The following is a 461,373-nucleotide window of genomic DNA, read 5'->3' on the forward strand; positions in this document are numbered from 1 at the left end:
GCCCGCACTAAGGAATTGTTCTGCATGATGCTTGGCAGCATCCGGCCTGCTGGCCTGCTCCAAGCCGTCGGAGGTGAACAGCATCGTGTGAGCGCGTTCGCCGAACTTTGATTCGGCCTTCTGACGCAGTCTCGCCTGTGTTAAAGCTTCAGAGACTACGTCTGGTTCAAAGCCATCGCCTCGGAGCTTCGTGCTGAGTGCAAAAACATCATCCTCCCGGTACTGCGGATGGGATTCCAGGAGAGACAGGACGCGACGATCTGTTGGGGAGGGCACGGCACCATCCTGCCAGAACGACGCGAGCAAGATTGACCGTGATTAAGTCTGGTCACGGGCAGTACCACCTGCGTATTGTGTCGACCATGGTAAAGCGAGTTGACGACCAGGGCCGTATCGAACCGCCCGTGGGAGCAGGGGAGTGGGAAACGCTGTCGAGCTTCCTTGACTATTTTCGAGACACTCTCGAATGGAAAACCGATGGGCTGACAGATGATCAGCTGCGGCAGAACCTCGAGCCAAGTAGCATGACGCTCGGCGGAATGCTCAAACACATGGCGCTCGTGGAGAAAGAATGGTTCGGACAGTTCCTCTCCGGTGAACCCTACGGTGAGCCGTGGGAGAGCGCTGACTGGGGTGCTGACCCCGACTGGGACTGGAACAGCGCTACCGAAGACTCTGGAGGCGACCTGCGACGTTTGTGGAAAGAGTCTGTCGTTCAATCTCAGAGGCTTGCGCTCGCAGCCTACGAGAACGGCGGGCTTGACGGTGAAGCTACCAAGCAGCCCATGGAGGGCGAGGTGCTGAGGCTCCGATGGATCATGGTGCACATGATCGAGGAATACGCGAGGCATTGCGGACATGCGGATCTGATCCGGGAATCCATCGACGGTCAAACCGGAGATTAAAGAAGGCAGTACGGGTTTCGTTTAGCTGATGCTCGAAACGTGAGGGTATTCGGGAACGTCATAGCGAATAGGTAAGGCCGGGCGTGAAGAAAAAGGGTGTTGCCCGAACCCTCCAAACGGAAAGTGTCAGAGGAACTAAATTTGGCTGGACAGAATCGGTGATTCCGGTGAGTTGGTGCAGGTTGTCTCGCTTATCGCGAACAGTTAGCACTCGAGTTGACCGAGTGCCAATTTCTCTTTAATCTAAATACCAGACGTGGTTAGCCACGCAGGCGTTTAGTTCGACCCCCGCGACGGCGGACGAGGCGTCATCATCTTCCGATTTTACGAAAAGGAGGGGTCCGCGTGTCGGTCTCCATTAAGCCTCTCGAGGATCGCATCGTCATCACCCAGCTAGAAGCTGAGACGACGACTGCCTCGGGTCTCGTTATCCCTGATACAGCCACGGAAAAGCCGCAGGAAGGCAAGGTCGTAGCTGTTGGACCTGGCCGCGTTGACGACAAGGGAACCCGTATCCCCGTCGACGTTGTAGTTGGCGACACCGTCATCTACTCGAAGTACGGCGGCACCGAGGTCAAGTACGGTGGCGATGAGTACCTCATCCTGTCCGCACGCGACGTTCTCGCAGTCGTCGAGAAGTAACACCAAACAGTCAAAGGGGGCGGTCTTCGGACCGCCCCCTTTGCGTGTGCGCACGGCATGGGCGTATGTGGGTTACGGATCAAAATTAGTTGTCTGTCGGAGTGGGCCTATCTGTAACAGCATTCGGGTCGGTGCTATGAGTTCCGTGCTTGCGACGGACGCCCTGACACCTACGCTGATACCCGGTTCCAGGTCGGCAGCGACAAGACTTGCGGTGGTGTGAGAATTAGAGTTGTGAATCCCGCCTATTGCATTTGACAAGAAAAGATGCGGTAAATGGTAGTATTGGATGCTTTGAGATTTAGTTGAGTTCTGAATTTAAAGTAAGTGATAAACGTAAATTTAACAACAGCTTTATTAGATTATAGTCGTTACTATATTTGTGGATGTAGATAGAGTGCTGAACGTCTAATGAGATAAGAATTGTTTAACTGTTGATTAACTTGGTAGAGAATTCTCTGGTGAGCCTTAAAGTGCAGGTGGTGTTCGATGCGTTGAAGAACCATGCTGCGAACGGTGCCACGGTCATTATCGTCCCCCACTCGCTCCACCTGGCTGAAGCATGCGACGAGAGGGTCCGGATATGACAATGAAGGGGCCGAGAATCTGGGACCTCGTTAAAGAATCGACAACGATGGCGCTGATCCAGCGCACCGTCAGTCTTGTCGTCATGATCATCACCGCGATCATGATCATCACGGTCACGCTCACGACCGGACGAACGGCTGGAGCCGAAAGCGACGTCCTGTCGACAATCGATAAGGATCAGACCCGGACATTCATGATCACAACCCCGGCCAGTGCCAATGTCCATCCTGACGTTATTGACCGCATTGATCAGCTGACGGGTATCGAATGGGCAGCCGCCTTTGGACCGGTCGTTGATGTTCAGCCGTTTGACGGTGGACCACCGTATGGGTTGCGGCCCGCCTGGGGTGACATCATGACGGGTTTCAACGAACCAGACTTCGCTTCCAAAGCCACGTCGACATGGATATCTGCCAGAGCCATAGAGGCCCTGCGATTGGATGGGCCGGCCGGTGGGCTAACAGCAGGGGAGTTGCTGACTACGCCATTATTGGCACCCTCGCAGTGCCGGCGGCAGTCAGCTCCTACGAGCCCTGATCGTTGCCGCCCCAGCGCAGTCCGATGAACTCGTTACCTCAATCGTTATCGCTGCTGACCAGCGGAACATGGTAAATCAAGTGTCGGAAAATGCTCTCTCGGTACTCGATGCTGATGACACTTCGGAGATCACGGTCAGCACGAGCGAGTCTCTCGCCCAACTCAGGTTGATCCTCGAAGGAACATTTGGAGAGTGCCGTCGCCCGATGATTCTCATTGTTTTGGCCGTGACAGTCCTTATTGCCGCGACGATCCTGTCCCGTCTTATCGTGCTACGCCGTAAGGACTACGGGCGCCGACGCGCTCTCGGCGCGACGAGAGGGGCGATCATCTACCTTATCCTGTCCCAGCTCACCCAGCTGGCGGTAGTTGGCGTGGCCATTGGTCTACTTGCCTCAATGGGAATCATGAGAGCAAGCGAGACACCGATGCCCGACGGCAACTTCCTGGTTGCGTTTTCCATACTTGCCATCATCACCGTCGAGATCGCAGGAGTCATCCCTGCCCTCATGGCAGCTTACCGTGATCCCCTCGAGGAACTCCGGGTCCCATAGGGAAACAGCAGGCGTTGCCTGTGAGTCCACGTCAGCTGTTGTATACCAAGCAACCGCTGTAGCCACACCGGCCCGAGAGGCCTAGAGCAACCGCTGTAGTCACACCAGCCGCTGATGCCTAGAGCGACCGTTGCATTCACACCTGATGGACAACTGATTGGTTGCGGTGCTCGTTCCGTTGCTAGGAGACTCTCTTGACTCGCTCTGCTGCGATGATCGCGTGGCGTTCTTCTTCGCTCATGCCACCCCACACGCCGTAGGGCTCTTGGGTGTCGAGAGCGTGCTGCCTGCACATCTCCAATACCGGGCATTTCGCACAGACCTTCTTGGCGGCCTCGGCGCGGCGCCTGCGGGGGCCGCCGCGCTCACCCTCCGGGTGGAAGAAGTGATTGGGGTCCATGGATCGGCATAGCCCGTCCAACTGCCACTCCCAATTGTCTGAAAGCGGTCCGGGGAGTCGGTGGATGTCAGCCACGGAGCTTTCACCCCTTCCTAGGTGTCGCGACCGGTGAAATGTCCAGATGATCGAGTTAACCATCTAGTGCCAAGTCGATGTTTGGCGTCATGTCAACGTTTCGTTCGTTTCTCCATTTTTGACCCGGGTACAATTGATGTCAACAGAATTCACGGGGAGTCGGTGGGGAGTGCTTCCCAGACGAGTCTCACACTGAGGAGGATCGCCACTCGAGAAGGAAAGAATTATGGTAGAGGGGTGAGCAACGAGAATCATGACCCCTTTGGCTTTATTGGACTGACCTACGATGATGTCCTCCTGCTTCCCGGAGAGACGGACGTGATCCCGTCCGAGGTGGACACCTCGGCGCGGCTCACCAAGGAAATCAACATCAAGATCCCCCTCGCCTCGGCGGCGATGGACACGGTGACAGAGGCCCGCATGGCGATCGCCATGGCTCGCAACGGCGGCATTGGTATTCTGCACCGCAACCTGTCCATTGAGGACCAGGCCCACCAGGTCGACCTCGTGAAGAGGACCCAGACGGGCAAGATCACGAACCCAGTGACAATCGGCCCCGACGCCACACTCGACGAACTCGATGCTGTCTGCGGCCAGTACCGAGTCTCCGGACTTCCCGTTGTTTCCCCCGACAACAAGCTTCTTGGCATCTGCACGAACCGTGACCTGCGGTTCACACCGGTCGCCGAATGGGGGACGACCCTAGTTCGCGACGTCATGACCTCCGAGGGGCTCATTACCGGCCCCTCCAACATCAGCCACGAAGAAGCAACTTCTCTTCTACGCAAATACAAGCGCGAGCGCCTGCCGCTAGTTGATGAAGACGGTACGCTGACCGGCCTCATCACCGTCAAGGACTTCGTTCGCTCCGAACAGTTCCCGGACGCATCGAAGGACTCCAACGGCCGTCTCCTTGTCGGAGCTGGCGTCGGCTACTTTGGTGACGCCATGCAACGCGCCGAGGCACTCGCAGAAGCAGGCGTTGACGTACTTGTTGTCGATACCGCAAACGGACAAGCCAAGCTTGCCCTCGACATGATTCGTTCCCTCAAGGGATCCCCCGCCTTCGATGACGTCCAGATCATTGGCGGTAACGTCGCAACCTACGAAGGTGCGAAGGCACTTGCCGAGGCCGGTGCGGACGCGGTCAAGGTTGGTGTTGGCCCCGGCTCTATCTGCACAACCCGCGTCGTTGCCGGTGTTGGCGTCCCCCAAATCACCGCGATCTACGAGGCCGCGAAGGCATGTAAGCCGCTCGGTGTTCCCGTGATCGGCGATGGTGGTCTCCAGTACTCCGGTGACATCGCTAAGGCACTCGTGGCCGGTGCAGATTCCGTCATGATCGGCTCTCTCCTCGCAGGCTGCGAAGAGTCGCCCGGTCAGCTTGTTCTCATCAACGGCAAGCAGTACAAGGCATACCGCGGCATGGGATCGCTCGGAGCCATGGCTTCCCGTGGTAAGCAGTCCTTCTCAAAGGACCGCTACTTCCAGGCCGACGTGTCCTCCGACGACAAGATCGTCCCCGAAGGGATCGAAGGCAAGGTCTCCTACAAGGGCACCCTTGGCACCGTCACCCACCAGCTCGTCGGTGGCCTCCACCAGTCAATGTTCTACGTCGGTGCACATAGCATCCCCGAGCTCAAGGAGAAGGGCAAGTTCATCCGGATCACCCCGGCTGGCCTTAAAGAATCCCATCCCCACGACATCACGGCAATCGCCGAGGCACCGAACTACAGCACCAATTAGTTCCGGGATTGGAGAATCAACTAGTTTCAGTATTGGAAAATTCAGCTACTAGTCGTTCTCTGACCTAACAGTCGTTCTCTGAGCTAACAGTCGTTCTCTGAGCTAACAGTCGTTCTCTAAGAACCTCGAGAGGGACCCACTCATTGCAGTGGGTCCTTTTCGTTGACGGGAGCTCTCTCGTTCATTTGTCGAGTGGCCCCGGCTTGATCGACACATTGCCGGAGTGCTGGTCTCCCAACGGACAACTGCCCGAACATGGGATCGCGGGCAGGATTTGGTCGTGGCAGGTGATGTGCGCTGTAAGGATGCGCTGAGTCTCTTCGTGGAGTTCTTGAAGTTGGGGCTGTGGGTTACAGGTAAGTGAACTCTAATGCGAATGAGGGTTTTCTCATCAAAGCTCATGGGTTGCTTTCCTTTTAGGTTTCCATACTGGAATCAACGCGGGGCCGCAGTTGGGCGCGCCGGCGATGTTTCTTGAAAGGGAGCATAGACATGAACATTCATTGGATCCTTGCTGGTGTCGTTATCGCATTCGCACTCACCAGCGTTGCAGGGGAGAAGTCATTACGCCGCCGGCTCACCGACTACCGTCCCACCCAGATCTTTGCTGTCGGAGCCGGAATCATTCTTGCCCCAGCAAATATTAGGGCGGCCCTCGGTGGCTTCTCGCCCACCCTCGAATCGATCACTATCGCAGTAACGTGCGCCGCGATTGTTGGGATCATGCTGACGTACGCACTGCACACGATCCGCAAGTCCCAGGCACCCCAGCCCAGGAGGATCCTGGCGATTGGTGCACATCCGGACGATCTTGAACTTGCTGCCGGCGGCACCCTGGCTCGCCTTGCAGACTCGGGCCACGAAATTAACGCGATTGTTATGAGCACGGGCACCAACGGTGGAGATCCGAAGGTAAGGATCAATGAGGCGAAGGAAGGCGCAGCTTTCCTCGGTATCCGTGACTGCACTGTTTACGACTTTGAGGACACGAACCTTGAGGGTGACATGACGGGCATGATCAAGGCCATCGAGAACAAGATCAGGTCCTTCAACCCGGACATCATCTTCACGCACTCGGCTAATGACCAGCACCAGGACCACCACGCTGTGCACTTGGCAACGCTCCGTGCGGGTCGCCGCCATCCCGCTATCCTCTGCTTCGAATCGCCCTCGGCTACGAGCGAGTTCTCGCCCCAGGTTTTCGTTGACATCGATGACTATGTCGAGGTCAAGAACTCCGCCATCAAAATCCATGACAACCAGAAGAAGAAGCCGTACATGACTGCTGAGCGCGTCTCCGGTATGGCTCACTTCCGTGGCGACCAGGGCAAGCTTGGTAACGCCGAAGGTTTTGAAGCCGTTCGCTTCAATGCGTTCAAGGGGCTTTCTAATGAAGGTACTTCTCACAGGAGCGGGTGGCCCCGCAGGTCGTGCCCTATACCCGCAGCTTATTGCCAAGGGCGTGCGCGTCACACGAGTTGACATGGTTCCCGGTATTGGAGTCGGTCAGGTTCCCGCCGCCCGCGACCCGCTGTTCCTTAAGGCAATCAGCCAGATCATTGCCAGTGAAGGGATCGATGCGATCATCCCAACCGTCCAGGAAGAACTCCCCGTCTTCGCACGTGCCATCCTGCCGATCCCTGTCCTTATCTCATCACCCGACGCCGTTGATACGGCGGATGACAAGTGGCTGACTTACCACGTCCTTAACCGGGCAGGTGTCGCCACCCCGATCTCAAGCACCCCCGAATCGATCAATACGGAGATTCTGGAGATCATGGGGGAGCGCGTTATTTCCAAGCCCCGCATGGGACGTGGCGGACGCGGCGTTACCGTCCACGAGAACCCGCACTCCTGGGAACTTGCCGAGCTACCTGAAGGAATAATCATCCAGGAGTTTGCCGGCGGTGTTGAATATGCTCCGAACGTCTTTATCTCCCCGAACAGGACCGAATGCGTTGTCCTTCAAAAGACTGAACTTGCACACGGGATCCACGGCAACGCCGTGTCGACCGAGGTCGTTGACGACCAAGAGATCGCGGATCTTGCGATCAAGGCCGCCAAGACCCTAGGTATTTTTGGTCCCGCCGATGTTGATATTCGCAGGAAAGACAACGGTGAACCCGTCGTCCTAGAGATTAACGCTCGGTTTGGTGCGAACTCGATGAAGGCCCCGATCATCCTCGAAGCAGCCCTGGAAAGCTACCGCGATGCTCTGCCTCATTTAGGGGTAAACCGCGAGGTGATTGTGTGACCTGGCTAGAGATTCTCGTAGCCATCCCGTTCGTTGTTCTCACGGTCGTTGGGCTACTCATCCCCATGTCCGCGATCCTCGCTGCATTACGACCCAAGGTTGCCCCGGCAACCAAGCACTCGGTGCCCTATGTTTCCGTCATTGTTCCCGCCTACAACGAAGGTGTGGTCCTGGCTGCCTGCCTCGACTCGATCCTGAACTCCGGTTATCAGAAGCTGGAACTCATCGTCGTGGACGATGGGTCGACCGATAACACTGCTGAGGTTATGGCGGAGTACGCGGATCGTGCCATCACGATCTACAAGGAGAACGGCGGTAAGGGCTCCGCCCTCAACGCCGGGATCGCACGCGCCACAGGAGAGATTCTGATCTTCGTTGATGCTGACGGCATCTTCACCCAAGACACCATCCCGAACATGCTTGCTGGCTTCCGCCACAAGTTCGTCGGAGCGGTCTGCGGTAACGACCAGCCGGTCAACACCCACAACGCTCTCACCCGAATCCTTGCCCTCATGACCCACACTGGTACGGGACTGGCACGCCGTGGCCTAGCCCTTCTCGGCATGCTTCCCATTGTTGCCGGTAACTCCGGCGCCTTCCGTGCCTCCGCTATCCGCAAGGTTGGTGGTTTCCGGGAAGATACCCTCGGTGAAGACCTCGAGCTCACGTGGCGAGTGCAGGAAGCCGGATACGAAGTCGAGTTCGCCGCCGATGCGATCGTTCTGGCCGAAGTGCCAGACAACCTGACGGCACTATGGAAGCAGCGCGTCCGGTGGGCCCGCGGCCTTATCCAGACCATCCGCAACCATCGAGCAGAATTCCTGACACCCTTCAGGTCCATGTTCCACCTGTACCTGCCGATCAACGTGTTCTCACAGCTGATCCAGCCCGTCGTACAGTTACTTGCTCTCATAGCTGTCCCGGTTCTGATTATGACGGGAATTGGCACGGGAGTGGGATGGGCGAGCGGGCTCCCCAGCATCTGGATCGTCCTCGGCTTCAGCCTCTCACTGTTCAACATCATCCTTGCCCTCCTTTTGGACAAGGCATGGCGGGACTTCCGACACCTGATCGTCGTTCCCCTGCTCCTACCGTTCTCACTCTTCCTTTCCTGCGTAACCGTCGCAGCTATCTGGAAAGAGTTCACGGGACAAGAACAGAAATGGAACAAGCTTGAACGCACCGGCCTCCAAACAGTCAATGCGTGAATGACATCTACCCCGGTTGCTGCCGGGCAATGACACCAGACTGGCGTGAGTGAAGCGCTCGCGGTACGCCAGGGGCGGGGGCTTACAGCCCCCGCCGAACTGATTCTGCACATGATCAACGATGATCGTGCGGGAGTCGGGGAGGGGTGCGTGGGCGGCTGGTGAGGCTAGTGCCGGCTTGCGCCGCTACCCTGCAGGAGTGAGTCGTTTTCAACGTGATGAGCTTCTGGAACTAGAGAATGCGGGATGGCAGGCACTCTGTGATTCCACGGGAGGTACTTTCTACGGTGACCTCATGACAGAGGATGCTCTCTTTATCCTTGTGAACGGTACTGCTATGACTCGCGAGCAGATCGCGGGCTTGCTAAATGGGGCCCCGGGCTGGGATTCCTATGAGATCACCGATGCTCGGATGATCGAGGTAAGCGAGGACGTTGCCGCCCTTGTTTATCGGGCGACCGCGACTCGTGCTGACTTGCCTGAACCCTTCACGGCAGTCATGACCAGCCTTTACCGGCGTATTGAGGGCCGTCTACGTCTCGCCCTCTACCAGCAGACAACGATCACGCACTGAATCAACGCCGATTTGGCGCGAGTGGAGACGGGGACGATTGCTCAGAGTTGTCGTCAGCTAGCCATAGTCGTCGGTTATTCAGATTCGTCGTCAGGTTGGCCGAGGTCGGAACCGAGGGGCCACGACGGATCAGCGTCTGGGGTACGTCCCTTGCTTGCGAGCCACTCATTGAAGCCCGTTGCCCACTTCTCATGGGCCTGCTTCTGTAGCTCGTGGAGCTTACGGAGGGAGGACACCTTGAGGACAGCGTGCTCCGCAGTCATGGCCTTGAGGAGCTTCAGGGTAGCGACGACATCGTTGTGAGCGTCGTGGAAACCACCAGCATCAATCCGGTAGATGCCGATAAGGGTTTCGAGACGGCGCGGGCCCTTGCGGTACGGATCGAGCAACCTGTCTAAGACGAGCGGATCGAGGACGGGGGAGGGTTCGCCTCCGAGCTGATCGGTGATGGTGGCAAGGCCGTGCCGTGCCAACTCGGATTCCATGAGGCTGAGGTCGAAGGAAGCGTTGAAAGCGACAACGGGATGCTTCTGCTCAAGATGGCTAACAAGAATATCCCGGATCTCAGTGAGTACTTCGATCGGGTCCCTACCTTCGGCGCGCGCCTTTGCGGTGGAAATACCGTGAACTTCTTGAGCTGCCGTTGGAATCTCCACACCTGGATTGGCGAGCCAGCCATAGGTCGTCGGTTCGTCGCCGGTGACGATGATTGAGGCTGTGACCAGGCGAGAGTGCTTCGGGCTCACTCCGGTGGTCTCGGTATCGAAACCGACGAGTGGTCCTTCGGTCCAGTGAGCGCTTGTCGACATGTATTGATTCTACGCGGGCGACGGGCAAATAATCCCTCATCATCGTTACACTGGGATGCATGGTACAAGAGGTAGAAATTGGACGCGGCAAGCGAGCACGGGTTGCCTACACACTCGACAAGGTAGCGGTCGTTCCGTCTAGGCGGACGAGAGACGCGACGGATGTGTCGACAAGCTGGCAAATTGACGCCTACTACCTCGACATTCCAATCATGGCAGCACCCATGGATTCCGTGACCTCCCCGGAAACAGCGATTGCCATGGGTGAGTTCGGCGGCGTGGGCGTTCTCGACCTCGAGGGTCTGTGGACCCGCTACGAGGATCCCACCTCAATCCTTGAAGAGCTTGCAAACATGCCGGCGGATCGGGCCGGTGTCCGCATGCAGGAGGTCTACCGGGAGCCCATTAAGCCCGAGCTCATCACTGCCCGTCTTTCTGAGATTCGGGATGCTGGAGTTACCGTGGCAGGTGCCCTGTCACCACAGCGCACCCAGGAACACTGGCGCGCAGTTGTCGAAGCCGGTGTTGACCTCTTCGTCATTCGCGGCACCACGGTCTCTGCGGAGCACGTCTCCTCCAATCGTGAGCCCCTGAACCTCAAGCGTTTCATCTACGAACTCGACGTGCCCGTTATTGTCGGTGGAGCCGTCACCTACACGGCTGCTCTTCACCTCATGCGTACTGGGGCGGCAGGTGTGCTCGCCGGCTACGGTGGCGGAGCCTCCTCAGCTAACCGCCGCACCATCGGCGTGGCGTCCCCCATGGCAACAATCGTTGCCGACATCGCGGCGGCCCGCCGCGACTACCTCGACGAATCTTCCGGACGTTACGTCCATGTCATCGCTGATGGTTCCGTGTCGTCCTCCGGTGACATCGTTAAGGCTCTTGCCTGCGGTGCGGACGGCGTCATGCTGGGTACGGCTCTTGCTCGTGCTGCCGAGGCCCCCGGACGTGGCTGGCACTGGGGTGCGGAAGCACGCCACCCGAAGCTTCCCCGTGGTGAGCGCGTCTGGGTCGGCAACGAGGGTTCACTCGAATCGATCCTGTTCGGTCCCGCCCACAATGCTCGCGGCGTTTCCAACCTTGTTGGGGCGCTGCGCCACGCTATGGCCTCCTCTGGATACTCGGACCTGAAGGAATTCCAGCGAGTCGAGATCGTCGTCCAGCCCGACTAAGCACTGTCGAAATTCAACCGACTGATCGGCACCTTTAGTATCTAACTGATTCAACATGGCTGAGACCCTGCCCGAGTGGCAGGGTCTCACTGTGGATATAGGACTTGATTCATTGAAATAAGGTCTTGTCGCTGAGATGGACTCTAACCTTAAGGACGAACGTTGAAGGAGGCTCCGATCGTCAACGTTCCAACGGATGTTCCCGGCTAATTCAACGTAGCTTCCTGCCTACTGTTCCGGGTCCTGCCTGCGGCGTAATGCCCCGCCGACAATGCGATGCCCAAACGACAATGCGGTGCACCGCTTACGACCTGGTTTCCTGCCTTTGATATTTATTCTGCCGAGCAGTGAAGTAACGACTGGGGGATTAGGAGCAGCACTTCATTAAGTGAGCTCTTCTCTGAATCCGTGAAGCTAACTTGTTGGGCTTCGCGGTGATGGGGGCGATGGCCAAAGGGCCGTACGCGATTTGGTGAATGTCCGTTTTTGCCGAACCGGGACCATTCGCCATGTTTTCTTCTTCCCGGTGGGGGACAATTGGGACGACACCTCATGACGTCAAAGGAGAAATGAAGTGACTGCAGAATTTCGCATCGAACACGACACGATGGGCGAAGTTAAGGTGCCTGCCAAGGCCCTCTATCGAGCACAGACCCAGCGAGCAGTGGAGAACTTCCCGATCTCGGGCAAGGTATTGACTTCCCACCACATCAGCGCACTCGGACAGGTCAAGCGCGCCGCCGCTCTTGCCAACGCCGAACTCGGTGTCATCGACGAGGATAAGGCCAAGGCTATTGCGGCTGCCGCTGAGCAGGTCATTGCTGGAGACCACGATGGTGAGTTCCCGATCGACGTGTTCCAGACTGGTTCCGGCACGTCCTCGAACATGAACACGAACGAGGTCATCTCGACCATCGCAACCCGCGACTCCGGGATCGAGATCCACCCCAACGACCACGTCAACGCATCCCAGTCCTCGAACGACGTGTTCCCGTCCTCGATCCACATCGCGGCCACGGAAGCAGCTGTCCGCGTTGTTGTTCCCAAGCTCACGGTCCTCGCAGAGTCGCTGGAGAAGAAGGCCGAAGAGTTCAAGGACGTCGTCAAGGCCGGCCGCACCCACCTCATGGATGCAACCCCAATCATGCTTGGCCAGGAGTTCTCGGGCTACGCCCAGCAGATCCGCAACGGCATTAAGCGCGTTGAGGCCACAATCCCGCACCTCGCTGAACTTCCCCTCGGCGGAACCGCCGTCGGCACGGGCATCAACACCCCCGCAGGCTTCTCTGCGCGAGTCATTGAGCTCATTGCCGAGAACACCGGACTTCCGTTCGTTGAGGCCCCGAACCACTTCGAGGCGCAGGCCGCACAGGACTCCCTCGTTGAAGCGTCTGGTGCACTCCGCGTTGTTGCAGTCTCGCTCGTCAAGATCGCGAACGACCTGCGTTGGGCAGGCTCCGGCCCCCGCGCCGGTATTGGCGAAATCAACCTTCCCGACCTTCAGCCGGGATCGTCGATCATGCCGGGCAAGGTTAACCCTGTCCTCCCCGAAGCCACCGTTCAGGTTGCTGCCCAGGTCATCGGTAACGATGCTGCAATCGCCTTCGCGGGCGCTCAGGGTAACTTCGACCTGCTCGTCATGCTCCCCGTCATGGCACAGAACCTCCTCGAGTCGATGAACATCGTCGCGAACGTCTCCGAGGTTCTTGCCGAGCGCTGCATCGATGGCATTACCGCCAACGTTGAGCGCGCGAAGGAGCTTGCTGAGTCCTCACCGTCGATCGTCACCCCGCTCAACCGCATCATCGGTTACGAGAACGCCGCGAAGATCGCGAAGCACTCCGTCAAGGAGAACATCACGGTCCGCCAGGCAGTCATCGATCTTGGTTTTGTTGAGCGTGGCGAGATTACCGAAGAGCAACTGGATGTGGCACTCGATGTTGCGTCAATGACCCGTCCAGCGACGAAGTAAAGTCCCGCGTTTTTGGTAAGGATTCGTAAGGATTTAGCATTCTTATCGATAAGACTGAGGGTTCTTGCATAATTTAATAGAATCTATCTCACAACGAGGCCCCGGAAACGATGCTAGCGCACCGATCCGGGGCCTCGTTGTATTCGCATAAAAAGTGCTCTATGCACAATTTTTCCACTGCTTCTCTGAAGTGTTCGGTATTGCTGACACCGTTTGTTTATATGGATTATGCGCGGGATGCGTGGAGAGTACAGGAAAACGTGGTTCGTACGGCAATAGGAATAGCCTTTGCTTTTGTTGGAGTATTCATCGGTGCGGGATTTGCATCGGGCCAGGAGGCCCTGCAGTACTTCGTGGCTTTTGGCCTTGATGGCATCTGGGGCGGACTCCTCACCGTAGCCTCACTGACTTTTGCTGGACTCGTCATGCTGGCCCTCGGAAGCTACTTTAGGGCAGGGGAGCATTCTGTTGTCTTCACGAAGATCACCCACCCCGCCGTTGCACGGTTCCTTGACGTGGCAATCATGGTGACTCTTTTCGCCACCGGCATGGTCATGATTGCCGGCGCAGGATCCAACCTGGAGCAACAGTTCGGCTGGCTGACGTGGGCCGGTTCCGTTCTCATGGTTATTCTTGTCTGTCTCACGGGACTTCACGACGTTGATCGAGTCACCGTTGTCATCGGTGCCGCCACCCCGGTCATTGTTATCTGCATCGTGGCTGCCTGCGTCTACTCGATCATCAATGCTCCCGGAACTCTTGCGGAGCTTGAACCACAGACTGAACTGGTTGCGACGACACTGCCGAACTGGTGGGTTGCCAGCATCAACTACGTGGGCCTCGGCCTCATGGTGGGTGTCTCCGTGGCGATCGTCATGGGAGGAGCCAACCATTGGCTGAAAGCGTCCGCCATTGGTGGTGCCACCGGCGGCCTCATTGCCGGTCTCCTCATGCTTCTCGCGATCGTCGCCATATTTTTTGCTATCGGTGACGTGTGGGATGCTGAGCTCCCGATCCTTGAGCTCGTCAACCGCATCAGCCCCGTCTTTGGATATGTCATGGCGATCATCGTTTTCGCCATGATCTACAACACCGCGATCGCGATGTTCTACGCCTTCGCTAAGCGCGCCACCGCTAACAAGCCCAAGCAGTTCTGGCCTGTCCTTGTCGCCTCCTCGCTTGTTTCTTTCGCGGTCTCTTTCGTTGGCTTCAGCGAACTCGTTGGCTACGTATACCCGGCCATTGGCTACGTTGGTATGGCACTCCTTGTCATCCTCGGTGTTGCCTGGGTGAAGGGCCGAACCAAGGTCAGGGAAGAGATTGAACGACGCGGTCGCATCCGTTCCCTGATCCGCCGCAAACTCGACCCTGCCAAGCGCTTTACCAAAAGGCATGAGGCCCAACTGTCGGATGAAATCAGTGCCTCTCCCGTTGATGACAGGCATCTGCAAAACGATGCTCACGAATTCGTGCACCGCGAGCTGGTTGCGGATGACTCGGTGGACTACCCTGTTGCGGAAAGCGTCGATGAACCCGTTGCTGTGGTGGAACGCTAACTCCCAGCCAGGCAGCGTCATGGCAGGCAACAGAACCTCGGTAAACCGAATGTGAAGCAGGTTCCTCAGCCGAATAGTGGCACCCAGACCAGAACCACATTCTGAAACCCTGCAAGATTGTTGCTCAACCTGTCATAAGACAGTCTTGTCCCCGCCTAATGCGGCCGGCTGTTGTTGACGTCATAGTGCCAAAAGGTGTTTATGAAGGGTTTCTCATTTAGGTTTCCTTTCCATTTCATTTGTGGGTTGTTTACTTAAAGCATCAAGGGAAGAACAGAACTTCCGAAGAAAGCATGTGAAAGGAAGACACACAATGTCGAAGAAGCTTTGGATTGCAACCGGAACCCTCGGAGTTGTCTCCGTCCTGGCAGGCACTGGCATGGCCGTGGCCGACAACGGTGATGACGTGCAGCGTCCGGCCGGTGTTGAGATTAACGAGAACAACCAGTCTGCACAGACCGCTGGCGAGACCCAGTCGGCACAGTCCACGGTCTCGGCGGTTTCTGCTCAGACCACGGTCTCGGCAGTCTCCACCCAGTCTGCTGTCTCGACCGTTTCCGCTGTCTCCACGGTGTCTGCTGTTTCTGCTAAGTCTGCTGTATCGCCTGTTTCGGCTCCGTCGGCGCAGAGCCCGGCTACTGCGAAGGCTCCGGTTGCTACGAAGGCACCGGCACCGGCTCCGGCTCCGGTGTACTCGGCTCCGTCTCCGGTGTCGGCTCCTTCGCCGGTTTCGGCTCCTTCGCCGGTGTCGGCTCAGTCTGCGGTGTCGGCTCCCTCGGCTGACTCGGGTTACTCCGCTCCTTCTGCTGATTCGGCTGACTAAGCCAGTCTTGATGCAAGGCAAAGTCCCTGCGCAACACTAAATAACTCGTCAATTCCTAAAGGCCCGCCACACGCGGGCCTTTAGCCTTCCCCGGGGCAACTGCGAGTGACAGGGCTAAGCATCGCATGATGACCTGGCTCTGTTGAGTGGATGGATCCGGACTGTGCGAGACTGGGCCGGTGCTAGATGGCAAGGCGGCTGAAGCGCATGCGGCAAAGATGAGGGGACTAGTTACTGCCGGGGTAGACATGTCGGTGGATGCTCGGTTCGTTGATGTTCTCTGCCGGAGGGGATCTCACATACTCGATATTGGGTGTGGGATCGGGAACGCAGTACGTGCGTTGAGGACGGCAGGTCATGAAGCCTACGGAATTGATCCAAGTGAGCGGGTTCTCTCGGTTGCTTATGAGCTTTCGACAGCTGACTGGTTTAGGTCGCTCTCTGCTCAGAGCGTCAGTGTGGATTCTCTGGCACGGGCGGCTTTGCCGGTCGAATACGATGCGATTCTCATGACCGGGAATGTCCCGGCGTTCCTTTCTTCCGAAGAACTTGAATCCGTTATGTGCTCGGTAGCACTTCTTCTCAACGATGGCGGGATTCTTGTTATTGGAACAACCACTGCATCACGCGGGGGCCCACGTGATCAGGATCGAATTGCGGAGAGCGTAGATCTGAAACTCCTGCACCGCTACTCTGACTGGCACCTCACTCCATGGTCTCGGAATTCCCCCTGGACGGTGTCAGTGTTTGGGGGCGAAGGTCAACGAGACTTTGGTAGCGGTCCCGATGGGATATTTACTCTGCCGTAGAGTTCTGTCGGCTATGGATCGGATTTGTCTGACTAACGGATCGGGCTTTTCTGATTAACGGATCGCTCGGTCCCATTGCGGAAAATTAACGTAGCTGTGCACGATCGTTTCGGTGGTTGGTCTGTGCAAACGGGAGCTGTGGCAGTAGCGTAGGGGCGTGGATGTTGCCGGACTTATTCTTGTAGGCCTCGCTATTGCGATTGGCCTCATCGGAACGATTATTCAGCTCTATCCCGGCCTGCCAATTATTCTTATTGCGGTCGGGATATGGGCGGCATTTACCGCCACGGCGGCCGCCTGGTGGGTCTTTGCCGCTGTCGCCCTCCTCATCGTTCTTGCTTACGTCTTATCGTTTGTTATCCCCGCCAAGGTGATGAGAAACGAGGGGACCCCGTGGAGTGCCATGACGGTGGGGATCATCCTCGCATTCATAGGTTTCTTCGTTATCCCCGTTATCGGCATGCCGATCGGCTTTGTCGTCGGTGTTTACGCGGCCGAGTGGTATCGCCTGCGCAGCACTGAGAGGGCATGGGCCCAAACAAAGTCCGCTCTCAAAGGTGTGCTTCTGTCGATCCTCATTGAGCTGATTGCTGGTTCCCTGAGTGCGGGCCTGTGGATTCTCGGGCTCTTCATAACGTAACGAGTCGTTATGGCGTAATACGTTGTTCCCTCGGTGCAGGTCATGTTTGGGAATGATGGAAAGCTACGGGGCCGCGATTATTCGCGGCCCCGGGCTGTTGTCGTTGGTGATTGACTGTCGGTTTCGGCAGTCCGGTGAGTGCCTACAGGCTGTCGACGACGGCGCTAGCGTTGAAGCGGTAGACGTTGGTTTCGCGCTTCTCGAATCCGCAACGCATGTAGAGACGGTTTGCTGCCTCGCGGGTTGGGCGGGAGGTGAGGTCAACTGACTTGGCGCCGAGCTTGTCGGCGTAGGCGACCGCTTCTTCGATGAGTTTGCGGCCGGCTCCCTGGCCGCGGGCGGCCCCAGAGACAACGACGTCCTCGACCCAGGCGCGGAGCCCGGTCGGGATCTTAAACGTGGCAAGGGTCAGCATTCCAACGATTGCATTGGTTTCGTCGTGACGGAATGCAAAAAGGTAGACCATCTCCTGCGCGAGAAGATCATCGACCTGCTCCTCGGTGAGAAGGGAGGCGGACTTGGAGAGCTGCGGGAGCAGCTCATTGATCGCTTCGACAACTTCAGGGGTGGAAACGGTCATCAATTCTACGGACATCGGTAATCCTTCCGGGTCTCTTCGGGTTCCAGTTTGCCACCGCTTGATGATCAATGTGGTGCTCTGAGGACGGTGCGTCCCAAAATTGTCCCCACATCAATAGCCTTTTAGGGGCGACTTTGGTCATGGTGGGCTGGTGCGGCCGGCGACCTTTTGGCAATGGTGGGCGATCTCGCGGGGCCGTAAGGGCGCTTAATCGTCCGGAGTCCGATAGGCTAACAAGCGGATAAATTCGATCGGGAGGGACTCGACACATCATGACCACATCACCTTCGGATTCTTCGCCAGTTCTTGGCGATTACAACAAAGATAATAAGAGGCGAGTCCTCCTCAAGCTTTCGGGAGAAATGTTCGGCGGCGGCGCCGTGGGCCTGGATGTTCAGGTTCTCACCCGCGTGTCCGCCGAGATTAAGGCGGCCGTCAACCAGGGCGTCCAGGTTGCCATTGTCGTTGGTGGAGGTAACTTCTTCCGCGGCGTTGAGCTTCAGAACGCCGGCATGGACCGTGCCCGCGCCGACTACATGGGCATGCTCGGCACCGTTATCAACGCCGTCGCCTTGCAGGACTTCCTTGAGCATGCGGGAGTTCCCTCCCGTGTTCAGACCGCGATCAACATGGCTCAGATCGCGGAGCCCTACATTCCACTCCGTTCGATTCGCCACCTCGAGAAGGGCCGCGTCGTCATCTTCGGTGCCGGCGCTGGCATGCCCTACTTCTCGACCGACACCGTATCTGCGCAGCGCGCTCTCGAGTTGCGTTGCGACGAGATCCTCGTGGGCAAGAACGGCGTCGACGGTGTTTACACGGCTGATCCGAACAAGGATCCGTCAGCGAAGAAGCTTGACTTCCTTACCTACCAGGATGCTCTGGCGAAGGGCCTGCGGGTGGTCGACGCTGCGGCGTTCTCCATGTGCATGGACAACAATATGAATATGCGGATCTTTGGAATGGGAGAAGAAGGTGCGGTCACGCGTGCACTTCTCGGTGAAAAGATCGGTACCGTAGTCTCAACAACTCCACTGGAACAGGACAACTCATGATTGACGACATTCTGCTTGATGCAGAAGACAAAATGGAAAAGGCGATCGAGGTAGCTCGCAACGACTTCTCGAACATCCGCTCGGGCCGTGCCAACGCCGGCATGTTCAACTCGATCCTCGTCGACTACTACGGTGCACCGACGCCGCTTCAGCAGCTCGCGACCGTCGCGATCCCCGAGGCTCGTACCGTGACGATCTCGCCCTACGACCGTAGCTCGATCCAGGCGATCGACAAGGCCCTGCGCGAGTCCGATCTGGGAGTGAACCCGACCGACGACGGTCAGTTCCTGCGTATCAACCTGCCCCCGCTCACGGAGGAGCGTCGCCGCGACTACGTGAAGCTGGCCCGCACGAAGGCTGAGGACGCTCGTATCACGATCCGTTCGATCCGCCGCAAGGCCAAGGAAGAGCTCGACCGCATCAAGAAGGACGGCGAGGCCGGCGAGGACGAGGTCGAGCGCGCCGAGAAGGAACTCGAGTCCGTCACCAAGCGTCACACGGACCTTGTTGACCAGATCCTTGACGCCAAGGAAAAGGACCTTCTCGAAGTCTGACATGGAAGCTGTCAAAGGTGATGCGTGGCTGGGGAAGCTCGCACCGAGACCCCCTAAACCACCGGCACCTACCGAGTCGCGGGCAGGAAGGAACCTGCCCGCGGCCATCATCACAGCACTGGCCCTCCTTGGAGCCGTGGGCCTGTCGCTGTTCGTCTGGATCGACAGCTTCATCGTGCTCGTCGCACTGTTCATGATGGTGGGGCTGTGGGAAGCCGCAGGAGCATTCTCCACCCGCGGGTTCTACATCCCGGTCCTACCACTGTGGATCTCCGCGGCTGGCATAGCAGCCGCAACCTGGTTCTACGCCGACGTTGGCCTGCTCGTCACGTTCTCATTCGCTGCCATGCTCGTCATAGCGTGGCGGTTTAGAGCCGGCGGGAAGTGGGCAGCACGCGACTGTGCAGCCGGTGTTTTCGCGCTTTCCTGGATTGGCCTGCTCGGCGGTTTTGCCGTGCTGCTTGCCGGCATGGAGAACGGTGCCTGGGCAGTCATTACCTTTGTTATCTTGCCCGTGGCATCGGATACTGGCGGCTACTTCGCCGGTGTCCTGTTTGGCAAGCATCCGATGGCGCCGACGATCTCGCCTAAGAAGTCTTGGGAAGGTTTCGCCGGTTCAATCATCACCGCCATGATCATCGGCGTGCTCTGCGCGCACTTCGCTCTCGACATTCCGGCCTGGTGGGGAATTATCCTCGGCGTGTGCTGCACAATCGCGGGAACCGCAGGAGATCTATCCGAGTCGCTCCTCAAGAGAGACCTGGGCGTGAAAGATATGGGGTCGATCTTCCCCGGGCACGGTGGCGTGCTCGACCGCGTCGACTCGATCCTCGTGTGCGCACCGGTTGTCTACATTCTGCTTCTTGCGGCCACGGGCGGCTTCGCGGCGTAGCCGACCGGCTGTTTCATCAGCCGCGCATGGCTCCGTAAGGCAACGACTTGTTGCGCCTCTGCGAATTCAATGATTTGTTGCTTTTCGATGCTTGACCGCATCGTTGACTGAGTCACTTGCCTTTCGTGAGCGTGACGGACCTTTCTTATCTGTGGGTGTCAACTCCCAGTCTCATTTGAGAGACTTGGCGGGTGACTAACTCGAAGCCCCGCCAGGTCAGGCCCGCCGTCGAATCCGGACCCCGTCCGGTCCTTACGTTCACCGCGCAGCGACGCGGCAAGCCTCCCCGCCATTTTGCCGACCTTTCGGTCGAGGAGCGGAAGGAGGTCGCTGAGAAACTTGAGATTCCAGGGTTCCGCATGGACCAGATCGCCAGGCAGTACTACGTGCACCGCAACGCGGACACGTCAACAATGACCGACCTGCCGGCGGCGGACCGCGAACGCCTCGGCGAGGTTCTGTTCCCGCCGCTCCTTGAGAAGGTCCGCGACCTCGAAGCAGACGGTGGTTCGACCGTGAAGACTCTGTGGAAAATGCATGACGGCGTCATGGTTGAATCCGTTCTCATGCGCTACCCGGACCGGGCCACCCTGTGCGTGTCCTCCCAGGCCGGTTGTGGCATGGCGTGCCCGTTCTGCGCAACCGGACAGCAGGGTTTCACCCGCAATCTCTCCACGGCTGAAATCATGGAGCAAATCCGCCAGGCCCACCTCGCGTGCGAGCGCGGCGACCTGGGCGAAAAGGTTCGCCTCACCAACATTGTGTTCATGGGCATGGGGGAGCCCATGGTCAACTTCAAGGCCGTGTTCAACTCGCTGCACCGGATCTGCGATCCGGCACCCTCCGGGTTCGGCATGTCTGCGCGCGGTGTCACCGTGTCCACCGTTGGACTTGTTCCCGGTATCAACAAGCTCGGGGATCTCGGCCTGCCCGTCACACTCGCCGTCTCACTCCACGCTCCCGACGATGACCTGCGGGATGATCTCATCCCGATCAACTCACGGTTCAAGGTCAAGGAGCTCCTCGACGCATCACGCGAATACTTCGTGAAGACCGGTAGGCGCGTCTCCATCGAATACGCCCTGATCAAGGACATGAACGACCACCAGTGGCGCGCCCAGGCACTCGCAGATGAACTGAACAAGCGTGGGCACGGGTGGGCGCACGTGAACCCCATCCCGCTGAACCCCACCCCGGGATCGATCTGGACCTCGTCGACACGGCGTGCGCAGGACACCTTTGTGCAAACTCTGCGCGATAATGGGATCCAGACAACGATCCGTGACACGCGCGGCTCCGATATCGACGGCGCGTGCGGACAGCTGGCAGCGGAACTGGTTGCCCAGAAAGGCCGGGGATAGTGGCAACGTTTGCGAAGACTGGTGTGTGGCGACGAGGTTATGACATCGATGCCGTGGACGCCTTCTTTGACAAAGCAAAGAAGCTCTACCAGGAAGAAGAACTGTCCGTAGAGCTCGAAGTTGAGAAGATCCGGACCGTGGCGTTCAAACTCGTTCGCAACGGATATGATACCTCCGAGGTCGACCATGCCTTGGACCGGCTCGAGCAGGCCTGCTGGCAGCGGCAACGCGCCCAGGTCGTCTCCGGCGTGGGAAGCCAGGAATGGCTGACCCGGGCCTACGAATCGGCTTCCTCCCTCTACCCGCGCCTGAATAGGCCAAGGGGAGAGCGCTTCAGGGCCCCGAATAAAGGGCAGGGCTACAAGAGGCCCGAAGTTGATGACCTCCTCGATCGCCTCGCGCTCTACTTCGATGGCAAGGGTGACATGAGCGCGGGGGAGGTTACGAACTCCTCGTTCACCATGACTCGCAAGTCCAACGGCTACGACGTTGCCGTTGTTGACGTCTATCTCGATCGGGCCAGCAGTGTCCTCCAGGCAGTCGAATGATCGACATTGTCATTCTCGGCTCCACCGGGTCGATCGGAACCCAAGCTCTTGACGTCGCCCGGCAGCAGGGCAACTTCAACGTTCGTGGACTATCGGCAGGCGGCGGGAATCTCGCGCTCCTCGCACAGCAAGCAGCGGAGTTTAACGTGCCGGTCGTTGGTATCGCGGATCCTTCGAAAGCCGATGAACTAGCGCAGGCACTGAAGAGCGCTGGTTCCGAAGCTGAGATTATGACGGGCGAGAATGCATCCGAGCAGATCGGGGCCCTAGTTCCGAGCGGTACCGTCCTCAACGGCATCACCGGCTCCATCGGCCTCAAACCCACCCTCGCAGCGTTGCGTGCGGGATCCACCCTTGCGCTTGCGAATAAGGAATCGATGGTGGCGGGAGGAACTCTCGTCAAGGAAGCCATGACCCGGCCGGGGCAGATCGTGCCCGTTGACTCCGAACATTCCGCGATCGCCCAGGCGCTCCTTGGTGGCAGGCACGAGAAGGGCCTCACCTCACCGGTCGTGACCGGGAAATCCGAGGTAAAGAAGCTTGTTCTGACCGCCTCCGGCGGTCCGTTCCGCGGCAAGAAGCGCGATGAGCTAACCGGAGTGACGGCCGAGCAGGCTCTCAAGCACCCGACGTGGGCCATGGGACCCGTTGTCACCATCAACTCCTCGTCGCTCATGAACAAGGGCCTCGAACTCATCGAAGCATCCCTGCTGTTCGATATTGACCCGGACGACATTGTCCCCGTCGTTCACCCGCAGTCGGTCATTCATTCCATGGTCGAGTTCATTGATGGATCGACACTTGCCCAGGCATCGCCGCCCGACATGAAACTTCCGATTGCTCTCGGGCTGACCTGGCCGGAGCGCATGGAAGGGATCGCTACCCCCTGCTCGTGGGACAGCCCCGTCCAGTGGACGTTCGAGCCGGTCGACCACGAAACCTTCCCTGCACTCAGCCTCGCGAAGCAGGCACTCAAGGCGGGCCCCCTCCATCCGGCTGTCCTGAATGCCGCCAACGAAGAGGCCGTCGATGCGTTCCTTCGTGGCAGGCTCGGCTACCTCGAGATGGCGTCCCTTGTTGAACAGGTGCTCGGAGAATTTGATTCCCCATCCGTAATCACCCTCGATGAGGTTGCCGCAGCCGAAGACTGGGCGCGTGCCCGGGCACGGGAGATTGCCGCGTGACCATCACCGGACTCATTGTCCTCATCATCGGGATCATCCTTGCCATTGCCCTCCACGAGCTTGGCCACCTCATTCCCGCCAAGCTTTTCGGAGTGAAAGTCCCGAGATACTTCATCGGATTCGGTCCGACACTGTTCTCGAAAACAATTAACGGAACAGAGTACGGGGTGAAAGCAATAGCGCTTGGCGGCTTTGTTTCCCTCTCGGGCATGTATGCCCCATCCAAACCCGGCGCGAAGATCACGAACCGCAAGGGGCAGCTGACGCTCGCCGAAGAAGTGCGGCAAGTATCTGCGGAAGAGCTGGAACCGGGGAGGAAGATCGGGCGTTCTACAAGCTGTCGGTCCCGAAGAAGCTTGCCGTCATGTTCGGCGGTCCCTTCGTTAACCTCCTGATCGCTCTTGTTCTTTCCGCTGTTCTCCTCGTCGGAGTGGGCGCCCCGGCGCTCCTGTCCCAGGTCGGTTCGGTTGCCGAATGCGTGAGCTCGGCCGAATGCACTGACTCCGACCCACAAGGTCCCGCTTCCCAAGCCGGCCTACAACCGGGCGATGAGATTGTCTCCTGGGGCGGTAATGAAACCGAGTCCTGGAACGATGTGCAGCAGGCTATTACCCGCGGCGAGGCGGCCCCGACCGACGTTGTTATCGAACGCGACGGGGAGCGCATGACGCTCACGGTCACGCCTGTTATGCAGGAGAGGCCCGTCGTTGACGCGGAGGGTAACCCGGTCATGGACGGCGATGACTACGTCACCGCTCCCGTGCCCTATGTTGGTATCTCACCCGCAATCGGATTGGAGAAGCAGTCCCTATCGGAGGCGCCTTCGTACCTTGGCAACATGCTGTGGCAGACCGCAGGAATCATTGTTCGCCTGCCCCAGCAGCTGTGGAACCTGACCTCCGATTTTGTGACGGGCCAGGAACGCGACCAGACCGGGATCGTCGGCATCGTCGGTGTCGCCCAGGTAGCCGGTCAGATCACCGGCGCCGATATCGAAGGCTATTCGGGTCTAGAAAAGTCGGCCGATCTCATCAACCTGCTGGTTGCGCTCAACATTTCGCTGTTTGCGTTCAACATGCTTCCGCTCCTGCCACTCGATGGTGGCCACATTGCAGGGGCCCTTTACGAGGGAGCAAGACGCCAGTGGGCGAAGCTCCGCGGCAAGCCAGATCCGGGACCCGCGGACACGGCGAGGCTCATGCCGCTCAGCTACGTCGTTGCTGGCGCGTTTATCCTCATGACCGTGATCCTTGTCGTCGTTGACGTTTTCAACCCGATCAGTCTCTACTGATCGCTGGCTGCAAGTTGATCGCCGGCCACAAGCTGGTCTTCGACTGTCGTCCAACTGCTGATCTGCCACTGGGCACAATCATTGGCTGGCCACGGATCAGGTATTCGGGCAAATTGAATCTTCGTAAAGATGCCGGACGGGGTCTCTTCAATGCAGGTAAGCACGTCTGTCGGAAGACTCTGGACCTGCTCGATAGCCCTCTGACCAGTATCAATCAACTAACGAAAGAGACGGTTCTGTTCCGCAGGTGCGGTTAGCGGACTAGAGTTTAGTGAATGAGGAGAAACGTTCTGCGGCGAGAGGGGAAGACCATGCCAAAGTTTCTGATCTCATTTCCATCCAGCGCGATGAATCTGACGCCCGAGGAACTGGAAGAAGCCGTCAATGATTCGCATGCTGTTTGGCGTGAGGCAGTGGACGCAGGTGTCTGGGTGTTTGGTGGAGCGATCGACGAGGATACGGCGCCAGTTATTGTCGAAGCCGATGGTGCTATGACGCGTGGAACCTATCCTGATTCCGGAAAACTTGACGGTGGGTTTGCGATCTTCGACGTGCCTACCTACGAGGAGGCGGTTGAGTGGGCCGCGAAGATAGCTAAGGCCTGCAAGTGCCCCCAAGAGCTGCGGATCTTCAGTGATGATCCTGAGGCCTAACCAGGCAAGCTTGAGGAGGCCCTAGCCTGGACAGTTGATCCCCGACTGGATAAACGAACCGGAGACCTCCACGTGAAGGTCTCCGGTAAATTTATTGATCCCCTTTCCTCTACGTGCGGTAGATGGGCCACATGGCCCCGGCCCAGAAGCAGATTACGATAAGGATGATGGTGCCTGCCAGGACGGCGATATCGAGGGTGGTGATCGTCAGGTAGGCGAGGCGTAGTTGCCTGCCGCGTCCGTCCTCTTGGGCGTAGGTGAAGCCACGGGTCTCGAGTGCCTCCACGGTTGTTCGTACGTTCTTCGCGGTGTTGAGGAAGATCGGGTAGAAGCTCAGCACCGCCATCTTCACCCAGTGGACGATGGTGCGCCACGCAAAGATGCCGTGTTTTTCTGGTGCCGCCATGCGCAACCGATATCCGTCGAAGACGGTGTTGAACTCTTCAACCATGATGGGGAGCATGCGGTATCCGTAGGAAACGCCGAAGGCCAGCAGGCTGGGTGCCTTGAAAGCGAGCAGAGCATCGGAGAGTTTCTCGGGATCGAGGGAAACGAAGGCCGCCATGGAGGCCATGGATACGGCTCCGAGTTTCAGGTTGAGGACACCGAGGGCGATGAGGGTGTCGAAGTTACCTCCGAAAAGCAGGGAGGCTGCGACGAGGTAGATGATTTCGAATCCGAGCCCAATGATGAACAGGCCAAGGACGAGGGGACCGACGCGGGCGGCGATGACGGAGACGGCACCGAGGAGGAACAGTCCCGCCAGGACGGTCACGTTGTGGGTGAACCAGGGGACGATCGCGAGGATCAGGTACCAGACGATCACAGCCCGGGGATCCATCCTGCTGAACAGGCCGCCGCGGGTCGCGTAGGCGGTACGGATAAGTTCGAGCTTCACCCATTCGATGGAGAGAACATCTCGTTGTTTGCGTGCCATTACACGGCCTCCATGGAGTTCTGCAGGGCGGAAACAAGTTCGTCGACGCTCAGCGGGGGAGGGGTGACTCCCAGTTCGTTGCCGAGGAGAACAACCTGGGGTGGGACCACCCGTGCCCGTGCCAATGTCTCCGGCATAGTAAACAGCTCCCGCGGTTCGAGATCTGCTGCGACCGTGCCGTTTTCGAGAACAATGACTCTATTCGCCCACTCGGCCACCAAATGCATGTCGTGGGTGGCGACTACGGTGCACTCGATGACGCCGGCGAGCTCCGCCAGCATGGTGGTGACGTCCTCGCGGGACGACACATCGAGGGAGGACGTCGGTTCGTCCAGCAGGAGGATCCGGGGCCTCATGGCGAGCCCAATGGCGAGGGTTGCTCGCCTCTGTTGCCCGCCGGACAGTGCTCTGCCGTCTCGATCCGCGAAGTCGGTGAGGTTCACTCGGTTGAGTGTGTCGTCGACAAGTTCTTCCCAGTTCTCGATTCCCCGTCCCTCGGGGAAGAGGGCGATGTCGGAACGGATCGAGTCTTTGAGGAACATCTGCTGGGGATGCTGGTAGAGATAGGCGGCGATCTCGGAGAGCTTGCTGGCCGACCGGCTACGGGTGTTCACCCCGTCGATCTCAACCTCACCGGAGCGAGGCACGGACAGTCCTGCCAGTTGCTTGAGGAGCGTGGTCTTGCCAGAGCCGTTGCCGCCGACGACGGCAATACGGTCCCCCGCATAGAACTCCAGGTTGATGCCCTTGAGGACCGGGAGGACGTCCCCGCCGACGGACTTGTACCCGTGGTGGAGGTCCGTCGTGCGGGCAACGACTCGTTCGGCTGGGCGGTGTCGCGGAAGGGCGGTGACCATGCCGGTTGCCATGCCCCGATCTTCGAGCATTCGGGCGGCGGTGGGCACATCCCTGGGTGCTCTTTCCATTCCCATGGTGGAACAGACCTGGACGACCTGGGGCGCGGGGATACCGTGCTCTTCCAGTTCGTCCGTGCGGTTGACGGCTTCGTCGATGTTAAGATGCCAGACGGGTGCACCATCAGCCATAAGCACGACCGATTTCGCGTATTGTGCGATGAACTCGGCGTGGTGCTCGATGGTGATAATGGTCAGTCCCTGCTCGTTGAGTTCCTGGAGCTGACGATAGATTTCGTGGGCTCGGGCCGGGTCGAGTTCGGCGACGGGTTCGTCAACAACGACGATGTCGGGACGCAGGGCAAGCACGGCGGCGAGTGCCGTCGTGTGTGCCTGCCCGCCGCTGAGTGCCCAGGTGAAGCGGTCAGCGATGTTCTCAATACCAAGGGTGTGAAGAACCTCTGCGGAACGCTCCTCAAAGTCAGCGTGTCCGAAGTTGACGGGACCGAACCTGATCTCGTCACGGACGGTGGGTCGGACCAGCTGGTTCTGGAAGTCCTGGTAGACGTATCCGACCTTGGAGGAAAGGACGGCAACATTCGACTCGAAAGTGTCGATGCCGTCGACGACAACATCGCCTGCGAAGTCGCCGTTCCAGTAGTGGGGGATGAGTCCGTTGAAGGTTTTGCACAGGGTGGTTTTACCCGAGCCGTTGCCTCCAACGATGGCGACGAAGTCGCCACGCTCAATGGTGAGATTAACGTTTTTGAGGGTGTCCTCCTCAGCTCCCGGGTAGCGGAAGCTGAGATCGGACACCGTGATGATCGGATTGCTCACGCATCGACCTTGTCGTTGTTATCGACCTGCTGGTCGGTGTTCTTATCCCGGATTCCGATCCGGTATGAGACAAAGGCAATGATCGTTGTCAGGACGATCGCGCCCACGCCAACCCAGAGGAAACTCATGCCGTACTGTTCCAGGAACTCGGGTTCGAAGACACCGATTTCAACATCCCAGGACTCGAGGAAAGCGAAGAAGGCGGAACCGATTGCGATAGCAACGGCAACGACAACGAACCAGCCTGCGCGGGGAGCCTCACCGGGGATCGGCTCACCGGTGACGCGGGGACGCATACCCATGAGCGGCTCGATCTTGCCGTGAAGCGCGGGGATGAGCCACATGGCGGGGATGGCGCCGAAGAGGATACCGGAGATAACAATGTCGACACCGAAACCAATCGACTCGATAGCGAGCATCGACTCTGGAAGACCCTCGACGTACTCGGCGTCCTCAAGACCAACCCAGACCTTCGTCAGGTCAACGGCGGCCGACAGGAACTTGTCAATAACAACCACCATGATCGCGCCAACCCAGATCTGGGTCTTCGAACGCGGATCACGGATGAGGGAGCCTGCGATAAAGAGGGCGAGGAACATCTGGAAGAAGCCCTCAATCTCCGCCAGGCCGGAGAAGTCACCCATGAGCAGGTCAACGAAAACAATCTCACCAAGCGGTGCGCCAAGTGCTGCCCAGAAAGGCGAGAACAGGGCAACCATCGTGAGGGGGACAAAGACGAAGTAGGAGACGGACACGTCGATCGGGCCGAGCGACACGTCAGGAATGATTTCCAGGATGATGTTTGCCAGGCCAAACAGGGCCATCGACAGAACGAACACCATGAGCTTCTGAGGGGTAGAGAGAGTGGGCTTGGAACCTTCGGTGCGAACGCGACCGGCGCGCTCATACGTTGTGGACATGATCTTCCTTTGCGAGGGAGTGGATGATAGCTGCGGAAAGTTGTTGGGGAGTATCGACAACGAGTGTTGCCGTACCGTCGGACAGGGCATTATCGAGGACATTGTCGGGAGTGGAACCACCCCGGATCAGGGCACGATTGGCTATGCCCGCGCGGCGAGCACCCGTCGCATCATTGACTGGCTTGTCGCCAAGGAACCAGGAGTTCTTAGGATCGGCACTGGCAATAGCGAGAGCTTCTTCAAAGATTGGAGCGCTCGGCTTACGAACACCGATCTCGTCGGAACAGACAAAGGCATCGATGGTGAGCCCGTGCCTTTCGCATTCGGACCGCACCGTGCGTCCCGAAATCGTATTCGAGACGACGATGATTGCCATGCCGTTCTCCCTGCACGTCTGAAACAGTTCCGGGATCCCCGGACGGAGAGTGCGGGAAGTCTTAGCCCTGGCGAACCTCACCGTCAGGTCGTGGGCCTCAGCTCGGAACCATGCGGCGTTCACAACGCCTAGGAACTCGTTCACGGTGGCCCAAAACTCGGTGGGTTGCTGCTCGGGAATATCGGTGCGGGAACCCGCCAGGAAAGCCTCGTTCCATGCTGTTTTCAGCTTCTTATGAACGGCACGAGCAGAGTCAATAGCCTCACGAACCTCAGAGGCTGTCACAACATCGCCAGGTAGGAGAGGAATCCGAGAAGCAATATCTTCAGCAACCTCATTGACTGCCTCAGGATTGGGCGTAGATGTCGAAATAACACCGCCGTGATCGATGAGCAGGGCAGCGCGCGAACCAAATACATTTGTGGTCAGTGAACCGCTGGTTTGGTGCGATGATGCTGGGTCGGACTTTGACGATGCTCCGGTGGGAAGAAGAACCGAGCCGGGTTGTGACGAAGTCGGTGCCGGCTGTGACGCCGCCGGTGCCTGTTGGGACTCGGACGATGACTGTTGGGACGTCGTCGAGGTACCCCGAGAGGAGTATGGATCCATCTGTTCCGTAGCGTTGATGAGCGCGTCAAGGAGTCCACGCGGATCATCAAAGACAGCGTCTGGGGTTTCGCGAACGTAGAACGGAGGATTGTCGGTGTGCTTAGAACGAGTCAGGATCAGTCCGGCAACGCCGGCCGCACTGCCCGCGACAACATCCCGGTCCTGCGTGTCACCCACGTACCAGCACTTGTCGACATCGACATGCAGAGCATCGGCGGCTTGGGCGATCATGCCCGGATGAGGTTTACGGATACCGACCTCATCAGAATAGACCTGCACCCCAAAATACGAGTCCAGGTCGTGTTCGGCCAAGATCCGGCGGTGCGCCAGCCCAGCATGAGCATTGGACACAATGCCAAGAGGAATCTCGTTTGCTTTGCAGAACTCGAGGAGTTCCGGAATGCCAGGGCGAACAATGTGGTCGGACATTGTCATCGAGATCGTGGCAAGCAGTTCTGTCGCCTCTGCAATGAGGAGCCTGCGCGGTCCCTCGGGTAGACGAGAGAACAGGAACTCTCCAACAACCTCCCGAGCGTCGATCTCGGTGGGGTAGGGGCGTCGTGACGAGGAATGCTTCCAGTGCTTGAGGCCGGTTCTGCCTGCCTCAAGCTCGCGGGCCAGCTCGTCCTCGGACAGGTCGTAGCCGCCGCGCAGAAGCATTTCGCGCACGTGACGTGCCACGTCCTTGAGCCCATCGGGTCGCTTGTGTGTTTCAAAGATGACTCCGCCGAAGTCGAGCAGGAGCCCGTGGGGGCGGTGAGTAAGAGCCATGTGTCCTCGTTTCTGGAACGTCTAGCCGTGACCTTAGAGGGCGTAAGTGACATCCACGTGGCGGGAAGGTTAACAATTCTGGAGCGTTCCAGAACGTGATAGAACTAGTACATGCGAAACCGAACAACAATCGTCGACGTGGCCAAGGCAGCGGGAGTGTCAAAATCACTCGTTTCCCTTGCCATCAGAGGCGATGCGGGAGTGAGCGACGAAACACGCCAGCGGATCCTCGCGGTTGCCGATGACCTCGGATATCGCTCCAATGTGTGGGCGCGTTCCCTGGCACACGGGAAAACCAACATGATTGGCGTGCTACTGACGGACCTCAGTAACCCCTACCACACCGACGTTGTTATCGGCGTGGAGGATGCTGCCCACGAACGGGGACAGAACGTTCTCATCAGCCACGGCAGGCGAGACCCTGATCTGTTGGCGAGCCAGCTCCTAAAGTTTGAAGCACTTGGCGTTGATGGCATCATCGTTATTTCTGCGCATACCCCCAGTGATGTCATTGCCGATATTGCACAGCGCACGCGAGTGGTTATTGTTGGTCGGCCAGGGGAGCTACCGGAAAGTGTGAGCCGAATCCGTAACGATGACGAACTCGGAGCAAGAAGGGCAACCACCCACCTTCTCGAGAGCGGCAGAACGCGTATCGCTTTCCTCCAGAACTCGACCTCGCCCTCTGCTCGTGCGCGGCAGAAGTCTTACGAGCAGACACTAAGGGAAGCAGGGCTAGATCCTCTCGTCCTTACTCCAGGTGACCTCACTGCCGATGCGTTCACAGGGATTGACGGAATCGTTGCGGCCAATGATCGCGGCGCAGTCCACGCACTTGGGGAGGCAAGCGATGCTGGGGTACGCGTACCAAGCGATCTTGCGATAGTCGGCTATGACAACTCGCAGCTTTCTCGAGTTGTCCGGCCGCAGCTTTCTTCCGTCGATCAGCCGAGGATCCAGATGGGAAGAAGAGCACTGGAAGCCGTACTCGGCAACGAGGTTATCCACGAAGTGTTCGAACCCGAACTCGTCATCCGTGACTCCTCGGCGCTCGAGAGGGCAACTGTCGAGAGCTAACCGATAGAACCGGGTAGCGTGGTGTCAGGAGAGAAAATGACTGACACCTTCACAAAGTCTTCCGCAAACAACCGCGGCGAAGCCGCAGGCCTCACCTGGCTCGGCCAGGCCACGGGTGGCGGAGGAGCGCGCGTCACCCGCGTCATCCACGTAGACGACTCCGTTCTCGAGATCGAACGGATTAAACAGACTGCTCCAAGCCCCGAGAATGCTCGAGCCTTCGGCCGGGCACTCGCCCACACTCACGCGGCCGGAGCACCCTGGTGGGGATGTGCACCCGAGGGGTGGATTGGTCCCGACTACATTGGGCGCTCGCGAACGAAGCTGTTCCCCGAAAAAGAAACCGCACCCACATCCTTCGGCCAGTTATACGGCGAGCACCGCATCGCCGACTTCGCCAAACGCATCGTTGACCGCGGACTCATCACCGCGAAAGAAGCGAGAATCTTCGACGACCTAGCCGAGCGGCTCATCGCAGGTGACTTCGACTCCGAACAACCAAAGCTCGTACAAGACGCCGGATTCGACGTTGCCAGACTGCATGGCGACATGTGGGCAGGAAATGTTCTCTACTGCGGTGGACCTACCGGCGCCGCGTTGATTGATCCCATGGCGCACGGCGGACATGCAGAAACGGACCTGGCTGCGCTCGCGGTCTTCGGTTTCCCCTACCTTGAAGAGGTCTACGCAGGCTATGACGAAGCCTCACCTTTGGCTGATGGTTGGCAGGGGAGAAGCGGGCTCCACCAGCTCGGAATGATCATCATGCATGCCCACCTTTTCGAAGGGCACTACGTGGGGTGGGCGGAGGAGGTTGCGGGGAAATATCGGTAGCCGCTAGCAACCTCCCGGATTGTGGTGGACGGCTTGTTCCCTGGTCTCGGCTTTGCCAGTGGCGTCTCTCTGGCCGCCCCGTCTAGGTAAAGGCGAGAAACTGGGCGCTGTCGGTGACATAATGGAGCGGTGACTGAACCAATATCGCTTGGAATGCCTGGTGTCCACGAGGAGCCGGCCGTGCTCTCCCCGAGGAAGAAGACCCGCAGGATCAAGGTGGGTGACGTCTACGTGGGCGGCGATGCCCCGATCTCGGTGCAGTCGATGACGACAACAAAGACGCACGATATTGGTGCCACGCTGCAGCAGATTGCTGAGCTGACGGCATCGGGTTGCGACATTGTTCGCGTTGCCTGCCCGACCGATAAGGATGCTGAAGCCCTCAAGGTTATTGCCCAGCAGTCCACGATCCCGGTCGTCGCCGATATTCATTTCCAGCCACGCTATGTGTTCGCAGCTATTGATGCTGGTATGGGAGTCCGGGTTAACCCGGGCAACATCAAGAAGTTCGATGATCAGATTCCCGAGATCGCCAAGGCCGCGAACCTCAACGGGACGGCGATGAGAATCGGCGTGAACGCAGGCTCTCTCGATCCGCGCCTACTCAAGAAGTACGGGAAGGCTACGCCCGAGGCGATGGTCGAGTCGGCTGTTAATGAGGCACACCTTTTTGAGGAGGCGGGCTTCTACGACTTCGCGATCTCCGTTAAGCACCATGATCCCGTTGTCATGGTCCGAGCCTACGAACTCCTGTCCGAGGCAGGTGAGTGGCCACTACACCTCGGGGTTACCGAGGCAGGTCCTGCCTTCCAGGGCACGATCAAGTCCTCGGTTGCGTTTGGTGCTCTCCTTGCCCAGGGTATTGGTGACACTATTCGTGTTTCGCTGTCAGTTCCTCCGGTTGAGGAGATCAAGGTGGGGGAGCAGATCCTTCGTTCCCTTGGACTGCGGCCCAAGCAGCTTGAGATTGTTTCCTGCCCCTCGTGCGGTCGCGCCCAGGTTGATGTTTACACGCTTGCCGAGAAGGTAACCGAGGGTCTGAAGGACGTCACCTTCCCGCTCCGCGTGGCCGTTATGGGTTGCGTTGTGAACGGCCCGGGTGAGGCGCGCGAAGCTGACCTTGGTGTTGCCTCCGGTAATGGCAAGGGACAGATTTTCGTCAAGGGCAAGGTTGTCGAGACCGTCCCCGAGGACGAGATCGTTGAGGCCCTTATTACCAGGGCTCGTGCGGTTGCCGAAGAGCTCGGTCTCGAGTCCGCCGAAGGTGTGACACCGGACGTTATCGTCTGATGTTTTGGGGATCATCTGGTCGCCGCGTTATGCGGTTGCCGGGCCGATACCGCAAGGCGGTACACGACCATCTCGCCAAAGACCCGGTCGGCTCTGTGCTGGCAGCGGTGCACGCTGACTCCATGGGGCTTGGCTCCTCCCGCATGCTCGGCATAGTTGATAACGGGGAGCTGTCTTCGACCGTTTGGTACGGGGCGAACCTGGTGCCGGTTGGGACCAGTCATGACGACCGGATTCTCTACGCGGACTTTATTCTGCGCAGGCCGAGAGAATGCTCCTCGATTGTGGGGGACTCAGCCGAAGTCTTGGATTTATGGGAAATGCTCCGGCACGACTGGCGGGTAGAAGCCGAGGTGCGTGCCAGCCAGCCTTCCCTTGTGGCGGGTGACCTTCGCGTTGCACCTGATCCGCGAGTCCGCCCGGCCGAACTGGCTGATGCTCCGATGGTTTCGCCCGCGGCCGTTGCCATGTTTACCGAAGAAGTCGGCTACGACCCGACCCAGTACGGACCCGGCTACGTGTCGAGAGTGTATGAACTTTGCAGGCTCGGCAATACCTTTATCCGCACCGGAATCGGCCCCGACGGGACCGAACGCGTTGAATTCAAGGCAGATATTGGCGCTAGCTACAACGGCGTCGCCCAAATCCAGGGCGTGTGGACGGCACCCGATCTACGGGGAACGGGAATCGCTACGGGAGCTATGGCGGCGGTTGTAGAACTGGTGCGCAAGCGCGTCGCCCCGACCGTGTCACTGTACGTCAACTCCTACAATCACGCCGCACTAAGGGTCTACGACAAGGTCGGATTCCACCAGGTTGGCGAGTACGCAACAATCCTTCTATAGGAAATTGACGATTGCTCCCCCAACATCTGACCCCTAGATTCTGACCGTCCGCGATCAAGATTCTGTTGTTCGGTACTCAAGGCATGTGAGAAAGCGGGGTAAAGGGCAAAGATTCGGTAAGCTGACCTCGTGCTGAAAATGTCAAATCTCTTTGTCCGGACCCTGCGCGAGAACCCCGCTGACGCGGAGGTCCCATCGCACCAGCTACTCGTACGCGCAGGCTATATCCGCCGTGCCGCCCCCGGCATCTACTCCTGGCTGCCGCTGGGCCTGCGGGTGCTCCGCAAGGTCGAGAAGATCGTGCGCGACGAGATGAATGCAACGGGAGCGCAGGAAGTGCACTTCCCGGCACTCCTGCCGCGCGAACCCTACGAGGCATCAAACAGGTGGACCGAGTACGGCCCGAACCTGTTCCGTCTCAAGGACCGTCGCGACAACGACTACCTTCTGGCTCCTACGCACGAAGAGATGTTCACCCTGCTGGTGAAGGATCTCTACTCCTCGTACAAGGACCTGCCGCTGAATATCTACCAGATTCAGACGAAGTACCGCGACGAGGCACGTCCCCGTGCGGGCCTGATCCGTGGCCGCGAGTTCATCATGAAGGACGCATACTCCTTCGATGTTCACGATGAGGGGCTGGAAGTTCAGTACCAGACGATGAGGGACGCGTATGAGAAGATCTTCAACCGTCTCGGACTCGACTACGTCATCTGCTCCGCGATGTCCGGAGCCATGGGTGGTTCCCGCTCCGAAGAGTTCCTTCACCCCACTGAAATCGGTGAGGACACGTTCGTACGCGCTGCCTCCGGCTATGCTGCCAACGCGGAAGCCGTGACCACACCCCAGGCTGACGACGTCGACTTCTCCGACGTTCCCGCGGCCCAGGTATACGAAACACCCGAGTCGACTACGATCGAGGCCCTCGTCGACGTCGCCAACACGTTGCTGCCCCGGGACACTCCCTGGGAGGCCAAGGATACGCTGAAGAACGTTGTCCTCGTGCTCAGCCATCCCGGCGGTGAAAAGGAAGTTATCGTTGTGGCACTTCCCGGCGACCGCGATGTCGACCTCAAGCGCGTCGAGGCGGCGCTAGCGCCTGCCGAGGTGGACGTGGCGGGACCCGAGGATCTCAAGAACCACCCCGAGCTCGTTCCCGGCTACATCGGTCCCGAGGTTATTGGACCGAACTCACCCAACCGCGTGGTCGACGAAGATGGAAACATCTCGGGCTCGGTCCGCTTCCTTGTTGATCCCCGGATTGCACGCGGCTCAGCTTGGGTGACCGGTGCGAACGAGAACGAGAAGCACGTCTTCAACCTCGTCTATGGACGCGACTTCGAAGCGGATGGAACCATTGAGGCCGTGGAGATTCGCGAGGGCGATCCCGCACCCGACGGTTCGGGACCTCTCGAACTTGCTCGCGGCATCGAAGTCGGCCACATTTTCCAGCTTGGTCGCAAGTACGCCGAGGCGCTCGATCTCAAGGTTCTTGACGAGAACGGCAAGTCCCAGGTTGTCACCATGGGCTCCTACGGCCTTGGTGTCACCCGCGTGCTCGCAGCACTGGCGGAGAAGAACCACGACGACCTCGGTTTGGCATGGCCGATCAATATCGCGCCCGCCCACATCCACGTGCTCGCCACCGGCAAGGGTGCAGAAATCTTTGAAACCGCCGAGTCACTGTCGGGTGAGCTGACAAAGGCTGGCTTCGAAGTCATCTACGACGACCGTGCAAAGGTATCCGCCGGCGTCAAGTTCAAGGATTACGAGCTACTCGGCGTTCCCTACGGTCTTGTCGTTGGGCGCGGCCTCGCCGAAGGCAAGGTCGAGATCCGCAACCGAGTGACCGGTGAATCCACCGAGGTGCCCGTCGAGGAAGCCGTAGAGCGCGTTGCTGAACTTCTCAAGACTGACCTGGAAGCGCACGGAGAGTGACCGCGTGCGAGCAGTGGCAATTATCGACTGAGAATAAATCGACTATCAAAACTCGTGCATGAGTGGTTTGTGGGCCCGAACTAATTCGGGCCCACGTACACGTTAAGTGCGTAGTTTACGAGCTGGCATGATCCAACTTCGACTACTGGCCGTCTCAGGAGTAAGAGTTGCTGGAGATACCGGGGATGTCTAGCAGGTGTGCCTGAAGAACGGAGAGTGCTCGCGCCTTGTCGCCTGCTCGAATGGATTCGAGAATCTCCCGGTGCTGAGCGTTAATAAGATCGATCCGTTGAGGCATAGACGAGACGGTACGTACTCCCATGCGGAACTGTCTTCTCAAGAGCGATTCGTGCAGCTCGGTAATAATCGAGTTACCCGCTTGGCTGACGAGACTGGAGTGGAATCTCTGGTCAGCGACAACAACGTCATACCAGCGTTGCTCACGTCCGGCGGCTTCGTGATCAACGAGGTGAGGGTCCGACAGGACTGTTGGGTCAATATTTTGATCAACGAGCTCGCCGATAGCGAATGACTCGAAGACATATCGGGCGGTAAATCCCTCCTCGAGTTCCGTAGGGCTAATGATGTGTACTTGGGTGCCACGGCGGGGGAGGATATCAACGAACTTTTCCGCAGCAAGGCGTTTAAGTGCTTCTCGAACCGGAGTGCGCGACGTTCCTACAAAGTGTGCAAGCTCTACTTCGTCGAGAAAGTCGCCTTCCTTGAACTCTCCTTTGAGAATCGCATCCCGAATACAGCTGTAAGCACGCTCGCCTGCGGAAGGCCTGCCGGTGATGCCGCGGCCGGAGTCGGAAGAAGTCTTCATATAAGCAGTGTAGTTCACCGTCTTTACATTCAGTACACACTGTGTATACATTACGTCTACACTGTTGTGACTGGGCTAACGTCCCCACTGGAGCAAAGGAGCACCATGGCAATTCCAGAGCAATGCGTCTGGCTTTCAGAACCCTCGACTGCCAAAGTCGACATCGCGAAACTAACTGGATTCGATGGGGTGATTCTCGACGTCGAACACGGACTGTTTGAACTTCGTTCTCTTGACTGGATGGTCTCGTACATCAAGGCGAACGGCTTGCGAGCAATCGTCAAGGTTCTTGGACCGGAACGGGAACCGATCCAGCAGGCCTTGGACTTCGGTGCAGATGCGGTAGTGATTCCCCACGTTGAGTCGGTTGAACACGCAATGCGGGTCACTGCGTTCGCCAAGTTCCCGCCGCTCGGTGATCGGAGCCTCGCAGGCGGCAGGACTGCTACCTACGTGGCGTACACGGATGAAGGGGTGGCCGAGATGGATCGGTCAACAAAGTGTTACCCGATGATTGAAGATGCTGGCGCCCTCGAAGACGTCGAAGAGATTCTTGCTCTTGACACTGTTGATGGCATCTTTGTGGGCCCCACGGACCTGGCACTTCGGCGCGAAGGCGGAATCTACACGGCGAATGACGCAGAGGTCGAGGACATTCTTCGTGCGGCTCGGGCCGCTAATGCGGCGGGTAAGCCGTGGATTTTCCCGGCATGGTCCGCAAAAGAACAGGATATTGCTGTTCGCGAACGCGCGGCCATCGTCGGGCTCGCAATGGAGTACAGCGTTCTCTACAGTGGCTTCGCCAAGGTAAAGAGTGAGTTCGAGCAGATTGTGGAAAGGAATGGTTCGTGACCATTAAGGCAGCAGTTGTCCAGTTCAGCCCCGGCAAGAACAAGGGCGAGAATCTCGACGCTATTGAACACCATCTGAGAGCCGCCTCGGCAGAAGGCGTGCGCCTAGCAGTTCTTCCCGAATTTGCGATCTACACCGCCCCGGTCATGGGACAGGAGTTTGTTGATGCCGCAGAATCTGTCGATGGTCCGAGCATACGGCGGCTCCAAGAGCTCACCACGGAACTGAAGATCGCAATTGTTGCTGGAATGAACGAGACGGCGGACGGAAAACGGATCCACAACACGCTCGTCGGTATCGACGGGGGAGAGACCGTCGCCGTTTACCGGAAGGTTCATCTCTACGACGCTTTCGGATACAAAGAATCCTCGCACGTGATTCCCGCGGAGCCGGGCAACGGCGATACCTTTGAGGTTGATGGCTTTACGGTCGGAATGCAGACCTGCTACGACCTGAGATTCCCCGAGGTCAGCAGACTCCTGATTGATGCCGGGGCAACAGTTCTTGCTCTGCCGGCCGAATGGGTTCCCGGCCCTCAAAAGGAGTATCACTGGAACACGCTTATCCGGGCCCGAGCGATTGAGAACACCGCCTATGTGGTTGCGGCGGATCAGAGCGGCCCGGCAGGAGTTGGCCAAAGCGCAATTATTGACCCCATGGGAGTGGCGCTCGCCCAGATTGGTGAAACGCAGGGGATCGTGACCGCAGAGATTTCTAAAGAGCGACTTGAATCTGCTCGGCAAACCAATCCTGCGCTTGTGGCGAGGCGATACCGCGTGGACAAGGGTGAGTCGTGATGATGCGAAAGAACAAACTTGTTGGTGGCCTAGCGGCACTGCTTACGCTCGGCACCGTTGCCGCATGTTCCGACTCCGGTGCAGAGTACACGCTCCATTACGCGACGTACTCCAGTCCGACGTCTGACCAGTCGAAGGTTGTTCAGCGTTGGGCCGCAGATATTGAGGAGGCAACTAACGGTGAGGTGGAAGTGATCTTCCATTACTCGGGTAGCCTGATCGGTGCTGAGGATGCACTTCAAGCCACCCTCGATGGTCGGGTCGATATCGCTCAGGTGGGTTCCATCTATGCAGCATCCGACCTGTCGATGTACACCGTTGTTGATCTTCCTTTCAAAACGAAGAACCCTGAAGTTCACATGCATTCGATCATGCGACTGTACGAAGAATCGGAGACCTACCGAGAGGACTTCGAACGTCAGGGCGTCAAGCTCATGTACCCGCTTCCCCTCGGCAGCATGATGATCGGGCTGAGCTCACCAGCTGCCACACCAGAGGATCTCGAAGGGCGCTCTATTCGCGCCGGTGGTCTCACTTCTCAGGTGATTCTGGCACGCGGGGCGAACCCTGTTGCGATGGGAGCTAACGATATTTACGAGTCGCTGGAACGCGGGATCGTCCAGGGATACACGTCGATTTCGCTACCGAACCTCCCTGCGTTTGGCCTGACGCGTTCCACCGATTATGTGGTCGACCCGGGAATCGGCGTTGCCGGTAGCTCGATTGTTGTCATCAACCAGGACCTGTATGAATCCATGCCCGAGGAATACCAGCAGGCTATTGACGAAGCGTCTGCGAACAGCCTTCAGTACGGCACGGAAGAAATGGATGCGGCGGGCGCCGCGGCCTGTACAGAACTGAGGGAGGCCGGCACCGAGTTCTCGGCATTCGAAGATGCTGACGTCGAGGACTGGCGCGGAGATCTCGCACTCGATCAAGACTGGGTCACGGAATTCGAGGAGCGCGGGTACGATGCGCAAGGCGTCCTCGATGACTTTGAACAAATCATTGCCGAAGAAGAGCCGCTCTCGGACTACTCGGCACCGCTCAATGCATGCATGGGGGGATCGCAATGAGAACAATTCCACGCCCACTCGTCCTGTTGGCCGAAACGCTCGTCATTGTCGCTGGCGCTCTACTTGTTTTCCTTATGCTCCTGACCGTTGCCGACGTCGGAGGCCGAGCATTTGCAGACAGCTCAATCCTTGGAACGGTCGAGATCTCAACGCTTCTCATGGTTGCTATTGCGTTCCTGGGCTTGGCGGCGGCCGAGATCCACAATCGTCATGTCTCCGTTGAACTGGTGGAGGCATATCTGCCGCCCGTAGTTCGCCTCATTCTCGCAGGTGTGCGAACCGTGCTTATTACCCTCACCGGCATCGTGATCTCTTGGGGCCTCCTCGGTGTTCTCACGTCCGCCTTTGAACGCGGAGAAACAACCAGCGGAATTCTACGGCTCGCAACATGGCCAATGAAGGGGATTCTCCTTGTTTCATTCGTGCTGTTCTTTGTTGTGGCGATCTGGAACGCCATCAACGAATTCCTTGACATGAAAGAAGGGAAGGTCGTCGAAGACGACCAGTTGCTCGCCGTTCAGCAAGCCATTGATGACGCCGACGACATTACGGATACGGTCGTTGCCCATAGGACGGAGGAGAAGAAATGACCGGTGCAAGTGTTGGCGCTCTCGTCGCCGTCCTTATTCTCTTCTTCGTTCTTCTCGCGATTAGGCTTCACGTTGCCTTCGCACTGATGCTGGCGGGACTTCTGGGTGTCGTCATGCTGCGTTCGACAGATGCCGCAGTCTCAACCGGAGCGAATGCGCCGTTCTCAACGGCGGCCGACTATTCGCTTATCATCATTCCGCTGTTCATTTTCATGGGTGTCCTAGCCGTTAAAGCGGGACTTGCCCAGGCGGGCTTCGACGTAGCCTCCAGAGTGCTCCGCAAGCTCCCGGGAGGAGCTGCACTGTCCTCGCTCGCCGGATCTGGCATGTTTGCGGCGGTCACCGGTTCGTCCGTAGCAACGGTCGCAACTCTCGCCAAGGTATCGACCGAGGCGATTCTCAAGGCAGGGCATTCGATCAAGCTTGCCGCCGGTGTTGTGTGCGCGGGCGGTACGCTCGGTGTTCTTATCCCACCGTCGATCATCCTCGTCCTGTACGGCATTATCACGGAGGAATCGATTGGCAGGCTCCTTCTTGCCGGTATTGCTCCCGGTATTCTCACAATCCTCATTTACGGAATGACGATTATGGGTCTTGTGACGAGGGAGCGGAGACGTACAGCAGGCACGGCCAACTCACTCATTGAAAGAGAGCGGGCCGCGGCTGAAGAAGCGAAGAAGATCAAGATGGATGGCATGGGTTTTGCCTACCTCATCGTCATCTTCGCAGTCTCGATTGGAACGATCTATCTCGGTGTGGCAACACCAACGGAGGCTGCCTCCTTCGGTGCGACAGCTGCCCTGATTATCTTGTTCATCCGGAGCCAGAAGTCGAAGTTCCTGACCGGTCTTAAGGACTCCCTGGTTGAGTCCATCGGGCTGACCTCCATGACGTTCCTGCTCATGGTCGGAGCCGGGGTCTTCACGTACTTCCTTGCCCTCTCGGGCGCCTCAACGGCGCTCGTCGACGCGGTGGTTTCGGCTGATGTATCGCCGTACCTGGTTCTTGTCCTCTGCCTGCTCATGATCATCCCACTCGGGATGTTCCTGGACGGCACGTCAATGATCCTCATTGCTGCACCGCTCCTTCATCCCATCCTCACCGGATATGGATTCGATGCAATCTGGATCGGAATCCTTATCGTTAAGGTTGCGGAAATGGCGCTTATAACGCCGCCTGTCGGCATGAATGCGTTTGTCTACGTTGGGACCGTGCCTCAAGCTCGGCTCGGTGAAACCTTCCGTGGAATCTTCCCGTTCATCATTGCCGACATTGTCGTTGTCGCAATCCTGATCTTGGTGCCCGACATCGTCACCTTCATTCCTGATCTCTCCGGAACCACGTGATCGAGAGCCGGAACTGCACTGATAGCCAGCTTTACAGCTGATCGGTAGGAGGCAAGGGGGGCGATGAATCGAGAAGATGAACGGCCCCCTTGTCGTGCCCCACGCATTTACCGAGATTTTGCGCGTCGACAAGGCCAGTAAAAGGTGATTAAGAGGGGGATTTTGATAGTCCAAGAGAGTCAAGGAACTAAGTCCTGACACATTCTTAGGTAATCCTAATATTCTGGATATTTATTACAGAGAAACTGTAATTAAACAGTAAGGATGGGGTTAACTTGCTGGGAGACTCGATGGCAAGGTTGCAATCATTACCGGTGCAGGCAACGGCATGGGAGAGGCAACAACCAAGCTCTTTGCTGAAGAAGGCGCAACGGTCTACGGCGTGGATATCAAGTCGGATGCACTGAAGAAGTGGGAAGACAATCCGAATGTTATTCCTGTCGTTGCTGACCTGCTCGATAATGACGACATTGAAAACCTCTTCAACCTTGTGAAGGAGAGGGAGGGCAAACTCGATATTCTTGCGAATATCGCGGGAATTAACGACCTCTGCTATCCGCTTCTAGACACGACGGAAGAGCGGTGGGACATGGTTATCGACCTTGATCTCAAGGTTCCCTTCCTCCTGTCCCAGAAGGCTGTTGAGATGATGCTTCCGAAGGAATCCGGTGTCATCAGTGTTGGCTCCTACGCTGCGTACCGCGGTAACCACGGCCCGTCCTACTCCGCTGCTAAGCACGGACTCATGGGGCTGACGTCAAGCGTTGCGGCAGGCTATGCAGATAAGGGAATCTGCTGCAATGCGATCAACCCCGGCGGTGTGAACACAAACATCGCGGAGAACTCGGGTGGCGAGTACCACGAGGAAGGCGTGAAGAGGTTGGGCATGGCGACCGGAAACGTTCCCGTTCCCTACGGTGAGCCGATCGAGATCGCCCGTGCGGCGCTCTGGCTGTCCGTCGACGAAGCCCACCACATCAACGGCGCACTCGTCCCCGTAGATGCTGGACTTTCTGCCTTCTGAGTTAAACATCAGTAGCCCCTTCGGAAATCCAGTGGAGCCCGCACGTTTTGTGCGGGCTCCACGCTGTAAAGCAACAAGGTCACTGGGCACGAAACCATTCTGGGTGTTTACCCACCATTCTGGTGAAGGCATGGGATGCAATAAGGCATGGGATGCAATGCTGTCGAGAAAGCACTGGTGTTCCAGGGCGTCCTGGGCTGGACTCATATGATCTCAAGCGTTTGCTGAGAGTCAGCAGTTCTGTTGAGCTGAAGCACTAGAGCCGCCCAATTGAGTCGATAACAAGGTCCCAGAACTTTGCGACATCAAGGCCCGTTGCCACGTGCGTGGTGGAAACGTGGTTGATCCAGGGCCTGCGCTCTACGAGAGTCATGCCGGTGGTGTACGTGCCTTCAGTCTCGACAACGATCTTGGCGTTGAGCGTATCGACAATGCTGGGATCAATAACCCTGGCCAGTGCTACCGGGTCGTGAACGGGCGGTGCTGTGAACCGCTGTTCTAATTTGTTCGATTCGATGAAGAACGCCATGAGATCAACGACGAAGTTGCCGATCGGGGTGCCGAGTTCTCGGAAGCGGTCAACGACATCGGGGGTGGCCTGAGCCTCGTGGGTGACGTCCAGGCCCACCATGGTTACCTGCCATGGCGCAGAGAAGACGAGATTGGCAGCTTCGGGATCGACAAGAATGTTGAACTCGGCTGCGGTCGTGGCGTTGCCGAGATTCATGCCGCCACCCATGAGGCTCACTTCTCTCACGCGGCCAATGATCTCGGGTTGTTTGCGCATGGCCATGGCAATATTCGTGAGCGGCCCCGTCGGAACAAGAGTGATCGTGCCTGGCTCCGCGGACATGACCACATCGATCATGACGTCGACAGCGTGCCTGCGGTCGAGCTCCATGGCCGGCTCTGGCAAGGTGACCCCGTCGAGCCCGGACTCGCCGTGAATCTCGGGTGAGGTGACAAGGTCACGCACCAGGGGAGTGGCACATCCCGCAGCTATCGGTGCACTGATTCCAGCCAGGGTGGCAATGCCAAGGGCGTTGCGGGTGACCTTCTCCAGAGTCTGGTTGCCACCCACGGTGGTGATTGCCGCAATCTCGACATGGGGGTTGCCTGCCGCGAGCAGTATTGCCACGGCATCGTCATGCCCGGGATCGCAGTCAAGGATGATTCTTAGCGTCATGGGCGAACCTTCGTTTTGAACGTTCTTCCGGTTCAGATTGACCTGCATCAGAAGATGGGGACCTATTTCGGGCTGTGCTCCGCACTTCGCCTAGGGAGCTACCTCAAGGAGCGGGAAGGATCCCATCTCCGCACGCATTGATGGGGTTAAGAATTCGAGGGACGTCACAGCAATTTGCGAGTTCATCGACATTGTGGCGGTCGGGATGTAGGAGAACAGTTCCCTAGCAACAAGGCGGTAAGCATCCGCTTCCAGCTGTGCCGCCGTCTGTGCACTGGGGTCTTCCAAGAACCAGTCGGGCAGAGGAGCGAACGGCTCGCGGATGTCGTCCATCCCCGCGTCCAAGATCTCGCTCGTGTAGTCGTTCAGGTCGGCGATCCGCGCGAGTGCACGGTCCGGGGCTTCAAGGTGAGGGGTGGCTGCTTCCAGCCACTGCCGGGCGCGATCCAGTTCAACGAGACTCGTCTCGGAGGCGAGCTCGGCCACCTGGGCGGAGGTTAGCGGCTCGGCCGAAATACCGCCTGTTGGTTCCTCTCCTTCGGGGGCGGTCGCAATATCGTCGTGGGCGACTTGGAGGCGGATAAGAATCGAAGCGTAGAGCGGTGAGTCCGACGGATCGCCGCTTTCCAGCGCGGCCTGAGTCGCGGTGATGGCGTCCTCGAGAAGTACCGTCAGGTCATCCGTCGTGGCAGCGGGCGGGGGCGGGTTTTCGGCACCGTCCGGTGCCCCGTCGGGCCACGGCACCCACAGACCACCGACAGCATCGAGGTGGTCGGAGGCGACCGATGCTAGTTGTGAGGGATCGGATTCGGTGTCGCCCGCGGCCGCTTCATCGCTTGCTTCGGCAAGAAGATAGTACGAGTCGGCGGCTTCCTGTCGATGAACCTCGTCGGCCCCGGGGGTAGGTAGCTCGGGTGGGCCGGTGTCGATTCGGGTTCCGACAACGACCATGGCCAGGATAAAGATAGCGATACCAATGGCGATTGAGAGCGCGAATCCTGGGGTCGAAAGGCCCGTGCGACGTGTCATATATCCATAGTGCCACAGGGTATCGATCAGCCAGTGGCGTAGTGGAATCCGTGTCCAGGTGCAGAGGGAGTTGGTGGATGCAGGTACGCTAGGACACATGAAAGACGTCGAAAAGATCCACGAGGTGCTGGCACCGGCAGTTGCCGGTGCCGGGCTCTTCCTGGAACAAGTTGAACTCAAGCCCGCCGGTAAGCGCACTCTCCTGCGCGTAACCGTTGACCTGGCAGATGGTCCCGGGGGAGTGGACTCCGATCAGCTCACCGACGTCTCTCGCGTCATCTCCGAGACCCTCGATGAAAGCCCGGACGCTCCCGCGGGACAGTATGTTCTCGAGGTTTCCACCCCCGGAGCAACACGTAAGCTCACCGAGCCGCGCCACTTCCGACGTGCGGAAGGCCGCAAAGTCATCCTTACCACTGCCGATGGCGAGGTTACGGGGCGTCTTGAGTCGGTCGAAGGCGATACACTGGCGATCAGCAATAACGGGCATACCCAGGAGATCGCAATCTCCGACGTGGTCAATGCTCGTGTGGACGTCGAACTCTAGGAGCCCCCGTGGATATTCAGATGAGCGAGCTGCGGATCGTCGAATCCGAGCTCGGAATTAGTGTCGACGTTCTGGTCGGCGCAATCGAGGATGCACTTCTGCACGCCTACCACCGTGTCCCGGGAGCAATCGGCCAGGCCCGAGTTGAGCTTGACCGCACCTCCGGCAAGGCAACCGTCTGGGCCGTCGAGTTTGATGACGACGGTGAGCCCGTCGGCGAGTTTGACGACACCCCGAACGACTTTGGGCGCATCGCGACTTCAACCGCGCGTTCGATCATTGCGCAGCGTCTGCGCGATGCCGAGGCAGACCGCGTCCTTGGCTCCTTTAAGGGCAAGCAGGGGACCATCGTTTCCGGCGTTGTGCAGGCGGCCCCGCCTCGCTCCAACCCCGAAGATATTTACGTCAACGTCGGTGAGCACGAGGCGATCCTCCGCAAGGACGAGCAGGTTCCCACCGAACGTTTCCGCCACGGTGACCGGCTCCGCGCCTACGTCACCGATGTGTCCGTTGGTCACCGCGGTGCCACCGTCCGCCTGTCCCGCTCCCACCCGGAGCTGGTCCGCCGTCTCTTCGAGGCCGAGGTTCCCGAGATCGAGGGCGGAGATGTTGAGATCGTTGCCCTTGCTCGCGAGGCTGGCCACCGGACGAAGCTTGCCGTGTGGAGCGCTGACGAGTCGATCAACGCCAAGGGTGCCTGTATCGGACAGCACGGACAGCGCGTCCGCGCCGTCATGGAGGAGCTTGGTGGAGAGAAGATCGATATCGTCGACTACGACGACGATCCCGCTCTGTTCATCGGGGCCTCCCTGTCGCCCGCACGCGTCACCCAGGTCGACATCCTCAACGCGGATGCTCGCCAGGCCCGCGCGGTCGTTCCCGACGACCAGGCATCGCTCGCCATCGGCAAGGAAGCGCAGAATGTACGCCTCGCCGCAAAGCTGACCGGCTGGTCAATCGATATCCGTAAGGAATCGGAAATGGCGGCGGCACGCGCCGAAGCCGAAGCAGCCGCAGCTCGCCGGGCTGAAGAGGCCGCGGCAGCCGCTGAACTCGATGACTCAGCCGAGTACGACGACGATTTCGACGAGTCTGACGACACGGAGAATTGAGAGATCACCCACCACGTGGCCGAAACAGTTGGTTTGTGGCCGCGAATTGATAGAATGGCGGATGGTTTACGCCGCCTAGCAGATGGACACTGTGTTGACTCATACACCTCAGCGCACGTGCATCGCCTGTCGGCAGCGGGAACCGCGGTCCGCCCTGGTCCGTTTTGTGGCGCAACAAGGAAAGCTTGTTGTTGACACGGACGCGACTCTCCCCGGGCGAGGCGCGTGGCTGCATCGTCGCCGCGCATGCCTGAACAAGGCCCTTGTGACCCGGTCGTTTAACCGTCACCTGCGTACGCAGATCACGGACACGACCGAGGCTGAGGCCCGGTTCGACTTAGGCTCAACCGGAGCCGAGAAACAAGAAGCGACGAAGAAAGCGGGTAGAGAGCCGATGGGCGCCCGATGAGTACCCAGCGATGAGCTGCCAGCAATAACGGGTCTGTCGCACCTGCGCGGACCCCACACAAAGGAGAAATGTGGCCAAAGTCCGCGTCCACCAACTCGCCAAGGAACTAGGAATCCAGAGCAAGGAACTGCTTGCCTACCTGTCCGAAGCCGGCGAGTTTGTTAAATCAGCGTCCTCGACGCTCGAGCCTCCCGTTGAGAGGAAGGCTCGCGAGCACTACGAGGCGAATGCGCCGAAGGCTGAAGAAAAGCCCGAGGCCAAGAAGGCTGCACCCAAGGCGCAGTCCCGTCCCGCCGCACCCAAGCCGGGACCCGCGCAGAGCCCGAAGACGGAGCCTGCCGCGAAGCCTGCACAGACCAAGGAGACACCGAAGCCGGCCGCACCCAAGCCCGGCCCCAAGACAACTCCCGCCGCTCCCGCACAGGAGAAGGCGGAACCGAAGGCATCGGCTCCGGCTCCCAAGCCGGCAGCACCTGCCCCAAGCCTGCGGCGCCCGCACCGAAGCCGGGTCCCGCGCAGTCAACCCCGGCAGCATCCGCGAAGCCCGGCCCCCGTCCCGCAGCTCCGAAGTCCGGCCCCAAGCCGGGCGGTCAGCAGCGCGGCGGCGACCAGCGCCAGCAGCGCGGCGGTAAGGGCGGTCCTCGCCCCGGTAACAACCCGTTCTCGTCGAGTCAGGGAATGCCCCGCCCCGGCGGCGGCAAGGGCGGTCCCCGTCCCGGTAACAACCCGTTCTCGTCGAGTCAGGGAATGCCCCGCCCCGGCGGCGGCAACAAGGCTGGCGGAGGCCAGGGTGGCCAGGGTGGGTCACGTCCCCGTCCGGGCGCAGGTGGTGCGAACAGGGGCGGACCTCGTCCCTCGCCGGCCATGATGCCCGGCCACTCCGCACTTGCGGACCAGTCGAAGGGCGGCGGCCGCGGTGGTCGCGGCGGTCGTCCTGGTGGCGGTCGTGGCGGAGCACCCGGCGCAGGCGGACCCGGAGGCGGCCCGAACAGGGGTCGTCCGCAGCGCGGTGGTACCGCTGGTGCATTCGGTCGTGGCGGCGGCCGTCCCGGTAGGGGACGGAAGTCGAAGCGCGCGAAGCGTCAAGAGTACGAGCAGCAGAATGCTCCCATGGTGGGCGGTGTCCGCGTTCCCCGCGGCGACGGTTCAACCGTTGTCCGGATCCGCGCAGGCGCATCCCTTGCTGACTTCGCCGAGAAGATTAACGTCGATCCCGCAGCACTCGTGACCGTCATGATCACGATGGGCGAGATGGTGACAGCTAACCAGTCGCTCGACGAGGACACGTTCAAGTTGCTCGGTGCTGAACTCGGTTACGACATCCAGATCCTGTCCGCCGAGGACGAGGATCGCGAGATTCTCGAGCAGTTCAACATTGACCTCGAGGCCGAAGAGGCCGCCGAAGACGATGAGGATATGCGTCCGCGTCCGCCGGTCGTCACGGTCATGGGCCACGTCGACCACGGTAAGACGAAGCTCCTTGACGCGATCCGTTCCGAAGACGTTGCCGAAGGCGAAGCCGGCGGCATCACCCAGCGGATCGGCGCTTACCAGGTTGCTGTCGATCACGAGGGCGAAAGCCGCGCGATTACCTTTATCGATACCCCCGGTCACGAGGCGTTCACGCAGATGCGTGCCCGCGGTGCCGAGGTTACCGACATTGCGATCCTTGTTGTCGCAGCGAACGACGGCGTTATGCCGCAGACCGTCGAGGCGCTTAACCACGCCCAGGCGGCCGGTGTTCCGATCGTTGTCGCGGTCAACAAGATTGACGTTGAGGGAGCTTCCCCGGACAAGGTCCGCGGTCAGCTCACCGAATACGGTCTGGTTGCCGAGGATTACGGCGGCGACACGATGTTCGTCGACGTTTCCGCCAAGCAACGCCTCAACATTGACGATCTCCTCGAAGCTGTCCTCCTCACGGCAGACGCGGCTCTCGAGCTGACCGCCAACCCGGACAAGCCGGCACGCGGCGTTGCGATCGAGTCCAAGCTGGACCCGGGCCGCGGCTCCCTTATCACGGCTCTTGTCGAGTCCGGTACGCTCCGCGTTGGCGACTCGATTGTTGCGGGCACCGCCCACGGCACCGTCCGTGCGATGTTCGACGACAAGGGCAACACGGTGGACGAGGCCGGTCCTTCGGATCCAGTCCAGGTCCTTGGCCTTACCTCGGTCCCGAGCGCCGGTGACGGCTTCCTCGTGGCAGAGGATTCGCGCCAGGCCCGTCAGATCGCCGACAAGCGGGAGACCGCTAAGCGCGCCGCTACGCTCGCTAAGCGCCGCAAGCGCATCTCCCTCGAGGACTTCAACGAGGCACTCAAGGCCGGCCAGGTCGAGACCCTCAACCTCATCATCAAGGGCGACTCCTCGGGAACCGTCGAGGCTCTCGAATCGTCCCTGCTGGAGCTCGAGGTCTCAGACGAGGTTGCGCTCAACATCATTCACCGCGGTGTCGGTGCGATCACGCAGAACGACGTCAACCTTGCCACGGTCGACTCGGCCGTGATCATCGGCTTCAACGTCCGCCCGGCAGAGCGAGTCACCGACTACGCCGACGCCGAGGGTGTGGAGATGAAGTTCTACTCCGTGATCTACGACGCGATCGACGACGTTGAAAGTGCTCTCAAGGGCATGCTCAAGCCGATCTACGAAGAGGTCGAGCTCGGCCGCGCGGAGATCCGCCAGATCTTCCGTTCCGGCAAATTCGGCAACATCGCCGGTTCGATGGTGCTCTCCGGTGTTATCAAGCGCGGCGCAAATGCGCGCCTGGTACGCGACGGCGTCGTCATCACCCCGAATCTCGAAATCGTTTCGCTCCGCCGCGAGAAGGACGATGTCACCGAGGTCCGCGAAGGTTTCGAGTGCGGTATTACGCTCGGCCACAAGGACATCGCTGAAGGCGACATCATCGAGACGTTCGAGATGCGGGAAAAGCCCCGCGAATAACGCGACTAAGCCACAGGCAGGTGGGCCCTCCGGGGCCCACCCCTGGGAACAGGAATATCCATGGCCGAAAACCCTCGCGCCCGCAAGGTCGCCGATCGCATCCAGGAGATCGTGGCCGTCATGATCGACCGGAAGCTCAAGGATCCGCGGCTCGGCATGGTCACCGTGACCGATGTTCGAGTTACCGGCGACCTGCAGCACGCAACGATCTTCTACACCGTCCTCGGTGACGAAACGGTTCTCCGTTCGTCCGGCACGGCTCTCGAGTCCGCAAAAGGCATGATCCGTTCCGAGGTGGGCAAGCAGCTTGGCTTGCGGCTCACCCCGACCATCGAGTTCGTTGCGGATGCTCTTCCGGTGACCGCGCAGTCCATTGAGGACGCTCTGGTCGCGGCGCGCGCACGCGATGCCGAACTGGCTCGTCAGCGCGAGTCGGCGAAGCCCGCGGGCGACTCCGATCCGTACAAGAAGCCGGCCGACGACAGCGAATGATCGACGTCCCTCGAGGAGCGGCACCCGCACAGTCCGGCATCCTCATAGTCGACAAGCCCGCCGCTGCCACCTCTCACGATGTGGTGGCGGCGGTTCGCCGTCTCGCCCACACCCGCAAAGTCGGCCACGCCGGCACCCTCGACCCTGCGGCAACGGGGGTGCTCGTCATTGGCATCGGCGCAGGGACCAAGCTCCTGACCTACCTGTCGGGAGCCGACAAGGACTATCTGTCAACGTTCCGGCTCGGCCAAGAGACCGACACCGAGGACGCCGATGGACAAATCATCTCCACCCCCGGGCTGACAGCAACCGATGAACAAATAGATGTTGCCCTTGCCTCCCTCACCGGAACGATCGAGCAGATTCCGTCCGCCTACTCGGCCAAGAAGATCGACGGCAAACGCGCCTACGATCTGGCGCGGGCGGGAGAGAAAGTTGACCTGAAGGCCGCGACTGTCACCATCGACCGTCTTGATCGCACGTCTCCGGTTACTCGCCACGATGATCTGGCTGACTTCGATGTCGAAGTGAGTTGCTCCACCGGTACCTACGTGCGGGCCCTCGCCCGGCAAACCGCGAATGCTCTCGGATCCGCTGGCCACATCACCTATCTGCGACGCACGAGAGTTGGCGGCTTCGACCTTTCTGAAGCTCACACGATTGAGTCCCTGATCGAGCAAGCTCAGTCCGGCCCTATCTCAGTCCTCCCCATGGCAGAGGCCGCGAAACGCTCCATGCCATCCGTGCAGATCACGGCCGAGCAGGAGACGGCACTGCGCTACGGCCAGTTCATCGACCTTGACGTTGAGTCCTTCCCCGTTGCTCTTATCCGCGATGACACCCTTGTTGCTATCGGCACGAAACGAGGCAACCAGGTTGGCCCGGCAACGGTCTTCGCTTAGGGACAGGTGACATCTTGTCGCCGGAGGGTTATTCCTCGATGCTTACTGACCTGCCCTACGGCGTGAGTTGAAGGGCAAGCCAGAGAATTGCAGCATCTGCGATCCTGCGAGGGTCCAGTCCCGTCGAGTCCGCGATGCGGTTGAGCCTGCCGGTGAGGGTGTTCTTGTGAATGAAAAGAATGTCGGCGGCTCGGGAGAGTGATCCGTCTGCGTCGAAATAGGCACGAAGGGACCGAATGAGCTCATCGCGATGCTCTGCAGGCAGCCCCTCGAAGACTCGGAGAACGAATGCCTGTCGTTCCCGCGCGGGAGTGGCCGACAGTAGCAATTCGATGGTCAGCCCGTCATAACGATGAATGTCGGTGGGGGAGTGAAGTGCGTGGCTCAGCGCTTTCTCCGCCTGATCGGTTGCCTGCGGCCCGCGCAGGCCGATACCGGAAAGTCCCACAGCGAGCCTGAGGGTGGACTCTGCCCGCACCCTCCGCGCGAGATGATCAAGCCAGGAGACGATCATCGCCAGTTGTTCTGAAGACTGCGAGTAAGCGGAACTATCTCGACTTCCCATCGGATTCTTGTCGAGGACAGCATGGGGGATAAGGATGACGATACGAGAGGCGAGAAGAGCGGTGATTGCCCCGCGGGCGCGTGCTTCTTCAAGAACCAGTTCGCTCATGCGATCCACCTCGGCTTGGAACGAGGAGGAGGCAGCGGGTTTGGTGGGGCTGCCTGCTGAAGTGACCCTGGCGGTAGCAACGACGTAGGCCGCACGAACATCGATGTTGAAGTCGTTACCTTCGGTGACAATCTCGGGAGTGGGCTCCCGAGTGTCGGTCAACCAGGCCTCAAGGAACCGAGAATAGGATCTGCCGTGCCGTTCCGCTCGTTCCCGGACGTGGGTTTCCCGCAGGAGAATTTCCGTCATTTTCTGCAACACGTGGGCCGGGGTGGTGAAGGTGGCGGGATCACCGGTGATGCCAAGAACGCCCGTGATTTCGCCTTCGACCCAGATCGGTAGGTTGAGGCCCGGGCGGACCCCTGGCAGCCGGTCGTGCGGCTCAATGATCAGCCGATCAAGCTGCTCCGTGATGACTCGTTCCGCCCCAAGGTGATGGTTGCCGATCCGGTTAGGGTCCGTGCTTGCCATGATGACCGCAGACCGGTCCATGAGATTCACGTCCTCGCCAAGGACCGAACTGATCTCGGACACGATCCGCTGAGCATTCTCGACAGAGATCTTCACCGATCCTCCTCCACGCTGAGAAACCCCGCTTCACCTGCGGAAATATTGGTTGAACATGCGATCTGAAACACACCGCTGTGGAACGATCCTAGCTCCTTACTGGTCTGGCGACTATCAAAACGTGGAAATCATGGTCTGAAGACCGTCGACTCTTGTGAATGACTCGCCCTACTGTGGTGCTCATCTCTCGCTAGTCTGTCGCAAAGGAGCAGAAATGACTGGCATACCGCTCATTATCGTGTTTGTTCTCGCAATCGCGCTCATGATCTTCATGATTTCGGTGTGGAAGATCCACCCGTTTATCTCGATCATGCTTATCGCCCTCGGCTTCGGCCTGATCGGCGGCATACCCCTCGTCAACCAACTAGACGCGGACGGCGAAGTAGAAGTTAATGGCATTGCCACCGTTATTGGGCAAGGCTTCTCGGGAACGTTTACCTCGATCGGCATCGTCATCATTCTCGGTGCCCTCATCGGACTCGTTCTCGAAAAGACCGGTGGCGCCTTCCAGATCGCCGATGCTCTGGTCCGCGTCATCGGTAAGAAACGCCCGGTTCTCGCCACGCAACTCATGGGCTGGGTCGTCTCGATCCCTGTGTTCTGTGACTCCGGCTTCGTAATTCTCAACCCAATCCGTCGGGCACTTGCTAGGCGTACCGGCACCTCTGCTGTCGCCATGACCGTGGCGCTGTCCGCCGGTCTCTACACGGCCCACGTGTTCATCCCGCCCACCCCGGGCCCAATCGCCGCAGCCAGCACGCTCGGCATTGGCGACAACCTCCTGGTTGTCATCGGTCTGGGTCTTCTTGTCTCCATCCCGTCTCTCATCGTGTCCTACTTCTATGCCCTCTACATCGGCAAGCGGATCCGCACCGACGAGGACGATGAGATCGCCGATGATGCTATGTTGGAACAGGCCTACGACGACCTTCGTACCTCGTACGGCAAGCTCCCCAGCGTCGCCAACTCCTTCCTCCCGATCGTCGTTCCCATCCTCCTCATGGCACTCGGTTCGATCGGCTCCGTTTTCGAATGGGACGGCCTCCTGGGCGACATCGTTGGCTTCTTCGGCACCCCGATCATCGCGCTCGCGGTCGGCGTGGTCTTCGCCGTTGTGACGCTGCTCAGCGTGACCCGCGGTAAGGAGCTTTACGACATCACGGACGAGACGCTCCGGGTCGTCGGTCCGATCCTCTTCATCACCGCCGCCGGCGGCGTCCTCGGACGAGTTATCGCTTCGACCGACATGGTTGTCTTCATCGAGGACAACGCGACAAGCTTCTCCTCGATCGGACTGTTCTTCCCGTTCATCATCTCCGCGATCCTCAAGACCGCTCAGGGCTCCTCGACGGTTGCTCTCGTGACCACGGCAGGCATTGTCGCCCCGACACTCCCGGCCCTCGGTCTCGTTACTCCGGCGGAAATCGCCTTGGCGGTCATGGCCATCGCGGCTGGTGCCATGACCGTGTCGCATGCAAACGACTCGTACTTCTGGGTCGTCACGAACTTCACCGGCATGACACCGCAGCAGGGTTACCGCACGCAGACAACGGTCACGTTGCTCATGGGTGTCACGTCGATTATCTTCATCTGGATCCTGGGACTGTTCATCATCTAGTGACCGGTACCGAACTAGTAGCCTAAGAAGAGTAACTGCGGGCCACGGGCGGGGCCAGGGACAGCCACAAGCTGACACCCGGCCCCGCCCACCCGCACATCGAGAAGGAACATGCTCGTGAAGAACATCGTCGTCATTCCCGACTCGTTCAAGGGAGCCGTGACCTCCTCGGAAGCCAGTGGGGCGATCACCGAAGGCCTCCGCCAGGTCCTCCCCGATGCTGCTATCACGCAGATCTCGGTAGCCGATGGGGGAGAGGGCACCGTTGACGCCATGCTGGCAGCCGGCACCGGCCGCAGCATCACCGCGCAAGTCTGCGGTGTTTTCCCCGGGGAATCGATCAATGCCACCTACGGAATCCTCGATTCGGCGGATAATACTCCAACCGCGGTGGTGGAGATGGCGGCGTGCGCCGGCCTTCCGCTTGCCGAAGGCAGAAAGAGCGCCGGCAAGACAACGACCTACGGGGTGGGCGAACTCATTGCCCACGCAATCGAAGGCGGCTCCAAGCACGTCATCGTCGGAGCCGGTGGTAGCGCCACCACAGATTTGGGGTGCGGGGCGGCCGCCGCCCTCGGCGTCCGGTTCTACAACAGGTCGGATGAGGAGTTCGTTCCCGTCGGCTCGACGCTCAAAGACGTGGCCCGTATCGATGCCACGGGTGCAGAAGAGATTCTCTCCGGAATCTCCGTCACCGTCATGTGCGACATCGACAATCCTCTTGCCGGGCCCAACGGTGCCGCCTACATCTTCGGTCCTCAAAAGGGAGCCGATCCCGACACGGTGAAAGAGCTGGATTCCGGGCTTATCCACGTCGCCAACATCATCAAACGCGATCTTGAGATCGATATCGCCCAGGTCCCCGGAGCGGGTGCCGCCGGGGGACTTGGCGGCGGGCTACTTGCTTTCACCGGTGCCGAGCTCCGCCCCGGAATCGACACCCTCCTGGAAGCCGTGCGCTTTACCGACATCATCAAGGACGCGGACCTCATCATCACGGGCGAAGGCCAGATCGACGGTCAGTCCCTGTCGGGCAAGGTGCCGGTAGGAGTCTCCCGCTGGGCAGCCAAGCATCGCGGGCCCGACCTCCCCGTCGTGGTCCTTGCAGGATCCATAGGCGAGGGGATCGACGACGTCTACGCCAAGGGTGTTACCGCCGTGTTCCCCATAGCTCGGCGCCCCGGTTCCCTTTCGGAAGCGATAGAGCACACTGCCGAAAACCTCACCGCCACCGCGAAGGACGTCGCCCGGTTAACGGCTTTCCTCACGTAGGAGCGGTTATCTCCTGCGACAAATTAGTTCTCGGTGGAGCGGTTATTCCGGCGAAGTATTTCCCCTAGGTCGTGACACCTAGCGCCCTACGAATGTGTGTCTCTGACTAGATAGCGTTAGCTTCCTTGGTCCAGCGGATCAGGCCGCGCGGGATCTTCTCCTTGCCGATCACGTCGTCGACAAGGCCGTGATCGATGAGCCGGTCCGAGGTCAGGATTGAAATTTCGCCGGTGGGTTCGAGGATAATCGCCGAGATCTGATCGTTGGATTGGATACCCGCCAGGCGAAGCTTTGACTGGAGTTCGTCACGGCTGATTCTGGTCTTCCGAAGAACATCCTCGAGGGGCTTCGATCCGGCATACAGCAAAATCGGCTGGTTGTTTACCCAGTGCTCGCCACGCTTCGTGTGGGCGATCTGTCCGATCGTTCCCTGTAGAGCAACAAGCGTCAGGAAAGCGATGATGCCGGTTGTGAGGGTAGGGCCCGGACCTAGGGTGGCACGGCCGACGATGGCACCGAAGATGATTCCCGCCAGCAGGTCGAAACTCGTTAAGCCCGTGAGCACTCGAGCACCAAGTATTCGTGACACGAGAATGACAAGAAGGTACATGACGGTCGTGGCGATAACTGTCGCCAGCGCACCTTCCGGGGTAATAAACAGCCATTCCAGCAGAATCTCGGTATCCATAGAACAAGCTTGCCAAATCCCAAGCTGATCAACCGAGAAAAGGAGAAAACAGACACCGGGCAGGTGTTTCTCGTTGGATATCGGATAGGGGAGAGATGGCGGTCATTGGAAGGAGCAAAACGAGAGCCCGCAAGTCCTGCGGAAGCACGGACGGTATGACGTACGACGGACTGGATTACCGGATGACCAGTCGAACGATCAGTGGAATGCTAGTACTGCAGACCGGTGTTGACAGTGTTGCAGAGTTTTGCTGAGCATCACCCACGTCCCTATTTCTCCAACTGCATACGGTTCCGCCTCGGCGGGTGGATCGACGTAGACTGTGCCCATGAGTCAAACCTGTGCATGTGGAAAGCGCGAAGTATCGGCAGCATCCAGCGGCTGTGGCTGTGGAGGTCACGGTCACGCCCACGGTGGCGGCCACGGTCATTCCCACCAGGGTGGCGGCGGCTGTGGCTGTGGAGGTCACGGTCACGCCCACGGTGGCGGCCACGGTCAGTCCCGCCAGGGTGGCGGCTGCGGTTGTGGCGGCGGTGGATCAAAGGGCGCTGATCCGCGGATTGTCGACCGCTCCGAGGGTCGCCCGCAGCTCGGCCTGCGTTCCGGCCTCTGATGCTGGTCTGGCGTACACCCGCCGACATCCCGTCCGATTTCGAAGGCTCCGTCGTTACTGTTGGGGTGTTCGATGGTGTGCACAAGGGCCACAGGGCTGTCATTAACGAAGCGGTTGTCGAGGCCCGGTTACTCGGAGTTCCCAGCGTTGTGCTGACCTTCGATCCCCACCCGGCCACCGTTCACAACCCGGACCGGACCGTACCTCTCGTTATTTCGGTCGAGGACAGGCTCCGCAGGCTCGAAGCTCTCGACGTCGACATTGTTTACGTCCAGCACTACACGCGCGTCTACTCCCAAGCCACGGCAGAAGAGTTTATTCTCGACCAGCTTGTGGGTGAGCTCAAGGCAAAGTCTATTGTCGTCGGCGAGGATGCTCGGTTCGGACGCGACAACAGCGGTGACTGCGACTTTTTGATGGACATGGCGGACAAGCACGGCTTTACCGCCACCGTGGTTTCCGACCTCGAGGACGATGCGTCCGGGCGACGCTGGTCCTCGACCTGGCTACGCGAAGTGCTCGACCGCGGCGACGTCAAGGCCGCGACGAAGGTGCTTGGTCGCCTGCACCGGCTCCGGGGTACCGTCGTTCACGGCCACAAGCGGGGCCGCGAACTCGGTTTCCCCACCGCAAACCTGCAAGCATCATCCGCCGGGGTTGTCCCCAAGGATGGTGTGTACGCTGGCTGGCTCGTCCGGGACGTCCCCGGTACCTCAGCGGTGGAGAATCTACCGGCAGCTATCTCGATTGGCACCAACCCCCAGTTTGATGGCAAGGGAAGAACGGTTGAGGCACACGTCCTCGGACGTGCCGACCTTGACCTGTACGGCGAGGACATCGCCATCGATCTCGTTGCCTACCTTCGCCCCATGGTTTCTTTCGACAGGGTGGAGACGCTCCTTGAACAGATGGATGAGGACCTGCGGCAGTCAGCCCTTGCCCTTGGCGTCCCGGTATCCGGCCGGGTCGACCCAACTCAGGTGACCGCTGGCCTCCAAGCCGAAGAGTTCAACCTGTAACGATTCTCCGGGGACCGCGGTTGCCATGCCGCGGGTACGTAGCGAATATCACCGGATGCTCGCGGTGAGTGCCTGGGGGCTGCGTGGTAAGCTTGCAAAGCCGTTAGATCGGCCACGGATGCGTCATGCCCGGGAGAACAGGCCCCGGAGCTCTGTGCAACGGAAAGAAACTGGAGAATCAATGGCTCTCTCAGCTGAGAAAAAGCAGCAGATTATCAAGGAATACGCCACCCACGAGGGTGACACTGGTTCGCCTGAGGTGCAGGTTGCTCTGCTCTCGCAGCGCATCAACGACCTGACCGAGCACTTCCGCTCGCACAAGCACGATCACCACTCGCGTCGTGGTCTCATGCTTCTCATCGGGCAGCGTAAGCGCCTCCTCAAGTACCTCGCGGACGAGGACATCGAGCGTTACCGCGCTCTCATTGCACGCCTCGGTCTGCGACGCTAAGACCACCGGCCCGGGCCCAACAGGCCCGGGCCAACCGCTGTCTAGGGACAGCACACTGAAGAAAAAATAAGAAGAATAATGTATGTGGAGCGGACGCCCGGTCCTCGGTTGCAAATTACGGGGCAGGTACCCGTGACTGGCAATCGATGACCGTGACCGTCTCCAAGAAAGATAGAGGAACCATGGAAGGTCCCGACGTTAAATTTTCCGAAGCAGTCATTGATAATGGCTCCTTCGGCACCCGCACGATCCGTTTCGAAACCGGCCTGCTTGCTCGCCAGGCAGCCGGAAGCGCAATGGTTTACCTGGATGGCGAGACCGCTATCCTGTCCGCCACCGCAGTCTCGAAGGCACCGAAGGATCACTTCGACTTCTTCCCGCTGACCGTTGACGTGGAGGAGCGCTCCTACGCCGCCGGTCGCGTCCCCGGCTCGTTCTTCCGTCGTGAAGGCCGCCCGGGTACGGACGCGATCCTCGCGTGCCGTCTCATCGACCGCCCTCTGCGTCCCGCCTTCGTCAAGGGCCTGCGCAACGAGGTCCAGGTTGTTGCCACCGTAATGGCGGTGCACCCTGATGATGCGTACGACGTTGTCGCCATCAACGGCGCATCGATGTCCACCACACTGTCCGGTCTGCCCTTCTCGGGCCCGATCGGCGCCACCCGCATCGCACTCATCGACAACCAGTGGGTTGCTTTCCCGCGCTACTCCGACCTGCCCCGCGCAACCTTCAGCATGGTTGTTGCCGGCCGTATCGTCGGTGACGACGTTGCCGTCATGATGGTTGAGGCTGAGGCTGGCGAGTACGCCTGGGACCTTATCCAGGAAGGTGCTCAGGCACCGACCGAGGAGACCGTCGCCGAGGGTCTCGAGGCCGCCAAGGGCTTTATTCGCGTTCTCTGCGACGCACAGCAGGAACTCGTCGACCAGGCTGGCAAGGAGACGCAGGACTACCCGCGCTTCCTCTCCTACTCGGACGAGCAGTTCGACCGCGTTGAGAAGCAGATCGGTGACCGTCTCGGCCCGATCCTCGAACTCGTTGGCAAGGCCGACCGCGATAACGCACTGAACGAGCTCACCACTCACGTGGTTGCCGAACTGTCGAAGGACTACCCGGAGGGCGAAGGCGAGCTGTCCGCAGCCGTTAACGCCGTCTTCTCGAAGCAGATGCGTCACCGCGTTCTCACCGAGGGTGTTCGCATGGACGGCCGTCAGCCCGCGGAGATCCGTTCGATCTCCGCCGAGACCAATGTTCTTCCCCGCGTGCACGGCTCCGCCCTGTTCCAGCGTGGCGAGACCCAGATCCTGGGTGTCACTACCCTTAATATGCTGAAGATGGAGCAGCAGCTCGACAACCTCTCCCCGGAGAAGTCGAAGCGCTACATGCACCACTACAACTTCCCGCCCTACTCGACCGGTGAAACCGGCCGCGTTGGCTCCCCGAAGCGTCGCGAAATCGGTCACGGCATGCTCGCAGAGCGCGCCCTCGTCCCGGTCCTTCCGTCGCGCGAGGACTTCCCGTACGCAATCCGTCAGGTCTCCGAGGCCCTCGGTTCGAACGGCTCGACCTCGATGGGCTCCGTCTGTGCATCGACCCTGTCGCTGCTGAACGCCGGTGTGCCGCTCCGCGCCTCCGTCGCCGGTATTGCCATGGGTCTCATGTCCGAAGAGATTGACGGCGAGCAGCGCTACGTTGCCCTCACCGACATTCTTGGCGCCGAGGATGCCCTGGGCGACATGGACTTCAAGGTTGCAGGTACCCGCGAGTTCGTGACCGCTATTCAGCTCGACACGAAGCTCGATGGCATCCCGGCCCAGGTGCTCGCAGCGGCACTTGGCCAGGCACGCGACGCACGTCTCGCGATCCTCGACATCCTCGATGGCGCGATCTCGGTTCCTGACGAGATGAACGAGACCGCACCGCGAATCATCACCATTAAGATCCCCGTTGACAAGATCGGCGAGGTCATTGGCCCCAAGGGCAAGATGATCAACCAGATCCAGGAGGACACGGGCGCCGAGATCTCGATCGAGGACGACGGCTCCGTGTTCGTTGGTGCGACCACCGGCTCCGCTGCCGAGGCCGCACGTCAGGCGATCAACTCGATCGCCAACCCGACCATGCCCGAGGTGGGCGAACGCTTCGTTGGAACCGTCGTCAAGACAACCTCCTTCGGTGCGTTCGTATCGCTGACCCCCGGTAAGGACGGCCTGCTCCACATCACGCAGATCCGCCGCATGGTTGGTGGTAAGCGCGTCGAGAACGTTGAGGATGTCCTCAATGTGGGCGACAAGGTCCAGGTTGAGCTCGCTGAGATCGACCAGCGCGGCAAGCTCTCGCTCCACGCCATCGTTGAGGGCGAAGAGAACGAGTCCGCTGAGGAGAACGATAACGAGGAGAACGGTCACGAGGAGCGCGCCGAGCGTAAGCCCCGCAACCGCAACCGTCGTCGTACCCGTTCCTCCGATGAGGACTAAGTAGCCACGACGAACCAGTCGCGACTAATCAGTCGTTAACAACCGATAAGGATGTTATGAGTATGGGCCGGACCTTCGGGACCGGCCCATACCGGTATCACCATGACATATACAGAAATCCGCCTGGCAGACCAGGACCTTGATGTCGAAGACTCCGGAATGCATTTGCGCCGCACCCTCCGCCACGGCATTCGCTTCATCACCGAACACATCCCCACGCAACGCTCCGTTGCGCTCGGCATGTGGATCGGTGCGGGTTCCCGCGATGAAGAAGCGGGCCACGAGGGCTCCACGCACTTTCTGGAACACCTGCTCTTCAAAGGCACCAGGAACCGTTCCGCTATCGATATTGCTGAGGAGCAGGACTTCCTTGGTGGCGACTTCAATGCCATGACCGGCAAGCAGTTCACGGCCTACCACGGCAGGGTCTTCCAGGATGATCTGAAACGCGCGGTTGACCTCCTTGCCGACATGATCACCTCGGCACGGCTCGACCGGGAAGACATGGACGTGGAGCGAGGAGTGATCCTCGACGAGCTGGCCATGTATGCTGACGATCCCTCGGAAGTGGCCCACGAGGCACTGCCTGCCGCGGTTTTTGGCGACCACTCGCTAGCCCGCCCCGTGGGCGGAACCAAGCAGTCAGTGGGTGCACTCGACCACGGCTCCCTGCTCGAACACTACGCTGACCACTACCATCCGGGTGAACTGGTCGTTGCGGCCGCAGGTGCCGTTGACCACGAGGAGTTCATCGAGACCGTTATCGATGCACTGCGTCGTCACGGCTGGGAACTGGATGGCACGGACACCGTGCCCCGCCGGATCGAGTCACCCCTGTCCTATAGCCTGTCGGACCGTCGGATCGTTCAAGCATCCGAGCAGTCCGCCGTGGTGATTGGAATGCCGGGGGTGACAAGCGATGATCCGATGCGACCCGCCCTGATCGCTGCCCTCACCATTCTCGGCACCGGTTCCTCATCCCGCCTCTTCCAAGAGGTACGAGAAAAGAGGGGATTGGCCTACTCTGCTTACGCTCTCGCTGCGTCCTATGAGACCGGGGGACTGGTAGCTATGGCGGCACCAACCTCCCCGAAGAACGCCGATATCGTCGCCGAGCTCATGAACGACACCCTCAACTCCATGGTCGGCACGGTTAAAGAATCCGAAGTGGAGTCCGCCTATCGCAGGCTCAGGGTCGGGGTTGTGTTCGATGCTGAAGCCGCGCAGCAGAGAATGATGAGGCTCGGACTGGCTGAGGTTGCCACCGGCCGGCTTATTTCCATGGACGAATCGCTCCGCAGACAGCGTGCCGTCACACGTGACGATATTGAGCAGGTGCTGTCACAGCTCGTCGTGAACGACCGGGCTCGCGTTGTCGTTGGACCGGTAGAGTGATCCCATGAAGATTGCAGTCATTGGAGCAAAGGGCCGCATGGGCCAGGCCATGAGCGCGGGAGTCGAGCAGACGGATGGGCTGGAGCTGGTCGCACAGCTTGATGCCGGTGATGAAATCACGACCGAGTCCCTCAACGGGGCAGAGGTCGCCATCGAATTCACCCGTCCCGATTCGACACTCAAGAACACCCTTGCCGTCATAGGTGCAGGAGTGCACTGCGTCGTTGGCACGACGGGGTGGACGGATGAGGGGCTGGACCAGGTGCGGGAGCTCCTGGAAACAAAGCCCGGTGTAGGCGCCATTATCGCACCCAACTACGCTCTGTCCGCCGTGCTCGCCATGTCTTTTGCGAAGAAGGCAGCAGCCTACTTCGAATCCGCGGAAGTCATCGAACTTCACCACCCGAACAAGGTCGACGCACCCTCGGGAACGGCTCTGACAACCGCCAAGGGAATTGCCCAGGCGCGCCGCGAGGCGGGTCTGGGTCCCATGCCCGATGCAACCGAAACGGATCCGGGCGGCGCACGCGGAGCAAACATCGATGGAGTACACGTTCACGCGGTACGCCTGCGCGGCCTGACCGCACACGAAGAGATTGTCTTCGGCAATCCCGGCGAGCAGTTCACGATTCGTACCGATTCCTTCGACCGCGAATCGTTCTTCCCCGGCGTGCTCCTTGCCGTGCGGGAAGTATCCGGCAGGCCAGGCCTGACCTACGGTCTCGACCAGCTTATGGATATATAAATTATGAATTCTTAGAGAAGTTTCTTCTCAAACAATAATGGGGCCCGCATGTCCAGTACATGCGGGCCCCACTATTCCTGATTGCTACGGGTTGTCGCAGCGTAGTTGGTGAGCGGCGGGCCGAGGGAGGTGACGGACCTTGGCCCGCCGCTCAGTGCCTAGAGGTGGCGGTTGAGGGCAGGGGTGTCCCTGCCGTCGCCGTCCCAGTCGCCAACGAGGATCGTGTCGGTAGACAATCCCAGCGTGATTTCCTGCTCGGCGTTGCCGCCGGTGTGGGCGTTGTTGATGAGGAAGACATTGTCGCGTCGTAGCGTAACAGTGTCGGTTCCGTCGCCGCTGAAGTCACCCGCGAATGCCTCATCGGATTCCCAGCCGTACCTGTACTCAATATCGGCGTTGCCACCGGTTAGAGCATTGTTGACGAAGAAGACCTTGCCACGGCGAACCGTGAAAGTATCCGAGTCGTTGCCGTCCCAGTCGCCGACAAGGATTTCGTCGTTGTCGCGGCCGTACTTGAACTCGTGATCGGCGTTGCCACCAACCAGTTCGTTGTTCAGGTAGATGGTGTGGCCGCGGCGAACACCGAGGGTGTCGGTTCCGTCGCCGTCCCAGTCGCCGACGAGAATTTCGTCGTTGTCGCGGCCGTACTTGAACTCGTGATCGGCGTTGCCGCCAACCAGTTCGTTATTCAGGTAGAACGTGTGGCCACGGCGAACGCCGAGGGTATCGGTTCCGTTCCCATCCCAGTCACCAGCGAAGACCTGGTCGCCTTCCTTACCAAAAGCAATTGCCACGTCGTGGGTCTCGGACTCCCAGGAGTTGTAGAGGAAGAAGGCGTTACCGGTTGGTTCCGGTTCCGGAGCGGGCTCAACCTCGAGCTCAACAACGGCAGGCTCGGCGTCTGCCGAGACAGAAAGCGAGCCGTTGGTAGCGGCTGCGGAGGAGGACAGCGTCGCGGATTCCGCGGCGATGTCGTCCTCGGTGAGGGTGTACGTGCGGGACTCGCTAAGTGATTCTTCAGAGCCGAGCTCAGCGGCTTCAATCGCTCCGGTCACGTCGGTGAGGCGTACGTTGCCGGTGTTGGTGACGGTTGCGTCATAGGAGACGATGTCACCGGCCGAGTCGTAGCCGTCGCCATCGACATCTTCGATGCTGGCGACGGATAGGGCAACGGTGAGTTCGGGCAGACGCTCGATCAGATCAACCTCGTCACCCACGATATCGAGCGACAGCGGCTCGAGACCGGCGCCTTCAACAGCCCAGGTGCTGGTTGGGAGGAAGAATCCATCAGCAAGCTCGTCGGCGTTGACCATGTGGAATGCTGTGGTGCAGGTATATCCGGCACCGGCGGGAAGCGTACGGTAGCGGCAGTTTCCAGCACCATCATCCGGAACGAACGGATAGAAGTCACCAGCCGTTGGATAGGTCGTCTGGGTAACGTTCGATTCGGAGTCAACTCGGAAGTGGTAGTTCAGCCTCTCACCCTCGGTGTAGGGATCGACTGCCACGTCACGAGTGGAGTCACCCGGGTAGCCCTCGATGTTTGCCCCGAGAGTCGGTGCGGCGCCTTCGAGGACCGTAACTGTCGCGTCACCGCGCAGGCTGTATTCACCGGCGGAGATGAGAATATCGCCGTTTTGCACCTGGCCGTCGGCGGTCCAGATCGGGATATCGACGTCGAGAGTGACCTCGACGGATTCGCCGGGCGCCAGCTCTGAGAACTTGGCCTCTGTGGCCGACCATCCCGAACCAAGATCCGCGGTAACGGTTCCTGCTGGCATGGCCTTGTCGTCATCGTTGTTGATCGTGAAGGTCAGCGGAACGGTGTCGCCAGCATTGCCTTCGGAAGCGGTGTCAGCGAACGAGGCGCAGAATGGCTTGAGCCAGTCCTCGTCGAAGTCGCCGTAGAGAATCTCCGAGTTGGCGCCCTCGTAGACAACGCCGTAGGTGCCATCGTCGAGTGCAACGAGGTCGGAGTAGGAGTGGCCGCCGGGCTCGTAGGTTTTAGATACGGGCCAGGTCTGACCGTCGTCGCACGAGTAGCGAACCGTGCCGTTCGTACGGCTCGTGGCATTCGCATTCGAGAACAGGAGTTCCTTTGCCTCGAGCGAACCGGCCTCGGCGCCCGGGTTCATTTGAATGATCGATGCGTTATTCCGGGGATCAAGAAGCGTGTGGTCGAGCTCTGGCTCGGACCAGCTATGCCCACCGTCGTCCGAGTAGGCAACCCAGCGCGCGGTGTGGGTATGGTGGGCACGAGAGTTCATCATGAGCCTGCCATCGGACAGCTCAACGACCTTGTTCTCATCCATAAGGGAACCGACCGGTTCACCCATCTGCCACGTTTCACCGTGATCATCAGAGTATACGGAGTACGCGACAACTGCTCCGGAACGTACCTGGCCAGCGTACTGCTGGACAAGACGACCCGCGTATTCACCCCGGGTGATCTGGATTCCGTGACCGGATGTGGCGAACTGGCCGCGCATGTTCTCCGGCTTGACCACATCGGTGATCAGGCGGTGCTCCCAGGTCACGCCGTTATCTGTCGACACCGATACCTCGGCCGAGATAACGTCACGGTCCTCGTCGTCGTTACCGTAGACGCTTCCCCAAAAACCCTGGTCCTTCGAGAAAACGTGGAAGTTGAACAGGGTGTTTGTTTCAGCGTCGTAAACGTACGAAGGATCGGAATAGCCAAGCTTGTTCTCGCCGGTCTTGCCAGCGTGAACAACGGTCTGCTCCTCCCAGGTCTTTCCACCATCCGTTGAGCGGCGCTGCAGGATGGAGTTCGGTCCGGGGGAGTCCGCGCCGGTTGGCCGTCCGTCGTAAGAAATCAGCAGATCGCCGTTGTTGAGCTGAATGATCGCGGGAATGCGGTAGTTCGGGAACACCCCATCGCCACCCAGGGCGATACGCAACGTCGTGAATTCCTCGGCGGCGGCCTCATCCTCCGCCATCGCAGGAATCCCGGCAAACGTCGAAGCAAGAAGTGCGACACCTGCCCCTGCACTCAAGAATCTCCGCCGTGCTGTTTTTGGCCTGTGCTTTATAGCCACAGGTACCTCCTCGTCGTGTGGTCTGTCGGCAACGCTGCCGACCGTGCAGATATCCGACACATGAGACTTCAGATGTCAGACATCTTCTGAGCAGTGTAATTCGGACAACAGCAATATGCGACCGCTAGCACGAATGACGTACTGCCTGCGACGATATTGTGCATACGCTAGGTAGTTAACAGATTTCACTGCTATGAGGTGCAGTGGAAATTTTCTCGGTCGCATCAGCTGACCTGGGAGGATGGGGCGTCAGTAGCGCTATTTGAGCGTGTCGCTACTGTCGGATTCTTGCCCTCGCGCCGGAGCCTCCCAAACGCGTGTGTAGGTATAGCAAGATGGTTGCCCTGGTGATACTAAAGCGGCGCAAGAGGAACCTGCGCCGTGAGGCAAGGAAAAGGTAACTGCGCCGCGAAGGAGGGAAAAGTGGTAAACGAGCGGGCTGAGGGGTGTGCTCACCCTTCAGGGAGGGATGTTTACTCTGCTGGGTCGAGGACGGTGTACCAGCACTGCTCGGTCACGGTGCCGGTGCCGAGGTCGAGGTTGCGCTGGATGCCGCGAGGTGCGAAGCCTGCGCCCTGGAAGAAGCGGGTTTTTGCCTCGTCACCAACCATGATCCACACCTGCATCTCCTCAGCCTTGTCCTGTTCGGCAAACTCTGCGATTGCGGCAAGGAGGCGCGAGCCGTGGCCCTTGCGGCCGTTATTGCGGGGAACCTCGAGGGCAAGGATCTCAATGGTGCCGGGATTATCTTCGGCGTCGCCGATCATGGCCTGGTCGGCGGGGGCGATTGCGGCGAATCCCACTATTGCTGCCCCTTCAACGGCGGTCAGGGTCCGGTACGCCGGTGACGGTGGGGCGGAGATTGAGTCAGACCAGCCCTTCGCGAGTGCCTCACTAGTCAGCTGCGCTGAGACCTCCGCGGGGAGGTCGTGGCCGAGCGCTGCGGCCAGTGTCGCCTTCATCGTCGTTGCATGCATATCACCGAGGAACGGCACATCGGAGATGATGGCGGGTCGGACAAAGGAATCAGGAAGAGCTTGAGTCACCAGGCCAGCCTATCGATCCTGCGGCCAAGGGTCCATGTGGCCCCGGTGAGATGTGAAGATTCTCGGTCACCACGACGCGACGCATCCGTTCGTCGACAAATGAGGCTGTCTTCTAGTCAAAGAGGTGATCCAGCGGAGCTGAATAGGCGTATATCCGAACCATTTGGCTGGTCAGATTGGGTGAAAAGGTGTCCATATGTTCGACACTTGGGACCGTTGGCGCCGATCCGCCGGATAAAAGATCTAGGATGTCCCCATGGGTAGTACACCGTCACGCACATTTGGCTCCGTCGGAGTGGCCATGGCAACGCCATTCGCCCCGATGGTTCACTGGACATTGAATCGGCCCGCAAGCTCGCGGACCACCTCGTAGGCGAGGGTGTTGATCTGATCGTCCTCTCTGGCACGACCGGTGAGTCGCCGACGACTCACCAGCCTGAGAAGGACGAGCTTGTCACCGAGGTCGTTGCCGAGGTTGGCGACCGCGCCATGGTGATCGCGGGCGCTGGTTCTAACGACACCGCGCACGGCGTCAGGATCGCGAAGGGCGCAGCCAAGTGCGGTGCCCAGGGCCTCCTTATCGTCTCGCCCTACTATTCCCGTCCCTCCCAGGAGGGCATCTACCAGCACATCACCGCGATCGCGGCCTCGACGGAACTGCCCGTCATGGTCTACGACATCCCGGGCCGCACGGGTGTGCGGATCTCTGACGAGACATTTGATCGTCTCGCGGAAAACCCGAAGATCAAGGCAGTGAAGGACGCCGTAGGCGACCTGCCGAACGGTATCGCCACCTCCCGACGCACCGGCCTCGAATACTACTCGGGCGATGATGCTCTCAACCTGCCGTGGCTGACCATTGGTGGCTCGGGCGTCGTCTCGGTTGTTGGACACATCGGCGGTAGGCGTTACCGCGACATGATTGATGCTGTTGACGCCGGGGATTACGCCAAGGCGCAGCAGATCGACGATGAGATTCATCCGCTTGTCAACGCGATCATGGGTGGCGGCCAGGGTGCGGTTATGGCGAAGGAAGCACTCGCCATGACCGGGGTGATCCCGCACGCCACGGTGCGTCTGCCGCTCGTTGGTGCCAGCCAGAACGAACTTGACTCGCTGCGCCGAGTCCTCCAGGTTCAGGGCTACCTCAACTAACCTTCCCGGAACCGTAGGGCGGGAATAGCTATCTGACGCGGGGCGGTACGAACAATGTTCTTACCACCCCGGGACCCTCTGTCCATGCGTGGCACAAACTCAAGAGAGCAAAGTGAACTCAAGAGAGCAAAGTGAACGGGCCCCAGGCCCGCCATGTATCGAATCCGTTCCGTTCATGGGACAATGACGACGTGAATTACGCTCGACCTGATCTTCAGACACCCGCCCCCCTCAAGAAGAACGCCCTGAGAATTGTCCCTCTCGGCGGTCTTGGCGAGGTTGGGCGCAACATGACCGTTTTCGAGATCAACGGACGCCTGCTCGTCGTTGACTGCGGCGTCCTGTTCCCCGAAGAGGTCCAGCCCGGCGTCGACCTTATCCTTCCCGACTTCGAATACATCGAGGACCGTCTCGACGACATCGAGGCCATTATCCTCACGCACGGTCACGAGGACCACATTGGCGCCGTCCCGTACCTGTTGCGACTCAAGAACGACATTCCCGTCGTTGGTTCCCAGCTCACCCTTGCCTTCATTGAGGCCAAGTTGCAGGAGCACCGAATCACGCCCTACACCCTCCAGGTTGCCGAGGGTGATGTCGAAGAATTCGGCCCGTTCGAGGTCGAGTTTGTCGCCGTTAACCACTCGATCCCGGACGCGCTCGCCGCAATGATCCGCACTGTTGCCGGCAACGTTCTTATCACCGGTGACTTCAAGATGGACCAGCTGCCGCTCGATCGCAGGATCACCGACCTCCGGGCCTTCGCTCGCCTCGGTGAAGAGGGTGTCGACCTGTTCATGACGGACTCGACGAACGCCGAGGTCCCCGGTTTCACAACCTCCGAGGTTGAGATCGGCCCGGTGCTCAAGCAGGTGTTTGCGGGAGCTACGGGACAGATCGTCGTTGCTTCCTTCGCGTCCCACGTGCACCGCGTCCAGCAGGTCCTCGATGCTGCCGCGGCAAACAACCGCGTCGTCACCTTCGTCGGACGCTCCATGGTCCGTAACATGGGGATTGCGTCAGATCTCGGCTACCTCGACGTCCCCGACGGGGTCCTTGTTGACCTGAAGAAGATCACGGACTACCCGGAGTCCAAGCGCGTGTACATGTCGACGGGCTCCCAGGGTGAGCCGATGGCGGTGCTGTCCCGGATCGCGAACGAGAACCACCCGAAGATCTCGGTGGGCCCCGGCGACACGGTCGTCTTTGCTTCCTCCCTTATCCCCGGCAACGAGAACTCCGTCTTCCGTCTCATCAACGGGCTCATGAGGCTCGGTTCCAAGGTGGTCCACCAGGGGAGCGCCCGTGTGCACGTTTCCGGGCACGCCTCCGCTGGTGAGCTTCTCTACTGCTACAACATTGTTCAGCCCACGGCGGTTATGCCGATCCACGGGGAAATCCGCCACCTGGTGGCAAACGGTGCGCTCGCGGTCAAGACCGGCGTCCCAGCCGAGAACATCATGCTTGCAGAGGACGGCGTTGTCGTTGACCTCGTTGACGGCGAGGCCTCGATCGTGGGTGCGGTGCCCTGCGGCTACGTCTACGTCGACGGCTCCTCCGTTGGTGACCTGACCGAGGCCGAGCTCAAGGACCGCAGGATCCTCTCCGAGGAGGGCTTCGTTGCCATCTTCGCTGTCGTTGATCCCTCGAAGAAGGAAATCGTTTCTGGCCCCCACATCCAGGCTCGTGCCATGGCGGAAGATGATGAGGTGTTCGAGAAGGTCCTTCCCGAAGTGACCCAGGCACTCCAGGACGCCCTTGATGATGGTGATGACTCCTACCAGATGCAGCAGGCAATGCGCCGGGCTATTGGTCGCTGGGTCTCTCGCAGGCTCCGCCGCCGCCCCATGATTGTCCCCACCGTCATCGAGGTCTGAGCACGGACAAAACTAGCAACGAGGAGCTTTTCCGGATCCAAGCTCCGCGATCCTCAGGACCCGAGAAGTTGCCCGAGATACTGGAGAGGTTGGCCGCCCCGCGGGGCGGCCTCCCTGTTTGCTTGGTTCTTTATGGATACTGATGAGCCGATCCGCCGCGCCGAACCGAACACCTTCCTAGATCGTTGCGAGGCCTCTAGGATGGGTGAAAAGGACACGGTCCTTTCCTGGTGAACATCGTGGTTCGTAGGAGGTTGCAGTGACCCAGTTTGTTGGCGTTGAGAATATGGTGCGATGGATCCAGCGTGACGGCGTGGAACCAATCATCGTGAAAATGGTGGGTGCACTCGAACAGGACTTCGCGCGGTGGGAACAGTTCGAGAGGACCCCACGGCTCGCCTCGCACTCGCCGATCGGCGTCATCGAGCTCATGCCAACGACCGACGGGGAACAGTACTCGTTCAAGTACGTCAACGGACATCCCTCCAACCCTGCAAGAGGTTTCCAAACCGTGACGGCATTCGGTGCGCTCGCGGATGTCGACAATGGTTATCCCGTCTTCGTTGCGGAGATGACGCTCCTGACGGCTATGCGAACTGCGGCGATCTCGGCCATGGTTGCCAAGCACCTGGCGCCCACAAACTCGCAAACCATGGCGATGATTGGAACGGGTAGCCAGGCGGAGTTCCAGGCGCTTGCCATGAGGGGAACACTCGGAATTGAGAACCTTGTCGTGTACGACGTGGATCCGGGTGCCGTGGAGAAGTTCTGGCGGAACATGGAACCCCTGGGATTCTCAATTACGTCCTGCTCGAGCACCTCGGAGGCCATTCTCGGTGCCGACATCATTACGACCTGCACGGCAGACAAGCAGCTAGCGACAGTCCTGCACTCCAACCAGGTGGCCCCGGGCGTACACATCAACGCGATTGGCGGTGACTGCCCCGGCAAGACGGAACTCGATGTCGAGATCCTCCGTGGAGGTTCGGTCTTCGTTGAGTTTGAGGAACAAACGAGAATCGAGGGTGAAATCCAGCAGATGGATGCTGACTCCCCGGTGACGGAGTTCTGGAAGGTCTTAACCGGGGACCACCCGGGGCGGGTCTCGGACGAGGAAATCACGATCTTCGACTCCGTCGGCTTCGCTATCGCTGACTTTGTGGCACTCAAGGTCTGCCAGGCTGAGACCGCGGGAACCGACCTACAAGCCAAAATCGACATCATTGCCGAACCGGACGACCCGAAGGACCTGTTCTCCCTCCTCAAAATAAACGCACCTGTGTAGTCTGCTCGATTCCGCTAACTCCCTGACTTGTGGGGCTTTCTAGCGGCCTCGCCCTGCAGTTTAAGGCCGATGTTTCAGGGTGGGGATGGTTGCGAGCTGGCGTCGTTGTGGGGTTTTTCGTGTCAGTGAGAAAAACCGCTAAGGGCACAGAATCGGCGCGTGCCTAGGAAACCTGCTGGTGGGCCAACTATTCTCGGAGGTGTGAGTAAGTCAGAACCGAGGAAACCGGGACGGAAGGCGTCGCAGGAAACGAGTGGGCGAGTGCCCGCACGTGGCCGCCGCCAGCAGACCCCGAAGACGGAGATCAGGCGCGAGCCTGTCCAGGACGAGGTCAAGGAGCCAGTATCTCCGGCCAGGCGGGACGGACTTGCGCTCACCCTCATTGGGCTTGCGATTATCGTTGCCCTGCGGGAATGGTTCCAGCTATCGGGAGCCCTTGGGGACCTCATCCACCACGCTACGGCTGGCCCCGTTGGCTTGCTGTCGATCTTCGCCCCGATCGTTCTCGTGTTCTTCGCGGTCCGCCTGTTCCGTGAATCGACTCGTGAGTCGAACAAGAACCTCGTGATTGGAACGGTCCTCCTTGTTCTCGCGATCACCGGCGTGCTTCATATTCTTCTCGGGGCAGCGAGCCCCATGGATGACATCAACAGCGTAGAAAACGCGGGTGGAATTATCGGATGGGCAGTAGGTGGGGGACTGGAGTATCTGCTGTCGCCCTACGGTGCGGTGCCAATCCTTTTCCTTCTCGCTATCTTCGCGATCCTTTATGGAACGGCTACGTCGATCCGCGACATTCTCGACTTCACAAAGGCGAACAGGCCGGAGAGTATTCGCCCACCCTTTGCTGACCGGTTGCGTCAAAAGCGTGAGGACGCCATGGCGTTGGAGAGCGAGCCGTACGAGGATCCGTTGGAGATGGACGAGGCGCCGGACCTGCCGGCACTCGACATGAACACGAAGCGGAATCCAAAGCCTGCCGCTCCGAAGGAAACACCGAAGACTCAGGTCATGAGCTCCGCATCCTCGATTGATCTGCCGGCGCCCGCGCCCTCGCCCGAGGAGCCCGAGACCGAGCCAACCGTCTTCGAGCAACCGGAACTGTCGTCCAGTCTCGCCTACGAACTGCCCGACATGGACATGCTGGTGGCGGGCGCCCCGCACCTTGAGAGGTCCGAAGCAAACGACAATGTCGTTGCCGCCCTCACCCGGGTCTTCGAAGAGTTCTCCGTCGGTGCTGAGGTTACGGGCTTCTCCCGCGGCCCGACAGTCACCCAGTACGAGGTTGAGCTCGGCCCCGGTGTGAAGGTTGAGCGAATCACGCAACTGTCGAAGAACATCGCCTACGCCGTTGCCAGCGCCGACGTTCGCATCCTGTCTCCGATTCCCGGCAAGCAGGCGGTCGGCATTGAGATTCCGAATGCCGACCGCGAGACCGTTGTTCTCGGTGAGGTCCTGCGATCCAATGTCGCGAAGAAGCAGACCCATCCTCTTGTTGTTGGTCTTGGTAAGTCCGTTCAGGGCAACTATGTGGTTGCGAACCTGGCTAAGATGCCGCACCTGCTGGTTGCGGGCGCGACCGGTTCCGGTAAGTCTTCGTTCGTGAATTCGATGATCACGTCGATTCTCATGAGGGCAACGCCCGACCAGGTTCGGCTTATCCTTGTTGACCCGAAGCGCGTTGAACTGACCATTTATGCCGGCATCCCGCACCTCATCACCCCGATCATCACGAACCCGAAGAAGGCCGCCGAAGCTCTCGAATGGGTGGTTGAGGAAATGGACCGCAGATACGACGATTTAGCCGCGTTCGGCTATCGTCACGTCGACGAGTTTAACGAGGCCGTCAAAACGGGCAAGGTGCAGCCCCTGCCGGGCTCCGAGCGAGAGATCAAGCCCTACCCGTACCTTGTTGTTGTCGTAGACGAGCTCGCGGACCTCATGCTGGTTGCTCCGAAGGACGTTGAATCCTCGATCCAGCGCATCACGCAGCTGGCACGAGCCGCCGGCATCCACCTTGTGCTCGCCACCCAGCGGCCCTCCGTCGACGTTGTCACGGGCCTCATCAAGTCGAACGTGCCGTCGAGGCTCGCGTTCTCCACGTCGTCCCTGGCTGACTCCCGAGTCATCCTCGATCAGCCGGGCGCCGAGAAGCTGATCGGGCAGGGTGATGCTCTGTTCATGCCTTCCGGTGCCACGAAGCCGGTCCGCGTTCAGGGTGCCTGGGTTGGGGAGTCTGAAGTTAAGAAGGTCGTCGACTACGTGAAGGGCAAGATGGAGCCCGAGTATCGTGCCGACGTGACTGCGAAGCCCGAAGCTAAGAAGCAGGTGGATGACGACATCGGTGACGATCTCGACATCCTCCTCCAGGCCGCCGAGCTCGTCGTCTCAACCGACTTCGGTTCAACCTCGATGCTCCAGCGTAAGCTTCGCATCGGCTTTGCTAAGGCGGGGCGCATGATGGACCTGCTGGAGTCTCGTGAGATCGTAGGGCCCTCCGAAGGCTCGAAGGCTCGCGAGGTGCTCGTCAAGCCAGATCAACTCCCCGAGGTTCTCGCTATGCTCCGCGGCGAAGAGCCGCCGCAGGAGACGTATGAGACCCCGGTGGAGGAAGGTCCAGTCGATGGAACCGAAGTTCTTCCCGCGGCCCGCGAGGCCGAAAACTACTGGGATGATGACGATGACGACTCCGAGGATGCCTGGCAACTAACAGGTCGCTGAGGAAAATCAGGAACCGGTCATTTTGACACCGGCTAGTTTCCTCAGCTTGGTCCTGCCCGAAGATCGCACGACCCACCGTGCGATCTTCGGTTATAAGCGGCAGGTGCAGTCCTGCCCGGTTGATAACGATATGCGCTCGATAACTCTTTTTGGGTGTTGACTGAATGGGGAGGTGGGGTATTGTTCGGAACATGACGCCAGGGTTCGTGAGAACCCGACCGGGAATCTCGTGTTCCAGTTGGAATGCTTCATCACCTCACCGGCCAATGCCGGCCAAGCCGATTATGCCGAACCAATTGCCAAACCCAATGTGCGCCGACAATGTGTTGGTGACATCGCACTAGTTCGTCGGTAGAGCCAGACGGCAAGAGCCCAAACACTAATGGCGGTAGCGCCATGAATAGACGACTGATCGGCACATTGAGCACGGTTGGAGTTGCAGCGGCTGGTGTCCTGGTTGCAACCACGGTGCTGGGCGACGATTCTGATAATTCGCGCCACATCGTTCAAGTGGCACCGGTTATCTACAGCTCCTTTGACGACGCACAGAACCAGCATGACGCGACACTGGTCGTTACGGTTGTGAATGTCGAAGACGAGTATGTCGATTATGGAGGAGATGGGAAGCCGGACCACGCCGATGATCCTGGTCTTTCGATGGAGAGCCTCACCGTCAAGGTCGACGACGTCCTGAAGGGCGACGAATCGCTGGCGGGAACAGAACTGACGCTTGTCCACTCATCGCTGGGCACGATGAGCGAAACGTCCGAGGAGGAACACCTGGTTCCTGGACGTAACTACGTCATCATTGCTTTGGAGTACACACCCAATCCCGGGACGGTGGACGGCACAGTATGGTAAACGCCCCTGGCGGGCCAAGGCGTTTTCCCGATCGTCGAGGGCGAAGCCGTTCCCACGCGCGCGGATGTTTTCCCTGAAACCTTCGGCGGTGGGTCCGTGTCATTGGACGTGCTCGACGAGTCGTAGAAAAGGCTCTTGGCAGTCGGATTTGGGCGGGTGACGGTCATGATCGTCACCCGTTGAACCGCTGCGGTAAATGAGATTGGTGCCGATGCGGGCCGGATGAGCAAGGCTGCCCCAATAGACAACGGGGTTTCGATAGACAGTACCGTCGCGATAGACAACGTTGTCGCGGTCGCCGACGTGAACGCGGCCTCGAAATGGAGACGAGCGTTGCCCGACGAGTTATTGCTGGGAAACACTCATCCAAAGAATATGTGGACGCGTGGTGCGTCAATGGACTGGGTGGAGACTAGTGCCCGGGGTTCGACTACCGCCGTGGGGTCACCGATTCGACCTGCTGCTCGGGGACGTCGAGCCGTTCAGTACTACCGTTGGCTTCCATCACCGGGTAGGTGGCGTCGCCGCGGGCAATGAGCTCAGCGTCGCCCAGGGTAAGTGTCGCGGGCCGTCCGCCCCGGAGTTCCTGGTTGAGGAAGTAGAGGCGGTTCGCTCCTGGGGCGTCCTGCGTGACAACCGTCCAGTCCAGCTGTGCGACAGTCGCGGGACCCTCGCGGGGAACATCGATGGTTGCGGTACCCAGGTATCCGGTCGTAACGCGATAACCGTGGTTGGCGATTGTCTGGCCGGAAATGAGGTTGCCCATTGACCAGGCCACCCACATGCCCTCGCCGCGCGGGCCACCCTCAAGCTCAACGACCGGCTCCGGGACGTGGGAATGATTGCCGTAAACAAGGTCGACCTGACCGGACTCTGCCAGTTCCTCAGCAATAATCAGCTGCTCATCAATCGGCTCCGAGACGTATTCGGTGCCCCAGTGCATCGACACAACAACGAGATCGGCGCCGTCCTCGCGGGCCTGCTCCGCCATGTCGACAACATCGGAAGTCTCGTAGGGACCCAGCTCTCCGATGACGAACCAGGACCACGGCTGCTCGCCGCGGATCGGGATTCCATTCGTCAGCGTCGTGGCAGAGATATGAGCGACGGTAACCGTGCGCTCTTCCAGGTCCAGATCGTAGAACTGGACCTCCTCGGACTCTTCCTCGGTACGTGCCCCGCCATGAAAGCCCATGCCGTTCTCTTCAAGAACGGTGTTCGTGCGCTCCACGCCGGCGAAACCTCTGTCCATCGTATGGTTCGTTGCCGTGTTGCACCCGTCCCAGCCAACCTCCTTCAGGGAAGGAATGAGATCGGCGGGAGCCCCAAACGTCGGATATCCGGAATATGCCGTGCCCTCCGGGGCGATCGGGACCTCAAGCGAACAGAGCGCCAGATCGGCTCCGCTGATCCACGGCTCGATGTGCTCGTACTGGTAGGTGAAGTCGTACGTATCACCCTCAACCCAGGCGGTCTGATAGATCGACGGGTGCAGGAGAATATCCCCGCCCGACACGATCGTCAGCTGCGAAATAACCTCAGCCGGATCAACCTCGGGCTCCGTCGGCTCCGGCTCACCTGACGCGGAAGGCTCAGCGGTATTCTCGTCGGACCCCTCGGCCGAGCCTTCGCCAGTGTCTGTATCGGAGGAGGCCGTTGGCTCCTGCGCACCTGTGTGAGAAGGCGCGTCGGTGGTGGCGTCATCGCCCTCGGTCACGCTCGAACACGAGGAAAGGAGGAGCGTCGCCGCGAATGCGGCAGCTGTGAAAGTGCGGATGGACATGGGTCAAGCATAGGGGACAGGCGGACAAGACAACGTAGGCTAGGGGTGTGAACACTCAAGAACCGGTACCGGTCCTCAACATCGCGAACTTCGTGACGATCATCAGGTTGCTGCTGATCCCGGCGTTCATATGGGCGTTTTGGGAAGCCGACCCCACATCGCGGTGGATAGCCACCGGCATATTCTTCGTCGCGGCCATGACCGATAAGCTCGATGGACACCTGGCGCGCTCGCGGAATCTCATCACCGATTTTGGGAAACTGGCCGACTCGATTGCCGACAAAGCACTGATCGGCGCCGCCCTCATCATGCTCTCCTGGCACGACATGCTGCCCTGGTGGATCACGATCGTCATGTTGCTCCGCGAAGTCGGCATCACCGTCATGCGCATGTACATGAAGCGGAAATCGGTGATGGCGGCGGGCAAGGGCGGCAAGCTCAAGATGATGCTCCAGTCCCTCTTCATCGGCGGACTCCTCCTGCCCTGGCGCTCCTTCCTGCCGGACTGGGCAGCCACAACCATGGAGTGGGCAACCTGGGTCCTCGTTGCAGGGGCCCTCATCACCTCCATTTGGTCCGCGATCCAATACGTCCAGGATGCGATCCGAATCAACAAGGAATACGAGAAGAACCATGGCAGCGACAACCAGCCCGAGTGAGGTCCTCCTCAAGAAGGGCGACACCATAGCGGTGGCGGAATCCCTGACCGGCGGTCTCGTCTGCGCAACCCTTGTCCAGGTCCCGGGAATCTCCGAGATCCTCCGGGGCGGAGTTGTGTCCTACACGAATGAAATCAAAGCCCATGTTCTAGACGTCGACCGGGACCTTCTAAACCGAGAAGGCCCCGTCAACGGCCAGGTGGCAGTTCAGATGGCGCGGGGAGTTGCCGAGCTGACCGGAGCGACCCACACCGTTTCGACAACGGGAGTGGCGGGACCCGGCCCTGCCGACGGTTTCGACGCTGGCACCGTCTGGATCGGCCGGGAGGATGGTCGGGCAACTCTGTTCCTATTCCCGGGCGGTCGAGAAAATATTCGGGAATCTTCCGTCCTAGCCGCCCTGCATATTCTGGCGGAGATGGAACTACCGGAAAAACTGGCGAAATTCCGCCAAAAGATAGAAACCTGGAAATAGTCTGTGGCGTTCCCGGCCTTTTTGGCTCATCGGGAACAAATATCGGGAATACCTCGTTGAACTAGGTGATGACAATGGAAACACGAACCGGCGTAAACCGGAAGAACCAGACCGAAATTATTCGCCCGCGCGACATGGGCGCCTCCAAGTCGTCCGAACCTGTACTCCTTCGTCGTGAACTCGGCGATGTCCTGCGGGCATACCGCCAGCGCCAGGGCCGCACGCTACGCGAGGTGTCCTCGGACGCACGCGTATCGCTCGGCTACCTTTCGGAAGTTGAGCGTGGACAGAAGGAAGCTTCCTCGGAGCTTCTTCTCTCAATCACGCAGGCGCTCAACGTCCCCCTCGGCCACGTGCTTCGCCTCGTGGCTGACCGGATCGACCTGTCGGAGGGCCGTGTGCCCCCGAGCTTCCGGGTCCCCGACACCGTCCAGGAAGCTCTCGCCGAAGCTGGCGTGAACTAACCTGATACTGCGGAAGCCGCGGCTGATGCCGCGGCTTTTGCATTCCCCACGACAATGACCGCACCATTGCGCACCATCCGAACGATCGCTGAGACCCCCCCCCCGCATGAACCACTCGGAATTCTGGAAAGTTGTCGACAACGAATTCGGCACCGCCTACGGCCAGGCCCTCACCAGGTCCCTTGCCCTCCCGTCCCTTGGACACAAGACCGCGGCGGAGCTCATCGAGGACGGCGAGAAGCCACAGAAGATCTGGCTCGCCCTATGCGAAGAGATGGACTTGGGGGAGGACCACATGTTCCCGCACCGCAAGGAACAAAAGAAAAAGTAGTCCGGACCGGTCGAACCAAAATGCCACGCCGACGGCGTGGCGGATTTCTTCGAACGAATGTTCAGTTAGGATGTTCTCCGGAGCGATGCAATCGCAGATGTCCACAGCGTGGAGTTCTGTCGATTATTGTGCCTAAGGCGTGGCCTAGCGTTGCTCTTAGGTTGCCGCTCGGAGAGGGCGGGTTCCCTACAGTTCGCCTGTTCTACCCGCACAAGTCAAGGAGAAATAATGGCCGTGAAAGCCGAAGACCGCCAAAAGGCACTCGACACTGCTCTTGCCCAGATCGATCGCCAGTTTGGCAAGGGGTCGATCATGCGACTGGGAGACCAGTCTGCCCAGAAGGTCAAGGTCATCCCGACCGGATCCGTTGCCCTTGACGTTGCGCTCGGAATTGGCGGCCTCCCGCGAGGCCGCGTCGTTGAGATCTACGGCCCGGAATCCTCCGGTAAGACAACCGTTGCCCTCCATGCGGTAGCAAACGCTCAGAAGGCTGGCGGCATCGCTGGCTTCATCGATGCGGAGCACGCCCTCGACCCGGCCTACGCCCGCAAGCTCGGTGTCGACACCGACGCCCTTATCGTTTCCCAGCCCGATACGGGTGAGCAGGCCCTCGAGATTATGGACATGCTGATCCGCTCGGGTGCTCTCGACATTGTCGTCATCGACTCCGTCGCCGCCCTTGTCCCCAAGGCAGAAATTGAAGGCGAGATGGGAGACTCCCACGTTGGTCTTCAGGCCCGCCTCATGTCCCAGGCCCTTCGCAAAATCACCGGTGCGCTCTCAGCATCGGGAACGACAGCGATCTTCATCAACCAGCTGCGTGAGAAGATCGGTGTCTTCTTCGGTTCCCCCGAAACCACGACCGGTGGTAAAGCCCTGAAGTTCTACTCCTCGGTCCGCCTCGACGTTCGTAGGATCGAGACGCTGAAGGAAGCCGGCCAGCCGATCGGTAACCGCACCCGCATCAAGGTCGTCAAGAACAAGATGGCCCCGCCCTTCAAGCAGGCCGAGTTCGACATCCTGTACGGCCAGGGCATCTCCAAGGAGGGTGGTCTCATCGATATGGGTGTCGATAACGGCATCGTCCGTAAGTCCGGCGCCTGGTTCACCTACGAAGGTGAGCAGCTGGGGCAGGGCAAGGAGAAGGCGCGAACCTACCTCATCGAGAACAAGGACACCGCCGAGGAAATCGAGCAGAAGATCCTGCAGAAGCTCGGCATTGGACAGTACGCGGACGTGGAATCGGCGGCCAGCCCTGAGGGTGCCGACGAGGAAGCGATCCCTACTGACTTCTAATGAAGCTCACCGGTGAGGAAACCCCGGAGGAACTCCGCAAGGAGGCCCGGGCGATCGTCATGAGGCAGCTGGCGATGATGGACCGATCTCGCCAGCAACTCATCGACGCCCAAACCTCCCGCGGGGTCTCCGAGGATCTCGCCATGGAGATGGTTGACAAGTTCGAGAAAGCCGGACTCGTCGACGACGAAAAGTTTGCGGCCTCGCTCATTCGAAGCCGGATGGCCGAGAAGCCCATCTCCCGCAGGGGACTCGCCCGCGACCTCGATCGAAAAGGCATCTCTCGCGAGATCGCCGAAGAGGCACTCGCAGAAGTCAGCTCCGATGATGAGCGCCGGGCCGCCTTCGAGCTTGCGAGGAAGAAGGCGCGCTCGACCGAGGGCCTCGACTATGAGGTCCGGCGGCGACGCATCTATGGCGCACTTGCGCGCCGTGGCTTCAGCCCCGATCAGACCATGTCAGCCGTTCGCGCCGTTCTTGATGACAATGATGACTCAAGCTATTACACTTGAAATTAATAAATCAAGGTTATGAACTTGGGTAGGTGACGGCATGTTCGTCCTAACAATTGACCAAATTGGATCTCGTAGCGGGGATGACCGAGTGCCGGAGCTTCTCGCTCGGCTCGGATCGTATGAGTGCGAGCGCCCGTTCGAGAGAACGGTAGGTGACGAAGTGCAGGGTGTCATTTCGGACCCCAGTCTCGTCCGAGAGATCGCCCTTGCTCTGATCCGCGACGGCTCCTGGCATATCGGCATCGGTGCAGGCGAGGCAAGCCTCGGTGACACGGCGCGGTCGGGAACCGGCCCAGCCTATCTGCACGCCCGCAGCGCCGTTGAACGCGCCAAGTCCGCAAACCGTTTTACTCCATCAGTCGCGGTTGACTCCGATCAGGTGGACGCTGCCGCGTCCGCGGAATCCCTATTACGGGTTCTCGGCTTCATCATTTCCGGGCGGACGGATGCTCAATGGGAAGCCATTGACGCGCACAGGGCGGGGGAATCCGTCTCAGATATTGCGGACCGCCTGGGCATCAGTGTTGAGGCCGTGTCGCAACGAAGGGGCTATGGTGCTCAGTCGATCGAGGAGGCCGCCTGGCCGACGCTTGATGCTCTCCTGGACGGAGCGCAGTAACCGTGGACATTCTTATTACCATCATTGCCCTTCTCGTCTCCTCGGTTTTTGGGTGGGCGGTCGTTGAGGGCGTGCTGGCGATCGCCCGGGTCGTTCCGGAGGAAACGAAGGACGATGGGGATCTCGTCATTAGCCCGCCCGTCCCGGCGAAGAAGCACGTGCTCCGTGGAGGTGCGGTTATCGGTGTGCTCGAGCGCATGGCCACCACAGGACTTGTCATTGTTGGCCAGGCCGGACTGATTGCCGTGGTTGTTGCGATTAAGTCGCTTGGACGGTGGGCCGAGCTTCAGGATGATCCGGCGGTGAGTGAACGATTCATCATCGGTTCCCTTGCCAGCTACCTGTGGGCCGGGCTTGTCGGGTTCATTGCGTTGCAAATCATTGTCTGAGTTGCCTGGTAGTTCGGGCACGGGCCCTACAATGGTGGCGATGACTGAGATGACCCTGCCCAGAACATATGCGATCCGCACCCTCGGATGCCAGATGAACGTCCACGACTCGGAGCGTTTGGCCGGCATGCTGGAGGAAGCGGGATATCGTCACGTCGACACGGTCCCCGAAGCAGCCGCACGTGCCCATGACGGGGCGGGCGACGCCGGAGCGGACGTTCTTGTCCTCAACACCTGTTCTGTCCGCGAGAACGCGGCCAACAAGCTTTTCGGCAACCTCGGCCAGCTCGCTGCCGTCAAGCGGGAGCGCCCCGGCATGCAGATCGCCGTGGGCGGTTGCCTTGCTCAGCAGATGGGCGATGGGATCGTCGAGAAGGCCCCTGGGTCGATGTGGTCCTCGGAACCCACAACCTTGATGTGCTTCCCACGCTCCTGGAACGGGCTCGCCACAACAATGAAGCGGCTGTTGAGATCGAGGAGTCACTCAAGGTCTTCCCCTCGACTCTCCCCACGAAGCGCGAGTCCGCCTACGCGGGTTGGGTCTCGATCTCTGTGGGATGCAATAACACGTGCACCTTCTGCATCGTTCCCCAGCTAAGAGGCAAGGAACGTGACCGCAGACCAGGGGAAATCCTCGCCGAGGTTGGCGCGGTTGTCGCTGACGGCGCGATCGAGGTGACCCTGCTTGGACAGAACGTCAACTCGTACGGCGTTGGCTTTGGGCAGAAGGGGGCCTTCGCGGACCTGCTGCGCGCCTGCGGGGAGATTGAGGGGCTGGAGCGCGTCCGGTTCACATCCCCGCACCCCGCTGCCTTCACGAACGACGTCATTGATGCGATGGCGGAGACGCACAACGTCATGCCCTCGCTGCACATGCCGCTCCAGTCAGGCTCCGATCGTATTCTCCGTGCCATGAGGCGCTCGTACCGGTCAAAGAAGTTCCTCGGAATTCTCGATGCTGTTCGGGAGAGGATCCCGAATGCCGCGATCACGACAGACATCATCGTCGGCTTCCCGGGGGAGACCGAAGAGGACTTCCAGGCAACGCTGGACGTCGTTGAACAGTCCCGCTTCTCCTCGGCCTTCACATTCCTGTACTCCCCTCGGCCGGGAACCCCGGCGGCCGACATGGAGGGCCAGGTTCCTGCCGAGGTCGCAGGAGAGCGCTACCGCCGGCTTCTCGACCTTCAGAAGCGCATCTCCACCGAAGAAAACGAGGAGATTGTTGGTCGCACCGTCGAGGTCCTCATTGCTGAGGGTGAAGGACGTAAGGATGCCGATACCGCTCGGCTAACCGGCCGGGCCGAAGACAATCGGCTTGTCCATGTCGCTCTTCCTGACGAGCTCCGTCCCTATGCGGACACGTTCTCTGGGGAGAACCACGTTGAGAACCTTCCCCGTCCCGGGGATATGGTGCGCGCCGTTGTCACGCACGGCGCCCCGCACCACTTGCTTGCGGACTCTGCGGTGACCGGTGGAACTTTCGAGATCATCCGGACCCGGGCCGGAGAGGCTTGGGCACGTGGCAAAGCCCGCGTGGCGGAGCTGGATGCGGAGGCGCGCGGACCCGTCTCGCTCGGGCTCCCCACTCTTCGCGTCGGACCATGACAATTATTGCCGTCGTGGGCCCGACAGCGGTCGGGAAATCCGCTGTGGCAGTGAACCTCGCCCACAGCCTCGGAGGAGCGGGTTCCTCCGAGATTGTCGGAGCTGACGCCATGCAGCTTTACCGCGGTATGGATATTGGTACCGCAAAGGTGACAGACGAGGAAAAGCGCGGAATTACGCACCATCAGATCGACGTCCTCGACATCTCCCAAGAAGCCTCGGTTGCCGCTTACCAGAATCATGCCCGGGAAGATATTGACGGAATCGTTGCCGCGAGCAAGACCCCAATTCTCGTGGGAGGTTCGGGTCTGTACGTCTCGGCGGCTCTCGACAAGATTGATTTCCCGGGGACCGTACCGGAGGTAAGGGAGCGGCTCGAGGCGAAGCTTGCCGAAGTCGGTGGCGCCGCCATGCATGCGGAGCTGGCGCGCGTCGATCCTGCCTCGGCGAAGGTTATTGATGCTCGCAACGAGAGGCGCGTGGTTCGGGCGCTCGAAGTCAACGAAGTGACTGGGAGATCGTTCCAACCGGTCTTTCCCCGGCATACGAGCCACTACGACAGTACCGTGGTCATTGGCCTGACGCTCGATCAGAAGATCCTTGACGAAAGAATTGCGCAGCGCACCGCAACAATGTTTGAGCTCGGCCTTCTTGAGGAAACGAAGGCGTTGAGGAAGTGCGGGCTCGACGACGCGCCAACTGCCCGGACCGCCACCGGTTATCGGGAGGCGCTGGCGGTGCTCGATGGGGTAATGACGGTGGAGGAAGCAATCGAATCGGTATCGGTCGCGACCCGCAAGCTCGTCAAGAAACAACTGACCTGGTTCCGCCGAGATCCCCGGATCACCTGGGTTGAAGCAGGGCCGGGAGTTGACACCAGGATTGGCGAGGTCCTCGATAGACTGATCCCATGATCATCCCCAGTCTCGAAGGCCTGACACTCACCAAGGGAAACGTTGGGGGCAGTGACGCCATCATCTTTCCTGATCTCAACGGTTCGAGGGAGGTGCGGCCCGAACAGATCGCAATGATTTGCGATCGTAGGCTCGGAATCGGCGCCGACTGCCTCATGCGTATCGTGCGGACCGAGACGGAAGCTGGGTGGAGGATCGATGCTTGGAACAGCGCGGGCAGGCCTCTCGTACATGCTGGACCGTTCGCGCGGCTCGCGGCCCACTATCTTCGTGTCTCCGGGCTTATCGATCTGTTCGATGGGGAATCGGTGGCGTTTGATGGTCCGGAGGGCCCGCTCTACGTGACGCGCACCGGGCTGCTCTATTCGACCGGATATGAACTGGCGTTGCCGGTGAGCGAGGAGTCGGTCAGCCGGGGATACGACGTTGCTGTTTCGCTCGATGGAGTGAAGGGAGTGCGCGGCGGCCTCATGGTCCGTTCCTCGGACTTCGGCGTGGTCGTGGCCCTCGAGAAAGACGAGGAAATGTCGGCTGTGACCGGTCAGGCCCAGTACGATCCGAACGTCCCCGGAGCCCGCCTCACGGTGGTCGTCCCGCAGGGCGATGCCATGTTCACGGACTTTGACGGCGTGGAGAGGCCCTTCAGTGCGTTTGCCGCACGCGTGTTTGGTGAGGGACCAGCAGTCGAGCAGGGTGCCCGGGACGCCGCGGTGGCTCTCCACGCGTGGGCGGGGGAGACCGCTACCGGGATCTACCGGGCTGACGTCGCGGGAACCGGGCTGGAAATCCGATTTGCCGGGGGAGAGATCGAGATGACCGGGCCGGCCGAGATTGTCGCCGAGTTTAGCCTGACCGGGATTGCCGGCGAGGGTCGATAATCTCGAGCACCCGGAAGCTTCCCGAAGACCCAATCCGCTCAACTTCGTAGGATTGGTTCTCAAGCCACGCGTGAAGCGAATCCGCTCCAAGGTTCTTTCCGATGACAAGGTCAGCGTAGCCGTCCAGGTGCTCGAACCACGAGAGAAGCAACTGGTGTAGCTCCTGCTTGCCGATGCGTACCGGGGGATTTGACCAGATAGCGTCGATCCCGCGCTCTGCTGCCAAGGCAAGCCCCTCGTCGGGGGTTGCCACAATGATATTGGTTAGGCCTGCACGCTTGGCGTTCTCCTCCGTGAGGGTGCGAGCCCTCTCGTTCACATCAACGGCAAGTACGGTGGCGTTCGGTGCCGCCGTGGCAAGGGCTAGAGCGATCGGCCCCCACCCGCACCCCACGTCTACGAACAGGCCCTCCTGGGGCGGGTCGACCACGTACTTGAGAAGAATCTGCGTGCCCTTGTCGAGTCTGTCGTGCGAGAACACCCCGCTATCCGACACAATGTCGAAGCGGTCGCCGCGGATCGTAAAGCTGTAGTCGCGGCGCTTCTCGGGGCCGGTTGGCTGTGAGGAGAAATAGTGGTCTGACACAGATCTAAACTACCGCAGGACACGGCTGCGTGAGACAATGGTGCAACGAAAAGGAGAGACACATTACCGATCGCGATATTTCATCCCGCAAGGGCACGGCCCTGCAAGCGGACGCTGACTACCAGCCGGAGTATGCCGGAGACGAGCTTGACAGAGAACAGAGATCCTCGCTCAAGAGGGTTCCGAACCTGTCGACCGAACTCCAGGACATCACCGAGGTCGAATACCGAAAGCTCCGGCTTGAAAACGTTGTCCTCGTCGGTATCTGGACATCCGGCACCGCCGAAGACGCGGAAGTCTCTCTACGCGAACTTGCTGCCCTTGCTGAGACCGCTGGATCCGTTGTTCTTGCGGGTGTTTTACAGCGCCGAGATAAGCCGGATAATGCTACGTACCTGGGTTCGGGCAAGGCCCGTGAAGTTGCTGATCTTGTTGCAAGCACCGGCGCTGACACCATCATTGTGGACTCCGAGCTTTCGCCGAACCAGCGAAGGAACCTTGAGGATGTTACGAAGGTCAAGGTCATTGACCGCACGACGCTTATCCTCGATATTTTTGCCCAGCACGCCAAATCCCGAGAGGGTAAGGCCCAGGTGGAACTCGCCCAGCTCGAATACTTGCTTCCGCGACTGCGCGGCTGGGGTGAATCGATGTCCCGTCAGGCGGGCGGACGCGTCGGCGCCGGTGACGGTATCGGCTCCCGTGGCCCCGGTGAGACCCAGATTGAGCTTGATCGTCGGCGTATTCGCCAGCGCATGGCGAAGCTCAAGCGCGACATCGCCAACATGGAGCCGGCACGGCGAACCCAGCGCTCGAACCGCAGGCGCCACGGACTTCCCTCCGTCGTCGTTGTTGGATATACGAACGCCGGTAAGTCGTCGCTCATGAACCGCCTGACCAATGCGGATGTTCTCGTTGAGAACGCACTGTTTGCCACGCTCGATCCCACGGTCCGTAGAAGCGAGACCGAAGACGGCCGCGCCTACACAATTTCCGACACTGTTGGTTTCGTGAGATCCTTGCCGACCCAGCTCGTGGAGGCGTTCCGTTCGACGCTGGAGGAGGTTGCCGAAGGACATCTCATGCTTCACGTGGTCGACGCTGCCCATCCGGACCCGGTCGGTCAGGTTAACGCCGTGCACGATGTCCTGCGGGAGGTTGACGGTGCCGAGGACGTCCCGGAGATTATCGTCCTGTCGAAGGCGGACCTGGCGGACCCGATTGACCTCGCTGCGCTGCGTTCCCGCTACCCGGGCGCCGTGGTGGTCTCGTCGAAGACCGGTGAAGGCATCGAGGAGCTTCGTGACCGGATTGCGGACGGATTGCCGCGCCCGAGTGTTGCCGTGTCCGTCACGATCCCGTTTGATCGCGGTGACCTTATTTCTCGTGTCCACACGGATGGGGAGATCCTCAGGGAAGAGTACTCGGAGGACGGAACGGTCCTTGAGGCTCTCGTTGACGAGGATCTTGCCGCCGAGCTCCTCAGTGTCGGTCGTTGAGGTTCTCGACGCCGTTGTTTCCGAGATCGGGGGCAGTCGGCGCGAGGGCCAGGTTGAGATGGCGGAAGCCGTCTACGATGCACTAACTGACGGGGGTCACCTGCTCGTCCAAGCAGGCACCGGCACCGGTAAGTCCATGGGCTATCTTGTCCCTGCCGTTCAATGGGTGGCAAAGACCGGTGGAAGAGCTATCGTCTCGACCGCGACGCTTGCCCTGCAACGGCAAATCACCCAGGAGGACGCTCCCAGGGTCATAGACGCGGTTGCGGCAGACACAGGTGTGCGCGTGAAGACCGCCCTCCTCAAAGGCTGGCAAAACTATGCCTGCCTGAAGCGCGTGAACCAGACCGCAGGACAAGAATCTCTCTTTGGTGAAGCACTCTTCGGTGAAGAGCAGGCTACCGATATGGGTAAGCACGTTTTGCGGGCTCGGGAATGGGCGCTGGAATCCGAGAACGGTGACAGGGACTCCCTGGTTCCCGGTGTGCCGGATTTGGCGTGGCGGCAGATTTCCGTGTCGAAGCAAGAATGCGACGGCAAGGACTGCCCCCTGTTTAACGAATGCTTCCCCGAGAAGGCCCGTGAGGAAGCCATGGAAGCCGACATTGTGATCACCAACCATGCGATGTTGGGCGTGCAGTCCTCAGGAATTGAAGTGCTTCCCGAGGCCGGTGCCGTTATCATCGACGAGGCCCACGATCTTGTCGGTAGGGTGACCAGCCAGCTGACAATCAGGGTCGGTGCCGCAGATATCGGCCGAATCTCCCGCATGATGCGATCAGCCGGAAAACTCGACACCGAATTCTCTCGTCACGGCGACTCCCTGCTTGACGCACTCAAGGAAGCTGAAGGGCGAATGCGGATCGTGCCAGACACGATCAGGGAACCGCTCGGCGCTATGGCGCGAGCTCTCAAGGATTCCTGCGAGTCAGAACAGTGGGCGAAAGCCTTCATGAAGGACATCGACGATCTTCTCTCCGAGGATGGCAAGTACGTTGTGTGGGCAAACGAGGACGCCCTGTATGGTGCTCCTCTTGACGTGGCAGGCCCGATCGCGAACAACGTCTTCTCTGAACGGGCCGCAGTTCTGACGTCGGCCACCCTCGAAATTGGTGGTTCCTTTGACCCCATGGCATACCAGGTTGGCTTAGCCTTCCCCGACCAGGGTCCGTGGGAGGGACTGGATGTTGGCTCTCCCTTTGAGTACCCCAAGCAGGGAATCATGTACGTGGCTGCTGACCTGCCGGCCCCCGGTCGGGACGGACAGGGCGACGAGGCGCTCGCCCGTATGGCCGAGCTCCTGAGAGCATCCGATGGTGGTGCGCTCGGGCTGTTCTCCTCGCGAAGGGGAGCTGAGGTGGCCGCGGAATACTTCCGCAAGCACACCGATCTGCCCATCTTCTGCCAGGGAGAGGATCAGCTTTCCACCCTGGTCAGTGACTTCAAGGAAGACGACCGCGCCTGCCTCGTTGGCACTCTTTCACTGTGGCAGGGAATCGATATTCCGGGGAGAGCATGTCGGCTCGTTCTCATTGACAGGATTCCGTTCCCCAGGCCGGACGATCCCGTTTCGCAAGCTCGGACCGAGCAGGTGGGTAAGCGCGGCGGGAATGGCTTCATGCAGGTGTCAGCAACCCATGCGGCGGTTCTCATGGCCCAGGGGGCTGGCAGGCTCCTGCGTTCGACCACTGACAGGGGAGTTGTCGCAATCTTTGACTCCCGCCTCGTCTCCAAGGCATACGGAGGCTACCTTCGCTCCGGTATGCCGGACATGTGGCCAACAAAGGATCTTGAACTCACGAAGAAGTCCCTTGAGCGTCTTGCACGCGGTCAATAGGGGGCTAAGTGTCAATAGGGCCTCGCCGACATGAGTAGCTGCGGGGACCTCGTGAGAATCCGGGGCCCAATCTAGGGCAAAAACAAGCACTGCCGCTCCACGAGTGACCGATGAGTGACAGTGCTTGAGTACTTAAATTCTCGACTATAAGGCGCGAATAACGGTGACGACGCGCCCAAGAATGGTGGACATGTCTCCCGGAATTGGTGCGTAGGCGTCGTTATGGGGGAGAAGCCACACGTGCCCGTCCCTCCGGTCGAAGGTCTTCACGGTGGCTTCGTCGTCGATAAGAGCGGCAACAATATCGCCATTACGTGCGTCCTGCTGCCTGCGGACAACCACCCAGTCACCGTCGAAGATGCCTGCGTCGACCATCGAATCACCGGATACCTCGAGCATGAACATCTCGCCGTTGCCGGTCATCTGGCGCGGAATGGAGAAGACTTCCTCAACCATTTGATCGGCGAGGATCGGGGAGCCAGCGGCAATGCGTCCGACGAGGGGAACATCAACAGAGTCAGCCCGAAGCTCGTCAATACTCGCGACCGGTTTCGGAGCTTCTTCCTCAGGGAACAGTGCTCGGCCGGCAGGCGTCAGAGTGAGCGTGCGAGGACGCTGGGGATCGCGATCGATCAGGCCGTGCGACTCGAGTGCATCAAAGTGGTACTTGACCGACGAGGGGCTGGACAGGCCGATGCCGGTGCAGGTCTCGCGAACCGTTGGGGCGTATCCGTTTTCGCTAATGGAATCGCGTAGGAACGCAAGAATCTCGAGCTGTCTCGTACTGATCTTGTCGGCCATGTTGCCCTCGCTATCGGGTTGCGACTTTTTCTGTCCGAGTCGCTTCGTAAGTTGGATCCAGGATATGCACCACGAGGTGAACAATCAAACACTTGTTCTAACCGGCATGTCGTGTATAGAATGCAAACAGATGTTCGAGAACAAACGTTCGAGAAAAGAAGGAGATACGCCATGAGTGCTCTTCTCGTAACCAAGCCTGAGACAACAGGGTTGCGTCCCATTGATCTGCCCCGTCTGCGCCCCGTCTCCAACCGGACCCCGATCGACGTTCCGCAGATGGCGGCACCGGAAGCTCCAGCTCGCAAGGCTCGACTGAGCGTCGTGGCGGAGCAGCATGAGATCGCTCCCGACGCCGTTGTCTACCCTGGCCTCCAGCGCCTCGTCGGCGTCCTCAAGGCCAGCGCCCTTGTCGCTACCAGCGTTGCCCTTGCTTTTGGACTACAGCTCTGGCTCTCCATGTAAGACGCCCTGTGTAAAATGGCAGAATGCATTGCCCGTTCTGCCACAACACAGATTCCCGCGTCATTGACTCCCGTTCGCTCGATGAGGGTCAGGCCATTCGACGTCGTCGCGAGTGCCCCGTGTGCAAGCGGAGATTCACGACAACCGAGACGGCATCCCTCGTCGTCGTCAAGCGTTCGGGTGTCACTGAACCTTTCTCACGAGAGAAGATCATTGACGGTGTCTTGAAGGCATGCCAGAACAGGCCCGTCACCCGAGACGACCTGGCGGTCCTTGCGAGCCAGGTGGAAGAGAATGTGCGCGCCACCGGTGCCGCCCACATCAATTCCGACGACATCGGTCGCGCAATCCTTGGCCCGCTTCGTGAGCTCGATCAGATCGCTTACCTGCGCTTCGCTTCCGTCTACCTCAACTTCGAAGATCTCGATGACTTCCAGGCGGCCATCGAGGAACTCAAGGAATCGGGTGGCGAACTTGCTCCGGCTGGCGATAGTGAGCAGTAGGAATACTTAACATAATTGTGCTCCCGACCGTTTTGGTGGGGAGCACAACTATGAGAACGACAGTTACGTTCCTGCGCGTATCCGACTACTTGTCGCAAGTGTCGTCGCTACTCGCGGACTGATCACGTGCTGATTGGTCGGGCTGGGGTGCATTTGCATTGCCCGCAGGCTTTTCCCGTGAGCTATCCATGCGGTGGCGGAATTCGCTGGCGCGTTCGCGTAGTTCATCGCCGGTTTCGGAAAGCTTCTTCCGCCACTGGCCGGCCTGAAGCTCGAGATCGTCGAGTTGCTCGCGGACGGAGCGCCTCATGACCTTGCCGAGCTGGGAGCGGGGGAGCTCGTCGAAGACGGCGATGGACTTGGGCATCGAGTAGTTGGAGAGCTTGTCCTGGGTCCACTTGCGCACATTCTCCAGATCAATTGAAGCGCCGGGCTCAAGAACGAGCGCAGCAACGACGGCTTCGCCTGCGGATCCGTCGGGCATGCCGACAACGGCGACGTCGCGGATGCCGGGCATGGAGCGGACAGCTTCCTCAACCTGCGAGGGGTAGACGTTGAAGCCGGAACGGATGATCATTTCTTTGCGGCGGTCGGCCATGACCAGGAAGCCATCGTCCCAGCGGACGAGGTCACCCGTGCGGAGCCATTCGCCGTCGATCAGGGTGGCAGCAGTTTCCTCGGGCTGGTTGAGGTAGCCGACAAAGACATTCGGTCCGCGAACGAGCAGCTCGCCAACCTCTCCCAACGGCATCTCCTCTTCAATGTTGTCGGGGTTCACGACCTTTGCGTCGACAGACGGGAAGGGAAGCCCGAGGGTGGAGGGCCTGCGTGCGGGGGAAACGGGAGAACCGGAGAGCACGGGGGAGGACTCGGTCATGCCGTAGCCCTCGATGACGAGGGAGTCGGTCTTCTCTTCCCACTGAGCGGCGAGCTCGGGAAGGAGCGCCATGGCGCCGGATACCGAATAGCGGAGCTTCGTGAACGGGTTCGGGTCGTCGCCAATCTCGGCGAGGATCTTCTCGTACATCGGGGGAACACCCCCGAAGAATGTGATGGGGTGACGCTTGTTTGCGGCGATCAGCATCTTCGGGTCGAAGCTGGGAAGGATGTCCTGCGTAGCACCGAGGCCGATCGAGAGGACAAGGGACAGCATCATGCCGAAGGCGTGGAAGAACGGCAGGATCGACGCAATGGTCTCCTCGCCACGTTTGAACTCGTGGAGCCAGGTGATGACCTGCGTGTAGTTCGACATCAGGTTCATGTGGGTGAGGCACACGGCCTTCGGCACACCTGTTGTGCCACCCGTGTGGAGGTAGACGGCCACGTCGTCCATGCCCGGCGTCTCGCCGACAAACGAAGCCGGTGCCGAGGCCACCATCTTCTCGAAGGAGTAAACGTGATCGGGCACGCGGCCCCTCATCTTCTTCTTCTGCGCCTTTGCGGCCTTGATTGGAAGCTTCAGGAGCATCTGGGAACGCTTGGGGAGGGCGGCCGTCAGGTTGACCGCAAAGATTGTCCTGCCGGGCAGGTGGTCGGCGAGATCCGTTAGGGTCTTTTCCCAGCCAACGACAATCTTGCCGCCGTGATTGTCGAGCTGGGCGATGAGCTCGCTCGTCTTAGCGAGCGGATTGTGTTCGGCCAGGGTCGCGCCGAGCGACCAGGTAGCGTAGGCGAGTGCCACGTGCTGGGGGCAGTTGGGAAGGATCGCGGCGACAACATCGCCCTTCTTTACGCCGGCCAGCGACAGCATGGAGGCGGTCTTCTTGACGAGTTCGCTCAGCTCTTCGTAACTGGTCTTCTGTCCGATGAAGTCAATCGCGTGCCTCTTTGGGAAAGCGGCGACCGCGCGATCAAGCAGGTCGGTCAATGGAACTGTCGGAAGCTCGATCTCGTCGGGTACTCCGGCAGGATAGTGGGCACGCGCCATAGTGTTCTCCTCACATGCAAAAGTGGACTACGGTCCATCTTGTCATGTTGGATCGCTGTAGTCCCGAAAATTAATCTCGTGACAGAACTCGAAGCCGGATTGTTTCGGGGGATTTCGCCAGAGCAGCGACCGCATCTTCGGGAATATTGGATGCGATGTCGGTCACCATGTAACCAATCTGGCCCTGGGTGGCGAGCTGCTGGGCGTCGATGTTGGCACCGGACTCTGCGAATACCTGGTTGACCTTGGCGAGGGCGCCCGGCATATTCGAGTGCACCCAGGCTATCCGGTAGCGGGACGACAGCGCAGGCGAATCGACGATTTGCGGCATGTTGATCGACATGTCGGTGGCGCCCTTGCGGAAGTAGCTCACGAGCTTCTCCGACACGAACAGGCCGATGGCCCGCTGGGCTTCTTCGGTGGAGCCACCGACATGGGGCGTAAGAATAACGTTGTCGAGGCCCGTGAGGACCGAATCGAATGGGTCTCCGTTCCCGCGGGGTTCGGTCGGGAAGACGTCGACGCCGGCTCCGGCGATCGAACCATCCTTCACGCGAGCAGCGAGTGCATCAATGTCGACAATGAAGCCGCGGGACAGGTTGAGGAAGATAGCGCCCGGCTTCATCAACTTAAACTGCTCCTCGCCAAAGAAGTTTTTGTTGGAGGCGCGACCATCGACGTGGATGGTGACGACGTCCGCGACCTCGAGGAGCTCCTCGAGGGAGTTCATGCGGCGGGCGTTACCGATCACGAGTTTCTCGGCCGTGTCGTAGAACACGACCCTCATGCCTAGTGCTTCGGCAACAACCGATAGCTGCATGCCGATGTTGCCGAATCCGATGATGCCGAGGGTGCGGCCGCGGACCTCGTGGGAGCCGGCCGCCGACTTCTCCCAAATGCCCTTGTGGAGCGCGTCGTTCTGCACCGGCAGACGTCGCGACAGGGAGATGATCTCGCCAATGGCGAGTTCCACGACGGAGCGGGTGTTGGAGTACGGGGCGTTGAATACGGCCACGCCCTTGTTCGTGGCGGCTTCCAGGTCAATCTGGTTGGTGCCGATCGAGAACGTGCCGATAGCCAGGAGGTCGGGGCGGGCCTCGATGACTTTCCGGGTGACCTCCGTCTTAGATCGGATACCGAGGATGTCGATATCGTCGAGGGCCGAAATGAGATCGTCTTCGTCGAGGGCGCCGCGGTGGCGGATGACCTCGATGCCGGCGCGAGCAAAGGCGGCGTCAGCGTTCGAGTGCGGATTCTCAAGAAGCAGGGCACGAGTCATGGGACCATCTTCGTCGCCTGTCCACCCATTGGGCAAACGTGTGCCGAAAGATGAGAAGTAATCCTCAAGATGTGCCGGCCCATTGACGTGGTCCTGAGGCTGCAGAGCCGGGATTGGTGGACCGTGCCAGAATGCGTTGGCCCGTGCGGTGATGCCTCCCACCGGGCACCACAGGGTTGCACGGTCGGTTTCCGTAAGCGCGGGCCAGCCAAGTCCGGCAACCGCGGAAGACGGTGCTGCTACTTCTCGAGCTGGGCGCGGGCGGAAGGATCGCAATCGTCGAGGAACTCGGAGATCCTCGTAACCTCGTCGGTTTCTCCAATGGCCTCGGCGGCGCGGCCCAGGCAATAGAGTGCCTGGAGGAAACCGCGGTTGGGCTCGTGGGAGTAGGGGACGGGGCCCTTGCCTTTCCAGCCATTGCGACGGAGCAGGTCGAGGCCGCGGTGGTAGCCGACGCGGGCGAAGGCATACGACTCGAGTTCGTCTCCGTGGTCCCAGGCGTCCTGCGCCAATACTGCCCACGCAAGCGGGGAGTCGGGACGGATGCGGGCTACGGTCTCCGGATCCTGGGAGGCGATCAGGGAGTCGACCTCGGGGTCTTCGGGAAGGTAGGTCGATTCTGGGCCGATAGAGATATGCATCAGATTTCCGTTCCTGGGGTAAGGATGAGGTGCTGGGTTGGTCTGGTCATGGCGACGTAGAGATCGCCCGGCTCCTCGATCGTCCCATGGATGATGACGGAATCGAACTCCAGGCCCTTCGACTCGCGTGGCGTCATGGTGTGCACCTGCGGGTGGTCGATGTGGGGTGGGGCGTTCGAGATCACGGCAATGAGTCCTTGGCCCGGCCCAAACTCGCTGTTGAGGAACTCAAGTTCCTCCTCGATTGCGGTCTCCAGCGGTGCGGTGCGCAGTGAATTCTCGACCTCTCGCACGGCATTCACGGGGTGGTGGAGCTTGATGTCGCGCCGGTTCATTGCGGCTTCGGCCTCGTCGAGAACGGTGGCGGGCGTGCGGTAGGAGATCGTCAGGACCTCCTCGGTCAGGTGCGATGCTAGTGGGCCGAGAAGCTCGCGCCAGCCACCTTCCGGGGCGCCCTGGGAACGCTGGTCGAGGTCGCCGACGATCGTGAGTGAACGTGAGGGCACCCTCCGTGCCACCATGCGCCACGCGAGCGGAGACAGTTCCTGCGCTTCGTCGACCACGACGTGGCCGTAGGCCCACGTGCGGTCCGCCGCGGCACGTTCCGCCAGGGGCAGGTGCGATGCGGTTGCCTGGCGCTGCCTGTCGGCAAGCATTTTCGCGGTGACGATACCGCCGCCTAGATCCATGCCGGACAGGGTTGCCTGCGTGTATGCCTCGAGCGTGTCCTCGATCTGCTCTTGGATGGGTGCATCGCCGAGTAGTTCGGCAAGTTCGTCGAGGATCGGGATGTCCGCCGAGGTGAAGCCTTCGCCGCGCGGACGAGCGAGGAGTGCGCGCTCGCTGCCCGAGAGTTCCGGCGCAAGTTCGGCTAGAAGGTTGGGGTGTGCGTAGAGGTGCTCGAGAAGCCACGTGGGGGAAGCGGGCAGCCACCGGAGGTTGACTTCGCGGCGCACCTTTTCGTTTGAAGCAATGTCGGCGAGCAGCCAGTCCTGGTTCTCGGTGTCGGTGACCGTGAGGTATTCCTGGACGAGTTCTTCAACGACCGTGCGAGCATACGCTTCGCGGGCGGCGTTGTGTGGTCCGCCGTGGCGGCGCGCCCGAGCCTGCCCCGCGGCCACCATGTCCGGGGTGAGCCGGATGTTGTGGGAGTTGACCCTGATCGTGACCGGTTTCTTGAGCGGCCTGCGCAGGTAGTTGACTGCTCGCTTGGCGATCGCGGCCCACACCGTTCTGCCCTTGACGTCGGCGGCTGCGGGGGTGTCTTCGCGGGTTGGGGTAATTCCGGGAAGGAGATCGGAGACCGTTGACGAGACGACGTCGGACTCGCCGAGCGAGGGGAGGACGCGGGAAATGTAGGAGAGGAAGCCCGTGCTGGGGCCCAGAATAAGAACACCGGAACGGGAGAGTCGCTTGCGGTGTGCATACAGGAGATAGGCGGCGCGGTGGAGGGCCACGGCTGTCTTGCCGGTGCCGGGACCGCCCTGGACGACGAGGACACCGGTGGAGTCAGCGCGAATGATCCTGTCCTGTTCGACCTGGATCGTGGCAACGATGTCGCTCATGTGGCCCTGACGGGCAGAGCCGAGAGAGGCCATGAGGGCGCCCTCGCCCGTGAGGTTCAGGTTTTCCGTCGCCTCGGCGTCGGAGGTCAGGAGCTCATCTTCAACGGAAACAACTTTGCGGAGCCGGGACTGAATGTGGCGCCTGCGCACCATGCCCTGAGGGTTGAGTGCGGTTGCCTGATAGAAGGGCTCCGCCTGCGGAGCCCTCCAGTCGAGAAGAATCACATTGCGATTCTCATCACGCAGTCCGATGCGCCCAATATGCTCCACTTCACCGGTTTCGGCGTCGAGTCGGCCGAGAACGAGCTGGTGTTCGACGTGCGAGAGGCGGGCCAAATGGTCCTCGTAGTCGGCCGCGAACGAGTCCCTCTGGAACAGTTCCTCGGGGTTTCCACGCCCACCCTGGGCCCGTATTTCGGTGAGTTTGCGGGAGTATCCTGCCGCTAGGGAGTCGAGACGTGCATACGCCTGATCGACGTACCCCTGCTCCTCAGATAATGCGTCCATTGTTCCTCCCTCGCTGATGAGACATACAATTATCCAAGACGGACAGGCGTCTTGTCATCATCGAGCGGAGGTGGACCATGACGGACCTGCTGGAATTCACATCAGATCCTGACGAAACTCCACAGCAGATCACGACATTGATCTGCGCGGTGGGCGGTGGACCCTTCGACGCAGGAGGGATCTCCGGTGCCATTGGACAGAGCATCGGGGAAGGGGAGCTCATTGCTTCTTTCGACCCCGATCTGATCTTCGACTTCCGTTCCGAACGCCCGCTTATCACCTTTGAAAACGGTGCGATGACGAGGATGACGGACCCGCGGCTCGACGTGCACATCGTCGAGGACATCGAAGGGGAGAAGCTGCTTCTGCTGCGCGGCAACGAGCCGGACCTGCGCTGGCACTCCCTGGCCGAAGGCGTTCTTCAGCTTGCCACCCAGTTCGGTGTGGAAAGGTTCTACGCCCTTGGCGGACTACCGTCGGGGATCCCGCACACGCGCCCCGTTGACCTCCTGATCCGCGGCTACCGCAAGTCCCAGCCCGACCAGGAATCCTCCTACATTCAGTCCGTGAACTTCTCCGAGTTCCTCGTCTACACCCTCGGTGCCGCTGGCATCGACACGTCCTCGGTTCTGGCCCGCGTTCCGTTCTACCTCGTGAACTCGGTCTACGCGGCGGCAGCCGGAGCGGTTGCCACGTACGTGGCCGACGACTCGGGGCTTGCCCTGCCGGTCGGTGACCTTGAGCGCGTCGCCCAAACCGAGTCCGACCAGATCGAGGCCGCCTACGGAGAACAGGAAGACTTCCACAACCTCGTGACGTCCCTCGAGCAGGAGTACGACACCGAAGGACCCAACACCGGGTTCATTATTCCTTCCGACGGCACGACAGAAATTCCGACCGCTGACGAACTGGGAGAGGCGGCGGAGCAGTTCCTTGCTCGCCGCAGCACTCGTCCCAAGCGCAAGCGAGGAAGGCACGCCAAGCGCGACGACGAATGAGCAAGCGTATCTGGCTGGCGGGGCTCGCCGTCTACATCATGGCGGTCGCGGCCCGCACCAGCTTCGGAGTCGCCTCTCTTGACGCGCTATCTCGATTCGACATCTCGGCCACCGAGCTGTCCCTCTTCACAGTTATCCAGCTGGGAGTTTACGCGGGTTGTCAGATCCCGCTCGGGTGCTCCTGGACCGCTTCGGGTCCCGCCCCATCATCGTTGGTGGAGCTATCATTCTGGCGCTCGGCCAGGGTTGGCTTGCCTTCGCCGGAACCTACGGATCGGCGCTCGTTGCCCGCGTTCTGATTGGACTCGGCGATGCCACCGCCTACACCTCCGTGATCCGACTCATCCCGCAATGGTTCCCCGCCCAGAAGGTCCCCCTCTATACGCAGCTCACGTCGATTCTTGGCCAACTCGGGCAGGTTGTCTCCTCCCTGCCGTTTGCCATGGCACTCGCACACTTTGGCTGGGAATCAGCATTTGTGGGTCTCGGTGTTGCCGGCGGCATCGTCGGGCTCACTGCCGCGGTCTTCATTCGGGAAAAGGAAACGTTCGTCCGTAACGCCGAGAAGGGCGGCGCGAGTGCATTCACCCATCCCGGTGTCTGGCAGGGCTTCTGGGCTCACTTCGCACTCGGATTCTCCTCACACGTTTTCCTGCTCCTGTGGGGCGTGCCGTTTATGACGGTCAACGGAATCGACCAGGCCGTCGCCTCCGCCGTCCTCATCGTCTTCTCAATCTCCGGCATTATTGCCGGACCTCTCGTGGCGAGACTGACATCCAGGCATCCGCTGCGTCGGGAATGGTCGGTTGTCGGCATCATGCTTGTGCTCGCGGGATCCTGGGCCTACATCCTGACTCGCGACCGACCCGTCGAGATCTGGGAGTTCTCCGTCCTCCTGTTCGTCATTGCACTCGCAGGATCCGGCTCCACCATGGGCTTCGACTATGCTCGAACGTCCGTTCCACTCAGCAAGCTGGGCTCCGCAAATGGTCTCGTCAACCAGGGTGCCTTTACGGCAGCTCTCCTCGTCTCCTACGTCATCGGCGTCATCCTTGACGCTCGCGCCCCGGACGGCGACTACACGGCCATGGACTTCCGTGTTGCCCTGTCCGCCCAGTTCGTCATTATCCTTATCGGGCTTATCGGCTTCCTCGCTCTCGGACCAGCGTCAAACAGGCGATACGAACAGCACCTGGGCATGACAATCGAGCCGGCACGGGTTGCCATCGAACGCATCGTCAGAGAACGACGAGCCGACTTCCCGCGCTTCAATGAGCTCCTGCGCCTGGAAAAGGGCGTGGCGGGCCCGTCAAGTACCGTACCTCCCACGCGTCCCACCGATAGCGACGGAAAACCGGCTCGTGACAGCGCGAGTACGTCGTATCGAGCCGCGACCACGGACCAGCGCGAAGATCCTGCCAATGGTTCGGTTGAAGCCCCTGCGACGGATCCGGAACGAAATTCGTTACCGGAGGCGGGCGGGCAATCGTCTTCCGAGCAAGTAGATGGTTTCCCCGCTGAGCGAGCGGAGCGTTCCTCACCCATGCCGGAGGAAGGCCCTGGCGATCGGGCGACTGATTCCTCACCCGAGGGCGATTCACCGGAAAAGCCCTGACCGTCTAGGGAAAATCCTGATCGCATCGACCGGCGGACAGGTGAGCTACTCCGGGCCAGCTACTATCGATCGGTGCGTCGGGGTGAAGTCTTCCGGTAGGTCATGGAACGGAGCGGCTGAGGGCGTGAGATCGGAGTAGATCCGGGCCGGGAGCGGTAGTCGGAAAACTTCCCTGTGCATGTCCTGCCATGGCGTCATGGATGCGCCAAGCGTGATGTTTCCGTAGCGGCGTCCGGCCCAGATGGCCGGGTCGGTGATAACAACGACGTGCGGGAAGACCGCAAGAATTGTTGCGATCTCCGGCTTGTCGTGCCGGGACAGGTTAAGCAGGTAAGCGCCGTCGGGAGCAAGAGCATTTCGCGCGTCGACCGCGGCCTCGTAGGTCATGAGCTGGTAGGGGACGGTGCCTCCCGCGAAGGCATCACGCACGATGATGTCCCAGTTGCGTCCGGCCTGCTGCTGCAGGGTCTGTCGTCCCTCGGCGGCCCGAATTCTCAGGAGCGGTGAGCGGGGGAGCGGGAACCATTCGCGGACCTTTGTGGCAAGAATTTCGTCGACCTCGATGGCGAGCTGTCGGGAGTTCGGGTGGGAAGAATCGAGAGCTCGCGGCAGTGCGCACCCCGCGCCGCCGATGTGGAGAGCCTTTATTCGCGTACCTCGAGGCCGCTTTGCTTCCACCATGATCCTCATGTGCTGCATGTACTCGAACTCGAGATGCTCGGGATCGGTCAGATCCAGCGCTGACGAAGGCAGACCATCCAGATAGAGTGTTAACAGAGAGGGTCGATCGGGATCGACCCCAATGCTGGCCACGCTCATCGATGTCATTTCTTCCATGAGGTTAGATTACGGGAGGTGTCATGTCTCGGGCTCCCAGATCCCAGGCGGCTCGCCGCATGAGAGGCGGAGACGACTCTCAAACGCCGATCCTCCACGTCGACATGGATGCTTTCTTCGTCGAGGTGGAACTTCTGGAAAGGCCCCATCTGCGCGGACTTCCCGTTGCGGTTGGCGGTGCAGAGCGCGGTGTCGTCACGTCCGCGTCCTACGAGGCGCGCGCCTTCGGTGTGAATTCGGCTATGCCCGTGGGGCAGGCAAAGCGGCTGTGCCCGAACCTCATCATGATCCCCGTGCGGCACGGAATCTATTCGACCGTGTCCCGCAGGGTCATGGAGATCCTGGGAGAATTTACTCCGCTCCTTGAGCAGATCTCGGTCGACGAAGCGTTTCTCGACGTGTCGGGGGACCGCAAACACTCTCCCGTTCAGATTGCGCAAGAGATTCGCCGCCGGGTCCGCGAGCAGGAGGGCGTGCCCGCCTCCGTTGGGATCGCCGCAACAAAGCACGTGGCGAAGATTGCTTCCGCTCACGCGAAACCCGATGGTTTCCTGCTGGTTCCGAAAGGGCAGACGCAGGCGTTCTTGGATGATCTTCCGCTGGAAGCGATATGGGGAGTGGGAGAAGCGACCCGGACGAGGCTCCGTCAGCGGGGAATTAACTCCATTGCCGACGTTAGGGAACTGTCCCGCGATGACTTTTCGCGGATGCTGGGTAAGTCCGGTGTGAATCTCTGGGAGCTTGCCAACGGAATTGACCCCCGGCAGGTTGTCACAACCCGGGTGGAGAAATCGATCGGTAAGGAAGAAACCTACTTTGAGCTGTTAACCGACCGCTCCGAAGTTGAAGCCAGGATGCTTGACCAGTCTCACGCCTGCGCCGGAAGGCTGCGAGACCGGGGTTTTGTGGCGTGGCGGGTCAGCATCAAGGTGCGGGATGCCTCGTTTACGACCATCACCCGCTCGCACACCCTTCCCACCCCCACGAACCTCGCATCGGAGATTTACCGAGTCGCTGCTTCGCTGTTGGAGATGCCCAAAGATGGGGTGCGGCTCATCGGCGTTCGCGTGGAAAACCTTGAGGAGGGGGAGAGCTCCCAGGCGACCCTGGAAGACGATGGGCGAGTGGAACAAGCTGAAAGAGCCCTGGATACTATCCGGAAGCGGTTTGGCACAGGGGTAGTGGGACCCGGCACTCTGCTATCACCTAAGGGTGATGAGCGGGTATGATGGACGATACAACGACTAGGAGGTCCCCCATGGCGCTGTCAGAATATGAGCAGAAGATGCTCGAACAGCTCGAAGAACAGCTGAGGGATGAAGATCCCAAGCTTGCCGAGTCATTCCAGCCTGTTCGCCAGGTGTCCCTCAAGAGACTCGTTCTCGGTCTCTTCATTGTCGTTGCCGGCCTCGGCATTCTCGTTGCCGCGGTCGCTTTCTCCATGAGCTGGGTCGGAATCATTGGATTCGTTGTCATGCTCGGTGGAGCCCTCTACATCTTCTCCGGCCCGATCGGCGTATCGTCCGGACCTAAGGTCAGCGCGGGAGCACAGGCTTCCAGCACCAAGGAATCTTTCATGGCGCGCCAGCAAGAAATGTGGGAGCGCCGCAGGGACCAGGACGGCAGGTAGCCCTCCACTTCCCTCCACGTCGCGAAGAGCCCGGCCTCGGCCGGGTTTTTTCGTGCCTGAAAATAGGCTGATAGTCTCTTTTTCCCTCCACTGCCTTTTTGGGCTAAAAACTGCCAAAATCTCCAGGTCAGAACGGTGATTCGCGGTTGCGTGTGGAGGAAAGTGGGGTAAAGTGGGGCGCAGTGATAGCCGGGGGAGGTGTGTCAGATGTTCCTAGGGACCTTCGAGCCGAAGCTCGACGACAAGGGACGACTGATTCTGCCTGCCAAGTACCGCGACCAGCTCGCGGACGGAATGGTTATCACCCGCGGCCAAGAACGCTGCCTCTACGTGTTCGAAGTCGACGAGTTCATGCAGATGCAGGAGCAGGCCCGGAAGGCACCGCTCTCGAACAAGGAGGCGCGCAACTACCTGCGCGTGTTCCTCTCGGGAGCTGTCGACCAGGAACCTGACCGGCAGGGACGGATCTCCATCCCCGCCAACCTGCGGGCGTATGCGGGACTTGACCGGGACCTCGCCGTCATTGGCGCGGGCAACCGGGTTGAGATCTGGGACCTCGCCGCCTGGAACACGTTCCTGGAAGAGCAGGAAGCTGCGTTCGCGGACCGAGATGACGAGATCATCCCGGGACTCTTGTAGCCCCGGGGCGGCGGCCCCTTCCCGTGGTTCTGGCTTCATTCCCCACTGCCAGAGATACGGGAAGGGACCACTGTCAGACAGCAGAAATAACTGGGAAGAAAGAACTGGGAGGTGTCATGAGCGCAGCGGATCTGCATGTACCCGTCCTACTGGACACCTGCATGGACCTACTCGCCCCCGCACTTTCCGAATCATCCCTTTTCATTGATGCGACCCTCGGTATGGGAGGCCACACCGAAGCTGCTCTCACCCGCTTTCCACACATCCAGGCCGTCGGTATCGACCGCGACCCGGCAGCAATCGCCCTTGCCTCCGAGCGGCTCGCGCCGTTTCGAGACCGGTTCACGGCCGAGCATGTTGAATATGACTCGATGGACGAGGTCGTTGCCAAGCACGGCAAGCCGATGGGAATCCTCATGGATCTCGGAGTGTCCTCACTCCAGCTCGATGACGCGAGCCGCGGCTTCGCCTATGCGCAGGATGCGCCACTCGACATGAGGATGGATACCTCCCAGGTGCAGACTGCCCAGGAGCTGATCTCCACCTCCTCACACGGTGAGCTTGCTCGGATCATCTCGGTCTACGGCGAGGAACGCTTCGCGGGAAAGATCGCCTCGAAGATCATGAACCATCCCGACCGGCACAACCTGACGACGAGTCAGCTTGCCGATCTCGTGAAGGAAGCGATCCCGGCAGCGGCCCGCCGCACGGGAGGCAACCCCGCAAAGAGGACGTTCCAGGCCCTGCGGATCGCGGTCAACGACGAGATGGTGATCCTGGAGCGGGCGATCCCGATGGCAATGGATTGCCTCGAAGTCGGCGGCCGCCTTGTTGTGGAGTCCTATCACTCGCTCGAGGATCGGATCGTCAAGAAGGCTATGCAGGCGGGATCGACCTCCAGCACGCCCCTCGACCTTCCCGTTGACATCGACAAGCCCCCGTTCAAACTTCTTACCCCCAAGGCCATTCAGGCAGACGACAAAGAAAGACTGGCAAACCCGCGCTCCGCCTCGGTACGCGTGCGAGCCTGCGAGAAACTCAGCGAAGGACGACGTTCATGAGCGCAACAGCAACGGCAACTGCACCAGCTCGCCCGGCCCGCCGGCCAGTCGTCACTGGACTGCCCTCGATACAGGTAGTACCAAGCCCCGCACCGATACGGGGCTTTATCGCGGCCACCATCGCCTGCATACTCCTGTTCTGCGGGGCACTAGCCACCGTGTTCTACCTCAATACTTCGATGGTCGAAGGCGCCTACCAGATTCAGGAACAGCAGGTTCTTCTCAATGATCTCGCTGACACTCGGAACACTCTGCAGGATGAGATTTCGGAGGCGTCAACGGCCGTTGCTCTGCGGGATCGTGCGGAAGAAATGGGGCTGGTCCCAGCCACAGAGATACGTCACGTTGACCTCGGCGCAGGTGTCGTTACCGGTGGTAGCGACGACAACGCGCAATAATGGCAGACGTGAGTACCACGTCCAAGCCCAAACGGCGCTCGCCTCTTCGCCGACTCCGTGAGAGGCTCAGCGTCAAGAACAGCTTCGTTTCGAGGCTGAAACCGATCGTCGGTATTTTCCTCGTGGGCGTGATCCTCTTGAGCGTTCGCCTCGTCGACCTTCAGGTCGTTCGGGCCGACACGCTTTCCGAAACTGCCGTCCAGCACCGCTCCCGCACCTACACACTTCCTGCCGAACGCGGCCAGATCCTCGATGCCAATGGCAACGTTCTTGCCGTGTCGCGAGAACGTTACAACGTTGCCGTCAACCAGAACCTCATCGAGGAATACGTGCGTAGGGACGAGGAAGGGAACGTGATTGGCCGAGGGGCTCCCGCAGCCGCTGCCGTTCTTTCCCCAATTCTCGATATTGAAGAGCCCCGGCTCGCCGGAATCCTCTACGGTGGGGAAAAGAAGTCGACATGGCGGTACATTGCCCGCGACATCTCTCCGGAAGTGTGGCGCCAAATCAACTCTTACGGGATTCCCGGAATCGAACCAGAGCAGTTCATGCGCAGGGAATACCCGAACAACCGAGTGGGCGCCTCCACCCTCGGCTTCCTCGGCGAAGACGATGCTGGCAATATTGGTGGTCAGGCGGGGATTGAGCGGACCATGGATGACGTCCTGACCGGTGAGGACGGGTCGCTGACCGTCGAAATCTCCCGCTCCGGTGCCGTTATCCCCACCGGGCGCACCATCGAAGAACCCGCCACCCACGGCGCTTCCGTGACGCTCACGTCCGATGTTGACCTGCAGTATGCCCTGGACGAGACGCTCCAGCGTTCGGTTGAGGAACAGGGCGCCGAGTGGGGTTCTGCGATCGCTATCGAGGTGGCGACCGGACGTGTTCTCGCGCTATCCGACACCCATACCTTCGATCCGGAGAATCCCGACGCCGGTGGATCGATCGGATCCCGTGCCGTACAGACGCCCGTCGAGCCCGGCTCTTCCGGCAAGCTTATGACGTTCGCAATGACACTGGACCAGGACGCGGTCACCCCGCTCACGCTCTTCCCGGTCTCGTCGACGATCACCATGCCGAACGGCGAAACGATTCGCGATAATGACCCGCACCCGTCGGAGAACATGACAGTTGCAGGTATTCTCGCGAAGTCGTACAACACCGGCCTCATCCAGATCGGTGACACGATTTCGGACGAGACCCGCTACGACTACATGAAGGCCTTCGGCATTGGGGAACGCACCGGAATCGAACTGCCCGCCGAGTCGCCCGGTATCCTGTCCCACTACACGACGTGGGGTGACCGCACCAGGTACACGACCATGTTTGGCCAGGCCTACGCACTCACCACAGCCCAGCTGGGGCAGATGGTGGCAACAATCGGTAACGACGGCGTACGCAACGACCTGCACATCATTGATTCCATTACGTACGCCGATGGCACGGTCGAGCCGACCATTGTTGACGACCCCGTACAGGTTCTTGACCCCGAGACGTCGGAAGAAATGCTGGGGCTCATGCAGGCCGTTACCGAATCCGGCTCAACCGGATACTATGCTCGGATCCCCGGATACAACGTGGCTGGTAAGACCGGTACGGCGCAGATGGCGGACGAGACCGGCCAACTCAACGACCGCGTCGGCACGTTTGCGGGATTAATCCCCGCCGAGGACCCCCAAATCGCTATCGCCGTCGTTGTCTATAACGGTAATGGCCCCGGTTACGGCAGCGAAACAGCAGCACCCGTCTTTGGTGAATTCGGTGCTTTCGCCGTCCGTCACCTCGGCATCCCGCCCTCAACGACACCACTCGTCCAGTACCCCTGGACGGAAACGGAACTCAACTATGCGGAGGGCGAGGGTCTCCTCACCGAGGGCGGAACTTACAGGGAGTACACGGACCGATGAAACTTCACGAACTAGCCAACTATGGGCTCGAGGTCCGTGGCGACTGCGACATCAACGGCGTCGTCTCCGATAACCGGGATGTCAAGCCCGGCGACCTGTTCGCGGGTGTTCCCGGCGAACGCGTTCACGGTGCCCGCTTTGCCCAGGACGCCATCGACCGCGGTGCGGCCGCGATCCTCACGGACGCTGCCGGGCTGGAGCACGTGCCGGACGGCTTCCCCGTCGTCATTGCCACCGACGTGGCGGGTATTCTCGGCTCCGTCGCTTCCCTAGCCTACGGGGAACCCACCAAGCACTTGCGGAGCTTTGGCGTGACCGGAACCAACGGCAAAACCACAACCGCCTACATGCTTGAGCACATCCTCTCCAAGTTGGGCTCAACGGTTGGCCTCATCGGCACCATTGCCCTACAGATCGCCGGCCGCGAGGTCCCCGCTAAGCTCACCACCCCTCAGCCCGCCGACCTGCAACGTTTCCTCAGCCAGCTCGTCCACGCTGGTGGAAGCGATGTGGTCATGGAGGTCTCCTCCCATGCGCTGGCTCAGCGCAGGACCGACCCCATCGTTTACACGGTTGCGGGATTCACGAACCTGACCCAGGACCACCTGGATTACCACGACACCATCGAGGAATACTTCGAAGCCAAGGCACTGCTGTTTTCCGCCGACAAGTCGCAAACCTCCGTTCTGTGGACCGACGACGAATACGGCAGCAAGCTCCATGAGCGACTTCTTGACGAGGGCCGCGATGTGCTGTGGGTGGGTCGTACGATCCGCCCGGGCATGGGATGGCAGGTGGAAGGCGACGCTTCCTTCACTCTGACCGGTCACGGTCACGACCCTGCCGGGGCGGGCCTCAGGAACGCGGTGAGCCACGGCGACCGAGCCGATAACGTGTACGAGTGCCGAACCGGCCTGCCGGGAGAGTTCAACGTTGCGAACGCCGCACTCGCCGCAGCCATGGTCCTCGCAGCAGACATCCCCGGCACCCGCGACGCCATTGCCGACATCACCCCGGTTGTACCGGGTCGCATGGAAGTGCTCGCTAAACGCCCCCGAGTGATTGTCGACTTCGCACACAACGCGGATGCTCTCGAGAAGGCCATGTCGTCCCTGCGGGAAGATACGGCAGGCCGCCTCATTACCCTGACCGGTTCGGCAGGGGACCGCGACGCTGTCAAACGCCCCATCATGGGCAGGGTTGTCGCCGAAGGTTCCGATGTTTTCTACCTGACCGACGATGATCCGCACAGCGAGGATCCCGCGAAGATCCGAGCCGAGATACGAGCAGGCGCGGAGGGACTCGTGGAGATCGTGGAGATCGGGGATCGCGCCGAGGCTATTCACGCCGCGATCGCCGACGCGAAGGACGAGGACACCGTTCTTCTCGCCGGTCGCGGACATGAGACGATTCAAGATGTCGACGGAGTCGAGATTGAGCTCGATGACCGCGTGGAAGCGAGAGCCGCTCTCGCAAGGAGGCATGGGCAATGATCCCCGTTTCGCTCAACCAGATTGCTATGGATACACGGGGACGCCTCCTCGCGGAGGGCTCCGGTGACACTATTGCCGCATCGGTCACCATCGATTCCCGCACGGTTGCCGGTGGCGCCCTCTTCGTCGCCATCCCCGGAGAGCGGGTCAACGGCCACGATTTCGCGAAGGCCGCCCTCGACGGCGGGGCCGCTGGAGTGCTCGTCGAGGACCCGGATCGGGCTGTTGCAAACGGCGCCGACCCCGCACGACTCATTGCGGTTCCCTCTACTCAGGATGCGCTGGGACATCTTGCTCGGGCATCTCTGCGCCGAATCCGGGAGGTTGCCAACCCGCTCGTTGTCGGCGTGACCGGTTCTGTTGGTAAAACAACAACGAAGGATCTGCTTGCCACGCTCCTGGAGCCGCGCGGACCCATCATTGCGCCCCCCGGTTCCTTCAACAACGAGCTCGGGCTACCGCTGACGGTGCTCCGAGCCGACGAGAACACCGCCACCCTCGTGCTGGAAATGGGAGCGGACAAGATCGGTAACCTCGAGCACCTGACCGATATTGCCCCGCTCGACATCGGTGTTGTCCTCGCGGTTGCGCGCGCCCACCTCGGCGAATTCGGTGGCATCGAGAACGTTGCAAAGGCAAAGTCCGAACTGGTCTCAGGAATTCTGCCCGAGGGCGTAGCGATCTTGAACGCCGATGATCACCGGGTTGCCGCCATGTCCTCCAAGGCACATAAGGTGGTCACCTTCTCCGCCACCGGCAGTGGCGACGTCACCGCGTCCGACATCGCACTCGGAGACGATGGCAGGGCGTCCTTCACCCTCGGACACGGTGGGAGCACCGCATCGGTTTCCCTTGGCCTTGTGGGCGAGCACCACGTATCGAACGCTCTGGCGGCCGCGGCCGTTGGCATCGTGAGCGGCATGGACCTAACTGAGATCGCCGAGCGTCTCGGCGGCGTTGGCGCCGCATCTCCGCACCGGATGGACGTGTGGCAGTCGGGGGACCTGACCGTCATTGACGATTCCTACAACGCGAACCCGGATTCGATGAGGGCGGGAATCAGGGCCCTCTCTCAGCTTGGGAAAGGCCCGAAGGTTGCCGTTCTCGGTGCCATGCTCGAACTTGGTGAAGAATCGGATGCTGAGCACACGGGCGTCGGCCTTGAACTGGGTCAGCTGGGGATCGACACGCTTGTCGCGGTAGGAGCTCCTGCGCTCGCTGAAGGTGCCCGTCAGGCCGATGTTTCCGCGGTAGACGTGACAGATATTGAATCGGCCTGGCCGGTCGTCCTCTCACTGGCTGGCCAATCAGGCACTATTCTGTTGAAAGGCTCGAACGGTTCAAAGATCTGGCAGCTTGCTGACCGGCTGAAGGAGGAGATGTGCTAAGCATCATGGTGGCCATGGGAGTGGCGATGGTTATCTCCCTGTTTGGCACCCCCCTGTTTATCAAACTCCTCGTTAATAAGCAGTACGGACAGTTCATTCGTCAGGATGGTCCGACCAGCCACCTGACCAAGCGTGGCACGCCCACCATGGGTGGCGTTGTCATCATCCTTGCCGCGGTGCTTGCCTACGCCATTGCGAATATTGTGGCGGGTCGTATGCCGGGGGCCTCCGGCTGGCTTCTCCTGTTCCTCATGGTCGGCATGGGATTCATCGGCTTCCTTGATGACTACATCAAGATCACGAACCAGAGATCCCTTGGCCTGAAGCCGATGGGCAAGATCATTGGCCAAGCCCTCGTCGGTATTCTGTTCGCGGTCCTCGCCCTCCAGTTCCGCAATGATGATTTCCGAACACCCGCCTCCATGCGGATCTCAATTGTTCGTGACACCGACATGACGCTGGCGTTCGCCGGTGCCGGTATCGGCCTCGTTCTCTTTGTTATTTGGGCGAACTTCCTCATCACGGCCTGGTCGAATGCAGTGAACTTGACCGACGGCCTCGACGGACTGGCAACCGGCGCCTCCATGATTGCTTTCGGCGCCTACACGATTATCACAATCTGGCAGTCGAACCAGTCCTGCCTGTCCCTCCTCGACCCGTCGACGGGATGCTACGAGGTCAGGGACCCCCGCGATCTCGCGATGATCTGTGCGGCAATCGTTGGTGCCTGCTTTGGCTTCCTCTGGTGGAACGCATCTCCGGCCCAGATCTTCATGGGCGACACCGGTTCCCTCGCGCTGGGCGCCGCCTTCGCAGGCGTCTCGATCCTGTCCCGCACCGAGATCCTCGCGGTCCTCCTCGGCGGCCTCTTCGTCATCATCGTCTTCTCCGACGTCATTCAAATCGGGGTCTTCAAAGCCACCGGCAAACGCGTGTTTAGGATGGCGCCATTGCACCACCACTTTGAGCTCAAGGGCTGGGGCGAGGTTACGATCGTTATTCGCTTCTGGATCGTTGCGGCCCTTCTCGCGGCCCTCGGTGGCGGCCTGTTCTACACCGAATGGTTGGCGCTCCAGTGAGGCACGTGGCCCGCAACTCCGACTTCGATTCAGTCCGCATCGCCGTCATCGGCATGGGGGTAACCGGCCGCGCAGTCAGCGCGGCCCTGGCCGCCCACACGGGGGCGGAGGTCTCAGAATGGGACGGCCGGGGTGATGATGCCGGGGCCAAGCTCCTCACTCCCGAGGCGCTCCTTGAATGGCGTCCGGATATTGCGGTCGTCTCTCCCGGGATTCCCGCCGTGGGTGACATCTACGAGGCTCTCACGGCCTACAAGATTCCGATCTGGTCGGAAATAGAGCTGGCCTGGCATCTGCGGTCCCGGGACGAGAACGGTGAAGCCGCCCCCTGGCTGGCCATCACCGGTACGAACGGGAAGACCACGACGGTGCAGATGACGGCGGCAATGGCGAACGAAGCGGGTTTTGATGCTCGCGCCGTTGGCAACGTTGGCGATCCGCTCATCACGTCCGTGACGGACGAGGAGGGCCCCAATCTCATCGCCCTCGAACTGTCCTCTTTTCAGCTCCACTCTACGCATTCGATGTCTCCGCTAGCCGCGGGCTGCTTGAACATCGCCGATGATCATCTTGACTGGCATGGCTCCCGCGAGGCTTACCGAGCTGCCAAGGCCCGCGTATACGAAAACACTCGCGTTGCCTGCCTGTACCCGACCGCCGATCCGGTTGTGTCGGCGATGGTCGAAGATGCCGACGTTATCGAAGGGGCCCGAGCTATTGGGCTCACCATGGGAGTGCCCGCACCCGGTCAGATCGGTTTGGTCGAGGACATCGTGGCCGAGCGCGCCTTCGGCCCGGAGCGTTTCCATTCCGCCAATGAGCTGTTCCGTGTTTCCGACCTTCAGCACCTGTCCCACGGCGGCGTCCCCGTTCATCTTGTCCAGGACGCAATGATGGCGGCGGGGCTGGTTCGGGCGGCCGGAGCAGCCCCCGAGTCCGTCCAGCGCGCGCTTGCTTCGTTCAGCCTTGGAGGGCACCGGATTGAGACCGTGGCCGTGCATGATGGAATTACGTGGATCGACGATTCGAAGGCGACCAACGCCCACGCCGCACGCGCCTCCATTTGGGCCCAAGCCGATGGGTCTGTCGTGTGGATTGTTGGTGGGGTTTTGAAGGGCGCGCGGCTCGACTCGCTTGTTGCCGACGTGGCATCGAAACTGAAGGGCGCTGTTGTCATCGGAACGGACCAGCAGCCGGTTGTTGAGGCACTGAAGTCGCAGGCCCCGGGCGTGCCCGTCACCGTCATCCCGCCTTCCTCCGATAAAGTCATGTCGGATGCTGTCGAGGCCGCACGGCGGCATGCCGGCCAGGCGGCAGTTGTCATGCTTGCACCAGCATGTGCCTCCTGGGATCAGTTCACGTCGTATGCCGATCGGGGCCAGCAGTTCGCCCGCGCAGTTTTGGAGTAGCCCATGAACGTCACACTCACCGCGAAGGATGAGCGGGCGAGGGACGTCATCCGGCACGCCATTGTTCTCGTTGTTTCGGCAACGCTGATCCTGACCGTGCTCGGCATCGTCATGGTCTTCTCCGCCACCTCGGTCACGTCGATCTCCCAGGCGGTTGTCTACGACAATCCGAGTGCCCGTTTCGCGGATGCGTCCCGGCAGCTAACCTTCGGCATCATCGGTCTTGTTCTCATGCCGATTGCCGCGGCAATACCGCCGTCCGTTTACAAATGGGCAGCCTGGCCAATCTTTATCGCGGCCCTCGGACTGCAGTCCCTGGTGCTTACACCGCTTGCTCATACGTCGCGCGGTAACAGCAACTGGGTGAACCTGGGCGGTATCACGGTCCAGCCGTCGGAGTTCCTGAAGCTCGCGGTTGCGCTCTGGCTCGCCGTCATTATTGGCAGGAAAACCCGCGAAGAAATGAAGAACCCTCGGCTCGTTGCCGTTCCCGCTGGAATTGGTGCCGTTGCGGCACTCGGCGGAGTTCTTGCCGGTAGGGACGTCGGCACCGCCATCATCTTTGTTCTCATGATTGGGCTCTGCTTCTGGCTGGCCGGGATCCCCTTCAAATGGGTTGCGGTTCTCGCCGTCGTGGTGGGAATCGTGGCGGTACTGCTTATCGCGGTGGAGGCGTCCCGTCTCAATCGCGTGCTCGACTACTTCGAGAATCTGTTCATCACTCCCGACATTTACGACCCGACCCAGTCGGAGTACGCGATGTGGGCGTTTGGCACCGGTGGCATCGGGGGAGTGGGACTCGGTGCTTCCAGAGAGAAGTGGAACTACCTTCCCGAAGCGCACAATGACTTCATCTTTGCGGTGATCGGTGAGGAACTTGGCCTGTTTGGTTGCCTCGCCGTGATCCTGCTCTTCCTCGTTCTCGGCTACGGCCTCGTCCAGATTGTCGCCTACCACAAGGAAATGTGGGTGCGCCTGTTTGTCGCCATGATTGCGATTTGGCTCGTGGGCCAGGCGATCCTCAATATGATGGTCGTGACGGGAGTCCTGCCGGTGTTCGGCGTGCCACTTCCGTTTATTTCCCAGGGTGGGTCGTCCCTGATCGCGTGTCTGCTGGCGATCGGCGTTGTCCTGTCCCTGGCTCTACGCCAGCCGGGTGTGGCGAAGTCGTTCCGCCTGCCCCGCGGTACCTTCCAGTCAACAGCGTCCCTGAGGAGCACACCGTGAAAGTCCTCGCAGCCGCCGGCGGAACCGCTGGCCACGTCAATCCCATGCTTGCCACGGCCGACCAGCTAGCCCGGCGGGGCCACGAGGTTCTCGCAGTGGGGACCAGGACCGGCCTCGAAGCGGAACTAGTACCAGCCGCGGGCCTTGAACTCTATCCCATTGCTCGCATCCCGCTCCCGCGCAAGCCTTCTGGCGATCTTTTCCGCCTGCCGGGCCGACTCAAGGGAGCCGTCGATGACCTTCGCGGTGTCCTGAGAGACCGAAGTATCGATGCTGTTCTCGGGTTCGGTGGCTACGTTTCGGCACCGGCCTACCTGGCTGCGAGGCAAGAAAATGTCCCCGTGATCGTTCAGGAACAGAACGCCCGGCCAGGGATCGCAAATAAGCTGGGTGCCCGATGGGCGAAGGGAGTGGCCCTAACCTTTGAGCAGACCCCCCTGAAAGCCAAGAACGGGATGACCCGGGTGACCGGCCTGCCCTTGCGGGCGGAGATCAGCAAGCTTGCGGATGACCTGCGCGATGAGAAGCGGGCGCGCTTCCGCAGGGAAGTCGCGGCGGCCCGCTTCGGCCTTAACCCCGATGAGTCGATTGTCCTCGTCACGGGTGGGTCTTCCGGTGCACAGCGCATCAATACCGTCTTCTCCCAGGCCGGTAACGTCATCAACTCCCACGCCCAGGTCCTGCACGTCACAGGCAAGGGCAAGCTCACCGATATCGCCGATGGCACAGAAGGTGAGCGCTATCGACTCGTCGAGTATGTGTCGGACATGGAAGAGGCATACGCGATTGCGGACCTTGTGGTGACACGTGCCGGTGCAGGCATGGTGGCGGAGCTTGCTGCGCTCGGTATTCCCGCCGTCGTTGTCCCCCTGCCGATCGGCAACGGGGAGCAGTACCTCAACGCCAAGTCCGCGATCGACTCTGGCGCTTTCACTCATATTTCCAATGACGAGTTCAGTCCCGAGGCGGTACGTTCCGCAATCGTTCCACTGCTCGACACCGCCGAACTTCGTCGGCGCAGGGAGATCCTCCTGGCGTCCGGGGTGGGCAACGGGGCGAGTGCCGTCGCCGATCTTGTTGAGGAGTCCATGTGAAATTCCATCTCATCGGTATTGGCGGCGCCGGCATGGTGGCCGTCGCGGAGCTCCTCGCTGCTCGCGGTCAGGAAGTTGTGGGCTCCGATCGGGCCGAGTCTGACAACACGAGGCGGCTTGCCTCTCTCGGCATTGCGATCCACGTCGGTCACGACGCCGAGCACGTCGACCCCGATGCTGCCGTTGTCGTGTCCTCTGCAATCAAGGATGACAACCCGGAGTATGCGGTGGCGCGTCAGCGCGGCCAGCGGATACTTCACCGCTCCGAGGCGCTCGCGCTGGCGGCAACCGGGCTCGACTTTGTTGCCGTTGCCGGTGCGCATGGGAAGACGACAACGTCTGGAATGTTGGCCGTTGCCCTGCGGGAAGCGGGTTTGGACCCGTCCTACGCGGTCGGGTCGACCCTGCCCGGGGGCGCCTCCGGCGCATATCTGGGGACCGGGGAAGTCTTCATCGCGGAGGCCGATGAGTCCGATGGGTCCTTCCTGAACTACACCCCGGCGATTGCAATCGTCACGAACGTTGAGCCCGATCACCTTGACCACCACGGCAGCGCCGAAGCATTCGAGGAATCCTTTGTCGAGTTTGCCAAGTGCCGCGTGAAGGGCGGGCTTCTCATCGGCTGTGCCGACGATGTTGGGTCGGCACGCCTTCTGCACTCTGCCGAGGGCAGGCGCTGGTCCTACGGAACGGGCGCTCGGGTTCCGGGAACCGAAGCCCACGTGTCACTGGAGATCACCGGCCCCGGGCAGGGCCGGGTCACGCTCATCACCGGTCGAGGGCCCTCCGTGAGTGCCACCCTGGACCTTGCCGTTCCAGGCGACCACATGCTACTGAACGCAGCCGGCGCGTGGGCTGCGGGCATTGAACTCGGTGTTGAAGCGGACCGGATGGCACGGGCACTCGGCAGGTTCACGGGAACCGGTCGGCGCTTCGAGAAGCGTGGCACCGTTCGCGACATTGTCGTTTACGACGACTACGCGCACCACCCGACCGAGGTTGGCGCAACAATTAGGGCCGCGGCGGAGGAAACTGAGGGCCGAATCGTCGTGCTCTTCCAGCCGCACCTGTACTCCAGAACCAAAGAGTTCTCCGCAGCGTTCGCGCGCTCGCTTGACTTGGCAGACGCCGTGGTTGTCACAGGCGTGTTCGGTGCCCGTGAAGAGCCCGTTCCCGGCATTGACGGCCACCTTATTGCCGACAAAATGGTGCGCGGCCAGTTCGTGGCCGACATGCACGAAGCAGCCCGCGAGGTCGCTCGCCTCGCCGAGCCCGGCGACCTCATCATGACCATGGGTGCGGGCAGCGTCACCTCGCTGGCCCCGGAGATCCTGGAAGCCCTGTGAGGCCCCCGAAGAAACCCCGCCCGGTTACCCACCAGCGTCCGGGCCCCGTCCGCGAGGAGCCGCAGGCACCTCGCAAGGATCCGGCATCCCAAAAATCAAAGACCCCACGAGCCAAAACGACGAGGTCCGCCAATGCTGATCCGCCGCGCCGCGAGCCGGAAGCGGCGGATCAGCCGATCGAAATGCATCCGGGCACGCCGGCTCGAAGCCTTCCGACGAGGCTGCGGCGCAAGCGGACGGAATCGGCGGCCCCAGAGATCCCGCTGCACGAGCACCGGAAGAAGTCTTCCGATCCGTATCCGTTGAGCTCAAAGATCGAGACCAAGAGGAAGGCGCGCCGCAAGAAGCTGCTCCTGCGAAGCCTCGCGCTCCTCACCGGTATCGCCATTGTCGCGGGCGTGGTGTGGGCACTGTTCTTCTCCTCCCTGTTCACGGTCGACTCTGAGTCCATCGAGGTCGCGATCGACGATCCGGTTGGCATTGTTGACGAGACGGAGGTCCGGCAGATCGCGGAAACCGCGGTCGGTAAGCCGGTGTTGCGCATGCCGGGGGGAGAGATCGAGTCTGCACTGGAGGACCTCCCCGAGGTTCTTGATGCAACGGTGACAACGAGCTTCCCGAATGGAATGGCTGTCACGATTGATGCTCGGGAACCAATCGCCTGCGTTGGCACCTCCGATAGTTGCATGGGCATTTCCGACGACGCGACCCAGATTGCGCTAACCCAGGAACAGCGGGACAGCCTGCCGAAGATCACGATGAATGTCGATTCCGATCGCGCACAGGCGCAACTCACCGGACTGATCGACGCAGTATCGACGCTTCCCGAGGATGTACGTGCACGGGTGCAGACCGCATCGGTGTCCGACAGCGGCCTCATCGAATTCCAGCTGGATGAGGGGCTCGTGAAGTGGGGGCCTTCCGAGCAGAACGAGAAGAAGGCTCGCATCATCGCGGTTCTTCTCGAACAATCTGCCGGAACCTACGACGTGACGAGCCCGGACGCACCCATCACCTACTGATCCGGGCGGGGCGTACCTTTTTAGCGACGTTAAAGGTGGGCGTTAGCCGAAGTAGCAGAGTTCGGGCAGTCACGGACTTGTAGGCTCGTGCTGTTCAACAGGTGGCGAAGGTGTCTTGGGTCGCCCGGCTACACCGGAGTCATTCTGCACCTGAGGGACCGCTGCGATCAAGAGGTCACCATCGGCGTTGTAGAGGAGTCCAGCCCCGTTCGGTTGGAGGTGGGCGGGCACAAGAATGGCTCCCGGTGCGTCGGCTTCGTAGGCCATCGCAACAGCACCGGTCAGGACATTGTGCACACGTATAGCGTCACCCTCGCGTAGATACACGAAGACACCACCAACCGTGGCGATTGTTGTGTCCGGGGTGACGGTGACGGACCATTGCGATTTGTTGGTAGGTTCAAAGGAATGAAGGGAATTGCCTTCGAGAACTATCACGGTGCCGGTCGCAGGATCCACACCCATTTCCCGTGCTGATTCGACAACGACCTCTCCTGTCGCAAGATCAATGACCGGACCGGGGCCTTGACCTATGGTGAGTAGGGCATGTGTGTCCGCTGTTAACTCGTTCACGGAACCGCGGATCTGTGACGGCTCCCAACCGTATTCGGTGGCGTCGACCTCCCACAGTTTCTGGTTGTCGTGTGAAGTCCGTGCAATGAGGCTGTCGCCTTCCACCGTCAGTATCGTCCCCGAAAAGTCACCGATGATTCGAAGATCGCCGTCCCGTTCGTCAGCGATAATGTTGCCGGTATCCGGGGACAGGGCAATACGGGGGCCATTCGAGCCCATGAATTCTTCTGGAGGGGAGGCAAACACTAGGCCCGGCCCCTGAAAAGTGCCAGGTAGATCAACCGGGCCCCACGCGATTTCGCCGGTTTCCAAATCGTAAGCGGTAGCCGAGTTAGTAGCGGCAGCGTCACTGTTGGTTTTCGTGTCGACCAGAACAGCGAGTGGGGTTCCGTCGCTCATTTCAGTCACGGTAAAACCGGTGCAACTGAGCGGACGTTCAACAGACCAAAGTGTTTCTCCGTGAATAGAAATGGCGATGAATTCAAGAGCTGTCTCCTGTTCGCGGGCACCCAGGTAAATACCCGAAGAGTACTGAGGTGGAGTAGCCCACGACGGGTCGAGTACTTCCAGACCGTCGAGTGAAATAGGCACGTTCATCCCTGACACATCCACCGCGGGCAACGCTTCTGGGCTCGATTGGACTGTGCGGTCTGGTCCGTCTGCTGTGACCGAGCTACAGGCCACAAGGAACAGTGTGACCGCGGCAAAGAGAGCCGCGGTCCGCATCCCCAGCCCAAAGGATGTGTCGCGTTTATGGCTCATTGAGCGGAGGTTAAGGCTCATGATTCTTTTCCAAGCTTACCGGTTTTGGGAAGAGCTAGAAAATTCGTGCCGTTCGGGCTTGAAATAATGGCGCTATTTGGCATTGGTTCAGTGTTTTCCTGTCGATTCACAGTTTCCGGCCGGGGCGAGTTCGGTTCTTCAGTATTGCCTTCCTGCGTTTTCTTAAAGTCGCGATGCCGCCTTGCGTACCAAACAAGGAGGATAATTGTGGCGAGCAGAATGATGGCAACAACATCGACAATGGGGTTGGACAGGATGCTAGCGCCCTCTTGGAGCTGTGACTGTCGTTCGTAGGAAACAAGTTCTGGCATATCAAGCAGACCGTTAGTAGCCCAGAAAATAATGCCGGTGGCGGTTATAACCAGGCCAGTGATAACCGAGGTGGTGTGGAAACGGCGACCGAGGAATGTGAAACTGCGTCCCCGGAGGATATGGCGGCCTCTGCTACCGAGGGGACGCCAGAGAAGGACGATGATGACGAGTGGGACAATCATTCCCGCTCCATAGACGGCAAGTAACAGTGACGCTGTAGCGATGCTCCCGCTCGCAGCCGCCATCGTCAGCACCGCACCCAGAATTGGGCCGGCGCAAAAGCCTGCAATACCACTTGTGGTTCCCAGCAGGAACGTCTTGGTGATGCCGGTGGCGCCAGAAGACCGGACCTCACGTCCCGTGTGGCCGGGCATGAGTTTCGACGGGTCAAAGCCAAGACCAAATATTTGCGCGACACCCAATAGGATAAAGAGAATCGCGGAAACGGTGATGAGCGTGGACCGGTAAGAGACAAACAGAGAGCCGACTACTCCCGCGCCAAGACCAAGCGGAACAAGGACAACAAGAAGGCCAGCGAAGAACACTGTGACGTGGAGAAACAGCTTCGGTCCGGAGTTGACCGTGGACGCAAAGAAGGCGGGAAGTAGCAGGGCTGCGCACGGTGAGAGAAGGGCAAGAACTCCTCCAACGAAAGCGGTGACGAAACCGATATCCACGATCAGCCCGCCAATTCCAGTGCCATATCAACAGCATCAACAAACACCTGGGTCGGCTGAGCGCCCGTGATAGGTTGTCCATTAATCAGGAAAGTCGGGGTAGAAAAAACGCCCAGATCAGTTGCCATCTGCTGGTGAGCGGAAACCGTTTCCAATGTTTCGGTTGACTTCATGTCTGCCTCAAACTGAGCGATGTTTAACCCAAGCTCAGCGGCCAGCGAGATGAGAGCCTCTTCCGTCAGCTCTGCCGGTGGCCGTGTTTCACCACCTGGGAAAAGTGCGTTGTGATACTCCCAGTACTGCCCTTGCTCCGCCGCCGCATAGGCGGCAAGGGCTGCCCTGCCGGACTCTTCACCAAAGATTGCCAGGTCACGCCACTCAATTCGGAGGTCGCCAGCCTCCGCATACTCCACCATTGTGGGGAGGGTCTGCTCAGACCACCGTCCGCAGAACGGGCACTGGAAATCTGAGAAAGCAACGAGGACAACCGGAGCATCGATTGGACCCAACGTGAGCAGATCCGACTCATCACGTTGCTCCACCACAGAAAAATCGGGATCGGCGGGGCCCTGAATCTCCGTCGGAGCATTCTGTCCAGACGGTGCAGCGTTCGCCGGTTGCTCAGACTCATCACCCCCGGAACCAGTGAGCACAACAAAGATCAATGCCGCAGCTACAACAATTACGACAACCGGGATGAGCCATCCGGGGAGCGAGCGATTGCGGGTGGACATGGGTTAAACTCCAATCGAGAACGACTATGTTCAATAGTCGACTATTGAGCATAGTAGAGATTGTGGCACAATCTCTACTATGGATTTCAGCTCCCAGGATTTCTTAAAAAGTCCGCGTGGCATTCGCAGTCAGATTCTGACCGCGTTGCGCGCGTGGGACTCGCGTCAAGTAGCCGCGGCAGTCGGGGCCTTTATTTGTATCGGTATCTTTATTGGCATTGCGACAGTTCTAATCCCAAACCCCATCTTTGGTCGCGATATTCCGCCGGTTTGGTGGAACTATCCAGTTTGGATCGCCACTTCCCTCTTCTCCGGAATGCTTGTCGCAAGCTACGTGAAGCCCAAAAATGCGAGTGATAATGACCTTCCCGCCAGCAGGCAGGATGAAAAGGGAAGCAAGTTAGGCATGATTGGAACCGTGCTTGCCTGGTTCGCGGTCGGATGTCCGGTCTGCAACAAGATTGCGCTTATGGCCCTCGGCTACTCCGGTGCCATCACTTGGTTCGCACCCCTTCAGCCAATTCTCGCCGTTGCTGCCCTTGCCCTTACGGGCGTCGCACTTGTGTGGCGCCTGCGCGGACAGGTTTCCTGCCCAGCTAATGAGAAAACTGCATCGGTTAAGGTGGTGCGGTGATAGACGAGCCGATCCGCCTCGGCGCCCTCGAAGCCCGGGTCATGAACATTCTGTGGGAAAACGGACCCGCGACTGTCCGGGATATCATTGGACACATTGAAACTGAACCTGCGTACACCACTGTCGCAACAGTTCTCGCAAATCTCGACAAAAAGGCCCTCGTGAGCATCAGCCGTTCCCGCCGAAGAACGACCTACGCAGCAGGGATGTCTCGAGCTGAATTCGAGGCGAGACAGATGGCTTGCGTCCTGCAAAGTAGCCCTGACCCCGAATCCTCAATGCTCCACTTTGTTGACGCAATGAATGAAGCGGACCTCGAGATACTCCGCAAGTACCTGCAAGCCAAGGCTGAGGGCAACGCTTGAGCATCATCGGTCCAATCATCCTCCTCGCGACTCTCGTCATCGGACTCGCGATCGCAGGACCTGCACTCCTGCGGAGAGCTACACCACTGCTGGTCCGCTTTCCGCATCGTGCAATCCAACTCCTGCCATCGGGCATCATTCTCTGGCTGATTGGGCTACTCAGCATTGGACCGCTCCTCGCCTGGCTCACATCGGGTCCTGTACTCCTCCCGAAAGGCGCCGCAGATGTGTGCCAGCAATGTATTGACGCAGCCAACCCATTCGGCATAGAAAGAATAGCTACTGTGATCCCCACGGTCCTGCTCTTCACTGTTCCGGGACTCTTCACCATAGTCTTCGCTGCGGGTCTTACCCGTCGAATGTGGAAACGGAACAGAGAAATAACCGATTTGGCGGCCGTCATTCTCGCAGAGAGCAATAGAGAACATATCGCAGGCTATGACGTCACCGTTATATCCCACGACCAGGTACACGCGTACTCCCTCCCGGCAAACAATGGAGGCATTGTCCTGTCCCGTCACGCGCTCGCCGCGCTGAGTACTGACGAGCTACTAGCGGTCCTTGCTCACGAACAGGCCCACGTGTCGGGCAGGCATCACCAGCTTCGCACCTTTATGGATTCCCTTGTACACCTGCTCGGATGGGTGCCACTCGTGCGGGAGTGCGGAAAGATACTTCCGGGGCTTCTCGAAATTGCCGCAGACCGCCATGCTCAGCAAACTGCCGGGACCTCGGCTGTTGTCGGCGCCCTCATCACCATCGGAGAACGCAAGCCTCTCGAGTCCGGCATGATGCAGATGGCGGGGCGAGAGCGAATCCAGCAACTCATTGCCCCCGTTGAAGGTAAAGCCGGGATCCTACCAGCTACGACCATGGCTCTACACGTTGCACTGCTTGCAGGACTAGGGGCACTCGTCCTTCCCGCATACATTAGCGCACTCATTTCTGGTTGCCTCTAGCGTCCCCGGCTGTATCGATGCGCCAGAGATCGATGAGTTTCCATGAATCCTTATACTCGGCGCCAGAACTAATCAGGTTTAGAGTCGGCGAGTGTTCACGCGTTTTTTGGGATAGATCCCGGGTAGAGTCCCCGTTCACTTCTGCCGTTCGTTGTCCCCATATGAAAGTGACTTGCGACGAGTTTCGACACGCGGCGCGTCGGTAGTTGATCGCGGCCCTGAAGGTCCGTAACTTATGCGCGAGGTTGGAGCCAAGAAACCTCAACCACAACTTGAGGTCCCGGAGGAAACATGTCAACAATCAACAATGCAGCAAACATCAAGGTCATTGGGGTTGGCGGTGCAGGAGTAAACGCCGTCGATCGAATGATCCAGGACGGCGTCTCCGGGGTCGAGTTCATTGCCGTCAATACTGACGGCCAGTCGCTCGTCAAGTCGGAGGCCGAGACGAAGCTCGACATCGGTCGTTCCGTTTCCAACGGTCTCGGTGCGGGTGCCGACCCGTCGATTGGCCGCAAGTCGGCCGAGGAAAACATCGACATCATCCGTGCAGCCCTCGAAGGTGCCGACATGGTGTTCGTCACCGCAGGCGAGGGCGGTGGCACGGGAACCGGTGCGGCCCCGATCGTCGCCAAGGTAGCTCGCGAGCTCGGTGCACTGACCGTTGGCGTGGTAACCCGCCCATTCGACTTTGAGGGCCGCCAGCGCGCCTCCAAGGCAGCCGAGGGCATCAAGGAGCTCCGCTCCGCTGTCGACACCCTTATCGTTATCCCGAATGATCGCCTCCTGGAGATCGCCGAAACAGAGCCGTCGATCATCGAGGCTTACCATATGGCAGACGAGGTGCTCCGCTCGGGTGTCAAGGGAATTTCTGACCTCATCACGATCCCCGGCCTCGTGAACCTCGACTTCGCCGACGTCAAGGCCGTCATGAAGGATGCCGGTACGGCCATCATGGGCATCGGCTCCGCCTCCGGTGAGGACCGCGCCATGAGGGCAACGGAGAACGCTATTTCCTCCCCGCTTCTCGAAGCACGTATTGACGGTGCCCACGGCGTCCTCCTGTCATTCCAGGCAGGTGCCGACTTCACGATGCGGGAGCTGGCAAGCGCCTCGCAGCTCGTCAAGGAATCGGTTGACCCGAACGCGAACATCATCGTGGGACAGATCATCGAGGACTCCCTTGGCGACGTCGTCAACGTGACAGTCATTGCCGCAGGCTTCGATGAGGCAGAGGACCACATCCTCGAGGGCCGCATCCCGGGCGCCGTGTCGCAGCCCCAGGGTCACCAGTTGCCGGCAGCCGTCCCGGAATCGCCCGTACAGTCGGAGTCCGCTCCCGCTGCCAACGGTGACGCCGAGCCCGGTCACCTTGTCTCGCCGTCCGCCCCGGTCTCCCCGGCGGCCCCGGCCACAACCCCCACGCGGCGTCCCGAGCCGGTTCAGCCCGAACGCGGCCGCTCCGACCTCGATATTCCGTCCTTCCTCTTCTCCGAGGACTGATCATCGATTTCCTCCCGATCCCGGGGGCGCTCGCCGGCTTCACCACGCGTGTTCCGGGGACGCCCCCGGAGTCGTATGCCGGGAACCTCGGCTACCACGTTGGTGACGATCCGAAGAACGTTGACCGGTGGCGGGCTGAGCTCCAGGAGCGGACGGGACCGCTTGCCTGGATGAGCCAGGTGCACGGCACAACGATTCTCGATGCTCAGCCGCATGTCCAGGAAGCCGATGGCCTGCTGGTGAGGCCCGGTCAGGGCGCGGCCGTCATGGTTGCCGACTGCGTTCCCCTTCTGCTCATTGGGCGAAGCAATAACGATCCCGTTATTGGAGCCGTCGTGCACGTTGGTAGGGCGGGTCTCCTCGGTGGCATCGGTGTCCGCGGTGTCGAAGCACTCAGGGTTAAGGGCGCCGAGCAAATCGAGGCGATAATCGGCCCCGCGATCTGCGGCCAGTGCTACGAGGTTGGAGAAGCCATGGCGGAGGACTCCGAGAAGGTTATGCCCGGAAGCTCGTGCGTAACGCGGTGGGGGACTGCCGGGATCGATATCCCGGGAGCTCTTGCCGAGCAATTGCGGAGCAACGGGGTCGAAGTGTGTGACGAACGGGTTTGTACGATGGAGGATGACAGGTACTTCTCACATCGCAGACAAAAGGGACAAGCGGGCCGGTTTGCGGGGGTTCTGGTCCTGCCATAATCGCGACACTCCGCACGGCCTACGTCCGAAATATTTCTAACTGACTTACCTTAAACATGGCATGCCAATTACGGAAGGGGGAGCGCCATGGGAATGTTTGAGCGCTTCATGGAGAAAGCACCGCAGCTCGACGAAGCAGAGGAGTACTACGACTCGGAGGAGTACGAGTACGACGACTACGAGGAAGAAGCGCCCGTGAGCAAGATCAGGGCAGTGGCCCCCGCCGAAGAGGTGTCTCGTATTGCCACCTGCTGGCCGACCAACTTCGCCGACGTTGCAACGTTCGCTGACGAGTTCCGTAAGGACCTGCCCGTGATCCTCAACCTCGCGAACGCCGATGACTCGGCGCGCCAGCGGATCGCTGACTTCGCCCTTGGCGTTTGCTACGGACGTGGTGGAACGCTGAACCAGATCTCCGATGACGTGCTTCTCATGACCCCGCACTCGGTCAGGATGGAAGAGCACCGTTCCGACGGGACCAACCGACTCGGTCGTTAATGGCTCTCTTCCTCACAATTATCTGGTGGGCCCTCTGGCTATACACCTTTGTCCTCTTTGGACGCGTCGTCATCGACCTGGTATCGGTGTTCGCGCGAGACTGGCGCCCCACCGGCTTCGTTCTCGTCCTATCGAACCTCGTCTATCGACTGACGGATCCACCGCTCCGCATCCTCGGTAGGTATATTCCGCCGCTGAGGCTGGGGGCCGTGGCACTCGACATGGGCTTCCTTGTCCTCTTCTTTGGAGTGTCGATTGCCCAGTGGATCATCCAGAGAATACTCATCGCTCTGTAGACCCGTTTTCCTAAAAGACCTGGTGTAGTCTTAATATCGTTTAGTATTACCCAACCGAACACATGAGGTGAAGAAATGACGCTGCTCACGGAAGAGGATGTCGTTAACAAGACATTCACCGAAACGCGCCCGCGTGAACGCGAAGTTGGCTACAACCAGGACGAGGTCGACGACTTCCTCGACGAGGTGGCTGAGACGATCAAGAACCTGATCGAGGAGCGCGACAAGCTCCGCGACGAGCTGGCACAGTCCAAGGCGCGCGTCGGAGAGCTCGAGGCTGGCGCCGCACCTGAGCAGCCAGCCGCTGCCGCTGCCCCCGCCCAGACATCCGCCGACACTGGCGACCTGTCCGGCCCCGCAGCCGGTGTCCTTGCTCTCGCCCAGCAGCTTCATGACAAGTACGTCAACGAAGGCAAGGAAGAGGGCGACCGCATCCTCGCCGAGGCGAACACCGAGTCCGCTCGCATCATCAAGGAAGCGGAGGACCAGCACAACAGGACCCTCACGCAGCTTGAGCAGGAGAGGGGACTACTTGAACGGAAGATCGCCGAGCTCCGCGACTTCGAACGCGACTATCGTTCGCGCATGAAGTCTTACCTCGAGTCGCTCCTTTCGAACGTTGAATCGGGCCAAACCGGCGCCGGCAACCTTTAAGAGATTGGTATTCGATGGCGGCCTACGGGCCGCCATCGGCCTGTTATGTATAAACTCGCGCTTCCCCTCGGCCTGATCATCACTCTGGTTGACCAGGCGACGAAGTATTGGGCCGAACAGGCTCTGTCTGATGGTCAGCGGATCTCAGTCATTGGGGATTTCCTGAGCTTCACGCTCGTCTACAACCCGGGCGCTGCCTTTTCTTTCGGTACCGGGAATACGTGGCTGTTCACGATCTTTTCGATCGTTGTCATCGCCGTGATCACGTACGTGTTGAAGGAATGCAAGTCGAAGCCATGGGCGATCACCCTTGGAGTGATTGTCGGTGGCGCGATGGGTAACTTCATTGACCGGATCTTCAGGGACCCGTCCTTCGGCCAGGGACACGTCGTTGACTTCATCAACTACAACGGGTGGTTTGTTGGGAACGTTGCCGACGTAGCTCTCGTCCTGGGAGTTGCAGCCCTCATTGTCATTGAACTCAAGGGCGTTCCGTTTGGAGGCAAGCAGGCACGGGCGGAGGACGAGGAGGCGGAGCCCGTACATGAGTGAGTTCCGCACCTACTTCGTCCCCGACGGGCTTGCCGGTGAGCGAGTTGATGTCGGGGTTTCTCGGCTCACGGGACTGTCCCGCACGAAAGCCGGGGAACTCGTAGAAGAAGGCAAGGCCACCGTGGACCGTAAGCCGGTAGGCAGGTCCCGGAGACTGTTGTCGGGGGAACGGCTCGATGTTGAACTACCAGATCCGCCTTCGCAGGAACCGGTAGAAACCCCGGTGGACATGGATGTGGTCCACGAAGATGCGGACATCATTGTCGTAGACAAGCCGGCTGGAGTTGCGGCACATCCTTCGGTGGGCTGGGAAGGCCCCAACGTTGTGGGCGCCCTGCGAGCAGCCGGAGTAAGCATTACCTCATACGGCCCTGCGGAACGCCAGGGCATCGTGCACCGCCTCGACGTTGGTACATCCGGGCTCATGGTCGTCGCCAAGTCCGAGAGGGCCTACACGACACTCAAGCGGGCATTCAAGGAACGCACGGTCACGAAAACCTACCACTGCCTCGTGCAGGGGCACCCGTTCCCGCAGAAGGGCACGATCGACGCACCAATTGCTCGAGACACCCGGCATTCGTGGAAGATGGGGGTGGTGTCCGGTGGGCGCCCCTCGATCACCCACTACGAGACGATCGAAACAATGGCGGGTGCGAGCCTGCTCGAGATCGATCTGGAGACCGGAAGAACCCACCAGATCCGCGTGCACATGTCCGCGGTCCATCATCCGGCGGTTGGGGATCCGCTCTACGGTTCCGATCCGACCCTGTCCGAAAAAATTGGTTTGGACCGTCAGTGGCTCCATGCGGTCTCACTGTCGTTTGAACATCCGGGTAGCGGTAAGGCCGTCTCGTACCACTCCGACTATCCTGAAGACCTTCAGAATGCTCTCGACATTCTCCGGGAAGGGGACCTGTGGTGATCAAACGGATTGAGACCCAGGAAGAGCTGGATGCCGCCTGGCAGCTGCGCAAGGACGTTTTTGTTGATGAACAGAACGTGCCGGTCTCCGAAGAGCTCGATGACCTCGACCAGGTACCCACCACAATTCATGTCCTCGCCGCTGACGAGGAGGGCCCCACGGCCACGGGTAGGATCCTGCTGGACGGACCGGGACGGGTTCACCTGGGCCGAATCTGCGTAGCGAAGCGAACCCGGGGAACCGGGCTTGGCAGGATCCTCATGTCCGAGCTGGAACGCATCGCTACCGAAGAATATTCGGCGGACGGCAAGCTCACCATCGACCTGTCTGCACAGGACAGTGCTCTCGGCTTCTATGGCAGGCTCGGATACGAGATCATTGATGATCGCAGATATTTGGATGCTGGAATCTGGCATCGAGATATGAGAAAAATAGTCGCCCGTTAAGCAGAGCAATCGTCCGTTAAGAATGCCGGGTCTTGGTTCCCAACAGCGCTCCCAAGAGGCCCGGATATCCGGACCAAGCGGTCAATTCCGTTCATACTGAGCAAATTCTTACGACGGCTTCTTGTTGCCAATGGAGCTCCCGGACACGCGGCATGAGCACGGCTGACGACGATTTCATGCCCCGGGGTTTTTGGCATGAAGGCCTTCCCAGCCCGAAGTGTGCGGCGGGCCATTGTGGTGTTTGCTGGCTCCACATTGTCGGCCCGGACTCCTAAACTAGGAACATGGCCATCGCTAATGAAGACTTCGCTCACCTGCACGTCCATACCGAATACTCAATGCTGGACGGGGCGGCGAAGATCAAGAAGCTGGTCAACGCGGCCGTCGAAAATGGCCAAAAGGCCCTCGCAATCACCGACCACGGTTACCTGTTCGGCGCATACGACTTTTACCGCACGGCCAAGTCCGCCGGCATCAAGCCAATTATTGGGCTTGAGGCGTACATGACCCCGGGCATCTCCCGTCACTCGAAGGAACGAGTCCGCTGGGGTACTCCGGAGCAGAAGGCCGATGATGTCTCAGCATCGGGCGCGTACACCCACATGACCCTCCTGGCCCACTCGACGAAGGGCATGCACAACCTGTTCCGCATGGGCTCGAAGGCCTCCCTGGAGGGGCAGATGGGCAAGTGGCCCCGGATTGACCGGGAACTGCTCGAAACATACTCTGAGGGACTTATCGGCACGGCAGGATGTCCATCTGGTGAGGTCCAGGTGCGGTTGCGGCTCGGCCAGTGGGACGAAGCGATTCGGTCCGCGGGGGAGATGCAGGACATTTTTGGCAAGGAAAACTACTTTGTCGAAATCATGGACCACGACAACGAGATCGAACGCCGCGTCAGGAACGAGCTTCTTGAGCTCGCGAAGGCTATTGATGCCCCGATCATCGCGACTAACGACTCTCACTACGTGAACGAGGACGACGCGAAGATCCAGGATGCGATGCTCTGCATCAACTCTGGCTCAACACTCAATGATCCGGACCGCTTCCAGTTCGACGGCCACGGTTATCACCTCCGTTCGACGGCAGACATGGAGAGACTGTTCGGCGACATCCCGGGAGCTCTGTCTAACACCATGCTCATTGCGGAGCGGGCGGAGATGGAGTTCGTGACCGCCGATCAGGGCGCGAACTACATGCCGGAATTCCCAACACCTCCGGGTGAGGATCCGACCTCCTGGTTCGTCAAGGAAGTCGAGAACGGCCTGCACGAACGCTTCGGCGAGACCATCCCGGAGGAGGTCCGCAAGCGCGCCGACTACGAGGTTAGCGTCATTAATCAGATGGGATTCCCGGGTTACTTCCTGGTCGTCTCCGACTACATCAAGTGGGCGAAGTCGCAGGGCATTCGTGTGGGTCCCGGCCGTGGTTCCGGTGCCGGTTCGATGGTTGCCTACGCTCTTCAGATCACCGACCTTGACCCAATTCCTCACGGTCTCCTGTTTGAGCGATTCCTCAACCCTGAACGTGTTTCCATGCCCGATATCGATGTTGACTTTGACGAGCGTCGACGCGGCGAAGTGATCGACTACGTCGAGAATAAGTACGGCAAGGAGAACGTCTCCCAGGTCGTCACCTACGGCACGATCAAGTCGAAGCAGGCGCTGAAGGACTCGGCACGTGTTCTTGGATATCCATTCGAGGTTGGCGAGAAGATGACGAAGGCGATGCCGCCGGACGTGCAGGGCAACTCGATCCCGCTTGGCGACGTCTACAACAAGGAGTCAAGCCGGTACGCGGAGGCCGGCGAGTTCCGTGCGCACATCGAGTCGACACCCGACAACGAGAAGGTGTTTGAACTCGCCCAGGGTATCGAGGGCCTGACCAGGCAGTGGGGCGTGCATGCCTGTGCCGTCATCATGTCTTCGGAGCCCCTCGAAGACGTTATTCCGATCATGCAACGCCCTCAGGACGGCGCAGTCATCACTCAATTCGAGTACCCGCAGTGCGAGGAACTCGGTCTACTGAAGATGGACTTCCTCGGTCTTCGTAACCTCACGGTCATTGAGGATGCACTGGAGAACATCCGGAACAACGGCAAGGAAGCTCCGGACATCGACCATCTGCCGCTCGACGACAAGGAAACGTACGAGCTCATGGGCCGGGCCGAGACGCTCGGTGTGTTCCAGCTCGATGGCGCCGGCATGCGCACCCTGCTGAAGCAAATGAAACCCGACAACTTCGAAGATATTTCGGCCGTTTCGGCTCTCTACCGTCCGGGCCCGATGGGTGCGAGCTCCCACACGAACTATGCGCTCCGTAAGAACGGGCTCCAAGAGATCGTCCCGATCCACCCCGAGCTTGAGGAACCGCTCCAGGAAATCCTGGGCACGACCTACGGTCTGATTGTCTACCAGGAGCAGGTCATGCAGATCGCTCAGAAGGTAGCTGGCTTCACGCTCGGTAAAGCAGACGTTTTGCGTAAGGCCATGGGTAAGAAGAAGCTGGACGTCCTCAACGCGCAGTTCGCGGACTTCGAGGCCGGCATGGTCAACAATGGCTACTCGAAGGAATGCGTCAAGGTCCTGTGGGACATCCTCCTTCCGTTCTCCCAGTACGCCTTCAACAAGTCGCACTCGGCTGCCTACGGTGTCGTCTCCTACTGGACTGCCTACCTCAAGGCGCACTTCCCGGTCGAGTTCATGGCTGCACTGCTGACCTCCCAGAAGTCGGACAAGAAGAAGCTTGCCCTGTACCTGGCCGAGTGCCGCCGCATGGGAATAACGGTGACCCAGCCCGATGTCAACGATTCATCTGCCAACTTCACGGCCGTTGGTGACTCGATCAGTATCGGCCTGTCGGCGATCCGTAACGTCGGTGCTCACGTCGTTGAAGGCATCGTGTCGGCACGCGAGGAGAAGGGCGCCTACACGTCCTTCCAGGACTTCCTCAACAAGGTTCCGCTGCCCGTGTGCAACAAGCGCGCGATGGACTGCCTGATCAAGGCCGGAGGCTTCGACAAGCTCGGCTACAACCGCAAGGCTCTAGCGTTGATCGCAGAGGAATCGGTCGATGCCGTTGTGGCTGTGAAGCGCAACGAGGCTGCTGGCCAGTTTGATCTTTTCGCCGGCCTCGGCGAGGACTCCGGTATGTCCTTCGACATTGAGGTTCCGGAGATCCCCGAATGGGACAAGAAGACGAAGCTGAACTTTGAGCGGGAAATGGTGGGTCTCTACGTCTCCGACCACCCGCTGTCCGGCCTCGAAGCTGCCGTTGAGCGTGCTGCATCCACCTCGATTGTTTCGATGTTTGAAGGCGATGAGCGGGCCGACGGGGAGCAGGTCACGGTCGCCGGCCTTATTACCTCGGTGGAGACGAGAGTGTCGAAGAAGTCGGGCAAGCTCTGGGCTCAGGTCATGTTGGAAGACATGACGGGATCGATTTCGATCAACGTGTTCCCCGCGACCTACCAGAAGGTCTCCGATCAGCTCGTCCAAGACTCGGTGGTTGCCGTGAAGTCGAGGGTTTCGAACCGAGAAGGCGATATCCAGCTCAATGCTCAAGAGATCATTCCCGTTGATACTCGGGGCGCCGATGATCGACCCGTCGAGATCACGGTTGCAGAGGAGAAGTGCACGAAGGAACTCATGTCCAGGCTGCGTGGCCTGCTTGGTAACTACCCGGGTAACACTCCCGTCCGCATCCGGGTTCGCGGTCGTTCGGCGACGACCGTTGTCCAGGTATCAAATGCCTTCAATGTCCAGTCCGGGCCCGCTCTGGCAGCGGACCTTTCGGTCCTTCTCGGGCCTAGGAGTCTCGCGTGAGCAGACCCGTTCCCCAGTGCCCGATTCGCCCGGGCGAGCCCTGCACCCTATGCCAGGCCTTCGTGACGGGCCCGGAGGACTGCCAGACGGTCAAGCTGGTCATGGAGGATGACGAACTGAGGGAAATGCTTGCGGTCAAGCGCCGCGAGTACCGGGAACGAAAGAACGCCACTGGGCCGCGTCGATAGACGGCCCGGCTTCCAGCCGTCTAACAGGAGTAGGCTGATGATCGTGCTTAAACGCGTTCTCCCCGGTTCCCTTTTCTGTCTCGTCGTCGGTCTTGTCTGCGTCCTCGTTCAGCGGCTCGTCCCCGAGGTCAGCGCACTCCTGATTGCGATCCTCGCTGGGATAATCGCTGCGAACCTCGTGAAGCTACCCGCGGTGCTGGATGATGGGGTGGCCTTTAGCGCGAAGAAGATCCTCCGCACCGGCATTGTCCTTCTCGGCTTTTCAATTGTCCTCGACGACATTGTGGCCCTCGGCTGGGGCGTTGTTCTTGTCATTGTTGCCGTGGTTTTCGGTGGGTTGTTTGGAACGATGCTGATTGGGCGAAGACTCGGTGTTACCCGGTCCCAGTCGATCCTGATCGGTGCCGGGTTTTCGGTATGTGGGGCGGCCGCGGTTGCCGGTGTGGAGTCCACGATTAAGCGGAAGGACTCTGAGGTTGCCACGGCGATTGCCCTGGTCGTTCTCTACGGCACCCTGATGATTCTCGTTGCCCCGCTGGCACTTGGGGCGGCCGGTCTTGATGATCGCCTCGCTGGTCTTATCGCGGGCTCCTCGATCCACGAGGTGGCCCAGGTGGTGGCTGTCGGTGGGATTATGGGCGGCGGGGTGCTCACCGTTGCCGTGATCGTCAAGCTCGCCAGGGTCCTCATGCTTGCACCGATGATCGCTGTTCTCGGGCTGATGGAGAGGAACCGCGAAGACCGGGGCCATCGGGCCCCGATTGTTCCTTTGTTTGTCGCAGGATTCATTGCGGCATCGGTTGTTGCCACGATGGTTGACCTGCCGACGGGCTTCCTGTCAGTGATCTCGTTCCTCCAGACCCTATGCCTTGCCGCGGCAATGTTTGCCCTCGGGTTAGGCATTAAGTTTGCACAGTTCAAGCAGGTGGGCTTCCGGCCCGTCCTGCTTGGCGGACTCTCCACCGTGCTCGTTGCCGTTATCTCGACGGTCGGCATGATTCTAGTCAGCTGAAAGGCCCCGGCGGATAGTTCGCACCGGAGCCTTCGAGCATGGTCGTGAGGGCGGGACCGTACACGTGGGTGGCGGCCTGAGTTGCGAGGCTACCTAACGGATCCGCTTCTCAACTGATCGGCTCAGCGCCGCTGGGCTAGACGCGGGCCGTGCCTTTTCTGACGAGGTAGACGCACAGCCCTGCGAAGAGAGCGGTCCAGATCCCGAAGTTCAGCAGAGCCTGCCAGAGCGGCTCGGAGATCTCGTTGCCGTTCATGTCATAGCCCGTGCCCTCGTACAGCGGATATCTTGCCAGCGCTGCATATCCGTACATGGGGGTGAGCTTACCGATGGTCAGCATAAGGCCGGACAGGGGAACGAAGAGGTTGCCGAGGAAGGCGAGGATGACGAGGATGCCGGAGGAAACTGAGGCGGCTGTTTCCGACTTGAAGTAGAGGCCGAACACGAGTCCATACAGGGCGAATGTCATGGAGCCGATGACCAGGATGATCGCGGAAAGCAACCAGGTCATCCCCGTTGCCTCCGACTTCAGGAAGAAGCCGAGCAGGTAGATGATGCCGATGGGGATGGCCGCAATCGTCATGGCAAGCAGAGTCTTGACGCCGACATAGGAGGCCTGCTTCATGGGGGTGAGGGCAAGCTGCCTGCCCCAGCCCTGAGTCTTTTCCACCGCCGCCATACCCGACACCGAGGATGTCGCGGTGGCGGCGCCATAGGCGCTCATGGCAATCATGGTGGACATGGCGATGTTGCCGTTGCCGACCCGGAGTTCTGCCCATTCCATGGTGGAACCGAAGATGATGAACATGAATGCCGGCAGGGCCACGATGAAGAAGAGGGATGCGGGGTCGCGGAGGATCCGCTTGAATTCAATGCGGTACATGGTCCAGTTCATTCGGCCATCCCCTCCTCGGTGAGGTCAACGAATGCTTCTTCGAGCGACGGAGCAGAGATCTCGAGATCTTGCACGCCGTCCAGTGACAGTAGGTGACGCGCAAGATTGTCGCTCTCGGTGGTTTTTGCTTCGAGCAAGCCGCCGTGGATGGTGAACTGCAGATCCGGGAGTGTGCGCGACAGTTCGTCCCTGACCGCTGTTTCGCTTTCAACGTGGGCGCTGACCAGACGGATGTTTGTGTGGTGCCTGATCTCGGACATGGGGCCGTCCGCGACAATCTGGCCCTTTGACATGAGGACAACCCGCTGTGCGAACGACTGGGCTTCTTCCAGGTAGTGGGTGGCGAACACGACCGTGCGGCCCTCGCGCGCCTCCGACTGCATGTTCTCCCAGAACGACCTGCGGGCGCTCACATCCATGCCAGCCGTCGGCTCGTCGAGGACCAACATTTTGGGATTGGGTAGGAGGGAGAGCGCGAACTTGACACGCTGCTGCTCGCCGCCGGAGCACAGGGAGATCTTCCGGTCGGCTAGATGTGCGATCCCGGCCCGTTCCAGGGCCTCCCGTCCCAGGGTCGGGGTGCGGTAGTTCGAGGCAACATAGTCGATAACCTCGCCAACCTTGAGATCGTGGAGCAGGCCACCGGTTTGGAGGACAGCGGAGATCATGCCTTTGTCGATTGCGTCCTTGGGCTGAAGACCACCAATGAGAACGTTCCCTGAGGTGGGGGTCGTGAGCCCGAGGACCATGTCGAGTGTTGTGGTTTTCCCGGCTCCATTCGGTCCGAGGAGGGCCACGATCTCACCCGATTGGATCGTGAGATCGATTCCGTTGACAGCTTTCACCGCGCCCTTCTTGAAGTGCTTGGTGAGCGAACTGATGTGAACTGCAGAGGTGGTGTCCGTCAGTGGACGCTGGGAGGTCATCTCTCAAGTGTTGCGCAAATGGTGGGGGAGCGAAACTGCACGCGCATATTGTCCAGATGAACAGTTGGTTAATGAGGTTGGGGGACGCCTGGAATGATAGGAATTTGTCGGGCGTAAGCGCGCCTCGAAAAAGCTGAAACGAGACCTATTCAGGTGCTTATGTCACTGCCCAGCATCGCGGATCGCGGCCTTTATCCCTCTGTAGCCGAGGGTGGGATACTCATGCCGCCCGGCCGCCGAGCCGAGGGGCCTGCGGTGCCTGCTGGCTTAGGACGGTGGGTATCGGTTGGCTCTGGACGCTCGGATGAAGCAGTTATCGGAGCGACCAGATCGTGCAGTTCGGTCGTGGACTATTCCGCTACGACGGTTATCGTCTCGCCGTGTGCGGAGACCTTGTCGCCTTCGGTCAGCTGCTTGCCGCGCTGGGTGCAGGGGGCGCCGTTGAGAAGAACGTCGCCGTTCTCTACGAGTTCACGGGCGTGGGCACCGGACTCGGCGAGGTTAGCGAGCTTGAGGAACTGGCCGAGCCTGATGGGAAGCTTTACTGGTACGTCATTCATTGATGAGTTTCTCCTGGGCTCTCTTGCGGAGCCAAACGAGGACGATGATAAGGATGATGAGACCGATAAGGGTGGCGACTCCGGCGGGGGAACCAGCGAATGTGGCGAGCAGCGCGTTCCAGACGGAGAAACCGATGGTCGAGTAGATGATCGCCCAGGCAATACAGCCGGGGAACATGGCGAGGGTGTACTTTGGGGGAGCCATGCGGGTGAGGCCGGCTGCAAGCTGGATGATGGTCTGGAATCCGACGGTGAGGAACGACAGAGGGATGATAATCCAGCCTCTGCGGTGGAGTGTGCCGATACCGTTGATAACGGCCTCGCTTTCGGACCAGTTGTAGAGCTTCCTGCGCCACCCGTCTTGCGGGACATTGCTTGTGAGCTTGGAGGCTATGAAATACCCGAGCCAATACGTGGCCTGGGCGCGGCAGAACACGACGAACAGCAGGAAGAGGAAAACCCAGATGAACGGGCCGCTGTCGAGAAAGTCTCCCATCAGTTTGCTGCCTGGCATTCGCCGCACACGCCGTATAGCTCGAACGTGTGGGTGACGTTGGAAAAGCCGTGATGATTGGCTACCTCATCGGCCCAGGTTTCAATCCCCGCTCCCTCAACCTCTCGGGTCCTGCCGCACCTGCGGCAGATCAGATGGTGGTGGTGGGCGTCGCGAAGGCACTTGCGGTAAAGCATCTCTCCATCGGAGTCGCGCAGGCAGTCAACGTCGCCGTCGTCGGCAAACATTTGTAGTGCCCGGTAGACGGTGGCTAGCCCGACGTCTTCACCGCGATCGGACAGGACCTCGTGCAGGGCCTGGGCGGACAGGAACCGATCGGTTGATTCCAGCGCCTGCCAAATCAGCGATCGCGCGCGCGTGGACCTCCTGGCTGGCTGCCCTACTCCGTTCGACACTCTTCACCTCTCAGACTGTCATCCATGTTTGGATGGGGATCTTTCTCCTGCGATCTTACTAGGAGGGGGCGCACAATCGAGAGGAGTGCGTAGAGACCCACAGCCAGCATGACGATCATGGCGCCCGGTGAAATGTCGTAAACGTACGTAATGATGAGACCGGCCTCGGCGACGACGAGGCCGATAATCATTGCCATCCTCATGGTCGAGATGAATGATCGCGTGACGAGCTGTGCGGTGGCGACTGGGATAACCATGAGGGCGGACACCATGAGAACACCAACGACACGCATGGCGATAGCAATGGTGAGGGCTGCGGTCACGGAAATCAGGACAGACAGGACCCGTACGGGCAGTCCAGTTGCTTTCGCGAACTCTTCGTCGTGGCACAGGGCAAACAGCGCGGGGCGTAGCCCGATGCCAACAATAAAGATGATGACGGCGAGGAAAACCGATAGCCACATGTCGAGTGGGGTGACTGTGGAGATCGAACCGAACAGGTAGGCGTTGAGATTGTTGGTGGTGCCACCGGCGATTCCGATGAGGAGAACGCCGCCAGCAATGCCGCCGTAGAACAGGAGCGCGAGGGCCACGTCTCCGGAGGCCTTGCCACGGTCGCGGAGATATTCGATGAGGAGTGCTCCGAGTACGGAAGCAAAGATGGCTCCGGGAACTGCCCACTGATCCTGCTGAGTGGCTCCCGCCGCGGAAGCGGCGAGCCATCCGGCGGCGACGCCGGTTAGGGCCATGTGCCCAATTCCGTCACCGAGAAGGGTGAGCCTGCGCTGGACAAGATAGGTGCCCATGACGGGAGCGGAGACACCCACGATTGCGGCGGTGATGAGCGCGCGGCGCAGTAGCCCGCTTCCCCACATTTCACTCAGTATGTCGATCACAGGCCGCCCTCCAAGTCGGGTGTACGGAACGGCAGGTAGTCATCGCCGTGCTCGTGGTCATGGTCGTGGTCCGGATGATCGTGGCCCTCTGCGACCCGAGGAGCGGGACCAAAGTGCGCGACCCTGCCGTGTTCGATAACGACCGTGGCGTCAATGAGCGGCTTAAGGTCCTGCAGTTCGTGCAGGACAACAACGATGGTGAGGCCCTGGTCGCGCTTCTCCGTCAGAGTCTGCGTAATGAGCTCCCGGGATCTCTTGTCGACACCGGAGAACGGTTCGTCGAGGAAAAGAAGGGAAGGGTTCCGGACGAGGGACCGGGCGAGCATGACGCGCTGCTGCTGCCCGCCGGAGAACGTTTGGACGGACTCATGAGCGCGGTGGGCAAGGCCCACACGTTCGAGGGAATCCATTGCCTTTTCCTTGGCGTCCTTACCGTGCCGGAAAGAGTTGCCGTACAGCAAGCCGGAGGAGACAACTTCGAGAGCGGTTGCTGGAACGCCCGCGGTGGAGGTGACGCGCTGGGGTGCGTAGCCGATCGACTTCCAGTCGAGCGAGCGGCCCGGCAGTTCCTGACCGAGGAGCCGGATGGTGCCGGTGTGCGGAAAGATACCGAGCATTGCTCGAACCAGAGTGGATTTGCCGGAGCCGTTAGGCCCCAGAATCCCGAGGGTGGAACCCTCGGGAACGTCAAGACTGATATCGGTCAGGATCTGGGAGGAGCCGAGTCTGACTCCAACGCTTTCAAGTTCTACCGCCGTCAACGGCAGTCCAGTGCGTTTTGGAGCTTGTCTAGGTTGGTTCGCATGAGAGCCTCGTAGTCAACGTTTTCATCGAGTTGGGTGGCCCCGGCATCCAGAATGTCGACGTCCACTCCCGCTTCCTCCGCCAAAGCGCCCGTCACGGACATTTCGGCCTCAGAGGTTGCGAAGATCAATGATACTCCCGCTTCTTCGATCAGCGCCGTGACCTCAGCGACACGACGCGGCGAAGGTTCGGTGTCAATCTCGAGACCGGCAATTCCCTGCTGGTCCAGGTCGTAAGCATTAGCAAGGTATCCGAAGGCCTCGTGGGAAACGACAAAGGTGTCGCTCTCGCACTGCGCCAGTCCCTCGTGGAAATCGCCATCCAGTGCCTCCATATCCGCAATCAGCTGCTCGGCGTTAGCGCGGTATTCGTCAGCGTTATCGGGATCAATCTCGGCAAGCTGCTCAGCGACGGGCTCCGCCAGCAGAGCCAGCTGAGTCGGGTCAAGCCAGAAGTGCGGATCAGGGCCCGAGTGGTCGTGTCCTTCGTGATCTTCCTCGTCGGTGTGATCGTGATCCTCATGCGCTTCTGCTTCCTCGGACGCCGCGTCATGTGCGTCCTGGGAGGCTTCCTGTTCCTCGGCTACGTCGCCTGAATGATCGTGACCGGAGTGGTCGATGTCTTCGATCAGCTTGATGTGGTCGGCAGCGTCGATGACTCGGCTGACCTCGGCGGCGCCGAGGGCATCATCCATGGCTGCTTGATATCCGGACAGGGTCACGACGAGGTCGACGTTCGAGAGATTGTTGACCTGGCGGGGGGAGAGCTCCAGGCTGTGATCATCGGAGCCCGGGGTAGTGAGCGAGGTGACCGAGACGTGGTCTCCTCCCACTTCTTCCGCAACATACTCGAGGGGGTAGATCGAGGTGGTGACCTGGATGCCGTCGGAGCTCGTTTCGTCGCCAGTTTCCGATGAGCAGGCTGCGACGATCAGTGCCGTACTGCCAAGGACCGCCACTGCGGGCTTCAATCTCTTCATGAGAACCATTCTCGAACAAGTGAGAATCGTTGTCAATTAGAGGGTGGCGGGATACGTCACGTTTGATTGTGGCAATTTCGGGAGAGTCGGGGATACTTGGTCACGTACGTCATCGTCCGTGCCATCCAGGTACGGGAAATAGAAAGGTTCCCATGGCTACATCGAAACTTGACAGCGTTATTTCTCTTGCGAAGCGGAGAGGCTTCGTTTATCCGTCCGGCGAGATCTACGGTGGTACGCGCTCAGCATGGGATTACGGTCCGCTTGGCGTGGAGCTCAAGGAGAACATCAAGCGCCAGTGGTGGCGCTTCATGGTTCAGGGCCGGGATAACGTCGTCGGCCTCGATTCTTCGATTATTCTTCCCCGCGATGTCTGGGTTGCCTCCGGCCACCTCGATGTCTTCAACGATCCGCTGACCGAGTGCATGAACTGCCACAAGCGGTTCCGTGTGGACCAGATGCAGGAGGAGTACGCGCACAAGAAGGGCATTGAGGATCCGGACACGGTTGAGCTGGCCGAACTGGGATGCCCGTCGTGTGGCACGAAGGGGCAGTGGACCGAGCCCCGCGACTTCAACATGATGCTGAAGACCTACCTTGGTCCCGTCGAGGATGAGTCCGGCGTGCACTACCTGCGTCCCGAGACCGCCCAGGGTATCTTCGTGAACTTCGGTAACGTCATGACTTCGGCTCGTATGAAGCCGCCGTTCGGCATCGGCCAGATCGGTAAGTCCTTCCGCAACGAGATCACGCCCGGTAACTTCATTTTCCGCACCCGCGAGTTCGAGCAGATGGAACTGCAGTTCTTCGTTGAGCCGGGCACGGATGAGGAGTGGCACGAGTACTGGCTGCAGGAGCGCACCAACTGGTACGTCAACCTCGGTATCTCGCGTGAGAACCTTCGCCACTTCGAGCATCCGCAAGAGAAGCTTTCCCACTACGCCAAGCGCACCGTCGACATCGAATACAAGTTCGGTTTTGCGGGCGGCGACTGGGGCGAGCTTGAGGGTATTGCAAACCGTACGGACTTCGACCTGTCGACCCACACGAAGCACTCCGGTAAGAAGCTTGAATACTTCGATCAGCAATCGGGTGAACGCTACACGCCGTACGTTATCGAGCCCTCGGCCGGTCTTACCCGCTCCCTCATGACTTTCCTCGTGGAAGCTTACGAGGAGGATGAGGCTCCGAACACGAAGGGTGGCGTCGATAAGCGCACCGTCCTGCGTCTCGATCCGCGCCTGGCTCCCGTCAAGGCCGCCGTCTTCCCGCTGTCCCGTAAGGAAGAGCTGGTTGGCCCCGCCAAGGAGCTCGCTCAGGAGCTGCGCATGCAGTACAACATCGAGTACGACGATGCTGGCGCGGTTGGTCGCCGCTACCGCCGTCAGGACGAGATCGGCACCCCGTTCTGCATCACCTACGACTTCGATTCGCTCGAAGACCAGTCGGTGACGATCCGCGACCGTGACACGATGGCGCAGGAACGCGTCTCCCTGTCGAAGGTTTCCTCGTACCTGAACGAGCGGATCCCGCGCTAGTGCATTCTCACGAGGACATCACCCTCGAGTCGGGTACGGCGAGGCGCGTCGCCATATGGCAGGCGATCCTCGTCGTACCCTTGGCACTTGCCACACTCATTGGGCTTGTTCTCCTCTGGCCTGCCGATTCCCCGGCGGGCTCCGTCCCCCTCGTCGCCGATTCCGTCACGATCGAAACCGGCACCGTCACCGAAATTGGCGACACGGACGAGTCTGGGGCAACCGACATTCGGATGATGTTGGATCAGGGCACGGAAGTGCCCGTCCACATCCCGCCCGAAATCATCGACAACGGTCTCGACGTTGGTGACTCCATCGAAGTGCTGTTCACCCCGGCCGCCGTGGGCACGGGAACTCCCTACATTTTCTGGGACTTTGAACGAGATGTCCCGCTGTGGTTGCTGATCGGCCTCTACATTCTGGTTGTCACCGTTGTTGCCAGAGGTAAGGGCCTCGCCGCGGTCGCTGGTCTGGGCCTAAGTCTCGCCGTTGTTGTCGTCTTCATGCTTCCCGCGTTGCTGGCGGGGCAGAACCCGCTTCTTGTTGTTCTGGCGGGCGCGGGAGCGATGATGTTCTCCTCGATCTATCTCGCCCACGGAATATCAATCCGAACAACCACCGCCATACTCGGCACCGCTGGCGGGCTTATCGTCACCGGCATACTTGCCATCATCGCGACCGATTTCGCCAACCTAACGGGGACCCTCACCAGCTCCGCACTCTCGCTCACCGCGTACGACATTCAACTGGATCAGCTACTCGTCTGCGGAATGATTCTCGCCGGCCTGGGAGCCCTCAATGACGTGACGATCACTCAGGTTTCCACGGTCTGGGAACTGCGATCCGCCAACCCCAATGCATCTGTCATGCAACTGTACAAGCAGGGCATGGTCGTCGGACGAGACCATATTGCGTCCACGATCTACACCCTGGCGTTCGCATATGTGGGCACCGCCCTACCGCTTCTGATGGCTGCGGCTGTTCTCGACCGGTCGTTCCTCGCTACACTGTCAACCGGCGAGATCGCCGAGGAGATCGTTCGGACCCTCGTGGCCTCGATCGGCCTCGTTCTCGCCATCCCACTCACCACTGGAATCGCAGCGAGGCTGGCGCGTGCCTGAACTTAACATTGGAAACCTGACTGCCACGGACGTTGTCCTAGCTCCCATGGCAGGTGTAACAAACCCTCCGTTCCGCAGGCTCTGCCGCGAAGCGGGAGAAGAGGGTGCCCGCATGGCGGGGTACACCGGCGCCTCCGGTTTCTACGTGTGCGAAATGGTGACCACAAGGGCGCTCGTCGAACGTCACCCCGAAACGATGCGGATGATCGAACCCGACCCGGAAGACCCCATCCGCTCCATCCAGCTCTACGGCGTCGAACCCAAGACCGTTGGTGCGGCGGTACGCATGCTTGTTGACGAAGACCGCGCTGACCACATTGACCTGAACTTTGGATGCCCGGTACCGAAGGTCACCCGCAAGGGCGGGGGAGCAGCCCTGCCCTGGAAAACGGACCTGTTCGCCGACCTCGTCAAGCAGGCCGTGGACAATGCTGGCGGCATTCCCGTCACCATCAAGACCCGCATCGGAATCGACGCCGACCACCAGACATATCTGGATGCTGGACGGATCGCACAGGATGCTGGCGTTGTCGCCATGGCGCTCCACGGGCGGACCATGGCCCAGCACTATGCTGGCAAGGCCGACTGGGACACCATCGCAACCCTCGTTGACGAACTCGACATTCCCGTCCTCGGCAACGGGGACCTGTTCAGTGCCGACGATGCCCAGGCCATGAGAGAGCACACCGAATGTGCAGGAGTTGTCGTAGGCAGGGGATGTCAGGGCAGGCCCTGGCTCTTCACGGACCTTGTCGCCGCCTCGCATGGCTCCACCGTCCGTGCCCGCCCCACCTTCCGCGAAGTCTCCGCCATCATCCACCGCCACGCCGAATACTCCATCGAACACTTCGGTGAAGAGCTCCGCGCAATGAGGGAAATGCGAAAGCACATCACCTGGTACCTGCGCGGCTTCGCCATCGGTGGCGAAAACCGTCGAGACCTCGCCCTCGTCTCCAGCCTCGCCGAACTCGACGAGCGTCTCGCCGCAATCCCCGACCAGGAATACCCGGAGGCAGCGGAGGGCCCCAGGGGCCGTGCCGGCACCGAGAAGAAGCCCCACCTGCCCGAATTCTGGCTCGACTCACGGGCCCTCTCACCCGAACAGTCCCTCAAAATCCAGGCGGCCGAAGTCAACATCTCCGGCGGCTGAGACCGAGCGCAGGCACAGCTGAGGCTCAGCACGCACATGCAAAAGACCGGCTGAACAGAACGCGTGAGCCCCCCGACGAAGCCGGATGTCAAGAAGCCCGACAACAACCGCCACGAAGCCGGTTGCCCTACGGCGCGTGCCCTCAACCAAACGGCAGCCTCGCGGTGTTGTGCACATCTGAACCAAAATAATATTGACAGCGGGCATCAGCCGCTGAGCAGGCTCATGTAAATGTCACCGCCGAGAAACTAGTAAGCTTCATACGTGGACTATGGGAGCATCGATGTTGAACGGTGGGCGCCTGAGGGCTCCCACAGCGTAGCCCGCTCGCACTTTGAACGGGACCGCGCCCGCGTACTCCATTCCTCCGGCCTGCGCCGCCTCGGCGCGAAAACACAGGTACTTGGACCGGCCACAAACGACTTTATCCGCACCCGCCTCACCCACACCCTCGAAGTAGCTCAGATCGGACGATCGCTCGCCAAATACATGGGAGCAGACCAGGACCTCGTCGAAACGGCATGCCTATGCCACGATCTCGGCCACCCGCCGTTTGGTCACAACGGTGAGCGTGCGCTCGCGGAAGTCTCCACCGACATCGGCGGCTTTGAAGGAAATGCACAGACGCTTCGCCTCATCACCCGCCTTGAACCGAAGAGATTCTTTCCCGACGGTCGGCCAGCCGGCATGAACCTCACGCGCGCGGCGGTCGACGCCACGATCAAATACCCGTGGGGCATCGAGGCCGGCAAACGGAAGTTCAACGTCTACGAGGACGACCGCGAGGTGTTCGAGTGGGCTCGGATGGGGAACAGGGGCCAGTGTGCGGAAGCGCAAATGATGGACCTCGCCGACGACATTGGCTATTCCGTACATGACGTTGAGGACGCCGTCGTCAAGGGACATCTCATTCTCGAAAATCTCGATAATGAACGAGAGCAAATCGTCGCTTCAACAGTTGATTGGTACGGGGGAGACGCTGATCGGCTCGATGCTGCTTTCGATCGCTTGTCCCCGCTATTCCCGAGAGGTACGCGGGATCCCAGCGTGACCTCGCCCAGCTGAAGGACCTCACGTCAAGCTTCATTGGCCGTTTCCTCACGGCCGTGACGGACGCGTCGCCGCGTTCGCTACGCTACGACGGGGAAGTTGTTATTCCCCGGGATATCGAGGATGAGATCCTGCTGCTGAAGGGAATCTCGGTCACCTTTGTCATGGCTCCACGGGAGCTTGAGCCAACGTATCTTTCCCAGCGGTCCGTTCTCTTTGACCTGGTGGATGCTCTTTGGGATAGGCCGGGCGAAATGGAGCCGATGTACCTCGAGCCCTACCGTGAGGCCGGGGATGAGAAATCGAAGCTCCGCTGCATTATCGACCAGGTCGCGGCCCTCACCGACCAGTCGGCGATGTCCTGGCATGCTCGGCTGTGCGGAATGCTGAGGAATCCGCTGTGATTCCCAGAGAAGACATCGACAAGGTTCGGGAACGGATCCAGATCGAGGACATTGTTTCTGACTACGTGTCGCTCCGGAACGCGGGCACGGGATCGATGAAAGGCCTGTGCCCGTTCCATGATGAGAAGACCCCGTCGTTCCACGTGCGCCCGCACGTGGGCAGGTGGCACTGCTTCGGCTGCGGCGAAGGTGGGGACGTTTTCTCCTTCGTTGAAAGAATTGAACACATCCCGTTCATCGAAGCCGTCCAATTCCTTGCCCGCAAGGCGGGCATTGAACTTCGTGACGAGAAGGGGCCCAGCCAGAACCGGGGGGTGACCCGTGCACGGCTCGTTGATGCTCACACCATTGCGGTCGAGTTTTACCGTGATCAGCTCGCGAAGAATCCTGCCGCCCAAGAGTTCCTCACCGGACGCGGATTCGATCGGGACGTCATCGATTCCTTCGAGGTTGGTTATTCCCCGGATTCGTGGGATGAACTCCTGCGACACCTGAGAGGCAGGGGCTTCACGGAGAAGGAGCTTGCCGCGACGGGTCTTTTCTCGACCGGTAACCGTGGCATGTACGACAGGTTCCGCGGCCGCATCATGTGGCCCATCCACTCCATCACCGGTGAAACGATCGGCTTTGGTGCCCGGATCATGGGGGATGGACAGCCGAAGTACCTCAACACCCCCGAAACTCAGCTCTACCAAAAGTCCAAGGTTCTCTACGGCCTTGACCGGGCAAAAAAGCAGATCAGCACCGAGCGCAAAGTTGTGATCGTTGAGGGGTACACGGATGTCATGGCGGCGCATCTCGCCGGCATTGAATCGGCTGTTGCAACCTGCGGCACGGCCTTCGGTACTGAGCACACGAAGATTGTTCGCCGCCTCATCGGTGACTCGGCTTCCCCTTCCGCGGGTGTTCAGCTCTCTTCCGGCAGGTCTGTCGGCGGAGAAATTATCTTCACGTTCGATGGTGATGAAGCCGGCCAAAAGGCCGCACTGCGTGCGTACGAGGAAGACCAGTCGTTTGCGGCCCAGACCTTTATTGCCGTTGATAAGGAAGGCCGGGATCCCGCGGATGTCAGACAACAGGATGGTGATGAGGGGGTGCGCGAGCTCGTCGAATCTCGTGAACCGCTCTTTGCCTTTGCGATCCGTTCCGTCCTCAAGGGCGCCCGTCTAGAAACGGCGGAAGGCAGAGTGGCCGGGCTACGCGCTGCGGCCCCCATGGTTGCCGGAATCCGAGACCGCGTTCTTCGAGGCGAATACACGCGTCAGCTTTCCGGCTGGCTGGGCATGGATGAAGACACGGTCCGTACCTACGTGCGGAACGCCGGCGGGCCGCAGGGTCAGGCACGACAAACTCCCGCACAGCTTGCTCCCCGTAATCAACTGCGCGATCCGATCGAACGGATCGAGAGGGAAGCCCTGGAAGTCATTCTGCAAATGCCGAACTACGCGAGAGCCGCCGGGGTCGATGATCTTCCTGCGGAAACGTTTGTTGTGCCCGTGCACCGCTCCGTTCACGACGCTATTCGGGCCGCGGGTGGTGTGGCTGCCTATGCGGCAAAGGAAGAAGAACTGCAGAGCCGCGGTGTTCCCGATCCCGCTGGCAAGGCCAGTTCCTGGTTTGTGGAAGAGGTTTCTGAGCGCGCGGAACCCGAGGTCGTTGCCGCTATTTCGCAGATTTCGGTGGCACCGATCCCGCAGCACGACCCGGCTGGCCTGTGGGCCTACGCTCGCGGAATTATTCTGTCGCTCTTGCGACTCGGAGTGACCAGGCAAATCGGTGAAATTCGGGGACGACTACAGCGCACTGATCCCGATGACGACAACTATGTTGCGCTGTTTACCAGGCTCATGCAGTTGGAGAAGCAGAAGCGAGCCTACGAGGAGGCCTAGCGACGCCTTAGATGAGGATGAGTAGGGCCTGCCAAAAGATCTTTGGGATTCCTGAGAGTGACGTCGAGATAGGGCAGTGCCCGGGATGTACCCATGTAGACGTGCTCGTCGGCAAACTTATCGCCCCTGGTGGTGCCTCGGTTGATGATGACGATCGGTTGCCCAACCTTGGCTGTTTCGCGAACAAACCTCATGGCCGACGCCACGGATAGCGAGCTTCCCGCAACAAGAAGCGCATCGGATTGCGCGCAGATGGCACGCCCCTCCTCGATGTCGTCCTTGCGGACCGTGCCACCGAAGAACACCACATCGGTGCGGAGAATACCGCCGCACCGTGGGCAGTCCGCCACGACGAATCCCGCGGTGTCGGCGATTGCCGCGTCGGTGTCGGGTGCGATCTCAGCATCGGCAACGTGACGTTCGGTCCACCCCGGGTTAAGCTCCGTCAGCTTCTTATGTAGCTCGGCGCGGTCGATAAACATGCCGCACTGGGTGCAAACAACCCGGTCGCCTCTCCCGTGCAGGTTAACAAGCCTCGTTGTTCCCGCGGATGCATGGAGCATGTCGATATTCTGGGTGATAACACCGGTGACGATACCCCGTTGCTCCAGGTGTGCGAGGGCGTAGTGTCCGGCGTTCGGGATCGCACGGTAGGGGCGGGACCATCCCACATGGTTGCGTGCCCAATAGTGGGAGCGCATTGGGGAACTGGCCATGAACTGCTGCAACGTCATCGGGTGGCGAGGCGGTGAACCGGGGGAACGGTAGTCGGGCAGGCCCGAATCAGTTGAGATTCCGGCACCCGTAATAACGGCGAGCTTCTTCCCCTGCAGGATCTCGATCGCGCGTGCCATCGCCTCATCGAGATTTTCAGGTTCGGGCAGAGCTGCCTCGGCGGGTGGTGCTTCGATGTGTTTGATTCGTAGATTCGGTACAGAACCGCCCGGGAAGAAGTCCTCAATCGAATTGGCCATACCCGTATTACATCACGGGTCAAGAATTCCTCATTCGGGAGGTTACCTAGGCGCGCGGTTGCGCAGGAAATGTGGGAGCCGAGTCAAGAGGTTGTCACGAGCGATGCGAAGCATGATCGATTTCTGCAGCTTCTTTCGACGTTCTGAGACCTGGCTCACGGACCCGTTCATGTTGGCTCGGTAACCCGGGTGATACCGGGGTGAGACTTGGGAATCAATGGGTGGAGCCTGTCAAGTTGTTTGTGTAAGTGGGGGTGGCGGTTTAATGGGTTTTGGAGGTAGGGCTGGATACGGTCGGGGTATGCCAGAGCGAGTTGGGCGAGTGCTTATTTCCAGTTCGTGACCGTGAGTCTTTCCTTGTGCCCCCAACAGGACTCGAACCTGTGACCTATGGATTATGAGTCCACTGCTCTAACCGACTGAGCTATAGGGGCGGGCCTTCACAATTCTAGATGAATCATCGGTAGATCATGAAATGCGCCGGTGCCACGCGATGTTGTTGTCACTGCTGACCTTCATCGTGTCAGCAATCGGTGCTTGCGGCCGGTACCGACCGGCCGGTGCCGTGGTGGGCACGCAGATACAAGTCCTCGGTGGCTCTCAGTCGACCCCAGGCATTGGCCTTGAATTAAGAGATTCAAGGTGCTGCGCTGGGTGGGTGGGAGAGCGGCATTTACGGCTGACTGCCGCGGCGTCTTCCTCGTATCTCCTACGAGTTGAGGATGTTCCTTCTCTTAAAGCCTGCAATGCCGACGAGTGCAAGCAGGCATGCGAAGACCGTCATCACCACAAGGGGCAGGGGTGCAGGGTCTGTCCAGGGCACCAGCGGCACATGCGCGATTGGGGAGAGATTGCTTAGCCACTGTGGGAGGTTCAGCAGGTCGCCTAGGAAAACCTCAATGGCTATGAAGGTAACGAAGGCCCAGGCCATGCCCGTGAACCTCGGTGTGATTCCGTAGAGTGCAAAGGCGATAGCCCCGGTGACGGCAATGGCGGGGAGGTAGGCGGCTGAAGCGCTCGTTAGTTCCCGTGTCCACGACCAGTTGCCAGTGGCTGCGGAGAGGCCAAGGCCTGCGCCAAGCCCCAGGAACAGCATGGAGATGATCGCGTAGACGAGTGCAATTCCTGCCCAGGTTGTCATGACTTTCGTTCGCGGTGTTCCCGAGATGATGGTTGCTCCGACGCGGCCTTCTGTTTCTTCGCTCTTTAAATGAAGGATTGCGGAAACGAGAAGGATCAGCGGGCCGATCGCCAGGAAGGCAAGGATGATTGCGGCAAACGACAGCGTCAGGTCATCGAGGGAGATGGGGACCCATTCGCCGATTGCAGGATTGTCCTCCACCATGCCATCAATCGAGTTCGCGAGGCTTCCAAATGCGACCGCGAAGATAAAGACGCCGATCGTCCATCCAACAAAGTTTCCGGTCAGCAGGTGGCGCGGTATGCCAATGGGGGAGAGAAGGCCCGTGGATGCTTCGGCCGGTCCGGGTTGCGTTGGGCGAATGCCCTCGCCAAGGTCGCGGCGGATATTGAGCCTAATGGCGGCGATCAGGACAATGATAGTGAGTGCCAGGGACAGGGTGAGTGGCCACCAGCGCAGGTCAACGTAGAGCTTCGTTTGCTGGGCCCAGGCAATGGCCGAAAACCAGGACAGCCAGGAGCCCTCCGGGTTGATGACATCACCGATGCCGCGAATGATGACGGCGATGCCGAGGGCTCCGAAGGCCATGCCGCTTGCGGTGCGACCGTGCTCAGTTAGCTGAGCAGTCAGGGTGGCGATGGCACCAAAGGCGAGACCGGTTGCTCCCGCCGCAACACCGAACGCGACAGAATCAATGCCCGTCATGCCCGAGGCAAAGAGGGCGAGGATGATGGCGAGGCTAACGGCGATGTTTGCTATCGCCACTATTCCCATGGTTGCGGTTATTGGTGCGAAGCGGCCAACTGGAAGTGCAAGGAGAACTTCCATGCGGCCAGACTCTTCTTCCTGCCTCGTGTGGCGGACGACCAACAGGATGCTCATGATCGCCGTCGGTAAGAACACCCAGAGGGCCAGTTCGTTCGCGAGCATGGCGCCGAACGTGTAGTTGTCGAGGGCAAAGGCCGGGCCGGTCATCATGACCGCGGCGGGATTCGACATGAGTGTGGCGCGGCCCTGCAGGGCCTCCGGGGTTGGGTACGCGTTCTCCATGCCAATGACGGATGCCCAGATAAGGAGGAAGAATCCGAGAGTCCAGGAAATAATCCGGATTCGATCCAGGCGCAAGTAGAAGGAGAGTAGGAATCCTGTTCCGGTGAAGCGCGACGGGGCTGATGCAGATGAGCGGGCGTCCTCTACTGCGGTGGTCATTCTGTTTCCTCCGGAATCTCATCGCCGTAGTGCCGAAGGAACATTTCCTCGAGTGAAGGTGGAGCGATTGTCACATTGCGGACGCCGAGGTCTGCAAGGGTGGCAAGGATGCTGTTCACGTCTGTGTCGTCGATGTCGAAAGACATGCGGTCACCGTCGATTGAGGCGTCGTGGACAGCGGGGTGTTGAAGGAGGGAAGCAGGATCCGATGAGACGGTTGCTGTTACGCGTGACCTGGTTAGGTGTCGGAGCTCCTGGAGAGTGCCGGTTTGGACATCCTTGCCTGCGCGAATAATGGTGACGGAATCGCAGAGTTTCTCAACCTCGGCCAGGATGTGACTCGAGAGCAGCACCGTGCGTCCTTCATCCTTCAGTTTGCGCACCTCATCTTGGAAGATCGCCTCCATGAGTGGATCCAGTCCCGAGGTGGGTTCATCGAGAAAGTACAGCTCGGCATCGGAGGACAGCGCAGCGACGAGTGCGACCTTTTGCCGGTTGCCCTTTGAGTATGTCCTCGTCTTCTTTGTGGGATCCAGTTCGAATCGTTCGAGAAGCTCCTCCTTTCGCGACGTCAATCTCGGGGAATCCCAGTGTCGAGTTAATACGTCGATTGCTTCCCCGCCTGTCAGGCTCGGCCAGAGAGCGGTGTCGCCCGCGACGTAGGCGATCCTGCGGTGGATGTGGACCGAGTCGTTCCAGGGATCGAGTCCAAGAACCTGGGCCCGGCCGGATTCGGCGCGCAGCATGCCGAGCAGGATACGAATGGTTGTGGATTTACCGGAGCCGTTCGGACCAAGGAAACCGCGGATCTCACCCGGTTCAACCGCGAGGCTGAAACCGTCAAGGGCCCGGGTGGATCCGAATGTTCTGACGAGATTGGAGACGGAAATCGTGGGGTGGGTCATGGGATCTCCTTCGTGGGAGTATCTTTGGGTGGCTCGGAATGCTGTTCGATGGAGTCATTGCTCCGGTTGGCGAGATAACTGTCGAGAAGGGTGGAGTCGAGAAGGAGAGGCTCGGTATAAACCTCGAGCATTGGTCCGGTCGCACGTTCGTAGTAGGACCGGAGCCATGCTGGAAGAGTTTCGAGGTCGAAGCCCTGTTGCGTCATGGAGAAGTTGAGAAGCAGGGCCCCGAGTGCCTGCTCAGCAAGAACCCGGGCCCGCGTTGACGGGAATCGAGTGGAGCTGACGATGCCGTGGGAGGCCGCGTCCTCCATGTAGTCTTTAGCGTCCGAAACGAACTGGTCCACGAACGTTGCCACCCTTTCCCCGCCCGATTGAAGGTAGCGAAGGGTGTAGCCAACGAGGGGCGCATAACCCTCGATTGAGGCGAGTGCGCCAAGAAGAACCGCGGGACCATCGGTTGGCTGGAGAACGGAAGTCTTTGCTTCCTTGATCATGGCAAGGACGTGGTCGGTGCAGGCTTCCTGCAGTCCCTGAGTGGATCCAAAGTGGTGAATAACGAGACCGGGGCTCACCCCGGCTTCTGCTGCAATTGACCGTATGGAAGCGTTCATGCCATCGGATGCGTAGCGCAGGATCGCAGCATTGCGAATCCGGGCCGAGGTGCTGAGATCGGGATCTGAACCCATGTTCAATATGTTAAACGCCTGTTTAATCGGGTTCAAGTGAGGCCTCGGATCGATGGGCTTTGGGACGTCAGTGGCCGCGATTTCGTGCTGTAGCAGGGTGCGAATCGAGGTTTGTGCTCGCTAGCCTGTCGAGATGTGCGTCGAGATTTCGATGGAATGAGTAGATCGTGTCGGTGGGACGTACCGGACAATAGGCGCAAAACGGTATAAATACACATTAGGTCAGTTATTTGTTGCATATATCTGTCAACCGCTATACGCGGGTCGTGTCTGATGGAAGTGGCTTCATTGCAACGGTTTGAAGGGTTCTGGGACCTGCGACCCAGGTTAATTACTGGTTAAACCTGACAATTAATTCTACAGATCCTGTGAATACTCTGACAGGACGTGGAACACATCGACGCCGAGGTCGGTGAACGAAAGGACGGGCAATGGCCGAGGAGGAAACGGTAACAGCTACCGAACAGCCTTCGGAAGCTGGGCCGGCACGTCAACGCACATGGCTACGCGGGAAGAACGTTCTTCTTTTTCTCGCGGTCTTCGTTTTCGGCTCCTTCATCGGAGTCGGAAGCTTCACGTTCCTCTACGCGAACGGCATTGGCTACCTCTACGACGAACCGGAGGGATGCGCTCAGTGCCACGCTATGGACGATTATCTGGAGGGATACAACAAGGGTAGCCACAAGGATGTGGCGACGTGCAATGACTGCCATATGCCCCATGACAACCTGGCGAAGTCGCTGTGGGTGAAGGCCGATAACGGCTTCTGGCACGCGTTGAAGTTCACGACCGGTGACTACCCGACGAATATCGAAATCCGTGAGTCAAACAGGCAGGTGACGAACGAAGCCTGCGTGTACTGCCACGGAGATTATCTCAGCGGCGTACATGAGGTTCGTGCTGAAGGTGACGAATTGGATTGCACAAGGTGCCACGAGACCGTGGGACATGCGAAGTGAGTAAGAAGATGAGTGACAACGAAACAACAAACAATGACGCGAAGGCTGTGAGGTCGTGGTCCGCGTCGAAAATCCTCATTGCTGTCATCGTGACTGCTCTCGTGACATTCGCTATGACGGCGCTGCTTCTCAACATTCTTGAGCGCAAGAATGAGGCGGCGCAGCCCTCGCACAATGTTGTCGAGCTGACTGACACGACGTATGACCCGGCAGTGTGGGGCCAGAACTACCCGCAGCAGTACGAGACATACCTGCAGACCGACGAAATGGTACCGACCCGGTATGCGGGTGCGCACGCAGTCGAGCAGGAGCCGACCGAGGACGATCCTCGGACCGAGGCATCTTCGTCGAGGCTCGAGGAGGATCCCAGGCTGGAGATCATGTGGGCCGGCTACCCCTTCTCCGTCGACTACACGCACGCTCGCGGACACGAGTACATGCTGGTTGACCAGATGTACACCCAGCGCGTGACGGACTTTAACCAGCCCGGCACGTGCCTGAACTGCCATGCTTCCATGCCCGAGATCTATAACGAGCTTGGTGATGGTGACATGAATGCCGGATTTGATGCGGTGAACGCACTCTCGTATGAGGAAGCGGTTGAGCACGCATCCGGTCCGATTGCCTGCATCGACTGCCATAACCCGGAAACCATGGAACTCCAGATCACGAGGCCTGCGTTTATCAACGGTATCGCCGATCTTAAGGCGGCGGAAGGCATTGAAGACTACGACGTCAACCGGGATGCGACAACGGACGAGATGCGGTCCTATGTGTGCGCCCAGTGCCACGTCGAATACTACTTCGACGGGGATGCTGGCAATCGCCTGACTTTCCCCTGGTCCGAGGGTATTCACATTGACGAGATCTGGGAGTACTACCAGAAGGATGGTCACATCGACTTCACCCACGAGATCACGGGAGCAGAGATCGTGAAGGCTCAGCATCCCGAATTCGACCTGTGGAGGAACGGTGTCCACGCCGATGCTGGCGTCTCCTGTGCGGACTGCCACATGGCATATGACCGTGCCGGGGCTCAGAAGGTCACCGATCACCAGATCAATTCCCCGCTGCTCGACACCAACCAGTCGTGCGGTACCTGCCACAGCGATGATTCGGACGTTCTCGTCAACCGAGTTGAAACGATCCAGGACCGTTTCATCGTTTCCCGCGACCAGACCTTCGATGCTCTTGTCAGCCTCATCTACAACATCGAGGCCGCGATTGAAGACGGTGTCGATGACGAGGCCATTGACCTGGCACGCGAATACCAGAACAAGGCCAGCTTCTACCTCGACTACGTGTACTCGGAGAACTCCTACGGGTTCCACGCACCGGACTACATTCAGTCGATCCTCATGTCCTCGATGGATGCATCGAGGAACGGCGAGCTTGCCCTGACCGGTAAGACAGCCGAGGAGCTTGAGCCTTCCGATATCTCCCAGGCAAACCTGGAGAGGAACGAGCAGAGGCGGTCTGCAGCTAATGAGTAAGAAGTCGGATTCCTTGCCCGCCTCCACGGGCGGGGACCCGAACGACATCCTTGCCTTCCTCGAATCGGCCCCGGAGTCGATTCGAGGATGGGCGGGGGAGCAGTCCAAGCTCATCCGGCAAGAACTGGATGCGCAGGCAACATCCGTGAAGCCGGCAACGACTGCGTCGGCGCCTCTCGACGAGAACGAAACGGCCCTCGCCGAACTCGACGAGTTCGAGGAAGAAGTGCCTGTCTTCCGTAAGAGGGCCAAAGCAAAGGCCGCACGCAAGGCGGCCAAGCCTGCGAGCGAGAATGCAGATAATGGACCGTCGGAACGCAAGGTCGTTCTTATCTCCCTTGCCGTTGCCCTCGTTGTCGGTATCGGCTCCAGCGCCTACTTCGCAAGCCGGTGGGAAACGCCGGAAACCAGTGCCTCGATGGGGATGCCGGCGGGACATCCCGATATCAGCGATGAGCCGGCCGTGTCTGTTGCCAAAATGGCGCAGGCTGAGGCCGCCCTCCAGGCGGACCCGGACAACGTTGACCTCCTCATCTCCATGGGCGGACTCCGCTTCGACAACGGCGAATACGAGGTTGCCGAAGAGCACTGGTCGAAGGCCATTGAGCTGGACCCGGAAAGCGTTGCTGGCCACTACTACATGGGCTTTGCCTACCTCGCTTCCGAACCCGCGCGCGAGCAGGAGGCCGTTGATTCGTGGAACAGGGTCATTGACCTTGCTCCCGACTCGGACTACGCGGCGAACGTGAAGATGCACGTCGACTCGCTCGGCGGAATGGGGGAAGGATCGGCCGATGAGTCGGCGGACCCTGCCGAAGAAACGACCGTCCCCGCCGAGGATGAATCTGTCCCCGCCGATGACGGGACGGTTCCTGAGGAGACCGAGGAGCCATGAGTATCGCGCTCGTCTTCCTCGCGGGTTTTGTTTCCTTCCTATCCCCGTGCTTCCTGCCGGTTGTTCCCGTCTTCTCAACCTATGTCGCGGGAACGAGTCCGGCACGGCCGGGATCGGAAGGCGGGGCGGTCCTGACCGCCACAAGAACCCGTGCGGCTGCCCGAGCCAGCGTCTTTGTTCTCGCGTTCTCCACCGTATTCGCGGGCCTTTGGATCCTCGTCGGACTCATCGGATACGTCGTGGGGGATTTCCGCGACACCCTCACCATCGTCGGCGGAATCATCCTCATCGCTCTCGGGCTCCACGTTGCTGGCCTCCTCCGTATTCCGGCCCTTGACCGCACCATCCGTGCGAAGGTTGATGGCGACAGTGATCCATCAGTCCGCAGGGCCGCTCTTCTCGGGCTGGCGTTCGGAGCAGGTTGGACCCCGTGTATCGGACCCGTTCTTGGTGGTGTCATCGGTATTGCTACGACGCAGAGCGTTGCAGAAGGAGCTCTCCTTCTTGCTGTTTACTGCGCAGGTCTTGGCATTCCCTTCATTCTTGTTGCTACCGGGCTCGGCGACGTTCTTGAGCGTACTGCCTGGATCAAGCGGCACTATCGGACGATCGAACTCGTCCTTGGACTTTTCCTCATCGTTATCGGTTTCCTCATGATCTCGGGCCTGCTGGAAAGACTGGCGGCCCTCGTCCCGGCGGTGGTGTAGCAACATGGCTGAAACAGTGAGACAGCAAAGCTCGGCTCCGGAGCTTCCCCCGGAGGAGGACGATGTTTCGCCCCTGACCCTCGTCAAGCGAATCTACGCCTTCTTCTACAACAAGACGGTCGGTCTGATCCTCATCATTCTCATGGCGGTTCTTGCGCTGTTCGGAACGATGATCATGCAGGCGCCGACAGGTACCTTTGACGATCCGATTCAGGCCGAGAGTTTCCTCGAGTCTGTCCGACCCAAGTACGGCATGTGGACCGATGTCCTCGCATTCCTTGGCTTCTTCCGGATGTACACGTCCCCGATCTTCCTGACCGTGAGCGCCCTACTGGCAGGCTCAATCATCGGTTGTACCGTGCACCGGTTGCCGCTACTGTGGCGGGCCGCCATGCACCCCCGCACTCACGTCTCCCAGGGTTTCCACCGTCACGCACAGAACCGTCGCCTCGTCACATCCGAGGAAGAGCCAGATGCGTTCCTGCAACGATCGAAGGACGTCTTCAAGAAGAACCGTTGGCGGATACTTGCCGATGATAGGGATCCGCGTGCCTATTACACGGATAAGAACCGCTTCGGTCCATTCGGAACGGCACTGGCCCATGCCGCGTTTGTTCTGATCATGGCCGCCTTCGTTGTCTCTTCTCTCTTCTCCTTTGAGCAGTTCATGGTCATCCCCGTCGGAGGCTCTGTCGAACTTGAGGATTCCAGTGTGGAAGTTCGCGCGGACAGTTTCGTTGATTCCTACAACGAAGACGGCAGGCCGATCGATTACGTGTCTGAGTTGACCATCGTTGATAACGGGACGGACATGGTCTCGCAGGAAGTGCGTGTCAACATGCCCCTTGCCTATGGGGGAGTGAAGTTCCACCAGACCTCGTACGGCATTGCCTCCAACGTTCACGTCACCGAGCTCGATGGAAATGTTGTCTTCGACGGTGCCGTGCCAATGCAGTGGACCTCGACGGATGGCACAAACTCCGTTGGCTCAATTGACGAGCGGGAAGACCTCGACATTCTGATCGTCACGCCCGCTTCGGGACGTACCGACTCCGTCATCCCGATTGGCTCGGCCATGGTCGAGATCTATCCCAGTGGGTCTAACGAACCGCTTGCTGTTACTCAGTTACCCCAGGGTGAGGCGGTGACCGTCGGCGACTTCGTGTTTACCTTCGAAGGCGAAGCCCAGTACACCGGTATCACTGCCCGTCATGATCCTGGCTCTCCGCTCCTTTGGATCGCGTCAATCTTGCTTGTTGTCGGCATGTTCATGACATTTGGCTTCCCGCACCGCAGGATCTGGGTCCGAGTCGATGATGATTCGAACCTGTCGCTTGCGTCCGTCGACAAGCACGACGCGATCTACGCCAATCAATTCAACCGGCTCATTGGTGAAATCGAGCAGAACCCCGAAAGGACCACCGATGCTTGAGACATTTGAATATTTTCTTTTGGCGGCAACGATCGTCGCTGCCCTTGCCCTGATTTGCGATGGTGCCTACCTGACATCTCGCAAGCATCAGGTCCGCAAACAGCCCAAGGTTCTGGCAGGTGCTGCGGGTAGTGGGATCGTCGACGGGGAGGACAATCCCGGTCCGATCCAGCCAGCATCGAGGAGCCCGAAGACGAAGGGGCTCGCCTGGTACGGTAGCGCCTTCACGATCGTCGCGTTCCTTCTCGTCACGGTGTATCTCATTGGCCGTATGAGCCTGACCGGCCACGGTCCGTTTGCCAACCAGCACGAGTTCGCCGTGTCGTTCACATGGGGGATCCTCGGCGCCTACCTGTTTTTCCTGTGGCGCTACCGGATCCGTATGCTCTCACTGGTTGTTATGCCGGTGGTGCTTGGCTTGATGATCTACGCCCAAAGCCTCGACACCGGCATCGAGCCACTCGTCCCGGCCCTCCAAAACAACCTGCTTCTGACTCTCCACGTCTCCACGGCAATCCTCGCCTACGGTGCTGCGTGCGTGTCGTTCGGTGGGGCCGTTCTCTACCTGGCTCATAAGCCCCTGTCGAAGAAGATCCGCCGCATGCCGTCCGCTGATCTCTTCGATGAAATCGGTTACAAGGCGGCGGTGTTCACCTTCCCGATGCTGACCATCATGATTCTCCTCGGAGCCCTCTGGGCAGATACTGCGTGGGGCAGGTACTGGGGTTGGGATCCGAAGGAAACGGCAGCGTTCGTGACCTGGCTTCTCTACGGTGCCTATCTGCACGCGCGCGTGGTCCGCGACTGGCGAGGTAAGCGTGCCGCCTGGCTCCTCATCGCCGGCTTTGTTGCCGTCCTCTTCGCCTACTTCGGCAACCACTTCTTCGGGGGTCTGCACTCCTATGGCTGATCAGGTACTTGACTGGCGGGAACGGATCCAGAACTCCCGGATCGGTTCCCTCCTCGTCGTGATCATCACGACCGTGATTGTCATCGCCGGTGTTCTCCTTGTCAAAGGCGGAAACGAAGAGGCGGCCGCGCTGTCGGAGATCGAACTCTCCGAGGAGGCCGCCGCCAAGCCCCCTGCCATTGGAGCACAAGCCCCGACGTTCAGCGGAATCGACCTCAACGGCGAAACCGTTGATCTTGAGAACATGGACGAACCCGTCTGGCTCATCTTCAACGCCACCTGGTGCACGGCATGTCGGGCAGAGACCCCACACATTCAGGAAGCCGAAGAAAAGTACGGGGATGACATCGATATCCTGGCGATTTACGTGAACGAATCTGAGAATGCTGTCCGGTCCTACACTGACCAGGTTGGGCTCAGCTACACCCACATGCTTGACCCCACAACAGAGATTGCTGCTGCCTATCGAACGATGGGGGTACCCGCTCACTTCTTCATCAACACCGATGGTACGGTTGCCTCGATCCATCAGGGAGCGATCTCGCCCTCCCAGATCGACAGGGCACTGGAGGGGCTTGGATAGACCCGCGCGACCGATGGATTATGAGTCCACTGCTTGTGGGGACTGCAGGAACGGGGGTTGATCAGGCCGACATGAAGAATCTAAACGTGGGAGGCAAAGTATCGCCTCCCACGTTCTGTTATCAGACGGAATCGCGCTCCGGGCCTATCGGTAGCGAATACTGACGTTGTTCGGGTTCGCGACGAGCAGGAGAAGAACGGTGGCTAACCCAACCAGCCTTTGGCTCTCGCAATATCGACTGCTTCGTGCCGATTCTTTGCACCGAGTTTGAGCTGTGCGGAGGACAGGTAGTTCCGGACGGTGCCTTCGGCAAGATGTGCGCGGCGGGCTATATCGGCGATCGGTGCTCCGTGCGCGGCAAGTTCAACGACGTCGGTTTCGCGCGGGGTGAGCGGTGAATCGCCGGCGGCGATCGTGTCGGCAGCAAGCCCGGGATCGACGACCCGTGAGCCGCGAGCAACGTCTCGAACTGCTTTCTCGAGGTCCTGGGCCATGGCGGTCTTGGGAAGGAACCCCGAGATCCCGGAGGACAGGGCTCGCTTGAGGTAGCCGGGCCGCGCGTGGGACGTGAGGATCATGGTCTTGAGTCCCGGGACCTTGTCCATGAGGGCGATGGCGGTGTCGATCCCGTCCATGCCACCCAGTTGCAGGTCGACAATGGCGAGGGTTGGCTCCAGGGCCGGTGCCAGCTTGAGGGCTTCCTCGCCGCTTTCAAATTCTCCTGCGACGTCGATGTCATCCATGAGACCCAGGAGACCTGCGATTGCGGAGCGGATCAGGTGCTCGTCATCGACGAGGATGATGCGGATCATGGGGCCTCCGGAAAGTCGAGCGTGAGAACGAACTGCTGTCCTTCACGATAGTGCGTGATCGTTCCATCGGTTCCGATGCGGCGAGCTAGTCCCGCGAGGCCCGTGCCATCTAACCGTTGCTCTTGGTCTGAATATCCCACACCGTCGTTGATGATTTGCACGCCGTCGGCACCGAGAGTGATGGAGACCTGGGTGGCGTTGGAATGCCTAATGATGTTTGTCGTGGCCTCGCGGATAAGAGCGGCAGTATGGGTGGCCCGTTCGGGGCTGAGCTCGTGTGCGCGTCCCGTGAGGGTGACGCGAGCTCCGGAGGCCTCAAGGAGGGAAATTGCCCCTTCCATTTCCATTGCCAGGTCGGGTGCCTGGTAGCCGCGGACGAGGGCACGGACCTCGTCAAGTGAGGAGTTGGCGAGAGATGAAACCTCGGCAAGCTGCGCGCGGGCACGGTGGTCCCCGCGAGCCATGAGCTGGTCGGCCAGCTGGGCTTTGAGCGAGATCGCGGCGAGATTGCGGCCCATGACGTCGTGCAGGTCGGCTGAGAAGCGGAGTCGTTCGCGGGCTACGGCAAGATCAGCTTCGGTTTGTTTAGCCTTTTCGAGGTCTCCGATGACAACGACGTACCAGAGTGACATCTTGACCGATCCCCAGAACACGAAGGTGACGAAGGCGATTGCTACCACCTGGATGAATTGGTTTCCGGGGATAAGTGCAGTTGCTCCACCTGACAGCAGAGCAACGAGGAGTGACACCGAGTTTGGTCCGCTTGCGGTGACACAGATGAGGGCGGTGATGAAGAGCGAGGCTGCGGTCGAGGCCGCGGAGAGAGTCTGGTCCGGGGAATCCGTGAGTATGGCTGCGATCGCGGTGATCGCCGGGACAACAAAGAGGGAGGCCGCCTCGAGCTGGGTCGATTTCTCCCGCAGATCTGATCCGCGGAACAGCCACTTGCCGTACACAACCGCGAGGATGATCAGCCCGGGCAGGAGGAAGGTGAGCGTGAACGGGTCGGAGAGGTGTCCGAAGTCGGCGGTGACCATCATTGGGCCGATGAGGACGACGGGGATGAAGAGGATAAGACCCCAGAGGGACCACGCGAAAGTGCGGTAGAGCCTGCGCGACTCTTTCGTGGTGAATTCATCGTGCGGCTCGTACCGCCACCTTGCGCGGGTCATGGGGGACATGGGCTTCATAGTAAAAGACTAGGACCGCTTCGCCCAACGGAATCGCTTTGCCGCATACAGGGCGGGAAGGACGGTCCATGCGAGCAGGATCAGGACGGGCTGGCCGAGCTCCGCAAAGTCGACGGGGCCAAACCAACTGGCGGAGAGGAGTTCCGCAACGGGGGCCGTCGGCAGGAACTGGCCGATCTGGTAGAGCGTTGAGGTCGTGTCCGGCATGAGCGGAACTGCGGCGCCCAGGAACACGAGGATGATGAACGGCATCGAGGTGATCTGGGCGGACTCGGCTGTGCGGGTCGAAATCGAGGTCGCGAACGCCATGACAACAAACATCGCTGCGGTCACGAGAATGGTTGCGATCATGAGCGGAATGTTGACTGGGATATCCAGGCCAAGCGCGGGGACAGAAATAGCAATTGTTGCAAACGCCATGAGGACCCCGACGAGGAAGCCGGGAGCGGATACCGAGGTGAGGATCGTGGCGTCGGAGACCTCGCCGCCCCGCAGGCGCTGGAGGACGGATTCTTCGCGGCGGTTCACGATGGCTGACAGCGGGTTGTAGAAGGCAACGAAGACGAGGCCAAACAGCACGATGAGAGTGATGACGGAAGCGAGGAGCCCGTGGACTCCTTCAACGTCTGCGAGATCGCGGAACAGGAAGGGCGCCGCCAGCGGCATGATGAGCGCGTAGAAAAGCTGGAGGGCGTTGCGGCGCAACAGGACGAACTCGGCCTTGGTAAGCGAAGCCCAGCGGGAGAAAGGGGAAACGCGGGGTGTATCTACGGTCGTTGTCATGGTTACTTTCCTTCTGCGATGTCGAGGAACACGGATTCGAGGGACGCGGCGGAAGCCTTGAGGCCAGACAGTTCAGTGCCCGTTTCCTCTGCCCAGGCAAGCAGCTTTGCGAGGTCCTTCTGGAGCTGGTGGGTTGTGATCGTTGTTGTCCCGCGGTGGGACGTTGCCCTGGATTCGAACTCGACAGGAATGGCGAGCTCGTCGAACTTGATTGTCGAGGGGTGACCGGCAACGACCGAATCGGATGTTCCGGAGGTGACGATCTTTCCCTCATGCATGATGGCGAGCCGGTCGCACAGGTACTCGGCTTCCTCCAGGTAGTGCGTGGTCAGCACGATTGTTGTGCCGGAGGACTGGATGGAGGCGATGAGCTCCCAGGCTTGCCGGCGAGACTCTGGGTCCAGGCCCGTTGTGGGCTCGTCCAGGAACAGAAGCTGGGGCTGTCCGATGATGGCGCAGGCCAAGTCCAAGCGTCTCACTTCACCGCCGGAAAGTGATGAGACGCGAACGTTGGCGCGGTGATCGAGGCTTACCCAGTCCAGGACTGTGCCAACGGGAAGCGGGTTCGACAGGGTGCCCGCCCACATGGACAGGGTTTCCCTGGCCGTCAGGTCGGTCGGGAAACCGCCTTCCTGCATCATCAGTCCCTGGCGGGGCCGGACCTTCTTCCTGTCTTTGATGGGGTCAAGGCCAAAGACCTTGACGGTTCCGGCGGAGGCCTTTGCCAGGCCTTCCAGGATCTCAAGAGTCGATGTCTTGCCCGCGCCGTTCGTTCCGAGCAGGCCAAAGATCTCACCCTCGTAAATGTCGAAATCAATACCGTCGACTGCCGTGAAGGAGCTACCGTATGTGCGGGTGAGGCCGCGGGCCGTGAGGACTGGTGTCGTATTCATGGCTATCAGTCTTCCGGGAACGAGGAAAGCCCAGTAGAGCGCACTGTCACCCGAGTTCATGAAGATGTGTGGGAGCAACTACTGACATTTGTCACGAGGCCCAAACCGGTGATGTCGGCAAAGTAGTCTTGGGGTTAGTCGTTGAAAGGTCACCATGCAAAACGCGTTACGGGGCAGGAAAACAACCCTCCTGCGGCTTCTTATCCTCATCGTCTGGCTTGTTGTTGGCGCTGTCGGCGGAATGGCTCAGGGTCAGCTGTCCGGCGTCCAAGAAAACGATCAGGCGCTCTATCTTCCCGAGTCAGCCGAATCGACCAGGGTTGCTGAGAAAGTCGGGGAATACAGCGACTCCACCTCGCTTCCGGTCTTTGTTGTGTTTGAAACCGATAGCGGTGACCCGTTAACAGGCGAGCAGATCGCTGCCCTGAACGAAGCCGCCCAGGGAGTGCCGGGTATTGCTATGCCGGGCGGTAAGACCCTTGCCGACTTCCTCGATAACTCGCAGTCTGCCTTTGTTCCGGCCGAGAGCGGAACTGCCGGCATGTGGCCCATTTCGCTCGACTCCACCCAGATCAAGGACCTGGACGCGAACGGCGATCCCGTTCAATCCAGCTCCGTGGAAGCCATCAGAGCGTACGTTGCCGACACGGTGGACGGCATGGAAGGTATCACTGCCTACACGACCGGCCCGGGTGGCCTCGTAGCCGACCTCGGGAATGCCTTTGCAGGAATCGATCTCGTGCTCCTGCTTGTCGCCGTGGTCCTTGTCTTCATTATTCTCATCATTGTCTACCGGTCTTTCCTGATCCCGATAGCGGTCCTTCTGACGGCGGTCTTTGCGCTCTGCGGTGCTGGCCTGCTCGTTTACTTCCTGGCGAACGCCGAGATTGTCCTCCTGTCGGCCCAAACCCAGGGCATCCTCTCCATCCTCGTCATTGGCGCGACAACGGACTATTGTTTGCTGATCGTTGCCCGCTACCGAGAAGAACTCGCCCGAATCCAGAACACGAAGGGAGCCATGAGGCAGGCGCTCAAGGCTACCTGGGAGCCTATTATTGCCTCCGCGGCCACGGTGATCGCGGGCCTGCTCTGCCTCCTCCTGTCGGACCTGCGAGTCACGTCCTCCCTCGGTCCCGTCGCCGTCATCGGAATCATCTTCTGTGTCCTGGCAGCTCTCACCCTCCTTCCCGTTCTGCTCCTGATCCCGGGCAGTCGTTCGCGAGCCATGTTCTGGCCCGCCAAGGTTCCCGGTCCCTCAGAAACGACCGAAACCGACCTCATGGCGCAGCATGGCTTCTGGTCAAAGTCGGCACGCTTTGTGGCCCGAAACGACCGCAAGGTGTGGATCACAACGGCGATCGCGCTCCTTGCGCTCGCAGCATTTGCTCCGACCTTCCAAGCCAAGGGCCTGTCCCAGACCGACACGATTCTCGGCGAGACAGAATCGGAAGACGGGCTGGAGGTCCTCTACGAGAACTTCCCGCAGGCCGCCTCGGCACAGCCCCTCTCCGTGCTTGCTCCTGCGGATAGTGCTGAGGACGTCATCGCTACCATTCAGTCCGTTGAGGGTGTGGCCTCTGCCGAGCTCACAACAAACGACAGCGGCCCAATTGTTGTCGATGGTGAGGTCCTCATCAGCGTTGCCACGACGGCACCGTCGGAGGCCATGGAAGCGCAGGAAACTGTCGCGGATATTCGTGACGCTGTGGAAGGCATGGATGTGGCTGTTGGCGGCGATGCTGCCACGCGCCTCGACACCCAGCAGACGGGAACGTCCGACCTCATCAAGGTCGTGCCCGTCACGCTCCTTGTTGTTGTCCTCATGCTCATGGTGCTTCTCCGCTCCATCGCAGCGCCGCTACTCGTTCTGGGAGCGAACATCCTGTCGTTTGCGGCCACGATGGGCTTGGCGGCACTGGTCTTCAACCATGTTCTGTCCTGGCCCGGTTCGGATGCTTCGGTCCCGCTCTATTCCTTCATCTTCCTCGTTGCCCTATCGATCGATTACACGATTTTCCTCATGACGAGAGCACGAGAAGAGTCACTCGAGTACGGCACGCGGGAAGGAATCGTCCGCGGCGTTGCCGTCACCGGCGGTGTTATCACGTCCGCGGGTCTCGTCCTTGCCGCGACCTTCGCGGCTCTGACCGTGATCCCGTTGCTCTTCATGGTCCAGCTGGCGCTCATTGTGGCCGCAGGTATTCTTCTCGATACCTTTGTCGTTCGCACTCTCCTTATCCCGGGCCTCGTCCACCAGATCGGCAACAAGGTGTGGTGGCCCTGGCACGAGAAGATGGTCGAAGCCGAAGAAAAGAAGCAGATCGAAGGTGACCGAAAAGACACCCGCGTCTAGGGCAGCATTCATCCGCACCTGGCAGTTGCACCGGTGACTCAGAACCGGGTGCATGGCCTGCCTGGCGAAGAGCTCTGTGGTCATAACGGCTTGATGGTGACGGCGGAGCACTCTCGGTCAACGGGGGAGATCTCGTTGCACTTCGATGCCGTGAGCTACCGCGGACGCGACTGTGGGCCCAAGCGTTTGCTTGGGCCCACAGCGGTTAGTGACGCTCGGTCAGCCAGCCGTACTAGCGGCGTACGCCGGGAGTATCTGTTCCGTTGCCATCCCAGTCACCAATGAGGACGGTATCTGCCTCGCGACCGTAGGCGAACTCGCTGTCGGCGTTGCCGCCCCTCAGCTCATTGGAGACGAAGTACCGATCGCCGCGGCGTACCGCGAACGTGTCGTTGCCGTCTCCGTCCCAGTCACCAACGAACATTTCATCATTGGCGCGTCCGTAGACGAATGCGGTGTCGTGGGTGGTGCTATCCCACGTGTTCGAGAGCAGGTAGGTCTTGCCCTCGGCGTCTGGGATAGGGGTGGGGTCGCCGGGCTCTTCCGGTTCGGTGGTAGATGCAGCGACCGTGAAGACCGACAGGGGAGAGGTGCCGGTTCCGCCGGTGGCGTTCTCTGCAACTGCGTACCATCCGTAGGTGGTACCGGGCTCGAGTCCTGTCCAGTCGGCAGTGGCGCTCGCGCCGGAGGCTACGGTGTCGCTACCAATCTCGATGTCCGAGTAGGCGGTGACGAGCACGGAGTCGGTTGCGATGCTGGTGGTGCGAGTATTGAGGTTGATCGGGACAGTGAACTCGTCCTCGGTGCCGTCGTACTCGCGGTTCGTTGCGGAGTCGTACTCGTGTGCGCCGTGATCATCCAGGCGTGCCGAGTACGTGTTGACCGACATCTCGGAACGATCAACATCGAACTGGAGGAGCCTCTTGTAGCCCGCGGTCTTCTCACCATCAACGAGGTATTCCTGGTAGTCAGCGAGTAGCTCGACAACGTGGTGGCCGTCTTCGGCAACGTTGTGGCGCACGTTCGTGCCGACGCCGTGGACGTGACCGGAGAGTACGAGGAAGATGTTCGGGTTCTGGGAAACAACCTTCTCGTAGATCGCTTCGCCCCAGTGGGCGGTGTGGGATGCTCCGCGAGCATCGGTTGCCGTGGAGGCGTTGATGTACTCGTGGGAGGCAAGGATCGCGTTGCGGTCGGGGTACTGGGCGAGAACCTCGTTGGCCCAGGCCAGTTCCTCATCCGTTGCCATGTAGCCGAGGTGCACGACGAGGAAGTCCTGCCCGGAAGCGGTGAAGAGATCGTAGTGGTTCTGGTTATCTCCCGGCTTCCAGGGGCCACCGTATTCGGCATTTTCCCAGGTCTCGGATAGTGCCTCGTAGCGTTCTGGACCGAAGTACTCGTTGTACAGGGAGTTGTCGGTACCGTACTTGTTGTCGTGGTTACCAGGCAGGACGCCGTTGGGGATTCCTGCCTCGTCCAGGATGGTCTGGGCCTCGTCAGCGACCGCGTACTGGTCGCGGGCGTGCCCGATCCACTCCGGATCGTTCGTGATGACGTTGTCGTCGTTAACGAGGCCGCCCGTGTGCACGGCATAGGCGATCTTGCGCTCGTCAGCGTTATCCGCAATCCACTGGGTGGTGTCCAGATAGGCGTCGCGGAAGCGTTCAGCGGCGGCACCCTCCTGGTCGACTGCGCCCTCGGCAAGGTACTGCGTGTCAGTGTTGTGGGCGATTGAGAAGTCGTATGTTTCGGGATCCCGGAACTCGTCCGTGACCTCGCCAGCAATGTCATCCGTGAACGGATCGTAGCCCTCGACAAGCAGGTGAACCGTGCCGTCGGTGATGTGGGCGGGCTGTGCGATACCGGTGAGCTCGGTCAGGCCGTCCGCGGTACCGCGGGAATCCTGCAGGAGCTGCCAAATCTGCTCTTCACCATCCCAGACGTGAAGGCGTGCGCCGCGTGCCGGATCGACTTCACCGGACCAGGAGATCACCTGATCGGATGATGATTCGTCAACGGGAACATCGAAGCGCTGGAACGTGACCTCTTCCGCGGCAGGGCTGCGGAGCGTCTCGTCATCACCGGGGGCGAGGCCGTCGGTGCCGGCTTCTTCTTGGCCGGTGAAGTTCAGCTGGTTGAGGGGCAGGGAAGGCGTCGTGCCCTGCGCCGCCATCTCCGGCATGCGGGGCGTTGCCTCGTAGAACGTGGTATCAACATCCCCACCGTGCGGATCGGTGACGGTGGTGGACAGGGTCACGGTTCCCTCGGTCCCGGACGTGCCGGAAACGGGTGACAGGTCGCCGAAGACGGGCGTGTTCGGGTGAGTGGTGAAGGAAACGATGTGAACGGAGGTGTTGCCGAGCTCGTCGGTTGCTTCGATCCGGAGCTCGTGCCCGCCCGCCGCCATCTCGTCGCTCGACAGCGTGTCACCAATATTGATGGGGTTGCCGTCGAGAGTGAGGGTGGGTGCCCCCGCTACGCCAGCATCATCAGCAAGTGTTGCGTCGATCGTGACCTCGCCGAGGACTTCGTCTCCGTCGGCCGGCACGGAGGAGGAGAGGGCGGGGCCGGTGTTGTCGACAATGACCTCGGTCGTTGTCTCGGCGTCTCCGGCCGCTGCCGTGATGGTGTGGGTGCCATCCTCAAGTTCGGTGGTATCGAGCTCAAGGAGCAGGCCCGAGTTCGGGCCCGGCTCATCATCAACATTGAACGAAAGTGTGAGGTGGCGGGGCTTGTTGGAGGAACCGCAGTTGCCGTCACCGATGTTGTAGTAACCGTCAGCGTCAACAGCGGGTCCCGTAATCGGGTTGTCCGGGTTCGTGTACTGTGTGCCGTCTGGTCCCTGAAGGCGGAAGTTTGCGATCCATCGTCGTGGTTAAGCCCGCACGTTGATGCTCGGGTGCCCGTCCAAAACTCAATGGAGTTCTCACCGGTTGTGAGCAGCTCCGCCGGAACGTTGATCGGGTGATCGTTAACGTGCGCGATCTGTTCGAGGATCGCCACGCGCTCGCCGTTGACAAGCAGGTAGTTCGAATAGGCGATCTCAATCGCGGCCTTGACGTCGAGCACCAATGCCGAGTCGGTCTCGTCCAGATACTCCGAGCCGAGAGTTTCCCGGGCGTCAGCCGCCGCTGCTCCGTCAACCCGGATCGCCGTTGGATTAGCTCCCGGGGAACTCGGAGACGACACAACCGTGTGCGTCCCAGAAATGCGCTGAGCATCCTCCAGGTTAAGGGTGGGGGAGCCATCCTCAACCTGTCCCGGATCGGGCTCGATCGGCGCCCACTGCACCCCCGTATCGGTGCTTGACGTGTCATCGTTGACTGCTGTTGCCATTCCGGGCGTCGCAAACAGCAGTGTGAGGGCTGTTGCCGCCGCGGCGGTCCTGCGTGGAGGCAGGGGTCTCATGTGATCTCCTAGTCGTTGTGGCCAGTAGAGACCTTGCCACGCTACGAGGGGGAGATGACGGTCACTTAACCGACAGGTTACGGCTTGGCGATTTTGTTCATGAGCTGGCCCGAAATGTCACTGACCTGCACAGGCGGCGTTAACATTGGTTGTCGTGGACCAACCCAAACGGCTGTAGGGGAGCCCGGATGTACCAGGGTGATTTGTCCTTATTGCCCCGATTGAGGCCAAACGATGAGACATGGCTCGGCTCGGCCTGGTGCTGCGCCTGGTCCGAAGCTAGGGGTTCGGCCCAGGAGTGGCTAGGGTTTGGCCATGCCGGGTGCTCGGAAACGCCTTAGGTTAGCCGATGTTGACCTGGACGCCGGGGTTAACCGGGGTGTGCTTGCTGGCCTTCGACAGGAAGGCAACGAGGAAGTTTTCGTTCGCTGGGGCAAGCTGCCAGCTAGAGAACTTTGCGTCGATAACCAGACCAGCATCCAACGCATCCGCCTCGAACTCCGCGAAGTCATAGCCGCGTCCGGCACCAAAGCCAATGGTGATCCGGCCATCGTCAGCCAGGTGCTCATGCAGCCGTTGTAGGGAAGGGAGACGCTCATGGCCGGCGAGGAATGTCATGACGTTACCGGCGGAGACAATATGGTCGAACTTTGCGAGCCCGGTATCAGTTTGGAGCTGGAAGGTAGCGAGGTCACCAACAACCCACTGTGCGGTCGGGTGATCTTCTTGAGCTACCGAGATGAGATAAGGGTCAAGGTCGATTCCAATGACCTGGTGGCCGCGGCGAGCCAGATAGCCACCGAGCCTGCCAGATCCACAGCCAGCGTCAAGAATCCGAGATCCGCGCTCCGCGAGTGCATCGACCAGGCGTGCCTCACCGTGAATATCGTGACCGGCACTCTCGAGGTTCCGCCACCTCTCCGCATAGCGAATCGCATGATCGGGATTCTGACTCGTCACGGATTTCCAGACATTGTGCTCGGGCGCGCTCATACGCTTAAGTATCGACCTTTAATGTCGGGGTGTCGAACCGCGATAGGTGATCGGTGACTGCGTTGAGCCCACATTTGCATGAGTCTCCATTCCGCCAGGCGGAATGTCGGTATTCTGCGCCGACACCGCTCGCCAGATGCCAGCCGCAAGCTTCTGGGCCACAACCGTGAGCACCGTTCGCCTCTCATCGAGCTCCCGGCCGTCGGGATCGACCTGACCGGTCACGATAAGCCTGCCAACGACAACGGCGTGATCGTCACCGAGCGTTTTCACCGTCGTACGTCCCACCCTCATTGAGCTCTGGCCGAAGATCTTCTCGAAACCGTAGGCGTGTGCCGTTTTAATCTTCTCCCTGGTGTTCCACCAGAGACCCGTGACGTTCACAAAGGTTGCGTCGGGGGCAAAGATCGAGGCCAGCTCATCGGCATCGTGCCTGTTCCAGGCATCCCGGAACGCATGCAGAACGCCTTTGGGGGAGTCAGGCAATGAAACATCCGTCATGATCGGTCTTTCGATGAGGGCAAGTTGGGTGAGGGCAAGTAAGGCGTTGATGTAGAGAACAAGCGACGTGTTAAAGACCGCTGTGGGGCCGCATAGCGCGGCCCCACAGGCAAGAAGTTTGGTGGATCAACCGCACCTGGCGAGCATGGCTCATGAGAGCCCAAGCAACGGTGCGGGGGATCCGGCTACGGCATTGGCCCTAGACCAGCTCGGCGTTGACCGTGATCTCTGCCGATGCGTAGAGACGCGACACGGGGCATCCCGCCGCTGCGTCGTTCACGGCGGCCTCAAAAGCATCCTGCTCCATGCCGTCAATCTGAGCCTTCAGGGTGAGGGCCGAGGTGGTGATGGTCGGGTTGCCATCCACCTCGTCGAGGGTAACCTCCGCGCTCACCTCGAGACGCTGAGGAACAAGGTTGTCCTTGCTGAGACGGTCATTGAACGCCATGGCAAAGCAGGAAGAGTGAGCCGCAGCGAGAAGCTCCTCGGGGCTGGTCTTGCCCTCGGGAGCGCGGGTGCGGGATCCCCAGGTGACGACCTGGTCGTCAAGAACAGAGGAGGAAGAATTCGAGAGGACGCCCTTGCCGGACGGCAGGTCGCCTTCCCACGTCGTCGTTGTATTGCGTGATGCGATAGCCATGATGATCTCCTTAGCTTTTCTGCCCGGCAGTGAGCCGAGCCTCGATGTCGGAGTGCATTCATTCTTCGCCCGCAGTGTGGCCCAGGTCAACGGTGCCAAGCTGTTGGCGAAGAACCTTGCAATCAAAGCCCGCCAGCTGTGGCACGTTCGCCAGGTGGTGGTGAGATGGTGCCGGGCGAGCCGAGAATGATACCCGGAGAACTGTGACATGTCACCGTCGTGGGGCCCATGGGGAACAACGTAGACTGGGCAAAGCATTAACGAAAGGGAGGTCGCGTGGCAACCGACGATAAGGACGACATCGAGACGCCGTTCAACGAGAAGGAAGCGATCCGCAAGCAGCGGAAGCAGTTCATTCTGTTCGCGCTCGCGGGACTCTTCATGCTGATCATCGCGTTCTTCGCGGGGCGCACCGTGAAGGAATGGGTATCTGACGATGAGTCGGCTCCCGTCGGTGTCTCGATCGTTCAGGAGGTTAGCTATGTCGCGTGAGCGGACGATGTGGGAAGGGAAGCTTGAGGATGGAACGACGCTTGTTGTCACCGAGAGCTTCGGACGCATCGTCGACGGTTCTGAAACGGTCAAGGAATGGCCGTGGGTTAACTACGCCTCGGGAGAGTGGGAAGGCGAAGCCGGAACATTCGAGGCGACAGCGATTGCCGACGACGTTGATGACCTGATCCTCGAGTTCGGTCCCCAAACCGATATCAGCGTTGGCCTGGTGATCTCCGACCGCATCGAGTCCTCGATTGTCTACCAGGAGACCGCCCTTGTCACCGATGCTGGCTGGGTTCGGGTGTTCGTCAGGCGGAACCCGGACGGCACCATGTTTACCCAGTCGCTGGGCTTCAACATTGATGATGCTGACCCGGCCACGGTGGAAAAGGTTGTTCTGGAACTGGAGTACGCGGTGCGCGAAGCGGTCGGGATGCCGATCGACTAGTGCCATTCAGCACAGTTCTGGCAAAAGGCAAGAACGAGTTTGAAACCTCGCGGCGTTGCTTGCTAAAGTCACTGTGTTGCCTTCCCGCATAGCTCAACGGCAGAGCATTCGACTGTTAATCGAAGGGTTGCTGGTTCGAATCCAGCTGCGGGAGCCACCGGCCCCGGACCACGAGTCCGGGGCTTTTTAGTTTTACTGCCCGCGATTCGAAAGCCGAGTTGTAGGTCAAGTGTGTCTGGCCCACGGGCGCTGTGGGTTAAGTGTCAAAAAGTGTGTCCTTATTTGGTGCGTTGCGGGCCAGTTCCAGAATGTTGATCAGAGGTACAAGAAGGGGCGGGGCGGACTTTGAGCCACCCCGCCCCAAGCAGTGCCTGACTATGCGCCCTTCAAGCCCTTGAGTCCCTTGGAGACTTGGAGCCTGCTGGAGTCGGACGTGTGGGCCTTAAGCAGACCTAAGAATTGCGCGGACTCGGCCGTTGTCGTCTGTGTTTCTCGATCAATAAGCGCCTTGAGAAGTCGGACAGAAGGGCCGTGGTTGTCGGCGATTTGGTCGGCAAGCTCGCGAGCTAACGCGAGCGCCTTGCCCCGCTCAACGACCTCGCTGACAAGGCCAGCTTCGCGGGCCCGGGTGGCGGTGTAGAACCGGCCGGTCAGAAGAAGATCGGCGGCGACTTTCGTGGGGACGCGGGAGGCAATATAGGTGCCGCCGCCTCCGGTGACGCCGATCCGTGCTTCGGGGTAGCCGAACTGTGCGCCATCCCCGGCTACGACGATGTCGCAGCTCTGACTGAGAACAAAACCGGCTCCCACCGCATATCCCTCGACGGCGGCAACGAGCGGCTTGGTGAGCTTGATGGTGAAGTTCGGGTAGGCGCGGGAATCATCTTTCGGGGAGTGTTAAAGTCGGCTCCCGCACAGAACGCTGCATCACCGGTTCCGTAGACGAGGCCGACGGCAAAGTCGTTCGCTTCGAGTTTCTCGTACGCCGCACCCAGCAGATCAACGGCCTCCTGGGTAAGCGAGTTGCGCTTGTGGGGACGATTGATCCGAATTTCGAGGACGGCTCCCCGTTCGGTCACAATGATGGGGGCATCGCCCTGGATCTTGTTGAGGGTCATGTCAGCTCACCTTCCTGGTGTCGAGTTCCCAGCCGTCTGCCGTGACGGAGGCGATGACTTCGTCCGTGTGTGCACCGAGCTTTGGAGGTACCTCTGCGGTTGCTGGTCGGTCGGTTCCAACAAACCGGTAGGGGGCGTTGAAGACGTAGTAGGGATCGCGGTTGTCTTCGCGGATTTGCGCGAGCTGTCCACTTTCTTGAAGGAGCCCACGGTCATAAATGTCCTGGTAACTGGAGACCTGACCGTTGGCGATCTTGATCGAGTCGAAAGCTTCTCCGGCCTGTTTGACAGTCCAGCCTTTACGGTCGAGTGCGGACTGGAGGCGCTTCCACAGCTCGTCCTGGTTTGCCAGCCGCCGGTCGTTTGTTTCAAACAGGGGATCGGCGATGAGTTCGGGGACGTCGAGGACCGTGCATAGGGCCTCCCAGTGCTTGGGAAGGTATGCGGAGAAAATGACGTATCCGTCCGTCACTTCGTGGATCTCTGCGGCGGGGGCGACGGCGGGTTCGCGGTTACCGATCCGGCCCGGATTCTCGCCACCCTGGAGGAACAGGCCCCAGTAGTAGGTTTGGGCGTGCAGGCCACCCTCGAACAGGCTTGTCTCAACCTCTGTTCCTTCCCCGGTTTGTAGGCGCTGAATGATCGCCGCCAGGATGCCCTGCAGGAGCGAATCGCCCGTGGCAACGTCAACCGGGTTGTAGGGAAGTTTGAGCGGGCCGCTCTCTTCGGTCCCGTTCACCCAGATCATGCCGGTCTCGGCCTGGCCGATTCCGTCAAACCCTTTATCGTGTGCCCGAGACGTGTTGGAGGGGAAGCCGCGTATCGATCCGTAGATAAGGGCGGGGTTCTGTTCGCGAAGCTGCTCGCCTCCGAGGCCGTGACGCTCCATGGAGGAGGCGGAGATGTTGTGGATGACAATGTCGGCCCCGAGCGCGAGCCGTTGCGCAATCTCCTCATCTTCTGGATCATTCAGGTCAAGAACGACCGACTTCTTCCCGTGGTTAAAGGTCTCGAAGATCGAGGAGGCCGCGCTACCTGTCGTGGGGCGGGTGGGGTCACCGGCGGGATTCTCCACTTTAATGACCTCGGCACCGAGGTCGAGAAGCGCCTGACCGACGGAGGGTGCGGCGATGAAGTGGGAGAATTCCACCACCCGCCATCCACTCAGTGGTTTCTGTTTGATCCCCATAAATCTGGTCCTTTCAGGGTTGCCGTTCGCGGAGAAGCAAGCGGCTGACTTAAGCCATTCGTTTCGTCAAATCGGGGTTTTCTGGGTTTGCTTGTGGGTGCTCGCGGGTGGCCAAGCATCTGCGGCCTGGCGGGAGTATCCGCGACGCGGTGGCTACGCTCGTTCACGATGGCGGGTTAGGCCGCCGCGAGGGAACTGCCGAGGAACTGTTTGGTGCGGGGATGACGGGGATTGAAGATGACATTTCGGGCGGGTCCCTGTTCAACGATTTGCCCGTCGTCCATGAAGATCACGCGGTCGGCGACTTCGGAAGCGAACGTCATTTCATGGGTGACGATCACCATCGTCGTGTGCTCGGCGGCGAGCTGGCGGATAACGGTGAGAACCTCTCCGACGAGCTCCGGATCTAGTGCAGACGTGGGTTCGTCGAGGAGAATCGCTTCGGGGTTGATGGCAAGTGCGCGGGCGATGCTGACTCGCTGAGACTGCCCTCCCGATAGCGTGATTGGGTACTGGCGCTCAACGTCGGCGGTGATGCCAACGCGGCGCAACAGATCCTGTGCGATCGTCGTTGCCTCGATACGATGCGCAACTTTCCGCATTTCGATTGAGTCGCGAACATTGTTGAGCGCGGTGCGATTGCGGAACAGGTTGTAGTGCTGGAAAACCATCGCCGTCTTTGACCGCAGGGCCCGGGCGGCGCTGTGCGGGATCTTGCCCTCGGCGCTGATCTGAGCATCGCCGATCTTGATCGTCCCAGCATCCGGGGATTCCAGCAGGTTGAGGCAACGTAAGAGGGTGGATTTGCCGGAGCCGGATGGCCCGACAACGGCGACAACTTCGCCGCGGTGAACCTCAAGGTCGATGCCTTTGAGTACCTCGTTGGTTCCGAAGTTCTTCCGAAGGTTGTGAACGGTGATCATGTTAACCTCACGTAGGGTCGGCTCATGCGTGCCTCGAGGACGCGGACGAGCTGTTCGAAAATGACAATGATGGCCCAGTAGAGCAGGCCCACCATCAGGTAGGTCTCCAGGTAACGCAGATTCGCAGCCGATACCATCTGTGCGCTTGCGAACATGTCGGTGATTCCGAGAGTGAAGACGATCGATGTTTCTTTGACCAAGCCGATGAACACGTTGGCGGTTCCGGGCAGGGCGTTGTAGGCAGCCTGGGGCAGAATGTAGCGGCGATAGATTTGTTCGTGGCTCAGCCCGAGGCTGAGGCCCGCCTCCCGCTGGTCCCGATCAACGGAAATAAGGGCGGCTCGGAAGATCTCGGCCAGATACGAGGCCCCCTTCAGCCCGAGGCCAACAACGGCCGCCGTGAGAGCATCCACCGCCCTCATGCCCGGAATGATCTGGGGTAGGCCGTAGTAGATGAGAAAGAGCATGACCAGGCCGGGGATGCCACGGAAGAACGAAATGTAGAAGATCGCTACTTCGTTGAGAACCGGGACTTTTGTGAACCGGACCAGGGCCAGGACAACGCCGACTGCGACGGACAGCACCATGGCAAGAGCTGCCAGCAGCAGTGTCGTTGGCACGTAGCCCAGCAGATCCGGCAGTGCCTCGAGCATATAGCTCGGATCAAAACCCTTCATTACTCGGCACCGCCCGGAAAGGTTCCGCTGTACGGATCGGGCACCATGTGGTCCTCGGTGGGCACGGTGAGATCATCGTCGAAGTACTTTGCCGAGATATCTGTGAGTGTGCCGTCCTCTTCCATCTCGTCGAGCGCGCCTGAGATATCGGCGGCAAGCTGACGGCCACGCTCCGTGTCGGCGAACGGGAAGCGGGTCTGCTCGAACGTGAGGAACTCGCTGACAATCCTCACGTCAACGTCCTGCACCGCGATCATGGCCGAAATTGAAGAAATTGGGGAGGCATAGCCGTCCGTACGGCCCAGCTGGGTATCCGTACGAGCCTGCTGCGGTCCGTCATAGGCGCGCACGGTTGCGCCATTGCCGGTCTCTTCGATCCAGGCAAGCGTAGCCGTTTCGTTGGTTGAGCCAGCTCCGGTGGCGATCACCTTGCCGGCCAGGTCATCCGCTGTCTGGATTGCGTCATTATCCCCACCGGTGGAAAGCACCACCCCGCCATAGGCATAGGCCCGCGTGAACACGTAGGTTTCGCTCCGCTCTTCGGTCCACGTGAGGTTTGTTCCCGTGGTGTCGATCCGGCCGGAGGAAACGGAGCCCATAAGGCCCGGGAAGTCCATCGTCTGGAACTCGACCGTGTAACCCGCACGCTCCGCGGCCTCCGTGATGACATCCGTGTCGAAGCCGGTCAGCTCACCGTCCTCCAGAAAGGAATGAGGAAAGCTCGTCCCCGTGCCGCCCACGACAATGACGTTGCTGTCCGCACCATCATCCCCACCGCCGCAGGCGCTCAGAGTGAGCATAAGGGCCGCACCCGCGGCAGCTAGACGGGACAGATTCTTCGTTGTTCGGACCATGGTGGTCTCTCCTTTTGGGGTTTCTATCGGTGGCTAATTGAGACGTTTGGAAAGAGTGTTGGAGGGTTTTGGGTGTGAAAGAGTGACGGCACTTGGCCGGATGAAAATGGGTGCGGAAAACTACGGCTTCGCGCCGGGATAAACGTAGCCCAGCGGGATAAGCCCGGAATTGGATATAGCTAGTCCAGGGTTATGTGGCGTGGGAGCACCGGTGCCGTGATAGACGCGGGTGAGCGTTGGCTGATGAAGTGGGCCGAGTTGGGTACAGCGGAAGTGGCTACACTTCTAGCCGAGCTTGTGGTGCAATCCAGGGAAAAACTCAGAAGAAGTGGTGAGCTAAAGCTCGACCCGGTTCTGAGTGATCAGAGTGGCAAAGTGCCTGACGTCTACTGATCGAAGACCTGTTGCGAATTTAGCGACAACAACAGGAACACATCATGCCGGGCAACTGTGCCAGCATTATGCATCCCAGGGGCTTTGACTGAAGAGTCGTTGTCATGGTTGAAACAGTAACCAATAAAATTGGAATAGCAAGACACCTCGAGCAAATGAGACGCATCGTGAGACGGTCAAACCAAACAAATCGGGCTGCCAGATATTCCGAAGAAATCGAGAAAAGCGTCGGAATCTCGCGCGAAAATCATTGAACTGTCAATAAATATTTCGCAGCCACGTGCCGAACAAATGGACCGCATCCCACGCTGTGATCCTTCGCACAGTCAATTGCGGTGTTTTCCCGTCGCGCTGGGAGTTGGCTTCGCGGGTCCTGCATGCGCCTGGATGGCCCGGCGTGGCGTTGCAAAGGCTCCCTGACTGCTACGCGTGGTTGCCTCGTCGCCACGCTTTCGGCGCGTGGTGGCCACCTTGTTGGGGCGTTGGATAGTGGTTCGGGCAGATGTGGCCCGGGCCCATTCTCGCAGGCGCCACGGGTGCCCTGTGCTCTGAGTCACGGGAAATTTACCTGGTGTCTTGTCCGGGTTCGCCTCGTGCACGGCTCCCGTTTATGTCGGGTGGCTAGTTTCTTATTGGCTCTGTTTGATGCTGAAAAGGAATGTACATGGCTTTATCACCAATCGCGTTCGCGTCGACAGTCGCTCTTGTTGGAGCGATGTTCCCGGCTGCGATTGTTTCCGATCCCATTGTTGACTCCCCGGAGTCTTCTCCCATCACCCTGACCCCCGTTGGTTCCTACGACTCCGGTGTTTTTGATGACAGCGCCGCCGAGATCGTTGCGTACCTGCCCGACCTGAAGGCGACCGTTGTCGTCAACGCTGCCGAAGGTACCGTTGATGTCCTCGACTCCTCAGACCCCACGAATCCCGAGAAGACAGGCACCCTCCCGGTTGCTGGCGTTGAGCTTGCCAATGGTGGCACGGTCCCTGACGGTTCTACCGCGAACTCGGTCGACGTCCGCGCCGACGGCCTCGGTGTTGTTGCCGTTGAGGCACCCGAGAAGACCGACCCCGGCTACCTCGTGTTCTTCGACGCGCGGAACCTTGAGATGTTGGGCGGCGTTACCGTCACCGCTCTGCCTGACATGGTTGGCTTCTCGCCCGACGGATCCTACGTTGTTTCTGCGAACGAAGGCGAGCCCTCCGACGAATACGGCGAAGGTACCGGAATTGACCCGAGGGCACCGTCGCCGTTGTCTCCGCTCCCGGCGGTATTGCTGCCCCGAGTCAGGGCGACGTCTCGATCGCTGACTTCCATGCCTACGACGACGAAACAAAGACACTCCACGAAGACGTTCGTATCTACGGCCCCCAGGCACCGATCGTCGACGGTGAGCCGGAGCGCCGGATCTCCCAGATCCTGGAGCCCGAGTATGCCGGCGTCACTGATACGCACGCCTACGTTTCCCTGCAGGAAGCCAATGCGATTGCCGTTGTCGACCTGGCAACCGCGGAGGTTACCGACGTGTGGCCAATGGGCTTCATCGACCGCAACGTTGTTCCGTTCGATCCGTCCGACCGTGACCCGGAGGATGCTCCCGAGTTCTCGCTCCGCACCTACGAAGGTGTCTACGGTATTCCCCAGCCCGACACGGTTGAGGCCTTCACCGTGAACGGCAAGGACTACATCGTTACCGCCAACGAAGGCGATGCTCGCGACTACGACAACTACACCGAAGAGGCACGTGCCAAGGACCTCGGCGACGACGGCATTCCGCCGGCCTGTGATGATGCCTCGTTTGCTGACCAACTGGACGATGCGAACCTGGGCCGACTAAACATCACGTTGGAGATGGGCCTGAACGAGGACGGCACCTGCTACGAGGAGCTGTACCACTACGGTAGCCGCTCACTGAGCATCCTCGACGGTGACACCGGCGAGATCGTCTACGATTCCGGATCCGAGTTTGAAGAAGTAACAGGCGAGCTACTTCCGGACTTCTTCAACTCGAACCACTCCGAGTCCAACATGGAAGGACGTTCGGACGATAAGGGGCCCGAGCCCGAGGGCCTGACCGTTGGCGTCATTGACGACCGCACCTACGCCTTCGTTGGTTTCGAGCGAGTCGGCGGCATCATCGTCTACGACGTCACCGATCCCGCGAACTCCACCTACGCTGGCTACGTCAACAACCGCGACTTCTCCATCTCGATGGAAGACTCGGTCGATGCTGGCACCGGTGAGGAAGACCTGCTGAAGGCAGGCGACCTCGGTCCGGAGGGCCTCGAGTTTGTTTCCGCTGCTATCTCGCCCAACGGCAAGGACCTCCTCATTGTTGGCAACGAAGTATCCGGCACCACCACGTTCTTCGAAGTTGAGCTGAAGGAAACCGAGGAACCCGCTGAGCCCGCCCCGGCATCGGCTTTTACGTCACCAACAGCTGGGACTCGCCCGTTGCTGACGCAGTCTTCGCCTATGGGCGGCCCGGCGATGAAGTTCTCGTGGGCGACTGGGACGGAGACGGTGAAGATACCTTCGCCGTGCGCCGCGGCCACACCTTCTACGTCAACGACACCCTGCGCGGCGGAGAGGCCGACGACGAGTTCAAGTACGGGCGCGACAGCGACGAGGTTCTCGTTGGCGACTGGAACCACGACGGCAAGGATACGTTCGCGGTTCGCCGCGGCGACCAGTTCTTTGTCGCTAACTCCCTCAAGTCCGGTGCTGCTGATGAGGTCTTCTACTACGGCAAGGCCGCCGACGAGATCCTCGTGGGCGACTGGGACGGTGACGGTGAAGACACCCTGGTCGCCAAGCGCGGCAAGACCTACTTCGTGAAGAACGAGATCGAGGGTGGCAACGCCGATTTCGAGTTCACGTACGGACGCGAACCCGACCTCCCGCTCGTGGGTGACTGGAACGGAGACGGTGAAGATACCTTCGCCGTGCGCCGCGGCAACGTCGTCTACCTGAACAACACCCTCGTCGGCGGAGACGCCGAGCACGAGGTTTCCTACGGTAAGGACACCGACGAAGTCTTCGTCGGTGACTGGGATGGTGACGACGTCGATACCCTCGCCGTCCGCCGCTAACCGAACCGAACAACCCTCTAACAACCAACAACTGTTAGATCCCGAACGGGGTCGCCGCCACTCGTGCGGGCTATGGAATAATGGCTCCATGGCTTACCGCGATATCCGAGTGATCGGCGACCCCGTTCTGCGTACCGTGTGCGACGAGATCAAGAAGATCACGCCCCAGGTTGAATCTCTTGTCGAGGACCTCCTCGAAACAGTTGACGATGAAGGGCGGGCAGGACTGGCAGCGAACCAGATCGGTGTTTCCCTCCGCGCCTTCTCCTGGAACATCGACGGGCAGATCGGATACATTCTCAACCCGAAAATCGTTGACCTGTCCGACGATGAGTACCAGGATGATGAAGAGGGATGCCTCTCCATTCCCGGCCACTTCTTCCCAACGAAGCGCGCCTGGTACGCGAAAGCCATCGGAACCGATATCGAAGGCAACGACGTGGTCGTCGAGGGCGAAGAAATTATGGCCCGCTGCATCCAGCACGAGGTTGACCACCTCGACGGCCACCTCTACATTGACCGGCTCGACCGCGCCGCACGCAAGAAGGCGCTGAGAGCCATTAGGGACCTGTGATGTCATGAAACTGATCGTCTCCGGAGCAACCGGCTTTATCGGTACCGCGCTTACCAAGCGGGCCGAAACAAAGGGCTGGGATGTTACGAAAATTGTCCGAAGCAACCCCGCCCCCGGAGACATCACCTTCGACCCACAGAGCGGGACTATTGATGAACGCCAGCTTGCTGGGGCCGATGCCGTCGTATGTTTGAATGGCGCGGGCCTGTTTTCGCGGCCCTGGACGGATTCCTATAAGAAGACCCTCCTCGAATCGAGGCTCACCTCGGTCAACACCCTCACCGAAGCGTTTGCGCGCCTTGAGGAACCGGACCGTCCAACACATTTCTTGACCGGCTCCGCCATCGGATACTACGGTGCGGGCCGTGGCGACGAAATACTCACCGAAGAATCCGGTCCCGGAAGTGACTTCCTTGCGGACCTCTGCGTCCAATGGGAACGGGCTGGCCACGTAGCGACCGACCTCGGCATTCGTCACAGCGCGCTCCGAACCGGCCTGGTCATGGATAGCGGGGGAGGCATGCTGGGCCTATTCAAGCACCTCTACCGTGCGGGCCTCGGCACCAAACTCGGTAGCGGCGAGCAATGGATGTCGACCATTTCGCTCGACGATCACGTCCGAGCAACCCTTTACGCCATCGAAAATCAGCTGGAGGGCCCAATCAACCTGTCGTCTCCGGAACCGCTTCGGAATGCTGACTGGCACAGGTTGCTTGCCGCCTACGTTCATCGGCCCGCCTTCCTCACGGCCCCCGCGCCCGTCATGAAATTAGCCCTCGGTGACTTTGCCGAACAGGCGGCCCTCGCCTCGCAACGAGTCATGCCCCGCTACCTTGAGGACGCCGGCTTCGAATTCAGTGCGCCAACGGTTCTCGAAATTTTTGATCAGGCGCTTCCGCCAAAGAAGTAGGGCCCGGCTCCTGCTTTGACCCACATCCCGCGCTCAAGGACCATGCGTGGCGCGGGAGGACCTAACCGGGCTCGGGCGAGCGGACACTTACCTATTCCAGGTACCTTTGCATGCTCAAAGGGGAACTGGCGTGTTGTTGCGGATTGTGGCACAGTTAGTTGTATCGGAAGCCGAATGGGTGTGACGGGGAATCTCACCTAAGGAGGTTCCGATGACAACACAGCGCGCCACCCGTGGCGTTGTCTTCATACATTCTGTAACGCCCGCCCTCCAACCGCATGTGGAGTGGGCGCTTTCTGGTGTCCTGGGATACCAGGTGCATATCGAGTGGACAGACCAGCCTGCCAACCCTCTCTACCACCGTGGAGAGTTCTCGTGGACTGGCGAGATCGGCATGGGAGCCATGCTGGCGTCCGCACTCAACGGCTGGGAGCACCTGCGCTACGAAATCACCGAGGATGCCACCCCGACGTCGGAAGGTGGCCGGTGGTCGCACACGCCCGAGCTCGGCATCTTCTACGCCCAAACCGACCTCGTCGGTAACGTCGTCGTACCCGAGAACCGCATCCGTGCAGCCCTCGAATTCGCCGACTCCGATCCGGTTGAGATGAGACGCCTCCTTGACCTGGCTCTCGGCCAGGCCTGGGACGACGAACTCGAGCCCTTCCGCTATGCGGGAGCAGGAGCACCCGTCCGCTGGCTACACCGAGTCGGTTAAAGCGCCAGCGAAAAAGCCACCGAACGCTGGTATAAACAGTTCTGCCCCGGTGAAACCGGGGCTTTGCTGTGCAGTCAAAAGAAACTCATGCCTCACCCGGCGGCGAGTCCTGGGCCTTATTCGTCGACGACCTCGATGACCATGCTTAGCCCATCGTCTGGATGATAGATCCACGAGGCTTCGTAGCTATCCCATGAGCCCGTCTGTCGACCGTCAAGAGCACGTGTTGTGTCGACTCGAGCAACGATCGAATCGGGGACCTCAAGAGAACTAAGAACGCATGCTGCTTCGATGTAAGTTGCCCCGGCTGATTCTTCGCCTTCGGTGTCAATCGACAGCGCAGACCCATCATCAAGAATCTGTATGTACCGCGACGATGTCACGGCGCACTCGTCGACGGCTTCCTCGAAGGCTGCCTGTGCTTGAGTAGAAGAACCACCGCCAAGTTCTACCGGTATGAAAAGTCCAGCGACCAAACCAACGGCCAGGGCGGCAACCATGCACATAATGGCGGCCCACATGCTCATGACCCTCCGCGGCTTTGGGTATGAGGGAGGCATCGGGGCCGGCTGGCCGTAGCCAGGGGCATGGGCGTACCCCGGCTGCCCGTATTGCCGGTGTGGGAACTGAGCGGAGGGTTGCGAGGGTGGAACAGGTTCATGCCCTGAAACAGAGAAATTTCCAGGAGTTGCGATACGTTCCGATTCGGGGATGCTCCGCTGGGTTGGAAAGCTCTCGGACGAGCGGATGTGAGCGGGCGACACGAGGTTTCCGGCGTCGGGAGTATGTCCTGAATATTGATTATCGCTCGGAGGCTGGAATCGAGAATGGCCCACCATCCCTTCAGGTTGTCGTGCCGGTTGGCCCTCGTTGGCGCCTTTCATTCGTCATCACTCTTTCTCATCGCAGTGCTTGTCCGATAATTTCGTTTGCTATATAGCAAGAGTATCGAGCGTGTCGGGCGCTTTATAGTGGAAAATGAAGAAAAAGTGATGGTTTATGCGCTAGTGGGGGAGTGCGCTGTTGTCGTGCCAGCTTTCATGGGATGTGGGGTGCGGAAAAGGAAATCGATCGAGCAGAATCGGCAACGAGAGCGGGGCGAAGCTGCCGCAATTATCCCCTCGACTAGAAGCGGGTTCCAGAGGCTCGCTTTGTCCTGCCGGACTATTGGCTCTTCGGTTTCTCTCGTTCTGTCTCGTGATCCCTCGGCCTGTGAATTGCTAGCTCACCGCGGTTTCGTCTGCGACAAGGTCCGCGATAGTGCGGGCGGACTCGATCTGAGAGTCGGGGATCTGGATCTTGAGGGCGCGCTCGAGATTGACGGCTAGTGCGTAGATGGTGACGGGATCAAGGCGGAGGTTTTCTTTCAGGTCAGCATCCTTAGTGATCTCGTCTTCGGGGATCTCGGGTGCCAGTGATGCGAGGATTTCTCGGGCCTTATCAAGGGTGGAGCTCATGGTCCATTATTACCCCAAATACGAAAAGTTGCGGTTGACCTGCCCGAAGAGTTCCCACGTTCGGTATCCTGATGCTATGGCATTCATCGATTTACTGAGACAGCTCATGCAGGTCAGCGGTTCGGCCGACGAGGCCGCGTCCGCAGACGTTGCACGGGCCATTGAGCTCCGCGAAACGCTGTCCGAGAATCCCAACGACATCGCCGCATTCCAAGGTCTGGCCGAACTTGTCGACCACGCTGCTAGTAGCTCCACTACACTCGAAGACCCCCTGACCGCTGATCAGGAGGAAGCAGGGCCCCAGGAACAGGCCAATCTGGCAATGTGGTCCCTTGCCGAAGAACTGAGCGGGCGACCGAACGCCTGGTACCCGCTCATTGAACTCGCCCGACTGTCGGTGGATTCCGATATCGAGGGAGCCACCCGCCGCCTCCAAACGGCCGTCGAACGTGACGAAACTGGGCGTGCGCTGGGTGAATCGATCAAGGTGCTCCGCGAGGCGGGCTACGCCGAAAGCGGCATCTCCCTCGGCATCGGCCACTGGGACCCGGAAAATCAGAAGTTCGCGGCTGGCGAGCAACTGATTCTTGCGGCTATTGATGCTGAACGTCCCGATATTGCATCCCGGAATTTCGATATTCTTCAGCAGCACGCCATTCGCGGTGAACACGAGGACCGTCTGGCATTTCTTGCCAGGCTGATCGAAGAGTCGCAGGCCGCGGCAGAGGCAAAGTATAAGGAGCGCGAGAAGCGCGAGAATTGAGTTGATATGGCACGCTATGTAGAGATCCATCCCGAAGATCCGCAGACCCGGTTGATCGACAAGGTTGTCGACCACATCCGGGAGGGTGCGGTTGTCGCCTTCCCGACGGATTCGGGCTATGCGATTGGATGTCAGTTGGGGAACAAGGATTCCCTCGAGCGGATCCGTACGATCCGCAAGGTGGGCGCAAAGCACCACTTCACGGTTCTCTGTAGCGACTTCGCCCAGCTCGGGCAGTTTGTCATTGTCGACAACTCTCAGTTCCGCCTCATTAAACAGCTGACCCCTGGCCCCTACACGTTTATCCTCAAAGGCACGAAGGAAGTCCCGAGGATGACGTTGAACCCGAAGAAGCACACGATCGGTGCCCGGATACCCGACCATAAGATCACCCAGGCTCTCGTCAGTGCACTCGGCGAGCCGATCCTGTCCTCGACTCTGATCCTTCCCGGGGAGGAAGAGCCGATGACTGATGGGTGGGAAGTCAACGAGGCACTCGGTAACGTGCTCGACATCGTTATCGAGGGCCCTGTGGGACTCGAAGGTGCAACGACCGTCGTCGACATGTCGGAAGGCTTCGCCGATGTCGCCCGTGAGGGTGCTGGTAGCACGGAGATGTTTGAATGAAATTTGGGGCCGTTCTTTTCGACCTCGACGGGACCGTCATTGACTCGGCCCCCATCATTACCCGACTACTGGCCCTGACAGCAAAGGAAATTACCGGCGTTGAACGGGACCCAGCCGACATGATCAAGTATGTCGGCCCGCCTCTCGTGTGGTCGATGGGGGACATGGGTGCGGCCGAGGAAGACATCCCTCACTACATCAAGTTCTACCGGTCGCACTACGACAAGGTCATGGTCGATTCCCCGGTCTTTGCCGGCATGGACGATCTGATTCGTGATCTGGCGGAGGTTATGCCCGTTGGGCTTGCCACCTCAAAGAAGCTCTCGGGAGCCGAACTCACGCTTAAGGCGAAGGGCCTCTACGACACGTTCACGACCGTCTGCGGAGGTAGCGAAGACGGATTGACTGCCGACAAGGCAGAGATTATCGCCCGAGCACTCGAAGGTATCGGCCCGGTTGATGGTGAGGTCGTCATGGTTGGTGACAGGATCTTCGACATTGACGGCGCTGATGCAAACGGCCTGAAGACCATCATTGTCAGCTGGGGTGCAGGCGGTGCGCAAGAGCGCGAACGGGCCTGGAAGACCGCGGACACGATGGATGAGCTGAGGGAGCTGCTCTTCGGCTAGCTCGTGCAATTCGGGTAGCAGTCGGACCTCGGGTAGCAAACGGTCCCGGTGGCGGAAACTGTCGTAGGAAAGTGCAAGGGACGCTACCGCAGAAAAGCCCGCGTCTGCCGGAAAACAAAGCACTCCACTGCAGGAAAGCAGACTGCCGCAGAAAGCACAAAAACTTCGGCAGGGTGAACCTGCGAACGGTATTGCCCGGCACGAGCCGGGCAATACCGTTGCCAGAATGTTCTGGCCAGTTGTGTCATTGACTACTGCACGTGCTGATCCTCTTCGCGGTTCTCGAACTGGGCCTGGTAGAGGTTGGCGTAGGCTGCGCCCTTCTCGATGAGTTCGTGATGGGTACCCTGCTCGACAACGTCGCCGTTCTCCATGTAGACGATGAGATCGGCCTCCCGAATCGTGGAGAGACGGTGGGCGATGACGAAGGAGGTCCTGCCGGACTTGAGGCGGCCCATGGCTTCCTGGACCATCATTTCCGTTCTCGTATCGACCGACGATGTGGCCTCGTCGAGAATAAGGATCTCGGGGTCCACCAGGTAGGCCCTGGCGATCGTGATGAGCTGCTTCTCGCCGACAGAGATGGTTTCACCATCGTCGTCCACAACCGTGTCGAGCCCCTTCGGTAGCTGATTGGCCAGGCGGTCCACCGAGGCTGCCTTGGCGGCTTCGAGGATCTCTTCCGGGGTTGCATTGTCTTTCGCGAAGGCAATGTTCTCGGCAATTGTTCCCTCGAACAGCCACGTGTCCTGAAGGACCATGCCCATGTTCTCCCGAAGGGATTCCTTGGAGATGGTCTTCGCGTCAACGCCGTCAACGAGGATCTGGCCGGAGTCGATTTCGTAGAAGCGCAGAAGTAGATTCACCAGGGTTGTCTTGCCCGCGCCGGTGGGGCCGACAATGGCAACCGTCTGTCCGGGCTTTGCGTGGAGGGAGAGGCCCGTAATAACCGGGGTGCCTTCCTCGTAGGAGAACCTGACGTCCTTGAACTCGACCTCACCGCGGCGCTTTTCGGGAAGGGTGCCATGGGCGTCCTCTTCCATCTCGTCCGCATCCAGGAAGACAAAGATGCGTTCGGCGCTGGCTGCGCCGGACTGGAGGAGGTTGGCCATGGAGGCGAGCTGCCCGAGTGGCTGGGTGAACTGGCGGGAGTACTGGACGAAGGCCTGGACTGCACCGAGGGTGATCGTTCCGGAGGCGACCTGGATGCCGCCGACGACGGCGACAATGACGTAGCCGACGTTGGAGACGAGGTTCATGGCGGGCTGCATGAGGCCTGAGATGAACTGGGCCATGAATGATGAGTGACGGAGCTTCTCGTTGCGTTCGCCGAACTCGGTGGTGAAGACCTCTTCGAGACCGAATGCCGTCACAACCTCGTGGCCCGTGAAGGCTTCTTCAACGGTGTCGGAGACCTTACCGGTGGTGGACCACTGGTCGCGGAAGTGGGGCTGTGCCAGCTTCATGATCTTGGTTGCTAACCAGATGCCTCCGGGAACCACCAGGAAGGTCAGGAGAGCGAGCTGCCAGCTGATGACAAACATCATGGCGGTAATGCCAGCCATGGTCAGCAGGTTCTGGAAGACCGAGTTCAGGGTCTGCATAAGAGTCTGCGTGATGTTGTCAACGTCGTTCGTGACGCGCGACAGCAGGTCACCTCGGGAACGCTGATCGATGTAGGATAGCGGGATACGGTCAATCTTGGCCTGGGCCTTGTCACGCAACTCCCAGCCAAGGTTCTGCACGACCACCCGGATGATCCAGCCCGCAATGAACTGGAGGACGGCAGCGATCACGTAAATGATGGCGACAAAGATGAGAATCCTGCCGAGGTCGCCGAAGTCGATTCCTTGGCCGGGAACGACGTCGGCTCTGCCCACCATGTTGGCAAGCTCGTTACGCCCGTCTGCTTCAAGGCGGGCAACGGTTTCTTCGGGGAGAGGCCGGACGGCATGTCTGCCAGGACCCCGCCGAGAACGCCAACGTAGATGATGTCGGTCGCCTGCCCGAGAAGGGCTGGCCCCGCCACCTGCATGATAACCGCCATCGCGGTGAGGAGAATGATGAGTGCGATCTTGCCCCGCGCTGGCTTCAGCATGGAGAGGATGCGCCTGATTGTGGGGCCGAAGTTCTGTGATTTCTCGCCCGGTGCTACGCCCTGTCTCATGCTGCCTCCTCCGCCGATAGCTGGGATGCGACGATCTCCCGATAGGTCGAGCAGGTTTCCTTGAGCTCCTCGTGAGTGCCCTGGCCAACGTCGCGGCCCCCGTCGAGGACGAGGATCTGGTCGGCGCCGCGGATTGTCGAGATTCGCTGAGCGACAATCAGGACGGCAACGTTAGGAATTGCGTCGGGAAGAGCTGCTCTCAGCTTCTTGTCGGTTGCAAAGTCCAGGGCCGAGAACGAGTCATCAAAAATAATGAGGTCAACATCTTCGGCCATGGCACGGTAGAGGGCACGTGCAATCGTGAGCCGCTGGCGCTGACCACCGGAAAGATTGCGTCCGCCCGGGTCAATGGGGAAAGCAGTTTCTTGTCGAGCTTCTCAACAAACTCGGTTGCCTGAGCAGCATCCAATGCCCGCCAAATTCTTTCCTCATCAAATGTGTCGGCGCCTCTTTGGCCAGTAACTGTCGAGGCGATTGTGCCGGCGAACAGGTAGGCTTTCTGTGGGACGAGAGCGATCCGCTTGCGAAGCTGCGACGGATCGAAATCCCGTAGATCAATACCGCCGAGGCTAACGCGTCCCGGTGAGGGGTCGACCATGCGGGAAAGCAGGTGGACAAGGGTGGTCTTACCGGAGCCGGTGCCACCGACAATGGCGGTCGTTGTTCCGCTTGGCATCGACAGGTTGATTGAGTCAAGAACCGGACGGTCCGCATCCTCAAACTGGACCGTGGCATTCTCCAGCGCAAATGTTGCGGGAGACGGCGGAAGATCGGTCGGTGCTGCTGGGGAGATGATGGAAATATCGGTGTCAAGAACAGCACCGATACGTCCCGCGGAGACGCGTGCGCGGGGCACGATCATGAACATCATAGATGCCATCATGACGGCCATGAGGATCTGCATGAGGTAGTTGATAAAGGCAATGAGGGAGCCGACCTGCATGCCGCCGTCTTCGATGCGGTGACCACCGAACCAGATGATGGCGACGGAGGAGATGCCAATGATCATTTGAATGACCGGCATCATAAAAGCCCACCGGGTACCGATCTGGAGCCAAACTTTCCGCATGTTGTTATTTGCTTCGCGGAAGCGCTTCTTCTCGGCCCGCTGACGCAGGAAGGCGCGGATCACGCGGACACCGGTGAGCTGCTCGCGCAGGATCCGGTTGATTGTGTCGACGCGCTTCTGCTGCGCATCGTAGAGGGGGCCGAGCTGGATCATCATGACGGCGACGAAGATACCGAGAACCGGGATGATGATAACGAAGAGTCCGGATAGGACAATGTCCTGAGCCGCCGCCATGACAACACCGCCGATACCCATGATGGGTGCCATGACAATGACCGTGAACGTCATGTGGATCACCATCTGCACCTGCTGCACGTCGTTCGTGGAGCGAGTGATGAGTGAGGCTGGGCCAAACGAGTGGAGTTCGGCTCGTCCAAACTTTTGGACTTTCGTGAACATCCGGGCACGCAGGTGGGCACCGAGCCCCATGGCAAGCCCCGCACCAACATAGATGGCGGATGCAATGGCTATGACCTGCAGAATTGTCACGCCCAGCATGACGGCGCCGAGGACCCAGATCTTTCCGATATCGGATTGGAGCACGCCATCGTTGATGATGGCGGCATTGAGAGCCGGGAGCATCAGGGCCGCCATTGATTGAACAAGCTGAAGGGCTATGACGGCAAGGACTTTCCATTTTCTGACACGCAGATATTCCCAGGATAAACGTACGAGCATCAATGACTTTCTAAACAATGAAGAGGGGCGCCAATAATTGGCGCCCCTCTACTTTGTCACTGTTTACGCATCTCCGCCAGCCTCGCCGGACTGTCCGGCGTTGACGTTGAAGATGTCATAGCGGTCGATTGCCTCGGCCACGACCGAACGGTCGATGCGGCCCAGATCGGCGAGCGTTGAGAGGGTGCGAACCACCATCGTGTGAGCGTCGATCTTGAACTGGCGACGTGCCGCGGCGCGGGTGTCGGAGTAGCCGAAACCATCCGCACCGAGCGTCGAGTAGGTACCGGGAACCCAAGCGCGGATCGAATCCTGGACCTGGTGCTCGAAGTCCGACGTGGCGACGAAAACATCGGCGTCGTGCTGGAGCTTCTCGGTCACGTACGGAGTCTTGCGCTCCTCGTTCGGGTAGAGGTAGTTGTGCTCTTCCGCCGCAAGGGCATCCTTGCGGAGCTCGTACCAGGAGGTGACCGAGTAGACGTTTGCCTTAACGCCCCACTCGGACTCGAGGATCTCCTTGGCGTGGAGCGCCCACGGCACACCAACACCGGAGGAAAGCAGACCGACACGGTTGCCGTCACCCTCGGGTGCATCCGCGATCTTGTGGATACCTCGAATGATGCCGTCGACGTCAACGTTCTCCGGCTCAGCCGGCTGAACCATCGGCTCGTTGTAGACGGTCATGTAGTACATGACGTCCTGGTCGCGACCATCGCTACCGTCGCCGTACATGCGCTTGATGCCATCCTTGACGATGTGGGTGATCTCGTAGGAGTACGCCGGATCGTAAATGATCATCGCCGGGTTGGTTGACGCAAGGACGGGGGAGTGCCCATCCATGTGCTGCGTACCCTCACCGGTCAGCGTGGTGCGGCCAGCGGTGGCACCGATGATGAAGCCGCGTGCCAGCTGGTCGGCGGCGGCCCAGAACTGGTCGCCGGTGCGCTGGAAGCCGAACATCGAGTAGAAGATGTAGAACGGCATCATCATCTCGCCGTGAACAGCGTGCGAAGTTCCGACCGTTGCAAGCGTGGCGGCGGAGCCGGCCTCGTTGATACCCATGTGGAGGATCTGGCCGGTCTGGGCTTCCTTGTAGGAAAGGAGCAAGTCGGCGTCCACCGAGGTGTAGTTCTGGCCGTGCGTGTTGTAGATCTTCGCGGTTGGGAAGATCGCATCGAGACCGAACGTACGGGCCTCGTCCGGAATGATCGGGACAACGCGCTTGCCAAACTCCTTGTCCTTCATGAGCTCCTTGAGGAGACGCACGAGGGCCATGGTGGTTGCGACCTTCTGCTGGCCGGAGCCCTTCTTGAGAACGTCGAAACGCTTCTCCTCGGGGAGCTTGATGCCGTTCCAGGTGGTGCGGCGCTCCGGCAGGTAGCCACCGAGGGCCTTCCGGCGGTCCTGCATGTACTGGTATGCCTCGTTGCTTGGCGAGGGACGGTAGTACGGGGCGCTGTACGGATCCTCGAGCTGCGAATCGTCAATGTCGAGGCTGAGCGTATCGCGCAGACCCTTGAGGTCCTGCTCGTTCAGTTTCTTCATCTGGTGGGTCGAGTTACGGCCAGCGAAGTTGGTACCGAGCAGGTAGCCCTTAATGGTGTGGGCGAGAATAACGGTGGGCTGGCCGGTGTGCTCGGTTGCCGACTTGTAGGCGGCGTAAACCTTGCGGTAGTCGTGGCCACCGCGCTTGAGCGACCAGATCTTTTCATCCGACCAGTCCTTGACCATGGCCTTGGTGCGGGGATCGCGGCCGAAGAAGTTCTCGCGGACGAACGCACCGTCGTTGGCCTTGAAGCCCTGGTAGTCACCATCGAGGGTTGTGTTCATGATGTTGACGAGGGCGCGGTCGTGATCGGCCTCAAGCAGCGGATCCCATTCGCGGCCCCAAATGACCTTGATGACGTTCCAGCCGGCACCGCGGAAGAACGCCTCGAGCTCCTGAATGATCTTGCCGTTACCGCGAACCGGGCCGTCGAGGCGCTGCAGGTTGCAGTTGATGACGAAGTTCAGGTTGTCCAGGCCCTGCTGTGAGGCCAGCTGGAGCATGCCGCGCGACTCTGGCTCGTCCATCTCGCCGTCACCGAGGAATGCCCAAACCTGCTGCTCGTTCGTGTCCTTGATGCCACGGTCATGCATGTACTTGTTGAACCAGGCCTGGTGAATTGCCTGGGCCGGACCGAGACCCATAGAGACGGTGGGGAACTCCCAGAAGTCTTCCATGCGGCGCGGGTGCGGGTAGGAGGGGAGACCACGTCCGGCAGCGGGGCGGGAATGCTCCTGGCGGTAGCCATCCATGTCGGCCTCGGTGAGGCGGCCCTCAACGAAAGCGCGGGCGTAGTTACCGGGGGCCGCGTGGCCCTGGAAGAACACCTGGTCGCCGCCGCCCGGATGGGACTTGCCGCGGAAGAAGTGGTTGAAGCCAACTTCGTAGAGGGTTGAGACGGAAGCGTAGGACGAAATGTGTCCGCCTACCTGGACGCCGGGGCGCTGTGCGCGGGTGACCTGAACGGCAGCATTCCAACGGACCCAGCGGCGGATCTCGCGCTCGAGCCTCTCATCGCCGGGGAAGTACGGTTCGTCCTGCACGGCGATCGTGTTGACGTACGGGGTGTTCAGGTTGGTTGGGACCTGGATGTTGCGCTCGCGTGCGCGACGCAGCATCGACAGGAGGATGTAACGCGCCCGCGGGCCACCGCGGTGGTTGATCAGATCGTCAATTGAGTCGATCCACTCCTGTGTCTCCTCGGAGTCAATGTCCGGTACCTGGCTCAGTAGCCCGTTAATCAGCGGTGACGTATTGTCTTGTGAACTCACAGCATCTCCTTGCAGTGCACTAGAGGGCGCGGGGCGGGCCGACGCTGGCCGACAAGCCCGGGTTACAGTCAAATCTACCGCTTTCCGGGCCGAACGTCCCGCCTCTGGCTGTTCTCTGGCTGTGAAAGTTCCCTCACGCGGTGGGCTTTGTCACCGATTTCTCTCAGTTCGGCCTCAATTGGTGGGTTGACGTGGAAATTTGCTGGAAGATTTGGTCAACTAGTGGTGTGGAAAATCAAGCGACCGCTTCCTCGCGGTCTACACAGGAAAGGACCGGTTCTTCGAACGGATCAGTCGAGCTCGGACTGTTGAACGGGCAGGTGATCCAAGAATTTGGCTGGGATGACGACGTTGACGACGCATTCCGCGCCAGAATCGAAGACGCAACGGGCGAGGAGCTCGTTGATGAATACTACGGGGACGTCTGCGACGGTGCCCTGATCTGGTGGCGTGACGACGACGGCGATGAAGATGATCTTGCCGACCTGCTTGTCGACGCCAAAGGCAATCTCGACGACGGGTCCGGAGTCATCTGGGTCATGATTCCCGCACTGGGAACCGATGGATATGTCGAACACATCGTTGTTGAAGAAGCCGCACAAACGGCTGGCCTCGCCGCAACAACGGCGGCCGCACTCTCCCCAGAATGGACAGGAGTCCGGCTCACGGCGCGAGGACCGCGCCGCTAGCATCACCAGCGAGCGAGACAACAGCGTCAAAAAATAAGTAAGCAGTAACCGCGAGTGGGTTGCCGGGAAACCGGCCACCCACTCTTACACGTCCGGCAGGCACTGCTCTCGCCTCTTGGATGAGCGGCTGCCCTGTTCAAACTTGCCGGGAGCTCCGTAATCAGGGGACCTGAAGCAGCGCAGTTACTAGCCTGGTGTGCTGACCCAGCCGCGGCGAAACTACCAGTACCTCATCAAATTTACCCCTCCGGGCCGTAAGTTCTCGAGCCTCCGAGCCATGCTGATTTACCGTATTCCGCAGGAAAGGATGGGAGGGCAACCATCGTGCGATCGCCCTCCCATCGTCGCTTAGCCGCGTGGCTCAGTTACCTGAACCGGCGTTTCGGTGCGGCTTGTTGGGTAACTGTTTGAAGGTTGTTCCGTGCCTACTCGAATACGACGCTGCTTTGCGGTGCCGTGTTCACGTGGAGTTGGAAGACATCGGGCCGAGCATAGTGCCCGACAGCGTCAAGGTCGAGATGGCTCCGGTCCTTTTCCGACAGGTCAATGTCGGCATAACGGATTGTCTCTTCTCCGTACACCGGACCGGCGAGGACCTCCCCGAGCGGACTGTAGATAACGGAGCCGCCACGGATGACGAGGCCGTTTGCCGTGATTCCGTTCGGGAACTCGGTGTCTTCCGGATAGTCTTCGACTCGTACCAGCTGGCAGGAGGAGAGAACGAAGGTCCGGCCCTCAAGCGCAATGTGCTGCATCGTGGACTGCCAAGCATCACGATTGTCAACCGTTGGAGCGCAGTGGATCTCGACCCCCTGGGAGTACATGGCTTGGCGGAAGAGCGGCATGTAGTTTTCCCAGCAGATGGCGGTGCCGAGGCGTCCCGTGGGGGACTCGACGACATCAAGCGTGGAACCGTCGCCGAATCCCCAGATCAGTCGCTCGCTTGCCGTCGGCATGAGCTTCCGGTGCTTACCGACAAGGCCGTCGTTGGGGTCAACCATGATTGTCGTGCAGTAGAGCGTGTTACCGAGGCGCTCGATCAGGCCCGTGACGATGAATACGCCGGTCTCTTGGGAGACCTCGATAACAGGGTCAAGGTCGCTACCATCCAGGGAGATAGCTCCCGCCATGTACTCCCGTTCGTGTCCGCGCCAGTGAGCGGAGCTTTCTATCACCCCACGTGGCCGCCACGGTCGTGAGCGTTGCCGTCGACACGCCACATTGCACGTTTGATTTCTCAGTCCTTCACTTGCTTGTTCCGAAAGCGTGCTGAATCCTGGGCTTCGCAAAATAATTCTTAACAAGTGGGCGTCCTTCTTGTCATGAAATATTGCTAATTGCGGTTCCGAATTTTTTGTGCCCATTTCTCGCCGTGCGAAAGATTTGATGAGAAAACATCCGTTTTACCTTGAGTTCTTCTGGCTGAGGGCTAATCTGGTGAGTGGTTTACCTGCTGAATCGATGAATTGCTCATCGTCAACAAGTTGGAGCGCGCGGTTGCGACGACGCCGTGTGCCCAAGAGCTTGGAGACAAGAGCCGTGTATCGACTTGGCAGGCGAAGTTTCTGTGAGTATTAATAAATCGCGCAGGCGCACTGAAAGGTAGCTGTTTTGAGCACATATCGCATTGAAGAGGATCTCCTTGGAACGAAGGAAATCCCGGCAGAGGCCTACTACGGAGTGCATACGCTCCGTGCGGTCGAAAACTTCCCCATGTCGGGCAGGCTGGTCCGGGACGTGCCGGAGTTCGTCCGTGCCATTGTCCAGGTGAAGAAGGCCTCAGCTCTTGCCAACAAGGAGCTCGGCTCCCTGCCTGCCGATATCGCGGATGCGATTGTTGCTGGCTGCGATGAGGTCTTGGAAAAGGACCGCTGTATGGACCAGTTCCCGATCGACCTGTTCCAGGGTGGCGCTGGCACCTCGGTCAACATGAACTCCAACGAGGTCGTTGCGAACCTGGCACTTGAACTGCTCGGTTACGAGAAGGGCCGCTACGACGTCATCAATCCGAACGATCACGTCAACAAGTCGCAGTCGACCAACGACGCTTACCCGACGGCCCTGCGCCTCGCCATCTACACCATCTCTGCCCAGCTCGTCACGAAGCTCAAGACTCTCGTGGAGTCCCTCCGTGTCAAGAGCGAGGAGTTCTCGGGATTGCTGAAGATGGGCAGAACCCAGCTTCAGGACGCGGTTCCCATGACGCTCGGAGCAGAGTTCGGTGGATGGGCAACCACGCTCGAAGAGGAAGTTGTCATCCTCTCCCGCGCCACACACTACCTCCTCCACGTGAACCTGGGTGCGACCGCAATCGGCACCCGCCTCAACACCCCCGAAGGCTACGCGGAAGTCGCCGCGCGTAAGCTCGGCAGTGTCGCTAGCCTGGATATCTCGTCCTCGCCGGACCTTGTCGAAGCTACATCCGACACCGGTGACTACGTGCTTGCACACGCAGCACTTAAGCGCGTTGCATCCAAGCTCTCGAAGATCTGTAACGATCTTCGTCTCCTGTCGTCCGGCCCGCGCGCCGGCCTCAATGAGATCAACCTGCCGGAGAGGCAGGCGGGATCGTCGATCATGCCTGCGAAGGTCAACCCCGTTATCCCCGAAGTTGTTAACCAGGTCTGCTTCAAGGTCATCGGCAACGATGTCACCGTCACCATGGCAGCGGAAGCAGGGCAGCTCCAGCTCAACGTCATGGAGCCGGCACTTGCCGAAGCAACCTTCGAGTCCCTCAATCTCCTCATGAACGCCTGCGACACCCTCCGCACCAAGTGCATCGACGGCATCACCGCCAACGAAGAGCGGGCACGCGCCTACGTTGAGAACTCGATCGGTATTGTCACCTACCTGAACCCGATCATCGGTCACCACAACGGTGATCTCGTCGGTAAGGAATGCGCGCGCACCGGCAAGTCCGTTAAGCAGGTCGTTGTTGAAATGGGACTGCTGACCCCAGCAGAAGTCGACAGCTACCTGACCAATGAAGCCTTCATGACCCCCAGGTACACCGGCAAGATCTGGGCTGAGGGCGAGGCTGGCCTGCCCCAGAAGTAGCCGGTGGCTTTCCCCGAAAATAGGGACTGCTAAGCAAACGCTTTAACAGGAGGCGGGGGTTCAACACCTCCGCCTCCTCGATTGCCCAAACATCATCTACTGTCAGGGTATGACGCATCGCCGATATCGACTCGACTACGACTGGCTCTGGACGGACCCGCCCCATAACGACGGGACCCCCGCGACCGTGCGGCTCGTCGTGGCTGACGGGAAACGGATTAAAGCGGCAGCCGCTGTCGAAGCATGATTAGCCTCGCTCCCAAAGCTCGGCGAAAACACCTATGGAAGGGGTGGCTGGACCGTTCGGCTGGTCCGCACACCTTCCGAAGAAGAAAAGAGCGACGGTGTAACAGAGAAGCGCCCTGGGGATAACTGCGCGGATCGTGTTTGTCTCGACCTGTCCTCCGGAGGCGAGGATGTTCTTGATGGCATCGAAGCCGCAACAGCGGAAGCCTACGAACAGGTTATTCGGAATACGGATCTCTTGGTCTCGTGGGAGCAACTGCCAACCAGATAGTGCACCGAACCCACGTTGCCACATACGGTGATGAGACCCATGACCGGTGGATTCCTCTGTTTTCGCGTGATGTGGGGGCTTACTGCGGGGGCTTATCGACACCCTGAGGTACGCGACCGGCGCGCGAACAAAGATACGGCCACCAGTTCAACGATGAACGCGCCGAGCACCCAGGGTCTGGTCTAGCCCGCGTAGCGTGATCTCGACTGAAGCCAAACTGGAGGACGCCACGACCGGCGGGCTCGGATCGCAGCCTGTTTGGTGCGAGCCCGCTCATGTTGGTAAGAGCCTGCACATGGTTGGCACTCGTGAGCGGGAACGGATCGTTCTCTGTTAAATGATGTGCATAGCGTGGACCGGCAACTTCACGGCCTGACGAACAGCTATTGCGAGATACCGGGCAGCGACCAGCTCATCGGCACTGGTTACCGAAATCAATGCGATTCTGGCGGCCTGCGGTTCTGCTTAATCTCGGAGCGGCGGCGCTTAGCCTCGAGCCGGCGGCGCTTAGCGGCCCTGCTTGGCCTGGTTGGCCGGCGAGGGATCGGCGGGATGATCGCATCTCTTAGCAGAGCCGCAAGGCGTTCGCGGGCGGCAACCCGATTGCGGTGCTGTGAGCGCTGTTCGGAGGCACTGATCGTCAGGATCGTGCCGTTCAGACGCTCCTCGAGGTGCCTTATTGCACGCCGCTTCTGAACTTCGTTGAGCGCCGATGTCTGCCCGACATCGAAGCTCAACTGGACGCGTGAATCGGTCGTGTTGACGCTTTGTCCGCCAGGGCCTGAAGAGCGGGAAAACTGCTCGACAAGTTCCGCCGCTGGAATGGTCAAACCATTGGGTGCGCCGGGGCCGGGAAGGATGTGCAGATCGTCCATGGTAATAAGTCTCGATAAAGATCCGATTGGCGGGCCACGCGGCCTACGACCATCTGCACTCGACTCTACACCGGCAAAGAGCCGATACTCCTAGATCAACCCGGTACTTTGGGCGAGGTGAATTGCTTTTGAGCGACCGTCGACATCGAGCTTGGTGAAGATGTGAGTGATGTGGCTCTTGACCGTAGCTTCTGCAATGAAGAGGGCTTTGGAAATCTCCCTATTGGTAGCTCCGGTAGCGAGTAATGAGAGAACTTCGATCTCGCGACCCGTGAGTTTCGGCAACGGGTTTCGAACTCCGCGGAGTACTCGGGAGGCAACATCGGGAGTGAGAGCGAGCTCGCCATCACGTGCGCGGCCAATAGCGTCGATAATCGTCTCCGGGTCTGCGTCTTTGAGCAGGTAGCCAGCGGCGCCGGCCTCGATTGCTCCAAGAATTTCAGCATCTCGATCGAAAGTCGTGAGGATAATGACGGCTGGAGGGGGATTGAGCTTCCGTAGCTCAGTGGTTGTCTCAATGCCGTCAATGCCGTCTCCGAGGCGGAGATCGCAGAGGACCACGCTGGGCGCGAGGTGGCGGGCGAGCTGTAATGCTTCTTCGCCGGTGGCGGACTCGCCGACGATGGTGATATCGGGGTCTTGGTCGAGGACGGCACGCAGGCCGCTACGTACCACCGGATGGTCATCCACGAGAAGGACCGTGGTTGTCATGACTGCTCCTCAAAGGCGTGTGGGATGTGGATGGAGATGGCTGTGCCCTCGCCCGGGGCGGACTCGATGTCTATTCCGCCGCCGAGTTCGCGCAGGCGTGACCTCATGAACCGGATGCCAAAGCTCGCGGATGCCACGTTTGTTTCCTGTTCCCAGGCGGCAGCATCAAAACCCCGACCGTCATCCATGATGTCAAGGCGTATCGAGTCTCCAGCATCGCTCAGACTGACGGTCACATGTTGAGCGCCGGAGTGGAGGCGCACATTGGCCAGAGCAGATTGTGCAGAGCGTAGCAGTGCGACGTCGGCATCGGATGATAGTGCAGGTAACGAGGGGTCGATGTGAAGAGCGGTGTCGATACCGGTTTCTTCCGCCAACTTCACGAGTAGCTGGTCCAGTGCCGTGCTCAGTGCACTGTGCTCGAGCTCGGCAGGTGCGAGCGCCGCAACGATCCTGCGGACGTCGGCAAGGCTCTCCCTCGCAAGTGCTCCGATCTGTTCGAAGGCCCGGGCGGACTCGGGGTCGGAGGTTGGGGTAGCCGCAGCGTGGGCAAGCAGCCGGATCGAAGAGAGTCCCTGCGCGACGGTGTCATGGATCTCCCGCGATAGCCGAGTGCGCTCAGATATTGCGCCTGAGTGCCGGTGGGCAAGGGCGAGCTCGTCCTGAAGCTCCGCCATCTCCTGCTGTGCCTGCGTGAGTGAGTGGACGAATCTTTCTCGCTCCTGGCCATCTTTTAAGAGCTGCAGGTATCCGCGTGAGATCCCGAAGGCAAAGATGCCGCCAATGAGAGGGCCAAAGACATTCGCGTATGTCGTTGAGCCGTGGTGAAGGATAGGAGCCGCTGTCGCCACGACAAAGACGATGAGCGAATAGACGATCCCCCATGTCACCGGCAGGAGATGGCCAGCAAGGAGCCAGAGGAGGAAGGCGAGCCAGATGAAAGCTGATGAGACCGCCACCGTCGCAATCCAGATTGCGGTGAAGCCGAGAAGCCATAAGACGATCACGGTGGTGGAGTTTGTGCGACTGGGGATCAGCGTGCCGACGGTGTGAGCGCCGATGATCGCCAATCCCGAGATGGTAGCGACGGTCGGCGCCACCCCCTCGCCGGTGGCACGGATGATGCCGACGAGGGTGAGGGCGACCGCGATGACGTACTGGCCCACCTCCATCGCACGCACGGTGCTACGGGATGCTGGCGATTTACTAGACTGCCTCAGGGGCGTGCTCACGAGACTCATGGGATCCTTCGACAGCGGGGGATGTGATTGAGCCCGGCCACCAGATCCGATCCCCGACGAGCGTGAAGAGGGCGGGCACGATAATCGTGCGGACCACCAGCGTATCGACAATGATGCCGATCCCGACAATAAGGCCCAACTGGCCGAGCGTCACGAGCGGAAGCACGCCGAGCGCCGCGAAAACGCCAGCGAGGACGATACCCGCACTGGTGATCACACTACCCGTGTGGGCGACGGATTCAAGGATTCCCGTACGGGTGCCGTAGGCGATGGCCTCCGTCCGAGCCCTGTGCACAAGGAAAATCGTGTAGTCAATCCCGAGAGCAACGAGGAACAAGAACGCAAGGAGTGGCACCTGAGTGTCGAGAGCATCCTGCTCGAACAGGAGTCGGCCCAGCCAGGCGCCCGCGCCTATCGCTGCCAGTGAGCTCGCCAGATTGACCACGATAAGGAATGCGGGAGCGATCAGCGAACGCAGGAGGAGTACGAGAACGATGAAGCTTGCGGCGAGGATGAGCGGGGCGATGATGGTGAGATCGCGCTGACTACCCTCGCGCATATCAACGTCCGAGGCAACGGACCCGCCTACCATCGCATCGGCACCGTCAATGGCAGATACTGCTTCTCTGAGATCGCTGATCTGGGAGAGAGACTCATCTGTGCTGGGTGCAAACTCACTCGTCACCATGATGTTGGTCAGCCCCTCATGCTCCGCAATCGGGTGCGCCCTAACCACGCCGTCGCTGCCGGCAACGTCGGCTACAACCTCCTCGGCATACTCTGAGTTTGTAAGAATGAATATGGGCTGTGCCTCGCCTGCCGGGAAATGCTCCGCGAAAACTTCCAGGCCCGCCGCGGACTCTGACTGAACCCGGAATTTCTCCAGCTGATCCAGGCCGACAGTTGTCCCGACCAGGCCCGTTGCCATGACTGCAAGCAGCAGGGTGCCGCCAGCGAGAGCTCTGCGAGGTTTGCTGACCACTCTGGTCGCGATCGTGCGCCACGTGCCGCCGATCTTCTGCTCCGAACCCGGATGGGGAATAAAGGGCCAGAAGATGCGTCGCCCGCACACCGCCAAGAACGGCGGAAGGACAAACATGATGCCCGCCAGCGCGATGAGTAGCCCGAGTGCTGACGAAATCCCAAGTCCCCTGGTGCCGGGGATGACCGACAGAACGAGTGTGAGGAGAGAAAAAACGACTGTAACGTTCGAGGCGAGGATGGCAGGCATCGACTTTTGCCATGCGGTCGCGAGTGCTACGCGGTGATCCTCGTGTATCAGGAGTTCTTCGCGATAGCGCGAGATCAGAAATAGAGCGTAGTTTGTTCCAGCGCCGAAGACGAGAACACTGATGATTCCGGCATCAAACTCCAGGTTCCACGCCTCGCCGGCGGCTGCAGTGACTCGCCCGGCCAGCCCGTCAGACAGCGCCACGACCGTGAGCGGAACGAGCCAGAGGACTGGGGACCGGTAGGTGACGATGAGAAGAATCGCGACGATCGCGATCGTGACAGCAAGCATGGTGAAATTAGCGCCGTCGAACGATGCCGCAATATCGGCACCAAATGCCGGACCACCCGTGACCCACACATCGAGACCGTCGGGAACTTCAGTGCCGATATCGGCACGCAGGGCACCGATCGTCTCCGCGGTCTGCGAGTTGTTGTCACCGACAGTAATCGGCGTAGAGATGACAGCCGCATAACGATCCTCGCTCACGATCGGCTCTGAGTTACTAGCCGCCGTTACGGTCACGAGCGACTGAAAATTGTCAAGATCGGAGATGGTTAAGGGCTCACCATCCTCGCGTGCGGCGACGACTAGGAGTGATTGCTGATCAGCGTCCGGGAAATCAGCCATGAGGTTGCTGACACGAGTTGATTCAGAATTTTCGGGTGCCTGCGTAGGTGAGGAAGGTGACTGTGCGGAGCCGAACAGCCCGAAAAGGAGGACGAGAACAATGAGGGAGATCCCAAGTGTCATCCATGCGCCTCGGCGCGAGACCAATTTCTTGGAGAACCGTAAAGAAAGCGAAGAAGTTGCCATAGTGACAATTCCAGTCGCTTCGGCACCGAGAAACATCGGACCGGATGCTGAAAGTTAAATCATCCAAAAGACTGATGCCTGGGCCTCGAAACTCCGCTATCTGCCCAACCTCGAATGCGCAACGAGAGGCTAGCGCACAAATGAGTGCACGGGGACCAAGAAATTTCAGAATTAGGGAAAAATCTGAGCCCTGTACCCGCGCGGATGCTTTCAGCATTGATGCGCTCCTGGCCGCCACTGGAGTAGCAGAGGGGACGTATGGCAGGTATAAAATCTTGCCCGATCTAGAACTTGGCGCGTTTTAAAACATCGATCGTTGATGCTGGCCTCTAGACCACGCGTTGACGGAACCAATGTGCGTTCTACAAGTCTTGGAAATATTCTCAACGCCAAAACGAACTGCCGGATGCGAGGCCTGCGCGTCAGAAGGCGAGAGAGGCGCTAATCACTCCCGCCTACTCGACGCTAACTCTGGTCCCGGATTGTGTGCGCTTCTTTACACTTCAAAGATTGGTCCTCGCCAAGTAATCCGTGTAAAGTCACTAATCGATCAGCACCGCGTGATCAGCTCTCGCAGGCGAGTGTTAAGCGGGGCTGGGCCTGTAGCTCAGTTGGTTAGAGCGCCACGTTTACACCGTGGATGTCGGGGGTTCGAGTCCCTCCGGGCCCACCAGAAGGTCGTTGTTCAAACCGGCGATATTACCGGTTTGAGACCTCGACTCAGCTGCCCGCCCCTCGTGGCGGGCCGTTATCGTCTGCACACCGCGGCCGAAGAACGCGCTGAACGGTTCCCCCGTTTCACCGATGACGGTGCCCTCCTCGCTGAGGTAGAGCTTGTCGAAGAATGCCTGGTTGGCGATGCGCCGCAGTGAGTCATCGATGCTCATGTACAACTTGTAGCAGTCTCTGCCCAGTGCGAGGCAGTCGTCCAGGTGGGCGCTTGCCAGTTCGTACTCTATGTCACCGGCTTCGATCTGTGATTCGAGGAACGCGAGTCGTCTGCCGATGCGATCCTGCTCCGACTTGAGGAGATCGAGCGGCACCGCCCCCGCGTAGTGGGCTTGCAGAAGTTTTGAACGTTCGGCTTGGAGGTCGTCGGGGACGGGTTCAGTGGCGGTGCGGTGGTGGTTACCGCTGTTGATCGTGACGGTGCGGTAACGCCAAGCGGTGGTGATGAACTTCTTCAATGCCCACCCCGTGAGGGCCCCAGGCGCCAGGCCACGGCCAGGGCGGCGAACACGACGCTCAGATGCGCCTCGATCGATTCGTGCTGGTGATGATAGATCGGCCGGGCCGTCAGATCGTGCTTACTTATCCGGAACGACTTCTCCACCTGCCATAGGTAGTGGTAGGCCCCGATCACGAACTCAGCCCCGGCGACCTTGGGGTCCAGGTTAGGGATGTAGGCCTTGTAGCCGGCCAGATCACGCGCATTTTGCACCAGCTCCTCATTCAGCGCACGGTCTTGGCCGGTGACTTTCAAGAACCTGTTGCGCTTGATCGGGGTGTTGCGTGCGATCGCGTTCTTCGCGTTCTCGACCTGCTTATCGATCCCGCGCAGGGTGCGCCGGGCCCGGGCCCCGCGGTACTAGTGAGCCTGTCAAGATTTCTGTCCACAACGACTGCAACTGGCACGCCCTGCACGACACCCCAAAGTTCACTCTCCGGGTTGGGCTGATCGGCCGAACATTACCCGCAGGGCAGGACACCTGACCAGGCACCCCCGTGACCCCTTCTTGGGCCCTGAAGCGGTCTACCAGAAGGCTTGAGGCGGGTCATTTTCCGACCAACGCTACGACCAGCCCCACCCCGAGGGCCCCACCCCGTCAGACCCTACACATTCACGCGACAAGCTCTGCATGACATCATTATTGCGGGTCACCACCCGTTGCCTGGGTCCCACACCAATTATTCAGGAGTCCCCTAGAGGCCAAGTCGCTCGGGTCCCAGACGCCGTATTCGTCGTATCCATTGCCGCCGGGGTCCATGGCGGCACGTCCGGCGGCAGCAAGGAAATCGGCGCATGACTCGCAGTACTCGTCATCGAGTTCATCGACATTGAATAGCTCCCCGCACTCTTCACAGGTGGCAGTGGATGACATTGATCAGACCTCCAGTTGTTGGCGCTCGCCGTTAGCAAGACGTTCTTGGAGTGAGCATACGCTGGTTTGATTGACCATGCGGGTAGACCGCATCTGCAAGGCTCGCCCCTACCGACTACCCATTGATAGCTCGCAAGTGCTTACCCTGGGTGGCCTCGGCCGCGTGGGCCTTGAGCCACCGCCCCACTGTGGCCCGCGAGAAGCCCCCAGCCTTCGCGATCTCCTGTTGCGTCGCGCCGTCGCCGTGCATATCAACTGCCAGCGCAACCTGCTCCTCTCGCGTGACCTCCTCCGTACCCTCCTCGGTGGCGGCTGGAGCGGACGACTTCAAGGCACGAGTGGGCTGGGCCATGGGCGCAGTAACCTGCCCGGTTCGGCTCTCGACCTGCTCAGGCCCAGGGAGGGGAGCTACCTCTGGTACCAGTGCAGGGTATGGGGGCAGCTCGAAGGCCGCCACCGCCGGGCTTGGCCCAATCTGCCCGTTGCCCAATTCTTCACCATAGCCGCGGATCTTACCTGCGCCCTGGCCCCCGCCGGGCCTGTCGACCTCGGGTGAGCATGACAAGCTGGTTTGGCCCCGTGGTGATGGTTTGAGTTGGCCCCACCCATGGTCGTGTATTTCTAGGGTTTCTCCCGTGTGCGGCGTTCCGCGGCGGGGAGGGCCTGGGGGCTCGTTACTCAGGGGACCTCCATTCCTGGCCTGGGTGGTGCGTAGGTGGTAGGAGCGGGTGCCGGTGTTGATGATGTGCGCGTTGTATGTGAGCCGGTCGACTACTGCTGCCGTGCGGCCGCCACCAACAGCTCGTACTCGGCATCAGTGTGGGCAGAGCCCACGTGCCCCATTTCCCGGCGCCCGCCCTTCTTGGAGTACTCGATCTGCACCGCTCGGGCACCCGAGGCAGTCTTCACGGTACGAATATGGGGCGACATGCCCCAATTTAGTGCCCCAATCCCGGCCCCATCACCAACAAAACCCCAGGTCAGAGAACCGCCGCACCCGCCGAGCAAGAAAAGTGAGCCAAGTCGGGTCTTAGGCGCATCATGAGCAAGAGTTTTCGCCTACTCCAAGTCTATTAAGCGCGTGTCGTCCCAGCTCCAATAGAGAGCTCCCTGGTATGCGCCGGAACGGGTATTGGTGCCATCTCGTAGTTTCAGTTCTCTTGTGAGAGGCGATAAGTTCCACTCCTTGCCTTCGAAGAGTACCTTAGAGTCGCCCACGACCCGAGCTGTGATGGTCGGTTGAGAGATGAACTGAATAGCCTCTCCGATGAGGCGATTTAGCACTTGACGTGAGTCGAACTGTGACGATCGGCTACCAACCTGATTCCAGTTGCTGCTGTACTGGAAGCGTCCTGGAAGCAGGAGTGCATGCTTGACCAACAGTTTAACCAAGTAGATCTGGCGGCGCTGGATCGCTTGATCATCCCAGACCTCCTGATCGACTACGTAGTTTTGGGTGACTTGTAATCCTGAGCGCCCTAAGTAGAGAGCTCTCTTCTCCTGAAAAGACCGATTCCCTAGCCCTTGGTTATGCCTAATGAGCGTAATGTTTCCGACATTGTTCACATATTGTTGATGAACGTCATCCGCAAGTTCCCCTAGATGAGCATGCCAAATAGCGCTTAACTTCTGAGGCATTATATGTTCAAGCTGAAGGTACTCATCGTCCCACGCTGGACGAGATTAGTAGTGCCCCTTAGAGTGGTGTAGCCCCGGGGTGGTCGTGAGCAAGGCTGGTGCCAACTTCTTCAGGCAGTGTCTCGTAAATCATGAGATCTCCTTTGATCCGGTTATGAAGCAAGACATGCATACATGTGAACGTTCACTCGTCAACGAAATTTGATTCGTAAAAACCCTGGTTGCGGGGCTAACGTCCCAGCTTCCGGCTTGCCTGCCAACCTACGATCGTTCTTTTAGCGCGTTTCGCTACCTGCATTGCCGCTATTTGCTTGACGTGTTGCCTAATGCTCAGAGCACCGGGCAAGCCCGTCGTGCACGCTATGTCAAAGCTGAATCACGATTGCTCCATGCGTTTGCGGCACGCCATAACGTGTCGCCTCCAGGAATTTCAAATTCCCTGCGCGCTCCGTGCCGGTGTCCGTTAGCCTCGAGATATGACATTTGCGAATGTAGGAACCCTTGGAGCCTTGCCCGGAAAACGCGATGAACTTGTTGCGATCCTGTCGCGGCGCAATGATGAGCTGAAAGCCAGCGGTTGCCTGCTGTACGAAGTGGGCGTGAATGAGAGCGCACCGGACACGGTGTTTGTGGTTGAAATATGGGACTCTGCGGAAGACCATCAGTCTTCACTGAGCCTGGAGAGTGTTCAGGCTGCGATTACTGAGGCGCGCCCGATACTGTCGGGTGTCATGGATGGCTTCCGGTTTGACGTCGTGGGCTCACCGCTCCGAAGCTGAACTCTCGACCCGAATCTAAACTCTCCGAGTCTCTTCGTTCCTGCTCAGAAATTTGTCGCTAACTCGTCGATGGGACACTTCATGGTCGCGATATGGAGGGACGACGTTCTTGACGTGGCGCTATTGGGCCAGCACAGTTAACACTGATGGTTGACGAGCCTGCACCACGCTCCACCCCTGCCCGATCGGGGAGCGTCTGGGAAGTCTTTTGGGTATTTCTTCGACTGGGGCTTACCTCGTTCGGTGGTCCCGTCGCACATCTCGCATACTTCCGTGAAGCCTTTGTGGAACGCCGGAAATGGCTGACAGATAAGGTTTACGCCGACATTGTTGCCCTGTGCCAGTTCCTCCCGGGACCGGCCTCCAGTCAGGTCGGCATGTTAATTGGCCTTTACCGGGCCGGCTATACGGGGCTGCTAGCCGCGTGGGCGGCGTTCACTCTTCCCTCAGCCATTCTTCTCGTGGCTTTTGCGTATGGAGCTTCGTCGCTCGACGATGCCCTGGGCGATGGCTGGCTGATAGGTCTCAAGGCTGCTGCAGTTGCTGTTGTTGCTTATGCGGTCCTCGGCATGGCGACGAAACTGGCCCCCGATACTAAGAGAGCGACGATTGCGGTCGGAGCGCTTGCGGTCGTGCTTCTTGTCCCCGGCGTGCTCGCTCAGATCCTGGCCATTGTTGCCGCCGGCATCATCGGACTGCTCTGGTTGCCGTCCGAAAAGAACGAACCGGTTGAGCAGGATTCGTTCCGCGTAGGGGTTGGTAAGAAGGTCGCAATCGGAAGTCTCCTGGTATTTGTTGCTCTTCTTATCGGTCTGCCGTTGCTGTCTGCCGCGACGAAGAATGAATCGGTGGACCTTGCCGACACCTTCTATCGAACCGGTTCCATTGTTTTCGGCGGCGGACACGTTGTTCTTCCGCTATTGGAGGTAGAAACAGTCCAGGCCGGCCTAGTATCGGCCGACTCGTTCCTTGCTGGATACGGTGCCGCGCAGGCTGTTCCCGGTCCGCTCTTTACCTTCTCTGCCTACCTGGGATCCGTCACCACAGCGGGACCCACCGGGATCACGGGCGCAACGATTGCCCTGATTGCGATCTTCCTGCCATCCGCCCTGCTGGTAATCGGAGCCCTTCCGTTCTGGGAGGACCTGCGCCGTAATCGCCTGGCACGAAAGGCCCTCACCGGAATCAACGCGGGCGTCGTGGGTATTCTTGCCGCGGCTCTCTACATGCCGGTGTTTACTTCGGGGATTACTGGAGCAAAGGAACTCGTCCTTGCTGCTGTTGCCTTCGTTGCCCTCCTCTCGTGGAAGGCACCCGCGTGGGCCGTGGTCATCGGCTCCGCACTGATCGGGTGGGTTGTCTTCTAGGGATCGCTCCGTCGATCATCTTGGCCCGTTACCCGCCCATGGCAGATATTCGCTTCTGTGGCTCTGTGACGCGTGGGCGTAAACTCCACTCTTTGGGTGTTTTTGTAGCCCGGTGTGCTATCCATGTCCTATGGACCGCCCCGAAAATGCTGAAAACCAGCCTGACACTGCCGATTCCGCACCGCTAGCTATTGGAGTGCCCCTTAGCGATGACGCTATGAGGGAGAGGGTGAGTGCAGCCTTCGAGCTGAGAGAAGCTTTTGCTCGGCTTTCACTGGAGTATCAGGCCGGGCTCGATGAGGTGCTGACGAAGATCAATATTCTTAGGGCTGAGTTTGAGCACCTTCATGAATATAGCCCGATCGAACACGTGACGACACGGCTCAAGAGCCCGAAGAGCATCATGAAGAAGATGCGGCGTAAGGGCGATGTCCTCACTCTCGGGAACGTGCGGGAGTGCGTGCGAGATATCGCGGGTATTCGGATCGTCTGCAGTTTCATTCAGGACACGTACAAGGTGGCCGAGGCTCTCATGAAGCAGCAGGACGTCAACGTTCTTGAGATCAAGGACTACATTAAGGACAGCAAGCCGAATGGATACCAGAGCCTCCACCTGATCGTAGAGATCCCAGTGTTCCTTTCTCACGAGGTGGTTAAGGTCCCGGTCGAGGTTCAGATTAGAACGATTGCCATGGACTTCTGGGCAAGTCTCGAGCACAAGATCTACTACAAGTTCGATACCGAGATTCCCGACTTCCTGCGGGAAGGGCTCCTGGAAGCCGCAGAGACCGCGGCGCGCTTGGATCGGCAGATGGAGGAGATTCATACCGAGGTCAGGCAACTCAGGCCGCCTTCACCAAGCAGGAAGTTTTCCGTCGCAGATGACTACATCATTCCAACCGCCGATGACATCGATGAGCTCCTCAAAGAGTAGATGAGCGTTTCCTGCCGAGGACTTCAAAGAGCGACTCGTTTATCCAAATGGATAAGTTGATCATTCCCTCATCACACATAGTGAGTAGCCGGCAGGGAAGTACCCCTAGATCCAGCCGATTGCTCCGAGAACCGCCGTCCATCCCGCCAGCGTGAAGAACGACAGGAGGGTTGACAGCATCATGGCTGCGGTCGTGACATCCGCTTCTCCGTAGGGCTCTGCAATTGACGGCATGATCGAAAACGGCGGCAGGGCGCACGTGATGATTGCTGCTGCCCGTAGTTCGTTTGGTAGATCAGGTAGCCCAATCGCAATGAAGCTCATAAGGAGGCCAAAGGCCACAGTTGGCATGATGAGCAACTTTGAGCCGACAATCATGAAGATGTCGGCGAGGGCCCCTTTGATCTGTAGGCCGACCAGCATGCCGCCCACGGTGAACAGGGCAACGCCCGTTGACGTACCGGCAATCAGGTCCACGCTACGGTGCAGGAACTCGGGAAGAACAAGACCGACCGCGTTAAGAACGAGAGCCGCGATGATAGCGATAACGAGCGGATGGAGGAGCACCCCGCGAATCGTTGTGATCACCCGTTCCCTGATTGTGCCGGTGCCGATCGCTTGCTCGGCAAGAAACAGAGTCAGTGGGATCGTCAAGGTGTTGTCGACCAGCATGTCCATGCCGACCGCGGCGCCCGCCCACTCTGGAAGAAGGATGAGAAAAATTGGCAGGCCAATAAACCCGTTGTTGGTGCTCGACATGCCCATGCCCAGGAAAGCCCGCCTGGCGGGGGTCCGTTTTTTGGCGGCCGAGTACCCGAAGGCGATCCCAAACATGATGAGAACCGCCCCGGCGTACGTGAGCAGATACGTTATTTGGAAAATGTCGCTCGCGGGTTTGCCGTAGATGTTAAGAAAGATGAGGAGTGGCAGGGCGACTTTGACAACAAAGCGCGACAAGACCGGCATGTCGTCTCGGCTGAACGGGCCGAATCGGACGAAGCCATAGCCCACACCGACAACGAGGAAGATCGGGACGATCGCAGTCACGATGTTGTTCAACGCCACTCCAATCCGCACAATTGATCACAGCCGGATGTGAACGCCCGGCGAGCACTTATCCACTGTAGACCGAGAGCGCCCTAAAAGCCCGGTTTGCTGGTTGTTGCACCGGCGGTGGGATCCGGAAATTGTTCGTTGCTTCCGGACCCCACCGAGGCGGAGATTGCCAGGGCCCGCTAGGTTCCCCTGGTTCCCAAATCGGTGCTGTGCATATCCCCACCAGGGGCGCTGCCCATAGCCCCAGCCTCGACACTGTTATCGGCTCCGATGTCGAGAGTGTCCCATCCTGCCACGTCCCGGATTAGCTTCCGGTCGTGGCTCGACAGAACGAGTCCGGCGGGAGTATCGAGAAGGGCCTCGGTCAGCTCATCGACAAGGGCGATCGATAGATGGTTCGTTGGTTCGTCGAGAACGAGAATCCCCGGATCGGCGGAGAGGATGAGCGCTAGATGTAGCCTGCGTTGCTGGCCTATGGACAGGTGCTCGACTCGCTTGCTTTCTTCACCGGGGCTCAATAGGCCAAGCCCTCGAAGCGGGATTGCGGACTTGAGCTTTCCGGTGGACTCGAGGGAAGCCAGATTTGAATCGTATAGATCGGCGGCCCTCCTACCCGCGGGTAGTCGCGTCTCCTGAGGGAGGAATCCGATTCTTCCCACCCGAGATACGGAACCGGTGTTGGGATCCAGGTGGCCGACGAGAACGGAAAGAAGCGTGGACTTTCCAGACCCGTTTGGTCCCGTGACGAGCAGGCGAGTACCTCTCGTTGCCTCCACCGACACCGGTCCATTCAATCGACCGCCGACGCTCACGCCCTGCGCCGAGATTCGAACGATCCGCGATGATCGCAGGCGGGGGAAGCTCAGGGGAACAGGTGGTTCCGGGATCGAAAGCTCGTGTGCCTCAAGGAGTGCCTGCCTGCGTTTCACCGCGGTGACAACACTTGAGGCTCTCGTTGCTCTCATATGCTTATCGGTTCCCTTCACCGGCCGCCAACTGTCGACCAGCCGTCCCTGAGCTGCCGCGAGATCATTTTCTAAGCGTTCCCGCTCTACTTCTTGGACTGCATATTCCTGCTCCCACCGTGCCAGCTCGGCGCGATGACCGAGACGGTACTCGTCGTAGCCGCCGAAAACCCGGGGCTTACCATCGCTTGTCGGATCCAGGTCAACAAACGATGTCGCCACATCCGCGAGAAGTGCTCGATCGTGGCTGACGAGAACGATCCCGCCACGCCAACTCTTCAGCTTTTTCGTCAGGAAGTCGATTCCGCTCCGGTCTAGATGATTTGTTGGCTCGTCGAGGATCAGGAAGTCCGAATCCCCGCCCACGAGGCAGGCGAGGCGGACGCGGTAGCGTTGCCCCACCGACATGGTGGCCAGCGCCCGGTTGCGATCGGTTTCTGCCCCGAGTGCGGCAAGAGCGACATCGACTCGACGTTCGGCGCCCCACGCGTCGAGCAGTTCCGCTCGTTCAAGCGCGCGTTCGTATGCCTCGAAAGCAGATGGATCCCCGCCCGCCATCGCATCACCGGCCCGATCGAGGTCAGCAAGTGCTGTGATCGATGGGGCAATGGTTTGGCTTACGAGGTCGCCGACTGTTTGCCCATCATCGGAGTGCATTTCCTGCTCGGAAAATCCAATGCTTCCGTGCCGGGATACTGTCCCGGTGTCCGGGGCGAGATCTCCTGCGAGAACTCGTAAGAGCGTGGTTTTGCCGCGTCCGTTCTCACCGACAACGGCGATCCTGGATCCGGGGGAGACAGAGAGGTTTATACCGGAGAGAACAGTCTTGTCTCCCAGGACAACTCCGACGTCTGTCAGGGTAATTGTGGCGCGCGAACGCGCCGGAAAAACGGTAGTCATGTCAAGTTTCCTTCAACCTCACACACGCGTGAATACGGCCTGCTTTATTGGCAGGCGCTGTCAGGGTGTGCAAAAACGGTGACCGCAGGCGGTCATGGCAACGTGGTCGTCATGCTCGGAGCAGACTCAACGAGCTGAGAGGACCGGTGCGTCCGTTACATGAAGAAATGATGAAGCATGCTGGAAGAGTAACACGTGTGCAATGGCTGAACGAGGGAGTATCGGTCGTTCGTGACGATAACAGTCGTGAGGTTGTTAAGTGATGACTCTTAGACCGTTGTCCGATCAGGGTAATCTTGCGGCTGGTACTCTCACGCTATGCGGACATTTATTGTTTTGCGCCACGCAAAGTCTTCGTGGGATACGGGGGCTGCGGATCATGAGCGGCCGCTCAACAATCGTGGCATGCGCCAGGGTTACGCAGCGGGGGAGTATCTCCTGGAGAACCATTGCTCGATTGACCGTGTTCTCTGTTCGACGTCGACCAGGACCCGGCAGACCCTGGAGAGGGTCATGGAGGCTGGGATAGATCCGGCTGAGGTCACTTTTCATAGTGAGATTTACGAAGCCGATGTCGCGGATATTCTTCCCGTGCTGAGATCGGTTCCCGATGAGAATGACTGTGTTCTTTTCATTGGGCATTTCCCAGGGGTCGAAGACCTTGTGGAATATCTCGATACTTCCCTTGAATCGAGGCAAGCCGCGGTCCTGCTCATTGAAGAGGGTTTCGTCACGAGTGGGATCGCGGTCCTCACAATCGATACCTCGTGGGCGGAGCTCAGAGAAGGAAGCGGGAAGCTGATCGATTTCGTGCCAGCGGGACGATAGGGCACGGGCGGTAGGGCATACGGTCCTGCGTACCCGCTGATACTTTGCCGCATCGATCTGTGTAGGGCGCACCTTGCAACTACACACGGGTGGGCCGATTTCACCTTTCTGAGTGCAGGGCCGGGAACACCTTCTCGATAGGATGGGCTAACGACACGAGAAAGTGGACCTGACGATGGAGCCGAAGCTGACCCGGGATGATTGGCTGACAGTACCGAACATCATTACCGTGATTCGACTGCTCCTTCTGGTTCCCATTGCCTACCTGCTGGTGTTCGACATGGCACCGGTCATGACCGCGATCCTGCTGGTCATTTTTGGTGCAACCGACTGGATCGACGGCTATATTGCCCGCAGATTCAATCAGGTCAGTCGGGTGGGTGAAGTGCTCGATCCGATTGCGGACAGGCTTGGAGTCGCTGTTATTGCGATCTTCCTCGTTGTCGGTCATCACCTTCCCGACTGGATTGCCTACTGCATTGTCGTCACCGACCTTGCCCTGGCAACCATCTACCTCATCTTCAAAGCAAAGCATCGCCCAAAAGTCAGCTATCTCGGTAAGATCCGTACGGCGGTTCTCATGGCGGGGTTACCGCTCACCGTGTTTGGCAGGATCCAGGAACTGGACTTCATTGGCACCATCGGAATCGGACTCACCGCCCTCGGGGCTATCCTCCACGCCGTCACCGGAGCGACATATGCGTGGGAGATCTATCGAGTCAGCAAACAGAACCGAGAGATCGAAAGCTAAACTCTCGAGGCCCGTAGCCTATCTCTCCACGCCGGCTATCTCGCTGGAAGACGCCGTCCGATCTGCGGAGCAACCGCCATGTCCTACTTGTGAAGGGTGCCGATAGGTTCCCCCGACTCATCGAAAATCGACATCTCGTTCCCATTAACCCTTGCCGAGGTCATGTGGGAAAGCCAGGTGTCGACGCCTTCGCAGAACATGAGAGTGGAAAAGATGCGGCTGAACTCAATCGTGTCGGCGTCCTGAGCCCACTCACCACCCAGGTGATTGCAACCGTCATTCCCAGTCACGGAACCATTGCTTTCCAGGACGAGGAAGGCATTCGCGTTATCGGTCGCCTTCCAGGTGCCCACGGCGGTGTTATCTGCCGAACACCCACCCACCATCACGCAAAGCATGCCCGTGGCAATAGTGAGCAGTCGCAGACGACGAGCCAGAAACATCATGTGGCTCCTCTCGTTATAGGCACCGGTGCCTTCCTGCACCGACTCCGATCGGCCCATGAGGCAAACTTCTGACTCCGATTCTCTCACGGTGGGAGCAGGGTGCGGCTAGGGAAGTGAGATCTCGGTGCCGCGGTCCTAATGTTCCGACGTGTCTTTATTCCTAGATTCCGAGGACGGCTTTGGCGATCAGGAAATAGACGATGAGCCCGGTCGCGTCGACAAAGGTTGTGATGAAGGGATTGGAGAACACGGCGGGGTCGACGTTGAGGCGCTTCGCGATAAGAGGCATGATGCCACCGATGCTTGCCGCTACCGTACACACGGCGAGCAACGTGAGTCCGATTGTCAGCCCTATCGGTGCCCCAAAGATAGCGCCCGTCATGAGTGCACCAATGAGCCCGAGAAGCGTCCCGAGCGTGAACCCGGCTGCGCACTCGCGGAGAAGAACTCGAAGTAGGTCCGAGGTGTGAACGTCACCGAGTGCGATTGCGCGAGTCACGGTTGTGGCGGCCTGGTTGCCGGTGTTTCCGCCGGTACCGATCAGAAGCGGAACGAACAGGGCGAGGACGGTGACTTGCTCGAGCGTGGCTTCAAAGACTGAGAGGACCTGAACGGTCAGCGTGGCACCGACCGCTAGAACGAGGAGCCACACAATCCTTGAGCGAACAAGTTGCAGTACCGGTGTTGACAGGTATGGCCGTCCAAGCGGTTCCATCCCGCCCTGGCGCGCGCTGTCCACCGAATCTTCGTGCTCAATGATTCGTCCAGCATCATCGACCGTGAGAATCCCGAGGAGGCGACACTCCCGATCCACAATGGGCAGAGCCAGCAGCCGTAGTTCAATGCAGATTCGGGCTGCGTCTTCCGCTGAATCATAGGCGCTTGCAACCTCAGCTTTTGACATGATGTCCGCGATGACGGCATGGGAATCTGCCGCGAGGAGCTGCCGCAAACTAATAATCCCGACAACACGTCTCGCATTGTCGACGACGGGGATCGTGTAGATCGTCTCAGCATCCCCAAGACGTTTCTGGATCCTCGACAGCGTGTCAGCGGCCGTGTATGTCGCCCGGGTCGAGACCACCTGCGGGGACATGCGGCGACCAATCGATCCTTTCGGGTAGCCAAGAAGATCGGTGGTGAGGCGGCGTTGCGCACCGGTCAGCCCTGTCAGCAGTCGTGTTGCAAGACTTGCCGGGAGCTCATCGAGAAGCAGCGCTCGATCATCCGGATCAAGGCCCGCAAAAATCTCGGAGACCTCCCGGTTCCGCAATCCTTGAATGAGCCCGGACTGTTGCTTGGGGCTCAGAATGTCAAAAACTGCCGAAGCGCGGTCCTTGGGGAGCAGGCGAAATAGCACGGGCTGCTGAGCAGCGGGAAGTCGTTCAAGAATATCGGCTGTCTGGGCGGGGCTTGCCGGGTTGATGCGGTCGACGACGGAGGCGAATTTACCTCCGGATAGCTCGGGCTGAATCGCCTCGATAATGGTGGTGACGTCAACGATCTGGCTCATGGTGGTCCTTAGGTAAAGCGGAGCCATCCCACGGTGGGGCACGGCTCAATTTCACCACGCCCTCAGGTGCCTAAAGATACGGTGACAAAGGTCGACCGGGAGTCGGCAGGGAGGACGTGGTCCTTAATCGATGACGGGAACTGTCACTGTTCACGGCCCTCACCTCACTCTCAACGGTCGGATATGGCGCGTATGCGCGGTCTCTACTATACCCTGACTGCACGCCCCAGCCCATCGCTCGCGTCACACGTGTCCCAGCTACGGTGAAGGATCGTTCGACTGCCGGGAGGAAGCGTTATCTTGTTGCATTGCAGAACGTCACGTACTTGCACCGCGCAAGAAGCTAGGACGCCGCTCCCGGTTGGTTGTGATCGCGGACGTCGCTAATGAGGTCGCTCACTTTGTTTGAGGCCTTGAGTCCAGAACCGGTGAGGAGAACAACGGTGGTTTCCGACTTGGCGATATGGCCGCGCTTCAAGAGTATGTCGAGGGCCGCGGCTGCTGTTGCGCTTGTGGGCTCAACAAACAGGCCCGCGGATACGAGCCTTTCGAGAGCCACCGCAATGTCCTGTTCGGGAACAGCGACCGAGGATCCGCCGGAGTCACGCAGCGCCGCCAAGATCTGGACCATCCGTAAGGGTTTCTTAATTGCCGTGCCTTCCGCAATCGTAGGAAGCACCTTCCGGTTCGGTACGTGGCCCGAATGCGCTGTGAAGGAGGCGTCGACGGGGGAGCAGTTGAGTGGCTGGGCCGCAAATAGCCGCGGAATGTGGGAGATCATCCCGGCGTGGAACAGCTCGGTGAACCCCAGCCAGCATCCGAGCAGGCTACTCCCGGCACCGACCGGAACAATGATCGAATCGGGTGCGGAGAACCCGAGATCCTCCCATATTTCGTAGGCCAGTGTCTTCGTTCCTTGCAGGAAGAAGGCCTGCCAGTTGTGACTCGCGTAGAACGTCTTATCCGAGTGTGAGATGGCAGCATCTTGGGACGCTTCCCTCGGTCCGTCAACCAGTTCAACGTTTACGGCGTAGGAACGCATCTGGGTGATCTTTGAAGGCGAGGTGCTTGACGGGGCAAAGATCGTGACATCCATGCCACCGGCAGCCCCGTAGCCAGCTACCGACGATCCACCGTTGCCGGAAGAGTCTTCGAGAACCTCGGTCATGCCGCGCTCCCGAAGGTAGGACAGCATGACGCTCGTGCCACGGTCCTTGAAGCTGCCCGTGGGGTTCAGGAAATCGAGCTTGAAGAGTGGCCGGAAAACGCCCCAGTCCTTATCGATCAGGGGAGTGAGTCCCTCGCCGAGCGTAATTGGGTGCTGAACCGGTACGGGCAATGCTGCCGAGTACCGCCACAGGGTTGGCACGGACGTGTCGATGTCTTCGGGAGTGAGACCCGAGCCTGGTTCAATCCAGAGCGGCCGACCGGTCTCCGATCGCCATCGCGGCTCGTCGAGGCTGTATCGGGATCCATCTACCGTGTCGACATAGTGGGGCATGGCCTTATCGTAAACGGCAATCACCTGCTGAAAATGGACACTCGACAATCACGCAAACAAGGAAGCCACGTATGAGAATTTGTGGCAAGAAGAAACTCCCCCGCCACGAACCAATGGTCCACGAGCGGGGGAGTGACTCAGCTAGTCGCGGTGATTATTGGTCCTCAGCGGGCCGAGCGTGCTTGCCGTGACCGGCAGGTTCGTTCGAGGAATCCGCAGGAACCGAACCCTTATTGGCAACTGCGACCTTGTCGGAGTTTGTTGCCGAGTCCGCCGAAGCGGAGCCCTGCGGGGCTTCCGCGAAGGTCGTCTCGTCCTGGATAGAGGAACCCTCCACGTCGACGCTCGGCAGGATCTTGTCGAGCCAGGCCGGGATCCACCAGGCCCTCTCGCCAAGGATCGTCATGGCAGCCGGCACGAGTGCCATGCGGACGACAAAGGCGTCGAGGAGAATACCGATGGCAAGGCCGAAGCCGATCGGACGGATCATCGACATACCGGAGAAGATGAAGCCAGCGAACACGGAGAACATGATGAGTGCCGCTGCGACAACAACTGCGCGTCCCGCGTAGAGACCGTCAACAACGGCCTTCTTGGCGGGCCTGCCGTGTGCCCAGGACTCTCTCATGCCGGTGGTGAGGAATAGCTGGTAGTCCATTGCGAGGCCGAACAGGATGCCGACTATGAGTGTCGGGAGGAACGACAGGACCGGGCCGGGGTTGTGGACCCCGAAGATCTCACCGAACCAGCCCCACTGGAAGATCGCAACAACGGCACCCATGGCGGCAAGAACCGAGAACAGGAAGCCAACCGTGGCGAGCAGCGGGACAAGGATCGAACGGAACACGATGACGAGCAAGATGAACGAGATGAGGATGACAACGCCGAGGTAGATCGGCAGTGCCTCGCCGAGGTTCTCCGAGACATCGATCTGCATGGCTGTCTGGCCCGTGACCTCGACAGCGACCTCACTGTCACCAACGGTGATCGGAGACATGTCGCGAATATCGTGGACCAGGTCCTCCGTCTCAGCATCCGACGGGCCGGTGGTGCCAATGACCTGGAAGATCGCGAGAGTGCCATCCTCCGAAGTGCCACCCGGGAGGACCGAAACGATCTCCTCGTGGGCGTAGAGCTCCTGGCCAACCGCCGTGATGATCTCCTGGGAGGCGGCCTCATCGAGGCCGCCTGGCAGGTCGGCTGCCACGATGTGGGGGCCGTTGCGACCGGGGCCGAAGGCCTCGGAGGTGATCATGTGGCTTTCGTAAGCATCTGTTCCCGGATCCTCATTCGAACCGTCGGGAAGGCCGAGCCTCATCGAGAAGAACGGGATCGCGAGGATACCAAGGAGAATGATGGAACCGACGGTGGTGAGCCACGGGTGGCGGGCCGGTGCCGGGGTCTGCTTCTTACCGTTCGAGGTCTCGAGCGGAACGATGTGGTCCAGGGCCTTGGCTTCCGCACGCTGCTTCTTGGGAAGCACCCGGTACCCGAGGAAGTGAAGCATCGCCGGGGTCAACGTGATCGTCAGGAGAACGGCGACAAGCACTGCCAGGGCAGCGACGTTGCCGAGAATGCCAAGGAACGGAATGCCAACAACGTTGAGAGCGACGAGAGCGATGATCACCGTCAGGCCGGCGAACACAACGGCGTTACCGGACGTGCCCACGGCCAGGCCGATCGACTCGTCAACGGAGTAACCGCGCCGCAGTTGCGTACGGTGCCGGTTGACGACGAACAAGGTGTAGTCGATGCCGACGGCGAGGCCCAGCATGACGCCCAGAATTGGGGACACCTGGTGCATCTCGATGACGCCAGCAAGGGCCTGGGTGACCATGACGGTGATGCCTACACCTATGAGTGCGGTCATGAGCGGTAGCGCTGCCGTGAGGAGGTTCCGGAGCATGACGTACAGGACGATCGCGGCAACGAGAAGGCCGATGATCTCGGCGGCGCCAACGATGTTCGACAGGTCGGTCGCAATGGACTGGGAATAGTAGGCCTCAACATTGTCCGACAGATTGTTGCTGATGGCGTCCTTCAAACCGGTCGTGGTTTCCGCCGGGACGGTCATACCCGACCCATCAAACGTCACGGTAGCGATTGCGGCCGTGCCATCGTCCGACACCACCGTGTAGTCACCCATGATGTCAAGGAGAGCCTGTGCGTTCTCGAGCTCGGCAAAACCAGCATCGAGCTGTTCCTGGCCGGCTGCGGCCTCAGCCCGAGCAGTATCGAGCGTGGCCTGCTGGGTGTCGATCTCGGCCTGGGCGGCGTCAAGCTCAGCGACCTGCGCCTCGAGAGCCTCCACCTGTGCGGCGACGTCAGCGGGAAGCTGATCGACAGGCACGTCGGGAAGCTGGGCCATGGCTTCGTCGAGCTGTGCCCGACCAGCATCCAACTCCTCCTGGGCGGCGTCGAGCTCTGCCTGACCGGCCTCGAGCTCTTCAAGCCCAGCATCGAGTTCTTCCTGGCCAGCGACGAGTGCGTCATAGCCGGCGGTTGCCTGCTCGACTCCGGTGGCCATCTCCTCCTGGACCGTGAACGGATCGAGGACGGACGACACTCCCTCAACGCTGCCACCAGCTTCAAGAGCGGATGAGATCTCCGCGATCTCTTCGTCGTTTAACGGCTCCCCGTCGGATGACGTGAACGTGATTGTTCCGCTTCCCTTCGCGGCCTCGGGAAGCTCCTCGGCCAGGCGATCGGCAAGATCCTGGCTCCGGGTGCCCGGAATGGTCAGGGCAGATGAGTACTGGCCGCCGGCGAACGTTCCAAGCAGGATCGCACCGACTAGAAGGACAACCCAGATCGCAACAACGATCGGGGCGTGGGCGGCACTCGAGCGGCCGAGCCGCTGGAGGAGTTTAGCCATGAAGGGTGCCTTTCGGACTAGATAGCTGAGTCGGCCCGCAGAGCAACGGGTCCGATACGGACAAGTTCAAGAGCGCGATGATGGAGGGAGTTCCATTCCTCGCGGGAGCCCTTATGCTCCTCGGACATATTCACCCAGAGGGCCTGGGCGGTTTGGATTGCCGAGATGATCGTGTGGGAAAGGAGGTGAGCATCCACGTCGCTGATATTGGGAACGGCCTGGCGGACCGCGTCTGCAAGGACATTGGCAGCCCGCTCGATAATCTGGCTTGCCCACGCGAGAGTCCCTGACCTGCGAGCATCGGTCGAGATCACGGCCGAGATATGCTCCAGGATCTCGTACGACTCGTCGAGGAGCACGGTGCGCTGGAGATAGCTGATCAGGTCGTCGGCCGAACCGGTCGACTCTCCGATGTTGCTGGCGCGTTCGAACAGGCCCTCAAGACACTGGGACAGGTACGCGTAGACAGCATCATCCGCGGAATGAAAGTGGTTAAAGATCGAGCGACGCGAAGTCCCGGCCCGCTCCGCCAAATCAACAGCGGTGAAGCTTCCGATCCCTCGGGTGCTCGCGAGCTCGCCGGCAGCATCGATAATTGCCTGCCGGTTCCTCTCCTTGACTGATTCGGTATTCCGAATCTTTCTATTAAGCACCAGACAAGAGTACGGAGGGATTTGCACTAAGTGCAATTACTGGTGGTGTTAGATCCTTCACCCGTCACCTTCCCGAGCGGGAAACCGTTGGTGGGTTGCGATGTGGAGGTTCCCGGGATACTGCACATTCTTTCGCGAGCGCGTGGTGGAATGGTCGGATTATCCAGGGTGTCCGGTTCCCTTCGAAGGTCCCAGAGTGTGGACAATATCCCTTCTTACAGTGGGGATAGATCGTCCTCACGTCGTGAGGCACGGCCGTGAGAGAGGCAAAGATGGCTCAGGAAACAGTAAAGAAACCCCCGGTGCGAACCCTGCCGCGTGAAGGCAGAGTAACCGGCGCGGATGACATTTTGCTTGAGAGGGGTCGCATCGGCAAGGCCGGTGGCCGCATCGAGAGAGTGCGCCCGAGCAACTGGAGCCTTAAGGTAACCGCTGCAATGACCGGCGTGCTTCTTGCCCTCTTTGTCACGATCCACATGGTCGGCAACCTCAAGGTGTACTCGGGTCCGGAGAGCTTCAATGCCTATGCGCACTGGCTCCGTGTTGTTGGCGATCCGCTCCTGCCGGAGATGGGTCTGCTGTGGATCGTTCGGATCGTCATGGGAACGGCACTGATCCTTCACATCTGGTCGACCCTGCTGGTGAGGTATCGGGGATTCAAACTCCGGGGAGGCGGATCGAAGGCAAGGCTTCACGGCGGCTCCTTCATTTCCCGCCTCATGCTGACCACCGGGCTGATCCTCATGGTTTTTGTGGTCTTCCACATCCTTGACCTGACAACCGGTCAAGCGAATAGCGATTTCCAGGCGCCAACTGCCACCGACTCCTTCGCGTACGAGAACCTCATCAACTCGTTCAGCAACCCGCTGTTTGCCAGCATCTACATGGTTTCGATGGTGGCCCTCGCTTTCCATCTTGTCCACGGCCTGTGGGTTCTTGCAACCGACCTGGGTGTGACAGCCCTGCGAACGCGCACCGTATGGAAGGCAGTAGCTCACCTGGTTGCCCTCGTGGTCGCCCTCGTCAACCTGTCCATTCCCGCCGCCGTTTTGATGGGAGTCGTGTCATGAAGTTCGGATGGAAGAAAAAGACGCCAGCAGCATCTCCGACAGGTCAGGCACGACACTCCGCAGGAACTCCAGCAAATGGCGTGGGGAAGGAACGGTTAAGCCGCGCATCCCGCAGGAAGGGCGCACCAAAGGTTAGGCAGGGAATGCTCCTCGATTCGCGCGAACCGGGCGGACCGGCCGATGAAGCGTGGTCCCGCGCCAAGAAGGATTACCGCCTAGTCGGTACCTCAAACCGTCGGAAGTTCACGATTATTGTTGTTGGAACGGGCCTGGCCGGTGCGGGATCCGCGGCGACGCTCGCCGACCTGGGCTACAACGTTATTTCCGTGACCTACCACGATGCTCCGCGGCGGGCGCACTCCGTGGCCGCCCAGGGAGGTATCAACGCCGCGCGCGCCAAGAAGGTCGATAACGACTCCGTCAGCAGATTCGTTAAAGACACAGTCAAGGGTGGTGACTTCCGGGGCCGCGAGCGCGAGGCCTTCCGACTTGCCGAAGTATCCGCTGGCGTGATTGACCACCTGAATGCGATTGGCGTTCCGTTCGCGCGTGAGTACGGCGGTTCACTGAATACTCGATCGTTTGGTGGTGTCCAGGTGTCCCGCACCTATTACACTCGCGGTCAAACGGGCCAGCAGTTGCAGGTGGCTGCGGCGTCGGATCTTGCCAGGCAGGTGAATGCCGGTCGGGTGAAGCAGTATGTGCGTCACGAAATGGTTGACCTCGTTGTGGAAGACGGCCGGGCTCAGGGCGTGATTGTCCGGAACCTGCTCACGGGTGAGCTGAAGCCGCTTCTTGGTCACGCGGTTGTTTTGGCGACCGGCGGCTACGGCAACATCTATTACCGGTCGACTCTTGCAAAGAACTCGAATGCGTCGGCCGCGTGGCGGGCGCACCGCCGCGGTGCCCACATGGCGATGCCGTCGTTTATTCAGTTCCATCCGACTGCTCTGCCGATTTCGACGGAGTGGCAGTCAAAGACAATTCTTATGTCTGAGTCGCTGCGTAACGATGGTCGGATCTGGGTTCCGAAGGAACCGGGTGATTCCCGCCCCGCCAACGACATTCCGGAAGGGGAGCGGGACTACTATTTGGAGCGGAAGTATCCGGCCTTCGGTAACCTCACGCCCCGCGATGTTGCTTCACGTGCCGCGAAGGACGTGATTGACGCCGGTCACGGCGTTGGTCCGTTGAAGAACTCGGTGTACCTGGACTTTAGGGATGCGATTGCGCGCCTCGGTAGGGATGAAATTGCCGCCAGGTACGGGAATCTCTTCCACATGTATGACGATGCGACAGGTGAGGACCCGTACACGGTTCCCATGAGGATTGCTCCGGGCGCCCACTTCACCATGGGAGGGCTCTGGACCGACTACCAGCTCATGACGTCGATCCCCGGGCTGTTTGCTGCCGGTGAGGCAGGCTTTGGTTATCACGGTGCTAACCGGCTGGGAGCGAACTCCCTCCTGTCGGCCTGTGTCGATGGCTGGTTCACGATTCCGAACACGGTTCCTGATTATCTGGCAGGTCATCTCGGCAAACCCGTCATCTCCGAAGATAGCCCGGCGGTCACCGAGGCACTGGAGTCGTCATATTCGCGGTTTGACCGGCTCCTTGGCATCGAGGGTCAGACACCGCCACGCGACTACCACCGCAGGCTTGGTGAGGTTCTCTATAAAGGATGCGGGGTGACGAGAAGTGCCGAGGGTCTCATCGCGGCTATCGCAAAGATCCGTCAGATCCGTTCCGAGTTCTATGAGGACCTGCTTATTGCTGGCCCTGTCGACCGGGTCAACCAGGAGCTCGAATACGCGGGTCGGGTAGAGGACTATCTCCAGCTTGCCGAGATGCTCTGCGTTGACGCCTACGACCGCGATGAGTCGTGCGGAGCGCACTTTAGGGTGGAGCACCAGACGAGTGGTGGCGAGGCGAAGCGTGACGACGAGAGCTGGGCAAAGATATCCGCGTGGGAAAGCCGCGGATGGTCCGATGAGCCGGTGTTTACGAGACATACGGAGCCGCTCGAATACGAAGCTGTTCCGCTCGAGGTGAGGGATTACCGATGAAACTGACAGTGAAAGTATGGCGCCAAGGCACCCCGGCCGATGATGGCAGGTTCGAAACGCGCACGGTGAATGACCTTGAGCCGTCTCTTTCCGTCCTGGAAATGCTGGACAAGATGAACGACGACATCGTTAAGGAGGGCGGCGATCCCGTCACCTTCGAGTCGGACTGTCGTGAAGGCATCTGCGGTGCCTGCGGAATCCTGGTTAACAGAAGACCGCATGGCCCGACCCCGCTTACCCCCGCCTGCCACCAGCGGCTGTCCTCGTTTAACGACGGTGAGACGGTCACCATTGAACCGTTCCGCTCCGGGGCTTACCCCGTCGTCAAGGACCTCATGGTCGAACGTAGCGCGCTCGTGGACGTCATGGATGCTGGGGGCCACGTCCAGGTCGCTGCTGGCACGGCACCCGATGCCGATACGGACCGAATCACGTACGACACGGCAGAACTGGCACTCGATTTCGCCGCCTGTATCGGTTGCGGTGCCTGCGTGGCGGCTTGCCCCAACGGTTCTGCGAACCTGTACCTCGGTGCAAAGCTTGCCCATCTGTCCATGCTTCCCATTCCCGCCTCCGAGCGAGGAATGAGAGCCGATGTCATGCTGGCGGAAGCGGATGAGCGCTTTGGTCCGTGCTCTCTCCACGGCGAATGTGCGCTGGTGTGTCCTGCCAATATTCCGCTTGTAGCTATCTCCTACGTCAATAAGGAGCGGATGAGGTGCGCACTGAGAGGAAAGAATGATTAACTGAACTTCCTGGTGGCGATTGTGGCTGCGTCACGAGGGGGAGTTAGGCCGGTGCGTAGGACAGTGATCCTGCGCACCGGCCTCCTTCTTAAACAGAGACTGTTCGGGCTCGAACACTTCTTCGAATATCAGAGCGCCCTGCTGGAACCAGACGATGTTGCTCTGGAGCTGGTCGATGATGAGCATGTCGCAGCGAGTTGAACTTCCTTGGTGTAGGCACCTCCCAGGAGTGGCCATCCGTGGGAAGCAGTCGCCGTCACCGCCCCAAGATATGAGCTTAGGTGCCTTCGCGAGCGTATCTCCCGGCAGTAGAGTGGCCAAGGAAGATGCGTCGCCCTCTCTATGCTCGCTTGGCCAGAGAAGACAAGAATCGGTGTTGCGCGTGGAGGAGCGAATGGATAAAGATACGGTCGGTCAGGTCCTTGCGGAACTCAAGGCGCTCGAGGAACCAAAAATCCTCGCAGTCAATGCTCGGCACGGTGATGATCATGCGGTCAACCTGACGAAGCTAAGAGGCTTAGCCAAGAGACTGAAGAAGCAACCCGACTTGGCGCGAGAACTGTGGGCCACGGGTGACAGCGCGGCACGGCTCGTTGCGATTCTCGTGACCCGACCTAAGGAATACTCGGCCACTGAATACGATGAGATGCTTCGGGATGCTCGAACCCCGAAGGTGCGAGACTGGCTTCTCAACTACCTCATCAAGAAATCCCCGCATGCTGAAGAGCTCCGACTCCGCTGGTTCGAGGATAGCGACGTCGAGGTTGCCGCCGCCTACTGGGACCTGACCGCGGAACGGGTGGTGAAGAAACCCGAGGGTCTCGATCTCGATACGCTCCTCGACCTCATTGAGAGCGAGATGGGAGAGGCAGCCGAGCGGCTCCAGTGGACGATGAACACGTGCCTCGCCCAGATTGGCATCCACCATCCTGATTTCAGGGTGAGAGCCGTCGAGATAGGCGAACGCCTTGAAATCCTCAAGGACTATCCGACACCCCCGAACTGCACATCTCCCTACGCCCCGATCTGGATTAACGAGATCGTCAGCAGGCAGGAAGCCAAAGCCTGATCTCAAGCAGATCGACCCACACCCCATTAAAGGACCTGAAAACCAACGGCGCATCTGAAAGTTCTGGCTCATTAGAGTTGAGCAATTGGACGCTATTCGAATGACTGTTGGTAACAAAGATTGCAGGCAAGATTGAGGCGGGACCGGTCGGTCCCGCCTCAAGCGATGAAGACGTCAGTGACGCTGATGTGCGGCTAGCGCTCTACCTGGGAGTTCGCTTCCGTGATTGCGGCATCGGTCGATGCGGTGGCTCCCGTGTCCTTTGTGGGGCGTGCCCGGTAAAAGAGGGAAAGGAGGCCGCCGGAGATGTTGTGCCAGACAGAGAACACCGCGGCCGGCAGGGCCGACACGGGATCGAAGTACTGGCCTGCGAGGGTAGCTGCAAGACCGGAGTTCTGCATGCCGACCTCAACCGACATGGTGCGGGAGACGCGTTCGCTTCTCTTGAAGAGCTTGCCTGCACCGTAACCCAGCAAGTATCCAAGCCCGTTGTGGAGAACAACGACAAGGAGAACCAGCAGGCCCGCCTCAACAATGGAATCAGCGGAGCGTGACACGACTGCGATAACGACATAGGTGATGCCGAGGACGGAAACCCAAGGGAGGATCGGAAAGATCTTTGCGATCCACCTGCCCGCGAGCCAGCGAACAACAAGACCGCCGATAACGGGGACGAGAACCATCTTGACGATCGACATCGCCATGTCCGAAGCGGAGACCGGCAGGTAGTTATCGGCCAACCACAGCGTTAGAACCGGGGTGATGAGTGGGGCAAGCAGGGTCGAGATCGAGGTCATTGTGACGGACAGCGCCACATCGCCCTTCGACAGGTAGGTGATGACATTCGAACTGGTGCCACCCGGCGCGCATCCGACAAGAATGACGCCTACGGCAATCGCGGGATCAAGGTTGAAGACCCACGTCAGTGTTACGGCGATCAGCGGCATGATGACGTACTGGGCAATAAGGCCGAGCAGGACCGGGAGCGGGTGACGGAACACCATCGCAAAGTCCGGGACGGTGAGCGTGCGTCCCATGCCAAACATGATGATGCCAAGAGCAATGCTCGTGTGCCCCGTCCACGGCATTGCCGCTTCCGGCGCGAGGAACGCGAAAAGGAAACCCGCAATAATAATGATCGGGAAGACCGTCACGGCGAGCTTCGGTGAACGATCCTCAGATGTCTGTGCATTCTTGTCAGTGACTTCAGTCTTCGACTATTCCCAGTATCGGTCCAGCTAGTGGACTTCTCATCTCATCTTGTGGTCTCTTCAGCGGGGTATCGTGGCTAAAATCATGGGTTGAAAGGATGAACATGCTCCAACCCGGTCGTGTTACTCCAGGTTAACTGCGCGTCCTTGACTGCCTGTTTCGTATTCGAACGGGTGGTGTCGAACGGCCTTGGTGCGTCCACGTGCGGTCAAGTAGGCCGCCGGTCAGGGAGATCTTTCGCGCTCTCTTCATTGATAAGCGTGGCAGGAGAAAGCCGCAAGCCCCTCGTTCGGAATTCCGCCACAAATATCCCAAACCGGGACTTATGGGCCAGATGTAATGAATTCGGTATTTACAATGTGTTCATGAAGAGAACGTTTGCCCTTCTTGCCCTTGTGCCGTTTGCGTTGGTCGGCTGCTCCTCCGAGGATAACGCGCTGGAGTCGGATCCCCAGGTTCTCGAACAGGCCGGAGGTCTTTCCATGGAATCGCTGGGGCCATGGACGGGGTTGACATGGTCGACTACCTCGATCGGCTACCGAAGGCGGATCGGCCGCAGACCATCATCGCGTCCGTTCGCGCTAACGAGGTGCTCCTTGCCGACGCTGAGTCCGGTGACGAGAAGCTCGTTGACCTGCCGGATGATCAGTTCTATCTGTCCTTTGCGCCATACGTTTCACAAACGCACGACTGCTTCTACCATTCGCTGACGACCTGCGTCGGTGAGATCCAGAACGAGGACGTTGACGTCCAGATCGTCAGCTCTGACGGTGAGGTTCTCGTCGATGAAACGATGACGATGTACGACAACGGTTTCGTCGGAGTCTGGCTCCCCGCGGACATCGAGGCAACCCTGACTGTCGAGTATGATGGGAAGACCGGCACGGCCGAGATTGCCACGGGAGAGCAGGACCCCACCTGCCTCACGACGCTCCAAGTTTCGTAAGCGTGCCAGGGGCTTCGCCAACGACGGCGGGCCAGGCGACGGAGGGACGTTTATGAAGGCATCGGCCGAAGACCAGAACCTGCTCATCGACCTCTCCTCAATCGACGGGGACCTGCAAAGGCTCCGTCACAAGCTTGCCAACCTCCCGGTCTATGCCGAACTCACTGACGCCGAACACGCGCTCAAGGAGCACCGCAGCGCAGCGGCGGCGCGAGCTGCCCGAAAGGAACCCATCGAGGCCACCATTGCGGAGGCCGAAACCAAGGTGGAGCAACTAACAGCCGCGATCACGCGGAAGCAATCCCAGCTCGACTCTGGTGAAGGAATGGATTCGCGTCAGCTCATGGTCCTCCAGGGCGAAATCGACGGCTTCAAGGAATCCCGCGACGACGTTGAAATGAGCCAGCTAGAAGCAATGGAACAGCTGGAAGCAATCGAAGCCGACACCGCATCCGACAAAGCAGAAGACGAACGACTCGACGGGGCGCGCCTCGCACTCGTAAAGCGCAAGGATGACGAAGTCGCCGGGGTTGAGTCGGAAATTGCAGGAGTGCAGGAAAACCGTAGCGCCCTAGCCTCCCGCATAGCACCCCCGCTTGTTGAGGCCTACGAAGAATCCCGCATGCTGTCCGGAACCGGCGTGGTGATTATGCGGCCTGACGGAACGGTTGACGGTGGGCTCGACCTATCCCTCATTGAGATTGAACAAATCAAAGCCATGGCTGCCGACGAGGTCTATCTGACCGAAGACACCGGTGCAGTGGTGGTCCGCCAGGGGTAGTGCGGGTCAGAGTGCGTCGGCTTTAACCGGATTGCCCCGCAATTTTCGATCTACCCGCAGTTTTATTGCAGGAGTGGGTAGAGGTGGCGTGCCGGAATGATGGCACTGCCGGTATGTCGTCACGGGCTGCTTGTTTTCACGAGCTGTTTGTCGTTTCGTGCAGCAATTGCCAACCCCGCTGGGTGGCCGATTCAGAAACCGAACCGGGGATTGTCGAGGCCTCTTTCTCACCGAAAGCTAGGTGGATCTGTCGTTGCGGGAACTACGTTGCCTTGTTGTTGCCCGAACTAGGCGGCCTGCTCGCGGTCAACGACCGTGAGCGTGAGATTGCGGCCGGTTCCGCTGAGCTCGATAGCGTCGATCTCTGGCTGTTCGCTACCGAGATGTGCGAGATCGTCGGCCGTCGTCGGCACCGCCTGTGCGGTGAGTGCAAGCCTGGTAAAAAGACCCCGGTAGTACTTGGCGTTATGGGTGATGACCTTACGGATGCCATCCGTCTCTCGAACTGCACCAATCTTGACGTGAGTGGCGGAATCGGGGATCGACCATCCCGCGTAATCAGAGGATCGAGCGTCGATGACGAGCTGACCGTCGGCCCGCTCATCGAGGTGATGCCAGAGTTTTCGCCAGCGGGCCTTTGGGGTGCCGGCCGGAAGCTTCACTCCCATCTTCAACCGATACCTGGGGATGAGGTCCGTGGGGGAGGTGGCTCCGAACAGTCCCGAGAAGATCAGGACAGAATCGCCTGCCCTTGCCATCTCTTCCTCGCTGAGGCTCGAGAATTCTGCGGCCTGGTAGAGGACGCCGGTGTAAACCTCGTGGGCGGGTGCGCAGGGGAGCGAAGATAGGTGTTGCTGATCTTCCACCTCGCCGCGAACCGTTGCCCCAACACCGAGGACGTCGAGAGCATTATCGCCCGCGCTCACCGTTTCAAGTTCTCTCACGAGCTCGTGACGGAGGTCGGTGAAGGGCTGGATGCTGAGCAAATCGAGGTCGAGAGCAGGCCCAGTAGTGGGAGCTGTCTTACCCTCGGAGGGTGGTAGGGCGATAAGCACCCCTCCAGTCTAGTAATCGGTTCGAACTAGTGGGCCCGCAACCACTGTGAGATAGGGAAAGCCACGGGTGCGGGGAAGCTGGTTGCCAACACGGCATCCTCGGGGGAATCGCACGCGCTACGGTGCCCAGAATTAGCGGGACGCAGGGCTTGTCGCCCGCGAATGGGAGCGGGTGACAGCGGTTAAGGGGATGGTATTGATGGGCAGACCCTAGGCGTGGGGTACGACGATGGCTCGGCCGGAAAGCTCGCCGTTGACGAGCGCCGTGTAGGCGTCGATGGCCTGATCCATGTTGTACGGCGTGTACTGCGACTTGATCTTGCCCAGCTTGAACAGGGCAACAGCCTCGTGCAGATCCTCGATCGTTCCCCAGTATGTTGAGGTCAGATCAACCTCGTAGTGCGAGGTGTAGAAGCTCCACTCGTAGGGATGACCGGCGATGCCGGCGATTGAGCAACGGCCCTGGACAGCCGTGCAGTCCATTGCCGTCTTAATGGGGCTCTTCACAATTGAGTGTGTAGCGGGTGTTTTGCGCGTCGTGGCATGAAACGGGGTCGGGATCTTTCATGATTGGAATAACGACAAACCAATTGGAAAGACCCCGACATGGACAAGACTATCTTCACCGGCCCGGATTTGAATACTGTCTGCGGCCTGGATGGCATGGGCCTGACTGCTGTGGGACAGCATGTCACCCCTAAGGAAGCTGTCCTGGCATGCAAGGTGGTGCCAGATCCCCAAGAGGGCTGGTGTCGTGAATGTGGCGGGCCCGGGACACCGGCGGGTTCCCTGGTACGCCGGCTGGCACATATTCCCTACGGGAACCGCCCCACCACGCTCCACATACGCCTCCGGCGCTTCCGGTGCCCGGACTGCCACCGGGTATGGACCCAAGACCTCACCGCGGCGTGCGAACCCAGAGCTAAACTCTCCCGCGGAGCACTGCGCTGGGCCTTGATCGCCCTGGTGGTGTTGAAACAATCGGTCTCCAAGATTGCTGAGCAGTTAAACGTCGCCTGGAACACGGCCAACACCGCAATCCTGGACGAAGGCAAACGCCCCCTTATTGATGACCCCACCCGGTTTGACGGGGTACGCGTGTTAGGGGTCGATGAGCATGTGTGGCGTCATACTCGCCGTGGGGATAAGTACGTGACCGTGATCATCGATCTGACCCCGGTGTATGACGGTACCGGCACCGCACGCCTCCTGGACATGGTCGAAGGCAGGTCGAAAGCCGTGTTCAAAGACTGGCTACAATCTCGGCTCCAAGCATGGCGTGACCAGATCGAGGTTGTCGCGATGGATGGGTTTACCGGGTTTAAGACCGCCACCCAAGAAGAACTCAACGCCGTCGCGGTCTTGGATCCCTTCCACGTGGTCCGCTTAGGTGGGGACGCAGTGACCACAACTCGCCAACGTGTCCAACAAGAGCTCCATGGCCACCGAGGGAGGAAAGGTGAACCCCTGTACATGGCACGCCAAACCCTGCTCACCGGGGAGGGACTAGTAGTCGGAGAAAAACAGTCCATATAATTAGCGCGTGTCCAATATCTGGAAAGTTTTTTCACGGGACGTTACACGTTTGTTCCGAGTGCGGAAGGCATGGGTCGTCATTGTTGGCGTTATTTTTACGCCGGCACTGTACGCCTGGCTGAACATCAGCGCATTTTGGGACCCGTACTCGAATACAGGAAGTATTGAGGTTGCTGTCGTCAACTTGGACGAAGGTGCGTCATCCGAGCTCACTGGACCACTCGATGTCGGCGCGCTCGTGGTCGACGAGCTACATGCTAATGACCAGCTCGGCTGGCAATTTATGGCGGAGGACGATGCTCTTGAAGCTGTGAAGCGTGGTGATGTTTACGCCGCGATCGTCATTCCCAAAGATTTCAGTAGAAATCTTCTCAGCATCACGACTGGTGACTTCGTCCAGCCGCGCATCGAATACCACGTCAATGAGAAAGTGAGTGCGATTTCACCCAAGATTACGGACGTGGGGGCCTCTCAGCTCGACAGGCAGATCACCAGAGCCTTCTCGGAACAGGTTGCAGCTGCCGCTACCGAAGCTCTGAGAGACGTTGGATATTCGGCAGAAGCTCAGTTATTGGAAGCCCAGGGCAACACGTTAAGCGCAGTTGACGAGGCGGAATCAAATGTGTCGACCACGCGCGAGCGCCTCGGCACGCTGCAGTCTGATGTGCAGTCGTCGCGGGAAGGGTTGACTCTGGCGGGTAGTACGCTGACCGACGTCGATACGGTCTTGACTGATGTGCAGACAGCAGTGACTCAAGCCCAATCAATTGTTGCCAGCGTTCAGGACGAGGTTATTGCATTCGGCGACGCCGCGACGGATGCCTATCTAAATGGTACGGTACTTCTCGCAGAAGGAACGTCGGGCGCGAACATCGCAGTGACGGAAGTCGTCCAGTCTCTTGAGCAACTCAGCTCAAAGGCCGAAAGCGCAATCACCGATGTGTCGGAAGCCGTTGAGGCCAACGGTGTGGCGATAGAACGACTCCGTACCCTTCTTGAGAACGCCGATGCCGATTCCGCAGTAGCCCAGCGGATAGTGGAGCTGCTGGATGCTCTCGAGGACCGTAACGCGACAGATCAGCAGCTACTTTCAGACCTTCAGGCGCTCAATTCCAGTGCCGATGCTGTTGCGACTGCGATACAAGACACGGCGGGCCAGCTGGACAATCTCGCTCAGGATTCACAAAATGCGGCAGTCGAGATGCGCACCGTCTTGGAAGAGACACTACCGGGTCTCAATGAGTCAATGAGCGCGTTGACCACGAGCGCCGGTGCGTTCTCAGCGGCACTCGATGCCCAAAAGGATCAGCTCAGCCAAGCCCAACTACTCTTGACCGACATCGATGAACAGCTGGTCGCGACTTCAGGTGTTCTTGACAGGCTTGACGAAAACCTTGATCAAATCGACGATGGCATACAGACAACCCATAACGATCTTGTCGCGCTCAGCCAGGCGTCCATTTGGAGCGACCTCAGTTCATTGACGGGCCTGGACACGGAACAGATAGCTCAGTTTATTGCATCACCCGTCTCTATTGATGAGCACGTGGTGTTCCACGTGAACTCCTACGGTTCAGCGATGGCCGCCCTTTTCACCAATCTGTCCTTATGGATCGGCGCTTTTGTCCTCATGGTCATTTTCAAGCTCGAGGTGGATCCGGAGGGCGTTGACGGGCTGACTGTACGTCAGGCGTATTTTGGGCGGTTCCTACTTCTAGGAATGATCGCCGTGGCACAAGCCCTAGTCGTATGCATTGGTGACCTCATGATCGGGGTTCAGACGGTCAGCAGTATCGGTTTCGTCGCAACAGGCGTTTTCACAGCTTTGGCATATTTGAGCGTTATCTACGCTTTGTGCGTTGCCTTTGGCCACGTGGGAAGAGGTCTATGTATTCTCCTCGTCGTCATGCAAATTCCGGGCGCCTCCGGACTCTATCCGATCGAAATGATGCCTGGGTTCTTCCGAGATCTCTATCCATTCTTACCATTCACGTACGGCATTGACGCGATGAGGGAGACCATCGGCGGCCTCTACCAAGGCCACTATTGGTACTACATGGCGGCGCTAGCAGCTTTTGTTGCGGCCGGCGTCCTCCTTGGCCTCGTTCTGCGCCGTAGATTGGCGAATATCATCTTGATGTTTAACCGCCAGATCGGTGCGACAGACCTGTTCATTAGTGAGACAGTACACGTGAAGGGCTCCGGTTACAGACTCTCGGACATCGTCCACGCTCTCCAAAACCGACAGGAATACCACGAGGATGTCACTCGGAGGTCCGAGCAGTTCGCGCAACGTTATCCGATACTCCTTCGTGTAACACTGCTTACCGGCCTCCTTCTCACCATCATTCTGGCCGTTGCCGGTTGGCTGTATCCATCCGCCAATGCCACCCTGCTCGCCGCATGGCTTGTGGTCAGCCTCATCATAATTGGCGCCATCATCGCTATCGAATATGTCAAGGAGTCATTGGACCGTGCGGAGCAGATTGCGAATTTCGACGACTCTGTACTCAGCAGTGTTGCGCGGACTGATATCGGAAAGGCAAGGAGTGCCGACGGTGACGGTTCTGATGAGGCGATGGTTGTAGCTTTGCCAACGCAGCAGGTACTTGGTGCAGAGCGTGAGAGGACAGAGGATGTCGTTTCGAGGACCGAAAGAGCGGACGAGGCAGTCACAAGTGGTCCGGAGGAGCCGGAAGGCGAAGCAACCTTAAGTAGCGAGACAGAGGACATTCGTGGCGGTGAGAGCACGCCCGTTGTAGAGAGTTCGGAGCTTGACAACGAGGAAAATGGAGTAGGGCAAGACGGCAGGTCGGAAGTCGCTTGCGTGACAGATCCTGATGTTTCTCCCGTGCTTGAGGACGAGAACCAGTTGCATGAGGACGCTAATGTGGCGGGCCACTGTAGTTCTGGACGACATCGAGCAGACGCCGACACTGTCGGCAAGCAGGAGGAGAACGAATGAGAGACATACTTCGGCTCATACAGCGCGATCTCCATCGGGCTACCAGTAGCGTTCTGGCATCGATCGTCATTTTCGGGCTCATTGTCATACCTGCTCTATTTACGTGGTTCAATGTGATTGCGAGCTGGGATCCTTTCTCGAACACCAAGAACTTAAAAGTTGCCGTTGCGAGCTCCGATGCTGGTTATGAGAGCGATCTCATACCCGTTCGTATTAATGTTGGCGACCAGGCTCTGTCTGCTCTTCGCGCCAATGATGATTTTGACTGGGTCATTACATCAGAAGAGGAAGCGATAGATGGAACTGAATCGGGCGAGTATTATGCTGCTATCGTTCTTCCTGAGTCCTTCAGTGCCGATATGGTGACCTTCTTTGCGGAGGGCCACGAGAGCGATCCGATTGCTTACTATACAAACGAAAAGAAGAACGCCCTTGCGCCTACTCTCACCGAGCAAGGTGCGGAAGGTGTGTCAGCTCGCATAACGGAGGTATTCACCGAGACGCTCAGCGATCTTGCCCTCGGATTGATCTCATCGATGTCAGATTTCCTTACTGACGACGAGACGCGTGTAACTCTCGCAAAGCTTGAACTGAGAGTTAGCAAGATTGGAAGCGACCTACGCGGCGCCGCGCAAACCGCAGAGGCCTTTGGTTCCGTCATTGAAAGCAGTATGACTGTAGTTGGCGGTGCCAATGACCTTGTCAGTGGATCCAGCATGGCGATAGAGGGTGCGTCTACTGCTGTTTCGAATGGGTCCGCGGCGATCGAAGGTCTCCGCTCGAACGTGCAGACAGCAAACCAAGGGCTCGCGAATGCACTCGCGTCTACATCGGATGCCTACGACGATGTGAGCGCGAGCGTTGACAACTTATTTGCCGAGCTCGATTCTGGCAGCCTCTCACAGGCCGACGCCATCGACACGCTTGCCCAGGAAGTCCAACTACAGATCGACAGTTATACTCGCGCGCGCGACACGCTCCGGGACGAAATCGCCCCAATGTTGCCAGAGTCCGCGCTTGACGGAATTAATTCCGTCATCGTCAAGGTCGAGACAGCAATATCTCGTCAGCAGGATGTCTATGACAGGCTCGTCTCCGCTGCACAGGCTGTTAGAGATAATAACAGCGAAGCTCAAGCCTCCCGCCAGGAGGTTCAGGAGACAGTTGCGCAGGCGAAGCAGGCAATCGACGATGCGGAGAATGCCTACACATCCAATCTCAAGCCACAGCTCGACGAGCTGTCGTCAACGCTCGACATAATCAAGGTAGATATTGAAGCCATTGGCACTGACCTAGCCTCAGCATCATCAAACCTGTCGGCACAGTCCGGTTCGGTGTTGGCATCGCTGGTACGCGCTTTTCAAACCACGGGAGAAATCTCCGATTCGCTCAAAGAAACGGCAGATAAGTTCGACGAGCTTGCGGCATCGCTCGCACGCGCAGCTGACAGCGGGGAGCTCGACGAGATCAGCGCGATCATCGGAACGGATCCGAGTGTCCTCGCAAGATCCCTAGCGCAGCCTGTTGGGATAGAGCGGATCGCGGTATTCCCAGTTGCTAGCTTCGGTGCGGGAATGGCTCCCCTGTACATGGTCCTCGCTCTGTGGGTGGGAGCACTGCTTATGACTGTTGCTATCAGGGTTGATGTCAAAGCGGACGTTCTACCTGGTAGGCCCGACCTCACACCAGCACAGCAGTATTTGGGCAGATATGGAATATTTGCCCTGGTGGGTCTTGCACAGGCCAGCCTCGTCACTACTGGCTTGATTCTCTTCGTCCAGATCGAGGCGCGTCACCCTGTCTTGTTGATACTGACGGGGTGGATCATTTCCATTGTTTTCACGCTCTTGATCTATACAGCAGTCGCCGCATTCAGCAATGCCGGTAAGGCTCTGGCTGTTCTCCTGCTTGTCGTCCAAATTTCTGGCTCCGGCGGGGCCTATCCACTCGCGGTTCTCCCGCAATGGTTCCGTCAGATCAGCCCCTTCCTTCCTGCAACGCATGCGATCGATGCTGTACGTTCAGCGATCGCAGGCGTCTACGGCGGTGACCTCTGGGCCTCCCTTGGACTGCTTTGTCTGTTCGCGTTCCCGGCTCTTCTCATAGGACTTGTGCTAAGACGCCCGCTCATTCAGTTCAATCGCGGCCTGACCGAGGCTTTGGAGTCGACGAAGCTCATGTAGCTGGGAGAAGCTCTCCGGAGGAAAATAGTGCGCGAACTGTCCAAGAAGTTCAGCCGCAAGCCGGGCGAGCGTACTCTGCATATGGTCTACGACCTACAGTGAAAGGTGCTTAATATTAGGATCGCTTTAGACGGCGGCACAGTAACGCCTCCTCGGTGCGGAGAGTAAGTGACGGCACAACCCTTTCTGATCATGCGCATACCCCGTTAGCGCCACAACACGCCGTGAGAAGAACTGCCCGCGATACGTTGGCTGATCTCAACGTGCCAGCGAGACCGCCGAGAATGAAATAGTCTTTTTGTTTTCGAACTCAAGCGTCCTACGTTAATGATTGTTGTTCTTGTCAAGCGTGACGTTTATTTTGGAATCGAGGGCATAGGGCAGGGTAACCTGCTTCGAGATGTTGACCTCCGGATTCCGCCGAGTCAATACGGATTATTGTGCGTTCGCAGATAAGCAACGTACGCTGCTCCGTAGCGTAGGTGTCCGTTGGGTTTCATCGCGGCTTTTTGCGTGAGACACTGCTCTGGTGGTGGTTGGGGCGTGTGCCGAGTAGACTGAGATTGGACAAGCTGGCTAGGCGGCCGCGGCACTTTGGTGCCGAGGAACGTCCGGGCTCCACAGAGTACGGTGGTGGGTAACGCCCACCCGGGGTGACCCGCGGGCCAGTGCAACAGAAAGTAAACCGCCGCAAGGTAAGGGTGAAAGGGTGAGGTAAGAGCTCACCGCGGACTGGGTGACCAGGACGGCACGGTAAACCCCACCGGGAGCAAGACCAGACAGTTGGCTGAATGCTACTCGCACACGAGCTTTGCTCGGGCCGACGGGTGGGTTGCTAGAGATACGTGGTAACACGCGTCCGAGATGGATGGTCGCCCTCGACAAAACCCGGCGTATCGGCCAGCTTGTCCCTCCATTTCAACCCGGGGACACTTCGGATTGTCTGTCCGTCCCGATGGCAGTCGTGTCGATCCTTGGCTGTCGCGAACCGTGAGGGTGGCGAAGTTTTGTAGGGGCGATCGCGAATCTGCTTCTACAGACGCTGTGATTAAAAGCTGTCCATGCCTTTCGCCGGGATAGACTTGCCGCATGCTCACACGAGAAATCATTGCAGCAGTGGAAGAACTATGTCCGCCGGCACTCGCCGAGTCGTGGGATGCTGTTGGACTTGTCGCCGGTAGCCCCGACTGGGAAGCTCGGCGGATCCTGCTGGCGGTAGATCCGTGTGAAAAGACTGTGTCCGAGGCAATTGACGGTGGCTACGATATGCTGCTTACCCACCACCCGCTTTACCTTCGCGGCACCTCCACCGTTGGTGCTCACACGACGAAGGGTGCGTGGATTACGGACCTGATTCGCGCCGGCGTTTCTCTCTACGCGGCACATACCAATGCTGACTCCTGGGGCACCGCGCAGGCCATGGCCGACCTGCTGGGGCTTGAAAATGCTCGCCCGCTCATTCCCAAGGAAGATGATCCGACTCTCGGTCTGGGCAGAATTGGTACGATTGCCCCGGTGATGCTTGGAGAGCTCGCTGATCGGGTTGCCGATCTGCTTCCACGCACTCCCGCGGGAATCCTCGTGGGTGGTGACGAGGAACGAGTGGTGGAGACAGTGGCTGTTAGCCCCGGCTCGGGCGACTCTTTCCTTGGTCTTGTCAACGACTCGGGTGCGGACGTCTACATCACCGCTGATCTGCGCCATCATCCGGCTACCGATCACCTGTGGGGCGGGGGAGCGGCGCTCATTAGTCCCACGCACTTTGCCTCCGAGTGGCCGCTCTTGCCGAAGTTGGCGGGTGCGCTCCGTGAGATGCTTCCGGGCCTTGAGGTGGACGTGTCTACTGTCGTGACAGATGCGTGGGTGAGCCGGCGCTAATTGGCGGCCGTCCTTATCGCCCGTCTGCGTGCCGCGCCGATCTTTGATCTGGGGTCGAGTGTGACGGGTAGTCCTTTGTTGCGCTAACCGCGCCTCTCGCGAGTGCGAGTTTCGTCGGGCGACGAGATGAGAATGTCAGAAGTGCTTCGGGCTCTGGGCTTGTGCGGAGCTACGCCTGTAATTGCCCGATCTGACCTACGTTTCGGCAAATCGTGTTTGCGAGCCCTCTGTCTGGCAGTTCCCACCGGTAATTTATGTCAATGCGTGCAGTAATAACTGCGAAGGGCCCGTCAATGAGGTCTGTTCTTGAGAAGCCTAAATGGGTGTCTAAAGAGGATCAGACCATCACTGAGAGCGTCATTCTATGAGTTTTGACTCGTTGCTTCTCGTGCGCCGAGGGCGGCCGCACCGATGATGCCGGCCTTGTTGCGAAGAGTAGCCGGGATGATTGGCACACGTGTTTTCAGCAGTGGCAGGAACTTGTCCGAGTCTTTGGAGATGCCGCCACCGACGATGATGAGGTCGGGGTTGAGGAGCTTCTCGTATTCGCCGTAAACGTCCTGGAGTCGGTTTGCCCAGTCTGTCCAGGAGAGTTTCTTGCGGTCCTTAACTGCGGAGGATGCCCACGCTTCGGCTTCTTTCCCGTTCGGGAGGGTCAGGTGACCAAGCTCCGTATTGGGGATGAGGCGGTGGTCGATGACGAGAGCGGAGCCGATGCCCGTCCCGAGAGTGGTGACCAGGGAGGTGCCGGACTGCCCCTTGGCTGCGCCATACTCAACTTCCCCGTAACCAGCAGCATCCGCGTCGTTGACGACAGTCACTTGGGTGTCGAGAACGTTGGAGAAAAGCTCGTCGACGTTCGTTCCGGCCCACGACTTGTGAAGGTTCGCCATCCACATTGCCACGCCGTGAACAATCGGTGCGGGAACGGCTACACCGATGGGGGTGTGCCTGGGAAGGTCGAAGTGCTCGGCAATCTGTCCAACGACTTGAGCGACGTTCTTCGGGGTCGACTTCTCCGGAGTAGGTATGCGATAGCGGTCGGCTACGAACTCACCGGTGGTGAGGTCGACGGGGGCTCCTTTGATACCGGAGCCGCCAATGTCGATTCCGAGTGCGAGGCTCATGGGAGCGTAAGGATCTCGGCGCCGTCTTCGGTCACAACCAGAGTGTGCTCGAACTGGGCGGTGCGGCCACGGTCCTTCGTCAGTACCGTCCATCCATCATCCCACTGGTCCCACTTGATGGTCCCCAGGGTCAGCATGGGCTCGATCGTGAAGACCATGCCCACTTCGATGAGATCGTCGTAACGGGGTGCCGTGTCGTAGTGCGGAACGATAAGTCCCGAGTGGAAGGCTTCGCCAACGCCGTGGCCGGTGAAGTCTTCCACAACGCCATACTGGAAGCGCTTCGCATAGGCCTCGATGACGCGGCCGATCACGTTGATGGCACGGCCGGGCTTCACAGCCTTAATGCCGCGCTCCATGGACATCTTCGTTCTCTCGATCAGAAGGCGGGACTCCTCATCGATTTCCCCAACGGGGAACGTTGCATTCGTGTCGCCGTGAACGCCCTCGCGGAAGGCCGTGATGTCGACGTTGACGATATCGCCCTCTTGGAGAACGGTCGAGTCGGGGATGCCGTGGCAGATGACCTCGTTGATTGAGGTGCACAGCGACTTCGGGAACCCCATGTAGTCCAGGCTCGACGGGTAGGCGTTATTGTCGATGAGGAACTCGTGCCCGATCTTGTCCAGCTCATCGGTGGTAATGCCGGGGCGGACAGCCTTGCCAACCTCTTCGAGGGCCTGGGCGGCAAGCTTCGAGGTGCGGCGGATCCGCTCAATGGTCTCCGCGTCCTTCATATCGGAGGCAGTCACCACCTCGGGACCATCATGGAACAGGTATTCGGGTCGCTCAATCGACTTCGGTACAGAGAGCTTTTCCGAAATAGCTCCGGGAACAAGGGTGCCAAGGGGTGCGCGCTGTGCAAGCATAGAACCAAGTTTAGCGTCGAGGAGGTCGACAATGGCGAATCCAAGCCGTCGTGAGTATTGGTACAACACAAAGACGGGCCAGGTTGAGGTAGGCCAGCAGTCCCCGTGGACGGACATTATGGGGCCCTACGACACCGAAGAAGAAGCCCGTAACGCTCTTACGACCGCGGCGGAGCGCAACGAAACGTTCGATGAAGAAGAAGAGGCGTGGGAAGACGACTGGAAGGATGATGAGGACTGAGGATCGACACTGGCGAGCGCGTCATCTCAACAGCAACCGGAAGTGCGAAGATCCCCGGATGCCTGACCGACGCGTCTGCATATCCAACCGCTCGCCGAACCAGTCAGTACGTCAGTGACTCTCGCCACTTGTGCGCTTCACACAACTGCGCCAGTGGTGATTGGCGAGGAGTTTTTGCCGAGTGTAAGACGGTGATGGTGGAGCGTTGACCGCAGAGGGCGGGCGGCTGAGTCGGCCGGGGGGGGAGCCTTCGCTAGAAGGAATGTTCCCGAGTTGGGAAGGACCGCGACTTGACTGCGGCGACGTAATCGGTGGAAGCCTTCGATAGGGCTTCACCAACCTGGCCGAAGACCTGAACGAAGGAGGGCTGCCAGTCCGTCATCCCCGCCATATCGGACCAGACAAGGACCTGACCGTCAGTTTCGGGACCGGCACCGATACCGATGGTCGGGATCTCGAGGATCGAGGTGATGCGGGAGGCAAGATCGGCGGGAACCATTTCCAGGACAACGGCTGCGGCACCGGCCTCCTGGACTGCAACAGCATCTTCCACAACGCGATCGGCAGCATCATCGCCGCGTCCCTGGACGCGGGGGCCCGAGAGGGTGTTCTCCGACTGCGGCGTAAAGCCAATGTGGGCGATCACGGGAATACCGTTGGAGACGAGCGTGCGAATCTGTTCGGCAACGCGAACGCCGCCCTCAAGCTTGACCGCATTGGCTCCGGCCTTGATGAGCTGGGATGCGGACTCGAAAGCCTGGGCAGGTCCGGTCTCGTAAGTAGCGAAAGGGAGATCGGAAACGATCAGGGCACGCTGAGTACCGTTCGCTACCGACTTCGTTGCACGAACCATGTCGGCCAGCTCCACGCCAAGAGTATTCGAGTCACCGAATACTGTTGTACCAATGGAATCGCCAACGAGAATCATGTCGACTCCGGCGCGGTCAATGATTGACGCGACCATCGAATCGTAGGCGGTCAGCATTGTCAGCGGCTCGCCATGGTGTTTGGCTTCGGCGAGGTGGGCTATCCGGAAACGGCGGGGACGTGGAGGCGTGGGTGTTCCTTCGGTCATGGCAGGTATCCTACCGTGATTCCCGATGTGCTGTCTGACGATGCTGGTTTGTTTCGTGTGCGCCGTGGTGGAGAATCTACTCGCAGGGTTTTGAACAGAGCTATTGCAAGTTCGATGCGACCAGGAGCCATGGGAAAAGCGAGAGCTTGGGGCGGATAAAACGTGAGCGTGAAGCAAGGTAGCAGGAGATCTTGTAGCAAGGGATAGGGGACGCCCAGTAAGCCCAACTCTCGCAATCCGTCCGTGGCTGGTGACTGTTGGCTACGGCAGGTAGGAATAGGATGAGCAGGCGGGATTACTGCATCCCGGAGTGCTTATCGGAGCAACGCTTGGAGCGCGGCGTGGCACGATAGTGTGTAGCGAAGCGAAAGGACCGGGTATGGACCGTCAGCAAGAACATGTTCTTCGGAGCATTCAGGAGAAGGATGTCCGGTTTGTTCGGCTGTGGTTCACCGATGTCATCGGCACCCTGAAGTCCGTTGCCATTGCTCCCGCCGAGCTCGAAGAGGCCTTCGAAGAAGGCATTGGTTTTGACGGCTCGTCAATTGAAGGCCTGGCCCGCGTCGTTGAGGCCGACATGTTGGCCCACCCGGATGCATCGACTTTCCAGATCCTGCCCGGGCGTAGCGAGGATGGTGTTGTTGCGCGGCTTTTCTGCGACATCACGACCCGCGATGGCGAACCGGCACGCTCAGACCCCCGGTACGTACTGCGGCGTGCCCTTGAACGGGCCAGCGACATGGGATTTGGTTTCTACACGCACCCGGAGATTGAGTTCTATCTTTTTCACCCAAGCAATGATCCTGATATCGACTTCCGGCCCATTGACAGGGCAGGATACTTCGATCATTCGGCACGGTCCGTGGCACAGGACTTTAGGCGGGATGCTGTTGCGGCCCTCGAGTCGATGAACATCCCGGTTGAGTTCTCCCACCACGAATCAGGGCCCGGTCAGAACGAGATTGACCTCCGGTACACGGATGCGTTGTCGATGGCGGACAACATCATGACGTTCCGTACCGTTATCCAGGAGGTGGCTATTTCTCAGGGTGTCGTTGCCTCTTTTATGCCGAAGCCACTTATCGAGCATCCCGGTAGCGGCATGCACACCCACATGTCGCTCTTCGAAGGAGACAGGAACGTCTTTTACGACCCCTCCGGGACCTATCTCCTGTCCGCTACCGCGCGGAAGTTCATGGCGGGCCTTCTCGAGCATTCCCGCTCAATCGCCGCGATCACCAACCAGCACGTCAACTCGTATAAGCGGCTGTGGGCAGGGGATGAGGCGCCGTCCTTTGTGAGCTGGGGCCACAACAACCGTTCCGCACTCGTCAGGGTCCCCGCCCTCCGCCAGGGCAAGCCGCAGTCCGCACGGATTGAATACCGAGCCATCGACTCTGCCGCCAATCCTTATCTCGCATTTGCCGTTCTGCTCAATGCTGGCATCGACGGGATTGAGCGAAATCTTGAGTTGCCCGACGAGGCACTTGACGATGTCATGGCACTCACCCGTAATGAGCGGAGGGCTCTTGGCATTCGATCCCTGCCCGGCAACCTCGAGCAGGCGCTTTCGCTCATGCACGACTCAGAGCTTGTTGCCGACACCCTCGGTGAAGAGGCTTTCGAGTTCTTCCTACGCAACAAAGAGCAGGAGTGGCAGGGCTACCGTAATCAGGTGACACCGTTCGAGCGTGAACGGTTCCTCCCCATCAACTGACATGCGTAAAGATAGTCCCACCTCGGCGCTCCGCCGGCTCGGCTTCGCCGACCCCGGCAGGGCCAGCAAACTGCTGGACGGAAGAATCGACGAGTGGGAGCCGATCCTCGACGAACTGGGAAACGGTGCCGATCCCGATCTTGGCCTGCTCACCCTTTTGAGGCTCACCGAGGCCAGCCCGCACGCTATGCAAACCCTGCTGAACAGCGAGACGATTCGCAGGTCCGTCTGCGCTATCGCCGCCATGTCCTCCGCCCTAGGCGACATGCTGATCACCCACCCCGAGTGGATTGATGACCTCGGCGATAAAGTCGATATCAGCCCTGACGGAACCGTGTTTCTTGAAGCCCTCGACGTAAAAGAAGGGTCCTCACCATCTGACGTAGTTGCGGGCGTGCGATGGGAAGACGGAGTGGCTCTGCTCCGCACGCTCTACTATCGTCAGCTCATCTCAATTGCGGCCAGGGATCTCACCTCGAAGAATCCCGTCGCTGAGTATCGCTGGGTGTCGGAATCTATTTCCGACCTTGTCGATGGTTGCTTGAAGGGCGCCCTGGCCCTTTCTCGCTCGGTCGTTCCCGGATCCGAGAATGTTCGCCTCACCATTATTGCCATGGGCAAGACCGGGGCCCGGGAACTCAACTACATTTCTGACGTCGATGTGGTTTATGTTGGCGAGTTGGCCGATGCTACCGGGTTGTCCGGAACTGAGATGACATCGGATGCTGAGCGAGTTTCTGAAGAAGAGGCTCTGGAGATAGCGACGAAGCTCGCGAATGCTGTGTCGCAGGCCGTGTCGGGGCCGGGGGCGGTTATGCCGCTGTGGCCACTGGATGCGAACCTGCGCCCCGAGGGCAAGGACGGTCCGCTCGTGCGCACGCTTGCTTCCCATGTCGCCTACTACGAGCGGTGGGCGAAGGACTGGGAGTTCCAGGCGCTCCTTAAGGCACGCCCCGCGGCAGGTGATGAGGAACTGGGCCGAGCCTACGTGGATGCCGTGGCCACATTTGTCTGGTCCGCCTCTCAGCGGGAGGGGTTTGTGGAATCCTCACGGCAGATGCGAACGCGGGTGGAATCCAACATTGCATCCCAAGACGCCGCCAGGCAGATCAAGCTTGGTGAGGGCGGTCTACGCGACGTTGAGTTTACCGTTCAGCTCCTCCAGCTTGTGCACGGCAGGGTCGATACCTCGCTCCGGGTGAGGAACACCCTCGATGCGTTGGCTGCCCTGCGTGACGGAGGATACGTGGCCCGCACCGATGCGGACGAGCTGGAGGGCTACTACCGTTTCCTGCGGACCCTCGAGCACCGGATTCAGCTCCAGAAGATGAGACGTAGCCACGTTCTTCCCACCCAAACCGATCAACTGAGGCGTATTGCGCGGGCGATGAAGATCGACAGGGTCGCGACCGGTGAGGACCTGGAGAAGGAGTGGAAGAAGGTCAGGGGAGCGGTCCGTTCCCTCCACAAGGCGATCTACTATCGTCCGCTTCTCCCAGCCGCGGCACGCTTACGCGATGACGACATTAGTCTGGACCGGGAGGCTGCCGCCGATCGCCTTGCCGGCATCGGATATCGAGACCCCGCCCGGGCAATCGACCACATCTCGGCACTGACCGAGGGAGTCTCCCGCACCGCAAAGATCCAGCGGCAACTTTTGCCCGTTCTCCTCGGCTGGTTTGCGGAAGGACCGGAACCCGATTCCGGCCTCCTTCATTTCCGGATCCTCTCCGAAACCATGGGAAGAACCCACTGGTACATGAAGCTCCTGAGGGACTCGGGTATGGCAGCGAGGCGCCTCGCCCATATTCTCTCCACGTCCCGCTACCTCGCCGAAGCCATCCCGGCCCTGCCCGAATCGGTGAGGTGGCTCGAAGGCAACGAAGAGCTGAAGCCCCTGAGCGGGACTGCTCTCCGGCAAGAACTCGACGCACTGATTTCACGGCGCAATACGCACGAGGGTGTTGCCATGGCGGGGCGCTATCTGCGCCGCCGCATACTCCTGCGCACCGGCCTCGGCCTTGTCCTTGGCGTGATCGATACTCGCGAGGCGCAGGCATCAATCACCATGGGAGCGGAGATTGCGGTGGATGCTGCTCTGCGGGCCGCGACCGCGAAGGTCCTCGCGGGGCACGACTTGGAAGAAGCACCGTCTCGTTATCTTGTTGTTGGGCTCGGCTCGTTTGGTGCCCACGAGATGAGCTACGGATCGGACGCGGACATCCTCTTTGTTCACGAGCCGCTCAGCGATGACAAGGTTTTTGCCCAGAAGATTGCCGTCGAGATCGCGACCACCCTCATTGCAGTGCTGAAAGACGGGGCGGAGGAGCCACCGCTGAAAATCGATGCGGATCTTCGGCCCGAGGGGCGGAATGGACCACTTGCCAGGTCGCTTGCATCCTACGAGGAATACTACGACCGCTGGCTAGAGACCTGGGAACGGCAGGCGCTTCTTATAGCGCGACCGGTTGCTGGCGATGAAGAGTTAGGTGAGTCATTTATTGATCTCATCGACCCGATCAGGTATGGGGAGCCGCTGAGCCCGGGGGAGCACCGGGACGTGCGGCGGATGAAGGCGCGTATCGAATCAGAGCGCGCCCCGCGAGGGGTGGAGAAGACCCGTCATCTCAAGCTTGGCCCGGGCGGGATCTCGGATGTTGACTGGACCGTCCAGTACCTCCAACTGGACCACGGCGGATCGAACCCTTCTCTCCGGACCACATCGACACTCGACGGGCTAGTTGCAGCAACTGAAGCAGGCTTACTGAGCCACGGCGATGCTGATCGGCTGGCTGATGCTTGGCTCTTTGCCCAGCACCTGCGGCTCGCGATTGTCCTCGGAACTGGCCGAACCTCCGGGCCCAGGATCGATACCGTGCCAACGGACTCCACCGAGCTTGCCACCATTGCCGCACTCCTATCGAGAGATCACGAGGCGCGTCAGGAAGTGGGCGAAACCTATCTGCGGCTTTCGCGGCGAGCGAGGTCCGTTGTTGAACGCATCTTTTTCGGGGACGATGAGTAAAGATACGAAACTCACGATCAACGGAGAGCAATGAGACTGTACTTGGCCAGGCACGGACAAACCACGTCCAACACGATTCGGGCACTCGACACGGCGGCACCGGGAGCGGACCTCACCGAGACGGGGCGAGTCCAGTCGGAGGAACTGGCGGAGCGCATGACCGGTATCCATCTCGACGGAATTCTTGTCTCCCACCTTGTCCGCACGCAGCAAACGGCGGAACCCATCGCCACGTCAAGGAAGCTTGATTCGAGAATCGACCCGAGGATCGCGGAAGTCTCCGGTGGCGACTGGGAGATGGCAAACGATATGCCAACTCTCATGGAGTACTTCGGCATTGCTCAGAACTGGATGGAAGGCGACCTGGATCCACGGATCCCGGGAGGCGAAAATGGCCATGAAGTCCTTGAACGCTTCAATGCTGCAATCGAAGAATCGGATGAAGAGTCGCTCCTCGTGGTATCCCACGGCATGATGCTTCAGGTGTGGGCAACAATCATGGTTGGTGACCCAGCGGGAGAGAAGCTTCCGCACATGACGAACTGCGCCACCGGAGTTATCGAAGGAACCCCCGGCAAGTGGGAACTGGTCGACTGGTACAAGCCACCGACACCCGGCACCGAGGTCCCCGCTGAGGATGCTCCAAAGGAGTAGTCGCCTGTCCTGATTCCCGGTGCCTGACCTATCGAATGACAGTTGTTCTCGAGGATCTCAGGTGCGCAGGGCTTGGTGCACGGCAGGTCGAGGTGAATCGAATGGGACAAGGGACCGCGACTTAACAACCAAAACATGACGACCGGCCCGCGGAGCGGGCCGATTCACTTCTCTTGCAATTATCGAATGATATTGACGCCGACCAATTTGGTGCGGAATCTGTGCGTTGCGTGTCAGAGCAGGATGAGTGCAATGACAATGAGTGCGATGCCGAGTCCGATACCGGCGAACATGACCCCACTACAGCCCTGGCGGGTTTCCTCGGTGCCTCCGCGGTACGGGTTCTGCTGGTATCGCCACGCCGCGTGGTTCGTCCAGGGGCTCGTCTCGTCGTACGGAGTTGATTCCCTCGGTGGTTGCGGATCGCGATCGTCGTAGTTCTCCCACGGGCTCTTCGAAGCCCCATACGGGCCAACCGCACCATCGGCGCCCCGGTTCTTAGCCGACCGGGTATCATCACCGTCATCTCCATCCTTCAAGGTATCACCCTCGCGGGGCTATGTGGGTTGGGAGAACTCGGGTAGTCGGGCACGGCCCACTCGTCCCGGTTGTTGACGTACTCGGACCAGTCGCTAGCGTCTTCCGGGTGCTTCTTCATAGGACCAATCCTAGAGGACAACGAATCGACGTTCCTGTTAGTACCTGAACGTGCTCAGGGATATCTCATGGAATGCGGGGTTCTTGACCATAGGTTGGTCAACCCAGGATTGGTGTGGCATGCACTCGTACAGAATTGGCTCTGTAAACCGTGTCCTCGACCTTCAGCAGAGAAGCTGGACACAATCCTCGAGTGGTTACTTATTTTGTGTACGACACGACAAGAAAGAACCCATGATCGATTTAAATAATACTAATGCCCGTCAGCAGTGCTACATTTGCTAGCAGCATCAATAAATAGTTGAGTTTGATTTCAAGAAAAGTTTAGTGCCGCCGGGTGGCCTCTGGGCGTGACTTTAGCTCTTAGTGCGGTTTCGGCATTATCTGTTTTTACTAAAAGGAAACTTCTATGTCTGGGAGCAAGGACGATCTTTCGTCGGACCACGATGATGGACGTCGGACCTTTGAAGATTCGGAGACTTTCGTACCGCAGGTTCAAGCGAATGTTCAGAAAAGAGATTTGGATGCTCAACCAGGTCTTGTAGCGCGGCCCGATGATACTGCTGGCAATGAGCACGGTGTTAGTGCTTCAACCCCGATGCAGCCCCCGGGTCTTGGCGTATATGCGAGCGGTGGGAATCAATTCGGCACATCTCAGGACGGACAGTCGACCTCGATGCAACCTGCGGGGCAGCAATACGGTCAGCAGTACTATCCTTCGGCTCCTCTACCGGGTAGATACCAGCCAGCTATCGGTGTGCAAGGGGGATCGGGCGGTGGTTTTCCGCCGTACGGGCAGAATTCCGATCAGCAGCCAAAGAAGGGCAAAGGCGCGCTTATCGTGTGGATCCTCCTCGGAATCTTCCTGATCCTTGCGGCTACTGTGGGAGTGCTCTTCGGACTCGGCGTCATTGGTAGCGATGATGCGGAACTATCGGTCGAGTTAACCGATCGTGAGGGAACATACGGTAGCGATTCAGAGCTTGATGCCCTGTGGGATGCGTGTGCCGATGGTGATCTAGCGGCCTGCGATGAGCTGTACGAGAATGCAGCTGAGGATTCCGAGTACCGGACATTTGGAAGTACCTGCGGCGAGACAGAAACCGAGTCTCACGGCGACTGCGCGACCAACGCGGTACCTCGAGCCTACGGTGACGATCCTGAGCTTGATGCCCTGTGGGATGCGTGTGCCGATGGTGATCTAGCGGCCTGTGATGAGCTGTATGAGAATGCGGTCGATGATTCCGCATACCGGGTGTTTGGCAATACCTGTGGAGAAACGAGTGCCGCGCAGTCCGGAGGCTGCGAGGAGGAGTTATACGCCGATGCGCAGGAGCCATCACCGAGCGCTACCGTGGAGCCTGCTCCGGAGCCCTCGCCCACTCCCGCACCGGAGCCCTCGCCCACTCCCGCACCTGCCCCGAGCTCGGCTTCGGCGCCAGCACCCTGGGGATCCTACGGTAGCGACACCGGTCTAGACGGACTGTGGGATCTGTGCGCAGGTGGAGACATGGTTTCCTGCGATGACCTTTACTGGCTGTCCCCGGTCGGCAGTGCGTATGAAGCATTCGGGAGCACGTGCGGACAAACCACTGAGAGCCTATATGGTGAGTGTGACCTCTACGATCCGAGTTCAACCGGCTGGGTGCCATCGTCAAGCGGCTGGTCTTACGGAGATGATCCCGCGTTGGATGCACTCTGGGATGGTTGTGCGGCGGGGGATTGGGACTCGTGCCATGACCTTTGGTGGGACGCGCGGGAGAATAGTGAGTACGAGTATTTTGCTGGGACCTGCGGGTACCGGGGCTCCTACTCTCCCGGTTGGTGCGATACCAGGGCAGCAAATGGCGAGTTCTAAACGATAGGAGCAACCTCCGAGCAGGTTCGGTCACCGCAGTCGTGTTTGTTGGACGTGCTTAGTTACTCAAGGGTAAGCCTCATATACCGTTGGCCCGCCCCTCGATAGGGCGGGCCAACACCGGGTTAGATGGTGGAATTCGGTTAGGTCTTGCGGCTTAGATGTCGAAGTAGAGCTCGAACTCGTGCGGGTGTGGGCGCTGACGCAGGGGAGCGATCTCGTGCGTGTACTTGTAGTCAATCCACGTGTCGATGAGATCCTGCGTAAACACGTCGCCTTCGAGAAGGAACTCGCTGTCTACGCGCAGTGCTTCGAGTGCGCCCTCGAGAGAGGTTGGGACCTGTTCGATCTCCGCGTGCTCCTCGGGGGAAGCTCGTAAAGGTCCTTATCGATCGGGTCGGCAGGCTCAATGCGGTTCTTGATGCCGTCGATACCAGCCATGAGCTGGGCCGAGAACGCCAGGTAGGGGTTCGACGAGGGGTCCGGTACGCGGAACTCGAGACGCTTCGATTTCGGTGAGGATCCGGTGACTGGGATACGGATGCAGGCGGAACGGTTGCGGGCCGAGTAGACCAGGTTAACGGGTGCCTCAAAGCCGGGAACAAGACGGTGGAAGGAGTTCACCGACGGGTTTGTGAAAGCCAGCAGGGCTGGGGCGTGCTTGAGCAGACCGCCGATGTACCAGCGTGCCATGTCTGACAGCCCGCCATAACCCCTCTCATCAGCAAAGAGTGGTTCGCCGTCCTTCCAGAGAGACTGGTGGCAGTGCATGCCAGACCCGTTGTCACCGAAGATTGGCTTGGGCATGAAGGTGGCGGTCTTACCATCCTCCCAGGCAACGTTCTTGATGATGTACTTAAACTTCATGAGGTCATCGGCCGCGGCAAGCAGAGTGTCGAACGTGTAGTTGATTTCCTGCTGTCCCGCCGTACCAACCTCGTGGTGGGCGCGCTCAACCTTGAGACCGGCCTCGGCCATGACCCTGCTCATTTCGTCCCGGAGGTCAGCGAACTGATCGTTGGGGGAGACGGGGAAGTAGCCGCCCTTCATGCGGGTCTTATAGCCCTTATTGCCGCCCTCTTCTTCGCGGCCGGTGTTCCACCATGCCGTGTTGGAGTTGATGTGGTAGTACGACTCGTGCTCGTTCGTATCGAAGCGAACATCGTCGAAAATGTAGAACTCTGCTTCGGCGCCGAAGAAGACGGTGTCGGCGATTCCCGTGGAGCGAAGATAGTTCTCGGCCTTGGCGGCAATGTTCCGGGGGTCGCGGGAGTACGTTTCGTTCGTGAACGGATCGACGATAGAGAAGTTGACGACGAGGGTCTTGGCCTTGCGGAACGGATCGATGAAGGCCGAGGACACGTCGGGGATGAGCTTCATGTCGGATTCGTGAATTGCCTGGAAGCCGCGAATCGAAGAAGCATCAAACATGAGGCCCTCGGTGAAGACATCCTCGGAGAAGGTTTCTATGGGGATGTTGAAGTGCTGCATAATCCCTGGCAGGTCGCAGAACCTGACATCGATGAACTTAACGTCCTGTTCCCGTGTGTAGGCGATTGCCTCTTCAGCAGTGGCGAACATGTTTCTCCTCAGATGATGGATTCACCGCAATGCTATATCGATCATGGGCCAAGGAGGCAGGCCGTCCACTGTTTTGCTCGGCACATGTTGAATGTCTGATGTGAAGATTTGACCCACTAGGATGGTTTTCATGGCTGACACAATCCCCCTTGCTCCGTTCGGACGCAGGCTGATCGCTCTCGTCATTGACTGGCTTGTCGCCGTCGCAATTTCGATGGGCTTCTTCAACTACAACGAATGGGCAACCCTGGGGATGTTCGCCCTCATGAACTTCCTCCTGATCGGCACAATCGGCGGAACCATCGGCCACTTCATCGTCGGCATTGCCGTTCGCCGGATCAATGGCCAGTTACCCGGGCCTCGCAAGGCCCTTGGCCGCACTGTTCTCCTCTGCCTTGTCATCCCGGCAATCTTCACGGTTCCCGACGGTCGTAGCTACCACGACGCCCTCATGAAGACCACGATCACGAGGGTGCGCTAGAACTCAGGTTTCAACGGCGTCGCCATTCGGGCCCTCGTGGAGGACTCATCGACTCGATATCGAGCCAGCTCGGTGGAACAAGCCGCCACGTTCTCGTTACGTTGCCCGACCAATCCCCATGCCTTCGTCAGGTCGGGGATCTTGCAGAGCTTTCCGTTAACGCGGGCTAGGTCCCGAGATCGACTCGGGAAAAGCTGGGTCATCAAGCAATCGTTCCGCCTGGCCGGGCAGTGGCCGCCACTTGAGTCAACTGGGAGTGCACGCTGACGATATGCCGAAAGGTCGGTCATCAACTAGCGCGGCGTTTCGATCAAGTAGCCCGGTGCTTCCGATGCTGAGAAACAAAGATCTCCGGCCCAGGCGTTTCTGGACCGGAGATCTTTGTGACGAAGAAGATGACTGCTGGGCTGGGCCTTAGCGGCCGCGGGTGGCCTTGCGATCCGGGCGCATCTTGTACGGATCGATTCCCTTAGGGATCGGAAGCTGGTTTGTTTTGATCGAGTCGTAGCGCTTAGCAACAACGCTGACCTCCGCGGAGGTGAGCTTCTTCGGGAGCTTCTTGAGCGACTTCATGAGCTTCGCGAGGCGGACCTGACCATCATCAGTGCCCACGTTGACGGTGTGAACCGGCACGTTCGGGGCGATACGGCGGGCCTGCTTGCGTTCTTCCTCCACGAGCTTATTGACGCGGTTCGTCGGGCCCTCGGTGACAAGGACGACGCCGGGCTTACCGATCAGTCGGAAAACCATGTCCTGCGTACGTGCGTTGAAGCGGACGGGCTCCTCCTGGAAAGACCAGCCGCGGCGGATACGTCCGATAACGGCGGAGGCCGCTCCCGGCATCCCCTCCATCTGCTTGTAGGAGGCCGACTCAATAAAGCGAGTGAGGGTCACCATCGCGAGCATCGGGCCTAGGATCACGCCCGAGATGGTCCAGAGAATCCAGTTGTCGAGCAGGAAGCCGATGAGGATGAAGCCGCCCGTGACGACAACGAATACGCCAATGAGAAGCCAGGGCAGGTAGGGGTAGCTCTTCTTGGCGATCTTGAATCCGTCGCCGAGGAGCTGATGCCACTTGCGCTTACCCTGAGGGTTCTTATCGTCCTTTGCCATGGGCCCTAGTCTAGCGCCTCGTATGCTTTGCGGCCGCTACGAAACCTATGACTCCCATGACGAAAGCGGACGCCGCGGCCACCCAGAAGCCGTACGCAAGCTCTGACTTAAGCAACTGTCCGGCCGCGGCAGCACCAATGGCGACGCCGCCAACGTTTGCCGCACCGAGTGCGGTCATGGCGACACCGTCACCGCCCTTCGGGGCCAGCCGTGAGGCGAGAGTGAACATTGCCACAGAGGCGGGACCGATGAACAGTCCGAGGACGAAAAGCACGCCGGCGAGTTGCCAGGGATCGTTTGTCAGCGGGGCGATGGGGACGAGAATGGTGAGGGCTATGCCGGAGATTCCAATGCGGGTGCCTTGCGAGATGCGTTCGGGGATCGCCACCGCACCGAGCGCGGTAATTGCTGCGCCCGCCCCCATGGCCGCATAGATCAGGCCCGCGTAGGACGTGGATCCAAAGATCTCGGCTGCCGCGGTGGTTGCTGTCTGCATCGAACCAAAGTAGGAGCCGAGACACAGCATCGAAAATAGCGCCGCCCAAATAATCGCGATGATCTTCCACAGGGAAGGCGCCACCGTTGTGGGATCCGGGTCCACGACCTTTTGGGGGGTGGAGCGGTGCAGGCCCAGGCCGGTTATGCAGGTGATGCCAATGACCGCCGTGACGATCAGCGGCGCCTCGGGGGAGATCGTTGAGGCGAGGATGCCGACGACGGCGGGGCCAAGAACGAAGTTCAATTCATCGGCGACAGTCTCGTAGGAAAGCGCCGTTGACAGCGCCTTCGGTGTCCGTGCCACCGGATACCAGCGAATCCTCATGAGAGCGCCAACGGGAACGGTTGTGAGGCCCACGAGAGCACAGGCACCGAGGACAACCGCGAAGGGCAACCCCGCGACCGTGACGGCAATGAGGGTGACAAGCGTGCCAGCATTGACGGGCCCGAGCGCGAGGAAGGGGAGGCGCTGCCCCGCACCGTCCGTCCATTTGCCGATGAGGGGCTGACCGATGCCGGTGGCAATGGCCAGAACAGCCGAGCTGATCGAGGCCGCGGCAATGCCGTGGTGGCTCGTCACGAGCGTGAGGACCCCGATGATGATCATCGACGTGGGGAGCCTTCCAACGAAGGCGAGTGGCATAAAGGCGCCTCCCCACAGACGGGGAAGATCTTTATAGCTGGTAAAAGAGGACAGGACGTTCATGTAGCGCGATCGATTGAAGGAACAGGGCGAAGAAGAGTGTATCGGTATTTGGACATTATTCCGATACTTTCGGAGGTGCCAGTCTTAGTTGGCAGTGCCGCTCGGGGCCGGCGGAGCCGGCCTGAGGCTGACGGCGTCCGGCCGAACCGGGTGTCGCCGGCGGGAGTATTCCCGTGACTGAGCACCGGACATGTTTGAGATTGTGGGCAACGCTCTGGAGAAGACAAGAGTGAGGGGCCCGCTGTTGCGGGCCCCTCACTCTAACCTATGGCTTGGTTATCTGATTTCAGAGACCAACCTCGGAAGCGAAGTCGCCCTCTTCGAGGCGGGCCTTCACTGCTGACAGGTAGCGGCCTGCGTCAGCGCCATCGATGAGGCGGTGATCGTAGGACAGTGCCAGGTAAATGTAGTTGCGAATACCGATGGACTCGTTGCCGTACTCGTCCTTGACGACAGCCGGGCGCTTGACGATCGTGCCGACGCCGAGAATGGCGGACTCGGGTGCGTTGATGATCGGGGTGTCGAACAGAGCACCGGAGGAACCGGTGTTTGTGACCGTGAAGGTGCCGCCGGACAGCTCATCCGGGGAAACCTTGCCCGAGCGGGTACGCGAGGCGAGGTCAGCAATGGCCTTCGAGATGCCGGCGATGTTGAGATCGCCCGCATTCTTGATGACCGGGACCATGAGGCCGCGCTCCGTGTCAACAGCGATGCCGACATGCTCGTGACCGAAGTATTCGATGTTCTTCTCATCGACGATGCGAGCGTTGATCTTCGGGTGGGCCTTGAGGGCCTCGGTTGCGGCCTTAACGAAGAACGGTAGGAACGTGAGCTTGACGCCCTCGTTGGCCTGGAAGCTCTCCTTGGCTGCGGTGCGCAGTGCGACAACCTTCGTCACATCAACCTCGACAACGGTCGTGAGCTGAGCCGAGCCGTGGAGCGAGTCCATCATGCGCTGGGAAATAACCTGGCGCAGGCGGCTCATCTTCTCGGTCGTGCCGCGTAGCGGCGAAACCTCGGTGACCTTTGCGGACTTCGCGGGAGCTGCTGCAGGTGCGGCGGCCGGTGCGGCTGCCTTCTTTGCTTCCTCCGCGGCCTTCTTAGCGGCCTCGGCTGCAGCCTCGACGTCCTGGCGGCGGATCCTGCCACCAACGCCGGTACCTTCAACGGAAGAGAGGTCAACCTCGAGCTCGCGAGCAAGCTTGCGAACAATCGGGGTTACGTAGCTACCGGAAGCGGAATCGGCTGCTGACACGGCCGGAGCGGTCTTCACCTCGGCGGTTGCCTTCGGCTCTTCGGCAGCTGCCGAAGCAGACTCGGCAGCCGGGGCTGCCGGTGCGGAGGGCGCCTCGGGAGCGGACTGAGCGGACTCATCCTTAGGTTCTTCCTTCGGAGCTTCCTCTTCCTTCGGTGCTTCTTCCTTCTTCGAGGCGGGAGCGCCGGAACCGATGATGGCGACGGGGGCGCCAACGTCAACGGTCTCGTCCTCGCCGACGAGGATCTCAAGGAGAGTACCTGCGACGGGGGAGGGAACCTCGGTGTCAACCTTGTCGGTGGAAACCTCGAGGAGCGGCTCGTCGAGTTCGACCTCGTCGCCAACCTCCTTCAGCCACTGGGTGACGGTGCCCTCGGTGACGGACTCGCCAAGAGCCGGCATCGGGACTTCCTCGCCTTCGGAGGAACCGGAGTCGGCAGGAGCGGGCTCTTCTTCCTTCTTCCCTGCCGGAGCTTCCTCAGCGGGTGTTTCCTCGGCCGGTTCTTCAGCGGGTTCCTCTTCAGCGGGAGCCTCGGCCTCGGAATCGTCAGAACCGGAGTCGTCGGACGAGCCAGAGCCGTCACCGATGTAGGCGACGACGGCACCAACTTCGACGGTCTCGTCTTCCTCGACGACGATCTTCTCGAGAACGCCAGCAACGGGGGAGGGGACCTCCGTGTCAACCTTGTCGGTCGAGACCTCGAGCAACGGCTCGTCGAGCTCGACGGTGTCACCCACATTCTTCAGCCACTGAGTGACCGTTCCGTCTGTGACGGATTCGCCCAGCGCGGGCATCTTAATTGCTTCAGACATTTTGTATGCGTCTCCTTGAGCTTAGTTGTGGGTGTGCAACGGTTTGCCGGCAAGAGCGAGGACAGCCTCGCCCACGGCCTCGTTCTGGGTGGGGTGAGCGTGAATGAGGTCGTCGAAGTCCTCCGGGAAGGCCTCCCAGGCAACCATGAGTTGGCCTTCGCCGACCTGCTCTCCCATGCGGGCGCCAATGGCGTGGAAGCCGACGATCGGGCCGTCCTTTTCGCGTACGAGCTTGACGAAGCCTGCTGTTCCCAGCATCTGCGACTTGCCGTTACCCGCGAGGTTGAACTCGGTGACCTCAACGTTCTCCTTACCGTACTTCTCCTCGGCGGCCGACTGGTTGAGGCCGACGGAGGAAACCTCCGGGTTGGTGAAGGTTACGCGCGGAATGAGATTCTCGTCGATGGCCTTGGGGGAAAGGCCTGCGATCTCCTCGGCAACAAAAATGCCCTGGAGGAAGCCGCGGTGTGCGAGCTGGAGGCCGGGAACAATGTCGCCGACCGCGTAAATGTTGGCGACTCCGGTGTGGAGGCGCTCGTTCGTGGTGATGAAGCCGCGATCCATGGGGATGCCCTGCTCTTCGTAACCGAGGTTCGAGGTGGCCGGGCCACGGCCGATCGCAACGAGCAGGTAGGAGGCATCATAGGATTTGCCATCCTGCGTGTAGACCTTGACGCCGTTGTCGTTCTGCTCGACACGGTCAAACATGGTCTTCGTCTTGAAGTTAATCTTGCGCTTGCGGAAGGCACGCTCGAGAGCCTTCGATACTGCCGCGTCCTCGTTCGGGAGAAGGTTCGGCAGGCCCTCGATGATGGTGACATCCGCACCCATCGACTTCCATGCGGAAGCGAACTCGGAGCCGATAACGCCGCCGCCGAGGACGACAACGGACTCCGGAACCTCTGTCATCCGCAGAGCCTGCTCGGAGGTGATGACGCGGCCCTCGATTGCGAGGCCCGGGATCGACTTCGAGTAGGAGCCGGTGGCGAGAATGATGTTTTTGCCGGTCAGGACGCGGTCGCCAACCTGGACGGTGTTCGGGCCGGTGAGGCGACCCCAGCCTTCGACGGTCTCCACGTTGCGTGATGCGACAAGACCGGTGAGGCCCTTGTACATGCGGGCGACGACGCCGTCCTTGTAGGAGTTCAGTGCCTCCATGTCGATTCCCTCGAACGAGGTCTTGACGCCAATGCTGGCGCCGTCGCGCGCCTCGTCAGCGACGTCAGCCGCGTGCAGAAGGGCCTTCGTCGGGATGCAGCCGCGGTGGAGGCATGTGCCACCAACCTTGTCGCCCTCAACGAGCGCGACCTTCAATCCCAACTGTCCTGCGCGCAGGGCAGCCGCATAGCCGCCCGATCCCGCACCGAGGATGACGATGTCGTATTCCTGCGTGTCAGCCACGTAGATCTCCCTTAATCTCAACTCGACAACCCGACCGAACGGTCGCGTTACACATAGTTATTGTTCCACTTTCTAGGCCAAACGTCATGGCAGTTCGGTCAGGTTCACCTCACCGCTGACGAAGAAAGTACACTGGACCCCATGGGCATCTTCTCTCGACTGGGCGGCGGTGGCTCGCGTGAGCGCAGAAATGCGACGCGTGACCACTTTCAGGATTTCGTTGCAACACGCAAAGGCGTGGAAGCCTATCTGGAACCCGCAGGAGCCCGAGAACCCCTCGCCCTCATCCTCGTTGCGCGCGATGGCGAATGGACCAGACGCCAGGTTCCAAGCCCCAAAGAGGCCGCTAACCTTGCCACAGAGCTAGGTTTACCGTTCTACGAGATCATCCGTACCGGCTATCCGCAGCGCATGCGGGAATGGTCCCGCAAGAACAAATAGGGCCCATCCAACCCAGCTTTCACGGTCCTCTGCGCCCAGTCCCATCCCGACAAGTTGGAGCCTAGGGACAGTGTCGGTGGGGCAGAATCACGTCGTGAATTTTGCCGATTGCAGGTTCGATCGAGCCCGGATCAGCTTGTCTGATCACATGACATGTAACGAAGTTAATAGCGCCGATCGAGACTCGCAACGTGCTTATTCGCCTGTGGACTGTGGATAAGCCGGGGGTAGGGAAGAACGAGACGACAAAGAATCACATGAGCTGGCTCGACACTGACCAAGCTGGCGCGTTCGGTTGAACTCTTGCTTCCATAGATTTGCTCCCCGGAAGGTGAACAATGTGGTTCAATCCGGGGAGCAAATCTTATTCAGGCGGCTCTAAGTGACCGTTCAGTTTCTCTTAAGCCTCAGCGGTGTGCGATTCGATCCAGGCGAGGAGCGTCTGGACGGCAACGCCGGTTCCGCCCTTGGGGGTGGAACCGAAGGGGCCCTCTTCGTTGAAGGATGGGCCCGCGATGTCGATGTGTGCCCAGGGGGTGTCGCCAACGAACTCGGCGAGGAAGAGACCTGCGGACAGCATGCCGCCTCCACGACCACCGGAGTTCTTTGTGTCCGCAACGAGGGAGTCGAAGCCCGACTTCAGGTGATCCGGTAGCGGCATCGGCCACATGTCCTCACCGGCAGCGTCGGCTGCTTCGATGATTTCGTTGCGGGTCTCATCGGTTCCCATGACACCGGAGATCCGGCCACCGAGCGCCACGATCTGCGCGCCGGTCAGGGTTGCGACGTCGATGACGGCATCCGGCTTCTCTTCGACTGCGCGCGCAAGGCCGTCACCCAGGACCAGGCGGCCCTCGGCGTCGGTGTTGTTGACCTCGACCGTGCGGCCCGAGTACATGGTGAGGACGTCGCCGGGGCGGGTTGCCGAACCGGACGGCATGTTCTCGGCGAGGCAGAGCCAAGCGACAAGGTTGGTCTTTACGCCGAGACGGGAAGCGGCGACAACGGTCTCGAGAACCGTGGCAGCGCCCGTCATATCGGTCTTCATCGTTTCCATGGACTTGGCGGGCTTGATGGACAGGCCGCCCGAGTCGAAGGTGATGCCCTTGCCCACGAGGGCGAGGGTGGACTTGGCGCCGCGTGCCTTGTATTCGACGCGGACGAGACGGGGCGGGTTCACGGAGCCCTGGCCTACGCCAAGGATTCCGCCAAAACCGTCCTTCTCAAGCTCGTTCTCGTCCCAGACGCGGACCGAGAGGCTCTTCTCGGACTTGCCGTACGCTTCGGCGATGTCAGCGAACTTGACGGGAGTCAGGTCGGACGCCGGGATGTTGACGAGGTTACGCACCTCGCATACTGCCTCTGCGACGATTTCTGCTTCGTCGGCGAGAGCATCGAACTCCGCCTTCTTCAGCTTGGCGGGGGAGACGACCGTGATCTGCTCTGCCGGGGCAGGCTGCACCTTATAGTCGCCGAAGGTGTAGGCGCCGAGCAGGCCACCAAGGCCAGCCTGGTAGAGAGCCTCGGGATCGTCGGACGCTACGGCGAGTGCCACATGTGAGACGTGCGACAGTCCGCGGACGGCTGCGCCGAACGCTTCACGCAGGTCAGTTGCTTCCAGAGCGTCCGCGTCCTTGCCGGTGCCGACGAAGGCGATCGTCTCGGCGGAGAAGCCCGACGGGGCGGGAATGCGAGTCAGGGAGCCAAGTTTGCCGGATACTCCCAGTGTGGGGAGCAGTGCGTCCAGCGAGGTCACGGCCTTCTTGGAGAGGTCCGCGACGTGCGCGTGGACGCCGTCAGCACCAGTGACGACAGGCACAACCAGGACGTTTGCAGTGGTCTTATCGGGGGCTTGTTGAATAAAGTTCAGTTCAGACACGTCTATCATCATAGCGGGGTTAAAGGAGGCCGGTGTGGATAAGGATTCCCAGTCGCATGGACTGTCGGATAGTCGTCGCTCAGCGCACGGATCCGCCCGCATTCTTCTTTTCATCATCCTCATCTTCACGATCATCTTCGCGTGGCTCGCGATTGTGGGCGCTACCAGCGCTTTCATGAACACCCTGCCCGGGACCGCGCTGCTGACGCTACTTGCCGGTGCCACGTGGGTGGCGATGACGGCGGGTCTTTTCCACAACGGACGACGGATGAGGCGTGTCGCCTGGGGCACCGCTATTGCCAACGTTGTCATGCCCATCATTGGGCTCTTTGCTGAACTGCCGCTCGACGGCTGGAGCCCGTGGCGCGATGGTGGCATCGCCTTCTGGTACGTTCCGACGGCTCTCGCTGTTGCCACACTCGTTTGGCTCTACCATTCGTCGCCGGCCCGATTGGCGCAGCGCAACGGCTAGCCAGATAGACTGGCGCCGTGCTTTACCGATTCCTTTTCGACACGGTTATTTCATCAACCGACCCTGAAGCGGCCCACTCCGGCTCCATTGAAGCCATTGGCTTAGCAGGTCGCTCTCCGCTCGCCCCTCTCATGAGATCAACAATTGGATGGCGGGGACGAGCCAAGGAGACAGCGGTCTTCCGTCGTAGCATCCCGGGTCTCGTTGGGCTTGCCGCCGGCATGGACAAGAATGCCACGGCCGTTGAGGGCCTCGATGCGATGGGCTTTGCGTTCGTCGAGATCGGTACCGTGACTCCAGAGCCGCAACCCGGTAACGAACAGCCTCGCATGTGGCGCCACCCCGAGGAACGCGCCCTTCGCAACGCCATGGGTTTCAATAACGAGGGTTCGAAGGTTATTGGCGAGCGTCTCAAGGAACTGCGTCGCACAAAGCGGGGCCGCTCCATCGTGATCGGCGCGAACATTGGGAAGAACAAGTGCACGCCGGAAGAAGAAGCTGCCGGTGACTACCGGATCGCAGCTTCCCGCCTCGCACCATACGTCGACTACCTTGTTATCAACGTGTCCTCACCCAACACCCCGGGGCTACGGAATCTTCAGACGGCCGAGGCCCTAGCCCCGATTATCAAGGCGACCCGGGACGCCGCGGACGAAGCGAGTGGACGCCACGTCCCTCTGCTCATCAAGATCGCTCCTGATATGAGCTTTGACGATGTGCGTGCCATGGGTCAGATCGTCATCGACGAAGACCTTGACGGTATCGTCGCGACTAACACGACGATTGAGCACGAGTACGAGCGCGGGGGAGTCTCGGGACAGCCACTGGCGGAACGCAGCCTGGAAGTCGTTCGGACCCTGCGGGATGCGCTGCCGCTCGATAAGATCATCATCGGTGTTGGCGGTATCACCTCCATCGATGACGCTCACGCCATGCTCGGAGCCGGAGCGGACCTGCTTCAGGTCTACTCTTCATTTGTCTACGAGGGTCCCTGCCTCCCGGGGAAGCTCAACCGAGCCCTCTCGCACCTGTCCGTGTAGCTCTCCGATGGTTCTTGGATGGCTATCCGTCTGATAGCTATCTGCCCTGGTTACTCTCTTATTGAGGAGCTTTTAGCACGGCGAACGAACAAGCCCGACGGTCCGGGAATTCCGGGGCCATCGGGCTTGTTTAGCTTTGCTGTCATGTTTTGCTTGGACGATTACCGCTGTTGTTCGTCTGCTTGATCGACAATGCTCGTGAGTGGGAGTGATCCGTCCTTAGCCGAGACGGATTTCGGGGCGCTCGTGCGGGGCGTTCTCCCAGGTAAGGCTCGGATCGTCGATGATGACGTCGAAGAGAACATCATCGATCCTTGCCATGAGTTCTGCGGGAATGACGACGTCGGCGGCCTTGACATTCTCATTGACCTGCTCGGGGCGAGATGCGCCAATGATTGCGGCTGCGACGTTGTCGTTTTGAAGAACCCAGGCAAGGGCAAGCTGCGCGCGAGTAATTCCGAGCTCGTCGGCGATCGGCTTGAGGTCCGCAACTGCCTGCAAGATCTCGTCGGAAAGGTAACGCTGGATGGTGCGGGCGCCGCCCTTCTCGTCGGTTGCACGGCTGCCGGCAGGAAGCGGCTTGCCGATCTCGTACTTGTCGGAAAGAACACCCTGGGCCATGGGGGAGAAAACGATCTGGCTCAAGCCACAACGCTCCGACATGGGGACGACCTCGGGCTCAATCACGCGGTACAGCATGTTGTACTGGGGCTGGTTCGAGACGACCTGGAAACCCAGTTCCTTCGAGAAATCGTGGGCGTACTTGATCTGCTCGGCGGTCCACTCCGATACACCAATGTAGAGTGCCTTGCCTGCGCGGACGACGTCGGCGAACGCCTGCATGGTTTCCTCGATCGGGGTTTCAACGTCGTAGCGATGCGCCTGGTAAACATCGACGTAGTCGGTTCCCAGCCGCTTCAGCGACCTATCGATCGACTGCATGATGTGCTTGCGGGACAGTCCGGAATCGTTGTGCCGCTTCTTGCCGGTTGGCCAGTAGACTTTCGTGAGGATCTCAAGATCCCCGCGATCAACGCCGGCCAGTGCCCGGCCGAGGACCTCCTCGGCAACGCCGTTGGCGTACACGTCGGCAGTGTCGAAGGTCGTGATGCCGGCGTCGAGAGCCGCATGAACGGAGGCCGTTGCCGCCTCTTCTTCGACCTGGCTTCCATGAGTTAGCCAGTTACCGAAAATAAGATTAGAAACTTTGAGCCCGGAGTCACCGAGAAATACGTAATCAACCACGCCACGAGTCTAGCCTCGCGGTAAGCGGGGAGGATAGGGCGCTGACCAGGTGAACAAGGGTATTCCCAGCAACGGGGACATAAGGGTAGTCCCAGCACAAGAACTAGGCAGAGAAAACGGTAGCGGCAGATGTGTTCTACGTAGATGCGTTCTACAGTGAGCGGATAGAGCGTCCGTCAATGTCGGACAAGCACCGGAGTTGCACGATTTGAGTCACCCTGGAAACCCTGCGGATAGTTGAACGGGGAAGTGGCTCAGCGACAGACAAATAGACAGACAAGTAACGGGGAAGGATTGATTCCTTCCCCGTTCAACAAGTTCGTTCGTGACGATGGGCTACGCGCCGGTCGGCCTGCTTGCCGGGCTACTTGGCGCCTGCGGGCCACTCGCCACGGTCCACCATGGGGATGGGGCGGCGCCAGCGGCGCGGGTAGAAGGTGCGGCCGAACATCTGCCAGCGAATACCGCGGGGTACGCGATCGTCGCCGAACTTCTCAACGGCCTTCTTCTTCATCTTGCCGGAGGCAATGAACGAGTCAATCAGCATGATGAGCATGACGCCGTAGAGGATCACCATGGCGATAACAGCGATGTCCGGGTTGAGGATCTGCAGGAAAACGAGAAGCAGAACTGCGAGAGCAAGCCCAAAGAAGTACGAGGCAATGTTGAAGCGAGCATCGATGTAGTCGCGCGCCCAGCGGCGAACGGGGCCCTTGTGCGCGTACGGTAGCTGGGCTTCATCGCCGGTCTTCATGGCCAGCTGTTCCCGCTGGAACTCGGCGTCGCGACGCGCGCGTGCCTCGCGCTTGGCGGCCTTGCGGTCCTTCGGAACGAGGGGACGACGGTTCGCGGCCTCGGCCTCCTTACGAGTGGGAGTGGGCCTGCCTTTACCTCTGGTCTCTGCTTTGATGACCTCGGGCTTGTCCGAATCCTGTTCCTTGCTCACATGCCAATCGTAACGCGGAACGAGTAGGGTTTGAAACATGACAGATCTCGCCACATACAGTGCCGCCGTTGATGCTGCACTCCCAGCCGTCCGGTCAGAACTCGAGGATCTCGTGCGGATTCCGTCGGTTTCCTCCTCGGCCTTTGACCAGTCCGAACTCGACCGTTCAGCGCAGAAGGTGACGGAAATCCTTCGTGACTCCGGCTTTACCGACATTGAAACGATCAAGCTTGCGACGGAAAGCAACGGCACCGGACGCCCCGCCATCCTCGCCCACCGCGAAGGTCCCGCCGGTGCTCCCACCGTCATGCTCTATGCACATCACGATGTGCAGCCCCCCGGCGAGCGCGACACCTGGGACACGGAGCCCTTCGAGCCGGTCGAGAAGGACGGTCGCCTGTACGGCCGTGGTACCGCCGACGACAAGGCCGGAATTCTGGTCCATGCCGGCGCGATTCGCGCACTGGATTCGCTTGGCGAACTGCCCGTTTCGGTCACTGTCTTTATCGAGGGTGAAGAGGAGATCGGCTCACCGACCTTCGTTGATTTTCTTAACGAGTACCGCGATCGTCTCGCGGCCGATGTCATCGTTGTCGCGGACTCAAACAACTGGACGGTTGATGTTCCGTCGCTGACCACCTCGCTTCGCGGAGTCGTCGGGCTTGAAGTCACCGTCGACGTTCTCGATCACGCGCTCCACTCGGGCATGTACGGTGGCCCGGTTCTCGATGCCGTGACCGTCGCTTCCAGGCTTATCGCCACGCTCCACGACGAGAACGGTTCGGTGGCGGTTGCCGGTCTGCATGGCTACGACGACGCAGATGCTGACTACCCGGAGGACCAGCTCCGCAACGACACAGGTGTGCTCGAGGGCGTTGAGCTCGTCGGCAAAGGCTCGATGGCTTCTCGCCTGTGGACCCAGCCCGCGCTGTCCGTTATCGGTCTCGACGCGACCTCGGTGGAGAAGTCATCCAACACGATCATTCCGTCGTGCCGCTTCCAACTGTCCCTCCGTACCGCACCCGGCCAGCAACCTGCCGAAGCGCACGAGGCGCTGAAGAAGCACATTGTCGAACACGCTCCCTTCGGTGCGAAGGTGTCGTTCGGTCCCGGTGAGTTGGGCCCCGCCTTCCAGGCGGAGCAGACCGGCGTCATGGAGACCGCCCGCGGAGCGCTACGCGATGCGTGGCAGACCGAGCCCGTTGACATCGGTGTGGGCGGATCGATTCCGTTCATTGCCGACCTGGCGAAGGTTTTCCCGCAGGCCGAGATCCTTGTGACCGGGATCGAGGATCCCGACACGCGTGCGCACTCCGGTAACGAATCCCTTCACCTTGGGGTGCTCCGCAACGCAATTCTTGCCGAGGCACTGCTTCTGGCGAGGCTCGCCGAGTGAACATCCTGCTTACCGCAACGAGAGTCGAGGGCGCACCCGCCTCCGTTGTCCTCGATGCTGCTGCCGGACCGTGGAAGGAACGCGCCGATGTCGACTCGGTCCCCGTGAGCGACGGAGAAGGCGATCTCTGCGAGGTGCTCGCTCAGTTGAGCGGAGGGGAACTGGGTGCAATTGAATCAGCCGGCGTTCCCGTTCCGTCCCTCGTATCGAATCGGCGCTGGGTTCTCGACCTGTCGCAGTCGTGGGGTGAGAACTCCCGGGGCCTCGGCGTAGCTCTTACTACGGTCCTCGCAGAGAATCCGTCGCGGCTCGTACTTAACCTGCCCCGCAGGGTCTTCCCGGATCTCGGGGAAGCCATGCTGGAGGAAATGGGTTTCTCCGGTGTGGAGGATCTTGCCACGGCGTTCGCCGATGTGGATGTTCTCGTCACCTGCTCTGCCGAACAGCCACTTCTCGGAGTAAATGGTCTACCCCGCTGGCTCGACCGGCACGGCGCGCTTAGCGCGCTGGAGGCACAGGAGCTGGAGAAGAGCATCGGTGGGCGACTGCCGCGCTCAGCGCGACAATCCCTCCTGAGTGATGACCTTGACCCGAAGAGCCCGACTTCGGGAATCGGCGGGGGAGCGGCCATGCTCCTCCAGGCAGCGGGTGCCCGGACGGCATGGGCGGGTGACGTCGTTGCCGGTGCGATCGCTCCGCGACTCACCGAGGTTGATCTTGTGGTGTACGTAACGGGTGAGATCGGACTCGACCTGCCCCGCTCGCTGTTTACTCTCGCCGACCACGCGGAAAAGGATGCCATTCCCGTTATCGTCATCTACGGGGAGGGTCGACTGCAGCGTCATGAATTGGCGCGGTTTGGTCTGTCGGGGTCGTATTCCTACGCGCCCGAGGGCGTCAACCTCGCAGGGCTGGCACGAGCCATGGGTCCAATAAGCCAGACCTGGGCCCGCACATAACAGCATATTCCCAGGACATTCCCGGTTTAATAGGAGGGAGGTCCTTGGAAAGAAGAACGGATCAACGTAATCTTGGTATAGCCCCCGGGGCTTAAACCTTGAAGGAGAAAACTCATGACTGAAACTGTTGCAGTCCACGGTGTTGAGCTCACCGATGTCGCCGCGAACAAGGTTCGTAGCCTTCTCGCCCAGGAAGGTCGCGATGATCTGCGCCTTCGTGTGGCGGTGCAGCCGGGCGGTTGTTCCGGCCTCATGTACCAGCTGTACTTCGACGAGCGCGAGCTCGATGGCGATCTCATCCGCGACTTTGACGGCGTTGGCGTCGTTGTCGACCAGATGTCGTCCCCGTACCTCGACGGTGCAACGATCGACTTTGCCGACTCCATTGACCGTCAGGGCTTCACGATCGACAACCCGAACGCCGGCGGCTCCTGCGCCTGCGGAGATTCGTTCCACTGATGACGATGTCGCGGCGAATTGCCGCTCTAACAGCAGTATCAGCGTTGGTGCTCGCCGGTTGCTCCTCGAACGATGAGGACACCGAGACGCAGGCAACTGACAGGGAAACGACAACGAGCGAGTCGACCGGTGATGCCACCGACGAGCCGACCGATGCGGAAACCGCCCCGAGGCTGTCGAGCCGGTCATCTCCGATGAGGGGATGCCAAGCGTTGTCGAGGAGGACGGAATCGTCTCTCTCGACTTCGAGGGCGCGACCGAGCCCGAGCAGCTTCAGGTATCGGTGGTAGAGGAGGGTGACGGCGACGTCGTCTCCCCGGAGGACCTCGTTGTCGTCAACTACGCCGGACAGGTGTGGGGAAGCGACGAGACCTTTGACTCGTCGTGGGCCCGCGGCTCGATGACCGCATTCGGTCTCGACATGGTGGTACAGGGATGGCGGGATGGCCTCGCCGGCCAAACCGAAGGATCGCGCGTTATCGTCTCCGTCCCCGCCGAGCTCGGCTACGGCCCTAACGGAGGTAACGAGTCTGCGGGTATTGGCCCCGAGGACACCATTGTCTTCGTTGTTGACATCGACCAGAAAGTCTCCCCGGACGAGGTTGGCGATCCCGATGCCACCGTCGTGACCGAAGCGGATGAGCTTCCGGTCAACATCGAAGGCGACCTTGGAGAACTCGCGTCCGTCACCGTCAAGGAGGATGCCGAGGAACCGGAGGAGACCACCTCGATCGTCATTGCCGAATCCGATGGCCCTGTCGTCGGTGGCGAGGGAACGACCGTCTACTTCCAGTATTCGGCAGCCACCTGGGATAACTCGCAGAACGAGCAGTCGATTGATTTCGGCGGTGTGCAGAACGCCACAATCGGTCAGGGTTCCCCCTTCGACCTGCTCGAGGGAGTTCCGGTAGATTCCCGCGTACTCCTTCTCGTCCCGGGCGACGAGTCAACGCCGGGCCTCGCGGCTCTCGTTGATGTTGTTGGGCACCTACCCGCGCCGGCAGCAACGGAATAATAGTCCGCAAAGTAGTCGCACATCACACTTCGTTTCCCCGCACCCGATTTGGGTGCGGGGAAATGTCCGTTTTCGGGCAGAAACGTTGAAACTCCTATGTTCAGTGGCACTCAAACCTGAAAAAACTATGTACAGTAGGGGACTAGGACGATAGTCCCTACCCCTGCTGTGCTAAGAGCCGGGATGGGAAACGTGAAGGAAGGTACACTACCGTGCGTGAAACACAGCAACGACGCAGAGGACTTGCCCGCATTGGTGCGCTCCTCGCCGTCGTGGCGCTCGCAGCCGGATGTTCGGATCATTCGCCGAGCGAACCTGGCAAGGGCATCGACGTTGGATTCCTGCCCTCGACGAGGGAGATGACGGATAGGACGAGCCAGCTCATTGATCTGTGGAACGGCGCCTGGTTCGCCGCTGTCATGGTCGGCCTGCTCGTATGGGTGCTCGTGCTCTGGTGCGTTATCGCGTACCGCAAGCGCAAGAACGACAACCAGCTCCCGGTTCAGCTCCGCTACCACGTGCCTCTCGAGATCATGTACACCATTGTTCCGATCATCATGGTCGGTGTGCTGTTCGTGTTCTCGACCCGTGCAACAGCCGAGATGAACGACGTCTCGGGCGAAGCGGACATCGAGATCGAGGTGTACGGCAAGCAGTGGAGCTGGGACTTCAACTACCTGTCGGATGACGTCTACTACTCGGGTGACCGCATCAGCTTTATCGGTAACGAGGTTGGCGCCGAGGAGACTCTCCCGACGCTGTACCTGCCCGTGGATGAGACCGTTGAGTTCACGGTCAAGTCCCGCGACGTGATCCACTCCTTCTGGATCCCCGCATTCCTCTACAAGGTCGACATGATGCCCGGACGGGTCAACACCTTCGAGGTCACCCCGCAGGAGGAAGGCATTTACTCCGGTAAGTGTGCCGAGCTCTGCGGCGAGTACCACGCCGAGATGGTCTTCAATGTCGCTGTCGTAGACCGCGAAACCTACGATGCCGAAATGGAAAGGCTCCGCGAGGCCGGCAACACCGGATCGCGCGGCGACGAGTACAACAGGCAGTACAACCTGCAGGAGGCCGGCAATGGCAACAACTGATGATCAGCAACGGATTATCGAAGGGGACTTCGTTCCCGGTCTGAAGCCGAAGAAGCAGTCGCTGGGTAAGCTCCTTGTTTCCTGGATGACCTCAACCGATCACAAGACGATCGGCTACATGTACCTGATCTCGGCATTCGCCTTCTTCCTCATCGGTGGTGCCCTTGCTCTCGTCATTCGTGCGGAGCTGTGGGAACCGGGCATGCTCCTGCAGTCGAAGGAACAGTACAACCAGTTCTTCACGATGCACGGAACAATCATGCTGTTCCTGTTCGCAACGCCGCTCTTCACGGCGTTCGGTAACGTGCTTGTGCCGATCCAGATCGGTGCCCCCGACGTCGCCTTCCCTCGGCTCAACATGTTCAGCTTCTGGCTGTTCTCGTTCGGTGGCCTCATCACCATCGCGGGCTTCCTCACCCCGAAGGGTGCGGCATCGTTCGGATGGACGGCGTACGTGCCACTATCGACGAACGCATTTTCGCCGGGACTCGGTGGCGACCTATGGATTATGGGGCTAGCCATGACCGGTTTCGGCACGATCTTCGGTTCGGTTAACTTCATCGCCACGATTATCGGCATGAGGGCGCCGGGCATGACGATGTTCCGCATGCCGATCTTTACCTGGAACATCCTCATCACTTCGATCCTTGTCCTCATGGCGTTCCCGGTCCTCGCAGCGGCCCTCTTCGGCCTTGCATACGACCGCATCCTTGGCGGACAGATCTACAACCCCGAAGCGGGCGGCGCGCTTTTGTGGCAACACCTGTTCTGGTTCTTCGGTCACCCCGAGGTTTACGTCATCGCCCTGCCGTTCTTCGGCATCATCTCCGAGGTCATCCCGGTCTTTTCCCGTAAGCCAATCTTCGGATACAAGGGCCTTGTCTACGCAACGATCACCATTGCTGCCCTGTCCGTCACCGTGTGGGCGCACCACATGTTCACGACCGGCGGCGTCATGCTTAACTTCTTCTCGCTACTGACAATGGCGATCGCCGTCCCAACGGGCGTGAAGTTCTTCAACTGGATCGGCACGATGTGGCGAGGAAAACTGAGTTTCGATACCCCGATGCTGTGGGCTATCGGCTTCCTTCTCACCTTCGTCCTCGGTGGCGTTACGGGCGTTATTCTGTCCTCGCCGGCCATGGACTTCCACATCCACGACACGTACTTCGTCGTCGCCCACTTCCACTACGTGGTCTTCGGAACCGTTGTGTTCGCCATGTATGCGGGCTTCTACTTCTGGTGGCCCAAGTTCACCGGCCGAATGCTTAACGAGACGATCGGTAAGTGGCACTTCTGGCTGACCTTTGTCGGCTTCCACCTCACCTTCATGATTCAGCACTGGCTGGGTGTGCAGGGCATGCAGCGCCGTATCCCGGACTACATGCCGGAGGATGGCTTCCAGACCTACAACCAGATCTCCACGATCGGTGCGGCAGTCCTTGCCATTTCCACCCTCGTGTTCCTCTGGAACGTCCTGAAGACGCACACCGGTCCCAAGCCGGCACCGCTTCCGAACGACCCGTGGGGCTTCGGTGGCTCGCTCGAGTGGGCAACGGCTTCGCCGCTCCCCGCGCACAACTTCACCTCGCTCCCGAGGATCCGTTCCGAGCGTCCCGCCTTCGACCTCCACCATCCCGAGGTCGCGGCCATGGACCGCATCTCTGGAGACCCCGTTACGACCCTGATTTCTGAGGGAGAGAAGAAGTGACCGAAAACAAGAACGAGAAGCGCGGTCTCGTCGCCGAGACACTATTCTTTATTCCGCCGGGAGCATTCTTCTTCATTGTCGCTATCGCATACGCGATCGTGGCGGATGCGGAACCAATCGGAACGATGACCCTCGTTTCCCTCGGCTTCATGTTCTTCTTCGTTGCAGGCTACCTGTGGTTGACGTCACGGAGGATCGACTTCCGTCCGTCCGATGATGAAGACGGCGAGATCGAAGAGGCAGCGGGCGACGTTGGCGAGTTCAACCCGCACTCCTGGTGGCCCCTTATTGCAGGCGTCGCCGCATCTGTTGTTGCAGCCGGCTTTGCCGTTGGCTGGTGGATGTTCGGCATCGGTATCGCAATCGGCATTATCGCCGTGATCGGATACGCCTTTGAGAACAACACCGGCGTCTACTCGCACTGAGTAAACCGCACATGAGAAACGGGCCCTTCGGGGCCCGTTTTCTTTTCGTTAGTTGTGCATAGTCCGACTATTCATCATGCTCATGAGACCGGACTGTGCGCCAAGATGTGTCTCAAGTGGGAGAGTACTCAGACAGGAAGTGTCTCAAGCTTCATCGTCGGGTGCTCGTCGCCTCTAGCCGTGGGTGGCGGACTGTGACGGTACACAGACAAACGGAAGACCCGCGACGAATCGCGGGTCTTCGGTTAGTTCGACAAGTTAGCTGTCTTCGCGTCCGGGCCGTCCGGCCTCACGGTCGCGGAAGTTCTTCTGGTCGTACTCGCCACGATCATCCGGATCGGGCTCAGTATCCTTCTTCTGCTCGACGTACGGCTCCTGGTCGTATTCGCCGCCGTGTCCAACACGCCCCTCCTCATGGGTCGGTGCCGGCTCGTAAGCGGGATCGTCGGCATGTGGGGAGAGGGGATTGTAGGGCGCATTCTCCTCAGGATGCTCTGATTCCTTGCTGTGCTTGTCATTCATGATTGCTCTCCAATCTCCTGTGTGTTACCACACTACTCTCTGCTGCCCGCAAGTGCGAGCCGAATACTTCAGGAATTCAGCCGACATCCAGCTAGTCCCCTGAGGTCTCTCCGGGCAGTCTCGGTAGAAGCAAGATCAGCTTTTATGAAGGCGTGGATGCGCCTACTGGTCATGAGATTGAGGTGGATCTGGTTCCCAGGAATCACCTTCCCGGAGTCCGGAGGCTATGCATGCGAGGTGATGGGCCGTGCTAGACCGTCAGGGACAGAAAGCGTGGGAGCGGGTGGTGGAGTTGTGTCTGGCCGCTGTCAGGCGGACAGAGCCCAGGCTCGCTATCACCGAGATTGCCCCTCCACAGTTTTCCTGTGAAGGGGCAATCGGTGCTGTTGTGAGTGTGCTTAGAGGGTTCCGGCCTCGGTGCCACACTGCGTCGCAATGTCGGAGAGAGTGTCAACCGAGTGCGAATCATAAACGTCGTTGCCAGCCGAGATCGACTCGATGGCCTCAGGGCTAAGGCGCTGGAGCGACTCATCGGTGACGCATTCCAGGTACATGTTCCACTGGTCCTCGGAGATGCCCTGAGCTTCCGCCGTCTCCTGGGTGAGACCAGTCTGTTCGAGGATGTCCTCCATGCCCTGGCGGAATGCTGCCGGATCGGCATTCGGATCACCGTATTGCTGATCATCGCCACCGTCAGTGCCGTCGGTGAGGGAATCCTCAGTCTCGTCGGTGCCGTCGGTGAACGGATCGTCGGTGTCAGTATCGTCCGTGTCGGTCGTCTGCTCCGTCGTGGTCTGATCGCCGTCGTTTGAATCGTCATCATCGTCGCCAGCGAAGACGAAGAAGTAAAGAAGGGCGCCTGCTACGAGGAGAATGACAACGACTGCGGCAATAATGATACCGGTCTTGTTGCCGTCACCCTGCTGAGGAGGCTGGCCGTACGGACCGGGAGCTCCGTAGCCTTGGTCGTAAGGTGCATTGCCGTACTGTCCCGGCGCTCCGTAGCCAGCGGGCTGTCCGGAGGGAGCTGACGGGGGCTGCTGGCCCTGCCAGTTGCCCTGGCCGCCATGAGGATTTCCGTAGTTGTCGTTCCCTGTGGTCATAGTTTCACCTCGTACGGACTGGAATAGTGCGAAGACTAGGCTGTCCGCCATATCTGTGATTCGGTGTACGCGTAACAACTTAGCACCGAGAGTTCATGCAGTGATAGCAGATCGTAGGGGTGTATTCCCCAGGCCCAACCAGCGGAAACGCCCTGATGCGCTTGACTCCACGGCTAGGCCGCACTCCCTGATCGTTGCCGAGCAGCGTTGCCAACCCGTGGTTGGGAATGATGGATCTCTAGGAAGACGCTCCTTGCCTGCCTTACCGGGGTAGAGGAATGCACTTGAGACGGACGGACCAGTCCGGAACGAGAAGAGGGGCGGGACGCGGTCGCGTCCTGCCACTCAAGCAAATTGATGCGGATTGCTTACAGGAGTTCACCCATGCACTGGTTTGTGGCTTCGCCCATTACAATCATGTCCTGCTCATTGGTTGCAACATTCGGGTCACGGTTAGCCAGCGCTTCCTGGGTCTCAATCGAGACATCATCGTAAATGTTGTCGACAATGCAGGTGATATAGCTATCGATCTGTTCGCGGGTCCTGCCGGCTTCCGCGAGCTCTTCTTCGCTAATGCCTTCCTGGTACATCATGTCTGAGAAACTCTCGGTAACCTCTTGCTTAGACGGACGACCGTCACCGCCACCCTGGCCACCGCTGTCCGGCCCCGGTGCAACGTTCGGCCCCTGACCGCCGATCGGTCCCTGATTCTGGCTTGTGCCGTTAGGGCTCTCATCACCGTCGTCGTCCCCACCGAGCGTTAGCACGAGCACGACAGCGACGATAACGACAACCGCAGCAATGACACCGCCGATGATCCACCCAGTCTTCATAGACTTCTGGGGAGGTATACCGTACTGGTAGCCACCCTGTCCGTAGCCTTGTGGAGCACCGTAGCCCTGCTGAGGGTGTTGGCCCTGCTGCGGGGCATATTCTGTTGCTGAGGGGCATAGCCATGCTGCTGGGACGGTTGCTGACCGTAACCAGGCTGATTAGCCGACTGTGCTTGCGGCGCTTGCTGACCATAACTCGGCTGGTTAGCCGACTGTGCTTGCGGCGCTTGCTGACCATAGCCCGCCTGATGAGCCGACTGGCCCTGTGGCGGCTGCTGGTTGCCGGGTTCGCTATTGTTTCCAGTTGTTATGATGACCCTTATCAGTTGGGGCTCAGGCGGATGCTCCGAACCGTCGTCAATCTTTCTAGGCACAAACCTAACAGCGTGTTCACGTGCTGTGGTGAAAATGCGTGGGGTGAACAACCCAAGCGACCCCGCCTGAAGGGAGGTCAGTGCCGAACACAACCGCCTTATGACCCTTGGGCATTTCCAGAGATGTTTCAGCGGTGACCGGGTTTCGAGTAATTCCTTGGGTTTGCTGATTGAGGGAACTGCGGAAAACAGAAGGGTGGCTGACACGCGGAATCACCCGCATATCAGCCACCCAGCTGCGTTGAATTAGTATCCGAGTTCGGAAAGGCAGGCGTTGGCCGCATTGTTGAACGTGGACTCCTCGCCAGCGGGCATGGGTGCGTTCGGGTTGTTGGCTGCAATGGCCTCAAGCGTATCGACCGAGACCTCGTCGTAGATTTCGTCGACAACGCAATCGAAGTAGGCATCCACTGCATCAGCATCAACGCCGAGGCTGGAGAGCTCGTCCTTACCTAGGCCCTGATCTTCAAGCATCGATTCCATGCCTGAAAGGACCTCGTCCTTGGAAGGACGACCATCGGAACCACCTTCATCATCGCCTCCGAGGACGAAGAAGAGGACAACGCCGACAATGACGAGGAGAGCGACAATGACGCCGCCAATAATCCACCCGTTCTTGTTCGACTTCTGCGGAGGATAGCCGCCGGGCTGACCCGGGTATCCGTAACCCTGGTTGCCGTAAGCCGGGGTAGCACCGTATCCCTGGGGAGCTCCGTAACCCTGCCGGGCGCCCTGTGGCGCGCCATAGCCCTGCTGCTGGGCCTCGTAGCCCTGCGGTGCGCCATAGCCAGGCTGACCGCCCTGCGGGCTACCGTAGTTCTGGTCTGCGCCATATCCCTCGGGTGTGCCGTAGCCCTGCTGAGCACCGTAACCTTCCGGTGCGCCTTGTGGCTGGTTCGGCTGCGGCAGATCACTCGGTGACTGCTGCCCGGGGTCTGGCTGGCCCTGGCCGTAGTTCGGCTGGTCCTGACCATTATTTGGCTGGTTCTGTCCCCAGCGCTGATTGTTGTTTCCCGTGGTCATGATCTCCCTTATCGAAGTCTGCGGCTATGGCACTTATGCCAGGTTTTCCAACGAATGTACTGCCACTAACTTAACAGTGTTCGACTGACGTTTGGGCGTCCCGTCCACGGACAATTTGCTACGTTAACCGGTGGTTAAGATGCGTTGCGGGATGACATGCGACGAGAGGGTGTGCGGACGGCTTCGTCCCTAGTTGATGAGGAATGAACGGTCCTTGGCTGAGAACCTTGTAGGGCGGTGTGGATGACCACGGTAGGTTCTTGTGACAGAGAGGAGGGTGGCTGGCGTACGGATTGCTCCATGTGATTCGGCCTGGGTTTAGTTCCGGCCGTTTTTCCTGTCACCGGACTGGTGTCAGGCGGGATTCTTGTTCAGTGTAGTAGGCGTCCTCGACCTCGAGCGGGCTGCGGTAGCCAAGTTCACCGTGGAGGCGTTTGTTGTTCCACCACCACACGTATTCCAAGGTTGCCAGCTCAACTTCTTCCACGGTCTTCCACGGCCCGCGCTGACGAATCAGTTCGGCCTTGTAGAGAGCATTAACCGATTCAGCCATCGCGTTGTCAAAACTATCGCCGACGGTCCCGGTAGAGGGCTTAGCGCCGAGTTCATTGACCCTGCTCGTGTAGACCAGGGACATGTAGTTCGAGCCGTGATCGCTATGATGGATCACTCCATCAAGGTCACCGCCGTTTTGCCAGGCAGCCATCTCCAAAGCTTGCAGTGGCAGCACGTCAGCTTTCAATGTCGAGGCAACATTCCAGCCGGCGATACGACGAGCGAAGACGTCGATGATGAAAGAGACGTAGGCGAACCCGGACCAGGTGGCGACATAGGTGATGTCGCAGACCCACAATTGGTTAGGTCGGTCAGCAACAAACCGGCGCTCCACCAGGTCCCCGGGCAGCGCTAAGCCGGAATCAGGGATCGTGGTGAAAGCCTTCTTCGACCTGCGAACACCTTCAACGTCGGCGAGTTTCATGAGCCTGTGGGTCTGATCGCGGCCGATGTCCCAGCCCTGTCGTTTCAGGAGCGCATGCATCTTGCGTCGTCCGTAGACGCTGTAATGCTCTTCGTGCAGGCGCTGGATTTCTGGGATCAGCAGCTCGTCTTTCAGCTGACGGGCTGACGGGGGCCGGCTCTTCGCGGCACGGTATCCACGAGAGGTGATAAATCCACGGACTGCTCCACGAAGCGTGGCGCAGAGGAACTCAACTCCGAAACGATCACGATAAGTATCGATGAAAGCGATCATTTCGTCCGTGGCCGGTCGAGTTCCTTCGCGAAAAATATACTCGCAGCTTTAAGCACCTCGTTAGCCTTGCGCAGCTCAGCGTTCTCACGCTCCAGTCGTTTATTCTCTGCGACTAAGTCGGTCGTCACGCCGGGCCTTTTACCTTGGTCGACTTCGGCCTGCCGGTGCCAGGTTCGCAGGGCCTCTGCGCCTACCCCGAGCAGGTCCGCGACATGACGGACCGCGGCTGTGCGAGTGGGGTGATCGGGAAGTGCCTCGGAAACCATCCGCACCGCACGCTGCTTCAGTTCGGGGTCATACTTTCTGGGCATAGTGTTCCTATTCTGCTATAAAGCTCGGAACTAAACCCAGGCCGAATCAATGCGCCAGCCACCCTGTCAGTTAGCTTGTGGCTTGTTTAGAATTCGAGTTCAACCAAGCAGGAGTCGACTGCCGTGGTGAATGTCGTCTGCTCACCGGGAGCCATCGGAGCATTCGGGTCGTTCGATGCGATTGCCTCGAGTGTCTCGGCCGAAACGTCGTCGTAGATTTCATCGACAACGCAGGAGAAGTAGGAGTCAACGACGTCCCCCTCAAGGCCCATGGCGATGAGATCATCCCGGCCTGCGCCCTGGTCGGCGAGCATGGCCTCCATGCCGGAAAGGACCTCCTCCTTGGAAGGACGATCGCCGGAAGGCGTGTCGGAGGTTTGCGTGTCAGGTTCCGTGGGGTCCGGCTCCACGGGTGTCGGAGTGGTGGGAACCGGTGTCGTCGGGCTTGGGTCGATCGGAGCTGGCTCAACGGGTGAGGGCTCGTCCGTAATGGGCTCGGTCGGATCCGGATCGGCAGGCTGGGTTGTTTCGGTGTCGGTCCTGGTATCCGTGTCATCGTCATCGTCACCGAGGACGAAGAAGAGGACGACACCGACCGCGATGAGAATAACGGCGATGATTCCGCCAATGATCCACCCGGTCTTGTTGGACTTCTGCGGGGGATAGCCACCGGGCTGGCCCTGGTAACCGTAACCCGGGTCTCCGTAGCCCTGAGGTGCGCCATAACCCTGTGGCTGGCCGTAACCCGGAGCACCATAGCCCGGGTTACCCTGGGGCGGGTGGCTCGGGGGCCGCTGTCCGTAGTTGGGCTGATTCTGTCCCCAGCCCTGATTATTGTTCCCGGTTGTCATGATGTCCCTTAAATGTATTCCGTGGCTTTAGCGGTGGTGCGAGCCTTGTGGACGAATGTGCTGGCACCCAAACTAACAGCGGTTTTTACTTGGTTGGTCTCGTTGCCTGGGGTGAAGTTCCCAAGGTGGCTCGATGGTGTCCGGTTGTGGCCGGTAGCGATGCTTTCAGGAAGCGTGAATGTAGCGCGAGAGCGCTGGTAGTTGTATCAATGTCCAGGTCAGGCGGTTGATAGGCAGCCTGACCTGGACCCGGCTCGGGGATGCTGGGGGAGCGGATATCGATACTCCGGGGCGGACTCCCCACTCTGGATAGCTACAGCTGAGAGTCGATGCACGAATCCGATGCTTCGGTCAGCAAGGTGTAATCGGAGCCGAAGATCCACGCATCGGGGTCGCCCGCGACAATAGCCTCGAGAGTTTGGGGACGAGCCGCGTCGTAGATGCTGTCGATTACGCAGTTGTAATACTCGTCCATCGATACACCTGCGGCTTCAATGTCCGCCATCTCCAGACCCTGGTTTTCGAACTCTGCTTGGAGGATGAGCTCGAGGCCGACACGTACGTCTGCGCGACTGGGTTTGCCGTCGGGGCCGGGACTGCTGTCCGCGGGGTCCATCGTGGGATTGCTGTCGACCGTTGTGGGATTCTGGTCAGGAGAATCGGTTCCCTGACCGCTTCGGTTGTCGACGGTATCGCTCGGAGCACCCGAGATGTCGGAGCCTGCGGTGCGATCGTCGTCTCCACCGAGCACAAAGAAGATCGCTGCACCGGTTGCGAGGATCGCGACGATGACGATGCCGAGGATAATCCAGGCCGTGGCGTTTGAGTTGTGGGGCGGCTCGTTATTCGGCGCTGAGCCGTAGGCCTGTCCGTAAGGTTGCTGACCGTACGACTGGTTGCCAAACCCTTGCTGTGCTCCGGATGGCTGCGGGCCGTAGGGCGACTGTTGTTGCTCGTACGGATTCCCGGCGAGCAAGCCACCGTCATCCGGATTCGAGGCAGACTGTCCCTGGTCATGGTTCTGGAAGGTACCGGGCTGCTGGTGGAAGCTCTGATCGTAGCCGGGCTGCTGGTGGAAGCCCTGATCGTAGCCGGGCTGCTGGCCATGGTGTTGGCCCTGCCCCCAGAACTCGTTATTGTTCCCCGTGGTCATTGTTTTCTCTCTATACGGAACACGCCTAAAACAACGGGACGAAAGTCCCGGATGGTGTTTACGTCAATTTAACCGTGCACTCCCACCGAATAGCCAGGATCGCGAGGGTGAGTATTCCAACGTGCATTGAGAAATAGAGATTTCTCTGCGCAGAATTCGGTGGGTCTCTTGAAGCATATCCACCGAAGTGGCTTGTTACCGCCGTAAACATCGTGCGCCATTGGGCTTGATACTGCTACTATCGCGGCACTTTTCGGAGCACGGTTGTCCTGTTGAACTTGCCACAATGCGATAAGTCGCAGCGGCTCTGGCTCGGCTGGGCATTTGACCGAAGCAAGATCTGGACCGCGGGGTTTGACGTAGCATTTCGGCCCACCTGCAACGGCGGCAAATTTGGTTAAGAGAGCGTACCGGGTGCCGGATTACTGTCAGTTGCTATGGCACTACCGATAACACTGCTGTGGTGAATGGACTGTGGGAACCGAGAGCCGCCGGGCTTTGTGACCGGGTGCAAGCCGTCGGTCACGAGGAGCGACAGTTCGACATGAGCTACGTGTAGAGATAGAGATCAGGATTGTGTAGAGACGACTGTGGGCGGCTGGCTAAGCCAACCGCCCACAGTGGAGTCAGTGTCCGGTTTCCCGGGTATTCACGCTACTTGACGATAACGGTCTTCTTGGCGTCCTCGAGGCGGCTGGCAACGTCCTGCCAGTTGACGAGATTCCAGAATGCCTTGACGTAGTCAGCCTTGACGTTCAGGTAGTCGAGGTAGAAGGCGTGCTCCCACATGTCGAGCATGAGGATCGGCAGGGTGCCGACGGGAACGTTGTTCGCCTGATCGTAAAGCTGGAAGGTGGTGAGCTTACCTGCGACCGAGTCGTAGGCAAGGACGGACCAGCCGGAGCCCTGGATCCCCGTGGCAACTGCGGTGAACTGCTTGACGAAGGTGTCGAAGGAGCCGAATGCGTCCTTGATGGCCTCCATGAGCTCGCCCTCGGGCTCGCCGCCACCGTTGGGGGAGAGGTTCTTCCAGAAGATCGAGTGGTTGATGTGACCACCGAGGTTGAAGGTCAGGTTCCTCTGGGCCAGGTTCAGCGATGCGAAGTCACCGGACTCCTGAGCGGCAGCGATGGCTTCCAGAGCCGAGTTTGCGCCGGTTACGTAGGTGTTGTGGTGCTTGCTGTGGTGCAGCTCCATGATCTTGCCGGAGATGTGCGGCTCGAGAGCAGCGTAATCGTAGTCGAGCTCAGGCAGTGTGTACTGTGCCATGGTGTCATTCCTCCAAGTCTGCCCAGTCGTTCGTATTGACCGGGACCTTTGTCTTACTAGTCTTACTCATGAGCGGGCCTGCTATCTAGCAAACCCGCTCATGGCGAAATCAGGACTCGATCTCGTCCTGGTCCGTGCGCTCAAGCTGAGCAACGGATGTGGACTGCGAACTGTGGTCCAACTGGTGATGCGATGCCTGTGCGGCCGCGAGTTCGCTCTTCGTGACCGGCTCAACGCGGTCTTCGAAGAAGAACCGGGAGACGGCCGAGCGGCGCTTGAGCGACTTGTAATCGCTGCGGACGATTCCGTCTGCGTCGGTGTCCGAACCGACCTCGAGCGGGCGGTGCAGATCGTGCTGGACGAGGGTCCACAGCTCGTAGTCGTCGAGGGGACGGTGAACCGAGTGGAATGCGCCATCCGGGGTCTGCACGACGCGTCCGGTTGCTCGTCCGTGCATGGCGAGTTCGCGGTCTCGCCTCTGGAGGGACAGGCAGATGCGCTTAACCAACCAGAAGGTGATGAACGGTGCGATGAGGAACGCTATTCGCAGAGCCCACGTAATGCCGTTAAGAGACAGCTCGAAGTGGGTTGCCAAAATGTCGTTACTTCCCGCGATCACGAGAATGAAGAACTCGACAATGATGATGCAGCCGATAGCGGTACGTACGGGGACGTTTCGGGGACGGTCGAGGATGTGGTGCTCCCGCTTGTCGCCTGTCGCATATGCCTCGATGAAGGGGTATGCGGCAAGCGCGGTGAACAGAATTCCGGGGATGACTACGCCGGGGATGAGAATGCTCATCGAGAACGTGAAGCCAAGCCACTCGAATTCCCAACCTGGCATGAGGCGTAGTGCCCCTTCCAAGAACAGCATGTACCAGTCAGGCTGGGCGCCGGCAGAGACGGGGGATGGGTCATACCCGCCGTAACTCCACACGTTGTTGATCGACAACGTGGCGCCCAGTAGCGCGATGAAGCCAAACACGATAAAGAAGAATCCGCCTGCCTTCGCCGCGTACACCGGGAATACGGGATATCCGACCACGTTATCTTCCTTGTGGCCCGGGCCGGGGTACTGGGTGTGCTTGTGGATGACAACCATGAGGAGATGCAGTCCAACAAGTGCCAGGATCAGGCCGGGAACAACGAGGATGTGAAGCGTGAACAGCCTGGGAATGATGTCCATGCCCGGGAATTCGCCACCGAATAGCCCAAACGACACCCACGTACCGAGGATTGGTATTGCTTTCGCAACGCCGTCGGCAATGCGCAGGCCGTTGCCTGACAGGACGTCATCGGGCAGGGAGTAGCCGGTGAAGCCGGCGAGCAGGCCAAGGATGAGAAGCGTGAAGCCAACGACCCAGTTGAGCTCGCGGGGCTTGCGGAACGCGCCGGTGAAGAACACGCGGAACATGTGGGCCACGATCGATGCCATGAACAGCAGTGCCGCCCAGTGGTGCATCTGGCGCATGAGGAGGCCGCCCTTGACCTCGAACGAGATCTTCAGGGTGGATGCGTACGCCTCCGACACGTGGTTGCCCTGTTCGGTTACGGGAAGAGCATCCAGCGGATATGTTGTCGTCGCCATCGAAGGGACGAAGAACATTGCGAGGAAGATACCCGTGAGGATGAGGGTGATGAACGAGTAAAGCGCTACCTCACCGAGGAGGAACGACCAGTGGTCGGGGAACAGCTTGCGCGCAAACCCCTTGATGACACCGGACATGCCGACGCGTTCGTCAACATAGTTGTACGCTCCGCCGGACTGCTTCGGCTTTTGTGAATACTTCGGAGTGGTCACTTCTTACGCTCCCAGTAGCTCGGGCCGACAGGTTCGGGGAAATCGCCCTCGGCAATGAGGTAGCCCTCTTCGTCAACGGTGATCGGCAACTGCGGTAGGGGCCGCTTAGCCGGGCCGAACACAACCTTCGCGCCGTCGGAGACATCGAATGTCGACTGGTGGCAGGGGCAGAGCAGATGGTGGGTCTGCTGCTCGTAGAGAGCCACGGGGCAACCAACGTGCGTGCAAATCTTCGAGAAAGCAACGATGCCATCGAGTGAGTTCTCGGGCTGCTTGAGGTCCTTCTCATCGAGACGGATCACAAGAACGACGGCCTTGGCTTTCTCGTCCGCGTAGCCCTCCTCGTGGGAGAGATCGTTGAGTCCCTCGGGAATGACGTGGAAGACCGAACCAATCGTTACGTCATCCATCTTGATGGGGCGCGACATGTCGTGCGGCCCGTCAGTCATGAGGCGCTTGCCCCTAGCCCACATGGTGTGCTTCAGCTTGCTGATGTCCCAGCCGTCCTCTTCACCCAGGTTCGCGACCAGGGGAACAAGGAAGGGCAGGGGAACGAGGGCAAGGGCACCGCCGAGAGCGGCCGTGATGAACGGGCGGCGAGCGACGCCGGAATCGGCGACGCCCTGGCGCATGATCTCCATGGCCTCGGCGCGCTCCTCGGGGGACGTGCGGGAGGTGTGACGCTCCTCAACCATCTCCTCGTCGTTCATGAGGGCCTTCGCCCAGTAGACGGCTGCGAAGCCAATACCGCCGAAACCGATGGCAAGCCCCAGTCCAAGGACGAGGTTGCCGAGGCGGATATTGCCGAGCGTCGAGTAGTCCGGGAGCACGAAGTAGAGGACGACCGCTGCGAGCGACGCGAGTGCCGACAGCGAGAAGACACCCGTGACGATTGCGGAGTCGAGCTTCTTCAGGCCCGGCTTCGACTCATTCTTCCGAGGAGTGTGCGGGGGCAGCCCCGGGTTCTCAAACCTCTCCTCGGGGTCATTGCTCAGCGTCGATGCTGACTGAATGTCCTTGCTCAAGACTTCTTCGCTCCAATCCAAACGGCAATGAGGCAGAGTCCGCCAATGCCGACGATCCAGATCCACATGCCTTCAACAACGGGGCCAACAGAACCCAGGTTGTTGCCGCCGATCGACTCGGCGTTCTGCTGGTGGTCGATATAGGAAATGATGTCCTGCTTACCCTGTTCGGTGATGTTGGCGTCATTGAACACAGGCATCGACTGCGGGCCGGTCACCATGGCCTCGTAGATCTCCGTCGGAGTGGAGTCCATGAGGGACGGGGCGACCTTGCCCTCGGAAAGTGCGCCACCGGCACCAACGGCGTTGTGGCACATGGAGCAGTTCGTGCGGAAGAGCTCCATGCCGGAAGCCGGATCGCCCTTCGCGGGATCGACCAAGTCTGCGGACGGAATTGCCGGGCCGGGGCCAAGCGTTGCTACGTACGCGGAGACGTCGTAAATCTGCTCTTCGGTGAACTGAACGTCCTTCACTTCGGCCTGGGGCGAGTTATTCGCCATCGGCATGCGACCCGTGATCATCTGGAAGTGGACGGAGGCAGCTCCCACACCGGTGAGTGACGGTGCGATATCGGTGCCGGCAGCATCCGGGCCGTGGCAGGAGGCGCAGTTCGCCTCAAAGATGGCCTCGCCCTCCTGGACGTTAGCTTCCGAGGTGCCCTGGGTGGCGGTAGCGCTACCGGGGGCCACGAGTGAGTAGATTCCGGCCGTCAAGAACAGTGCAAACAGCAGAAGGACGACCGGGGCGTACCGGTTCCTTCTGACCATGGCGGAGATCTTCACGATGAGGGCCTCGCTTCTTCAGTGATTGAGTAGGGACGGGAAACGGTGATCATCATTTGAGAACGTAAATGATGAAGAACAGGGCGATCCAGATGACGTCAACGAAGTGCCAGTAGTAGGACGTGACGACTGCGGTGGATGCCTCGCGGTGGCTGAACTTCCTCGTGATCGACGTGCGGCCGATAATCAGAAGGAAAGCAATGAGACCACCGATAACGTGGATGGCGTGGAAACCGGTCGTGATGTAAAAGACCGATCCGTAGCTGCTTCCACTGATCGTTACGCCGTGCGTGACGAGCTCGTAGTACTCGAAGATCTGGAGGCAAACGAAGATCGCTCCGAGGAAGAAGGACAGCATGTACCACTCGGTCATGCCCCACTTCCGAAGGTCAAGGAAAGACCCCTCGCGGCGGGCGATCATCTTCTCAGCCTTCCACACGCCGAACTGGCACGTGATGGACGAGGTCATCAGGATCAGGGTGTTGATGGCTGCAAAGGGCACGTTCAATGACTCGGCCGCCTGGCTCCACGCAGCTTCGCCCGCAACGGAGCGGTGCGTGAAGTACATGGCGAACAGGCCCGCGAAGAACATCAGCTCGCTGGAAAGCCAGACGATGATGCCCACGGACAGGACATTGGGACGCGTTACGTGTGGCGCACGATGGGCAGCCGAAGTTGCTGTACTCACAGTGGACATTATGTCTTAAAAATCCCTGGACTTCTGCATTTCTTGGGATGAAAGTCCCAGATCCGCGTGAAATGTCCCATTAGTCGCAGTTAAATCTCATCAAACAAGCGAATTAGTCCGATCTTTGAGGCTTACACCATAGTTGTTTGGCGTTTCCTTAGTAAATTGCGCAGTGTTCCGTTGCGAAAGACGCGTACGGACGGCGTGCCCTGAATTGTCCCGTTCGCGATAGGATGGCACCTGCATAGAAACGTTTCCGGATGGAGGACAGAATGTCGGATCTCGTACGATCTCAGGACGCGGCTGTCGCGACGACCAAGGCAACCGCCAAGGTCATGATCTACAGCGATGACCGGGCAACGCGCGATGAGGTGCGGATGACCGTTGGCCGCAGGCCTGGCAAGGGCGCGCCCACAATCGAGTGGTTTGAGGCAGCGACCGAGTTTGGCATCGAGGACCTTCTCGAGAAGGAAACGTTCGACCTGCTGATCTTCGATGGTGAGGCCAGCAAGGTTGGCGGCATGGGTCTCGCCAAGCAGCTCAAAGACGAGGTCGAAGCATGCCCGCCGGTTCTCCTCCTCATTGCCCGCCCGCAAGACGAGTGGCTGGGCCGCTGGTCGCAGGCGGAGGAAATGACGACCTTCCCGATTAACCCCCGCGACATCCAGCAGAAGGTGACAAAGCTCCTCATGGGAGCGAACGCACGATGAGTGACCGCACCTGGTCTGAACTCACTTCCCGGTTGATCCGGCGCGAGGACCTCGCGCTGGAAGACACTCGTTGGGCCATGGACGAAGTCATGTCCGGGCAAACGTCCCCGGTGATCCTCGCAGGGTTCCTCACGGCGCTTGCCACGAAGGGCGAGACGATCGCGGAACTCCGGGGTCTTGCCGACGCCATGCTGGAGCATGCGACCCCGATTGAACTTGACCGCGACACGCTCGACATCGTGGGAACGGGTGGCGACCGCCTGAAGACGGTCAACATCTCGACGATGTCCTCGCTCGTCATTGCGGCAGCGGGTGTCAAGGTCGTCAAGCACGGCAACCGTGCCTCCTCGTCGTCATCGGGTTCGGCGGACTGTCTGGAGGCTCTCGGTGTTGATCTGAACCTTCCGAAGGAACGCGTGGTCGACAACTTCTCCGAGCTTGGTATCACCTTCCTGTTCGCTAACCTGTTCCACCCGTCAATGCGACACGCTGCGGTCGCCCGCCGCGAGCTTGCGGTCGGTACAGCGTTTAACGTTCTTGGCCCGCTGACCAACCCGGCACGGCCCCGTGCCGGGGCCATCGGCGTGTCGTCCGCTCACCACGCCCCGATTGTTGCCGGCGTTCTTGCGGACCGCGGTAACGATGCTCTCGTGTTCCGCGGCGACAACGGCATGGACGAACTGAACGCGGTTGCCGTCAACCACGTGTGGGAAGTGCGGGACGGCGCCGTCGAATACACCGCGGTTAACGCGCCGGCCGATCTCGGACTCGACCCCGCCACGGTTGAGGATCTCCGAGGAGCGGACGCCACGTTCAACGCCGATGTAGCGCGCAGGGTTCTTGCGGGGGAGAAGGGCGCCGCTCGCGACGCCGTTCTTCTCAACGCGGCGGGTGCGCTGGTCGCCGACGGAAGGCTCGTCGCACCCGACTCGGGCTCCCTTATCGAGCGCCTGGGCAAGGGCCTTGAGATTGCGCGGGAGACGATCGACACGGGCAAGGCCGACGACCTGCTGCGCCGCTGGGTCGAACTCTCACACGCCTAGTCGCGGCTCGTTTGCGGCGGCAGTCGCGCCGGCACAGCCGGACGACGACATCTTCATAGAACTGCTCCCCGGGTAGGAACTGATTGTCAGTCCTATTCCGGGGAGCTTTTCGGTTAGGTGGCCCTGCTGCGCAGGTCGATCACGCGGGCACCATCATCAGTCGAGTCCGATGTGGAAGGCCGCCTCGAGGTCGTGCTGGGAGTAGGCGCGGAACGCGATGTAGGTGACGGTGTCGATCACGCCCTCAACCTTGCCCATCTTGTCCGCTATAACGTCGGCAAGCCTGTCATGGTCGGAGACCCGGACGACGGCGATCAGGTCGCGGTCACCGGTTGTGGAGTACACCTCGGAAACGCCCTTAATTTGGGTGAGTTCCTCGGCAACCTCCGGGATGCGGCCACTGTCGGCGTCGATGAGCACAATTGCTGTCAGCATGCAGATTCCTTTCGCTTCCTCAATGGCTCCAGCTTACGCTCTCGAACGGGATGGAGTGCGTTCGACTGCCACGTCGATCGTGAATCGCAAAGGTGAGAAACGAGAGACAGCGAATGGCTGGTCGGGGGAGTTCAGCAGGCGAGCTGTTGGCGACGTGATCCAGTTGTAGAGAAGCTCGGTCTCTTCGACCGGGGCAGCCCCGCAGGCGGTCTCCGGCCGCTCAACGGCCTTTGTTGCAGAGGCAAGCGCCTCCACGGTTCCCAGGACCTCGTGGACGGAATTCGCAACGGCTGATCCGGCGAGCCTTCCCCACCGCACGACGATGATTTCCCAGCCGCGATCGGCGGGACGGGAGGCTCGCAACTCCGGGATGTTCGACAGGAGGGAGAGTCTTTCGTGCCGTGCCGCCGTACGGACGAGAGCGGACAGCCGATCCCGTTCATCCGCGGCGCGTTCGAACTCTTCGCGGGAGGACAGTGTCCGGAGGTTGTCCATTGCGGACTCAACGGCCCGGTCTACGGTTCCCGAGAGCAAACCCCGGGTTTCGGGAACGGCATCTTGGGAGATTCCGGTGACACACGGGGCAGAGCACATCCCCATGTCTAACAGCGAGCAGGCGCGAGCATTCGGCTTAGGTACTGTCGGTAACCGCGTCGTGCACGTGCGGATCCGGGTAACGCGTTCGAGGAGGTCCTTGGCTCGCCGGGCCGCCTTAGCGGAGGTGAATGGCCCGAGTGCATGTGCCATGTTGTCCGTCGGGACGGAGCGAACGATGGAGAGCCTGGGATGTGGTTCGTTGGTGAGAACGATCCAGGGGCGCTTCTCCGGGCTCTTTGAGCGGCGGTTGTAGGGCGGGCTGTACTGCTGAATGTCGCGAAGCTCGAGAACCTGGGCTTCGAGCCTGGTTGCGGTCGATGTGGCCTCGACCCGCACGGCAAGGTCGACCATTTCCCCAATTCGGGACCTTTTCTCGGCAGCGGTGAAGTACTGGCGGACCCGCTTGTAGACGTTGACTGAGGTGCCGACGTACATGACTTCGTTCGACGGGCCAATGAACCGGTACACGCCCGGGGTGCGGGGCAGGTCGTCCGCGAGATGAGCTTTCGTCCGCCTGCGGTACGGCACGTTATCGGTCGCGGTCTTCAGGTCCTCGAGGTGGGTGACGCCGAGCGGCCCGAGCCGTCCGAGCATGAACTGGAGGAGCTCTTCGGTTGCCTTCGCATCATCCAGAGCCCGGTGGTTCGGCTGAGTTTGTGTTCCGATGACACGGGCAAGAGTTCCCAGCTTGTAGTTCGGGGTCTCGTCCTTGCTGATCGTGCGGCGTGCCAGTTGCACGGTGTCCAGCGTCATGAGCTTCGGGAAGGGAAGGTCAAGGGCAGCTGCCGCTGCCTTGAGGTGGCCCACGTCGAATCGAGCATTGTGGGCGACAAGGACCGTGTCGGGGGAGTTGCCCAAGAATTCGAGGAAGGCGGGAAGGACCTTGGCGATTCGTGGGGCGTCGATAACCATGGCGGTGGTGATACCGGTGAGGACGGTAATGAACGGAGGAATGGGCTGATTCGGGTTCACGAGGGTGGCGAACTCGCCGATGACTTCGCCGCCGCGGGACTTCACCGCCCCGATTTCCGTGATCTCTTCGGACCCCGGCGCGCCGCCGGTTGTTTCGAGGTCGACAACGACGAACGTTGCCTCCCGCAGGTCCGTTCCCAGTTCCGAGAACGACATTTGAACGGGAATGCCCTCGTGGGCGCGCCTACTGTCTTCGAGGATTAGCCGTCCTGCCACTACACTCTCATCCCATCGTCGCCATCATCCCCGGTCGCAAAAGCAACGACCCAGGCAACCCCGGCACCCGCCGCGGCTATGACGACAACGATAAAGAGCGTCGGGGACAGAGTGAGGACGGAAACTTCGTTGAGGACGATGAGAACAAGCCCGATACCCACAATGGCGAGCAGGACCTTTCCGAGTGTCGAAAGGGGCCGTTTACCCATGGCCTCATACGTGGCGTCCAACACGTCGTCGGCCGCTTCCGGTTGCTCGTCATCGAGCTCGGGCTGCACCCAGTCACGGGGACGAGCGGCTCGCTGAGCCGGAGGAACAGCCGAAATCGGCCAATCGGCACCATCGAACGCGTCACCGAGTTCTGCCGCGTAGCGGTCCCAGTCGGTCTCATCCATTCCGTCTTTGTTCTCAGGGCCCATGATTTACATCGTATGACAGATAGAATGAATCGGTACTGTTCCCAATGGAAGGTTAATCATGGCATTGAACCGTGTTGCTATCTTGACTGCGGGCGGCTTCGCCCCCTGCCTTTCTTCCGCTGTTGGCGGGCTCATTGAGCGCTACAACGAGCTGGATCCCGAAATCGAGATTGTCGGCTACGAGTACGGCTACCACGGCCTGCTCACCGGCACGAAGATCGTATTCGACGAGGAGGCACGCAAGAACGCAGGAGTTCTTCAAAACTTTGGCGGTTCCCCCATTGGTAACTCGCGGGTCAAGCTCACGAACGTTGACGATCTCGTCAAGCGCGGCCTCGTCAAGGAAGGCGAGAACCCGCTCGAGGTAGCTGCGGAGCAGCTCCGCAAGGACGGCGTTGACGTTCTTCACACCATCGGTGGTGACGACACGAACACGACCGCCGCTGATCTCGCTGCCTACCTGCACGAGCACCAGTACGAGCTGACCGTCGTTGGTCTTCCCAAGACGATCGACAACGACATTGTTCCGATCGCCCAGTCCCTGGGCGCCCTCACGGCGGCTGAGGAGGCTGCCGAGTATGCGATCAACATCATCGGTGAGCACCGTTCCTCGCCCCGCATGCTCATCATCCACGAGGTCATGGGACGCGCCTGCGGCTACCTGACGGCACGCGCCTCCTACGACTACCGTCGCTGGGTTGACGCCCAGGAGTGGCTGCCCTCGGCCGGCCTCAAGAAAGAACGCTGGGACATCCACGCCGTGTACCTGCCGGAAATGGATATCAACCTTGAGACCGAGGCAGAGCGTCTCCGCGGTGTCATGGACGAGCAGGGCAACGTCAACATCTTCCTCTCGGAGGGTGCCGGCGTCGACGAGATCATTGAAGAGATGGAAGCGGCCGGCGAAGAGGTTCCCCGCGATCCCTTCGGCCACGTCAAGCTTGACAAGATCAACCCTGGACAGTGGTTTGCCGACAAGTTCGCCGAGCGCCTCGGTGCCGAGAAGGTCATGGTCCAGAAGTCCGGCTACTACTCGCGTGCAGCCAGCGCGCGTGCCGAGGATCTGCGCCTTATCAAGGGCATGGTCGACTACGCCGTCGAGTCCGCACTCCGCGGAGACTCGGGCGTTGTCGGACACGACGAGGAGGACGGCAACAAGCTGAAGTCCATCAAGTTTGACCGCATTGCAGGCCACAAGAAGTTCAACATGTTTGTTCCGTGGTTCGAAGAGGTCATGGAGACCATCGGCCAGCCCCTCAAGGCTGACTGAGCAACTCATCTGACTGACTCAAATTAACGAAAGGGTGACCGCGTGGCGGACGGATTCCGCCACGTGGTCACTTCTGTATAGGATCGGTGTCGTGGAATCGCAACCAGTACATGAGATTTACCAGTCGCTCGAACGCTGGCGGGAACTGCCCGCCAAGCACCAGCCTGCCTGGCCGGATGCTGACAAGGTGCGGGGCGTTGGCGACTATCTGCGCTCCATGCCGCCCCTCGTCTTTGCTGGCGAGGCCGATACGCTCAAGGAAGAGATCGCCAAGGCGGGCCGCGGAGAGGCTTTTATCCTCCAGGGCGGCGACTGCGCCGAAACGTTTGTGGACTCCGTGTCCGCGGCTCGTATCCGCGCAAAGATCCAGACCATCTTGCAGATGGCGATCATCCTGACCTACGGGGCTGCACTCCCGGTTGTGAAGATTGGGCGCATGGCGGGTCAGTACGCGAAGCCGCGTTCCAACCCGCTGGAGACCCGCGATGGCGTTGAGCTGCCCTCCTACATGGGAGATGCTGTCAACGGTCACGACTTCACGCCCGAGCAGCGGATCCCGGATCCGCAGCGCATGGTGGATGCCTACCATCGCTCGGCAACAACCCTGAACCTGATTCGGGCCTTCACCGGTGGCGGCTTTGCCGACATGTCGAAGGTGCACGAATGGAACAAGGGCTTTACGGAGAACCCGGCGTACAAGAAGTACGAGAAGATGGCGGAAGACATCGACTGGGCACTCCGCTTCATGAGTGCCGCGGGGATTGACTCCCCGAACCTGCGTACGGTGGACATGTACTCCTCTCACGAGGCGTTGCTACTCGAATACGAGACGGCAATGACTCGTATCGACCAGCGCACCAGCAAGCCGTACAACACGTCCGCGCACTTCCTGTGGATCGGTGAACGCACCCGCGACGTCGACGGTGCCCACGTCGACCTGCTTTCGCACGTCCGCAACCCCATTGGTGTCAAGCTTGGACCGACCTCAACAGTCGATGATGCCAGGCGCCTCATGGACAAGCTCAACCCGGACGGTGAGGAAGGCCGCCTGACCTTTATCACCCGCATGGGTGCTTCGAAGATCAGGTCGATCCTTCCCGACCTCGTCGAGGGCATTACGAGCGACGGGCGCCCGGTTACGTGGATGACGGACCCGATGCACGGCAACACAATCACCGCGTCGAATGGCTACAAGACGAGGCGCATGGAAGATGTTGTCGATGAAGTCCGCGGCTTCTTCGACGTCCACATCGGACTTGGCACGGTGCCCGGCGGTGTTCATATCGAACTCACCGGTGACTCCGTCACCGAGGTTCTCGGCGGCTCTGAAGAACTGTCTGAAGAGATCCTTTCTCAGCGGTACGAGACGCTCGTTGATCCGCGCCTCAACCACAGGCAGTCGCTCGAGCTAGCGTTCCTTGTCTCCCAGATGTTGCGAGACAGCGACAAGTAGCAGACTAAAGATTGCCGGCTGTAACCGGCGGGCCTTCTAACCAAAGAAGAAGCGGCAGACCATGCAGGTCTTCCGCTTCTTCCGTTATCTGATTTGTCGCGATGGGACGCCTTTACCCATATTGAAGTGCGTGGGGGTCCTGGACTTCGTTTGTCGAAGACTGCGCTTGTCCTAGACGACGATGAGGGTGATGACGGTGCCACGAGGGTGTTCTTCACCTGCGGGAATCGATTGTTCGCGGACCCGGTTGAAGACGCCTCCGAGGAAGTCTTCGTACTCGACAACAAAGCCCAATTCCTCGAGCACGTCCGTTGCGTCGCCGCGAGACATGCCGTAGACGTCCGGAACTTCGAACAGCTCGGGGCCAAGGGAGATCGTGAGCGTCACCGAGTCACCGCGGAAGGCTGAGCCTGAGGTCGACTGTGCAATCACGTTGCCCTCGGGAACTTCGTCGGAGTAGGCATTGTCGGTATCGACCTCCAAGCCGACCTCGGTAAGGGTCTCGGTTGCTTCTTCAAGCGGCTGGCCGGTGACGTCGACAATCTCGACGGGCTCCCGACCGAGCGAGACGGTCAGGGTAACAACGGAGGAATGGTCGACCTCGGTGGAAGCCTCGATCGACTGCTCGATAACGTTGCCTTCGAGGACGGTCTGGGAGTAGTCCTCGTCGTATTCCACCTCGAGACGGTTGTCCGTTAGCTGCTGCGTGGCCGTCTCCCGGGGAAGTCCAACGACCGAGGGAACGGTGACCTGTTCGATTCCGAGGGAAACCGTGAGCGTGACTTCCTCGTTCTTTGCCATCTGCGTGGCAGGCTCGGGATCGGAAGAGATGACGTAGCCTTCGCGGATATCGTCCGAGTAGTCCGTTTCGATCACCGGGGTAAGTCCGACGGTCTCAATGATGGTGACGGCAGCGTCCTGCTGCCTGCCAGCGACGTCAGGCACGGCGATTCTCATGCCGGGTCCGGCGGTGAAATACCAGTAGACGCCGGCAGCGGAGGCGCCGATAAGGAGGAGGATAATGAGCCACCGCCATATCGTCGACGTGGTCGAGGAAGCGACCTCGTTGGAGCCAGAGCGGCGCTTGGCGATCTCATGACCGCGGGAAATCTTCCGTTTCGTCTGCTCCGGGGGAGCCGTGAGAACAGCTGTCTTGTGGGCGGGCGTGAACGTGCGGGTGTCGTGCGAACCGGTCTGTGCAAGCTTGTTTCGCTCGGACGAAGTGCGGTCAAGGTTCGTGGGGGTAACGGCGACCCGTCGCTTGGCGATGATGTCATCAAGATCGTTGAGTACGGCCTGGACGCGGTCCCGGGCCTCGGTACCGTTAGCGGGGCGCTGCTCAGGGTTCTTGGCGGTGAGCAAACCAATGAGGGAGTCGACAGAGGACGGGATCCACGGTGCCATCGTCGACAGGCGTGGCATGTTGTCGTTGACATGCTTGTATGCCAGGGCAATGGGAGTTTCAGCGGTGAACGGCACATCACCGGCGATGAGCTCGTAGAGCATGATGCCGGCGGCATAAATGTCCGATCGGGCGGTCGCCTGCTCCTGGAGCACTTCGGGTGCCAGGTAGGCCACGGTGCCGAGCACGGTGCCGGCGGTTGTTGACCGGGCGGCCGCAACGGCGCGGGCGAGGCCAAAGTCGGTGACTTTCGCGTTCACGTCGTCACCGTTGACGAGCATGACATTCTCGGGCTTCACGTCGCGGTGAATAAGGCCCGCCTGGTGCGCGGAACCGAGGGCGGCAAGAACCTGGCGAATGATTTCCAGAGCCATACCGAGGGGCAGAGAGCCGCGCCTGCTGAGTTCGGTACGCAGATCGTCGCCGCTAATGTATTCCATGACGAGGTAGGCCATGGCGTTGACGGTGTCGGACTCGACGGTGCCCTCGTCATAGACGGAGACAACGTTCGGGTGGGAAAGCTTTGCGGCGGCGAGTGCTTCCCGGTGGAAACGCTGGACGAACTCGTCCTGGTCGGCCAGGTGCGGATGCATGACCTTGACGGCCACGTCCCGGTCCAGTCGCTGATCCTGGGCCTTGTAGACGGTGGCCATGCCGCCCCGCGCCACGCGGGCACGAATGAGGTACCGTCCATCGATGACGGTCCCCAGAAGCGGATCAGGCACAGTTTTCACGTATATAGACTAAACGACGCTCCCCAGCTCCGACGGTAAGCGGGGCTGGGGAGCAGTGACCATTGAGATTAACGGAACTGTGCCATGGAGGCCTTGACACGCTGGACGTACTGCTGGGTGTCGGAGAACATGCCGTAGCGGCGCACGGATCCGAGGCCCTGGTAGTAGCCAGCAATGCCGGCGTCAAGCGAGCCGGCGCTTGCCTGGAGCTGACGGATGATGACAACACCGGCCACGATGTTCTCGTACGGGTCAAGCAGGTTCAGGTCGCGGCCGACCAGGTCCGAGGCCCATTCGCCCGAAGAGGGAATGACCTGCATGGTCCCGATAGCGTTTGCGGGGGAGACCGCGCGAGCATCGAAGCCCGACTCCCGGAAGGCGTGTGCCTGGGCCAGTGCCGGGTCGACCCCATACTGAATCGCTACCTGGCGGACCATGGCCTGAGTCTCCGCACGCGAGGGCACGGCGATCGAGTTCAGGTATGCCTTGTTCTCATTGGCGGAACGAACCGTGGCATCCGGGTACGTGTAGTGCAGGAAAGTGTTCGGGACGAGATCGTAGGATCCGCCGCCCGTGTTCGATGCGGTGCCCGCCACGGTCAGGACCTGACCCGGGTAGATCACGGTCGAGGACAGGCCCGAGGCCCGCATAATTGCCGAAACTGTGGTGCCGTGCTTTGAGGCAATTGCTCCGAGGGTATCGCCACGCTTGACGGTGTAGGTCGTGGACTCCGCGCTCGGGGCGGGAGTGCTTGGAGTGGAGCTCGCCGGGGTCGACGTGCTTGCTGAACCGCTGAGCTTCAGGACCTGACCGGGGTAGATCATGTTTGCGTTCTTGAGTCCCGACGCCGTAACGATCGCGGAGACCGTCGTGTTGTGGCGAGCGGCAATGGCTCCGAGAGTGTCTCCGCGCTTCACCGTGTAGGTCGACGCCGATGAGGAACCGTTCGATGCTGAAGAAGAGGAAGAAGAGCTCGCAGAATTGCTCGAGGAGGACGCCGTGAGCGACAGCTTCTGTCCGGGGTAGATGATGTCCGAAGAGAGTCCGTTGTTCGACTTCAGAGCGGACACGGACGTGCCGTTCTTCAGAGCGATTCCCGACAGTGTATCGCCGCGCTTCACGGTGTAGGTCTTCGCCGACGCACTCGAACCGGTGGTGTTCGATCCGGACGAAGCGGCAGGTGCAGTCGACTGGGTGGAACCGGAGGACGGGATCTCGAGCCGCTGTCCCGGGTAGATCACGGCGCTGCGGCCGAGACCGTTCGCTTCAATGATCGAGTTCATCGAAACGCCGAAGCGCTGCGAGATCTCCCAAACCGAATCGCCGCTGGCGACCTGGTATGTCGCGGTCGGGAGCTTGAGTGCCGGATTGTCGGCGGGAAGGTCAGTTGCTGAGGCGGGAAGGGGAGCAAGAGCTCCGATGGCGGCCGTTGCAGCCATGGTTACGCCGAATGAGCGCCGTGAGTACGACATCGATCCTCCGAGACAGGTCACGTTACCGATGAGCTTAATGATTATGTTGTTCACCGTGATAAATTTGTGACAGATGGTTCAGATGTGACACTAGTCGATGATGCGGCGTGTCGCCAACCGAAATGAAAAATTGGTCCTATCATCTTCCTGTGAACTCTGTCTTGCCCGATCAGATGTCCCTTCCCGAGGTTGCAGACGCGCTCAATGTGCGGCTCCGAGACGTGCGAACGATGATTTCTGACCAACGTCTTCTCGCTACGCGGCCTAGCGGTCCTCTTGTTGTCACAAGCGATCAGCTTGTCGAATCTGATAACGGCTGGGAGGTTCTTGGTAACCTCCGTGGCACGCTGGTCCTGTTGGCCGACAGTGGCTTCAGTGATGACGAAGCGCACGACTGGCTACACCGCTTTAATAATGAGCTTGAGGCAACCCCCATGGATGCCCTGCACGACGGGAAGCACCGAGCCGTGCGCCGGGTAGCCTCGGCCCTCGCCTACTGAGCAATGCGTGACTGTGCAAGGCCAGTTTGCTGCCTGGGCGCCGGTGCTTACGTGCCCGCGTTGGCACGCGAAACTTTAATTTCATGAACGACATCATTTAATTGAGATCGGGTCCCGCTGAAATGTGAGCGGGACCCGATCTTTAATTGGCCGATGTCCTAATGGATGCATCTAGGCGCGAGGTTCAGACGCAGTTACACCCGGGAAGTCACTCGCAACCTGTGCGCCTACCTGGTGTCGGTACTTGGCGGCTGTCTCAGTGCTTCCTGTTGGTTAGCCGCTGCATGAGCTGGTCGAGCAGGTCCTTGCCGGGGCCGGCAGGGAGTTCCTCCCACGCGAGCTGGGCGGCACGTTCGCGTTCGGCAATGAGTTCCTCGTGCTCGTCCCAGGCGCCGCAGTCGACAATGGCTGCCGTTATGTCCCGCACCTGGGTGTCGGTGAGATCCTGGCCGAGCGCGCGTGCGATCTCGGTTGCTTCCGGAGTTCCTGCGAGGCGAGCAAGCGTGGTGAGGATAAGGACGGTTCGCTTACCTTCGCGCAGATCGCCACCGGTGGGCTTGCCGGTCCGTGCCGGGTTACCTGCAACACCGAGGGCGTCATCCCGTAGCTGGAAGGCCTCACCGAGGGGTGAGCCGATTCTGTTCAGGGTGTCGAGCAACGTTTCGTCTGCTCCGGCGGCGTCCGCACCAATGAGGAGGGGATCGCGCACCGAGTAGCGCGCCGACTTGTGGCGAAGAACTGAGAAAGCATCCTGCCGGGCCGCAAGAAGGGCCTCGCGCGGATTGTCTCCGTCCAGGAGTGCAATGAGATCGATGTTCTCGGCGCGAATGTCGAGGAACTGTCCGAACGCCACCTCGGCGCACATTGTTTGGAAACGCTGATTGGCCGGCATCGAGGCATGCTTCAGCATGTGGGAGGAAGCGAGGGCGAGAAGGAAGTCGCCAGAGCAGATTCCCGCATCCCGTCCAAACATTGCCGAGTCGCCAACAAGGTCCGAGTTCTCAAAGTTGCTGGCAAAGGCCACGTGAACGGCTGGCTGTCCGCGCCTCGTGGGGGAATCATCCATGATGTCGTCATGGACAAGGGCCGCGCCCTGGAAGATTTCGACTGCAGCGGCCACTTCAAAAGCGCTGTCAGAGGGTTCGATCCCGGTTGTGCACATGGCGCCAGCGATCGACAGGAGTCCGCGCACCCGCTTACCGCCACCCAGGAGGTTCAACGTTGGGTCGGTAAAGGACTGGAGCAGAGCCCGATCCGCGTCCGGAAAACCATACCCTTTCAAAGCGTCAAGGGTGCGATCGGAAATTATCGAGGGAAGGGACTCATGCATGCCCCCACTCTAACGTGAAAGGGCACTCTTATCGGCACCCGACTGTATCCACAGCTTCGCTTCCTCGAGCTTTCTCGGTGCGGCATTCGCGGTTTTATCGGGGCATGAGAGCAACGCAACCCGGGGTCATCCCCCTCGCACATTTGTCATACGCAGCCGTCGAAGCCATGGACTACGAAACCAGCGGCAAGCTCGCACTGATCCGAACGAATGATCAGCTCGTTGCCGAGGTCCGCATCCTCGACATGGAGTACTGGAAGGAAGTGGAGGCCCCCGAACCAGCCGAAAGCGCAATTGCATTAATTTTCCCCGACACGCACGACCTCAGCGACCCGGAGCTTCTCAAGATCACACGAGCGCTTCACAAACTCAAGGGAGAGGGCGGCTTCTCCTGGGATGTCATCATCTCGCACGGCGGTGTCCGCTTCCGCATCTACTCCAATCACGGTTGGCTTGACGAACCAGAATCTGACGCGATGACGAACGACCGCCTCGACACCTTGATCGAGGCCTTCGACGGGCCACGGCCGGAAGGTAGCGGCCCAATGTTCAGCCTCGACGATGCTGAAGAAGCTGACGATCAGTGGCGTCTCGCGCTCCAAGAAGAATTGGAGGGCACACCACCCACGGCCACTCCCGCCACCGGATCGCTGCAAATGGGGTCAATAAGGGACACGATCATCGTCTGGGCCGTCGGCAAGCCCGGTGCGGACAACATCGAAGTGGGCCAGGCCTTCGTGCCGCCCAGCTATCCACCCGACCGAACCCGCATCGACGCCGCCCTGACGCTCCTCGCCAAAAGAGTAGGAGAACCCGACGGAGTACACGCCCTCGCGTGCGCCGCGTACCTCGCCTGGTGGTGCGGCTACTCCCGGCTCGCCACTCATCTCTACTTCCGTGCCAAATCGACACGCGTCAAGAGCCGATTGGCAGACCTCGTGTGGACCGCCCTGCAACAGGGAATCGTCCCGCCTTGGTGGAAGTCCGAAGACGAGGAAGAAGACCGCCCTCCGCGCGAATAGTAGCTTCACCCATCCGCCCGGAGGTGGCGCCCCACCCCACAGCATCGGCATCCCCTGGGACAACGAGTCGGGCAATTGCGTCGCGCGCCATACAAAAAGCGGGAATAATGACCGTATGAGCTTGAATGTGACTGCCCTGGAGACCAAGCACCTCGAACTTGGTGCGACGATGACGGATTTTGCGGGATGGAACATGCCGCTCCGTTACACCTCCGACAGGGAGGAACACACCGCGGTCCGTGAACGGGCTGGCATGTTCGACCTGTCCCACATGGGCCAGATTAGAGTGGAAGGCCCCGACGCGGGAGCGGTCCTCGACTATTCGCTCGTCAACATCCTGTCGGGAATGCCGATTGGTCGAGCCCGCTACTCGCTCATGGTCGACCAGGCCGGCGGCATCATCGACGACCTCATCGTCTACCGCAATGACGACACCGACTTCCTCGTCATAGCTAACGGCGCCAACCGGCTCACGGTCGCCGACGAACTCACCAGCCGCTCCGCCGCCATCGAAGCCCGCGTCGCCATCCAGGACAACACCGAATCCCGCTGCCTCATCGCCGTCCAAGGCCCCGCCAGCCTCGACATCCTCCTCTCCATCATCGACGAAGAGGACCGCGCAGCGGTCGCTGAACTCGGCTACTACCGGCACGGCAGGTATGCGCTCGCGGGCGTCCCGATCCACCTCGCCCGCACCGGTTACACGGGTGAGCGCGGCTACGAGGTGATGGCGGACGCGAACGCAGCGATCCAGTTGTGGGACATCATCGCCACGGCGGGGGAGGCTCACGGATTGCAGCCGTGCGGCCTGTCGGCACGCGACACGCTTCGGCTCGAGGCAGGCATGCCGCTGTACGGCAACGAACTCTCTCGTGACGTTACCCCGGCGGGTGCCGGGCAGGGTCGGGTCGTCAAGCTCGACCACGAGTTTGTTGGCGCTCAGGCCCTTCGGTCCCACGGTGATCCCGCCACATCGCTGTACGGTCTCGTAGGAGAAGGCAGGCGAGCTGCTCGAGCGGGCTCACTAATACGTATCGACGGAGAGGACGTTGGGGAGATTACGTCCGGCGTGCTATCCCCAACGCTCGGGTACCCGATCGCGCTTGCGCTGCTGAAGCCAGGAATCGGCGAAGGCCAAGCCGTCGTCGCCGACGTGCGAGGTAAAGACCAACCCATGACCGTCACAGCGCTACCGTTTTACCAGAGCAACAACTAAGAAAGAGGAAGGTGCCCATGTACCCCAACGATCGCAAGTACAGCCCGGACCACGAATGGCTGACGGAGACAAGCCCCGCACGGGTCGGAATCACCGAGTTCGCGGCCACCTCCCTCGATGAGGCCGTTTATGTTGAACTCCCCGACGTCGGTGACGAAGTCACGGCTGGAGAAGCCTGCGGAGAAATCGAATCGGTCAAGTCTGTATCCGACCTCGTCGCACCCGCCTCCGGAACGGTTACCGCCGTCAACGAAGCAGTCGTTGATGACCCGAAGCTCGCGACCGATGATCCGCACGGAGAGGGCTGGCTCTACGAACTCGACGTGACCGCCGCAGGAGATGACCTCATGGACTCTAAGGCCTACCGGGCACTGATCACGGAGACGAAATGACAGAATTTCTTCCCCGGCACATTGGAACGTGGGGGAGTGACCGTCAGGCCATGCTCGCCAAGGTCGGCGTTGCCAGCCTCGACGAGCTAACCGACATTGCCCTCCCGCACGGGCTCACGAGAAGCGCCACCGAGGGACTTCCCGAGGCGGCCTCCGAGCAACAGGTCCTCGCGCGGCTTACTGAGCTTTCGGAAAAGAACACGGTCAGAACCTCGATGATCGGGCAGGGTTACTACGACACCGTCACGCCCGCCGCGATCCGCAGGAACATTCTTGAAAACCCTTCCTGGTATACGGCATATACGCCCTACCAGCCCGAAATCAGCCAGGGCAGACTGGAAATGCTCGTCAATTTCCAGACCGTCGTCTCCGAACTGACCGGGATGGACATCGCGGGCTCCTCGATGCTCGACGAAGCAACGGCCGTTGCCGAAGCCATGCTGCTCGCCAACAGGGTTGTTAAGAAGCGCAGCACCGTCCTCATCTCACCCGACGTCTTTGACGCCACCCGCGCAGTGGTCCAAACCCGCGCTCGGGCCGTTGATATCAACCTTGTCGAATCCGACTTCTCCGAGATTGACGACACCGTCGCGGCGATTATCATTCAGTACCCCGGTGCATCTGGACATCTGCCCGAGCTCGCCGAACTGGAAGAAGTCACGGCACGCGCCCACGAGGCGGGAGCCCTCGTCATCGTTGCCGCCGATCTCCTCGCACTCACCATCCTGGCCAGCCCGGGAAGCTGGGGCGCAGACATTGTCGCCGGTAACTCCCAGCGATTCGGAGTGCCCATGGCCGGAGGTGGGCCACACGCAGGCTTCCTCGCCGTCAAGGACGCACATAAGCGGCAACTACCCGGACGCCTCGTTGGAGTATCCAAAGACGCAGATGGATCGGTCGCATATCGCCTCGCACTCCAAACCCGCGAACAGCACATCCGCCGCGAAAAGGCCACGTCCAACATCTGCACCGCCCAGGTCCTCCTCGCCGTGACGGCTGCCGCCTACGCCGTCTACCATGGGCCGGACGGGCTTAAGCGAATTGCCGAAACCGTACACGAACACACTGTGGACCTTGCCAAGAAGCTCGGTAGCGTCGGTGTGCCCGTGAACACCACCTCGTTCTTCGACACGATCGAACTTGAAATACCGGGCGGGGCCGACCGGGCACGCCGCAACCTCCTGGCCGCCAACATCACCGCCTGGAAGGTCGATGAATCCACCATCCGGCTCTCCTGCGACGAAACCACCACGTCGGACGTTATCGACGAGGTCGTAGCCGCGCTCGAAGACTGCGGGACGCAGGCGGACATGACCGGAATCGATGCCGGATACCCCGTCTCACTCACCCGTGACGATGACTACCTAACGCACCCGACGTTCCATCGGTACCGCACCGAAACCCTTCTCATGCGCTACCTCAAGACGCTTGCGGACAAGGACTATGCGCTCGACCGCGGCATGATCCCCCTCGGGTCGTGCACGATGAAGCTCAACTCGGCGATCGAAATGTCGCCAATCACGTGGCCCGGCTTCGCAAAGATCCACCCGTTTGCTCCCGAAGCGGACCGCGTTGGATATCTTGAACTCATCGATGAACTGGAAAGCTGGCTAGCCTCGGCCACCGGTTACGACGCGGTGAGCCTCCAACCGAACGCCGGATCACAGGGTGAGCTTGCCGGGTTGCTTGCGATCCGTAAATACCACATCGCCCGCGGGGAGGAAGATCGCCGGATCTGCCTGATCCCGGCATCGGCCCACGGCACGAATGCCGCGTCCGCGGTACTCGCTGGCTTCAGCGTCGCTGTTGTGGCCACCGCTCCCGATGGTTCCGTTGACCTTAATGATCTCGACAAGAAGATCGAGGAGGCCGGGGATCGGATTGGTGCGATCATGATCACATACCCATCCACGCACGGCATCTACGAAGATTCCGTCGGGAAGGTGTGCGCCAAGGTGCGCGATGCTGGGGGACAGGTCTACATCGACGGTGCCAACCTCAATGCTCTCGTCGGCGTTGCGGCGCCGGGCGAGTTTGGTGGCGATGTTTCCCACCTCAATCTCCACAAAACCTTTGCGATCCCGCACGGTGGTGGAGGTCCCGGCGTGGGACCGGTCGCCGCACGCAGTCACCTGGTTCCGTTCCTGCCTTCGCATCCGTTCACGGAGAATAAGGTGACGGGAAGCGAATCGGCGAAGCGCCCCGGTCACGGTGCCGTCTCGCAGGCCCCCTACGGTTCGGCAGGAATCCTTCCGATTTCCTACGCCTACATTCTCCTCATGGGAGGAGAGGGACTCCGGATGGCAACCCAGTCGGCGGTCCTCGCAGCAAACTATGTCGCCGCGCGCCTCGACAAGATCCTGCCGGTGCTCTACCGCGGACCGGGTGGCCTTGTTGGGCACGAATGCATCATTGACCTGCGGCCGCTCCGGGAGGAAACCGGGATTACCGTTGACGATGTTGCGAAGCGTCTCGTTGACTATGGCTTCCATGCCCCGACGATGTCGTTTCCGGTCCCCGGGACTCTCATGATCGAGCCAACCGAATCCGAAGACCTCGGGGAAATTGATCGGCTATGCTCGGCGCTCGAAAAGATTCACGACGAGGCTCGTTCCGTATCCGAGGGCCGCTGGCCCGCGGATGACAACCCGCTCGTCAACGCCCCGCACACGGCAGCTTCCGCTCTTGTGGGTGAATGGAATCACTCCTATTCGCGCGAAGAGGCTGTCTATCCGGGCGTTTCCGACGACGCGCTTTCCGACCCCGCAAAGCTCGGGACTGCGGTTGCCTCGAAGTACTGGCCTCCGGTCCGCCGGGTCGACGGTCCGTACGGAGATCGGAACCTCGCCTGCTCGTGCCCGCCGATCGATGCGTATGTATGATTGAGCGAGCAAGAGCCGTCACCTGCTGAGGTGACTCAGCAAAGATCACTGTTCCCATGCCACAAAAAATCGGGTATGGGAACAAATCTTTGATCTTTAGCGTTGTAGCTCTACAGGTCCTCATATTTTCGGAAGACCGTCCTCTACTTTGGAAGGCAATAAGTGTCTGAAGCGACTACGGCAAGCACCCCGTCGACCGACGCGAAGGGAGATGGCGGCACGTCTGCGCGTCGTACCACCGCACGGAAGACGGGCACCACCAAGACCGCTGCGAAGAAGGCTCCTGCCAAGACCACCGCGGCCAAGTCCACAGCCGCAAAGACCGCGAAGCCCGCCGCGACCAAGTCCGCAGCATCAAAGACCACCGCGTCGAAGACGGCGGCTAAGGCGCCCGCGAAAAAGGCCGCTCCGGCCGCAAAGAAGACCACGACTCGCAAGACCGCGGCCCAGAAGGCTGCGGAGGCTGAGAAGGTCGTCACTCCCGTCGAAGACTCGGCTGAGGAAGTCAACTCCGCCGTCACGCCCGATCTTGAGGGTGACGATGTTGAAGACGTCGACGACGTCGAAATCGAAGACGAGGACGAAGACCTCGACGAAGATGCTGACGCGGAAGAGACCGACGAGGACGACGACGCCAAGGCGAAGCCCGTTGACGCCGATGATGAACCGAGCCGCAGGACGATGTTGCACGCGGAGGAGCGTTCCGGCCAGTTCGTCGTTAAGGACTCCGATAATGCAGACGAGCCGGCTCAGCGCATCCACGTTGCTGGCGCCACGGCTGACCCTGTCAAGGACTACCTCAAACAGATCGGTAAGGTCGCACTTCTGACTGCTGAGGAAGAGGTCGAGCTCGCCCGCCGTATCGAGGTGGGCCTCTACGCGAACTACATCATCACCGAGGATCGCGACAAGATTAAGGACAAGGCCTACGAGCGCCGCCTTAAGTGGATGGTGCGCGACGGTCAGCTCGCCAAGAACCACCTTCTCGAGGCAAACCTTCGTCTCGTCGTGTCACTCGCCAAGCGCTACACCGGCCGCGGCATGCTCTTCCTCGACCTCATTCAGGAAGGCAACCTGGGTCTCGTTCGCGCAGTTGAGAAGTTCGACTACACGAAGGGCTTCAAGTTCTCGACGTACGCAACCTGGTGGATCCGTCAGGCAATTACGCGTGCCATGGCGGACCAGGCCCGTACGATCCGTATCCCGGTCCACATGGTCGAGGTCATCAACAAGCTCGCCCGTGTTCAGCGCCAGATGCTTCAGGATCTGGGCCGCGAGCCCACGACGGAGGAGCTGGCAAAGGAACTCGACATGACCGAGGAAAAGGTCATCGAGGTCCAGAAGTACGGTCGTGAGCCGATCTCCCTCCACACGCCGCTCGGCGAGGATGGTGACTCCGAGTTCGGTGACCTCATTGAGGACTCCGAGGCGGTTGTCCCGACCGACCGCGTTGCCCACATCCTGCTCCAGGAGCAGATCCACCAGGTCCTTGACACGCTTTCTGAGCGTGAGGCAGGCGTTATTACGATGCGGTTCGGCATCAATGACGGTCAACCCAAGACGCTGGACGAGATCGGCAAGAAGTACGGCGTGACCCGGGAACGTATCCGACAGATCGAGTCGAAAACCATGTCGAAGCTCCGTCACCCGTCCCGGTCGCAGGTGCTCCGCGACTACCTTGACTAGGAATTAAGGGTTGCCGGCCCAAGGTCGGCAATGTCGAGCCACTGGATGGAACGCGCCGCTTCTGCGGCGCGTTCCCATTCCCGGGGTAGAACAAGGTTGCCGTGCCGGTCTTGGGCGGTGTCTGCGTACCGTACGCCGCTCAGCTCGGTTTCTAGATAATGGGCAAGAAGAGCAGCGGAACACTGGGCATCGGCAATGCTCCGATGCTTCACGGGCAGCGTAATTTCCGCACGTTCCAGACAGGCGGCAAGGTTATGCCGGCCCGGCGGGAGATAGATTCGCGACTGATCCATCGTGCATACCCCCGCTGCCCGGGGAATCGTCACGGGATATCGTGCGCGAGCAAACTCGGCGTTGAGGAACCCGATATCGAATGACGCGTTGTGCGCAACGACTGCGCGCCCCGAAGGAGCTCAACAACGCGGGGAAGCAGCAAACTGAATGCAGGGGCGGACTCCACATCCTCGTCCGTGAGTCCGTGAATAAAGGTGGCGTCCACGGGACGCTGCGGATTGACGAGGCTCGACCAGTCACCCTGCACCAAACCGGTGGAGTCGACCAGGAGGATACCAATATCGATGACTCGGTCCCTTGTCGGATCGAGCCCGGTTGTCTCCACATCGACGACGGCATACTCCACCTGCCGATTCTCTCCCATTTCTGGTGGCGGCCCAAGTATTGCCGAAGATGAGAGGTAGGTCCCAAAGCTGTACTGGAATAGTTCAAGATTTGGGCCGCAAGCGAACTCACACGAACATCTGGATGAAATCCGGGTGAACTGTGGTTGTATGTAAATGTGAGTACATCAGTAGTAGAACCCATGCAGTTGACGGCCATCGACCGTTGCGACGCCTGTGGCGCGCGCGCCTACGTGCGCGTCGAACTTGAATCTGGCTCGCTGCTGTTCTGCGGACACCACGCGAACCAGCACCTCGAGAAGATCGCTCCCACAGCGAAGAACGTCATCGACGAAAGGTCGAAACTGACCGAGGAGAGCACAAACTAGCGACGAGGACGCCCGCGCGTCCAGCTAGTAGATCGGGTGCAGACGCGCCCGATCCCCACGACAATGGTGCGGACCCATCAACGATGGGTCCGCACTTTCTCACATCGGCGAGGGAATACCGCGGTTTTGGAGGGATTTATCCTAATATCGAACGGTGCCTGAATATACCGCCCGACACCTGTCCGTCCTCGAAGGCCTCGAGGCGGTCCGTAAACGACCCGGCATGTACATTGGATCCACGGATTCCCGTGGTCTTATGCACTGCCTGTGGGAAATCATTGACAATGCCGTAGACGAATCGCTGGAAGGCCACGCTGACCGCATCGGCGTCACTCTGTTGCCCGACGGTTCTGTCGTCGTGGAAGATAATGGCCGAGGAATTCCCGTCGACGAGGTCCCCGGCGTGGGACTCTCCGGCGTCGAGGTCGTGTACACGAAGCTGCACGCGGGCGGTAAGTTCGGTGGCGGCTCCTACGCGGCCTCCGGCGGCCTGCACGGCGTCGGTGCGTCCGTCGTTAACGCACTGTCCCACCGGCTCGACGTTGAGGTCGATCGCGATGGAAAAACCCACCGGATGACATTCCGCCGGGGCGAGCCCGGCCAGTACAAGGATGGGCGCAAGCCCACCCCGGAGAACCCGTTCACACCGTTCACGAAGGACTCGGCTCTCGAAATCAAGGGCAAGGTGGCGAAGAAGAAAACCGGCACCCGGGTGCGCTTCTGGCCCGATCCGCAGATCTTCCCCGAGGGCACGAAGATGGACCTCGATCAGATCCTCGGCAGGGCCAAGCAGACCGCGTTCCTCGTTCCCGGTCTCACACTCGTGATTCGCGATGAACGGGGTGAGGAAGCCGTTGAAGAGAACTACCGTTACGACGGTGGTGTCGTTGACTTCGTCGATGACATTGCGCCCGATGCGGCGATTACCCATACGCTCCACATCGAGGGCAGCGGGACGTTCACGGAGACCGTGCAGACCCTCGACAAGAAGTCCGGTCACCTCGTTCCGAAGGAAATGGAGAGGACCTGTCGCGTCGACGTGGCTCTCGCGTGGGGGCAGGGCTACGAGACGACGATGAAGTCGTTCGTCAACATCATCGCTACCCCGGTGGGTGGCACTCACGTCCAGGGTTTCGAAGCGGGCGTCACGCGCGCTCTTCGTAAGCTCATCGACAACAACACGCGCAGGCTCAAGATCACGGCCAAGGATCCCAAGATCGAGAAGGAAGACATCATGGCGGGCCTGACCGCCGTCGTTACCGTCTCGCTACCGGAGCCGCAGTTCGAAGGACAGACGAAGGAAATCCTCGGAACGGGCCCCGTCCGTTCCATCGTTAACCGCGTAATCGGCGACGGCCTCATGGAGATCCTCGGGTCCTCCAAGCGCTCGCAGCGCGATGAGACAAATCGCCTGCTTGAGAAGATCGTGGCGGAGATGCGAGCGAGGGTTGCGGCGCGTCTTCACAAGGAGATCTCGCGCCGCAAGAACGCGCTCGAAACGTCAACGATGCCGGCAAAGCTGTCCGACTGCCGGTCCGAAGCAGTCGAGAACACCGAACTGTTTATCGTGGAGGGAGACTCGGCTCTTGGCACGGCAAAGCTGGCTCGCAACTCCGAGTTCCAGGCGCTCCTGCCGATCCGAGGAAAGATCCTCAACGTTCAAAAAGCATCTCCGGCCGATATCCTCAAGAACGTAGAAGTCTCTTCGATTATCCAGGTGATTGGCGCAGGATCGGGACGCACCTTCGACCTGGACGTGGCGCGCTACGGGAAGGTCATTCTCATGACCGACGCCGACGTTGACGGTGCCCATATCCGCACCCTGCTGTTGACCCTGTTCTTCCGGTACATGAGGCCACTGGTGGAAGCTGGCCGTGTCTACGCTGCGGTTCCGCCCCTTCACCGCGTCGATGTGATCGGCAGAGGGAAGGCAAAGAACGAGGTCATCTACACGTACTCGGAAGCCGAGCTCAATGCGCTTCTCAGAAAGCTGGAGAAGCAGGGTCGTTCCTACAAGGAACCCATTCAGCGCTACAAGGGTCTTGGCGAGATGGACGCGGACCAGCTGGCAGAGACAACGATGGATCCCACGCACCGAACTCTCCGTCGCGTGTCCATGGCCGACGAAGAATCGGTGAAGGCGGCCGAAGAAGTCTTCGAGCTCCTCATGGGCAACGAGGTAGCCCCGCGCAAGGAATTCATTGTTGAAGGCTCGGACGATGTTGACCGGGCAAGGATTGATATTTAGGGAGCACTGGTAAGGTGGCGAACATGGAATCGAACCGCGTGACTGCGCGTGCTGGCTCTCTCGATCAGAGGCTTCGCGTACCCGACGTCATGAATTTCCCGGGCGCCCACCTGGGCCTGTCATGGGGGATGCTCGGAGCAGAAGACGTCGGCGATGTCACCGCTCTTGACGAGCGATGCAGGCCCGTGGACCGGCCCTCGACACTCCGCCGGCTCGAGGTGATAGCCCCGATCCTTGGGCTCGCCCCTACCGCCCACCGGTACGAGGTTCTGGGTGGTCGTGACTCTCAGGGCGAGCTCCGGGCAGTTGGCGTTGTGGGACTGATGGCCGGAGCCGATTCCGAGCATGTTTGCACCATTGAAGCGTTCGTTGACCCCACCTGGCGGGGCCGGGGAATCGGCCGCGCACTCATTGACTGGCAGGACGGACGCGCCCGCCAGCTCATCTCTGAGGACGGGCGGGACCTGCCCGTGTCCATCGAATCCCGCGTTGTTTCGCACCTGACAGAGCGCCGCCGCCTCCTTGCGGCAGCCGGCTTCAGCCCGCACCGCACCATCGAATACCTGGTGCGAACCGTGGATGGCTCTGAGGGACCAAGTCCGATCGTTGCGGCGAAGCTGGAAGCCGCGGGTGTTTCTCTCATCCCGTTCGATCCGTCGCTCAACGAGGAAGTTCGAACAGTGTTCAACCGTTCGCAGTCGCTGAGCCTGGGCGGGCGGCTGATGCCGGCGGAGGACTTCGCTCGCCGCGCCGATGAGATCGATCCTGCACTGTCGTACGTCGCTGTCACCGACAGTGATCGGATCGTTGTTGGCTTCCTGCTGGCACGCGTGGAGAACGGCGACTACGGCCACGAGTCATGGATCGAGTACCTTGCGATTGAACGGGGGTGGCGTAACCGCGGAATAGCGGATGCTCTCATGTCGGAGCATCTGCGCCGATGCAATGAGCAGTCGATACCACAAACTGGGATTTCGATTGACACGAATCTTAACGAGACTTCGAAGAGCTGGGTGACCCGCTGGGACTTTTTCCCCCGCTCGACCGATATTGTCTACGCGATCGAAATGTGATGCGGATTGAGTTAACGCGGGAGCGTCTGCCCGAGCTCATCAGCATGGTTGCCGCCATTGAGCAGCATGACCGTGCTCCGTTTCGTACGCTCCCCTCCGAGCTGGAAGACTACTTTGACTCCTCAATGGAGATGGAGTCGCTCGGTCTTGTCGTGGACGGCGTGCTAGCCGGTTACGGGGTCGTTCGGGTCCCGCGTGACGGTGGGCCGCTTCGGTGCTCCGGCGGAACGCATCCAGACTTCCGCGGGTATGGTCTCGGACGTCAAGTCATCCAGTTCTTTGATACGTCCGCGAAGAAGCTTGCACGCGGTAACCCGAACGCGATCATGGAAATCCATGTCGACGAGGGCCGAGACAGCCTCATTGATCTGCTTCAGCGTGCCGAGTTTGAGCCAAGCGGCGGCTACGTTCAGCTCCGCAGGGACCTGGCCGAGCCTCGCTCCGAGGTTGAGCTACCCGGCTTCTACCAGTTGCACACCTGGGCGGATGTCATGGACACGGAGATTGGCAGGACGTACCGTGAGCAACTTGTCGAGCTCAGCGACGCACTGGAGTCCCAGTTCTTTGTGCCCGAATGGTCGTTCATTGTTGTCGACGCCAAGTCCGATCGCGCGAAGCTCGCGGCCTACATCCTGTCGCACAAGTACCAGCAGGACTGGTCCGCCTTTGGATGGTCGGAGGGCTACACGGAAGAACTCGTCGTGCTTCCCGACTATCGAGGCCTGCATCTTGCCACCGTTCTTCTTAATGCGGCGGCAGATATCTACCAGGAATCGGGTATGGAATACGCGGGGCTCGACATCAGCGTGGATATGGAGGGGGAGTCTCCGATGCTCGACCTCTTTACCCACTTTGGCTACGAGCCGGTGCGGAATACGACCCTGTACACGAAGCCCGTTTACCCGGGCGGGGAAGTTAGCTGACCGCTCCGCCGACGATGACTATCCCAGGTACGGGATCAGGTCAGTCAGATAGGTGACGGTGACAACGCCATCGCGCTTTGAGTCCACGGGGTCGCTCACGAGCAGAAAGCCCGTGGTGCCCGCTGCCTGAGCCGCTTCCACGTCGATGGGACGGTCTCCTACGGCAATGCAGGATGCCGCTTCCACTCCGTTCCTGTTCATGATTTCAAGCATCATTGTGGGATCGGGCTTGCGGGGAAAACCGTCGCCGGGGCAGATGAGGTCATCGAACCGTAGCCCCGTCGATGACAGGAGCTGCTGGGCCGATTCACGGTCGCGGTGCGTGGCTATGAGATTGCGGCCGCCTGAGTCCTGACAAATCTTGAACAGCTCCCGAGCGCCATCCATGAGCGGTGCAGGAGACACCTCCCAGCTGGCCTTCACGTCCTCGTACACTGACTCGAATTCTTCCTTGGGGATACTGAACTTTTCTGACAGGACGTTGATGGCGTGGCCGCGTGTGACACGCGTCAGAGCCGCGGTTTCGCTTAGCGCGATGTTTTTGCCTTTGCTCTTGACAAGGTTGGTGAACGCCGCGTCTATCTGCGGGTATGTGTCGAAGAGTGTGCCGCCCATGTCCCAGATAATCGAAGTCATTCTTACACTATTCCAGAATGTCGTGGTTTCTCGCTCGGTTCTCGGTAAGCTTCTGCGCTGGAGGTTATAAATGGACATACAGTCCCAAAACTTGTCCACCCACCCATTAACGAAGGAAGAGACCGAGAGATACGCGCGCTTCCTCTACAATCACCTCGAGGAGTACGGAGATCCCCTCGATGATGTCTTGGCTTGTTTCGATTACGCCGCTCACCGGGGCGGGCTATTAATTACCGCCGTGGACGATGACGAACTGCTTGGCGTTGCCATGACGAATGAGACCGGGATGTCCGGCTACATTCCCGCCAATATTCTCGTCTACCTGGCTGTCTCACCGAATGCTCGCCGTAGGGGCGTTGGATCCGCCCTGATGAATGCCGTGAAGGCCGAGACGACAGGCGGGATCGCCCTGCATGTGGAAGAAAACAATCCTGCCAAATCGCTGTACGAGAGAAGCGGATTTGACGTGAAGTACCTTGAGATGAGGAGCGCCTGATGGCACGCGTGACACTGTCGCGCTCAAAGCTCCGCACCAACTACAAAAACCTGGAAGATCTGTTTGAGGGGGAGGACGTTTCCTGGGGAGCTGTCTCGAAGCTCTTCTGCGGTGACATGTCCTTTATCGGAGAAGTCCTGGACCTTGGAATCGCCGAGGTTCATGACTCGAGGATCGCCAATCTCCGGGCAATTAAGGAACAGCATCCCGAGGTTCGCACGGTCTACATCAAGCCCGCTGCTCACTCCGCGATTTCGGACGTTGTGGCCTGGGCCGATGTTTCCTTCCAATCCGAAATATCGACTCTGGAAGAACTCAATGGGGAGGCCCGCCGCCAAGGCGCCACTCACGAGGTCGTCATCATGGTTGAGATGGGGGATCTAAGGGAGGGAGTTCTCCCCGAAGACCTCCTTGGTTTCTATCGACAAGCCCTGCAATTCCAACACATTAGAGTTTCGGGGATCGGCACGAATCTGAACTGTCTGAGCGGCGTCCTGCCCAGCGAAGAGGCCCTTGATGAGCTGGTGACGCTCCGGGATCTCCTGGAGAAGGAAACCGGGGAAACACTCGACCTCATTAGCGCGGGAACAACCGTGACGCTTCCGCTTCTGGAGAGCGGCGACCTGCCCGACGGAATCAATCACTTCCGGATCGGTGAGGCCCTCTACTTTGGTCAGAATCTTGTTGAGGAGAAGACATTTGACGGCTGGCATGATGACGTCCTTGAGCTACACGCCGACGTTATCGAGCTCCGAGAAAAGTCCATGGCACCGTCCGGTCCGATGGGAACTAATCCGTTCGGTAACGTAGCCGAGGAAACCGACGATAGGATCGCGCACCGAGCGATCGTCGACATTGGCTACCTCGACGTCAACCCGGACTTCATTGTTCCCTCACTCCCGGGGATCAAGATCATCGATGCGGCATCGGACATGCTTGTCCTTGACTTGGGGGAGAACCCGAGGGACATCGCGGTTGGTGACACCATCACGTTCCGACTGGAATACATGGGTGCCCTGCACGTGATGAGCTCCAACTATATCGGTAAGGAAGTTGTCGACACGGAAGCAACAGGTGCCGGCATTGCTGCATGCGACATGGAGATAGCTGTCGCCAGTTAGTTCGCTATTGCCAGCGAAGAATCGCCACGAGACAATTTCACCGCAGTAACAATGAGGGGGCGTGCCCAGGGAAATCCTGGGCACGCCCCCTCATTAGCTACTCGGAACAGTTATTGCCAAGCAGCAACACTGCAAGGTGCTGTGACGGATCGCAGGCTTAGCCGATTCCGCCGATGATGGTCGTCAGCGGGGTTCCGGAGGCGTCGCGCTTCTCGTTGACCTCGGGAAGCTCAATGGGCTGTCCGCCGGTGCCGACGGCACGCGGGTCGAGTCCGACCCAGGCGAGTGACAGCATGTCTTCGCCACGCAGGAACCGGTGGGTACGGACACCGAGCGTGCCGCGTCCCTTGGCCGGGTAGCGGTCGAGCGGTGAGACCTTGATCGAACCCGTCTCTGTTCCCGGAATGGCGTCGAAGGAGCCCGTTACCGTGACGACACGTGCCTCGGCTAGGAGATCTCCCGGGACGACACCGAGGGCGCGTACAACGGCATCCTGGGCAAGCTTGATGCCGGCAACACCCTGTCCGGTCCTGCCCTGCGGGCGGACAGCGGAAGAATCGAAGCGCAACAGGTACGCATCCGAAGTGACGAGGACAAGCTGGGCGCTATCTGCGGCATGGGAGACACCAATCACGGAGTCGCCCTCGGACAGCGTGATGATCGACCAGGTGTCCGACTTCGGATGCGTGGGGGTTACCCTCTTGATCTTGCCAAGAGACGTAGCGAGAGCGATCGGCTCCGCATCTTCCGCGAGCGAGATAAGCCCAACGGGCTCGGTGCCGGGTGGCATGAGTTCACGTATGGGAACGCCTCCCGCAAGAGAGCGGCTACCGAGCGGCAAAGCGGGCGTGTCCACCACGTCGAGGCGGTGGACTTCGCCCGTGGTGTCGACAATGCCGATTTGGCCGCGGGTGGTCGCCGCTACGGAGGACACGATTGCGTCGTGCGACTGCCTGTCGGGGGAGTCGGGGATTTCTGCCGCGCGTGCAATAAGGCCGGTGACCGACAGGGCAACGTGGCAGGGTTCGTCGCTCACCTCGACGTCCTGAATAGCGACCTGTTCGCTTCCGTCGGACTCGAGCAGAATCGTGCGGCGCGGGGTGGCAAACTTGCGGGAAACTTCGGTTAGCTCATCCGAAATGAGCTCATAAAGACGAGCCTCGGACGCCAGGATCTCCTCGAGATCCGCAATGGACTTCTGAAGTTCGTCACGCTCTGTTTCCAGCTCGATGCGAGAGAACTTCGTGAGCCTGCGGAGCCTGAGTTCAAGAATGTAGTCGGCCTGGAGTTCGGACAGGTCAAAGACAGCCATGAGCCGCTCACGGGCTGTCGCAGTGTCGTCCGACGACCGGATAACGGCAATGACTTCGTCGATGTCGAGGATCGCAATGAGGAGGCCCTCGACGAGGTGCAGGCGGTCCTTTGCCTTGCCAAGTCGGAAGCCGGTGCGGCGTTTTGTGACATCGATGCGGTGATTGACAAATACTCGCAGGAGCGGAAGGAGACCCAGTGTCTGAGGCGTTCCCTCTACCAGGGCAACGTTGTTGATTCCGAACGAGTCCTCCATTGGCGTCAGCTTGAACAGCTTCGCGAGGATCGCGTCGGGATTAACCGTGTTCTTCAGCTCGATGACGAGCCTGAGGCCGTGATGACGGTCGGTGAGGTTTTGAACGGCGGTGATGCCTTCGATCTTTTTCGACTGGACGGCAGTCTTGATCCGCTCGATGACTTTCTCGGCACCAACCTGGTAGGGCAATTCGGTGACAACAATGCCCTTCTTGCGGGCGGTGACGTTCTCGATCCTTGTTGTTGCGCGTGTCTTGAAACTGCCGCGACCGGTCTCGTAGGCGTCCCGAATTCCGGTGAGGCCAACGATCTTGCCGCCTTCCGGCAGGTCCGGCCCGGGAATGAACCGCATGATGTCGTCGAGTGTGGCGTCGGGATTCTTGAGAAGGTGCTTGGCACCCGAGATGACCTCACCGAGGTTGTGGGGAGGCATGTTTGTCGCCATGCCGACGGCAATGCCGGTGGCGCCGTTCACGAGCAGGTTCGGGATAGCTGCCGGTAGTACCTCCGGCTGCAGGTATGAGTTGTCGTAGTTGGGGACCATGTCGACGGTGTCTTCGTCGAGGTCTGCGGTCATGGCAAGAGCCGCTTCGGTGAGGCGCGCCTCCGTGTATCGGGAGGCTGCCGGGCCGTCATCGAGCGATCCGAAGTTGCCGTGGCCGTCGATGAGTGGCAGGCGCTGCGTGAACGGCTGCGCCATGCGGACCATCGTGTCGTAGATGGCGGCATCGCCGTGCGGGTGAAGCTTACCCATGACGTCGCCAACGACGCGGGATGACTTGACGTGGCCGCGGTCGGGTCGCAGCCCCATGCGGTCCATCTGGAAGAGGATGCGCCTCTGAACGGGCTTGAGACCGTCCCTTGCGTCGGGCAGGGCCCTGGAGTAGATCACCGAGTAGGCGTACTCCAGGAAGGAGCCTTTCATTTCTTCCGACACGTCGATATCGACGATGTTCTCGACAATATCGGTGGGTATTCCCGTGTTCTTGCTTCTTGCCATTCGACTATTGTTCCATGACGCGGGACCGCTTCCAGCGAGGCGACGCTCACTTCGTGGAGACTTTCACCCGCTAAGCTTGCACTCATGACTCCCCGCGTGACTGATGTGCTGGCCGGTGCGGTCGGCGTCCTTGGGCAGAACCTGCCCGGCCTCGATACGGCAACCTCCAAGGCCCGGCTGGGCCTACCAGATGCAAAACGAGTGATCGTTGTTCTTGTCGATGGCCTCGGGCACGCAAACCTGACTGCAAGAACGGGGCACGCGCCCTACCTGCGTCGGCGACTTGCGAATAGCCCCGATCCCATCCGCACGGTCTCTCCATCGACAACCGCAGCTGCCATTACCGGGCTCGGCACCGGCCTCTTCCCCGGGCAGACCGCCATGGCCGGCTATTCGCTAAGAGACCCCCGCACGGGCGAGCCCTTCAACCTCATCTCCTGGAACACGGACTTGAGGGCCGAGGACTGGCAGACCCGCCCAACGATTGCCGAGAGCCTCGTGGAAGCGGGCATGGAACTGGCGGTTGTCCAGCCCGCCAAGTTCGTCGGCTCAGGGCTGACAAACGCCGCGTGGCGGGGCGGACGCCCCGTCGTTGGTGAAACCCTCGACGACCGCGTTGATGGAGCTCTGGCGGCTCTTACAACCACGAATCTGGTGTACCTGTACTGGGGCGAGCTTGACCATACCGGGCACGGTAAGGGCTGGCAGTCCGATCAGTGGATCGCAGAGCTCGAACTGCTTGACGGAGGGCTGGCCAGACTGTCCCGGCAGGCCCCGGCGGACACTCTCATTATTGTGACCGCCGATCACGGCATGATTGACGTGGAAGAACGAATCGATATTGCCGCGGTCCCGGCACTTGCCGAGGGCGTTGACCTTGTTGCCGGTGAGGAACGTGCCACCCAGGTGTACACGAAACAAGCGGATGCGGTGGCGGGCCGGTGGCGAGAATATTTGGGTGATCGAGCCCTCGTGTACACGAAGGAAGAGTGGATCGCTTCCGGCCTGCTCGGCCGAGTAAGTGACCAGACCCGCTCCGCCATTGGAGACGTCGTTGCCTTCTCTCATGGCAGACTTGGCATCGGAGATTCCCGGTTTATGAGCGCGGGAGCCCTCAGCATTATCGGCCTGCACGGGTCGCTAACCGATGAGGAAATGAATGTTCCGTGCCTAGTGGAGGTTACTTCTTGAGCGAGCTCGTCTTCTTCTCGGGAACGATGGACTGCGGCAAATCGACCCTTGCCCTGCAACTGGCCTACAACCGTAATGCTCGTGGCCTGCAGGGGCTTATCTTCTCCCGCAATGACCGTGCGGGCGAAGGCAGACTCTCCTCCCGCCTCGGGCTCGACGTCCCAGCGATCGAGGTCGGTCCCGGCACCAACATTTGGAAGCTCATCACGGATCGTCGCATGGCGGGGGACCGCGTCGATTTTCTCGTGTGCGACGAGGTCCAGTTCTATTCGATCGACCAGGTCGAGCAGCTTGCCAGAATCGTTGACGAAATCGATATCGACGTCTTCGGTTTCGGCATCACCACCGATTTCCGTACGGCCCTGTTCCCGGGCTCGGCACGCATGATGGAACTGGCGGACAGGGTCGAAAGACTTCAGGTTGAAGCCCTGTGCTGGTGCGGCGCACGAGCCACACACAATGCTCGAACCGTTAACGGCCTCATGGTGACCGAGGGTGAACAGATCGTCGTCGGCGACACCGGCTCAAAAGACAATGTTGGTTACGAGGTGCTGTGCCGAAAGCACCACCTCCGTGCGATGACAGCGGCCTCTGTTCGTGCCACGGCGCTGACGGAAGATGCGTTGCCGCTCGGTGGGCCGGGCGAATAGCCCCGGCACTCCTGAAAGGCGGTCTCGATAGCTCACATCATGCGCGGGCGAGGGAGATCGAAAGCGGGAGATCTCAAGGCCCAACGGCTCAGGTATTCGTTGGCATGCGACGGCATTACTTTTGAGATACCCGGCTAACGCCCGTCTCTCTAGGTAACGCACTAATTGAACGCGTCCACATGGTGCGCGCGAATAACTAAGTGCTCTCGCTAACCCATGACGGTCCCGGATAAGCAGCAGAACGTGCCCACTCGTCCGCAAAGGTGAGTGATTGCTGGCCGCGGGAATGAGAATGCCCCCCGTTTCTGTCGGTGACAGGCACAGGGGGACATGATCGAGTGAGTGGCGCGCTACTTCTTGGGGTGTCCGAAGACGATCTCATCCCAGGACGGCATGGCGGGACGGTTGCCGCCGCGCTTCTTCTTGGGCTTGGGCGGTGTGGACTCCGAGAATAGAGTGTCGCCTTCGTCGGACTTGCCCTCTGCCTTGTTCTCTTCCTTCGCAGTCTCCGTCGTTGCCTCGGCTTCCGCCGCGGACTGGGAAGACTGTGCTTCGTCGGTCGTTTCGTTCGCGGTGTCTTCCGCCTGCTTGTCCGTAACTTCTGAGTCGGCCTCGGCTCCGGGCGCGGTGGCTGCCGACGGCATAGAGTCCTGCGTCGGCTCAGCGGCGGAGGCGGAGCGAGAGGCTCTGCTCGGGCGCGGTGGCAGGGAAAGTATGGTTGCGTCCGTCGCTTCCTCAGGGCGGGAAGCCGGGGGATGAGCGGCGGGTGGGAACTCGTCATCTTCCATGACAATCGGTTGCTTTGTTCCGCGGCGGGCGGACAGCGTGTCAAGCATGGAAACGATGGACTCTCCGGAGTCTTCCTTCGCCTCGGGTGAGGTCTCTGCGCTCTGCAGGACAACGACCTCGTCTTCCACGCGGGAAGGTGAGGAAGCGGGGGAGGGTGCCAGGGGGCGCCACGGGGAATCCTTGACGGGGATCTCGGTTTCAGAGAGCCAGCGGGCTTCGTCGTTGAGAGCCGTCAGGGAGCTTGTCGACTGGTTGATGGTCCACACGGACCTTGTTTCGCGGCCCGCAACGGTGTACGTGGCGGTCAGCTCCCAGTTCTTTCCAACTTCGCGTTTGGCGTCCCATTCGATCGCTTCGGGGTTCACATCGCGAGACTTGAGGCGAGATGTGACGAGTTCCTCGACGGTGAGGGAGCCGATCTCGTGACCGATCCGATAGGCGCGGGCCTGGTTCGCCGCGTATTCGCGTTCGGCGAGAATCGGATACTCGTAGGGGGAGAGCTGGGAGATCGGCATGTTTGTTAGTTCGGACAGCTCTTCGAGGGACCGGCCCGCCCGGAAGTGGGCCTGGATATCCCTGGGGGACATGGGCTTTGGCTCCTCCGTCGGGCTCGGGACGCGGTCGCGGCGCAGGGCTCCGCGAAGCTCGTCGGTAATGGGCAACGAGTACCTGTTCCCGTCCGAGTCGTTCAGCGTCATGGTGTTTCCGTCGGGCTGAATCCCGAGGAACTCGAGCTCGAGCATATGTGGCCTCCTAGATGACATCTCCTCCTAGAGTGCCAGCTCAGGACATAAAAAGCGGGCAATCTTCACGGAGTGTTCACCATTCTAGCGGGCTGTCTTGACTCCGCCATTTCGGGACTTGCATAATTCGCACCAATGGGGCAATAATGTCCCCGCTACCAAGTAGGTAGCGTACCTAGGGTTTGGAAGCGTAGATAATGGCGACAGATTACGATGCACCTCGCAAGCGCGACGAAGACATGGAGGAGGATTCCCTCCAGCAGCTGAAGACCAGCCGCTCGGGCTCGCAGTCCGGTTCGGTTGATGTTGACGAGGCCGAGGCCGCGGATTCCTATGAGCTTCCGGGCGCTGACCTGTCGAACGTTGAGCTGTCCGTCTCGGTTCTCCCGGCACAGGCCGATGAGTTCACGTGCTCAGAGTGCTTCCTCGTCCACCACCGTAGCCAGCTGGCTTACGAGAAGGACGGAATGCTTATCTGCTCGGAGTGTGCGTCTTAAGAGATTCGACAAGCCTGTCGGGACGGCGGGAGCAGATCACCCAGGATTCAATGGGATCTGCGTCGTCAATGTTGTCGATCACGACCCCGGTTTTAACCCAGGGGGAGTAGCAGACAAAGTCCCGGCCGGAGGATTCGACTCCGAGCCGTTCGTGCATCCCATCCTCATCTAGTACATAGGCCTCGCCCAGATGGGCGAGGTCAATGTGTGCCCGGCCGCACTGCAACTCAATCCCGGTCGGTCCATTGCCCGCCTGGACGATCCGGACCTTGGGGACATGGCCCACAGGACAAACGGGACAATGATGGCGAGTGCCACGATCGCAATGTAGGTGGCGGTCAGCGAAAACGGGAGCCCAAGAAGGCCGAGCATCCCGGCAATAACGGCAGCGGAAATAAGAACGGAAGCCTTCGGGGTTAGCTTCTCTAAAAAGTACGTCACCTTTCCAGGATCCCACCTCCGGGCATCACCAACAAACCTATCTGATTGGTAGGGTAGTACCGTTCAAGACTGAAAGGCGCGACCATTGGGACTTTTCTCTCGTAAGAAGAGGCAGAACGCTGAGCCCGCAGTGGCGGACTCGGCTCAGGAATCGGCGGAGTCGGCGGTAGAAACTCCAGCAACCGACGGCCCCTTCGACATTGCGGAGGCACCCTCCGTTGAGGGAATGCACAATTTCGGCGTGCTTTACCTCCCGAAGCAACAGGGCGTCCGCGTCCAGTTCACGATCAACAAGAGAACCCGTGCAGCCATGGGAGCACTTGTTCAAATGCTCGGCTCCTCGCTGACCCTCAACGTTTATGCGGCACCGAAGACCGCTGGCCTGTGGCCCGACGTGCGCGACGAAATGGTTGACTCTATTACCAAGGATGGCGGCAGCGCGAACTTCCGCGAGGGCCCGTTTGGTCCCGAGGTGGAGGCCACCATTCCAAAGAAGGACGTCAACGAAGTTCGACACGTCCGCTACATTGGCGTCGACGGCCCCCGCTGGTTCCTCCGCGCTGCGGTGGAAGGCCAAGCCGTCATGAACACCGAGACTCGCGAAGCCATCTACGACTACCTGCGCAAGGTCGTGGTCGATCGCGGCTCCGAGGCTCATCCCGTCCGAGATCTTCTGGCTTTGGATATGCCGGAGGCAGCTCAGCAGCGTGTCGAAGAGAAGCTCGGCAAGGTTCCCGTGAAGAAGCCGCGCGGGCCGGAGCTTCCGGAGCTTGCGTGAGGATCGCCGGTGAGGTCGAGATCACGGGCAGGATCCAGGCGCTGACACTCCCGGCAGTGGGTTTCCATCCCACCTTCAAAGTGCGGCTCGCCAGTGACGAACTGACCGTCGACCTCGTCTTCGTCGGCCACCGGTCCCTCCCGGGCTTCCGGGTCGGCCGGCACATGACTGCGCGTGGCAAGATCGTCGCGGGTGACCACCCCGTTATCTACAACCCCATCTACTGGCTGAAAGCGGATGCCTCATGAGCGAGCGAGATAACCCGGACAACACCGTCCCGGATGAAACGCCGGCCAAAAAGACAGGCATAGCTTCCGTCGTTGCCGAGGACTTCTCGGTATGGCAGGCCGTCGGCGGTGTCCGCGGCCTCGCGGAGGCCGTCCTGCCTTCCGTTCTCTTTGTCATCGTTTTCCTGGTCACCAGTGAAATTGTTCCCGCCGTTGGCACGGCCATTGCCGTCGTCGTTATCTGCCTCGCGATCCGCCTGATCCAGCGCATCGACATCACGCCCGCTCTTGGCGGTGCCTTCGGTGTTGCCATATCGGGTATTTGGGCGTGGCGCTCCGGAGAGGCCGAGAACTATTTTGCGATGGGACTGTGGACCAACGGCGCCTACCTTGCCGTCTTTCTCATTTCCCTCATTGCCACCTGGCCACTCATCGGCGTTGCCGTGGCGCTCCTGCGTGGCGAGGATCAGTCGTGGCGCACGGACCCCGAACAGGCCTCCCGGAAGCGTCGCTACTATACGGCCACCTGGCTCTGGGTCGGACTCTTCGGGCTCCGTCTCGCCGTGCAGCTACCGCTTTACCTTGCGGATGATCAGGTCGGTGCCCTCGGCATCGCCCGTATCGTCATGGGCCCCTTCCTCTTCGCCATCGTCGCCTGGCTTACCTGGATGCTCTGTCGCGAACCTTCCGAGGTCCTGGCACCCACGGCAGGCCGGGCAGAAGGCGAGCACCGCGAGGCGGGGGCAGATACTCAGCACGTCGAGCGCGGTGATCGTGCCTCGGAGCGAGTTGAAGAGGCCCCGCGCGACCCGACGAACCACCCGGATTCATCCTCCGCACCGAATTCGTAGAGACCGCTAAGTTTCACCGTCGTCTGCATGGCTCTGCCAACGATTGACACCATACGCAGCGCATTGACCCCACAGGTTTTCTGTCCCGTGGGGTCAATGCCGTTCTTAATTGCTTGAGCTTGTTGCTACGGGTTGGGGTTTTACTCGTCGTCGATGTCTTCGTCGTCGGGGCCGCCGGAGCCCATGAGTTCACCGATGAGGTCGAGGTCGAGCTCGGCCTCTTCGGATAGCAGGATGAGGACCTGGTCGCCGGCTTCCAGGGTGAGGTCTCGTTCGGCTGGGAGCGGCTGACCGTCGCGCACAACCGTGGTGAGAACGGCTCCCGGCGGGAGGACTACTTCACCGATTGATAGGCCTACCACGGGTGCACTGTCCGGCAGGTTAGTCTGGAAAAGAGAAGCCCCCGACCGGTGGAAGTTCGCCATCTTCACCAGGTTGCCTTCGGAGACGGCTTCCTCAACGAGCGACGTCATGATGCGGGGCGTTGACACCGGTACGTCGACGCCCCAGTTCTCGTCGAACAACCACTCGTTACGGGGGTTGTTGACGCGAGCAATGACCCGCGGAACCCCGTAAACAAGCTTGGAGAGCATGGAGACCACAAGATTCGACTTGTCGTCTCCGGTAGCCGCGACAATGACATCGCATTCGTCGATCCCGGCTTCCGAGAGCGCCTTCGGATCGCAGGCATCGGCGAGGAGCCACTCGACGTCAGGAACGGAGGCCACTCTCATCGCGGAGCGTTCTTTATCAATCAGGGTGATGTCATGAGTCTGGGAGGATAGTTCGCGAGCAATTGAACGACCGACGGATCCGGCTCCGGCAATGATGACTTTCATTCGGTCACCTCCGACGGGCCGTCCGCGAGGACCGCTTCGATCCTGCGAATATGAGTGGGGGAGGCGGCCACTCTCACTTCGTCGCCCTGCTGGATAACGGTGTCGTAGCGGGGGAGAACACCCTCGCCGCCGCGTACGAGGAAAGCCACCCTGAGCGGTAGCAGGTCTTCGAGCTCTCCGATGGACCGACCAAGCCACGACTCGCCGACCTGGACGTGGTAGACGGATAGGTCGGCCGTGGAATTGCGGAGCTCGACCTGTGCGGGCAGGGGGATAAGCCTGCGCATGACCTGATCGGTTGTCCACGACACGGTGGGAACAGTTGGCACTCCGAACCGTTCGTAGATGGCGGCCCGTTCGGGATCGTAGATCCGGGCAACAACGTTGGATACGCCGAATGTCTCGCGGACCACGCGGGCAGCGATGATGTTCGAATTGTCGCCCGAGGAGACGGCGGCGAAGCCTTCAGCTTCCGCAATACCAGCCTCTTCGAGAGCTTCGCGGTCGAAGCCAACCCCGGTAACCTGCTGGCCCGAGAAATCGTCCGGGAGCCGGGAGAAGGCCTCGGAGTCCTGATCAATGATGGAGACGGAGTGACCGCGTTCGCTCAGCTCAATTGCGAGCGTGGCACCCACCCGACCACATCCCATAATGACGTAGTGCACGGTATGTTACGCTACCGCACCGGGCCGCGTGGCGTAGCCTGAATCCATTATGAATGTCGCATCCGCACCGAGTGAATTCCGGCGGCTCCGGATCGTCACCACGATCGGTCTCGCCTTCCTCGCTCTTATTCAGACCCCGCTGTCGATCACGCGTGCGGGGCTTGGCGCGACCATGTCGGAACGGTACTGGGGCGCCCTCGCTATCGGACTGGTTGTCCTTATCGGTATAGGTGCCGGCTACCATCTGCTGACAAAGGTTGTGCAGCGCACCGCCGACCACCAGCTGGTTGCTCGCTACGTCTCCGACAACCTCTCGGTTGTCGCCGCAGCCGCCAAGCTTGTCGGCTACGTTCTCGTTGTTGTGCTGGCCGTCGGATTCGCGGTGACCTCGTTCGTTCACCTGCTGAATCTTGAAACCGCGTCGGTTCCAGTAATTCAGTCGATTGTCATTCTTGTTCTCGCGGTCCCGTCCTTCGCTGGCTGGCAACCCCGGTCGCGAACCCTGTTTTTTGCCATGGTCCCGGCAGCGCTTGCGATCGTTGCTGTTCTCGTTGCCGGGCTCTTCCTCGAGCTCGTTGACGGGATCGATAGCGCAGGCCACGCCGCGGGCGGTATAGCGGTGACGTCGACGAATGCTGGGGTGTCGTGGCCGCTCGGAGAGGCCGCCCTGGGCGCTTGCCTACCGGCGGCGCTTATTGGGCTTATGACGGAGCGATCCTTCGGTGAGGCGACCACGAGAAGGATCGAGGTCCGAGCCCTCCTCAAGGTCCTTATTCCGACGCTGCTTCTCATCACGGCAACGATCTACCTCGTCCAGATTGCCACACTGTCACCCACGACCCGGCTTTCACCGATCCTGGTGATGGCGGAGATGTTCCTTGGCGGGGTGGCGGCTGCCGTTGCGGGAATTGCGTTCTGTGCGGGAGGGCTCGCTATCGGGCTTGCCGCATACTCGCAAGTGAATCTGCTCCTGCGTTCCCTTGCTACCGACGGGATTCTGCCAAGGCAAATGGCGGCGGCGGATGCGAGGGCGCCGAGGCGCTTCGTGGTCTCCATCATCGCGGTTCTCTGTGCCGGTGCCGCATACTTTGCCGAGACCTCTCTTGGCGTTTCAACGAGCCTCGTCCTCATCCTTTTTGCCTGCTTCGTGATGACCATGGCGGCGCTGGTGGCACGGGGTCGGAAAGTTCGGCGGGACTCGACTGTTCTCGCCGAACGCAATGGCGCGAAGGCATCAATCCGCTGGGGCCTGCTCCTCGGTGTCATGGCGCTTGTTATCATCCTCATCTCGGCCGTTGTGCAACCGGGGCACACACTCATTGCCGTTCTCGTTCTTGCGGTTCCCAGTGTTGTCCTACTCGCACAGCGCCGGGGTCGGGGCAAGATCGGCAAAACCCTTGCGGCCAGCGACCTGACCGAAGGTAGGACCCTCCCAACACGCGTCCACGCCATCGTCCTCGTTGAGCGACTTGACAGGCCCACGTTACAAGCCATCACCTACGCCCGGGCTACCCGTCCGTCGACGCTAACCGGTCTTGTGGTTGACGTTGACCCGGCAACGACCGAGGCACTGAGCCGGGACTGGACAGAGGCGGAGATGCCGGTGGAGCTCAGGATTCTTGGCACCCCCAGGGGCGCGGCACGCCGACCGGTCATTGAGCATGTTCGCTCGCTCCGCGCAGGCTCTCCGCGCGATATTGTCATCATCTATGCCCCGAGAGTCGTGTCCTCATCGGCCGCTTGGCAGCGGTTCTTTGTGCGGCACTCGACTCCGGCGCTATTGTCAGAACTTAAGCTCGAGCCCGGAGTGATCGTGGCCGAGGTCCCCTACCAGCTGGAAGACGTGGAAGAACAGTGAGAATTGACATCGAGGCAGGCCAGCCGGTTCACGGGGGATACACCCTGGCAAGAATCGACGGACGCATCGTTCTCGTCGAGGGCGCAGCCCCCGGAGAGAAAGTCGAAGTAGAAATCGATGACACCCAAAAGCCCTGGCGCGGCACGGTAACCGCCGTGCACGAGCCGTCCGCCGATCGTGTCCCTCATATCTGGGACGTTGCCGGCGGCGCCGAGCTTGGCTACCTCAAGCGCTCCGCGCAACTCGATTGGAAGACCGCGGTCCTCAACGACGCGATCGACCACCTTGGGGGAGGCCTCGCAGACCACCTCAAGCAGGGTGGCCTGACCGTCAAGGTCAACGAGGTCGGCCCGGGCCTTGGCACGAGAACCCGGCTTGACCTGGAGGTGGACGAGTCCGGCAAGCTCGCCATGTACGCGCACGGCACCAACACCCTGGTCCCGATCGATTCCATGCCGCTTGCGGCTGTCGCAATCAACGACATTATTGCCGACCAGGAAGCCTGGACGGGGACCTGGCAGCCCGGCGATAGCGTCCGCATCCTTGCACCGAGCGGGCAGGGCCCCGCCGTAGCCGTCGGTAAGGACGTCTACCGGGCCCCGGGGCAGAAGACCTCCTCCCGCGTGATGGAGAGGGCCGCCGGTTACACGTGGGAAGTAACCGCTACGGGATTCTGGCAAACCCACGAGAAGGCCCCCGTCACTCTGCTCGACGCCGTCATCAAGGGCGCCCGCCTGCGCAAGAGCGATCGCGTTGCCGAGTTCTACGGTGGAGCCGGCCTCTTTACGCTGCCGCTTACGAAGCAGGCGCGTGCGGTCCGCATGTGGGAAGGCAATGCCGGTGCCGTGAGGGACGCCAAGCGCAACGCGCCCGATGCGAAGATCACGCAGAGCCCGATCAATGCCAAGGTATTGGCCGAAGGCTCCAGGGGAGCCGACGTTGTCATTGCCGATCCGTCCCGGTCCGGGCTCGGCATTCCAGGGGCCAAGGCACTAGCAGCATCGGATGCTCAAGCCATTGCTCTTGTGTCTTGCGATCCCGCAGCCCTGGCACGCGACGTCTCCGCGATGGTCGAAGAAGGTCGAACCGTCCAGTCGCTTGCCTCCTACGACCTCTTCCCGCACACCATGCACATTGAGGCGGTAACGATTCTCAGCTAGCCGCGGAGTCCACTCATGAGACAGAAGCTCATGAGCGGACCCCGGCAAGCGGACAGGTCTGAGGCTAGGTGAACTGTGCGCGTGAACTGGGTAGAACCGCGGCATCGGCCCCAACCTGGGACGGGCTTCGGCCCCAGCCGGGGCGGGCACCGAAGCTGAATCAGTGCGCTTAATGTTGCTGAAAGGCACGCGGTTCCTGATGTCTGGTCACGTGCGATTGACCGGGGGAGTACCTGCACGTTTTGTGCAAAGGGTGTCCGACATTGGGAGCCTCGTGAAACACTGGCAGGAGCGGCCCTCCGGCACAATTTGAGTACTGGATTATGTCGTAACTTGAGCAAAGTGCGGCGGGTCTTCGGTTGTCGTAGGGCTCCAAATGAGATATCTTGAAATCGAGATATCGCGGTTTCGGCCGCTTGGATTGAGGAGTTAACGTGAGCGTTGACAGTTTTGGAGCAAAAGCCTCCCTGAGCGTCGGGGAGAAGGAATACGATATTTACCGTCTCGACGCGGTTCCCGGTCTTGACAAGCTGCCCTACAGCCTGAAGGTTCTCGGCGAGAACCTGCTGCGCACCGAGGACGGTGCGAACGTCACCAAGGACCACATCAATGCCCTGGCAAACTGGGACCCGAATGCTGAGCCGTCCGACGAGATTCAGTTCACCCCGGCCCGCGTTGTCATGCAGGACTTCACCGGTGTTCCCTGTGTCGTCGACCTGGCAACCATGCGCGAGGCAGTCGTCGAGCTCGGTGGTAACCCCGAGTCGATTAACCCGCTGAACCCGGCCGAGTTGGTCATCGACCACTCGGTCCAGATTGACGTGTTCGGCACCAATCAGGCTCTCGAGCTCAACATGGAGCGCGAGTACGAGCGCAACGGTGAGCGCTACCAGTTCCTGCGCTGGGGCCAGGGAGCCTTCGAGAACTTTAAGGTCGTCCCGCCCGGCACCGGTATCGTCCACCAGGTCAATATCGAGTACCTGGCACGCGTGACGATGGCATCCGAGGAAGACGGCAAGACCGTTGCCTACCCGGACACCTGTGTCGGCACCGACTCGCACACGACGATGGTTAACGGCCTCGGCGTGCTCGGTTGGGGCGTTGGTGGCATCGAGGCCGAGGCAGCGATGCTCGGCCAGCCCATTTCCATGCTGATCCCGCGCGTTGTTGGCTTCAAGCTCAAGGGCGAGATCCCCACCGGTGCAACCGCAACCGACGTTGTTCTGACGATCACCGAGAAGCTCCGCGAGCACGGCGTTGTCGGCAAGTTCGTTGAGTTCTACGGCGAGGGCGTGGCCGAGGTTCCGCTCGCCAACCGCGCCACGATCGGCAACATGTCGCCCGAGTTTGGCTGCACGGCCGCAATCTTCCCGGTTGACGACGTCACCCTGTCGTACATGCGCCTAACCGGCCGTAGCGAAGAGCAGATTGCTCTCGTCGAGTCCTACTCGAAGGAGCAGGGCCTTTGGCACGATCCGTCGGTTGAGGCCGAGTACTCGGAGTACCTCGAACTGGACCTGTCGACGGTTGTTCCGTCGATTGCCGGCCCGAAGCGTCCCCAGGACCGCGTCCCGCTGTCCGAGTCGAAGGAATCCTTCGCGGGCACCTTGCCCGACTACATTTCGGGCAAGGGCGTGGAGCCGACCGAGCTCGACCGCGAGATCGCGTCGACGATGGATGCGTCCGATCCAATTTCGCCCGAGGGCCACTCCGTTGAGGGCGACTCCCGCGAGGTCGCAGTTAAGGCAGCGACCCGTCCGCACCGCACGGTGTCAATTACGATGCCCGATGGCACGAAGACGACCCTCGATCACGGCGATGTTGTCATTGCCTCGATCACGTCCTGCACGAACACCTCGAACCCCGAGGTCATGATGGCGGCGGCGCTGCTTGCTAAGAAGGCCGCTGACCTGGGCCTGAAGTCGAAGCCCTGGGTGAAGACCTCGATGGCTCCCGGCTCGAAGGTTGTCACCGATTACTACGAAAAGGCCGGCCTGTGGCCGTCGCTCGAAGCGCTCGGCTTCAACCTTGTTGGCTACGGTTGCACCACCTGCATCGGTAACTCCGGCCCGCTCCCCGAGGACATCTCCCGCGTTGTCAACGAGGAAGATCTCACGGTTGTGTCGGTGCTGTCCGGTAACCGTAACTTCGAGGGTCGCATCAACCCCGACGTCAAGATGAACTACCTGGCGTCCCCGCCGCTCGTCATTGCCTACGCACTGGCCGGCACGATGGACTTCGACTTCGACAACGAGCCCCTCGGTCAGGACCACCTCGGCAACGACGTGTTCCTCGCCGACGTGTGGCCGAACCAGGAAGAAGTTCAGCAGACGATCGACGCCACGATCGACTCCGACATGTTCACCCGCAACTACGGTTCGGTCTTCGACGGTGACGAGCGCTGGCGCTCGCTCGACACCCCGGAGGGCAACACCTTCGTGTGGGAAGACGACTCCACCTACGTCCGCAAGGCACCGTTCTTTGACGGCATGGGCCTCGAGCCCGCACCGGTTGAAGACATCGCCGGTGCGCGGGTTCTTGCCAAGTTGGGTGACTCGGTCACAACCGACCACATCTCCCCGGCAGGTGCAATTAAGGCTGACTCGCCCGCGGGTCGCTACCTGACGGACCACGGCATTGCGCGCAAGGATTTCAACTCCTACGGCTCGCGCCGCGGTAACCACGAGGTCATGATTCGCGGTACGTTCGCGAACATCCGCCTGCGTAACCAACTTCTCGACAACGTTGAGGGCGGCTACACGAAGAACTTGCTGACCGGTGAGCAGGAGTCGATCTTTGACGCCTCCGAGGCATACCGCGAGGCCGGTGTTCCGCTCGTCGTTCTCGGCGGCAAGGAATACGGTTCCGGTTCGTCCCGCGACTGGGCCGCGAAGGGCACGTCCCTCCTCGGTGTCAAGGCAGTCATCACCGAGTCGTTTGAGCGCATTCACCGCTCGAACCTCATCGGCATGGGTGTCCTGCCCCTCGAGTACCCGGCTGGCAAGACCGCCGACTCGCTCGGACTGGACGGCACCGAGACCTTCTCAATCTCGGGCATCACCGCCATCAACGATGGCCCGACCCCGAAGACCGTCAAGGTTGTCGCAGTCAAGGAGAACGGCGAAGAGGTTACCTTCGACGCTGTTGTCCGCATCGATACCCCCGGCGAGGCCGACTACTTCCGTCACGGAGGCATCCTCCAGTACGTGCTGCGTTCCCTCGTGAAGTAACGAGACGCGGGTAAAAGTACCCTGGGTGGGCAGTGATCGTCAGGTCACTGCCCACCTTTCCTTTGCGGTTTTGCGCCATGCCACAGTGCAGGTACCTGGCGAGGCAGGTGTGTGCTTCGAACGGGCGTGGGCTGGGTGGCCAGCTTCGATAGGGGGATGCGCTGCATAGAGTAGCCGGGGTGCCGGGCTCGATTGGATCGCGGAGCTTGATCGGGTCGTGGGCCTTGATCGGATCATGGAGCTCGATTGAGTTGTGACGTTACTGCGATGAGCGGGCGCGGGCCGGTTAATAAGAGCGCAAAGGATGGCCCGGAGTCAGATTTATTGCGTGACTTCGTTGTTCGTTCGACAACGCGAGGGCTCTCGGCATGGCCGGCAATCGACGCTTAGGCCTCGTGTTTAATTGACCAGTGTCAAGTAAATACAGTGAGAATCGGATGGGATGCGCATGCGGCCGGTCGTGAACTGGATGGAGGAGCATCAGGTTGTGCTCTACATTACCGGGCTCGTTCTCGGTGGTTTGGTCGGGCTGGCCTGGCCCGAGGTTGCATACCCGGCAGAGCTCGCGATCCATCCTGTGTTGGCACTGTTGCTCTACGCCACGTTTCTCGGCATTCCATTTGGACGGATCGGCCGAGCATTCAGAGACTGGCGTTTCCTGTCGACTATTCTCGTCACTAACTTCGCATTCGTTCCGCTCCTTGTTTGGCCACTGACGCAGATTGTCGCGAATGACCAGGTCCTCCTTGTCGGCGTACTTTTCGTGCTCCTAACCCCCTGCATCGATTACGTTATTGTCTTTGCTGGCCTTGCGGGCGGCGACGCGGAGCGGCTCTTGGCGGCCACTCCGTTACTCATGATTGCCCAGATGTTCCTGCTACCACTGTATTTGTGGCATTTCGTTGGCTCGGACTTTGTCGGCTCCGTAGAGTTCGAGCCTTTCGTTGAGGCATTCGTCCTCATGATCGCCCCGCCCCTCACGGCCGCCGCTTTCACTCAATTTGCTGCGGCCCGCTTGCGGATTGCAGGGAAGGTTCGAGCAACTGTCATGGGCTTGATGGTGCCGCTGATGGTTGTCACGCTAGCCACCGTGGTTGCCTCCCAAATAGCGCGGGTGAGTGAGAGGCTCGGGTCCGTCCTTCTCGTCGTTCCGGTCTTTGTCCTTTTCGCCGCGATCATGGTCGCAGTTGGGACCGTCGTTGGCAGGGTCGCCGGTCTGGATGTGGCCGGTCGGCGTGCTCTCGTATTCAGCGGCGTGACTCGCAACTCGCTGGTCGTACTTCCGCTGGTGCTCGCCCTTCCTCCGGCTTTGGACCTAGCGTCGCTGGTCGTGGTCACCAGACGCTTATCGAACTCGTTGCCATGGTCTTCCTTGTCCGGCTGGTGCCGCGCCTCGTGCCAACCGGTGAATAGCCCGAGGCCGAAACACCCGAGCTAACGGAGGGGTCTCGCTTGGGTGTTTTCTTCCCTCGAAAAGATCCGAGTATGAAGCAGGGATTTGGGTGCGAAGTATCGACCTTGCGGGTAAGTGCTAAAATGGGTTGCATGTGGGTCGCGCAGGTCAAAGGTGCTACAGTGCGCACCGTTTTCCCTCGTAACGTGATGCGACACGGGGAAATGTGCCCGCGGTGAGCATCAGGTCACTGCTCATCTTCCCTGTGCAGACTTCACGCGTGGCCGCAGGGCCGTCTTCTCGCTTCTCCTTGCGGCTTCGCGAGGGTGCTGCTTCGTGGGTGGCAGCTAAGTAGAGCCGCCACGTCCGCCGGTCAGCTAACCGGACGGGGGAGATGTCCACGTTTTACAAGTCGCGATAGAGGACTGTCGCGGTGAAGATAGGGGTATGTCGAAGAAACAAGCAGTGTGGGCGATCGCCGCGAGCGCAGTCGTCCTCTCCGCGTGCTCGGGCGGCAATGACCCGGAGCCGACCGTCACGGTGACTGCGGAAACGGTTGCGCCTTCGACTGACCCCGAGGTCCCCTCAGACTTTAGGGACGACGCTACTCGTGCTTCGCTCGACTTCGCGATAACAGTGGTGGACGAGAGAAGGCAGGAGGGCGGCAATGCCGTTGTGTCACCAGCTTCGATCAGCTATTCGATGGTGATCGCGGGAACCGGTGCGGTCTGCACGAATGAGGAAGCGTTGGTGAGTGCCTTGGGAGTACCCGCTGAAGAGCGGGAAAACACCTACCTGTCTCTCGCAGCTGACCTGGCTGGGCGAGAAGAGGCCGATTATGCGACACGGCTCTCCGGGCTGATTCTGTCGAATTCGACGACGGGACGTGCCGACAACGAAGCACTGTCGGATCTCGCGGAACGCTACTCCCTATCCCATATGACGGTCCCTGAGAGCGAGATCGGGATAACGGCTGACATGTGGGCCCTGGATGCTTCGGACGGTCGTCGCGATGGTTTGGCGGCACCGCTGTCGGCTTCTGCCGACTATTCAGTTCTACTCAATCTTTCTTACTGGAGTACGTGGAGCGCGAGTGCAGACGTGACAACCCTGGACTTCGAGTTTGAGGACGGCAGGCGGGAGCCGGTTCCGGCTCTGGAGTTGCCGGCCCTGGCTTGGGAGGCGGATAGTGGCACGATCCTCGAGCTTCCCACCACATCACCCGACAGCACCTATCTGTACTATCCGGATGTTGCAGGAACTCTTGGGGATCTGACGGCCGACGATTGGGCAATTCCCGGCGAGGGCCAGGAGGTTGTGTTGACCGTCCCGACCCTTTCCGCAAGTGTGACAACCAACGTTGAAAATCTTGGGGACCAATCGTTTCTCGCCTCCGGTTGCGAGAATCCTGGCTTTGGAGCTTCGGCCGAAGGAAGCCTTGCCAGCCAGCATGCTTCCTACGAGTTCGGGGTGGACGGAATCGCAGCCGATCACGTGGGCGATGTGGTGGAGCCGGGGAGAGAAACGACCACACCAGATAGGCCTGGGACGAATGCGAAGATCATTGCGGTGGACCGCGCTTTTGCTGTCATGACGGTCGATGAGGAAACTGGATGGGCGATTCTCTACGGAATGATCGGTGACCCGACGGTGCGGAACTAGATCGCATCGAGGTCGCAACAACAAATCGCGCCGGTAGCAATGCCGTAAGTCGGCATACCTCACGTCAAAAGCAGACCCGTTGGGCGTGCAAGCACCGTGCTTGGACAATGCATGGGCGCGGCACCAGCAGACGAGATCGACCGAAAAGGAACGAGCAGATGATGAAGAAGACAGTACTGGCAACGGCACTGTTGCTGACCATTGCCGCATGTGGCACCTCGGCAGACGAACCCGAAGGCGAGGAGACAACGACGCCGGATAGCGAAACCAGTCACGTTGTCACCGATGAAGAGTACGAGCGGGCAACCGATGCCTCGCTGGAATCTTCGATTGACGTCCTGCGGGCGCAAGACGCAGACAACGGCCTCATTTCACCTGCGTCGCTCAGCTATGCGTTGGCAATGGCGGGGGAGGGCGCCCAGTGCGAGACACTCACCGAAATCAACGAATTCCTGGGCGTGGAGGACGGCTCGCGGTCGACGATCTATCCGGGTCTTTTGCGGCCTGCCAATAAGAGCGGCGAGGAATACGTGACGGGGTTCAGCGCTGCCGTTGCACACAATACGGGGGTGCCCGATACGAGGCTGGACGTTCTCGAGAATGTTGCCGAATCCTATGATGCGGACCTGTTCTCGGACTCTCTCACCAATCTCCAGCCTGCCCTTGACTCGTGGGTTGAGGAGTCAACCGGCGGCCTCCAAACCCAGCTACCAGTTCCGCTACCCGAAAATACTGCGACGGGTTTCATCACCGCCATGCACTACGAGACCGAATGGCAGGGTGATGCGACGAAGACGACGTTCGAGTTCACCAGCTCAGATGGTCAGGTGGAAGATGTGCGCGGAGTTTACCTGCCGGGAAACGTTACTGCCCGGGAGGCGGACCGCGGCACGATCCTGGAACTGCCAACGGACTCACCCGATACAACCTACGTGTTCTACCCGGATGAAGTCATCGATCCCGCCGACCTGACCGCCGATGACTGGGACCTGGAGGACGCCGGAGAGCCTACGGATGTGCACCTGCGTATTCCCGCGGTTGACTTCGACTCCCAAACCGATGTCCTTAAGTACAAGGATGATATTGGCTTACCGAACATCGACGCGAAGGAAGAAGGTTGTGGCCTGGCTGGATTCTCGAAGTCGGAGCAGCATTCGGTTGAGATCGTTGTTCAGAAAGCAACGTTCAAGCTTGACGATGAGGGGATTGCCGCCTCGGCCGTCACCGAAATTATCGGCGAGGCAGGTGCTGCACCGGGCCAGGAAGAGCCCGTTATCATCAACGTTGACCGACCCTACGCCGTCCTCACCGTCTCCGAAGACACCGACTGGGCACTCATGTACGCCACTATCACCGACCCCGGTGCGATCACCCCCGCCATGTACTGAAACACCGAAGCGCTCGTTCCTGCCGCCGACAGGTACGGCACATCACCAGCCTCCTGATCGCGGGATAATGGGTGTTACGGATACACTGTCACGGTGATTATTGGCCAGAACGTCTCGATGCGAATCGGTACCCGCGAACTCCTGACGGATGCGAACTTCCGCATCGACAAGGGTATGCGGATTGGTCTTGTCGGCCGCAACGGTGCAGGCAAGACCACCCTGACCCGCCTCCTCGCCGGGGAGGGCGTTACCTCCGACGTTATTGAACACACGGGGCACATCACTCGCTCTGGCGAGATCGGCTACCTTCCGCAGGATCCCCGCACCGGCGACCTGAGCATACTGACCCGCGACAGGGTCCTGTCCGCCCGCGGGATCGACGAGACAATCCGCAGGATCCGCAAGGCCGAAACCGACATGGGAACCATGACGGGAGCGAAGCAACAAAAGGCCATGGAACGCTATGTCCGCCTCGATGCAGAGTTCACTGCGGCAGGCGGATGGGCGGCTAACTCCGAAGCAGCATCGATCATGGCTGCCCTTGGTCTTCCCGACCGCGTTATCAACCAGCCGCTCGAAACACTGTCCGGCGGTCAGCGCCGCCGCGTTGAACTTGCCAGGATCCTCTTCTCCCAGGCCGAAACTCTCCTCCTCGATGAGCCAACAAACCACCTCGATCACGACTCAATCTTGTGGCTTCGCGACTACCTGAGGAACTACTCGGGTGGCTTCGTTGTCATCTCCCACTCCGTCGAACTGCTCGATGAAACCGTCAACAACGTGTGGCACCTGGACGCAAACAGGGCGGAGCTCGACGTTTACTCCATGGGCTGGAAGCTCTACCTCAAACAGCGCGAGACGGACGAGAAGAGACGCCGCCGCGAACGGGCCAACGCCGAGAAGAAGGCCTCAACCCTCATGGCGCAGGCCGACAAGATGAGGGCGAAGGCCACGAAGGCCGTGGCCGCCCAGAACATGGCGAGGCGAGCCCAGAAGATGCTGCAGGGACTCGAGGCGGAACGGTCTGCCGACAAGGTGGCAGCGCTCCGGTTCCCCACCCCGGCTCCCTGCGGAAAAACGCCGCTCACCGGCCACGAGCTGTCGAAGAGCTATGGCTCGCTCGAGGTCTTCGCCGGCGTGGACCTGGCGATCGACCGCGGCTCCAAGGTCGTCATCCTCGGCCTCAATGGTGCAGGTAAAACAACGCTCCTGCGGATCATGGCAGGCATTGAAGAGGCCGATACCGGAGTGGTTCAACCCGGCCACGGCCTCAAACTTGGCTACTACGCACAGGAACACGAGACGATCGACACGGGTGCGACCGTATACGAGAACATGAGGCGAGCCGCCCCTGATCTCGATGACACAAATGTTCGTAACGTTCTTGGTTCGTTCCTGTTCTCCGGGGATGATGCCAACAAACCGGCGGGCGTCCTGTCCGGTGGCGAAAAGACCCGTCTGGCCCTCGCAACCCTCGTCGTGTCGGCCGCGAATGTTCTCCTGCTCGACGAGCCGACGAACAACCTCGACCCGGCCTCACGCGAGGAAATCCTCCGTGCGCTACGCACGTATGAGGGGGCGGTTGTTCTCGTCAGCCACGACGAAGGCGCCGTGGAAGCTCTCAACCCTGAACGGGTCCTGCTGCTACCCGACGGGGACGAGGATCTCTGGTCGGACGACTACCTGGAACTCATCGCCCTCGCCTGATTCCGTCCGCCACAGACCGACCCTCCTACATAGTTGACCATGCCACGTAGCGGGCCGCCCGCACGAAAAACCAGTAAACGTTGCGCGAAACTGCGCTGGTTACTCGGGGTGGGTGGTGAGGATGTCGTGGACGTCGAGAACGACGGTGGAAAGACGGGGCCGCGGTCGTCAGCGTCCGATGCTACCGGCCTCGTCGAGAATGCTGTCCTCGATCTCTTCGTCGGTCGGGCCGGAACGGCGGCGTGAGGGCCTCTCGGTTTCCTTGAGAAGCCCCAGGTCCCGCAGCTCCTCATCGGTGAGGTCAAGTTCGGAAAGATCGACTCCGTCAACCACCCACGAGTTCTCCTTAGACTCGCGGCGGGCAAGGATTGGGACAACGGCCAGGGCTGCGACCGCAAAGAACCGCCACTCCCAGGTGTATGCCAGGTGAGAGCCAAGCGAGGTTGACGGCTTCGGATAGGGCTGGGGTGCACCCGCGGCATTGCTACCCGGCTGATCCGCTGACAGTTCGAACCGACCATCAAAGAACTCCGGCAGGCCGGCAGTCACCGAATCCGGTAGTGCCTCCACCACTTTTTCAGGCGTGACCGTGTATAGGTATCCCTCTGCGGGAACCCTGTCATGAGGTTGCTCGGAGGGCCGCGTGCGGGCTTGGATTGTCACCTCTCCGGTCGGAGCTTCGGGAACGAATCCTTCCACTCCAGCATCGCCATCGGCTTGGATACGGGGAATCCATCCGCGATCCACAATAACGGTGATTGGTTCGCCGTTACTCTCGGTAACGAAGAGATTGATGACTTGGTAGGCGGCTGAGCCGCTCACCGAACGGCCACGCAACAGGAGCTGAGAATCCGGTACGAATTCCCCGGTCATCTCCACCAGCTGCCACTCGTCCTCGTCAGCCTCAACCTGCTCGATCGTCGTTGTTGGCTGGTCCCAGGTTCCTTTGATCTGCTCGGCTGCCGCAACCTTCTCGTGGTAGCGACCCATCTGCCACTCACCAAGGAAGTAGCAGACTATTGACGCAAGGATCATGAGGATGATGAGGCCGATCCACCGAGGCGAGGCCAAGAAGGAGTATTTGCTCATTATCGGAGGAACTCTCCTTCCCCCAATGATGTGTTCCGATAGAGCTCGATCTGTCCCTGCTGCTCAACAACGGTTGGGGCGGGCCCCTTCTCACGACCCGCGTTTGCTACGAGGACGGCGATAGCGGGGATGATAACGGCGGCGGCCGCAAGAACAATGCGCACCGGCCAGCTCGGAATGATCAGGAAAAGAATGAAGCAGACCATGCGAACGATCATGGAGAACAGGTAGCGTCGGCTCCGGCCCTTAATGTCCTCCTCGAGGGCACGCCGGACCGATGTCACAGACACGATCTTGGCGGCTCGTTTACGCATACCACTAGGTTACGCCACCTCGATGAGAACGAGAGAAGCGCAGGTATGAGAAGCGCTAGGCTTAACCCATGAAACTTGTTCTCATGCGCCACGCCAATGCGGCAGGTGGCTCGCCCGACATTGCTCGCCGTCTCGATGACGAGGGGAGGGCACAGGCCAAGGCCCGAGGCAAGGACCTCGCCAGCTTCGACTTCGATGTTGCGCTTGTTTCCGCAGCATCCCGAACCAAGGAAACGTTCCGACTCCTCCAGCTCGACGTTGAGGACGTGAGGGAAGAATCCGATCTGTACTTCGGTTCCCACGAGACAATCCTGCTGCTCCTCAATTCCCTTCCCGACACTGCCGAAACCGTTCTTGTCGTCGGTCACGAACCCACGATCTCCCAGGCAGCTGCAATCTTTGGAGCGGAGAGCGAGCGGGCCCAAGAAATCCGCGGGGGAGTATCTCCCTCAACCGCAATCGTCCTCGAATTCAAGAACTGGAACGGCCCCGCCGAGATCGTCGAAATCTTCGCAAACTAGATTCGTTCCCGTTCGCCAAACACTCCCGGCATGAACCGGTGGTCCGCGACCCAACGACTGGCGGCAACCGGTCGTGAATTGCCCAAGAACTGAGCATGATCGCTAGTTCGGATACTCACCGATAGCGGAACCGGTCCCAGAAAAGGGCCGGTTCCGTTTTGTCTGTCGTCAGCAGCCCGTGGCGTGCTTCATTGGTACCTCGCGTGTGAGAGGCCTACGCCCACCCGAAGAGAGCGCCGACGGCATCGAGGCGGTTGAAGGAAATGTTGGCGTCGGCCTGTTCACGGACCACCGGCTTGGCCTGGAAGGCAATGCCGAGCCCGGCAACTCCCAGCATCCCCAAATCGTTGGCACCGTCACCGACGCAGACAACGCGGGAGAGCGGGATGCCCTGCCTGTCCGCCCATTCCTGAACCTGCGCGGTTTTTGCTTCGCGGTCCACAACGGGGCCGATGGTGCGCCCGGTGAGGAGACCGTCTTCTACCTCAAGTTCGTTGGCGATCCACTGGTCGACTTTGAGTTTTGTCGCAAGCGGGTCGAGGACCTTGGTGAAACCGCCGGAGACGAGGCCGAACGTGGCGCCGCGTGCGTGGGCGAGTTCGACAAGCGTGTCGGCGCCCGGGGTGAGGACAACGTCCTTGGCCACGTCATCGATCACGGTGACCGGTAGGTCCTTGAGTGTTGCCACGCGATCACGTAGGGACTCGCCGAAGTCCAGTTCGCCTCGCATGGCGCGGTCGGTGACAGCCGCAACCTCGTCCTCGGTGCCGGCCCGGCGGGCAAGGAGCTCGATCACTTCGTCGCGAATAAAGGTGGAGTCGACATCGGTGACGATCAGGGCGGGGCCGTGCTCGGCGAGATCACCCCACGTGAGGGCGGTGTCGATGAGAAGGGCTGTGGCAGGGGAAACAAGCTCATCTTCCCAGCCCTCGAAGGAGCCTGTGACGGTACCGAAGAAGGTTGCTGCGGCAAAGCCTTCGACCGGCACCTCCTCGAAGCGAAGCCCGGTTGTGCGGGATGCCAGGTAGTTCTGGGCGTGGCTCACATAGGCCTGGGACAAAGGGCGAGGGGACACGAGCCCGAGACGGACCGTGTCCCCTTCGTTGGGATACGTCATTTCTTCACAATAGTGTTTTTCGGAACGACGACGATACCCGACTCGGTCACGTGGTAGCCGCGCGCCTTGTCCTCTTCGGGATCGATGCCAAGCTGTGCGCCCTCTTCCACCCTGACGTTCTTGTCAAGAATGGCCTTCGAAATCGTTGCATTACGACCGATGTTGACGTTGTCGAACAGGATCGAGTTGCGGACCGAGGACCAGGAGTTAATCCGGACGTGGGGCGATAGGACAGAGCCCATAACCTCACCGCCGGAGATGATGACACCGGGGGAGATCAGGGAGTCCAGCGCGTGCCCGAGCCGCTCGTGGTGCCCGTACACAAACTTGGCGGGGGAAGGCCCGTGTAGCCGGTGAAGAGCGGCCACTTGTCGTTGTACAGGTTGAAGACCGGGGACACGGCAATGAGATCCATGTTTGAGTCGTAGAACGCGTCGATCGTTCCCACGTCGCGCCAGTAGTTGCGGTCCTTGTCGGTCGAACCCGGGACGTCGTTGAAGGTGAAATCGTAGAGTCCGGCCTGGCCGGCTTCCACGAACTTCGGAACGATCGAACCGCCCATGTCGTGCGACGAATTGTCATCTTCGGCGTCCGCCTTGAGGGCATCGAGGAGGGCGTCGGTGTTGAACACGTAGTTGCCCATCGAAGCGAGCACCTCGTTCGGGGAATCCTTAAGACCGGTGGCATCCGTCGGCTTCTCCAGGAAGGCCCTCATCTTGACCGGGTTGTTCGGATCGGCGTCGATGACACCGAACTGGTCCGCGAGCGACAGGGGCTGACGGATGCCGGCCACGGTCATGGGGAAGCCTGAATCAATGTGGGACTCAATCATCTGGGAGAAGTCCATGCGGAAGATGTTGTCAGCGCCAAGAATGGCAACAATATCGGGGCGTTCGTCCTCAATGGTGTTGAGTGACTGGTAGATGGCATCCGCAGAGCCGAGGAACCAGTTCTTGCCCTTGCGCTGCTGGGCGGGGACGGGGGCGACGTAGTTACCCAGGAGGTTCGACATGCGCCAGGTCTTAGCGACGTGACGGTCGAGGGAGTGCGACTTGTACTGGGTCAGGACAACGATCTTCAGGTACCCGGAGTTCACCAGATTGGATAGCGAGAAGTCGATTAGTCGGTAGATGCCGCCGAAGGGAACTGCCGGTTTTGCGCGCTCAGCCGTGAGCGGCATGAGGCGTTTTCCTTCGCCACCGGCGAGGACAATGGCGAGGACACGGGGATTAGATCTCATAACCACAACTATACCCAAGACAGTGATGGGGACCACCGAGTTTGCAGAAATTCTTATCTTCCATCGGTACGATGGGGAGGGAGTTGCAGACATCTAGAAAGGTGCATCCAATGAGGGTTGATTTACTATCGCGCGAATACCCGCCCAATATTTACGGTGGAGCCGGTGTCCACGTTGCTGAGCTCTCTAAGGTGCTTGCGGCGCACGCCGATGTCCACGTCCATGCTTTTGACGGGCCGCGCGAAGCGGGCCTGGTCGACGGCGTCACGGTCAACGGCTACGACTATCTCGACGGGCTGGAAGGCAATGATGCCATCAAGACCTTCGGTGTTGACCTGCAAATGGTCGGGGGCGTCGAAGGTGCCGATATCGTCCACTCTCACACCTGGTACGCGAACCTTGCGGGTCACCTGTCTGGACTCATGTACGGAATCCCGCACATCATTTCCGCCCACTCGCTCGAGCCTCTGCGCCCGTGGAAGCGCGAGCAGCTCGGTGGCGGCTACGAACTCTCGTCCTTTGCTGAGAAGACCGCCTACGAGGGGGCGGCGGGGCTCGTCGCCGTTTCCCGTGCAATGAGGGAAGACATTCTCCGTAGCTACCCGAACGTGGACCCCGATAAGGTCGAGGTCATTCACAACGGCATCGACCTCGATGCTTGGAAGCGGCCCGATTCCATGGATGAGGCAGAAGAGTACTTCCGTTCCTACGGTCTGGACCCGGAGCGTCCAACGGTCATCTTCGTTGGCCGCATCACCCGCCAGAAGGGTGTGCCGCACTTCCTCCGCGCCGTCGCCCAGCTTCCCGAGGAAATCCAGGTCATTCTCTGTGCCGGTCGCCCCGACACAAAGGAGATCGTGGATGAAGTTCGCGGCCTCGTCGAGGACCTCCAGAAGGACCGCGACGGAATCGTCTGGATCGAAGAGCACCTCAGCCACGAGAAAATGGTCTTCCTCCAGTCCATGTCGACAACCTTTGTCACCCCGTCTGTTTACGAGCCCCTCGGCATCGTGAACCTCGAAGCCATGGCGTGTGGGCTTCCCGTGGTTGGCTCCGACACCGGTGGTATTCCCGACTGCATCGTCCACGACGAAACGGGCCTTCTCGTTCCGATCGAGCAGGTCGATGACGGCACGGGCACCCCGAAGGATCCGGAACGTTTCGAAGCTGATCTTGCAGCGGCGCTCACCGAGGTCTGCTCCGATCAGGAGCTCGCCGCCCGCATGGGAGCCGCCGGACGTAAGCGCGTGGAAGAGCACTTCTCTTGGGAGTCGATCGCCGTCAAGACGATGGACTTCTACACCCGTGTCCTCGAGCATTTCTGAGGTGCACTAAACTCGTGCCCATGGGAGATGTTCTAGAACTTCAGCAGGTAACGGTGCGGCGCGGGGGCCGCAACATTGTGGACCACGTGGACTGGTCCGTGAGCGAGGGTGAGCGCTGGGTCATTCTCGGCCCCAACGGGGCGGGAAAGACCTCGCTCATCCAGCTCGCTGGCGCACGCCTGTTCCCGACCACGGGGAATGTGACAATCCTCGGAGAGACGGTCGGCAAGACGAATGCCTCCGAACTTCATCCTCTGATCGGCCTTGCCTCCTCGGCACTCGACTCCAGGATTCCCGGTTCCGAGCGCCTCCACGACGTCGTGCGGACCGGGGCTTACGGCGTGACCGTGCACTGGCGGGAGAAGTACGACGAGGAAGATGACATGAGGGCCAGGGGCTTGCTTGCGACCATGGGCGTCGGGGAACTCGCGGACCGCACGTTTGCTTCGATTTCCTCCGGTGAAAAGAAGCGCGTTGGTATTGCCCGCGCTCTCATGCCCGACCCGGAGATCCTCCTTCTCGACGAGCCCGCCGCCGGTCTTGACCTGGGTGGCAGGGAGGAGCTCATGGGCTCGTTGAAGACGCTTGCTCACGGCGATTTTGCTCCCTCGATGGTTCTCGTGACACACCACGTGGAGGAAATCCCGGCAGGATTCACTCACGTTCTGCTCATCAAGGACGGCACGGTTCTTGATTCGGGAGCGGTCGACGATGTGCTGACCAGCGAGAACCTGTCAGACTGCTTCGGCATCAAACTTGATCTAGAGAAAACTGGGGAGCGCTACACCGCTCGAGCGCACCTGTCGTAGCCTGAGGGTCACCTTTGTCGCTCTATACTGGGAGTGCCCCAAGCAGGAGGAGAAAAGTATGAGCTGGATGGCCTGGCTGATTATCGCTATCGTCCTCGGAATCATCGAGATTCTGACGGTCGATTTCACATTCCTCATGCTGGCGGGCGGCGCACTCGCCGCTGCGGGTGCCGCTGGTCTGACAGAAAATCTGGCGATCCAAGTCCTCGTCTTTGCCGCAGTTTCGGTGCTCCTTCTTTTCACGGTGCGCCCGTGGGCGAGGAACCACCTTCAGCGGTCCACTCCTGACACCGCGACCAACGCGTCCGCTCTGCTCGGCATGCCGGCAGAGGCCCTGTCCGATGTGACGGCGCGCGGTGGCCGCATCAAGCTTGACGGTGAAGTGTGGTCCGCTCGGACCTACGGGGCTGTCATCCCGGCTGGCTCGATCGTCATTGTCCAAAAAATCGACGGTGCCCACGCCATCGTCCACCCTAGGTAAGGAATCATGCCCGAGAACTTCGAACCCGGACAGATCATCCTCTGGATCCTGCTCCTTGTTATTATTCTTTTCATCGGCGCGGCCCTCTTCAAGGCCGTCCGGATTGTCTCGCAGGGCGAGGCCCAGATCGTGGAAAGGCTCGGCAAGTACCACAGGACACTGACGCCGGGCATGCACTTTCTCGTGCCCTTCATCGATCAGATCCGCCAGCGCGTCGACCTTCGTGAACAGGTCGTTCCGTTCCCGCCCCAGCCCGTTATTACGTCCGACAACATTGTTGTCAACATCGACACCGTTATTTACTACCAGGTGACCGGACCGGAGGCCGCGACCTACGAGATCGCGAACCCCATGGCCGGTATTGAACAGCTTGCTGTTACGACCCTGCGTAACATCATCGGTTCGATGGACATGGAGCAGGCGCTCACCGGACGCGACCAGATCAACGGTCAGCTCCGCGGCGTCCTCGATGAGGCAACCGGCCGCTGGGGTATCCGCGTTAATCGCGTTGAGCTCAAGGCCATTGACCCGCCGGCGACGGTCCAGTCGGCCATGGAGCAGCAGATGAAGGCCGAGCGTGACCGCCGTGCCGCCATCCTCACCGCCGAAGGCATCAAGCAGTCCGCTATCCTCACCGCCGAGGGTGAGAAGCAGTCCGCGATTCTCCGCGCCGAAGGTGATGCCCAGTCCACCATTCTCCGCGCACAGGGCGAATCCCGCGCCATCCTTCAGGTGTTTGACGCTATCCACCGCGGTAACGCCGATCCCAAGCTACTCGCCTACGAGTACATTCAGATGCTCCCGAAGATCGCCGACTCCGAGTCGTCGAAGATGTGGATCATCCCGACCGAGCTCACCGAGGCACTCAATTCCGTTACCCAGGGCTTCGGCGGCAAGCCGAACGGGCCCACCGTCGACACTGACGACAACGGGTACCAGCCGAAGGTCGACTTTGGCGAGGACGAGGACGACGTCGCCGACGCGCTCCGCAACACGGCACTGCCGGACATCGACGATGCTCTAGCAGCCGCGAAGGGTGAAGCCGCACGGGCCACGGATGAAGCGTCCGAGGCCGGCGAAACCTCCGGCCGCCGGGCACGCCGCGACGACCTCAAGGGTCAGGACCCGGATCGCCCGCACCCGGACGAGAACAAGTAGACCCAAAATTATCAACAGATAGCAATACCGTGTGAAGCGGCGGGTGCCTCGGTACCCGCCGCTTCACCATGGAAGGACCACCGTGTACGTGGAACTGACAGCGGCCGATGATCGGCTTGTCGACTACACATCGCTCACCGATGTGGCGCTCCGAAAGAAGCTCGAGACCGAGCGCGGACTGTACATGGCGGAGTCCACGAACGTCATCATGAGAGCCGTTCAGGCCGGCCACAAGCCCCGCTCATTCCTCACCGCGCCCAAGTGGCTGGACTCCATCACCCCGTGGGTGGAGGCCGCCTGCGGCAGTCCAGACGGGGGAGACACCCCCGTCTACATCGCGGACGAGGAAGTCCTTGAAGCAATTACCGGGTTCCACCTTCACAGGGGCGCTATGGCGGCCATGAATAGGCCGGTTCTGGCCGAGCCGCTTGACCTGCTAGAAGACGCCCGCCTTATCGCAATCATTGAGAACCTCGTTGACCACACGAACGTGGGAGCGATCTTCCGATCGTGTGCGGCCCTCGGTGTCGATGCGGTTCTTGTGAGCCCCGGATGTGCCGACCCGCTCTATCGCAGGTCCGTCCGAGTATCCATGGGAACTGTCTTCCAGGTGCCGTGGACCAGGATGACGCAGTGGCCGGGCGGACTGTCCACACTTGCCGAAAACGGTTGGGATGTCGCGGCCATGGCCCTATCCGATAGCGCGGTGAGCCTGCGGGAATTCTGCAACGGGCTCGGTTCCGATTCGAAGGTTGCCCTCCTGTTTGGAACGGAAGGCGACGGGCTATCCCACCGTGCCACCTCCCAGTCCACGGCGACAGTGACGATCCCAATGGCGGGAGGAGTTGATTCCCTCAACGTGGCAGCCGCCTCCGCTGTCGCCATTTACGCCGTCAACGACGCACTGTCAGCCGCCACGATCTCCTAGCTTTTTCGTGAAAGTTCCTGCGATAGCGCAAGAGATGAAGCAGGCTTTCCGGGAGCCTATCTAGCCTGTGCGCGTCCCACCTGCGCAGATGCTCAGGAACGGGAAGATACCGCGGTTTCCTAGGTGAAAGGTCACACCTGGCACCGGTTATAACCGGTTGCCCACCGGGGTGCTTCGTGGTGGGTTAGAAGGGTGAATAATTCCCCGATTACCGATGCCAGCTTCGCTAAAGCTTTCGGTGTAGTTTGTGCCGAGAATCGTAACGATCTTGGACTCAGCCAGCAGGCATTCGCACTAAAAGTTGGGATGGACCCCAAGAACTATCAGTGCATCGAGTACGGGGTTAACTCAAAGGGTGCAATGACGAACCCTCAAATGCGGACCATTCTTGCGATTGCCCGCGGTTTCGGGCTCACGCCCCACGAACTATTAGAAGAAGCCTGGGAAGAGGCCCACAAGGGCCGCTAGTCCACTTTCCTCTCTACGCCCCCTGTTCCACAGGGGGTGTTCCTGTCTCTTAGGGGCGGTTGTCCAATCGGCAGATTGTACTCGCGGGCTGTGCCCGAAATAGAAGAGAGGACAACCATGTTCATCGTGTTTCAACCACGTCGACCAATCGCGGCAAGTGCCGTCAGCGGGAGGTGGAGCCATGGATAGCATCTGGATCCCGGTGGCGCTCCTCGTCATCGGCATCGCGTCGCTCGCCCTTCTCCTAGCAAGGAGGGGCAAATGAAGAAACCGCTAGCGGTGGCGGCACTGATCGGTCTCATGTCAGCTGCCGGTATTCCCGTAGCTCAGGCGGACCTGAGCGCGACTCTGAACGCGAGGTGGGACCGGCCCCCGGATATTGTCCATTCCGGTGACGGCCTCATGGCGAACGTCGAGTGGGACGCGAACTACGCCCACGGGTTCATTGACGAGGCGGAACCCACCTCCGCGACGTTCCTCATCACGGTGGATTCGGGTGCGTTCATGGCGCTGCCGGATCAGTGTGGGGATGGCTCCTCGCTCACCCCGACACGAATCGAATGCGTTCTTGAAACTCCGGACGATAATGGAATCGCGGGTTCTCTCCCCGTTGCTGTTCGCGCGCAGGGATCGACCGGTGACCAAGTGTCGCTGACGGTCACCGATCCGCACGGGAACGTTGCTTCGACACGGAAGCTCGACATCACGGCAGAGTCGGGAATTGACATTTCGTTGGTCCCGGCTGCGATCCACGCAGCCAACTACGTGTTCCACGAGACCATTGAGGCAACCTCGGCGGTCCCGATCATGGTGTCGGTGCCGTTCGGGGCTGAACCTCTGACCGGTAATGTCTCACTCACCCTTGATGTAGACACGTTCGTGGGGCCGGATGTCATGGAGAACAAGGCTTCGATGTCAATTGTTCCCGTGACGGCCGGTGCGACCGTCACGGGCGTGGCGGCGAACGGCGAGAACTACGAGGTTCCGGACGTGACGGTCGTTGAAGACGGGAGCCAAGTAACTCTGACGTTCCCGGTGCCGGAAGCGGTTGTCGCACCGACCGTGGACGGAGCGGGCAATGCTCTTGACACGGTTCCGGTTGCCTCCTTCGCGCTGAGCTTCGACTATCCGGTTTCCGATCCGGTTCTCGACAACGATGAGATCTCCTGGTCCGTCGAGGTTGTGTCGTTCAAGGCGCAAACAGAATCCGGTCCGGTGACGGAGCAGGTGCGGACAACCAATGACCGCATGCAGTCTTCGCTTGTGACGATGGGATCCGCGAGCGCCAAGTTCGTGAACGGCAGGGCGCCGGATGCTGGCGGAATCATTGCCGTGCCGGGTGATGATCCGGCGGATCTGCCGGTCGTTCATTCAGCGGTGTGGGATGAGAGCCTGGGTACCGGTGTGTTGTCTGCGGGTGCGAATCACTGGTTGGGCCGCGGGCCGATTTTGCCGGGCGACCAGATGGTCGGCATCATCAACGCCGCCTACTACGTGGGCCGGAGCCCGTCTGACTATCAGCCGGGAACGACTCACGCGTACTGCCTGATTTTTGACAGGGAGAGTGGGACGACTTCCTACAACGGCAAGTACGCCGTTGAGGAGCTGGATAAGTACACGGTTGAGTACTTGACCGGTGACATTCCTGGTGGCTTTAAGACTCCGGACTGCGGGCAAGGTTCGTGGACCGAGGTTGAGCCCGACGATCCAACGGCTATCCGCATCCTGTTTGATCCGGCGGAACAGGCTGCTCCGTTCGAGGTGCGGCCGCTGCTCGGTGCCGGATACTTGGCGTCGGAAGACCTCAAGGAAGGAGAGCGTGCCTGGATGTCGGGTGGTTTCACTCTCGACATCGACAACAAGCCGTGGATCATGTCGTCCACGTCGATCTCCCAGCTGCCGGGGTCCGAGTACGGGGCGACAAACAGTTTCCGCGATGCGGTGGAGGTCGTGCCGTCGCGTACGTCGGTGCGCCTCGATGCCTCGGCTGACAGCGTGTCGCGCGGTGAAGAGTTTTCGTGGCTGGTTGATACGCAGATTTCTGCGGCGCCGTTCGCTGACCGCGGTTCGGACACGGTGGAGCACCGGCTCGTCCTTCCGGCCGGTGTTGAATATGTTGACTCTCCGGTCGATCCGACCGTTGCGGAGGAACATGGCAGGCAGGTGCTTACCTGGTCGTCGACGGTCAACGTTGGCGATGTGAAGACGAGCGAGATTGTGGCTGTCCATCGGACGGGTACGGGCACGCTGGAGGCGGAAGTCTCCGTTGAGAACCTGACGGCTGATTATCTGACCGAAGACAGCGATCGGGCAACCGTGGTCGCGGAGGCATCATCGGGAACATACCTGACGAAGTCGACGGAGTCGGATGAGTTTGCGCTAGACGGCTCGAATCGTTGGACGGTGACGCTCGAGAATCGAGATTCTCAATCCGTTGACGTGGCTGACACGATCGATATTCTTCCAGTCGAGGGTGATGGTCGAGGGACGCGCACGTCCGCTGATATTGCGGTGACGGAGCTTGCCGGGGGAGAGGTGTGGGTGACATCGGTTGATCCGGCCGATATTGACCCGGATCCCCTTGCGTGGTCGAATGGCTCAATTGGACGGCCGTCACGGATGTGGGACGAGTGGTATGGCCAGGACGATGTCACGGCCGTCCGCTGGATCTCCCGGAATGTTGGACCCGGCCAGAAGGCTACGTACACGATCGACTACACGGTGGATGGGGCGACGAATGGCGACCTGCTCGTCAACTCGGCCCAGACCCGCACCGCGGGTGCGAAGACGACGATGATCAATTCCAGTTCATCAACGACCGTTGGTGAGCCGGCCGATCTGCAGGTCGACAAGGCGCTTATTGGCTCCGGCAGTTCGCTAGCCGCTGGTGAGGAACTGACGTTTGCCATAACCGTGCGGGGAACCGGTCCCGGTACCGTGCGCGGTGCCACGGTTGCCGATATCCCTATCACGGGTCTGGAGGATGCCACATTCACCGAGGTTAGCGTCGGAACTGCGGATGGGGCCGTGTGGCGGATTGGGGACCTTCCCGAGAATGAGATTGTGACGGCAACGGTGACGGCAACCGCCACCGGAGGACCCGTGGAGAACATGCTGGTGGGCGACGTCTGTGACGACGACTGCGTCCCCGTTGAACCCCCAGCATGCGAACCGAATGTCGACGTCTATTCGGACACCGACCGCTGCGACTATGTCGTTCTTGAGGAGCAACCGGTTCTCAAGGTCGACAAGACCCTCGACGGTGAGCTTCCGGCAAGCGGTGAAGCCAGCTTCACGATCACGGTTCTGAACGATGCTGTGCCGACAGACGGTGTTGTTACGACCGCCACGGAGGTTGTTGCAACCGACCTTGCGGGCACCGGACTTGACCCTGAGACCATCGCGTGGTCAAACCTGTCCCAGGGTAGTAACGACGGTGCAAGCTGGATGATCGGTAGCCTGCCGGCAGGTGAGAAGGTCACGGCCACCGTCACCGGTGATCTGCTGCCCGATGCTCAGCGGGTCGTCAACGCCGTCTCGGTCAGGAACCCGGTCCTGCCGCGAGAGCTTACGGAGCCGGCGGATGCGGTTCCGAACGAGACCGTCGAGGAAGATACGGACCAGGCCGATGTTGTCGACATCAGCAGGCCCGGCAGGCTCGCCGTCAACAAGGAGTTCGTTCAGCTGCAGGACGGGAGCATTGAGTTCCTCATCGAAGTTGGCAACCTCGGTGGCCGGACCATTTCCGATGTTGTTGTCGTCGATGTGGCAGACCCCGATCTCGTGAACGTTGTGTTGAGCGAACCAACGTCCGGAACCGTTGACGAACTGTCCTGGCTGGTTGGGACTCTCGAGCCAGGTCAGGTCGAGAAGGTTACCGTCACCGCGACTGTTGCCCCCGACGCCTCGGAGGTCACCAACCAGGTGCGAGCAGACGGCGAGGGGTTCCCACACCCCGGAACCTTCGAACCGAACCCCAGTCTTGACACGGATACCGACCAGGGTGACACCGTCGTTGTTGACATCCCGCGAGCAGAGCTCCGGCTCGACAAGAGGGTTCTCTCCGTCAATGGAGGAACAATCAACTTCGAAATCGAGGTCTGCAACATTGGAACGGGACCGGCCGGATCGGTGACCGTCACAGATCCCGGAGGAGTCAATCTCGAGAAGGTCGACTCCGACGATGAACGATTCCAGGACGGTACGTTCTTCCTCGGGGAACTCACCGCGGGACAGTGCCAGACCCTCACCGCGCAGGGAACCGCAACCCAGTACGGAACGAACGTTGCCTTCGTAGACTCCCCGAACGACCCGTTCGAGGAAGGCTTGAACCAGCGGAATGACTCCATCGAAGAAGACATCGACGGCTGGGACGAAGTGGACTTCGAGATTGTTCCTCCCACGCCCTACCCGGGTGAACTACCGCTCACCGGCCCCAATGCCGTCACCGTTATTGTCGGAGGCCTCGGGCTTCTGGGCCTTGGCGTGGGACTCCTCCTTGCAAGAAGGAGAGCATAGCGCAAGGGCTTAGCGGCAGTGAAGACTGCCGAGCAGTATAATCCAGGGCGGGTTCGTCGAGCTAAACGGCTCCGGCGAACCCGTTCTGGCGCCACGCCTCATAGATCGCAATCGATGCCGAATTAGCCAGATTAAGAGACCGAATGCTCGGCTGCATCGGAATGCGCAGTCGAGACGTAACCGCTTCATGGTCCATGACGTGCTCGGGCAAGCCGGTCGGTTCCGGTCCAAACAGCAGAACATCGCCCGGACGATACTTCACATCCGCATAGGAATTCGTCGTGTGACCGGTGAACGCAAAGATCCTTCGGTCCTCGCCCAGTGCCGCAAGAAGAGCATCCCAGTTAGCATGAATCTTTAGCTCGGCCAGATCGTGATAGTCAAGGCCCGCACGGCGCAGATGAGCGTCATCAAAGTTAAAGCCAAGCGGCTCAACAAGGTGAAGGGTGATCCCCGTGCACGCCGACAGTCGGATCGCGTTACCGGTATTCGAAGGGATGCAGGGCTCGTAGAAGACGACGTCAAACACGAGCCAAGACTACCTACTGTTGATACGTCACTTCCAACGTGGCCCGAGCAATCGTGTGGAACAGCGCATTGAAAGAGACCGCGGTGGCAGAAACCTCCTCCGCATCGAGCTCCAGCGTCGGCACATCGAGCGCATGAACGGCGAAGATGTAGCGGTGCGGGCGATCACCGGCGGGCGGATTCGCGCCCTCCCAGCCCCACACCCCACCATCGGTCCGGGCGTGAGCCGCAGCCCCCGGCAAGAATAGGTCAGACTCGCCCTGGCCGCGCTCGAGATACGTCACCGTTGAATCCAGGTCAAGAATGATCCAATGCCAGTAACCCGACGGAGTTGGTGCATCCGGATCGAAGCAGGTGACAACAAAACCTTTCGTCTCCTCCGGGAAGTCCCGCCACGACAGGTGAGGGGACACATTATCGTGCGGCTTCACATGCAAAACAGGCATCTGCTCCCCGGCGACAAGATCATCCGACTCGAGAACAAAAGCCGGAACCTGAGGAAGTAGTTCGTAGGGATCTGGTGCAACAGGACGATCAAGATTCATGCCCCCAGTGTATGCCACGCATCACATAAGGCCAGGACATCGGGGTGGTGAGCCAGAAATTCCGGGTCGATTTTTGTCGAACACGGCCCTACACTGATTATCGAACAAACGTTCTAATTCTGGAAGGGTGGGACATGAATCAGATGCAGCGACTCGCGCATGCGAGGAGTGTCCTTATGCAGGCAGAAACTGCCAGCGGGCTCACTCGAACAGAGGAAAAAGAGGGCTGGCAAACCCCCGAAGCCCTTACTCCTGTCCTGCCCTCGCTCAAACCCGGAATCCTTGCCGTCACCGGATCGGCCACGGTCCTCCTGTCAATCGCCGGACAGGCCTCCAGCCAAGGAGCCTGGGTTGCCCTCCTCGGGCTTCCCTGGGTCGGGTGGGGAGCTGCCGCCGAACACGGCCTCGACCTCAGCCGCACCGCCCACATCCCCGAACCCGGCCCCCGTTCCGCCGAGGTCCTGACCGCGCTCGCGGATGGCTTCGATGTCATTGCGACGGGCCGACTGGGCCTTTCCGTGCGTGAACAGCGTGCCATTGCCCAGCGGGTGCGGAGCAGAGGCGCCAGTATCCTCGCCTCGGAATGGACCACTGCCTCCTCAACTCTTCAGGTCGAGGGTGGGGGAGTGAGCGGATGCGAAGACGGCATCGGCCACGTCAAAGACCTACGGTTTATGGTCTCGTCCGGCTTCTCCCGGGTGGAATGCCTGTGGACGGATCAGGGTTTGGTCCCCGCTCCCCGGATACTGCAGGCGGTGTCATGATGCTTGGAACCTTGCGGGGTGCCCTCTGGGTTCCCGACTGGCCGGTGGCGGCGGCAATCGCCTCATCCTTGGCCCTACCCGAATCACCGGTCGCGGTATGCGACACGAAGGTGCGGGCCGCGAGTCCCGCCGCTAGAAAGCTTGGGGTCAGACAGGGCGACACCCGCAGAAAGGCGCTGTCTCTCGTCCCGGACCTCCTGATCGTCCCAAGGGATGACGAGCGGGACATGAAGGTGTTCGCTGGTGTGCTGGACGCGATCGACGATCACGTGGCGTCAACCGTGATCCTGCGGCCGGGGCTCGTGACCTTCGGTGCGCAGGCCCCAGCCCGCCTGGCAGGTGGGCTGGACGAGCTGGCTTCCGCCCTCATCTCTTGGGTTGCGGAGCAGGCGGAAGAATCTCAGGTGGGCTACGGGTGTGGCCTCCTGACGTCTATTTTGGCGGCCCGGGAAGGTGCCACTGTTCCCGCGGAAAAGACCGAGTCTTTCCTTGCCCCGTTTCCGCTGGAGGCGGTCCTGGTAGCGGCGGGAACCGAGACAATCCGAAAGGACTGGACAGAGACAATCGACACGCTTCAGTCCCTGGGAATCCGCACCGTTGGGCAGCTTGCCGATCTGGATCACGGTCAGGTGGCGTCCCGCTTCGGCCTGATTGGAACAATCCTGTGGTGCCTCTGCCGAGGTGCCGACCATGCGGTTCCCCAGACCACGGCACCCGCCGGGGAGATCGCGGTACGCCGACACGCCGAGGGAATTGCAAACGAAGAGCAGGCCACGTTCTTCGCAAAGGCGCTCTCGGACGAACTGGCGCAGAAGCTGGGGCAACGCATGCAAGTATGCGGCCAGCTAACCGTCGGGGCACGTTTTTCCAACGGCGCGGAAAAAAGCAGAACATGGTCCGTTGACGGCGCCCACCGGGCCCGGGACATCACAGACCGGGTTCGCTGGCAGATCTCGGGCTGGCTTGATCAGCGCCGCGAACACCCCCTCGGGGAACTCATCCACCTGGAACTTGTCGCCACCGACCTGTCGTCGGCAGGTAGCCATCAGCCGTCCCTCTGGGGTGACCGCAGGCGCGGACGGGAGCAGGCGCAACGCAGTGTCCTGCGGATCCAGGGCATGCTCGGAGATTCATCAGTGCAGTCGGTCAAGCTAACCGGAGGGCGCTCTCCCGATTCCGTGGCTGAATTCGAGAACTGGCATGCGACCTCGGAACAGAAGAGCCCAGAAGAACCCTGGGTGGGTGCAATCCCCAAGCCCTGGCCCTCCGTCGTCTTTCCAACACCGCCACGAGTTGTGCTGTCCTGCAAGTGCGGAGGAGCGCTCTATGTCGGAGAAGAAATCGAGCTGGCCTGCCTCGGATGCGAAAATCCTCGCCCGGTCAGCCTCTCCCTCGTAGGCGGAAAGAAACCCGACTCAAGCTATGCTCACGCAGCTTGCTACTACTCGAGCAAAGTGCAGGTGTGGAACCATGCGGGACCCTGGAACGTATCGGGCCGGTGGTGGGCACGCGACGCATATCGACGCGCCTACCTGCAGCTCGGAGTTGAAGGGCCAGCGGCCCTCGTCTACCGCAGCGGCTCGAGCTGGTTCCTGGAGGGGATCTACAGCTGATGACCCCCCGGTACGCCGAGCTCCACGCACATTCGGCCTTCTCCTTTCTTGACGGAGCATCCCTGCCGGAAGATCTCGTGGGCCGGGCAGTCGACCTTGAACTATCCGCCCTGGCACTGACCGATCACGACGGCCTTCCCGGGGTGGTCCAGCTTGCGACCGCCGCGAGAGCCGCGGACCTGCCCACGGTGATCGGATCCGAACTGTCACTACCCCTACCGGGACAGGTCTATGCCGCAAAGCGAGCCGGTGAAAAAGACCCGGAGGGCACGCACCTTCTTGTTCTAGCGCGCGGAGTCGAAGGATATCGCAGACTGTCATCGGCAATCGGCGAGGCGCAACTCGCTGCAGGACAGAAGGGACGAGCCAACTACACCCTCGAAGGACTCGCGGAATCCTCGGGAGGACACTGGAACATCCTGACCGGATGCCGGAAAGGACACGTCCGGCTCGCCCTCGAAGAAGAAGGCATCGAAGGAGCAAGCAGGGAACTGGACCGTCTCATTGCTCTCTTCGGTCGGGACAGCGTCTCCGTTGAACTTGTTGATCTCGGCTACCCGGATGATCGGGAACGCAACAGGGCGCTCGCGGAGCTAGCCTGCGAACATCGGGTCCGTGCGGTTGCTACCGGCCAAGTCCACTACGCGACCGCGGAGGATCGTCCGCTCGCAGATACTCTGGCGGCGATACGGAGCCGTTCCACTCTTGACGAGATGGATGCCTGGCTACCCTCCTCCGGGGCCTACCTGCGTTCCGACCGGGAAATGAGAGCTATCCATTCCCGCCACGAGTACGCGGTCGATGCTGCGGGGGAGCTGGGGGCCGAACTGGCTTTCGACCTTCAGCTGGTTGCTCCGCAGTTACCGCCCTTCCCCGTCCCCGCCGGGCATACGGAAGCGACATGGTTGCGGGAGCTCACGTACCGCGGGGCTGCGAAAAGGTACGGCAAGCGTGGCCCGGGGGCAGTTCCCGGTGCCTGGGAACTTATCGATCACGAGCTCGAAATCATCGAGGACCTTGGCTTCCCCGGCTATTTCCTTATCGTCCACGAGATCGTCGACTTCTGCAGGCAGTCCGACATTTTCTGCCAGGGCCGCGGCTCCGCAGCAAACTCCGCAGTCTGCTTCTCCCTCGGTATCACCGCCGTTGATGCTGTTAAGCACAAGATGCTGTTCGAAAGGTTCCTGTCTCCTGGTAGGAGCGGCCCTCCCGATATCGATATCGACATCGAATCGGGCAGGAGAGAAGAAGTCATCCAGCACGTGTACGAAAGGTATGGGCGCAGGCATGCGGCCCAGGTCGCGAACGTCATCAGCTACCGACCGAAGATGGCGGTGCGGGATGCGGGACGCGCCCTCGGATTTGAACTTGGACAGGTCGATGCCTGGGCGAAATCCGTGGAGCGCTGGGGCTCCCTCGTCTCACCCGACGATGGGGAAGGAGGGGAATCCGAGACCGCCACGGACTCGGTTGACGGTATTGACCCGCTCGTTCTAGACATCGGCCAGCAAATGCTTCGCCTACCCCGCCACCTGGGTATTCACTCCGGAGGCATGGTCATGTGCCACGGCCCCGTCATCGATGTTTGCCCGGTGGGCTGGGCGACCGCACCTGGCCGCACGGTCCTCCAATGGGACAAAGACGACTGTGCAGAAGCCGGACTCGTCAAATTCGATCTGCTCGGCCTCGGCATGCTGACAGCCCTCCGCCTTGCTTTCACCGAGATTGCCCGCCACGGTGTGGTCGATGAATCTGGTGCACCCTACGAGCTCCACACCGTCCCCCAAGAGGACCCGGAAATCTACGACCTGCTGTGTGCCGCCGACACCGTCGGAGTGTTCCAAGTGGAGTCCCGCGCACAGATGAGTACCCTCCCAAGGCTTCGCCCCAGGGTTTTTTACGACATCGTCGTGGAAGTTGCCCTGATCCGCCCCGGACCTATCCAGGGCAATGCCGTCAACCCCTACATTGCTCGCCGCCGCGGCCGCGAGCCGGTCACCTATCCCCACCCGCTCCTCAAACCCGCCCTCGAGAAAACCCTTGGGGTGCCGCTCTTCCAGGAACAACTCATGCAGATCGCCGTCGACGCCGCAGGCTTCACCGCAGCCGAAGCCGACCAGCTCCGCAAAGCCATGGGCTCAAAAAGATCCGCCCAGCGCATGGAAGCCCTCCACCTCAAGCTCACGGACGGCATGGGAGCCAACGGAATCGATGCAGTTACCGCAGAGCAGATTTACGACAGTCTCAAAGCTTTTTCCGACTTCGGCTTCCCCGAATCACATGCCTTCTCCTTTGCCTATCTCGTCTACGCCAGCTCCTGGCTCAAAGTGCACCACCCCGAAGCGTTCTACATGGGGATCCTGGGGGCCCAACCGATGGGCTTTTACTCCCCGCAAAGCCTCGTCGCCGACGCTCGCAGGCACGGCGTGAGAGTGGCCCGCCCCGACATCAACCACTCCGAAGTTGAAGCCTCCCTCGAACAAAGCACGGACCGGGTCCCGGGTGAAGACCGCCAGCCCCAGCATCCGCCCCGGAACCTCGTCCACCCCGACCAGAACCTCGTCCTCAGGTTAGGGCTCACCTCGGTCAAAGGACTCGGAGAAGCCGCCGACAGAATCTGCGAAGCCCGAAAGGAGCAATCCTTTCGGTCCATGGCTGACCTCGCCAGGAGGGCGCGGCTGGGGGAGAAGGACCTACGAACCCTCTCAGAGGCCGGGGCTCTCACCTCGATCGGTACCACTCGCAGGGAAGGCATGTGGGCTGCCGGGCCGCTTGGACACGAAGAAACCGTTGCTCACGGCTGGATCCAACCCACCATCCCCGGAACCGAGGTCGGGACAGTCGCCCCGACACTCCCTAACATGACAAGAGCCGAAACGATCGTCGCCGACGTCCTCACCACCGGCATATCCTCCGACTATCCAACCGTCCTTATTCGAGACCGACTCACCGCCCAAGGAATTCGCACCATCGCCGACATCACCACCGCACCGATCGGAACCAGGCTCCGCGTTGGAGGAATCGTCACCCACCGCCAACGCCCCCACACGGCACGCGGGACAATCTTTCTCTCAATCGAAGACGAAACGGGCCTCCTCAACGTCGTCTGCTCTTCCGGGCTCTGGAACCGTTACCGAGAGATCGCACGGCGATCGCGAGCCCTCGTTATCCGCGGCATGGTGGAACGTGCGGACGGTACCGTCAACTTTGTTGCTGACGGATTTGAGAACCTTCCGCTGGCACTTCCAGTTCGCTCAAGAGATTTCCGTTAATCTGTTCGCCCAACGCGTCTTGTGCGGCGCGGATCTTCACTGAACGATAGAGTTAAGGACGAAAACAAGGGAGAGAAACTGATGGGAAGATTCCGTTTACTGCTTCGCTGGGCGATCGTCGCGGGGCCTACGGTCCTCCGTATGGTCCGCACCTACGCGCCCGTCATCAAGAAGCTCATCGATTCCAACCCTGAGGCCGTATCCAAGCTGACGGGCAAGCTCAAGGACTACCAGGGAGCCAAGGAAAAGAAGGGCGTGGCCGGTGCTTCCGCACGCCTTGAGGTCCTCCGTGAACAGGTCACCTACCTGTATGGTTCGGCCAACACCCCCGAGGTTGCCGAGAAGGCCATGGCCTGGAAGGGGCAGCTCGCAAAGATCGAGTCTTCGATTCCGCTCATCGAGGTCCTGTCCGCGAAGGAACAAAAGAAGAAGCTCAAGGAAATCAACGAACGTATCGACGACCTGTCGAACGAGATCCTGGCCGCCGTTGTCGAAGACGATATCCAGGATGCTGAGGTTATTGACGAGGACCAGTGACGGACACCCCGCACGACCCGACGATCCTGCCGTCGGCTAACACCCCCGAGCCCGACTACGAGCCCGGGGATCTTCGCCCGAGCCCGGCACCTATTCCGCCGCGGCCCGAAGGATCTCGCGTCAATCCCCACGGCATTAAACGTTCCACCGGCGAGTTCAGTGCGCCGTCCGGCGAATACAGTAGTGGGGGATGGACACCGGCCCGGCCGGCACGCTCACCGGGTGCTAACCCCGGGCAACCCGGAGCGCAACGAACCCAGGGGCAACGGTTACCGGCTACCGGCAACCCTGCGGGCCACCCGGCGCCGCAGCAGTACGCGCAGGGCACGGGACCTCGCACCGGGGGAGCACCGTACTGGTCCAGCCCAAGCGCACCGTCTGGCCCCACGGCGGCCTCCGGGCCGAGCGCTACCTCCGGTCCAAGTATCGGTGGCCCGAACCCCAATTACGCCCAGCACCTGCAAGCCTTCCCCGGCAGGGTCAGCCATCGAGCGAACCGGGATCGGGAATCTCCCATTGGCGCAATAGGCGGCCTGTTTGCACTGCTGGGAACATGTCTCGCACTGATCGCGCCCTTCACGACTCTTATCAACCAGCCCGATGCAATCAGCCTGTGGGGAGCCACCTATGGCTCGGAGAACTCCTACATTGTTTTCGCGGGCGCTGCCGTCGGCATTGCCGGTGCGGTTCTTCTCCTGCTTTCCCTCAAGAGCAAACGCAAAGCCACGATCGGTGGCTTTGCTGGAATAGTGGCAGGTTTCGTAATTGGTGCCATTACGGCCTATTTGGTGACAAACTCAGACCATAGGGATGTCATCGCACAGGGCGGAACCTTTGGACCGGGAGTCTGGCTGCTGATCTTCGCGGCCTGCTGCCTGCTCATTGGTGGAATTCTGGGCCTGGCACGCGGAACAGTCACCTCGGAAGGAACACAGTGACACACATCGGGACACCAGCGGTTGAGAAGATGAGAGCCGCCGGGCTCGACGAGCTCGCTATCCGGGTTTTTGAACAGAATATTGAAACGGTCGCCAGGGGAGAAGTGGGCTATATCCGCGAACGCGACATTGAACCCCTCACCAATATTGACGAATTCACGGGCGAGGGGTCCGTAGGCTCCGCCATCGCCCACACCGCTGTCATTAAGCTCAACGGCGGCCTCGGCACATCCATGGGGCTCCAGGCCGCGAAGTCTCTTTTGCCGGTGACTCCCGACAAGACTTTCCTCGACATCATCGTTAGCCAGGTCATGTCGGTCCGCAAGGAACATAATGTTGAGCTTCCGCTTATTTTTATGAATTCCTTCCGCACCGATGAGGACACTCTCGACTACCTGTCCCGGTACGAGGATCTGGCAACCCCCGGAATCCCGCTCTCTTTTATCCAGAATCGCGTTCCGAAACTCCGACGAGACGATCTGAGCCCGGTTGAGTGGGAGAAGAACCCGGAGCTCGAATGGACACCACCCGGTCACGGTGACCTCTACACGGCCCTTCCCGGCTCCGGCATGCTCGCCACGCTCATTGACCGCGGCTTCCGCTACGCCATGGTGACCAACTCCGACAACCTCGGCTCCTATCCGGACCCGGTCCTGGCACAGTGGTTCGCGGATTCCGGCGCCCCGTTCGCAATGGAAGTGTGTAGGCGCGAGCCGAGCGACCGCAAGGGTGGGCACCTGGCACGGCGCATATCGGACGGCAAGATTATTCTCCGCGAAGTAGCGCAAACCTCGCCGGATGATGTTGACGCCTTCCAGGACATTGACCGTCACCGCTACTTCAACACCAACACCCTGTGGCTTGATCTTGAAGCACTCGCTGTTGAGCTTGCTTGCAACGATGGTTACCTTGGTCTTCCCGTTATCCGAAATGCCAAACTCGTTGACCCAACCGACCCAACCTCCACCGGGGTGTATCAGTTGGAGACCGGTATGGGATCCGCCATCGAGATTTTCGACGGCTCGGTAGCGATCACGGTGGGACGGGATCGGTTCATGCCCGTGAAGACGACAAATGATCTTCTTCTGCTACGCTCCGATGTTTACGATATCGACGACAGCGGCCACATCGTGAAGACCGTCGATAAGGCACCCCTGGTCAAGCTCGACCCGGCCTACTTTGCCCACATGGACCAGTTTGATAAGCGCTGTCAGCATGTTCCTTCCTTAGCGGGAGCGACAAGCCTGACCGTTCATGGCGACTACACCTTCGAAGAGGGAACCGTAGCTACGGGCGATGCCGTGTTTGGTGAGGAAAGCTAAGCAACGGTGAATTAGAGCCAACGGCGGGCTGGTCGACCGGCCCGCCCACACAATTAGCGTGACTAGCCAGGCTAATGACCATGCGCAGCAGGGCGGATACGCCGGCGATTCCGGGAGTATCCGGATTGGTGCCCGAAGAAAACTTGTTTCTGAGAAAAAGAAAACGGCGAGAACCTTTCGGTATCTCGCCGTTTCCGACTGTGCGCGGAGAGGGACTTGAACCCTCACCCACTATACGTGGACTAGCACCTCAAGCTAGCGCGTCTGCCTATTCCGCCACCCGCGCAGGTGGCCCGGCCTTCGCCGAAGCAACGAATAAGAATTTATCACGACCCGGACGAGGTTAGCCAATTTCGCGGACGTTTTTTGGTGTGACGTCGCTCGCTGACAACTTTTTGTTGCTGAATGCTGTCACTTTCGGACGGTGGTGGGATGGCCGAGCCTGGAATATCGATCAGGGACGTGAACGAGTAATCTGGAAGGCATGCAGCCAGTTACTCTGACGACCGATCGTCTTCGCCTTGAGATCCCGACCGCCGAGCTTGTCGCCGAGGTGACGAGGATCTGCAACGATCCGGAGATACAGAAGTGGACGACGGTCCCGCATGGTTACACAGAGGAGCATGCGACCGAGTTCCTCGGCAACGCTCAATCCCTGTGGGAGAACGATAAGCCGATCTGGGCGATCTTCGCGGGTACTGAGCTCGTTGGCATGATTGACCTGCAAATGCCGGTCGGGCAGAACCTGAGGACCGCTGTTGGGTATTGGGCGGCTCCTGAGTACCGCGGCAATGGTTATCTGACCGAGGCTGTGCGAGCAGTCTGTTCGTTCGCTTTCGAGCAGGGGTGTATTGCTGTGGGATGGGCGTGCGAGGTGGATGGAACCGATATCAACTGGGCGAGCGCCAAGGTGGCCTGGAAGGTTGGCTTCCAGTTCGAGGGAATCAGGCGTGCCGCCATGTACGACAAGGGCAAGATTCGTGACTGCCTCGTGGGGACGCTGACTGCTGAGGATCCCATGGAGCCCCAGGGGCCCTGGATTGGCCCCTCCAAGGGTCGCCGCGCCGTCATGAACTCACGTGACCCGGAGGCACTTGTCCGGGAGTTCCACGAGACGTATGCGATGCCGATCGCAACCGATGGGCCGAACGTTGATCGGGAACGCACCCACATGCGCATGGCCCTGATTGCTGAGGAGTTCCACGAGCTTGTTACGGCCGTTTACGGCGAGTCCTCCGGTCAGATCGTCGCTGGAGCCTACGAGACTGCAGTTGAGGCGGACGATGGCACTCGCGACACCGTGGAGACTGCGGACGCTCTCGCAGACCTGGTCTACGTGATCTACGGGATGGCACTCGAGTCCGGTATCCCGCTCGAAGACGTGCTCCGTGAGGTACAGGCCGCTAATTTGTCGAAGCTGGGCGCGGACGGCAAGCCGATCTATCGTGAGGACGGCAAGGTCCTGAAGGGGCCCGACTATTTCCGTCCCCGGATCGACAGGGTTCTAGGCCTCGAAAAGTAGGTTCTCTCGAAAAGTGGATCGGGAACGACTGCTGACGAGCAGCAACTGAACGCCACGGACCCCGGTAGCTCACGCGACCGGGGTCCACTTCTTGATGTGTTCGCTTCGGCGAAAGCTTGCGGGCTAGAATTCCCACGTCCATCCCGACCCGTCGACTCCCCACGGGTTGTAGACGAGGTAACCGTGGTCGAGGCTCGTGTCGAGCGCAATGAGCCCGGATGCTGTCTCACCGGGGTTGATGAATGGGGCCGGCTGGTCTTCGAGGGCAAAGCACTCGTAGGAGGCGACGGTGATGACGTCGGCCTGAATGACTCCGTTCAGGTCTGTCAGGTAGAAGGCGTCGGGAGCAATTGTCAGGAACGGTTCCTCCCCGTCGTCCAAGTACTCCGAGTAGTCTTCTGACATTTCGGCCGAGATATCGAAGACAAGGAAGTCCTCGCCCTCGGGCTCTACGTCAACGGGATCGATACGTGAGGGGCATGTGTCAGCGTGTTCGATTGAGTTCACCGTGAGGGTGAAGATTGCTTCGTCGCCGCCGCCGGCCAGCCCGATAGGTTCGCCAAGCTCTCCCTGGACGTCGCCGGTGTCGGTGACTTCCGGGGTCTCCTCCGTTTGAATATCGTTGCCGCCGGTCTCCGGCTTGTTCGTGGCAACCGGGATGGGGTCAACGGATGGATCCCGGTCAGCATCAGCCCCGCTGGAGCAGGCTGCGATAAGTGCGAGTGCCGCGGCTCCACCGATAAGTTTAGAAGCGCGTGATATCACCGGAAATCACCTTCGTTCCGTAGTTCTTTGCGTAGCTTTCACGCCACGGCGTGGCGACGTAGACCCAGGCGTTCTTGTCGTGGGCCGTGCGTTCCTTTTGTCTGATGTAGTTCATTTTGTTGGGATCCCCTCCCGGGGTGTAGCCCTCCCAGTCATCCATGCGCCGCACTTCGGCGGTATAGGTTTCTTGCGGGAAGAACAGCATTTCACCGGTTAGCCCGGTCTTGCCCGGCACCGCCCAGGGCCACACCGGATAGGACGGGTAGGGGTGGTCGGTTACCCACAGTTCGAGCAACCCGGCACGGCTGAGGACGTTGAGATTGAATCGTCCCTGGACAACGTGATGTGCGGGTTGACCGGTGCGGAGCGTTCCGTAAACCATGACCGGTACCTGGCGGGGAAGCGGTGGCTCCTTGGGCGGCTCCGGCTCTTCGGGTTCCTCCGGGGGATCGGGCTCAACGGGCTTGCGGTGCACACCGGGCGTGTCCGTGGCATCCCCGTCCCAGTCACCGACAATCGCGGAGTCCTGCTCCCGACCGTACTTAATGACGGTCTGAGCAGGCCCCGACTCGAAGTCGTTCCTGATGTGCCATTCGATGCCGCGACGGACAGCAAATGTGTCTTGTCCGTCCCCATCCCAGTCGCCAACCTGGATCTCGTCACCATCGCGACCGTACTTGAACTCGTGGTCGGCAATGCCACCCGAGATCTCGTTCTTCACAAAGAAGGTGTGCCCCCGGCGGACAGCAAGGGTGTCGACACCGTCGCCATCCCAGTCGCCAACGAACACGTCGTCATCGGTGCGGCCGTACTTGAAGGTGACGTCGGGATCGCCGGACGTCAGGGAGTTGCGTAGGAAGAATTCGTGGCCCCGACGCGCACCGACCGTGTCGATACTGTCGCCATCCCAATCCCCAATGAGGAACTCATCGTCCCTGTGGCCGAACATGAGCCAGATATCGCGGTTGCCACCGGAGTTGGTGTTGCGGAGGTAGAAGTGCTGATCGCGGCGGACGCCAACGGTGTCGACACCGTCGCCGTCCCAGTCGCCGACAACCGGATGGTCGGTCGGCTTTCCGTACGTGAACTCAATGTCGGCATTGCCACCCTCCCACGAGTTATTGAGGAAGAAGTTGTGGTTATCGTCCGCGAGGAGTGACGTAAGCGGCGCGGCAGTGTCGTCGACAGGGACAGCATCTCGCGCCTCATCGTAGGGCCGAGCGTAGCTGTCGGGGGCTTCGGCGTCATCGCCGTCGTCCGCGACGGTTATGGGGCCGGCGATCATGATGGCCGAGACCGTTGCGGCTGTGAGCGCCATCAGCGGTGCTCGTCGAATGCGGGGATATCGTCGTATTCCTGGCATGCCATTCCTCGTGGGTTGTGCCTCTGGCAGGGTTGCTCACCCGGTCCCGGGATCATCCGGGACCGTTGGTGTGTTTCATATAACAGATGCTAGTGGCAATGCCACCGGCTCGCGACCGGCGAGGGCCGTGCTGAGATCATGGTAGTTGAGAGTTGACGTCGGGGCATCGCGAATAGTGCCGTCATGGCACCGCAAAGTAGTTCAGCGTTGATGATTATTGCTCTGGCGTGGACGTTGGTTCGCCAGCGATCGCCGAATGTGCATATGCCACATTGTGAGGTGCAGTCACCAGCCACGTGCGACAGATGCCTTACCTGTGAGGCACGGGAGAACGTCAGATAGGTGATCCAGCAACGTGGCGTGAGCAGGGGAGGGTGCTGCCACGAGCGGACCTGCTTGCTGGAAAGGGGCCGGCCCCGGCCGTTCGTGTGAACAGCCGGGGCCGGGTTATCGGAGTGTTACTCGCTGGAGTGCTCCTTAGCGGCGCAGACCAACAGAGTCGATGCCGTCGCCGTTCCAGTCACCGACGAGGACCTCATCGCTGTCACGTCCAAGGACGAACGAGCGATCAGCCGAGCCGGAGGACAGGGAGTTGGAGACGTAGAAGGTGTCACCGCGACGCAGTGCAACGGTGTCCTTCAGGTCGCCATCCCAGTCGCCAACGAGAACCGTGTCGGACTCGTGGCCGAAGTGGAACGTGTCTTCGGCGTTGCCACCGACGAGCGAGTTCTGGACGTAGAACGAGTTGCCACGACGTACCGCGAAGGTATCGTAGCCATCGCCGTCCCAGTCGCCAGCGAACAGGTCATCGCCTACGCGACCGTACTTGAACTCAACCTCGGCGTTGCCACCGATGAGCTCGTTCTGGGCGTAGATGGTGACACCGCGGCGGACCGCGAACGTGTCGTAGCCATCAGCGTTCCAGTCGCCGACGAGGATCTCGTCACCGTCACGGCCGAACTTGAACTCAACCTCGGCGTTGCCACCGATGAGCTGGTTCTGGACGTAGAAGGTGTGGCCGCGGCGAACACCAATGGTGTCAACACCGTCAGCGTCCCAGTCACCGACGAAGACCTCATCGCCGTCGCGACCGTACATGAAGTAGTGGTCAGCAGCCGACTCGAAGTCGTTGTAGAGGAAGAAGCCCTTGTCGGCTTCCTCATCGATGGAGCCGTCGCCCGGGCCCTCGCCCGGTACGCCGTCACGGTCGATAGTGAAGGCCGGGGAGGTCCAGACCTCGACGTGGTCGGGGTTGTCGATGGAGCCGAGGCCCTTGACCGCGGTGACCTCGATGACGTAATCGCCGTCGAGTGCCTTGAGGTACTGCTCGGAATCAGCGGACTTCACGTAGGTGCCGTCCCACTGGTAGACCTGGATGCCGGGGACTGCGCCCTCGCCATCGGACTCGTAAACGACGTTGTAGTCCGGGCTGACCGGATCACCCTTCGTGCCATCAGCGTTGGCGTGGAAAGCCTCGATCTTCATGTAGGAGACCGGGTTCTCGATGTGGAGAACAGCGTACGGGGTGTCGCCGTCTTCCATGGAGTACACGTACTCGTCGTGGCCCCAGCTGTAGTTGCCTTCGCTCACGCATTCGCCGTCAACGAGCTTCGTGCAGTCTTCGAGGACGCCGAGGCCCGGGGTCGAGTAGATCGGCTCGTCAATGAGCTCGCCGACCTCTTCCTCGGTGTAGCCGTAGTCGCGGTAGGTCCACTGCTCCATGAAGGCCAGGTCCGTCTCGTAGTCGCCAGCGAGGCCGCCGTACGAAACGATCGACTGGGTCGTGTAACCGGATGCATCCTCACCGAGGACGACGATCTGGCCGCCGTAGATGCCACCCGCGAAGCCCTCGGGCTCGGTGATGGTGACGTCAACAGTTGCAGTGCCGCCAGCCGGAACGGTCACGGTCTCAGCCGAGAACTCGGTGGTCGCGGCTGCTCCGTAGTAGTTCGGGAGCTGGTTGATGCCAGCCGTGGCGATGCCTGCGAGGTTCACGAACGAGTAGGTGAACTCGACTTCGTCACGGTTGTGGATCGTGAGGGTGTGCGTCTCGGAAGCGCCGGTGTCGTTGTCGTAGAGGTTGATCTGCGACGGCGTCACCTGGGTGCCCCAGAGGTTCGCGAAGATGGCGTTCGGAATGTTGATCATACCGGCACCCTGGCGGTGAACCGGCTCCGGGAATCCAAGATCCGGGTTACCGGACCAGAGGAGCGGATCAGCGGTGTTCTGAAGGCTCGTGAGGACCTGGCTCGGGTTGAGAGCGGGGTTGACCTCAAGGATGAGAGCGGCCGCACCAGCAACGTGCGGAGCTGCCATCGAGGTACCCGACAGCGTTGCGTAACCGGACGGGCCAGCCTCAAGCGGGTATGCCGAGTTGATGAAACCACCCGGTGCAACAACCTGGGGCTTGACCGTGAGGTCAGCCGACAGGCCGTAGGACGAGAAGTCGGAAACAAGACCGCCGGTGGCGATCTCCGAAACTTCGGTCTGGTCCGACCAGGTGAGGGTGACGGGCTCTTCGGCAGCGGCGAGATCAGCGCGGATTGCGTCGCCGTCAGCCATCGAGATGGTCACGGTCGGGATCGTGATCGCGGGATCGCCCTCAACGGTTGCGTTGATGGCACCGGCGACGTTGTTGTCGATGATGACACCGGCTGCACCGGATTCCTGAGCGGCAGCAGCCTTCTCATGGAATGTCGAGTTGCCACGGCGAACGATAACAACCTTGCCCTCTGCATCCTCGATCGGGACAGCGCCCGTCTCGGAACCTGCCGGGTAGGCAATGATCTCGTATTCGGAGTTGTCGGTCGGCGGGTTCGGAGCACCCGTTGAGGACGAGTAAGCAATGTTCTGGTCGTTGACGACGAACACCGGTGCCTCGGAGGCAACGTTGTCGACGGAACCAACAGAAATGACCTTCGAAGCAACGGCCGGTGCGCCACCGGAGAAGACGCCGGACTCGCCCTCGTTGCCCTGCGAGACGGTGACGACGACGCCAGCGTCAACAAGGTTGTCTGCAGCGACAGCGGTCGGGTAGTTCGGCCAGGTCATGAAGCCTGCACCGATCGACATGTTAACGATGTCGGCACCATCGCGTGCCGAGGCCTCCATGGCCTGAAGCATGATGGCGGAGTCGGTCGAACCTTCACAACCGAAGACGCGGTAAGCGAGGATGTTCGCGTCGGGGGCTACGCCGTAGACGCCGGTAACATCGTCGGAGCCTGCCGCAATACCGGCAACGTGCGTGCCGTGGCCTTGGCAGTCATCCGGGTTGGAGTCCGGGGCCGGGACAGGGTTGTAGTTGTCCGCTGCGGGGTTCGCGTTGTAATCATCGCCAACGAAGTCGTAGCCGCCGATGATGCGGGAGCCGTTGCCATTGATCTCGGACCAGGGGGTCGTATCAGCGACGCCGGTTCCGCCGAAGGCGACGTGGTCGATGTCGACACCGGTGTCAATGATCGAAATCGTCTGGCCGTAGCCGGAGACGCCGAGATCCTGTGCGAAGTCGGCACCGGTCATGCCGGCAGCAAATCGCATCTCGGGCTCGGCGCCAAGATCGCGCTGCTCCGGAGCGTCGATGAGAAGGACGGGGAAGACCCCGGCAACATCAACGCGGTCGAGAACCTTTGCGAGTTCGGCATCGTCAGCGGTGACAACCGCGCCGGCCCACAGCTCGCTGTGCGATGCCTTAACCTCGACGTCGAGGTCGGCGATCGCGGACTCAAGCTCGTTGAGGTCAGCATCGACTCGGGCCTGGGTTCCACCATTGACGAGGGGAGCGGAACTGAATGAAACGAACCATTCGCCGGTTGCTCGCGAGCCGTACGCGGAACCGGCAACGGATGCCTGGTTTGCGGACGAGCCGACGAGGACCGACGGATCAGATTCGTAAATGGGATCAGCGCTCGGAGTTGCTGCGGCAGGAACAATGAATGCCCCTAAACCAAGCGCACCTGCACCAAGTGTGGCGATGCAGGCGCGGAGCGTCCTCCGAGAACCAGGAACATGACTGGTCATGTGGTCTCCTCAGTAATTATTTGTGTCTTTCGACGCTTCGCTGCGACGAAGGTCCCTCGATTATGCTGGACCTCATATTTTTTCGCATCCTTTTAGACGTTTTTGAGACAGTTTTCAGATTAAATACAGCAATAAACCGTATTCAGATGGCATAGTTGCTCTAATTGATGTGAACGCTGGACGCGTTAGTCGGGCGTGTGATATACGGCACGGCGTGCCCGTTCTTTTGGGGCACTGGTTCAGTCAAGATCTCGTCAGGAAAGCGTCTTAGCTAGCGGTACTTTGCCGGTTAGCTCTAGATACTCTGCCGGATTGGCCCGGGAGTTACCATGATCCGACGCGTTTTGTAATTTATTTACCCGTCTTCTGCTCGCGTTTCGCCCCACGCACCTTGTAGGGATCCCTGTCTGTTGATGACGGTGGTTGCGGGCCGGGCAGAGCTGCTATCGAAATCTGTTCGTGGATAGGCAAAGACAGTCCTCGTTTTCGAAACCGGCACCCGAGGCGCCCTCGATGGTGGATTTCTGGATTCTGACTGTGGTGCGTGGTGACGGAAGTTGACCGGGTCCTAAGCGCATAGGGAAGGCCCGCGTGGACAGGCTTGGAAAGAGAATTGTTCTGCCGATGTGCGGTCTACGCGGTTGCGAATGGAAAGTATCTGCGTCCGGCGGGCGTTGCAGGCGGATGAGAAACATGTGGTCACGAGCATGGACCTTATGGCGTGGGGTGACAATCCCAGTTACGGTTCACGTATGAACTCCGTTGACCCCGCAGCCATCGATGTGTCGACCGTTGTCGACGTGTGCGCAGACCTTATCCGTATCGATACCCAGAACTTCGGTGACGACCCGAGGACCATGCCGGAACGCCCGGCGGCTGACTACGTTGTCGAATACCTGAAGCGGTACGGCTACGACCCGGTCATTATCGAGTCGAAGCCGGGCCGTGCCAACGTTATTTTGCGGGTCCCGGGATCCGATCCCGAGCTTCCGGCTCTCGTTGTTCACGGGCACCTTGACGTTGTTCCCGCGATCCGGGAGGACTGGACTGTCGACCCGTTTGCGGGAGAGGTTAAGGACGGTTACGTCTGGGGCCGCGGCGCCGTTGACATGAAGAACATGGATGCCATGATCCTCGTCGTCCTGGCCGACATGAAGATCCGTGGTTGGCAGCCGGAGCGGGAACTCATCGTGGCTTTCTTCGCAGATGAGGAAGCGGGAGGCGTGTGGGGCGCGCAGTGGCTCGTCGACCATCATCCGGAGCTGTTTGAGGGCGCTACGGAGGCGATCTCCGAGGTGGGTGGCTACTCCGTCCGCGTGGGAGACGAAACCGTGTACCTTATCCAGACCGGTGAGAAGGGCATGGATTGGTTGACCCTGACGGCGCACGGTCGGCCCGGCCACGGCTCGCAGGTCAACAATGAGAACGCAATTACGAAGCTGGCTTCGGCGATCACCCGAATCGGTGAATGGGATTGGCCGATTCAGCTGACGGACACCGTCTTGACGCTCCTGCTGAAGGTTTCAGAGATCACGGGAGTTCCGTTCTCGGAGGACCCGAAGGACCTTGGTGCCCTCGTCGCTGAACTCGGCCCCGCCGCACCGTTTGTTGGTGCCACTCTCAGCACCCAGGCCAACCCGACGCGGCTCGGTGGCGGATACAAGGAGAACGTGATCCCCGGAAGTGCCACCGGTGCGGTGGACATGAGGCCCCTGCCGGGAACCGAAGACGAGGCCCACGCCATTATCGAGGACCTCGCCGGAGAAGGCGTGGATGTTTCCTCGATCGTGCGCACGACCGGCTTCGAAGTATCGTTTGAAACAGAGATCGTGGAGCGCATGTCGCAGGCACTCCTTGCCGAGGATCCCGCGGCAATCATCGTTCCGTATCTCATGTCGGGAGGAACCGACAACAAGCCGCTCAAGAGCCTCGGCATTAATGGCTACGGCTTTGTACCCATGGCACTTCCCGCCGACTTTAATTTCTCGGCGATGTTCCACGGCAACGACGAGCGCATCCCGGTTGCGTCCCTCGAGTTCGGCACCCGAGCACTCGCGCGCTTTCTCGCGAGCTAACCGGACCCAGCCAGTCCTGACCGACCGGTTCTGACTAGCCATTCCATTCCGTTCATCCCTTCTGCCCTGTCACGCAATGCGCGGCAGGGCAGAAGCCTATTTGCCTGTCATCTCATGTGCTGACATGATACTCATGCGATTCCGTTCACAAAACGGACATGATGGTGCTATGCTGGCGGAAACAAAATAGCTCATCGGGATGGTATCGAAGGCTCGCCGCATAGTTATATTGCGCGGGCCTTTTTGATGTCCGGCCAGCGCAGGAATCCTAGAGGAGATACACATATGTCTAAGACACGCAGAATGAACAGGATCTTCGCCAGCGACGGTCGTTCGGTGTCGCTGGCACTTGACGGCTTTGGTTTCTCGGAGAAGACAGCCGGTGTTGACGATGCTGCACGGAAGGTCCCGCTCATGGCAGAGCACGGCCTGGACAACGTGCTGGTCACCTACGGTCAGGCCCGAAACTTTGCCGAATACTTCACGAACGTGGGGCTCACGCTGCGCGTGGATACGACAACGGCCGTCTACGACGGATCCGTTCCGGACAACATGCCGGCCTTCGACGTGACCGATGCTCTGAAGTTCGGTGCTGATGGCGTTGTCATCATGAACTTCCCCGGTGCCCACAACGAGCGCGCGACGAATGAGTTTGCGGCCCGCCTGGTCCGCCAGTCGGCTGACTGGAACGTCCCGTTCATGTGCGAGGCACTTCCGTACGGATACTCCGTAACCACCCCCGAGTCGGCCGATCCGGAGAAGATCGCAACGGCTGCGCGCTTCTCGGAGGAGCTCGGTGCCGACATCATCAAGACGCGTTTCTCGGGAACTGACCGAGATCGCCTCATCGTCGAAAACTGCACCGTTCCGGTGCTGGCGCTCGGCGGCCCGAAGTCCGACCACGAAACCTATTTTGGATTCGTCCAGCACGTTATTGCGTGTGGAGCGAAGGGCGTCGCGGTTGGTCGTAACATCACCCAGGACCCGAAGCCGTTCGCGATGGTTTCCGCTCTCGGAGCCCTCGTTCACGAGGATGCGACCGCGGCTCAGGCCATGACCATCTACAACGAGATCAATGATTGATATTCCCGAGCGCACCGTCATTCCTTCCGTCCGGCACCTCAAGGAGCTGGAGACCGCACTGACGAGCACATCCCCGTACGTGCTTCTCACGAACGTCCACATCGGCAACCTTGAAGCGCTTGCAAAGAAGTGCATTGATTCCGGCCATAAGGTTCTCGTGCACTGCGACCTTATTGGTGGTTTCAAGCCGGACAGGGAGGGGATCCGGCTGCTGAAGAACATGTTCGGCGTCAGCGGGGTCCTCACCCAGAGCGCACAGGTCGTGTCCTATGCGCAGAAGGCAGGGATGTTTGGAATCCTGCGAGTCTTCATCATGGATTCGCGGTCGCTTGAAAAAGGCATTCAGATCCTGCAGGAGGCGCGCCCGGATGGTATCGAGGTCCTTCCCGGTGCATTGGCGGACCGCTACTGGGACCTGTTTGAGCCTTTTGAAGAGAAAACAACACTTATTGCGGGCGGAATGATCGTGACTGAGAAGGAACGAGACCACCTGTTTGATCGGGGCTATCGGGCAATGACGGCCAGTAGCCCCGGTCTGTGGAATCTCACGCGCTAGCCCGCGCACAACGAAACATGGAGTCAATGATGACGAACGAGTATGTCCTGGGAATAGACAATGGTGGAACGGTCACGAAGGCCGCAATTTACGATGTGGCGGGCAAGGTACACGCAATTGCCCAAGCCCACCTTGAGACCCAGTTTCCCCGTCCGCTCTTCACCGAGCGCGACATCGACCAATTCTGGGATGCAAACGTGACCGCAATCCGCCGTGTGCTCGACGAGTCGAAAATCGACCCGGCCGACATTGCGGCACTCGCCGTGACGGGACACGGCAACGGCATCTACCTGGCACGTAAGGACGGGACCGCACCCCGCCCCGGCGTCGTATCGACCGATGGTCGGGCACAGTCCTATGTTGATAGGTGGCTGGCCGACCCGAGCTACAACGATCGGGTCCGCTCGAAGACCGGCTCAACCGTGTGGGCGGGACAGCCCCCGGCCCTCCTCGCCTGGTTCGATGAGCACGAACCCCACATGTTTGACGAAACGGACTACGTCCTGTCCGCAAAAGACTTCATTCGGTTCCGTCTGACGGGCGAAGCCAAGCTGGAGGTCACCGACTCCTGCGGTGTTGGCCTATCCAATGTCGTCACGAAAGAGCTCGACCGGGACGTGTTTGATTTCTATGGAATCTCCCGCTGGGCCGACAAGGTCCCGCCGTTTTGCGAATCGGCCGAGATCGCCGGTTATATCACCGAAGAAGCAGCGGCACTGACCGGCCTCAAGGCGGGTACTCCCGTTGCCGGTGGCGTCATGGACGTGGCTGCGGGTGCACTGGCCGCAGGTCTTGTCGATGAGCACGAGCTGACGGTGATCACCGGAACGTGGTCGATCAACGAGGTGTTGTCACGTGACGCCAACATCGACTCCGATGAAGAGGTGTGGCTGACGATGCCGTACCCGGTCGAGAACACCTACCTGTTCCTCGACGCGAGCCCGAACGGCGTCTCGAACCTCGACTGGTACATCAACTCCGTAATCCGCAAGGCCCTGTCGGCCTTCAGGCACGAGGACGTATCGGATGCCGAGGTGTTTGCGGCCTGCGAGAAGATGATCCACGACTTCACTCCCGACGTTGAGGACCCGTTCTTCCTGCCTTACATCAACGGCACAGACGTGTTCCCGGAAGGCCGAGCAGGCTTCGTTGGGATGACGAACTACCACGACATTCGCCACCAGGTGCGCGCCGTGTACGAGGGTGTGATTTTCTCGCACCTTTACCACATTGAAAAGCTTCGAGCTCACGACGAGCTCCTCACCGGAAACGTCCGTTTCACGGGAGGGGCGGCCAACTCCACCATTTGGCTGCAGATGTTTGCCGACGGAATCGGTAAGCCACTCGACATTGTCGACGCAATGGAATCTGGAACCCTCGGCACCGCTATCTGCTCTGCCGTCGCAGCGGGACTCTACCCGGACGTGCCCTCGGCTGTCCGCGCCATGACCTCAGCGCCGCGGGCAACGATCGAGCCGAACCCGGAGTTCACGGAACTCTTTGCTCAGCGCTTCGAGCGCTTCATTGGCCACCTCGAGCAACTCCAGGGAGAAAAATAAATGACGCAACAACTGAAGATTCTCGCGATCGCCGACGCCTTCATCCCTCTCGACATGCTCGTCGACGGCACCCAAGCTCTGGTGGATGCTGGCCATGAGGTCACGTATGCGGAATGGCAGACATCCTCGATCGAGCAACTCCAGGAAGTGAATCTGCAAGTTGAGCAGAACGGTCCGAACGGCGTTGATCTGCCCGAGGAGATCGCCGCACAGGTCCGTCGAAGCCAGGTTGTTATCACCCAGTTCGCACCGATCGGTGCGGATCTCCTCTCGTCCAGCCCCGATCTGGAGATCGTCGGTGTCATGCGAGGCGGAACGGAAAACGTTGATGGGGAAGCCGCCAAAAAGGCCGGCATCGAGGTGGTGAACACCGGCGGCAGGAACGCTCGCGCCGTTGCCGAGTTCACCGTTGGACTTATCCTTAGCGAAACCAGGAACATTGCCCGCACCCACGCCGCCATGAGAAACGGCGTGTGGCTCAAGGACTTCCCGAACGAGGGTGTCATCCCCGAGCTCGAGGGACGTACCGTCGGTCTTGTCGGTGCAGGCAACATTGGTCAGCTCGTCATGAAGTTCCTCTCCGGAATGGACATGACGTGCATGTTCTACGACCCCTACCTGGAGTCAAGCGAATACGGCACGAAAGTCAACAACCTTGAGGACCTCATTGAGGCAAGCGACATTGTGTCCCTGCACTCCCGACTCACTCCCGAGAACCACCACCTCATCAATAGCGACCTGCTGGCCCGCATGAAGCCGAGTTCCATCCTCGTCAACACGGCCCGTTCGGGGCTCGTCGACGAGGCGGCTCTCTTGGAGGTGCTCCGGGAGGGACGGATCATGGGAGCGGCTATTGATACTTTCGATATTGAACCACTTCCCGACGATTCGGAATGGAAGAGGCTCGACAACGTAACGATCACATCCCACCTCGCGGGAACCACCCGCGATGCGTTCGTCAAGACCCCGAAGATGCTGAGCGAGAAGCTTCTCGGACTGCTGGAAAGGTAACGTCATGGATCTGCAACTGGAGGGCAAGCGTGTCCTCGTCACCGGAGGGGCCTCCGGCCTCGGGGCCGAACTCGTTCGGTCCCTTGCCGCCGAAGGTGCACGCGTGGCATTGAACTTCCGTAGCCGGGAGGACGATGCAAGGGCGATGGCGGAGTCGATTGACGGCGAAGTCGTCCCCATCCATGCCGATCTTTCCGACCGTTCTCAGACGCGGGGGCTCTTCGAACAGGCCGTGGATGCCCTGGGCGGTCTCGACATTCTGGTCAACAATGCTGGCCTGTGGCTAACCACCGAGGTCGGCGTCTTTGATGATGACCTGTGGGATCGGTCCCTGGAGGTCAATCTCGGTGCCCCGATGTTGCTCTCCCAGCTGTTCATTGCGCACTGCACGGGGGAGGGCCGGAAGGGCAGGATCCTCAACGTCACGTCTCAGGCAGCCTTCCGTGGCTCGTCAACCGGCCACGTTCCTTATGCCGCCGCGAAGGGCGCAATTGTGACGATGACGAGATCCCTGGCCCGCGAAATGGGAGGGAACGGCGTCACCGTTAATGCTCTTGCGATTGGCACGATGGAATCCCCGATGATTGCTGACGCTCTCGAGCAGAAGCGCGAATTCTACGAAGCCCGTATCCCCATCGGATATGTTGCGACAGCCGATCAGATCGCGTCGGTTGCGACTTTCCTCGTTTCCGAGAAGTCGTCCTACATGACGGGGGCGACCGTGGATGTGAGTGGCGGACAGCTGCTCCACTAAAACCCGAGCCGACTGCATCACAGTCGGCTCGGAAGAAATCGCGGCGGGCGGGAGCCGGGGCCACACCTACAGCCCGCCCGCCGCGGTACCTCTCAAGGAGAGAGGTTCGCCGAAGCGCAATTGTGCAGGAAACCCGCGGTAATCGGCTTCGAAGTTTTTCTATGGTGCAAGTGTAGCGGACTACTGGGATCTTTTTTAGAGAATTGTCTTGTTCTCATCAGATGTGAGAGGTCATAGGACTCTTGTTCACTTATGGACACTATTGTGGCAGCAATTCGAAGAATAGAGTAGGGGCAAAGTTCCCGGCCTCTCGAGGGGCCAAACGTCGTGTGCCTCGGAGGCATTTTCGCGATAAGCTCGTGCCATGATTGAACCGCGTACAGCACTTGACCGCCTTATCGGGGCTCTAGAGGCGTTCCACGACACTGCCGCACATACTCAGGACCCCGATGCTGACTCGGTACTTGAAGCGACAGACAATCTGGCAGATGCGTATGTGCTTTACGACGATGCCGTCTATACAAGCTACGGAATCGAACTACCCCTCGATGTCTACGGCGACGATGACGACGATGATGATGACGATGACGACTACCTCGACGACGATGACGATGATGATTTCGACTTCGACGAGGACGATCTTGAACCTCTCGATGATTAAGCGGATGTAGAGTGAGGGCCGGGCAATCTGCCCGGCCCTTTTGCTTGCCCACAGGTGCGAGAAGCATAACGCCATTCTGGACGGAGTCGACTCCGATCTGACATGCGCCATGTGGATTCTCGTGTCGATACTCGTGGCGGCGACCGTTAAGTGGCAGGTGGTTGGGCAGGGAGTTCCTGTCCCAACCACCTGCCGTTGGCACACGGGGAGCCAATGACTGATTGTTCGACTCGAGCTATCCCACGGAGTATCCGAGGATTGCCGGGCCCACGTACATCGTGAACAGCGTGATCAGGACGATTGCCATGAGGTTCAGCCAAATACCGACCTTGACCATCTGGCTGATCTTGATATAGCCGGAGCCGTAAGCGATGGCATTTGGTGGTGTTGCGACCGGGAGCATGAATGCACAGGTTGCTGCGAGAGCCACCGGGATGACCAGGAGCTCGACATCCACTCCCATACCGAGAGCAACGCCGCCAATGATCGGAAGGAATGCCGCCGCGGTTGCGGTATTGGAGGTCATTTCCGTCAGGAAGATGACGAGCGCGGACACCGCAATGACAATGACGATCACCGGGAGACCGTCAAGACCGGCCGCCTGGTCGCCAATCCAGAGTGAGAGCCCGGAGTAACCGAAGGCCGCCGACAGCGCGAGACCGCCGCCGAAAAGGAGCAAGACATCCCACGGGACGCCCTTGGCCGTCTCCCAGTTGAGTAGCCCAATGCCTTCCTTGGGTTTCGCGGGAACCAGGAACAGGACAAGGGCGAGGATCATGGCGATTGTTTCGTCACCGACGGGGGAGTCCGGGAAGACTGTCGGGACGATGATCCACGAGAGCGCGGCAAGAAGGAAGATCGTCATCGTCATCTTTTCCTGGAGCGACATCGGCCCCAGCTTGGCATGGTGTTCGGCTATGAGCCCTCTGCCACCCGGGATCTCATCGATCTCCGGCTTGTAGAGCGTCATAAGCAGCCACCAGGCGATGAGGAGGAAGCCCCAGGCGAGCGGCGTGCCAAATAACATCCACTTGCCGAAGTTCAGCGTGATCTCGTGGTTGTCCTGCAAATAACCGCGCAGCAGGGTGTTCGGGGGAGTGCCAATGAGGGTCGACAGCGAGGCGATCGAGGCAGCGTAGGCGATGCCAAGCATGAGCGCGGCACCGAACCTGGAATCCGTACCGACACGAGTGTCGATTCTGCCGACGAGAGCAAGGACGGACATGCCGATTGGAAGCATCATGACGGCGGTCGCGGTGTTTGAGATCCACATGGAAAGGAACCCGGTTGCCACCATGAAGCCAAGGACGAGCCGCTTCGGCTTGGTTCCGATGAGAAGAACTGTGCGAAGGGCGATGCGTATGTGGAGATTCCATCTCTGCATTGTGAGAGCAAGGAAGAACCCGCCCATGAACAGGAAGATGGTGGGGCTACCGTATGAGGAACCCACCGTCCCCATCGTTGAAATCTCCATGACCGGGAAGGCAACGAGTGGAACCAGAGCAGTGGCGGCAAGGGGAATCGCCTCCGTCATCCACCAGACACCCATGAGAACCGCAATCGCGGCGACGTAAGCAATCGTGTTGCGGTCTGTCTCGATGCCACCCTCGGTCAGTGCTGACTGGAACTCGGCAGACAAGCTTGAGGGGAAAATGTTGTATATGAGAATGGCAGCGAGCACACCCGCTGCCATACCGATCAACCGAATATTTCGCGTGCGGGCTGGTACCGGGGCTTCCTTACTGCCTTCGGACTGAGCCGACACTTCGTGAATTTCTGGGGTGCTCACGTCGCCTCCGATCAAATGGTCACAGCGCGTGCTGTGACACATATCATTTACTTGTGTTTTGCTGGGAGCATAACTCAACAAAGTGGACGTGTCTTGGAAATTGTGAAGGCAATTTTCGGGTCTGACCAGTGAAAACGTACATAACGGACATGGAATAAATGCGATATTTTAGTGTTTAATTAGAGCATCCCGCGCGTTTACGCTATTTGAGCACCCTTCTGGTGACCGGTTGGGTATTTATGCGTGAATTGGCGAAGATTATTCCGTCATAACTATTTGACGCACACCGGCGTGTCTTGTGGGGAATGTGTTATCGCGACTGTTTTTGCGTTGCGAGAGCGTGCCGTGGTGTTGGTGCCACGGTCAAGTCCTTTGGTGTGGTGTAACTTTTCGGGGTTGGGTTAGGCGGTGAGGAAGAGTTCCTGGCCGGGATGGTGATCGGTTTGCCCGGTGGGGGCGTTGAGGGTGTGGATGAGTTTTCGCATGGAGACTTCGGAGAAGTAGCGCCGTTCGGTGTAGAGCCATTCTTCGTGCTGTTCTTGAAGGACAGCTCCGACTAGGCGGGTGACACTGGCAGGATCGGGGAAGATCTGGACCACGTCAGCACGACGCTTGATCTCCCGATTCAACCGCTCGATCGGATTATTGGACCAGATCTTCTTCCAATGCTCTTGAGGCATGTCAGCAAATGCTGTCAGCTCTGCTTCGGCCTGCTCGAGCATGGCTGCTACCTCGGGAAACGAGCCAGATAGACCGTCAATGACGGTGCGGTATTGAGCTCTGACAGCCTGCGCGGTGGTCTGAGCAAAGATCGTTGAGACCAGGGCGTTGACAGGCTTAGATCGGGCTGAGCCGACTCGTTGGGTGATGTTACGGGCGAAGTGGACCCGGCACCGCTGCCAAGCCGCTCCGGGCAGGATCGCTTTGACTGCGGCTTTCAACCCCGCGTGAGCATCGGAAGTCACTACCGCCACCCCGAGCGGATCAGCGCTTGTGGCGACTTTCAGGCCGCGCTCTCGCAGGGAGCGGAGGAACTCAGTCCAAAAATCGGTGGTCTCAGAATCACCCAGTGCCATGCCCAGGATCTCGCGCTTACCCTCACCGCTGACGCCGGTGGCTATGACAAGTGCTTGAGAGACGACTCGGTTACGTACACGCACGTCGAGATAGGTCGCATCCAGGAACAGGTAGGGGAACCAGGTGTGATCCAAGGGCCGGCCCAGGAACTGGCTTACGCCCTCGTCAATGTCAGCACAGATACGCGAGACGGTTGATTTTGAGATACCGGTGTCGTTGCCCAGGGCTTTGATCAGGTGATCAACCTTGCGGGTGGAGACACCATCGATCCAGGCCTGGCAGATCACTGCATAAAGCGCTTTATCTACCCGGCGGCGCGGGGACAGCAGTGCCGGGAAGAAGGAGCCCTGACGCAGCTTAGGGATCTGTGGGTCAACTTCCCCGGCCGGGGTGGCAAGAGTCTTGGGGCGGGTGCCGTTACGGTGAGTGACCCGGTCAGGGGTGCGTTCGTGAGGGCCGGCGCCGATCTTGACGGTGGCTTCAGCATCGATGAGATCTTGAAGGCCGGCCTGGAGCAGGCGGCGGAAGACATCGTTGTGAGCAAGATCAGGGTCGGTGAGGACTTCAGAAATCAGGGTCGTCAGGGCAGACTGGTGGTGAGTCATCGTGGGATGTCGCTTTCTTGTATCTTGGTCGAACATTTGAGTCTCCCACGATGACTCCCAACAATCTTCACCATCACCGTTGCTGGCAACCCCGCAGGAATTTACACCACACTAAGGGACTCACCCGGTGCCACGCGACAGGTGCCGACCGGGCGCGAATGCTGGGATATTGCACGCTTGAGGTTGAGACTCACCAAGGGTTCCTCGGGGACAAGGCTGCGCTCCTGGCGCGAAGTGAGTTAACTCGCAGAAGCGTTTCGAGTGGTGATTTAGAAGCGTTCGGGGTAGCCCCAGGCGGGTTCGGTGACGTCGGTTAGCGCCGCGAGAACAGCATCTGGAATGTCCTCGTCCAAGTCGGTGAGGATGGCGCTGAGCTGCGCCGCGGTGCGGGGACCAATGAGAGCTGCGGACACTCCGGGCCGGGATAGGACCCAGGCGAGGGACACCGTTGCGATGTCGACGCCAAGGCCATCGGCCGCCGTCGCGATAGCTTCGACGGTCTGCCGTGACTTGTCATCGAGATAGGGCTCGACGAATCCAGCAAAGTGCGGGGATGCGGCACGGGAATCCGGGGGAATGGAGTGACGGTAGCGGCCGGCGAGGACTCCGCGTCCGAGCGATGACCAGGCGATAATGCCAGCCCCAGCATGCTCTGCAAACGGCACGATTTCTCGTTCGATGCCGCGTTGCAACAGGCTGTACTCGGTATGAACGGCGGAAAGCCGAACGCCGCGCTCGCGCAAGAGTTCGCTCATGACTCCGGCGTACCAGCCCGGGCAGTTGCCAAAGCCCACGCCGTTGATCAGCCCACGAGACGTTAAAGCGGACAAAGCATCCGCGGTCTCTTCGGGGCTGGTGACAGGGTCCGGTGCTGCGAGAACGAGGGTGTCGATCCATTCGGTGCCAAGATTTTGGAGGCTGGAACGGACGTTGCGTTCGAGGGAGGAACGGGAGGCGTCGACCCCGTCCACTCCGAGGCCAGCGCGGGACACAATATGGAGGGCGGACCGGTCAATGGCGGTGCGAAGTAGCTCACCAAGAACTGACTCGGCGGCCCCTCCACCGAAGTAGGGTGAGGAGTCGATCAGCGATCCATCAGCATCGAGAAACAGGCCAATCTGCTTCTCTGCCTCCTCGGGGGACGTGTCGCGTCCCCACGTTAGGGTTCCGAGTCCGACGGCGGAAACGGATGTGCCGATCGTGCCAAGCTTGCGTTTTCTCACACTGAGAGCCTACTGCATTGCCCTGTTTGTGGGCCTAAGGTGGCGCTATGGGAATTTTCGAAGCGGTCATCCTTGGCCTCGTTCAAGGACTCACCGAGTTCCTTCCGATTTCATCCTCTGCTCACCTGCGTATCGTCGGTGAGCTTTTCCCGTCACTTGGGGATCCTGGCGTTACGTTTACTGCCGTTGTCCAAATCGGAACCGAGTTGGCGGTCATTGCCTACTTCCGACATGACATTTGGCGGATTTTGAAGGCGTGGTTTAACGCGTTGCCGTTTGGACCGTGGAAGGATCGAAGCCCCGAGGATCCGCAGGATGCTCGCATGGGTTGGATCGTGATAATCGGCACACTTCCGATTGTTGTTCTTGGACTCTTCCTGGAAGATGCGATCGATTCGGTGTTCCGCAATCTCTACCTGACCGCTCTCATGCTGGCCCTGTTTGCTGTGTTCCTTGGCCTCGCTGACCGCTTTGGCAAGCAGCGGAAGTCGCTTGAGAACCTCACCTTCAAGGATGGTTTGACCCTCGGGTTCGCCCAGGCAATGGCACTGGTTCCGGGTGTTTCCCGCTCCGGTGGCACAATCACGATCGGTCTGCTTCTCGGCTACACACGCGAGGCGGCTGCCCGAGTTTCCTTCCTCCTCGCGATCCCCGCGGTTCTTGGTTCCGGCTTCTATCGGCTGATCACGGACGACGGAACTGGCCCTCAAGCTGGGGCAATGCCCACACTTGTTGCGACTGTGGTGTCCTTCATTGTTGGTTACATAGTGATCGTCTGGTTCCTTAAGCTGATCTCTACCAAGTCTTATCTGCCGTTCGTTATTTACCGGTTGCTTCTCGCCGCTGCTGTCGTTGGCCTGCTTCTCGCGGGCGTACTGTCAGCACAGTGATTCTCAGAAAGGTTCCTATGCGTTCGTGGCCTCAGCCGCATGTTCCCGAGCTTCCGGGCCGTGCGCCCGCGCTTAGCGTCATCGATACTCGCACCGGAGAGCGGGTGTCGGTTCAGGGAGCGGATGCTCGGCTATACGTATGCGGGATCACGCCGTACGACGCCACTCATCTCGGTCATGCTTTCACCTACGTCGTATTCGACATGCTGGTGCGGACCTGGAAGGACGCGGGACTTAACGTTAACTACGCCCAGAACATCACGGACATCGACGATCCGCTGTTCGAGCGCGCCGAAGAGACCGGTGTGAACTGGCGGGAACTTGCCGATTCTCAGATCGAACTATTCCGCACCGACATGGACACTCTGTCGGTTCTGCCGCCCGACAACTGGGTGCCGGTCTCCGACATTCTCGATCCACTTGAGAAGAGTGTTCGCGAGCTCCTTGACGAGGGTCGCGCCTACGGCCTGACGGGCGAAGACGGACGTACCGACTACTACCTTGAGACCACCGATGCCGACTACGCCTCCGAGCACCTGTCGCGCTTCGACCTCATCAACGTATTCCGGGAAAACGGCGGAGACCCGGACCGTCCAGGCAAGAAGCATCCTCTCGACCCGATCGTGTGGAAGGGCGCCGTTGGCGATGACTTCCGTGCGGAAGGCGCGAAGGCGGGCGCATGGCGGCCGGGCTGGCACATTGAATGTGCACTCATTGGCCGCGACTACCTGGGTGACACCATTGATATCCAGGGCGGCGGCGCCGACCTGGTATTCCCGCATCAGGAAATGTCCCTCATGCACATGGACGACTTCCATCCCCAGGTGCAGGTCCGCGGTCAGATGAACACCGGCATGGTGGCGTATGAGGGGCACAAGATGAGCAAGTCTCTTGGCAACCTTGTTCTCGTCTCCAAGCTTCTCCAGCGCGGCTTCGAACCCATGGTTATTCGCCTGGCTCTCCTCGGCCACGCCTGGCACTCCGATTGGGAGTACACCGATGAGGACCTGGGTCGTGCCGAGCGCAGGCTGACTCGCTGGCGCAGAGCTCACCACACGGGCGGTGCCGGTGCCCGTCAGCTCCTCGAAGATGTACGCGTACGCCTTGCCGATAATCTCGATACCCCCGGCGCTCTCGACGTGATCGATGCCTGGGCGGAAGAAAACGAATACTCGGACGACCGCGAGGGCGCTGCCCTGTTTAAGGACATGTGCCAGGCGCTCCTGGGAGTGCACTTCTAGTGAGCCTCGCGGCCCTGCTGTGGGCGGCGGTCCTCCTACAATCGGTCCTCGCCTCCCTGCGGGGCATGCCGGAGTCAATGCTCCGCGCCATGCGGGACCTGTTTCTCCCAAGCGGTCTCATGCGGCCAGCCGCCGCGTGGGCTCATCTGGTTCTTCAGATCATCCTGATCGGCCTCCTGATCTTCGCCAGCCGACCCGTCAGCTGGTTCTCGGGAGCGATCGGAGTGCTTCTTGCCTTCACCTACCTTGTCCTCGTTGCGCGGGCACGGGGAAGTGAATGCAGGTGCCTATCGACCAAGCCGCAACCGATCACGAACATCACGGTTCTGCGCAACGTATTCGTGCTGGCTCTGGCCATCCTTTCCATCGGAGCAGACGGTATGACCGGAGTGTCTTGGAGCCAGTGGCCCGCACTCATCCCCCTCACTGGAGTCATTTCCTGCGAAGCCGCTTCCCGTAGCGTTCGTAGAGCGTGAGCTCAGACCGTATTCGGATTGGGCTTGATTGAAGTCTGAACGCACAGCTCACGCTCGAACACCGGCAAGATTTAACGCTGAGCTTCGGTCACTGCTGCCGAGTCGCGGGGGCAGCTTCACCGTGAGGATAGTGATCAGGGTCCCGGTTCTTAGACCTGGACCTTTCGTAGCTTCTCTACCCCGGCCTCGTTGATAGGCAGTACCTCGCCGCCGAACTCGGGACAGATGGACTGGAACGAGCACCAGTTGCACAGCTTGGATTTGCGGGGCGGGAATACGCCGGTGTCGAGGCAGTCGAGGATCTGGTTCCACACCGACACGATGGTGTCTTCCACGAGCGCATTGTCCTTATCGTCGGTCCAGTAGGTCAGCGTGGAATCCGAACCCAGGTAGATGATCTGGGACTGGAGAGGCTCCTTGCCATCCGCTTCCTTGAGGAGCAGTCCGTAGGCCCTGATCTGAAAAAGTGCCTCGCTCTGGTAGTTCGGGTTTGGCATCTTCCCCGTCTTGTAGTCGACGACACGAAGATCTCCCGACGGGGCTACGTCGATGCGGTCGATGACTCCGCGGAAGCGGATACCCGAGGAAAGCTCAACGGTCAGCATTCTTTCCCGGTTGGACCTGGCGGGGCTCAGCATGACCGGGTTCTCGCGATTGAAGTACGTGCGGACGAGAGAGCGAGCCGAGTCGAGCCACGTGTCGAATGATTCTTCTTCGAAGAGCTTCTGAACCTCAGGATCCCTCTCGACCATCGCTGCCCACCGGGGTTCCAGCAGATCCGTTGCGCGACCGATCGTTCGCTCCTGTGCGGGCAGGTCGTAGAGGTGTTCGAGGACCGAGTGGACCAGGGTGCCCTTGGTGGCGGCCGATGACGGGGGCTCCGGCACCCTGTCGATCACCCGGTATCGGAACTTCAGAGGACACTGCTTGAAGTCGTTGAGCCGGGACACGGACAGGGCTGGGAGATAACGCATGACGCAAGCCTATCGAAGGGAGAGGGCTCAGCGGCCGGTAGACTCTTCGACTGTGACCATTCATCCCACAGGTGCCAATCGGCGACGGGGACCGTTCCGCGCAGGCGAACGCGTTCAGCTCACCGACGTTAAGGGCCGTAAGTACACGACTATGCTGACCGTCGATGGCTATTTCCAGTCGACACGTGGCAGGATCCGCCACAGCGAGATCATCGGCAAGCCGGAAGGCTCCGTTCTCGACACTCATGACGGCTACCGTCTCCTTGCGCTGCGTCCTCTAATCGGCGACTACGTCCTCTCGATGCCGAGGGGCGCCACCCCCATTTATCCCAAGGACGCCGCCCAGATCGTCTCCATTGCCGATATCTTCCCCGGGGCACGAGTCATCGAGGCGGGGGTCGGTTCGGGCGCTCTCTCACTTTCGCTGCTGGCCGCAATCGGGCCGGAGGGCTACCTACATTCGGTTGAGCGCAGGGAAGACTTCGCAGAAATTGCTGTCGCGAACGTTGAGAGCTGGTACGGGGACACAGAGCTTCCCTGGAAGGTAGAAATCGGTGATCTCGCAGAGGTCATGGACGGCTTGGAAGCAGACAGTGTCGACCACGTTCTTCTCGACATGCTTGCCCCGTGGGAAAACCTCGACGGCGCCATGCGAATCCTGCGGCCGGGAGGTGTCATCCTTGCCTACGTGGCAACAACCACCCAGCTATCCCGGTTCGTCGAAGAAGTACGGCAAACCTTCTCCTTCACCGAGGTTGAGGCCACCGAAACCCTCGTCCGTACCTGGCATCTCGAGGGCCTCGCCGTGCGTCCCGATCACCGCATGGTTGCCCACACCGGTTTCCTCGTTGTCGCCCGCCGGCTCGCTCCCGACACCGAACCGCTCCTGGAAAAGCGCCGACCCGCGAAACTCGCCTACTCGGACACCATGCCCTGGGAGGATCCAACCCTTGCTCCCATCGTGGAGCATGAGATGGCACCGAAGAAGCTTCGCAGGGTGCTACGCGATGTTCGCCACCGTGCCCTCGTGGAAAAGACGGGCTCCTCCCACGGGATAGCTCCGACCGATCCGGGTGGAGGTGTCCCTGATGTTGAGGAAACACCAGAAGGTCAGTCGCGCGAGGACAAGCGGTCCGAGGACGAGAAGTCACAGGACGAACAGAATGAGAACTGAACCAGTGGCCTATTCGGTGTGCTGTACTCCCGCGGGGCCTCTCAATATCTCCCGTGGGCGAGCTAGCCGCACGTGATTTGGGGTTGCACGTTCGAATTCCGGCCGCACGTGCAAATGACGTCCTTGCTGTTCCGCTCTGCGGTCGGAAAGTAGCCGATGGTCGGATCGGAGTATGGTCGTTGTTACGCATTTCCCGGCAGGCGTGTGCGACCGCACTTCGACAGCCCGCCCTGCCTGCGAGATACTGGGAAGAAATCACGAGAGGAAGTTGATGAGCTCTGCAAGCAGCCTGACCGAGCAGGTGGCACTGCTGGCCAAGCAGAACGAGAAGCTCTCTGCCGCGCTCACGCGTGCGCGTGAGGAACTGGGGAAAATGGATGAGAGGCTCGAGCAGCTAGCATCCCCTCCGAGCCCCTACGCCATCTTCCTCCAGGCTGGCACGAATGGCACCGCCGATGTTCTGATCGGCGGCCGCCCCATGAACGTGACGGTGGACAGGGGAGCGGGCGCACTGCGTCCGGGCCAGATCCTTCGCATGTCGGAGCAGCTTGTCGTCCTCGAGGGACTGGGCTTTCCCGAAACCGGTGACGTTGTCACCGCGAAGCTCGTTATCGATGGCAACCGGGTCCTCATCACCTCCAATCAGGTTGAGCACGTTGTCAGAATCGCCGATCCGCTGGTTTCTGCCGGTGTGCGTCCCGGCGACTCCCTGCGCGCCGACCTGACCTATGGATTTGCCTACGAGCTTCTCGAGCGTCCCGACGTTGAGGAGCTTCTGCTCGAAGAAATCCCGGACGTTTCCTACTCCGACATTGGTGGCCTGGGCTCCCAGATCGAACAGATCCGCGACACGGTTGAGCTGCCCTTTGAGCACCCCGAGCTCTATCGCGATCACGGCCTGAAACCGCCCAAGGGCGTGTTGCTCTACGGGCCTCCCGGATGTGGAAAGACACTGATCGCCAAGGCCGTGGCCACCTCGCTTGCCGAGACCTCGGGTGATGATCGCGCCTACTTCCTGAATGTTAAGGGCCCCGAGCTTCTCGACAAATACGTGGGGGAAACCGAACGGCAGATCCGCGAGATCTTCGAGCGCGCCCGCGAACGTGCCTCCGGCGGATATCCGGTCATTGTGTTCTTTGACGAGATGGAGGCGTTGTTCCGCACGCGTGGGTCGGGCGTTTCTTCGGATGCTGAAACCACGATCGTTCCCCAGCTTCTGGCTGAAATCGACGGCGTGGAAACCCTCGATAACGTTATCGTTATCGGCGCTTCCAACCGCGAGGACATGATCGATCCCGCGATCCTCCGCCCGGGCCGACTCGACGTAAAGATCAGAATCGAACGCCCCGACCGGAACGGCGCCACGGACATCATGGCGAAGTACCTGACGCCCGAACTGCCGATCCACGCGGATGAGATCGATGCCTACGGCTCGAAGGAGTCGGCTGTCAAGGCCATGACGAAGGCCGCTATCGATGCCCTCTTTAGCCGTGACGCTCGCACCGAATACGTGGAGATCACGTACGCCGATGGCGCGATGGAGACCCTGTACCTGTCCGACTTCGCCTCCGGCGCCATGATTGCCGGCCTCGTTGACCGTGCTAAGACATTCGCCATTAAGGACCTGCTCAATACGGGCGAGCGCGGCATCACCACCGATCACCTGCTTGAGGCTCTCGACCAGGAGATCCGGATGAACGAGGATATTGCGGGAGTGACGAACCCAGACGATTGGGCTCGTATCAACGGACGCGCCACCAACCGCCGCATCACCTACGTTCGTTCGCTCGCGGGCCAGGCTGATTCTCGCAAACAGGCTGGGAAGACGAACTCCACTCCGGCACCCGCTGTAGCCTCAACAAACCCCGACATCGCCGACGCTGGCAACACCTATGAGGGCTTCGACCTGGGAGGGAAACTGTGACAGTTAAGCGCGTTATTGGCACGGAGACCGAGTTCGGGATCCTGTCGTCAACACCGTTCAATCCGATCCGGTTCTCAGCACAGCTCGTTGACGCTTATGCGGCAGCTGGCGCGGCTAGCCCGTCCGGTCCTATTCGCTGGGACTACCGCGGCGAGGACCCGCTGAACGATGCTCGCGGTTTTAGGATCGACCGGGCCGCTGCCGATCCCTCTCAGCTCACCGACAATCCCGATTCACTGGCACCGTCTGGTCCGGTGTCGGTGAGACGCCCCAGCGACGTTGAGCTCGCCATGCCGCGGGCGTCGAACACGGTTCTCACGAACGGTGCCAGGTTCTACGTGGACCATGCTCACCCGGAATACTCGGGGCCGGAAACCCTCGGTCCACTCGATGCTGTTCTGTACGACAGGGCCGGCGAGCATATCGCGAGGGATGCGATGCAGTTGGCCAGCCAGGACGGCAACGACTACATCGTCTACAAGAACAACGTCGATGGGAAGGGTGCCACCTACGGCGCCCACGAGAACTATCTTGTCGACCGTTCAGTTGACTTCGATGACCTTGTTGGCGCCCTTATTCCATTCTTCGTGACACGCCCGGTCCTGTGCGGTGCCGGCAGGGTCGGCCTCGGTCAGCGCTCCGAGGAACCGGGCTACCAGATTTCCCAGCGCGCCGACTATGTCGAGAACGACATTGGCCTGGAAACAACCTTTAACCGCCCGATCATCAACACCCGCGATGAGCCGCATGCTGCGTCACAGTGGCGGCGCCTGCACGTGATCGGCGGGGATGCGAACCTGTTCGACTATTCGAACTTCCTCAAGTTTGGAACGACATCCGCCGTCCTCTGGCTGATTGAGAACGGGGGAGCGGATCTTGAAATGGATTCGCTTGCGATCGCCGATCCCGTCTTTGAAACAACGGAGGTTTCCTGGGACCTGTCGCTGACACACCAGATTGCCCTCCGGGACGGTAGTTCCGCCACGGCCCTCGACATCCAGGCTCACTACGCACGGATGTGCCGCACCGCGATGGAAAAAGCCGGTATAGTCGACGACGAAACACTTCTTCTCCTCGACACCTGGGACGAGGTCATTGAGCTCTTGCGCAACGATATTTTCTCCGCCGCAAGCAAGGTTGAGTGGGTTGCGAAGTATCAGATGCTGCAGGCACTGAAGTCCCGCGGAGATTTGGCTTGGGACGATCCGAAACTTGTTGCCTTCGATCTCCAGTGGCACGACCTGAGGGCCGGACGATCCATTGTTGACCGGCTTGACCAGGCAGCGCGGATCGATAGGCTGTTTACCCCCGATCAGGTAAAACGGGCCGCCACCGTCCCACCGGAAAATACCCGGGCCTTTGTGCGCGGCACGTTGATCGCGAACTTCCCCGGCAAGGTCCATGCCGCCGCATGGGATTCGGTGACCGTCGACAACGGCGAAGAGTCGCTCCTGCGGATCCCGACGCTCAACCCGCTGGCAGGGACCAAAGAACTGGTTGGAGAAGCCGTTGCGGCCCCAACCATCAATAATTTTCTTGAAAGATTGAGAGGATAGCTATGCAGGAACGCATCAGCAAGCAGAGCCAGAAGCAGGTAAATGCACCGCAGGAGGTTGAGGCGAAGCAGCTCCAGCACCAGGGTATCGACTCCCTTCTCGATGAGATCGACACCGTTCTTGAAACCAATGCTGAGGCCTTTGTTCAAGGCTTCGTCCAAAAGGGCGGACAGTGATCCCGAAGCGCGTCATGGGAGTGGAGACCGAGTACGGTCTCACGACCGCCACGACGACCGGGGCTCCGTCCTCGCTCACGCCCGAGGATGCTGCCCAGCGGCTCTTCAAGAGGATCGTGGAGTGGGGCAGGTCGACAAACACCTTCCTGACGAACGGTTCCCGCCTCTATCTTGACGTTGGAGCACACCCCGAGTTCGCATCGGCCGAATGCGATTCGATTGCGGACCTGGTGGCAATGGACCGGGCAGGCGACCTGATCTTCCAGTCAATGGTGGACGAAGCTAACCGGGGGCTCGAGGCGGAGGACATGCCCGAGCGAATCCACCTCATCAAGAACAACGTGGACTCGGCCGGTAACTCGTTCGGATGCCACGAGAACTATCTGATTCGCCGACGCAGGGACTTCCGTGCCCGCGTTGATTCCCTTGTCCCGTTCTTCATCACCCGTCAGGTCCTCACCGGAGCCGGTCACATTCGCAAGCAACCCGGGGGAGCGGTCTATGAGATCTCGCAGCGTGCGGACCAAATGTGGGACGCCATATCGTCAGCATCGACGAGGTCCCGCCCGATCGTGAACACGCGCGACGAGCCGCACGGTGACATTGAGAAGTACCGGCGCATGCATGTCATTGTGGGCGACTCCAACATGTCCCAAACCTCAACGGCGCTGAAGTTTGCAACTACCGAGATGCTGCTCGTCATGATCGAAGACGGGGTCATCATGCCGGACCTCAAACTCCAAGACCCGATGCGCTCAATCAGGGAAATCTCCCACGACGTGAGCCTCAAAACCACGGTCGAGCTGGAGAACGGTCGCATGCGGACGGCACTGCAGATTCAGCGGGAATTCGCGGAAGCAGCGCACAACCACTACGAAAGGCAGGGTTACTTCGCGGACCTGGATGACACTCGCTCAGCGATGGTGACGCTCTGGATCGAAGCACTTGACCGCCTGGAAGAGGGCGATCTTGACAGCCTGTCGACGAAGCTCGACTGGATCGCGAAGCACAACATTCTCGAGCGCTACCGGACCAAGGGCGGCCTGACGTGGGACGATCCTCGGCTCACCCGCCTCGAGTTTGCCTACCACGACCTGTCACCCGCAGCGGGCCTGGCAACGTCGATGGAAAAGCAGGGGCTACTCGAAAGCGTTGTCACCGAGGAAGCGGTACACCACGCGATTGATAATCCGCCGGCAACCACGCGAGCTGCTCTACGCGGACGCTTCGTCGGGGCGGCTTCCGAGGCGCGCCGAGACTTCATGGTCGACTGGATGAATCTGCGACTTCTTGAAGCTGATGGTGCCCGTACCGTGATTCTTAAGGATCCGTTCTCGCCCGTCGATGAACGAGTGGATGAGCTCCTGGAGCAGGTGTGAGGAAAACCCTCGCCGTCTTTCTCCTGATCACCCTCGGGGCCTGCTCGCAGGCTCCGGAGGAAGCTGACACGGGGAGGAGACTCCGTACTCGGTGAGCTTCTTTGGAGAGCTTGGCAACCCCCACTTTCGTTCTTTCGAAGGAGATATTCCTGATAATCGGGAGGAGAGCATAGATGTTGAGGGCGAAGGTCGGGAAGTAGTACCCGATGCAACCATCCTCTACACCGCCGCCTCATTCACGGACCGGGGACAGGTTCTCGTTGAACCCACCGGCCCCGTCCTGGGCAAAGCCGAAGACGCTCCAATCGACGTTGTGGGAATAACGGAGGGCTCCAGAGTCCTGCAGATTAATCCCCAAGAGACCGGCGCAGAGATCGTCGTCATCGACATCCACCACACAACAGCGCAGGGCGAGGAACGCGAGATAGCGGGAACAGCTTCCATCACCGTCGGTGACGACGGTGTCCCAACCCTTGGTTCATCTGAACCGGTCGAACAGCTTTCGACTTCGATAGCCATTCGCGGCGCCGGTGCCCAGGTTGCCGCTGATGACCACATCTATCTCCAGTACTCGCTGTACGAGGCGGAGACAGGCGAACTCATCGACACGACCTGGCCCGCCAGCCCAATCCTGCTGGATCTTGAGGGGACCATGGAAGGCTTGCAAACCGGTATCGCTGAAGCCCCGGTTGGCTCACGCCTGCTCATTCAGATTCCGGCTCACCAAGCCCAGGGAACCGACGACCTCATCGCTATCGTCGACATCCTTGCTGTCCACGAGGACGAAGACGTCGACGACGACATGGAGAGTGAACCGACGAGCACGTCGGAGCCGACAGAGCTGTCGTCTACTGAGGGCGAATAGCCTCGTCAGCGCACATCTACCCTTTGCCGAAGGCTCCTGGGACAGTGTGAGCGGTGATCTGACAATGCTTAGGAACAGTAATTGATGTGGTGATCAAGTTTACTGATTCCTGCCAATGAACACCGCAGGTTTATGGAAGATCCGTGAGGTCCTTACCATCATCCAAGAAGGTCGGGAGCGTGAATGTGCGCTCCCGACCTTCTCTGTGGATCTAAAATTTAGTGCGTTGAAGTACCGCCTTGAACTACGCGGTGACAGTCTCCTTGACCTCAGCTTCGACTCGCGGGTGAAGGGCGCTTGCTCCCCAAGCCACTGCCATGACCAGCAGGGAGGCGAGGAACATGTGGGTGAGGACGAGGGCCTCGGGCAGGTTTGTAAGGTGCTGGACGTAACCGACAACGCCCTCTGCGATAGTGATCGCCATGATGAGCCCCCAGGCTTTCACCGCGGTTGCCGACTCGGGGCTGGGGCTGGTCTTTGCGTGACGGATGACGAGAACGAGTCCAATCATGGCGACGAGGGTGAAGAGCCAGGCGGATAGGGAATGGAGGCGGGTGATAGCTACCGTGTCCATGGCCCACCGGTAGGGTGCTTCATCATCGCCCGAGTGCGGACCCGCGCCGGTGACGATAACACCGAGGATAACGAGGACAGCAGAGGTAAGTCCGATAGCTGCCGTGAGGATTTTTGCCCCCGGGAACGGGAGTTTGGGTGCGGTGTCGGGGTGATCGATTCGCCACACGAGGTAGGCGGATATGGCGACGAGTCCCAGCGAGATCAGCATGTGGCTACCAACGACAGCGGGATGTAGGTCAACCAAAACGGTGATGCCACCGACGACTGCCTGGATGGCGATGCCGATAAGGGGGAGCCAGGCGAGCTTCTTTATCTGGGGACGCGAGGCCGTGGGCTGGCGCTTGTAGACAGCGATCAACAGCAGAACGGCAATGACAGTAAGAACGCCTGTCAGGGTCCGGTTGCCGAACTCGATGTAGGGGTGAATCGAGGACTCTTCCTGGAACTGGGGTGTGAACTGGCCGGGCTCGCACAGCGGCCATTGGGAGCAGCCCAGCCCCGATCCTGTCAGGCGGACAAGCCCGCCGGTGACTATGATGCCGATCTGTGCGATGAGGTTCGCGATCGAAAGGTTGCGGGTGGTTCTGTCGACGTGCATGCTTTCCTACTTCGTGTCCCAGCGGAAGCGGGAGGCAGCAAGTAGGCCCCCGCCCACTGCCCATCCTCCCAGAACAAGGATGTGTTTAATAATGGGTTCGCCCGAACCGAGGTTGCGAAGTCCCTCACCAAGGGCGCCGGGCGGAGTGAACTCAACGATCGCACCCCACCAGGACGGGTACTCGGATGCTGGGATGATGATTGCGCCAAGACCCGCCATGACGATCCACAGGGTGTTCGCAAGGGCGAGAACGGCTTCGGGCTTGAGGGTGCCCCCGATGAGGAGGCCGAGCCCGAGGAATGCGGCGAGGCCCAGCACCATGAATGCGAGTCCGGGCAGAAGTACGCCGACAGTGAAGCCAAGGCCCAGGAATGCTCCGACAATCGCGAGCACGGCGGCCTGGATGAGAGCAACGATGGCGATGGCACCGAGCTTGCCTGCGAAGAGACCTTTCGGGCCGAGTGGCGTGGTTGCCAGCATGCGGAGCACGCCCCACCTGCGGTCGAAGGCGACGGCAATGGCTTGCGAGGTGAAACCGGTTGATGCCCAGGCGAGGGCCAGCGAGGATGCGAACGCCATGTCAACATCCATGGCTCCCGACGGGCTGAACGACACGTTCGTGAGAACGATGAGTGCCGCGACGGGAATGATGATGTTGAGCAGTGCCTGCTCGCCGTTCCGGAGTATCGTCGCCGTTTCAAAGCGGGTCTGGGCTAGGACGGTCACTGGACCTCCACGAGATCGAAGTACAGGTCCTCGAGCGACCGGGGACGCAGGGAAACACTCACCGTGTTGATGGCATGACGATCGAGAGCGGCCGCAACCTTCGCAAGATCGCCAGGGGTTGCGGGGTTCTTACCGAAGATCTCCAGCTGGTCGCCCCTGCCGAGGAACTCGTAGCCCGGCAAATCGGGGGAGAGGATCTGCCGCAGCGTTTCCGCATGAGCTCCCTCGATCCACATGGAACGACCACCGAGGAGTTCGCTTGCGGGACCATCGGCAATGATCGTTCCGTCCCTCATGACGATCACCTGATCGGCAAGGGTCTCCGCCTCGTCCATGAGGTGGGTGGTGAGAACCACCGTGGTACCCGATGCGGCGAGGTTTCTGATCATGCCGTGGAGGGTGCGGCGGGAGGCCGGGTCCATGCCGGCAGAGGGCTCATCGAGGAATACCAAATCCGGATTTCCCACCAGGGCACATGCGAGCGACAGGCGTTGGCGCTGCCCGCCGGACAGGTGCCGGACCTTTGTTTTGGAATGATCGGTGAGTTCAAGCAGGTCTAAGAGCTCGCGGACGTCCCTGGTGTTTCGATGAAGTTTGGAGATGTGGGAAAGCACGGCAGCGGCGGTGGGAGCCTGGGGTAGGCCGCCGTCCTGAAGCATGACCCCGACGCGCCTCCGGATCTCCGCATCGCCTGCGACGCGATCCAGCCCAAGCAGAGAGATGGTGCCCGAGACGGGGGTGCGCAAACCCTCGCAACTCTCGATCGTGGTGGTCTTGCCGGCTCCGTTCGGTCCGAGTATTGCCGCTATCGTCCCGCGGGCAACGGAGAACGAAACATCATCGACGACGGTCTTGTCTCCATAGGACATCGTGAGGTTCTGGACCTCGAGCGCGGACTCGATCATTGCCCCATTGTAGGCCGAGAGACCCTGGCCTTCGGCGACGCGCCCACGTCGGTTGCGTAAATCCGCGAAACTACGTGCTAGAACGTGCGTTCGAGACTTGGGCCACGTCCGAAATGCTTGCATTTAGCCAAATAAGCAAGGAAACTGTTGTGTAAAGATATCGAGCGGAAAGGAGGAGGTCATGGCGGAAGCGCAGGAACCAGAATCCGGAACGCGGGAAACCATCCTTCAGCTCATTGTCGAGCGGGGCCCGATAACGGCCGCGAGCCTGGCGAAGATCCTTTATCTTACACCGGCTGCGGTGCGACGCCACATTGGCGTCCTGGAAGAAGATCACCTTATTGAGGTCCACGAGATTGCGGCCTCGACGAAAGCGCGGCGAGGACGGCCGGCGCGCCACTATGTGGCAACATCCGACGGTCACTCGAAGCTCGATAACGCCTATTCCGATCTAGCGTCCGAAGCCCTGGATTTCATTCGCCAGGAGATGGGCGAGGAGAAGATCGAGGCTTTTGCTAGCCGGCGTACGGACGACCTTGAGGAACGCTACGCCGCCGAACTAGAGAAGGCTGGGGATGACCCCGCGACGCGTGCGAAGGCGCTCGTCAAGAAGCTGTCAGATGATGGCTACGCGGCTTCACTGAGGGCGGTGGGACCGAGGGGATATGCGCTTCAGCTATGCCAGGGTCACTGCCCGGTGCAGGAAGTTGCCGGTCAATTCCCGGAGCTCTGCGAGGCTGAGACGCAGGCTTTCTCGAGACTGCTTGGCGTTCACGTCCAAAGACTCGCTACCCTAGCGGGCGGGGACCACGTTTGTACCACCCATATACCACTGCTGATCCCATCCCGCTCCGCGGGAACACCATCGCGTGAAAGCGCAACGGAAGGAAATCAATGACACAGACACGGCCAGAAGCCGGTGTCGGCGAGCCGATGACACAGGAAGAGACCATCGCTTCGATTGGTAACTACAAGTTCGGCTGGCATGACTCTGATGAAGCGGGTGCTAATGCACGCCGCGGTCTGAACGAGGATGTCGTTCGGAGCATCTCCGAGATGAAGGACGAGCCCGAGTGGATGCTTGAGCGCCGTCTCAAGGCACTCAAGCTGTTCGACAAGAAGCCGCTCCCCATGTGGGGTGCTGACCTGACCGATATTGACTTCGATCAGATCAAGTACTTCGTCCGCTCGACAGAGAAGCAGGCTACCTCCTGGGAAGACCTTCCCGAGGACATCAAGGAGACCTACGATCGTCTCGGTATTCCCGAGGCTGAGAAGCAGCGTCTCGTTGCGGGTGTCGCAGCTCAGTACGAGTCAGAGGTTGTCTACCACCAGATCCGTGAGGACCTTGAGCAGCAGGGTGTCATCTTCCTTGATACCGACACCGCTCTGAAGGAGCACCCCGAGCTGTTCGAAGAGTACTTCGGCACCGTTATCCCCGCGGGCGACAACAAGTTCGCTTCGCTGAACACGGCTGTGTGGTCGGGTGGCTCGTTCGTCTACGTTCCGCCGGGCGTTCACGTCGACATCCCGCTCCAGGCCTACTTCCGTATCAACACGGAAAACATGGGTCAGTTCGAGCGCACGCTCATTATCGCCGATGAGGGCTCCTACGTTCACTACGTCGAGGGTTGCACGGCCCCGATCTACAAGTCGGACTCCCTGCACTCGGCAGTTGTTGAGATCATCGTGAAGAAGGACGCTCGCGTCCGTTACACGACGATCCAGAACTGGTCGAACAACGTCTACAACCTCGTCACCAAGCGCACGACGGTTGAAGAGGGCGGCACCATGGAGTGGATCGATGGCAACATCGGCTCCAAGGTCACCATGAAGTACCCGGCCGTCTACCTCATGGGCGAGCACGCCCGCGGTGAGACCCTGTCGATCGCGTTCGCCGGTGCCGATCAGCACCAGGACACGGGCTCGAAGATGGTCCACATGGCTCCCTACACCTCATCGTCGATCGTCTCGAAGTCGGTTGCCAGGGGTGGTGGACGCGCCTCCTACCGAGGTCTCGTCCAGGTGATGCCCGAGGCCGAGCACTCGAAGTCCACAGTTCTGTGTGACGCGCTCCTTGTCGATACGGAGTCCCGTTCCGACACGTACCCCTACGTTGACGTTCGCGTTGACGACGTCGAGATGGGCCACGAGGCCACCGTCTCGAAGGTTTCCGAGGACCAGCTGTTCTACCTCATGTCGCGCGGCATGCCCGAGGCTGAGGCCATGGCCATGATCGTTCGTGGCTTCGTTGAGCCGATCGCCCGCGAGCTACCCATGGAATACGCCCTCGAACTTAACCGCCTCATTGAGCTTCAAATGGAAGGAGCCGTCGGCTGATATGACGACGAATCTGTCTACCGATCATTCGCAGGCCAAGCTGGCCACCGACGACCCCGCGCTCAACCAGCAGGTCGTTGGCACATCCCGCGGAGATCGCGAGTCCTCGTTCGATCTCGCCGACTTCCCCGTTCCGAACGGAACCGAAGAGGATTGGCGCTTCACCCCGATCAAGGAGCTTGCTCCCTTCTTCGCTGACAAGCTCGAGGGAACCCTCCCCGAAGTAACGGCCGAGGGCGTTGAGCTCGAGGTTGTTGATCGCGACGATGAGCGCATCGGCACCATTCAGGCACCGGGCGACCGTTCCGCGGTTGTAGCCTGGAACTCCTTCGAAAAGGCCTATGTTGTCACGGTCGCCGAAGGCGCCGAGACCGAGGGCATCGTGAAGGTGAAGGGCCAGGGTGGCGACCCGTCCTCCCTCCACTTCCACTTCGTGGCCGAGACAAACTCGAACTCCACGATCGTGGTTGCCCACGACGGTGACGCAATGCTGTCCGAGGCCATCGAGATTGACGTCAAGGACGGCGCGCACCTGACCTTCGTGACGGTCCAGGAATGGGAAGAGGATTCGATCCACCTTTCCAACAACCGCATCCGTCTCGGTAAGGACGCCTCGATCCGCCACATCGTGGTTACGCTCGGCGGCAAGATCGTTCGCGTCACCACCGACGGCGAATACGCTGGCACGGGCGGCGACATGGAGCTGCTTGGCGCCTACTACACGGACGCTGGCCAGCACCAGGAGCACCGTCTCTTCGTCAAGCACGGAGTGCCGGACTGCCGTTCGAACGCCACCTACAAGGGTGCCCTCCAGGGCAACGACGCACACGCAGTGTGGATTGGCGACGTCCTCATCGAGGTCGAGGCCACCGGAACCGACACGTACGAGCTGAACCGCAACCTTGTTCTGACCGAAGGTGCGAAGGCCGACTCGGTCCCGAACCTTGAGATCAAGACGGGCGAGATCGAGGGTGCAGGACACGCATCCGCGACCGGTCGTTTCGATGACGAGCAGCTGTTCTACCTCCAGGCCCGCGGAATCCCGGAGGACGTGGCGCGCCGCCTCGTCGTTCGTGGCTTCTTCGCCTCGCTCATCAACCAGATCGGCGTTCCGTCGATTCAGGAGAAGCTGATGGCCGCGATCGAGGTCGAGCTCGACCAGACAATGGCTGGCGTCGAGGCATGACATTTCAGGTTGCGTGCCAGGAAGCAGATGTAGATCCTGCGGACGTTATGCAGGTGACCCTTGATGGGGTTGACCTGGCGATCGCTCGAGACTCTGACGGCTCCTGGCACGCCATCTCCGATCTGTGCACGCACGGCAACGTGTCGCTCTCGGACGGTGACGTGGAAGACGGCGGCATTGAATGCTGGAAGCACGGCTCCGTCTTCGACCTGCGGACGGGCAAACCCCGTCAGCTGCCCGCCATCCAACCTGTGTCGGTATACGCCCTGAAGCTGGAAAACGGCTCCGTCTGGGTCGATGTCGACAGTCCTCTCAACTAGTACTTTTCACACCTTAGAAATTTAGAAAGGGACCCACGTGTCCAACCTGGTAATTAAGAACCTCCACGTCTCGGTCGAGACGAACGAAGGCGACAAGCCGATCCTTCACGGCGTCGACCTCACCATCAACCCCGGCGAGATCCACGCCATCATGGGCCCGAACGGCTCCGGCAAGTCGACCCTCGCATACGCACTCGCAGGTCACCCGAAGTACACCATCACCGAAGGTGAGGTTCTCCTCGAGGGCGAGAACATCGTCGAGATGCCGGCCGATGAGCGTGCACGCGCAGGACTGTTCCTTGCTATGCAGTACCCGGTCGAGGTTCCCGGTGTCACCGTCTCGAACTTCCTCCGCACCGCGAAGACCGCGATCGACGGCGAAGCTCCCGCGCTCCGCACCTGGGTCAGCGACCTCAAGGACTCGATGAAGGCGCTCCGCATGGATGACGACTTCGCGCAGCGTGATCTCAACACCGGTTTCTCCGGTGGCGAGAAGAAGCGTAACGAGATCCTTCAAATGAAGCTCCTCAAGCCGAAGTTCGCTGTTCTCGACGAAACCGACTCCGGCCTGGACGTCGACGCGCTCCGCATTGTTTCCGAGGGAGTTAACTCGGTCCACGGCGAGACCAACGTCGGCATTGCTCTCATCACCCACTACACCCGTATCCTCCAGTACATCAAGCCGGATCACGTCCACGTGTTCGTTGATGGCAAGGTTGCTGAGTCGGGCGGCGCAGAGCTCGCCACTCAGCTCGAGAACGAAGGATACGACCGCTTCCTGTGAAAGTAGACTCCATGACCACCCCTGTTCCGGTTACTGACTTCCCGATCCTGGCTCGCCCAGCTCGGGAGGGAACCGGCTCGTCTACCTCGACTCGGCAGCTACCGCGCAGCGCCCTATCCAGGTCATCGAAGCGGAACGCGAATTCCTCACGACCAGGAACGGCGCGGTGAAGCGCGGAAGCCACCTCCTGGCGGAGGAAGCCACCGAGGCCTACGAGGCCGCCCGCGAAAAGGTTGCGGCCTTTGTCGGCGGTCAGACGGACGAGGTGGTCTGGACGAAGAACTCCACAGAGGCACTGAACCTTGTCGCCTACTCCCTGTCGAACGCATCGGCAGGGAGGGGCGGCGAGGCCGCCTCGCGGCTCGCCATCGGACCCGGCGATGAAATCGTCGTGACCCGCGCCGAGCATCACGCGAACCTCGTGCCCTGGCAGGAGCTGTGTGCACGAACGGGAGCCACCCTCAAGTGGCTTGACGTCCTCCCCATGGGAACACCCGACCAGGGACGCCTCGACATGGCGACCCTTGACGTCATGACCGAACGGACGAAGATTGTCGCCTTCGCTCACGTCTCCAATGTGACCGGAGCAGTCGCTCCCGTCGCGGAGATCGTTGCCGCTGCCAAGGCGGTTGGGGCCCTTGTCGTTCTTGACGCCTGCCAGTCCGTTCCCCATTTCCCCGTCGACTTCCCGTCGCTTGGGGTCGATGTGGCAGTTTTTTCCGGCCACAAGATGCTTGGACCCACTGGCATCGGCGCCCTCTGGGCAAAGGCCGGACTACTCGACGCTCTTCCGGTGTTCATGACCGGTGGTTCCATGGTCGAGGTTGTCACCATGGAGTCGACAACGTACCTCAAGGCCCCGGCGAAGTTCGAGGCCGGCACGCAGATGGTGTCCCAGGCGGTCGGCCTCGGAGCAGCGGTTGACTATCTGAACCACGTTGGTATGGAGAACATCCACGCTCACGAGGTTGCGCTGACAGAACGTATGCTGGCCGGGATCTCCAAGATTGATGGTGTCCGCGTCGTCGGGCCGACATCTTCCCACGACCGAGTTGGTGCCGTCGCATTCGTTGTCGAGGACGTTCACCCGCACGACGTCGGACAGGTCCTCGACTCGAAGGGCGTGGAGGTCCGCGTCGGGCACCACTGCGCCCAGCCGATCCACCAGGTGTTCGATACCTTCGCTTCGTCGCGCGCCTCGATCGGGCCGTACAATACAGAGGCAGACGTTGACGCGTTCCTTGACGCGCTTTCCGGCGTCCGAGCCTACTTTGGAGTGTCATGAGCGAACTAGACCAAATGTACCGGGAAATTATCCTCGACCACGCGAAACTTCGCCACGGTCACGGACTCCTCGAGAACCCGGACGGCGAGTCCTTCCAGGTCAACCCGACCTGCGGCGACCAGGTTACCGTGCAGCTCAATATGGATGGCGACACGATTAGGGAACTCGTTTGGGACGGCAAGGGATGCTCGATTTCCCAGGCGTCGATCTCGGTTATGACCGGACTCGTTGAAGGTAAGAGCGTCGCGGAAGCGAATGAACTTCTCGATCTGTTTACCGAACTGATGAACTCCCGGGGCAAGGGCATTGAGGACGAAAAGCTGGACCGCCTGGAGGATGCGTCGGCATTCGTGGGCGTCGCCCAGTTCCCGGCACGAATTAAATGCGCACTGCTTGGCTGGATGGCTATGCGCGATGCAACAATCAAGGCCAGCTCAATGAAAGGAGAAGGCCAATGAGTGATCTCACCGTGGCCGAAGTCGAAGAGGCCCTGCGCGACGTCATCGACCCCGAGCTCGGGATCAATGTTGTTGACCTTGGACTCCTGTACGGAGTGACCCTTGATGGCAACTCCGCCATCATCGACATGACCCTGACCTCGGCAGCGTGCCCGCTGACCGATGTCATCGAGGACCAGGCTATCCAGGCCCTTGAGGGACTTGTTTCCGAAGTCCGACTCAACTGGGTGTGGCTGCCGCCGTGGGGTCCGGACAAGATCACGGCATCGGGCCGTGAGCAGCTCCGGGCACTGGGCTTCAACGTCTAAAGTAACTGGCACGGGCCGGACGATATCGTCTGACATTCATACTGCCGTGTCGGCAAAGGGCGGGATAGGAGACTATTCCGCCCTTTTGCTCTGTCACCAGCCGTTTGCTCTGTCACCAGCCGTGCTCTGGACGTGGATAGGGGATATTCCGGGACGATTGTGCGCAAAGTGCGGATGCGGCGGTGGTAGGCTCATTAGCCATAGCCAGGAGGAGAACAGGTGAGCATACTCTCGACGATCCATTCACCGGCCGACGTTGGCCGGTTGAACAGTAAGAAACTTGCACAGCTCAGTGGCGAGATCCGTACGTTCCTGGTCGAGTCAGTATCCGCAACCGGTGGACACCTGGGACCCAATCTGGGCGTTGTCGAGCTGACACTCTCCCTCCACCGCGTCTTCGACTCCCCGCGCGATACCCTCCTGTTCGATACTGGCCACCAGTCATACGTGCACAAAATCCTTACGGGCCGTAAGGACTTCTCCAAGCTACGCTCCGAGGGCGGCCTGTCGGGTTATCCATCCCGCGAAGAATCTCCCCATGATGTCATTGAGAATTCCCATGCTTCAACGGCACTGTCCTGGGCACTCGGAGTGGCTCGGGATATCACATGTCGGGGGAGGACCGCACCGTCGTTGCGGTCATTGGAGATGGTGCATTGACCGGCGGAATGGCCTGGGAGGCACTCAACAATATTGCCGAGGATGATTCCCTTCCGATCGTTATCGTCCTCAATGACAATGGCCGCTCGTACGAGCCAACCATTGGCGGCATGGCACGCCGTTTCGACCAGGTGCGCGTCTCACGCAACTACGAGAACCTGCTCAACTGGGGCAAGAAGACCCTGCGAGCCTCGGGCCCTCCCGGACGTCTCGCCTACGACGCGATGCACGGCTTCAAAAAAGGTGTTAAAGACATCTTCGTTGATGCGGGTATCTTCGATTCGCTGGGCCTGAAATACCTTGGCCCGATCGACGGTCACGACATTGAGGACCTGGATGCGGCACTGACTATCGCGAAGGAGTACGGCGGTCCGGTTGTCGTCCACGCCATCACCGAAAAGGGGCGCGGATACCAACCGGCACTTGATGACGTAGCAGACAGGTTCCATGCAGTTGGCCAGATTCACCCGGAAACCGGTCTGCCCATCGTTCCGGGTGGCTTCGGTTGGACCGCGGTGTTTGCGGACGAGATCGTCAAGCTTGCGGAGAAGAACGACAAGGTCATTGCCCTGACTGCTGCCATGCTTCGTCCCGTCGGCCTTGGTCCCATGAGAGACAAATTCCCGGACCGGGTTATTGACACCGGTATCGCTGAACAGCATGCCCTGACAACGGCAGCGGGGTTGGGGTATGCCGGGTATCACCCGGTGGTTGCCCTCTACGCCACGTTCCTCAACCGGGCCTTCGACCAGTTGCTCATGGACGTGGCGCTTCACAAGGCGCCCTGCACCGTCGTTCTCGACCGTGCGGGTGTCACGGGCAACGACGGGGCCTCCCACAACGGTATGTGGGACCTGTCCCTCGCCGCCATGGTCCCCGGCCTCAGAGTTGCGGCCCCGCGCGATGAAGCAACCCTGCGTGATGAACTGGGGGAGGCCCTCGCGGTCGACGACGGGCCGACACTACTCCGCTACCCGAAGGGCTCCATCCCCGCCGAAATCCCCGCGCTCGAGCGCCGGGACACGATCGATATCATCGGTCGGTCCAACGGCACCGGAGCAAAGATCCTTGTTGTCTCCGTTGGAGCTATGGCCAGCGCGGCCATGGCGGCAACAACCGTCGATACGGCGGATGTGACAGTGGTGGATCCGCGCTGGGTTCTCCCGATTTCCTGCGAGCTGGTGGAGATGGCGGAAGAGTTCGATGCCGTCGTCACCATTGAGGATGGTTTGCGCGACGGTGGCGTCGGACAGCAACTAGCCGATCACATAGATTGTCCCGTCACCGTTCTGGGGATCTCTCGCCACTTTATTGCTCATGCCGCACGTGGAGACATTCTCATTCGGGAGAACATGACTGGCGACGATGTTGTGACGGCCGTGCGTGCAGCCGCTGGCCAGGGACCCGCTCTTAGCCTCGCTCAGGACGCCTAAGCATCTGCATCCCCACGCCCAGCATCCTGGATCTCTCCGGTAATGGAAGAAGCGACAGGGCCGGGCGTATGCCCAACCCTGTCATGACAGTCTCAACCCGCTACCCGCCAGCTACTTGCTGACGAGAGTTAATTCAGCAGTGTTCGTTGAGCTCAGTGTTAGTGAACTATTCGTCTTCACCACTTCGAGGAAGCCTGATTGCGACCTCTTCTATCTGCCAGGGTCGAGCTCCCGATCGGTAGAGGACCTCGACCATCTGATCCACGGTGTTCCACCCTGTCCACGCCAGGTCACGCTGGATAGCGGGCTTGAGCAGGACTTCCTGGCGGATACCGATTTCCTCAGCGCGTGCGAGAACGGTGGGGCGAACAATGTCCCAGCGGCGCGCAGCCTCGGGGTTCTGGTTCTTCCAGTTACGCACGTCCGGCAGGCCGTCCTTCGTGGCCGCGTGGCGGCCGGGAAGATCCTTGCTTTCCCAGCCCCGCTCAATAGCTTCCCACCAGCGCTCAATGAGAACCTGGCGGGACCTGGAACGGACCGCCGAAGAAGAACGCACTTCCTCGACGCTCTTGGGCATGGATGCCGCAAGTGCACCAAGGGCTCGTGCCGGTAGGACCTTCTCCGGGCCCACGTCGCGTGCCTTTGCAATCTCGTCGCGTTCCCACCAGAGTTCACGAAGGATGGAGAGGCCGCGCGGGTCCCTGATCCGCTGAGATGAGGCGATCTTGCGCCAGGGCTCAGGATTGATCTTCTTTGGGGGAGCGGTCAGCAGATGATTGCACTCTTGAACCATCCACTCCATGCGGCCGATCTCCTCCAGACGCTCCATCTGAATCTTGCGTTCCTCGATGAGGAGCTCGACGTCCAGTGCCGCGTAGGACAGGAGGGCCGGGGCCAGGGGACGGGCCGACCAGTCGGAGTTGGAGTGCTCCTTGGCTAACTGAATGTCCTGGTCGTTAGAGATCACGGCCTGAAGGGAAACCCTCTCATCGCCAAGGAGGAGCGCGGCCACCTCCGTGTCCCACAGGGATGGTGCCTGCAGTCCCTCGCCGGTTAGGGACGGCAGGTCCTGATCGGCAGCGTGCAGAATCCACTCGTCTTCGGCAAGGACTTCAGCGAGCTGTGGCATCATGTCCGACAGTGGCGGCGGGTCAATGAGGAAGATCCCGGAGCCTTCGCGCTTAATCTGAATAAGGTAGGCGCGGCCCGAATATCGGATCCCCTGAGCCCTTTCGGTGTCGACCGCGAACGGGCCGGTGCCCTTCTTCAGGGCGGCAATGGCTGTGGCCATGCCCTCGGGCGTGGAAATGAGCGGTGGGATTCCACCGCGCGGTTCATCAAGCTTCACAAGCGATCCAGTGGGGTAATTGACGGAGTATCAGGGTCGAGGCCGCCTGCGGTGCAGGCGAATTCGGCCCAGGCATCGAGATGATCCGCGACGTTCTCGGACGCGGGGGACCAGGAGGCCCTGACCTCGACCGTGACGCGGGTACCGTCCAAGTGTAGACCACGGAACGATTCATCGATTTGTCGTGTCACTGTGCCGTTAAGCGAATGGTACGGAGCACCGTGTGCTTCGAGGGCCTCGGTGAGCCAGGACCAGGCAACCTCACCGAGTAGCGGGTCATCGCCAAGCTCAGCTTCGACGGGTGCTGACACGTGGCACACGATTCGGAATGTGGAATCCCACGCGGGCTGGCCGGCAGGATCGTGGAGGAGGACAAACCGGGCTTCGGCGCGGTAACCATCGGGATCGAGAGCATCGCCACTTGTGTTGACTTCCGCGGCGAGGGCCGCGGCCCAGGGAGCGATCTTCTTGGGCGCGGGAATCTCTTGGAGGCGGAACTCGCGACGGAACGTATGATCGCGCAGGGAGTCCAGGCTCGCGAGGAATAGCGGCGGTACGTCTGGCACACAATTACACTAGCTATTCCACCGTTACCGGCATGCCAGGCGCGCCGGTAGACTGTCCCTGACGAGATCCACACGTTTCGAGGAAATATGCCCTTCTCCCGTATCATCCCGCTTCATCCGACAGAGTTCACGGCCCGTGCGGCCGCGGCACGCGTTGATCTGCCACTCGAGCAGTCACAAGCGTGGGATCGCTATGACGAAGCGGTCGACGGTAGGAGCCCCTTCGGTCGCTATGTGTGGCAGGTCGACGGCGAGGACCGGGCCTTCCTGTCTTTGACCGCCCTGACGGGCCGCGGATTTAAATATCTGTGGGCCAAGGAAGGTCCGGTATGGACTGGGGCACCGAGCGCTCGTGAGGAAGAGTATTTCCACAAGGATCTCAAAAAGATCCTCAAGCCCAACAAGTCTTTCGCCTTTGTGCGGCTTCATGCCCACCACACGTCTTCCCGCCTCCATGAGCTGCTTCAGTCGATTCCCTTTGACAGAACCGTCATTCTTGACCTGACAATGGATTCCGACGCTCTCATGGCAAGCATGAAGAAGCGCGGGCGTCGCGATGTCCGGAAGTCCCTCAGGAACGAATCCCTTGTTCCGCAGGAAGAAACCGGACGCGCCCTCGAGATCTTCGACGAACTCTATGAGCTTCTGAAAGAAACAGGCGATCGAGACGGCTTCGGTATTGCCCCCAAGTCGTCGTACACGACCATGCTGTCCTCGCTTGGCCCAGAGCATGCCCGGCTCTTCACGGTCCGCCAAGAGAACAGTGTGCTGTGTTGGGGGATCGTGACTGTCAACGGCCCCCTTGCCACCTACTACTATGCGGCGTCGAATGCGGCCGGGCGCAAGGAGGGAGCACCCGACCTCCTCGTCTGGTTCATGACCGAAACTCTTCGCGAATCCGGAGTCAGAACTTTCGACCTCATGGGTATTGACTCCGAGCGTGCACCCCAACTAGCTGGTGTCCGAGGCTTTAAGACAAAGTTCTCCGAGGAGATCACCGAAGTGCCCGGTGCCTGGGACCTGCCGCTGAACCGGCTCTGGTACGCCTCGCTCACCGCCGCTCTCAAGGGTAAGCGCATGGCCGTGCAGAAGCTGAAGGAGCTTCGTCAGCCAAAGGACCACGCGGACTCCGAGAAGGCCTAAGAAGACTCGTAGCACGCTCTGAGTCACGTGCATTCTCGGTACGCCGGAGCACGTGCCGACACACCTCGGTCATTTATCTCTCCCCGAATAGATGCTGTCGCACACGTTGGGACAGAACGCCGGTCTGACGAGCCGCGTGGTATAACGTCACATGACCGGGCTACCGGTTCCCGAAATGAAACGGAGGCTGCGGCAGGACAATGGCTTTACGGAGTCTCCTTGCGGATACTCGCCCACTGCGTAATCCGCACTTCCGCAGACTGTGGTCAGCGAACATCATCACCGTTATCGGTGCCCAGATGACACTGGTGGCGGTCCCCGCCCAGCTGTATTCCATGACGGGAAGTTCCGCGTACGTTGGACTGTCAGGCGTGTTCGGCCTTGTGCCGCTCCTGATCTTTGGACTGTGGGGCGGTGCCCTTGCCGATGCGTTCGACCGACGAAAGCTCCTCATTGGCACCGTGATCGGCATTATCGTGACCTCGGGCCTGTTCTTTGTATGGACGGCCATGGGCAACACGAATGTCTGGATCGTTCTCTTAACATTCTCCGCGCAGCAGGCCTTCTTCGCAGCCAATCAGCCGGCACGCATAGCGATCCTGCCCGAACTCCTGCCAAACAATCAGCTGCCGGCCGCCAACGCCTTGAATATGACAGTGGTATCCGCCGGCGGCATCGCAGGTCCGCTCGTCGGCGGCGCGCTGATCCCCGTGCTCGGCTTCCAGTGGCTGTACTTCGCTGATGTTTTCTTCCTTCTCCCAACCCTGCTAGCGGTCATTGGTCTACCGTCGCTGGAGCCGGAAGGTGTCGAGAAGGGCAAGGTCGTCGGGTGGCGCTCGATTGTGGAAGGACTTGTTTACCTGGCTGGCCACAAGATTCTGCTCGCCAGCTTCCTCGTGGATCTGGTCGCCATGATCTTTGGGCTCCCGCGGGCACTTTTCCCACAGATCGCCCACGAATCCTTCGGGTCAGAAATGGATGGTGGGCTGGCCTTCGGCATTCTTTACGCCGCCATACCTTTTGGAGCGGCCCTGGGCGGCGTGTTCTCCGGTTGGGTCTCCCGCATACAGCGTCAAGGCCTCGCCGTGATCCTCGCGATCGTTGCGTGGGGCCTGTCAATGACAGGCTTTGGCATAGCCGTCTACTTTGCGACGGGAGCTCCCGACCAATGGCTGTGGATCGGCGCCTTCTTCCTCGTCTTGGGTGGAGCAGCTGACATGGCGTCGGCTGCCTTCCGCCAAACCATGCTGCTGACCGCGGCCAGCGACAACGTGAGGGCACGCCTCCAGGGTGTCTTCTTTGTTGTTGTTTCCGGCGGCCCTCGAATCGCCGATATTGCCCACGGTGCCGCGGCCGTCTATGTCGGGACGGCGGTTGCCACGGGTGGTGGCGGAATCCTTGTTGTGCTTCTCATGCTTCTCTGTGCGCTACTCGTCCCTGCGTTCACCCGCTACCGGGTGGAGGTAACCCCGGACTGACTGCGGTGCGAAGCTCAGCAGATCAGGCCGGTGACCGTATGGATAACCGGGACGAGATCAGTTGCTGAAGTCTCGCATCTCTGAGGGCCAGTCGTACCCTTGCTAACGCCCTGACGAGGGAAATCTTTTTGTGAAACGAAGGATCGTCCCCCACAGTGATGCTGTGAGGGACGATCAGATAGCTTTATTGGCCAAGGTGGGCCTGCGGATCAGCGGAGGATGCCGATCTGGAACGGGTACTTGTAGATCTCTCCGCGGCTGGCTGCGAACGCGGCCTTAATCGGATGCCAGAGGACGAGGATAAAGGCGACGACCCAGAGGACGATCGCAACGGGGATAAGAATGAGCGTGAAGAAGCAAATCCATGCCACAATCGACAGGACAAGCAGGGCCACCGAGTAGTTGAACGAACGGGCTGATGCTGCTCGGACGAGCGTGCTTCGATCCTTGAAGACAAGCCAGATGATAAACGGTCCGAGGAACCCGAGCCAGCCGGCGGAGAAGATCATGGAGGCGGGCGCTGACAGGTGAGCAAGAATCGCCCACGTCCGCGTGTCATCGGAGCCCATTGAGCGATCGTTGTTGTCGTACGAGTTGTACTGGCTGTTTTCCATGTTTCGATTATGCGCTATTAGCCTGCACGGTGGGGAGAATCTTGGTTATCAACGCACATACTGAACGTTAAGTCTCCGCCACCGAGTGGCGGGAGGAGGCCCGGGTGGTACGTACGGCAGTGCCCCGCTCGCAAGTGAACGGGGCACCACTCCTAGCTGCTTTGTTTCTTAATCATGTCTTGGGGATTAATCGAGGATCGCAATGGAATCGGGTTCGAGGGTGATCTCGTTACCCTCGTGGACCGTGCCCCAGGTGGCCAGCACGTTACCGGACGGAACGGGTAGCGACTCGTCCGCGAGGTTGATGACCAGGCGTGCGGCGTTTCGGTGGAGGATGAGCTGACGATCGGAAATCTTCTCAAGACGAGTTGTCGACCTCTCGGGGGATGCGAAGTCGGGGACGGACTTTCGAATCGAGATGGCCTGCTTAATGAAGTCAAGGAACTCGCGGTTCTCTTCGACTTCGGACCAGTCAAGCTTCGAAGACGTGAAGGTCTGAGGGTCCTGCGGATCGGGGACCTCGATCGTTTCACCGTAGATTGCTTCCCAGCCGTGGGAGGAGAACTCTTTGACCCTGCCTTCCGAAACGAGCGGGCCAAGTTCATCGTTGTGGTCCGTGAAGAACGCGAAACGGTTCTTTGTGTTCCACTCTTGGCCCTGGAAGAGCATGGGGGTGAAGGGGGAGAGCAGAACCAGGCAGGTGGAGGCGAGGGCCTCGGTTTCGCTCAGATGCTCCGAGGGCCTGTCGCCGATGGCTCTGTTGCCCACCTGGTCGTGGTCCTGGTCGTAAACGACGAAGGTGTGACCGTTGATATCGTTCGGGACGGGAGCTCCCCATTCCTTCCCACGGAAGGTGGAGGTAATGCCGTCGTGGTAGAAGACTCCGCTGAAAACCTTGGCGAGTGCCTCCGGATCGTCAAAGTCGACATAGTAGCCGTGTCCCTCACCGGTGAAGAAGGCGTGGATGGCGTGGTGAACGTCGTCCGCCCACTGCATGTCCATACCCCAGCCACCCAGGTCTGTCGGGGTGACGACCAGGGGATCGTTCAGGTCGGACTCGGCGATAAGGCGGAGCGGCCGTCCGACCTCGCCGGAGAGCGACTTTGTTGCGTCGGCTAGCTCGGCGAGGATGTGGACGTGAGAGTCGTCGATCATCGCGTGGATCGCATCGAGACGAAGAGCATCGATGTGGAAGTCGGAGAACCAGCGAAGTGCGGAGTACAGCAGGTGCTCGCGTACGCCTTCGTTACCTTCATCGTCAAAGTTGAGGGCAGTTCCCCACGGTGTTTCGTGCTTGCCGGTGAAGTAGGGGCCGAACTCTGCCAGGTAGTTACCATCGGGGCCGAGGTGGTTGTACACAACGTCAAGGCAGACGCCGAGTCCCCTGGTGTGGCAGGCATTGACGAACTCTGCGAGACCTTTGGGGCCTCCGTAGGCTTCGTGCACGGCAGTCCACGAGACCCCGTCGTAGCCCCAGCCCCGAGACCCAGGGAAGGGCGCAACGGGCATGAGTTCCACCATGTCAACACCGAGTTCGACAAGATGATCTAGTGCGGGGATTGCGGAGGCGAAGGTGCCGTCTTCGGTGAATGTCCCCACGTGCATCTCGTAAACCACGGCACCGCGGGCGTCGACTCCCTCATAGAGGTCATCGGTCCAGTTCAGTGTTTCGGTGTCGAAGGCACGGGAGGGGCCGTGAACGCCCCACGGCTGCTCTGCGCTACGCGGATCGGGACGTAGCGGCCCACCGTCGATTGAGAAACCATAGGACGTGCCGTGCTCGATCTCGGGTAGCTCCCAGATACCGTCGGAGCCGGTGAGCGGGATTCTCTCCAGGTCGTCGCCCGGCTTCCAGTCCTTGGTGCCGAGGAGCAGGTCGAGTGTTGTCGCCTTGGGTGCCCACATGGTTAGTCGTTTTCCTTTCGAAGAACGGCAACGGGGAAGGAGGACAGCATGTCGAGGAGAAGAACAGCTCCGCCTTCGTAGACCGTGCCGGTCAGCACATCGGTCCACGTCCCCTCGGGAATCACGACCGTGTGTTCGCCGTAGCCGCCGGTCGCGGCAACGCCCGAATAGTGCCGTTCGGTAATGACGGCGACCTTTGGTTCGTCCTGTTCGGTACGAATGTAGGCGAAGGCATGTCCCGTCGTAACGGGAAGGGGTGCATAGCCGGAGCCTGCGCCGATAAATGCACCCGGGATCTCCTTCCGCAGGCGAAGGATTCGGGATACGACCCAGAGCTTTTCCTTGTCGAGCGTGGAGTGGCTCGGCCTGTCTTGCTCGTCGAGCTCGGCCAGGAGGGGAACGATGTACCTGTAGTCGACGGGCCTGCGGTTGTCAGGGTCAACGAGCGAGTTCTGGAGTACCTCTTCGCCCTGATAGTTGTCGGCAACGCCCAGGACGGTCAGCTGGATCGTCTTGGCGGCAAGCAGAGCGGACCGGACTGCGGGGGCAGTGAGTTCCACGAACTCTGTGAGCTTCTCCGTGGTGTACGGATCGGTGATGAGGTAGCGGGCGTAGAGGAATAGTGCCTTCTCGGCATCCTCGTCGGGCTCTGTCCACGTTGTCCAGGTCTTCTGCTCGCGGGAGGCCTTCTCCAGGTACTGGACGAGCCGCTCGTGCTCGATCGGTCCGTCCGCAGTCCAGGTGCCAAAGATGGTCTGCCAGAGGAGATTCTCAGTACGACCGTCAAGGTTCGCAGGACGCTGTTTCTTCGCGTGCGCACGCAGATCCTCGAGGAGGTGCGACCATTCTGTCGAATACTGGGAGAGAACCGAGATCCGTGCACGCACATCCTCGCCGCGCTTCGTGTCGTGCGTTGTTCCCGCCGTCATCGTCATCGGCCACGACGGCAGGATCTTCTGAACCCAGGCATGGAACTGGTCGGCCGAGTAGGTCGGCATGACAGCGTAGGAGCCGACCTCGCAGCTCGAGGTGAGGAGGGTCCACCGGTACCAGGCGGTGTCCTCCATGCCCTTTGCCATGACCGGGCCACACGTCTGCTGGAACCGGATGATGAGCTCGGCGCGCTGCGCCTCATGGGTGCGGCCAGCGGAACCGATCTCGGCTCCGAGGAGGAGCTCAACAACGATCTCGAGGGTTTCGTGCCGATCCTCGGCTAGGCGTTTCTTGGCACGCTCGGCAGCGTCCCGCAGCGCTTTCTCTGCGACCTGCGAGGGCCGTTCACCGGGAACGACGTAAGCTCGGTACCTGTCCATCTCCAACAGAAGAGCGACGACGGAATCGCGCAGGGCCCGGAACGTGTGGTCGCGGAGCCTGACGTCTTCCTGGCAGAGCTCGGACAAGATGTGTGCGAGACGGTCGACCTCGGTGAAGAGCGAGTCACGAATGATCTCCTCCTTACCCTCCATGATGATGTCCGGCAGGTCTCCCGGGGAGTCACCGGTGATGTCGGTGAGAACCGAACCGAGATTGACGAGCCCGGCGGGGTCGGTTTGGAGGGCCTGGATGCGCCAGGCGGTGTCGTAGCCCGTCGTGCCCGCAATTGGCCAGTCATCGGGAAGCTCCTCGTCGCCGTCAAGGATCTTCTCGGCAGCGACCCAGGCTCCGCCGGTGGCTTCGGAAAGCTGACGGAAGTAGCCGCGCGGATCGGCTAGGCCGTCCGGGTGGTCGATTCGGAAGCCATCAATGTGCCCTTCGTCAAAAAGATGAAGGAGCAGTTCGTGGGTGGCGTCGAAGACCGACTTGTCCTCAACGCGGACAGCGGCGAGCGTGTCGACGTCGAAGAACCGCCGGTAGTTCAGTTCCTCGTTTGCGACCTTCCAGTAGGCCAGCCGGTAGAACTGTCGGTCGACAAGCTCAGCTAGGGGAAGCGATTCGGTCTGATCCCGAACCGGGAAAACATGATCGTAGTAGGTGAGGACGTGCTGTTCGCCTTCGTCCTCGAGGCCCGGAACAACCATGGTTTCGAGATTGAGCTCGCCGTTGGCGAGAACAGCACCGATGCGGGAGCCCAGCATCGGCATGAGCAGGCCCTCGCCGTCCTCTTCGAGTTCGATGTCGAACCAGTCGTGGTATTCAGAGTTCGGTCCGTACTTAAGTACGGACCAGAGCGCCTTGTTCAGATATAGAGGGGTTGGCACCGCCATGTGGTTCGGGACCACGTCGACGATGATTCCCATGCCGAGCTCGTGCGCCTTATCCGTGAACTTCCGGAATGCGGCTTCTCCACCCATCGGTTGCGAGATCGTCGAATGGTCCGTGACGTCATAACCGTGCGTGGAGCCCGGCGCCGCCTGAAGGATAGGCGAACAGTAAACGTCCGTGATCCCCAGATCAGACAGATAGGGGAGGAGCTCACGTGCCTGAGAGAACGTCAGATCGGGGCCCAGTTGAAGGCGGTAGGTTGATACCGGTGCCCGGCGTCCTTCACCGGGCGTATGAGTATGGCTTGGGGCGTATGTTTGGCTGGGCTTCTCGCTCATTACTTGTCCTCCGTCGTAGCTTTTGCCTTGGCGGGCGGGGTGTTGGTTACCGGTGCATCCTCGAGGTTGCCGTCAGCAAGGGGCTCCGCCTCGCTGCCTGCACCGCGTTCCGCGGCGGTAACAGTGTCGTCATCGTCTTTGTCAGTATCAGCCTGCTCTGAATCAGCGGCGCTCTTGGCCTTATTCTCGGTTCCATTTGCCGAGTCGGCTTCTGTCTCAGCGATCTCCTCTGCGGAGGCCGCGGTACGTGCGGAGATCTCTTCCTCGCGCTCCTCCTGGGTGCGTACCAGAATGATGATCGAGCGGCCCTCAACGGTGACGGTCTCACCGGCTTCGAACACGTGAGGATCGGCACCGGGGTCTGCGGTGTTGATAGCTTCGTGCCAGGTCATGCCGTAGTTGGCGCCGGGCAGCGTGAAATCGATTTCGCTCGCATCGGCCGAGATCAGGAGGAGCAGGTCGTCATCTTCGATCTTTTGACCGCGGTGGTTGGGTTCGGGGATCGCGGCACCGTTGAGGTAGATCATGACGGACTTCGCGAACCAGGTGTTCCAGTCTTCGTCCTGCATGCGGCCACCGCTTGGCACGAGCCACTCGATCTCGCCCAGATGGGACTCGCCGCCATGCTCGGAACCGCCCGAGAAGAACCTGCGACGACGAAGCACCGGGTGGTCGGCGCGGAACTCGATCATTTTCTTCGTGAACTCGAGCAGGTCTTCCTGGTTTTCGCTGAGATCCCAGTCAACCCAGGCCAGTTCGTTGTCCTGGCAGTACGTGTTGTTGTTGCCCTTCTGGGTACGTCCCAGTTCGTCACCGTGAGAGATCATGGGAACGCCCTGGGAGATCAGGAGCGTCGTGATGAAGTTGCGGATCTGGCGGAGCCGAAGCTGCTGGATCTTGGGATCATCAGTGGGTCCCTCGGTCCCACAGTTCCAGGAACGGTTGTGGGATTCGCCGTCGTTACCGCCCTCGCCGTTGGCCTCGTTGTGTTTCTCGTTGTAGGAGACCAGGTCCCTCATCGTGAACCCGTCATGTGCGGTCACGAAGTTAATGGAGGCCATGGGGCGGCGGCCCGAGTGCTCGTAAAGATCGGAGGAGCCCGTCAGGCGGGAAGCCAGCTCCGAAAGAACCGAGGGTTCACCCCGCCAGAAGTCGCGAACCGTGTCACGGTACTGTCCGTTCCATTCGGTCCATAGGGGTGGGAACCCGCCGACGTTGTATCCGCCTTCCCCAATGTCCCAGGGCTCGGCGATCAGCTTGACCTGTGAGATCACCGGGTCCTGCTGAATAATGTCGAAAAAGGCTGAAAGCCTATCGACCGCATGCAGTTCACGGGCGAGCGTGGAGGCCAGGTCGAAGCGGAACCCGTCCACATGCATTTCCGTCACCCAGTAGCGGAGCGAATCCATGATGAGTTGCAGGGAGTGCGGGGAGGACATGTTGAGGGAGTTGCCTGTCCCGGTCGTGTCGAAGTAGTGCTCTTCATCGCCGGGAACGAGCCGGTAGTAGGAGGCGTTATCGAGGCCGCGGAAGGACAGGGTGGGGCCCATGTGGTTGCCCTCTGCCGTGTGGTTGTAGACCACGTCGAGGATGACCTCGATGTCTGCTTCGTGGAAAGCCTTCACCATGGCACGGAACTCGTCTACCTGTTCGCCGCGAGTGCCGGCTGACGAGTAGGTGTTCTCGGGCGCGAAGTAACCAATCGTGTTGTAGCCCCAGTAGTTCGACAGTCCGCGCTCTTGGAGATGGGTGTCGTTCACGAACTGGTGCACCGGCATCAGCTCAATCGCGGTCACGCCCAGTTCTGTCAGGTGCTCGATGATCGCGGGATGCGCCAGCCCCTGGTAGGTTCCTCTCATCTCATCCGGGATGTCTGGGTGCTGCATTGTCATTCCCTTGACGTGCGCCTCGTAGATAATCGAGTCGTGGTACTCGTGTCCGGGCGGCCTGTCGTGACCCCAGTCAAAGAACGGGTTGATGACAACGGAGACCATCGTGTGGCCGAGGGAATCTTCTTTGTTCCGCTTCTTTGGGTTGTTGAAATCGTAGGAGAAGATTGCGGAGGTGTTTTCGACGTGCCCGTCGATCGCCTTCGCGTATGGGTCGAGAAGAAGCTTCGTGGGATCGCAGCGGTGACCGTTGTCGGGATCGTAGGGTCCGTGCACGCGATATCCATAGAGCTGTCCGGGTCGTACACCGGGGATGTAGCAGTGCCAGACGAAGGCATCCACCTCGGTGAGCTCGTAGCGCTCTTCATTCTTGTCGTCGTCAAGTAAGCAGAGTTCTACCCGCTCAGCAATAGATGAGTAGATAGCGAAGTTCGTTCCCGCGCCATCAAAAGTAGCACCAAGCGGGTACGGTTTACCAGGCCAAAGTTCCATGTTCCTAGAATGTCATGAACTTGGCCCCGGTGCAGACAGGTTGTGTTGTTGGCGTAGAACTTGACCCATGTGTGAGCCACGCACGGAGCCCCGCGCACCGCTGGACCATGACCGGACATGTGGAGCGCTATGGCAACAAGGACTACAGCGCACCGTAGCGAGGAGTGTGAAGCCTGTTGCAATAAGGGAGATCTGGCCGGTGAGTCTTGTGGAACACGCGGCACCGAAAGTAGCCGGTCAGGTGTCCCCATCAGCGGGCTCCTGGTCGTGACCGGAGGGACGAGAATGCAGCACCGAGCCGGGCTACTGACAGGATTGATACGGTCTGGGTTGCTCGTGGTCGTGCTTCCGTACCCAGCGGATGTGTGTAGGGGCGGACCGCGCTGAGCGTATACCGCCCCGTCAGCGAGCTCACCATGAAGAGGTGACGTGCCAGCTTACAGTGAATCAGGCGAGGATGTTTGGGGTCGTGGATGCAGGGGCCGAGGTGCTGGCCGACATTCCGTCGTCTTTTTGAGCAACCTTCGCGAGCTCGGGCGTGCGGTACTTGAACACCAGAACAATGAGGGTGAGGCCCACGATTGCGGACACTGAGTTCGCAATGATGAGCGGAGTCGTATCGAACGCAATCCCGTACGCGAACCACAGGATGTAGCCAATGAGGAGAATAAACATCCAGCTGAGCGACACCTGCGAGGAATCTCGAGTCTGGAGGATCAACCTGATCTGGAGGACCGGCGCAAGAGCCATGACGAGACCCCAGACGGTGGTTGCGACCGTCAGGAAAGTAGACACAGATCCGCCTAAGAAATGTAGGGAACAGGGGGAGAAACAAGCATCAGTATGAGCCATGTATTCACAAATGGGAAGTAGCTGCTTTGTGGGTGAGATGACCGGCACGTGAACAACAAGTTTCTGGCGCAAAGTTGCGGGAGAAAGCGTCAGCAACAGGCTGAGTCGTCTTCGTGATCGGTCGGCAAATTCCGCGAGGTCCAGCACGAACTCGCCGGAGTGGGCTTTGCGGCGAGGAAGTGGTTTCCGGTGATGCGTGGGGGAGAATCCAGCTGTTTGAAGTGACGAATAAACAGCCCAGCTATAGCGCCTAGAAACTCTGGGCTTTAGCTGGGCATTGCGGGGGAACCCCGGCGGGTCTACATCAGCTCTTTAACTTTGACGAGGTGCTCTCGGACAGCCTTCGTTCGACGCTTCTTACCAAACGTGCGCAGAACCGCAGCCTCAAGTTCGCGATCGCTCATTTCCGGATGTTTGGCTTTAATGAATTTTGCGGCATTGAGAATCTCAATGGGACTGATGTAAAGGAAAAAGCGCCTAACCGTGCTGTCGTTGGGACGGAATTCCGACCACGTGTTTGGGTCCAGGTCGCGCGGCCATACAAAGTTGTCTTCGTCGATGTACAGACCTGCGCGACGGAACTGCCGAACAAGTGATTTCGCACGGCTCTTACTTAGCTTCTTGAGGTCGAATGAACGGGCCGTTAGCCGCGCTAGCCGCTCGACATGCACTGGACCTTCGAACGAGGCGATCTCGTTCACGACCGGACGCACGCTTTCCTTTGAACCAGTTGAGCGAAGATCGTAAAGAACGTCCTTTTCTCCTACTGGAACAACTTCCCAGGGCTCGTATGGGAGTCGCTTGAGCCCGAGTATCTGATCATCAGGATCCTCCGGTGCTTGCTCGAGTACCTCAGGGTCGGGCTCAATCTTGCCCTTTTCGTTTCCGTCGGAAGGATCGTCATCGTAGTCAGTTGTTGGTTCCAGTACCGCGGCCTTCTCAGCTGAATCCTCGGAAACACCCTCTTGCTCGGCGAGCGCGACAAGAGCTTCGCGCCGAATCCGGCGTAACTCGGTTAGGCCCTCGTCATCATTGAAGTACAGGAGCAGTTCAACCGACGCATCGGCGGCACGGTAGGCATCCCGGACGGTAAGAACCTCATTGTGTGCGCTAGCGTTGCGATAGATCTTTAGCTTATTGGCGGTCGAGCTAACGAACCGTGCGCCATTATCAAAGGGATACCCCAAGTCGCCAAGTCGTTGCGACAAAACTCTAGCTGCGCTTGTAGATCACTTGTCCGATATCGGTGCGACCGTTCGCTCCCCTTTTTCCCCATCGAGGATCTCAAGGATCTTTGTCCACGGAAGGCCCCCGAGATATGGCTTTAGCTTGGCGGCAATGATCGGTTCTAGGCGTACGGAAAGGTGATCGAGTGTTTCTTTGACGGACAGTGAGGGCTTGAAATTCATCGTTGAATAACCATGGCTTCTATATTGGTCCTGCTGAGAGTCGAGCATTATCTATCCCTAGCGCTTCTTTGTATGGCCCTTATTCTTGTTATGAATGCTGGCTAAAACTGGCCAAAAGTCCTGTTTCAGGTCCTGGCGCTACCGTCATAGCAAAAACTAAAGCCCCGACATCGTCGGGGCTAGAGTGGGCGATACAGGGTTCGAACCAGTGACCTCCTCGGTGTGAACGAGGCGCTCTACCACTGAGCTAATCGCCCGTGAACCTCTTCGGGTTCGCGATTTGAACCTTATCGAACTTAGTTTGTCCGCGCCAAGTAAACACTCGGTAAAGTGGCTGAAAACTTCGTGATGCTTCCTACACTTTGCCAGTTGGACATTCGGACAGGATCCTGGCTATATTTATTGAGCACCGCCGGGAAGCCGGAAAGGTAACGCGGACGTAGCTCAGTTGGTAGAGCATCACCTTGCCAAGGTGAGGGTCGCGGGTTCGAATCCCGTCGTCCGCTCCGGGAAGCCTGAAAAGGTTTCACACGGTGGGTTGGCCGAGAGGCGAGGCAACGGCCTGCAAAGCCGTGTACACGGGTTCGAATCCCGTACCCACCTCGCAAGCGAGGGCGATTGGCGCAGCGGTAGCGCGCTTCCCTGACACGGAAGAGGTCACTGGTTCGAACCCAGTATCGCCCACCAGACAGGGCCCGAGAGAGATCTCGGGCCCTGAAGTGTTTCCGGAAGCTTTGCGGGCGGTCAGGGTTGGTTGACAACAGAGTGCGCCCCAGCATCCGATAGGTAGACAGCAGGATCTGCATACGGTGCGGCGGAACAGGTGACGTAAGGCTGTTCCACCGCACCGTTGTTTTCTCTTAGGGCAGGTGACTGGCGACTAAGAGAAGCTCTGCTGACCTACTCTTCTAGGGTTGAGAGGTCGCCTTCGTCTTGGCCGAGTGCGCGTGCTCGAAGGACACGCCGCATGATCTTGCCGGAACGGGTCTTGGGGAGCGTGTTGACGAACTCGATTTCATCGGGTTTAGCGATGGGGGAGAGGTGGCTGGAGACGTGTGCTCGTAGCTCCTCGGTGAGTTCCCTGCTTCCCGCATACCCCTGATTGAGGACAACGAAGGAATGGATGGCGTTGCCTTTGACTTCGTGGGGGAGGCCGATGGCGGCTGATTCGGAGACTGCGGAGTGGGAGTTGATGGCGGCTTCGACCTCTGCGGTGCCGAGACGGTGTCCTGAGACTTTAATGACGTCGTCGGTGCGGCCAATGACCCAGAAGTATCCGTCCTCGTCACGTTTGGCAGCGTCCCCTGTCATGTACCGGCCCGGGTAGGTGGACCAGTAGGTGTCGACGAAGCGCTGCTCGTCGTTGTACAGGGTCCGTGCCATGGCGGGCCAGGGATTCTTGAGGGTAAGGAAGCCTTCCTGCCCGTCCGGTACGGAGTTGCCGTGTTCGTCAAGGATCTCAGCAACCTGTCCGAAGACTGCCCGGCCTGCGGAACCGGGCTTTTGCGGCATGGAGGGGACGCCGGTGATCTGGAACATCCCGGTTTCTGTCTGCCACCAGGTATCCATGAGGGGTGCTTTGCCGCCGCCAACTACGCTGTGGAACCAGTGCCAGGCTGCCGGGTTGATGGGTTCGCCAACGGAACCAATGAGACGAAGCGATGACAGGTCGTGGCGGGTTGCCCAAGCGTCACCGAAGCGCATGAGGGAACGGATGGCGGTGGGTGCCGTATAGAAGGTCGTGATGCCGTAGTGCTCGATAAGTTTCCACCAGCGGTCCGGGTGCGGGAAGGTGGGGCCGCCCTCGTACATGAAGGTCGTGGCGCCATTCAATAATGGGCCGTACACGAGGTAGGAGTGCCCGGTTACCCACCCGGCATCGGCCGTGCACCAGAACCTGTCGTCCTCTTGGATATCGAATGTGTTCTTCAGTGTCGTGTAGGTGCCGACCATGTACCCGCCGTGCGTGTGCAGGATAGCCTTGGGCTTACCCGTGGAGCCAGACGTGTAAAGAATGTAGAGCGGATCTTCAGCATCCACCTGCACGGTCTCGCATCGCCCGCGTGCGATCGGCAGGTTCTCCAGATCGTGATACCAGTGATCCCTCGTCGGATCCATGTGCACCTCGGTGCCCGTGCGCTTCACGACAATGACGTTTTCGACCGTGGGGGAGAACTTAACGGCCTCGTCGACAATGTCCTTGAGGGGGAACACGTTCCCGTTAATCCACGAACCGTCGGCCGTAATGACGAGCTTAGATTCGGAGTCATCAATGCGGGAGGACAGAGCATCCGAGGAGAAACCGGCGAACACGACCGAGTGCACGGCACCGAGCTTTGCGCAGGCCAACATCGCGAAGAACACTTCGGGAATTCGGGGCAGGTAGATCGTGACCCGATCGCCCTTACGTACACCCATGGCCTTCAAAATATTCGCCATCTTCTCAACATCGCGGTTGAGAGAGAAGTACGAGAAGGTGCGAACTTCCTTACCGTCCTCAGACTCCCAGATCAGAGCAAGCTTGTTCTTATGCGGCCCGGTGATATGACGGTCGACAGCGTTCGTCACAATGTTGGTCTTGCCACCAACAAACCACTTGTAGAACGGCGCATTCGAATCGTCGAGAACCGCCTCCCACGGCTGCGACCACTCCAGTTCGGAAGCCTGCTCCTCCCAATAGGCCAGAGGATCCGCAGCAGCTCGCTTCTCAATCTCTTGCCAGTCCTCTGCCCACGAACCAGCAGAGGCCTCGGGTGACGGCTCAAAGATAAAGCGCTCGGATGAAGTCGACATATATTTCCCTTCCCTAGTTGTGCACCAGGATGCCAGAAACCGTGAGCCATGTCTCAGCAATTCCCAAACTTGTCTGATGAGTGGGTGAACGTCCATCCGCGACAAGCCCATAGCCCGCGACAAAAACACCAGCATTGAGTGGAAGATTGAGGGGGCTAGGTAAGGACAAGACTGTGCTTACAGACAGCAACAAGCTCCCGCGTAACGGGCGCCCCAAATTGACCGCTCAATAGCAACAACCAGTCATCGAAGTACTGCCTGCGACATCATGCCCGGCTAGGCCGCGGTTAGGCATCGACGTCGGTTCGAACAGCGAGTGGGGACAGGACCACCGATACCATGACCACCGCTACCTGGAACACGTGCACAACCGAGCTATCGGCGCCCCCGGCTGAGTGAAACCTGGGCACATGGGTATGATGTCTGCGTGCGCACCGTCGTATGTGCGCACAGAACCGAATGGAGTAGAACCGTGCCCAATCTCGTGATCGACGGCTCGCAGATCGACATCTCAGAACCGACGACCGGCCTCACCCACTTCAGCAAGCAGAGGAACATCATCGCCCTGCGTGTCAACGGAGATCTCAAGGATCTCGACACGGACCTGACTACGCTCCCCGAAGGAGCCACGGTCGAAGGCGTTGATATCGCTGAAGAGGACGGGCTCAACATCCTCCGCCACTCCGCCACCCACGTGCTCGCCCAAGCCGTCCAGCAGATCAACCCGGACGTCAACCTCGGCATTGGCCCCTTCATTACCGACGGCTTCTACTACGACTTCGGCAACATCGAACCCGTCACCCCCGAAGATCTGAAGGCGATCGAAAAGATCATGAAGCAGATCGTCAAGGAAGGCCAGTCCTTCAAACGCCGCGTCGTCACCGAAGACGAAGCCCGCGAAGAACTCGCAGACCAGCCCTACAAAATCGAACTGCTCGGCATCAAGGGCGGCACCGACGCGGAAGACACCGCAGAAGGCGCCTCCGTCGAGGTCGGCGGCGACGAACTCACCATCTACGACAACGTCCGCCGCAACGGCGACATCGCCTGGAAAGACCTCTGCCGTGGCCCCCACGTGCCCACCACCAAGATCCTCGGCAACGCCTTCGCCCTCACCAGGTCCTCAGCAGCCTACTGGCGCGGCGACCAAAACAACGACGGCCTCCAGCGCATCTACGGCACCGCATGGCCGACCAAGGACGAACTCGTCGCCTATCAGACGCGTATCGAAGAAGCCCAGAAACGCGACCACCGCAAACTTGGCACCGAACTCGACCTGTTCTCCTTCCCCGACGAAATCGGCTCCGGCCTGCCTGTCTTCCACCCCAAGGGCGAAATGGTCCGCATGGTCATGGAAGACTACTCCCGCAAACGCCACCTCGAAGCCGGATACTCCTTCGTCCACACCCCGCACATCACCAAGAAGAACCTCTTCGAAACCTCCAAGCACCTCGAATGGTATGCCGACGGCATGTACCCCCCGATGCACATGGACGAAGAAGTAGACGCGGACGGCAACATCACCAAGCAGGGCCAGGACTACTACCTCAAGCCCATGAACTGCCCCATGCACAACCTGATCTTCCGCTCCCGCGGACGCTCCTACCGCGAACTCCCGCTCCGCCTCTTCGAGTTCGGAACCGTCTACCGCTACGAAAAGTCCGGCGTCGTCCACGGCCTGACCCGCGCTCGCGGTTTTACTCAGGACGATGCTCATATCTACACGACTCGTGAGCAGATGAAGGAGGAGCTGGCCCGCCTGCTCACCTTCGTTCTTGACCTGCTGAAGGATTACGGCATGGACGACTTCTATCTGGAGCTGTCCACCCGCGATCCCGAGAAGTCGGTGGGTGATGAGCAGACCTGGGAGGAAGCAACCCGCACCCTCGCGGAGGTTGCCCACGACACCGGCCTCCAGCTCGTTGACGACCCGGGCGGTGCGGCCTTCTACGGCCCGAAGATCTCAGTCCAGGCAAAGGACGCTCTCGGGCGCACCTGGCAGCTGTCGACGATCCAGCTGGACTTCTTCGAGCCGGACCTGTTCGAGCTTGAATACACGGCCCCCGACGGCTCTCGTCAGCGCCCCGTCATGATCCACCGCGCTCTGTTCGGCTCAATCGAACGCTTCTTCGGCGTTCTCGTTGAGCACTATGCCGGAGCTTTCCCGGCCTGGCTGGCACCCGTCCAGGTCACCTGTATCCCGGTTGCTGAGGCCTTCGAAGGCTACCTTGAAGGCGTTGCCGACAAGCTGCGCGCCGAAGGTATCCGCGTCGAGATTGACCGGAGCGACGATCGGTTCGGTAAGAAGATCCGCAATGCCGCTAAGGAGAAGGTGCCCTTCGTCCTCATCGCAGGTGGCGAGGACGCGGAGAGCGGGGCCGTTTCGTTCCGCTACCGTGACGGTTCCCAGAACAACGGGGTGCCGATCGACGAGGCCGTGGCGGAGATTGTCCGCCAGGTCAACGAACGCGTCAACCAGTAGGAGAAGCGATGCTCAGCAGGTCGGGACGCCCGCTCTTCCAGATGCTGTTCGGCCCGGTCGCACGGCTGTTCGTGCGCCTGGGGATCAGCGCCGATGCCGTGACGATTGCGGGCACGATCGCCTCTTGCACGGTGGCCCTCTGGCTCATCCCTACCGACCACCTGACGGTGGCGGCGTGGACGATCTTTGCGGTTGTTATCTTCGACAATCTTGACGGTCAAATCGCGAGGCTCACGGGAACCTCCTCGAAGTGGGGTGCGTTCCTCGACTCGACAATGGACAGGTTTGCCGATGGTGCGATCTTCCTCGCGGTCGCCATCTGGTCGATCCTCCACGCCGACGAGTCGCTAGCCAACTGGACGGCGCTTGGTGCCGTTGTTGCCCTTCTCATGGGAGCTGTCGTTCCCTACGCGAAGGCGCGAGCTGAGTCCCTTGGCTTCACCGCTAACATTGGCCTCGCCGAGCGTGCTGACCGGCTGACCGTGATCCTCGTCGGTGTGTTCTTTGTTGGGCTCGAATGGGGCGACTGGTGGCTCACGGTAGCGACCTGGCTACTTGTCGCCGCCTCCTTCTTCACCGTTATCCAGCGCATGGTAACGGTGTACAAGCAGGCGAAGGCCGAGCCGGGCGAGTCGCAGGCGGAGACCGCCTAATGGACGTGTACTCGCTTTTTAAGAGGGCCGAGGCGTTCGTCGCAAAGGCACCCGAGCCAGTCGGTAGGGGACTTTTCGATGCTGTCGGTGTAGCCGCAGCGCTCGCAAACATCAAGGGCGTCAAGCAGCTGAAGAAGAACTATCGGCGAATCGACCCGGGCCTGTCCGGCCTGAAGCTCACCGGCGCCGCTATCGCAGGTATGCGGAACTATATGCGCTACTACTACGAGATGTTCCGCGCCACCCAAATGTCCGGGGAAGAACTAAACCACCGGGTCGTTCTTGAGCCGGATGGCTACCTTCGGGCTGAGTTCGCGGGCGGCAACTCGGTTCCCGCGGCTCTCATGCACACGGGTAACTGGGATCTGGCCGGTGCGTGGGCGGAAAAGCACCTCGCTCACGTTGTCACGGTCGCGGAGAACCTCGGGGATCCCCGCATGGCGCAGGGCTTCATCGACTACCGCACGGGGCTAGGCATGACGATCTATCTTGCCGTGCCCGGCACAAACGTTTTCGAAAGCCTCGTGGAGGAAGCATCCGAGCCGGTTCTCCTGCCACTACTTGCTGACAGGGACCTCACGGCATCCGGCGTGGAGACCACGTTGCTTGGCCACAACCTCATGCTGGCTCCCGGGCCCGCCCTGCTGGCGGTCAAGACGGGACGTCCCTTTGTGCCCCTCATGATGAGGCACATCAAAGATCGGAAGGCCGCGAAGCGCCCGGGCGGAACGAAGTGGGTTACCCACATTGATGTTTTCCCTCCGATTGCTCCCACTGCCGGCCCCGATGCGTCCCGCGAAGAGCGGGAAGCAGATGTGGCACGGATGTGCCAGGAATGGATGGACTCCATTTCGGACTGGATGAAGGAACACTACGTGCATTGGCACATGCTCCAGAAGGTCTACGTGGATGACCTGGACATGGCACGATTGAGAGCACGACGAGCGGAGACAGAGTGAAGATTGGCATCGCATGCCCATATTCGTGGGATGTTCCTGGCGGCGTCCAGTTTCATATCCGTGACCTTGCGGAAGAACTGATTAGCCGCGGACATACCGTGTCCGTCATTGCGCCCGCCACGGAGGGCACGGAACTCCCCGACTTTGTTGTGCCCACGGGCGCCGCGATCCCGATCCCTTACAACGGCTCCGTTGCACGCCTCGCCTTCGGCCCCCGCGTCAACTGGCAGGTTCGCAAGTGGCTGCAGACCAATCAGTTCGATGTGCTGCACGTACATGAGCCCTTTGTTCCCTCGCTGGCGATGTTGGCTCTTATGAGCGCGGAATGTCCCGTTGTTTCTACATCCCATACGGCGATGGACCGCTCGAAGTTCCTGTCGATCGCTTCCCCGCTCCTCGTTCCGGTACTGGAGAAGACCCGGGCCCGGATCGCCGTCTCGGAAGAGGCACGCAGGACGGCCGTCGAGCACCTGGGTGGCGATGCGTACGTGATTCCGAACGGCGTCAGCGTCAAAAACTTCACGGTGTCCGGTAAGGATCCCCGCTTCACGGGAACCCCGGACAGCCCGACGATTGGTTTCCTGGGCAGGATCGACGAGCCACGCAAGGGACTGCCAATCCTTTCAGGCGCCGTTGCCGAGGTTCTCGCGGCCTATCCGAAGGCCCGGTTCTTCGTGGCCGGACGCGGCGACAATTCGAAGGCGCTCGAAATCCTGGGTGACAACGCTGTAGCGGTCACCTTCCTTGGGTCTGTCTCCGAGGAAGACAAGGCGGCCCTGCTATCGTCTGTCGACATCTATGTGGCACCCCAGACCGGAGGTGAATCGTTCGGAATCGTTCTCATCGAGGCAATGAGTTCCGGTTCCTTCGTTGTCTCCTCCGATATCCCTGCCTTCCAGGCGGTCCTCGACCACGGCACCTATGGAGACCATTTCCGTAGCGAACATCCCGAGGACCTGGCCCGCGTCATCATCAAGGCCCTGGGCGAGCCCGAAAGGCGGGCAGCCACGATCGAGTCTGCCAAGCAAGCCGCGTGGCGATACGACTGGTCGACCGTTGCCTCTCAGATTCTTTCCGTCTATTCCATCGCGGTGAACACCGCCGGCAAGAGAGTAGCGGGGTGGGGCAAGTGAACTGGCCCGTTTTCTTCATCGTCCTCGTCGCCGTGATCCTCGTGATCCTCGGCCTTATCTGGATCATTAACGCCCGCCGACTCGACCGCCTGCACCGCACCGTCATCCAGTCCCGTCTCACCCTCAACGAGGCACTCACGCACCGCGCAGCGGCAGCCTCCGACTTCTCATCGTCAGGTGCGCTCGACGTTGCGGGAGCGATCCTGCTGGCGGACGCCTCGCAGCAGTCGATCTCCCAGGCCCACGTGCCGCTCTCGGACGATGGTTTGGAAGATGGTCCCGGACACCGCCGTCCCACCCGGCAAGCAGATGAGGATCGTCTCACGACAGAATCGAATCTTTCCCGCACGCTCCGGCTTGTCCTCGACGGCCTGGAAGAGGGTGAACTGACCGAGGAACAGAAGAGACTCCTCGATGAGCTCACCGAGGCCCGCGAGAATGTCCGCCTTGCCAGAAGATTCCACAACGCCTTCGTTGACCAGGCGCGCCGCCTGCGCTCCAACGCTTTCGTCCGCGTCACTCGTAGCGCTGGCGGGGCACCCATGCCCATGCCGGTCGACATGGACGACGTTTAGGATCCCAGTTTCACCCCATCCCTCACCGTTGGCTCGTTGACGTTCAGCGAATCAGCTTAAGGGTTGCAGAAGCTGACGTGGTCCTCGTTAACGTTAGGCGGGCGGTCAGGCTTATTCCCGGTCCTGGGGCAGTACGCTGCAACAATTTCCACGTTGGTCGTGTCGGAGTGATCTGGTGAGTGTTGCCCAGGGGAAGACTTCCCCTGTCGGTTGCGTACGGAGGCGTCCGTTTTGGTTACTCTTGAGGCATGTCGCAGCCCTACCAGCAGTATCCGCCTAACCAGCGATATCAGCAGGCTCCCAATCAGCAGCGGTACTATCCGCCACAGGGTCAGCCCTACTCTCGATCGCACGAGCGGCCCTGGGTCCCGTCCCAGAACCCGCAACAGGTTCCCACCTATATGCCGTGGAAGCTGCCGCCCCGGCATTCGCCCGTTTTCTACGTCATGGTAGCCGCACTTGCCTTCCTCGGCGTCCTGGGCTTCATCATGGTTCTGCCCATGCTCACGGAGAGCGCTGGAAACGCCGGTGCGATATCCGCGGGGATTGTCGCTCTCATTCCGGTCGTTGTCGTCAGCGCGCTGGTGTGGTGGATCGACTCCTGGGAGCCGGAGCCGAAATGGCTCATGGTGGCAATGTTCCTCTGGGGCGGCGGCGTGGCGGTCGCAATTTCCGCATGGCTCAACACCGCGTGGGGTGAGGCCATGTGGCGGTCGTCAGGTAGCCCGATCAAGGGCGAGATCTGGTCGGCGATCGTCTCGGCTCCGATCGTTGAGGAAGCCGCCAAGGGGCTCGGCGTCGTCCTGCTCTTCGTGTTCTTTAAGAAGAACTTCAACGGCCCCATTGATGGCATTTGCTACGGCGCCATGTCGGGACTGGGTTTTGCCTTCACCGAGAACATTCTCTACTTCACTCGGTTCTACGACGACCTGAGCGAGATCGCTCTGCTGCGCTTCTCCTCCCCGCTCCTGCACCCGCTGTGCACCGCCTGCATCGGAATGTTCCTTGGCTTCGCGGTCTACGCGAAGTCGAGATGGATGGCGTTGCCGCTACTCGTTCCCGGTTTCCTTATCGGCGCCTCCATCCACTTCATGCACAACGGGTGGGCGACCATCACCGACGTCAACGTGGTCCTGACCGGCGAGGGCTCCATGGGCTTCAACTACTTCGCGGTGCAAATACCGTCCTACATAGCTGCCCTGATATTGGTTCTCTGGTTCCGGAAGGAAGAAGAAATGATTATCCAAGAACGCCTGGGGGAGTACCAGCGGGCGGGCTGGCTGGCAGTGCACGAGGTGGACATGATGGGAAGCCTCGAGGGCAGGCGGAAGGCCCGTGCCTGGGCCAAGTCCCGAGGCCCACTCGCGCTCAACGGGATGAAACGGTTCCAGGAAGAAACCGCGCACCTGGCGCTCAACCGGCAGCGCGCCGCCCTGCAAACCATGACCGTGCCCAGAGCGCAGCGGGAGGAAGCCCGCACTCTCAACTCGATCGGAAGAGCACGCGAGATGTTCATGGCGGGAGTACGTTGAGGCAGACAAGGATGGGGATTCGATGAGCGGGGACGACGAGTGGACGCCCGGCCCTGATGGGATCCTTGAGCGGAACGCGGCCCGGGTTGTCCCGATCGATGAGGAGGGCCGCATCTTCCTCATTCGCGGGCACGACACCGAAGATCCCAATCATTCGTGGTGGTTCACGGTTGGCGGGGGGATTGATCCCGGGGAGGATCCTGTCGACGGCGCGGCCCGCGAGCTGTATGAGGAGACCGGATTGGCGGTTGATCCTGACCGCCTTGTCGGCCCGGTTCTTCAAAGGAGCGCCGTCTTTCGTTTCACGTTCCACCTGCGTAGGCAATACGAGAGGTTTTATCTTCTCCATGTGAGCAACAGCGAGGCTGAGAGCATCTCGCTATGGAACCAGGACTACTTAACCGAGCTTGAGAAGGAAGTTCTCGACGAGGTTGCCTGGTGGCGAGTCGACGAGATCGAGAACGCCCAGCAAACCGGTGTTGCCATCTATCCGGAAGGCATTGCTCAGCTTGCCAAGGGATGGTTCGAGGGCTGGGACGGCTCGCTTACGGTCATCGAGGACGCCTAAGAGTCAGGTAAAGGGATACACTGGGTCGGTAATCCAATCTGTTAGGAGTTATCACCCGTGGCGGGACATTCAAAGTGGGCAACCACCAAGCACAAGAAGGCCGCGCTCGACGCTAAGCGTGGCAAACTCTTTGCGCGCCTCATCAAGAACATCGAGGTGGCCGGGAGGACCGGTGGCCCCGATCCCGCCGGTAACCCGACGCTCTACGACGCAATCCAGAAGGCCAAGAAGAACTCCGTTCCGGCCGACAACATTGACCGCGCACTTAAGCGCGCCTCCGGTGAGGGCGAAGACGGCGTCCAGTACGAGTCGATCATGTACGAGGGCTACGCCTCCGGTGGCGTTGCTATCCTCATCGAGTGCCTGACCGACAACCGCAACCGTGCAGCCTCCGAGCTCCGCGTTGCCCTCACCCGCAACGGCGGCACGCTTGCCGACCCGGGCTCCGTTGCCTACCTGTTTGCTCGCAAGGGAGTCGTCGAGGTCTCGAAGACCGATGACGTCACCGAGGACGACATTCTTATGGCGGTGCTGGATGCAGGCGCTGACGAGGTCAACGACGAGGGCGAAACCTACGAGATTGTGTCCGAACCGAATGACGTGGTTGCCGTCCGCACTGCCCTTCAGGAGGCCGGATACGACTACGATTCCGCGGAAGTCCAGTTTGTGCCCTCGATGAAGGTTGAGGTCAACAAGGAAGACGCCGAGAAGGTCATGAAGGTCATCGACGCCGTGGAAGACCTTGACGACGTTCAGAACGTTTACTCGAACGTTGATATCCCGGATGACGTTCTGGCTCAGATGAACGAGGACTGATGTCCGCAGGAGCACTCTGCGTGCTCGTTGCCGCGGTGATTCTCGGCGGGACCCTGCAGCGGGTATCGGGTATGGGAATGGGACTCGTCCTATCCCCGGTGCTCGCCCTCCTGCTTGGCCCAGCCACCGGCGTCACGGTGACAAACATGACGACGGTCATGAGCGCCCTACTCATAGGATTTGTGCTCAGGGCCGGAATCGACTGGAAACGGTTCGGCATCATCGCGCCCTCTGCCCTCCTGGGAGCAATCCCCGGAGGGCAGCTCGTTCGCGAACTCGACGGCAACTGGCTATCCGTCATGGTCGGTGCACTTCTTCTCCTTGCCCTGCTCGTCACCGTCGGTGCGGGCAAACTCAGGGGCCTGCCGCACCTCACCAATCCTGCGTGGCTTGTTCCCTTTGCGGCCCTTGGCGCATTTCTAAACACGGTCTCCGGAGTCGCCGCACCGGCCCTGGTCATCTACGCGCTCCTGTCGCGCTGGGACCAGCGTTCCTTCCAGGCCACGCTCCAACCCGTCTTCCTGCTGTTCGGTGCGCTGTCCGTCGCCGTCAAAGTCCTCATCGGAGCCACCCCGCTCAGCGTCCTACCGGACCCCTGGATTCTTCTCGTGATTCTTGCGGGAGTCCTGGTCGCAATCGCGATCGGAGGGCAACTCTCGAAGCGTGTGAGTCCACAGAAGGCCCGTGCCGCTGCCATCCTCGTCGCCGGTGCCGGAGCCGTGTCGGCCCTCATCCGCGGGCTCATCGGTGCGCTAGGTTAGTTCCGGAGGAACCATGAGAATCTTGGGAGTAGACCCCGGCCTCACCCGCTGCGGTATCGGAGTCATCGATGCATCGGGAGCCCGGCAGGTCAGCTACGTTGACGTCGCCGTTGTTCGGTCAACCGCCGACACAGCGCCGCACCGCAGGCTCGAAATCATCGCCGACGGCATCGACGAGATGATGAAAAAGCACGGCCCCGACGTTGTTGCTGTTGAGCGCATGTTCGCCGAGGACAACGTTCGTTCGATCATCGGCACCGCCCAGGTCGCCGGCGTCGCCATGCTTGCCGCCTCTCGCGCGAAGCTTCCCCTCGCCCTTCACTCACCTTCCGAGGTCAAGGCCGCCGTGACGGGAGACGGCAGGGCTGAGAAGAAGGCCGTTCAGCTCATGGTGCAGCGCATCCTCCGGCTTAACGCACCACCGAGGCCCGCCGATGCTGCGGACGCCCTTGCCCTTGCCATCACCCACGCATGGCGCGGGGGAGCGATATCGCGGAATGAAACGGCCGAGGGCGCTCAGCACGGTGGAGCGATGATGCCGGGAGTCCCCGGTGAGGGCATGACGGCCGCCCAGCGTGCCTGGGCCGAAGGTGAGCGTTCACGACGCATGTCCGGCATCGTTGCACAACAGATGGCGGGGCGTGCACGCGAAAAGCGCGGCCGCTGATAGTATTGGAACAATTGTTCGATTCCAGGGAGGTTACATGATCTCGCTCGTCAGGGGTACGGTCCTGAAGACCACGGCAAGTACCGCGATCATCGATGTCGGGGGCATTGGCTTCTCGGTCATTGCGACCCCAACAACACTGTCGGAGCTGAGGGTGGGGCAAGAGGGCACCATCTATACGTCCTTCGTCGTCCGCGAAGAATCGATGACTCTCTACGGCTTTGCGGATGAGGACGAGCGGAACACCTTCGAGATTCTCACCACGGTCTCCGGCATTGGCCCGAAGATTGGTTTGGCCGTGCTTTCGGTCCACACTCCCGACATACTTCGTTCAATCGTCGAGCGGAAAGATATCCCCGGGTTGACCCAGGTTCCCGGCATTGGTCAGAAGGGTGCTCAGCGCATTCTTCTTGAACTGGGTAACAAGCTTGGGCCCGCCACCTCCCAGGTGGAGGCCGTGGCCCCGGCGTCGGCTTCCGCCGACGTGGTCGCAGCTCTCGTTGGTCTGGGCTGGAACGAGGATGTGGCCGCGCGCACGGTTTCGGATGTGGAAGCTGAGCATGGCGCGATGCCGGTGTCGCAGACGCTTCGCGTTGCGTTGCAGAAGCTGGGCGGTAAGCGATGAGCGAGGACTACTCGATCACCGACGCCGAAGCACCTGCCACCGAACGTGCCGCAGAGGCGGCTCTGCGCCCCAAAGTTCTTGACGAGTTTGTTGGCCAGGAAGTTGTCCGCACCCAGCTGTCGCTCGTCCTTCAAGCCGCCATTGCCCGCGGGGCAACTCCCGACCACGTTTTGCTGTCAGGTCCGCCCGGCCTTGGTAAGACAACACTCGCAATGATCATTGCCGCCGAGGTTGGTGGAGCTCTCCGGCTGACCTCGGGCCCCGCGATTCAGCACGCTGGCGATCTGGCGGCCGTGCTGTCCTCCCTCCAGGAGGGCGATGTTCTCTTCATCGACGAGATCCACCGTCTGGCCCGGCCCGCGGAGGAGATGCTCTACCTGGCCATGGAGGACTTTCGCGTTGACGTCATGGTCGGTAAAGGTCCGGGTGCGACGTCGATTCCGCTTCCCCTGCCGCCGTTCACGGTCGTCGGTGCGACCACCCGAGCGGGCCTCCTCCCGGCTCCGCTGCGGGATCGCTTTGGTTTTACGGGGCACCTCGAGTTCTACTCGGCGGATGAGCTGGCCCAGGTTGTTACTCGATCGGCGCTACTGCTCGAAGCCGATCTAACGCAGGATGCGGCGCACGAGTTGGCGAGCCGTTCGCGCGGCACGCCGCGTATTGCTAACCGTCTGCTCCGCCGCGTCCAGGACTGGGCTCAGATTAAAGGCACCGGCGTTCTCGACCTGTCGGCCGCGAAGGCGGCCCTCGAGGTTTTCGAGGTTGATGATCTCGGTTTGGACCGCCTCGACCGAGCCGTTCTGGAGCTGGTGTGCACGAGATTCGGCGGCGGACCTGTGGGATTGACCACCCTGGCGATCTCTGTGGGAGAGGAACCGGAGACCGTTGAGTCGGTTGCCGAACCCTTCCTAGTCCGCGAGGGACTGCTGGTTCGTACACCCCGGGGGAGGGCCGCAACCCCCGCCGCTTTCAAGCACCTGGGACTGCAGCCACCGGAAAACACTCTCTTCGATCCCTGAGCTTTCTGCCGTATACTCTGGTCTGATCGTCACGTGAAAGAGAGTCCCCGTGGAATTTATTATTCTCATGGTCGTATTCGGCGGTTTCATGATCCTCATGAGCCGTTCGAGCAAGAAGATGCAGGCCAAGGCAGCTGAGCAGCGCGAGTCCGCACTCGTTGTCGGCAACACCGTCGTTACCCAGACGGGCATGATCGGTCAGATCGTCGATATCGACGGTGGCGTTGTCACCCTCGAGTCTGCATCGGGCGACGAAACCCAGTGGCTCTCGAACGCCATCAACTCCGTCATCGAGCCCCCGTACGAGCACACGTACGCCGAGGACGACTCCGATGATGAGGATGCCGAGTCCGGCTTTGACGGGCTGAGCCCGCGCGACTCGGATCTCGACCGGCCCTCTGATCGGTAGATGAGTTCCACTGAAGAGGCGACCGAACGGTCGCCTCGAACGCGTTTAATCGTTTTCTTCCTCCTCGTTCTCACCCTCGTGGCATCCCTTGTTGCCGGAACGGTGACGACAAAGGAGTCCCGCTGGTCTCCGGACCTCGCCCTCGACCTGGAGGGCGGCACCCAGATCATTCTGTCCCCGGTCGTGGAACCCGGCTACGAGATAACCTCCGAGGACATCGCGCAGGCAATTGAGATCATTCGCCAGCGCGTCGATGCCTCCGGCGTTGCCGAAGCTGAGATCACATCGCAGGGCGGTTCCAACATCGTTGTTGGCCTCCCCGGTAACCCGAGTGAAGAGACCCTTGACCTGGTCCGTACGTCGGCCGTTCTGCGCCTGCGTCCCGTTATTGACTACACGGGCCAGGTTATGGCAAACCAGGGACTGACTCCCGTTTACTCGACCGACGGTTCCCCGCTGACTGACGACCAGATCGCCACAGCGAAAGCTATCGCCGACCTCAATGGCGACGGCGAGATCTCAACCGAGCCGACCACGGAGCCCGAATCCCCGTCGTCCGATGCGTGGATTACGGAAGATGTCCTCTACCAGGGATTGACAATCAACTGTCAGGCGGTGGACTCGCGTCTGCAGAACACCTACTCCGAGGCCGATATGCCGGTGGTGGCATGCGATCCCGAGACAGGTTCTTCCTACATTCTGGGCCCCACCGAGCTGGACGGTCAGGATCTCTCGGATGCTAACTCCGGTCCCCGCGTTAACGAACAGGGTGTCGCCGTCGGCGGCTTCCAGGTCAACCTCGAGTTCACGAGCGAGGGCGGTGACAAGTTCGGTGACGTCACCACGCGCCTTGCTGGCTTCCAGTACGGGACTGCGAAGAACCTCTTCGCCATCGTTCTCGACGGCTCGATCATTTCCGTGGCTTCTCTCAAAGAACCGATCCTCGGTGGATCGGCCTCGATCTCCGGAACATTTAACGCCGATCAGGCAGAGTCGCTGGCCAACCAGCTGTCGTTCGGCTCGCTGCCGCTGACGTTCGAGGTGCTCTCCGAGGAGCAGATCTCCGCAACCCTCGGCTCAGAGCAGCTCGTTAATTCGCTGATCGCTGGTGCGATCGGTGCGGTGCTTATCGTCTTTTACCTGCTCTGGCAGTACCACGGGCTGGGCGTTTTGGCGGTCACATCGATCATCATGGTGACCGGCACTTCCTATCTCCTCATCTCGCTTTTGTCGTGGACGATGGGGTACAGGTTGTCGCTCGCCGGCGTCGTCGGACTCATCATTTCTATCGGTATTTCCGCCGACTCGTTTATCGTCTATTTCGAGAGAATGCGAGACGAGATCCGCGAGGGCCGCACACTCAAGGGAGCGGTGGAGTACGGCTGGTCGAGGGCCCGGCAAACGATCCTCGTGTCAGACGCGGTCAACTTTATTGCAGCTGTCGTCCTGTACTTCCTGGCCGTTGGCGGTGTCCGCGGGTTCGCGTTCACGCTCGGCCTCACGACGGTTATCGATGTTATCGTCGTCATGCTGTTCACCTACCCGATGATGCAGCTCCTGGTCCGGACGAACTTCTTCGGCAACGGCCACCGCTGGTCCGGCATGTCAGCCGCGTCGCTCGAGGCCGACCCGGTGTACGCAGGACGCGGGCGCGTCCGTGACTCCGGTGTTTCCAAGAAGGAAGCCCGCGCGGCACGCAAGGCCAAAGTAGCATCAAAGGGATCAACCGAGGACGAGACTGTCGTGTCCGTTCTCGACCGGCCCGAGAAGTCTGTCAACAAGCGAGCGGGCAAATCCTCCACAAAGGCATCGCGGAAGACCGCAACCGAGGCTTCGAGGCAGTCGGCCTCTCAGGGTGCGGCATCGGCCTCGGACGTGACCACAGATTCGGCAGGAACACCGGATGCGGCAGTATCCAACGGGAGCAGCGCTGCTGGTTCGGCAACGGCGGCAGGGGATTCTGGCTCCGGTAAGCCGATGACACTCGCCCAGCGGAGAGCGGCTGAACGCCGCGCCGCGAAACGGGAGGAGAACTAATGTCCATGTACTCCCTTGGCAACAATCTCTACTCCGGTGAGAAGAGCTTCAACATCATCGGGAAGAGGAAGATCTGGTACTCGATCGCCCTTGTTTTCATTGCTCTCACCGCCCTGCTTTTGATCGTCAAGCCGATTAACTTCGGCATCGACTTCCGGGGTGGCTCGCAGTTCACGATCTCGGGGACCGCGAATTCCTCCCAGCAGGATGCGATCGACGTGGTCGCCGAGTACACCGGAGACGCCAACGTTCGAGTTTCCGAGGTGGGTTCCAACTCTATCCGCGTGCAGACAGCCGAACTGTCGAGCGAGGAAACCCAGGACGTTCGTGATGGTCTGGCTGAGGCCTACGGAGTCCCGCCTGAGGATGTTGCGTCAACCTTTATTGGCCCCACCTGGGGCGCCGACGTTTCCCAGCAGGCGCTTCAGTCGCTCGTTGTCTTCATTGTTCTCGTGAGCCTGGTCCTGTGGATCTACTTCCGAACGTGGACAATCGCGATTGGCGCGATCGGAGCACTGCTCCACGACCTTGCGATCACCGTGGGCGTCTATGTGGCTTCTGGTTTCGAGGTCACTCCAGCTACCGTTATTGGCCTGCTCACGATTCTTGGCTATTCCCTCTATGACACCGTTGTCGTGTTCGACAAGGTCCGCGAGAACACGAAGGGCTTTGCGGAGCAGACCGACTACACGTATGCGGAAGCAGCGAACCTGGCCGTTAACCAGACCCTGATCCGTTCCATCAACACATCCGTGACCGGACTCTTGCCCGTGGGCTCGATTCTTGTCATTGGCGTCCTATTCCAGGGAGCAGGAACGCTCCGGGACCTGTCACTCGCGCTATTTGTCGGTATGCTAGTTTCGGCAATTTCGTCAATCTTCATTGCGTCACCGCTTGCGGTGACGCTCGGAGAGCGCCAGGCGGACATCAAGGAGCACACCGAGAGTGTTCTGGCGGCTCGCGAGAAGGCCGCCTTAGTGAACGAAGTAAAAGAGAAGAAGGCATGACAGATAACCCGTTCCCCCAGGACATCGTGGAGCTCGTCCAGTCCCATATCCGCGAGGTCAACGACTTCCCGGCGCCGGGCGTCCTTTTCCAGGATGTCACGCCGCTGATCGCAGATCCGGTTGCCTTCAAGGCCCTTATCGACATCCTCGCCGACCGCTACCGCGGCAAGGTCGATGCGGTAGCCGGCCTCGAGTCTCGCGGATTCATCCTCGGCGCTCCACTGGCCGTGGCGCTCGGTGTTGGCATGCTGACCGTGCGCAAGGCGGGTCGCCTGCCCGGACCGGTTGTCGGAATCGACTACGACCTCGAGTACGGCTCGGCCCGCATGGAGCTCCAGCCGTTCACGGTCAATGATGGTGACCGCGTGCTCGTCATTGATGACGTCCTGGCAACGGGCGGCACCGCCAATGCTGCCTTCGAGCTTATCGAGGCCGCCGGCGGCCACGCTGATACCCTTTGCGTTCTCATGGAGATCGGTGCCCTTGGCGGTCGCGAGAGGCTTGCTGGCCGCACCGTGGATGCTGTCCTGACGTACTAATAGCGCAGCTATTCAAGAACTTTCCTCAGCCTGATCCCCGTTCACTGCGAACGGGGGTCAAGCGTTTCTTGAACAAGGTGATACGGGTATTGGAGCGCTCGCATGGCTTGCCCTCGTTCAGGGAATTCCCATGCCAGAAGGTCAGGGGTGAATCCCAGTGTGCCCTGCCATCGCGGGCGGGTAGCGGGAAGCGGGTCGGACGTGTCTTTGTGCTGGTCCCCGGTGAGAGCATCGGATGTACCGGAACTGAGGAGGAGAAGATCAATGTGTCCGCGTTCCAGCACTGCACGCACATGTTCCGGTAGATCTGAGGAGAAAACATGCCGACCCTCGCAGTTGGTTCAACGGGCGAGGTCTGTGCACTCTGAGTGCCGGGAACGGATTCAATACGGACGAGGGCGGCGACGCGACATATGACCCGAGCGGCTATAGATTGAGGTACTCTCACGGGCCGGTACCTTGCGGGAGATTATCCCCAAGCGCCAATGAGATCTGACACCTGACATGGTCATCGAGCATTCGGGCGAGGTCTCGGGTCGCACTGCTGTCAGGAGAGGGTGCTTCGACCGTCGCGAAGCTGCTCCGGTGCAATATCGTTGCGCTCCGGTGGAAATGGTCAAGCCATGATCCGCCTGTCCTCGGAATTCTCCACGATGATCGACGTCGCTTCTTAAGAAGCATTGACGATAAAGGAGAAATCGCTTGTTGCTACATCGATAGTTCTCGCATGTCTCATAGTGCCTGCTAGTTCTGATGGTCGGAGTGTGGCTGCATCTCAAGGATCGGCAGTGTTTTTCATCTCAGTTGCAAACAGCCGTACAATGATGGACATGGCGGAACCGGAAAGTGATGTTCCCCGCATCCGGTCGAGACTTGCTTGGCTGAGCGGGCGAAATCAGCATGTCCCGACGGCCCTGGAGCCGCTCATGGCGGCGATCGAAGGCCGCAATGTTGACCGCCAGAAAGTCATCCGGGCCTACCAGGTGGCCGAGCGTTGCCACCAGGGGCAGATGCGCAAGTCCGGCGAGCCTTACATCACGCACCCAATTGCGGTCGCAACGATACTAGCCGAGCTCGGCATGGACACGGATACGCTGGCGGCCGCCCTGCTACACGACACCGTTGAAGACACCGGCTATTCCCTTGACGAAGTACGTACCGAATTCGGGAACGACGTTGCGGTCCTTGTCGATGGTGTGACGAAGCTCGACAAGGTCGAATACGGCGAGGCCGCACAGGCGGAGACCGTCCGCAAGATGGTGATTGCGATGTCGAAGGACATTCGCGTTCTTCTCATAAAGCTTGGCGACCGTCTCCACAACGCGCGTACGTGGAAGTATGTCCCGTCTGCTTCGGCTCAGTCCAAGGCGCGCGAGACACTCGAGATCTATGCCCCGCTCGCGCACCGCCTGGGCATGAATTCGATCAAGTGGGAGCTCGAAGACCTGTCTTTTAAGACGCTCTACCCCGATGTGTACCGGGAGATCGAGCGTCTGGTCTCCGAGCGTAGCTCGGGACGCGAGGCCTACCTGGAGTCCGTCAAGGAGCAGCTGAGCAAGGAGCTTAAGGCCGCGAGAATCCGTTGCACGATCACGGGCCGCCCGAAACACTACTTCTCGATTTACCAGAAGATGATTCTCCGCGGCCGCGACTTCGAGGACATCTACGACCTCATTGGGGTGCGCGTGCTCGTTGAGTCGGTCCGCGACTGCTATGCGGCCCTCGGCGTGGTCAATACGCTTTTCACCCCAATCCAGGGTCGCATTAAGGATTACATCACGACCCCGAAGTTCAACCTGTACCAGTCGATCCACACGACAGTTATTGGTCCCGACCAGAACACGATGGAAGTGCAGATCCGTACGTACGACATGCACAAGCGGGCCGAGTATGGCGTGGCTGCGCACTGGCGGTACAAGGAGAATCCGAACGCTACGAAGTCCGGCAAGGATGCTCCAAACGAGCAGGAAACCCAGCTTAACTGGCTCCGTCAGCTCGTCGATTGGCAACGCGAAACAGCCGATCCCGCCGAGTTCCTCGACTCGCTCCGTTACGAGATGTCCGGGAACCGGGTCTATGTCTTTACCCCGATGGGGGAAGTCATGGATCTCCCCGCAGGCTCGACTCCAGTCGACTTCGCCTACGCAGTCCATACCGAGGTTGGCCAGCGCACCGTTGGCGCGAAGGTTAACGACCGTCTCGTTACCCTCGATCACAAGCTGGAGTCGGGCGACACGGTCGAGATCATTACCGCAAAGGGGACGGATGCTGGGCCGAGCCAGGGCTGGCTCGAATTCGTTGCCTCTCCCCGCGCCCGCGCCAAGATCAAGTCGTGGTTCACGAGGAACCGCCGCGACGAGGCCATCGAGGTCGGTAAGGAACGGCTCGCAAAGGCAATCCGCAGGAAGAACCAACCTGTCCAGCGCCTCATGTCTCACGACACGCTCAAGGGCGTCGCTGACGATCTGAACCGCACCGACGTGTCCGATCTTTACGCGGCGATCGGAGAAGGTCACGTCTCGGCGGAGACGGCAGTGCGCCGGCTCATCGCCTCCCAGGGTGGTCAGGCCGGTGTTGAGGAGACCCTCGCCGAGGCGGTTACGCCGACAAGGATCCGGGCGACACGATCTGGGACGTCTTCGGGCGTCGCGGTGGAGAATCTGGACGACTCGGACGTTCTCGTCAAGCTCGCCAAGTGCTGCACCCCGCTACCGCCGGACAAGATCGTTGGGTTCGTGACACGCGGTAACGGCCTGTCGGTGCACCGGGCTGACTGCCCGAATGTGAAGAACCTGGAGAGGGAGCCCGAGCGTTTCCTGCCCGTATCTTGGTCGGACGAGGGTACGTCGTCCGTCTACCTTGTTCAGGTCGCCATCGAGGCACTCGACAGGGCTGGACTCCTCGCGGATATTGCACGCGTTCTTTCCGAGCACGGGGTCAATATGATCTCCGGCAACATGAATACCAACCGCGAGCGGGTCGCGAAGTCGCGCTTTACGTTTGAGATGGCGGACGCGAGGCACCTCCAGCAGGTGCTCCGCGCACTCCGGGACATCGAGGGCGTCTACGACGCGTACCGTGTCACGGGGACTCGGGACACGATGCCAGAGCGTGTGCAATCTGCTCCATCATCTGACTAGCGCGCCTGCTCGACACACCGCGGAAGCGGTCACCCAGGATCTCTTGGACGAGATCTAAATCAAGCCCATCCCGCACAAGCGGTATCAGAGCTGTTACCCCCCGTTCGTACGGTAAGTGAAGTAGATCCGCGGCCGTCCGCTCTCGTGTTGTCACGTAGCCGTGCCCAATCTTCTCGATGTGGTGCTCCTTGAGAAGCCTCCTGTCGCTCGTCCACCGGGTGGACTTGCCGGGCAGGGGAGCGGTCGGAATCATTCGTAGCACCCGAGGATTGATCGCCCACACGCCCGTATAGACAAAGACTGCGGTCTCATCAACCTGGACTGCGTCACCGGACAGGCCGGAGGCAACGGCGCTTGCCCGAAGCGCAGGTGTGGAACACATATCGGCAGGAACAACTAGATCCGTTCCCACCATGCACAGGTCAGGTGATCGCGGATCTCCATAGAACGGATCCCCGACACGATATGTAGGCATAAGACTGGTCACCCATTTACCACACCACATAGAAGGTCCCCATGATCGCAACTTTGGAAAGCTGTGGATAAATAGTCGTGTGGATGATCTGATGCCCGACTGCGGAAAGAATCGGATTGCCCGGATGTGGCAAATGGACACAACGAGCTCGGAGCACGCACACGGGTACAACGAGGTTTGAGCGTCCCCCTGGGCCAAACAAGGTCGAAGTGGGCGGATGGATGCAAAGAGGGGGACCGGATATAGTTCCGATCCCCCTCCTGTTCCGGTGTGTTACCGGGCGAGTGCTACTTCAGCTGCTGGAGCCAGGCGCGGCGTGCGTCAAGTGCTTCCTGGGCGCGTTGCGCGGCCTTCTCGTCACCCTTTGCCTGTGCGTCGGCGAGCTCCTGCTCGTGCTTGGCAATGGCGTCCTCAAGCTGCGCGGCAAAGCCGGTGGCGCGCTCGATCTTTGACGGATCGGACTTGCGCCACTGCTCATCCTCTGCCGCGCGGACAGCGGACTCAACGTCGCGGAGCCTGCCCTCGGTGCGGGAAATGTCCTTGCGGGGGACGAATCCGATCTGTTCCCAGCGATCCTGGATGTCGTGGAGCTTGTTCTTTGCTACCTGGATGTCCTTGATCGGGAGGATCGCTTCGGCTTCCTTGATAAGTTCCAGCTTTGCGGCAAGATTCTCGTTCTGCTCGGAGTTGATCGAGTCGCGGTCGGCCTGGCGAGCATCGAAGAAGACCTGCTGTGCGGCGCGGAAACGGGCCCACAGCTTGTCATCTTCCTTGCGGGTGATCCGGCCTGCGGCCTTCCACTCTTCGAGCAGGTCGCGGTAGGCGGCGGAGGTTGCTCCCCAGTCGGTCGACGACGACATCTCCTCGGCGCGCTTGATGAGTGCTTCCTTGCGGGCCGTTACCTCGTTGCGGTTGGCTTCAACCTTCGAGAAGTGCTGACGACGGTGACGGTCGAACTCCGTGCGTGCACGAGAGAACCGCTTCCACAGTCCCTCTTCAGCGGTTCGGTCGATCCTCGGACCGGCCTTCTGAGCACGCTTCCACTGCTCAAGCAGGGAGGACAGCTCATTGCGGGAGTCGCGCCAGTGAGTCTTATCGGGATCCTGCGCGGCGATTGCTTCGGCACGTTCAATGATGGAGGTGCGATCGGCGAGAGCCTGTAGCTTCGCAACCTTGCGTTCCTCATCGAACTCCGCCTGACGAACCTTCAGTCGTTCGCGGATTGCCTCGACGCGGGCACGAAGAGCATCGACATCGCCGACAACCGCGGGCTCAACAAGCGCCTCATCGAGCGTCTTGAGACCCGGGATAATCTCTTGTGGGTTGACGATTTCGAGACGGGACTCCAGGAGCGAAGCCTGAGCAACAAGGTCCAGGTACCGGCGAACGTAGACTGACAGGGCATCGTCCTTCGAGTCGCCAATCGCGTACTGTCCAACGAGCCTCTCGCCACCGTCGCCGGATGCTCGGAGGTACACGTTCCCCTCGTCATCAACGCGGCCCCACGCGGCGGCCTCGGAAGCGGCCTTGGGATCAATCGGAGGTGTCGGTGGTACAACTGCGGGCTTGCTGGCCGGCTTGTGCGGAACCGGGGGAGGCTTCGGACCGCTCTTCGGGGGCTTCGGCGTCGGACGTCCCGGCGCAGGCGAGGGAGTCGGCCGGGGCTTGCCAGCTACGCCATGCGGAACCGCAGGGGGTCCCGCCGGGGCGGCAGGCTCCGCTGGCTTCTCCGCAGGGCTTTCGGCTGCCTCGTCCGCCTTCTCGGCGACCGGTGCCGCTGGCTTCGCCTCGGTCGCAGTGGGCCCTGCCGGTGCTTCGGCAGCAGGTTCTTCGCTGGTGGAGACCTGCTCTGACGGCGCTTCGGCGGCAGATCCTCCGCTGGAAGCGGCCTGCTCCGGGGCGACGGGTTCTGCCGGTGCCTCTTCGACCGGCGTCTCGGCGTCAGGTGCGGGCGCTTGTGCTGGGGCTTCTACGGGTGCTTCCGGGGCGGGTGCTTCCGGGGCGGGTGCCTCGGCGGCAGTGTTCTGCTCGGTTTCGGCAGGTGCCTGCGACGCAGTGTCCTTATTGGCATTCGCCTGCTCGATGGGGGATTCCGCCTGCTCGGTGGAATCGTTGGTGGTGGGTTCTTGACCCGGTGTTGGCTGCGTCATTTTTGCTCCTTGGGGACGGGGTCGGCGTCAGCGTGACCGTTCTCGTATTCGGGACGTCATCCAGTGTACGATGTTCTGCCTCACATCGTGGCAATGAAACAAAATTGCACGGTGTTGGTGAGATTCGTGAACCGGGATAACGTAGTGTCATGCGTTTGTTCATCTACACCGAGACTGCACTCAATGCGAATTGCTATGTCTGGGAAAACACCGAAACTAAGCAGGCTATGGTCGTGGACCCGGGTGCGGGTAGTGCCGGCTGGGTAGCGAACAAACTCACCAAGGAGGGCCTTAAACTCGCCGGTGTTCTTCTCACTCATGGACATCCCGACCACGTGTGGGATGCTGCCGCGGTAGCGGGGGACAAGCCCGTCTTTATCTCTAGGCCGGACCTGTACCGGCTCGACAACCCCCTGGACCAGGTCCCGGGCCTTGTTGGTGCCGCTGAAGCTATGGGATCCGAATGGGTCAAGCCCACGAACATTGAGGTCATTCCAGAGCTGTGCCTTCAGGGATCTGGTGCGCAGATTATGCCTGGTTTCCCGGTACGCGCCGTGATGGTCCCCGGACACACCGAGGGCTCGGTTGGATACCTCAGCGCAGGAATCCTTGAAGAAGGCGAAGGAGCGATCACCGTATCGCAGGATGGTTGCGGCGGTGGCGGGTGCGACGGTTGCGACTGCGGCGCAGGTGGGAATGGAGAACCGGAACCCGTGGCATTCATGTTCCTCGGTGATGTCATCCTCGGTGACTCGATTGGCCGCACGGATCTTCCAGGTGGCGACGAGCGTGAGATGAAGGCGACGTTGCGCATGCTTTCCGTCGCGATCAATCCCGATACGGTGATTGCAACGGGCCACGGCCAGCTCTCAACTCTGGGTTACCAGCTTCAGGCCAATCAGTTCCTTCGCGGGGCTGCCATGGCCGATGCTTGATTACTTCCCCACACTGCCGGTTACTTCACGCCGTTGAATTTGTCGGCGTGAGAGAATAGCGACCATGGCACGTCATTTCTCACTCTCCGGCTTCCCGGAATGGCTTCCCGAGCAGAGGCTCGTCGAGCAGCATGTCCTCAGCACATTGCAGAGGACGTTTGAGCTGCACGGGTTCTCGGGAATCGAAACTCGGGCAGTGGAGCCCGTTTCTCAGCTTCTCTCCAAGGGCGAGACGTCCAAGGAAATCTACCTGCTTTCCCGCCTTCAGGCGGACCAGGCCACTGACGATGCCGAGCTGGGACTCCATTTTGACCTGACGGTGCCGCTGGCACGCTACGTTGTGGAGAACGCGGGACGCCTCATGTTCCCGTTCAAGCGCTACCAGATCCAAAAGGTCTGGCGCGGCGAGCGCCCCCAAGACGGCCGCTTCCGCGAGTTCGTCCAGGCCGACGTCGACGTTGTCGGGCAGGACACTCTGTCCCAGCACCACGACATGGAGCTGCCGCTCGTCATGGTCGATGCGCTCTCCAAGCTCCCCATTCCCAAGGTTGTTGTCCGCGCCTCGAACCGCAAAGTCGCCCAGGGCTTCTACGAGGCCATCGGCCTGGCAGATATTGAGGGCGCTCTTCGCGCCATCGACAAGCTTGACAAGATCGGCGAGAAGGCTGTGGCCGAAATGCTTATGGCAGACGGAGCCACTGACGAGCAGGCATCTCAGGCACTCACACTTGCGGCAATCACCGGTTCGGACGGCTCGATCGCCGATCAGGTACTCGCGCTCGGCGCGCGCTCCGAGCGACTCGATACGGGCCTGAACGAGCTCGTCGATCTTGTTGAGGGTGCTAATGAGCTCATGCCTGGCTCGATCGTTGCCGACCTGAAGATCGCCCGCGGTCTCGACTACTACACGGGTACCGTGTACGAGTCCACCATGGTCGGTCACGAGGATCTTGGTTCAGTCTGCTCGGGTGGACGCTACGATTCGCTCGCCACGGACGGCAAGAAGACGTACCCGGGTGTCGGACTTTCTATCGGCGTTTCTCGCGTTCTTGCACGCGTGCTGGGCACTCCGCTGGTTGAAGCCTCCCGGTCGGTTCCCACGGCCGTTCTGGTTGCCGTTATGGATGAGGAACACCGGCGTGCTTCTGAGCGCATTGCCGTTCAGCTTCGCGACCGCGGGATCCCGACCGAGGTCTCCCCGTCGGCCGCGAAGTTCGGTAAGCAGATCCGCTACGCCGATCGGCGCGGAATCCCCTTCGTTTGGTTCCCCGGCGATCCCGATTCGGTCAAGGATATTCGCTCCGGTGAACAGGTGGACGCTGACGCGGCCCAGTGGGCCCCGCCCGCAGAGGATCTGCACCCGACCGTCCGGATGCTTTCGTGAGAGCGCCCGCCGGCATCGGCAGGTCGGCCGCCGAGGTAGCCAGCCTGCTGGAGGATCTACGACAGACACTCGACAGGTTGGGCTTCCCGCTCGACCTGCCGCAGTCCGAGGACGCCCGCGAAGAGACGGTGGACCTGCGTCATCAGCTCGATGACTACATTCTGCCCCGCTACGCGTCCCTCGATGCTCCGCTCCTCACCGTTGTCGGCGGTTCCACCGGGTCCGGCAAGTCCGCACTCGTCAACGCCCTCACCCAACGGAACGTTGCTCATTCGAGTGCCATCAGGCCGACGACGCGTACCCCGCTTCTCGTTCACAACACGGCCGATAGGGCGTGGTTCGAGGGCGACCGGATTCTTCCCGAGCTGGCCCGCGTGCGCGGATCTGCCGGTGGTTCGCATACCGAGCTCGAACTCGCATCGGTCGACACCCTTCCCGAGGGACTTGCCCTGCTTGATTCTCCCGACATCGACTCCATTGTCGAGGAGAACAGGCGCCTCGCGGCCCAGCTTCTGTCCGCCGCGGATCTCTGGCTGTTTGTGACAACGGCAGCGAGGTACGCGGACGCTATTCCGTGGGCCCTGCTGGACGAGGCCGCTTCCCGCAATATTGTGATCGCGATTGTTCTGAACCGCGTGCCATCCGGTGTTGGGGTGGAGGTTCGTGCCGATCTTTCCCGCCGGCTCGAGGAGCGGGGTCTTTCCCACGCACCTCTGTTCGTTATCGGCGAGACGGATCTTGGTGAAGATGGCTTTATTCCCGAGGCCGATGTTTCGCACGTGCGGGCCTGGCTCGAAGGCCTTGCCCACGATTCCGCTGCGAGAACCGCTGTCGCACGACAGACGCTTGGGGGAGCGGTCGACGCTGTCGCCATCCGCGGCCGCGGGCTCCTTCCGGCACTTGATGAGCAGCGTTCCGCGCTCGTGACCCTCGCCTCCCAGGTCGATGATGCTTTTGCTTCGGCACACAGCAAGGTTGTGTCAGCCGTCGACGACGGCTCCGTTCTTCGCGGTGAGGTGCTCGCCCGCTGGCAGGATTTTGTTGGCACGGGAGAGATCCTCCGCCAGGTGGAGGCAGGGGTCGGCAAGATCAGGGACAAGATCAGTTCCTGGTTTAGGGGCGATGGTAAGGCACAGGCCGAGCAGGTCGAGGTCGCCATTGAAGACGGAATCGCCCACATGCTGGTTGGCGAAACCGAGTCCGCTATTGCCACCGTAGAACGGGCTTGGGCCCGCGGCCTGGGCGGGGAACGACTCGTTGCCAACGCCGCCGCACGCCTGCGCACCCCTGAAGACCGCCGAGAGGCGGCCACCGAACTTGTTCGCCAGTGGCAGGCAACCCTTTCCGCCCTCATTCAGGAAGAGGGGAAGGACAAGCGCGCTTCCGCGCGAGTCCTGTCCCTGGGCCTCAACACTGTTGCCATCGCCCTCATGATCGTTATCTTTGCCTCCACCGCCGGACTGTCCGGTGGTGAGGTGGTTGTCGCGGGCGGCACTGCCGTCGTGGCGCAGAAGCTCCTCGAAGCCATCTTCGGAGATGAGGCGGTGCGTCGCATGGCGCAGTCGGCACTGAAGGACCTCCACGAGAGGGCAGGAGCTTTCATGGTTACCGACGCTGAGCCGTTCCGCTCCGAACTGGCAACACTTGGCGTTGATGCTTCTGCGGGAGATGATCTTGCCGAGGTTCTCGCACTCCTGTCCGCAGCCCGACGAGAGGAGAACGGCCAGTGACCACTCTGAACGAAGGCTTGCATGACCTGTCGAGGGCGCTTGAAATCGCGGAGGGAAGAGTTGATCTGGACCTGCTTTCGCGAGCTTTCGAACTCAAAGAAGCGGTTGTCGAAAGGCAGGCCGCCGGTCTCGAGACGACCGTTGTCGCCCTTTTTGGTGCGACCGGTTCGGGGAAGTCCTCGCTCTTCAATGCGTTGACGGGCTCAGATTTTGCAAGGGTGGCCGCACGCAGGCCAACGACTAATGCGCCGATGTCCGTGTCGGAACAGCCCGCCGCCGAAGTGCTTGACTGGCTCGATGTCAGAGACCGTCACGTGAAGCCCGGGATGTTCTCCTCCCACGGGGATCGGATCGTCCTGTTGGACATGCCCGATATTGATTCGACGGAGGAAGCTAACCGGGAGATCGCCACGCGGCTCGCCGGTGTTGTTGACGTTCTTGTCTGGGTTCTCGACCCCCAGAAGTACGCGGATGCTGTCGTCCACGAAGACTATCTGCGCGTCATGTCCGAGCATTCGGATGTCACGCTTGTCGTTCTCAACCAAATTGATACGGTCGACGCTGATGAACGCCCCGGGATGATCTCTGATGCGCAGAAGATCATTCGAGAAGACGGACTGGAAGCCGAGATCATTGCGACCTCCGCACGGACCGGTGAAGGTGTTGAAACGCTCCGTACCACCATTGAGCGGGTTGCGGGCTCCCAGCAAGCCGCTTACGACCGCATGAGCGCGGATGTGCGATCGGTCGGTCGTGAACTCGGTAAGCAGGTCGGTAGCGCCCCCGCCGGAATCACGAAGAAGGACCGGCAGGAAATTGCCAGTGCCGTTGCAAACGCAGCGGGCGTGGACCAGGTCGCAAAGGCAGCCTCCGGTTCGTACATGTACCGCGGCAAGAAGAGTGTGGGATGGCCGGCGCTGCGCTGGCTCCGCGGTGTTCGCGTCGATCCGCTCAAGGGACTTCATCTCGTGCCGGAGAAGGGCGAGATTCCAACCCTGACGGGCGTTCGTGCAACGCCCGCGAAAGAGTCGCAGGTCCGCGGACTCGTGCGCACCGTCGTCACGAACGCTGCCGAAGGTTTGCCCGCAGCCTGGCAGCGGGATGCCGCCGAGGCCGCCGAGTACCGGACGGGTAATGTTCTCGATCAGGCTGACCGCATCATCGCCAAGGCAGATTTGGGTTACGCAAAGAAGCCTGCGTGGTGGTCGATCATGAACTTCCTCCAGTGGCTCTTCTTTGTTGTCGCCGTCGTTGGTCTTCTCTGGCTCGGAGCAATCTGGCTAGCTAACGCCATGGTTCTTCCGCTCCCCGAACCTCCGATGATTGGGGAGACTCCACTACCGCCGCTACTCTTTATCGGGGGACTGGCTGTCGGATTAATTCTCTCCCTGCTGGGCAGGCTATTCCTGAACAGCGGATCAAAGGCCGTTGGCCGTAGGGTGAAGAAGAAGCTCATCAAGGAGATTGCCCCCGTAACCGAGGAGCACATGCTCTCCGGTATCGACAAGGTACTGGAAGACTCCCGCGAACTCGGAGAAATCTCGAACCGTCTAACAAAGGTTGGGCGGAAGAAGTAGGGGGCGAGACTACACATCCTCATTTGGGGTTCTGACTATATCTGGAGCTCGCTAGAGCGGGCCAGGAGTCGACACAGTTCCGCAACGATGAAGCTGTATTCAAGACCAATATCCGGACGCTATTTTTCTGAACCAAGCTAACTCCGCGGATTACAACATGAATAACAGAGCTGAGGTCCGACCCAATTGAAGGGCGGACCTCAGTGCTAATTCAAGGTGTTAGTTCACGTGCTGTTGTTCAGCGGTCTTGGGCTGGCGTATCGATTGTGCTGGGGATGGACTTCCAGGCGATGAAGACTGCGATGGCCACAATGACAGCAACGATGATCGAGGTCCAGTGAATGCTGGGGGCGAAGTCTCTTTGAGCGTGCGAGCGATGGTGTTGATGGTTTAGGGATTGGATGATACCGAGCTGGGAGACCGTGAGCTCGGTATCATCCAATACCTGCTGCCACTAAGCTGGATGACGCATCCATTTACTGGTGGGATACGAACCCGGCAACAGACGGAGTCTTACGGGAACGAGTTCTCGTTGTCCGGCGTGCCGCCAACACCATTGCCATTGCACTTGCCGCCGGTGATCTCGTCAAGAAAGACGGTGCATTCGCCCCGTGAAATCTCCTGAACTTGGTTGATTGCGCTCAGATTGAATATCGAGAAACCATCGACATCCCACAGGTTCTCCTGGGAATTTCCAGCCGATTGAGGGATCTCGCTAGCAACCGAATCCTCAGGGTGAGCCGTGGGGCTCAGTTGCGCGGGGCATGTGATTACTCAGGGCTGCTTTGGTGAACTGCTAGTACGAATCATAGAGAATGTCTCAGCGCCGTTGATATTATAGTTAGCAACACGACCGGTTCTGCTCTCCACATTGTGGAAGTCCAGGGCCGGTCTTCTTTTACTGTTTTCGGGCAAGGATGGTGGCGGCGAAGATGCATGCGTGAGGCCCCTCCGAAGAGGGGCCTCACTGGTGTCACTCAAAAGTGACGTGTCGCTCCGCTGTCTCTAGTAGTCTCGGCGACGCTTGGGGCCACCGCTGCGACGCTTGTCGAAACGGTCACCTCCACGCTTATCAAATCTGTCTCCGCCGCGCTTGAAGCGGTCTCCGCCGCGTTCACCGCGATCAAACTTACGGTCTCCGCGGTCGTACTTGCGTCCGCCACCGCCACGAGGTCCTTCATCGGGACGGATCTTGAGCGCCCTGCCGGATACCTCGGCGTCGTAGATGCGGTTGGTGGCGTCGCTCGAAAGCTCGCCGGCGATCTCGACGAGGGAAAACGACGGATAAATGTCGATCTTGCCCAGGTCGGATCCGCGGAGGCCGCCTTCGCCGGTGATAGCACCGACGATTGCACCCGGCTTAACGCCGTCTCGGTGGCCGACCTCGACGCGGTAGCGGCGTGATCCGTGGAGCGGTGCACGGTCGCGTCCCTTACGCGGGCCACGATCATCGCGATCACGGTCACGATCGCGGTCGCGAACGTTAAGACGGTCCGGTTCGTCGTTCGCCTGGGGGCCGGGATCGCGAACGCCAATGGCGAGGAGCGCGTAGACCAGGTCGTCGACCGACATGTCGGTTTCCTCGGCCTCCTGGGCTGCCTTAAACGAGTCGAGGGCCTCGCGGTATACGGAGAGGCGGCCAACGAAATAACGTTCGGTGGCTTCCTTGATGAGGCGGTTCGCGCGAAGCTTCGAGACCTCTGCCGGGGTCGGAAGGTCGACCTCTTCCATATTGGCCTTCGTGGCCTGCTCGATCTTGCGGAGACGGGCCCGCTCGCGCGGGGTAACGAAGGAAAGGGCAACGCCTTCGCGTCCGGCACGGCCGGTACGGCCGATGCGGTGCACGTAGGTGTCGATTTCCTTCGGGATGTCGAAGTTGATGACGAGTCCGATGCGCTCGACGTCAAGGCCACGGGCCGCCACGTCGGTGGCGACGAGAACATCGAGGAAGCCGGAGCGGAGACGCTCGATGAGCTTCTCGCGGTCACGCTGGGCAACGTCGCCGGAAATGGCGGCGGCCTGCACTCCGCGTGCATTGAGTTCGAGAGCGAGCTCCTCCGCGGAGGCGCGGGTACGTACGAAGACAATTGCTGCGTCAGCATCCGTTGTTGCCAGCACGCGGGCGAGTCCGCCGATCTTGTGGCGGGAAGGCACGACCGCGTAGGTCTGCTTGACCGTGGAAACGGTGGAGCGGGGGTTCGATACGGAGATGTGCTCCGGGTCGGTCATGTGCTGGTCGGCGACCCTGCGGATCTGGGGAGGCATTGTGGCCGAGAAGAGGGCCGTGATCCTACCTTCGGCGGGGAGCGATCCGGCGATCGTTTCAACGTCTTCGGCAAATCCCATGCGGAGCATTTCGTCGGCCTCGTCGAGGACGAAGTACGAAACGTTGTTGAGCTTGAGAGCGCCCTTGTCGATGAGGTCCATGACGCGGCCGGGGGTTCCGACAACGACCTGGGCGCCTCGCTCGAGCCCGCGGATCTGGGGTACGTACGAGGAGCCGCCGTAAACGGAAAGGACCTTGATGTCGTGGTTGACTTGAGCGAAGTCAGAGATAGCGTCCGCAACCTGCATCGCCAGCTCGCGGGTGGGTGCCAGGACAAGCGCCTGGACGCGTCGCTTATCGGGGTCGATCTGTGCGAGAAGGGGAAGACCGAAGGCGGCGGTCTTGCCGGTTCCGGTCTGTGCGACGCCAACAACGTCGCGGCCGCCGAGCAGGGTCGGGATCGTCTGTTCCTGGATTGCGGTGGGCGTCGTAAAGCCGAGAGTTTCTACCGCTTCAAGCAGGTCGGACGGCAGTCCAAGATCGGCAAAAGTGGTGGTGTTTTCTTCTACTTCAGGTGTTTCGGGGGTGTCTGATGCGGGCGTATCCGCCATTGTGTTCCTCAATCTGCCAACCTGCCCGAATCACACAAGAGTGGCAGCGTCAGCCTGTTCCAGCGCCTCGTGGGCGCATTCCCGGCGCCTTATGACGCCTCTACAGCGCTCTTTAGCGCCTCGTCTACCTTACCGGGGATCGGCCTCGTTGGGCAGTGGCGAAGTGGTGACCTTCGGCTCAACACGGAATGAGATGAGCAGGGTGCACAGGGCGAGGCCACTCATGACGGATAGGAGGAGAACGAAAGCTGCTGTGCCCTGGCCTGCGATGAGGGCGAAGGCGATGCCTGCGATGGCGATGGCGAGCGCAGAGCCAAGATTGTCAGCCATCTGCAACGACGATGATGTGCCGCCCTGCTTCTCGACGGGGGTGAGACCGAGAGCATGCGTGGACATGGCCGGGTGCGCCATGCCAATGCCGAGACCCGCGACAGCCCAGGCAGCAACGAGGAAGCCCGGTGAGACGGATACGAAGGCCACGGGGATCGTGCCGAGGCAGCCCAGCAACATGAAGAACGCACCCCAGTTGGCGATGTACTTTCTGTTCCTGGGGTCGACGATGCGGGCCTGGATGAACGAACCGACGGCCCAGGTGACGGAGCCAACCGTGAGGGTCAGGCCCGCTTCAAACGGATCCCAGCCGTGAATCCGTTGCAGCATGAGCGGCAGGTAGATCTCAATCCCGACGAAAGTGCCGTTCAGGAAGGTTCGGAAAGCGATCGTTGCCGGCAGTCCGCGACCAAGCGTGATCGTCCGAGGGGGAATAAGGGGGCGGACGAATGCGAGCGCCGCGATCATCGCGACCGCAATGATGATGAATGTCAGGGGCGTAAAGTCCGCGGATTCCGTGCCGGAAAGAACTTGAAGAATGATGGCTGCACCGCCGGTACCAAGTGCGACACCGATCGTCTTGTTTATGCCCTTCAGGCTGCCGGTGAACTCCATCGGCGGAAGCATGTTCAGCACCTTGCCGATGACCGGCATCATGACTACAAGAGCGATGGGAACGATAGCGAACACCCAGCGCCAGTGCGCCTGTTCGACAAGGAAACCGGAGATGGCGGGGCCCACGAGCGAAGGGACGACCCAGGCCGCAGAGAAGAACGCGAAGAACTTCGGTTGCGTGTCGGACGGTACGAGGCGCCCGACCAGCACGTAGAGGGGGACAATGCAGAGTCCGCCACCGAGCCCCTGCACCAGGCGCCCGATCGTGAAGATTTCGATTGTCGGTGATGTTGTGCAGATGAAAAGGCCTAGGGCGAACATCGACAGCCCGATAAATAGAGCTGGCTTCACGCCCTTCGCATCGATCCACTGGCCGGCGATGGCGGTCGTGATGAGCTGAGCGGCGAGTGCGATTCCGTTTGCCAGGGCGAACAGGTGCTCGCCCTGCAGTTCCCTCGTGACCGTCGGCATCGCCGTTGTCACCGCGAGAGTTTCGAACGCGATGCAGGTGATGATGGCGGTAGCCGTCCACAGAAGCCACCGCTGAGCCGATTCGGATGCGGTGCGTTGTTTGCGGGAAATCTTAGCCATCATGGGCATTGTCTCACCCATGTCTTCGAAGCCAAGAACTGGACATGGGTGATGCGTATCCTAGACTGGTTCCTGGCGCCGGCTCGTCTCGCCTCCGCCCGGGTCCGCTCGTCTCGCGGGCTAGAACCAAAACAGAATTGAGGAATTGTGCTTCGTACGCACCACACGGGAAGCCTACGGGCCTCCCACATTGGAGAAACCGTTACACTCGTCGGCTGGGTTGACCGTCGCCGCGACCACGGAGGCATTGCCTTCATCGATCTTCGTGACGCCTCCGGTATCGCCCAGGTTGTTATTCGCGAAGAGGTTGCCCACGAGCTCCGCTCCGAGTACGTCATTCAGGTGACCGGGACCGTTCGCGAACGCCCCGAGGGCAACGCCAATGCCGGCATCCCCACCGGCGATATTGAAGTTGTTGCCGACGACGTCGAAGTTCTCAACTCCGCCGCACCACTTCCGTTCCAGGTCTCCGAGCACGCCGAAGACTCCGGGAAGGTTGGTGAGGAAACCCGCCTCAAGTACCGCTACCTTGACCTGCGTCGCAAGTACGAGCAGAACGCTATTCGTCTCCGCGCGAAGGTTAACCGTGCCGCCCGCACCGTCCTTGATGATGCTGACTTCGTAGAGATTGAAACCCCGACGCTGACTCGTTCCACCCCGGAGGGTGCCCGCGACTTCCTCGTCCCGGCCCGTCTTGCCCCCGGTTCCTGGTATGCACTCCCGCAGTCACCGCAGCTGTTCAAGCAGCTCCTCATGGTGGCCGGCATGGAACGCTACTACCAGATCGCACGCTGCTACCGCGATGAAGACTTCCGCGCAGACCGTCAGCCCGAGTTCACCCAGCTGGACGTCGAGATGTCGTTCGTCGAGCAGGATGACGTTATTGAGATTGCGGAGAACGTTCTTGCCGAGATCTGGAAGCTCATCGGCTACGACCTGAAGACCCCGATCCCGCGCATGACCTTCGCTGATGCGATGGCCAAATACGGTTCCGACAAGCCGGACCTGCGCTTCGGACAGGAACTTGTCGACCTCACCGACTACTTCAAGGACACGCCCTTCCGCGTATTCCAGAACGAATATGTTGGCGCTGTTGTCATGCCCGGCGGTGGCTCCCAGCCGCGCCGTACCTTCGACAAGTGGCAGGAGTGGGCGAAGGCCCGCGGTGCCAAGGGCCTGGCCTACGTCACCCTCGCGGAGGATGGCACCCTCGGCGGCCCGGTTGCCAAGAACATTTCGGAAGCCGAGCGCGACGGGCTTGCCGCCGCCACCGGCGCTCAGCCCGGCGACTGCATCTTCTTTGCTGCCGGCGACATCACGTCGTCTCGCGCACTGCTCGGGGCGGCCCGCCTCGAGATCGGTGAGCGTTGTGGCCTCATCGACAGCAAGGAATGGTCGTTCGTCTGGGTTGTCGACGCCCCCATGTTCAAGCCGGCCTCCGAGGCCAAGGCAGAGGGCGACGTTGCTGTCGGTGGGGGAGCCTGGACCGCAGTGCACCACGCGTTCACCGCACCGAAGCCCGAGCATCTTGACACGTTCGACACCGACCCCGGTAGCGCACTGTCCAATGCCTACGACATTGTCTGTAACGGCAACGAGATCGGTGGCGGATCGATCCGTATCCACCGCTCTGATGTTCAGGAGCGCGTCTTCAAGACCATGGGACTGTCGCAGGAAGAGGCGCAGGAGAAGTTCGGCTTCCTCCTTGACGCCTTCAAGTACGGTGCACCGCCCCACGGCGGCATCGCCTTCGGCTGGGACCGCATCGTCGCACTCCTCATCGATGCTCCGTCGATCCGCGACGTCATCGCCTTCCCGAAGTCGGGTGGCGGCTACGATCCGCTGACCGATGCCCCGGCACCCATTACGCCCGAACAGCGTAAGGAAGCTGGCGTGGATGCCAAGCCCAAGGCCAAGGATGAAGAGTCCGATGCCGAGAAGACCGAGGCAGAGGATTCAACTAACTGACCATGGATCAGTCAACCGAGGTGTTCTGGAGGACAGGGGCTTTGCGATGGCAGACCATGGCGGAAGAGGGACACAACCTCTTCACCGACGTAGGCCCGAGCATGCCGTTGTCCTGACCGCAGCCAAGCCACTTAAGGACTTCGACGACCTTCTCGTCCGCGAGAAGGAACACGAGTTCGTACGAATGCTCGCAATCGGTGAACCCGATGCGGTGAACACCTCACTCGACCGGGTACGGGAGCAGGCGGCGGAGGGTAACCTCGCCGCCCTCCCGGGCCGGGGTGCCCTGCCCGCACCCTCGCGGGCCATGCTCCAGTCCAACACTCATGACGGTTTAGCTGACCGTCACCGCGACTGGCTCGGCCCCCATATCGGCAACCGGTGGGACTTCTTCTACAGTGACTCGCCTCTACCCACACCGAAGGGCGATGAATTTGTCGCCCGCCTAGACCTACCCACGTGGCGGGCAGAGATTGAACGCGTCGTCTCGGCTTCGAATCCAACTACGTCGGCACTACGCGATCTCGATGATCTCACCTGGTACGGGTACATCGATGGCAACCTGCTTGGCGGAGCCATGGGAGTTGAACGGCTCCCCAACGCCGATGGCACCAATGGATCCCACTTCGCCGGACTGGGAACCGATCCCGAACTCCAGGGCAACGGCATAGGCGGTGCCGTTATGGCTGGCACAATCAATCGAGAGCTCGACGAGGTTGAGATCGTTTCCTTCGGTATGTGGTCCTGGAACGACCGTGCACGCATGCTCTACCGCCGTCTCGAAATTACCGAAGGCTATTCTTACGTCACCCATTCGCGAGAGCCCCTGCCTGAACAGTAGGCGACCCCTTTCACCTGGCTGGTAATTCTGCGTACCCTGGGCAAAATACCAGCGTAGAAGCGACGCGTGAACGTTCAAGCCGAAGCCTTGTGAAGACCGAGTCTTGACCGAAAACCGATGAGCGCGCGGAAGAGGAACGGAGGAGACGGCATGAATCACTTGGGAAATACTGGTCCCTCGGTGCCAATCTGTGTCTACGACCGCGGATGCAAGATGTGCGCGCGCATGGCAAAGTTTGCGAGCAAGCGAACCCACGTTGAGTTCACGGGATTCGCCGACCTCACAAGCAGGGGAGTGAACCCCGCCGAATACTCACAGCATCTCGTCTACGCGGGGGAGACGGTTGAGCGCGGACACCGGGCCGTCGCTGCTGTACTGGCGACTATGGGCAGGCCCTGGTCATGGGTCGGGAGAATCATCAACCTTCGACCTGTCGAACCAATAGCCCGAAGAGCGTACGCATGGGTGGCGAGGAACAGGTCGTGCTCGGCACTGGGTAATGGAGCCTGCTCTATCAAGAAGTAGTTTGGGACTAGGAGCAAGGATTCCTAGTTGAAATGACGGTTGTGTCGCGACCTAGCATTACCTGAATCGGCACACGAATTATTCGCCCTAAACGGCCACCAGTTCCCACCCGCACCACAACCGGCTCTCACGAGTGCAATATCCGCTGATGATTGAAGATCCGAATCTATAGGATATATGCGTCGATTTTGTGTTCTTGGAATTCGGCAATGTTGAACAGGTTGCGGATCGCGACACCGTCACCAACGAGGGATTGCTACCTGGTAGGGGAGCCGATGAAGTGCCTCCAACCACCGGCCAGGTCTGGGGCGACATGCACAGTATCCTAAAAGTACGATTCGCTGACTCGCCGGTCGAAGAAAACCAGATGTTGCACTTGCCTTTTGCGGAGCCGCGCATTTACTCAATCGCGGGTCAATAGCCATGGTCTCTGCGCGAGAGGGAGCTGACAGTTGGGATAGTTGTGCCGATGTTTGTCCTCGAGTGGAGTTTCCATTAGGTCTTCAAATGGCTCCTCAATACTGAACTAGAACAGCCTGAGCTGGTTGTGGTCGCGAGCTCGATGTCGGAGTTTAATTGCCGACTAGTCGGCGGGTGAACCGCGAAAGCCTCACCAATGAGGGAGTTTGGCGGATAGGACGAAAGTGCCGGAATTGTCCGGAGAAGTCGGGTTATGGGAATCCGGGCATTGGTGGCTTTTCTGGTGTGTGATCCTCGCCCGCCATTTAATTAAACCGGTTTAACGTGTAATAATTAGGTAAGCGTTCATACTCAATGGAGGACATAATGTCTGAGCTTTCGATCAAAGATGTTTCTGCTCACGGTGGCGGCGGCTGCGGCTGCGGCGGGCACGATGAGGACGTTCCGGTCCTTGACGTTCGGATCATTCCGCACGCAATTCGCCACGGCTCCGTCATTGGTGCCTTCTCTCAGCTACGCCCGGGCATGACCATGCACATCATTGCTCCGCACAACCCGAAGCCGCTTCTACAGCAGCTTGTCGATCTCAACGGTGCGGACGCCATTGAGATCTCCTATGTTTCCGAGGAACCTTGGACCATCGCGCTGAAACGCAAGTAGCCTCTTGACGAGGCCACAAAGAACTTAGCCTCACGGAGGGTCGGGTCCGCGGTGACAGCCGCGAGTATCCGGCCCTCCGTGTTCGAGCCAGCGCTGTCTGCTCGGTAGGCTGGGGAAAGCAAACACTGGCCCCAAAACTATTGGTACATATCTGTTTCGGATAGTTACCTTCGATGAATAAGCTGTTTCGCCACTAAATCTTGAGGAGACATGACAGTTACCAGTTCGCTTCAGGCCCCCGGACCAACGGGCAGTGGCGGTAAGCGACGCCGAATCTCGTGGCGCGTCATTTTTCTTGTCCTTGGTGGGCTGTCCCTTCTGATGGGAATGAATGCCGGGCTTCTCAATCTTGGGTCCTGGGCACCTGCCGAAGCGCAGGATGATTCGGTTCACGGGTTCGTCATGACAGCGGGCTTCCTCGGCACTTTGATTTCTCTCGAACGTGCTCAGGCACTCGCTCACAATGAGCCGAAGAACAGCTGGGCATTTCTCGCGCCAACGCTCCTCGGTGCCGGTGGCATTCTGCTGGCTATCGGCGGCACAGCATCCTTCTGGGGCCTGGTCGGTCACCTCCTCATGATCCAGGGGGCCCTCGCTTTCACGCTCGTTTACCTGTGGCTGTGGCGCAGAGCCCCACTCCCGCTACTAGCAACGCAGATCCTGTCGGCGGTACCTCTCCTTGTCGCAACAATCCTGGTACTGCGCTTTGACGTCTCTGCGCTGATCCCGCTGCTTGGTTCTTTCCTGATTATTACGATTGCCTCCGAGCGCGCTGAGCTTGCCCAGCTTTCGATGGGTCCGCGCGCGGTGCCGACATTGCTGACGCTGTCTCTCCTGCTGATTCTTGCAGCCACCGCATCTCTTATTTGGCCGGATCCGGCTTCCCGCGCCTTTGGCGTTGTGCAGATCGTTATTGCGCTGTGGCTGATCAAGGATGATGCCCCGCGCAGGCTGATCAAGTCGAAGGGATTGCCGAGGTACTCGGCCTACGCACTGCTTGCCGGCTACTTTTGGTTAATCGTCGGTGGAATCGTCTGGATCGCGACGGCCGGTGCAGTGGGCACTCCATACTACGACATCGTCATTCACACGATCTTCATCGGCTTCGCTTTCACGATGATCATGGCGCACGCGCCGGTAATTTTCCCGGCTGTCATGGGTATCCCGGTTCCGTACCGCAGGATCATGTACGTCCCTCTCGTCATGCTGAATGTGGGGCTCGCACTTCGAGTGGGTGCTGAGCTGATCGTTGGACAGGGATCGCTCTGGGTACTTGGCGGTCAAATTAACGTTATCGCCGTCCTGCTCTTCCTCATCACTGTCTTCGGAACGGTGATTGCGGGAGAACCGACGAAGAAAACAAAGCGCAGAACTAAGCCTGCTCCTGCAACTGTTTTGGGTGGGGAGGGCGCATGAAGATCGGTTCCCCCGGTTCAGGCAATAAGCCGGCCGCTCCGAAGCCCATAACTCCCGCGAAGAGGGGCAGGGGCGTGAGCCCAATCCGCGACATGGTTGCGGTGATCTGGCTAATCGTCCTTATCTTCGTCGTAATGTTCCACGAGCAAATCTTGTCCTCGGACTGGCTCGCCATTCACGTCACCTTCTTGGGTGCCCTTTCGCACTCGGCTCTTGTGTGGTCCGAGTACTTTGCGAACACGCTCCTGAAGACTCGGCCGACTGCGAATGAAGGGAAGATCCAGGACCGCCGCAGCTTGCTCATGGCGCTGGGCGCCCTGTTTGTGTTCGTTGGTTTCCCCATGGATATCTGGGTCCTCGTTCTCACTGGCGCCACTTTTGTCACGGTCTCCGTGCTGTGGCACGCGGTATACCTGGCACGGAAGATGAAGAGGGCCCTGCCCGGCAGGTTCCGGATCGTCATCCGCTACTACATCACCGCCGCCTGCATGCTGCCCGTCGGAGCGGCTTTCGGTGTTCTCCTTGCCTTTGGGTTCGGGGATGAGTGGCGGGGCCGGCTCATGATTGCCCACATGACGTTTAACCTGCTCGGCTGGATTGGCCTTACGGTGATCGGCACACTCGTGACGTTTTGGCCCACGATGGTGCGGGCCCGCATGGACGAGAGGTCCGAACGGATGACCCGCCAGGTCCTCTGGCCGCTGTTGGCAGGTATCGTCATCGTCGCCGGGGGAGCAGTTGCGGGTATTAAGCTCATCTCCATCATTGGCGTAGCCGTCTATGCGCTGAGCTTCCTCTGGTGGGGCAGAACCTTGTGGAAGCCCGTTTCTCTCAAGGGCATCCGCGAGTTCGCACCGGCTTCGGTTGGTGCCGCAGGCACCTGGGCGGTTGTCGGCCTGATCTGGATCGGCGTCCTGCTTGCTCTTGCGGATAGCTGGCCCGAGGTCACGGACCGCCTGGTGTCGATGGCGCCGCTGCTCGCCTTCGGCTTTGCCCTGCAGATCCTCCTCGGTGCCCTTTCCTACCTGCTACCTGTTTTGATGGGCAAGAGCCCAGCTAACCTCGCGGTATACCAGGATGCTCTCAACGTCGGAGCAACCTTCCGCATTGCCGTTCCAAACCTTTGTCTCGTGATCTGGCTACTTCCCGTGCCGTCCTCAATCCGCCTGATCGTTGCCATTCTCGGTATCGGAACCATCATGTCGTTTATCCCGATCATGTTCCGTGCCGTCTTCCTGGGCCTCAAGCACAAGAAGGTCCTAGAAGCCGAGCGAGAGGTAAAGGCTGCTGAGAAGGCCGCCGAGGCGGTTGCCAAGCAGGAAGACGAAAACGCCCAACTGAACGAACGTCACCAACAGTCAGTTAGCGATAAGAACTCTGAGTCAGGAAGCGACATGAATCGTGCTGGCTCTACCAGGACAACTAACGGCACGTCCGACAAGGAGAATGATGTCTGAGACAACGAAGAAGAGTGCGGGCATGAGGGGGAGCCAGTCAAACTCCGGCGTGTCCTCGGTCTGGTCGGCAGCGGGAATCGTTGCTTCCGTTGTTGCGATCCTCCTGGCCGTGACTTTTGGGGTTGCCGCCAATCCGTCCGGCACGTCCCTTCCAGCCAACCCGAACTTTGCGAGCGGCGGTACTGCTCAAGCGGGCGCCGCAGTTGAACCGACGGGGGAAACCACCGAGGTTGAGGTGACGATGACGGCGGACATGACCTATGAACCGAGTGTCATTGAGGTCCCGGCCGGCGATGAACTGGTCGTCACCCTGATCAACGAGGACGACAAGAACGGTCACGACCTTGTTATTGGCGACGTCGAGTCTTCTCGTATCCAGCCCGGCAAATCGGAGACTGTGAACTTCGGCGTGCAAAGCTACTCCCAGGAGGGTTACTGCTCCGTGGCGGGTCACAAGCAGATGGGGATGACTCTCGACGTCGTTGTTACCGGAGGTTCGTCATCGGCAGTTGATGCAGGAGGCCATGCCGGGCATGCGGCGCCTGCCGCAATTCCCGATGTTGTCGATGCGGAGGTCTCGGAGGTCTACCCGGCTAAGCTCGAGCCTCTGGAGAGTACCGACGAGCCCGTCACGCACGAGCTGACCTTCACGGTGACCGAGGTTCCGTTAGAGGTTGCTCCCGGCCTGTGGCAGACCAGGTGGACATTCAATGGCAGTTCCATGGGGCCAACTCTGCACGGCAAGGTTGGTGACAAGTTCATCATCACCCTCGTGAACGATGGAACGATTGGCCACTCGATCGACTTCCATGCCGGTGCGCTCGCCCCGGATGTGCCGATGAGAACGATTGCCCCGGGTGAAAGTCTCGTATACGAGTACACGGCTGAACGTGCAGGTATCTGGATGTACCACTGCTCGACTGCTCCCATGTCCACCCATATTGCCTCAGGCATGCATGGCGCTGTGATCATTGAGCCCGCCGACATCGATCCCGTCGACCATGAGTTCGTGATTGTCCAGTCCGAGGTCTACCTCGCAAACGAAGCCCACAGCCCGGAAGAGGCCGAAGAGGTCAACGCAGACAAGATCGCGAACGGTACCCCGGACCGCGTTGTTTTCAATGGCATCGCGAATCAGTACGATCAGGAACGCTTCGAAGTAAAGACCGGTGAACGAGTCAGATTCTGGGTGCTGGACGCCGGGCCGAACGTGCCGTTCGCCTTCCACATTGTTGGCGGACAGTTCGACACCTATTGGATTGAAGGTGCCTACCACCTTCGCCAAGGAGTGTCCTCGTCCGGCGCAACCGACGGTGGCTCCCAGGTGCTCTCGCTCCTCCCGGCAGAGGGCGGATTCGTTGAACTCGAGTTCCCGGAAGCCGGCAACTACTCGGTCGTCAACCACATCATGAGTGAAGCCGAACGCGGCGCCCACGGTTACGTGCACGTCACCGATTAGAGAATGGTCCCTGACCCCACGCAGGAGTGTGGTCAGGCAAAATCATCGAATGTGTCGGCCCTGGATTAGTCCGGGGCCGACGCTCTCGGCGTGGTAGCAGGCGGGGTTAAATTGACGATCATTGACGGGAGGGTCGGAAGTTCCTCATCTCGCCGCCCGTGGCGTGGCTGGTTCGGACGTCCTAGTGGTGGATCCCGAACTTGTTGTAGATCTTGACCAGGGGCTTGGGTGCCCACCAGTTCCATTTGCCCAGCAGGGTCATGGTTGCCGGGACGAGCAGGAGGCGAACAAGGGTGGCGTCTAGGCCAACGATGATGGCAAGGGCCACGCCAACCTGTTTGACCATTATGAGCTCGCCAAACACGAAGCCGATGAAGACAGCGATGATGATTGCCGCTGCGGACGTAATGATTCGCCCGGACCTCTGGAGGCCACGTTCGACGGACTCGTCGTTCGAGTAGCCAGCGTCCCAATATTCCTTAATTCTCGCCAGGAGGAAGACTTCGTAGTCCATGGCGAGACCGAAGCCGAAGGCTAGGGCGATGGCAACAACGTAGGCTTCGAGCCCCTTGGCCACTTCCAGCCCGAAGAAGCCGTTCTGGAAAATCCAGATGGTGAGGCCAAGGGAGGCAAGGAGGGATAGTCCGTTGAGGAGGATGGCCTTGAGGGGGACCATGAGGGAACCGGTCATGAGGAACAGGAGCACGAAGACCGCGACAACGATGATAACGAGGGCGAGCGGGAGACCATCAGCCAACGAGTCATTAAAGTCGAGCTGAAGGGCCGCCGATCCGCCCACCCAGAACTCGAAGCCAGCATCCATGTCCCTAATGTCGAGAACGATCTGTTCCACCTCGACGCTCAGGGGATCGTCGGTCTCGAGATCCAGATTGATGAGAGCTCTATTGTTGTCACCCGTGTCCGTGTAGCTGATACGAGCATCCGGGTACTGTTCCTGAAGCTCTGCCACGAAGGCGGAGCCAGCAGTTTCTTCCTCCGAGGTGCCGGTGAGGATCTGAATCTCGGAGGTGCGGAAGGCAGGGTACTCGTTGCCGAGAATCTCGATAGCCTGGCCGGTTTCCGTGTGGGCAGGCACGTACTCGTCGTAGGAGGAACGTAGGTGCATCGACCATACGGGAATCGTCATGGCAACAAGCAGGGCGCCCAGCAGGATCAGGATGGGCCAGGGGCGGTCGTGAACGAAACGTGCGAGCTTTGAGAAGAAGCCGTGATCGGAGGCTGAATCGCCTACCGTCTTGGTGATTCGGCGAACGCCGGGGATCCTGTCGAGGACGGAGGGACGCAGCAGCTTGTTGCCGAGCAGAACGATGATTGCTGGGACGAGGGAGATGGAGGCGGCCACTGCGAACAGAACCGTGATGACGCCGCCAAGGGCGATCATGTGGAGGATTTGAGCATCCATGACTAGTAGAGCGCCAATGGAAATCGCAATCGTGAGCGCGGAGAAGAAGACCGTACGCCCGGCTGTGCCGATCGTGGTCTCGATTGCCCTGTGGCGAATATCGGAAAGCTTCTTTTGCTCTTCGGCAGAGAGCTCGTGAGGAATGTTGTTGCCGTCGGCCTCGTAGCCAATGGTGGGCAGGAGGATCTGGATTTCTTCTCGGTATCTCGACACGATGAGGAGGCCGTAGTCGATAGACAGGCCCAGGCCAATGATCGAGATGATGTTGATGACGAAGGAGTCGACCGCGGTGAACTGAGAGAGAATCCAAATTCCTCCCATGCCGAGCGCGATCGTCGAGAGTGCACCAATGAGTGGGAGGCCGGCAGCCAAGAGACCGCCGAAGACAATGATCATGATGAACAGAGCAATGGGCAGGCCGATTGACTCACCCGTGATGAGATCTTGCTGGACCTGACCGATCACGGCATCCATCGCCAGCGTCATCGACTGCTTGTAGCCCTCGATACCCGAATCGATGGCCTGGAGTTGCTCCGTCGTCGCATCGAACTCGGCCATGACCTCCTCGTGGGCCGTGTTTGCCTGTTCTTCGGTTAGGCCCTCCTCGAGTTGAACGATAATGATCTGTCCATCGCCTTCGGTCGACAGGAAGGAGGTTATGTCGATCGCCTCATCGCCCTCGGTTTCCGCTGTTCCGGCAAGAACGGATTGGAGCTGGTTATCGACTTCTTCGTTGACCTTGTCGAGCGCGGCTTGCTTCTGAGCGTCGAGCTCGGCCTGTGCGGCGGCAGCTGCCTCGGGGTCGAGCTGGGCGAGCATGTCGATCTCGGCCTGAGGTTCTTCAAAGCCTGCCTCGACCTCGGCGAGTGCAGCGCTTCGTTCCTCTTCAACCGTTGAGGCAATCTCGGAAGCGACATCCTGATAGGAGAGGACGCTCGCCACTCCCGGTTGATCTTCCAGCGCCCTGCTCAGGTCCGTGAGGACCTGAGCAACCTCGGTGTCCTGTGCCAGCTGTTCTTCGGGAACCCCGTCAAGGATGTAGAGCAGGCTTGCTCCATCGTCCTCGGTTTCTTCGTAGACCGCAGCCGATCCCGTGTTCGGAAGGACCGGATTCCCCGAACCCAGATTGTCGAAAAGGGCCTTTCCACCGAAACCGGTGAACGTCGCAGCAACCGCGAGCGCCATGAGCAACACCCAGCTCACAACGGTGGCAAGAGGGTGATGAGATATCAAACGACCGAGCTTCGAGAACACGCCTTCATTGTCTCGCAGTACCCCAGATGGGTGGGATCCTATTATCAAGATCACGACCGAAGCGGAGCAACGATCTCGGGTCGATTAAGGCAGACCGGTTGCTCGAAAACGTGACGAAGGGGTCTTCCCTGCTGGTGTTAGATCACGCGCTTGCCCAGAGCTGGGGAGTATACTCATCACTTGGTCGGATGGTGTTTTAAGCGGCAACACGTTGCTTGCGCACCATCTATCGCAATGAAACTGGGATTGAATCGAATGGTCTTGAGGTTTGACGTCAACGACGTTTTCGCAAACTGTCGGTGGAAGAGCCTAGGCTACCCAGTATGAGCAACGGTGGGAGTTTGATGATCGTCAACCTCAGAAGGAGTCCCGGTATGGTTCCGGTGCGCGCGAATCATGTTCGTCGCTTGACCGAACCGAGGAAGGTAGCAACCGAATGAGTGAACAGCCGATCCTGGTCGACGACTCGAAGTTCCTTCACCTGCACCGCCGCCCAAGCTTCACCGCATATCTGAAGTCACTGTGGGGACGCCGCCACTTCATCTGGGCCGATGCTCGCGGGCGCTCATTTGAAACCGACCGGGACTATTACCTTGGCAAGTTCTGGCTCGTTGCTTCGCCACTGCTCGACGCCGCCATGTACGGAGTTATTTTCGGTCTGCTCCTGCGCACCTCCCGAGGTATCGAGAACTACATTGGCTACCTCGTTATCGGCGTCATTTTCTTCTCGTTCCTCACGAAGTACATGACGAGCGGTGCGACACTGATCAAGTCGTCGAAGAACATGATTACGGCTTTCCAGTTCCCACGCGCGAGCCTCGTCATGTCGCAGTCGATCCGCATGGTTCTTGACTCGACCGTTCCTGCCCTCGTTGCAATTATTGCGGCCCTTTTTGCCCAGATCTCAACGCCGCCAACATTCGCGATTCTGTGGGTGATCCCGGTGTTTGCTCTCCTGCACATTTTCGGCACGGGGCTGATGTTCTTCGTAGCCCGGCTCTGCTTCCAGATCCCTGATTTGCAGGCTTTGGTTCGTATTTTCCAGCGCGGCTGGTTCTACATTTCCGGCGTATTTTTCTCGATTGAACGATTTGCGACACAGCCTCTTGTGCAGGACGTTATGACCGCGAATCCGGCCTACATGTTCCTGTCCGCCGTGCGTAACGCGGTGCTGTACGGAACGGGCCCGGGCCTGGGTGACTTCTTCATTTTGGTCGCCGTTTCATTCGGAACGTTCGGTCTTGGCATGATCTACTTCTGGCGAGGTGAGGAAAAGTATGGCGCAGTCCAGTGAGTATGCAGTCGTCGCACGCGACATTCGTAAGAGCTACATCGCCAGGGGAGCGGACCGCAGGAAGAACATCAAGTCCCGCGATATCACCGTGGAGGCTCTTAAGGGAGTTTCTTTCGCGGCACCATCCGGTGAATCCATCGGTATTCTCGGTCAGAACGGCTCGGGTAAGTCGACACTCTTAAGGTTGATTGCGGGTGGCGAGACTCCAACGTCGGGTAGCCTTCTGGTCCGTAGCCAGCCCGTCCTTCTTGGAATCAGCGCCGCACTGCAGCCCACCCTGTCGGGTGCGCGCAACGTTCGCCTGGGATGCCTCGCCATGGGAATGACTCCCGAACAGGTGGACGAGGTTTACGACGACATCGTGTCGCTGTCCGGCCTTGATGAGGACGCGATGGCACGACCCATGCAGACCTACTCGGCGGGCATGGGGTCCCGCCTGAGGTTTGCGATTGCCACGTCGATCGACCCCGATATTCTTCTTATCGACGAGGCCCTTTCTGCTGGTGACGCAGCGTTTGCAACGCGGGCGAAGCGTCGTATGGATCATCTCCTGAGCAAAGCCCACTCGATCTTCCTCGTGTCCCATGCCGCGCAGACCATTGAGGAAATGTGCACCCGCGCTATCTGGCTTCACAAGGGCGAAATCATTGCCGACGGGCCCGCCGAATCAACGGCACGCCACTACCGCCTGTGGGCATGGCGGGAAGCGAAGGACGAGTACGAAAGCGCCAACAAAATCATCGAGGACGTGAAGAAGGATTACGTGAAACCCAATATAGTCCTTGCCTCAGACGAGAAAAACCACAACGGCAAGAGGCACTAGCGAGTCTTTCGAAAGGGATTTCCAAGACTGTGTGGCTAGGGAGGTCTCGCTCTCCTGTTGTCAGTCGGTCTCGAGCTAAACCCGGGACCCACTCATAACAAGCGACCGCCTGTAGTTTTATGCCTCGTCGGCCAGACGTTCGTAGAGTACCCGGTACCGCTTTCCGTTTGCACTCCACGTGCGGGTGGCGGCAAAGTCCTTACTGAGGCTCGGATCAGCGTCCCGTGCTTGGAGGATTGCCTGGGCGAGGCTCTCACCGTTACCCGCCTCGCTGTAGGTTGAGATTCCACCTGTGACTTCCCGCAAAGCTGGCAGGTCGCTCGTGACGACGGGAACTCCGAGTGCAAGAGCAATGAGGGGCTTGATAGGTGTGACCGTGCGGGCGACGGCCGTATCGTGCCGCGGTACAGCAAACACATCGAGCGCCCCGTACCAGCGCCAGATATCCTCCGATGGCTTCCGACCGGCAAAGATCACCCGGTCCGATACGCGTAGGGTTTCGGCGAGCTTCTCGAGCTCGGGCCGAGCGGTTCCGTCTCCGACGATGAGAACCCGAGCATCCGCCGGCAGGTACTTGATGGACCGGATCAGGGTGTCGAGTCCCTCGTATCCGACAACGGCAGTGATGGCCCCAACGATGAGTCCGTCGGGCAAGCCAAGCTCTGCACGGAGCCTCGCTTTGTCAACCGGTTGGGTGAGGAGCCTGTCTTCAACTGCATTGGGGACGACAATGATGCGGCTATGGTCGACGCCGCGACTAACGAGCTGGTTAGCGGAAATCTCACTTAATGCGGCGACCCCGTGCGCAGCGGCTGCGACGCGGGCTTCCTGGGTGCGCGCTAGCCGATAGAACTCGCTCTGCTCAGCGGCTGGCTGATCTTCCTCGGGGAAGCGAGAGAGCCAGGTTTTCTCCATCTCTCCTCGCGCCTCGTACACCCACGGGATACCAAGTTCCTGTGCCGCGGCGTGAACGATTAGGCCGTTACGGAAATCTGTCGTTGTATGCAGGATTGTTGAGCCTTGCCGACGGCCAATCTCGGCCAGCATGCGTGCGCTCTTCTCGTGCCGCTCGGTGAGCTGGGCCGGGAAAATAGAGGGCAAGAGTCTCTCGTATGTGATCCCGTCGATTGTGTCGGTTGGAGACTTGGGTATCTTTCCGACGGTCACGGGGTAAGCGATCCTTGTCGTTGCCCGCACACTGACACCCTCGTTCTTGATCGAGGAAAGGACCGAGTGGGAACGCAGTGAATAGCCCGACTGGGTATGGGGCAGGGAGTTCGTGAGGAAATGGAGTGAGCGAATATCGCTACCGTCAACTCCCGTTAAAGTAGCGGTATCCAGAGGCCCTTGCTTTGTGAGCGTGCTACCGAGAAGTCCCTTGGTAGTGAGGAGCTCAAGCTCGCCCTGGATGCGCCTGCGTTGTTTACCGGTGGCGGCCTCGGTTGCCTTCGAGTATTCGCCCTTGGTGAAGAGAGTGTCTGCCGACCCTTCGGAGCCGGCCGTGTCGTGACCGCTCTTCTTGGGACGCAGGAAAGAGATGTTCAGTCTTTCTCCGACCTGACCGATGAACTTCTTCGGGTCGGTCAGGAACAGGCGTGACATCGAGGTGGCGCCGAGCGTGGAGACCTTCAGCCAATGCTTCATGAGAGAACGTTTTCTACGAGTGCGAGGAACTGGGCGGGTGCGATGGAGTTGCGCTGGGTTTCAACCCAGTCGCCGCCCCTGCTGTCAACGGATAGGAGCGAACGATCATCGATGATGCGGGACCAGATCTCAGCGAGTCCCTTCGGATCATCAGCATTGGCAACATGGCCGGCCCCGAGTGAGGAGACGATGTCGGCTGGTTCACCGTTGATGCCACCGCTGATGTGATGTCCGAGCGCCATGAGCTCGTAGAGCTTTGAGGGAACCGTGAGTGACATGGGATCCCACGAGGCCAGGTTAACAAGTGCCGTATCTGCCCACGCGTAGTGGCTACTGAGTTCTTCGGGACTGACGCGGCTCAGGAATTCAGCATTGATATTGCCGTCTTCTGCGGCCGCCTGGAGGCGCTTCTTGGCGGCGCCGCCCCCGATGAAACGGAAGTGAATGTGCTTGCTTTCGTCCTGGAGAAGACGAGCGGCCCGGATGGTGCTCCGGAGGTTTTGTGCCCGCCCCAGCGTTCCAGCGTAAACCACCCGGAGGGTGTTCTCTTCAGGAATGAGTGGCGGCTTTACTTCGGGGAGGATGTGCGGGAAAACGTTGCGCACGGTCGCCACGTGGCTGGGTGGCAGGGTGGTATGCACTGAGCTATTCAGCAGGTGCTCGCGCAGGCTATCGGTGGTGACGATGATGCCGGAAGCATTTTGCAGTGATCCCAGGATCTGGTCGCTCGTCACCTTGGCGACGAGCGAACCGGCACGGAACTTGAGGTTGCTTGTGCCACCACCCCGGACGCGCAGCGATTCATCCCAGCGGTCCGAGTACTTGAGCAGATCCGGCCAAGCGTCCCGCAGATCAATAACATAGGGGACTCCCAGTGCCTTCGCAATCAGTCTTGTGACGATTGCGGTGGGAAGCGAGGGGACCGTTCCGATGATGAGGTCGGGCTTCTCGACGTTCCTATTAAGGAACGTGAGGAGCGCAGTTGTCACCGACGTGGAAGACACGACCGCCTGGTCGAGGGCTCGTGAGACGAGCTTCTCCGAGTGCGGAAAGAACGATGTGCGGAGAATTCTCTCGCCGGCCGCGCCGTATTCGACGGTGCTTTTCTCCCAGCCCGATAGTAGCTGTCCGCCGGGGTAGTGCGGGGGAGGGACGACGGCCGTGACGTGGTGGCCCGCGTCGATCAGGATCTTAGAGAGCCACGTCCAGCGGCGCTGATGTACGCCGTTCTCCGGATACCAGCACTGCGAGAGAACAAGAATTTTCATCGGTCGGAGGAAGCCTTTTCCAGGTAGGGGCGAATCTGTTCGGCCAGCGAATCGTAAAATTCAGGAACGTAATGGAAGGGTGCCGCCCCCACCTGTGCTCCCGATCCCCAAGGATCGTGTCGGGGTCGGGTTTAATGATCGTAAAGCCCAGGTCCTCGTAGATCTTCCAGTAGGAGGGGAGGATGGCGTTTGCCCAGTCGGCGGTCTTGCCCATGCTGAGCGGAGCTTCTTCGCCGGTCTTTAGATGGGTGGCCCAGGGGGAGTGGATAACAACCGTTTTCTCGAACAGGCCCTTCTCGATGAGCTTGTCCTTCATCATCTCCGCCTGCTGCGAATAGGCGACCAGGTGCTCCGGTGTTCCAAATTCAACGAGATCCCAGTCCGTTAGCGTGTCATAGAGTCCCGTCGGAATTCCGTCGATTGAACGGGTTATGACCTCGCCGATTGGAGACACGTAAACACCGTGCCTTTCATCGACGAGGTCGATGAGGACAAGATCAATATCTTCTGCGATGAGTACTTGCTTCAGCCCGGTTCCGTAAACGTCGGACTTGTACGAGTTTAGTTGGAACGGGTGTGGAAATTCCGGGTGTTCGGGCTTGTTATCGGTGGCCGGATGGTAGTAGCTAAGAACTGACTGCCGGGCGACGTAGACCGGCACACGAGTCATGTCTGACAGCGACATTTGAATCATGTCTCGACTGACGCAACT

General features: G+C 60.0%; 405 protein-coding genes, 8 tRNA genes, 1 other RNA gene and 10 pseudogenes (2 of these 424 only partly in view). 269 read left to right on the forward strand and 155 right to left on the reverse strand.

Annotated features, from left to right (window positions below; genetic code table 11):
- Positions 1-276: the start of a class I SAM-dependent methyltransferase gene (locus tag EJ997_RS01080; RefSeq protein ID WP_126702936.1), read on the reverse strand. 879 nt of this gene lie to the left of the window's left edge; the window shows 276 of its 1,155 coding nt (coding positions 1-276); it begins with the start codon at positions 274-276; its stop codon lies beyond the left edge, outside the window.
- 86 nt (positions 277-362) lie between these two features.
- Here EJ997_RS01080 and EJ997_RS01085 point away from each other — a divergent pair, with 86 nt between their 5' ends.
- The 5 genes from EJ997_RS01085 to EJ997_RS01100 all read left to right on the forward strand — a co-directional run bounded on the left by EJ997_RS01085 (position 363) and on the right by EJ997_RS01100 (position 3,226).
- Entirely contained in the window at positions 363-905 is a 543-nt protein-coding gene (locus EJ997_RS01085; protein ID WP_206501734.1) for a DinB family protein, read from the forward strand.
- Between the two features lie 345 nt (positions 906-1,250).
- Positions 1,251-1,547: a co-chaperone GroES gene (gene groES, locus EJ997_RS01090; RefSeq protein WP_126702938.1), complete on the forward strand. Its 297-nt coding sequence runs from the start codon at positions 1,251-1,253 to the stop codon at positions 1,545-1,547.
- Positions 1,548-2,008: 461 nt separating this feature from the next.
- Positions 2,009-2,134 (forward strand): hypothetical protein, encoded by a 126-nt coding sequence (locus EJ997_RS13670; protein ID WP_265936833.1) that lies wholly within the window; start codon positions 2,009-2,011, stop codon positions 2,132-2,134.
- Positions 2,131-2,700 (forward strand): hypothetical protein, encoded by a 570-nt coding sequence (locus EJ997_RS01095; protein ID WP_126702939.1) that lies wholly within the window; start codon positions 2,131-2,133, stop codon positions 2,698-2,700. Before EJ997_RS13670 ends, EJ997_RS01095 begins: the two co-directional genes overlap by 4 nt.
- A gap of 40 nt (positions 2,701-2,740) precedes the next feature.
- On the forward strand, positions 2,741-3,226 hold the full coding sequence (locus EJ997_RS01100) for an ABC transporter permease (protein WP_126702940.1): 486 nt from the start codon (positions 2,741-2,743) through the stop codon (positions 3,224-3,226).
- 181 nt (positions 3,227-3,407) lie between these two features.
- Here the strand turns inward: EJ997_RS01100 and EJ997_RS01105 are convergent, their stop codons facing one another.
- The gene (locus EJ997_RS01105; protein ID WP_126702941.1) at positions 3,408-3,701 is read right to left on the reverse strand and encodes a WhiB family transcriptional regulator; all 294 of its coding nucleotides are present in this window, start codon (positions 3,699-3,701) and stop codon (positions 3,408-3,410) included.
- A 237-nt stretch (positions 3,702-3,938) separates the two neighbouring features.
- On the opposite strand from EJ997_RS01105, the gene guaB reads away from it, so the two are divergent.
- The 5 genes from guaB to EJ997_RS01130 all read left to right on the forward strand — a co-directional run bounded on the left by guaB (position 3,939) and on the right by EJ997_RS01130 (position 9,483).
- Entirely contained in the window at positions 3,939-5,447 is a 1,509-nt protein-coding gene (guaB, locus tag EJ997_RS01110) for an IMP dehydrogenase (RefSeq protein ID WP_126702942.1), read from the forward strand.
- 492 nt (positions 5,448-5,939) lie between these two features.
- Positions 5,940-6,929, forward strand: coding sequence for a PIG-L deacetylase family protein (locus tag EJ997_RS01115; RefSeq protein ID WP_126702943.1), 990 nt, complete (start codon positions 5,940-5,942; stop codon positions 6,927-6,929).
- A gap of 1 nt (position 6,930) precedes the next feature.
- On the forward strand, positions 6,931-7,701 hold the full coding sequence (locus EJ997_RS01120; RefSeq protein ID WP_164719669.1) for an ATP-grasp domain-containing protein: 771 nt from the start codon (positions 6,931-6,933) through the stop codon (positions 7,699-7,701).
- On the forward strand, positions 7,698-8,909 hold the full coding sequence (locus EJ997_RS01125) for a glycosyltransferase (RefSeq protein ID WP_126702945.1): 1,212 nt from the start codon (positions 7,698-7,700) through the stop codon (positions 8,907-8,909). The genes EJ997_RS01120 and EJ997_RS01125 overlap by 4 nt, the downstream gene beginning before the upstream one ends.
- A 199-nt stretch (positions 8,910-9,108) precedes the next feature.
- The gene (locus EJ997_RS01130) at positions 9,109-9,483 is read left to right on the forward strand and encodes a nuclear transport factor 2 family protein (RefSeq protein ID WP_206501735.1); all 375 of its coding nucleotides are present in this window, start codon (positions 9,109-9,111) and stop codon (positions 9,481-9,483) included.
- Positions 9,484-9,557: 74 nt separating this feature from the next.
- Here the strand turns inward: EJ997_RS01130 and EJ997_RS01135 are convergent, their stop codons facing one another.
- Positions 9,558-10,292, reverse strand: coding sequence for an exonuclease domain-containing protein (locus tag EJ997_RS01135; RefSeq protein ID WP_126702947.1), 735 nt, complete (start codon positions 10,290-10,292; stop codon positions 9,558-9,560).
- Between the two features lie 59 nt (positions 10,293-10,351).
- Here EJ997_RS01135 and EJ997_RS01140 point away from each other — a divergent pair, with 59 nt between their 5' ends.
- The 6 genes from EJ997_RS01140 (at position 10,352) to EJ997_RS01165 (ending at position 17,267) form a co-directional block, all read left to right on the forward strand.
- Positions 10,352-11,467 carry a GuaB3 family IMP dehydrogenase-related protein gene (locus EJ997_RS01140; RefSeq protein WP_126702948.1) on the forward strand — a complete coding sequence of 372 codons (1,116 nt, stop codon included), beginning with the start codon at positions 10,352-10,354 and terminating at the stop codon, positions 11,465-11,467.
- 574 nt (positions 11,468-12,041) lie between these two features.
- Positions 12,042-13,439 (forward strand): class II fumarate hydratase, encoded by a 1,398-nt coding sequence (locus tag EJ997_RS01145; RefSeq protein WP_126702949.1) that lies wholly within the window; start codon positions 12,042-12,044, stop codon positions 13,437-13,439.
- Positions 13,440-13,660: 221 nt separating this feature from the next.
- Positions 13,661-14,995 carry a YkvI family membrane protein gene (locus tag EJ997_RS01150; protein ID WP_126702950.1) on the forward strand — a complete coding sequence of 445 codons (1,335 nt, stop codon included), beginning with the start codon at positions 13,661-13,663 and terminating at the stop codon, positions 14,993-14,995.
- A 313-nt stretch (positions 14,996-15,308) separates the two neighbouring features.
- Positions 15,309-15,818: a hypothetical protein gene (locus tag EJ997_RS12800; protein ID WP_164719671.1), complete on the forward strand. Its 510-nt coding sequence runs from the start codon at positions 15,309-15,311 to the stop codon at positions 15,816-15,818.
- A 179-nt stretch (positions 15,819-15,997) separates the two neighbouring features.
- Positions 15,998-16,627 (forward strand): class I SAM-dependent methyltransferase, encoded by a 630-nt coding sequence (locus tag EJ997_RS01160; protein WP_206501736.1) that lies wholly within the window; start codon positions 15,998-16,000, stop codon positions 16,625-16,627.
- Positions 16,628-16,784: 157 nt separating this feature from the next.
- Positions 16,785-17,267, forward strand: a complete 483-nt coding sequence (locus EJ997_RS01165) for a DUF456 domain-containing protein (protein ID WP_126702951.1) — start codon at positions 16,785-16,787, stop codon at positions 17,265-17,267.
- Between the two features lie 142 nt (positions 17,268-17,409).
- On the opposite strand, the gene EJ997_RS01170 is transcribed toward EJ997_RS01165, so the two are convergent.
- Positions 17,410-17,862, reverse strand: coding sequence for a GNAT family N-acetyltransferase (locus EJ997_RS01170; RefSeq protein ID WP_126702952.1), 453 nt, complete (start codon positions 17,860-17,862; stop codon positions 17,410-17,412).
- Between the two features lie 257 nt (positions 17,863-18,119).
- Between EJ997_RS01170 and pyrH the strand changes: the two genes are divergently transcribed.
- The 9 genes from pyrH (at position 18,120) to EJ997_RS01210 (ending at position 25,385) form a co-directional block, all read left to right on the forward strand.
- Positions 18,120-18,902, forward strand: coding sequence for a UMP kinase (pyrH, locus tag EJ997_RS01175; protein WP_126702953.1), 783 nt, complete (start codon positions 18,120-18,122; stop codon positions 18,900-18,902).
- Positions 18,899-19,456 carry a ribosome recycling factor gene (frr, locus tag EJ997_RS01180; RefSeq protein ID WP_126702954.1) on the forward strand — a complete coding sequence of 186 codons (558 nt, stop codon included), beginning with the start codon at positions 18,899-18,901 and terminating at the stop codon, positions 19,454-19,456. Before pyrH ends, frr begins: the two co-directional genes overlap by 4 nt.
- A 1-nt stretch (position 19,457) precedes the next feature.
- Positions 19,458-20,348: a phosphatidate cytidylyltransferase gene (locus EJ997_RS01185; RefSeq protein ID WP_126702955.1), complete on the forward strand. Its 891-nt coding sequence runs from the start codon at positions 19,458-19,460 to the stop codon at positions 20,346-20,348.
- Between the two features lie 191 nt (positions 20,349-20,539).
- The gene (rlmN, locus tag EJ997_RS01190; RefSeq protein ID WP_126702956.1) at positions 20,540-21,709 is read left to right on the forward strand and encodes a 23S rRNA (adenine(2503)-C(2))-methyltransferase RlmN; all 1,170 of its coding nucleotides are present in this window, start codon (positions 20,540-20,542) and stop codon (positions 21,707-21,709) included.
- Complete coding sequence (locus tag EJ997_RS01195) at positions 21,709-22,257, forward strand: DivIVA domain-containing protein (protein ID WP_164719673.1); 549 nt, start codon at positions 21,709-21,711, stop codon at positions 22,255-22,257. Before rlmN ends, EJ997_RS01195 begins: the two co-directional genes overlap by 1 nt.
- Positions 22,254-23,441, forward strand: a complete 1,188-nt coding sequence (gene dxr, locus EJ997_RS01200) for a 1-deoxy-D-xylulose-5-phosphate reductoisomerase (protein WP_126702958.1) — start codon at positions 22,254-22,256, stop codon at positions 23,439-23,441. Before EJ997_RS01195 ends, dxr begins: the two co-directional genes overlap by 4 nt.
- The gene (locus EJ997_RS13880; protein ID WP_323052620.1) at positions 23,438-23,836 is read left to right on the forward strand and encodes a site-2 protease family protein; all 399 of its coding nucleotides are present in this window, start codon (positions 23,438-23,440) and stop codon (positions 23,834-23,836) included. Before dxr ends, EJ997_RS13880 begins: the two co-directional genes overlap by 4 nt.
- Positions 23,731-24,732, forward strand: a complete 1,002-nt coding sequence (locus EJ997_RS01205) for a M50 family metallopeptidase (protein WP_323052645.1) — start codon at positions 23,731-23,733, stop codon at positions 24,730-24,732. The genes EJ997_RS13880 and EJ997_RS01205 overlap by 106 nt, the downstream gene beginning before the upstream one ends.
- Positions 24,733-25,007: 275 nt before the next feature.
- Positions 25,008-25,385 (forward strand): YciI family protein, encoded by a 378-nt coding sequence (locus EJ997_RS01210; RefSeq protein WP_206501737.1) that lies wholly within the window; start codon positions 25,008-25,010, stop codon positions 25,383-25,385.
- 109 nt (positions 25,386-25,494) lie between these two features.
- Here the strand turns inward: EJ997_RS01210 and EJ997_RS01215 are convergent, their stop codons facing one another.
- From EJ997_RS01215 to EJ997_RS01230, 4 genes are read right to left on the reverse strand one after another with little or no spacing between them, the layout of a single operon-like run.
- Positions 25,495-26,322 carry an energy-coupling factor transporter transmembrane component T family protein gene (locus EJ997_RS01215; RefSeq protein WP_126702959.1) on the reverse strand — a complete coding sequence of 276 codons (828 nt, stop codon included), beginning with the start codon at positions 26,320-26,322 and terminating at the stop codon, positions 25,495-25,497.
- Positions 26,322-28,013, reverse strand: a complete 1,692-nt coding sequence (locus EJ997_RS01220) for an ABC transporter ATP-binding protein (protein WP_126702960.1) — start codon at positions 28,011-28,013, stop codon at positions 26,322-26,324. The genes EJ997_RS01215 and EJ997_RS01220 overlap by 1 nt, the downstream gene beginning before the upstream one ends.
- Complete coding sequence (locus EJ997_RS01225) at positions 28,010-28,933, reverse strand: cell division protein FtsQ (protein WP_126702961.1); 924 nt, start codon at positions 28,931-28,933, stop codon at positions 28,010-28,012. Before EJ997_RS01225 ends, EJ997_RS01220 begins: the two co-directional genes overlap by 4 nt.
- On the reverse strand, positions 28,917-30,689 hold the full coding sequence (locus EJ997_RS01230; protein WP_126702962.1) for an HAD family hydrolase: 1,773 nt from the start codon (positions 30,687-30,689) through the stop codon (positions 28,917-28,919). Before EJ997_RS01230 ends, EJ997_RS01225 begins: the two co-directional genes overlap by 17 nt.
- A 111-nt stretch (positions 30,690-30,800) precedes the next feature.
- Here EJ997_RS01230 and EJ997_RS01235 point away from each other — a divergent pair, with 111 nt between their 5' ends.
- From EJ997_RS01235 to EJ997_RS01255, 5 genes are all read left to right on the forward strand, one after another.
- Entirely contained in the window at positions 30,801-31,766 is a 966-nt protein-coding gene (locus tag EJ997_RS01235; RefSeq protein WP_126702963.1) for a LacI family DNA-binding transcriptional regulator, read from the forward strand.
- Positions 31,767-31,802: 36 nt separating this feature from the next.
- Positions 31,803-32,600 (forward strand): fructosamine kinase family protein, encoded by a 798-nt coding sequence (locus EJ997_RS01240; protein WP_126702964.1) that lies wholly within the window; start codon positions 31,803-31,805, stop codon positions 32,598-32,600.
- Positions 32,601-32,753: 153 nt separating this feature from the next.
- Complete coding sequence (ispG, locus tag EJ997_RS01245; protein WP_206501871.1) at positions 32,754-33,890, forward strand: flavodoxin-dependent (E)-4-hydroxy-3-methylbut-2-enyl-diphosphate synthase; 1,137 nt, start codon at positions 32,754-32,756, stop codon at positions 33,888-33,890.
- Complete coding sequence (locus tag EJ997_RS01250; protein WP_126702966.1) at positions 33,890-34,735, forward strand: GNAT family N-acetyltransferase; 846 nt, start codon at positions 33,890-33,892, stop codon at positions 34,733-34,735. The genes ispG and EJ997_RS01250 overlap by 1 nt, the downstream gene beginning before the upstream one ends.
- A 138-nt stretch (positions 34,736-34,873) precedes the next feature.
- Complete coding sequence (locus EJ997_RS01255) at positions 34,874-36,673, forward strand: proline--tRNA ligase (RefSeq protein WP_126704892.1); 1,800 nt, start codon at positions 34,874-34,876, stop codon at positions 36,671-36,673.
- Positions 36,674-36,827: 154 nt separating this feature from the next.
- Here the strand turns inward: EJ997_RS01255 and EJ997_RS01260 are convergent, their stop codons facing one another.
- Positions 36,828-37,499 (reverse strand): GntR family transcriptional regulator, encoded by a 672-nt coding sequence (locus EJ997_RS01260; RefSeq protein ID WP_164719682.1) that lies wholly within the window; start codon positions 37,497-37,499, stop codon positions 36,828-36,830.
- A gap of 105 nt (positions 37,500-37,604) precedes the next feature.
- Here EJ997_RS01260 and EJ997_RS01265 point away from each other — a divergent pair, with 105 nt between their 5' ends.
- From EJ997_RS01265 to EJ997_RS01290, 6 genes are all read left to right on the forward strand, one after another.
- Positions 37,605-38,351 (forward strand): HpcH/HpaI aldolase family protein, encoded by a 747-nt coding sequence (locus tag EJ997_RS01265; protein WP_126702968.1) that lies wholly within the window; start codon positions 37,605-37,607, stop codon positions 38,349-38,351.
- Positions 38,348-39,148 (forward strand): carbon-nitrogen hydrolase family protein, encoded by an 801-nt coding sequence (locus tag EJ997_RS01270; RefSeq protein ID WP_126702969.1) that lies wholly within the window; start codon positions 38,348-38,350, stop codon positions 39,146-39,148. Before EJ997_RS01265 ends, EJ997_RS01270 begins: the two co-directional genes overlap by 4 nt.
- Positions 39,148-40,224 carry a C4-dicarboxylate TRAP transporter substrate-binding protein gene (locus EJ997_RS01275; protein ID WP_126702970.1) on the forward strand — a complete coding sequence of 359 codons (1,077 nt, stop codon included), beginning with the start codon at positions 39,148-39,150 and terminating at the stop codon, positions 40,222-40,224. Before EJ997_RS01270 ends, EJ997_RS01275 begins: the two co-directional genes overlap by 1 nt.
- Positions 40,221-40,814 carry a TRAP transporter small permease subunit gene (locus EJ997_RS01280; RefSeq protein WP_126702971.1) on the forward strand — a complete coding sequence of 198 codons (594 nt, stop codon included), beginning with the start codon at positions 40,221-40,223 and terminating at the stop codon, positions 40,812-40,814. Before EJ997_RS01275 ends, EJ997_RS01280 begins: the two co-directional genes overlap by 4 nt.
- Positions 40,811-42,160 carry a TRAP transporter large permease gene (locus EJ997_RS01285; protein ID WP_126702972.1) on the forward strand — a complete coding sequence of 450 codons (1,350 nt, stop codon included), beginning with the start codon at positions 40,811-40,813 and terminating at the stop codon, positions 42,158-42,160. Before EJ997_RS01280 ends, EJ997_RS01285 begins: the two co-directional genes overlap by 4 nt.
- Before the next feature lie 307 nt (positions 42,161-42,467).
- On the forward strand, positions 42,468-43,184 hold the full coding sequence (locus EJ997_RS01290) for an SDR family NAD(P)-dependent oxidoreductase (RefSeq protein WP_228201655.1): 717 nt from the start codon (positions 42,468-42,470) through the stop codon (positions 43,182-43,184).
- A gap of 256 nt (positions 43,185-43,440) precedes the next feature.
- Here EJ997_RS01290 and EJ997_RS01295 read toward each other — a convergent pair whose 3' ends face one another.
- Both EJ997_RS01295 and EJ997_RS01300 read right to left on the reverse strand, forming a co-directional pair.
- Positions 43,441-44,370 carry a nucleoside hydrolase gene (locus tag EJ997_RS01295; RefSeq protein WP_126702974.1) on the reverse strand — a complete coding sequence of 310 codons (930 nt, stop codon included), beginning with the start codon at positions 44,368-44,370 and terminating at the stop codon, positions 43,441-43,443.
- A gap of 90 nt (positions 44,371-44,460) precedes the next feature.
- Positions 44,461-45,399 carry a hypothetical protein gene (locus EJ997_RS01300; protein ID WP_126702975.1) on the reverse strand — a complete coding sequence of 313 codons (939 nt, stop codon included), beginning with the start codon at positions 45,397-45,399 and terminating at the stop codon, positions 44,461-44,463.
- A gap of 97 nt (positions 45,400-45,496) precedes the next feature.
- Here EJ997_RS01300 and EJ997_RS01305 point away from each other — a divergent pair, with 97 nt between their 5' ends.
- From EJ997_RS01305 to truB, 6 genes and pseudogenes are all read left to right on the forward strand, one after another.
- Positions 45,497-45,946: a ribosome maturation factor RimP gene (locus EJ997_RS01305; protein ID WP_126702976.1), complete on the forward strand. Its 450-nt coding sequence runs from the start codon at positions 45,497-45,499 to the stop codon at positions 45,944-45,946.
- Between the two features lie 8 nt (positions 45,947-45,954).
- Positions 45,955-47,058 (forward strand): transcription termination factor NusA, encoded by a 1,104-nt coding sequence (gene nusA / locus EJ997_RS01310; RefSeq protein WP_126702977.1) that lies wholly within the window; start codon positions 45,955-45,957, stop codon positions 47,056-47,058.
- An 82-nt stretch (positions 47,059-47,140) separates the two neighbouring features.
- Positions 47,141-47,467: a YlxR family protein gene (locus EJ997_RS14020; protein ID WP_126702978.1), complete on the forward strand. Its 327-nt coding sequence runs from the start codon at positions 47,141-47,143 to the stop codon at positions 47,465-47,467.
- A gap of 70 nt (positions 47,468-47,537) precedes the next feature.
- Positions 47,538-50,413 (forward strand): annotated as a pseudogene (gene infB, locus EJ997_RS13680) (translation initiation factor IF-2).
- Between the two features lie 60 nt (positions 50,414-50,473).
- Positions 50,474-50,905 carry a 30S ribosome-binding factor RbfA gene (rbfA, locus tag EJ997_RS01325; RefSeq protein WP_126702979.1) on the forward strand — a complete coding sequence of 144 codons (432 nt, stop codon included), beginning with the start codon at positions 50,474-50,476 and terminating at the stop codon, positions 50,903-50,905.
- Positions 50,902-51,807 (forward strand): tRNA pseudouridine(55) synthase TruB, encoded by a 906-nt coding sequence (gene truB / locus EJ997_RS01330; protein WP_126702980.1) that lies wholly within the window; start codon positions 50,902-50,904, stop codon positions 51,805-51,807. The genes rbfA and truB overlap by 4 nt, the downstream gene beginning before the upstream one ends.
- A gap of 55 nt (positions 51,808-51,862) precedes the next feature.
- On the opposite strand, the gene EJ997_RS01335 is transcribed toward truB, so the two are convergent.
- Entirely contained in the window at positions 51,863-53,047 is a 1,185-nt protein-coding gene (locus EJ997_RS01335) for a CdaR family transcriptional regulator (protein WP_126702981.1), read from the reverse strand.
- A gap of 214 nt (positions 53,048-53,261) precedes the next feature.
- Between EJ997_RS01335 and EJ997_RS01340 the strand changes: the two genes are divergently transcribed.
- Together EJ997_RS01340 and EJ997_RS01345 are read left to right on the forward strand one after the other, a co-directional pair.
- Positions 53,262-54,665 (forward strand): GntP family permease, encoded by a 1,404-nt coding sequence (locus tag EJ997_RS01340; protein WP_126702982.1) that lies wholly within the window; start codon positions 53,262-53,264, stop codon positions 54,663-54,665.
- 117 nt (positions 54,666-54,782) lie between these two features.
- Positions 54,783-55,937 (forward strand): glycerate kinase family protein, encoded by a 1,155-nt coding sequence (locus tag EJ997_RS01345; RefSeq protein WP_126702983.1) that lies wholly within the window; start codon positions 54,783-54,785, stop codon positions 55,935-55,937.
- Positions 55,938-56,043: 106 nt separating this feature from the next.
- Here EJ997_RS01345 and EJ997_RS01350 read toward each other — a convergent pair whose 3' ends face one another.
- Positions 56,044-56,625 carry a DUF421 domain-containing protein gene (locus tag EJ997_RS01350; RefSeq protein WP_126702984.1) on the reverse strand — a complete coding sequence of 194 codons (582 nt, stop codon included), beginning with the start codon at positions 56,623-56,625 and terminating at the stop codon, positions 56,044-56,046.
- A gap of 328 nt (positions 56,626-56,953) precedes the next feature.
- On the opposite strand from EJ997_RS01350, the gene EJ997_RS13050 reads away from it, so the two are divergent.
- The 6 genes from EJ997_RS13050 (at position 56,954) to dapB (ending at position 63,325) form a co-directional block, all read left to right on the forward strand.
- Positions 56,954-57,238 (forward strand): hypothetical protein, encoded by a 285-nt coding sequence (locus EJ997_RS13050; RefSeq protein WP_206501741.1) that lies wholly within the window; start codon positions 56,954-56,956, stop codon positions 57,236-57,238.
- Entirely contained in the window at positions 57,238-58,257 is a 1,020-nt protein-coding gene (locus tag EJ997_RS01360) for a bifunctional riboflavin kinase/FAD synthetase (protein ID WP_126702985.1), read from the forward strand. The genes EJ997_RS13050 and EJ997_RS01360 overlap by 1 nt, the downstream gene beginning before the upstream one ends.
- Before the next feature lie 181 nt (positions 58,258-58,438).
- On the forward strand, positions 58,439-58,708 hold the full coding sequence (gene rpsO / locus EJ997_RS01365; protein ID WP_126702986.1) for a 30S ribosomal protein S15: 270 nt from the start codon (positions 58,439-58,441) through the stop codon (positions 58,706-58,708).
- Positions 58,709-58,890: 182 nt separating this feature from the next.
- The gene (locus tag EJ997_RS01370) at positions 58,891-61,185 is read left to right on the forward strand and encodes a polyribonucleotide nucleotidyltransferase (protein ID WP_126702987.1); all 2,295 of its coding nucleotides are present in this window, start codon (positions 58,891-58,893) and stop codon (positions 61,183-61,185) included.
- A gap of 102 nt (positions 61,186-61,287) precedes the next feature.
- Positions 61,288-62,580 carry a M16 family metallopeptidase gene (locus EJ997_RS01375; protein ID WP_126702988.1) on the forward strand — a complete coding sequence of 431 codons (1,293 nt, stop codon included), beginning with the start codon at positions 61,288-61,290 and terminating at the stop codon, positions 62,578-62,580.
- Positions 62,581-62,584: 4 nt separating this feature from the next.
- Entirely contained in the window at positions 62,585-63,325 is a 741-nt protein-coding gene (gene dapB / locus EJ997_RS01380; protein ID WP_126702989.1) for a 4-hydroxy-tetrahydrodipicolinate reductase, read from the forward strand.
- A 158-nt stretch (positions 63,326-63,483) separates the two neighbouring features.
- On the opposite strand, the gene EJ997_RS01385 is transcribed toward dapB, so the two are convergent.
- Positions 63,484-66,342: an exo-alpha-sialidase gene (locus tag EJ997_RS01385; protein ID WP_164719689.1), complete on the reverse strand. Its 2,859-nt coding sequence runs from the start codon at positions 66,340-66,342 to the stop codon at positions 63,484-63,486.
- Between the two features lie 515 nt (positions 66,343-66,857).
- The gene (locus EJ997_RS01390; protein WP_126702991.1) at positions 66,858-67,430 is read right to left on the reverse strand and encodes a GNAT family N-acetyltransferase; all 573 of its coding nucleotides are present in this window, start codon (positions 67,428-67,430) and stop codon (positions 66,858-66,860) included.
- Between the two features lie 256 nt (positions 67,431-67,686).
- On the opposite strand from EJ997_RS01390, the pseudogene dapA reads away from it, so the two are divergent.
- From dapA to EJ997_RS01415, 5 genes and pseudogenes are all read left to right on the forward strand, one after another.
- Positions 67,687-68,585, forward strand: a pseudogene (gene dapA / locus EJ997_RS01395) (4-hydroxy-tetrahydrodipicolinate synthase).
- A gap of 191 nt (positions 68,586-68,776) precedes the next feature.
- Positions 68,777-70,462, forward strand: a complete 1,686-nt coding sequence (locus tag EJ997_RS01400) for a ribonuclease J (protein ID WP_126702993.1) — start codon at positions 68,777-68,779, stop codon at positions 70,460-70,462.
- Positions 70,463-70,721: 259 nt separating this feature from the next.
- On the forward strand, positions 70,722-71,747 hold the full coding sequence (locus EJ997_RS01405; RefSeq protein WP_126702994.1) for an ornithine cyclodeaminase: 1,026 nt from the start codon (positions 70,722-70,724) through the stop codon (positions 71,745-71,747).
- A 201-nt stretch (positions 71,748-71,948) separates the two neighbouring features.
- Complete coding sequence (locus EJ997_RS01410; RefSeq protein ID WP_206501744.1) at positions 71,949-74,468, forward strand: FtsK/SpoIIIE family DNA translocase; 2,520 nt, start codon at positions 71,949-71,951, stop codon at positions 74,466-74,468.
- A 396-nt stretch (positions 74,469-74,864) separates the two neighbouring features.
- A complete protein-coding gene (locus EJ997_RS01415; protein WP_126702995.1) occupies positions 74,865-75,329 on the forward strand; it encodes a hypothetical protein in 465 nt (154 codons plus the stop codon).
- 430 nt (positions 75,330-75,759) lie between these two features.
- On the opposite strand, the gene EJ997_RS01420 is transcribed toward EJ997_RS01415, so the two are convergent.
- Entirely contained in the window at positions 75,760-77,112 is a 1,353-nt protein-coding gene (locus EJ997_RS01420; RefSeq protein ID WP_126702996.1) for a CapA family protein, read from the reverse strand.
- Positions 77,113-77,159: 47 nt separating this feature from the next.
- Here EJ997_RS01420 and pgsA (EJ997_RS01425) point away from each other — a divergent pair, with 47 nt between their 5' ends.
- The 11 genes and pseudogenes from pgsA (EJ997_RS01425) (at position 77,160) to EJ997_RS01475 (ending at position 85,260) form a co-directional block, all read left to right on the forward strand.
- Positions 77,160-77,771 (forward strand): CDP-diacylglycerol--glycerol-3-phosphate 3-phosphatidyltransferase, encoded by a 612-nt coding sequence (pgsA, locus tag EJ997_RS01425; RefSeq protein WP_126702997.1) that lies wholly within the window; start codon positions 77,160-77,162, stop codon positions 77,769-77,771.
- On the forward strand, positions 77,746-78,246 hold the full coding sequence (locus EJ997_RS01430) for a CinA family protein (RefSeq protein WP_126702998.1): 501 nt from the start codon (positions 77,746-77,748) through the stop codon (positions 78,244-78,246). The genes pgsA (EJ997_RS01425) and EJ997_RS01430 overlap by 26 nt, the downstream gene beginning before the upstream one ends.
- 134 nt (positions 78,247-78,380) lie before the next feature.
- Positions 78,381-78,710 carry a helix-turn-helix domain-containing protein gene (locus EJ997_RS01435; RefSeq protein ID WP_228201657.1) on the forward strand — a complete coding sequence of 110 codons (330 nt, stop codon included), beginning with the start codon at positions 78,381-78,383 and terminating at the stop codon, positions 78,708-78,710.
- A 106-nt stretch (positions 78,711-78,816) separates the two neighbouring features.
- Entirely contained in the window at positions 78,817-79,041 is a 225-nt protein-coding gene (locus EJ997_RS01440; RefSeq protein WP_126703000.1) for a DUF3046 domain-containing protein, read from the forward strand.
- A 228-nt stretch (positions 79,042-79,269) separates the two neighbouring features.
- Positions 79,270-80,337 carry a recombinase RecA gene (gene recA, locus EJ997_RS01445; RefSeq protein WP_126703001.1) on the forward strand — a complete coding sequence of 356 codons (1,068 nt, stop codon included), beginning with the start codon at positions 79,270-79,272 and terminating at the stop codon, positions 80,335-80,337.
- A complete protein-coding gene (locus tag EJ997_RS01450; RefSeq protein ID WP_126703002.1) occupies positions 80,337-80,849 on the forward strand; it encodes a regulatory protein RecX in 513 nt (170 codons plus the stop codon). The genes recA and EJ997_RS01450 overlap by 1 nt, the downstream gene beginning before the upstream one ends.
- 40 nt (positions 80,850-80,889) lie before the next feature.
- On the forward strand, positions 80,890-81,471 hold the full coding sequence (locus EJ997_RS01455; RefSeq protein WP_126703003.1) for a SatD family protein: 582 nt from the start codon (positions 80,890-80,892) through the stop codon (positions 81,469-81,471).
- A gap of 2 nt (positions 81,472-81,473) precedes the next feature.
- Positions 81,474-81,860 carry a hypothetical protein gene (locus EJ997_RS01460; RefSeq protein WP_126703004.1) on the forward strand — a complete coding sequence of 129 codons (387 nt, stop codon included), beginning with the start codon at positions 81,474-81,476 and terminating at the stop codon, positions 81,858-81,860.
- Between the two features lie 49 nt (positions 81,861-81,909).
- Positions 81,910-83,468, forward strand: a pseudogene (miaB, locus tag EJ997_RS01465) (tRNA (N6-isopentenyl adenosine(37)-C2)-methylthiotransferase MiaB).
- The gene (gene miaA / locus EJ997_RS01470) at positions 83,465-84,382 is read left to right on the forward strand and encodes a tRNA (adenosine(37)-N6)-dimethylallyltransferase MiaA (protein WP_126703005.1); all 918 of its coding nucleotides are present in this window, start codon (positions 83,465-83,467) and stop codon (positions 84,380-84,382) included. Before miaB ends, miaA begins: the two are co-directional and overlap by 4 nt.
- Positions 84,379-85,260, forward strand: coding sequence for a diaminopimelate epimerase (locus EJ997_RS01475; protein WP_126703006.1), 882 nt, complete (start codon positions 84,379-84,381; stop codon positions 85,258-85,260). Before miaA ends, EJ997_RS01475 begins: the two co-directional genes overlap by 4 nt.
- On the opposite strand, the gene EJ997_RS01480 is transcribed toward EJ997_RS01475, so the two are convergent.
- Positions 85,226-85,846 (reverse strand): class I SAM-dependent methyltransferase, encoded by a 621-nt coding sequence (locus EJ997_RS01480; protein WP_126703007.1) that lies wholly within the window; start codon positions 85,844-85,846, stop codon positions 85,226-85,228. The genes EJ997_RS01475 and EJ997_RS01480 overlap by 35 nt on opposite strands.
- A 29-nt stretch (positions 85,847-85,875) precedes the next feature.
- On the opposite strand from EJ997_RS01480, the gene hflX reads away from it, so the two are divergent.
- Complete coding sequence (gene hflX / locus EJ997_RS01485; RefSeq protein ID WP_126703008.1) at positions 85,876-87,345, forward strand: GTPase HflX; 1,470 nt, start codon at positions 85,876-85,878, stop codon at positions 87,343-87,345.
- Positions 87,332-89,182 carry an ATP-dependent DNA helicase gene (locus tag EJ997_RS01490; protein WP_228201532.1) on the forward strand — a complete coding sequence of 617 codons (1,851 nt, stop codon included), beginning with the start codon at positions 87,332-87,334 and terminating at the stop codon, positions 89,180-89,182. The genes hflX and EJ997_RS01490 overlap by 14 nt, the downstream gene beginning before the upstream one ends.
- Before the next feature lie 144 nt (positions 89,183-89,326).
- Here the strand turns inward: EJ997_RS01490 and lexA are convergent, their stop codons facing one another.
- A complete protein-coding gene (gene lexA / locus EJ997_RS01495) occupies positions 89,327-89,983 on the reverse strand; it encodes a transcriptional repressor LexA (RefSeq protein WP_126703009.1) in 657 nt (218 codons plus the stop codon).
- Between the two features lie 171 nt (positions 89,984-90,154).
- Between lexA and EJ997_RS01500 the strand changes: the two genes are divergently transcribed.
- Together EJ997_RS01500 and nrdR are read left to right on the forward strand one after the other, a co-directional pair.
- A complete protein-coding gene (locus tag EJ997_RS01500) occupies positions 90,155-90,445 on the forward strand; it encodes a hypothetical protein (RefSeq protein ID WP_126703010.1) in 291 nt (96 codons plus the stop codon).
- 23 nt (positions 90,446-90,468) lie between these two features.
- Positions 90,469-90,948, forward strand: coding sequence for a transcriptional regulator NrdR (nrdR, locus tag EJ997_RS01505; RefSeq protein ID WP_126703011.1), 480 nt, complete (start codon positions 90,469-90,471; stop codon positions 90,946-90,948).
- Between the two features lie 85 nt (positions 90,949-91,033).
- On the opposite strand, the gene EJ997_RS01510 is transcribed toward nrdR, so the two are convergent.
- From EJ997_RS01510 to EJ997_RS01525, 4 genes are all read right to left on the reverse strand, one after another.
- Positions 91,034-92,875, reverse strand: coding sequence for an AMP-binding protein (locus EJ997_RS01510; RefSeq protein ID WP_126703012.1), 1,842 nt, complete (start codon positions 92,873-92,875; stop codon positions 91,034-91,036).
- A gap of 70 nt (positions 92,876-92,945) precedes the next feature.
- On the reverse strand, positions 92,946-94,154 hold the full coding sequence (gene serA, locus EJ997_RS01515) for a phosphoglycerate dehydrogenase (RefSeq protein ID WP_126703013.1): 1,209 nt from the start codon (positions 94,152-94,154) through the stop codon (positions 92,946-92,948).
- A gap of 239 nt (positions 94,155-94,393) precedes the next feature.
- Positions 94,394-94,795, reverse strand: a complete 402-nt coding sequence (locus EJ997_RS01520; RefSeq protein WP_126703014.1) for a DUF3151 domain-containing protein — start codon at positions 94,793-94,795, stop codon at positions 94,394-94,396.
- Positions 94,795-96,867, reverse strand: a complete 2,073-nt coding sequence (locus EJ997_RS01525) for a HelD family protein (protein ID WP_126703015.1) — start codon at positions 96,865-96,867, stop codon at positions 94,795-94,797. The genes EJ997_RS01520 and EJ997_RS01525 overlap by 1 nt, the downstream gene beginning before the upstream one ends.
- Positions 96,868-96,944: 77 nt before the next feature.
- Between EJ997_RS01525 and EJ997_RS01530 the strand changes: the two genes are divergently transcribed.
- Positions 96,945-97,865, forward strand: a complete 921-nt coding sequence (locus EJ997_RS01530; RefSeq protein ID WP_126703016.1) for a PAC2 family protein — start codon at positions 96,945-96,947, stop codon at positions 97,863-97,865.
- Between the two features lie 157 nt (positions 97,866-98,022).
- Complete coding sequence (locus tag EJ997_RS01535; protein WP_164719691.1) at positions 98,023-99,480, forward strand: MFS transporter; 1,458 nt, start codon at positions 98,023-98,025, stop codon at positions 99,478-99,480.
- A 45-nt stretch (positions 99,481-99,525) separates the two neighbouring features.
- On the opposite strand, the gene EJ997_RS01540 is transcribed toward EJ997_RS01535, so the two are convergent.
- Positions 99,526-100,317 (reverse strand): spermidine synthase, encoded by a 792-nt coding sequence (locus tag EJ997_RS01540; protein WP_126703018.1) that lies wholly within the window; start codon positions 100,315-100,317, stop codon positions 99,526-99,528.
- Between the two features lie 23 nt (positions 100,318-100,340).
- On the opposite strand from EJ997_RS01540, the gene dinB reads away from it, so the two are divergent.
- From dinB to EJ997_RS01610, 14 genes are all read left to right on the forward strand, one after another.
- The gene (gene dinB / locus EJ997_RS01545) at positions 100,341-101,546 is read left to right on the forward strand and encodes a DNA polymerase IV (protein ID WP_126703019.1); all 1,206 of its coding nucleotides are present in this window, start codon (positions 100,341-100,343) and stop codon (positions 101,544-101,546) included.
- Between the two features lie 29 nt (positions 101,547-101,575).
- Positions 101,576-101,947 (forward strand): DUF3040 domain-containing protein, encoded by a 372-nt coding sequence (locus tag EJ997_RS01550; protein WP_126703020.1) that lies wholly within the window; start codon positions 101,576-101,578, stop codon positions 101,945-101,947.
- Positions 101,948-102,154: 207 nt separating this feature from the next.
- Entirely contained in the window at positions 102,155-102,586 is a 432-nt protein-coding gene (gene mraZ / locus EJ997_RS01555) for a division/cell wall cluster transcriptional repressor MraZ (protein WP_126703021.1), read from the forward strand.
- Between the two features lie 116 nt (positions 102,587-102,702).
- Positions 102,703-103,647 (forward strand): 16S rRNA (cytosine(1402)-N(4))-methyltransferase RsmH, encoded by a 945-nt coding sequence (rsmH, locus tag EJ997_RS01560; RefSeq protein ID WP_126703022.1) that lies wholly within the window; start codon positions 102,703-102,705, stop codon positions 103,645-103,647.
- A complete protein-coding gene (locus EJ997_RS01565; protein ID WP_126703023.1) occupies positions 103,644-104,045 on the forward strand; it encodes a hypothetical protein in 402 nt (133 codons plus the stop codon). Before rsmH ends, EJ997_RS01565 begins: the two co-directional genes overlap by 4 nt.
- 8 nt (positions 104,046-104,053) lie before the next feature.
- Positions 104,054-105,955, forward strand: a complete 1,902-nt coding sequence (locus tag EJ997_RS01570) for a peptidoglycan D,D-transpeptidase FtsI family protein (protein ID WP_228201533.1) — start codon at positions 104,054-104,056, stop codon at positions 105,953-105,955.
- Positions 105,952-107,448, forward strand: a complete 1,497-nt coding sequence (locus EJ997_RS01575; protein ID WP_126703025.1) for a UDP-N-acetylmuramoyl-L-alanyl-D-glutamate--2,6-diaminopimelate ligase — start codon at positions 105,952-105,954, stop codon at positions 107,446-107,448. The genes EJ997_RS01570 and EJ997_RS01575 overlap by 4 nt, the downstream gene beginning before the upstream one ends.
- The gene (locus EJ997_RS01580) at positions 107,445-108,836 is read left to right on the forward strand and encodes a UDP-N-acetylmuramoyl-tripeptide--D-alanyl-D-alanine ligase (RefSeq protein WP_126703026.1); all 1,392 of its coding nucleotides are present in this window, start codon (positions 107,445-107,447) and stop codon (positions 108,834-108,836) included. The genes EJ997_RS01575 and EJ997_RS01580 overlap by 4 nt, the downstream gene beginning before the upstream one ends.
- Entirely contained in the window at positions 108,830-109,915 is a 1,086-nt protein-coding gene (mraY, locus tag EJ997_RS01585) for a phospho-N-acetylmuramoyl-pentapeptide-transferase (RefSeq protein WP_126703027.1), read from the forward strand. Before EJ997_RS01580 ends, mraY begins: the two co-directional genes overlap by 7 nt.
- A gap of 5 nt (positions 109,916-109,920) precedes the next feature.
- Positions 109,921-111,324: a UDP-N-acetylmuramoyl-L-alanine--D-glutamate ligase gene (murD, locus tag EJ997_RS01590; protein ID WP_228201536.1), complete on the forward strand. Its 1,404-nt coding sequence runs from the start codon at positions 109,921-109,923 to the stop codon at positions 111,322-111,324.
- A gap of 3 nt (positions 111,325-111,327) precedes the next feature.
- The gene (locus EJ997_RS01595) at positions 111,328-112,551 is read left to right on the forward strand and encodes an FtsW/RodA/SpoVE family cell cycle protein (protein WP_126703029.1); all 1,224 of its coding nucleotides are present in this window, start codon (positions 111,328-111,330) and stop codon (positions 112,549-112,551) included.
- The gene (murG, locus tag EJ997_RS01600; RefSeq protein ID WP_126703030.1) at positions 112,548-113,645 is read left to right on the forward strand and encodes an undecaprenyldiphospho-muramoylpentapeptide beta-N-acetylglucosaminyltransferase; all 1,098 of its coding nucleotides are present in this window, start codon (positions 112,548-112,550) and stop codon (positions 113,643-113,645) included. Before EJ997_RS01595 ends, murG begins: the two co-directional genes overlap by 4 nt.
- Positions 113,642-114,991 (forward strand): UDP-N-acetylmuramate--L-alanine ligase, encoded by a 1,350-nt coding sequence (murC, locus tag EJ997_RS01605; protein ID WP_126703031.1) that lies wholly within the window; start codon positions 113,642-113,644, stop codon positions 114,989-114,991. The genes murG and murC overlap by 4 nt, the downstream gene beginning before the upstream one ends.
- The gene (locus EJ997_RS01610; protein WP_126703032.1) at positions 114,988-116,013 is read left to right on the forward strand and encodes a cell division protein FtsQ/DivIB; all 1,026 of its coding nucleotides are present in this window, start codon (positions 114,988-114,990) and stop codon (positions 116,011-116,013) included. The genes murC and EJ997_RS01610 overlap by 4 nt, the downstream gene beginning before the upstream one ends.
- A gap of 69 nt (positions 116,014-116,082) precedes the next feature.
- Here EJ997_RS01610 and EJ997_RS01615 read toward each other — a convergent pair whose 3' ends face one another.
- The 3 genes from EJ997_RS01615 to EJ997_RS01625 are packed head-to-tail and all read right to left on the reverse strand — an operon-like array spanning position 116,083 to position 119,092.
- Complete coding sequence (locus EJ997_RS01615) at positions 116,083-117,348, reverse strand: hypothetical protein (RefSeq protein WP_126703033.1); 1,266 nt, start codon at positions 117,346-117,348, stop codon at positions 116,083-116,085.
- Between the two features lie 17 nt (positions 117,349-117,365).
- Positions 117,366-118,358: a cytochrome c biogenesis CcdA family protein gene (locus EJ997_RS01620; protein WP_126703034.1), complete on the reverse strand. Its 993-nt coding sequence runs from the start codon at positions 118,356-118,358 to the stop codon at positions 117,366-117,368.
- 2 nt (positions 118,359-118,360) lie between these two features.
- Positions 118,361-119,092, reverse strand: a complete 732-nt coding sequence (locus EJ997_RS01625) for a DsbA family protein (protein ID WP_126703035.1) — start codon at positions 119,090-119,092, stop codon at positions 118,361-118,363.
- Between the two features lie 79 nt (positions 119,093-119,171).
- Between EJ997_RS01625 and EJ997_RS01630 the strand changes: the two genes are divergently transcribed.
- The 14 genes from EJ997_RS01630 to EJ997_RS01695 all read left to right on the forward strand — a co-directional run bounded on the left by EJ997_RS01630 (position 119,172) and on the right by EJ997_RS01695 (position 131,640).
- Entirely contained in the window at positions 119,172-119,726 is a 555-nt protein-coding gene (locus EJ997_RS01630; protein WP_126703036.1) for a hypothetical protein, read from the forward strand.
- Positions 119,723-120,091, forward strand: a complete 369-nt coding sequence (locus EJ997_RS01635; RefSeq protein ID WP_206501746.1) for a BlaI/MecI/CopY family transcriptional regulator — start codon at positions 119,723-119,725, stop codon at positions 120,089-120,091. Before EJ997_RS01630 ends, EJ997_RS01635 begins: the two co-directional genes overlap by 4 nt.
- Positions 120,088-121,050 (forward strand): M56 family metallopeptidase, encoded by a 963-nt coding sequence (locus EJ997_RS01640; RefSeq protein WP_126703037.1) that lies wholly within the window; start codon positions 120,088-120,090, stop codon positions 121,048-121,050. The genes EJ997_RS01635 and EJ997_RS01640 overlap by 4 nt, the downstream gene beginning before the upstream one ends.
- Positions 121,051-121,341: 291 nt before the next feature.
- Positions 121,342-122,553, forward strand: a complete 1,212-nt coding sequence (ftsZ, locus tag EJ997_RS01645; RefSeq protein ID WP_126703038.1) for a cell division protein FtsZ — start codon at positions 121,342-121,344, stop codon at positions 122,551-122,553.
- A gap of 17 nt (positions 122,554-122,570) precedes the next feature.
- Positions 122,571-123,248, forward strand: a complete 678-nt coding sequence (locus EJ997_RS01650; protein ID WP_206501874.1) for a polyphenol oxidase family protein — start codon at positions 122,571-122,573, stop codon at positions 123,246-123,248.
- An 87-nt stretch (positions 123,249-123,335) separates the two neighbouring features.
- Positions 123,336-123,746, forward strand: a complete 411-nt coding sequence (locus EJ997_RS01655; RefSeq protein WP_126703040.1) for a cell division protein SepF — start codon at positions 123,336-123,338, stop codon at positions 123,744-123,746.
- A complete protein-coding gene (locus EJ997_RS01660) occupies positions 123,746-124,042 on the forward strand; it encodes a YggT family protein (RefSeq protein WP_126703041.1) in 297 nt (98 codons plus the stop codon). Before EJ997_RS01655 ends, EJ997_RS01660 begins: the two co-directional genes overlap by 1 nt.
- 75 nt (positions 124,043-124,117) lie before the next feature.
- The gene (locus EJ997_RS01665; protein WP_126703042.1) at positions 124,118-124,696 is read left to right on the forward strand and encodes a DivIVA domain-containing protein; all 579 of its coding nucleotides are present in this window, start codon (positions 124,118-124,120) and stop codon (positions 124,694-124,696) included.
- A 45-nt stretch (positions 124,697-124,741) separates the two neighbouring features.
- Entirely contained in the window at positions 124,742-125,248 is a 507-nt protein-coding gene (gene lspA, locus EJ997_RS01670; RefSeq protein ID WP_126703043.1) for a signal peptidase II, read from the forward strand.
- Positions 125,241-126,170, forward strand: a complete 930-nt coding sequence (locus EJ997_RS01675; protein ID WP_126703044.1) for an RluA family pseudouridine synthase — start codon at positions 125,241-125,243, stop codon at positions 126,168-126,170. Before lspA ends, EJ997_RS01675 begins: the two co-directional genes overlap by 8 nt.
- Complete coding sequence (locus EJ997_RS01680) at positions 126,167-126,616, forward strand: GNAT family N-acetyltransferase (RefSeq protein ID WP_164719693.1); 450 nt, start codon at positions 126,167-126,169, stop codon at positions 126,614-126,616. The genes EJ997_RS01675 and EJ997_RS01680 overlap by 4 nt, the downstream gene beginning before the upstream one ends.
- A 284-nt stretch (positions 126,617-126,900) precedes the next feature.
- A complete protein-coding gene (gene dnaE / locus EJ997_RS01685; protein ID WP_126703046.1) occupies positions 126,901-130,440 on the forward strand; it encodes a DNA polymerase III subunit alpha in 3,540 nt (1,179 codons plus the stop codon).
- On the forward strand, positions 130,437-130,628 hold the full coding sequence (locus EJ997_RS01690) for a DUF6767 domain-containing protein (RefSeq protein ID WP_126703047.1): 192 nt from the start codon (positions 130,437-130,439) through the stop codon (positions 130,626-130,628). The genes dnaE and EJ997_RS01690 overlap by 4 nt, the downstream gene beginning before the upstream one ends.
- 37 nt (positions 130,629-130,665) lie before the next feature.
- Positions 130,666-131,640, forward strand: a complete 975-nt coding sequence (locus EJ997_RS01695) for a YeiH family protein (RefSeq protein WP_126703048.1) — start codon at positions 130,666-130,668, stop codon at positions 131,638-131,640.
- Positions 131,641-131,776: 136 nt separating this feature from the next.
- On the opposite strand, the gene EJ997_RS01700 is transcribed toward EJ997_RS01695, so the two are convergent.
- The 8 genes from EJ997_RS01700 to EJ997_RS01735 all read right to left on the reverse strand — a co-directional run bounded on the left by EJ997_RS01700 (position 131,777) and on the right by EJ997_RS01735 (position 137,609).
- Positions 131,777-132,535: an ABC transporter permease gene (locus EJ997_RS01700; protein ID WP_126703049.1), complete on the reverse strand. Its 759-nt coding sequence runs from the start codon at positions 132,533-132,535 to the stop codon at positions 131,777-131,779.
- On the reverse strand, positions 132,532-133,461 hold the full coding sequence (locus EJ997_RS01705) for an ABC transporter ATP-binding protein (RefSeq protein WP_126703050.1): 930 nt from the start codon (positions 133,459-133,461) through the stop codon (positions 132,532-132,534). Before EJ997_RS01705 ends, EJ997_RS01700 begins: the two co-directional genes overlap by 4 nt.
- A gap of 350 nt (positions 133,462-133,811) precedes the next feature.
- Positions 133,812-134,021 (reverse strand): RNA-binding S4 domain-containing protein, encoded by a 210-nt coding sequence (locus EJ997_RS01710; RefSeq protein ID WP_126703051.1) that lies wholly within the window; start codon positions 134,019-134,021, stop codon positions 133,812-133,814.
- Complete coding sequence (locus EJ997_RS01715) at positions 134,014-134,517, reverse strand: VTT domain-containing protein (RefSeq protein ID WP_164719695.1); 504 nt, start codon at positions 134,515-134,517, stop codon at positions 134,014-134,016. The genes EJ997_RS01710 and EJ997_RS01715 overlap by 8 nt, the downstream gene beginning before the upstream one ends.
- A complete protein-coding gene (locus EJ997_RS01720) occupies positions 134,517-134,930 on the reverse strand; it encodes a Fur family transcriptional regulator (protein WP_126703053.1) in 414 nt (137 codons plus the stop codon). The genes EJ997_RS01715 and EJ997_RS01720 overlap by 1 nt, the downstream gene beginning before the upstream one ends.
- Positions 134,915-135,826, reverse strand: coding sequence for a metal ABC transporter permease (locus EJ997_RS01725; RefSeq protein ID WP_126703054.1), 912 nt, complete (start codon positions 135,824-135,826; stop codon positions 134,915-134,917). Before EJ997_RS01725 ends, EJ997_RS01720 begins: the two co-directional genes overlap by 16 nt.
- Complete coding sequence (locus EJ997_RS01730) at positions 135,823-136,587, reverse strand: metal ABC transporter ATP-binding protein (protein ID WP_228201540.1); 765 nt, start codon at positions 136,585-136,587, stop codon at positions 135,823-135,825. Before EJ997_RS01730 ends, EJ997_RS01725 begins: the two co-directional genes overlap by 4 nt.
- Positions 136,584-137,609 (reverse strand): metal ABC transporter substrate-binding protein, encoded by a 1,026-nt coding sequence (locus EJ997_RS01735; protein WP_164719697.1) that lies wholly within the window; start codon positions 137,607-137,609, stop codon positions 136,584-136,586. The genes EJ997_RS01730 and EJ997_RS01735 overlap by 4 nt, the downstream gene beginning before the upstream one ends.
- Positions 137,610-137,761: 152 nt before the next feature.
- On the opposite strand from EJ997_RS01735, the gene EJ997_RS01740 reads away from it, so the two are divergent.
- The 6 genes from EJ997_RS01740 to dnaG all read left to right on the forward strand — a co-directional run bounded on the left by EJ997_RS01740 (position 137,762) and on the right by dnaG (position 144,761).
- Positions 137,762-139,147 (forward strand): glycine--tRNA ligase, encoded by a 1,386-nt coding sequence (locus EJ997_RS01740; protein WP_126703057.1) that lies wholly within the window; start codon positions 137,762-137,764, stop codon positions 139,145-139,147.
- Positions 139,147-140,268, forward strand: coding sequence for a YibE/F family protein (locus tag EJ997_RS13340; protein ID WP_126703058.1), 1,122 nt, complete (start codon positions 139,147-139,149; stop codon positions 140,266-140,268). Before EJ997_RS01740 ends, EJ997_RS13340 begins: the two co-directional genes overlap by 1 nt.
- The gene (dusB, locus tag EJ997_RS01750) at positions 140,261-141,418 is read left to right on the forward strand and encodes a tRNA dihydrouridine synthase DusB (protein ID WP_228201541.1); all 1,158 of its coding nucleotides are present in this window, start codon (positions 140,261-140,263) and stop codon (positions 141,416-141,418) included. The genes EJ997_RS13340 and dusB overlap by 8 nt, the downstream gene beginning before the upstream one ends.
- Before the next feature lie 264 nt (positions 141,419-141,682).
- Entirely contained in the window at positions 141,683-142,483 is an 801-nt protein-coding gene (gene dgt / locus EJ997_RS01755) for a dGTP triphosphohydrolase (protein WP_323052621.1), read from the forward strand.
- Between the two features lie 41 nt (positions 142,484-142,524).
- A complete protein-coding gene (locus tag EJ997_RS13885; RefSeq protein WP_323052622.1) occupies positions 142,525-142,872 on the forward strand; it encodes a hypothetical protein in 348 nt (115 codons plus the stop codon).
- On the forward strand, positions 142,869-144,761 hold the full coding sequence (gene dnaG, locus EJ997_RS01760) for a DNA primase (RefSeq protein ID WP_126703059.1): 1,893 nt from the start codon (positions 142,869-142,871) through the stop codon (positions 144,759-144,761). The genes EJ997_RS13885 and dnaG overlap by 4 nt, the downstream gene beginning before the upstream one ends.
- Here the strand turns inward: dnaG and EJ997_RS01765 are convergent.
- From EJ997_RS01765 to EJ997_RS01785, 5 genes are all read right to left on the reverse strand, one after another.
- Positions 144,758-145,735 (reverse strand): Sir2 family NAD-dependent protein deacetylase, encoded by a 978-nt coding sequence (locus EJ997_RS01765; protein ID WP_126703060.1) that lies wholly within the window; start codon positions 145,733-145,735, stop codon positions 144,758-144,760. The genes dnaG and EJ997_RS01765 overlap by 4 nt on opposite strands.
- Positions 145,736-146,095: 360 nt before the next feature.
- A tRNA-Ile gene (locus tag EJ997_RS01770) sits at positions 146,096-146,169 on the reverse strand.
- A gap of 275 nt (positions 146,170-146,444) precedes the next feature.
- Positions 146,445-148,085 carry an ABC transporter permease gene (locus tag EJ997_RS01775; RefSeq protein ID WP_126703061.1) on the reverse strand — a complete coding sequence of 547 codons (1,641 nt, stop codon included), beginning with the start codon at positions 148,083-148,085 and terminating at the stop codon, positions 146,445-146,447.
- On the reverse strand, positions 148,082-148,990 hold the full coding sequence (locus EJ997_RS01780; RefSeq protein WP_126703062.1) for an ABC transporter ATP-binding protein: 909 nt from the start codon (positions 148,988-148,990) through the stop codon (positions 148,082-148,084). The genes EJ997_RS01775 and EJ997_RS01780 overlap by 4 nt, the downstream gene beginning before the upstream one ends.
- Positions 148,987-149,679 (reverse strand): TetR/AcrR family transcriptional regulator, encoded by a 693-nt coding sequence (locus EJ997_RS01785; RefSeq protein WP_126703063.1) that lies wholly within the window; start codon positions 149,677-149,679, stop codon positions 148,987-148,989. Before EJ997_RS01785 ends, EJ997_RS01780 begins: the two co-directional genes overlap by 4 nt.
- A 431-nt stretch (positions 149,680-150,110) precedes the next feature.
- Between EJ997_RS01785 and nrfH the strand changes: the two genes are divergently transcribed.
- From nrfH to EJ997_RS01820, 7 genes are read left to right on the forward strand one after another with little or no spacing between them, the layout of a single operon-like run.
- Positions 150,111-150,638 carry a cytochrome c nitrite reductase small subunit gene (gene nrfH, locus EJ997_RS01790; protein ID WP_126703064.1) on the forward strand — a complete coding sequence of 176 codons (528 nt, stop codon included), beginning with the start codon at positions 150,111-150,113 and terminating at the stop codon, positions 150,636-150,638.
- An 8-nt stretch (positions 150,639-150,646) separates the two neighbouring features.
- On the forward strand, positions 150,647-152,131 hold the full coding sequence (locus tag EJ997_RS01795) for an ammonia-forming cytochrome c nitrite reductase subunit c552 (protein ID WP_126703065.1): 1,485 nt from the start codon (positions 150,647-150,649) through the stop codon (positions 152,129-152,131).
- Positions 152,124-153,026 carry a tetratricopeptide repeat protein gene (locus EJ997_RS01800; RefSeq protein ID WP_126703066.1) on the forward strand — a complete coding sequence of 301 codons (903 nt, stop codon included), beginning with the start codon at positions 152,124-152,126 and terminating at the stop codon, positions 153,024-153,026. Before EJ997_RS01795 ends, EJ997_RS01800 begins: the two co-directional genes overlap by 8 nt.
- Positions 153,023-153,733 carry a cytochrome c biogenesis CcdA family protein gene (locus EJ997_RS01805; RefSeq protein ID WP_126703067.1) on the forward strand — a complete coding sequence of 237 codons (711 nt, stop codon included), beginning with the start codon at positions 153,023-153,025 and terminating at the stop codon, positions 153,731-153,733. Before EJ997_RS01800 ends, EJ997_RS01805 begins: the two co-directional genes overlap by 4 nt.
- A gap of 4 nt (positions 153,734-153,737) precedes the next feature.
- Entirely contained in the window at positions 153,738-155,165 is a 1,428-nt protein-coding gene (locus EJ997_RS01810; protein ID WP_126703068.1) for a cytochrome c biogenesis protein ResB, read from the forward strand.
- Positions 155,158-156,075, forward strand: a complete 918-nt coding sequence (gene ccsB / locus EJ997_RS01815; protein ID WP_126703069.1) for a c-type cytochrome biogenesis protein CcsB — start codon at positions 155,158-155,160, stop codon at positions 156,073-156,075. The genes EJ997_RS01810 and ccsB overlap by 8 nt, the downstream gene beginning before the upstream one ends.
- Positions 156,068-156,658 carry a TlpA family protein disulfide reductase gene (locus EJ997_RS01820; protein ID WP_126703070.1) on the forward strand — a complete coding sequence of 197 codons (591 nt, stop codon included), beginning with the start codon at positions 156,068-156,070 and terminating at the stop codon, positions 156,656-156,658. The genes ccsB and EJ997_RS01820 overlap by 8 nt, the downstream gene beginning before the upstream one ends.
- A gap of 203 nt (positions 156,659-156,861) precedes the next feature.
- On the opposite strand, the gene EJ997_RS01825 is transcribed toward EJ997_RS01820, so the two are convergent.
- The 4 genes from EJ997_RS01825 to EJ997_RS01840 are packed head-to-tail and all read right to left on the reverse strand — an operon-like array spanning position 156,862 to position 160,336.
- Complete coding sequence (locus EJ997_RS01825) at positions 156,862-157,470, reverse strand: response regulator transcription factor (protein WP_126703071.1); 609 nt, start codon at positions 157,468-157,470, stop codon at positions 156,862-156,864.
- Complete coding sequence (locus EJ997_RS01830) at positions 157,467-158,660, reverse strand: sensor histidine kinase (RefSeq protein ID WP_126703072.1); 1,194 nt, start codon at positions 158,658-158,660, stop codon at positions 157,467-157,469. The genes EJ997_RS01825 and EJ997_RS01830 overlap by 4 nt, the downstream gene beginning before the upstream one ends.
- Before the next feature lie 9 nt (positions 158,661-158,669).
- Positions 158,670-159,443: an ABC transporter permease gene (locus EJ997_RS01835; protein ID WP_126703073.1), complete on the reverse strand. Its 774-nt coding sequence runs from the start codon at positions 159,441-159,443 to the stop codon at positions 158,670-158,672.
- A 2-nt stretch (positions 159,444-159,445) separates the two neighbouring features.
- Positions 159,446-160,336 (reverse strand): ABC transporter ATP-binding protein, encoded by an 891-nt coding sequence (locus tag EJ997_RS01840; protein ID WP_126703074.1) that lies wholly within the window; start codon positions 160,334-160,336, stop codon positions 159,446-159,448.
- Positions 160,337-160,490: 154 nt separating this feature from the next.
- Between EJ997_RS01840 and EJ997_RS01845 the strand changes: the two genes are divergently transcribed.
- Positions 160,491-162,689 (forward strand): MMPL family transporter, encoded by a 2,199-nt coding sequence (locus EJ997_RS01845; RefSeq protein ID WP_126703075.1) that lies wholly within the window; start codon positions 160,491-160,493, stop codon positions 162,687-162,689.
- Positions 162,690-162,921: 232 nt separating this feature from the next.
- On the opposite strand, the gene EJ997_RS01850 is transcribed toward EJ997_RS01845, so the two are convergent.
- Positions 162,922-165,237: a metallophosphoesterase gene (locus tag EJ997_RS01850; RefSeq protein ID WP_126703076.1), complete on the reverse strand. Its 2,316-nt coding sequence runs from the start codon at positions 165,235-165,237 to the stop codon at positions 162,922-162,924.
- Positions 165,238-165,318: 81 nt separating this feature from the next.
- Here EJ997_RS01850 and EJ997_RS01855 point away from each other — a divergent pair, with 81 nt between their 5' ends.
- Positions 165,319-165,657 carry a hypothetical protein gene (locus tag EJ997_RS01855; protein ID WP_126703077.1) on the forward strand — a complete coding sequence of 113 codons (339 nt, stop codon included), beginning with the start codon at positions 165,319-165,321 and terminating at the stop codon, positions 165,655-165,657.
- A gap of 782 nt (positions 165,658-166,439) precedes the next feature.
- Here EJ997_RS01855 and EJ997_RS01860 read toward each other — a convergent pair.
- From EJ997_RS01860 to EJ997_RS01870, 3 genes are all read right to left on the reverse strand, one after another.
- Positions 166,440-167,057: a class I SAM-dependent methyltransferase gene (locus EJ997_RS01860; protein WP_228201546.1), complete on the reverse strand. Its 618-nt coding sequence runs from the start codon at positions 167,055-167,057 to the stop codon at positions 166,440-166,442.
- A gap of 51 nt (positions 167,058-167,108) precedes the next feature.
- Entirely contained in the window at positions 167,109-167,591 is a 483-nt protein-coding gene (locus EJ997_RS01865; RefSeq protein ID WP_126703079.1) for a YybH family protein, read from the reverse strand.
- 199 nt (positions 167,592-167,790) lie between these two features.
- The gene (locus tag EJ997_RS01870; RefSeq protein WP_126703080.1) at positions 167,791-168,231 is read right to left on the reverse strand and encodes an OsmC family peroxiredoxin; all 441 of its coding nucleotides are present in this window, start codon (positions 168,229-168,231) and stop codon (positions 167,791-167,793) included.
- 276 nt (positions 168,232-168,507) lie between these two features.
- Here EJ997_RS01870 and EJ997_RS01875 point away from each other — a divergent pair, with 276 nt between their 5' ends.
- From EJ997_RS01875 to EJ997_RS01885, 3 genes are all read left to right on the forward strand, one after another.
- Complete coding sequence (locus tag EJ997_RS01875) at positions 168,508-168,723, forward strand: hypothetical protein (RefSeq protein ID WP_126703081.1); 216 nt, start codon at positions 168,508-168,510, stop codon at positions 168,721-168,723.
- Positions 168,713-169,174: a hypothetical protein gene (locus EJ997_RS01880; protein WP_126703082.1), complete on the forward strand. Its 462-nt coding sequence runs from the start codon at positions 168,713-168,715 to the stop codon at positions 169,172-169,174. Before EJ997_RS01875 ends, EJ997_RS01880 begins: the two co-directional genes overlap by 11 nt.
- Before the next feature lie 82 nt (positions 169,175-169,256).
- Positions 169,257-169,331, forward strand: a tRNA-Asn gene (locus EJ997_RS01885).
- Positions 169,332-169,549: 218 nt separating this feature from the next.
- Here EJ997_RS01885 and EJ997_RS13685 read toward each other — a convergent pair.
- The 6 genes from EJ997_RS13685 to EJ997_RS01915 all read right to left on the reverse strand — a co-directional run bounded on the left by EJ997_RS13685 (position 169,550) and on the right by EJ997_RS01915 (position 173,935).
- Positions 169,550-169,984, reverse strand: a complete 435-nt coding sequence (locus EJ997_RS13685) for an enoyl-CoA hydratase/isomerase family protein (RefSeq protein ID WP_265936837.1) — start codon at positions 169,982-169,984, stop codon at positions 169,550-169,552.
- Positions 169,939-170,292 (reverse strand): enoyl-CoA hydratase-related protein, encoded by a 354-nt coding sequence (locus EJ997_RS13690; protein WP_126703084.1) that lies wholly within the window; start codon positions 170,290-170,292, stop codon positions 169,939-169,941. The genes EJ997_RS13685 and EJ997_RS13690 overlap by 46 nt, the downstream gene beginning before the upstream one ends.
- A 1-nt stretch (position 170,293) precedes the next feature.
- On the reverse strand, positions 170,294-171,481 hold the full coding sequence (locus EJ997_RS01900) for a CaiB/BaiF CoA transferase family protein (RefSeq protein WP_126703085.1): 1,188 nt from the start codon (positions 171,479-171,481) through the stop codon (positions 170,294-170,296).
- Between the two features lie 176 nt (positions 171,482-171,657).
- Positions 171,658-172,404 (reverse strand): amino acid ABC transporter ATP-binding protein, encoded by a 747-nt coding sequence (locus EJ997_RS01905; protein WP_126703086.1) that lies wholly within the window; start codon positions 172,402-172,404, stop codon positions 171,658-171,660.
- A complete protein-coding gene (locus tag EJ997_RS01910; protein ID WP_206501749.1) occupies positions 172,401-173,081 on the reverse strand; it encodes an amino acid ABC transporter permease in 681 nt (226 codons plus the stop codon). The genes EJ997_RS01905 and EJ997_RS01910 overlap by 4 nt, the downstream gene beginning before the upstream one ends.
- Positions 173,081-173,935, reverse strand: coding sequence for a transporter substrate-binding domain-containing protein (locus EJ997_RS01915; RefSeq protein WP_126703087.1), 855 nt, complete (start codon positions 173,933-173,935; stop codon positions 173,081-173,083). Before EJ997_RS01915 ends, EJ997_RS01910 begins: the two co-directional genes overlap by 1 nt.
- A 1,108-nt stretch (positions 173,936-175,043) precedes the next feature.
- Here EJ997_RS01915 and EJ997_RS14025 point away from each other — a divergent pair.
- From EJ997_RS14025 to EJ997_RS01940, 6 genes and pseudogenes are all read left to right on the forward strand, one after another.
- A pseudogene (locus EJ997_RS14025) lies at positions 175,044-175,532 on the forward strand (choice-of-anchor I domain-containing protein); the annotation flags it as partial.
- Positions 175,533-175,600: 68 nt separating this feature from the next.
- Positions 175,601-177,166: a choice-of-anchor I family protein gene (locus EJ997_RS13055; RefSeq protein ID WP_228201658.1), complete on the forward strand. Its 1,566-nt coding sequence runs from the start codon at positions 175,601-175,603 to the stop codon at positions 177,164-177,166.
- Positions 177,100-177,420, forward strand: a complete 321-nt coding sequence (locus EJ997_RS01925) for a hypothetical protein (RefSeq protein ID WP_126703088.1) — start codon at positions 177,100-177,102, stop codon at positions 177,418-177,420. The genes EJ997_RS13055 and EJ997_RS01925 overlap by 67 nt, the downstream gene beginning before the upstream one ends.
- 88 nt (positions 177,421-177,508) lie before the next feature.
- Positions 177,509-177,994 (forward strand): peptide deformylase, encoded by a 486-nt coding sequence (gene def, locus EJ997_RS01930; RefSeq protein WP_126703089.1) that lies wholly within the window; start codon positions 177,509-177,511, stop codon positions 177,992-177,994.
- A 4-nt stretch (positions 177,995-177,998) separates the two neighbouring features.
- Positions 177,999-178,904: a TIGR01777 family oxidoreductase gene (locus EJ997_RS01935; protein WP_126703090.1), complete on the forward strand. Its 906-nt coding sequence runs from the start codon at positions 177,999-178,001 to the stop codon at positions 178,902-178,904.
- 211 nt (positions 178,905-179,115) lie between these two features.
- Positions 179,116-179,622, forward strand: coding sequence for a DUF3145 domain-containing protein (locus tag EJ997_RS01940; protein WP_126703091.1), 507 nt, complete (start codon positions 179,116-179,118; stop codon positions 179,620-179,622).
- A gap of 116 nt (positions 179,623-179,738) precedes the next feature.
- On the opposite strand, the gene EJ997_RS01945 is transcribed toward EJ997_RS01940, so the two are convergent.
- Both EJ997_RS01945 and EJ997_RS01950 read right to left on the reverse strand, forming a co-directional pair.
- Entirely contained in the window at positions 179,739-180,143 is a 405-nt protein-coding gene (locus EJ997_RS01945; protein WP_164719708.1) for a hypothetical protein, read from the reverse strand.
- A 699-nt stretch (positions 180,144-180,842) separates the two neighbouring features.
- On the reverse strand, positions 180,843-181,079 hold the full coding sequence (locus EJ997_RS01950; RefSeq protein ID WP_126703093.1) for an acyl carrier protein: 237 nt from the start codon (positions 181,077-181,079) through the stop codon (positions 180,843-180,845).
- A gap of 76 nt (positions 181,080-181,155) precedes the next feature.
- Between EJ997_RS01950 and EJ997_RS01955 the strand changes: the two genes are divergently transcribed.
- From EJ997_RS01955 to EJ997_RS01965, 3 genes are read left to right on the forward strand one after another with little or no spacing between them, the layout of a single operon-like run.
- Positions 181,156-181,842: a hypothetical protein gene (locus tag EJ997_RS01955; RefSeq protein WP_126703094.1), complete on the forward strand. Its 687-nt coding sequence runs from the start codon at positions 181,156-181,158 to the stop codon at positions 181,840-181,842.
- Between the two features lie 6 nt (positions 181,843-181,848).
- The gene (locus EJ997_RS01960) at positions 181,849-182,469 is read left to right on the forward strand and encodes an L-threonylcarbamoyladenylate synthase (RefSeq protein ID WP_126703095.1); all 621 of its coding nucleotides are present in this window, start codon (positions 181,849-181,851) and stop codon (positions 182,467-182,469) included.
- On the forward strand, positions 182,466-183,098 hold the full coding sequence (locus EJ997_RS01965) for an HAD hydrolase-like protein (protein WP_126703096.1): 633 nt from the start codon (positions 182,466-182,468) through the stop codon (positions 183,096-183,098). Before EJ997_RS01960 ends, EJ997_RS01965 begins: the two co-directional genes overlap by 4 nt.
- A gap of 251 nt (positions 183,099-183,349) precedes the next feature.
- Here EJ997_RS01965 and EJ997_RS01970 read toward each other — a convergent pair whose 3' ends face one another.
- From EJ997_RS01970 to aceE, 5 genes are all read right to left on the reverse strand, one after another.
- A complete protein-coding gene (locus EJ997_RS01970) occupies positions 183,350-184,981 on the reverse strand; it encodes an ABC transporter ATP-binding protein (protein WP_228201547.1) in 1,632 nt (543 codons plus the stop codon).
- On the reverse strand, positions 184,891-185,265 hold the full coding sequence (locus EJ997_RS13350; RefSeq protein ID WP_228201549.1) for a hypothetical protein: 375 nt from the start codon (positions 185,263-185,265) through the stop codon (positions 184,891-184,893). The genes EJ997_RS01970 and EJ997_RS13350 overlap by 91 nt, the downstream gene beginning before the upstream one ends.
- The gene (locus tag EJ997_RS13355; RefSeq protein WP_228201550.1) at positions 185,262-185,540 is read right to left on the reverse strand and encodes a hypothetical protein; all 279 of its coding nucleotides are present in this window, start codon (positions 185,538-185,540) and stop codon (positions 185,262-185,264) included. Before EJ997_RS13355 ends, EJ997_RS13350 begins: the two co-directional genes overlap by 4 nt.
- Positions 185,465-187,012, reverse strand: coding sequence for an ABC transporter ATP-binding protein (locus EJ997_RS01975; protein WP_228201551.1), 1,548 nt, complete (start codon positions 187,010-187,012; stop codon positions 185,465-185,467). The genes EJ997_RS13355 and EJ997_RS01975 overlap by 76 nt, the downstream gene beginning before the upstream one ends.
- A 63-nt stretch (positions 187,013-187,075) precedes the next feature.
- Positions 187,076-189,829 carry a pyruvate dehydrogenase (acetyl-transferring), homodimeric type gene (gene aceE / locus EJ997_RS01980; protein WP_126703097.1) on the reverse strand — a complete coding sequence of 918 codons (2,754 nt, stop codon included), beginning with the start codon at positions 189,827-189,829 and terminating at the stop codon, positions 187,076-187,078.
- A 305-nt stretch (positions 189,830-190,134) separates the two neighbouring features.
- On the opposite strand from aceE, the gene EJ997_RS01985 reads away from it, so the two are divergent.
- Entirely contained in the window at positions 190,135-190,518 is a 384-nt protein-coding gene (locus EJ997_RS01985) for a DUF3052 family protein (RefSeq protein WP_228201659.1), read from the forward strand.
- A 425-nt stretch (positions 190,519-190,943) separates the two neighbouring features.
- Here the strand turns inward: EJ997_RS01985 and EJ997_RS01990 are convergent, their stop codons facing one another.
- Entirely contained in the window at positions 190,944-191,882 is a 939-nt protein-coding gene (locus tag EJ997_RS01990) for a carbon-nitrogen hydrolase family protein (RefSeq protein ID WP_126703099.1), read from the reverse strand.
- A 247-nt stretch (positions 191,883-192,129) separates the two neighbouring features.
- Between EJ997_RS01990 and aspA the strand changes: the two genes are divergently transcribed.
- Both aspA and EJ997_RS12805 read left to right on the forward strand, forming a co-directional pair.
- Positions 192,130-193,575, forward strand: a complete 1,446-nt coding sequence (gene aspA, locus EJ997_RS01995) for an aspartate ammonia-lyase (RefSeq protein WP_126703100.1) — start codon at positions 192,130-192,132, stop codon at positions 193,573-193,575.
- A gap of 109 nt (positions 193,576-193,684) precedes the next feature.
- The gene (locus EJ997_RS12805) at positions 193,685-193,822 is read left to right on the forward strand and encodes a hypothetical protein (RefSeq protein ID WP_164719712.1); all 138 of its coding nucleotides are present in this window, start codon (positions 193,685-193,687) and stop codon (positions 193,820-193,822) included.
- 704 nt (positions 193,823-194,526) lie between these two features.
- Here the strand turns inward: EJ997_RS12805 and arfB are convergent.
- The 4 genes from arfB to EJ997_RS02015 form a co-directional block, all read right to left on the reverse strand.
- Positions 194,527-194,967 carry an alternative ribosome rescue aminoacyl-tRNA hydrolase ArfB gene (gene arfB, locus EJ997_RS02000; RefSeq protein WP_126703101.1) on the reverse strand — a complete coding sequence of 147 codons (441 nt, stop codon included), beginning with the start codon at positions 194,965-194,967 and terminating at the stop codon, positions 194,527-194,529.
- Positions 194,968-195,057: 90 nt separating this feature from the next.
- Positions 195,058-195,678 (reverse strand): response regulator, encoded by a 621-nt coding sequence (locus tag EJ997_RS02005; RefSeq protein ID WP_126703102.1) that lies wholly within the window; start codon positions 195,676-195,678, stop codon positions 195,058-195,060.
- Positions 195,675-196,850, reverse strand: coding sequence for a sensor histidine kinase (locus EJ997_RS02010; protein ID WP_228201660.1), 1,176 nt, complete (start codon positions 196,848-196,850; stop codon positions 195,675-195,677). The genes EJ997_RS02005 and EJ997_RS02010 overlap by 4 nt, the downstream gene beginning before the upstream one ends.
- 34 nt (positions 196,851-196,884) lie before the next feature.
- Complete coding sequence (locus EJ997_RS02015; protein ID WP_206501754.1) at positions 196,885-198,903, reverse strand: MMPL family transporter; 2,019 nt, start codon at positions 198,901-198,903, stop codon at positions 196,885-196,887.
- Positions 198,904-199,562: 659 nt separating this feature from the next.
- Here EJ997_RS02015 and EJ997_RS02020 point away from each other — a divergent pair.
- Together EJ997_RS02020 and EJ997_RS13695 are read left to right on the forward strand one after the other, a co-directional pair.
- A tRNA-Val gene (locus EJ997_RS02020) sits at positions 199,563-199,639 on the forward strand.
- 64 nt (positions 199,640-199,703) lie between these two features.
- On the forward strand, positions 199,704-199,838 hold the full coding sequence (locus EJ997_RS13695; RefSeq protein WP_265936838.1) for a hypothetical protein: 135 nt from the start codon (positions 199,704-199,706) through the stop codon (positions 199,836-199,838).
- A 311-nt stretch (positions 199,839-200,149) separates the two neighbouring features.
- Here the strand turns inward: EJ997_RS13695 and EJ997_RS02025 are convergent.
- The 5 genes and pseudogenes from EJ997_RS02025 to EJ997_RS14030 form a co-directional block, all read right to left on the reverse strand.
- A pseudogene (locus tag EJ997_RS02025) lies at positions 200,150-200,533 on the reverse strand (IS1634 family transposase); the annotation flags it as partial.
- A gap of 301 nt (positions 200,534-200,834) precedes the next feature.
- The gene (locus EJ997_RS02030; RefSeq protein ID WP_126703106.1) at positions 200,835-201,068 is read right to left on the reverse strand and encodes a hypothetical protein; all 234 of its coding nucleotides are present in this window, start codon (positions 201,066-201,068) and stop codon (positions 200,835-200,837) included.
- A 115-nt stretch (positions 201,069-201,183) separates the two neighbouring features.
- On the reverse strand, positions 201,184-201,633 hold the full coding sequence (locus tag EJ997_RS02035; protein WP_126703107.1) for a helix-turn-helix domain-containing protein: 450 nt from the start codon (positions 201,631-201,633) through the stop codon (positions 201,184-201,186).
- A 206-nt stretch (positions 201,634-201,839) separates the two neighbouring features.
- Positions 201,840-201,998, reverse strand: coding sequence for a hypothetical protein (locus tag EJ997_RS12810; RefSeq protein WP_164719637.1), 159 nt, complete (start codon positions 201,996-201,998; stop codon positions 201,840-201,842).
- A gap of 129 nt (positions 201,999-202,127) precedes the next feature.
- Entirely contained in the window at positions 202,128-202,709 is a 582-nt protein-coding gene (locus EJ997_RS14030) for an HNH endonuclease family protein (protein ID WP_407644353.1), read from the reverse strand.
- Positions 202,710-203,182: 473 nt separating this feature from the next.
- Between EJ997_RS14030 and EJ997_RS02050 the strand changes: the two genes are divergently transcribed.
- The 3 genes from EJ997_RS02050 (at position 203,183) to EJ997_RS02060 (ending at position 205,786) form a co-directional block, all read left to right on the forward strand.
- Positions 203,183-203,485 carry a putative quinol monooxygenase gene (locus EJ997_RS02050; RefSeq protein ID WP_126703109.1) on the forward strand — a complete coding sequence of 101 codons (303 nt, stop codon included), beginning with the start codon at positions 203,183-203,185 and terminating at the stop codon, positions 203,483-203,485.
- A 146-nt stretch (positions 203,486-203,631) separates the two neighbouring features.
- The gene (gene chrA, locus EJ997_RS02055) at positions 203,632-204,852 is read left to right on the forward strand and encodes a chromate efflux transporter (protein WP_126703110.1); all 1,221 of its coding nucleotides are present in this window, start codon (positions 203,632-203,634) and stop codon (positions 204,850-204,852) included.
- 130 nt (positions 204,853-204,982) lie between these two features.
- Positions 204,983-205,786 (forward strand): GTP pyrophosphokinase, encoded by an 804-nt coding sequence (locus tag EJ997_RS02060; protein ID WP_206501755.1) that lies wholly within the window; start codon positions 204,983-204,985, stop codon positions 205,784-205,786.
- Between the two features lie 105 nt (positions 205,787-205,891).
- Here EJ997_RS02060 and EJ997_RS02065 read toward each other — a convergent pair whose 3' ends face one another.
- Positions 205,892-206,851, reverse strand: coding sequence for an AEC family transporter (locus EJ997_RS02065; protein ID WP_126703111.1), 960 nt, complete (start codon positions 206,849-206,851; stop codon positions 205,892-205,894).
- 170 nt (positions 206,852-207,021) lie between these two features.
- Complete coding sequence (locus EJ997_RS02070) at positions 207,022-208,707, reverse strand: ABC-F family ATP-binding cassette domain-containing protein (RefSeq protein WP_126703112.1); 1,686 nt, start codon at positions 208,705-208,707, stop codon at positions 207,022-207,024.
- A 318-nt stretch (positions 208,708-209,025) separates the two neighbouring features.
- Between EJ997_RS02070 and EJ997_RS02075 the strand changes: the two genes are divergently transcribed.
- Both EJ997_RS02075 and EJ997_RS02080 read left to right on the forward strand, forming a co-directional pair.
- Entirely contained in the window at positions 209,026-209,535 is a 510-nt protein-coding gene (locus EJ997_RS02075; protein ID WP_126703113.1) for a SixA phosphatase family protein, read from the forward strand.
- Between the two features lie 175 nt (positions 209,536-209,710).
- On the forward strand, positions 209,711-210,286 hold the full coding sequence (locus EJ997_RS02080; RefSeq protein ID WP_126703114.1) for a CDP-alcohol phosphatidyltransferase family protein: 576 nt from the start codon (positions 209,711-209,713) through the stop codon (positions 210,284-210,286).
- Positions 210,287-210,369: 83 nt separating this feature from the next.
- Here the strand turns inward: EJ997_RS02080 and EJ997_RS02085 are convergent, their stop codons facing one another.
- The 5 genes from EJ997_RS02085 to EJ997_RS02105 all read right to left on the reverse strand — a co-directional run bounded on the left by EJ997_RS02085 (position 210,370) and on the right by EJ997_RS02105 (position 217,274).
- A complete protein-coding gene (locus EJ997_RS02085; RefSeq protein WP_164719715.1) occupies positions 210,370-210,732 on the reverse strand; it encodes an META domain-containing protein in 363 nt (120 codons plus the stop codon).
- Between the two features lie 160 nt (positions 210,733-210,892).
- On the reverse strand, positions 210,893-212,245 hold the full coding sequence (gene mgtE, locus EJ997_RS02090; protein ID WP_206501756.1) for a magnesium transporter: 1,353 nt from the start codon (positions 212,243-212,245) through the stop codon (positions 210,893-210,895).
- 343 nt (positions 212,246-212,588) lie between these two features.
- Positions 212,589-213,746 (reverse strand): threonine synthase, encoded by a 1,158-nt coding sequence (locus tag EJ997_RS02095; RefSeq protein WP_126703117.1) that lies wholly within the window; start codon positions 213,744-213,746, stop codon positions 212,589-212,591.
- A 154-nt stretch (positions 213,747-213,900) separates the two neighbouring features.
- Complete coding sequence (locus tag EJ997_RS02100) at positions 213,901-216,621, reverse strand: MMPL family transporter (protein WP_126703118.1); 2,721 nt, start codon at positions 216,619-216,621, stop codon at positions 213,901-213,903.
- A gap of 17 nt (positions 216,622-216,638) precedes the next feature.
- Positions 216,639-217,274, reverse strand: coding sequence for a TetR/AcrR family transcriptional regulator (locus tag EJ997_RS02105; RefSeq protein WP_164719717.1), 636 nt, complete (start codon positions 217,272-217,274; stop codon positions 216,639-216,641).
- A gap of 257 nt (positions 217,275-217,531) precedes the next feature.
- On the opposite strand from EJ997_RS02105, the gene EJ997_RS02110 reads away from it, so the two are divergent.
- The 5 genes from EJ997_RS02110 to EJ997_RS02125 all read left to right on the forward strand — a co-directional run bounded on the left by EJ997_RS02110 (position 217,532) and on the right by EJ997_RS02125 (position 222,225).
- Positions 217,532-218,344: a succinate dehydrogenase cytochrome b subunit gene (locus EJ997_RS02110; RefSeq protein WP_206501757.1), complete on the forward strand. Its 813-nt coding sequence runs from the start codon at positions 217,532-217,534 to the stop codon at positions 218,342-218,344.
- 143 nt (positions 218,345-218,487) lie between these two features.
- Positions 218,488-220,410, forward strand: coding sequence for a fumarate reductase/succinate dehydrogenase flavoprotein subunit (locus tag EJ997_RS02115; protein ID WP_206501876.1), 1,923 nt, complete (start codon positions 218,488-218,490; stop codon positions 220,408-220,410).
- Entirely contained in the window at positions 220,407-221,156 is a 750-nt protein-coding gene (locus EJ997_RS02120; RefSeq protein WP_126703121.1) for a succinate dehydrogenase/fumarate reductase iron-sulfur subunit, read from the forward strand. The genes EJ997_RS02115 and EJ997_RS02120 overlap by 4 nt, the downstream gene beginning before the upstream one ends.
- Positions 221,157-221,207: 51 nt before the next feature.
- On the forward strand, positions 221,208-221,357 hold the full coding sequence (locus EJ997_RS12815; protein ID WP_164719719.1) for a hypothetical protein: 150 nt from the start codon (positions 221,208-221,210) through the stop codon (positions 221,355-221,357).
- Between the two features lie 193 nt (positions 221,358-221,550).
- The gene (locus tag EJ997_RS02125) at positions 221,551-222,225 is read left to right on the forward strand and encodes a DNA alkylation repair protein (protein ID WP_126703122.1); all 675 of its coding nucleotides are present in this window, start codon (positions 221,551-221,553) and stop codon (positions 222,223-222,225) included.
- Between the two features lie 194 nt (positions 222,226-222,419).
- Here the strand turns inward: EJ997_RS02125 and EJ997_RS02130 are convergent, their stop codons facing one another.
- Positions 222,420-223,379, reverse strand: a complete 960-nt coding sequence (locus EJ997_RS02130; RefSeq protein ID WP_126703123.1) for a bile acid:sodium symporter family protein — start codon at positions 223,377-223,379, stop codon at positions 222,420-222,422.
- A 557-nt stretch (positions 223,380-223,936) separates the two neighbouring features.
- Between EJ997_RS02130 and EJ997_RS02135 the strand changes: the two genes are divergently transcribed.
- Together EJ997_RS02135 and EJ997_RS02140 are read left to right on the forward strand one after the other, a co-directional pair.
- Positions 223,937-224,383, forward strand: coding sequence for a CueP family metal-binding protein (locus EJ997_RS02135; protein WP_126703124.1), 447 nt, complete (start codon positions 223,937-223,939; stop codon positions 224,381-224,383).
- Between the two features lie 52 nt (positions 224,384-224,435).
- Complete coding sequence (locus EJ997_RS02140) at positions 224,436-225,164, forward strand: zinc ribbon domain-containing protein (protein WP_126703125.1); 729 nt, start codon at positions 224,436-224,438, stop codon at positions 225,162-225,164.
- A 287-nt stretch (positions 225,165-225,451) separates the two neighbouring features.
- On the opposite strand, the gene EJ997_RS02145 is transcribed toward EJ997_RS02140, so the two are convergent.
- Both EJ997_RS02145 and EJ997_RS02150 read right to left on the reverse strand, forming a co-directional pair.
- Positions 225,452-226,219: a YaaA family protein gene (locus EJ997_RS02145; protein WP_126703126.1), complete on the reverse strand. Its 768-nt coding sequence runs from the start codon at positions 226,217-226,219 to the stop codon at positions 225,452-225,454.
- Between the two features lie 210 nt (positions 226,220-226,429).
- Complete coding sequence (locus EJ997_RS02150) at positions 226,430-226,726, reverse strand: hypothetical protein (RefSeq protein ID WP_126703127.1); 297 nt, start codon at positions 226,724-226,726, stop codon at positions 226,430-226,432.
- Positions 226,727-226,825: 99 nt separating this feature from the next.
- Between EJ997_RS02150 and EJ997_RS02155 the strand changes: the two are divergent.
- From EJ997_RS02155 to EJ997_RS02175, 5 genes and pseudogenes are all read left to right on the forward strand, one after another.
- Positions 226,826-227,746, forward strand: a pseudogene (locus tag EJ997_RS02155) (ISL3 family transposase); the annotation flags it as partial.
- 16 nt (positions 227,747-227,762) lie between these two features.
- The gene (locus tag EJ997_RS02160) at positions 227,763-230,720 is read left to right on the forward strand and encodes a YhgE/Pip domain-containing protein (RefSeq protein WP_126703129.1); all 2,958 of its coding nucleotides are present in this window, start codon (positions 227,763-227,765) and stop codon (positions 230,718-230,720) included.
- Positions 230,717-232,903, forward strand: coding sequence for a YhgE/Pip domain-containing protein (locus EJ997_RS02165; RefSeq protein WP_126703130.1), 2,187 nt, complete (start codon positions 230,717-230,719; stop codon positions 232,901-232,903). The genes EJ997_RS02160 and EJ997_RS02165 overlap by 4 nt, the downstream gene beginning before the upstream one ends.
- Positions 232,904-233,471: 568 nt before the next feature.
- Positions 233,472-233,815: RNase P RNA component class A (gene rnpB / locus EJ997_RS02170), an RNA gene on the forward strand.
- A 177-nt stretch (positions 233,816-233,992) separates the two neighbouring features.
- Positions 233,993-234,781: a Nif3-like dinuclear metal center hexameric protein gene (locus tag EJ997_RS02175; RefSeq protein ID WP_126703131.1), complete on the forward strand. Its 789-nt coding sequence runs from the start codon at positions 233,993-233,995 to the stop codon at positions 234,779-234,781.
- Positions 234,782-235,143: 362 nt separating this feature from the next.
- On the opposite strand, the gene ppgK is transcribed toward EJ997_RS02175, so the two are convergent.
- Together ppgK and map are read right to left on the reverse strand one after the other, a co-directional pair.
- Complete coding sequence (gene ppgK / locus EJ997_RS02180) at positions 235,144-235,908, reverse strand: polyphosphate--glucose phosphotransferase (RefSeq protein ID WP_126703132.1); 765 nt, start codon at positions 235,906-235,908, stop codon at positions 235,144-235,146.
- Complete coding sequence (gene map / locus EJ997_RS02185; protein WP_206501759.1) at positions 235,905-236,777, reverse strand: type I methionyl aminopeptidase; 873 nt, start codon at positions 236,775-236,777, stop codon at positions 235,905-235,907. Before map ends, ppgK begins: the two co-directional genes overlap by 4 nt.
- Positions 236,778-236,808: 31 nt before the next feature.
- On the opposite strand from map, the gene EJ997_RS02190 reads away from it, so the two are divergent.
- A complete protein-coding gene (locus tag EJ997_RS02190) occupies positions 236,809-237,018 on the forward strand; it encodes an SPOR domain-containing protein (protein WP_126703134.1) in 210 nt (69 codons plus the stop codon).
- 253 nt (positions 237,019-237,271) lie between these two features.
- Here EJ997_RS02190 and panB read toward each other — a convergent pair whose 3' ends face one another.
- Positions 237,272-238,093, reverse strand: coding sequence for a 3-methyl-2-oxobutanoate hydroxymethyltransferase (panB, locus tag EJ997_RS02195; RefSeq protein WP_126703135.1), 822 nt, complete (start codon positions 238,091-238,093; stop codon positions 237,272-237,274).
- Positions 238,094-238,472: 379 nt separating this feature from the next.
- On the opposite strand from panB, the gene glnA (EJ997_RS02200) reads away from it, so the two are divergent.
- The 3 genes from glnA (EJ997_RS02200) to EJ997_RS02210 are packed head-to-tail and all read left to right on the forward strand — an operon-like array spanning position 238,473 to position 243,489.
- Positions 238,473-239,810 carry a type I glutamate--ammonia ligase gene (glnA, locus tag EJ997_RS02200; RefSeq protein WP_126703136.1) on the forward strand — a complete coding sequence of 446 codons (1,338 nt, stop codon included), beginning with the start codon at positions 238,473-238,475 and terminating at the stop codon, positions 239,808-239,810.
- A 1-nt stretch (position 239,811) separates the two neighbouring features.
- On the forward strand, positions 239,812-242,835 hold the full coding sequence (locus EJ997_RS02205; protein ID WP_126703137.1) for a bifunctional [glutamine synthetase] adenylyltransferase/[glutamine synthetase]-adenylyl-L-tyrosine phosphorylase: 3,024 nt from the start codon (positions 239,812-239,814) through the stop codon (positions 242,833-242,835).
- A gap of 30 nt (positions 242,836-242,865) precedes the next feature.
- Positions 242,866-243,489: a histidine phosphatase family protein gene (locus EJ997_RS02210; protein ID WP_126703138.1), complete on the forward strand. Its 624-nt coding sequence runs from the start codon at positions 242,866-242,868 to the stop codon at positions 243,487-243,489.
- 233 nt (positions 243,490-243,722) lie between these two features.
- Here the strand turns inward: EJ997_RS02210 and EJ997_RS02215 are convergent, their stop codons facing one another.
- Entirely contained in the window at positions 243,723-244,028 is a 306-nt protein-coding gene (locus EJ997_RS02215) for a hypothetical protein (protein ID WP_126703139.1), read from the reverse strand.
- A 959-nt stretch (positions 244,029-244,987) separates the two neighbouring features.
- Here EJ997_RS02215 and EJ997_RS02220 point away from each other — a divergent pair.
- Complete coding sequence (locus tag EJ997_RS02220) at positions 244,988-246,004, forward strand: hypothetical protein (protein WP_126703140.1); 1,017 nt, start codon at positions 244,988-244,990, stop codon at positions 246,002-246,004.
- A gap of 157 nt (positions 246,005-246,161) precedes the next feature.
- Here the strand turns inward: EJ997_RS02220 and glnA (EJ997_RS02225) are convergent.
- A pseudogene (glnA, locus tag EJ997_RS02225) lies at positions 246,162-247,585 on the reverse strand (type I glutamate--ammonia ligase).
- A gap of 130 nt (positions 247,586-247,715) precedes the next feature.
- Here glnA (EJ997_RS02225) and EJ997_RS02230 point away from each other — a divergent pair.
- Positions 247,716-248,066 (forward strand): RDD family protein, encoded by a 351-nt coding sequence (locus EJ997_RS02230; protein ID WP_164719720.1) that lies wholly within the window; start codon positions 247,716-247,718, stop codon positions 248,064-248,066.
- A 414-nt stretch (positions 248,067-248,480) separates the two neighbouring features.
- On the opposite strand, the gene EJ997_RS02235 is transcribed toward EJ997_RS02230, so the two are convergent.
- From EJ997_RS02235 to lpdA, 4 genes are all read right to left on the reverse strand, one after another.
- Positions 248,481-249,179 (reverse strand): DUF4191 domain-containing protein, encoded by a 699-nt coding sequence (locus tag EJ997_RS02235; RefSeq protein ID WP_126703142.1) that lies wholly within the window; start codon positions 249,177-249,179, stop codon positions 248,481-248,483.
- A gap of 10 nt (positions 249,180-249,189) precedes the next feature.
- Positions 249,190-250,383 carry an MFS transporter gene (locus EJ997_RS02240; protein ID WP_126703143.1) on the reverse strand — a complete coding sequence of 398 codons (1,194 nt, stop codon included), beginning with the start codon at positions 250,381-250,383 and terminating at the stop codon, positions 249,190-249,192.
- Between the two features lie 286 nt (positions 250,384-250,669).
- The gene (gene sucB, locus EJ997_RS02245) at positions 250,670-252,451 is read right to left on the reverse strand and encodes a 2-oxoglutarate dehydrogenase, E2 component, dihydrolipoamide succinyltransferase (RefSeq protein WP_126703144.1); all 1,782 of its coding nucleotides are present in this window, start codon (positions 252,449-252,451) and stop codon (positions 250,670-250,672) included.
- Between the two features lie 21 nt (positions 252,452-252,472).
- Entirely contained in the window at positions 252,473-253,852 is a 1,380-nt protein-coding gene (gene lpdA, locus EJ997_RS02250; protein WP_126703145.1) for a dihydrolipoyl dehydrogenase, read from the reverse strand.
- A 141-nt stretch (positions 253,853-253,993) separates the two neighbouring features.
- On the opposite strand from lpdA, the gene EJ997_RS02255 reads away from it, so the two are divergent.
- Positions 253,994-254,293: an oxidoreductase gene (locus EJ997_RS02255; protein WP_126703146.1), complete on the forward strand. Its 300-nt coding sequence runs from the start codon at positions 253,994-253,996 to the stop codon at positions 254,291-254,293.
- A 400-nt stretch (positions 254,294-254,693) separates the two neighbouring features.
- On the opposite strand, the gene EJ997_RS02260 is transcribed toward EJ997_RS02255, so the two are convergent.
- Positions 254,694-256,172, reverse strand: a complete 1,479-nt coding sequence (locus EJ997_RS02260; RefSeq protein ID WP_407644337.1) for a leucyl aminopeptidase — start codon at positions 256,170-256,172, stop codon at positions 254,694-254,696.
- Positions 256,173-256,206: 34 nt separating this feature from the next.
- Here EJ997_RS02260 and EJ997_RS02265 point away from each other — a divergent pair, with 34 nt between their 5' ends.
- Both EJ997_RS02265 and EJ997_RS02270 read left to right on the forward strand, forming a co-directional pair.
- Positions 256,207-256,644 carry a hypothetical protein gene (locus EJ997_RS02265; protein WP_126703147.1) on the forward strand — a complete coding sequence of 146 codons (438 nt, stop codon included), beginning with the start codon at positions 256,207-256,209 and terminating at the stop codon, positions 256,642-256,644.
- A gap of 17 nt (positions 256,645-256,661) precedes the next feature.
- Positions 256,662-257,684, forward strand: a complete 1,023-nt coding sequence (locus tag EJ997_RS02270) for a quinone-dependent dihydroorotate dehydrogenase (protein WP_126703148.1) — start codon at positions 256,662-256,664, stop codon at positions 257,682-257,684.
- Between the two features lie 219 nt (positions 257,685-257,903).
- Here the strand turns inward: EJ997_RS02270 and EJ997_RS02275 are convergent, their stop codons facing one another.
- Positions 257,904-258,929, reverse strand: coding sequence for an aldo/keto reductase family protein (locus EJ997_RS02275; RefSeq protein WP_126703149.1), 1,026 nt, complete (start codon positions 258,927-258,929; stop codon positions 257,904-257,906).
- Positions 258,930-259,293: 364 nt separating this feature from the next.
- Complete coding sequence (locus EJ997_RS02280; RefSeq protein ID WP_164719723.1) at positions 259,294-259,875, reverse strand: DUF3043 domain-containing protein; 582 nt, start codon at positions 259,873-259,875, stop codon at positions 259,294-259,296.
- 37 nt (positions 259,876-259,912) lie between these two features.
- Between EJ997_RS02280 and EJ997_RS02285 the strand changes: the two genes are divergently transcribed.
- The 7 genes from EJ997_RS02285 to ctaF all read left to right on the forward strand — a co-directional run bounded on the left by EJ997_RS02285 (position 259,913) and on the right by ctaF (position 266,937).
- On the forward strand, positions 259,913-261,271 hold the full coding sequence (locus tag EJ997_RS02285) for a dipeptidase (RefSeq protein ID WP_126703151.1): 1,359 nt from the start codon (positions 259,913-259,915) through the stop codon (positions 261,269-261,271).
- Entirely contained in the window at positions 261,268-262,230 is a 963-nt protein-coding gene (locus tag EJ997_RS02290) for a glycerate kinase (protein ID WP_126703152.1), read from the forward strand. The genes EJ997_RS02285 and EJ997_RS02290 overlap by 4 nt, the downstream gene beginning before the upstream one ends.
- Before the next feature lie 114 nt (positions 262,231-262,344).
- Positions 262,345-262,689, forward strand: a complete 345-nt coding sequence (locus EJ997_RS02295; protein ID WP_126703153.1) for a HesB/IscA family protein — start codon at positions 262,345-262,347, stop codon at positions 262,687-262,689.
- A gap of 202 nt (positions 262,690-262,891) precedes the next feature.
- Entirely contained in the window at positions 262,892-263,704 is an 813-nt protein-coding gene (locus tag EJ997_RS02300) for an FKBP-type peptidyl-prolyl cis-trans isomerase (protein ID WP_126703154.1), read from the forward strand.
- Between the two features lie 212 nt (positions 263,705-263,916).
- Entirely contained in the window at positions 263,917-264,801 is an 885-nt protein-coding gene (ctaC, locus tag EJ997_RS02305) for an aa3-type cytochrome oxidase subunit II (protein ID WP_206501761.1), read from the forward strand.
- Positions 264,788-266,512: an aa3-type cytochrome oxidase subunit I gene (gene ctaD / locus EJ997_RS02310; RefSeq protein ID WP_126703155.1), complete on the forward strand. Its 1,725-nt coding sequence runs from the start codon at positions 264,788-264,790 to the stop codon at positions 266,510-266,512. Before ctaC ends, ctaD begins: the two co-directional genes overlap by 14 nt.
- Positions 266,509-266,937: an aa3-type cytochrome oxidase subunit IV gene (gene ctaF, locus EJ997_RS02315; RefSeq protein WP_126703156.1), complete on the forward strand. Its 429-nt coding sequence runs from the start codon at positions 266,509-266,511 to the stop codon at positions 266,935-266,937. The genes ctaD and ctaF overlap by 4 nt, the downstream gene beginning before the upstream one ends.
- Before the next feature lie 258 nt (positions 266,938-267,195).
- Here ctaF and EJ997_RS02320 read toward each other — a convergent pair whose 3' ends face one another.
- The 12 genes from EJ997_RS02320 to ctaE form a co-directional block, all read right to left on the reverse strand.
- Complete coding sequence (locus EJ997_RS02320) at positions 267,196-267,459, reverse strand: hypothetical protein (protein ID WP_126703157.1); 264 nt, start codon at positions 267,457-267,459, stop codon at positions 267,196-267,198.
- 398 nt (positions 267,460-267,857) lie between these two features.
- Positions 267,858-268,562 (reverse strand): hypothetical protein, encoded by a 705-nt coding sequence (locus EJ997_RS13360; protein WP_126703158.1) that lies wholly within the window; start codon positions 268,560-268,562, stop codon positions 267,858-267,860.
- Between the two features lie 368 nt (positions 268,563-268,930).
- A complete protein-coding gene (locus tag EJ997_RS02330; RefSeq protein ID WP_126703159.1) occupies positions 268,931-269,395 on the reverse strand; it encodes a hypothetical protein in 465 nt (154 codons plus the stop codon).
- 620 nt (positions 269,396-270,015) lie between these two features.
- Positions 270,016-270,792 (reverse strand): hypothetical protein, encoded by a 777-nt coding sequence (locus tag EJ997_RS13890; protein ID WP_126703160.1) that lies wholly within the window; start codon positions 270,790-270,792, stop codon positions 270,016-270,018.
- Positions 270,793-271,132: 340 nt separating this feature from the next.
- Positions 271,133-272,355 (reverse strand): IS3 family transposase gene (locus EJ997_RS02345; protein ID WP_126702775.1). Its coding sequence is split into 2 segments (ribosomal slippage): positions 271,133-272,070 and positions 272,070-272,355, totalling 1,224 coding nucleotides; the frame shifts between segments, so codons are not numbered across the junction.
- An 86-nt stretch (positions 272,356-272,441) separates the two neighbouring features.
- Positions 272,442-273,206, reverse strand: a complete 765-nt coding sequence (locus EJ997_RS13895; RefSeq protein WP_126703161.1) for a hypothetical protein — start codon at positions 273,204-273,206, stop codon at positions 272,442-272,444.
- 313 nt (positions 273,207-273,519) lie between these two features.
- The gene (locus EJ997_RS13070; RefSeq protein WP_206501763.1) at positions 273,520-274,359 is read right to left on the reverse strand and encodes a hypothetical protein; all 840 of its coding nucleotides are present in this window, start codon (positions 274,357-274,359) and stop codon (positions 273,520-273,522) included.
- Between the two features lie 654 nt (positions 274,360-275,013).
- Complete coding sequence (locus EJ997_RS02360; RefSeq protein ID WP_126703162.1) at positions 275,014-275,628, reverse strand: superoxide dismutase; 615 nt, start codon at positions 275,626-275,628, stop codon at positions 275,014-275,016.
- 109 nt (positions 275,629-275,737) lie between these two features.
- Positions 275,738-277,429 (reverse strand): cytochrome bc1 complex cytochrome b subunit, encoded by a 1,692-nt coding sequence (gene qcrB, locus EJ997_RS02365; RefSeq protein WP_206501765.1) that lies wholly within the window; start codon positions 277,427-277,429, stop codon positions 275,738-275,740.
- Positions 277,426-278,454 carry a cytochrome bc1 complex Rieske iron-sulfur subunit gene (gene qcrA / locus EJ997_RS02370; protein ID WP_126703163.1) on the reverse strand — a complete coding sequence of 343 codons (1,029 nt, stop codon included), beginning with the start codon at positions 278,452-278,454 and terminating at the stop codon, positions 277,426-277,428. Before qcrA ends, qcrB begins: the two co-directional genes overlap by 4 nt.
- A complete protein-coding gene (qcrC, locus tag EJ997_RS02375; RefSeq protein ID WP_228201552.1) occupies positions 278,451-279,236 on the reverse strand; it encodes a cytochrome bc1 complex diheme cytochrome c subunit in 786 nt (261 codons plus the stop codon). The genes qcrA and qcrC overlap by 4 nt, the downstream gene beginning before the upstream one ends.
- A gap of 52 nt (positions 279,237-279,288) precedes the next feature.
- Entirely contained in the window at positions 279,289-279,924 is a 636-nt protein-coding gene (gene ctaE, locus EJ997_RS02380) for an aa3-type cytochrome oxidase subunit III (protein ID WP_228201553.1), read from the reverse strand.
- Between the two features lie 272 nt (positions 279,925-280,196).
- On the opposite strand from ctaE, the gene EJ997_RS02385 reads away from it, so the two are divergent.
- Both EJ997_RS02385 and trpD read left to right on the forward strand, forming a co-directional pair.
- Complete coding sequence (locus tag EJ997_RS02385) at positions 280,197-280,634, forward strand: hypothetical protein (RefSeq protein WP_126703165.1); 438 nt, start codon at positions 280,197-280,199, stop codon at positions 280,632-280,634.
- Positions 280,631-281,677 (forward strand): anthranilate phosphoribosyltransferase, encoded by a 1,047-nt coding sequence (gene trpD / locus EJ997_RS02390; RefSeq protein ID WP_126703166.1) that lies wholly within the window; start codon positions 280,631-280,633, stop codon positions 281,675-281,677. The genes EJ997_RS02385 and trpD overlap by 4 nt, the downstream gene beginning before the upstream one ends.
- Positions 281,678-281,833: 156 nt before the next feature.
- Here the strand turns inward: trpD and EJ997_RS02395 are convergent, their stop codons facing one another.
- The 3 genes from EJ997_RS02395 to EJ997_RS02405 are packed head-to-tail and all read right to left on the reverse strand — an operon-like array spanning position 281,834 to position 284,316.
- A complete protein-coding gene (locus EJ997_RS02395) occupies positions 281,834-282,112 on the reverse strand; it encodes an Lrp/AsnC family transcriptional regulator (protein ID WP_126703167.1) in 279 nt (92 codons plus the stop codon).
- Between the two features lie 33 nt (positions 282,113-282,145).
- A complete protein-coding gene (locus EJ997_RS02400) occupies positions 282,146-283,897 on the reverse strand; it encodes a DEDD exonuclease domain-containing protein (RefSeq protein ID WP_126703168.1) in 1,752 nt (583 codons plus the stop codon).
- Complete coding sequence (locus EJ997_RS02405; protein ID WP_126703169.1) at positions 283,897-284,316, reverse strand: hypothetical protein; 420 nt, start codon at positions 284,314-284,316, stop codon at positions 283,897-283,899. The genes EJ997_RS02400 and EJ997_RS02405 overlap by 1 nt, the downstream gene beginning before the upstream one ends.
- Before the next feature lie 58 nt (positions 284,317-284,374).
- Here EJ997_RS02405 and EJ997_RS02410 point away from each other — a divergent pair, with 58 nt between their 5' ends.
- Together EJ997_RS02410 and EJ997_RS02415 are read left to right on the forward strand one after the other, a co-directional pair.
- On the forward strand, positions 284,375-285,586 hold the full coding sequence (locus EJ997_RS02410; RefSeq protein WP_126703170.1) for a pyrophosphate--fructose-6-phosphate 1-phosphotransferase: 1,212 nt from the start codon (positions 284,375-284,377) through the stop codon (positions 285,584-285,586).
- Between the two features lie 91 nt (positions 285,587-285,677).
- Positions 285,678-287,039 carry a class II 3-deoxy-7-phosphoheptulonate synthase gene (locus EJ997_RS02415; protein ID WP_126703171.1) on the forward strand — a complete coding sequence of 454 codons (1,362 nt, stop codon included), beginning with the start codon at positions 285,678-285,680 and terminating at the stop codon, positions 287,037-287,039.
- A 171-nt stretch (positions 287,040-287,210) separates the two neighbouring features.
- On the opposite strand, the gene pknB is transcribed toward EJ997_RS02415, so the two are convergent.
- Positions 287,211-289,175, reverse strand: a complete 1,965-nt coding sequence (gene pknB / locus EJ997_RS02420) for a Stk1 family PASTA domain-containing Ser/Thr kinase (RefSeq protein WP_126703172.1) — start codon at positions 289,173-289,175, stop codon at positions 287,211-287,213.
- A 68-nt stretch (positions 289,176-289,243) separates the two neighbouring features.
- Positions 289,244-290,647, reverse strand: a complete 1,404-nt coding sequence (locus EJ997_RS02425; RefSeq protein WP_164719725.1) for a lytic transglycosylase domain-containing protein — start codon at positions 290,645-290,647, stop codon at positions 289,244-289,246.
- A gap of 149 nt (positions 290,648-290,796) precedes the next feature.
- Here EJ997_RS02425 and EJ997_RS02430 point away from each other — a divergent pair, with 149 nt between their 5' ends.
- Positions 290,797-291,147 carry an Rv2175c family DNA-binding protein gene (locus EJ997_RS02430; protein WP_228201556.1) on the forward strand — a complete coding sequence of 117 codons (351 nt, stop codon included), beginning with the start codon at positions 290,797-290,799 and terminating at the stop codon, positions 291,145-291,147.
- Positions 291,148-291,403: 256 nt separating this feature from the next.
- Here EJ997_RS02430 and EJ997_RS02435 read toward each other — a convergent pair whose 3' ends face one another.
- A complete protein-coding gene (locus EJ997_RS02435; protein ID WP_126703174.1) occupies positions 291,404-292,477 on the reverse strand; it encodes a polyprenyl synthetase family protein in 1,074 nt (357 codons plus the stop codon).
- A 104-nt stretch (positions 292,478-292,581) separates the two neighbouring features.
- On the opposite strand from EJ997_RS02435, the gene EJ997_RS02440 reads away from it, so the two are divergent.
- From EJ997_RS02440 to EJ997_RS02460, 5 genes are all read left to right on the forward strand, one after another.
- The gene (locus EJ997_RS02440) at positions 292,582-293,499 is read left to right on the forward strand and encodes a DUF4192 family protein (RefSeq protein WP_126703175.1); all 918 of its coding nucleotides are present in this window, start codon (positions 292,582-292,584) and stop codon (positions 293,497-293,499) included.
- A 115-nt stretch (positions 293,500-293,614) separates the two neighbouring features.
- Positions 293,615-294,715 (forward strand): glycine cleavage system aminomethyltransferase GcvT, encoded by a 1,101-nt coding sequence (gcvT, locus tag EJ997_RS02445; protein WP_126703176.1) that lies wholly within the window; start codon positions 293,615-293,617, stop codon positions 294,713-294,715.
- Between the two features lie 17 nt (positions 294,716-294,732).
- Complete coding sequence (gene gcvH, locus EJ997_RS02450) at positions 294,733-295,107, forward strand: glycine cleavage system protein GcvH (protein WP_126703177.1); 375 nt, start codon at positions 294,733-294,735, stop codon at positions 295,105-295,107.
- Positions 295,104-297,989, forward strand: coding sequence for an aminomethyl-transferring glycine dehydrogenase (gene gcvP, locus EJ997_RS02455; RefSeq protein WP_126703178.1), 2,886 nt, complete (start codon positions 295,104-295,106; stop codon positions 297,987-297,989). Before gcvH ends, gcvP begins: the two co-directional genes overlap by 4 nt.
- Positions 297,990-298,151: 162 nt before the next feature.
- Positions 298,152-299,675, forward strand: coding sequence for an RNA polymerase sigma factor (locus EJ997_RS02460; protein ID WP_126703179.1), 1,524 nt, complete (start codon positions 298,152-298,154; stop codon positions 299,673-299,675).
- Here EJ997_RS02460 and EJ997_RS13900 read toward each other — a convergent pair.
- Positions 299,672-300,333, reverse strand: a pseudogene (locus tag EJ997_RS13900) (3'-5' exonuclease). The gene EJ997_RS02460 and the pseudogene EJ997_RS13900 overlap by 4 nt on opposite strands.
- Before the next feature lie 138 nt (positions 300,334-300,471).
- On the opposite strand from EJ997_RS13900, the gene EJ997_RS02475 reads away from it, so the two are divergent.
- The 4 genes from EJ997_RS02475 (at position 300,472) to EJ997_RS02490 (ending at position 304,925) form a co-directional block, all read left to right on the forward strand.
- Positions 300,472-300,681 carry a DUF7455 domain-containing protein gene (locus tag EJ997_RS02475; RefSeq protein WP_228201558.1) on the forward strand — a complete coding sequence of 70 codons (210 nt, stop codon included), beginning with the start codon at positions 300,472-300,474 and terminating at the stop codon, positions 300,679-300,681.
- 154 nt (positions 300,682-300,835) lie between these two features.
- Entirely contained in the window at positions 300,836-302,929 is a 2,094-nt protein-coding gene (locus EJ997_RS02480; RefSeq protein WP_126703182.1) for a DNA gyrase/topoisomerase IV subunit B, read from the forward strand.
- Between the two features lie 23 nt (positions 302,930-302,952).
- Entirely contained in the window at positions 302,953-304,002 is a 1,050-nt protein-coding gene (locus EJ997_RS02485; RefSeq protein WP_126703183.1) for a GNAT family N-acetyltransferase, read from the forward strand.
- Positions 304,002-304,925: a GNAT family N-acetyltransferase gene (locus EJ997_RS02490; protein WP_126703184.1), complete on the forward strand. Its 924-nt coding sequence runs from the start codon at positions 304,002-304,004 to the stop codon at positions 304,923-304,925. Before EJ997_RS02485 ends, EJ997_RS02490 begins: the two co-directional genes overlap by 1 nt.
- Positions 304,926-304,943: 18 nt before the next feature.
- Here the strand turns inward: EJ997_RS02490 and EJ997_RS02495 are convergent, their stop codons facing one another.
- Positions 304,944-305,561 carry an HAD-IA family hydrolase gene (locus EJ997_RS02495; RefSeq protein ID WP_164719729.1) on the reverse strand — a complete coding sequence of 206 codons (618 nt, stop codon included), beginning with the start codon at positions 305,559-305,561 and terminating at the stop codon, positions 304,944-304,946.
- 70 nt (positions 305,562-305,631) lie between these two features.
- On the opposite strand from EJ997_RS02495, the gene EJ997_RS02500 reads away from it, so the two are divergent.
- Positions 305,632-306,057 (forward strand): GNAT family N-acetyltransferase, encoded by a 426-nt coding sequence (locus EJ997_RS02500; protein WP_126703186.1) that lies wholly within the window; start codon positions 305,632-305,634, stop codon positions 306,055-306,057.
- On the forward strand, positions 306,057-307,178 hold the full coding sequence (locus tag EJ997_RS02505; RefSeq protein ID WP_126703187.1) for an alanine racemase: 1,122 nt from the start codon (positions 306,057-306,059) through the stop codon (positions 307,176-307,178). Before EJ997_RS02500 ends, EJ997_RS02505 begins: the two co-directional genes overlap by 1 nt.
- Positions 307,179-307,335: 157 nt before the next feature.
- Here the strand turns inward: EJ997_RS02505 and EJ997_RS02510 are convergent, their stop codons facing one another.
- On the reverse strand, positions 307,336-309,744 hold the full coding sequence (locus EJ997_RS02510) for a DNA gyrase/topoisomerase IV subunit A (protein ID WP_126703188.1): 2,409 nt from the start codon (positions 309,742-309,744) through the stop codon (positions 307,336-307,338).
- 84 nt (positions 309,745-309,828) lie between these two features.
- Here EJ997_RS02510 and EJ997_RS02515 point away from each other — a divergent pair, with 84 nt between their 5' ends.
- Entirely contained in the window at positions 309,829-310,935 is a 1,107-nt protein-coding gene (locus EJ997_RS02515; RefSeq protein WP_126703189.1) for an alkaline phosphatase family protein, read from the forward strand.
- Positions 310,932-311,585 carry a thymidine kinase gene (locus EJ997_RS02520; protein ID WP_126703190.1) on the forward strand — a complete coding sequence of 218 codons (654 nt, stop codon included), beginning with the start codon at positions 310,932-310,934 and terminating at the stop codon, positions 311,583-311,585. The genes EJ997_RS02515 and EJ997_RS02520 overlap by 4 nt, the downstream gene beginning before the upstream one ends.
- A 350-nt stretch (positions 311,586-311,935) precedes the next feature.
- Here EJ997_RS02520 and sepH read toward each other — a convergent pair whose 3' ends face one another.
- On the reverse strand, positions 311,936-313,117 hold the full coding sequence (sepH, locus tag EJ997_RS02525) for a septation protein SepH (protein ID WP_164719731.1): 1,182 nt from the start codon (positions 313,115-313,117) through the stop codon (positions 311,936-311,938).
- 197 nt (positions 313,118-313,314) lie between these two features.
- Between sepH and EJ997_RS02530 the strand changes: the two genes are divergently transcribed.
- Positions 313,315-313,614, forward strand: coding sequence for a DUF4193 domain-containing protein (locus EJ997_RS02530; RefSeq protein ID WP_126703192.1), 300 nt, complete (start codon positions 313,315-313,317; stop codon positions 313,612-313,614).
- Here EJ997_RS02530 and EJ997_RS12825 read toward each other — a convergent pair.
- Together EJ997_RS12825 and EJ997_RS12830 are read right to left on the reverse strand one after the other, a co-directional pair.
- On the reverse strand, positions 313,589-313,900 hold the full coding sequence (locus tag EJ997_RS12825) for a DUF3093 family protein (protein WP_164719733.1): 312 nt from the start codon (positions 313,898-313,900) through the stop codon (positions 313,589-313,591). The two genes, EJ997_RS02530 and EJ997_RS12825, sit on opposite strands and share 26 nt — an antisense overlap.
- Positions 313,783-314,055, reverse strand: a complete 273-nt coding sequence (locus tag EJ997_RS12830; RefSeq protein ID WP_164719639.1) for a hypothetical protein — start codon at positions 314,053-314,055, stop codon at positions 313,783-313,785. The genes EJ997_RS12825 and EJ997_RS12830 overlap by 118 nt, the downstream gene beginning before the upstream one ends.
- 85 nt (positions 314,056-314,140) lie before the next feature.
- Here EJ997_RS12830 and EJ997_RS02540 point away from each other — a divergent pair, with 85 nt between their 5' ends.
- From EJ997_RS02540 to EJ997_RS02550, 3 genes are read left to right on the forward strand one after another with little or no spacing between them, the layout of a single operon-like run.
- On the forward strand, positions 314,141-314,833 hold the full coding sequence (locus EJ997_RS02540) for a DUF3710 domain-containing protein (protein ID WP_126703194.1): 693 nt from the start codon (positions 314,141-314,143) through the stop codon (positions 314,831-314,833).
- Positions 314,830-315,081: a single stranded DNA-binding domain-containing protein gene (locus EJ997_RS02545; protein WP_126703195.1), complete on the forward strand. Its 252-nt coding sequence runs from the start codon at positions 314,830-314,832 to the stop codon at positions 315,079-315,081. Before EJ997_RS02540 ends, EJ997_RS02545 begins: the two co-directional genes overlap by 4 nt.
- A complete protein-coding gene (locus tag EJ997_RS02550; RefSeq protein ID WP_206501767.1) occupies positions 315,078-315,911 on the forward strand; it encodes a DUF3159 domain-containing protein in 834 nt (277 codons plus the stop codon). Before EJ997_RS02545 ends, EJ997_RS02550 begins: the two co-directional genes overlap by 4 nt.
- A gap of 140 nt (positions 315,912-316,051) precedes the next feature.
- On the opposite strand, the gene EJ997_RS02555 is transcribed toward EJ997_RS02550, so the two are convergent.
- Together EJ997_RS02555 and EJ997_RS02560 are read right to left on the reverse strand one after the other, a co-directional pair.
- Positions 316,052-316,750 (reverse strand): potassium channel family protein, encoded by a 699-nt coding sequence (locus tag EJ997_RS02555; protein ID WP_126703196.1) that lies wholly within the window; start codon positions 316,748-316,750, stop codon positions 316,052-316,054.
- On the reverse strand, positions 316,747-317,415 hold the full coding sequence (locus tag EJ997_RS02560) for a potassium channel family protein (protein ID WP_126703197.1): 669 nt from the start codon (positions 317,413-317,415) through the stop codon (positions 316,747-316,749). Before EJ997_RS02560 ends, EJ997_RS02555 begins: the two co-directional genes overlap by 4 nt.
- A 49-nt stretch (positions 317,416-317,464) precedes the next feature.
- On the opposite strand from EJ997_RS02560, the gene EJ997_RS02565 reads away from it, so the two are divergent.
- The 7 genes from EJ997_RS02565 to abc-f all read left to right on the forward strand — a co-directional run bounded on the left by EJ997_RS02565 (position 317,465) and on the right by abc-f (position 329,813).
- Positions 317,465-319,273 carry a hypothetical protein gene (locus EJ997_RS02565; protein WP_126703198.1) on the forward strand — a complete coding sequence of 603 codons (1,809 nt, stop codon included), beginning with the start codon at positions 317,465-317,467 and terminating at the stop codon, positions 319,271-319,273.
- Positions 319,270-320,433 carry a class I SAM-dependent RNA methyltransferase gene (locus tag EJ997_RS02570; RefSeq protein WP_126703199.1) on the forward strand — a complete coding sequence of 388 codons (1,164 nt, stop codon included), beginning with the start codon at positions 319,270-319,272 and terminating at the stop codon, positions 320,431-320,433. The genes EJ997_RS02565 and EJ997_RS02570 overlap by 4 nt, the downstream gene beginning before the upstream one ends.
- A gap of 434 nt (positions 320,434-320,867) precedes the next feature.
- Positions 320,868-323,663, forward strand: a complete 2,796-nt coding sequence (gene acnA, locus EJ997_RS02575) for an aconitate hydratase AcnA (protein WP_126703200.1) — start codon at positions 320,868-320,870, stop codon at positions 323,661-323,663.
- A gap of 442 nt (positions 323,664-324,105) precedes the next feature.
- Positions 324,106-325,101 (forward strand): arsenic resistance protein, encoded by a 996-nt coding sequence (locus EJ997_RS02580; protein WP_228201560.1) that lies wholly within the window; start codon positions 324,106-324,108, stop codon positions 325,099-325,101.
- A 402-nt stretch (positions 325,102-325,503) separates the two neighbouring features.
- Complete coding sequence (locus tag EJ997_RS02585; protein WP_126703201.1) at positions 325,504-326,718, forward strand: serpin family protein; 1,215 nt, start codon at positions 325,504-325,506, stop codon at positions 326,716-326,718.
- Positions 326,719-326,876: 158 nt separating this feature from the next.
- Positions 326,877-328,106, forward strand: coding sequence for a serpin family protein (locus tag EJ997_RS02590; RefSeq protein ID WP_164719735.1), 1,230 nt, complete (start codon positions 326,877-326,879; stop codon positions 328,104-328,106).
- Positions 328,107-328,199: 93 nt separating this feature from the next.
- A complete protein-coding gene (abc-f, locus tag EJ997_RS02595; RefSeq protein ID WP_323052623.1) occupies positions 328,200-329,813 on the forward strand; it encodes a ribosomal protection-like ABC-F family protein in 1,614 nt (537 codons plus the stop codon).
- Between the two features lie 168 nt (positions 329,814-329,981).
- Here the strand turns inward: abc-f and EJ997_RS02600 are convergent, their stop codons facing one another.
- A complete protein-coding gene (locus tag EJ997_RS02600; RefSeq protein WP_126703203.1) occupies positions 329,982-330,902 on the reverse strand; it encodes an SURF1 family protein in 921 nt (306 codons plus the stop codon).
- Positions 330,902-331,216, reverse strand: coding sequence for a DUF3099 domain-containing protein (locus tag EJ997_RS02605; RefSeq protein ID WP_126703204.1), 315 nt, complete (start codon positions 331,214-331,216; stop codon positions 330,902-330,904). The genes EJ997_RS02600 and EJ997_RS02605 overlap by 1 nt, the downstream gene beginning before the upstream one ends.
- 68 nt (positions 331,217-331,284) lie before the next feature.
- On the opposite strand from EJ997_RS02605, the gene EJ997_RS02610 reads away from it, so the two are divergent.
- Positions 331,285-331,737: a SixA phosphatase family protein gene (locus EJ997_RS02610; RefSeq protein WP_126703205.1), complete on the forward strand. Its 453-nt coding sequence runs from the start codon at positions 331,285-331,287 to the stop codon at positions 331,735-331,737.
- A 214-nt stretch (positions 331,738-331,951) separates the two neighbouring features.
- Here EJ997_RS02610 and serB read toward each other — a convergent pair whose 3' ends face one another.
- Positions 331,952-332,854, reverse strand: coding sequence for a phosphoserine phosphatase SerB (gene serB, locus EJ997_RS02615; protein WP_126703206.1), 903 nt, complete (start codon positions 332,852-332,854; stop codon positions 331,952-331,954).
- Positions 332,851-334,094 (reverse strand): annotated as a pseudogene (gene glgC, locus EJ997_RS02620) (glucose-1-phosphate adenylyltransferase). Before glgC ends, serB begins: the two are co-directional and overlap by 4 nt.
- A gap of 110 nt (positions 334,095-334,204) precedes the next feature.
- On the opposite strand from glgC, the gene glgA reads away from it, so the two are divergent.
- From glgA to EJ997_RS02655, 7 genes are all read left to right on the forward strand, one after another.
- Positions 334,205-335,419, forward strand: coding sequence for a glycogen synthase (glgA, locus tag EJ997_RS02625; protein ID WP_126703207.1), 1,215 nt, complete (start codon positions 334,205-334,207; stop codon positions 335,417-335,419).
- A gap of 20 nt (positions 335,420-335,439) precedes the next feature.
- Positions 335,440-336,228 carry an ABC transporter ATP-binding protein gene (locus EJ997_RS02630; protein ID WP_126703208.1) on the forward strand — a complete coding sequence of 263 codons (789 nt, stop codon included), beginning with the start codon at positions 335,440-335,442 and terminating at the stop codon, positions 336,226-336,228.
- Between the two features lie 58 nt (positions 336,229-336,286).
- Positions 336,287-336,709, forward strand: a complete 423-nt coding sequence (locus EJ997_RS02635) for an NfeD family protein (RefSeq protein WP_126703209.1) — start codon at positions 336,287-336,289, stop codon at positions 336,707-336,709.
- A 6-nt stretch (positions 336,710-336,715) separates the two neighbouring features.
- On the forward strand, positions 336,716-337,867 hold the full coding sequence (locus tag EJ997_RS02640; protein WP_126703210.1) for an SPFH domain-containing protein: 1,152 nt from the start codon (positions 336,716-336,718) through the stop codon (positions 337,865-337,867).
- Positions 337,868-337,949: 82 nt separating this feature from the next.
- Positions 337,950-338,795: a TrmH family RNA methyltransferase gene (locus tag EJ997_RS02645; protein ID WP_126703211.1), complete on the forward strand. Its 846-nt coding sequence runs from the start codon at positions 337,950-337,952 to the stop codon at positions 338,793-338,795.
- A 192-nt stretch (positions 338,796-338,987) separates the two neighbouring features.
- Positions 338,988-339,263, forward strand: coding sequence for a helix-turn-helix domain-containing protein (locus EJ997_RS02650; protein ID WP_126703212.1), 276 nt, complete (start codon positions 338,988-338,990; stop codon positions 339,261-339,263).
- Between the two features lie 261 nt (positions 339,264-339,524).
- The gene (locus EJ997_RS02655) at positions 339,525-343,781 is read left to right on the forward strand and encodes a DUF11 domain-containing protein (RefSeq protein ID WP_126703213.1); all 4,257 of its coding nucleotides are present in this window, start codon (positions 339,525-339,527) and stop codon (positions 343,779-343,781) included.
- A 61-nt stretch (positions 343,782-343,842) separates the two neighbouring features.
- On the opposite strand, the gene EJ997_RS02660 is transcribed toward EJ997_RS02655, so the two are convergent.
- Both EJ997_RS02660 and EJ997_RS02665 read right to left on the reverse strand, forming a co-directional pair.
- A complete protein-coding gene (locus EJ997_RS02660) occupies positions 343,843-344,310 on the reverse strand; it encodes a tRNA (cytidine(34)-2'-O)-methyltransferase (RefSeq protein WP_126703214.1) in 468 nt (155 codons plus the stop codon).
- 13 nt (positions 344,311-344,323) lie between these two features.
- The gene (locus EJ997_RS02665) at positions 344,324-344,854 is read right to left on the reverse strand and encodes a YbhB/YbcL family Raf kinase inhibitor-like protein (RefSeq protein ID WP_126703215.1); all 531 of its coding nucleotides are present in this window, start codon (positions 344,852-344,854) and stop codon (positions 344,324-344,326) included.
- Positions 344,855-344,988: 134 nt separating this feature from the next.
- On the opposite strand from EJ997_RS02665, the gene EJ997_RS12835 reads away from it, so the two are divergent.
- From EJ997_RS12835 to EJ997_RS02690, 6 genes are all read left to right on the forward strand, one after another.
- Entirely contained in the window at positions 344,989-345,618 is a 630-nt protein-coding gene (locus EJ997_RS12835) for a hypothetical protein (protein ID WP_164719737.1), read from the forward strand.
- Complete coding sequence (locus EJ997_RS02670; protein WP_164719739.1) at positions 345,615-347,231, forward strand: DNA polymerase Y family protein; 1,617 nt, start codon at positions 345,615-345,617, stop codon at positions 347,229-347,231. Before EJ997_RS12835 ends, EJ997_RS02670 begins: the two co-directional genes overlap by 4 nt.
- Positions 347,231-350,503: an error-prone DNA polymerase gene (locus EJ997_RS02675; RefSeq protein WP_126703217.1), complete on the forward strand. Its 3,273-nt coding sequence runs from the start codon at positions 347,231-347,233 to the stop codon at positions 350,501-350,503. The genes EJ997_RS02670 and EJ997_RS02675 overlap by 1 nt, the downstream gene beginning before the upstream one ends.
- A gap of 81 nt (positions 350,504-350,584) precedes the next feature.
- A complete protein-coding gene (locus EJ997_RS02680) occupies positions 350,585-351,040 on the forward strand; it encodes a hypothetical protein (protein WP_126703218.1) in 456 nt (151 codons plus the stop codon).
- Positions 351,037-351,978, forward strand: coding sequence for a hypothetical protein (locus tag EJ997_RS02685; protein ID WP_126703219.1), 942 nt, complete (start codon positions 351,037-351,039; stop codon positions 351,976-351,978). Before EJ997_RS02680 ends, EJ997_RS02685 begins: the two co-directional genes overlap by 4 nt.
- Positions 351,979-352,007: 29 nt before the next feature.
- Entirely contained in the window at positions 352,008-353,300 is a 1,293-nt protein-coding gene (locus tag EJ997_RS02690) for a UTP--glucose-1-phosphate uridylyltransferase (RefSeq protein ID WP_126704908.1), read from the forward strand.
- Between the two features lie 201 nt (positions 353,301-353,501).
- On the opposite strand, the gene EJ997_RS02695 is transcribed toward EJ997_RS02690, so the two are convergent.
- A tRNA-Leu gene (locus EJ997_RS02695) sits at positions 353,502-353,586 on the reverse strand.
- Between the two features lie 198 nt (positions 353,587-353,784).
- Between EJ997_RS02695 and EJ997_RS02700 the strand changes: the two genes are divergently transcribed.
- Entirely contained in the window at positions 353,785-354,822 is a 1,038-nt protein-coding gene (locus tag EJ997_RS02700; protein WP_126703220.1) for a GNAT family N-acetyltransferase, read from the forward strand.
- A 123-nt stretch (positions 354,823-354,945) separates the two neighbouring features.
- Here the strand turns inward: EJ997_RS02700 and EJ997_RS02705 are convergent, their stop codons facing one another.
- The 3 genes from EJ997_RS02705 to EJ997_RS02725 form a co-directional block, all read right to left on the reverse strand.
- Positions 354,946-355,587, reverse strand: a complete 642-nt coding sequence (locus tag EJ997_RS02705; protein WP_126703221.1) for a hypothetical protein — start codon at positions 355,585-355,587, stop codon at positions 354,946-354,948.
- Entirely contained in the window at positions 355,568-356,905 is a 1,338-nt protein-coding gene (locus tag EJ997_RS12840; RefSeq protein ID WP_164719741.1) for a gamma-glutamylcyclotransferase, read from the reverse strand. Before EJ997_RS12840 ends, EJ997_RS02705 begins: the two co-directional genes overlap by 20 nt.
- A 522-nt stretch (positions 356,906-357,427) precedes the next feature.
- Entirely contained in the window at positions 357,428-360,967 is a 3,540-nt protein-coding gene (locus tag EJ997_RS02725) for a S8 family serine peptidase (RefSeq protein WP_126703225.1), read from the reverse strand.
- Between the two features lie 752 nt (positions 360,968-361,719).
- Between EJ997_RS02725 and EJ997_RS02730 the strand changes: the two genes are divergently transcribed.
- The 7 genes from EJ997_RS02730 (at position 361,720) to EJ997_RS02760 (ending at position 368,666) form a co-directional block, all read left to right on the forward strand.
- Positions 361,720-363,042, forward strand: a complete 1,323-nt coding sequence (locus EJ997_RS02730) for a M20/M25/M40 family metallo-hydrolase (protein ID WP_126703226.1) — start codon at positions 361,720-361,722, stop codon at positions 363,040-363,042.
- 285 nt (positions 363,043-363,327) lie between these two features.
- Positions 363,328-364,125, forward strand: coding sequence for a class I fructose-bisphosphate aldolase (locus EJ997_RS02735; protein WP_126703227.1), 798 nt, complete (start codon positions 363,328-363,330; stop codon positions 364,123-364,125).
- Positions 364,118-364,681, forward strand: a complete 564-nt coding sequence (locus tag EJ997_RS02740) for a glycerol-3-phosphate responsive antiterminator (RefSeq protein WP_126703228.1) — start codon at positions 364,118-364,120, stop codon at positions 364,679-364,681. The genes EJ997_RS02735 and EJ997_RS02740 overlap by 8 nt, the downstream gene beginning before the upstream one ends.
- A gap of 26 nt (positions 364,682-364,707) precedes the next feature.
- The gene (locus EJ997_RS02745) at positions 364,708-366,240 is read left to right on the forward strand and encodes an FGGY-family carbohydrate kinase (protein ID WP_164719742.1); all 1,533 of its coding nucleotides are present in this window, start codon (positions 364,708-364,710) and stop codon (positions 366,238-366,240) included.
- On the forward strand, positions 366,241-367,251 hold the full coding sequence (locus EJ997_RS02750; RefSeq protein WP_206501768.1) for a 2-hydroxyacid dehydrogenase: 1,011 nt from the start codon (positions 366,241-366,243) through the stop codon (positions 367,249-367,251). It begins immediately after the preceding gene.
- Positions 367,252-367,255: 4 nt separating this feature from the next.
- Positions 367,256-368,005, forward strand: a complete 750-nt coding sequence (locus tag EJ997_RS02755; RefSeq protein ID WP_126703230.1) for an SDR family NAD(P)-dependent oxidoreductase — start codon at positions 367,256-367,258, stop codon at positions 368,003-368,005.
- 364 nt (positions 368,006-368,369) lie between these two features.
- Entirely contained in the window at positions 368,370-368,666 is a 297-nt protein-coding gene (locus EJ997_RS02760) for a DNA primase (protein ID WP_126703231.1), read from the forward strand.
- A gap of 235 nt (positions 368,667-368,901) precedes the next feature.
- On the opposite strand, the gene EJ997_RS02765 is transcribed toward EJ997_RS02760, so the two are convergent.
- From EJ997_RS02765 to EJ997_RS02775, 3 genes are all read right to left on the reverse strand, one after another.
- A complete protein-coding gene (locus EJ997_RS02765) occupies positions 368,902-370,455 on the reverse strand; it encodes an SLC13 family permease (protein WP_126703232.1) in 1,554 nt (517 codons plus the stop codon).
- Between the two features lie 401 nt (positions 370,456-370,856).
- Entirely contained in the window at positions 370,857-372,137 is a 1,281-nt protein-coding gene (locus EJ997_RS02770; protein WP_126704910.1) for an IS256 family transposase, read from the reverse strand.
- Positions 372,138-372,406: 269 nt separating this feature from the next.
- Positions 372,407-373,360: an aldo/keto reductase gene (locus EJ997_RS02775; protein ID WP_126703233.1), complete on the reverse strand. Its 954-nt coding sequence runs from the start codon at positions 373,358-373,360 to the stop codon at positions 372,407-372,409.
- A gap of 47 nt (positions 373,361-373,407) precedes the next feature.
- On the opposite strand from EJ997_RS02775, the gene EJ997_RS02780 reads away from it, so the two are divergent.
- The 3 genes from EJ997_RS02780 to EJ997_RS02790 are packed head-to-tail and all read left to right on the forward strand — an operon-like array spanning position 373,408 to position 375,967.
- Positions 373,408-374,250 carry an undecaprenyl-diphosphate phosphatase gene (locus tag EJ997_RS02780; protein WP_126703234.1) on the forward strand — a complete coding sequence of 281 codons (843 nt, stop codon included), beginning with the start codon at positions 373,408-373,410 and terminating at the stop codon, positions 374,248-374,250.
- Between the two features lie 17 nt (positions 374,251-374,267).
- Positions 374,268-375,491, forward strand: a complete 1,224-nt coding sequence (locus tag EJ997_RS02785) for a cysteine--1-D-myo-inosityl 2-amino-2-deoxy-alpha-D-glucopyranoside ligase (RefSeq protein ID WP_126703235.1) — start codon at positions 374,268-374,270, stop codon at positions 375,489-375,491.
- On the forward strand, positions 375,491-375,967 hold the full coding sequence (locus EJ997_RS02790) for a MauE/DoxX family redox-associated membrane protein (protein WP_126703236.1): 477 nt from the start codon (positions 375,491-375,493) through the stop codon (positions 375,965-375,967). Before EJ997_RS02785 ends, EJ997_RS02790 begins: the two co-directional genes overlap by 1 nt.
- A gap of 149 nt (positions 375,968-376,116) precedes the next feature.
- Here EJ997_RS02790 and EJ997_RS02795 read toward each other — a convergent pair whose 3' ends face one another.
- Positions 376,117-376,941 (reverse strand): RecB family exonuclease, encoded by an 825-nt coding sequence (locus EJ997_RS02795; protein ID WP_126703237.1) that lies wholly within the window; start codon positions 376,939-376,941, stop codon positions 376,117-376,119.
- Between the two features lie 52 nt (positions 376,942-376,993).
- Between EJ997_RS02795 and EJ997_RS02800 the strand changes: the two genes are divergently transcribed.
- The 6 genes from EJ997_RS02800 to EJ997_RS02825 all read left to right on the forward strand — a co-directional run bounded on the left by EJ997_RS02800 (position 376,994) and on the right by EJ997_RS02825 (position 384,015).
- Positions 376,994-378,115, forward strand: coding sequence for a tRNA (adenine-N1)-methyltransferase (locus EJ997_RS02800; RefSeq protein WP_228201561.1), 1,122 nt, complete (start codon positions 376,994-376,996; stop codon positions 378,113-378,115).
- Positions 378,116-378,386: 271 nt separating this feature from the next.
- Positions 378,387-380,039 (forward strand): proteasome ATPase, encoded by a 1,653-nt coding sequence (gene arc, locus EJ997_RS02805; protein ID WP_126703239.1) that lies wholly within the window; start codon positions 378,387-378,389, stop codon positions 380,037-380,039.
- Positions 380,036-381,595 (forward strand): depupylase/deamidase Dop, encoded by a 1,560-nt coding sequence (gene dop / locus EJ997_RS02810; RefSeq protein WP_126703240.1) that lies wholly within the window; start codon positions 380,036-380,038, stop codon positions 381,593-381,595. Before arc ends, dop begins: the two co-directional genes overlap by 4 nt.
- 2 nt (positions 381,596-381,597) lie before the next feature.
- Positions 381,598-381,771 carry a ubiquitin-like protein Pup gene (locus EJ997_RS02815; protein ID WP_126703241.1) on the forward strand — a complete coding sequence of 58 codons (174 nt, stop codon included), beginning with the start codon at positions 381,598-381,600 and terminating at the stop codon, positions 381,769-381,771.
- Positions 381,768-383,150 carry a Pup--protein ligase gene (pafA, locus tag EJ997_RS02820; protein ID WP_323052624.1) on the forward strand — a complete coding sequence of 461 codons (1,383 nt, stop codon included), beginning with the start codon at positions 381,768-381,770 and terminating at the stop codon, positions 383,148-383,150. Before EJ997_RS02815 ends, pafA begins: the two co-directional genes overlap by 4 nt.
- 91 nt (positions 383,151-383,241) lie before the next feature.
- A complete protein-coding gene (locus EJ997_RS02825; RefSeq protein ID WP_126703242.1) occupies positions 383,242-384,015 on the forward strand; it encodes an FKBP-type peptidyl-prolyl cis-trans isomerase in 774 nt (257 codons plus the stop codon).
- A 244-nt stretch (positions 384,016-384,259) separates the two neighbouring features.
- On the opposite strand, the gene EJ997_RS02830 is transcribed toward EJ997_RS02825, so the two are convergent.
- The 3 genes from EJ997_RS02830 to EJ997_RS02840 are packed head-to-tail and all read right to left on the reverse strand — an operon-like array spanning position 384,260 to position 386,820.
- Positions 384,260-385,189, reverse strand: coding sequence for a COX15/CtaA family protein (locus EJ997_RS02830; protein ID WP_126703243.1), 930 nt, complete (start codon positions 385,187-385,189; stop codon positions 384,260-384,262).
- Positions 385,190-385,195: 6 nt separating this feature from the next.
- Positions 385,196-385,915: an ABC transporter permease gene (locus EJ997_RS02835; protein ID WP_126703244.1), complete on the reverse strand. Its 720-nt coding sequence runs from the start codon at positions 385,913-385,915 to the stop codon at positions 385,196-385,198.
- The gene (locus EJ997_RS02840) at positions 385,912-386,820 is read right to left on the reverse strand and encodes an ABC transporter ATP-binding protein (RefSeq protein WP_206501771.1); all 909 of its coding nucleotides are present in this window, start codon (positions 386,818-386,820) and stop codon (positions 385,912-385,914) included. Before EJ997_RS02840 ends, EJ997_RS02835 begins: the two co-directional genes overlap by 4 nt.
- A gap of 181 nt (positions 386,821-387,001) precedes the next feature.
- Here EJ997_RS02840 and EJ997_RS02845 point away from each other — a divergent pair, with 181 nt between their 5' ends.
- The 9 genes and pseudogenes from EJ997_RS02845 (at position 387,002) to dxs (ending at position 395,594) form a co-directional block, all read left to right on the forward strand.
- The gene (locus EJ997_RS02845) at positions 387,002-387,718 is read left to right on the forward strand and encodes a helix-turn-helix transcriptional regulator (RefSeq protein WP_126703245.1); all 717 of its coding nucleotides are present in this window, start codon (positions 387,002-387,004) and stop codon (positions 387,716-387,718) included.
- Positions 387,715-389,160, forward strand: a complete 1,446-nt coding sequence (gene sufB / locus EJ997_RS02850) for a Fe-S cluster assembly protein SufB (RefSeq protein WP_126703246.1) — start codon at positions 387,715-387,717, stop codon at positions 389,158-389,160. The genes EJ997_RS02845 and sufB overlap by 4 nt, the downstream gene beginning before the upstream one ends.
- A 1-nt stretch (position 389,161) precedes the next feature.
- Complete coding sequence (sufD, locus tag EJ997_RS02855) at positions 389,162-390,346, forward strand: Fe-S cluster assembly protein SufD (RefSeq protein WP_126703247.1); 1,185 nt, start codon at positions 389,162-389,164, stop codon at positions 390,344-390,346.
- Complete coding sequence (locus EJ997_RS02860; protein ID WP_126703248.1) at positions 390,343-390,666, forward strand: non-heme iron oxygenase ferredoxin subunit; 324 nt, start codon at positions 390,343-390,345, stop codon at positions 390,664-390,666. Before sufD ends, EJ997_RS02860 begins: the two co-directional genes overlap by 4 nt.
- Positions 390,667-390,703: 37 nt before the next feature.
- Positions 390,704-391,450 (forward strand): Fe-S cluster assembly ATPase SufC, encoded by a 747-nt coding sequence (sufC, locus tag EJ997_RS02865; RefSeq protein WP_126703249.1) that lies wholly within the window; start codon positions 390,704-390,706, stop codon positions 391,448-391,450.
- A gap of 124 nt (positions 391,451-391,574) precedes the next feature.
- On the forward strand, positions 391,575-392,735 hold the full coding sequence (locus tag EJ997_RS02870; protein ID WP_323052638.1) for a SufS family cysteine desulfurase: 1,161 nt from the start codon (positions 391,575-391,577) through the stop codon (positions 392,733-392,735).
- On the forward strand, positions 392,732-393,193 hold the full coding sequence (sufU, locus tag EJ997_RS02875) for a Fe-S cluster assembly sulfur transfer protein SufU (RefSeq protein ID WP_126703250.1): 462 nt from the start codon (positions 392,732-392,734) through the stop codon (positions 393,191-393,193). The genes EJ997_RS02870 and sufU overlap by 4 nt, the downstream gene beginning before the upstream one ends.
- Positions 393,118-393,501 (forward strand): metal-sulfur cluster assembly factor, encoded by a 384-nt coding sequence (locus EJ997_RS02880; protein ID WP_407644338.1) that lies wholly within the window; start codon positions 393,118-393,120, stop codon positions 393,499-393,501. The genes sufU and EJ997_RS02880 overlap by 76 nt, the downstream gene beginning before the upstream one ends.
- Before the next feature lie 219 nt (positions 393,502-393,720).
- A pseudogene (gene dxs, locus EJ997_RS02885) lies at positions 393,721-395,594 on the forward strand (1-deoxy-D-xylulose-5-phosphate synthase).
- A 166-nt stretch (positions 395,595-395,760) separates the two neighbouring features.
- Here dxs and EJ997_RS02890 read toward each other — a convergent pair.
- Both EJ997_RS02890 and EJ997_RS02895 read right to left on the reverse strand, forming a co-directional pair.
- The gene (locus EJ997_RS02890) at positions 395,761-396,942 is read right to left on the reverse strand and encodes an HRDC domain-containing protein (protein ID WP_228201562.1); all 1,182 of its coding nucleotides are present in this window, start codon (positions 396,940-396,942) and stop codon (positions 395,761-395,763) included.
- A complete protein-coding gene (locus EJ997_RS02895; protein WP_126703252.1) occupies positions 396,939-397,508 on the reverse strand; it encodes a DUF3000 domain-containing protein in 570 nt (189 codons plus the stop codon). The genes EJ997_RS02890 and EJ997_RS02895 overlap by 4 nt, the downstream gene beginning before the upstream one ends.
- A gap of 87 nt (positions 397,509-397,595) precedes the next feature.
- On the opposite strand from EJ997_RS02895, the gene EJ997_RS02900 reads away from it, so the two are divergent.
- Both EJ997_RS02900 and EJ997_RS02905 read left to right on the forward strand, forming a co-directional pair.
- Entirely contained in the window at positions 397,596-398,651 is a 1,056-nt protein-coding gene (locus EJ997_RS02900; protein ID WP_126703253.1) for a lipid II:glycine glycyltransferase FemX, read from the forward strand.
- A 200-nt stretch (positions 398,652-398,851) separates the two neighbouring features.
- Positions 398,852-400,129, forward strand: coding sequence for an MFS transporter (locus EJ997_RS02905; RefSeq protein WP_126703254.1), 1,278 nt, complete (start codon positions 398,852-398,854; stop codon positions 400,127-400,129).
- A 209-nt stretch (positions 400,130-400,338) separates the two neighbouring features.
- Here EJ997_RS02905 and EJ997_RS02910 read toward each other — a convergent pair whose 3' ends face one another.
- The 8 genes from EJ997_RS02910 to EJ997_RS02945 form a co-directional block, all read right to left on the reverse strand.
- A complete protein-coding gene (locus EJ997_RS02910; RefSeq protein ID WP_206501772.1) occupies positions 400,339-400,743 on the reverse strand; it encodes a DUF4870 domain-containing protein in 405 nt (134 codons plus the stop codon).
- A 186-nt stretch (positions 400,744-400,929) separates the two neighbouring features.
- Positions 400,930-402,648 carry a malto-oligosyltrehalose trehalohydrolase gene (treZ, locus tag EJ997_RS02915; protein ID WP_126703255.1) on the reverse strand — a complete coding sequence of 573 codons (1,719 nt, stop codon included), beginning with the start codon at positions 402,646-402,648 and terminating at the stop codon, positions 400,930-400,932.
- A 2-nt stretch (positions 402,649-402,650) separates the two neighbouring features.
- On the reverse strand, positions 402,651-405,188 hold the full coding sequence (gene treY / locus EJ997_RS02920) for a malto-oligosyltrehalose synthase (protein ID WP_126703256.1): 2,538 nt from the start codon (positions 405,186-405,188) through the stop codon (positions 402,651-402,653).
- Entirely contained in the window at positions 405,188-407,569 is a 2,382-nt protein-coding gene (gene glgX / locus EJ997_RS02925) for a glycogen debranching protein GlgX (RefSeq protein WP_126703257.1), read from the reverse strand. The genes treY and glgX overlap by 1 nt, the downstream gene beginning before the upstream one ends.
- 447 nt (positions 407,570-408,016) lie before the next feature.
- Entirely contained in the window at positions 408,017-408,364 is a 348-nt protein-coding gene (locus EJ997_RS02930; RefSeq protein ID WP_164719744.1) for a SemiSWEET family sugar transporter, read from the reverse strand.
- A 356-nt stretch (positions 408,365-408,720) separates the two neighbouring features.
- Positions 408,721-409,629: a hypothetical protein gene (locus EJ997_RS02935; protein WP_206501774.1), complete on the reverse strand. Its 909-nt coding sequence runs from the start codon at positions 409,627-409,629 to the stop codon at positions 408,721-408,723.
- A 21-nt stretch (positions 409,630-409,650) separates the two neighbouring features.
- Positions 409,651-409,830, reverse strand: coding sequence for a hypothetical protein (locus EJ997_RS02940; protein ID WP_126703259.1), 180 nt, complete (start codon positions 409,828-409,830; stop codon positions 409,651-409,653).
- Between the two features lie 185 nt (positions 409,831-410,015).
- Positions 410,016-410,087 (reverse strand) — tRNA-Val (locus EJ997_RS02945).
- Between the two features lie 176 nt (positions 410,088-410,263).
- On the opposite strand from EJ997_RS02945, the gene EJ997_RS02950 reads away from it, so the two are divergent.
- The 3 genes from EJ997_RS02950 to EJ997_RS02960 all read left to right on the forward strand — a co-directional run bounded on the left by EJ997_RS02950 (position 410,264) and on the right by EJ997_RS02960 (position 410,517).
- A tRNA-Gly gene (locus tag EJ997_RS02950) sits at positions 410,264-410,336 on the forward strand.
- A gap of 26 nt (positions 410,337-410,362) precedes the next feature.
- A tRNA-Cys gene (locus EJ997_RS02955) sits at positions 410,363-410,433 on the forward strand.
- A 9-nt stretch (positions 410,434-410,442) separates the two neighbouring features.
- Positions 410,443-410,517 (forward strand) — tRNA-Val (locus tag EJ997_RS02960).
- Between the two features lie 213 nt (positions 410,518-410,730).
- Here the strand turns inward: EJ997_RS02960 and acs are convergent.
- Positions 410,731-412,623: an acetate--CoA ligase gene (acs, locus tag EJ997_RS02965; protein WP_126703260.1), complete on the reverse strand. Its 1,893-nt coding sequence runs from the start codon at positions 412,621-412,623 to the stop codon at positions 410,731-410,733.
- 472 nt (positions 412,624-413,095) lie between these two features.
- Between acs and thrS the strand changes: the two genes are divergently transcribed.
- From thrS to EJ997_RS03050, 17 genes are all read left to right on the forward strand, one after another.
- Positions 413,096-415,105 carry a threonine--tRNA ligase gene (gene thrS, locus EJ997_RS02970; protein ID WP_126703261.1) on the forward strand — a complete coding sequence of 670 codons (2,010 nt, stop codon included), beginning with the start codon at positions 413,096-413,098 and terminating at the stop codon, positions 415,103-415,105.
- Positions 415,106-415,113: 8 nt separating this feature from the next.
- Complete coding sequence (gene pgsA, locus EJ997_RS02975) at positions 415,114-415,758, forward strand: phosphatidylinositol phosphate synthase (protein ID WP_126703262.1); 645 nt, start codon at positions 415,114-415,116, stop codon at positions 415,756-415,758.
- Positions 415,758-416,717, forward strand: a complete 960-nt coding sequence (locus tag EJ997_RS02980) for a phosphatidylinositol mannoside acyltransferase (protein WP_164719746.1) — start codon at positions 415,758-415,760, stop codon at positions 416,715-416,717. The genes pgsA (EJ997_RS02975) and EJ997_RS02980 overlap by 1 nt, the downstream gene beginning before the upstream one ends.
- Positions 416,714-417,850 carry a glycosyltransferase family 4 protein gene (locus EJ997_RS02985; protein ID WP_126703264.1) on the forward strand — a complete coding sequence of 379 codons (1,137 nt, stop codon included), beginning with the start codon at positions 416,714-416,716 and terminating at the stop codon, positions 417,848-417,850. The genes EJ997_RS02980 and EJ997_RS02985 overlap by 4 nt, the downstream gene beginning before the upstream one ends.
- Positions 417,847-418,425, forward strand: a complete 579-nt coding sequence (locus EJ997_RS02990) for a hypothetical protein (protein WP_126703265.1) — start codon at positions 417,847-417,849, stop codon at positions 418,423-418,425. The genes EJ997_RS02985 and EJ997_RS02990 overlap by 4 nt, the downstream gene beginning before the upstream one ends.
- 248 nt (positions 418,426-418,673) lie before the next feature.
- Entirely contained in the window at positions 418,674-419,957 is a 1,284-nt protein-coding gene (locus EJ997_RS02995) for a PrsW family intramembrane metalloprotease (RefSeq protein WP_126703266.1), read from the forward strand.
- Positions 419,958-419,979: 22 nt separating this feature from the next.
- Positions 419,980-420,525, forward strand: coding sequence for an NUDIX hydrolase (locus EJ997_RS03000; RefSeq protein ID WP_126703267.1), 546 nt, complete (start codon positions 419,980-419,982; stop codon positions 420,523-420,525).
- A 57-nt stretch (positions 420,526-420,582) separates the two neighbouring features.
- Positions 420,583-421,341 carry a YebC/PmpR family DNA-binding transcriptional regulator gene (locus EJ997_RS03005; RefSeq protein WP_126703268.1) on the forward strand — a complete coding sequence of 253 codons (759 nt, stop codon included), beginning with the start codon at positions 420,583-420,585 and terminating at the stop codon, positions 421,339-421,341.
- The gene (locus tag EJ997_RS03010) at positions 421,341-422,102 is read left to right on the forward strand and encodes a sulfite exporter TauE/SafE family protein (RefSeq protein ID WP_126703269.1); all 762 of its coding nucleotides are present in this window, start codon (positions 421,341-421,343) and stop codon (positions 422,100-422,102) included. The genes EJ997_RS03005 and EJ997_RS03010 overlap by 1 nt, the downstream gene beginning before the upstream one ends.
- A 13-nt stretch (positions 422,103-422,115) precedes the next feature.
- A complete protein-coding gene (ruvC, locus tag EJ997_RS03015; RefSeq protein ID WP_126703270.1) occupies positions 422,116-422,769 on the forward strand; it encodes a crossover junction endodeoxyribonuclease RuvC in 654 nt (217 codons plus the stop codon).
- Positions 422,770-422,806: 37 nt separating this feature from the next.
- Complete coding sequence (gene ruvA / locus EJ997_RS03020) at positions 422,807-423,394, forward strand: Holliday junction branch migration protein RuvA (RefSeq protein WP_126703271.1); 588 nt, start codon at positions 422,807-422,809, stop codon at positions 423,392-423,394.
- Positions 423,391-424,413, forward strand: coding sequence for a Holliday junction branch migration DNA helicase RuvB (gene ruvB / locus EJ997_RS03025; RefSeq protein ID WP_126703272.1), 1,023 nt, complete (start codon positions 423,391-423,393; stop codon positions 424,411-424,413). Before ruvA ends, ruvB begins: the two co-directional genes overlap by 4 nt.
- A gap of 49 nt (positions 424,414-424,462) precedes the next feature.
- A complete protein-coding gene (yajC, locus tag EJ997_RS03030) occupies positions 424,463-424,822 on the forward strand; it encodes a preprotein translocase subunit YajC (RefSeq protein ID WP_126703273.1) in 360 nt (119 codons plus the stop codon).
- Positions 424,823-426,859, forward strand: coding sequence for a protein translocase subunit SecD (gene secD / locus EJ997_RS03035; RefSeq protein ID WP_126703274.1), 2,037 nt, complete (start codon positions 424,823-424,825; stop codon positions 426,857-426,859). It begins immediately after the preceding gene.
- On the forward strand, positions 426,859-427,866 hold the full coding sequence (secF, locus tag EJ997_RS03040; protein ID WP_126703275.1) for a protein translocase subunit SecF: 1,008 nt from the start codon (positions 426,859-426,861) through the stop codon (positions 427,864-427,866). Before secD ends, secF begins: the two co-directional genes overlap by 1 nt.
- The gene (locus EJ997_RS03045) at positions 427,863-428,405 is read left to right on the forward strand and encodes an adenine phosphoribosyltransferase (protein WP_126703276.1); all 543 of its coding nucleotides are present in this window, start codon (positions 427,863-427,865) and stop codon (positions 428,403-428,405) included. The genes secF and EJ997_RS03045 overlap by 4 nt, the downstream gene beginning before the upstream one ends.
- An 830-nt stretch (positions 428,406-429,235) precedes the next feature.
- Positions 429,236-431,545 carry a RelA/SpoT family protein gene (locus EJ997_RS03050; protein WP_323052625.1) on the forward strand — a complete coding sequence of 770 codons (2,310 nt, stop codon included), beginning with the start codon at positions 429,236-429,238 and terminating at the stop codon, positions 431,543-431,545.
- Here the strand turns inward: EJ997_RS03050 and EJ997_RS03055 are convergent.
- Complete coding sequence (locus tag EJ997_RS03055) at positions 431,487-432,050, reverse strand: hypothetical protein (protein ID WP_164719748.1); 564 nt, start codon at positions 432,048-432,050, stop codon at positions 431,487-431,489. The genes EJ997_RS03050 and EJ997_RS03055 overlap by 59 nt on opposite strands.
- A 257-nt stretch (positions 432,051-432,307) precedes the next feature.
- Positions 432,308-434,170 (reverse strand): DUF349 domain-containing protein, encoded by a 1,863-nt coding sequence (locus EJ997_RS03060; protein WP_126703278.1) that lies wholly within the window; start codon positions 434,168-434,170, stop codon positions 432,308-432,310.
- Positions 434,171-434,319: 149 nt separating this feature from the next.
- On the opposite strand from EJ997_RS03060, the gene EJ997_RS03065 reads away from it, so the two are divergent.
- The 4 genes from EJ997_RS03065 (at position 434,320) to EJ997_RS03080 (ending at position 439,796) form a co-directional block, all read left to right on the forward strand.
- Positions 434,320-435,105 (forward strand): MBL fold metallo-hydrolase, encoded by a 786-nt coding sequence (locus tag EJ997_RS03065; RefSeq protein ID WP_126703279.1) that lies wholly within the window; start codon positions 434,320-434,322, stop codon positions 435,103-435,105.
- Between the two features lie 64 nt (positions 435,106-435,169).
- The gene (hisS, locus tag EJ997_RS03070) at positions 435,170-436,489 is read left to right on the forward strand and encodes a histidine--tRNA ligase (protein ID WP_126703280.1); all 1,320 of its coding nucleotides are present in this window, start codon (positions 435,170-435,172) and stop codon (positions 436,487-436,489) included.
- The gene (locus EJ997_RS03075) at positions 436,486-438,219 is read left to right on the forward strand and encodes a GTPase domain-containing protein (protein ID WP_228201563.1); all 1,734 of its coding nucleotides are present in this window, start codon (positions 436,486-436,488) and stop codon (positions 438,217-438,219) included. The genes hisS and EJ997_RS03075 overlap by 4 nt, the downstream gene beginning before the upstream one ends.
- Positions 438,216-439,796, forward strand: a complete 1,581-nt coding sequence (locus tag EJ997_RS03080; RefSeq protein ID WP_126703281.1) for a GTPase — start codon at positions 438,216-438,218, stop codon at positions 439,794-439,796. The genes EJ997_RS03075 and EJ997_RS03080 overlap by 4 nt, the downstream gene beginning before the upstream one ends.
- A gap of 238 nt (positions 439,797-440,034) precedes the next feature.
- Here EJ997_RS03080 and EJ997_RS03085 read toward each other — a convergent pair whose 3' ends face one another.
- The 3 genes from EJ997_RS03085 to EJ997_RS03095 form a co-directional block, all read right to left on the reverse strand.
- Entirely contained in the window at positions 440,035-440,238 is a 204-nt protein-coding gene (locus EJ997_RS03085) for a hypothetical protein (protein ID WP_126703282.1), read from the reverse strand.
- Between the two features lie 563 nt (positions 440,239-440,801).
- Entirely contained in the window at positions 440,802-442,673 is a 1,872-nt protein-coding gene (locus EJ997_RS03090; protein ID WP_126703283.1) for a DEAD/DEAH box helicase, read from the reverse strand.
- 129 nt (positions 442,674-442,802) lie between these two features.
- A complete protein-coding gene (locus EJ997_RS03095) occupies positions 442,803-444,212 on the reverse strand; it encodes an MFS transporter (protein WP_164719749.1) in 1,410 nt (469 codons plus the stop codon).
- Positions 444,213-444,356: 144 nt separating this feature from the next.
- On the opposite strand from EJ997_RS03095, the gene aspS reads away from it, so the two are divergent.
- From aspS to EJ997_RS03130, 7 genes are all read left to right on the forward strand, one after another.
- Complete coding sequence (aspS, locus tag EJ997_RS03100; protein WP_126703285.1) at positions 444,357-446,177, forward strand: aspartate--tRNA ligase; 1,821 nt, start codon at positions 444,357-444,359, stop codon at positions 446,175-446,177.
- Positions 446,178-446,223: 46 nt separating this feature from the next.
- Positions 446,224-447,018, forward strand: coding sequence for a GNAT family N-acetyltransferase (locus EJ997_RS03105; protein WP_164719751.1), 795 nt, complete (start codon positions 446,224-446,226; stop codon positions 447,016-447,018).
- A gap of 150 nt (positions 447,019-447,168) precedes the next feature.
- Positions 447,169-447,543 carry a thiol-disulfide oxidoreductase DCC family protein gene (locus EJ997_RS03110; protein ID WP_164719752.1) on the forward strand — a complete coding sequence of 125 codons (375 nt, stop codon included), beginning with the start codon at positions 447,169-447,171 and terminating at the stop codon, positions 447,541-447,543.
- Positions 447,544-448,329: 786 nt separating this feature from the next.
- Positions 448,330-448,623 (forward strand): DUF2249 domain-containing protein, encoded by a 294-nt coding sequence (locus EJ997_RS03115; protein ID WP_126703288.1) that lies wholly within the window; start codon positions 448,330-448,332, stop codon positions 448,621-448,623.
- 210 nt (positions 448,624-448,833) lie between these two features.
- Positions 448,834-450,039 carry a hypothetical protein gene (locus tag EJ997_RS03120; protein WP_206501775.1) on the forward strand — a complete coding sequence of 402 codons (1,206 nt, stop codon included), beginning with the start codon at positions 448,834-448,836 and terminating at the stop codon, positions 450,037-450,039.
- The gene (locus EJ997_RS03125) at positions 450,036-451,496 is read left to right on the forward strand and encodes a heme-copper oxidase family protein (protein WP_126703289.1); all 1,461 of its coding nucleotides are present in this window, start codon (positions 450,036-450,038) and stop codon (positions 451,494-451,496) included. Before EJ997_RS03120 ends, EJ997_RS03125 begins: the two co-directional genes overlap by 4 nt.
- A complete protein-coding gene (locus tag EJ997_RS03130; RefSeq protein WP_206501777.1) occupies positions 451,489-452,955 on the forward strand; it encodes a multicopper oxidase domain-containing protein in 1,467 nt (488 codons plus the stop codon). Before EJ997_RS03125 ends, EJ997_RS03130 begins: the two co-directional genes overlap by 8 nt.
- 181 nt (positions 452,956-453,136) lie before the next feature.
- Here EJ997_RS03130 and EJ997_RS03135 read toward each other — a convergent pair whose 3' ends face one another.
- Positions 453,137-455,632 carry an MMPL family transporter gene (locus tag EJ997_RS03135; protein ID WP_126703290.1) on the reverse strand — a complete coding sequence of 832 codons (2,496 nt, stop codon included), beginning with the start codon at positions 455,630-455,632 and terminating at the stop codon, positions 453,137-453,139.
- A gap of 436 nt (positions 455,633-456,068) precedes the next feature.
- Here EJ997_RS03135 and EJ997_RS03140 point away from each other — a divergent pair, with 436 nt between their 5' ends.
- Both EJ997_RS03140 and EJ997_RS03145 read left to right on the forward strand, forming a co-directional pair.
- Positions 456,069-456,926, forward strand: coding sequence for an ABC transporter permease (locus tag EJ997_RS03140; RefSeq protein ID WP_126703291.1), 858 nt, complete (start codon positions 456,069-456,071; stop codon positions 456,924-456,926).
- A complete protein-coding gene (locus EJ997_RS03145) occupies positions 456,910-457,749 on the forward strand; it encodes an ABC transporter ATP-binding protein (RefSeq protein WP_126703292.1) in 840 nt (279 codons plus the stop codon). The genes EJ997_RS03140 and EJ997_RS03145 overlap by 17 nt, the downstream gene beginning before the upstream one ends.
- Positions 457,750-457,866: 117 nt before the next feature.
- Here the strand turns inward: EJ997_RS03145 and EJ997_RS03150 are convergent, their stop codons facing one another.
- The 3 genes in view from EJ997_RS03150 to EJ997_RS03160 are tightly spaced (each overlapping or abutting the next) and all read right to left on the reverse strand, a layout consistent with a single transcriptional unit that may run on beyond the window.
- Positions 457,867-459,393, reverse strand: coding sequence for a glycosyltransferase family 4 protein (locus EJ997_RS03150; protein ID WP_126703293.1), 1,527 nt, complete (start codon positions 459,391-459,393; stop codon positions 457,867-457,869).
- Complete coding sequence (locus tag EJ997_RS03155) at positions 459,390-460,661, reverse strand: glycosyltransferase family 4 protein (RefSeq protein WP_126703294.1); 1,272 nt, start codon at positions 460,659-460,661, stop codon at positions 459,390-459,392. Before EJ997_RS03155 ends, EJ997_RS03150 begins: the two co-directional genes overlap by 4 nt.
- A protein-coding gene (locus EJ997_RS03160; RefSeq protein WP_126703295.1) for a DUF6270 domain-containing protein crosses the window boundary here: on the reverse strand, positions 460,585-461,373 show its 3' portion. Its footprint extends 39 nt past the window's final position; the window shows 789 of its 828 coding nt (coding positions 40-828); its start codon lies off the right edge, out of view; its stop codon occupies positions 460,585-460,587. Before EJ997_RS03160 ends, EJ997_RS03155 begins: the two co-directional genes overlap by 77 nt.

Source organism: Flaviflexus ciconiae, assembly GCF_003971195.1.
Taxonomy (GTDB): domain Bacteria; phylum Actinomycetota; class Actinomycetes; order Actinomycetales; family Actinomycetaceae; genus Flaviflexus; species Flaviflexus ciconiae.

Coding starts and splice junctions, on each gene's coding strand:
- EJ997_RS01085 (WP_206501734.1), top strand. CDS start 363: ATGGTAAAGCGAGTTGACGACCAGGGCCGTATCGAACCGCCCGTGGGA.
- EJ997_RS01095 (WP_126702939.1), top strand. CDS start 2,131: ATGACAATGAAGGGGCCGAGAATCTGGGACCTCGTTAAAGAATCGACA.
- EJ997_RS01100 (WP_126702940.1), top strand. CDS start 2,741: ATGGTAAATCAAGTGTCGGAAAATGCTCTCTCGGTACTCGATGCTGAT.
- EJ997_RS01115 (WP_126702943.1), top strand. CDS start 5,940: ATGAACATTCATTGGATCCTTGCTGGTGTCGTTATCGCATTCGCACTC.
- EJ997_RS01120 (WP_164719669.1), top strand. CDS start 6,931: ATGGTTCCCGGTATTGGAGTCGGTCAGGTTCCCGCCGCCCGCGACCCG.
- EJ997_RS01135 (WP_126702947.1), bottom strand. CDS start 10,292: ATGTCGACAAGCGCTCACTGGACCGAAGGACCACTCGTCGGTTTCGAT.
- EJ997_RS01140 (WP_126702948.1), top strand. CDS start 10,352: ATGGTACAAGAGGTAGAAATTGGACGCGGCAAGCGAGCACGGGTTGCC.
- EJ997_RS01150 (WP_126702950.1), top strand. CDS start 13,661: ATGGATTATGCGCGGGATGCGTGGAGAGTACAGGAAAACGTGGTTCGT.
- EJ997_RS12800 (WP_164719671.1), top strand. CDS start 15,309: ATGTCGAAGAAGCTTTGGATTGCAACCGGAACCCTCGGAGTTGTCTCC.
- EJ997_RS01170 (WP_126702952.1), bottom strand. CDS start 17,862: ATGTCCGTAGAATTGATGACCGTTTCCACCCCTGAAGTTGTCGAAGCG.
- pyrH (WP_126702953.1), top strand. CDS start 18,120: ATGACCACATCACCTTCGGATTCTTCGCCAGTTCTTGGCGATTACAAC.
- frr (WP_126702954.1), top strand. CDS start 18,899: ATGATTGACGACATTCTGCTTGATGCAGAAGACAAAATGGAAAAGGCG.
- EJ997_RS01185 (WP_126702955.1), top strand. CDS start 19,458: ATGGAAGCTGTCAAAGGTGATGCGTGGCTGGGGAAGCTCGCACCGAGA.
- dxr (WP_126702958.1), top strand. CDS start 22,254: ATGATCGACATTGTCATTCTCGGCTCCACCGGGTCGATCGGAACCCAA.
- EJ997_RS01210 (WP_206501737.1), top strand. CDS start 25,008: ATGAGGAGAAACGTTCTGCGGCGAGAGGGGAAGACCATGCCAAAGTTT.
- EJ997_RS01215 (WP_126702959.1), bottom strand. CDS start 26,322: ATGGCACGCAAACAACGAGATGTTCTCTCCATCGAATGGGTGAAGCTC.
- EJ997_RS01225 (WP_126702961.1), bottom strand. CDS start 28,933: ATGTCCACAACGTATGAGCGCGCCGGTCGCGTTCGCACCGAAGGTTCC.
- EJ997_RS01230 (WP_126702962.1), bottom strand. CDS start 30,689: ATGGCTCTTACTCACCGCCCCCACGGGCTCCTGCTCGACTTCGGCGGA.
- EJ997_RS01235 (WP_126702963.1), top strand. CDS start 30,801: ATGCGAAACCGAACAACAATCGTCGACGTGGCCAAGGCAGCGGGAGTG.
- EJ997_RS01240 (WP_126702964.1), top strand. CDS start 31,803: ATGACTGACACCTTCACAAAGTCTTCCGCAAACAACCGCGGCGAAGCC.
- ispG (WP_206501871.1), top strand. CDS start 32,754: ATGCCTGGTGTCCACGAGGAGCCGGCCGTGCTCTCCCCGAGGAAGAAG.
- EJ997_RS01250 (WP_126702966.1), top strand. CDS start 33,890: ATGTTTTGGGGATCATCTGGTCGCCGCGTTATGCGGTTGCCGGGCCGA.
- EJ997_RS01255 (WP_126704892.1), top strand. CDS start 34,874: ATGTCAAATCTCTTTGTCCGGACCCTGCGCGAGAACCCCGCTGACGCG.
- EJ997_RS01260 (WP_164719682.1), bottom strand. CDS start 37,499: ATGAAGACTTCTTCCGACTCCGGCCGCGGCATCACCGGCAGGCCTTCC.
- EJ997_RS01265 (WP_126702968.1), top strand. CDS start 37,605: ATGGCAATTCCAGAGCAATGCGTCTGGCTTTCAGAACCCTCGACTGCC.
- EJ997_RS01275 (WP_126702970.1), top strand. CDS start 39,148: ATGATGCGAAAGAACAAACTTGTTGGTGGCCTAGCGGCACTGCTTACG.
- EJ997_RS01280 (WP_126702971.1), top strand. CDS start 40,221: ATGAGAACAATTCCACGCCCACTCGTCCTGTTGGCCGAAACGCTCGTC.
- EJ997_RS01285 (WP_126702972.1), top strand. CDS start 40,811: ATGACCGGTGCAAGTGTTGGCGCTCTCGTCGCCGTCCTTATTCTCTTC.
- EJ997_RS01295 (WP_126702974.1), bottom strand. CDS start 44,370: ATGACGCTAAGAATCATCCTTGACTGCGATCCCGGGCATGACGATGCC.
- EJ997_RS01300 (WP_126702975.1), bottom strand. CDS start 45,399: ATGACACGTCGCACGGGCCTTTCGACCCCAGGATTCGCGCTCTCAATC.
- EJ997_RS01305 (WP_126702976.1), top strand. CDS start 45,497: ATGAAAGACGTCGAAAAGATCCACGAGGTGCTGGCACCGGCAGTTGCC.
- EJ997_RS14020 (WP_126702978.1), top strand. CDS start 47,141: ATGGACACTGTGTTGACTCATACACCTCAGCGCACGTGCATCGCCTGT.
- rbfA (WP_126702979.1), top strand. CDS start 50,474: ATGGCCGAAAACCCTCGCGCCCGCAAGGTCGCCGATCGCATCCAGGAG.
- truB (WP_126702980.1), top strand. CDS start 50,902: ATGATCGACGTCCCTCGAGGAGCGGCACCCGCACAGTCCGGCATCCTC.
- EJ997_RS01340 (WP_126702982.1), top strand. CDS start 53,262: ATGACTGGCATACCGCTCATTATCGTGTTTGTTCTCGCAATCGCGCTC.
- EJ997_RS01350 (WP_126702984.1), bottom strand. CDS start 56,625: ATGGATACCGAGATTCTGCTGGAATGGCTGTTTATTACCCCGGAAGGT.
- EJ997_RS13050 (WP_206501741.1), top strand. CDS start 56,954: ATGAGTCAAACCTGTGCATGTGGAAAGCGCGAAGTATCGGCAGCATCC.
- EJ997_RS01360 (WP_126702985.1), top strand. CDS start 57,238: ATGCTGGTCTGGCGTACACCCGCCGACATCCCGTCCGATTTCGAAGGC.
- rpsO (WP_126702986.1), top strand. CDS start 58,439: ATGGCTCTCTCAGCTGAGAAAAAGCAGCAGATTATCAAGGAATACGCC.
- EJ997_RS01370 (WP_126702987.1), top strand. CDS start 58,891: ATGGAAGGTCCCGACGTTAAATTTTCCGAAGCAGTCATTGATAATGGC.
- EJ997_RS01375 (WP_126702988.1), top strand. CDS start 61,288: ATGACATATACAGAAATCCGCCTGGCAGACCAGGACCTTGATGTCGAA.
- dapB (WP_126702989.1), top strand. CDS start 62,585: ATGAAGATTGCAGTCATTGGAGCAAAGGGCCGCATGGGCCAGGCCATG.
- EJ997_RS01415 (WP_126702995.1), top strand. CDS start 74,865: ATGAATAGACGACTGATCGGCACATTGAGCACGGTTGGAGTTGCAGCG.
- EJ997_RS01420 (WP_126702996.1), bottom strand. CDS start 77,112: ATGTCCATCCGCACTTTCACAGCTGCCGCATTCGCGGCGACGCTCCTC.
- EJ997_RS01430 (WP_126702998.1), top strand. CDS start 77,746: ATGGCAGCGACAACCAGCCCGAGTGAGGTCCTCCTCAAGAAGGGCGAC.
- EJ997_RS01435 (WP_228201657.1), top strand. CDS start 78,381: ATGGGCGCCTCCAAGTCGTCCGAACCTGTACTCCTTCGTCGTGAACTC.
- EJ997_RS01440 (WP_126703000.1), top strand. CDS start 78,817: ATGAACCACTCGGAATTCTGGAAAGTTGTCGACAACGAATTCGGCACC.
- recA (WP_126703001.1), top strand. CDS start 79,270: ATGGCCGTGAAAGCCGAAGACCGCCAAAAGGCACTCGACACTGCTCTT.
- EJ997_RS01450 (WP_126703002.1), top strand. CDS start 80,337: ATGAAGCTCACCGGTGAGGAAACCCCGGAGGAACTCCGCAAGGAGGCC.
- EJ997_RS01455 (WP_126703003.1), top strand. CDS start 80,890: ATGTTCGTCCTAACAATTGACCAAATTGGATCTCGTAGCGGGGATGAC.
- miaA (WP_126703005.1), top strand. CDS start 83,465: ATGACAATTATTGCCGTCGTGGGCCCGACAGCGGTCGGGAAATCCGCT.
- EJ997_RS01475 (WP_126703006.1), top strand. CDS start 84,379: ATGATCATCCCCAGTCTCGAAGGCCTGACACTCACCAAGGGAAACGTT.
- lexA (WP_126703009.1), bottom strand. CDS start 89,983: ATGGCCGACAAGATCAGTACGAGACAGCTCGAGATTCTTGCGTTCCTA.
- EJ997_RS01500 (WP_126703010.1), top strand. CDS start 90,155: ATGAGTGCTCTTCTCGTAACCAAGCCTGAGACAACAGGGTTGCGTCCC.
- nrdR (WP_126703011.1), top strand. CDS start 90,469: ATGCATTGCCCGTTCTGCCACAACACAGATTCCCGCGTCATTGACTCC.
- EJ997_RS01510 (WP_126703012.1), bottom strand. CDS start 92,875: ATGGCGCGTGCCCACTATCCTGCCGGAGTACCCGACGAGATCGAGCTT.
- serA (WP_126703013.1), bottom strand. CDS start 94,154: ATGACTCGTGCCCTGCTTCTTGAGAATCCGCACTCGAACGCTGACGCC.
- EJ997_RS01520 (WP_126703014.1), bottom strand. CDS start 94,795: ATGCATATCTCTATCGGCCCAGAATCGACCTACCTTCCCGAAGACCCC.
- EJ997_RS01525 (WP_126703015.1), bottom strand. CDS start 96,867: ATGGACGCATTATCTGAGGAGCAGGGGTACGTCGATCAGGCGTATGCA.
- EJ997_RS01530 (WP_126703016.1), top strand. CDS start 96,945: ATGACGGACCTGCTGGAATTCACATCAGATCCTGACGAAACTCCACAG.
- EJ997_RS01540 (WP_126703018.1), bottom strand. CDS start 100,317: ATGGAAGAAATGACATCGATGAGCGTGGCCAGCATTGGGGTCGATCCC.
- dinB (WP_126703019.1), top strand. CDS start 100,341: ATGTCTCGGGCTCCCAGATCCCAGGCGGCTCGCCGCATGAGAGGCGGA.
- EJ997_RS01550 (WP_126703020.1), top strand. CDS start 101,576: ATGGCGCTGTCAGAATATGAGCAGAAGATGCTCGAACAGCTCGAAGAA.
- mraZ (WP_126703021.1), top strand. CDS start 102,155: ATGTTCCTAGGGACCTTCGAGCCGAAGCTCGACGACAAGGGACGACTG.
- rsmH (WP_126703022.1), top strand. CDS start 102,703: ATGAGCGCAGCGGATCTGCATGTACCCGTCCTACTGGACACCTGCATG.
- EJ997_RS01565 (WP_126703023.1), top strand. CDS start 103,644: ATGAGCGCAACAGCAACGGCAACTGCACCAGCTCGCCCGGCCCGCCGG.
- EJ997_RS01575 (WP_126703025.1), top strand. CDS start 105,952: ATGAAACTTCACGAACTAGCCAACTATGGGCTCGAGGTCCGTGGCGAC.
- EJ997_RS01580 (WP_126703026.1), top strand. CDS start 107,445: ATGATCCCCGTTTCGCTCAACCAGATTGCTATGGATACACGGGGACGC.
- EJ997_RS01595 (WP_126703029.1), top strand. CDS start 111,328: ATGAACGTCACACTCACCGCGAAGGATGAGCGGGCGAGGGACGTCATC.
- EJ997_RS01615 (WP_126703033.1), bottom strand. CDS start 117,348: ATGAGCCATAAACGCGACACATCCTTTGGGCTGGGGATGCGGACCGCG.
- EJ997_RS01625 (WP_126703035.1), bottom strand. CDS start 119,092: ATGTCCACCCGCAATCGCTCGCTCCCCGGATGGCTCATCCCGGTTGTC.
- EJ997_RS01630 (WP_126703036.1), top strand. CDS start 119,172: ATGGATTTCAGCTCCCAGGATTTCTTAAAAAGTCCGCGTGGCATTCGC.
- ftsZ (WP_126703038.1), top strand. CDS start 121,342: ATGTCAACAATCAACAATGCAGCAAACATCAAGGTCATTGGGGTTGGC.
- EJ997_RS01655 (WP_126703040.1), top strand. CDS start 123,336: ATGGGAATGTTTGAGCGCTTCATGGAGAAAGCACCGCAGCTCGACGAA.
- EJ997_RS01660 (WP_126703041.1), top strand. CDS start 123,746: ATGGCTCTCTTCCTCACAATTATCTGGTGGGCCCTCTGGCTATACACC.
- EJ997_RS01665 (WP_126703042.1), top strand. CDS start 124,118: ATGACGCTGCTCACGGAAGAGGATGTCGTTAACAAGACATTCACCGAA.
- lspA (WP_126703043.1), top strand. CDS start 124,742: ATGTATAAACTCGCGCTTCCCCTCGGCCTGATCATCACTCTGGTTGAC.
- EJ997_RS01675 (WP_126703044.1), top strand. CDS start 125,241: ATGAGTGAGTTCCGCACCTACTTCGTCCCCGACGGGCTTGCCGGTGAG.
- dnaE (WP_126703046.1), top strand. CDS start 126,901: ATGGCCATCGCTAATGAAGACTTCGCTCACCTGCACGTCCATACCGAA.
- EJ997_RS01695 (WP_126703048.1), top strand. CDS start 130,666: ATGATCGTGCTTAAACGCGTTCTCCCCGGTTCCCTTTTCTGTCTCGTC.
- EJ997_RS01700 (WP_126703049.1), bottom strand. CDS start 132,535: ATGAACTGGACCATGTACCGCATTGAATTCAAGCGGATCCTCCGCGAC.
- EJ997_RS01705 (WP_126703050.1), bottom strand. CDS start 133,461: ATGACCTCCCAGCGTCCACTGACGGACACCACCTCTGCAGTTCACATC.
- EJ997_RS01710 (WP_126703051.1), bottom strand. CDS start 134,021: ATGAATGACGTACCAGTAAAGCTTCCCATCAGGCTCGGCCAGTTCCTC.
- EJ997_RS01715 (WP_164719695.1), bottom strand. CDS start 134,517: ATGGGAGACTTTCTCGACAGCGGCCCGTTCATCTGGGTTTTCCTCTTC.
- EJ997_RS01735 (WP_164719697.1), bottom strand. CDS start 137,609: ATGAAGAGATTGAAGCCCGCAGTGGCGGTCCTTGGCAGTACGGCACTG.
- EJ997_RS01740 (WP_126703057.1), top strand. CDS start 137,762: ATGGCTACATCGAAACTTGACAGCGTTATTTCTCTTGCGAAGCGGAGA.
- EJ997_RS01765 (WP_126703060.1), bottom strand. CDS start 145,735: ATGGCCAATTCGATTGAGGACTTCTTCCCGGGCGGTTCTGTACCGAAT.
- EJ997_RS01775 (WP_126703061.1), bottom strand. CDS start 148,085: ATGACCACCGCAGTAGAGGACGCCCGCTCATCTGCATCAGCCCCGTCG.
- EJ997_RS01780 (WP_126703062.1), bottom strand. CDS start 148,990: ATGACCCACCCCACGATTTCCGTCTCCAATCTCGTCAGAACATTCGGA.
- EJ997_RS01785 (WP_126703063.1), bottom strand. CDS start 149,679: ATGGGTTCAGATCCCGATCTCAGCACCTCGGCCCGGATTCGCAATGCT.
- nrfH (WP_126703064.1), top strand. CDS start 150,111: ATGGCCGAGGAGGAAACGGTAACAGCTACCGAACAGCCTTCGGAAGCT.
- EJ997_RS01795 (WP_126703065.1), top strand. CDS start 150,647: ATGAGTGACAACGAAACAACAAACAATGACGCGAAGGCTGTGAGGTCG.
- EJ997_RS01800 (WP_126703066.1), top strand. CDS start 152,124: ATGAGTAAGAAGTCGGATTCCTTGCCCGCCTCCACGGGCGGGGACCCG.
- EJ997_RS01805 (WP_126703067.1), top strand. CDS start 153,023: ATGAGTATCGCGCTCGTCTTCCTCGCGGGTTTTGTTTCCTTCCTATCC.
- EJ997_RS01810 (WP_126703068.1), top strand. CDS start 153,738: ATGGCTGAAACAGTGAGACAGCAAAGCTCGGCTCCGGAGCTTCCCCCG.
- ccsB (WP_126703069.1), top strand. CDS start 155,158: ATGCTTGAGACATTTGAATATTTTCTTTTGGCGGCAACGATCGTCGCT.
- EJ997_RS01820 (WP_126703070.1), top strand. CDS start 156,068: ATGGCTGATCAGGTACTTGACTGGCGGGAACGGATCCAGAACTCCCGG.
- EJ997_RS01825 (WP_126703071.1), bottom strand. CDS start 157,470: ATGATCCGCATCATCCTCGTCGATGACGAGCACCTGATCCGCTCCGCA.
- EJ997_RS01830 (WP_126703072.1), bottom strand. CDS start 158,660: ATGAAGCCCATGTCCCCCATGACCCGCGCAAGGTGGCGGTACGAGCCG.
- EJ997_RS01835 (WP_126703073.1), bottom strand. CDS start 159,443: ATGACAACGACCGTAGATACACCCCGCGTTTCCCCTTTCTCCCGCTGG.
- EJ997_RS01840 (WP_126703074.1), bottom strand. CDS start 160,336: ATGAATACGACACCAGTCCTCACGGCCCGCGGCCTCACCCGCACATAC.
- EJ997_RS01845 (WP_126703075.1), top strand. CDS start 160,491: ATGCAAAACGCGTTACGGGGCAGGAAAACAACCCTCCTGCGGCTTCTT.
- EJ997_RS01865 (WP_126703079.1), bottom strand. CDS start 167,591: ATGACGGATGTTTCATTGCCTGACTCCCCCAAAGGCGTTCTGCATGCG.
- EJ997_RS01870 (WP_126703080.1), bottom strand. CDS start 168,231: ATGGCTATCGCATCACGCAATACAACGACGACGTGGGAAGGCGACCTG.
- EJ997_RS01880 (WP_126703082.1), top strand. CDS start 168,713: ATGTCGCGTGAGCGGACGATGTGGGAAGGGAAGCTTGAGGATGGAACG.
- EJ997_RS13690 (WP_126703084.1), bottom strand. CDS start 170,292: ATGACCCTCAACAAGATCCAGGGCGATGCCCCCATCATTGTGACCGAA.
- EJ997_RS01900 (WP_126703085.1), bottom strand. CDS start 171,481: ATGGGGATCAAACAGAAACCACTGAGTGGATGGCGGGTGGTGGAATTC.
- EJ997_RS01905 (WP_126703086.1), bottom strand. CDS start 172,404: ATGATCACCGTTCACAACCTTCGGAAGAACTTCGGAACCAACGAGGTA.
- EJ997_RS01910 (WP_206501749.1), bottom strand. CDS start 173,081: ATGAAGGGTTTTGATCCGAGCTATATGCTCGAGGCACTGCCGGATCTG.
- EJ997_RS01915 (WP_126703087.1), bottom strand. CDS start 173,935: ATGGTCCGAACAACGAAGAATCTGTCCCGTCTAGCTGCCGCGGGTGCG.
- def (WP_126703089.1), top strand. CDS start 177,509: ATGGCTTACCGCGATATCCGAGTGATCGGCGACCCCGTTCTGCGTACC.
- EJ997_RS01935 (WP_126703090.1), top strand. CDS start 177,999: ATGAAACTGATCGTCTCCGGAGCAACCGGCTTTATCGGTACCGCGCTT.
- EJ997_RS01940 (WP_126703091.1), top strand. CDS start 179,116: ATGACAACACAGCGCGCCACCCGTGGCGTTGTCTTCATACATTCTGTA.
- EJ997_RS01945 (WP_164719708.1), bottom strand. CDS start 180,143: ATGTGGGCCGCCATTATGTGCATGGTTGCCGCCCTGGCCGTTGGTTTG.
- EJ997_RS01950 (WP_126703093.1), bottom strand. CDS start 181,079: ATGAGCTCCACCCTTGATAAGGCCCGAGAAATCCTCGCATCACTGGCA.
- EJ997_RS01955 (WP_126703094.1), top strand. CDS start 181,156: ATGGCATTCATCGATTTACTGAGACAGCTCATGCAGGTCAGCGGTTCG.
- EJ997_RS01960 (WP_126703095.1), top strand. CDS start 181,849: ATGGCACGCTATGTAGAGATCCATCCCGAAGATCCGCAGACCCGGTTG.
- EJ997_RS01965 (WP_126703096.1), top strand. CDS start 182,466: ATGAAATTTGGGGCCGTTCTTTTCGACCTCGACGGGACCGTCATTGAC.
- EJ997_RS01970 (WP_228201547.1), bottom strand. CDS start 184,981: ATGGTGGGCAGAGCCGACGTCGTTCCCGGCCAAGGAATCGACTTCGGC.
- EJ997_RS13350 (WP_228201549.1), bottom strand. CDS start 185,265: ATGAGACAGGGCGTAGCACCGGGCGAGAAATCACAGAACTTCGGCCCC.
- EJ997_RS13355 (WP_228201550.1), bottom strand. CDS start 185,540: ATGGCCGAAGATGTTGACCTCATTATTTTTGATGACTCGTTCTCGGCC.
- EJ997_RS01975 (WP_228201551.1), bottom strand. CDS start 187,012: ATGCTCGTACGTTTATCCTGGGAATATCTGCGTGTCAGAAAATGGAAA.
- EJ997_RS01990 (WP_126703099.1), bottom strand. CDS start 191,882: ATGGGCACAAAAAATTCGGAACCGCAATTAGCAATATTTCATGACAAG.
- EJ997_RS12805 (WP_164719712.1), top strand. CDS start 193,685: ATGACGCATCGCCGATATCGACTCGACTACGACTGGCTCTGGACGGAC.
- arfB (WP_126703101.1), bottom strand. CDS start 194,967: ATGGACGATCTGCACATCCTTCCCGGCCCCGGCGCACCCAATGGTTTG.
- EJ997_RS02005 (WP_126703102.1), bottom strand. CDS start 195,678: ATGACAACCACGGTCCTTCTCGTGGATGACCATCCGGTGGTACGTAGC.
- EJ997_RS02010 (WP_228201660.1), bottom strand. CDS start 196,850: ATGGAGGTGGGCCAGTACGTCATCGCGGTCGCCCTCACCCTCGTCGGC.
- EJ997_RS02015 (WP_206501754.1), bottom strand. CDS start 198,903: ATGACACTTGGGATCTCCCTCATTGTTCTCGTCCTCCTTTTCGGGCTG.
- EJ997_RS02030 (WP_126703106.1), bottom strand. CDS start 201,068: ATGTCATCCACTGCCACCTGTGAAGAGTGCGGGGAGCTATTCAATGTC.
- EJ997_RS12810 (WP_164719637.1), bottom strand. CDS start 201,998: ATGTCGCCCCATATTCGTACCGTGAAGACTGCCTCGGGTGCCCGAGCG.
- EJ997_RS02050 (WP_126703109.1), top strand. CDS start 203,183: ATGACATTTGCGAATGTAGGAACCCTTGGAGCCTTGCCCGGAAAACGC.
- chrA (WP_126703110.1), top strand. CDS start 203,632: ATGGTTGACGAGCCTGCACCACGCTCCACCCCTGCCCGATCGGGGAGC.
- EJ997_RS02060 (WP_206501755.1), top strand. CDS start 204,983: ATGGACCGCCCCGAAAATGCTGAAAACCAGCCTGACACTGCCGATTCC.
- EJ997_RS02070 (WP_126703112.1), bottom strand. CDS start 208,707: ATGACTACCGTTTTTCCGGCGCGTTCGCGCGCCACAATTACCCTGACA.
- EJ997_RS02075 (WP_126703113.1), top strand. CDS start 209,026: ATGCGGACATTTATTGTTTTGCGCCACGCAAAGTCTTCGTGGGATACG.
- EJ997_RS02080 (WP_126703114.1), top strand. CDS start 209,711: ATGGAGCCGAAGCTGACCCGGGATGATTGGCTGACAGTACCGAACATC.
- EJ997_RS02085 (WP_164719715.1), bottom strand. CDS start 210,732: ATGATGTTTCTGGCTCGTCGTCTGCGACTGCTCACTATTGCCACGGGC.
- mgtE (WP_206501756.1), bottom strand. CDS start 212,245: ATGAGCCAGATCGTTGACGTCACCACCATTATCGAGGCGATTCAGCCC.
- EJ997_RS02095 (WP_126703117.1), bottom strand. CDS start 213,746: ATGCCCCACTATGTCGACACGGTAGATGGATCCCGATACAGCCTCGAC.
- EJ997_RS02100 (WP_126703118.1), bottom strand. CDS start 216,621: ATGGCTAAACTCCTCCAGCGGCTCGGCCGCTCGAGTGCCGCCCACGCC.
- EJ997_RS02115 (WP_206501876.1), top strand. CDS start 218,488: ATGCTCCTCGATTCGCGCGAACCGGGCGGACCGGCCGATGAAGCGTGG.
- EJ997_RS02120 (WP_126703121.1), top strand. CDS start 220,407: ATGAAACTGACAGTGAAAGTATGGCGCCAAGGCACCCCGGCCGATGAT.
- EJ997_RS02125 (WP_126703122.1), top strand. CDS start 221,551: ATGGATAAAGATACGGTCGGTCAGGTCCTTGCGGAACTCAAGGCGCTC.
- EJ997_RS02135 (WP_126703124.1), top strand. CDS start 223,937: ATGGACGGGGTTGACATGGTCGACTACCTCGATCGGCTACCGAAGGCG.
- EJ997_RS02140 (WP_126703125.1), top strand. CDS start 224,436: ATGAAGGCATCGGCCGAAGACCAGAACCTGCTCATCGACCTCTCCTCA.
- EJ997_RS02165 (WP_126703130.1), top strand. CDS start 230,717: ATGAGAGACATACTTCGGCTCATACAGCGCGATCTCCATCGGGCTACC.
- EJ997_RS02175 (WP_126703131.1), top strand. CDS start 233,993: ATGCTCACACGAGAAATCATTGCAGCAGTGGAAGAACTATGTCCGCCG.
- ppgK (WP_126703132.1), bottom strand. CDS start 235,908: ATGAGCCTCGCACTCGGAATCGACATTGGCGGCTCCGGTATCAAAGGA.
- map (WP_206501759.1), bottom strand. CDS start 236,777: ATGCTTGCACAGCGCGCACCCCTTGGCACCCTTGTTCCCGGAGCTATT.
- EJ997_RS02190 (WP_126703134.1), top strand. CDS start 236,809: ATGGCGAATCCAAGCCGTCGTGAGTATTGGTACAACACAAAGACGGGC.
- panB (WP_126703135.1), bottom strand. CDS start 238,093: ATGACCGAAGGAACACCCACGCCTCCACGTCCCCGCCGTTTCCGGATA.
- glnA (WP_126703136.1), top strand. CDS start 238,473: ATGGACCGTCAGCAAGAACATGTTCTTCGGAGCATTCAGGAGAAGGAT.
- EJ997_RS02205 (WP_126703137.1), top strand. CDS start 239,812: ATGCGTAAAGATAGTCCCACCTCGGCGCTCCGCCGGCTCGGCTTCGCC.
- EJ997_RS02210 (WP_126703138.1), top strand. CDS start 242,866: ATGAGACTGTACTTGGCCAGGCACGGACAAACCACGTCCAACACGATT.
- EJ997_RS02230 (WP_164719720.1), top strand. CDS start 247,716: ATGGCTGACACAATCCCCCTTGCTCCGTTCGGACGCAGGCTGATCGCT.
- EJ997_RS02235 (WP_126703142.1), bottom strand. CDS start 249,179: ATGGCAAAGGACGATAAGAACCCTCAGGGTAAGCGCAAGTGGCATCAG.
- EJ997_RS02240 (WP_126703143.1), bottom strand. CDS start 250,383: ATGAACGTCCTGTCCTCTTTTACCAGCTATAAAGATCTTCCCCGTCTG.
- sucB (WP_126703144.1), bottom strand. CDS start 252,451: ATGTCTGAAGCAATTAAGATGCCCGCGCTGGGCGAATCCGTCACAGAC.
- EJ997_RS02255 (WP_126703146.1), top strand. CDS start 253,994: ATGGGCATCTTCTCTCGACTGGGCGGCGGTGGCTCGCGTGAGCGCAGA.
- EJ997_RS02285 (WP_126703151.1), top strand. CDS start 259,913: ATGACAGATCTCGCCACATACAGTGCCGCCGTTGATGCTGCACTCCCA.
- EJ997_RS02295 (WP_126703153.1), top strand. CDS start 262,345: ATGACTGAAACTGTTGCAGTCCACGGTGTTGAGCTCACCGATGTCGCC.
- EJ997_RS02300 (WP_126703154.1), top strand. CDS start 262,892: ATGCCAAGCGTTGTCGAGGAGGACGGAATCGTCTCTCTCGACTTCGAG.
- ctaD (WP_126703155.1), top strand. CDS start 264,788: ATGGCAACAACTGATGATCAGCAACGGATTATCGAAGGGGACTTCGTT.
- EJ997_RS02320 (WP_126703157.1), bottom strand. CDS start 267,459: ATGAATGACAAGCACAGCAAGGAATCAGAGCATCCTGAGGAGAATGCG.
- EJ997_RS13360 (WP_126703158.1), bottom strand. CDS start 268,562: ATGACCACAGGGAACGACAACTACGGAAATCCTCATGGCGGCCAGGGC.
- EJ997_RS02330 (WP_126703159.1), bottom strand. CDS start 269,395: ATGAAGACTGGGTGGATCATCGGCGGTGTCATTGCTGCGGTTGTCGTT.
- EJ997_RS13890 (WP_126703160.1), bottom strand. CDS start 270,792: ATGACCACGGGAAACAACAATCAGCGCTGGGGACAGAACCAGCCAAAT.
- EJ997_RS13895 (WP_126703161.1), bottom strand. CDS start 273,206: ATGACAACCGGGAACAATAATCAGGGCTGGGGACAGAATCAGCCCAAC.
- EJ997_RS13070 (WP_206501763.1), bottom strand. CDS start 274,359: ATGACCACGGGGAACAATAACGAGTTCTGGGGGCAGGGCCAACACCAT.
- EJ997_RS02360 (WP_126703162.1), bottom strand. CDS start 275,628: ATGGCACAGTACACACTGCCTGAGCTCGACTACGATTACGCTGCTCTC.
- EJ997_RS02385 (WP_126703165.1), top strand. CDS start 280,197: ATGTCGGATCTCGTACGATCTCAGGACGCGGCTGTCGCGACGACCAAG.
- trpD (WP_126703166.1), top strand. CDS start 280,631: ATGAGTGACCGCACCTGGTCTGAACTCACTTCCCGGTTGATCCGGCGC.
- EJ997_RS02395 (WP_126703167.1), bottom strand. CDS start 282,112: ATGCTGACAGCAATTGTGCTCATCGACGCCGACAGTGGCCGCATCCCG.
- EJ997_RS02405 (WP_126703169.1), bottom strand. CDS start 284,316: ATGGGCCCTGAGAACAAAGACGGAATGGATGAGACCGACTGGGACCGC.
- EJ997_RS02410 (WP_126703170.1), top strand. CDS start 284,375: ATGGCATTGAACCGTGTTGCTATCTTGACTGCGGGCGGCTTCGCCCCC.
- EJ997_RS02425 (WP_164719725.1), bottom strand. CDS start 290,647: ATGTCGTACTCACGGCGCTCATTCGGCGTAACCATGGCTGCAACGGCC.
- EJ997_RS02435 (WP_126703174.1), bottom strand. CDS start 292,477: ATGCATGAGTCCCTTCCCTCGATAATTTCCGATCGCACCCTTGACGCT.
- EJ997_RS02440 (WP_126703175.1), top strand. CDS start 292,582: ATGAGAGCAACGCAACCCGGGGTCATCCCCCTCGCACATTTGTCATAC.
- gcvT (WP_126703176.1), top strand. CDS start 293,615: ATGAGCTTGAATGTGACTGCCCTGGAGACCAAGCACCTCGAACTTGGT.
- gcvH (WP_126703177.1), top strand. CDS start 294,733: ATGTACCCCAACGATCGCAAGTACAGCCCGGACCACGAATGGCTGACG.
- gcvP (WP_126703178.1), top strand. CDS start 295,104: ATGACAGAATTTCTTCCCCGGCACATTGGAACGTGGGGGAGTGACCGT.
- EJ997_RS02485 (WP_126703183.1), top strand. CDS start 302,953: ATGGAATCGAACCGCGTGACTGCGCGTGCTGGCTCTCTCGATCAGAGG.
- EJ997_RS02490 (WP_126703184.1), top strand. CDS start 304,002: ATGCGGATTGAGTTAACGCGGGAGCGTCTGCCCGAGCTCATCAGCATG.
- EJ997_RS02495 (WP_164719729.1), bottom strand. CDS start 305,561: ATGACTTCGATTATCTGGGACATGGGCGGCACACTCTTCGACACATAC.
- EJ997_RS02500 (WP_126703186.1), top strand. CDS start 305,632: ATGGACATACAGTCCCAAAACTTGTCCACCCACCCATTAACGAAGGAA.
- EJ997_RS02505 (WP_126703187.1), top strand. CDS start 306,057: ATGGCACGCGTGACACTGTCGCGCTCAAAGCTCCGCACCAACTACAAA.
- EJ997_RS02510 (WP_126703188.1), bottom strand. CDS start 309,744: ATGGCAAGAAGCAAGAACACGGGAATACCCACCGATATTGTCGAGAAC.
- EJ997_RS02515 (WP_126703189.1), top strand. CDS start 309,829: ATGACTCCCCGCGTGACTGATGTGCTGGCCGGTGCGGTCGGCGTCCTT.
- sepH (WP_164719731.1), bottom strand. CDS start 313,117: ATGCTCGAGCTCGAGTTCCTCGGGATTCAGCCCGACGGAAACACCATG.
- EJ997_RS02530 (WP_126703192.1), top strand. CDS start 313,315: ATGGCGACAGATTACGATGCACCTCGCAAGCGCGACGAAGACATGGAG.
- EJ997_RS02550 (WP_206501767.1), top strand. CDS start 315,078: ATGAGCGAGCGAGATAACCCGGACAACACCGTCCCGGATGAAACGCCG.
- EJ997_RS02555 (WP_126703196.1), bottom strand. CDS start 316,750: ATGAAAGTCATCATTGCCGGAGCCGGATCCGTCGGTCGTTCAATTGCT.
- EJ997_RS02565 (WP_126703198.1), top strand. CDS start 317,465: ATGAATGTCGCATCCGCACCGAGTGAATTCCGGCGGCTCCGGATCGTC.
- EJ997_RS02580 (WP_228201560.1), top strand. CDS start 324,106: ATGCGCATGCGGCCGGTCGTGAACTGGATGGAGGAGCATCAGGTTGTG.
- EJ997_RS02585 (WP_126703201.1), top strand. CDS start 325,504: ATGTCGAAGAAACAAGCAGTGTGGGCGATCGCCGCGAGCGCAGTCGTC.
- EJ997_RS02590 (WP_164719735.1), top strand. CDS start 326,877: ATGATGAAGAAGACAGTACTGGCAACGGCACTGTTGCTGACCATTGCC.
- EJ997_RS02600 (WP_126703203.1), bottom strand. CDS start 330,902: ATGAGCAAATACTCCTTCTTGGCCTCGCCTCGGTGGATCGGCCTCATC.
- EJ997_RS02605 (WP_126703204.1), bottom strand. CDS start 331,216: ATGCGTAAACGAGCCGCCAAGATCGTGTCTGTGACATCGGTCCGGCGT.
- EJ997_RS02610 (WP_126703205.1), top strand. CDS start 331,285: ATGAAACTTGTTCTCATGCGCCACGCCAATGCGGCAGGTGGCTCGCCC.
- serB (WP_126703206.1), bottom strand. CDS start 332,854: ATGACGTATCCCAACGAAGGGGACACGGTCCGTCTCGGGCTCGTGTCC.
- glgA (WP_126703207.1), top strand. CDS start 334,205: ATGAGGGTTGATTTACTATCGCGCGAATACCCGCCCAATATTTACGGT.
- EJ997_RS02630 (WP_126703208.1), top strand. CDS start 335,440: ATGGGAGATGTTCTAGAACTTCAGCAGGTAACGGTGCGGCGCGGGGGC.
- EJ997_RS02635 (WP_126703209.1), top strand. CDS start 336,287: ATGAGCTGGATGGCCTGGCTGATTATCGCTATCGTCCTCGGAATCATC.
- EJ997_RS02640 (WP_126703210.1), top strand. CDS start 336,716: ATGCCCGAGAACTTCGAACCCGGACAGATCATCCTCTGGATCCTGCTC.
- EJ997_RS02655 (WP_126703213.1), top strand. CDS start 339,525: ATGAAGAAACCGCTAGCGGTGGCGGCACTGATCGGTCTCATGTCAGCT.
- EJ997_RS02665 (WP_126703215.1), bottom strand. CDS start 344,854: ATGAATCTTGATCGTCCTGTTGCACCAGATCCCTACGAACTACTTCCT.
- EJ997_RS12835 (WP_164719737.1), top strand. CDS start 344,989: ATGAATCAGATGCAGCGACTCGCGCATGCGAGGAGTGTCCTTATGCAG.
- EJ997_RS02670 (WP_164719739.1), top strand. CDS start 345,615: ATGATGCTTGGAACCTTGCGGGGTGCCCTCTGGGTTCCCGACTGGCCG.
- EJ997_RS02675 (WP_126703217.1), top strand. CDS start 347,231: ATGACCCCCCGGTACGCCGAGCTCCACGCACATTCGGCCTTCTCCTTT.
- EJ997_RS02680 (WP_126703218.1), top strand. CDS start 350,585: ATGGGAAGATTCCGTTTACTGCTTCGCTGGGCGATCGTCGCGGGGCCT.
- EJ997_RS02690 (WP_126704908.1), top strand. CDS start 352,008: ATGAGAGCCGCCGGGCTCGACGAGCTCGCTATCCGGGTTTTTGAACAG.
- EJ997_RS02700 (WP_126703220.1), top strand. CDS start 353,785: ATGCAGCCAGTTACTCTGACGACCGATCGTCTTCGCCTTGAGATCCCG.
- EJ997_RS12840 (WP_164719741.1), bottom strand. CDS start 356,905: ATGGCGCTCACAGCCGCAACGGTCTCGGCCATCATGATCGCCGGCCCC.
- EJ997_RS02725 (WP_126703225.1), bottom strand. CDS start 360,967: ATGACCAGTCATGTTCCTGGTTCTCGGAGGACGCTCCGCGCCTGCATC.
- EJ997_RS02730 (WP_126703226.1), top strand. CDS start 361,720: ATGAACTCCGTTGACCCCGCAGCCATCGATGTGTCGACCGTTGTCGAC.
- EJ997_RS02735 (WP_126703227.1), top strand. CDS start 363,328: ATGTCTAAGACACGCAGAATGAACAGGATCTTCGCCAGCGACGGTCGT.
- EJ997_RS02740 (WP_126703228.1), top strand. CDS start 364,118: ATGATTGATATTCCCGAGCGCACCGTCATTCCTTCCGTCCGGCACCTC.
- EJ997_RS02745 (WP_164719742.1), top strand. CDS start 364,708: ATGATGACGAACGAGTATGTCCTGGGAATAGACAATGGTGGAACGGTC.
- EJ997_RS02750 (WP_206501768.1), top strand. CDS start 366,241: ATGACGCAACAACTGAAGATTCTCGCGATCGCCGACGCCTTCATCCCT.
- EJ997_RS02755 (WP_126703230.1), top strand. CDS start 367,256: ATGGATCTGCAACTGGAGGGCAAGCGTGTCCTCGTCACCGGAGGGGCC.
- EJ997_RS02760 (WP_126703231.1), top strand. CDS start 368,370: ATGATTGAACCGCGTACAGCACTTGACCGCCTTATCGGGGCTCTAGAG.
- EJ997_RS02770 (WP_126704910.1), bottom strand. CDS start 372,137: ATGACTCACCACCAGTCTGCCCTGACGACCCTGATTTCTGAAGTCCTC.
- EJ997_RS02780 (WP_126703234.1), top strand. CDS start 373,408: ATGGGAATTTTCGAAGCGGTCATCCTTGGCCTCGTTCAAGGACTCACC.
- EJ997_RS02785 (WP_126703235.1), top strand. CDS start 374,268: ATGCGTTCGTGGCCTCAGCCGCATGTTCCCGAGCTTCCGGGCCGTGCG.
- EJ997_RS02795 (WP_126703237.1), bottom strand. CDS start 376,941: ATGCGTTATCTCCCAGCCCTGTCCGTGTCCCGGCTCAACGACTTCAAG.
- arc (WP_126703239.1), top strand. CDS start 378,387: ATGAGCTCTGCAAGCAGCCTGACCGAGCAGGTGGCACTGCTGGCCAAG.
- EJ997_RS02815 (WP_126703241.1), top strand. CDS start 381,598: ATGCAGGAACGCATCAGCAAGCAGAGCCAGAAGCAGGTAAATGCACCG.
- EJ997_RS02830 (WP_126703243.1), bottom strand. CDS start 385,189: ATGCACGTCGACAGAACCACCCGCAACCTTTCGATCGCGAACCTCATC.
- EJ997_RS02840 (WP_206501771.1), bottom strand. CDS start 386,820: ATGATCGAGTCCGCGCTCGAGGTCCAGAACCTCACGATGTCCTATGGA.
- EJ997_RS02845 (WP_126703245.1), top strand. CDS start 387,002: ATGGCGGAAGCGCAGGAACCAGAATCCGGAACGCGGGAAACCATCCTT.
- sufB (WP_126703246.1), top strand. CDS start 387,715: ATGACACAGACACGGCCAGAAGCCGGTGTCGGCGAGCCGATGACACAG.
- sufD (WP_126703247.1), top strand. CDS start 389,162: ATGACGACGAATCTGTCTACCGATCATTCGCAGGCCAAGCTGGCCACC.
- EJ997_RS02860 (WP_126703248.1), top strand. CDS start 390,343: ATGACATTTCAGGTTGCGTGCCAGGAAGCAGATGTAGATCCTGCGGAC.
- sufU (WP_126703250.1), top strand. CDS start 392,732: ATGAGCGAACTAGACCAAATGTACCGGGAAATTATCCTCGACCACGCG.
- EJ997_RS02880 (WP_407644338.1), top strand. CDS start 393,118: ATGCGCACTGCTTGGCTGGATGGCTATGCGCGATGCAACAATCAAGGC.
- EJ997_RS02900 (WP_126703253.1), top strand. CDS start 397,596: ATGCCCTTCTCCCGTATCATCCCGCTTCATCCGACAGAGTTCACGGCC.
- EJ997_RS02905 (WP_126703254.1), top strand. CDS start 398,852: ATGGCTTTACGGAGTCTCCTTGCGGATACTCGCCCACTGCGTAATCCG.
- EJ997_RS02910 (WP_206501772.1), bottom strand. CDS start 400,743: ATGGAAAACAGCCAGTACAACTCGTACGACAACAACGATCGCTCAATG.
- treZ (WP_126703255.1), bottom strand. CDS start 402,648: ATGTGGGCACCCAAGGCGACAACACTCGACCTGCTCCTCGGCACCAAG.
- treY (WP_126703256.1), bottom strand. CDS start 405,188: ATGAGCGAGAAGCCCAGCCAAACATACGCCCCAAGCCATACTCATACG.
- glgX (WP_126703257.1), bottom strand. CDS start 407,569: ATGGAACTTTGGCCTGGTAAACCGTACCCGCTTGGTGCTACTTTTGAT.
- EJ997_RS02940 (WP_126703259.1), bottom strand. CDS start 409,830: ATGAATTTCAAGCCCTCACTGTCCGTCAAAGAAACACTCGATCACCTT.
- acs (WP_126703260.1), bottom strand. CDS start 412,623: ATGTCGACTTCATCCGAGCGCTTTATCTTTGAGCCGTCACCCGAGGCC.
- pgsA (WP_126703262.1), top strand. CDS start 415,114: ATGCTCAGCAGGTCGGGACGCCCGCTCTTCCAGATGCTGTTCGGCCCG.
- EJ997_RS02980 (WP_164719746.1), top strand. CDS start 415,758: ATGGACGTGTACTCGCTTTTTAAGAGGGCCGAGGCGTTCGTCGCAAAG.
- EJ997_RS02995 (WP_126703266.1), top strand. CDS start 418,674: ATGTCGCAGCCCTACCAGCAGTATCCGCCTAACCAGCGATATCAGCAG.
- EJ997_RS03000 (WP_126703267.1), top strand. CDS start 419,980: ATGAGCGGGGACGACGAGTGGACGCCCGGCCCTGATGGGATCCTTGAG.
- EJ997_RS03010 (WP_126703269.1), top strand. CDS start 421,341: ATGTCCGCAGGAGCACTCTGCGTGCTCGTTGCCGCGGTGATTCTCGGC.
- ruvC (WP_126703270.1), top strand. CDS start 422,116: ATGAGAATCTTGGGAGTAGACCCCGGCCTCACCCGCTGCGGTATCGGA.
- ruvA (WP_126703271.1), top strand. CDS start 422,807: ATGATCTCGCTCGTCAGGGGTACGGTCCTGAAGACCACGGCAAGTACC.
- ruvB (WP_126703272.1), top strand. CDS start 423,391: ATGAGCGAGGACTACTCGATCACCGACGCCGAAGCACCTGCCACCGAA.
- secD (WP_126703274.1), top strand. CDS start 424,823: ATGAGTTCCACTGAAGAGGCGACCGAACGGTCGCCTCGAACGCGTTTA.
- secF (WP_126703275.1), top strand. CDS start 426,859: ATGTCCATGTACTCCCTTGGCAACAATCTCTACTCCGGTGAGAAGAGC.
- EJ997_RS03045 (WP_126703276.1), top strand. CDS start 427,863: ATGACAGATAACCCGTTCCCCCAGGACATCGTGGAGCTCGTCCAGTCC.
- EJ997_RS03050 (WP_323052625.1), top strand. CDS start 429,236: ATGGCGGAACCGGAAAGTGATGTTCCCCGCATCCGGTCGAGACTTGCT.
- EJ997_RS03055 (WP_164719748.1), bottom strand. CDS start 432,050: ATGTGGTGTGGTAAATGGGTGACCAGTCTTATGCCTACATATCGTGTC.
- EJ997_RS03060 (WP_126703278.1), bottom strand. CDS start 434,170: ATGACGCAGCCAACACCGGGTCAAGAACCCACCACCAACGATTCCACC.
- EJ997_RS03065 (WP_126703279.1), top strand. CDS start 434,320: ATGCGTTTGTTCATCTACACCGAGACTGCACTCAATGCGAATTGCTAT.
- hisS (WP_126703280.1), top strand. CDS start 435,170: ATGGCACGTCATTTCTCACTCTCCGGCTTCCCGGAATGGCTTCCCGAG.
- EJ997_RS03090 (WP_126703283.1), bottom strand. CDS start 442,673: ATGGCGGATACGCCCGCATCAGACACCCCCGAAACACCTGAAGTAGAA.
- EJ997_RS03095 (WP_164719749.1), bottom strand. CDS start 444,212: ATGATGGCTAAGATTTCCCGCAAACAACGCACCGCATCCGAATCGGCT.
- EJ997_RS03105 (WP_164719751.1), top strand. CDS start 446,224: ATGGCAGACCATGGCGGAAGAGGGACACAACCTCTTCACCGACGTAGG.
- EJ997_RS03110 (WP_164719752.1), top strand. CDS start 447,169: ATGAATCACTTGGGAAATACTGGTCCCTCGGTGCCAATCTGTGTCTAC.
- EJ997_RS03115 (WP_126703288.1), top strand. CDS start 448,330: ATGTCTGAGCTTTCGATCAAAGATGTTTCTGCTCACGGTGGCGGCGGC.
- EJ997_RS03120 (WP_206501775.1), top strand. CDS start 448,834: ATGACAGTTACCAGTTCGCTTCAGGCCCCCGGACCAACGGGCAGTGGC.
- EJ997_RS03125 (WP_126703289.1), top strand. CDS start 450,036: ATGAAGATCGGTTCCCCCGGTTCAGGCAATAAGCCGGCCGCTCCGAAG.
- EJ997_RS03130 (WP_206501777.1), top strand. CDS start 451,489: ATGTCTGAGACAACGAAGAAGAGTGCGGGCATGAGGGGGAGCCAGTCA.
- EJ997_RS03140 (WP_126703291.1), top strand. CDS start 456,069: ATGAGTGAACAGCCGATCCTGGTCGACGACTCGAAGTTCCTTCACCTG.
- EJ997_RS03145 (WP_126703292.1), top strand. CDS start 456,910: ATGGCGCAGTCCAGTGAGTATGCAGTCGTCGCACGCGACATTCGTAAG.
- EJ997_RS03150 (WP_126703293.1), bottom strand. CDS start 459,393: ATGAAGCATTGGCTGAAGGTCTCCACGCTCGGCGCCACCTCGATGTCA.
- EJ997_RS03155 (WP_126703294.1), bottom strand. CDS start 460,661: ATGAAAATTCTTGTTCTCTCGCAGTGCTGGTATCCGGAGAACGGCGTA.